Annotated in this window: 354 protein-coding genes and 5 pseudogenes (1 of these 359 only partly in view); 153 read left to right on the top strand and 206 right to left on the bottom strand. The window is 63.4% G+C overall.

Going from position 1 to position 461,373, the window contains the following annotated elements; translation table 11 throughout:
* The 5 genes from UC34_RS12245 to UC34_RS12225 form a co-directional block, all read right to left on the bottom strand.
* Nucleotides 1-925, bottom strand: the 5' portion of a protein-coding gene (locus tag UC34_RS12245) for a porin (RefSeq protein ID WP_044455762.1). The gene continues 236 nt to the left of window position 1, outside the view; only the first 925 of its 1,161 coding nucleotides appear in the window; it begins with the start codon at nt 923-925; its stop codon lies beyond the left edge, outside the window.
* A 57-nt stretch (nt 926-982) separates the two neighbouring features.
* On the bottom strand, nt 983-1,954 hold the full coding sequence (locus tag UC34_RS12240) for a VOC family protein (protein ID WP_044455761.1): 972 nt from the start codon (nt 1,952-1,954) through the stop codon (nt 983-985).
* Nucleotides 1,955-2,012: 58 nt separating this feature from the next.
* On the bottom strand, nt 2,013-2,876 hold the full coding sequence (locus tag UC34_RS12235; protein ID WP_044455760.1) for a fumarylacetoacetate hydrolase family protein: 864 nt from the start codon (nt 2,874-2,876) through the stop codon (nt 2,013-2,015).
* Between the two features lie 114 nt (nt 2,877-2,990).
* The gene (locus UC34_RS12230; RefSeq protein ID WP_237165297.1) at nt 2,991-4,385 is read right to left on the bottom strand and encodes an MFS transporter; all 1,395 of its coding nucleotides are present in this window, start codon (nt 4,383-4,385) and stop codon (nt 2,991-2,993) included.
* A gap of 149 nt (nt 4,386-4,534) precedes the next feature.
* Nucleotides 4,535-6,256 (bottom strand): FAD-dependent monooxygenase, encoded by a 1,722-nt coding sequence (locus UC34_RS12225; RefSeq protein ID WP_044455759.1) that lies wholly within the window; start codon nt 6,254-6,256, stop codon nt 4,535-4,537.
* Between the two features lie 206 nt (nt 6,257-6,462).
* Here UC34_RS12225 and UC34_RS12220 point away from each other — a divergent pair, with 206 nt between their 5' ends.
* On the top strand, nt 6,463-7,362 hold the full coding sequence (locus UC34_RS12220; protein ID WP_044455758.1) for a LysR family transcriptional regulator: 900 nt from the start codon (nt 6,463-6,465) through the stop codon (nt 7,360-7,362).
* A gap of 122 nt (nt 7,363-7,484) precedes the next feature.
* Here UC34_RS12220 and UC34_RS12215 read toward each other — a convergent pair whose 3' ends face one another.
* The 6 genes from UC34_RS12215 to UC34_RS12185 form a co-directional block, all read right to left on the bottom strand.
* Nucleotides 7,485-8,918, bottom strand: a complete 1,434-nt coding sequence (locus UC34_RS12215; protein WP_052811016.1) for an MORN repeat-containing protein — start codon at nt 8,916-8,918, stop codon at nt 7,485-7,487.
* Between the two features lie 190 nt (nt 8,919-9,108).
* Nucleotides 9,109-9,993 carry a lipase secretion chaperone gene (locus tag UC34_RS12210; RefSeq protein WP_157123174.1) on the bottom strand — a complete coding sequence of 295 codons (885 nt, stop codon included), beginning with the start codon at nt 9,991-9,993 and terminating at the stop codon, nt 9,109-9,111.
* 98 nt (nt 9,994-10,091) lie between these two features.
* Entirely contained in the window at nt 10,092-11,198 is a 1,107-nt protein-coding gene (locus UC34_RS12205) for an alpha/beta fold hydrolase (protein WP_472462594.1), read from the bottom strand.
* A 98-nt stretch (nt 11,199-11,296) separates the two neighbouring features.
* Nucleotides 11,297-12,202, bottom strand: a complete 906-nt coding sequence (locus UC34_RS25725; protein WP_218919572.1) for a hypothetical protein — start codon at nt 12,200-12,202, stop codon at nt 11,297-11,299.
* 287 nt (nt 12,203-12,489) lie between these two features.
* Nucleotides 12,490-22,044, bottom strand: coding sequence for a hypothetical protein (locus tag UC34_RS12190; RefSeq protein ID WP_157123173.1), 9,555 nt, complete (start codon nt 22,042-22,044; stop codon nt 12,490-12,492).
* A complete protein-coding gene (locus UC34_RS12185; RefSeq protein ID WP_044455755.1) occupies nt 22,038-23,330 on the bottom strand; it encodes a hypothetical protein in 1,293 nt (430 codons plus the stop codon). The genes UC34_RS12190 and UC34_RS12185 overlap by 7 nt, the downstream gene beginning before the upstream one ends.
* Before the next feature lie 141 nt (nt 23,331-23,471).
* Here UC34_RS12185 and UC34_RS26230 point away from each other — a divergent pair.
* Nucleotides 23,472-23,642: pseudogene (locus UC34_RS26230) on the top strand (XdhC family protein); the annotation flags it as partial.
* Nucleotides 23,643-23,665: 23 nt separating this feature from the next.
* Entirely contained in the window at nt 23,666-23,788 is a 123-nt protein-coding gene (locus tag UC34_RS26000; protein ID WP_257786680.1) for a hypothetical protein, read from the top strand.
* Between the two features lie 192 nt (nt 23,789-23,980).
* On the opposite strand, the gene UC34_RS12180 is transcribed toward UC34_RS26000, so the two are convergent.
* On the bottom strand, nt 23,981-25,498 hold the full coding sequence (locus UC34_RS12180; protein ID WP_044455754.1) for a DUF1254 domain-containing protein: 1,518 nt from the start codon (nt 25,496-25,498) through the stop codon (nt 23,981-23,983).
* A 28-nt stretch (nt 25,499-25,526) separates the two neighbouring features.
* The gene (locus UC34_RS12175) at nt 25,527-26,984 is read right to left on the bottom strand and encodes a DUF1254 domain-containing protein (protein WP_084070582.1); all 1,458 of its coding nucleotides are present in this window, start codon (nt 26,982-26,984) and stop codon (nt 25,527-25,529) included.
* 632 nt (nt 26,985-27,616) lie between these two features.
* Here UC34_RS12175 and UC34_RS12170 point away from each other — a divergent pair.
* A complete protein-coding gene (locus tag UC34_RS12170) occupies nt 27,617-30,658 on the top strand; it encodes an autotransporter family protein (protein ID WP_052811013.1) in 3,042 nt (1,013 codons plus the stop codon).
* Nucleotides 30,659-30,910: 252 nt separating this feature from the next.
* Here the strand turns inward: UC34_RS12170 and UC34_RS12165 are convergent, their stop codons facing one another.
* Nucleotides 30,911-32,806 carry a J domain-containing protein gene (locus UC34_RS12165; protein ID WP_072617470.1) on the bottom strand — a complete coding sequence of 632 codons (1,896 nt, stop codon included), beginning with the start codon at nt 32,804-32,806 and terminating at the stop codon, nt 30,911-30,913.
* A gap of 73 nt (nt 32,807-32,879) precedes the next feature.
* Entirely contained in the window at nt 32,880-34,637 is a 1,758-nt protein-coding gene (locus UC34_RS12160) for an Hsp70 family protein (protein WP_044455752.1), read from the bottom strand.
* Nucleotides 34,638-34,811: 174 nt separating this feature from the next.
* Here UC34_RS12160 and UC34_RS12155 point away from each other — a divergent pair, with 174 nt between their 5' ends.
* The 5 genes from UC34_RS12155 (at nt 34,812) to arsH (ending at nt 38,627) form a co-directional block, all read left to right on the top strand.
* Nucleotides 34,812-35,273: a MarR family winged helix-turn-helix transcriptional regulator gene (locus tag UC34_RS12155; protein ID WP_044455751.1), complete on the top strand. Its 462-nt coding sequence runs from the start codon at nt 34,812-34,814 to the stop codon at nt 35,271-35,273.
* A 97-nt stretch (nt 35,274-35,370) separates the two neighbouring features.
* Nucleotides 35,371-36,225 (top strand): class I SAM-dependent methyltransferase, encoded by an 855-nt coding sequence (locus tag UC34_RS12150; RefSeq protein ID WP_044455750.1) that lies wholly within the window; start codon nt 35,371-35,373, stop codon nt 36,223-36,225.
* Nucleotides 36,226-36,341: 116 nt separating this feature from the next.
* Nucleotides 36,342-37,130 (top strand): AraC family transcriptional regulator, encoded by a 789-nt coding sequence (locus tag UC34_RS12145; RefSeq protein ID WP_418303931.1) that lies wholly within the window; start codon nt 36,342-36,344, stop codon nt 37,128-37,130.
* Nucleotides 37,131-37,222: 92 nt separating this feature from the next.
* On the top strand, nt 37,223-37,648 hold the full coding sequence (locus UC34_RS12140; RefSeq protein WP_044455748.1) for a cupin domain-containing protein: 426 nt from the start codon (nt 37,223-37,225) through the stop codon (nt 37,646-37,648).
* Nucleotides 37,649-37,859: 211 nt separating this feature from the next.
* Nucleotides 37,860-38,627, top strand: a complete 768-nt coding sequence (arsH, locus tag UC34_RS12135; protein WP_044458078.1) for an arsenical resistance protein ArsH — start codon at nt 37,860-37,862, stop codon at nt 38,625-38,627.
* A gap of 55 nt (nt 38,628-38,682) precedes the next feature.
* Here arsH and UC34_RS12130 read toward each other — a convergent pair whose 3' ends face one another.
* The gene (locus UC34_RS12130; RefSeq protein ID WP_174556789.1) at nt 38,683-39,006 is read right to left on the bottom strand and encodes an ArsR/SmtB family transcription factor; all 324 of its coding nucleotides are present in this window, start codon (nt 39,004-39,006) and stop codon (nt 38,683-38,685) included.
* Between the two features lie 226 nt (nt 39,007-39,232).
* Here UC34_RS12130 and UC34_RS12125 point away from each other — a divergent pair, with 226 nt between their 5' ends.
* Nucleotides 39,233-40,114 (top strand): hypothetical protein, encoded by an 882-nt coding sequence (locus UC34_RS12125; RefSeq protein WP_157123171.1) that lies wholly within the window; start codon nt 39,233-39,235, stop codon nt 40,112-40,114.
* Nucleotides 40,115-40,153: 39 nt separating this feature from the next.
* On the opposite strand, the gene UC34_RS25390 is transcribed toward UC34_RS12125, so the two are convergent.
* From UC34_RS25390 to UC34_RS12090, 8 genes are all read right to left on the bottom strand, one after another.
* On the bottom strand, nt 40,154-40,336 hold the full coding sequence (locus UC34_RS25390) for a hypothetical protein (RefSeq protein ID WP_157123169.1): 183 nt from the start codon (nt 40,334-40,336) through the stop codon (nt 40,154-40,156).
* Nucleotides 40,337-40,341: 5 nt separating this feature from the next.
* Complete coding sequence (locus tag UC34_RS12120) at nt 40,342-40,950, bottom strand: hypothetical protein (RefSeq protein WP_044455746.1); 609 nt, start codon at nt 40,948-40,950, stop codon at nt 40,342-40,344.
* A 12-nt stretch (nt 40,951-40,962) separates the two neighbouring features.
* Nucleotides 40,963-42,363 carry a BatD family protein gene (locus tag UC34_RS12115; RefSeq protein ID WP_052811012.1) on the bottom strand — a complete coding sequence of 467 codons (1,401 nt, stop codon included), beginning with the start codon at nt 42,361-42,363 and terminating at the stop codon, nt 40,963-40,965.
* A 71-nt stretch (nt 42,364-42,434) separates the two neighbouring features.
* On the bottom strand, nt 42,435-44,147 hold the full coding sequence (locus UC34_RS12110) for a VWA domain-containing protein (RefSeq protein WP_084071010.1): 1,713 nt from the start codon (nt 44,145-44,147) through the stop codon (nt 42,435-42,437).
* Nucleotides 44,137-45,135, bottom strand: a complete 999-nt coding sequence (locus UC34_RS12105; RefSeq protein ID WP_044455745.1) for a vWA domain-containing protein — start codon at nt 45,133-45,135, stop codon at nt 44,137-44,139. The genes UC34_RS12110 and UC34_RS12105 overlap by 11 nt, the downstream gene beginning before the upstream one ends.
* A complete protein-coding gene (locus UC34_RS12100; protein ID WP_052811011.1) occupies nt 45,122-45,676 on the bottom strand; it encodes a DUF4381 domain-containing protein in 555 nt (184 codons plus the stop codon). Before UC34_RS12100 ends, UC34_RS12105 begins: the two co-directional genes overlap by 14 nt.
* Nucleotides 45,673-46,578 carry a DUF58 domain-containing protein gene (locus UC34_RS12095; RefSeq protein ID WP_418303939.1) on the bottom strand — a complete coding sequence of 302 codons (906 nt, stop codon included), beginning with the start codon at nt 46,576-46,578 and terminating at the stop codon, nt 45,673-45,675. The genes UC34_RS12100 and UC34_RS12095 overlap by 4 nt, the downstream gene beginning before the upstream one ends.
* A gap of 146 nt (nt 46,579-46,724) precedes the next feature.
* Complete coding sequence (locus UC34_RS12090) at nt 46,725-47,684, bottom strand: AAA family ATPase (protein WP_044455743.1); 960 nt, start codon at nt 47,682-47,684, stop codon at nt 46,725-46,727.
* Nucleotides 47,685-48,023: 339 nt separating this feature from the next.
* On the opposite strand from UC34_RS12090, the gene UC34_RS12085 reads away from it, so the two are divergent.
* From UC34_RS12085 to UC34_RS12065, 5 genes are all read left to right on the top strand, one after another.
* Nucleotides 48,024-49,175: a formylglycine-generating enzyme family protein gene (locus UC34_RS12085; protein WP_044455742.1), complete on the top strand. Its 1,152-nt coding sequence runs from the start codon at nt 48,024-48,026 to the stop codon at nt 49,173-49,175.
* 63 nt (nt 49,176-49,238) lie between these two features.
* Nucleotides 49,239-50,288, top strand: a complete 1,050-nt coding sequence (locus UC34_RS12080) for an HAD family hydrolase (RefSeq protein WP_157123168.1) — start codon at nt 49,239-49,241, stop codon at nt 50,286-50,288.
* 221 nt (nt 50,289-50,509) lie between these two features.
* On the top strand, nt 50,510-52,081 hold the full coding sequence (locus UC34_RS12075) for an arylsulfatase (protein WP_044455740.1): 1,572 nt from the start codon (nt 50,510-50,512) through the stop codon (nt 52,079-52,081).
* A 114-nt stretch (nt 52,082-52,195) separates the two neighbouring features.
* The gene (locus UC34_RS12070; protein WP_237165295.1) at nt 52,196-54,871 is read left to right on the top strand and encodes a fused MFS/spermidine synthase; all 2,676 of its coding nucleotides are present in this window, start codon (nt 52,196-52,198) and stop codon (nt 54,869-54,871) included.
* A 158-nt stretch (nt 54,872-55,029) separates the two neighbouring features.
* Complete coding sequence (locus tag UC34_RS12065) at nt 55,030-55,953, top strand: SphA family protein (RefSeq protein ID WP_044458072.1); 924 nt, start codon at nt 55,030-55,032, stop codon at nt 55,951-55,953.
* Nucleotides 55,954-56,272: 319 nt separating this feature from the next.
* Here the strand turns inward: UC34_RS12065 and UC34_RS12060 are convergent, their stop codons facing one another.
* A complete protein-coding gene (locus UC34_RS12060) occupies nt 56,273-57,103 on the bottom strand; it encodes a Crp/Fnr family transcriptional regulator (RefSeq protein WP_052811010.1) in 831 nt (276 codons plus the stop codon).
* Between the two features lie 119 nt (nt 57,104-57,222).
* Between UC34_RS12060 and UC34_RS12055 the strand changes: the two genes are divergently transcribed.
* The 3 genes from UC34_RS12055 to UC34_RS12045 are packed head-to-tail and all read left to right on the top strand — an operon-like array spanning nt 57,223 to nt 60,214.
* Nucleotides 57,223-58,905: an FAD-dependent oxidoreductase gene (locus UC34_RS12055; protein WP_044455739.1), complete on the top strand. Its 1,683-nt coding sequence runs from the start codon at nt 57,223-57,225 to the stop codon at nt 58,903-58,905.
* Nucleotides 58,902-59,231: a 4Fe-4S binding protein gene (locus tag UC34_RS12050; protein ID WP_044455738.1), complete on the top strand. Its 330-nt coding sequence runs from the start codon at nt 58,902-58,904 to the stop codon at nt 59,229-59,231. Before UC34_RS12055 ends, UC34_RS12050 begins: the two co-directional genes overlap by 4 nt.
* Complete coding sequence (locus UC34_RS12045; protein WP_044455737.1) at nt 59,231-60,214, top strand: ABC transporter substrate-binding protein; 984 nt, start codon at nt 59,231-59,233, stop codon at nt 60,212-60,214. The genes UC34_RS12050 and UC34_RS12045 overlap by 1 nt, the downstream gene beginning before the upstream one ends.
* 96 nt (nt 60,215-60,310) lie before the next feature.
* Here the strand turns inward: UC34_RS12045 and UC34_RS12040 are convergent, their stop codons facing one another.
* Together UC34_RS12040 and UC34_RS12035 are read right to left on the bottom strand one after the other, a co-directional pair.
* Nucleotides 60,311-61,345 carry an alpha/beta fold hydrolase gene (locus tag UC34_RS12040; protein WP_044455736.1) on the bottom strand — a complete coding sequence of 345 codons (1,035 nt, stop codon included), beginning with the start codon at nt 61,343-61,345 and terminating at the stop codon, nt 60,311-60,313.
* A gap of 316 nt (nt 61,346-61,661) precedes the next feature.
* The gene (locus UC34_RS12035; protein ID WP_044455735.1) at nt 61,662-62,447 is read right to left on the bottom strand and encodes an alpha/beta fold hydrolase; all 786 of its coding nucleotides are present in this window, start codon (nt 62,445-62,447) and stop codon (nt 61,662-61,664) included.
* A 339-nt stretch (nt 62,448-62,786) separates the two neighbouring features.
* Between UC34_RS12035 and UC34_RS12030 the strand changes: the two genes are divergently transcribed.
* The 3 genes from UC34_RS12030 to UC34_RS12020 all read left to right on the top strand — a co-directional run bounded on the left by UC34_RS12030 (nt 62,787) and on the right by UC34_RS12020 (nt 66,401).
* A complete protein-coding gene (locus tag UC34_RS12030; RefSeq protein WP_084071005.1) occupies nt 62,787-64,175 on the top strand; it encodes an HD domain-containing phosphohydrolase in 1,389 nt (462 codons plus the stop codon).
* A 42-nt stretch (nt 64,176-64,217) separates the two neighbouring features.
* Nucleotides 64,218-64,688 carry a DUF2946 domain-containing protein gene (locus UC34_RS12025; protein WP_157123166.1) on the top strand — a complete coding sequence of 157 codons (471 nt, stop codon included), beginning with the start codon at nt 64,218-64,220 and terminating at the stop codon, nt 64,686-64,688.
* Between the two features lie 141 nt (nt 64,689-64,829).
* A complete protein-coding gene (locus tag UC34_RS12020) occupies nt 64,830-66,401 on the top strand; it encodes a PepSY-associated TM helix domain-containing protein (protein ID WP_052811009.1) in 1,572 nt (523 codons plus the stop codon).
* Between the two features lie 76 nt (nt 66,402-66,477).
* Here the strand turns inward: UC34_RS12020 and UC34_RS12015 are convergent.
* From UC34_RS12015 to UC34_RS12005, 3 genes and pseudogenes are all read right to left on the bottom strand, one after another.
* Nucleotides 66,478-67,446: pseudogene (locus UC34_RS12015) on the bottom strand (citrate synthase); the annotation flags it as partial.
* A 16-nt stretch (nt 67,447-67,462) separates the two neighbouring features.
* Entirely contained in the window at nt 67,463-68,446 is a 984-nt protein-coding gene (locus UC34_RS12010; RefSeq protein ID WP_039396791.1) for an IS110 family transposase, read from the bottom strand.
* A gap of 211 nt (nt 68,447-68,657) precedes the next feature.
* Nucleotides 68,658-68,888 (bottom strand): annotated as a pseudogene (locus UC34_RS12005) (helix-turn-helix domain-containing protein); the annotation flags it as partial.
* 281 nt (nt 68,889-69,169) lie between these two features.
* Between UC34_RS12005 and UC34_RS12000 the strand changes: the two are divergent.
* Nucleotides 69,170-70,564 carry a CoA transferase gene (locus UC34_RS12000; RefSeq protein ID WP_044455731.1) on the top strand — a complete coding sequence of 465 codons (1,395 nt, stop codon included), beginning with the start codon at nt 69,170-69,172 and terminating at the stop codon, nt 70,562-70,564.
* A gap of 104 nt (nt 70,565-70,668) precedes the next feature.
* Here UC34_RS12000 and UC34_RS11995 read toward each other — a convergent pair whose 3' ends face one another.
* On the bottom strand, nt 70,669-72,444 hold the full coding sequence (locus tag UC34_RS11995; RefSeq protein ID WP_052811007.1) for a GGDEF domain-containing protein: 1,776 nt from the start codon (nt 72,442-72,444) through the stop codon (nt 70,669-70,671).
* A gap of 223 nt (nt 72,445-72,667) precedes the next feature.
* Complete coding sequence (locus UC34_RS11990; protein WP_044455730.1) at nt 72,668-74,689, bottom strand: NADPH-dependent 2,4-dienoyl-CoA reductase; 2,022 nt, start codon at nt 74,687-74,689, stop codon at nt 72,668-72,670.
* A 178-nt stretch (nt 74,690-74,867) separates the two neighbouring features.
* Here UC34_RS11990 and UC34_RS11985 point away from each other — a divergent pair, with 178 nt between their 5' ends.
* The 3 genes from UC34_RS11985 to UC34_RS11975 all read left to right on the top strand — a co-directional run bounded on the left by UC34_RS11985 (nt 74,868) and on the right by UC34_RS11975 (nt 77,673).
* A complete protein-coding gene (locus tag UC34_RS11985; protein ID WP_044455729.1) occupies nt 74,868-75,446 on the top strand; it encodes a PadR family transcriptional regulator in 579 nt (192 codons plus the stop codon).
* Between the two features lie 244 nt (nt 75,447-75,690).
* A complete protein-coding gene (locus tag UC34_RS11980) occupies nt 75,691-76,656 on the top strand; it encodes a YVTN family beta-propeller repeat protein (RefSeq protein WP_044458067.1) in 966 nt (321 codons plus the stop codon).
* A gap of 12 nt (nt 76,657-76,668) precedes the next feature.
* Nucleotides 76,669-77,673, top strand: coding sequence for a sterol desaturase family protein (locus tag UC34_RS11975; RefSeq protein WP_044455728.1), 1,005 nt, complete (start codon nt 76,669-76,671; stop codon nt 77,671-77,673).
* 112 nt (nt 77,674-77,785) lie between these two features.
* Here UC34_RS11975 and UC34_RS11970 read toward each other — a convergent pair whose 3' ends face one another.
* Nucleotides 77,786-78,211 (bottom strand): hypothetical protein, encoded by a 426-nt coding sequence (locus tag UC34_RS11970; protein WP_052811006.1) that lies wholly within the window; start codon nt 78,209-78,211, stop codon nt 77,786-77,788.
* Nucleotides 78,212-78,458: 247 nt separating this feature from the next.
* Between UC34_RS11970 and UC34_RS11965 the strand changes: the two genes are divergently transcribed.
* Nucleotides 78,459-79,532, top strand: a complete 1,074-nt coding sequence (locus UC34_RS11965; protein WP_084070575.1) for an Lnb N-terminal periplasmic domain-containing protein — start codon at nt 78,459-78,461, stop codon at nt 79,530-79,532.
* On the top strand, nt 79,529-81,685 hold the full coding sequence (locus UC34_RS11960; RefSeq protein WP_063389831.1) for an esterase/lipase family protein: 2,157 nt from the start codon (nt 79,529-79,531) through the stop codon (nt 81,683-81,685). The genes UC34_RS11965 and UC34_RS11960 overlap by 4 nt, the downstream gene beginning before the upstream one ends.
* Before the next feature lie 21 nt (nt 81,686-81,706).
* On the opposite strand, the gene UC34_RS11955 is transcribed toward UC34_RS11960, so the two are convergent.
* Both UC34_RS11955 and UC34_RS11950 read right to left on the bottom strand, forming a co-directional pair.
* Nucleotides 81,707-82,327 (bottom strand): putative pterin-binding protein, encoded by a 621-nt coding sequence (locus UC34_RS11955; RefSeq protein WP_044458063.1) that lies wholly within the window; start codon nt 82,325-82,327, stop codon nt 81,707-81,709.
* Between the two features lie 186 nt (nt 82,328-82,513).
* Entirely contained in the window at nt 82,514-84,439 is a 1,926-nt protein-coding gene (locus UC34_RS11950; protein WP_084070573.1) for a sulfatase family protein, read from the bottom strand.
* Between the two features lie 227 nt (nt 84,440-84,666).
* Here UC34_RS11950 and UC34_RS11945 point away from each other — a divergent pair, with 227 nt between their 5' ends.
* The 5 genes from UC34_RS11945 to UC34_RS11925 all read left to right on the top strand — a co-directional run bounded on the left by UC34_RS11945 (nt 84,667) and on the right by UC34_RS11925 (nt 92,257).
* Nucleotides 84,667-85,674 carry a LysR family transcriptional regulator gene (locus UC34_RS11945; RefSeq protein ID WP_044455726.1) on the top strand — a complete coding sequence of 336 codons (1,008 nt, stop codon included), beginning with the start codon at nt 84,667-84,669 and terminating at the stop codon, nt 85,672-85,674.
* A gap of 97 nt (nt 85,675-85,771) precedes the next feature.
* Nucleotides 85,772-88,060: a 5-methyltetrahydropteroyltriglutamate--homocysteine S-methyltransferase gene (gene metE, locus UC34_RS11940; protein ID WP_044458062.1), complete on the top strand. Its 2,289-nt coding sequence runs from the start codon at nt 85,772-85,774 to the stop codon at nt 88,058-88,060.
* A 314-nt stretch (nt 88,061-88,374) separates the two neighbouring features.
* On the top strand, nt 88,375-89,034 hold the full coding sequence (locus UC34_RS11935; RefSeq protein ID WP_044455725.1) for a response regulator transcription factor: 660 nt from the start codon (nt 88,375-88,377) through the stop codon (nt 89,032-89,034).
* Nucleotides 89,031-90,467, top strand: a complete 1,437-nt coding sequence (locus UC34_RS11930) for a sensor histidine kinase (protein WP_052811005.1) — start codon at nt 89,031-89,033, stop codon at nt 90,465-90,467. The genes UC34_RS11935 and UC34_RS11930 overlap by 4 nt, the downstream gene beginning before the upstream one ends.
* Before the next feature lie 41 nt (nt 90,468-90,508).
* On the top strand, nt 90,509-92,257 hold the full coding sequence (locus UC34_RS11925) for a glycosyltransferase family 39 protein (protein WP_044455724.1): 1,749 nt from the start codon (nt 90,509-90,511) through the stop codon (nt 92,255-92,257).
* A 96-nt stretch (nt 92,258-92,353) separates the two neighbouring features.
* Here UC34_RS11925 and UC34_RS11920 read toward each other — a convergent pair whose 3' ends face one another.
* Both UC34_RS11920 and UC34_RS11915 read right to left on the bottom strand, forming a co-directional pair.
* Nucleotides 92,354-93,184 carry a family 1 encapsulin nanocompartment shell protein gene (locus UC34_RS11920; RefSeq protein ID WP_044455723.1) on the bottom strand — a complete coding sequence of 277 codons (831 nt, stop codon included), beginning with the start codon at nt 93,182-93,184 and terminating at the stop codon, nt 92,354-92,356.
* Nucleotides 93,181-94,323, bottom strand: a complete 1,143-nt coding sequence (locus UC34_RS11915) for a Dyp-type peroxidase (protein WP_072617469.1) — start codon at nt 94,321-94,323, stop codon at nt 93,181-93,183. Before UC34_RS11915 ends, UC34_RS11920 begins: the two co-directional genes overlap by 4 nt.
* A 345-nt stretch (nt 94,324-94,668) precedes the next feature.
* Between UC34_RS11915 and UC34_RS11910 the strand changes: the two genes are divergently transcribed.
* Genes UC34_RS11910 through UC34_RS11890 form a run of 5 tightly spaced genes read left to right on the top strand, consistent with a single transcriptional unit; the run spans nt 94,669 to nt 103,056 of the window.
* Nucleotides 94,669-97,884 carry an efflux RND transporter permease subunit gene (locus tag UC34_RS11910; RefSeq protein WP_084070572.1) on the top strand — a complete coding sequence of 1,072 codons (3,216 nt, stop codon included), beginning with the start codon at nt 94,669-94,671 and terminating at the stop codon, nt 97,882-97,884.
* 57 nt (nt 97,885-97,941) lie between these two features.
* Nucleotides 97,942-99,231, top strand: a complete 1,290-nt coding sequence (locus UC34_RS11905; RefSeq protein ID WP_084070570.1) for an efflux RND transporter periplasmic adaptor subunit — start codon at nt 97,942-97,944, stop codon at nt 99,229-99,231.
* Nucleotides 99,228-100,781, top strand: coding sequence for an efflux transporter outer membrane subunit (locus tag UC34_RS11900; RefSeq protein ID WP_084070568.1), 1,554 nt, complete (start codon nt 99,228-99,230; stop codon nt 100,779-100,781). The genes UC34_RS11905 and UC34_RS11900 overlap by 4 nt, the downstream gene beginning before the upstream one ends.
* 9 nt (nt 100,782-100,790) lie before the next feature.
* A complete protein-coding gene (locus UC34_RS11895) occupies nt 100,791-101,471 on the top strand; it encodes a heavy metal response regulator transcription factor (RefSeq protein WP_044455722.1) in 681 nt (226 codons plus the stop codon).
* A 37-nt stretch (nt 101,472-101,508) separates the two neighbouring features.
* A complete protein-coding gene (locus UC34_RS11890; protein ID WP_157123160.1) occupies nt 101,509-103,056 on the top strand; it encodes a heavy metal sensor histidine kinase in 1,548 nt (515 codons plus the stop codon).
* Here UC34_RS11890 and UC34_RS11885 read toward each other — a convergent pair.
* From UC34_RS11885 to UC34_RS11870, 4 genes are all read right to left on the bottom strand, one after another.
* Nucleotides 103,044-103,625 carry a hypothetical protein gene (locus tag UC34_RS11885; RefSeq protein WP_044455720.1) on the bottom strand — a complete coding sequence of 194 codons (582 nt, stop codon included), beginning with the start codon at nt 103,623-103,625 and terminating at the stop codon, nt 103,044-103,046. The two genes, UC34_RS11890 and UC34_RS11885, sit on opposite strands and share 13 nt — an antisense overlap.
* Before the next feature lie 135 nt (nt 103,626-103,760).
* Nucleotides 103,761-104,327, bottom strand: a complete 567-nt coding sequence (locus tag UC34_RS11880; RefSeq protein ID WP_052811004.1) for a hypothetical protein — start codon at nt 104,325-104,327, stop codon at nt 103,761-103,763.
* Nucleotides 104,328-104,358: 31 nt separating this feature from the next.
* Nucleotides 104,359-105,180, bottom strand: a complete 822-nt coding sequence (locus UC34_RS11875) for an IS3 family transposase (RefSeq protein WP_044455719.1) — start codon at nt 105,178-105,180, stop codon at nt 104,359-104,361.
* Nucleotides 105,177-105,491 carry a DUF1153 domain-containing protein gene (locus tag UC34_RS11870; protein WP_044458055.1) on the bottom strand — a complete coding sequence of 105 codons (315 nt, stop codon included), beginning with the start codon at nt 105,489-105,491 and terminating at the stop codon, nt 105,177-105,179. The genes UC34_RS11875 and UC34_RS11870 overlap by 4 nt, the downstream gene beginning before the upstream one ends.
* A gap of 791 nt (nt 105,492-106,282) precedes the next feature.
* On the opposite strand from UC34_RS11870, the gene UC34_RS11865 reads away from it, so the two are divergent.
* The 7 genes from UC34_RS11865 (at nt 106,283) to UC34_RS11835 (ending at nt 112,590) form a co-directional block, all read left to right on the top strand.
* Entirely contained in the window at nt 106,283-107,080 is a 798-nt protein-coding gene (locus UC34_RS11865) for a DUF2092 domain-containing protein (protein ID WP_052811003.1), read from the top strand.
* Between the two features lie 559 nt (nt 107,081-107,639).
* Nucleotides 107,640-107,825: a hypothetical protein gene (locus UC34_RS25385; protein WP_044455716.1), complete on the top strand. Its 186-nt coding sequence runs from the start codon at nt 107,640-107,642 to the stop codon at nt 107,823-107,825.
* Between the two features lie 141 nt (nt 107,826-107,966).
* Nucleotides 107,967-108,383: an alternative ribosome rescue aminoacyl-tRNA hydrolase ArfB gene (arfB, locus tag UC34_RS11855; protein ID WP_044455715.1), complete on the top strand. Its 417-nt coding sequence runs from the start codon at nt 107,967-107,969 to the stop codon at nt 108,381-108,383.
* A 124-nt stretch (nt 108,384-108,507) separates the two neighbouring features.
* The gene (locus tag UC34_RS11850) at nt 108,508-108,795 is read left to right on the top strand and encodes a helix-turn-helix transcriptional regulator (protein WP_044458053.1); all 288 of its coding nucleotides are present in this window, start codon (nt 108,508-108,510) and stop codon (nt 108,793-108,795) included.
* Nucleotides 108,796-108,936: 141 nt separating this feature from the next.
* A complete protein-coding gene (locus UC34_RS11845; protein WP_044455714.1) occupies nt 108,937-110,232 on the top strand; it encodes a type II toxin-antitoxin system HipA family toxin in 1,296 nt (431 codons plus the stop codon).
* 130 nt (nt 110,233-110,362) lie between these two features.
* On the top strand, nt 110,363-110,998 hold the full coding sequence (locus UC34_RS11840) for a DUF2239 family protein (protein ID WP_044458052.1): 636 nt from the start codon (nt 110,363-110,365) through the stop codon (nt 110,996-110,998).
* Nucleotides 110,999-111,234: 236 nt separating this feature from the next.
* Nucleotides 111,235-112,590 (top strand): MATE family efflux transporter, encoded by a 1,356-nt coding sequence (locus tag UC34_RS11835; protein ID WP_052811001.1) that lies wholly within the window; start codon nt 111,235-111,237, stop codon nt 112,588-112,590.
* On the opposite strand, the gene UC34_RS11830 is transcribed toward UC34_RS11835, so the two are convergent.
* The 3 genes from UC34_RS11830 to UC34_RS11820 form a co-directional block, all read right to left on the bottom strand.
* Nucleotides 112,488-113,702 carry an MFS transporter gene (locus UC34_RS11830; RefSeq protein WP_044455712.1) on the bottom strand — a complete coding sequence of 405 codons (1,215 nt, stop codon included), beginning with the start codon at nt 113,700-113,702 and terminating at the stop codon, nt 112,488-112,490. The genes UC34_RS11835 and UC34_RS11830 overlap by 103 nt on opposite strands.
* Before the next feature lie 508 nt (nt 113,703-114,210).
* A complete protein-coding gene (locus tag UC34_RS11825) occupies nt 114,211-114,450 on the bottom strand; it encodes a ChaB family protein (protein WP_044455711.1) in 240 nt (79 codons plus the stop codon).
* A gap of 47 nt (nt 114,451-114,497) precedes the next feature.
* The gene (locus tag UC34_RS11820; RefSeq protein WP_044455710.1) at nt 114,498-114,653 is read right to left on the bottom strand and encodes a DUF3309 family protein; all 156 of its coding nucleotides are present in this window, start codon (nt 114,651-114,653) and stop codon (nt 114,498-114,500) included.
* A gap of 449 nt (nt 114,654-115,102) precedes the next feature.
* Between UC34_RS11820 and UC34_RS11810 the strand changes: the two genes are divergently transcribed.
* Nucleotides 115,103-116,301 (top strand): IS3 family transposase gene (locus tag UC34_RS11810; protein WP_167370682.1). Its coding sequence is split into 2 segments (ribosomal slippage): nt 115,103-115,418 and nt 115,418-116,301, totalling 1,200 coding nucleotides; the frame shifts between segments, so codons are not numbered across the junction.
* A gap of 43 nt (nt 116,302-116,344) precedes the next feature.
* Here UC34_RS11810 and UC34_RS11805 read toward each other — a convergent pair.
* The 6 genes from UC34_RS11805 to UC34_RS11780 all read right to left on the bottom strand — a co-directional run bounded on the left by UC34_RS11805 (nt 116,345) and on the right by UC34_RS11780 (nt 123,871).
* Nucleotides 116,345-116,785 carry a PRC-barrel domain-containing protein gene (locus UC34_RS11805; RefSeq protein ID WP_044455709.1) on the bottom strand — a complete coding sequence of 147 codons (441 nt, stop codon included), beginning with the start codon at nt 116,783-116,785 and terminating at the stop codon, nt 116,345-116,347.
* Between the two features lie 194 nt (nt 116,786-116,979).
* Entirely contained in the window at nt 116,980-117,342 is a 363-nt protein-coding gene (locus UC34_RS11800; protein ID WP_044455708.1) for a BON domain-containing protein, read from the bottom strand.
* A gap of 276 nt (nt 117,343-117,618) precedes the next feature.
* Entirely contained in the window at nt 117,619-118,518 is a 900-nt protein-coding gene (locus UC34_RS11795) for a BON domain-containing protein (RefSeq protein WP_044455707.1), read from the bottom strand.
* A gap of 331 nt (nt 118,519-118,849) precedes the next feature.
* Entirely contained in the window at nt 118,850-120,436 is a 1,587-nt protein-coding gene (locus tag UC34_RS11790; RefSeq protein ID WP_052811000.1) for a diguanylate cyclase, read from the bottom strand.
* A gap of 131 nt (nt 120,437-120,567) precedes the next feature.
* Nucleotides 120,568-121,977 carry a DUF2252 domain-containing protein gene (locus UC34_RS11785; RefSeq protein ID WP_044458050.1) on the bottom strand — a complete coding sequence of 470 codons (1,410 nt, stop codon included), beginning with the start codon at nt 121,975-121,977 and terminating at the stop codon, nt 120,568-120,570.
* 112 nt (nt 121,978-122,089) lie between these two features.
* Entirely contained in the window at nt 122,090-123,871 is a 1,782-nt protein-coding gene (locus UC34_RS11780; RefSeq protein WP_063389830.1) for a mechanosensitive ion channel family protein, read from the bottom strand.
* A 449-nt stretch (nt 123,872-124,320) separates the two neighbouring features.
* Here UC34_RS11780 and UC34_RS11775 point away from each other — a divergent pair, with 449 nt between their 5' ends.
* From UC34_RS11775 to UC34_RS11765, 3 genes are all read left to right on the top strand, one after another.
* Nucleotides 124,321-126,441: a putative bifunctional diguanylate cyclase/phosphodiesterase gene (locus UC34_RS11775; RefSeq protein ID WP_044455706.1), complete on the top strand. Its 2,121-nt coding sequence runs from the start codon at nt 124,321-124,323 to the stop codon at nt 126,439-126,441.
* Nucleotides 126,442-126,594: 153 nt separating this feature from the next.
* Nucleotides 126,595-126,882: a helix-turn-helix domain-containing protein gene (locus UC34_RS11770; protein ID WP_044455705.1), complete on the top strand. Its 288-nt coding sequence runs from the start codon at nt 126,595-126,597 to the stop codon at nt 126,880-126,882.
* Nucleotides 126,883-126,932: 50 nt separating this feature from the next.
* Nucleotides 126,933-128,279: a type II toxin-antitoxin system HipA family toxin gene (locus UC34_RS11765; protein WP_157123158.1), complete on the top strand. Its 1,347-nt coding sequence runs from the start codon at nt 126,933-126,935 to the stop codon at nt 128,277-128,279.
* On the opposite strand, the gene UC34_RS11760 is transcribed toward UC34_RS11765, so the two are convergent.
* The 3 genes from UC34_RS11760 to UC34_RS11750 form a co-directional block, all read right to left on the bottom strand.
* Nucleotides 128,269-128,838, bottom strand: coding sequence for a winged helix-turn-helix transcriptional regulator (locus UC34_RS11760; protein WP_044455703.1), 570 nt, complete (start codon nt 128,836-128,838; stop codon nt 128,269-128,271). The two genes, UC34_RS11765 and UC34_RS11760, sit on opposite strands and share 11 nt — an antisense overlap.
* Before the next feature lie 249 nt (nt 128,839-129,087).
* Nucleotides 129,088-130,632, bottom strand: a complete 1,545-nt coding sequence (locus UC34_RS11755) for a DHA2 family efflux MFS transporter permease subunit (RefSeq protein WP_044458048.1) — start codon at nt 130,630-130,632, stop codon at nt 129,088-129,090.
* 161 nt (nt 130,633-130,793) lie between these two features.
* Entirely contained in the window at nt 130,794-131,939 is a 1,146-nt protein-coding gene (locus UC34_RS11750; RefSeq protein WP_044455702.1) for an HlyD family secretion protein, read from the bottom strand.
* A gap of 172 nt (nt 131,940-132,111) precedes the next feature.
* Between UC34_RS11750 and UC34_RS11745 the strand changes: the two genes are divergently transcribed.
* The gene (locus UC34_RS11745) at nt 132,112-133,662 is read left to right on the top strand and encodes an efflux transporter outer membrane subunit (RefSeq protein WP_044455701.1); all 1,551 of its coding nucleotides are present in this window, start codon (nt 132,112-132,114) and stop codon (nt 133,660-133,662) included.
* On the opposite strand, the gene UC34_RS11740 is transcribed toward UC34_RS11745, so the two are convergent.
* Complete coding sequence (locus UC34_RS11740) at nt 133,627-134,676, bottom strand: DNA-binding protein (protein ID WP_052810999.1); 1,050 nt, start codon at nt 134,674-134,676, stop codon at nt 133,627-133,629. The genes UC34_RS11745 and UC34_RS11740 overlap by 36 nt on opposite strands.
* A 113-nt stretch (nt 134,677-134,789) precedes the next feature.
* Between UC34_RS11740 and UC34_RS11735 the strand changes: the two genes are divergently transcribed.
* From UC34_RS11735 to UC34_RS25380, 5 genes are all read left to right on the top strand, one after another.
* Nucleotides 134,790-135,971, top strand: a complete 1,182-nt coding sequence (locus UC34_RS11735; RefSeq protein WP_084070564.1) for a site-specific integrase — start codon at nt 134,790-134,792, stop codon at nt 135,969-135,971.
* A 212-nt stretch (nt 135,972-136,183) separates the two neighbouring features.
* Nucleotides 136,184-137,317 carry an NAD(P)H-dependent flavin oxidoreductase gene (locus tag UC34_RS11730; RefSeq protein WP_044458045.1) on the top strand — a complete coding sequence of 378 codons (1,134 nt, stop codon included), beginning with the start codon at nt 136,184-136,186 and terminating at the stop codon, nt 137,315-137,317.
* A gap of 92 nt (nt 137,318-137,409) precedes the next feature.
* Nucleotides 137,410-138,480: an NAD(P)H-dependent flavin oxidoreductase gene (locus tag UC34_RS11725; RefSeq protein ID WP_044455700.1), complete on the top strand. Its 1,071-nt coding sequence runs from the start codon at nt 137,410-137,412 to the stop codon at nt 138,478-138,480.
* Nucleotides 138,481-138,601: 121 nt separating this feature from the next.
* The gene (gene acuI / locus UC34_RS11720) at nt 138,602-139,588 is read left to right on the top strand and encodes an acrylyl-CoA reductase (NADPH) (RefSeq protein WP_044455699.1); all 987 of its coding nucleotides are present in this window, start codon (nt 138,602-138,604) and stop codon (nt 139,586-139,588) included.
* A gap of 80 nt (nt 139,589-139,668) precedes the next feature.
* Nucleotides 139,669-141,029 (top strand): IS3 family transposase gene (locus UC34_RS25380; protein ID WP_418303908.1). Its coding sequence is split into 2 segments (ribosomal slippage): nt 139,669-140,143 and nt 140,143-141,029, totalling 1,362 coding nucleotides; the frame shifts between segments, so codons are not numbered across the junction.
* Nucleotides 141,030-141,113: 84 nt separating this feature from the next.
* Here the strand turns inward: UC34_RS25380 and UC34_RS11705 are convergent.
* From UC34_RS11705 to UC34_RS11670, 8 genes are all read right to left on the bottom strand, one after another.
* Nucleotides 141,114-141,836, bottom strand: coding sequence for an ABC transporter ATP-binding protein (locus tag UC34_RS11705; RefSeq protein ID WP_044455696.1), 723 nt, complete (start codon nt 141,834-141,836; stop codon nt 141,114-141,116).
* Between the two features lie 43 nt (nt 141,837-141,879).
* Nucleotides 141,880-143,760: a branched-chain amino acid ABC transporter ATP-binding protein/permease gene (locus UC34_RS11700; RefSeq protein WP_044458044.1), complete on the bottom strand. Its 1,881-nt coding sequence runs from the start codon at nt 143,758-143,760 to the stop codon at nt 141,880-141,882.
* Nucleotides 143,761-143,870: 110 nt separating this feature from the next.
* Nucleotides 143,871-144,749, bottom strand: a complete 879-nt coding sequence (locus UC34_RS11695; protein ID WP_044455695.1) for a branched-chain amino acid ABC transporter permease — start codon at nt 144,747-144,749, stop codon at nt 143,871-143,873.
* A gap of 229 nt (nt 144,750-144,978) precedes the next feature.
* A complete protein-coding gene (locus tag UC34_RS11690; protein WP_044455693.1) occupies nt 144,979-146,202 on the bottom strand; it encodes an ABC transporter substrate-binding protein in 1,224 nt (407 codons plus the stop codon).
* 404 nt (nt 146,203-146,606) lie between these two features.
* Complete coding sequence (locus UC34_RS11685; protein WP_157123154.1) at nt 146,607-150,557, bottom strand: DNA translocase FtsK; 3,951 nt, start codon at nt 150,555-150,557, stop codon at nt 146,607-146,609.
* Between the two features lie 250 nt (nt 150,558-150,807).
* Nucleotides 150,808-151,830, bottom strand: coding sequence for a hypothetical protein (locus UC34_RS11680; protein ID WP_157123152.1), 1,023 nt, complete (start codon nt 151,828-151,830; stop codon nt 150,808-150,810).
* Between the two features lie 509 nt (nt 151,831-152,339).
* The gene (locus UC34_RS11675) at nt 152,340-155,357 is read right to left on the bottom strand and encodes a putative bifunctional diguanylate cyclase/phosphodiesterase (protein ID WP_052810997.1); all 3,018 of its coding nucleotides are present in this window, start codon (nt 155,355-155,357) and stop codon (nt 152,340-152,342) included.
* A 231-nt stretch (nt 155,358-155,588) separates the two neighbouring features.
* On the bottom strand, nt 155,589-156,506 hold the full coding sequence (locus UC34_RS11670; RefSeq protein WP_052810996.1) for an N-acyl amino acid synthase FeeM domain-containing protein: 918 nt from the start codon (nt 156,504-156,506) through the stop codon (nt 155,589-155,591).
* Nucleotides 156,507-156,918: 412 nt separating this feature from the next.
* On the opposite strand from UC34_RS11670, the gene UC34_RS11665 reads away from it, so the two are divergent.
* A complete protein-coding gene (locus UC34_RS11665) occupies nt 156,919-157,437 on the top strand; it encodes a MarR family winged helix-turn-helix transcriptional regulator (protein WP_052810995.1) in 519 nt (172 codons plus the stop codon).
* Between the two features lie 217 nt (nt 157,438-157,654).
* Nucleotides 157,655-159,139, top strand: coding sequence for an MDR family MFS transporter (locus UC34_RS11660; RefSeq protein ID WP_237165330.1), 1,485 nt, complete (start codon nt 157,655-157,657; stop codon nt 159,137-159,139).
* 80 nt (nt 159,140-159,219) lie between these two features.
* Here the strand turns inward: UC34_RS11660 and UC34_RS11655 are convergent, their stop codons facing one another.
* Nucleotides 159,220-159,615: a hypothetical protein gene (locus UC34_RS11655; RefSeq protein ID WP_044455690.1), complete on the bottom strand. Its 396-nt coding sequence runs from the start codon at nt 159,613-159,615 to the stop codon at nt 159,220-159,222.
* Between the two features lie 285 nt (nt 159,616-159,900).
* Here UC34_RS11655 and UC34_RS11650 point away from each other — a divergent pair, with 285 nt between their 5' ends.
* Nucleotides 159,901-162,660: an autotransporter family protein gene (locus UC34_RS11650; RefSeq protein ID WP_084070553.1), complete on the top strand. Its 2,760-nt coding sequence runs from the start codon at nt 159,901-159,903 to the stop codon at nt 162,658-162,660.
* Between the two features lie 70 nt (nt 162,661-162,730).
* Here UC34_RS11650 and UC34_RS11645 read toward each other — a convergent pair whose 3' ends face one another.
* Nucleotides 162,731-164,206: a DUF1254 domain-containing protein gene (locus UC34_RS11645; protein ID WP_044455689.1), complete on the bottom strand. Its 1,476-nt coding sequence runs from the start codon at nt 164,204-164,206 to the stop codon at nt 162,731-162,733.
* Between the two features lie 460 nt (nt 164,207-164,666).
* On the opposite strand from UC34_RS11645, the gene UC34_RS11640 reads away from it, so the two are divergent.
* Nucleotides 164,667-165,455, top strand: coding sequence for a hypothetical protein (locus UC34_RS11640; RefSeq protein ID WP_044455688.1), 789 nt, complete (start codon nt 164,667-164,669; stop codon nt 165,453-165,455).
* Between the two features lie 48 nt (nt 165,456-165,503).
* Here UC34_RS11640 and UC34_RS11635 read toward each other — a convergent pair whose 3' ends face one another.
* From UC34_RS11635 to UC34_RS11605, 7 genes are all read right to left on the bottom strand, one after another.
* Complete coding sequence (locus tag UC34_RS11635; RefSeq protein WP_052810993.1) at nt 165,504-166,751, bottom strand: GGDEF domain-containing protein; 1,248 nt, start codon at nt 166,749-166,751, stop codon at nt 165,504-165,506.
* A gap of 331 nt (nt 166,752-167,082) precedes the next feature.
* Nucleotides 167,083-167,895 (bottom strand): IclR family transcriptional regulator, encoded by an 813-nt coding sequence (locus UC34_RS11630; RefSeq protein WP_044458037.1) that lies wholly within the window; start codon nt 167,893-167,895, stop codon nt 167,083-167,085.
* 175 nt (nt 167,896-168,070) lie between these two features.
* Nucleotides 168,071-169,726 (bottom strand): AMP-binding protein, encoded by a 1,656-nt coding sequence (locus UC34_RS11625; RefSeq protein ID WP_084070551.1) that lies wholly within the window; start codon nt 169,724-169,726, stop codon nt 168,071-168,073.
* Between the two features lie 17 nt (nt 169,727-169,743).
* Nucleotides 169,744-171,495 carry an ABC transporter permease subunit gene (locus tag UC34_RS11620; RefSeq protein WP_052810992.1) on the bottom strand — a complete coding sequence of 584 codons (1,752 nt, stop codon included), beginning with the start codon at nt 171,493-171,495 and terminating at the stop codon, nt 169,744-169,746.
* 66 nt (nt 171,496-171,561) lie between these two features.
* Nucleotides 171,562-172,650 carry an ABC transporter ATP-binding protein gene (locus UC34_RS11615; protein ID WP_044458035.1) on the bottom strand — a complete coding sequence of 363 codons (1,089 nt, stop codon included), beginning with the start codon at nt 172,648-172,650 and terminating at the stop codon, nt 171,562-171,564.
* A gap of 42 nt (nt 172,651-172,692) precedes the next feature.
* The gene (locus tag UC34_RS11610; RefSeq protein ID WP_044455686.1) at nt 172,693-173,775 is read right to left on the bottom strand and encodes an ABC transporter substrate-binding protein; all 1,083 of its coding nucleotides are present in this window, start codon (nt 173,773-173,775) and stop codon (nt 172,693-172,695) included.
* A 136-nt stretch (nt 173,776-173,911) separates the two neighbouring features.
* On the bottom strand, nt 173,912-174,712 hold the full coding sequence (locus tag UC34_RS11605) for an enoyl-CoA hydratase/isomerase family protein (protein WP_044455685.1): 801 nt from the start codon (nt 174,710-174,712) through the stop codon (nt 173,912-173,914).
* Nucleotides 174,713-175,029: 317 nt separating this feature from the next.
* Between UC34_RS11605 and UC34_RS11600 the strand changes: the two genes are divergently transcribed.
* The 9 genes from UC34_RS11600 (at nt 175,030) to UC34_RS11560 (ending at nt 200,743) form a co-directional block, all read left to right on the top strand.
* Entirely contained in the window at nt 175,030-176,118 is a 1,089-nt protein-coding gene (locus UC34_RS11600) for a hypothetical protein (protein WP_044455684.1), read from the top strand.
* A gap of 134 nt (nt 176,119-176,252) precedes the next feature.
* A complete protein-coding gene (locus UC34_RS11595) occupies nt 176,253-177,344 on the top strand; it encodes a hypothetical protein (protein ID WP_044455683.1) in 1,092 nt (363 codons plus the stop codon).
* A gap of 15 nt (nt 177,345-177,359) precedes the next feature.
* Nucleotides 177,360-178,445, top strand: a complete 1,086-nt coding sequence (locus UC34_RS11590) for a hypothetical protein (protein WP_044455682.1) — start codon at nt 177,360-177,362, stop codon at nt 178,443-178,445.
* 37 nt (nt 178,446-178,482) lie between these two features.
* Nucleotides 178,483-183,318 carry a Tc toxin subunit A gene (locus UC34_RS11585; RefSeq protein WP_044455681.1) on the top strand — a complete coding sequence of 1,612 codons (4,836 nt, stop codon included), beginning with the start codon at nt 178,483-178,485 and terminating at the stop codon, nt 183,316-183,318.
* Nucleotides 183,319-183,338: 20 nt separating this feature from the next.
* A complete protein-coding gene (locus UC34_RS11580; RefSeq protein ID WP_044455680.1) occupies nt 183,339-187,784 on the top strand; it encodes a Tc toxin subunit A-related protein in 4,446 nt (1,481 codons plus the stop codon).
* On the top strand, nt 187,781-190,465 hold the full coding sequence (locus UC34_RS11575; protein ID WP_044455679.1) for an Ig-like domain-containing protein: 2,685 nt from the start codon (nt 187,781-187,783) through the stop codon (nt 190,463-190,465). Before UC34_RS11580 ends, UC34_RS11575 begins: the two co-directional genes overlap by 4 nt.
* A 46-nt stretch (nt 190,466-190,511) precedes the next feature.
* Nucleotides 190,512-193,199: a hypothetical protein gene (locus UC34_RS11570; RefSeq protein WP_044455678.1), complete on the top strand. Its 2,688-nt coding sequence runs from the start codon at nt 190,512-190,514 to the stop codon at nt 193,197-193,199.
* A gap of 27 nt (nt 193,200-193,226) precedes the next feature.
* A complete protein-coding gene (locus tag UC34_RS11565) occupies nt 193,227-197,840 on the top strand; it encodes a SpvB/TcaC N-terminal domain-containing protein (RefSeq protein ID WP_044455677.1) in 4,614 nt (1,537 codons plus the stop codon).
* Nucleotides 197,837-200,743: an RHS repeat domain-containing protein gene (locus UC34_RS11560; RefSeq protein ID WP_052810991.1), complete on the top strand. Its 2,907-nt coding sequence runs from the start codon at nt 197,837-197,839 to the stop codon at nt 200,741-200,743. Before UC34_RS11565 ends, UC34_RS11560 begins: the two co-directional genes overlap by 4 nt.
* Before the next feature lie 58 nt (nt 200,744-200,801).
* On the opposite strand, the gene UC34_RS11555 is transcribed toward UC34_RS11560, so the two are convergent.
* From UC34_RS11555 to UC34_RS11540, 4 genes are all read right to left on the bottom strand, one after another.
* On the bottom strand, nt 200,802-201,236 hold the full coding sequence (locus UC34_RS11555; RefSeq protein WP_044455676.1) for a F0F1 ATP synthase subunit epsilon: 435 nt from the start codon (nt 201,234-201,236) through the stop codon (nt 200,802-200,804).
* A 16-nt stretch (nt 201,237-201,252) separates the two neighbouring features.
* Nucleotides 201,253-202,305, bottom strand: a complete 1,053-nt coding sequence (locus UC34_RS11550) for an Ldh family oxidoreductase (protein WP_044458033.1) — start codon at nt 202,303-202,305, stop codon at nt 201,253-201,255.
* 26 nt (nt 202,306-202,331) lie between these two features.
* Nucleotides 202,332-203,822, bottom strand: a complete 1,491-nt coding sequence (locus UC34_RS11545) for a DASS family sodium-coupled anion symporter (RefSeq protein ID WP_044455675.1) — start codon at nt 203,820-203,822, stop codon at nt 202,332-202,334.
* A 433-nt stretch (nt 203,823-204,255) separates the two neighbouring features.
* The gene (locus UC34_RS11540; RefSeq protein ID WP_044455674.1) at nt 204,256-204,765 is read right to left on the bottom strand and encodes a hypothetical protein; all 510 of its coding nucleotides are present in this window, start codon (nt 204,763-204,765) and stop codon (nt 204,256-204,258) included.
* Nucleotides 204,766-205,304: 539 nt separating this feature from the next.
* On the opposite strand from UC34_RS11540, the gene gor reads away from it, so the two are divergent.
* Nucleotides 205,305-206,666, top strand: coding sequence for a glutathione-disulfide reductase (gene gor / locus UC34_RS11535; protein WP_044458032.1), 1,362 nt, complete (start codon nt 205,305-205,307; stop codon nt 206,664-206,666).
* A gap of 222 nt (nt 206,667-206,888) precedes the next feature.
* On the opposite strand, the gene UC34_RS11530 is transcribed toward gor, so the two are convergent.
* The 10 genes from UC34_RS11530 to UC34_RS11485 form a co-directional block, all read right to left on the bottom strand.
* A complete protein-coding gene (locus tag UC34_RS11530) occupies nt 206,889-208,286 on the bottom strand; it encodes a sodium-dependent transporter (protein ID WP_237165293.1) in 1,398 nt (465 codons plus the stop codon).
* Nucleotides 208,287-208,595: 309 nt separating this feature from the next.
* Nucleotides 208,596-209,357 (bottom strand): phytanoyl-CoA dioxygenase family protein, encoded by a 762-nt coding sequence (locus UC34_RS11525; RefSeq protein WP_044455673.1) that lies wholly within the window; start codon nt 209,355-209,357, stop codon nt 208,596-208,598.
* A gap of 133 nt (nt 209,358-209,490) precedes the next feature.
* Nucleotides 209,491-209,874, bottom strand: coding sequence for a hypothetical protein (locus tag UC34_RS11520; protein WP_044455672.1), 384 nt, complete (start codon nt 209,872-209,874; stop codon nt 209,491-209,493).
* Nucleotides 209,875-210,057: 183 nt separating this feature from the next.
* Nucleotides 210,058-210,309 carry a hypothetical protein gene (locus UC34_RS11515; protein ID WP_044455671.1) on the bottom strand — a complete coding sequence of 84 codons (252 nt, stop codon included), beginning with the start codon at nt 210,307-210,309 and terminating at the stop codon, nt 210,058-210,060.
* 147 nt (nt 210,310-210,456) lie between these two features.
* Nucleotides 210,457-210,690 (bottom strand): formate dehydrogenase subunit delta, encoded by a 234-nt coding sequence (locus UC34_RS11510; RefSeq protein ID WP_044455670.1) that lies wholly within the window; start codon nt 210,688-210,690, stop codon nt 210,457-210,459.
* A gap of 33 nt (nt 210,691-210,723) precedes the next feature.
* Nucleotides 210,724-211,647, bottom strand: coding sequence for a formate dehydrogenase accessory sulfurtransferase FdhD (fdhD, locus tag UC34_RS11505; protein WP_174556769.1), 924 nt, complete (start codon nt 211,645-211,647; stop codon nt 210,724-210,726).
* Nucleotides 211,648-211,688: 41 nt separating this feature from the next.
* Nucleotides 211,689-214,574, bottom strand: a complete 2,886-nt coding sequence (gene fdhF / locus UC34_RS11500; RefSeq protein WP_044455668.1) for a formate dehydrogenase subunit alpha — start codon at nt 214,572-214,574, stop codon at nt 211,689-211,691.
* Between the two features lie 55 nt (nt 214,575-214,629).
* Nucleotides 214,630-216,270, bottom strand: coding sequence for a formate dehydrogenase beta subunit (locus UC34_RS11495; RefSeq protein ID WP_084070550.1), 1,641 nt, complete (start codon nt 216,268-216,270; stop codon nt 214,630-214,632).
* Nucleotides 216,263-216,739, bottom strand: a complete 477-nt coding sequence (locus tag UC34_RS11490) for an NAD(P)H-dependent oxidoreductase subunit E (protein WP_044455666.1) — start codon at nt 216,737-216,739, stop codon at nt 216,263-216,265. Before UC34_RS11490 ends, UC34_RS11495 begins: the two co-directional genes overlap by 8 nt.
* A gap of 255 nt (nt 216,740-216,994) precedes the next feature.
* Nucleotides 216,995-218,068 (bottom strand): substrate-binding domain-containing protein, encoded by a 1,074-nt coding sequence (locus tag UC34_RS11485; protein ID WP_044455665.1) that lies wholly within the window; start codon nt 218,066-218,068, stop codon nt 216,995-216,997.
* Between the two features lie 255 nt (nt 218,069-218,323).
* On the opposite strand from UC34_RS11485, the gene UC34_RS11480 reads away from it, so the two are divergent.
* The 7 genes from UC34_RS11480 (at nt 218,324) to UC34_RS11450 (ending at nt 227,296) form a co-directional block, all read left to right on the top strand.
* Nucleotides 218,324-220,636: an FdhF/YdeP family oxidoreductase gene (locus UC34_RS11480; RefSeq protein WP_044455663.1), complete on the top strand. Its 2,313-nt coding sequence runs from the start codon at nt 218,324-218,326 to the stop codon at nt 220,634-220,636.
* Entirely contained in the window at nt 220,629-220,976 is a 348-nt protein-coding gene (locus UC34_RS25810; RefSeq protein WP_044455662.1) for a helix-turn-helix domain-containing protein, read from the top strand. The genes UC34_RS11480 and UC34_RS25810 overlap by 8 nt, the downstream gene beginning before the upstream one ends.
* A 265-nt stretch (nt 220,977-221,241) precedes the next feature.
* Complete coding sequence (locus tag UC34_RS11470; RefSeq protein WP_052810990.1) at nt 221,242-222,447, top strand: fatty acid desaturase family protein; 1,206 nt, start codon at nt 221,242-221,244, stop codon at nt 222,445-222,447.
* Between the two features lie 276 nt (nt 222,448-222,723).
* Nucleotides 222,724-223,002 (top strand): hypothetical protein, encoded by a 279-nt coding sequence (locus tag UC34_RS11465; protein WP_044455661.1) that lies wholly within the window; start codon nt 222,724-222,726, stop codon nt 223,000-223,002.
* Entirely contained in the window at nt 222,992-223,246 is a 255-nt protein-coding gene (locus UC34_RS11460) for a hypothetical protein (RefSeq protein WP_044455660.1), read from the top strand. The genes UC34_RS11465 and UC34_RS11460 overlap by 11 nt, the downstream gene beginning before the upstream one ends.
* 10 nt (nt 223,247-223,256) lie before the next feature.
* The gene (locus tag UC34_RS11455; protein WP_052810989.1) at nt 223,257-224,936 is read left to right on the top strand and encodes a PepSY-associated TM helix domain-containing protein; all 1,680 of its coding nucleotides are present in this window, start codon (nt 223,257-223,259) and stop codon (nt 224,934-224,936) included.
* A gap of 110 nt (nt 224,937-225,046) precedes the next feature.
* Nucleotides 225,047-227,296: a TonB-dependent siderophore receptor gene (locus UC34_RS11450; protein ID WP_157123150.1), complete on the top strand. Its 2,250-nt coding sequence runs from the start codon at nt 225,047-225,049 to the stop codon at nt 227,294-227,296.
* Nucleotides 227,297-227,414: 118 nt separating this feature from the next.
* Here UC34_RS11450 and UC34_RS11445 read toward each other — a convergent pair whose 3' ends face one another.
* From UC34_RS11445 to UC34_RS11415, 7 genes are all read right to left on the bottom strand, one after another.
* Entirely contained in the window at nt 227,415-228,185 is a 771-nt protein-coding gene (locus tag UC34_RS11445; RefSeq protein ID WP_044455659.1) for a ferredoxin--NADP reductase, read from the bottom strand.
* 287 nt (nt 228,186-228,472) lie between these two features.
* Nucleotides 228,473-228,874 (bottom strand): NAD-dependent epimerase/dehydratase family protein, encoded by a 402-nt coding sequence (locus UC34_RS26125; RefSeq protein WP_335645760.1) that lies wholly within the window; start codon nt 228,872-228,874, stop codon nt 228,473-228,475.
* Nucleotides 228,789-230,174, bottom strand: a complete 1,386-nt coding sequence (gene pelG, locus UC34_RS11435) for an exopolysaccharide Pel transporter PelG (protein ID WP_044455657.1) — start codon at nt 230,172-230,174, stop codon at nt 228,789-228,791. Before pelG ends, UC34_RS26125 begins: the two co-directional genes overlap by 86 nt.
* A complete protein-coding gene (gene pelF / locus UC34_RS11430) occupies nt 230,174-231,835 on the bottom strand; it encodes a GT4 family glycosyltransferase PelF (RefSeq protein ID WP_052811293.1) in 1,662 nt (553 codons plus the stop codon). Before pelF ends, pelG begins: the two co-directional genes overlap by 1 nt.
* A gap of 53 nt (nt 231,836-231,888) precedes the next feature.
* On the bottom strand, nt 231,889-233,025 hold the full coding sequence (locus UC34_RS11425) for a hypothetical protein (RefSeq protein WP_052810988.1): 1,137 nt from the start codon (nt 233,023-233,025) through the stop codon (nt 231,889-231,891).
* 76 nt (nt 233,026-233,101) lie between these two features.
* Entirely contained in the window at nt 233,102-234,400 is a 1,299-nt protein-coding gene (locus UC34_RS11420) for a PelD GGDEF domain-containing protein (RefSeq protein WP_237165292.1), read from the bottom strand.
* A gap of 587 nt (nt 234,401-234,987) precedes the next feature.
* Nucleotides 234,988-235,815 carry a phosphodiesterase gene (locus UC34_RS11415; RefSeq protein WP_044455654.1) on the bottom strand — a complete coding sequence of 276 codons (828 nt, stop codon included), beginning with the start codon at nt 235,813-235,815 and terminating at the stop codon, nt 234,988-234,990.
* 508 nt (nt 235,816-236,323) lie between these two features.
* Between UC34_RS11415 and UC34_RS11410 the strand changes: the two genes are divergently transcribed.
* Nucleotides 236,324-236,602, top strand: coding sequence for an HU family DNA-binding protein (locus tag UC34_RS11410; RefSeq protein ID WP_044455653.1), 279 nt, complete (start codon nt 236,324-236,326; stop codon nt 236,600-236,602).
* Between the two features lie 446 nt (nt 236,603-237,048).
* Nucleotides 237,049-237,972 (top strand): CHAD domain-containing protein, encoded by a 924-nt coding sequence (locus UC34_RS11405; protein ID WP_044455652.1) that lies wholly within the window; start codon nt 237,049-237,051, stop codon nt 237,970-237,972.
* A gap of 30 nt (nt 237,973-238,002) precedes the next feature.
* On the opposite strand, the gene UC34_RS11400 is transcribed toward UC34_RS11405, so the two are convergent.
* Nucleotides 238,003-240,393: a heavy metal translocating P-type ATPase gene (locus UC34_RS11400; protein ID WP_052810987.1), complete on the bottom strand. Its 2,391-nt coding sequence runs from the start codon at nt 240,391-240,393 to the stop codon at nt 238,003-238,005.
* A gap of 68 nt (nt 240,394-240,461) precedes the next feature.
* Between UC34_RS11400 and UC34_RS11395 the strand changes: the two genes are divergently transcribed.
* The 5 genes from UC34_RS11395 (at nt 240,462) to UC34_RS11375 (ending at nt 247,301) form a co-directional block, all read left to right on the top strand.
* Nucleotides 240,462-240,932 (top strand): Cd(II)/Pb(II)-responsive transcriptional regulator, encoded by a 471-nt coding sequence (locus tag UC34_RS11395; RefSeq protein ID WP_044455651.1) that lies wholly within the window; start codon nt 240,462-240,464, stop codon nt 240,930-240,932.
* 367 nt (nt 240,933-241,299) lie between these two features.
* A complete protein-coding gene (locus UC34_RS11390) occupies nt 241,300-242,550 on the top strand; it encodes an NAD(P)/FAD-dependent oxidoreductase (protein ID WP_044455650.1) in 1,251 nt (416 codons plus the stop codon).
* A 354-nt stretch (nt 242,551-242,904) separates the two neighbouring features.
* Nucleotides 242,905-244,239: a putative bifunctional diguanylate cyclase/phosphodiesterase gene (locus UC34_RS11385; protein WP_052810986.1), complete on the top strand. Its 1,335-nt coding sequence runs from the start codon at nt 242,905-242,907 to the stop codon at nt 244,237-244,239.
* 24 nt (nt 244,240-244,263) lie between these two features.
* A complete protein-coding gene (locus tag UC34_RS11380; RefSeq protein WP_044455649.1) occupies nt 244,264-245,949 on the top strand; it encodes a sensor domain-containing diguanylate cyclase in 1,686 nt (561 codons plus the stop codon).
* Nucleotides 245,950-245,996: 47 nt separating this feature from the next.
* A complete protein-coding gene (locus UC34_RS11375; protein WP_044455648.1) occupies nt 245,997-247,301 on the top strand; it encodes a phospholipase A in 1,305 nt (434 codons plus the stop codon).
* 109 nt (nt 247,302-247,410) lie between these two features.
* On the opposite strand, the gene UC34_RS11370 is transcribed toward UC34_RS11375, so the two are convergent.
* Nucleotides 247,411-247,833 carry an EamA family transporter gene (locus UC34_RS11370; protein ID WP_174556768.1) on the bottom strand — a complete coding sequence of 141 codons (423 nt, stop codon included), beginning with the start codon at nt 247,831-247,833 and terminating at the stop codon, nt 247,411-247,413.
* Between the two features lie 165 nt (nt 247,834-247,998).
* Between UC34_RS11370 and UC34_RS11365 the strand changes: the two genes are divergently transcribed.
* Nucleotides 247,999-248,214: a DUF1289 domain-containing protein gene (locus UC34_RS11365; protein WP_237165291.1), complete on the top strand. Its 216-nt coding sequence runs from the start codon at nt 247,999-248,001 to the stop codon at nt 248,212-248,214.
* Here the strand turns inward: UC34_RS11365 and UC34_RS11360 are convergent.
* From UC34_RS11360 to UC34_RS11335, 6 genes are all read right to left on the bottom strand, one after another.
* Nucleotides 248,195-249,628: an aldehyde dehydrogenase family protein gene (locus tag UC34_RS11360; protein ID WP_044455646.1), complete on the bottom strand. Its 1,434-nt coding sequence runs from the start codon at nt 249,626-249,628 to the stop codon at nt 248,195-248,197. The two genes, UC34_RS11365 and UC34_RS11360, sit on opposite strands and share 20 nt — an antisense overlap.
* A gap of 257 nt (nt 249,629-249,885) precedes the next feature.
* A complete protein-coding gene (locus tag UC34_RS11355; protein WP_044455645.1) occupies nt 249,886-251,481 on the bottom strand; it encodes an ABC-F family ATPase in 1,596 nt (531 codons plus the stop codon).
* A gap of 298 nt (nt 251,482-251,779) precedes the next feature.
* A complete protein-coding gene (locus UC34_RS11350) occupies nt 251,780-252,928 on the bottom strand; it encodes a BMP family ABC transporter substrate-binding protein (protein WP_044455644.1) in 1,149 nt (382 codons plus the stop codon).
* 64 nt (nt 252,929-252,992) lie between these two features.
* On the bottom strand, nt 252,993-253,922 hold the full coding sequence (locus tag UC34_RS11345; RefSeq protein WP_044455643.1) for an ABC transporter permease: 930 nt from the start codon (nt 253,920-253,922) through the stop codon (nt 252,993-252,995).
* A gap of 10 nt (nt 253,923-253,932) precedes the next feature.
* Complete coding sequence (locus tag UC34_RS11340) at nt 253,933-255,039, bottom strand: ABC transporter permease (RefSeq protein ID WP_418303930.1); 1,107 nt, start codon at nt 255,037-255,039, stop codon at nt 253,933-253,935.
* Between the two features lie 112 nt (nt 255,040-255,151).
* Nucleotides 255,152-256,702, bottom strand: coding sequence for an ABC transporter ATP-binding protein (locus UC34_RS11335; protein WP_044455641.1), 1,551 nt, complete (start codon nt 256,700-256,702; stop codon nt 255,152-255,154).
* Nucleotides 256,703-256,933: 231 nt separating this feature from the next.
* Here UC34_RS11335 and UC34_RS11330 point away from each other — a divergent pair, with 231 nt between their 5' ends.
* On the top strand, nt 256,934-257,872 hold the full coding sequence (locus tag UC34_RS11330; protein WP_044455640.1) for a LysR substrate-binding domain-containing protein: 939 nt from the start codon (nt 256,934-256,936) through the stop codon (nt 257,870-257,872).
* Nucleotides 257,873-258,163: 291 nt separating this feature from the next.
* Here UC34_RS11330 and UC34_RS11325 read toward each other — a convergent pair whose 3' ends face one another.
* Nucleotides 258,164-259,522 carry an 8-oxoguanine deaminase gene (locus UC34_RS11325; protein ID WP_044455639.1) on the bottom strand — a complete coding sequence of 453 codons (1,359 nt, stop codon included), beginning with the start codon at nt 259,520-259,522 and terminating at the stop codon, nt 258,164-258,166.
* On the bottom strand, nt 259,522-260,889 hold the full coding sequence (locus tag UC34_RS11320; protein WP_044455638.1) for a nucleobase:cation symporter-2 family protein: 1,368 nt from the start codon (nt 260,887-260,889) through the stop codon (nt 259,522-259,524). The genes UC34_RS11325 and UC34_RS11320 overlap by 1 nt, the downstream gene beginning before the upstream one ends.
* Before the next feature lie 448 nt (nt 260,890-261,337).
* Between UC34_RS11320 and uraH the strand changes: the two genes are divergently transcribed.
* The 3 genes from uraH (at nt 261,338) to UC34_RS11305 (ending at nt 264,820) form a co-directional block, all read left to right on the top strand.
* On the top strand, nt 261,338-261,688 hold the full coding sequence (gene uraH / locus UC34_RS11315) for a hydroxyisourate hydrolase (RefSeq protein WP_044455637.1): 351 nt from the start codon (nt 261,338-261,340) through the stop codon (nt 261,686-261,688).
* A 40-nt stretch (nt 261,689-261,728) separates the two neighbouring features.
* On the top strand, nt 261,729-262,934 hold the full coding sequence (locus UC34_RS11310; RefSeq protein WP_044455636.1) for a urate hydroxylase PuuD: 1,206 nt from the start codon (nt 261,729-261,731) through the stop codon (nt 262,932-262,934).
* Nucleotides 262,935-263,437: 503 nt separating this feature from the next.
* Nucleotides 263,438-264,820 (top strand): MATE family efflux transporter, encoded by a 1,383-nt coding sequence (locus UC34_RS11305; RefSeq protein WP_044455635.1) that lies wholly within the window; start codon nt 263,438-263,440, stop codon nt 264,818-264,820.
* A 51-nt stretch (nt 264,821-264,871) separates the two neighbouring features.
* Here the strand turns inward: UC34_RS11305 and UC34_RS11300 are convergent, their stop codons facing one another.
* From UC34_RS11300 to tcuC, 11 genes are all read right to left on the bottom strand, one after another.
* Nucleotides 264,872-265,720 carry a proteasome-type protease gene (locus UC34_RS11300; protein ID WP_044455634.1) on the bottom strand — a complete coding sequence of 283 codons (849 nt, stop codon included), beginning with the start codon at nt 265,718-265,720 and terminating at the stop codon, nt 264,872-264,874.
* Between the two features lie 49 nt (nt 265,721-265,769).
* A complete protein-coding gene (locus UC34_RS11295) occupies nt 265,770-266,576 on the bottom strand; it encodes a transglutaminase family protein (protein ID WP_044455633.1) in 807 nt (268 codons plus the stop codon).
* Between the two features lie 4 nt (nt 266,577-266,580).
* Nucleotides 266,581-267,588 (bottom strand): alpha-E domain-containing protein, encoded by a 1,008-nt coding sequence (locus tag UC34_RS11290; protein WP_044455632.1) that lies wholly within the window; start codon nt 267,586-267,588, stop codon nt 266,581-266,583.
* A 43-nt stretch (nt 267,589-267,631) separates the two neighbouring features.
* Nucleotides 267,632-269,056: a circularly permuted type 2 ATP-grasp protein gene (locus UC34_RS11285; RefSeq protein WP_044455631.1), complete on the bottom strand. Its 1,425-nt coding sequence runs from the start codon at nt 269,054-269,056 to the stop codon at nt 267,632-267,634.
* 406 nt (nt 269,057-269,462) lie between these two features.
* Nucleotides 269,463-270,032: an ureidoglycolate lyase gene (locus UC34_RS11280; protein WP_418303929.1), complete on the bottom strand. Its 570-nt coding sequence runs from the start codon at nt 270,030-270,032 to the stop codon at nt 269,463-269,465.
* A gap of 127 nt (nt 270,033-270,159) precedes the next feature.
* Nucleotides 270,160-271,182, bottom strand: coding sequence for an allantoicase (gene alc, locus UC34_RS11275; RefSeq protein ID WP_044455630.1), 1,023 nt, complete (start codon nt 271,180-271,182; stop codon nt 270,160-270,162).
* Nucleotides 271,183-271,242: 60 nt separating this feature from the next.
* Nucleotides 271,243-271,758 (bottom strand): 2-oxo-4-hydroxy-4-carboxy-5-ureidoimidazoline decarboxylase, encoded by a 516-nt coding sequence (uraD, locus tag UC34_RS11270; protein ID WP_044455629.1) that lies wholly within the window; start codon nt 271,756-271,758, stop codon nt 271,243-271,245.
* A 210-nt stretch (nt 271,759-271,968) separates the two neighbouring features.
* Complete coding sequence (gene puuE / locus UC34_RS11265) at nt 271,969-272,913, bottom strand: allantoinase PuuE (protein WP_044455628.1); 945 nt, start codon at nt 272,911-272,913, stop codon at nt 271,969-271,971.
* Nucleotides 272,914-273,257: 344 nt separating this feature from the next.
* The gene (ldcA, locus tag UC34_RS11260; protein WP_044455627.1) at nt 273,258-274,190 is read right to left on the bottom strand and encodes a muramoyltetrapeptide carboxypeptidase; all 933 of its coding nucleotides are present in this window, start codon (nt 274,188-274,190) and stop codon (nt 273,258-273,260) included.
* Entirely contained in the window at nt 274,187-274,738 is a 552-nt protein-coding gene (gene tadA, locus UC34_RS11255; RefSeq protein WP_072617467.1) for a tRNA adenosine(34) deaminase TadA, read from the bottom strand. The genes ldcA and tadA overlap by 4 nt, the downstream gene beginning before the upstream one ends.
* A gap of 136 nt (nt 274,739-274,874) precedes the next feature.
* Complete coding sequence (gene tcuC, locus UC34_RS11250) at nt 274,875-276,119, bottom strand: MFS transporter (protein ID WP_237165328.1); 1,245 nt, start codon at nt 276,117-276,119, stop codon at nt 274,875-274,877.
* Here tcuC and UC34_RS25805 point away from each other — a divergent pair.
* Complete coding sequence (locus UC34_RS25805; RefSeq protein WP_237165373.1) at nt 276,094-276,252, top strand: hypothetical protein; 159 nt, start codon at nt 276,094-276,096, stop codon at nt 276,250-276,252. The genes tcuC and UC34_RS25805 overlap by 26 nt on opposite strands.
* 133 nt (nt 276,253-276,385) lie before the next feature.
* On the opposite strand, the gene UC34_RS11245 is transcribed toward UC34_RS25805, so the two are convergent.
* The gene (locus UC34_RS11245; RefSeq protein ID WP_237165327.1) at nt 276,386-276,985 is read right to left on the bottom strand and encodes a GntR family transcriptional regulator; all 600 of its coding nucleotides are present in this window, start codon (nt 276,983-276,985) and stop codon (nt 276,386-276,388) included.
* 347 nt (nt 276,986-277,332) lie between these two features.
* On the opposite strand from UC34_RS11245, the gene UC34_RS11240 reads away from it, so the two are divergent.
* From UC34_RS11240 to UC34_RS11220, 5 genes are all read left to right on the top strand, one after another.
* The gene (locus UC34_RS11240; RefSeq protein ID WP_044455620.1) at nt 277,333-278,442 is read left to right on the top strand and encodes an ABC transporter substrate-binding protein; all 1,110 of its coding nucleotides are present in this window, start codon (nt 277,333-277,335) and stop codon (nt 278,440-278,442) included.
* 178 nt (nt 278,443-278,620) lie between these two features.
* Complete coding sequence (locus UC34_RS11235) at nt 278,621-279,514, top strand: branched-chain amino acid ABC transporter permease (protein ID WP_044455619.1); 894 nt, start codon at nt 278,621-278,623, stop codon at nt 279,512-279,514.
* Nucleotides 279,507-280,394 carry a branched-chain amino acid ABC transporter permease gene (locus UC34_RS11230; RefSeq protein ID WP_044455618.1) on the top strand — a complete coding sequence of 296 codons (888 nt, stop codon included), beginning with the start codon at nt 279,507-279,509 and terminating at the stop codon, nt 280,392-280,394. The genes UC34_RS11235 and UC34_RS11230 overlap by 8 nt, the downstream gene beginning before the upstream one ends.
* The gene (locus tag UC34_RS11225; protein ID WP_044455616.1) at nt 280,391-281,206 is read left to right on the top strand and encodes an ABC transporter ATP-binding protein; all 816 of its coding nucleotides are present in this window, start codon (nt 280,391-280,393) and stop codon (nt 281,204-281,206) included. Before UC34_RS11230 ends, UC34_RS11225 begins: the two co-directional genes overlap by 4 nt.
* Nucleotides 281,203-281,922, top strand: a complete 720-nt coding sequence (locus tag UC34_RS11220; protein ID WP_044455614.1) for an ABC transporter ATP-binding protein — start codon at nt 281,203-281,205, stop codon at nt 281,920-281,922. Before UC34_RS11225 ends, UC34_RS11220 begins: the two co-directional genes overlap by 4 nt.
* 155 nt (nt 281,923-282,077) lie before the next feature.
* Here the strand turns inward: UC34_RS11220 and UC34_RS11215 are convergent, their stop codons facing one another.
* From UC34_RS11215 to UC34_RS11205, 3 genes are all read right to left on the bottom strand, one after another.
* Nucleotides 282,078-282,971 carry a ParB N-terminal domain-containing protein gene (locus tag UC34_RS11215; RefSeq protein ID WP_044458020.1) on the bottom strand — a complete coding sequence of 298 codons (894 nt, stop codon included), beginning with the start codon at nt 282,969-282,971 and terminating at the stop codon, nt 282,078-282,080.
* A gap of 147 nt (nt 282,972-283,118) precedes the next feature.
* Nucleotides 283,119-283,733, bottom strand: coding sequence for an LON peptidase substrate-binding domain-containing protein (locus UC34_RS11210; protein WP_044455613.1), 615 nt, complete (start codon nt 283,731-283,733; stop codon nt 283,119-283,121).
* Between the two features lie 19 nt (nt 283,734-283,752).
* Nucleotides 283,753-284,691: a LysR family transcriptional regulator gene (locus UC34_RS11205; RefSeq protein ID WP_044455612.1), complete on the bottom strand. Its 939-nt coding sequence runs from the start codon at nt 284,689-284,691 to the stop codon at nt 283,753-283,755.
* A gap of 112 nt (nt 284,692-284,803) precedes the next feature.
* On the opposite strand from UC34_RS11205, the gene UC34_RS11200 reads away from it, so the two are divergent.
* The gene (locus UC34_RS11200) at nt 284,804-286,081 is read left to right on the top strand and encodes an MFS transporter (protein ID WP_084070542.1); all 1,278 of its coding nucleotides are present in this window, start codon (nt 284,804-284,806) and stop codon (nt 286,079-286,081) included.
* Here the strand turns inward: UC34_RS11200 and gcvA are convergent.
* Nucleotides 286,078-286,974 carry a transcriptional regulator GcvA gene (gcvA, locus tag UC34_RS11195; RefSeq protein ID WP_174556767.1) on the bottom strand — a complete coding sequence of 299 codons (897 nt, stop codon included), beginning with the start codon at nt 286,972-286,974 and terminating at the stop codon, nt 286,078-286,080. The genes UC34_RS11200 and gcvA overlap by 4 nt on opposite strands.
* A gap of 135 nt (nt 286,975-287,109) precedes the next feature.
* Between gcvA and UC34_RS11190 the strand changes: the two genes are divergently transcribed.
* Nucleotides 287,110-287,814, top strand: a complete 705-nt coding sequence (locus UC34_RS11190) for an SDR family oxidoreductase (protein ID WP_044455610.1) — start codon at nt 287,110-287,112, stop codon at nt 287,812-287,814.
* A 108-nt stretch (nt 287,815-287,922) separates the two neighbouring features.
* Here UC34_RS11190 and UC34_RS11185 read toward each other — a convergent pair whose 3' ends face one another.
* The 3 genes from UC34_RS11185 to UC34_RS11175 form a co-directional block, all read right to left on the bottom strand.
* The gene (locus tag UC34_RS11185; protein ID WP_044455609.1) at nt 287,923-288,843 is read right to left on the bottom strand and encodes an alpha/beta fold hydrolase; all 921 of its coding nucleotides are present in this window, start codon (nt 288,841-288,843) and stop codon (nt 287,923-287,925) included.
* A gap of 240 nt (nt 288,844-289,083) precedes the next feature.
* Entirely contained in the window at nt 289,084-289,947 is an 864-nt protein-coding gene (locus UC34_RS11180) for a DMT family transporter (RefSeq protein ID WP_044455608.1), read from the bottom strand.
* Nucleotides 289,947-290,831: a MurR/RpiR family transcriptional regulator gene (locus UC34_RS11175; RefSeq protein WP_044455607.1), complete on the bottom strand. Its 885-nt coding sequence runs from the start codon at nt 290,829-290,831 to the stop codon at nt 289,947-289,949. The genes UC34_RS11180 and UC34_RS11175 overlap by 1 nt, the downstream gene beginning before the upstream one ends.
* 83 nt (nt 290,832-290,914) lie before the next feature.
* Here UC34_RS11175 and UC34_RS11170 point away from each other — a divergent pair, with 83 nt between their 5' ends.
* A complete protein-coding gene (locus UC34_RS11170) occupies nt 290,915-291,811 on the top strand; it encodes an oxidoreductase (RefSeq protein ID WP_044455606.1) in 897 nt (298 codons plus the stop codon).
* 101 nt (nt 291,812-291,912) lie between these two features.
* Here the strand turns inward: UC34_RS11170 and guaA are convergent, their stop codons facing one another.
* From guaA to guaB, 3 genes are read right to left on the bottom strand one after another with little or no spacing between them, the layout of a single operon-like run.
* Nucleotides 291,913-293,496 carry a glutamine-hydrolyzing GMP synthase gene (gene guaA / locus UC34_RS11165; protein ID WP_044455605.1) on the bottom strand — a complete coding sequence of 528 codons (1,584 nt, stop codon included), beginning with the start codon at nt 293,494-293,496 and terminating at the stop codon, nt 291,913-291,915.
* Nucleotides 293,471-294,163, bottom strand: a complete 693-nt coding sequence (locus tag UC34_RS11160) for a hypothetical protein (protein ID WP_052810985.1) — start codon at nt 294,161-294,163, stop codon at nt 293,471-293,473. The genes guaA and UC34_RS11160 overlap by 26 nt, the downstream gene beginning before the upstream one ends.
* Nucleotides 294,164-294,169: 6 nt before the next feature.
* Nucleotides 294,170-295,630, bottom strand: coding sequence for an IMP dehydrogenase (gene guaB / locus UC34_RS11155; RefSeq protein WP_044455604.1), 1,461 nt, complete (start codon nt 295,628-295,630; stop codon nt 294,170-294,172).
* 412 nt (nt 295,631-296,042) lie between these two features.
* Between guaB and UC34_RS11145 the strand changes: the two genes are divergently transcribed.
* A complete protein-coding gene (locus UC34_RS11145) occupies nt 296,043-296,972 on the top strand; it encodes a DMT family transporter (protein WP_044455603.1) in 930 nt (309 codons plus the stop codon).
* Nucleotides 296,973-297,041: 69 nt separating this feature from the next.
* Here the strand turns inward: UC34_RS11145 and UC34_RS11140 are convergent, their stop codons facing one another.
* Together UC34_RS11140 and UC34_RS11135 are read right to left on the bottom strand one after the other, a co-directional pair.
* On the bottom strand, nt 297,042-297,380 hold the full coding sequence (locus UC34_RS11140; RefSeq protein ID WP_044455602.1) for an RnfH family protein: 339 nt from the start codon (nt 297,378-297,380) through the stop codon (nt 297,042-297,044).
* Nucleotides 297,370-297,804 carry a type II toxin-antitoxin system RatA family toxin gene (locus tag UC34_RS11135; protein ID WP_044455601.1) on the bottom strand — a complete coding sequence of 145 codons (435 nt, stop codon included), beginning with the start codon at nt 297,802-297,804 and terminating at the stop codon, nt 297,370-297,372. Before UC34_RS11135 ends, UC34_RS11140 begins: the two co-directional genes overlap by 11 nt.
* A gap of 157 nt (nt 297,805-297,961) precedes the next feature.
* Between UC34_RS11135 and smpB the strand changes: the two genes are divergently transcribed.
* A complete protein-coding gene (gene smpB, locus UC34_RS11130) occupies nt 297,962-298,408 on the top strand; it encodes an SsrA-binding protein SmpB (RefSeq protein WP_044455600.1) in 447 nt (148 codons plus the stop codon).
* A gap of 116 nt (nt 298,409-298,524) precedes the next feature.
* Here the strand turns inward: smpB and UC34_RS11125 are convergent, their stop codons facing one another.
* The 3 genes from UC34_RS11125 to ppsA all read right to left on the bottom strand — a co-directional run bounded on the left by UC34_RS11125 (nt 298,525) and on the right by ppsA (nt 302,644).
* Complete coding sequence (locus tag UC34_RS11125) at nt 298,525-299,499, bottom strand: SPFH domain-containing protein (protein ID WP_044455599.1); 975 nt, start codon at nt 299,497-299,499, stop codon at nt 298,525-298,527.
* Nucleotides 299,500-299,661: 162 nt separating this feature from the next.
* Nucleotides 299,662-300,096 carry an NfeD family protein gene (locus UC34_RS11120; protein ID WP_044455598.1) on the bottom strand — a complete coding sequence of 145 codons (435 nt, stop codon included), beginning with the start codon at nt 300,094-300,096 and terminating at the stop codon, nt 299,662-299,664.
* A gap of 157 nt (nt 300,097-300,253) precedes the next feature.
* Nucleotides 300,254-302,644 (bottom strand): phosphoenolpyruvate synthase, encoded by a 2,391-nt coding sequence (gene ppsA, locus UC34_RS11115; RefSeq protein ID WP_044455597.1) that lies wholly within the window; start codon nt 302,642-302,644, stop codon nt 300,254-300,256.
* A 275-nt stretch (nt 302,645-302,919) separates the two neighbouring features.
* Between ppsA and ppsR the strand changes: the two genes are divergently transcribed.
* The gene (gene ppsR, locus UC34_RS11110) at nt 302,920-303,810 is read left to right on the top strand and encodes a posphoenolpyruvate synthetase regulatory kinase/phosphorylase PpsR (RefSeq protein WP_084070999.1); all 891 of its coding nucleotides are present in this window, start codon (nt 302,920-302,922) and stop codon (nt 303,808-303,810) included.
* Between the two features lie 73 nt (nt 303,811-303,883).
* Here the strand turns inward: ppsR and UC34_RS11105 are convergent, their stop codons facing one another.
* From UC34_RS11105 to rpsB, 16 genes are all read right to left on the bottom strand, one after another.
* Nucleotides 303,884-304,663, bottom strand: a complete 780-nt coding sequence (locus UC34_RS11105) for a TrmH family RNA methyltransferase (protein WP_044455596.1) — start codon at nt 304,661-304,663, stop codon at nt 303,884-303,886.
* Complete coding sequence (gene rnhB / locus UC34_RS11100) at nt 304,660-305,295, bottom strand: ribonuclease HII (RefSeq protein WP_044458016.1); 636 nt, start codon at nt 305,293-305,295, stop codon at nt 304,660-304,662. The genes UC34_RS11105 and rnhB overlap by 4 nt, the downstream gene beginning before the upstream one ends.
* A gap of 107 nt (nt 305,296-305,402) precedes the next feature.
* Nucleotides 305,403-306,578, bottom strand: a complete 1,176-nt coding sequence (gene lpxB, locus UC34_RS11095; protein ID WP_044455595.1) for a lipid-A-disaccharide synthase — start codon at nt 306,576-306,578, stop codon at nt 305,403-305,405.
* A 3-nt stretch (nt 306,579-306,581) separates the two neighbouring features.
* Nucleotides 306,582-307,373: an acyl-ACP--UDP-N-acetylglucosamine O-acyltransferase gene (gene lpxA, locus UC34_RS11090; RefSeq protein ID WP_044455594.1), complete on the bottom strand. Its 792-nt coding sequence runs from the start codon at nt 307,371-307,373 to the stop codon at nt 306,582-306,584.
* Nucleotides 307,374-307,390: 17 nt separating this feature from the next.
* A complete protein-coding gene (gene fabZ, locus UC34_RS11085; RefSeq protein WP_044455593.1) occupies nt 307,391-307,849 on the bottom strand; it encodes a 3-hydroxyacyl-ACP dehydratase FabZ in 459 nt (152 codons plus the stop codon).
* Entirely contained in the window at nt 307,846-308,943 is a 1,098-nt protein-coding gene (gene lpxD / locus UC34_RS11080) for a UDP-3-O-(3-hydroxymyristoyl)glucosamine N-acyltransferase (RefSeq protein WP_418303928.1), read from the bottom strand. Before lpxD ends, fabZ begins: the two co-directional genes overlap by 4 nt.
* Complete coding sequence (locus UC34_RS11075; protein ID WP_418303927.1) at nt 308,940-309,473, bottom strand: OmpH/Skp family outer membrane protein; 534 nt, start codon at nt 309,471-309,473, stop codon at nt 308,940-308,942. Before UC34_RS11075 ends, lpxD begins: the two co-directional genes overlap by 4 nt.
* Nucleotides 309,474-309,525: 52 nt before the next feature.
* Nucleotides 309,526-311,829: an outer membrane protein assembly factor BamA gene (gene bamA / locus UC34_RS11070; protein ID WP_174556766.1), complete on the bottom strand. Its 2,304-nt coding sequence runs from the start codon at nt 311,827-311,829 to the stop codon at nt 309,526-309,528.
* Between the two features lie 73 nt (nt 311,830-311,902).
* Nucleotides 311,903-313,291, bottom strand: a complete 1,389-nt coding sequence (gene rseP, locus UC34_RS11065; RefSeq protein WP_044455591.1) for an RIP metalloprotease RseP — start codon at nt 313,289-313,291, stop codon at nt 311,903-311,905.
* Between the two features lie 42 nt (nt 313,292-313,333).
* A complete protein-coding gene (gene ispC, locus UC34_RS11060; RefSeq protein ID WP_044455590.1) occupies nt 313,334-314,533 on the bottom strand; it encodes a 1-deoxy-D-xylulose-5-phosphate reductoisomerase in 1,200 nt (399 codons plus the stop codon).
* A 2-nt stretch (nt 314,534-314,535) separates the two neighbouring features.
* Nucleotides 314,536-315,345, bottom strand: a complete 810-nt coding sequence (locus tag UC34_RS11055; RefSeq protein WP_044455589.1) for a phosphatidate cytidylyltransferase — start codon at nt 315,343-315,345, stop codon at nt 314,536-314,538.
* Complete coding sequence (gene uppS, locus UC34_RS11050; RefSeq protein WP_044455588.1) at nt 315,345-316,127, bottom strand: polyprenyl diphosphate synthase; 783 nt, start codon at nt 316,125-316,127, stop codon at nt 315,345-315,347. Before uppS ends, UC34_RS11055 begins: the two co-directional genes overlap by 1 nt.
* A 64-nt stretch (nt 316,128-316,191) precedes the next feature.
* Nucleotides 316,192-316,752, bottom strand: coding sequence for a ribosome recycling factor (gene frr / locus UC34_RS11045; protein ID WP_044455587.1), 561 nt, complete (start codon nt 316,750-316,752; stop codon nt 316,192-316,194).
* A gap of 87 nt (nt 316,753-316,839) precedes the next feature.
* Entirely contained in the window at nt 316,840-317,553 is a 714-nt protein-coding gene (pyrH, locus tag UC34_RS11040; protein ID WP_044455586.1) for a UMP kinase, read from the bottom strand.
* Between the two features lie 98 nt (nt 317,554-317,651).
* A complete protein-coding gene (gene tsf, locus UC34_RS11035; protein WP_044455585.1) occupies nt 317,652-318,533 on the bottom strand; it encodes a translation elongation factor Ts in 882 nt (293 codons plus the stop codon).
* Nucleotides 318,534-318,686: 153 nt separating this feature from the next.
* Nucleotides 318,687-319,436 (bottom strand): 30S ribosomal protein S2, encoded by a 750-nt coding sequence (gene rpsB, locus UC34_RS11030; protein WP_039398738.1) that lies wholly within the window; start codon nt 319,434-319,436, stop codon nt 318,687-318,689.
* Nucleotides 319,437-320,079: 643 nt separating this feature from the next.
* Between rpsB and UC34_RS11025 the strand changes: the two genes are divergently transcribed.
* Entirely contained in the window at nt 320,080-321,063 is a 984-nt protein-coding gene (locus UC34_RS11025) for an IS110 family transposase (RefSeq protein WP_039396791.1), read from the top strand.
* A 99-nt stretch (nt 321,064-321,162) separates the two neighbouring features.
* Nucleotides 321,163-321,990, top strand: a complete 828-nt coding sequence (map, locus tag UC34_RS11020; RefSeq protein ID WP_044455584.1) for a type I methionyl aminopeptidase — start codon at nt 321,163-321,165, stop codon at nt 321,988-321,990.
* A 183-nt stretch (nt 321,991-322,173) separates the two neighbouring features.
* Here the strand turns inward: map and UC34_RS11015 are convergent.
* Nucleotides 322,174-322,985 (bottom strand): IS5 family transposase gene (locus UC34_RS11015; RefSeq protein ID WP_157122994.1). Its coding sequence is split into 2 segments (ribosomal slippage): nt 322,174-322,637 and nt 322,637-322,985, totalling 813 coding nucleotides; the frame shifts between segments, so codons are not numbered across the junction.
* A gap of 237 nt (nt 322,986-323,222) precedes the next feature.
* Here UC34_RS11015 and UC34_RS11010 point away from each other — a divergent pair.
* A complete protein-coding gene (locus tag UC34_RS11010; RefSeq protein WP_044455583.1) occupies nt 323,223-325,787 on the top strand; it encodes a [protein-PII] uridylyltransferase in 2,565 nt (854 codons plus the stop codon).
* Nucleotides 325,784-327,640, top strand: coding sequence for a pseudouridine synthase (locus tag UC34_RS11005; RefSeq protein ID WP_044455582.1), 1,857 nt, complete (start codon nt 325,784-325,786; stop codon nt 327,638-327,640). The genes UC34_RS11010 and UC34_RS11005 overlap by 4 nt, the downstream gene beginning before the upstream one ends.
* A gap of 130 nt (nt 327,641-327,770) precedes the next feature.
* Here the strand turns inward: UC34_RS11005 and def are convergent, their stop codons facing one another.
* The 5 genes from def to UC34_RS10980 form a co-directional block, all read right to left on the bottom strand.
* On the bottom strand, nt 327,771-328,304 hold the full coding sequence (gene def / locus UC34_RS11000; protein ID WP_044455581.1) for a peptide deformylase: 534 nt from the start codon (nt 328,302-328,304) through the stop codon (nt 327,771-327,773).
* A 16-nt stretch (nt 328,305-328,320) separates the two neighbouring features.
* The gene (ligA, locus tag UC34_RS10995; protein WP_044455580.1) at nt 328,321-330,447 is read right to left on the bottom strand and encodes an NAD-dependent DNA ligase LigA; all 2,127 of its coding nucleotides are present in this window, start codon (nt 330,445-330,447) and stop codon (nt 328,321-328,323) included.
* A gap of 172 nt (nt 330,448-330,619) precedes the next feature.
* Nucleotides 330,620-332,155, bottom strand: coding sequence for a cell division protein ZipA C-terminal FtsZ-binding domain-containing protein (locus UC34_RS25170; protein ID WP_044455579.1), 1,536 nt, complete (start codon nt 332,153-332,155; stop codon nt 330,620-330,622).
* A 39-nt stretch (nt 332,156-332,194) separates the two neighbouring features.
* A complete protein-coding gene (gene smc / locus UC34_RS10985; protein ID WP_044455578.1) occupies nt 332,195-335,710 on the bottom strand; it encodes a chromosome segregation protein SMC in 3,516 nt (1,171 codons plus the stop codon).
* A 144-nt stretch (nt 335,711-335,854) separates the two neighbouring features.
* Nucleotides 335,855-336,850 (bottom strand): DMT family transporter, encoded by a 996-nt coding sequence (locus UC34_RS10980; RefSeq protein ID WP_052810984.1) that lies wholly within the window; start codon nt 336,848-336,850, stop codon nt 335,855-335,857.
* Nucleotides 336,851-337,225: 375 nt separating this feature from the next.
* Between UC34_RS10980 and dapC the strand changes: the two genes are divergently transcribed.
* The 8 genes from dapC (at nt 337,226) to UC34_RS10940 (ending at nt 346,289) form a co-directional block, all read left to right on the top strand.
* The gene (gene dapC / locus UC34_RS10975; RefSeq protein ID WP_044455577.1) at nt 337,226-338,428 is read left to right on the top strand and encodes a succinyldiaminopimelate transaminase; all 1,203 of its coding nucleotides are present in this window, start codon (nt 337,226-337,228) and stop codon (nt 338,426-338,428) included.
* A gap of 24 nt (nt 338,429-338,452) precedes the next feature.
* Nucleotides 338,453-339,280 (top strand): 2,3,4,5-tetrahydropyridine-2,6-dicarboxylate N-succinyltransferase, encoded by an 828-nt coding sequence (gene dapD / locus UC34_RS10970; RefSeq protein WP_044455575.1) that lies wholly within the window; start codon nt 338,453-338,455, stop codon nt 339,278-339,280.
* A gap of 132 nt (nt 339,281-339,412) precedes the next feature.
* On the top strand, nt 339,413-339,760 hold the full coding sequence (locus UC34_RS10965) for an ArsC family reductase (protein ID WP_044455574.1): 348 nt from the start codon (nt 339,413-339,415) through the stop codon (nt 339,758-339,760).
* A 4-nt stretch (nt 339,761-339,764) separates the two neighbouring features.
* Complete coding sequence (gene dapE / locus UC34_RS10960; RefSeq protein ID WP_044455573.1) at nt 339,765-340,916, top strand: succinyl-diaminopimelate desuccinylase; 1,152 nt, start codon at nt 339,765-339,767, stop codon at nt 340,914-340,916.
* A 21-nt stretch (nt 340,917-340,937) separates the two neighbouring features.
* A complete protein-coding gene (prmB, locus tag UC34_RS10955; RefSeq protein WP_044455572.1) occupies nt 340,938-341,834 on the top strand; it encodes a 50S ribosomal protein L3 N(5)-glutamine methyltransferase in 897 nt (298 codons plus the stop codon).
* Nucleotides 341,835-342,006: 172 nt separating this feature from the next.
* Nucleotides 342,007-343,434 (top strand): cardiolipin synthase, encoded by a 1,428-nt coding sequence (cls, locus tag UC34_RS10950; protein ID WP_044455571.1) that lies wholly within the window; start codon nt 342,007-342,009, stop codon nt 343,432-343,434.
* A 143-nt stretch (nt 343,435-343,577) separates the two neighbouring features.
* On the top strand, nt 343,578-344,237 hold the full coding sequence (locus UC34_RS10945; RefSeq protein WP_157123144.1) for a hypothetical protein: 660 nt from the start codon (nt 343,578-343,580) through the stop codon (nt 344,235-344,237).
* 111 nt (nt 344,238-344,348) lie between these two features.
* Nucleotides 344,349-346,289, top strand: a complete 1,941-nt coding sequence (locus tag UC34_RS10940) for an ATP-binding cassette domain-containing protein (RefSeq protein ID WP_044458012.1) — start codon at nt 344,349-344,351, stop codon at nt 346,287-346,289.
* A gap of 174 nt (nt 346,290-346,463) precedes the next feature.
* Here the strand turns inward: UC34_RS10940 and radA are convergent, their stop codons facing one another.
* Together radA and alr are read right to left on the bottom strand one after the other, a co-directional pair.
* Nucleotides 346,464-347,837, bottom strand: coding sequence for a DNA repair protein RadA (radA, locus tag UC34_RS10935; protein ID WP_044455568.1), 1,374 nt, complete (start codon nt 347,835-347,837; stop codon nt 346,464-346,466).
* 22 nt (nt 347,838-347,859) lie between these two features.
* Complete coding sequence (alr, locus tag UC34_RS10930; RefSeq protein ID WP_044458011.1) at nt 347,860-348,930, bottom strand: alanine racemase; 1,071 nt, start codon at nt 348,928-348,930, stop codon at nt 347,860-347,862.
* A gap of 337 nt (nt 348,931-349,267) precedes the next feature.
* On the opposite strand from alr, the gene lplT reads away from it, so the two are divergent.
* The 3 genes and pseudogenes from lplT (at nt 349,268) to UC34_RS10915 (ending at nt 352,961) form a co-directional block, all read left to right on the top strand.
* Nucleotides 349,268-350,560 carry a lysophospholipid transporter LplT gene (gene lplT, locus UC34_RS10925; RefSeq protein ID WP_044455566.1) on the top strand — a complete coding sequence of 431 codons (1,293 nt, stop codon included), beginning with the start codon at nt 349,268-349,270 and terminating at the stop codon, nt 350,558-350,560.
* Nucleotide 350,561: 1 nt separating this feature from the next.
* On the top strand, nt 350,562-351,398 hold the full coding sequence (gene thiD / locus UC34_RS10920) for a bifunctional hydroxymethylpyrimidine kinase/phosphomethylpyrimidine kinase (protein ID WP_044455565.1): 837 nt from the start codon (nt 350,562-350,564) through the stop codon (nt 351,396-351,398).
* 299 nt (nt 351,399-351,697) lie between these two features.
* Nucleotides 351,698-352,961: pseudogene (locus UC34_RS10915) on the top strand (IS110 family RNA-guided transposase).
* A gap of 91 nt (nt 352,962-353,052) precedes the next feature.
* Here the strand turns inward: UC34_RS10915 and UC34_RS10910 are convergent.
* From UC34_RS10910 to tsaB, 4 genes are read right to left on the bottom strand one after another with little or no spacing between them, the layout of a single operon-like run.
* Nucleotides 353,053-354,267: a DUF1853 family protein gene (locus UC34_RS10910; protein WP_052810983.1), complete on the bottom strand. Its 1,215-nt coding sequence runs from the start codon at nt 354,265-354,267 to the stop codon at nt 353,053-353,055.
* Nucleotides 354,228-355,313 (bottom strand): uracil-DNA glycosylase, encoded by a 1,086-nt coding sequence (locus tag UC34_RS10905; RefSeq protein WP_063389881.1) that lies wholly within the window; start codon nt 355,311-355,313, stop codon nt 354,228-354,230. The genes UC34_RS10910 and UC34_RS10905 overlap by 40 nt, the downstream gene beginning before the upstream one ends.
* Nucleotides 355,314-355,350: 37 nt before the next feature.
* Entirely contained in the window at nt 355,351-355,830 is a 480-nt protein-coding gene (rimI, locus tag UC34_RS10900) for a ribosomal protein S18-alanine N-acetyltransferase (protein WP_044455563.1), read from the bottom strand.
* Complete coding sequence (gene tsaB, locus UC34_RS10895) at nt 355,830-356,615, bottom strand: tRNA (adenosine(37)-N6)-threonylcarbamoyltransferase complex dimerization subunit type 1 TsaB (protein WP_044455561.1); 786 nt, start codon at nt 356,613-356,615, stop codon at nt 355,830-355,832. The genes rimI and tsaB overlap by 1 nt, the downstream gene beginning before the upstream one ends.
* Before the next feature lie 435 nt (nt 356,616-357,050).
* On the opposite strand from tsaB, the gene UC34_RS10890 reads away from it, so the two are divergent.
* Entirely contained in the window at nt 357,051-358,889 is a 1,839-nt protein-coding gene (locus UC34_RS10890) for a DEAD/DEAH box helicase (protein WP_063389827.1), read from the top strand.
* 151 nt (nt 358,890-359,040) lie between these two features.
* Here UC34_RS10890 and pip read toward each other — a convergent pair whose 3' ends face one another.
* Entirely contained in the window at nt 359,041-359,976 is a 936-nt protein-coding gene (gene pip, locus UC34_RS10885) for a prolyl aminopeptidase (protein ID WP_044455560.1), read from the bottom strand.
* A gap of 375 nt (nt 359,977-360,351) precedes the next feature.
* Nucleotides 360,352-361,947, bottom strand: a complete 1,596-nt coding sequence (gene aceB, locus UC34_RS10880) for a malate synthase A (protein ID WP_044455559.1) — start codon at nt 361,945-361,947, stop codon at nt 360,352-360,354.
* 240 nt (nt 361,948-362,187) lie between these two features.
* Here aceB and UC34_RS10875 point away from each other — a divergent pair, with 240 nt between their 5' ends.
* On the top strand, nt 362,188-363,129 hold the full coding sequence (locus tag UC34_RS10875) for a LysR family transcriptional regulator (protein ID WP_044455558.1): 942 nt from the start codon (nt 362,188-362,190) through the stop codon (nt 363,127-363,129).
* Between the two features lie 361 nt (nt 363,130-363,490).
* Entirely contained in the window at nt 363,491-363,925 is a 435-nt protein-coding gene (locus UC34_RS10870) for a universal stress protein (protein ID WP_044458008.1), read from the top strand.
* 287 nt (nt 363,926-364,212) lie between these two features.
* On the opposite strand, the gene aceA is transcribed toward UC34_RS10870, so the two are convergent.
* The 3 genes from aceA to UC34_RS10855 form a co-directional block, all read right to left on the bottom strand.
* Nucleotides 364,213-365,535 carry an isocitrate lyase gene (gene aceA, locus UC34_RS10865; protein WP_044455557.1) on the bottom strand — a complete coding sequence of 441 codons (1,323 nt, stop codon included), beginning with the start codon at nt 365,533-365,535 and terminating at the stop codon, nt 364,213-364,215.
* A gap of 388 nt (nt 365,536-365,923) precedes the next feature.
* The gene (locus UC34_RS10860; RefSeq protein WP_044455556.1) at nt 365,924-366,835 is read right to left on the bottom strand and encodes a DMT family transporter; all 912 of its coding nucleotides are present in this window, start codon (nt 366,833-366,835) and stop codon (nt 365,924-365,926) included.
* A gap of 109 nt (nt 366,836-366,944) precedes the next feature.
* Nucleotides 366,945-367,409, bottom strand: coding sequence for a gamma-glutamylcyclotransferase family protein (locus UC34_RS10855; protein ID WP_044455555.1), 465 nt, complete (start codon nt 367,407-367,409; stop codon nt 366,945-366,947).
* A gap of 73 nt (nt 367,410-367,482) precedes the next feature.
* On the opposite strand from UC34_RS10855, the gene UC34_RS10850 reads away from it, so the two are divergent.
* A complete protein-coding gene (locus UC34_RS10850; RefSeq protein WP_084070537.1) occupies nt 367,483-368,397 on the top strand; it encodes an AraC family transcriptional regulator in 915 nt (304 codons plus the stop codon).
* Here UC34_RS10850 and UC34_RS10845 read toward each other — a convergent pair.
* The 4 genes from UC34_RS10845 to clpB all read right to left on the bottom strand — a co-directional run bounded on the left by UC34_RS10845 (nt 368,360) and on the right by clpB (nt 373,823).
* Nucleotides 368,360-369,202, bottom strand: coding sequence for a LytR/AlgR family response regulator transcription factor (locus UC34_RS10845; RefSeq protein WP_044455554.1), 843 nt, complete (start codon nt 369,200-369,202; stop codon nt 368,360-368,362). The genes UC34_RS10850 and UC34_RS10845 overlap by 38 nt on opposite strands.
* An 18-nt stretch (nt 369,203-369,220) precedes the next feature.
* The gene (locus UC34_RS10840; RefSeq protein WP_044458006.1) at nt 369,221-370,381 is read right to left on the bottom strand and encodes a sensor histidine kinase; all 1,161 of its coding nucleotides are present in this window, start codon (nt 370,379-370,381) and stop codon (nt 369,221-369,223) included.
* Nucleotides 370,382-370,389: 8 nt separating this feature from the next.
* Entirely contained in the window at nt 370,390-370,887 is a 498-nt protein-coding gene (locus UC34_RS10835) for a DUF2306 domain-containing protein (protein ID WP_052810981.1), read from the bottom strand.
* Nucleotides 370,888-371,195: 308 nt separating this feature from the next.
* Nucleotides 371,196-373,823, bottom strand: coding sequence for an ATP-dependent chaperone ClpB (gene clpB, locus UC34_RS10830; protein ID WP_044455553.1), 2,628 nt, complete (start codon nt 373,821-373,823; stop codon nt 371,196-371,198).
* Nucleotides 373,824-374,153: 330 nt separating this feature from the next.
* Between clpB and UC34_RS10825 the strand changes: the two genes are divergently transcribed.
* Entirely contained in the window at nt 374,154-374,717 is a 564-nt protein-coding gene (locus UC34_RS10825) for a group III truncated hemoglobin (RefSeq protein WP_237165290.1), read from the top strand.
* Between the two features lie 87 nt (nt 374,718-374,804).
* On the opposite strand, the gene moaE is transcribed toward UC34_RS10825, so the two are convergent.
* The 6 genes from moaE to UC34_RS10795 form a co-directional block, all read right to left on the bottom strand.
* Nucleotides 374,805-375,269, bottom strand: coding sequence for a molybdopterin synthase catalytic subunit MoaE (gene moaE, locus UC34_RS10820; RefSeq protein WP_044455552.1), 465 nt, complete (start codon nt 375,267-375,269; stop codon nt 374,805-374,807).
* Between the two features lie 62 nt (nt 375,270-375,331).
* Nucleotides 375,332-375,592 carry a molybdopterin converting factor subunit 1 gene (gene moaD, locus UC34_RS10815; RefSeq protein WP_044458003.1) on the bottom strand — a complete coding sequence of 87 codons (261 nt, stop codon included), beginning with the start codon at nt 375,590-375,592 and terminating at the stop codon, nt 375,332-375,334.
* A 45-nt stretch (nt 375,593-375,637) separates the two neighbouring features.
* Complete coding sequence (locus UC34_RS10810) at nt 375,638-376,861, bottom strand: molybdopterin molybdotransferase MoeA (protein ID WP_044455551.1); 1,224 nt, start codon at nt 376,859-376,861, stop codon at nt 375,638-375,640.
* 41 nt (nt 376,862-376,902) lie between these two features.
* Nucleotides 376,903-378,369 carry a threonine synthase gene (thrC, locus tag UC34_RS10805; protein ID WP_044455550.1) on the bottom strand — a complete coding sequence of 489 codons (1,467 nt, stop codon included), beginning with the start codon at nt 378,367-378,369 and terminating at the stop codon, nt 376,903-376,905.
* Nucleotides 378,370-378,403: 34 nt separating this feature from the next.
* Nucleotides 378,404-379,714: a homoserine dehydrogenase gene (locus UC34_RS10800; protein ID WP_044455549.1), complete on the bottom strand. Its 1,311-nt coding sequence runs from the start codon at nt 379,712-379,714 to the stop codon at nt 378,404-378,406.
* Nucleotides 379,715-379,751: 37 nt separating this feature from the next.
* Nucleotides 379,752-380,978, bottom strand: coding sequence for a pyridoxal phosphate-dependent aminotransferase (locus tag UC34_RS10795; protein ID WP_167370657.1), 1,227 nt, complete (start codon nt 380,976-380,978; stop codon nt 379,752-379,754).
* Nucleotides 380,979-381,247: 269 nt separating this feature from the next.
* Between UC34_RS10795 and UC34_RS10790 the strand changes: the two genes are divergently transcribed.
* From UC34_RS10790 to UC34_RS10740, 11 genes are all read left to right on the top strand, one after another.
* The gene (locus UC34_RS10790) at nt 381,248-381,637 is read left to right on the top strand and encodes an Mth938-like domain-containing protein (protein ID WP_044455547.1); all 390 of its coding nucleotides are present in this window, start codon (nt 381,248-381,250) and stop codon (nt 381,635-381,637) included.
* Nucleotides 381,638-381,756: 119 nt separating this feature from the next.
* Nucleotides 381,757-383,475 carry a glycosyltransferase family 39 protein gene (locus tag UC34_RS10785; protein ID WP_418303938.1) on the top strand — a complete coding sequence of 573 codons (1,719 nt, stop codon included), beginning with the start codon at nt 381,757-381,759 and terminating at the stop codon, nt 383,473-383,475.
* 67 nt (nt 383,476-383,542) lie between these two features.
* Nucleotides 383,543-383,914 carry an SMR family transporter gene (locus UC34_RS10780; RefSeq protein ID WP_044455546.1) on the top strand — a complete coding sequence of 124 codons (372 nt, stop codon included), beginning with the start codon at nt 383,543-383,545 and terminating at the stop codon, nt 383,912-383,914.
* Nucleotides 383,915-384,063: 149 nt separating this feature from the next.
* Complete coding sequence (locus UC34_RS10775) at nt 384,064-385,230, top strand: DegT/DnrJ/EryC1/StrS family aminotransferase (RefSeq protein WP_044455545.1); 1,167 nt, start codon at nt 384,064-384,066, stop codon at nt 385,228-385,230.
* Complete coding sequence (locus UC34_RS10770; RefSeq protein ID WP_044455544.1) at nt 385,227-386,258, top strand: glycosyltransferase; 1,032 nt, start codon at nt 385,227-385,229, stop codon at nt 386,256-386,258. The genes UC34_RS10775 and UC34_RS10770 overlap by 4 nt, the downstream gene beginning before the upstream one ends.
* Nucleotides 386,255-387,187, top strand: coding sequence for a formyltransferase (locus tag UC34_RS10765; RefSeq protein ID WP_044455543.1), 933 nt, complete (start codon nt 386,255-386,257; stop codon nt 387,185-387,187). The genes UC34_RS10770 and UC34_RS10765 overlap by 4 nt, the downstream gene beginning before the upstream one ends.
* A gap of 7 nt (nt 387,188-387,194) precedes the next feature.
* Nucleotides 387,195-388,244, top strand: a complete 1,050-nt coding sequence (locus UC34_RS10760; RefSeq protein WP_044455542.1) for a bifunctional UDP-4-keto-pentose/UDP-xylose synthase — start codon at nt 387,195-387,197, stop codon at nt 388,242-388,244.
* Nucleotides 388,245-388,459: 215 nt separating this feature from the next.
* Nucleotides 388,460-389,365, top strand: a complete 906-nt coding sequence (locus tag UC34_RS10755; RefSeq protein WP_044455541.1) for a polysaccharide deacetylase family protein — start codon at nt 388,460-388,462, stop codon at nt 389,363-389,365.
* A 106-nt stretch (nt 389,366-389,471) separates the two neighbouring features.
* Nucleotides 389,472-389,933, top strand: a complete 462-nt coding sequence (locus UC34_RS10750) for a peroxiredoxin (RefSeq protein ID WP_044455540.1) — start codon at nt 389,472-389,474, stop codon at nt 389,931-389,933.
* A gap of 331 nt (nt 389,934-390,264) precedes the next feature.
* On the top strand, nt 390,265-392,019 hold the full coding sequence (locus UC34_RS10745) for a PhoH family protein (protein WP_044455539.1): 1,755 nt from the start codon (nt 390,265-390,267) through the stop codon (nt 392,017-392,019).
* Nucleotides 392,020-392,307: 288 nt separating this feature from the next.
* Complete coding sequence (locus UC34_RS10740) at nt 392,308-393,096, top strand: C40 family peptidase (RefSeq protein WP_044455538.1); 789 nt, start codon at nt 392,308-392,310, stop codon at nt 393,094-393,096.
* Nucleotides 393,097-393,474: 378 nt separating this feature from the next.
* On the opposite strand, the gene UC34_RS10735 is transcribed toward UC34_RS10740, so the two are convergent.
* The 8 genes from UC34_RS10735 to UC34_RS10700 all read right to left on the bottom strand — a co-directional run bounded on the left by UC34_RS10735 (nt 393,475) and on the right by UC34_RS10700 (nt 399,496).
* Nucleotides 393,475-394,485 carry an inorganic phosphate transporter gene (locus UC34_RS10735; protein WP_044455536.1) on the bottom strand — a complete coding sequence of 337 codons (1,011 nt, stop codon included), beginning with the start codon at nt 394,483-394,485 and terminating at the stop codon, nt 393,475-393,477.
* A 13-nt stretch (nt 394,486-394,498) separates the two neighbouring features.
* Nucleotides 394,499-395,125 (bottom strand): DUF47 domain-containing protein, encoded by a 627-nt coding sequence (locus UC34_RS10730; RefSeq protein WP_044455534.1) that lies wholly within the window; start codon nt 395,123-395,125, stop codon nt 394,499-394,501.
* A 113-nt stretch (nt 395,126-395,238) separates the two neighbouring features.
* Nucleotides 395,239-396,606, bottom strand: a complete 1,368-nt coding sequence (locus UC34_RS10725; RefSeq protein ID WP_044458001.1) for a replicative DNA helicase — start codon at nt 396,604-396,606, stop codon at nt 395,239-395,241.
* A gap of 323 nt (nt 396,607-396,929) precedes the next feature.
* Nucleotides 396,930-397,382, bottom strand: a complete 453-nt coding sequence (gene rplI / locus UC34_RS10720) for a 50S ribosomal protein L9 (RefSeq protein ID WP_044455533.1) — start codon at nt 397,380-397,382, stop codon at nt 396,930-396,932.
* Between the two features lie 27 nt (nt 397,383-397,409).
* Nucleotides 397,410-397,691 carry a 30S ribosomal protein S18 gene (gene rpsR, locus UC34_RS10715; protein ID WP_010803800.1) on the bottom strand — a complete coding sequence of 94 codons (282 nt, stop codon included), beginning with the start codon at nt 397,689-397,691 and terminating at the stop codon, nt 397,410-397,412.
* 2 nt (nt 397,692-397,693) lie between these two features.
* On the bottom strand, nt 397,694-397,996 hold the full coding sequence (gene priB, locus UC34_RS10710; RefSeq protein ID WP_044455532.1) for a primosomal replication protein N: 303 nt from the start codon (nt 397,994-397,996) through the stop codon (nt 397,694-397,696).
* A 46-nt stretch (nt 397,997-398,042) separates the two neighbouring features.
* Complete coding sequence (gene rpsF, locus UC34_RS10705; protein ID WP_044455531.1) at nt 398,043-398,420, bottom strand: 30S ribosomal protein S6; 378 nt, start codon at nt 398,418-398,420, stop codon at nt 398,043-398,045.
* A gap of 164 nt (nt 398,421-398,584) precedes the next feature.
* Nucleotides 398,585-399,496 carry a LysR family transcriptional regulator gene (locus UC34_RS10700; protein WP_044455530.1) on the bottom strand — a complete coding sequence of 304 codons (912 nt, stop codon included), beginning with the start codon at nt 399,494-399,496 and terminating at the stop codon, nt 398,585-398,587.
* 130 nt (nt 399,497-399,626) lie between these two features.
* Here UC34_RS10700 and gcl point away from each other — a divergent pair, with 130 nt between their 5' ends.
* From gcl to glxR, 3 genes are all read left to right on the top strand, one after another.
* Entirely contained in the window at nt 399,627-401,393 is a 1,767-nt protein-coding gene (gene gcl, locus UC34_RS10695) for a glyoxylate carboligase (protein ID WP_044455529.1), read from the top strand.
* Nucleotides 401,394-401,678: 285 nt separating this feature from the next.
* Nucleotides 401,679-402,470, top strand: coding sequence for a hydroxypyruvate isomerase (gene hyi / locus UC34_RS10690; protein WP_044455528.1), 792 nt, complete (start codon nt 401,679-401,681; stop codon nt 402,468-402,470).
* Between the two features lie 293 nt (nt 402,471-402,763).
* On the top strand, nt 402,764-403,645 hold the full coding sequence (gene glxR, locus UC34_RS10685; protein WP_044455527.1) for a 2-hydroxy-3-oxopropionate reductase: 882 nt from the start codon (nt 402,764-402,766) through the stop codon (nt 403,643-403,645).
* A 134-nt stretch (nt 403,646-403,779) separates the two neighbouring features.
* On the opposite strand, the gene UC34_RS10680 is transcribed toward glxR, so the two are convergent.
* The 8 genes and pseudogenes from UC34_RS10680 to UC34_RS10650 all read right to left on the bottom strand — a co-directional run bounded on the left by UC34_RS10680 (nt 403,780) and on the right by UC34_RS10650 (nt 410,769).
* The gene (locus UC34_RS10680; protein WP_044455526.1) at nt 403,780-404,820 is read right to left on the bottom strand and encodes an asparaginase; all 1,041 of its coding nucleotides are present in this window, start codon (nt 404,818-404,820) and stop codon (nt 403,780-403,782) included.
* A gap of 142 nt (nt 404,821-404,962) precedes the next feature.
* Nucleotides 404,963-405,901 (bottom strand): CysB family HTH-type transcriptional regulator, encoded by a 939-nt coding sequence (locus UC34_RS10675; protein WP_044455525.1) that lies wholly within the window; start codon nt 405,899-405,901, stop codon nt 404,963-404,965.
* A 105-nt stretch (nt 405,902-406,006) separates the two neighbouring features.
* On the bottom strand, nt 406,007-406,150 hold the full coding sequence (locus UC34_RS26170) for a TOBE-like domain-containing protein (RefSeq protein WP_418303937.1): 144 nt from the start codon (nt 406,148-406,150) through the stop codon (nt 406,007-406,009).
* A 197-nt stretch (nt 406,151-406,347) separates the two neighbouring features.
* Nucleotides 406,348-407,083: pseudogene (locus UC34_RS10670) on the bottom strand (sulfate/molybdate ABC transporter ATP-binding protein); the annotation flags it as partial.
* 25 nt (nt 407,084-407,108) lie between these two features.
* A complete protein-coding gene (gene cysW, locus UC34_RS10665; protein ID WP_044455523.1) occupies nt 407,109-408,014 on the bottom strand; it encodes a sulfate ABC transporter permease subunit CysW in 906 nt (301 codons plus the stop codon).
* A gap of 42 nt (nt 408,015-408,056) precedes the next feature.
* On the bottom strand, nt 408,057-408,920 hold the full coding sequence (gene cysT / locus UC34_RS10660) for a sulfate ABC transporter permease subunit CysT (protein ID WP_044455522.1): 864 nt from the start codon (nt 408,918-408,920) through the stop codon (nt 408,057-408,059).
* An 18-nt stretch (nt 408,921-408,938) separates the two neighbouring features.
* Nucleotides 408,939-409,970 (bottom strand): sulfate ABC transporter substrate-binding protein, encoded by a 1,032-nt coding sequence (locus tag UC34_RS10655; protein ID WP_150626655.1) that lies wholly within the window; start codon nt 409,968-409,970, stop codon nt 408,939-408,941.
* A 160-nt stretch (nt 409,971-410,130) separates the two neighbouring features.
* On the bottom strand, nt 410,131-410,769 hold the full coding sequence (locus tag UC34_RS10650; protein ID WP_044455520.1) for a TetR/AcrR family transcriptional regulator: 639 nt from the start codon (nt 410,767-410,769) through the stop codon (nt 410,131-410,133).
* A gap of 54 nt (nt 410,770-410,823) precedes the next feature.
* On the opposite strand from UC34_RS10650, the gene UC34_RS10645 reads away from it, so the two are divergent.
* From UC34_RS10645 to UC34_RS10635, 3 genes are all read left to right on the top strand, one after another.
* The gene (locus UC34_RS10645) at nt 410,824-411,207 is read left to right on the top strand and encodes an FAD-dependent monooxygenase (protein ID WP_044455519.1); all 384 of its coding nucleotides are present in this window, start codon (nt 410,824-410,826) and stop codon (nt 411,205-411,207) included.
* A gap of 187 nt (nt 411,208-411,394) precedes the next feature.
* Nucleotides 411,395-412,048: a transcriptional repressor LexA gene (gene lexA / locus UC34_RS10640; protein ID WP_044455518.1), complete on the top strand. Its 654-nt coding sequence runs from the start codon at nt 411,395-411,397 to the stop codon at nt 412,046-412,048.
* A gap of 184 nt (nt 412,049-412,232) precedes the next feature.
* Complete coding sequence (locus tag UC34_RS10635) at nt 412,233-412,673, top strand: hypothetical protein (protein WP_044455517.1); 441 nt, start codon at nt 412,233-412,235, stop codon at nt 412,671-412,673.
* A 139-nt stretch (nt 412,674-412,812) separates the two neighbouring features.
* Here UC34_RS10635 and UC34_RS10630 read toward each other — a convergent pair whose 3' ends face one another.
* Nucleotides 412,813-413,925, bottom strand: coding sequence for an enoyl-CoA hydratase/isomerase family protein (locus tag UC34_RS10630; protein WP_044455516.1), 1,113 nt, complete (start codon nt 413,923-413,925; stop codon nt 412,813-412,815).
* Between the two features lie 183 nt (nt 413,926-414,108).
* Entirely contained in the window at nt 414,109-415,932 is a 1,824-nt protein-coding gene (typA, locus tag UC34_RS10625) for a translational GTPase TypA (RefSeq protein ID WP_044455515.1), read from the bottom strand.
* Nucleotides 415,933-416,210: 278 nt separating this feature from the next.
* Here typA and UC34_RS10620 point away from each other — a divergent pair, with 278 nt between their 5' ends.
* The 4 genes from UC34_RS10620 to UC34_RS10605 all read left to right on the top strand — a co-directional run bounded on the left by UC34_RS10620 (nt 416,211) and on the right by UC34_RS10605 (nt 421,243).
* Nucleotides 416,211-416,711 (top strand): MarR family winged helix-turn-helix transcriptional regulator, encoded by a 501-nt coding sequence (locus UC34_RS10620; protein ID WP_044455514.1) that lies wholly within the window; start codon nt 416,211-416,213, stop codon nt 416,709-416,711.
* Between the two features lie 130 nt (nt 416,712-416,841).
* Nucleotides 416,842-418,365 carry an efflux transporter outer membrane subunit gene (locus UC34_RS10615; protein WP_044455513.1) on the top strand — a complete coding sequence of 508 codons (1,524 nt, stop codon included), beginning with the start codon at nt 416,842-416,844 and terminating at the stop codon, nt 418,363-418,365.
* 60 nt (nt 418,366-418,425) lie between these two features.
* On the top strand, nt 418,426-419,655 hold the full coding sequence (locus UC34_RS10610) for an HlyD/EmrA/EmrK family protein (protein WP_044457999.1): 1,230 nt from the start codon (nt 418,426-418,428) through the stop codon (nt 419,653-419,655).
* Nucleotides 419,656-419,692: 37 nt separating this feature from the next.
* Complete coding sequence (locus UC34_RS10605) at nt 419,693-421,243, top strand: DHA2 family efflux MFS transporter permease subunit (RefSeq protein WP_044455512.1); 1,551 nt, start codon at nt 419,693-419,695, stop codon at nt 421,241-421,243.
* 188 nt (nt 421,244-421,431) lie between these two features.
* On the opposite strand, the gene UC34_RS10600 is transcribed toward UC34_RS10605, so the two are convergent.
* Together UC34_RS10600 and UC34_RS10595 are read right to left on the bottom strand one after the other, a co-directional pair.
* Nucleotides 421,432-421,752: an AzlD family protein gene (locus tag UC34_RS10600; protein ID WP_044455511.1), complete on the bottom strand. Its 321-nt coding sequence runs from the start codon at nt 421,750-421,752 to the stop codon at nt 421,432-421,434.
* Nucleotides 421,745-422,467: an AzlC family ABC transporter permease gene (locus UC34_RS10595; RefSeq protein WP_044455510.1), complete on the bottom strand. Its 723-nt coding sequence runs from the start codon at nt 422,465-422,467 to the stop codon at nt 421,745-421,747. Before UC34_RS10595 ends, UC34_RS10600 begins: the two co-directional genes overlap by 8 nt.
* Nucleotides 422,468-422,683: 216 nt before the next feature.
* Between UC34_RS10595 and UC34_RS10590 the strand changes: the two genes are divergently transcribed.
* The 5 genes from UC34_RS10590 (at nt 422,684) to UC34_RS10570 (ending at nt 427,595) form a co-directional block, all read left to right on the top strand.
* Nucleotides 422,684-423,178 (top strand): acyl-CoA thioesterase, encoded by a 495-nt coding sequence (locus UC34_RS10590; protein WP_044457998.1) that lies wholly within the window; start codon nt 422,684-422,686, stop codon nt 423,176-423,178.
* A gap of 213 nt (nt 423,179-423,391) precedes the next feature.
* Entirely contained in the window at nt 423,392-423,601 is a 210-nt protein-coding gene (locus tag UC34_RS10585) for a cold-shock protein (protein ID WP_044455509.1), read from the top strand.
* A 477-nt stretch (nt 423,602-424,078) separates the two neighbouring features.
* Nucleotides 424,079-425,515, top strand: coding sequence for a hypothetical protein (locus UC34_RS10580; protein WP_157123140.1), 1,437 nt, complete (start codon nt 424,079-424,081; stop codon nt 425,513-425,515).
* Nucleotides 425,516-425,519: 4 nt separating this feature from the next.
* Nucleotides 425,520-427,220 (top strand): hypothetical protein, encoded by a 1,701-nt coding sequence (locus UC34_RS10575; protein ID WP_044455507.1) that lies wholly within the window; start codon nt 425,520-425,522, stop codon nt 427,218-427,220.
* 171 nt (nt 427,221-427,391) lie between these two features.
* Complete coding sequence (locus UC34_RS10570) at nt 427,392-427,595, top strand: cold-shock protein (protein ID WP_044455506.1); 204 nt, start codon at nt 427,392-427,394, stop codon at nt 427,593-427,595.
* 45 nt (nt 427,596-427,640) lie between these two features.
* Here the strand turns inward: UC34_RS10570 and truB are convergent, their stop codons facing one another.
* The 7 genes from truB to scpB form a co-directional block, all read right to left on the bottom strand.
* Complete coding sequence (truB, locus tag UC34_RS10565) at nt 427,641-428,627, bottom strand: tRNA pseudouridine(55) synthase TruB (protein ID WP_044455505.1); 987 nt, start codon at nt 428,625-428,627, stop codon at nt 427,641-427,643.
* A gap of 126 nt (nt 428,628-428,753) precedes the next feature.
* Nucleotides 428,754-429,215 carry a 30S ribosome-binding factor RbfA gene (rbfA, locus tag UC34_RS10560; protein ID WP_044455504.1) on the bottom strand — a complete coding sequence of 154 codons (462 nt, stop codon included), beginning with the start codon at nt 429,213-429,215 and terminating at the stop codon, nt 428,754-428,756.
* 83 nt (nt 429,216-429,298) lie between these two features.
* Nucleotides 429,299-432,256 (bottom strand): translation initiation factor IF-2, encoded by a 2,958-nt coding sequence (gene infB, locus UC34_RS10555; RefSeq protein WP_044455503.1) that lies wholly within the window; start codon nt 432,254-432,256, stop codon nt 429,299-429,301.
* An 80-nt stretch (nt 432,257-432,336) separates the two neighbouring features.
* Nucleotides 432,337-433,812 (bottom strand): transcription termination factor NusA, encoded by a 1,476-nt coding sequence (gene nusA / locus UC34_RS10550; protein WP_044455502.1) that lies wholly within the window; start codon nt 433,810-433,812, stop codon nt 432,337-432,339.
* A complete protein-coding gene (gene rimP / locus UC34_RS10545; protein WP_044455501.1) occupies nt 433,809-434,267 on the bottom strand; it encodes a ribosome maturation factor RimP in 459 nt (152 codons plus the stop codon). Before rimP ends, nusA begins: the two co-directional genes overlap by 4 nt.
* Nucleotides 434,268-434,635: 368 nt before the next feature.
* Entirely contained in the window at nt 434,636-436,444 is a 1,809-nt protein-coding gene (locus UC34_RS10540; RefSeq protein WP_044457997.1) for a pseudouridine synthase, read from the bottom strand.
* A 162-nt stretch (nt 436,445-436,606) separates the two neighbouring features.
* On the bottom strand, nt 436,607-437,827 hold the full coding sequence (gene scpB, locus UC34_RS10535) for an SMC-Scp complex subunit ScpB (protein WP_044455500.1): 1,221 nt from the start codon (nt 437,825-437,827) through the stop codon (nt 436,607-436,609).
* A gap of 334 nt (nt 437,828-438,161) precedes the next feature.
* Here scpB and fnr point away from each other — a divergent pair, with 334 nt between their 5' ends.
* A complete protein-coding gene (gene fnr / locus UC34_RS10530; protein WP_044455499.1) occupies nt 438,162-438,908 on the top strand; it encodes a fumarate/nitrate reduction transcriptional regulator Fnr in 747 nt (248 codons plus the stop codon).
* 407 nt (nt 438,909-439,315) lie between these two features.
* Entirely contained in the window at nt 439,316-439,750 is a 435-nt protein-coding gene (locus UC34_RS10525) for a YybH family protein (protein ID WP_044455498.1), read from the top strand.
* Nucleotides 439,751-439,774: 24 nt separating this feature from the next.
* Here UC34_RS10525 and UC34_RS10520 read toward each other — a convergent pair whose 3' ends face one another.
* Nucleotides 439,775-440,707 carry a LysR family transcriptional regulator gene (locus UC34_RS10520; RefSeq protein ID WP_044455497.1) on the bottom strand — a complete coding sequence of 311 codons (933 nt, stop codon included), beginning with the start codon at nt 440,705-440,707 and terminating at the stop codon, nt 439,775-439,777.
* A gap of 141 nt (nt 440,708-440,848) precedes the next feature.
* Here UC34_RS10520 and UC34_RS10515 point away from each other — a divergent pair, with 141 nt between their 5' ends.
* A complete protein-coding gene (locus UC34_RS10515) occupies nt 440,849-441,865 on the top strand; it encodes a zinc-binding alcohol dehydrogenase family protein (RefSeq protein ID WP_044455496.1) in 1,017 nt (338 codons plus the stop codon).
* Nucleotides 441,866-442,125: 260 nt separating this feature from the next.
* On the opposite strand, the gene UC34_RS10510 is transcribed toward UC34_RS10515, so the two are convergent.
* From UC34_RS10510 to hrpA, 4 genes are all read right to left on the bottom strand, one after another.
* Nucleotides 442,126-442,965: a competence/damage-inducible protein A gene (locus UC34_RS10510; protein WP_044455495.1), complete on the bottom strand. Its 840-nt coding sequence runs from the start codon at nt 442,963-442,965 to the stop codon at nt 442,126-442,128.
* Between the two features lie 85 nt (nt 442,966-443,050).
* Nucleotides 443,051-443,998 (bottom strand): EI24 domain-containing protein, encoded by a 948-nt coding sequence (locus UC34_RS10505; protein WP_044455494.1) that lies wholly within the window; start codon nt 443,996-443,998, stop codon nt 443,051-443,053.
* An 85-nt stretch (nt 443,999-444,083) separates the two neighbouring features.
* Nucleotides 444,084-445,079 (bottom strand): YVTN family beta-propeller repeat protein, encoded by a 996-nt coding sequence (locus UC34_RS10500; protein WP_044455493.1) that lies wholly within the window; start codon nt 445,077-445,079, stop codon nt 444,084-444,086.
* A 127-nt stretch (nt 445,080-445,206) separates the two neighbouring features.
* On the bottom strand, nt 445,207-449,319 hold the full coding sequence (gene hrpA, locus UC34_RS10495; RefSeq protein ID WP_044455492.1) for an ATP-dependent RNA helicase HrpA: 4,113 nt from the start codon (nt 449,317-449,319) through the stop codon (nt 445,207-445,209).
* Between the two features lie 92 nt (nt 449,320-449,411).
* Here hrpA and argA point away from each other — a divergent pair, with 92 nt between their 5' ends.
* Both argA and UC34_RS10485 read left to right on the top strand, forming a co-directional pair.
* On the top strand, nt 449,412-450,761 hold the full coding sequence (argA, locus tag UC34_RS10490; RefSeq protein WP_044455491.1) for an amino-acid N-acetyltransferase: 1,350 nt from the start codon (nt 449,412-449,414) through the stop codon (nt 450,759-450,761).
* Between the two features lie 204 nt (nt 450,762-450,965).
* Nucleotides 450,966-451,244, top strand: a complete 279-nt coding sequence (locus tag UC34_RS10485; RefSeq protein WP_044455490.1) for an oxidative damage protection protein — start codon at nt 450,966-450,968, stop codon at nt 451,242-451,244.
* 69 nt (nt 451,245-451,313) lie between these two features.
* On the opposite strand, the gene UC34_RS10480 is transcribed toward UC34_RS10485, so the two are convergent.
* Together UC34_RS10480 and rpiA are read right to left on the bottom strand one after the other, a co-directional pair.
* Nucleotides 451,314-452,390 carry a serine endopeptidase gene (locus tag UC34_RS10480; protein ID WP_044455489.1) on the bottom strand — a complete coding sequence of 359 codons (1,077 nt, stop codon included), beginning with the start codon at nt 452,388-452,390 and terminating at the stop codon, nt 451,314-451,316.
* A 15-nt stretch (nt 452,391-452,405) separates the two neighbouring features.
* On the bottom strand, nt 452,406-453,098 hold the full coding sequence (gene rpiA / locus UC34_RS10475; protein WP_044455488.1) for a ribose-5-phosphate isomerase RpiA: 693 nt from the start codon (nt 453,096-453,098) through the stop codon (nt 452,406-452,408).
* A 207-nt stretch (nt 453,099-453,305) separates the two neighbouring features.
* Here rpiA and tal point away from each other — a divergent pair, with 207 nt between their 5' ends.
* The 3 genes from tal (at nt 453,306) to UC34_RS10460 (ending at nt 460,929) form a co-directional block, all read left to right on the top strand.
* The gene (gene tal, locus UC34_RS10470) at nt 453,306-454,265 is read left to right on the top strand and encodes a transaldolase (protein WP_044455487.1); all 960 of its coding nucleotides are present in this window, start codon (nt 453,306-453,308) and stop codon (nt 454,263-454,265) included.
* 500 nt (nt 454,266-454,765) lie between these two features.
* Nucleotides 454,766-457,834: a deaminase domain-containing protein gene (locus UC34_RS10465; protein WP_044455486.1), complete on the top strand. Its 3,069-nt coding sequence runs from the start codon at nt 454,766-454,768 to the stop codon at nt 457,832-457,834.
* Nucleotides 457,835-458,109: 275 nt separating this feature from the next.
* Nucleotides 458,110-460,929 carry a hypothetical protein gene (locus UC34_RS10460; RefSeq protein ID WP_157123135.1) on the top strand — a complete coding sequence of 940 codons (2,820 nt, stop codon included), beginning with the start codon at nt 458,110-458,112 and terminating at the stop codon, nt 460,927-460,929.
* The last annotated feature ends 444 nt before the right edge of the window (nt 460,930-461,373 follow it).

The raw sequence follows: 461,373 nt of genomic DNA, 5'->3' as shown, positions 1-461,373 counted from the left end.
CGAACTGCGGCTGCCATGCGTACGACGCCGTGAGATAGAACATGTCGGAATTGACGCCCGGCAGGGTGGGCGCGTCGGTGCTCACGCGTCGGCCCAGCCAGCCGCCGCCGACTTTCCACTTGTCGCCTTTGACATAGGCGTTGAGTTGGATGCGCGCGTCGGTCGCGCCACTACCGGTAATGGCGAGCGGCGCGACACCGTCGAAAAAGCTCGCGGCAGCGCCCGGGCCGCCATGTTGCTGGTCATAGGCCGCCGCCACGCCGAATGCGGATGCGTCGTAGCGCAGCATCGCCGACCATTGACGGCACGCTGGCGAGCCGTTCGCGCCAGTGCCGTTCCCCGCGCACGTTCCCTGACCCGGCGAATTGCCGGTCCCCCCACTGTCGCGGCCGAAGGACCACGTGGCGCCAACGGTAACCCCCTGCCACGTTCCCTTGTACGCGACCGTATTATCGCTGCGCGCATTGGGAATGTAGGCGTCGAACGATCCGAGGCCGCCGTAGATGTCCGGCCCGAGAATGTCGGCGTCGGACAGCGCCCAGAACGTCATCGAGTACTGACGCCCGAAACTCAATGTGCCCCAGTCGCTCTGCAAGCCGACCCACGACTGCCGACCGAACAGCCGTCCGCCCTGATTCACGTCGCCTGCACGCACGTTGAAGCCATTTTCCAATGTGAAGAGGGCATGCAAACCGCCACCGAGGTCTTCGCTGCCGCGAATGCCCCAGCGCGAGGGCATCGTACCGGTAATGCCGGGAACGCGCCAGAGGTTGTCGCCGGACGGTCCGGCATGCGTGACGAATTCGATACCAGTGTCGAGCACGCCGTACAGCTGAATGTTGGATTGTGCGAGCACGGGTGTCGGTCCCGTGCAGGCGAGCGCGCCCGCCGCTACGCCTGCGAGGCGCAACGTTGCTGCTTTCATGTCTGTCTCCTTGTCCTTGTCGACGCCAGTCAGTCTGGTCTGTAGAATGCGCGCCGCTCAGGCGGGCGGTGTGTCGGTATTGCGAATGAAATCATCAGGAACGTCGGGGCCCCACAGGTACAACGAGTCCTCGGGATCGAAGTCGCCAGCGGGCCATGCGTGGCCTTTCGCGACGAAGTCGATATCGGCAGAGAACTCGCTGAACGATCCCCACGGGTCCTGTATGTAGTGGAAGTAGTTCGAGCCGAGCACGTGTCGCCCCGTCCCCCACCCGTGGCGATAACCGGCGGCAGCCATTTGCGCCGCGCCGTTGCCGACATCGTCGAGGCTCGCCACATCCCACGAGCAGTGATGCCAGCCGCGCGCGTGGCTCTTAGCGAACGCCAGCAGATGGTGATCGCAACCGTGCGGTGCGTGGGTGAAGGCGATCAGGTCGCGCGACCGATCCGAGAGCCTCAGCCCTATCGCCGCGTGATAGAACGCCACCGCGCGCTGCACGTCGGGCGTGAACAGCAGCACGTGCGATAACCGTCGCGGGCGCACCGGCGTCACGTCGTGCCGAGCCCGAGTACCCCGTTCGCCGACGCCGCTGGCGCTGGCCACGAACGGCGGCTTCGCATCAGGCGATGTCTTTTCGCCCACGCGTACGCCGATGAGGTTGCCGTCGGGATCGCGAAACCAGACACCGTTTTCCTGTCGCGAAGCGCCGTCCCGGACAAGGGCTGCCGGGGCATCGGCCAATGGCGCGCCGGTGCCCTCGATCTGCGCCCGGATGGCATCGAAGTCCTGCGCGAAGCAATTGAACAGCAGATAGGCGAGCGACTTGCCGTCGCCGGGCAGCAGGCGCGCCCAGCGATGGCCGTCATCGGCGCGCAGTTCGAGCCCCGTCTCATGCAACGTGGTTTCGCGCACGTCCAGCCCGAAGGCCGTGAAGAAGTGGTGCGCTTCCCTGAGCGAGGGTACGTGCAGGGCAAAGTGATCGATCGAATGTACGGCGCGCATCTTGTCCGGCGTTGGCGAAACGGTCATGACGTCCTCCAGTGAGGCTGCGCGGCACGCCGGGAGGCGCACCGGCAGAGCGACGAGATCAGCCGCGCGAGCGAGGCAGCGCCGCTTCGTCGGCAATCGCGTTGCGCAGCAGGCCGATGCGCTCGATTTCGACCTCGCACACATCCCCCGCGCGCATGAGCAATCTGGGGGTGCGCGCCCAGCCGATGCCCGAGGGCGTGCCCGCGACAATCACGTCGCCGGCTTCGAGCGTGATGCCCTGGCTGATCACTTCGATGAGCGTGGCGACATCGAACACCATGTCGTCGGTACTGGCGGACTGCACGACCTGACCGTTCAGGCGCGTTTGCAGCAGCAGGCCGCGCGCGCCGGGTGGCAGTTCGTCGGCAGTCACGAGATCGGGGCCGAACGCGCCAGTGGCGTCGAAGTTCTTGCCCATCGTCCACTGCGGGGTCTTGAATTGATATTCGCGAATCGATCCGTCGTTGAACACGGAATAACCTGCCACGTGTTGCAGGGCGTCTTCACGGCGAATATGACGTCCACCGCGACCGATGACGACGGCCAGCTCGCCTTCGTAGTCGACACCTTCGCTGTCCGTCACAGCCGGTCGCACAATCGGTGCGTCGTGGGCGACAAGACTTGTGTTCACGCGGGTAAAGAGCGTCGGGTAATCAGGCTGCGCGTACTGGCTCTCTGCCGAATGGTCGCGATAGTTCAGCCCGACGCACAAAATCTTGGGCGGGCGGCGCAGCGGCGGCAGCAACCGAACGGCGTCGGCGCTGACATAGTCCGTGGACGTGTTGGCGTTGGCGAAGGCGACGAGATCGACGTCGTTCGCAAGCAAGTCCTCGAGGGCGAAATCGCCGAGGATCCGGATGCGGTCGGCCTCGCGAATGCCGAGACGGGGTTTGCCATCGAATTCAAAACTGACAAAGCGCATGGTGGACTCCTGAAAACAGTGGGTTGAATGGATGAATGGCCAGATCGTCGTCGACATGCCGGACCACGCTCATGCGAGAACCGGCATCAGGCTTCGAGTGAGGGTCGATGAAGTTCAGACGGCGGGGGAGGGCTTCCGGTAGCGCAGGCCGTTGGCGATCATCGCGAGACCGGCGATGACGGCGGGAAGTGCGAAGACGAGGAACGACACCGGCACCGACCCCAGGGTGGCGAGCAACACGCCGCCGGTCATGGAGCCGATGATCGAGCCGACGCGACCGACCCCGAGGGCCCAACTCACCCCGGTCGCCCGCGCGCCGGTCGTGTAGAAGCCCGCCACCAGCACGTTCGCACCGGTCTGCGCGCCGGACAGGCCAAACCCGGCGAAGAACACGGCGACGAACACCAGCGCGGCCGAATTCACCGATATCCCGATCAGCGCGATGGAGACGGCGGCGATCATGTAGGACATTGCCAGCACGACAAACGGATTGAAGCGATCCATCAGCCGGGCATTGAGCAGCGAGCCGAGCGTGCCGCCGATCGGGAGCATCGCGCCCACTTGTGCAGCGTGGGCGACGCCGATGCCGCTCTCGGTGAGCACCGTCGGCAGCCAGCTGCTGATCTGGTAGTAGACCCACAGCGTGCAGAAGAACGCCAGCCACAGGAGCAGCGTGCCGGTGCGGTAGTGGGCATTAAACAGGGTGGCGACGGGACGCTCGTCCGACCTGGCAGCCACCGTGTTTCGTTCCGCCGCCGTCTCAGCTTCGAACTCGGCTTCGAACTCGGCGGCGCCACGCTCGCCCAGTCGCACCAGCGTACGTTGCATTTGCCTGGCGAATGCAGGCTTACCGGCCATGAAGCGCAACGACTCCGGCAACTTCCACGCCACGACCGGCAACAACGCCAGGGGCGCCAGCCCGCCGAAGACGAACACGCCGTGCCAGCCGAAATGCGGGATCAGCCACGCCGCTACATAACCGCCACACGCGAGCCCGAGCGTAAAGCCGCAGAACATGAGGGTCACAAGCCACGCGCGGTTGTGCGCCGGGCTGTATTCCGAAGACAGCGTAATGGCGTTGGGCATGGCGCCGCCGAGTCCCGCACCGGTCAGAAACCGGAGGAAGACGAGCCAGCCGATCGACGGCGACCAGGCACACGCAAGACTGCCAAGCCCGAACAGGAACATCGAGATCAGAATCACGCGCTTGCGGCCGATCCGGTCGGCAAGCGGCCCAAAAAGAAAGCTGCCGATCGTCAGGCCAAAGAGGCCCGCACCGAACACCGGTCCCAGTGCGGCGGGACTGAGCGCCCATTGATGCTTGAGCAAGGGGGCGACGTAACCCACGCTGGCCACGTCGAAGCCGTCGGCCGCAACGATAAGAAAGCACAGAAAGAGCGTGAGCCGCCCAAGGGCGGTCATGCCCACGCGAGGCTGGCGATGCTCCCTGGCGACATGCGCATCCGGTTGGGCTGTTGTCGTCGATTGCGACGGTGAATTTGCGTACATCGTTGTCTCCTGGTGGTTACCGGTGAAGGTCTCATCGGTCTGCGACTGCCAGCGTCTGTTGTCGTCGTGCGTGGCCGGCATGGCGCGGAGGAAAAGCTCGGAACGGGGTGGGTGCGATAGCGTTATGGCGTTATGACGATCGCCTGATCTCACGACGTCAAAAGGGGGGCCGCGGCGGCCGATGGCGCCGGCATCGCGGCGGGTGGCGCGTTCGCGTCGAGGGCAATGCTACGGCGCACGGCGGCGTGGAACCTGTCGTCGAGCGCGTCGCCTCGCCACGCCACGTGAAGGTCGGGACGAATCAGGACGTAGCGGCGCTCGTAGAGCGGCTTGAGTGCGGGCAGGTCGACTTGTCGCGGTGAGACGACGGCGAGGTCGCCGAGCACGTTGCGCGCCGTCTGAAGCATGGAGGCGTCCGGTGCCGGGGCGTCCAGACACAGCAGGGTGAACTGTGGACCCATGGCGTCGTACAACGATGTGCCGTCGGCAAGCCATGCGTGCGGCGCGCGATGTCCGGCCCGAGCGCTCGGCACATAGAGATTCGCATTGTCGGCGGGCGGACTGCCCGGCTCGGTGTCGATTAGCGGCGACCCTTCGTAGCGCGTGCCGAGGTGCACGCCCGGAATCACGAATTCGTGGTGGGCGTGGAAGGCGAGGTAGTCACCGACGGCGCGTCGTGCGGCGTCGCCCGCCGGACCGGGTTCGTACGCTTCGGGGGGCAGGCAGACATAGCCGATGCTGTTGGCGAAGTCTCGTGCGAAGGCCGTGTTGCGCTCACCCGCCGGACGGCGTTCCGCATCGTAGCTTTGCGCGAGCGCCGCACCGGCGCGACCGCGCACCAGCGCCACGAGCTTCCACGAGAGATTGGCCGCGTCGTCGATGCCCGTGTTGTAGCCCAGTCCGCCCGTCGGTGTGAACAGGTGAGCGGCGTCGCCGCATAGAAATACCCGGGCGTCGACGAAGCGTTCGGCCACCAGCGCATGGCCCGCTGTCCACGCCGACGAGCTTTTGACTTCAAACGGGATGTCGGCACCGAGCGCCTGCGCGATGCGCGAGCGCACGACGTCTTCCGATGGCGCGTCGTCGCCCTGCAGTTGCACATTCATGATGAAGTGCCCGCGTCCGTCCACCGAGACGATCAGTGCGCGCTGGGTCGGGCCGAAGGTCCAGTATTGCCACGCGGCGGCTTTGCCGCTCGCTTCGATGAGGCTGGGCGCGTAAAAATACACGGCCTCCATTTGCCCGCCCATAAACGCGCGTTTTTCGTTCGCCACGCCCCCGTAGCGCAGGCCGAGCGCGCGGCGCACGAAGCTGCGCGGCCCGTCGCATCCCACGGCATAGCGGGCGCGCACGCGGCGCACGTGCGCCGGGCGATCCGCCGTGGCGGCGAGCGTGACAACCGCCGTCACGCTCTGGGCGTCCTGCGCAATGTCGGTGACGGTCGCGTCGAAGTGCACGGTGCAGGTCGGCTGCCGGCGTGCGGCGTCGAGCAGCACCGGCTCGATGTAGAGCTGCGAGCACCGATGCGGTGGCTCGGGCGTCGGCCAGGTGAACCCGTGTGCCTTGGCGTAAGCGACGGCGTCGCGCGACGCCGGGAGCGACAGGCGAGCCAGCTCATGGCCGGCGATCGTGGTGAAGTAAGCCACGTCCTGCGGCTGGTCCTGCGGCAGACCGAGCGTGCGGATGTGTGCCGCGACGCCGATACGGCGGAAGTGCTCCATCGTGCGCGCGCTGTTGGCGTTGGCGGCCGGATGCTGACTTGTCCCTGATTTCGCATCGAACACCTGAACGCTAAGCCCCTGCTGCGCCAGCGACGCCGCCAGGAACAATCCCACCGGGCCAGCGCCCACGATCAACACATCACAATCCATTTCCGTCGTCTCCTGATGCCCATCTTCGCCACGCCTGTTGCGGCGTGTTGGCGTAAAGGTACGGCGCGCCAGCGTATAAATCTATGCAATGAAAATCATATTGAATATGAATCGAATGCATACTCTCGGACAGCATAGTGGCGTGTGAATGGGCGTGGGGGCACGCCCCGGGCGCAACGGCGCCCAGACGCCCTGAGGAGGCAGACATGGAATATCCCGATCTGAATTTTCTTTACGTCGTGGACGCGTTGATGACGGAGCGCAGCGTCTCGCGCGCGGCGCAACGGCTCGGGCTGACGCAACCGGCGGTCAGCCATGCGCTGGGACGGTTACGCACCCGCTTCGGCGACGATCTGTTCGTGCGCGCCGGGGCGGTCATGGCGCCGACGCCCACGGGTGAGCGCGTGGCGGAAGGCGTCGCGCGTGCGCTACTGTTGATTCGGCAAGACGTACTGGGCGCGCAGGCATTCGAGCCGACGCAGACACGTCGCACGTTCTCCGTCTGCCTGAGCGACATGGGCATGATCGTGCTGCTGCCGCGATTACTGGCAGCGCTTGCCGAACAGGCGCCCATGGCAACGCTGCGACCTATTCAGGTACCCGCGAGCGAATTGGGCACGACATTGCAGGACGGCGAGGCCGATCTCGCGATCGGGTATCTCGACCGGATGGGCGAGCATTTGCACCAGCAGCGGCTGTTCACCCGTTCACTGGTGGGGATTCGTCGCAGGGTGCCGCGCAGGCGGGCAGGCGGGGCGCCGATGGACGCCGAGACGTTCATGAAGACGCGACACGTGGTCGCCGCAACGCTGGCGATGACAAACGAGTTGCTTGCAGGGGAGTTGCGCAAGCGCGGCACGCGCCTGAACGTGGGGGTGGAAGTGCCGTACTTGCTCGCCGTGCCCGGGCTCGTGGCGAATTCCGACTTTGTGGCGGTCATTCCGAACGAGTTGGCCGATCTGTTCGGCAAGTTGGCCAACGTCGATGTGTTCGCATTGCCGATCTCACTGCCGGATCTGACGGTGCGGCAATTCTGGCATCCGCGATTTCATAACGATCCGGGGCATCGCTGGTTTCGCAAGCTGGTGGCGGAAGCGCTGAGGTGAAGCGGGCTGCGCGTTATCCGCAGACGTGGTTCACGAAACGCCCAGGCCGATCCGCTTGCGACGTTCGTTGCGGACCGGACAGGCGAAACGCCAGACCGGCATGCTCAGCACCGTAACGCACCTCAAATAAGCACGCAATGTCCCGTAAAGCGAGTGCCGCTCCACGTAATGTCCAGCGGGCGCGCCGGGTCTTTGCAGATCAGCGTTTGCAATGTGCCGAAGCGGTCTGAGCCCAAAGAATGTTGCTCTCCCGGAGACAGGCCATAGAAGCCGGAGTAGTTCGTTTCGCACCGCGCCGTATCTCCCGGCCCTTTGTCCCCGGTGACACACCAGGCGACAATCACCGCGTACCCACAAGTGTTCTTGATACCGGTTTCAACGTCGTACCACCCACCATGCCCCTTGGCTCCCCGGGGAATCCGAACTTGCTCGATGCAACCGGTGAGCGGCGCAATCGTCTTGCGTCCCGCGCTGGCGACATTGCCGCCGGTGCCGGCGTTGTAGTTGGCTGAAGGGGATGCCGGCACGGGCAAAGCTGACGGTGAAGGTGAAGGTGAAGACGAGGCTCCCGAAGTCGCCTGCAATGCCGTGGCGACGGCCTGGAACTGGGCGGCGTTGCGTCCGCCTCCGCTGGCAACGCCTTGCGCCGCCGCGCCCAACAACCCTGCGACGAACGAGAGCACGCCGGGGCCGTCGTCGGACGAATCCGTGGCGCTTGTCCGCACGCCGCCGGAATAGGTGGCGATGAGTGTCCCGTCGGCGCGGGTATCGGTGCCGTCGAATATCTTGCCCTTGACGAACTGACCGGCGCGCACGGAGCCGTCGCCCGCAAACGTGACGGCACCGGGACCATCGACCATGTTGTCGGCCCACTGGCCGCGGTAACTGTTGCCGTTGGCTTCGAGCAGATAGCCCTGGCCTTCGCGCTTTGCGTCGACCATGTCGCCCTCGTACCGATTCCCGTCGGGCCAGACGTAAATGCCCTTGCCAGTCAGTTTGCCCGCAATGAAATCACCCTCGTAGGTCGTGCCGCTAACCCAGCGTAATTTTCCCTTTCCGGTGCGCTCGTCGTTGACGAAATCGCCTTCGTACCGGTCCCCGTTGGGCCAGACGTAAATGCCCCTGCCGGTGCGCTTGCCCGCGACGAAATCACCCTCGTAGGTCGCACCGCTGGCCCAGGAGAATTTGCCCTTGCCCGTGCGCTCGTCGTTGACGAACGGGCCTTCGTAGCGATTGCCGCTGGCCCATGTGTATGTCCCGACGCCCGAGCGTTTGCCGTGGCTCAGTTCCCCGTTCAAACGCTGGTCGAAAACGCCATTCTTGAACCACTCTTCGACGCCCGGCCCATCGGCAAAACCGTTCTTGCAGGCGCCGGTCCACGTTGCGGTCCACGTAATACCGGTGTTGTCCGGGTCGTTCGACCAGACCTTGCAATTCTGGTTGGTGACAGTCACCCAGCCTTCGGCGTGCGCCTGATTGCCGCCCAGCAAGCCGAACGCGCTGGCAATACTGAACCAGACCAGCGTGCTGCGTCTGACATGTCGCCCGTGATTCACGATCTTCTCCCTAGCCATTTGTTTGACTTTTGTTCGACGGTTTGTTCGGGAGGATACAGAAGGCAGGGGACGGTCGATATCCTTCACTTGAGGGAGAAGTGCGCTGCAAAGGCGGAGGCCGCGCGGTCGGTCAGCGATAGGCCGGTATGGCCGGCGTCTCGATCAACGGCAAGGGGGGCCGCCTTGAGCATCAAGGGCTGGCGTAGGCGTCGAATGACACGGCTCGCGCGATTTCGCCTGGTCCGGTGAACGTGCGTCGACGCAGCGCGGAGATCTGCTCCATCTTTTGATCGTTCGGCAGGGAGGACGCCTCAATCGCCCTGCGCTGCACTGAATAGTCCCGGTACCTGATCTGCCATGCCGTCTCCTCGGCCTCGAAAATCAGTACGCGCGCCAAGGCCGCTTCCCCCATCTTCGACTGCAAGGCCTGGCGCATCTGCTCCGGTGAACTGCCGTCCGCCTGCAGCGTCTCGATCATCGCCATCAACTCGCCGTTCGCTTCGCGCCGCTGCCGGGGAGCGTGCCGATCGTCCTGGCGCAAGGTATCGACATTCGCCAATGGCACGTCGGTTGTCGAAGCGTCGCGTTGGGCTCGCAGTTGCGCGATGTCATGCTCCACGCGCGCAAAATCATCCGCAAAGAAGATGTCGGCCCATCCCCCCAATGTCTGACGCGCGATGGCTCTGCGCTGCACCAGAAGGCGCGCGAGCTGCGCCGAATCGAACCGGCGCTCGGTCGCGCGCTGTCCTTCGATGCTGCGAATGCCCAGATCGTAAGCACGATAACGTCGCCACACATCGAGCGCCTCCGCCTGCGCGGGCATGCCAGCGACCTGCAGCGCGATCTGGCGACCGATGAAGTCATCGAGCCCTTCCGACGTGAAATCGATCTCGGCCAACAAGCAGTAATCGAAGAAGTCCCGAACCGAGCGTACCCGCGCGAGGTGACCGCTCGTGTCGACGGGCAAGCGGGGCGCCGCGGTACCGACCAGCGACGACGGCGTCGGCCGCTGCGGTGCGTCGGCCTCGACGCCGTTGGGCGCCGTCGACGGAAGGGCAATGCAGCCGCCGAGCATGACGAGACACGTCAAACCCAAGCCCAGCAGGGGCGTTTTGCATCGGGCCCACTGTCTTCCCGACCCGCGTCGTTGCCCTGATTTTCGTCCGGGTGCTGTCACAGCCCACTCCTTTTGAGGCGATTGGCGTGAGTGCGAAACGCCGCCACGGGATCCTCTGCGTAGGCGCCGAGCACGCCCATCATCTGATTGATCTCGTCAATGTGATTCCAGTGATAGGCGGTACTGATGACCTGACCGAACATCGCGCTGCAAACGGACACCAGACCGTCGTTGGCGCCGCCCCCTCGGTTGAGCGTCACGACCCCGGTTTGCTGCATCGCAAGCGTGGTCGGGTCGAGATACAGCGCCGGGTCGACGATCGGCTTCACGCTCGTGTCTTTGGCAAGTATCCAATCGCCGAGGCTTCCGTTTTCCTGGATTGCGGAACCCGTCCATGAGTACAGCAGGTGCGTGAAACCGTCGACGTCTTCGCTGGGTGCGCCGGGCAGGCAGGTCCCGGGGGCCGACAGTCCCGCGCTCGGATAGCGCTCGTTGAAGCGCGCGGCCTGTGCTGTCGTCAGCGTGGCCAGCGCGCGAACCGCATCCTGACGCGGGTCGTGGGCGGTGTTCGACAAGAAACCGAACAGATTGGCGATCTGGCCGACAATCGCGAGCGACGCACCGGTGGGATCGATGGCAAGCGCACTTTGCACGAAATCGGCATACTCCGCGCCGCGATGGGGTGTACCGACGGTGGTGACGGATGCCACCAGTTGAGGCGCCACGGCGGCGACATATCGCGCGGTCAGCCCGCCCTGGCTGTGCCCGATCAGGTTGACCTTCGTCGCTCCCGTGACGGCCAGCACTCGCTTGACGTAGGCGAGCAACTGCTCGCCGCGACCGTGCGGGCCGTCATCGGACTGGAACGCCCGAACATTGGCGACATACACGGTGGCGCCGTGTCGCTCGAGGTCGGAGGGAATGCCGTACCAGTAATCGATAACGTTGCCGAGTCGATCGGAACCCGTCAACCCGTGCACAAGCACGATCGGATACTGCGTCGCGGCGTAGTCGTCGACGACTTCCGCTTGCGTCGCTGCCTGAATGCCGAATCCGGACTCGGTCGTCGACGGTGCGCTTTGCGCGGCCGCAGGCAAGGTAACGGCGCCGCCAAGGAGCATCGCCATCACAACGCGTGCCGCGCGCGTACGGACGGCACGCATGGCCTGCCGCCCCCGTCGACGGATCAGGGTGCTGACGCGGGCCTCACGGATATTGCGCATTCACGTCTTTTCCTCAATATCCCGAAATTCTGCATTGGCTACAGCTTATAAGCCGCGTAAATCACCTTGTCTCGCGCGACACTATCGAAAGAGTAATTCAGCGTTACTCCCTTTCCGCCATTATCGCGAATCGCTTCGTTCAGGCTTCCCCAATACGCATACGGATACTTGTCATACGCGAGTTTGCCATTGGGTGGCACGGGCACGACGATGACGACGTGCCCGTGACCGTCGCCCAGATCCTTCGAGCTAACGCCGCCAATGACCAGTTTCCCCGCCGCAGCGGCATTTGACGCAGCGACACCGCCGTCGAGCTTTTCCCACCCGCCTTTTTGAATCTGCAGGATGATGTTGTTGGCGTCTCCCGTCAGCGTCACACCGCATTGACTGGCAACCGCGCGAACAAATGCATTGCAGTCACTCTTGTTAGCCGCCCACACTTGCTTGCATATATTCGTGACGTTGGGCGCCAGCATATCGGCAACGCCTTCGAGCTCAGGCGTGCGAAGACCTGACAACTGGATGGCGTTTGGCGGAATGACGACGACCGTTTGTCGATCCGCAGTGCCGGGGAGTGCCATCGGATGCTGATTGCCGCCTGGTTCGTTCGCGCCGGGGAGGTACTCGTCGTCCGCCAGCTTCTTTCTCCGTCCGTCCAGAAAGAAGTCCACATTGAAATTCGGCGAACGCGCCACGAGCGCATTCAGAAGCAGAAAGTAGCCGAAGAATCCGATGAAAAGTCCAATGCCGTACGCACCAAAGAGTTCAGTCTTTGGATCGAAGAGGGATATCACCGCGGCCCCGCCAATGGCACCGATCAGGGTGACGATATCGCCAAGCTGAATTTCGCTTTTGCGATACCGATTCACGTAATAGACGAACCATCCGATGATCGCGCCGAAACCGCCGGCTCCCAGTAGCGCCAAACTGCCGACCTTATCCATGCTCTCTCCCTGTGCACTTATCGATAATCCACGCCTGCCAAGTCCTGTGCCCCGCCAAGCCAATGCCAACCCCGGCAGCTGTCGCAATCCCGCCGAATGCTCCCACATATGCCGTTGCCGTGCCCAACGCGCCCACGATGGCAACCGATGTCCATAGCCGGGAGAACGTGTTCGTCGCATTGACCAGCACGCCGGAGGTCAACCAACCGAATACGCCTCCCCACAGCCACGCGCCACAAAGCGTCAACATGTCGTTGTCCAGAAGGCGTCAGTACGATGCGTTGCCATCACAGTCTGTCGCTCACGCCGGCAAGCGGCACGAGCAGCCGGCCAAGACGCAGCAACGGCTGACCCGCCCCGTCCACCGTACGCAGGGTCACGGCGACGACAAGGCGCCCGCTTGCGTCCACCGGCTCCGACGCGAAACAGTCGACTAATGCACGTGAAGCGGCCAGGCAAAACTCGCCCACACCTAATGCCCCGACCCCCTCGCCAACCTTTACGCCGGCGAACTGGATCTTCGGGTCCGGCTCGGGAAGAAAGTCGGGCATGCCAGGAGTCAACACGCTATCGACGAGATCGACCATTCGCCCCGACTCGTAGTCGAAGCGAATCTGCACCGGGCAATCCTTGAGCTGCCCCTCAAACACGGGCCGAAGCGCGCGCTCCAGACGTTGAGCCAGCGTCTCGTTGGAAATCGCGGGCAACGCAATCGATGCGCGATTGACAAGGTTTGGCACAACCACTTGCTGCAGATACACCTCAGGCGTGCGGTAGACGAAGCAGCGCTTGATGTCATCGATGTTGGCGTTGCGGCGAACGGACCCTGCAACCCACACACTCTGCAAGCGCACGGCGTCCAGGCCACCAATGTCGACCCTGCGCCGGATAGGGCCGCTTTCCGTGTGATTGAACTCAAACGCCGCGCTCAAAGGGCCCAGTGTCGTCTTGACGCCCTTTTGCGGCTGATCGGACAGCATCTGGAATATCTGGACATCCAGTTTGCCGTCGCCTGCATGCGGCGTGGGGGGCGGGTTGTCATCTTGAAGGTGATCATGGTAGCTGAACTCGGTCTTTCGACCTGTCGCCGTTGCCGTGTCCTTGATGATGAAGCGATCCTCCAGCAGGTCCGTCGATGCCCGTAAGTTCTTGGTCGTTCTAAACGCCGACAAGACACATTCGACGGCTTCGGCAAAGCGCTCGCAGGCGTTGTTGAACCGGCTTTGATCGGCTGCCGTGCCGGCTCGCGCGACACGTCGAGCGCTCTCGGCGGCGATCACGGGCCAGTAGGGTGCGATTCGGGCTTCGAAACCGACAAGTCGCTCCAGCAACCCGGGGAATACCGGTTGTGCCGGTGTCTGCGTGGCGATCGCCTGCGCACCGAGCGGCGCGTTGTAAATCATCCGTGCGCAAAACTGATCGTTGCGCCGAAACTCGGCCTGGAGATCGAATCCGTATCGCCAGCGGCGAGCCATCGCCACCGCTTCCTGGTAGCTTGTTGACGTCGCGCCGCCTGAGTACGCCACCGTTGGCGCCCAAAGCACAGGCGGCTTGGGATTGCTGCGAGTCGGCGTCGGTGCTTCGAGCGTGTCACCGGTATCGCCTGTATCGCCTGTATGGCCCGCACGCGCGATGTCAACGACGGGCAGGCTCGGGCGGTTCGCGTCGGCGCCATTTTTTACCGGAACAATGCTCAACCAGCGCGAGGTTGCAAGCTTGCCCGGCGCGCCGCCCCCTTCGACCACTCGTTCGACGTGCGTAATCCGATAGGAAACGGGGCCCGCGGCGCTAAGTACGACCTTGGCGTCCGGCGAATCAGGCAGGATCGCCATGGCCAGATCCATACGCCCGTTGTGCAAGTCGATGCCGCGCGTAAGCGCACGAAAGCCCTTGAGGGTTCCTGCGGCGTTGCCGAAGGTGACTTGCCCGTAGAGCTTCGGGCTCGAACCGTCGGCAAACCAGCCCGACGGCATAGCAGAGCCGAGCGATTGCACCAACACGGACCCGACGGATCCATACCGTTGAAGATCCGCGGCACACGCTTCACGAAGCATCGTGAGCGCTTCGCCACGTGCGAGCGGGTCGTCATCCCTCTCGCGCAGGCCTACCACATGCTCCCCCATGAGCAGCGAGTCCGAGGCATCGGCCAAACGGCCGAGAAGCGTCAGCTTGGCCTTAGCCACACGGTCGAATGGTCTTCCGAGTGCCGAACTTGCCGGCACGCGTGCCGTCATCGGAGCGTTCAGCGGGGAAAGAAACTCGTCGATCTTCGTGAGGAACAGCGAAAGCATCTCGTCGCTGTCGCGATCATGGGCTCGGATGGTGACGTTACGTTCGTCGAGCTTGGCGAAAACGCCGCTGGGGTCCAATAGCGGTGCAGTTACCTCCACGCTCATTGGAGACAATGCGAGCGGCCGCGGGGCGAAGCAACGTGCCTTGTCTGCGCTGCGCGTCGGGATGACGCGTGCATCGACCGACCACCAGCCAGTCCGACCATCGTCGGTAGTCCCCACGGCGGCCCAGACAAGTGCCGCGCTCCCCTTAGGCGTGAACGCATTTTGAAACGCGGCGGCGAACGACTGATCGTTTAGCGTCGACTTCATCTGACATGCGATCTGCTGCACACCGGGCGCGGCGTCATTGGCGACGAGTGCGGAATCGCGCGTGACGGTCAATGTCACATTGAGCGGGTTGTACGGCTGATCGCCAAGCTTGGGGATATGCACGACGTATGTGAACGGCCCGGGCAACTTGCCTGCGCCATCGAGATAGGCCGCGACTCCTCGCAGGTAAGAAGCCAAATCCGCAACGGGCAATTTGGCGTTCGCTACAGCGCCCAACCCGGAAGCGACGGTGACATCCACGCCCGGGCCGCCAAGCTGGTCGGCAACGCGCCGCAGGCCCGTCGTTGCGAGTTGCGACGCGCTCTGGCCGGGGGCATAAGCATTGTCGGGGGCAAACGTCATCTCCAGCGAGTTGGTGCCCGCGGCCCCAGGTTGGTATGTCGCGCAAATACCGGGCCAGGCGTCGAGCGCCGTGAGCGGATCGTGATACGTCAACCGAACGATCTCGGGTTTTCCCCATGCACCCAGCCGATTCCCGTAAATGTCTCGCCAGCCGAGCTTGACGACGAAGTTTCGGCCTACGCCGGCGTATGGGCCAATACCCTTTCCCGCAGCTTCTGCCAGACGCGCCAACGGGAGCAAGAGGTCGTAACGCAAGCTCGATGCGGCGTAGCCGGCACGGGTCGCCTCTTCCGCCAGCCAGGATTTCAATTGTTCGGGGCCGTCGCTCGGGACCGCACGCTCCGACCCTAGGGGCAATGACTCGTCAAACTTGATGAGAACCCTACCGGCATCGTCTTCCACCTGGAACTCCAGCATGTCGAACTGGCTGCCAAGATGCGCTGACATGCGCTGTTCGAGCACCGTCGACTCTTGCGCGTCGGGTGGGCTTCGCCAGACACGAACCATCTCGGTGCCCGGGGGTCGCAGGGCGACGGCCTCCACCAGACCGGGCAATCGGGGGGCAAGCTGCGTTGCGGCGGCCGCGTCTGCGAGCTTCGCAACGACGACGCGCGGCTTTGCCGCCGGCGCCGCGACGGTCGCGATATCGGCGGCGTTTTCAATGCTCACGGCATTGATCGCCGCATGAGGTAACGATGCCCCCGGGGCGTACTGCAAGAAAAACGTGAGCTGAATCTGCGTGAGCGCTTCAAATCGCTTGCTTAGCGCCAGGGCGACCGACGCGGGCAAGATCAAGTACGTTCCGCCACTGTTTACCGACGCAGCGCGCTGCAGAATTGATAGAAATCGCAGACGATCAGTATTGGCGAGTGTTGCGTAAAACGACTCGTCGTCCGATGGGGCTGCGAGGGCAAGTCCCTGTCTATCGGGAAAAGGGCGACGCTCGACAGAGACGGTGGCTCGCGCAAGCGATACGTCCTCCGCAATCAGATCGGGGCGAACAAACGTCGTGTTGCCACTGGCGTCGGTGGCTTTCCAACCGATCCGTAAGGTCGAACCATTCAGACGTTGAGTGAGGGCGGTGGCATCCCCCGATAACAGTGCATCCAATCCTCGTCGCTCGAGCTCGCTGGTCCCAGCGACCTGGAAGCAATCGGGCAGGTACTTTACCGCGTCGACTGAGCGGTCTTGCATTGCGCTGGCGGGGCCGTTTTGCACCGGCACGCGCTCGATCGCCATGTCGAAAACGAGCGTACGCAGTGGCGTTGCCAGCGGCTGCTCGACAATTTCGGACTGGTCGACAGTTGCCGATTGTCGCGCAAAGAAGAGAAGTTCGGCAGGGAATTCCGGGGATGCCGGATGATCGAGTTGCGCGCGCAAATCCGCACTTAACTCGACAAGCAAACTCCGCGTTGGGCTGTCCTCGCGATCGGCAACACGCACGTGGGGGCCTTGCACAAAGGCACGGGGTAGCCAGCGGATCGACGGCACATGCAGATCCGTCTGTGCGTCTATCCTCGGCAGCAGCGTGCCAAAGAGCGCGATGCGCTCGCCGTCGAGCGGCAAGCGCGCCTGGTCCGGAATGAGCCAGGTCGATGCGCCCGTGCCGACGATGCGTACATCGGACATGCCCTTCGGCGCAACATCGAGGAACCAGCCGGCCTGCTCCAGAAGCGGTGCATATCCTGACGCCCCCAGCGCGCGCACACCGCTGTAGAAGAGACGTCCCGTGCGTCCCGCGATATCCGGCCAATGACGCTCGATGCTGTTCCAGAGCTCTCCGAGCGAGAGGTGGGTGGCCTTGCTCGTGTGAGGGTCGAACGCCGACTCCATGGCCTCGACAACCGTGAGCGCAAGCAACTGACACCATTCTCGAAACAGCCGCGTGGTGAGCGACAACGGCTTGCCGGACGCCGCCAACAAGCGAGCAGGGCGGCGCTCGATCTCGGCGAATTGATTGTCGAGATGGTCGACCAGGTTCGATACCTCACTGTCATTGAGCGCTCCGAGGGTGTCCAGGTCGACAGACGTGCCGCCAACGTCGAGCACCAGCCCCGGCGGCGCCGGAAACGCGTACGCCTCGACGCTCGCGCCGTCGCTGACCATATCCAGACGAGATCCCGAAAACACGCTCGCGAACAATGTCTGAAGCAAATCCGGGTCGATGTCGCCAAGACTTTGCAACTGCGCCCGGAGTTTTACGAACCCAAGCGCCGACGCATCCAGCTCGGAGTTGCAGAAGACGATCTGGTTAGCGCTGGCTGCGTCAGGCGCAAGTTGCATGGCAGCCCAGCCGACGAGCGCACGGCCGATGACTTCAAAGGGCTGCTGGCCAGCATTCAGCCCGTCGTCGGCTATCCAAAGGAACGAAGGGACGGCACGCCCTACGGGTGCGCCATCGATTTGCGCGCGAATCGCATCGAATGCAAGGCGCAAGCGGAACGGTGTCGGTGTCACATCGAGCTTGCCGATACTCGGCGGCGCCCACGTGGGAGGATCTGCGAGCCGCGGCGCATGGGCTTTCAGTAGCCCCTGGGCCGGCACTCTTGCGGGGAGCTCCCATTCGAAACGCAGTCGCGTCCGGTAGCTCAGTCGTACCGAAATCTTGATGGTGCGTCCGAATACACGAATCTTGCCGATGACGACTTCGACGCTCACTTGCACACCAGCTTCACAGAACAGCCGCACCGGTTCCCCGGTAACGAGTGCGATGCCCGAGGCCACCCAAAGGCGGATCAGCAACCGCGCACGGATCAGCCTAAGATCGACCACGCCTTCGATCTCGGCGATGATACCGACCTCTCCATACAGCGCGATGGCGTAACCCGATTGACTTTTGAACCGTGCAATGGCGCCTTCGACACGACCGAAGACCGAGACACTCAGGCCGGCCCGGATCGGGCCGCGTTCGAACTCCCGACCCAACCCGATTCTGAGTGCGATACCGGCCCTGAAAACATGGCCGACGTCGTCAAATTTCAACGCGGGGACGGCTTCCCGGGGAACGTAACCGATGAAGACGCCGCCCTTGCCGATGAAGGGGCCGCCTTGCACCACGAACGAACGGCGATAGTCCATGTCCTTTGGCATGCCCAGATCCACCAGGAACCCGCCGTTGGTATACAGCTCGGCATGAATGACACCGAGCGAAACCGAGACCGCGCCAGCGTCGAACCTGCGAAGAAAATCCGGCGGCAGTACCTCCCCCACGTATCGTCCGACGCCGTCCGCCATCTTCTCGTAAAGCAAATCGAGCGACATCAACGGCAGGGCCTTCGGGTCAGTGTTCAAAAGCCCGATGTAGGCGCCGTAGAGATCCGGGTCACGAAGCACCAGCGCCAGTTGCGCGATATCAAAGAACGTGCCTTCGCCCGCAATGAACCACTCTCGCGACGGTGCGTAGGTCAGTACGCCACTCTCGCTGGCGAACTTGACGAACCGATCCGTGTCGTTACGGCCAAATGACAGTTGGTTACCGAGCCACTCGACAGCCCCGTTCGCGCTTTCCAATTCGTCGAAATGGACGTTGACGCGTTGGGCCATCGTCAGTCGATTGAGTGCGACAGGGGATTCGGGATTCTTGTCCTCGAAGCTCGCGAACCAGCCGGGACGCGCAAACGCACCTGCGCTCTGACCTAGATCGCAGAACAAGAAAAGCGTGAATCGCTGGTCAGGCTGCTTCGGCAATCGTTGCCCCAGGACCTGAAGTACGCAGTCATCCGCCGACAAAATGAAGACGTCTTTTTCATCGGGCTTCGCAGGATCCTTGCTGACACGCTTGAGGTTGAATTTCTCCGCGGTGAGACGCAACACACCTTCGAGACCAAGGTCGATTCCGCCGGCGCCTTCCCCGAGATCGAGCCTGAAACCAATCGCGAAAAAGTTCCTCAGGTTCGGCGATCCGGACGGCCAATGCGGTTTCCATCCGATAACCAGTTGCAACTTGAAACGGTCGAGCTTCTTGGCGAGTGCTCCCAGCGACCCGAGATCCAGATCGAAGTCGAATCCGAACTGAAAGTCGGCAGACGGCTCGTATTTGTCGGTCGGTAACTTGATGCCGCCGAGCGAGAAGAAGCCGAGTTTCGCCAGATTGAAGTCGCCAAACCTGAAGCCCCGTAGCTTGAGCGGGAATTTGTTCAGCAACGACCCGGCCCGGCGCTTGATCGCCCCGCGGTTGAAGCCCTCCAGATCGAACCGCAACGACGGGTAGTCGAAATGTATGGCGCCGAACGGCAGGAGATTGAACTGAATCCCAAATCCGTTGAAAGCGAGGCCATCGACGCCCAGCAAATCAAACTCTCCGATCTGACGCAAGTCGATGTTCCCATCGAGAACATAACGCCCTTGTCTGACACCCCCTTCGAGCACAGTGAGCAACGAGACGCGATCGATCTGCACACTGGCGACGATGGAGGGGTCGGCAAAGGTCAACTTGAATAGCGCACCGTCGACGGCGCTGGCCGCAAAGCTGTAGCGATCCTGCCTCACGCCCGCCTCGTTGACGCGCGCTTCGTTGACGCGCGCTTCGTAGGTGCCGACCAGATTGAGAATCTTGGGCTCGCCATTCGCTGCACGTTCTGCCGCAACGCCAAACATCTGCAGGATCTTCAGTTGCACCGTGCACTCGAAGCGATCCACCGTGTCGTTCTCCACACGAAGGACGAGCTTCGAGACCCGCATCGAAAATACCGGGTCTTCGTTGTCTGCTCCCGCCCATTGCCCGTTGGATCCGTCGTAGTTCACGAGCCCGAACATGGCCGTCGGCCAGCGGCCGTTAGTCGCGGCGAACGGGTCGATAGCCGATAGATCGATGCCGAGATGGTGGACGTTGACACTGCCCGGAAGTCCGGGCGCGATGGCCGCCAACTGCTCGGGTAGACCGGCTGTCGAGAGTGTCGCGTCCAGAACGAGAACACCGTTCCAGTTTGGGTTCTTCAAGCGTTGCTGAAGCGGCGTCAGATAATCGCTGTCGCTGACGAGCGCCGCTTCGAGTTTCGCGGTTGCCCGGGCAGCCAGCGGCGGCGGGCAAAACTTCGCAGCCGCAGTCCAGTTCCGTTGATCGGCGTAAATGTCGGAGATGGCGCGGTCGTCGTACTTGATGATGACGATTGCGTCGTCGCCGAGCGTGGCGCCCCAGCCGGCCATGACAAGTTCGCTCAGCAGCGTCGAATCGAATCCCAACGCAACCAGTTGCGCCTTGCGGGTCACGAGGAACAGACGGTTGCCGGCCAGTACCGTCGCCAACTGCAATTTCGCATCGACGGTCGTCGCGGAAATGCCGAACGCTGCCGCGTGAGTGGCAGGTGTCCCGCTGTCCTGTCGAGCTGTCTGGCCAAAGATGATTCTCGACCACGGAGCACCATCCGAGGGCCGCTCGGCGAGATAGCCCTGGGGCGTTCGGGCTTCCTGCGGGTCGCCTGCCATCCAGGTCATTGCGGGAAGCGAGCTCGCGCCGCCCAGCTTTTCCCGGCGCACTCGCGCGAGAACGTTACGCTCCACCTGCAATCTGGCGGCAGGCGAGGAAGCCGCCGGTGTCGTCAAACCCAAAAGGCCGACCATCGGAAAAGCGATGTCGGGTGGGGACAGCCGCGTGGCCTTGAACTGCATCGCCCCGGTGACAGGGCCAACGTAGCCAGGCATCCCCTCCGGATCCAGCGAGAGCGCCCGGGTGCCGGCGCGCCCGGCCTGGTAACGAACCCACGCGGTGCGGCACTGACCGTTGACCGCCTGCAACTCCTCGCCCGCAGCAGCCGCCACGGCATTCGCCCCGGTAATCAGCGCAGGCCCGAGTTCAAATTGGAGTAAATCGCCGTTCGCCGAGTCGATGTGCAGCGACTCCATGTTCGACAGGCCCAATCCGAGCCGGAATGCAGCGGCGGTACCGACTGTCACGCGAAACGGACCGTGCGGGGTCAGTGCATGATCAAGTTCGGCCAACACCCCGGTCGATAGCGACAACACCTTCGGTGACTTAACGAGTCGAAATCCCACGTGCGGCGCATTTGCTGCGCGCGCGATGCTCACGGGCTGACCATGAATTGCATGCAGGTGGGTTTTCAGAGGCGCAGCAGGCGGATAGACCATGCTGCGCGGCAGGACAACGCCTGCACCGCCCACTTCCTCCTCGTAGGGCGCGGCCAGATCCAGCGCGAACTCGAATCGCTGCACACCATCCAGCGCATAGAGCGGGTAAGTGTGCGCGACGATATTGGCCTTGGGCGGCGGCAGGTTGGTGGGCTCGAAATAGCGCATGCCGATGCCGAGCTTGTTGCACGCTGCCGGGTCGACGTCGAGATGGAAACGAAACACGCCTCGCTGCGCGCCGCTGAGATCGAGGCGATAGTTTCGATCGTCGTTCGCCAACGGCACCACACCGTCACTGCCACCCAGCGTCAATCCCAGTCGCGCGCTGGGCGTTGCAAAACTGATGACAACCGCGTCGCCATCGCCCAGGAAGGTGGCGCCGCCCGTGATATAGGACGTCCAACGTCCGTTGCCCGCCAGTTCACCCCGGTCGACGCCGAGTTTCAATTCGACCGCTTGGGTAATGCGCCCCGCCGACGACGTACGGATGACCTCGTTGCGTCGTAGTTCTCCGCGAGCGGAAAACATGGCCAGTGCAATCGTGTCCGGGTCATCTGCGCCGAGGGCATCGATCGCGCTGGCCGCTCGCATTGGGAAATCCGCCGCGATACCGACAGGAAGCATGGGAAACAGGCAGAGCGTGCCCTGACTCAGATGGGCAACCGGATCTATCGAATTGGGAAGCGCACTTCCAGAGCGCGCGAGGAATGCAATTCTTGCGCCGGCAAGGTTGGAGGCAAAGTCGACGGGGAGATAGAGGCGGCTTTGTCCCGCCCGGAGGTAAGTCACCATTGCAGACGATCTCCCGGGAGAAGGGGGATGGCTAACGCGTTAATTCCGGCATTCGATACATCGACAGGGGTAAGCCCTGCGTCGAAGACCCGCGACATTTTCAAGCGACCGAGCGCACGCGACAGACGCTCGCGTGCGGCCGGGTCTTCGGACTGAACGATGCTCGATGCCGAGGCGAAAGGACGCGTCGTCAGGTCCGGCGCTAGCATGGCGAGGGCGTCAGCCAGTGTCGTTCCAACGGCAACGACATTCGGCGCGCCATTGAGAAAGACGGTGAAGGACGTGGAGAATACGCCGCGCTCGCCGAATCGATAGCAGACAACGTCGTGGCGGCTGCACAGCGTCGACAGGCGAACTTCAGGCGTGTCGGGCGGTGGCTCCGGCGGGGGACGAAACGCCGACCAGATCTCCGGGGCAGGGGGGATTTTCAGGCCAACGAGGAGCGGAATCGTCGTGGGGTCGGGTTCTTCACTCTGTGCATACATCGGCAAGTCTCGCGGATAGACCGCCAGCAGGACAAGCGAATCCCGCGCTGGCACAGAGAACTCGGCCCAGGCGCTGATGCGGTAGATGTTGCCGTACTCGAACGCGGTATTGTGCAGGGGGCCGAAGTGGGACGCGGTCGCGTCGAGCGTGACGCCGCCATGCGAATCGTCGGCGACCCAGGTGCACACCGCTCCCTTTGTTTTCCAATCGCCGGTTGTGTTGTCGCCGGCGACGGCATCGTTTGCACAAACCTGCATGCCAGGCCGCAAGAGCACGGTGCGCAGATTCGTGGTGTCGCGCGAAGGAATATAGAAGACCTCGTCGAGCTGCGCCGTCGGTGTCAGCGGTCGTTGTTGCAGCACCGTCCTGATCAGGCTCGCGCGCTCCGCCGCAGGCATCGCGTAGCAGGCGCGAAAATCGATGTCGCGATCCCACCAGTCCGCGAGTGCCGCCTCCAGTCGGTCGCGGTCTCGAAATGTCGAGGCCGGCGCAGTGAATCGGATTCCGAAGACACTCTTGCCATCCCGCAGCATCGACACCGGCTGTGCCTGAATCTGCCCGAAGCTCGCCTCGGGCATGCAGGTCGCCGCTTGGTTTGCCGGGATGTAGATCGTAGAGAGCCGTCCATCCCTCTGCGCGAAGGTCGTCGGGGGAAGTACCTCGATGCGCGACGCTGTTGCGCCTTCATCGGAAGCAAGAATCTTGAATGGATGCGGGGTGGTGCACCCCGTGGCGGTGAGCACCAATAAAAGCGCGAGTCTGGTCATCAAACAACGGAAGTGCGTCGTTTTGGCCTTCATGCATATTCCCCGATATATGCTTTTGCATCCTTATACTGTGGCGGGGTACTTTTCGCAATCCTCCAAATCGATGATCTTTGCGGTGACCGCTTAACGGTGTGGAAGCGCGGGCGCTCAATTCGCTCAGATCGTGGAATGTGCCATCATCTTCGCTACCGGCTGCTCGTGATCGGGGCAGGGCAGCGCTCGCGCTTCTTTTGCCAGTTCGCCACCGGTCTCGACTACCACGTGAGCGTGTGCGATCCGCGTGAAGAATATGCCGATCATTGGGGCGTCGATGGCGTGACGCTCACGCGCGACATACCGGACGACGACCGACCGAAATCGCCATCTCGATGCTTGCGGAAATCACGGCGGCCAAGCACGGCGTTGCGCTTGCCGCCGCAACTTCCGTTGCTCACGCCAAGAACGCGGCGGCAGGCGCCGGTCCGGTGTTTCTCTCGTCGTCGTGCCGTTGAAGCGTCAGGGACGGGGTGCGCCAACTCGCCTGTCAGACGACGCGTTCCATCAGGAGTTGTTCGAAATGCGTTAGTGCAACCGTCTGACTCGGTTACTGGCTTTGCGCGCGTAGATTCAGAGTGCATGGGGCAGTACCCTTTGACAGCAAGCGCGGACCGTCGAACTCACTTTCCGAGGGCCCGCGCTCCGACTTAACGAATTTCTGCAATGTCGTTAAGCTTCCAGCGCTTATCAAACCATGCCTGCAATGGACCATAGAGCCGGAAAATCGTCATCCAGCTCTTCCCTGGAATTGTCTGGATCCAGTTGGACTCTTTTCCGACGGGGGCTTGTGGCCCAAAATACAAATCCACCGAACCGTCTGCGTTCTTCTGCAGATTTTTCTCGCTGGACAGGCTTGGGAATTGTTGATCGGTCTGCAGCATGGACCGCGTCTGCGTGTCATACAGTACGACGGACCAGAAATCCTTTACCGGGACGTCCGGCGCAACATGCAGCGTGTACATTTTGCTTCCGTCGAAAGCCTGACCGTTAGCATCGTAATTGGCCGCCGCGTATTGTGACCCGATGCCGGGCATGGCGACGGCCATGGCGGGCGTGTCGATGGTTGCCGCGTAAAAAAACATGGTACGGGCGTCGAAGTTGCGCGCACCCTCGTTCAGCCATTGGTAACTTCCGCCAACGAATGGCGTGTTCCAGTGGCGATCGGGATAAATCAAAGTCGCTTTGTCTCGACTTGCGAAATCGATAGCGCGAGCCGTCGCATTTCCCACTGCGACAGCATCAGTAAGGATGCCTCGCATGCGATCGTCAGGTGCAAAAGGTTTTCCTTTCTGCAAACCAATGGAAGCGAATATGCCGGTCATATCGGGACCGTAGACGCCTGCCGGTTCTTCCTGAATGATCTGATTTACCTCCTCGAAGAACTTGAAGTTATTTGCGTGCACCGTGTTCATGACTCGCCCCGACAGGTTCACGAACTTCGTTGGGGGCGGACTTGACGCCTCAGAGAGTCGATACACCTTCAGACCGCGCTTGAGAGCATCGACCCCTGGCTTCGGATCGCCATCTTTCATGAAGGCGCGACCGAATAGCAGATTGCCAAAGGTAGGGGGGCTCACGACGAAATACCCGGATTTTGGAAGTGCGCCCGCGTAACCCGGGGGGACGAACAAGTATTTCCCACCGTGCCCCTTATCGGGTCCCGCATTGCCCATATCCGTCACGTAGCGAAACCAGAAATCGTCTACCACGCCAAGGATGTTCGGTGGCGTTTCAACGACCACTGGGCCGTCTTTCAGGTCCATCCAGTTCCAGAAGTAAACCGTCTCTGTGTTTGCGGTCAGATACAGTGACTTCGAATCCATCAACGTCTCGAAAACGCCGACTGTATTGCCGACAGCCCCCACTTCCCGCAGCCCGGTTCTGATCGCAACGAGTGACGCGCCGGGGATGCCGGACAGAAACGCTTCGACACCGCGCTGAAAGTCAAGATTGTCATAGACCTTTTGCGCCGTTTCCCGCGTCGGCACGCCGTCGAAATAGTTGAGCCTTCCGATTCGCGTCTCGACCACCGAAGGTGTGGTGATTTCCGGTGGAATGGGAGTCGTCATCTTGTAGGTTCCCGGCGTTTGCACCGAAGAACACGCGGAAAGACCTGCAACTCCCAACGCCACAATAAGCGCCGTATAACGGATCGGCATTGACATTTCAGTGCTCCTTTGACCAGGGCTGTGCTTACTCGACCAATTTGAAGTCATAAAGCCGATACGACGCCTGAAGATATGGCTCGAGCGGACCATAAAATCGCAGCAGCGCAAACCATGCGCGGTCACGGACCGTCGGAATCCAGTTGGCCTCTTTTCCTGCAGGCGCCGTAGGCCCGACGTAGAGGTCCACGCTGCCGTCGGGATTCATCATCAATGCTTGCCGCGATGACTTATCGGCGATGCCTTGAGAATTATTGACGAGAACGCGTTGATCGCTGTCATATACGGTGAGTGACCAGAACAATTTGGCCGGAGGATTGGCAGGAACATGCAATACGTAGTTCTTGTTCCCATCCAACGCACGACCCTGATCATCCGAGTAGGCGCCCAAATAAGCTTGTCCGACACCGGCGCGGCGAGTCGTCATGCCCGACGACGTGGTCACTGCCTGATAAAAGTAATCGGCACGTTCGTCAATTTGTGTGTAGTACTGCGACTCTTGCGACGTATCGAAGCGAATCACATATCGCCAGCGCGAATCGGGGCGATACAAGGCGCCTGGCGCGCGCGTATTGAATGAGTTCGCCTGAGCAAAGAGTTCGCCCACGCGCGCTCCGTCTTCCAGGATTTTCTTCTGACGCTCATCGGGCCGGAACGGCTTTCCCTTTTCGATACCCAACGGCACGAGAAGGCCCATCATCGCCCGATCCCGCTCCAATACGGGCTCACGCTGGATAATCTCGGCAAGCCGCTCCCAATACGCCAGGCCGCGTGGCGGCACTTGAGACCACTGTCGCCCCTCAGGTCGAATCAGGCGGGTAGCGGCAGGAGAACTCCGTTGGCCGTAGGGATACATATGGAATTGCTTAATAAGCGATTCCGCCTTTGCCGGGTCCGCGTCCAGTGCGCGAAATGCCACAAAAATGTTGAATGTTGGCGAATGAATCACGTGATAGCCAGCGGTGTTCTTCACTTGCTGACCGGGCCCCAGGACCAGATACTTTCCGCCTTTGCCTTTGTCAGGCCCAGTCTCGCCCATGTCTGTGAGCGGGCGTTGCCAAAAATCACCGATGCCCCCTGCGGAATTTCCCTTCGGGTAGTCAATGACCAGCGGCCCTGTGACGCTGAGGTCGGGAAAACCGCCTACGTACGGAGTCGTCGCGTTGGCGGTAAGTATCCCGAGCTTGTCCTGAATCGAATCATAAAGAACAACGTCCGTGTCCTTCGCACCGAACGCCGTCTTGGCCGAATATTGCCACTGCGCAAAACCCACAATCGGCAAGGCCCACCCGTAAGCCTGTGACGCGCGCTGAAAATCCGACTCATCAAACAGACGCTGCGCGGCTTGCGCATTCGCAGGGATGCCTTCCATTAGTTCGATTGTGCCCACCCTGGTCTGGACCGATGCCGTGCCAGAAGGGCTGGAAGCACAGGCATTTAGCACCAAAGCGCTCAATACGCATAAGAGTCTATGACGCGTCTTCATGGCGGATCTTCCTCATTAGATTTTTTGAAGCGCTCAAACGTAGTTCCAACGGATCGGGCTAGGGTGCATGGTTTGCGATCAACACAATGCCGACGCTTTCAAGCGCAATTTAATCTTTCACTCAACATAATTGCAATGTATTGCCCTCAAAAACATCAAAAAGTAATTTTTATTATTAAAAATACTCTTTTATTTTTCTGCATAGCCCTTCCAAAGATAAATAAAAATTACCGTCCTCATTGAAAATTACATAAACACAATATTTTCCCGCGAGCAATTCCGAATTATTGACGCAAGAATTTATAAATTCACCATGACATTTAAAAAATACGGATGCTAGAATTCATCGGAATTTTCCATGCATCCCTAACAAATATCTGCGATACAAAAACAGCAAAGATGATTCGACTTTGCGTTGATCTCGTCAATGCAGGTCTGCGGACGCGGCTTTTGCTCCTGGCGCGGTAAGCGCCTTCGTGCGATAGCTGAGCGGGCGCCTCAACGACTGTGAGCCGCATGTTTGGCAAGGTCACTGCCGGTTTAGCGTTGCGTGCGGTTGTCACGACCTGGCAGCCCGCGTCGAGATTTGGAATGTGCGACTTGTAATAGCTGTCTCGCCTCGGAGATTTCCAATGAACAAGCGCAGCGTGCAGCACTCCCGGTCGTTCAAACGCACTATTCTTTACGCAGCGCTTTTCGGCGATGCGCTGTCGTTCGGGCTTGTCGACTCGGCGCTGGCCCAGCAACTTAAAGTCACTAACACGACCACGACAAAGAGTGACCAGACGTATAACAGCGTGTCTTCCGGGCGCACGGGATCGGCGATCTACGTCACCGGCACAGGGCAACTGACCGGCAACAATCTCACAGCGACGACGAACACCTCCAGCGCGTCTGCCTTGGCGGCAGAAACCGGCGGATGGGCAACGCTGACTGGCGGCTCGCTCAGGTCGCCTTACCCTGGCACCACCTCCTACACGGTATTGGCACGCAACAGCGGATCGTCGATTACGTTGAATAACGTCGAGGTCACCAGCGGCACGTCGTCCGCCGTTGTCGCGACGGATTCCGCGCAGATTCGCCTTGTGGGCGGCTCGGTCACCTTGAATCGGGCCAGCGGCACCGAGCCGGCGATGGCGCTGATGACACAGTTCAACGGCACCATCACGGCGCAGGACGTCGCTATCACCGTGACAGGCGATCTGCTGCGCGGCGCTTCGTCCCTGAACTCGCTGGTATCGCTGACCGGTGGAACGGTAAATGTCACGGGCAAAAACTCTTACGGGCTTTACGCAGACCGCCTTGGGACGCTCGGTCAGCAGAGCGACGCGCTCACCGCCAGCGGTGTCAAGATCACCACCTCAGGCACGGGGGCCAACGCCGTCCAGGTGATCACCGGGGCAAGCGCGACGCTGACCGATATGAACGTTACGACGACCGGCGATGACGCCATCGGCGTGCACGCTGGTCTTGGCGCAAGCGTCAACGTGAACGGAAACACGTCGATCACCACCACTGGAGCGCGCGCGTTCGGGGCCGATGCAGGCGGCTTGCTCAACGGCACGGCGTCCACGTTGACTTTGAACGTCGCCAACGGTTCTATCGCGACATCGGGCGCACAGGCGCACGGCCTGCTGGCCCGCGAAGGCGGGTCGGTGACCATGAACGGCGGCTCGGTCACCGCCAGCGGCACTGACGCCGCCGCAATCGCGGCGCGCGCCTCGACGATTAACGTAAACGGTGCAACGCTCACGAGCCGGGCTGGCGTTGGCGCGTTGGTCGTCGGTAGTAGCGCCGTGGGCCTCGTCAACACGAATCTGAGCGCCGCAGGGCATGGTGTCAGCGTTCTCGCGCAATCGGGGCTCATCACTGCGATGGCCATTGAGCAACCGGACAGCGCTGCTCAACCCGTCACGCCGGGTACGCCTGTCGCTCCCGCATCCAACGCCGTCACTGTGCGGGGCGGCAGCATCACTGCAGGCGGCGACCTGGTTCATGTCGAAGGGGCGTCGGCCGACATCACCCTGTCCGGCGGCGTGCAGGCCACCAGCGCGAGCGGTCTTTTGCTCAATGCTTTGTCTTCCGGCGGCAATGGCAGCCGCGTCAATCTGGTGATGGATGGCGTCACCCTGAACGGCAGCATTGCGGCAGACGCCAGCAGCCTCGTCAACGCCAGCTTGCAAAACAGTTCGGTACTGACGGGCAAGATCGATCCGGTGAGCCTCGCCATCGACGGCACGAGTCGCTGGAATCTCACTGCCGACTCGCAACTGCGTGACCTGACCATGACGAGCGGTGCGTTGATCCGGTTCCAGCCGCCGACGGCGGGCGTGTTCAAATCGTTGACGGTGCAAGGTGCATTGACCGGAACCGGCACGATCGGCCTGAACACCGTGCTGGCGGGCGACGGCGCGCCAAGCGACACGGTGGTCATCAATGGAGGCACCGCAACGGGGACAACGGCCCTGCGGATTGCCAACGCCGGCGGGGCAGGGGCGTTCACCACCGCGAACGGAATACAGGTGGTCAACGCAGTAAACGGTGGTACTACCGCATCAACGGCATTTGCGCTCGACGGTCGCGCAGTGGCAGGCCCGTATGAATATCAACTGTTTCGCGGCAGCACCGACGGTTCCAATGCGAACGCGTGGTACCTGCGCTCGGAGCAGCCACAACCCCAACCCACCCCCGACCCAGACCCCGGCCCGCCAACGCCGTTGTATCGCCCGGAAGTGGCCGCCTATCTGGCGAACCAGCGTCTGGCCGCGCAGATGTTCGTGCACAGCCTCCATGATCGGCTGGGCGAATCTCAATACGTGGAAGGGCAGGGGTTCAGTCCCGGCGCCGACAAGCCGCGCTCAGGTTGGTTACGCGTAGTCGGCAAATGGGAAGGCAGCCGTAGCGCGGACGGCACCTATAAGACCAGCACGAACTCGGTGCTCCTCAACGGCGGCGCGGAGCTCGCCAAGTGGCAAGTGTTCGGGCAGGCGGACCGGGCGCATCTGGGCGTGATGGGGTCCTACGGCAACGCCAACTCCGATGCGAACGCGCGGGGCAACGCCTTCAACGCAAAGGGCAAAGTCGATGGCTGGAGCGTAGGCGCGTACGGGACGTGGTACCAGAATGACGAGCGAAAGCTCGGCGCGTACACCGACGTCTGGTTCCAGTACGGCTGGTTCACCAACCGCGTCGAGGGAGACGCATTGCCAACCGTTCGATACACGGCCATGGGCTGGGCCATCTCGGGCGAAGCCGGCTATGCCGTGCCCGTGCATAACGATTGGGTAGTAGAGCCTCAAACGCAGTTTATCTACGTCGGCTACAACGAAAATGACTTCGCGGAGCCCAACGGCACGAAGGTCACCGGCGCCAATGCACGCGGCTGGATCTCCCGTCTCGGCGCCCGTTTCTATCGGACCTTTGTACGCGACGATGCCAGGAAATGGCAACCGTACGTCACGTTCAACTGGTGGCATTCGAATACCAGTAACACGGTCTCGTTCAACGATGTCCCTCAGGGGAGCATGTATCCGTCGAACTGGTATGAAGTGAAGCTCGGCGTCAACGCCGATTTCCGCAAGGGCTTGACAGGCTGGGCCAATGTATCGGGCGCGTGGGGCGCGCAGAGCTTCTATCAATACGCACTGCGCGTCGGCGTCAAATACACATGGTAGCCGCCGGGACCTCCGCGCAGAGTGTGATCCGGGGCGGGCGAGCTGCGATCCCGCCCCAAGCGCCATTCATTTCAATGACTTACGCGACATCAAAAAAACGGCCAAATCTATCATTTAACATAATGTACATTATGCGAATAATGGACATCAAACAAACAACAGGCAGTGTCGCGTTACATTCGTTGCCGCCAAACCCTCTTTCACGAAAGCGATCGTCTGAGGGTTTCACGCATTGAAATCCGAATTGTCCGTTCACAGTACCGGTTTGCGCCCGCCATGGAGACTGAGCATCCATAAGCGCCATAACTCGAGGATCAACGTTGTACCGATATAAAGCATGACGGACAAGACAGCCACGTCCTCGGGTGGGCGGACTTTCGAGGCACCCGCAATCATGGAGCACGGTATAGACCACATCACGAAGATGAATATCCAATGCGTCAGATACCCCGTGAAGAACAGACTGAGTTGCACATTCACAACCGCACACCAGAGCCAGAACCCGATGAGCAACCAGATTGGCATTCCGCCATCTGTCGCGGGACTTAATTTCCACCCGGCAACGCCTAGCCCGAGGACAAATATCAACGCCCAGAATTGCGCCTGTTGGTGTACATCACGCATCCAGTCGCGCAATACAGGCTGAATCCGTAGCGCCCCGAACGCGAGTACGGCGCAGTTAAGAAATCCCAATCGGTCCAGATCGCCGGTCAGTCCGAACCACGTAAGGCTCGTCGCCAGGACATAGAACGGCATCGTCTCCAGAAGCGTCGTCAGATTCCGCAAGATGTACGGAAGGTTCACCACCAGCGCCCAAGCCGCACCAGCCAAAGACAATGCAGTTGCACCATACGTCATGCCAGTCCCTGACGTCGCGATTGAAACCGCCCCAGCCAGCGATGACACGCCGTACCAACCGTAGGTCACCAGTTTCCAACGCCCTACCCGTGCCTCCCACTTGCCACAGAAATTCCGAACGACTGCGCACACCTCGGGCCCCAACAGATAAACGCCAGCAAGCGTGAGCCCGCAGACGGCCACGACAGAAATCAAACCGCCAACCAGCACCGAGAGCAACCCAATGACCTCATGGTTTCGGAAAAAAGCTAGCGTGAGACTGTTTCGATCCCTGGAGACCAAGAGACTACCGACAGCTATCACGGCGATAAGGAGCACGGCGATGCAGGCAATGTTCCGTTGCGTTACTCGTGGGCGAAACACCGCATCACGCCACGCGTTGAGCAGTTCGGGCTCGAACACCCTATCGCTCAACACGCGCAGCTCGCCGTCCAGACGGTTAAGCGTGTTGCGCATGTCCACGAGCAAATCGGACGCGATGGGCTTCCAAAGCGCCGCGGGCAACTTGCCATCGAGAAGCTGTGACGTAGCGGGCGAGCCACGGCGGCCGCTGACGAACCTCGCAAGCTGCAGGTCGACGGACACACGCCAAAGTGCTTCACGCGCCAATTGATGACCAAATCGACTCGCGATTCGAATGTCTTGATCCCACTCGTATGCCTCGGCCAGCGCCAGACGTATCGCCGGCAAGCCATCCGGCCGGGCCGTGTAGTGAAGCGCATGATGTTCGAACGCATCCGCAAGCTCGAGACTCACGAATGCCGCCGACATTCGCATCGACGTCAAAGAATCGATAATTCGCGGATCGCTGCCCGAGGCCAGTTCCCCTATCGATGTAACCCGGTATTCCCCAATATCCTCTGGCAGATTATTCAGCCAAGCATCGAACGCCTTCGACGCCTGCAGTCCGATGTCCACCGAGTTGGCAGTTTCCGGCCCTGCCCCCCTTCCCCCTTCAAGCCGTTCATCAGCGGCCATTGGAGATGCCATTTCGGCCTCTGCATCCCCGGCCGTCGTCGAATCGGCAACAGGGGGGCCTGCACGGTCGGCAGCGGCATGTGCAGCATGATCAGCCGCAGTCGACGCCAAATGCGGGGCTTCCGTCCGATCACGCGCCCACGCCATAGCCGACTCGTAGGCTGTGCGAAGGCGCTGAAACGCCTCGGGATCGTCCTCCGGACGCGTCTTCTTGACCTGAGCGGCATAGGCTCGTCGAATCTGCATAACGTCGTCCGTCTGCGCGATCTGCAACACCTGCCACCACTCTGAGAAGGTGATTGGTCGATTCATGTCTTTAGGGAGCGTTGGATGACGAAATCGCGCGCACCTGCAAGGCAAGCACACGACGTCATTGATGCAAGCGTTATCGCCAGACGTCCTGGTCGATGCGATCAAGAAAACCAGCGATCTGCGGTCGGATTTCGCGAATGCGCGATTCGTCCTGAGTCTCCAGCGCCGACTGGAACTGGGTGAGTGCAGTATCAATGGCAGTGCGCAATTCGCCGCGCGCCTGGAGGTAAAGGCGCTCCCCCCGCGAAATCAGCGCCTGATTCTCGGCCTGATCGCGCGGGTGCACTTTGATTCGCGACAGCGCCTCGAGCCGCTCGCGAATCTCCTCGGGCGTCATGACACCAGGGTTCTCTTCGATGACCAGACGGTGCATCGCACCGGTGGCAAGCAACTTGGCTTCGACCTCCAGAATGCCATTCACGTCGTATGTGAATCGCACCTCGATCTGTCCGCTTTCCCGTGTCGAGTGTTTTGGCAAGGGGATACGAATACTGCCCAACAGGATATTGTCCGCGACCTGACGTGCTTCGCCCTGAAACACCCTCAACTCGATCTCGCGTTGACCGTCATGCAACGGCACGAGCGTTTTCGCGTAACTCACCGGCACTGTCGTATTGCGTTCGATGAGCGGGATGTAATGTCCGAAGGAGAACTGGCCTGGCGTCACCTCAATAGACGTTTCGATGCCCATCGAGTACGGAGCGACGTCCGTCATGACCCGCTCCGCCAACGCCGCGTCGCGCGCCTTGAGGCCACCCTGCACCGCCGCGCCCAACGCGACAACAGTATCCGGGTCGAGGTCGACATTGGGGAACCTGCCGAACATCAGGCTGACCAAGCGACGCACCATCGGCATACGCGTAGCACCGCCGGCCAGCACGATGGCGTCCAGTGAAGACGGTCGAATACGCGCGTCGCGTAATGCCATCTCCACCGGCCCCCGCAATCGCTCCAACAGGTACTCGCAACACTCGACGAAAGCGTCCTGCGTTACGGTCCAATGATACGTACGGCCCTGCCAATCGAGCTGCATCGAGGCGCTTGCGTTTTCCGTGAGCGCGCGCTTGATACGCTCAGCCTGCGGCCGCAACTCGGCGATCAGCGCTTCGGGCCACATCTCCAGCGACTTCTCGTACTTGGCAGGTTTAGCCGCCCTGAGACTGTCGATCAGACCGCTGGCGTCACCAAAGGCGAACAGCAGTGCATCGACGAAGTCCTCGCCACCGAGCAGGTTATCACCTGCCGTCGCACGGACTTCCATGACCCCCTCGAACAGTTCCAGCACTGACACGTCGAACGTGCCACCTCCCAGATCGAACACGAGGAAGCGGGTTTCGTCCTTTTCATGCAGGCCATAGGCAAGGGCCGCAGCGGTCGGCTCGTTGAGCAGGCCGGCCACGTTCAGGCCGGCCAGTTCCGCTGCTGCGCGGGTCGCCTTGCGCTGGGCATCGCTGAAGTACGCCGGCACCGTGATCACGGCGTCTGTCACCGGATGCCCAAGATGCGCCTCGGCATCGGCCTTGAGCGACTTGAGCACGAATGCCGACAGTTCCTCCGGACGAAACGCCCGCGAGCCAAGCAGCGTCGTGCGCGGCGTGCCCATGTAACGTTTGAATACGGCGGCAGTGGCCTTGGGATGCGACTCCAGACGGTCGCGGGCCGCGGCACCGACGATGATGCTGTCATCGGCAAGCACGCTCACGCACGAGGGCGTAAGCACACTGCCCAATGCATTGGGAATGAGCTCCGCACGGCCGTTACGCCAGATTGCAACGAGACTGTTGGTCGTACCTAAATCTACCCCGATAGTGCAGCGAGCTTCTTGATCCATTCTATTTTTTTAGATTCTTTGGACTGCAGACTTGCATGAGTATGCCATAGCAAAATTGAGAACCATGACAAGCCCTGAATCCATTCAAATCCTCGATCACATGCGATTGCATCGCATCCGACGTAGCGCTACAGTAGCCGACATACACCGCGCCCCTAACGAGCCAACCACGCCATGACACGCAAGACCCAGTCCGCAGCGGCCCCGCTACCGCTGACCGATTTCCTCTGTTTCGCGATCTATTCCACCAATCTTGCCTTCGGCAAAGCCTACAAGCCCATTCTCCAGGCGCTCGGGCTGACCTACACCCAGTACATCGTGATCATCGCGCTCTGGGAAGAAGACCATCAGACAGTGAGCAGTCTGGGCGAGAAGCTCTTTCTCGAGTCGAACACCCTCACGCCGATGCTCAAGAAGCTCGAAGCGATGGGCTATGTCAGCCGAGCGCGCAATACGGCGGACGAACGGCAGGTCGTGCTCAGCCTCACCGACGAAGGGCGGAAGTTGCGCGAGAAAGCGTTCTCCGCGGATCTGACCGACGCTTGCGGCCTGACCGCCAACGAGTTCCAGCATATTCGCGAGTCCATCGTTGCACTGCGCACGAACCTCCTCAAGCACGTCGCCGAGCACGAGTAAGGCCGGAACCGGGGGCATTGCGCGCAGTTTTCGCACTTTTCGGTAAACTGTCGGTTTCCGGAAGGCCCTGCCTCCCGCTGCCGAACCCGCATCCCCCATGTCGAACACCCACGAAATCCGCCCCGGCCAGTCCATCGAACTGCTCAAGGAACTCCACATCCTGACGCGCGACGGCAAGATGAATCAGGACAGCCGCCGCAAGCTCAAACAGGTCTATCACCTGTTTCAATTCATCGAACCGCTGCTCCAGGAAGTCAAGACGGCGAATGGCCGTGTGACGCTCGTGGACCACGGCGCGGGCAAGTCCTATCTGGGCTTCATCCTCTACGATCTGTTCTTCAAGGCGCTGGCGGACGACTCGCATATCTTCGGCATCGAAACTCGCGAAGCCCTCGTCAAGACTTCGACGGCACTGGCCGAGCGCCTCGGATTCCCCGGCATGTCGTTCCTGAATCTGTCCGTGGCCGACTCGATCACGTCGCCAGCGTTGCCCGACACGGTCGACGTCGTGACCGCTCTGCACGCCTGCAACACCGCAACGGACGACGCGATTCGCTTCGCGCTCGCCAAACAGGCTCGCCACATCGTGCTGGTGCCATGCTGTCAGGCCGAAGTCGCCGCCGTCCTGCGCAAGCACAAGGGGCAGCAACTCGGAGGCAACCCGCTCACCGAAATCTGGCGTCATCCGCTGCACACGCGCGAATTCGGCAGTCAGGTGACCAACGTGCTGCGGTGTCTGCAACTGGAAGCCCACGGCTATCAGGTCAGCGTGACCGAACTCGTGGGCTGGGAACATTCGATGAAAAATGAGCTGATCGTCGCCCAGTACAAGGATCTGCCCCGACGCCGCCCCGCCGAACGGCTGGAAAGCGTGCTGGCATCGCTAGGACTTGAAGAAATGCGTGAACGCTTCTTTACCGGTCCGCTTCAGGCGTCGCTTCCGACGACCTGAGCGGCGGGATGCGGCGTAAAATACGCGCTTTTGCCGCTTATCGGCGGTTCCCCTGCATTCCCGGCCCGCCCTCACTAGCCATGCCCAGAAAAGCTGCTTCGCCCTCGGATTGGGTGATGCGCTCGACGCCCTTGCAAGGCGTCGAGCGTATCGAAGCCTGGTTCCAGGACAAGGCGTATGCCATGCATCGCCACGATACGTACGCCATCGGTCGTACGCTCGCCGGCGTGCAGCGCTTCAACTATCGACGCGATCAGCGCGACAGTTTGCCGGGCAACACCATGGTGCTGCATCCGGACGAGGCGCATGACGGACAGGCGGGCACCAGCGAGGGGTTCCGTTACCGCATGATTTACGTCGAACCGGCGCTCTTTCAGGACGTGCTCGGCGGACAGGCGCTCCCGTTTATCGAGGGCGGCGTATCGACGGACCCACGTCTGGCTGCCGCGACGCAAAGCCTGTTGCAGCACGTCGGCCATTCGCTGGAGCCGCTCGAACAGAGCGATGCGCTGACAGAACTGGCGCACGCACTCGCGGACGTTTCGGGCATGTCTCGCATGCCGGAGAAAGGCGACTACGTCGCAGCGCAACGCGCACGCGACTATCTGCATGCGAACGGCTCGCGCGTCGTCACGCTGGAGGAAGTGGAAGCCGCAACCGGGCGGGATCGCTGGAGCCTGTCGAACGACTTTCGCACCTTTTACGGCACCAGCCCGTATCGTTACCTCACGATGCGCCGCCTCGATGCCGTACGTCGCATGCTGCTCTCGGGCACCTCGCTGGCCACGGCGGCGGCCGAGGCGGGATTCGCCGATCAGAGCCATATGAGCCGCCATTTCCTCAAGACTTTCGGCCTCACCCCCGGCCGCTGGCGCCGGATCGCCAGGGCAATGAGCGGCGCCTGAGCACGTCCCGATCCCTCCACCCACGATCGTTCAATACGCCCCGCCCGGCACGACATATTTTCGACGTCGTCACCCCAACAACGGAGAGAACGATGTCTGCATCCCCCCATGCCCATGGCGCACCTGCGTCGCGCGGTCAATGCGAAGCGATTGATCTTGCAGGGAAAATTGCCCTGATCGACGGTCACTGGCAACCGCGCGTCGTGGCCGAAATGAACGATTACCAGTTCAAGGTCGTCAAGCTACAAGGCGAGTTCGTCTGGCACCAGCACGCTGACACCGACGAAACCTTCATCGTGCTGGAGGGCGAGTTGCGTATCGACTTCCGGGGCGGTCCCGCCGCAGACGGCTCGATGCAGCTTCGCGCCGGTCAGATGGGTGTCGTGCCGAAGGGCGTGGAGCACAAGCCGTGCGCGCTGACCGAAGTGAAACTCTTGCTGATCGAGCCACGCGGCGTCGCGAATACCGGCGATGGCGCCGCCACCGAGCGCACCGTCGCGAACGATCAGTGGATCTGAGGCAAGGATCCGGCCGCCCGTCGGCCGGGTAGCCGAGTTTTCGCTTCCTCCCTCAAAAATAGTTTCCACCGCATATCGGCGTGAAGCACTTCGTGGTGACGCAATCGCGCTGAAGCTCGCCGATGAACCCCCTGAGCATCGGGGTTTTCTTGCATCCGACCGAACGTTTCCATATTATTGGAAACGTTGTATTAAATTCCGGATGCCCACCATGTCTGTCGTGCCTGCCCACCCCGCCCCGCTTTCGACTTCCCTTCCTGCCGTGAAACCGGACTATCTCGACACGTCCATCGCTTCCCGGTTAGGCATGCCGGATGCACCGCCTGTGCGCATTCTGATGCTGTATGGATCGCTTCGGGAACGCTCCTACTCACGACTGCTCACGCAGGAAGCCGCGCGGCTCCTTACGCAAATGGGGGCAGACGTGCGCATCTTCGATCCGCGCGGGTTGCCGATGCCCGACGACGTCGCAGGCGACGCGCACCCCAAAGTCAAAGCGCTCCGTGATCTTTCGGTCTGGTCGGAAGGCCATGTCTGGTGCAGCCCGGAGCGTCATGGCACGATTTCGGCCGTCATCAAGAACCAGATCGATCACCTGCCGTTGTTCATGGGCGGGATTCGCCCAACGCAAGGCCGCACGCTGGCCGTCATGCAGGTCAGCGGCGGCTCGCAATCGTTCAATTCGGTCAACCAGTTGCGCCAGCTCGGTCGGTGGATGCGCATGTTCACGATCCCGAATCAATCGTCCGTCGCCATGGCGTTTCAAGAGTTCGACGAGGCGGGACGCATGAAACCGTCGGCCTATTACGATCGCGTGGTCGACGTAATGGAAGAGCTTGTGAAGTTCACGCTGCTGTTGCGTGAGAAGCGCGAGTATCTCGTAGACCGCTACAGCGAGCGCGTCAAGGCGGGCAAGCCGCTGGATCCGACGACGGACCTGTCCGCGCTTGCCGTGGGTGCCGCCCCGACGAGCCGGTAGCCGGTCGCGCACTGGCATGAGGCGAGCGCCGCGAGTGCGGCGCATGCGGTGCCCCTCAGCACTTGCGGGGCGACGATCGTTCGCAAAGCCCCGCCACGCCCTGGCAACAGTTCTCGGTCAGAAAACCGATCAGGGCGTTCATCCGGTCGATGGACGCCGCGTAGTAGATATACCGGCCGTCCTGTCGCGAGGTGATGAGGCCCGCGTGGGCAAGTTCCTTGAGGTGAAAGGACAGCGTGGCGTTGGGAAGACCCAGCGTTTCGGCGATGTTGCCCACGCGCAGTCCCTCGGGGCCTGCCACGACCAGCAGCCGGAACACGGCGAGTCGATTGCCTTGCGCCAGCGCAGCGAGGGCCTGGACGGCATCGGCATCGTTCAGATGGGTTTGCATGGCATCGGGCATTGAATTCCCACACGTTTAACGCGCTTTCGTTATTTCGATATTTCCGGAATTTTAATGCAAATGCATGCAGCCGACACGCCCATGCATGGATGACAAACACGGGCATTTCAGACAGAATTTTCCCGGCCCGCTCGATTCGGACTCCCGCGTATTGGCGTGCCCTGTTCCGATGCACCGACCCACTTAGCCGAAGGCTCAAGACATGTCCCATCCTGTCTTTCTCGAGAGTCCGCCGTGGCCACGCATGCCGGAGGGCCGTAAAGGCGAACTGAAAACCTATTTCAGCGCCGATGGCCCGTCACTCGAAGCCAACGCCTATTTCCCGCTGTTCTGGCGGGTTTTGTTCGCCGTAGAAGACATCCGTTTCGCCTGCGTCATCGACGATTTCGATCCCGAGGACGATGCCACCGAGATTCAGGAGTTTCTCGAGGGCGCCACGCAGGACGAGCGGGATGCAAAGTATCCCTACCTCGTGACGACCAAAGGCCTCGCGCTCGAACGGGCTGCGCGGCGTCGCGAGAACGTTATCGCCCTGATCGGTGAGCGCTATCGCCCGATCTTCGACGCGTTCGTCGACCATATCGCCTCGGCGTACGGCGACTTCATCCTCATTCGCACGAGCGGCCTGCCGGACGTGACCGATGCCACCGCGGGCATGACGACCGAAATGGAGCAAATGGCAGCACTGGATCACGGCACGCACGTCGCGCCCGGACTGGCGCAGGACGCCGAGGAACTGAAGCGTGCCGCCGATACGGACGCCGTCTGGCAAGCAAGCGGCGTCGGCAATCGGCGCGCCGAGGTCAATCCGTGGCCCAGCAAAGCGCTGGTCGAAGCCTTTCCGGCGTGTGCGCCGCGTGCACGACCCGTGGCCTCTGGCCGCTTTCCGGTCGCGGATGCTCATCAGTACCGCTCCCCCAACACGCTGGACAAAGTACTGGAATGGGTCGCGATCTTCGTGTTCGCCGGGGTCGCGGTCGGCACTTGGGCGACGACGCACTCGATATGGAAAGCGGTTGTCGCCACGGCGCTCGTTACGGCCATCATGGCGTGGTTGTTGGTCCGGGTGCGGCGCACCGATTGATTGGGGGCAATTCCGCCTGCAACGCCCGGTAGCTGGCGTTCAGACGCGCGTCGCTTCGACGATGCACGCGTCCTGATCGCCGGTGGACTGCTTGTCCGGTGCATCCAGACACTGCGTCAATGCGCTGTCGATATCCCTCGCCGGCGGCTCGACGGCCGACATCTGACAGACCACGCATAGCGCCAACGCTGGCAAGCACCGCATCAGAGCGCCATTCGACATCGTCGTCAGGTCTTCTTGCCGGTCTCACGTCGGGACGGCGCGTGGCGCGCTCCCGTCGCGGGCAGGCCATCGGGTCGGGATCCGTGGTGGCTCAGGGCTTCGGCCAGTGCCACGCGAGCGGCCATCAACATGGCCGTCAGTTCTTCCGCGCGCACACGCAGGGCGCGATTCTCGCCCTCGAGGCGCTGCAGGCGCCGGTAGGCATCTGCGGCATCGAACGGCGGCTCGCCCGCATGATCGATCGCCTGAAGTCCGCTGCCGTCGGGGCTGAGCAATGCCATGACTCGCGCCACATGCTGGGCCAGGGTTTGCTGCGCTGCGGCGCGCATTCCCAGCCCGCCTGGATCTCCCGTCTCGCTGGCCGTCCCGGTACGGGCTCTCGTGATGGCACGTTGAACGGTGCCTGCACTGGGCAGACGCTCGATCCCTGCGCCCGCCAGCACGCGTAAATAGGTCTGCGCGCTGTGCAGGCGATGCGTCGTGCGAAGCGCGTCGCGAATGAACTGATCGAGAAACGCCGTGTTCGAGTCGCGATGGGCGGCATCGGCCTGACGCGCGGCCGCGTAGAGCAGGTTCAGCGTGGCGTCGTCGAAGTGCGGGGAAGAACGTGGCATCGGAGCTCCTCGTCAATTGGGAGAGCGACGGCTGGGGCGGTGCGACGGCACCGGAGCGTACAACGGCGGCAGGTCGTCGGTCCGGGTCGACCGACGTGAGGCTCGATTCATCTGTTTGCGGATGGTCTTTAACGTGGGTGCCAGCGACGAATCGACACGGTCCGGAGGATTCGGCGAATATCGCGCATATACGGCCTTGCGCAACGCGGCGATCTCTTCGGAAGCATCGGCGCACGATCCGCCCGCCTCGCTCAATCCGGTCGGCGGTTGGCCACGCGCCGACGCGCGGCGGTCCAGCCAACCGTACAACGCGCTGACGAACGCCTGCCACGAACCGGTGCGTGCCTCGCGCTGCAACTGACGCCAGGCATGCGGCTCGCCAGTGGTGATCGCGTTGCGCCACGCACGGAGATGCTGCCGGGCACGTCGCCCTGCTCCGACAATACGCGGTCCGATCCATAGCAACCCCAATACCAGTGCAACGCCTGCGCCCGCGACCCACAGGTCCGAGCGATCGAGCACGATCACGCGGCGAGCGGCGCGTCCGACGGCTTCCACCGGAATCTCGAACAACGGCGTTTCATGCGCCCCGCGCGCGCTCACCGAGACTGCGGGCAGCGTGACCTTTTCGCGTCGGTTCGACGTTGTATTCCACCATTCGATGTCGATGGCGGGCAGCTCGATGTGACCCGACCGGTTGACGACGTACATTGCCGAATCCGTCCGGACCCCGGCGACCAGTTCGCGCCCGCCTTGCAGGTCGTCGTGCGTCGTGGCGGGGCGCGCATACCGTTGCATTCCGTCCACGTCGGCCAGCGGCGCCGGAGGAATGAGGATCGCTTCGGTGCCCGTAGCCCGCTGTGTGACCGTACGCGTGATCGTGTCGCCAACCTGAACGTGTGAGGAAGACGGGTCGATCTTCTGCGTCACCGACAGGCCACTCGTCGGGAAAAACACCTTCATGCCCTCTGCCCCCGGCGGCACCGTCGCAACGAATGAGAGCGAAGGTGTCTTCAACGTGACCGGGGCCGTAGCCCCACCGGGTTGCACGTGGATGTCGAACACCGGGGTGGTGTAACGTTGCCCCGCCTGCGGCGCAATACGGTAAGCGCGACTCACGCCGAACCAGCGCTGGTCGCCGATCATTTCACTGAGATTTCGCGCCTGCTCGTCAGGCAGCGTGACAATCGCCCCGGGCATGTCGAACAAGGGCCAGTCGGGGGCGTCGCTCAGCCATGTGGTCGTGAGGATATCGACGACGAGCTTGACCTGCGTGCCCGCGACCACATTGCCCGCCGGTTCGAGGTGCGCGCGAATCATCGTCTTCGGCGGCTCGTCGGCGACCGCGTTCGAGGCACCGGCGACGCCCAGCGCACCGCACATGCCCAGCACCATCAGCACGGCACGAGCCATACGGGCAACATGGAGGTCACGGACAATAAGGACAATACGGACAACACGGCACCAGCGGGCAACGAAATCTCTCATGGCGTACCTGCCTTCGCCGCACTGGCCGCACTGGCCGCACTCGGCGCACCGCTGGCACTGGTGGCGCTCACCGCCGCCGCCTCTCGCGCCGTCGATCTGGGCGGTGGCGCGGCCGCTTCCTGCGCGAAGCGCTGACGCAGGAACATGGCGGGCGACGTATTGAGCCCGCGCATCCACACGTCCTCCGACGGCGCCAGCGACACCACCGTCTGCGTCTTGCCCTGCCCCTTCTTCGGGTCCACCTTCTGCTCGCCCTGCGACGGCTGCTGGGTCGCATCCTCCTGCTGTTCGTCGGCCTTGAGCAGGTCCTTCATCAAGGCGATATTGGCGCTCGCCTCCGCCCAGCCCGGATGCAGTTTGAGCGCGATCTCGTAGGCCTTGATGGCGCCCGCATAATCGCCCAGATGCGCGAGCGCATTGCCCATGTAGAACGCGGCCGTGTCACGCTTTTGCTGGGCGAAGACCTGAGAGAACGTGGCGAGCGCGTCGCTGTAGTCCTTGGCGGCGTACTGCGCGCGGCCCTTCCACATGGGGTCTTGGAAGCTGGCCGCCGCCTTCGCGTACTCTCCCCGGGAGAAGTACCAGCGGCCTTGCTGGTCTCGCGTGGCAAAGGCATCGATCCATCGCCAGCCGGTGTGCTGGGGCGCGGCCTCGGCCGCATGCGCGACGTCCGGCGTCGCGGCGAACGCCAACGACAACAGCACGATCGGGAGCCACTTCACCGTCCAGCCCCGGCGGAACGACGCCAACACCAGCAGCAAGACCGGCACCACAAGCCAGAAACCGTTCTCCTGCCATCGCGGCTCGCGATGCGCTTCGTCCATCTCGGTCAAGTAGGTCTGTGCACGGCGCTGCACCCACACGACGTCGTCGCCGTCGGCGCGCAGGCTCGCGAGCGGAATGCCTGCATCGCGGGCCAATTGGCGAATGCCGCCGGCGTCGAAACCGGCGGTCACCGGATATCCGTTGGCGTCCGTCGCAATCGTGCCATCGGCATTGCGCACCGAACCACCCTTCGAGGTGCCTGCCGCGAGCCACAACAACTGCTGCTTCGAGGCTTTGGCGCTGGCGACGAAGGCATCGCGCGACGCCGCATCGAACCCGTCGCCGATGAATACGATCGTGCCCGCCGCCGTGTCGTGCGCCAGCAGACGCTGTGCAACATCGAGAGCGAGATCCATGCGTTTGCCGTCTTTGGGCATCAGGCCCGTGGCCAGCGCCGGCACGTACAGCTCAAGCATCGCGGGGTCTTCGGTGGGCGGCACGACCAGATGCGACGTGCCCGCATAGACAACCAGCCCGGTGCGAGCCCCCTGACGTGCGCGGGCGATATCGAGTACTTTGGCTTTGGCGCGCTCGAGCCGCGTTGGCGGCACGTCCGTAGCGTCCATCGACCGGTTCAACGCCAATGCAATCACCATCGGCGCCTTGTCCTGGCTGAACGGCGGGCGCACCTGCTCCCACGTCGGTCCGGCCGCCGCCAGGGCGCCGAGCGCGAGCGGGATCGCGAGCGTGTGCACCGGTTGCAACCGATACGAGCGTGTGTCGCCGACCAGGAGGTGCTCCAGCAGCGCAGGTGCGATGAATTTCCGCCAGCGCGCACGAACGTCGCTGCGCCTTCGCCAGACGAAGGGCAACACGAGCGCGGGCGCGAGCAGCCATAGCCAGATCGGGCGCAGAAAGTGGAAGGCGCTGACGTCAATTTCCATGCGCAGCCCCCCGAACGACGGCACTGAGCATGGCAAAAAGGTGATACGCCGCCACGATCAGCAAGGCGAGCCCCAGCGGTACCCAGAAGTACTCCGTCTGTGGACGATAGACGTCCTGCTTGATGCGCTCGGGCGTTAGCCGATCGAGCTGCGTGTAGACGTCGGCCAGATCCTGTTCGCGTCCGAAAGCCTGATAGGAGCGCCCCCCCGTGGCGCTCGAAATCCGCTGCAGGGCCGCCAGATCGACACGATCTTCGCCGGTGGCGTTGGCGTCCCCGATGCCGATGGTGTGAATCACCAGCCCATGCGTCTTGGCGATCCGCGCGGCCTGATCCGGCGGGATCTTGCTCGCGGTGTCGTTGCCGTCGGTGAGCAAAATCAGCACCTTCTCCGGCGCCTTCGAGTCCGCGAGCAGTTTGACGGTCAGGCCGATGGCGTCGCCCAGTGCCGTGCGAGGGCCTGCCATGCCGATCTGCATCTGATCGAGCAGGATCATCACGCTGTCGTGATCGAGCGTGAGCGGCGCCTGCGGATAGGCCGCGTCGCCGAACACGACTAATCCGATGCGGTCGCCCCGGCGCTTGGCGATGAAATCGGCCACGACGTGCTTGACCGCCGTCAGCCGGTCGGTGCGCTCACCGGTGGCAGCGCTCACGAAGTCGGTCGTCTCCATCGACTGGGACAGGTCGATCGCGAGCATCAGATCGCGCGCCGGTGTCTCATGCGTGATCGGCGCTTCCACGTGTACCGGCCGGGCGGCGGCCAACACCACGAGCGCCCACGCCAGCGGCAACAGCAGCCATTGCAGCCAGTTGCGGCGCAGATGTACGCCACCGGGCGACGGACGCTCACCGGCCGCCTGCGCCATTTCGTGAAAGAACGGCGTGCGCACGGCAAGCGCCATCGCCCGATACGGCGGCGCCCGCCACGCGACCAGTATCGGCAGCGGCAACAACGCGAGCATCCACGGCAGATCAAACTTCCACATGGTGGTCATGTATCCATTGACGGGCGCGCTGCATCAGCGCGTCGATCTCGCCCTGCGGCGTGTCGTCCACGCCACGCGGCGCGTAGCTGGCCATCGCCAGGTACTGGCCGTCGCGCGCTTCGAACCGGCCGCGATGGCGGTTGAGGAATTCGATCCAGGTCGCGCCACGCATCGCCCCGACGTTCGCGCCGGGATAAGCCGCCAGCGCCGTACGTTTGAGCAACACAGCCATCGATGCGACGGCAATCGTGCGGCGGCCCGGCTCGCGCGACATCGCGGCGAGCCGTTCCAGCTCGGCCAACGCCAGACGACGGTAATGGTCGCGCCGGTATCGCCGCCACGCGCGCCAGACGCACCACGCCACGCCCAGCAGAATCAGCACTGCCACGACGCCCCAGCCCCACGTCTGCGGCATATACGACACGGGCGGCGGCAGCGGCAGTTCGTCCAGCCCCGTCAATGCCACGGACACGTCCATCGTCTCGGGCACGTCGCTCGGAAAGTCCGCCGTCATCGGGGTCGCCTGAGCCGCATCGCTCATAGGCCACCTCCATGTGCCGTCGTATGGCGCGCGCCAAGCAGCCGGCGCACCTGATCGACGGCGGGCTCCGCACTCGAGAGCGGCATCCACGGCACGCCGCTCAGGCGCAACAGTTCGGCGACTTCCGCCGTGCGTCCTTTGAAGAAGGCGGCCAACGGTGTGCGAACCCGTTCGCTGGCGATACGCAACTCCACCTGGAGATGCCCTTCGCTCACCACCAGCGCGCTGCGCTCGTCCACGTGCTGCCACAACGGATCGAAGACGAGGCCCGCGACGACATCGTTGTGCACGCTCAGTTGGCGCAGCAGCGCCTGCGTTCGGGCATCGGCTCCGGCGAAGTCGCTGACGATACAGATCAGATGATCGTGCGGCGCCATATGCAACAGTTGGCCAAGCGCCAGATTGAGTTGCGCGTAATCCGTCCGTGCCGGACTGTCGGCGCGCAATTCAGCATTCATTTCGGCGATGGCGCCGAACAATCGGGCAATGCGGCTCATACTGCGCAGCGGCCGGACGCGCTCGACACGCGTGTCATTGAAGACCACGCCGCCGACGCGATCGCCTGCGGCGTAGCCCATCCAGGTCGCGAGCGCAGCAGTTTCGGCCGCGACGACGGACTTGAACGCCCGCTGCGAGCCGAAGTGCATGCTCATGCGCTGATCGACCACCACCTGCACCGGACGGTCGCGCTCTTCGGTATAGGCGCGCACGAGCGGGCGTCCGAGACGCATCGATGCCCGCCAGTCGATATGCCGGATATCGTCCCCCGGTACATAGCCGCGAATCTCGTCGAAGTTCAGGCCCCGGCCGCGCAAACGCGAGGCGTGATTGCCCGAGAGCACGCTGGTGACAGGCGCAGGCGCAACGAAACTCATACCGTGCACGCGAAAACGCAGTCGCATCAAATGGGGCACGTCGACATGCACCGTACCCACGGTGTGGACCGGGACTTCACGGCGGATGACAGGCGAAGCCGGCGGTGCGGCCATGGACACCCTCCCCGGGGTTGGACTGCGTTAGCCGAATACGCTCAATACGCCCAATATGCTCAGGCAGGCACCGGCGTCGTTTCCACGAGACGGTCGACGACCTGATCGGCGTCGATGCCGTCGGCGTTCGCGTCGTAAGACAACACCATCCGGTGGCGCAAAACCGGATGCGCCACCGCGCGCACGTCGTCGGGTGTCACGAAGTTCCGGTCCTCCAGCCACGCGTGCACCCGAGCGGCGCGGTCCAACCCGATGGCGCCGCGCGGGCTCGCGCCGACCTCGATCCAGCGCGCCAGATCGGCGTCGCCGGCAATGCCATGACGGGTGCCGTTGACCAGCGCGACGATGTACGCGTCGATGGCGGGGGCCACCGTCACATTCTGGATTTCACGCCGCGCCGCAAACACGTCTTCCTGCGACAGCGTTCCTTCGACCGCCCGGGTCTCTTTCGTTTCGTTGCGCAGCAGTTGCAGCATAGCCTGCTCGCTTTGCGGCGTTGGATACGTAATGAGTATTTTTAAAAGGAAGCGATCCATCTGCGCTTCCGGCAATGGGTAGGTGCCTTCCTGCTCGATGGGGTTTTGCGTTGCCATCACCATGAAAAGATCGGCCATGGCATGCGTCTTTCCGGCGACCGAGACCTGGCGCTCCTCCATCGCTTCAAGCAATGCCGACTGCACTTTTGCCGGTGCACGGTTGATTTCGTCGGCAAGAATCAAGTTACCGAATATCGGCCCCGGCTGAAACTGAAGTACGCGTTCGGCGCCCGACTGGAGCAGCGTCTCACCGCCGGTAATGTCTGAGGGCAACAGGTCCGGCGTGAACTGAATGCGACGCATGGTGGCCGCCAGACGGGCCGCAATCGCCTTGACGGTGCGGGTCTTGGCCAGTCCCGGCAGACTCTCCAGCAACACGTGCCCGTCGGCAAGCAGTGCGATCAGGATCTGACGGACCACCGCCTCCTGACCGACGACCGCCTCGCCGATATGCTTCTCGAATTCGATAATCGTATTTTTCATAATGCCGGTAATTTAAATTACTTTAAAAATAACTCGGCGCCGCCTCGAACCCCTGATACCACACGAACATTAAGCAAACAAACGAGTTGCGTCAAAGATTAATTTCCATAGGTATTCAAAATTTCAATTGAGTTTACGCAAATTAGATAATAGTCTTGAAGCCAATTCTCAGGCCGGCAATTCACGCACCCCGGGGCATCGGGCAAGAAATGCCGGTGCGCAATCCAGGAGTTTCGGGACATGTCACGACGCAAACGAATCGCGCAACAGGACACGGCTTCAGGCAAGACGCAGGTCGCTTCGCAGGCAGTGCCAACAAAAGGACGGCGGACATTTCTGATGTGGGCCGGCGCGGCCCTCGGCGTGTCGGTCGCAGCCGGCGGCGCCATGTCATGGGCGATGACGCGCAATGACGCGGCCGCGCCGCGTGAGATCAAGATCGTCGTTGGCGACGGCGTTCGCGGCCCGAAAGGCATGGCATGGATTCCCGGCGGTCAGTTCCTGATGGGCAGCGACAGCAAGATGGCGCAGCCCAATGAAAAGCCCGCGCATCCTGCCCGCGTCCACGGTTTCTGGATGGACCAGCATCACGTGACGAACGCGGAGTTCCGCCGCTTTGTCGACGCAACGGGTTACGTCACGACGGCCGAGCGCAAGCCCGACTGGGAGACGCTGCGCGTTCAGTTGCCGCCTGGCACCCCACGCCCGCCCGAGAGCGCGCTGGTGCCGGGCGCGATGGTTTTCGTCGGCACCGACAAGCCCGTGCCGCTACAGGACTATTCGCGGTGGTGGCGCTTCGTGCCCGGCGCCGACTGGCGTCATCCCGGCGGCCCCGACACCAATATCGTAGGCAAGGACGACCATCCCGTCGTGCAAGTCTCTTTCGAAGACGCCCAGGCGTATGCAAAGTGGGCGGGCAAGCGCCTGCCGACCGAGGCGGAATGGGAGTTCGCCGCGCGCGGCGGCCTTGAGCAGGCAACGTACGCCTGGGGCGAGACGTTCGCCCCCAACGGCAAGCAGATGGCCAACGTCTGGGAAGGCGAGCAGGCACAACCCTTCCCGGTCGTCAATCCGAAGGCCGGCGGCGCGGTCGGCACAAGCCCCGTGGGTACGTTCCCGCCCAACGGATATGGCTTGTCCGACATGACGGGCAATGCATGGCAGTGGGTGGCTGACTGGTACCGCGCGGACCAGTTCCGGCGCGAGGCGGCGGCGACCAAACTGGCCGACAACCCGACCGGGCCGTCCGACTCGTGGGACCCGGCAGATCCCGGCGTACCGGTGCAGGCTCCCAAACGCGTGACGCGCGGCGGCTCGTTTCTCTGTAACGAGGCGTACTGCCTGAGCTACCGGCCGAGTGCCCGGCGCGGGACCGACCCCTACAACAGCATGTCGCACCTGGGTTTCCGCCTGGTGATGGACGAGAACGCCTGGCAGGCCTCGCGCCGGGCGTCGCAAGACAAGCTCGCATCGAACACGCCCGCGCGCTGACGCCTGGATCTGCATTCGCGCCTGCGAACACCCATGATTCGATACGACAAACAAGGATGGGGGATGGAAAGACTCGCTCTGCGTGTGTCAGCCGCCGTGGTGCTGGCCGTGTCGCTTGCCGCTTGCGGTACACCGCCGACGTCGGCAAGCTCAAGCGCGACCGCGCCACAACATGCACAGTCCGTCGCCACGACGAACGCCCTGCCCTCGTGGCGCGACGGGGCAGCTAAACAGGCCATCGTGCGCTTCGTGACCGACGTCACCCGCGAAGGATCGCCGCAGTTCGTGCCTGTTGCCGAACGCATCGCCGTGTTCGACAACGACGGCACACTGTGGAGCGAACAGCCGCTGTACTTCCAGTTCGTGTTCATGATCGATCAGGTCAAGGCGCAGGCGGCGTCGCACCCGGAATGGAAGCGTAATCCGGCGTTTCGCGCGCTCATGGCGGGCGACACCGCCGCGCTCAGCGCACAGAAAAAGCCGCTGCTCCAATTGCTGGCGGCGGCAAATAGCGGCATGGACGTCGAGGCTTACGACAAACGCATCGACGCATGGCTCGCGAGCGCGAAGCACCCCACGCTGCATCGGCCGTACACGTCGCTCGTGTTCCAGCCTCAACTGGAACTGCTGGCCTACCTGCGTGCGAACGGCTTCAAGACCTACATCGTCTCCGGCGGAACGACGCAGTTCATGCGCGCCTGGGTGGAGCGCGTGTATGGCGTGCCCCCCGAGCAGGTCATCGGCACCGACGAAGGTGTGAAGTACGAGAGTCGCGACGGGCAAGGCCGACTCATTCGGCAGCCCAAAGTCGATTTCGTCGACGACGGTCCCGGCAAGCCGGTCGGCATTTTCCGACGCATCGGCCGCAAGCCGATTCTCGCGTTCGGCAATTCGGACGGAGACCTTCAGATGCTCGAATACACGACCACCGGCAAAGGTCCCCACCTGGCCCTGCTGGTTCATCACGACGACGCTGCGCGAGAGTTCGCGTACGACCGCCAGTCGAAAGTCGGCAAGCTCGACCGTGCGTGGGACACCGCCGTGGCCCGAGGCTGGACGGTCGTGAGCATGAAGGACGACTGGGCCACCGTGTTCCCGGCAGCACCGAATTGATTCCCGACGATTTCCTCACCAACCCGAAGCTAAAGAAGAAGTTCCGACAACACCCTCAACAGCATTGGCAGCAATAGCAGCACTCACGCGACACGACTGCGCCGCGCATCGGGGTTATGCAGGAAACGGCAGTGCTTGCACGGCGCGCGTTCGACTTTCCCTTAACGGAGACGAAGATGTCATTCTCACTCAGACGAGTCTTCAGCTTTACCAGCACAGCGATGGTCGCCGTTACGGCCGCGTACGTGCTGGTTGCGCCCGGCGACGCGCCAGCGCAAAGCGGCACCAAGCCACCGAACATCCTCGTCATTTTTGGCGACGATATCGGTCAGACCAACATCAGCGCCTATTCCAACGGGCTGGTCGGCTATCGCACGCCGAACATCGACCGGGTTGCGAAGGAAGGCATGATCTTTACCGACTATTACGCGGAAAATAGTTGTACGGCGGGACGCTCGTCGTTCATCACCGGACAGTCACCGCTGCGTACCGGGCTGTCCAAGGTCGGGGCGCCGGGTGCGAAGGTGGGTCTGCAAAAGGGTGACATTACGATTGCAGAGGCCCTGAAACCGCTGGGCTACGCCACGGGCCAGTTCGGTAAGAACCACCTGGGCGACCGCAACGAGTACCTGCCGACCAACCATGGCTTCGACGAGTTCTTCGGCAACCTGTATCACCTGAACGCCGAAGAAGAGCCCGAGCGCCCCTATTGGCCGAAGGACCCCAACGATCCGTATGTGAAGAACTTCTCGCCGCGCGGCGTGATTCACAGCACGTCGGACGGCAAGGTCCAGGACAGCGGTCCGCTCAACAAGAAGCGCATGGAGACCATCGACGATGAAACCGGCGCGAAGGCGGCCGAGTTCATCCAGAAGCAGGTCAAGGCGAACAAGCCGTTCTTCGTCTGGATGAACTTCACGCGCATGCATATCTACACGCACGTGCGGCCTGAGTTCAAAGGCAAGAGCGGCATGCCCGGCAACGAGTACGCCGACGGGATGTGGGAACACGATCAGGACGTTGGCAAGCTGCTCAAACTGCTTGACGATCTGAAGATCACGGACAACACCATCGTGATCTACACGACGGACAACGGCCCGAACATGTTCACCTGGCCCGATGCGGCAATGACACCGTTCCGCAGCGAAAAGGACTCGAACTGGGAAGGCGCGTTCCGTGTGCCCGCCATGATTCGCTGGCCGGGCAAGATCAAGCCGGGTAGCGTGTCCAACGAGATCTTCTCCGGTCTCGACTGGTTCCCGACACTGCTCGCCGCTGCCGGCGACGATGGCATCAAGGATCGTCTGCTCAAGGGTTGGACACCGAAGGGCAACAAGACCAAGTTCCGCAATCACCTCGACGGGTACAACCAGTTGCCCTACCTCACCGGCAAGTCGCCGAAGGGTGCACGCGACGAGTTCTACTACTTCAACGATGACGGGGAACTGGTCGCCATGCGCTGGGGCAACTGGAAGGCCGTGTTCTGCGAACAGCGAGCGCCGGGTAACTTCAACATCTGGCAGGAACCGTTCGTCTGCCTGCGGGTGCCGAAGATATTCAACCTGCGAATGGATCCGTATGAGCGTGCCGATATTACGTCCGACCAGTACAACGACTGGCTTGCGAAGAACGCGTACCTCACGGCGATCGCGACCATGAAGGCGTCGACATTCCTCGAGACCTTCGTCGACTATCCGCCTAGCCAGCGTCCAGCAAGCTTTAGCGTGGACCAGGTGCGCAAGCAGGTCGACAAGAAGATCGATCAGTCGTTCAAGAACCGCGGTCTGGAGTAAGTCGGATCGCAAGTCTGGTAATACGCCCGCCGCGCCGGAGTCGCTTCACTTCCGGCGCGGCCGGGTGGTTTCACTGGCACCTGTGTCACCCCAATACGACATTCAAAGCGCGACATGACCGATATGCTGGCTTCTCCGTCCATTCCCGCGCCTCGCGACCGCCGCAAGGGCAGCAAGCCCGCATCGGCCACCGCGCCTAATCCCTCCACCCCGCCAGCCCCGTCGCCCGCTGCGGCAGACGCCTCTGCCTCTTCGTCCCTGGCTTCTCCGATCGAGACGGCGGCCCCGCCGCTGGCATGGCCGGCGTTGCTGCTCGTGCTCTCGGGCGCCTCGGCCCTTGTATTTCAGATGCTCTGGATCCGGCAACTCTCGCTCGTCGTCGGCGTGGAGGTGCATGCGGTGTCCATTGCCATCAGCGCCTTTTTCTGCGGACTGGCGTTGGGCGGCTGGTACTTCGGACGCCGCGCCGACGACATCGCGAATCCGATGCGTCTTTACGCCGCGCTCGAGGCGGCGGTCGCGCTGAGCGCGGTCGTCAGCACGCTAATGCTCGCACGCGCCGCCGCGCCCTTCGCATGGCTCGAAGCCCATCTGGGCATCGCCGCGTGGGCGCTGCCGTTTTTGCTCGTGGGTTTGCCGGCCGTCTTCATGGGCGGAACGCTACCGGTGCTCATGCGCTCGCGCGGCGCCATCGGCGGCCATGTCGGCCACGTAGGTGCGCGCCTTTACGCGGCCAACACCATCGGTGCGGTCATCGGTGTGCTGGCCGTGCCGTTCTGGCTAATTCCCGCGCTCGGCATGCAGGGGGCAGCGTTCGCAGCGGCAGCACTGAACGTGCTGCTCGCCGTCGCAGCGCTCATCGCGTCGCGACGTGCGTCGGCCACGCTGCCCTTCACGCCGGTCGAGATTGAGAGCGACGTACTGACCTCGACGAGCGACACGTCGCTCGCGCGGCGGCGCGGCGCGCTTGCCGTCTGGCTGTACGCTGCTGCCGGCGGTGTCGCGCTCGGCTACGAGGTGATGTGGTCGCAGGCCATCGTTCAGTTCATCAGCACGCGGGCGTTCGCCTTCGCCATCGTGCTGGCGACCTACCTGTGCGGCCTTACGCTCGGTAGCGCGCTGGTCGCCCGTCGAGTGGAACGCTCGCGCGACCCGTGGGGCATGTTCGCGATCCTCGTCGCCGGTGCGGGCGTCGTTGCGGCGGGCACGCTTTACGGGCTGGGCGACTGGATTTTCATCTCGCAAGGCTGGCTCGCGAGCGTGGCCTACTCGGTCACGCACAGCACCACGGTGGCCATGTGCGCGCGCTTTCTGGTGGCGGGCCTTGGCGTGGTGTTCCTCCCCACATTGCTGCTGGGCGCGGCATTCCCTTATGTCCTGCGCATTGCCGTCGACGCCGGTTACGTCGGCCGGGGTGTCGGACGCGTGGTCGCGCTCAACACCGCAGGCGGCATCGTCGGCTCGCTGGTGACGGGTTTCTGGCTGGTACCGTCGCTGGGATTGGTGCGCACGCTGGGCGTGCTCGCTGGCGTGGCGTGTGTCGTCGCGCTGATTGCCGTATCGAGAGGGGCGGGGGTAGGCAACGTGTCGCGCGGCGGCGTCGTCGCGCTGACGGTCTTGCTCTGTGCGGCTGCCGTCGCGACACCGCCGCAACGGCTCGCCACATTGCTCTCGCAGGCACGCGGCGGCGAACTCACGTTCTACGAGGAAGGCCGCGGCGCCACCGTCGCGGTGCTGCGTCAGTCGTCGGGCACGCACCGGTTCGAGCGCCTCTATATTCAGGGCGTGTCGAATTCGGGCGACGCCATGACCTCGCTGCGTTATATGCGCCTTCAGGCGCTCCTGCCGCTCATCGTCGCTCGCACGCAGCCGCAAAGTGCCCTGGTGATTGGCCTGGGTACCGGGATTACGGCGGGCGCGCTGCTGCAATATCCGGGACTCACGCAGCGTGTCACCGCCGAGCTGCTGCCGGGCGTGGTGCGTGCCTCGTCGCACTTCAAAGGCAATTACGGCGTGGCGGAAGACAAGCGCATGGACATCCGTGTGCGAGACGGCCGACGCGAACTGCTGCGCAGCACCGACCGGTACGACCTGATCACGCTGGAGCCGCCGCCGCCGAGCGCTGCGGGCGTGGCGAATCTCTATTCGACGGACTTCTACCGACTCGCGTCGTCGCGCCTGCGCGATGGCGGCGTCGTAGCGCAATGGCTCCCATTGCCCACGCAAAACGAAGCCGAAACGAAGGCCCTCATCGCCAGCTTCATCGCCGTCTTCCCGCACGCCAGTCTGTGGACGACCGAGTTGCACGAGATGCTGCTCGTGGGCGGACAGACGCCGTTGGTGCTCGACGCCGCGTCGATCCGGCAGCGCTTTGCTCAGCCGGGCGTGGCTCAGGCGCTCAAGGAAGTCGGCATCGATTCGCCGGGCGCGCTGCTCGCCACCTGGATGACGGACCGCTCCGGCCTCGCCTATTACGTGGAAGATGCCGCCCCCGTCACCGACGACCGTCCCGGCATCGAATACGCGCCGTGGGTGGGCCGTCAGGCATTCGCCCCGACGCTGCGTAACCTGCTCGCCTTGCAGAACGAGCCGCCGGTCGTCGGCGCCGACGATGCGCTCAAGGCCGAGTTCACCCGGTCGCGCGACGCGTTGCGGGCCTTCTACGGCGCGTCGCTGGCCGCGCTCGACGGCGACCGCAGCACGTGGGCGCGTCAACTCAACACGGCCATGCGACTGGATGGCGACAACCCGTACTTCCGCTGGTTCGCAGGCAAGCCCGATAACAACTAAGACAACGACAACCGTTCCCGTCAATGATGTCCGAGACCACGACCATGGCGCATTCGCTCTCCACGCCCGATACGTCGACCACGAACGCATGCGCAGTGCGCCAGCGATTCCCTCAATTGCGGCCATGGCGCCCGGCGCTGACGCTGGGAGCCGCGATCATGACGCTGGCCACCATCGCACCGTCAGCCAGCGCGACCGAAGGCGCGCTCGGGCGACCTGTGAGCGGCACAGGGGTGCAGCCAAACGCCGGCGTGGTCTCGCCGGAACCCATCTGGGCGGTCAATCTGGCCGAAATCTACTTCGACGGCAACATTAGCGGCAGCCGTCAGGTGCCGATTGCGGGCAAGACCTCGCTCGGGCTGGACGGCGAACTGTCGTTCACGCTCGCTACCCTCATGAAGACGTGGAATACGGGCACCGGCGCGTGGAACTTCGCGTCCAGCTTCACATTGCCGTATCTGTGGACAAAGGCGACGGCTTCCCTGAGCGGCGGCCGCGGAAATTCCACGAGTACGTCGCAGACCGCATCGAACCTGTTCGATATCACATTCACACCGATCATCGCGGGCTATCACTTCTCGAAGACCGACCACATGTCGTTCTCGGTGGCGATCTGGGCGCCGACCGGGCGCTACGATCCGAATGCCCTCGCCAACCCGAGCCTGAATAACTGGACGTTCATTCCGCAGGTGGCCTACACGAAGTTCGTGCCGGCCTACGATCTGGAATTCGACGTGATCGCCGGGGTGCAGTTCTACACGCGCAACACCGCCACCGATTACCAGAACGCGCCGCTTTTCACGCTCGACGTCATGGGACTGAAGAAGTTCTCGAACGGACTGGGCATCGGGCTGGTCCTCGGCACCACCCAGCAGTTGGGCAGCGACAGCGGCCCCACCGCCGACCAGCTCAATGGCTTCCGGGGCCATGACTTCGCGCTGGGCCCCATCGTCACCTACGACACCAAGCTCGACGGCAAACACCCGCTGTCGTTTTCCGCACGCTGGGTGCCGACCATCACCGCGACGAACCGCCTCAAGAGTACGAAGACGTTCATGGCGACGGCGACGCTGGTGTTCTGATCCAGGCCCCCGGCGCGGCGGGGGCTGATTGACCCGGTCGCCCTTGCGGCACGCGCCGCCGCGCCTGCACCTCGCCTGCACCGCACATTCGCGCGCACGGTTCGCGACGTTGATCGCCCTTCCTCGCCCTCCCTTCCTCCCTCCTTGCTTCCCTGCGCACCTTCCCCTGCGCCGCTTCTCTCCCACACGGATCACGCCGCCGGGCTGGCTCGCCGCCCCCCGGCATCGGAATTTAAGTAGAAGAAATCCCGCGAAACACTGTCGGCTTGTCGACAGATCGCCTCGCCCGGCCGCTCACACAATAGTCCTGACGCGTTTGTCAGGGCTCAACATCCCGCCCCTCGCTGATCGCCTGCAAGGCTGCCATATCCAGCAACGTCACGCGCCCGTAGCGCACGCGCACCAGTTGCCGGTCCAGAAACCACCGGAACTCCCGGTTGAGGTACTGGCGCGAGGCCATCAGCAAGGCGGCGAGGTCCTCCTGCGACAGCCGGAGGTTCAGTGTCACGCCCGATGCGTCGGGCACGCCGTAGCGCCGGGCCAGCGCCAGTAGCTGATACGCGAGACGTGCGCGAAACGGCTGGAGGCTATGCCGACCGAGCCGGTCATGCAGGCCACGTGCGCGACCGGCGATCAGGCGCAGCAGCGATGCGGTGAGCGTCGGGTCCCGTGCGAACTGTTCGTGCAGTGCCTGCGCGGGAATGTGAAAGAGCCGGGTAAGGCCCCGGGCGCGTTGATGGTGAACGGAGGTCTCCCCAGTGAGTACCGCAATGAAATTGGCGACCTCCCCCGGCGGAATGAAGTCTTCGACGGCGCGACCGCCCTCTGGATTGGTCCACTCCCATTCGAGCACACCGGACAGGATGACGTGGACATCCGGGCATGGATCGCCGGCGGCGTAGATGAGCGTGGCGTCGGGATAGGTTTGCAGGCGACCGGCCTGAATCAGGGCGAGAAGGACGTCGTCGCGCCATTCGCGCAGGCCCGCGTTGTTGCGAAAGGCGGTCCAGATGATCGCACGCTGGCGCTCGGTCAGATCGCGGCCATTCGCGTGCAGGGGCAAATGCGAAGCGGCCTGCGCGGCAATGTCGCGCGCAGCGTTGGCGTAGCCGGCGGGCGGCGTGGGTGTAGACGCGGAGGGTAACTGCATGACACCGAGAGTTTGGGGGAATGAGCGGGAACGTTTGCCGGTCGACCACCGTAACGCGTTTCGGCACCGCGCCTAGTAATGGATGGGCATATGGAAATTCGACTCAGGAGCGTAAGTAAATGAAGACGAGTGTGGAATCGAGCGTGACATCGAGGTCGACCCCGGAAGCGAGATCGCGCAAAGTCACGGACGCCTTTGTCGGCAAGCGTCACGACACGGACGTGCTCGTGATCGGCGGCGGCCCTGCGGGAACATGGGCCGCCATCAGTGCCGCCGCAAAAGGCGCGACAGTCGTGTTGGCTGACAAGGGCTACTGCGGCACCTCCGGGGCAACGGCGCCCTCGGGTACGGCGATCTGGTACGTGCCGGACGATGGTCAGACACGCGAGCGCGCCAAGGCCAGCCGCTTCGAGATGGGCGGCCAACTTGCCGAGCATGCATGGATGGATCGCGTACTCGATCAGACCTGGGACAACGTCGAGCAACTCGCGCAATGGGGCTACCCGTTCCCGGTCGACGAGTTCGGCCAGTCGCAACGCACGTCCGTGCAGGGGCCCGAGTACATGCGCCTGATGCGCAAGCGGGTCAAGGAAAGCGGCGCACGTATTCTCGACCATAGCCCTGCCCTCGAACTGCTGGTCGACGACGATGGCGCCGTGACTGGTGCGACCGGCGTCAACCGCCAGACCGGCGAGACGTGGCTCGTGCGTGCGAACGCCGTAGTCATTGCGACCGGCGGCTGCGCATTTCTGAGCCGGGCGCTGGGCTGCAACGTGCTCACCGGCGACGGCCAGTTGATGGCCGCCGAGGTGGGTGCCGAGCTCTCGGGCATGGAGTTCTCGAATGCCTATGGTCTTGGCCCCGCCTTCGCCTCCGTCACCAAGTCCATGTTCTACAAATGGGCGACGTTCTACGATGAAGACGGCCGGAAGATCGAAGGCGCGGGTTCGGCGCGAGGGCGAGGTGTCATCGCCCGCGAACTGACCACCGGGAAAGTCTTCGGCTGCCTCGATCTGGCCGACGATCAGATTCGGGCCTGGATGCGCACGGCACAGCCGAACTTCTTCCTGCCGTTCGACCGGCTGGGCATCGATCCCTTCACGCAACACTTTCCCGTGACGCTGCGCCTGGAGGGCACGGTACGCGGCACGGGCGGGCTCAACGTCACGGACCACGATTGCGCCACTTCGGTAACCGGGCTTTACGCCGCCGGCGACGCCGCGACACGCGAATTGATCTGCGGCGGCTTTACCGGCGGCGGCAGCCATAACGCCGCGTGGGCCATGTCGTCGGGATTCTGGGCCGGCGCCGGGGCGGCGACCTTTGCGAAGGACAACCGTCGCGCGACGTCCGTTTCGCTCTATCACACGGGTGGCGTGGGACTACAGGCGTCGTCGTCATCCGAGGCCATCGACAGCGCGCAAGTCGTCCGCGTCGTTCAGGACGAAGTCTTTCCGCTCGAGCGCAACTGGTGGCGTCGGGCCGATCTGCTCGACGATTCGCTAACGCGGCTCGACACGCTATGGAAACGCGTGCGCTCCGGAAGTCCGGCAGGCACTGCGCAAGAGGCCGTGCGTGCACGCGAAGCCGCCGCCATGCTTGCGACTGCGCGCTGGATGTATCGCAGCGCGCAAGCGCGCACCGAAACTCGCGGCATGCATCGACGCGTGGATCACACCGCTGTGGACGACGCACAGCATCACCGGCTACTGAGCGGCGGACTCGACGACGTCTGGGTGCGCAGGCAGCCGGTCACGGTGCGTGCCACACCCGACGCCATCGCCCAGGGAGCCCTCGCATGATCGAAATCGTGAACGAGGCCCGCTGCACCGGCTGCAACATCTGTGTGCGCGCCTGCCCGACCAATGTCTTCGAGGCGGTCAAAGGCGGTGTTCCCCGCATAGCGCGGCAAGACGACTGCCAGACGTGCTTCATGTGCGAGTTGTATTGCCCCGAGGACGCCCTGTTCGTCGCCCCGCAGGCCGATCGTGCAACGACGCAAACCGACGCGCAGCGCCTGCGCGACGTGTCCTGGGGCAGCTATCGCGATGCCGTCGGCTGGGGCCCCGGCCGACACTCCACTGCGGCGCTCGACGCCAGTTATGTTCTGTTGACGAAGGCACATTGATGACGAAAGACACACACAAGGGGCTGTCCCGCACGCGCCGCACGCTACTCAAAGGCGCAGCCGCGGGACTGATGATGGCCGGCAGCGGCGCACGTGCGGCGATCGCAAACGGCAGCGGCAAGACGTTGCGCTTCGGTGTCATCGGTCCGGCCCGGGCGCCGGCCGCGCCGACCGGCTATGCGCTCGATCGCGGCTACCTGCTGCGCGAACTGGCGCCATTGGGTTTCGATAACGTCCGTTTCGACATGTTTTCGAACGGGCCCGACCTGAACGAAGCGTTCTTCTCCGGAACGCTCGACGTCGGCATTTACGGCGATACACCCGCCGTGGTCGCGCGCTCTCAAGGTCTCAAGGCGCGCCTGATCGGATTCGAGGAGATCGGGCTGGCGGCATGGCTGCTCACCCCGCGCGGCGGCGTGAGCAGCGTCAAGGCGCTCGAAGGCAAGACCGTGGGGGTGCCGCTCGGCTCGTACATCCACCGGTATCTGCTCGGCGTGCTCGACGGCGCAGGGCTGACGGGGCGTGTGCGCGTTGTGCATATGCTCGGGCGCGACGCCGGCGCTGCCCTCGAACACGGTTCCATCGGCGCCTATGCGGCGCAATCGGATCTCGGGCCGACGCTCGCCGCACAGGGGTATCCCGTCATCGACAAGGCGGCCCAGCATCCCGAATTGCTCGGGTCGTCGGTCATCGTGGCGTCTGACAAGGTGCTCGATCAGGCCCCGGCATTGCCCGCCGCATGGAACCGGGCGCGACGCGATGCGCTCGCCGACATCAAACGCGATCCGGCCGCTTATTTCGACTTTCACCAGCGCACGAGCGGCATTCCGATCGAAACCGTCAAGATTTCACATCCCATTGCCAACTACCCGGGCGATGCACTCCCGTCCTCCGGCATCCAGCTCCTCGATGGCGTCAAACGTTTCCTTCTGGACAGTCGCCTGATTCGTCACGACTTTGCCGTGCAGCAGTGGCAGACGTGAGCGGCACCGCGGTGTCCGCCAGGGGCCGGGCACTGACGCCCCGCAAGCGCACAAGCGCCCGCCCGCGCAACGGGTTGGCGCTTGTGCGTCGGCAAACTACAGCGAGACAACTTCCAGGATGGCGTCGGCAAACGCCTTCGGCGCTTCCTGCGGCAGGTTATGGCCGATGCCGCCGCCAATGTCGCGATGCTGATATTTGCCGGTGAACTTTTTGGCGTAGGCCGCCGGTGCGGGATGCGGCGCGCCATTCGCGTCGCCTTCCATCGTGATCGTCGGCACGCCAATCGTCGGACCTGCCGCCAGACGTTTCTCCAGCGCGTCGAAGCGCGCCTCGCCCTGCGCGAGCCCGAGACGCCAGCGGTAGTTGTGAATCACGATGTCCACGTGATCCGGGTTATGAAAAGCGGCGGCCGAGCGGGCGTACGTTGCGTCGTCGAACTGCCACTTCGGCGACGCCAGTTGCCAGATGAGCTTGTTGAACGCGTCGGTGTTCGCGGCGTAGCCCTTCGCGCCGCGCTCGGTCGCGAAGTAGAACTGGTACCACCATTGCAGCTCGGCCTGCGGCGGCAACGGCGCGGCATTGCCTGCCTGACTGCCGATGAGATAGCCGCTCACCGACACCATCGCCTTCACGCGCTCGGGCCACAGGGCGGCGACGATGTTCGCCGTGCGTGCCCCCCAGTCGTAGCCGCCGAGAATCGCCTGATCGATCTTCAGGGCGTCCATCAGTGCGATGACGTCGGCGGCCACCACGGCCTGCTGGCCGTTGCGCGGCGCATTGGCCGAGAGCAGACGCGTCGTGCCGTAACCGCGCAGATAAGGCACGATCACGCGATAACCGGCTGACGCCAGCAGCGGCGCCACGTCAACGTAGCTGTAGATGTCGTACGGCCAGCCGTGGAGCAGGATCACGGCCTTGCCGTGCTTCGGACCGGTCTCGGCATACCCGACGTTCAGATCGCCGGCCTCGATCTGTCGAAGCGCTTCGAACGACGTATGTGCGCCGACGGATGCCGGGGTGGCCGCGCTGGTCGCATTTGCCAGTTGCGACAAACCGATTTCGGCGAGGGTTACGCCTGCGAGCGTGGTGCCAAGAAGACGACGACGGCGAAGATTGACCGGATCCGACATGACCTATGACCTCTCTGAGTGATATACCGGCGCACCGGTGAGCGATGGCGCCGAGGGTTACGCCGTCCGTGTCCCGCCGGGCTTCCATGGCTGACGGATCACGGGTTGAGCGCTTGCCCACCGTTATATCTGTCGGATCGAAGCCGTTTATGTCCGAATGTATCCGTCGAGACAAGTGACACATACGGATTCAAAAATCCGCGCCGCAGGTGGCTGCGGCTCGCCGGATATGACAAGGGCGACAGCGTTCGACAACGCTGTCGCCCTTGCCTTCACTGCCTTGGCTAGCGATTGCGCAGTGTCGCCCTGCACCGTGTCACTTCACGCTGGCCACGGCGTCGAGAATCACCTTCGCCACGTCGGCCGGACGCGACTGCTGCGGCACGTGGCTCGTGGGCAACTCAGTGACCTTTGCGCCGATCGTGCGAGCCATGATGCGCTGCGCTTGCGGGTTGATCATGCGGTCGTTCTGACTCACGACGAACCACGACGGCTTCTGACGCCAGGACGCGACGCTCAGCGTGTCGGCGAACGCGGCGCCCTTGATCGGGCCTTGAGTGGCGGCCATCACACGGGCTTGCCTGGCGGGCACGTCCTGCGCGAAGTACTGGGCGACGTCGGCCGGCGGCAGGCTGAGCCAGCCGCTCGCGTCCGCCACGATATGGTCGATGCCGGGAGCCTTGGGCAGATCCTTCGAGAGCGATTCGACCGACTGGCCGGCGTCCGGCGCGAAGGCCGCGACGTACACGAGGCTTGCCACCTTGTCGTCCTTGCCGGCTTCGGTGATGACGGCGCCGCCCCACGAGTGGCCCACAAGCACGACCTTGCCGGGCTGGTTGTCGATGGCGCGCGTGGCGGCGGCAACGTCGCCCGCGAGCGAATCGAGCGGGTTCTGCACGGCGGTGACCTTGACGCCCTTGTCCTGAAGCAGCCCGACAACCTTGGCCCAGTCCGAGCCGTCGGCGAAAGCGCCGTGTACGATCACGACGGACGGCGCGGCGTCGGCAGTTGCCGCAGTTGCCGCAAATGCGCCCTGCGCGGCGGCAGCGCCCAGAAGACCGGTGCTCAACAGGATGGCGGCGAGGGTAGAATGGCGGTTCATGAAAATCTCCTTGATGCTCGATTAGCAAGGTTTGCGGGGTAAGTCCGAAGGGTGTCGCTCGGCGGTTTGGCTGCCTGACTCGACTGGTTGCCAGTGTCGTCGTCCGGCGCGTGCTGCGGTATCGGACGATCGACCGACCCGCGACTGTCTCTTGATGACGACGTCGGTCGACAGTGGCCCACTTTCGTTACCTTCGATGCCGCTCATGCCCTGCATGTGCTTCATGCCCCTTCTGCTCTACTGACGGCCACGCCTTTGTCCCGCGCCCTTAACACGCCTTCGAGCACCGCCGACCTCACCGACGCGATTCTTGCGCTCGCTTTCATTGGCGATCTCAGCATGGGTCGCTCGACGGATCACTCACGTCGCGCCGCCTGCCTTGCCGGGTGGCTCGCCCAGGCGTGCGGCGCCGATCTCGATGCGCAGAATCACGCCCGCGCCACGGCCTTGCTTCGCTGGTCGGGATGCACCGCCAACGCCGGGGGCTTTGCGGAACTGCTCGGCGACGACGTCGCTGCGCGCGAAGCAATGATGGCCCAGACCTTGCCGGCGCTCTCCGCACACACCCAATCGTTCATCGTGCCGTTGGCCCTGATTCACTGCGAAGTGTCGGGCGACGTCGCCGCCACGCTGGGGATGCCGTCGGCCGTCGTCGATGCATTGCGCAATGTGTTCGAGCGCTTCGACGGCAAAGGCATGCCTGCCGCGCACGCCGGCGACGCGATTCCCGCGACAGTGTTCTTCGTGAACGTTGCGAGCGACCTGGAAATCCTTGCCCAGGCGCACGGCCGCGATAGCGCCTTCGCCTTCCTGCGCAGTCAGGCGGACGCCAAGTACCCCGCACGGCTGGTCGACACCGCCCTGCACCATGCCGGACACTGGCTGGACGCGCTCGAATCCGCGTCCCCCGATACGGGCGACTGGCAACTGGCGCCTGTCGGGCGCCACGCCGACGTCCCCCTCTCGCTGCTCGCCGATGTCACCGAGCTCAAACTGCCCTGGCTCGCAGGCTTCTCCCGTCGCACGGCCGATCTGGCCGCTCGCACGGCACGCAGCCTCGGGCTGGACACCGACGTGCAGACGCAATTGCATGCGGCGGCGCTGCTGCATGGCATTGGCCGCGCGGCACTGCCGAACCGGCTCTGGGAGACGGAGGGCAAACTGTCCGCCGACCAGTGGGAAAAGGTCCGCCTCGTGCCGTACTGGAGTTCGCGGGCAGCCCGGCAGATCGAAGGATTGCGCCAGACGGCGGAGCTGGCGTCGTATGCCTATGAGCGGCTCGACGGCAGCGGATACTTTCGCGGCGTCTCGGGCCCGGCCTTGACCACGCCGCAGCGCGTGCTCGCGACGTCGGTTGCGTTTGAAGCATTGCTCGCACCGCGTCCGTGGCGCGACGCGATGCCGTTCGACGAAGCCGCCGACACCCTCACGCACGACGCGCACGCGGGTAAGTTCGACGCCGATGTCGTGACGGCCGTCGTAGCGACAGCGCAAGGCCAGACGGTGCGCCCGCGCTCGAGCGGCGCCGGTGCAAGCGCGCTCCTGTCGCCGCGCGAGCTCGACGTGCTGCGTCAAATCAGCGCAGGCCTGAGCAACAAGGAAACCGCACGCGCATTGGCGCTCAGCCCGAGCACCGTGCGCACCCATGTCGAGAGCATCTTCCGCAAACTGGACTGCTCGACGCGGGCCGCCGCGACCCTCAAGGCGCTGACAGCGGGCATGCTCTGACAGGCCGCGTGATAGCATTTCGGCTTCCATAGGAATCGCCTCTTGTCCACACGCATGACATCCAACGCACGCAAACGCCTGAGCGCATGGCTTGGCCTCGCGGCCATGTGGCTCGCCGTTTGCATGCCGATGGTCAGTCAGATGCTCGCCGCGCATCGCACGGAAGCCGCGCGCATGCTGGACGTAGCGTTCTGTGCCGTCGACGGCGATGCCCGCCCGCTGTCCGCCGTGACGACGGCATCGGGGCAAGCGCACGGCAGCGATGCCGTGCACGCCATGCACACCGACGGGAACCACGCGTCGCCGATGTCGCATGGCGCGCACGATAGCCAGAGCGACCTGTGCGGCTACTGCTCGCTGCTTGCCAACCATCCTCCCCTCGTCATGCCGGCGCTGACCGGCGCGGTGCCGGTCGCCTGGATTGCGCGCGCGGGACCGCTTGCCGATCGCGTTGCGTCCCACACCGATCCCGCCCGCACGCCGCCGGCCCGCGCGCCGCCTGCTCTTTCCTGATCTCGCACTCAGTCCGATGCCTCGTCCCGCCCGGTGACGGCGTCGTTTCCCTGTTCGCGTGTACGCCCGACGGATCGTCGCATCCGTGGCTTGCATGCGTCGCTGCCACCGCGTGGCGACACGAGACGGAATCGTCGCAATATGCAGATCCCCTACACACAGACACCGCATACGCGTGAGGCACAATCCGCATCCGCCGCCGGCCAGTACCGCACGCTCTGGCGTTGGCATTTCTACGCAGGTTTGTTCGTCATGCCGTGGCTCATGGTGCTGGCCATCACCGGCACCCTTTACGTCTTCCAGCCGCAAATCGAATCGTGGCTGTATCAGGACCGGCTGGCCGTCGTAGCGACCGGCGCGCCGCGAATCAGCGAGCAAGCATTGATGGAACGCGCAGCGGCGACGCTACCCGTTGGCTCACGGATCAGTTCCGTCGAGGTGAATCGCGATCCGGCGCGCAGTGCCGAATTCATTTTCCGCTTGCCGGGTGGCGAGCGGGAAAGCGTGTATGTCAACCCTTACACGGGCGCAGTCCTCGGTACGTTGAGCGTCGAGCATCGGCTCATGGCGCAAGTGCGGGCGCTCCATCGCTCGCTCATGCTGGGCAAGCCCGGCGAACTGCTCATGGAACTGGCCGGTTGCTGGACGCTGGTGATGCTGGTCACGGGCCTCGCGCTCTGGTGGCCGCGTGCCGGAGCAACGTGGGCCAATGCGTTGCGCCCGCGTCTGCAATTGCGCGGACGCGCGCTCTTGCGCAATCTGCACGGCGTTGCCGGACTGTGGCTTGCGGCGGGCGGACTGGCGTTCGTACTGACGGGTCTGCCCTGGTCCGGCTCCTGGGGCGCACAGTTCAAGGTGCTGACGTCAAGGATCGGCATGGGCTCGCCGCCGGGCGTCTGGGGCGAAGCGCCGGTGCGCTCGCAGGTTCCGTCCAAGCCAATGAAAATGGACGACCTGCCCATCGCCCAAATTCCCTGGGCCGTAGGCAATACGACCGTGCCGCGCTCGATGCCCCGCACGATGCCGCCCACCGCCGCTGACACGGCGACGGCGATGCCGGGGATGCAAGGAATGCCCCGCACAGCCCATGGCGCGAACGACATGCCCAGCGCCTCCGGCAACACCGACGCGCATGCAGGGCACACCGGACATGGCGCCGGGCGCGACGCCGGTCTGACGCCCGCCGGTCTGCGCGCGAAAGGGGCGCTGCCGGTCGATGCGGTGATGGCGATTGCGTCGCGTCTGGGGGTTCAGACCGGCTACAGCCTCGTGGCGCCCAAGCGGCCGGACGGTGTCTACACGGTGTCGTACTTCCCCGCCGATCCGAAGGCCGAGCGCACGATCCACATCGATCAGTACAGCGGCAAGGTGCTGCGCGACATCGACTACAACGCCTATGGCGCGATCGCGCAGGCAGTCTCCTACGGAACCTCGTTGCACATGGGCCGCTACTTCGGCCGCGCGAATCAATGGCTTTGCGCGTTGATTTCGACGGGCTTGTTCGCAATGGCGGCGACCGGCTTCGTCATGTGGTGGATGCGGCGCCCGGCGCGCGCGCTGGGCGCACCGTCGCGCCCCGCATCGCGCCCGCCGATGCGCGGCTGGACGCTCGGCATGATCGCGCTGGGCTGCGTCTTCCCGCTGATGGGCGCGACGATGGCGCTCGTATGGGTGGGCGATCGTGCCGTGTTCGGACGTCGTGCGAAGCCATAACAAGCCCTGGCAAGCCATAAGCGGGGGCGATGGCGCGGTCGACGACAGCGCGCTCAGCAGGTGCTGTCGCAACGGCTCACGCTGGTCGCACGCCCACGTAGGCTGCACGAGGACGTATTAGTTGCGTACTCTCGCGCTGCTCTCTGGCGTGTGCGATCCAGCCGATGGTGCGCCCAAGCGCGAAGAGCCCGAACGCGGCGCCCACTGGCAAGCCCAAGTGACGCCGCACCGCCACCAGCGCGAAGTCGAGTGACGGGCGCTGGCCGATCAGAGCATCGGCCGCGTCGATCATGGTCTGCCACGCCGGATGAGCAGGCAGCACGCGAGCGAGCATGGCGCTGGCCCGCACGTCCCCCGCCGGGTACAGGTGGTGGCCAAAGCCGGGCAGTTTCTCGCCACGCGCAAGACGTTCGCGCATGCGGTTCGCGGTGTCGATGTCGCCGAGTTCGTCCCACATCGCTTCGTTGCGGGCCGTCGTGCCGCCGTGGCGTCCGCCGGTCAGGGCCGACAGCCCTGCAATGATCGCCGCGCGCAGACTCGCGCCCGTGGATGCCACGCAACGTGCCGTGAAACTCGACGCGTTCAGTTCGTGGTCGGCGCACAGCACCAATGCCATTCGGATCAGGTCGGCCCCCTCGGCGTCGTTCACACCCCAGGCGTTGGCACATTGCTCGTGAATTGGCGCAGCGCTCGGCAGCGTGCCCAACAAGCATGCCGTCATCTGCCGCAGCAACACGGCGCTGCCCTGTGCGACGCGCAACGGATCGCGTTGCCAGATCGCCGTGGGCGCATCGTCGCTCACGACGGTAAACGTGGGGAGCAGCGCCGCTTCTGCGCGACGATCTCGATAGCGCTCGAGCAGCATGACCGGCCAGTCGGCCGCGAGCGTTCGCGTGATCTCGCTCGTGTCGCCACAGGCAAAGGCTTGCGCCTCGTCGCATTGCCACAGCCACGCCGCCGTCGCCTCCACCGATGCCGTTTGCGCCATCGTCAGCGCATCGCGCCCGCGGTAGTAGCAGCGACCGTCCTCGATCAGCGTGATGGAGATACCGTCTTGCCCGTCAAGCGATTGCGACGTAGTTCGCCCGATAAGGCTGTCGTGTCTTCAGAACGCCGAAACACAGATGCACAAGCTTACGCATTGCAGCGCCGAGTATAGACATGGTGGATTTGCCACGCGCTGCCAAGCGTTCACACAATGCCTTGATGTGGGGGTTATAGCGTTTAGCGACGACGGCCGCCATGTAGAGAGTTGCCCGTACCTTGGGCGGCCCGGCCTTCGATAAACGTGAAGGGCCCTGGATCGACGATCCCGACTGCCTCTGCACCGGCACCAGGCCGAGATACGCCGCAAGTTGTTCTGCAGAATCGAAGTGGCGCGCGTGCATGATGGCAAGCAGCGTGCGGCCTACCTGAGGGCCAACTGCCGGGATACTTTGCAGCAACATCAAGTTTGCTTTAAGGCCCGGATGGGCAGCAATGTGATCATCGATCTCGCGTTGCAGGCTGGCTAAATGGCGCTCCAAAAACTCGATCGTCTCGAGAATCGAATGCAGGACTAGCGCCGTTGGAGCCGTGATTTCCGCTTTCTCATGCCGGTTGCGCTCACGCTGAAGATCTTGTGCAAGCGCTTCACGGCGCGCCATCAGTGCTTGAAGTATGCGAGCCTCGGGCGCTGGAGGACTCCAGCGCATTGGCCGTGCGTGCATCGCAAAGCGCGCTAACACGTGGCTGTCTACAATGTCGTTCTTCGTGCGCACGCCCATTCCGGTCGCAAAAGCACGCACCTGCGCAGGATTAACGACAGACACGGAGAGCCCGGCATCGTGCAGGCCACACGCGGCCATCTCGTGATAGACGCCGGTACCTTCGAGCGCGACATGTACGTGGCTCGGCTCGGTGTGTCTCTTGCCCAACCAGCCCAACAGATCGGTTAGGCCGGCGCGGCTATTGGCAACAACCTTCGTACTACGCTTGCCGTTTGTCATGTCCAGCAGGCAGCAATCCAGCTTGGCTTTGGCAACATCAATACCGAGGTAGAACATCAATTTGATCCTTAATCGAGGAATCAATACCAACTCACCCACTTGCCTTGTACATACAGGGTCCACGCCCTTGGCTACCGTTCAGTGTCTGTGCTGGTGAGGGCGAGGCGAAGGGCATTATCTCCACAGCAAGGTCCAAGCCTTCAGGCTCCAAACATGCTCACTTCACCTCATGTGACGGTAGCTAACCATCACGAAGACGAAGATACAAGGACTCCAGCACCGGCGTCCCCCAATCGAGCGCAGCCTTGGCCACCTCTTTAGGTTTGCGCCCGCGCGTGCGCTGCGCCGCAAGGCGCTCGACGTCAGCCGCACGGTAGCGACGCTCGCGATGCGTCTTGCCCGGCTCCGCATGCAATAGCCCTCGGCTTACGTACGCGTAAAGCGTCTGGCGCGACACGCCGAGACGTTCGGCCGCTTGCGCCGCGGTGAAATAGTTCATGGTCGAGTCCCCGACGAATACGGAATGAGGGAATGAGACGCCAACAGATTGATTAAGTTAATCAATATTGACAATAAAATCCATGGGCTTAAGCTTCAATGCGCCGGCAGTCTTGCATCGCGACTCACTGCGACGCCACGTATCGAATCGTTCGAGGACTTCCCATGCATTGCTCTGCATCCGACGCCGCTTCTGTTTCTGCATCCGCCTCAGTCTCCCTCCCCGGCACTGTCATCCCGCTCGCTGAGGATACGGGCTTCGTTGCGGCCTATCTCTGCGCAATGCGACGTGCCGTCACCGGCAGCGCTGGCGACATCAGCGATGGCGGCCCTGAGATCACTCTCACGATCAGCGGCGAAGGCGCGTTGCCATGCGCATTTCCTTACACCGACTTCGCCACGTCGGCCATTGCGACGGCAACGCTGGCCGTGGCTGGACTCGCGGCCGGTGCGGCAGGCGACTACGGCTTGAACGCGCGTGCCGCAATGCCTCGCGTGAACGTCGACCGACGGTTGGCGTCGTTCTGGTTTCAAACATCGTTGCGGGCTCAGGGCTGGTCGTCGCCTCCCATGTGGGACCCGATCGCCGGCGACTATCGAACCGAGGATGGCTGGATCCGGTTGCACACGAACGCCGCGCACCATCGCGCGGCAGCACTGGCCGTGCTCGGCGTCGAGGCAAAGCGTGAGGACGTGGCGCGCGCCGTGACGACGTGGAAAGCCGACGCGCTGGAGAGCGCGATCGTCGCTCAGGGAGGATGCGCTGCCGCCATGCGCACGCTGGCGCAATGGCGCGAGCATCCGCAAGGCATGGCCGTCGCGGCCGCGCCGCTGCTGCAATGGGAGACCTTCGATGTCGCCGATACCCCCCGCGCACGTCAGTGGCAACCGATGCGCGAGCGGCCGCTGAGCGGCATTCGCGTGCTCGATCTGACCCGTATCCTCGCTGGGCCGACGGCCACGCGCTTTCTCGCGGGCTTCGGCGCACAGGTGCTACGCATCGATCCACCGGACTGGGACGAAGTCGGCACGGTGCCCGAGGTCGTGCAAGGCAAACGGTGCGCCCGACTCGATCTGAAGCAGGCAAACGGGCGAGCCGTGCTGGAGGATTTGCTTCGCGATGCGGACATCGTCGTCCACGGCTATCGCCCCGATGCACTGGAACGTTTAGGATTCGGCGCCGCGCGCCGTCGTGAACTCAACCCGGCGCTTATCGACGTCTCGCTCGACGCCTATGGCTGGCAAGGCCCCTGGCATGCCCGGCGCGGCTTCGACAGCCTGGTGCAAATGAGTGCCGGGATCGCCGATGCCGGCATGCGTGCCGCCGGCGCTCAGCGACCGGTGCCGCTACCCGGACAAGGCATCGATTACGCGACGGGATATCTCATGGCGGCAGCGGCGGTCCATGCGCTGGCACTGCGTCAGACACGCGGCGCAGGCACGACGATTCGTGCGTCGCTCGCGAGCACCGCCGGCTTGCTGGCGACGCATCGCTCGTCGGTCGATGGCCCCTCACCACTGGCCGGAGAGGCACCTGCGGACCTGTCGTCGCGCATCGAAGATACGTCGTGGGGACCGGTGCGGCGTGTCGCAACGCCGATGTCGATCGTCGGCACGCCGGTCGATTGGGCCCTGCCCGCCATGGCGCTGGGTACGGCAACGCCTCGCTGGGCATGAGTGTCGGGCATCAACGCGAGCGATGCAGGGCGTGTGATGCCCACGCGCCCTGACCTGCTTGCCACAGCGGCCCACTCGAGCATTTGTCGATCATTACCCGATCACTAGTCGATCGCATGACGCCGGGCTTGCCGGGCGGCATGCAATTGGCGCTCGGCCTGACTCAGTAGCGACGAGAGATTTGGCGGCTCGCCGGTTGGCGCCCCCTCGGCGTCGAACGTCGTGGGGTCCGCCATCGCAATCCCGAAGCTCGCCGTGAGCGGCAGCACCTCGCCGTTGGGGAGCTTCAGGGCCGTGGCTTCGATGCGTCCGCGCAGCAGTTCGGCAAATTGGCGTGCCCGCGACTCGTCCAGCACGCGCGCCAGCACCACGAAGGCATCCGCGCCCAAGCGCGCCACGACGTCTCCCGGCTGCGTCGTGTTCAGGCATACCGCGCCCACACGACTCAGCACGTCGTCGCCCACGCTGTGACCCCACGCGGCGTTGATCTGGGTGAAGTTGTCGATATCGAACTTGATCAGCGTGACCCGGCCCGGCGCTGCCGCGGCGCATAACGTCTGCGCCTGACGCGCAAACGCCCGCCAATTCATCAGTCCGGTCAGCGTGTCGGTGTCTGCGGTCATCTCCAGCTCGCCCAACAATCTCGCGCGTTCGCGCCGCAGTTGCACCAGTTCGACGGCGTTGAGGCGCAATACGCGCAGGGCATCGAACACCGCGCTGACCTGAGGGCGCTTTAACGGCAAGCCTTCGCCGGGCACAGTGGCATCGAGATTGCCCTGCGCGAGCGAGTCGACAAAGCGGGTGGCCGCCTCGAAGGGAAGCACCACCGTGCGCCGGAAGTTCCGCAGGACAACCACGATCACCAACACGAGGATGACCTCGGCCACCGCCGTCAGGATCAATAGCCGCAGTGCGTTGGTGCGCCGCGCCTCGACGTTGTGCTTCGCGCGCGCGAGCATGCTGTCGCGCAGGTCGGTGATCGCGCGCATCGTCGGCACATAGTGGGCGGCGAACTCGGCCGTCGTCATCGAGGGCGGGCGTGGCTGGGCGGCCAAGGTACGCACCGTCGCCACGTAATGCAGCCCTGCCCCGAAGTACTGCGAATTCAGGGCGTTGAGCGTGCCGGGGCCGAGTTCCGGCGGGTCCGTCACCCGGGAAACGATCATGTCGCGAAGCTGGTCGATGCGCCCGAGCGTGCGCTCAATGGTGCGCTGATCCGCTTCGTTGAGCATTTGCCGGGTGGTGAGCGCGGCGGTGAAGTGCGAGCCGAGTTGTCCTGCGTGCTCGCGAAGATCGGCAGCCAATCGGGCGAGGATGATGTAGTGAAGTGCGTCTGGCGCGCCACGCGAGACGACATCGATGCGCGACGACGCGACCGGCGTGAAATCGGCGATGACGCGGACCATACGCTCGACAGCGTCTCGCACGGCCGCGTCGCTACGCATCTCGCGTGGACGCTGCACCAGCAGGTCGACATTGGCGCTTGCCGCCGCGAGGTCGAGTCGTGCCCGTTCGACGGCACGCAGACTGCTCGCGCATTGACCGCATCGGTCGGACGAGAGCACGGTGAGCAATGCCTGAAGACGCGCATTGGTCGCATCGCGCGCGTTACGCAACGCGATGACCGAGGCGTCGGGCAGCGGGAGGTCTGCGCCGAGCACGGCATTGGCCGGCCCGCGTTCAGCAGACGCTTTCTCCATCGCCAGCAGCGTGGCGCGCAACGCTTCGAGGGCGAGCTCGGCGTCGCTGGCCTGGCGGTAAGTTCCCCAGGCCAAGACAAGCAGGCCACTACAAAGGATGACGACAGCGGAGACAACGGCGAGGTTCTGTAACCGGAGACGACCGGTGAACGAACCGGCCGAGAGTAACTTGCGCTTCATTGACGATGACACCGTCGGCCACACGGTACAGGTTCCCACTGAGGCCGCTGCGAAGACACCGTGACGGCGCACCGTAACGGTGGCATCCGCAGCGTGCCGCGGAAACGTCGTGCCCGGCACTTGGCACGTACGCTTGGCATCGTGAAACCGCCTTCAATCAGCGGGATTCACGAGGCCTCATTCTCTCACAACGGTATGCCGCGCCCCGCGTGGCTCTCTAAAGTTATAGGTCGATCGCCAGCTCCGTTCCCTGCCGGATCGCCCGCTTTGCATCGAGTTCCGCCGCCACATCGGCCCCGCCAATGACATGGACACGCACACCCGCAGCACGCACACCATCAGCCAATTCCCGCATTGGCTCCTGTCCCGTGCACAAAACTACGTTATCAACGGATAGGACGTGAGGCGTGTCGTCGATGGTGACGTGCAAGCCTTCATCGTCGATACGGCGATACGTCACACCGGGAATCATCTCTACGCCACGGTGTTTGAGTGAAGTTCGATGAATCCATCCCGTGGTCTTGCCCAGCCCGTCGCCGACTTTCGACGTCTTGCGCTGCATCAGGTAGACCTTGCGCGGCGATGTCTGCGGCGCAGGGGGGCGCAATCCGCCGGCATGCGCATAGGACGGGTCGATGCCCCACTCGGCATAGAACTTCTCCGGCACGAGCGTGGCGCTCTCACCGGCTTGCGTCAGGAACTCGGCGACGTCGAAGCCGATGCCGCCCGCCCCGATCACGGCAACGGTCTGGCCGACCGTCGCATCGTCGCGGAGCACATCGATATAGCTGAGCACCTTTGGATGATCGATCCCCTCGATCGCGGGCGTGCGCGGCACGACACCGGTCGCCAGCACGACGTCGTCGTAGCCGCCCTCGACGAGCGAGTCCACGGTGGCACGCGTGTTCAGCCGGACCTTGACGCCGCTCGCGTCCAGTTCGTGCCGGAAATAGCGCAACGTTTCGAAGAACTCTTCCTTGCCGGGAATCCGCTTGGCCATATTGAACTGGCCGCCGATCTGCGCGTCGGCCTCGATCAGCGTGACGTCATGCCCTCGGCGGGCCGCGACGCTCGCGGCGGCCAACCCGGCGGGCCCAGCCCCGACCACCGCGATACGCCGCCGGCGCCCGGTCGGCTCGATGCGCAACTCCGTCTCGTGACACGCCAGGGGGTTGACCAGACACGACGTGATCTTGCCGCTGAAGGTGTGATCGAGACACGCCTGGTTGCACCCGATACAGGTGTTGATGGTCTCGGCGCGATCGGTGGCTGCCTTGTTCACGAACGCCGGATCGGCCAGCAGCGGGCGCGCCATCGACACCATGTCCGCCTCGCCGCGGGCAAGAATCCGCTCAGCGACGTCCGGCACATTGATGCGGTTCGTCGTAATCAGCGGAATGCCGACATGCCCTTTGAGCTTGCCGGTCACCCACGCAAAGGCGGCGCGCGGCACGCTCGTGGCAATTGTCGGAATACGTGCCTCATGCCAGCCGATGCCGGTATTGATCAGGGTGGCGCCCGCGGCTTCGACCGCGCGCGCGAGTTGCACCACTTCGTCGAACGTGGATCCCCCTTCGACCAGATCGAGCATCGACAGGCGGTAGATGATGATGAATTCGCGCCCCACCCGCTCGCGCACGCGTCGCACGATCTCGATCGGAAAGCGGATCCGGCGCTCGAAACTTCCGCCCCACGCATCGGTGCGATGGTTGGTGCGAGCCGCGATGAACTCGTTGATCAGGTACCCCTCGGAGCCCATGATTTCGACGCCGTCGTACCCGGCACGCCGCGCGAGCGCGGCGCAGCTCGCGAAGTCGTCGATGGTCGCCTCGACCTCGTCGCTCGTCAGTTCACGCGGTTTGGCTGGCGTGATCGGCGCCTGCAAGGCGCTGGGGGCGACGAGATCGGGATGGTAGGCATAGCGCCCGAAGTGCAGGATCTGCATGGCGATCTTGCCGCCGGCCGCATGTACCGCTTCGGTCACGACACGGTGTTTGTCCGCTTCGTCTTCGGTGCTGAGCTTCGCGCCGCCCGCGTAGGGACGTCCGGCGTCGTTCGGTGCAATGCCGCCCGTCACTATCAACGCCACACCGCCTCGCGCCCGCTCGGCATAGAACTCGGCCATTCGGGCGAAGCCGTTGCGAGCCTCTTCCAGACCGACGTGCATCGATCCCATCAGCACACGGTTGCGCAATGTCGTAAAGCCCAGATCCAGGGGCCGCATCAGGTGGGGATAGCCGCTCATCGTTTTGTCTCTCTCTCGTCGTCCGGCGTAGCGCCTTGGGAGGTGGGGGTTGAAGGCTGCGGGCAGTCTCGCAATCGCCGGTTATGCAACCGGTTGCATAGTTTGACGACGATTCTAAGCGCCCGAGTGACTATGCAACAAGTTGCATAGTGAGATTAGAGTCCCTAGACTACCGGGCATGCCGCTTGCTCACGCCCTGATGACCTCTTTGCTGGAAAAACCCTCGTCGGGGTACGACCTCGCGCGCCGGTTCGACAAGTCCATCGGCTTTTTCTGGCGTGCCACGCATCAGCAGATCTACCGTGAGCTGGCCCGCATGGAGGCGGCCGGATGGATCGATTCGATGGCGGCGCCCGATGGCGGGCGAACCCGCAAGCGCGTCTACCGGGTGCGCGACGCCGGGCGTGACGAACTGCTGAGCTGGGCCGGCACACGGACCGAGCCGTCCGATCTGCGCGACGACCTCATGGTCCGCCTGCGGGCGGACGCCGCCATCGGCCCGCTGGGTCTGCAACCCGAACTGGCGCGTCGCGCCGCGCTGCATGCGCAAAAACTGGCGGCGTATCGGGCCATCGAGGCGCGCGATTTTCCGTCAGGCGGAACCGCCCCGCCGCTCAGCCGGGAAGCCGCGCTGCAACGACACATCCTCCGACTGGGCGTACGTTACGAACAGGGCTGGCTCGACTGGACCCGCGAGGCCTTGCAGTTGCTGGCGCACTGGGACGGCGCGACCGCCGCGGACCTCCCGTCGCCCTGATCTGACGGCACTCGCTTGGGATTTCGTCCCATTTTCTTGTCAACGGACGGGATGTCTGGCGCGTTTAACGTGAGAATCGACGTTAAGTTAGTCACCCATTTGGTAACCGATAGTGTGCATCGGCATGGCTGACCGGCAAACGTCACCGTTTTTCGCCCTACCCTAGGCATTCATGGTGTTTTCTTCCAAGCCCCCGAAGCTTTCCTGGCTGGCCAGTCGTTTGCGCGCCGCGGCGACGTTCTCGATGCTGGTTGCCGCCACGCTTGCGCTGACCGTTTCGTCCGCCCACGCCGGCACGGTGATCGTGCTCGACTCCGGCGCCGCGCAACTCTCCCTCATCGATCAGGCCTCGCATAAGGTCGTCGGCACGATGCCCACGGGCAAAGAGCCGCATCACCTCATGATCACGCCTGACAAGCGTTCGCTGATTGTCGCCAACTCGGTCTCGAACAGCCTGATGTTCCTCGACCCGACCACCGGCAAGTTCCAACGCCAGGTGGCCGATATCGACGATCCGTACCAACTCGGCTTTTCACCCGATCGCAAGTGGTTCGTCACGGCGGCGCTGCGTCTCGATCGTGTCGATCTTTATCACTACGACGGCGAAAACGTCACGGTTGCCAAGCGGATTCCCCTGGCCAAGACACCGAGCCACATGACGTTCTCGTCCGACAGCAAGACGGTCTTCGTGACGTTGCAGGATTCGGGCGAAGTGGTGGCCATCGACCTGCCGACGCAGACCGTGAAATGGCGCATGCCGGTCGGCAAGACCCCGGCTGGCCTGTGGATGACGCCGGGCGACAAGTACCTGCTCGTGGGCATGACCGGCGAGGACGATGTGGCCGTCGTGGACTGGCGCACCCAGAAAGTCGTCAAGCGCATCCAGACCGGGCGCGGCGCCCACAACTTCCGCTCGCTCTCCGACGGCCGTCACATTGCCGTGAGCAACCGGGTCGAGAGCACCATCAGCATCATCGATTACGAAACGCTCACCAAGGTGGCCGACATCACCGGCCTGATGCCGGGACCGGACGATATGGAATTGTCCGCAGATAAACGCTATCTTTGGGTGACGTTCCGGTTTGCACGCCACGTTGGCGTGATCGACCTGCCTGCGCGCAAGCTGGTCGACACCATTGCCGTGAACCGGTCGCCGCACGGCATTTACTTTGCCGATCGGGCGCCCGTACTTTCACCGAATCCGGACTGACACGACCGACAGATGATTCAGGAAGCTCTCAACTTCGTCGATAGCGGCATTTCCGCCGTCCAGACCCTCATCTACGTCGATGTGGTGCAGCCACTGCTGTTCCACTTCAACCTGATGGGCTATGACGACGATATCTACGACGCCCTTTATCTCGTCATCATCGGGGTCATGCAGGTCGGGCTGACCTATTTGCTGCTGCGTCCCCTCGAAGCCCTGCGCCCGGTGGAGCGATGGCAGGATCGCAAGCAGGTCCGTGCCGACGTCATCTACACCTGGATCGCCAAGCTCGGCATTCTGAATTTGCTGTTTTTCATCGTGCTGCAACCGGTGTTCAACGAATTGCAGAGCCAGATGGTGATTCACGGGTTGCCGAGCGTCGATCTCGACGGACTGTATCCCGGCGTGACCGATCAGCCTATCGTTTCGTTCCTGATGTACCTCACGGTGCTGGACTTCGCCGGTTACTGGTACCACCGCTGGCAGCATCGCTTCGGCGTCTGGTGGGAGCTTCACGCCGTGCATCACAGCCAGCAACAGATGTCGTTATGGTCGGACGACCGGAATCATTTCCTCGACGATATCGTTCAGGCGGCGTTCTTCGCGGCGATCGCCCTGTTCATCGGCGTGCAACCGGCACAGTACGTCGTGCTCGTGGCCGTGGGCAACTTCCTGCAAAGCGTGCAGCACGTGAATGCCCGTCTGCCTTATGGGCCGGTGCTCGAACGCCTGATCGTGAGCCCGACCTTCCATCGTCGCCATCACGCCATCGGTTACGGTCATGAGGGTACCCGCTACGGCTGCAACTTCGGCGTGCTGTTTCCGTGGTGGGACATGCTGTTTCGCACGGCGTCGTGGGAGCGCACCGTCGAGCCGACGGGCATTCGCGACCAGTTGCCCGCGCCGGAGGGCCGGTCCCGCCGCTATGGCATGGGGGTGATTGCGCAGCAAGTGCGTGCGTTGGGTCGCATCGCCCGGCGCCTTGCGCCGCGTCGCACGTCCCCGCGCCAGCCGGTCTGACACGCTTGCGCGGCAGGGCTTTCACTGCTCGGCCGCCGCTGGGTCACCTTCCGGCGCCTGCCGAGCTTTCCTTACCCTCTTACCCTGCCCGGTCAGATCCAGCCGAATTCAATCACTTCGCACCGGCAGCCGTCGGCGCCGCGCAGCAATGCGCGGCGTCGATAGACTTGCCGCGACACGCGCTCAGCGACGGCGTCGTCCTGCAAAGCAGCGCCTGATACGACCAACCGTATCGGAATCCCTTGTCGAGCATGCAAAGCTGGGCCGATGCCACGTCGTTGAGCTTCATGGTGTCGGACGGCATGTCGAAATCGGTATAGCCGCAGGCGGCCATTTCACGCCTCACCGTGCCGACATCCGCATCGGGGCGCGTCCAGTCGGTGTAGGCAGGCTTGACGCGCCGCCCGGACTGCGGCGTGCCCGGATCGACGTTGGCCGCCGTGACGAGAGTCTTCGGCCGTGGCGCGTTGGCGCAGGCGGGCAAATGTGGGGAATAAACGCACAGAATCTGCCCGCTCACCACGGCAACGCTCGACATCGTCCGCCTGACGGTCCGAACAGCGCTTGTGCAGTCCCTCAGCATGCCAACCTCATGAAGTCCCCGATATTGTGTTGTACGACGAAATTCATCGATGGGCGCGCATTGTAACGCCCGCCTTGCAGGTGCATGACGTCGCTTCCCCGAAGACCTGACTCACGCTATGCTGCGCGCAGTGGTACGCTCGCCGGCCCAAGGGCCGCGAACCGTCTGCGCGGCGACCGCCTCGGATTGAATTCAGCAAAATATGGTGCAACTGCAATCCCATGCTGGCGACGCGCTCGTCAGCCATACCATCGCGTGGTACGTCTATGTGCTGCGCGCATTTCTCGCCCTGCTCGTGCTCGGCGCATGCGCCTGGGGATCGATGGCGCTTGCCTATCGATGCCCGGGGCCGGCGCCGGTGCGTTATGGCGTCATCTCACTATGGGTGTTGCTGGGTATCGCCGCCTTCATCGCCTTGCTGCGCGTGCGCGCAGGCGTACCACTGCGAGGCTGGCCGCTCGGTTTTTGGGTTGCGATGATCCTGCTCGTCGGCTGGTGGCAGACGATCCGGCCCTCCAACGATCGGGACTGGGCCGCCGATGTCGCCCAGCGCCTCGACTCCCGACTCGACGGCTCCCACGTCACGCTGCATAACGTGCGCAACTTCGAATGGCGCACGGAAACCGACTTTACGCCGCGCTGGGAAACGCGTGACTACGATCTCGACAAGCTCGTGAGCGCCGATCTGGTGCTCTCCTACTGGATGGGGCCGGCCATCGCGCACACCCTGGTGTCGTTCGGGTTCGCGGACGGCAAGCGCGTGGTGTTCTCTATCGAGATTCGCAAGAAGCAGGGGCAGAAATTCTCGGCCATCGGCGGGTTTTTCAAGGACTTCGAGGCAACGCTGGTCGCCGCCGACGAACGCGACATCCTGCGCGTGCGCAGCAACGTACGCGGCGAGACGACCTATCTCTATCGCCTGAATATCCCGCCCCAGGCGCTACGCCAGGTCTTCCTGGGCTATCTCGAGCGCGCCCGCGAACTGGACAGCGAACCCGCCTGGTACAACACGCTCACCAGCAATTGCACGACCATCGTTTTCGAGATCGCGCGGCTCATCGCCCCGGGGCTGCCGCTCGACTACCGCTTGCTGCTCTCGGGCTACTTCGCCGAATACGCCTACGACCAGGGGGGCCTGACGCCGGGCTTCACCTATGCGCAACTGCATGAGCGCGGCGACTTCGTGCAACGCGCCCTGGCTGCGGGCGACTCGCCAGACTTCTCCACGCGCATTCGCGAAGGCGTGCCGGGCGACGACCCGAAGGTGACGCCATGAGGCTGCCGCGCACGACATCCCGGCTTCGACACATCGGCGCACTCGCGGCCATCGTCTGGCTCACGGCCCTGTCGGGCTGCGCCATGGTGGAGGTCCGCTCGCTCGGTCCCGAGCAGTACATTGCCATGAAGCGTGGCGACATTCTGTCCACAGGCAAGCTCAGTGCCTCGACCGACGAGACGATTCGCGTGGCGGGACTGGACGAAACGGTGTGCGCCAAGACGTCGCTCGACTGCATCGACGCGCTGGGGCGCGCCAAGGAAATCGACGTCGACCGGCGGCTCGCGGCGATGGCAGAGATTTCCATGCAGCTCGCGATTGCGCAAACGTCGCCCGGCGACAAGCAATGGAACGACGCCCAATTCGATCTGTGGCTGCGCTCCGCGCGCTACGCTTATGCCTATCTGTTCTACAGCGACCGGGCGTCGAGCGAACGCGCATTCGAGGATCGTCAGACGCAGGTGCGCGACTATTACAACTACGCGGTGCAGAACTTCTCCGTCGCGCTCTTTCGTCGTGTGCAGCAAACCGGCAGCGACAAGATCGCCGGATGGACGCTGCCGGTCGACGCCAGCAGCGTTCGCTTCGCGGACAACCGCACGCAGCCGCGCGAAGTGCTGCCGGCCTCCACACTGTCGTTTGCCGGGTTGCGAAGCCCGTATCGGCGCGACGGCTTCGGCGCTGAGCTCGTCGCCGTGCTCGACGAAAAATCGGCCGCCGACGCGCTCGCAGCCGCCCGCACCCCGGCGCCGCGTGGCGACGCCGCGACCGGCCCCGCGCCCGACAATGCCGGTGCGGCACCGGCCAGCGAGAGTCGCGGCAACGGGAGCGCGAGTTCGCGCAACGCTCGCGAGAGCCGCGCATCGCGCGACTTCCGACGCGCGACCGATCCGAACGCGGGCCCCGTGTTCAGCGAAATGCCCTCGCCGTCGCTCACGCTGCTGCTTCGCTTTAACGGCACCACGCTGGAAGAGGTGCTGACGACGCAGCTCGCCACACTGGTCGTCTACGACCCCTACCGACAGGCGTCGGTCGAGATCAATCATCAACTGGTGCCGCTGGCAGGCAACTTCACCGCCGGCTATGGCCTGTGGCTCGCACGGTCCGGCTTCGCCGAGCAGTCGTTGCGAACCTTGTTCGGGCGCGACCGGGGCATCGTGCGCCCCCACATCTATCTGATGCAGCCGTTCGATCCGGGACGTCGCGTCATTCTCATGCTGCACGGACTGGCCAGCAGCCCCGAAGCGTGGGTGAATCTGGCCAACGAGATTCAGGGAGACGCAACCCTGCGCGAGCATTTTCAGGTCTGGCAGGTCTATTACCCGACGAATGCGCCGATTCTGGTGAACGCGATGGCGATCCGCAACGCGTTCGAAGCCACGATCAAGCACTTCGATCCGGACGGCCAGTCGGCGGCCTCGCACGACGCGGTGATCATCGGACACAGTATGGGCGGCGTGATCGCACGGCTGATGGTATCGAGCTCGGACGACGATCTTTGGGAAACCTTCCAGAACGACTATCAGCTCGACGACGATCAGATCGACCGAGCGCGCGACCGGCTCGACCCGCTGTTCAACTTCAAGCCCATCCCGCAGTTCGAGCGGGCGATCTTCATCGCCGCACCGCATCGCGGCACACCGTTCGCACGCAACCGTATCGGGCGCTGGGTCTCGAATCTGATCAAGCTGCCCGTCACATTGCTCTCGAGCATCGACGACGTACTGCATTACGCCACCGGCTCGGAAGACAATCCGTCCGAGGGCAAGACACGCTACGTGCCGAACAGCATCGACCAACTGCGCGACAACGATCCCTACGTGGTCGCAGCTGCCGGGCTGAAGATCTCGCCGGCCGTCCACTATCACTCGATCATTGCGCGGCGAAGCCCCAAGGGGCTACTGGCGGAATCGACCGACGGCGTGGTCCCGTATGCGAGCGCGCATCTGGCGGGCGCCGAATCGGAGCGCGTCATCGTCGCGGGGCACAGCGTGCAGGAAACGCCGCAGGCCATTCTCGAGATACGCCGCATCCTGCATGAAGACGTCGATGAACTCGACCCGGTCAAGTTGCCGGGGCGTCTCAACCCCTATCAGGCCATCGATCCGCCGCCACTCGCGCCCACGCCGCCGGGCCGACCGACATCTCATTGAAGCGTCGACGGCCCCCTCCCGTCAGGACACCGCATTGACCTGAATGTGGTACACGCCCCACGGGCAAAGGGCGAACCGTTCCTTGAGCGGTTTGCCCGCCAGCGCCGGAATCCTTGCCGGATCATAGACAGCCCACAGTGGGCCGAGTCCGCCGAGCGCGAGAGGCTTGTCGTCGATGTGGGTCGCCAGCAAAAAACCGTACTCGCGCACTTGCCCCAGGGTCGTGGCGACAACGTACCCGTCGATGGCGCGCAACAGCACCTGTGTCAGTGGATTGGTGGGAATGCCGGCCTGCGCCAGCACGTCGGCTAGACGCGGCCCGCGGAGCGTGTGCGATCGGGCGTCGTACTCCAGCGTCGGACGGATTGTCTGCGCCGGCATGCGGCTCAGCATGCCGAAGTCGAACGCGTAACCCGCATCGAACTGCACCAGTTGCTTATGAAGAAGCTGATCCAGCGCCGGGTCGACCACTCCCCGATTGTGGCGCTCGATGGCACCCGACAGGGTGACGATGGGCGTCGAAGTCGGTGCGGTGCGAGCCCCTGCCTCAGCCTGTCCGTTCGATTTGGCGGATGGTTTGGCAAACACCGGCACCGAGGCGCCGAGGGCAACGGCGCCGGCAAGGAAGTCACGTTTTTTCATGGCGTTGGCAAAAGCAGATGACACCGCATGGCGCGATGGGATCGAGAGACCGGATAACAAGCGCATGCGCGCAAATGTCCCATCGCCTGCGGACGCACGAGCGTACCACCAATGCCGCCCGACTTGCCAACGCGCAGGGCTTGTCAGACGGCGCTTTCTTGCCAACTCGGTCAACGCCGGCTTGAATCAGCCAGCGGCCTTTTCGAACGTGAAGTGCACGCGCCCGTCGCGGATCGGCAGGATATCGGGCCGGTCTTCACCGACCTCGGCGTCCAGACGGTCGTTGAGCAACGCATTCATCGCAAGAATCAATGGCCCGTTGCGCTGCCGATCGAGCGCGAGGTTGTGCGACTCGGTCGGATCCACCTGCAAGTCGTAGAGTTCCACATCGTTGCTGGCAAACAGGGTTTCGAGCGTGGACGGCCGGTTGAACTGCATCGGCGAGAAGTAGCGCGAGAAGCGATAACGCCCGTCGAACACACTGCGGATCATGCCGCGATGACGGAAGTCCGGTTGTCGCGCAATCACACGCCGGTGGATCTCCTCGACCGGCATGCCCTTCTGCCGCAACGTCGCGTATTCCTGCGCCACCCACTCGCTGTCGTAGAACAGCAGCATGGCGTAGTTGAAGAGTGCTGCGGGGCGCAGCGCATCGACGGGCTGTGACTCCGGACGCTTCAACAACGGCGTGAGGTCGTGCCCGCGCGCCGCAGTGCCGGCAACCCGGGCGACGCCGGCGGCGTCGAGCCCTGTCAGGCCGAGCAGCGTCGGCGTCATGTCCAGATGCGAGCTCAACGCGGCGCACTGCTTGCCGCCCGGATACGCCGGGTGACGAATGACCAGCGGCACATGGTTCTGCTCGCGATACGTCGTCGGCCCCTTGCCGACGAGCTTGTGTGCGCCCACGTGGTCGCCATGGTCCGCGCTCATGACCACGATGGTGTTCTTGTCGATGCCCAGCTCGCGCAGCGTATCGAGCAACTTCACCACATGCGTATCGCAGTCGCGAATGCAGTTGAAGTAATAGTCCTGATAGACCCGAAGCCGCGCGTCGTCGATTGGATAATCGCCCACGAGCACGCCCTCGGACGCGTTGTAGACGCCATGCGCCGCCGGGCGCCCCGGGGCGTCGTAGGGTTGCTTGCGCGTTGCGGCGAGCGGCACGTCCCAGTGGGCGTCGTAGAGCGCGTCTTTCGGCGCGCGGGCATTGCCCAGCGTCGGGCCGTTGGCGTTTTGCGTATCGACGCCGGCCGGGTCGGTGTTCAGGAACATCGCGTCGTGCGGATTGACGAGATTGACGGCCATGAACCACGGCTTGCGTTCGCTCGCCAATTGCGCGCCGCGACCGCGCAGCCACGACACCGCCGACGATGTAGTCAGCCCATCGTAGGTGTAACCGCCCCGCACACGCCCGATCAGATCGCCAACGCCAAAGTAATCGTCGAATCCGTACGCCTTGAAAAGTTCGTTGTATTCCTTGGTCGGGGTGTCGTACGGCGTATGGTTGTGATGCAGTTTTCCGCTCAGATGCCATTTGCCCAGATAAGCGGCGTAATACCCGGCGTCGCGCATCATGTGGCCGATGGTGCGCAGATCCGTCGACATGTCCGGCTGCCAGGGAATGCCGCAGTTATCGAACACGCGGGTGTGCTGGATGTGCTGGCCGGTGTACACGACGGAGCGCGACGGCGAACAGACGCACGCGGCGATCTGGTGATTCGCGAACGTTACGCCCTCGCGACGCAAACGCTCCCGCCCCGGCACGGGAAACGGCCACTTGTCGAAGTAACGTTCCTGATCCGTAAGGATGAACAGGATGTTGTACCCCTTCGGCGCTACGGCCGGGGCCTCCTGGGGCATGACGTAGCCGTCCTCGGTGGGCTTGTCATGACGCGTAATCTTCGGCGCGGCGATGGCCGACGTTGCCAGCCCGGCCGAAGCCACGGCGGCGCTCGCCTGCTTGAGAAAGTCGCGACGCGACGCGTGCGGGCCGGGCAGCGTGTCGCGCCGGGTCCCGCCCACGGATGCTTCGGCACGGTCGGAAGCGGGGGCGGAGGCAGAGGATTCGGAAAGCCCGGCGGACGCCGGGGATGGCGGCTTGCGTGTTGTCATGCGTCTCGCTCCTGATGAGGCGCCAGTGTCTTGTCTTGCCCTGGCTACCGGATGGAAGTCTCATTATTCGATGAGACTCAGCACTCATCGATGAAAAGTCACGCTATATTCATTACGAAAGCGACATCAATGCGTGGCAACAATGCATACAACGACGCGTGACATTGATGCCGACATCGATCCCGATGTCGGCGATACGGCAACCCCCGAATCCCGCCCCCGCCTCCATGACCGACAGCCAAGCCCCCTCGCCCAAAGATGCCGGCCCTTTGGTACGGCAGATTCCCGCCGTACTGCGAAAACTCCGGATCCGCGATCTGGAGACCCTTCGGTGGCTGGGCCGCACACGAAGTTTCGCCCGCACGGCGGAGGCTGCGGCCATCACGCAGCCTGCGCTGTCCAAGTGGCTGCGTGAGATCGAGCAGGCGCTGGGCGTGTCGCTGTTCGAGCGCACCACGCGTCGTGTCACGCCCACACCGTATGGCGATGCCTTGCTCGAGCGCGCCGAGCGCATGCTGACGGATCTCGCGGGTGTGGCCCCGGCCATGCAGGCGCTGCGCGACGGACTTGCCAAGCCCGTCAACGTGGGCATTCTGCCGGGCATGGCAAGCGTGCTCATGCCGCAAACCCTCGCGCGCCTTGCCCGTACAGGGCCCGCGCTGCGGGTCAATCTGCTGGAGGAGACGCTGGATCGCCTGCTGCCTCGCGCACACTGGCACGAGATCGATCTGCTGATTTGCCGACTGGACGAGACCGCCATGAATGCCGGTTTCGGTGTCGTGCCGTTGTACGACGACGACGTGCGTGTGTTTGGCGCGCGCCATCATCCGCTTGCCGCACATCCCGCTCCCGGTTGGGCAGACGCCGCTCGCTACCCATGGATCGTGCCGCCCCCCGGCACGCCGATGCGAAGGGCCATCGATACCGAATTCGCGCATCAGGGACTGCCGCTACCCCGCGTCATCATGGAGTCCGTCACGCTCATGACCAACGCCAGCACCGCCCAGGCCATGCCTTGCCTGTTTCTCGCCTCGCGACTGGGCGTGGCTTGCTCGCCGCTGGCGACGTCGCTGCAAGACTTCGGGCTACGTTTTTCGCACGTGGCCCCCACGGTCGGCGTGCTTCACGGGCATGCCCCCAGTCCCGCCGCACTTGCCCTCATCGAGACCCTGCAAGACGTCGCCCGCACGCTCCCTGCGCTCCCCGCGTTGCCTGTCGAACATGAAAATAATTAAAGACAATCGCAAATAAGACCATTTTCATTCATGAACGTGAGTCTCTATGATCGATGCCACGATTTCACTCATCGGGCGGCTAGCGTCGTTAGAGAACATGGCGAAGACACATAACCTGGGATTTCCGCGCATCGGCGCGAAGCGTGAACTGAAGTTTGGACTGGAAGCGTACTGGAAGGGGCAATCGTCGCGCGATGCGTTGGAGGCGCTGGGCGCCGCGCTGCGCAAGCGTCACTGGCAAGACCAGGCGGCGCTCGATCTGGCACCGGTCGGCGACTTCGCCTTCTACGATCAGGTGCTCGACATGAGCTTCACGCTGGGCAACCTGCCCGCGCGAGTGCAAGGCTTTCACGGTAGCGTGCTGGACAACTACTTCCGTGTGGCCCGGGGTCGCTCCGCGCAGCGCGCGGAAGCACACGCCGAGTGCTGCGGTGGCGTCGCCGCCGGGGAAATGACAAAGTGGTTCGACACGAATTACCACTACATCGTCCCCGAGTTCAGCGCCGGGACCGCATTCACGCTGGACGCTTCACGTCTGATCGATCAACTGGCGCAGGCCCGCGCCGCCGGCGTGAATGCCAAGCCAGTCATCATCGGGCCTGTCACCTATCTGTGGCTTGGCAAGGCGAAGGACGACAGCGACAAACTCGCGCTACTGCCGCGCCTGCTGCCCGTCTACGTCGAATTGCTGCACACGTTGGCCGCCCAGGGCGTGGAATGGGTACAGATCGACGAGCCGATCCTCGTCACCGAACTCGATGCGCGTTGGCAGCAGGCATTCGAGACGGCCTACGCCGCGCTGGCCGCCGTGCCGGTCAACCGCCTGCTCGCCACGTACTTCGGTGAATTGCAGGACAACCTTCCCCTCGCCTGCCGACTGCCTGTCGAGGGCTTGCATCTCGATGCGCTCAACGCGCGGGATGAAGTCGCCACCGTCATTGCCGCGCTGCCGGACGACAAGGTCGTCTCGCTGGGGGTCGTCAACGGTCGCAACATCTGGAAATCGGACCTCAACGCCGTGCTGGACTGGCTCGAACCGGTGGCCCGGCAACTGGGCGAGCGTCTCTGGATTGCGCCATCGTGCTCGCTGCTGCACGTGCCGGTCGATCTGGACAGCGAACAGAAACTCGATGCCGAGATCCGGTCATGGCTGGCGTTCGCGAAGCAGAAGCTGGTCGAAGTGACTGTGCTGGCCCGGGCAATCAACGAGGGTCGCGAAGCGGTCGCCGCCGAACTGGACGCCAATGCCCAGGCCGTGGCCAGCCGACGCACTTCGCCTCGCGTGCACAACCCTGCCGTGAAAGCCGCAGTGAGTCGGATCGAAGCGGCGCTGGGGCGTCGTCAGCGGCCCTATGCCGAGCGAGCGCCGAAGCAGGCGGCCAAACTCAATTTGCCGCTGTACCCCACGACAACCATCGGTTCGTTCCCCCAGACAGCCGAGATCCGTGCCGCGCGCAGCCGGTTCAAATCGGGAGCGCTCGACCAAGCGGGCTATGTCGCCGCCATGCAACGGGAGATCGAGCGCAGCATACGCGAGCAGGAGGCGTTGGGACTCGATGTGCTGGTGCACGGCGAAGCCGAGCGCAACGACATGGTCGAATACTTCGGCGAACAGCTCGAGGGCTACGCGTTCAGCCAGTTCGGCTGGGTGCAGTCCTACGGTTCGCGCTGCGTGAAGCCGCCCATCATGTTCGGCGACATTCGTCGACCCAGGCCCATGACCGTGGCGTGGATCACCTACGCGCAATCGCTCACGAGCAAGCCGATGAAGGGCATGCTGACCGGTCCCGTCACGATCCTGAACTGGTCGTTCGTGCGCGACGATCAGCCGCGCGCCGTCTCATGCCTGCAACTCGCGCTCGCGATCCGCGACGAAGTTCTCGATCTGGAGCGCGCCGGCGTGCGTGTGATCCAGATCGACGAGGCTGCCTTGCGCGAGGGCCTGCCGCTGCGCCGCGCCCAATGGCAGTCGTATCTGAACTGGGCGGTCGAGTCGTTCCGTATCACCGCGAACGGCGTGCGGGACGACACCCAGATTCATACCCACATGTGCTATTCCGAGTTCAACGACATTCTCCCGGCGATTGCCGACATGGACGCGGACGTGATCACCATCGAGACCTCACGCTCGGATATGGAGCTGCTCGACGCGTTCGACGCGTTCCAGTACCCGAACGATATCGGACCGGGCGTCTACGACATCCATTCGCCGAACATCCCGACGCAGGCGCACATGGTCTCGCTCATGCGCAAGGCGGCCCAGCGAATCCCGGCCCAACGCCTGTGGGTCAATCCGGACTGCGGGCTGAAGACCCGTCAGTGGGCGGAGGTCGTTCCGGCGCTACAGAACATGGTGGCGGCTGCGAAAACGTTGCGGGCCGGATGAGGTAGCCCGGCGCGGTGCAGGTATCCAAATGCGGATCGCACGCCAGGAAAATGACCAAAATCGACGGGCCGGCGTTTCTGCCGGCCTGTTTGCGTTGGGCGAACGGCACCGGCTCGATCTCGGCATCACTTGAAAAAACTTCGCTAAGTCATTGAATGCCTAATAGTTTGCATGGCATAGTCGCGCCACTGAACGCGCCTGCGCACTAAGTTTCTCCTAAGTTTCGCGCGCTATCTTGCGCCCGAGCCGTCCCGGAAGGACGGCAAGGATTAGGCGTAGGCTGATAGGGTCACGCCAGAATGCGTACGAAAACCATGCGGATATTGCTTGTAGAAGACGACGCCATGATTGGCGAGGCCATGATGCAGGCGCTCAAGGACGCCTCATATGCGGCCGACTGGTGTCGCGACGGCGAAGCCGCACTGGCTGCCCTTGCCTCGCATGCTTATGACCTCATGCTGCTCGACCTCGGCCTGCCCGGGCGAGATGGCTGGGACGTGCTGCGCGCGCATCGCGGTGCGGGCGGGCGCACACCGATCATCGTCGTGACGGCCCGAGACGGGGCCGAAGACATCATTCAGGGCCTCGACCTCGGCGCGGACGACTTCGTCGTCAAGCCGTTCGAAGTGGGCGAGCTGCTCGCGCGCATGCGCGCCGTGATCCGGCGTCATGCGGGCGTCGCCGTGCCGGTGCTGACCAACGGCACCCTCGTCCTCGACCCGGCGACCCATCAGGCGACCTACGGCGAGAACAGCTGTGTGCTGTCGGCACGCGAATATGCGCTGCTGCACGCCCTCATGCTGCGTCCCGGCACGATCCTCTCGCGCGACGCCCTCGAACATCGTCTGTACGGATGGGGCGAAGAGATCGAAAGCAACATGATCGACTTCCTGATCCACTCGATCCGCAAGAAGCTCGGCGCGGACGTCATCCGCAACATCCGCGGCGCGGGCTGGCTGGTGCCCAAGGCATGATGCGTTCGTTGCAGTCACGGCTGGTCGTCACGCTCTGTGCCTGCGCGCTGGGGCTGGCGATCGTCGCCGGATTCGTCTCCTATGGCGCGGCGTTTCGCGAGGCCTATCGCTTTCAGGACGATCAACTGCTGCAACTTGCGGCGCTCGTCGACACCCGCAATCTCGCGGGCGCCGACAGCGCCATGCACGGTCTGCCCATCGAGGACCACGACTACCGTCTCACGGTCCAGCGTCTGGGCGGCACGTTTCCCGTCACGCTGTCCGACGGATTTCACACGGTCGACACGGGCGAGCATACGTGGCGAGCCTTCGTTCGCACCATTGGCCCGGATCTGCGGATCGTCGTGGCCCAGCCCACCGAAGGCCGCAACGAGATCGCGCGCAACAGCGGCCTGCGCACCGCGCTGCCGTTCGTCGGATTCGTTCCCTTGCTCATCGCCGCCATCGTCTGGACGGTGCGACGCGCGTGGCGACCGGTTCAGCAACTGGCCGCCGACGTCGACAAGCGGCGCGACACCGATCTGCGCGGTCTCGACACACAAGGGGCTCCGACGGAGATCGAGCCGTTCATCGTGTCGATCAACCGGCTGCTGTCCCGTCTGGACAAAGCGCTCGACGAGCAACGCCGCTTCGTCGCCGACGCCGCCCACGAACTTCGCTCGCCAGTGACGGCGCTGGTGATTCAGTCGGAAAATCTCGACCGGGCGCTGGAACCCGCTGGCCTCGACGCGGAGACGCGCAACCGCCTGATCAAGCTCAAGAGCGGCCTGCGTCGCACCCGCACGCTGATCGAACAGTTGCTCACGCTCGCACGGGCCCAGAGCGCACCGAGCGTTCCGGCAACGCCGCTCATCTTGCTGCCCGCCATTCACGAAGCGCTCGAAGACGCCTTCGTACTGGCCGATCGCAAGCAGATCGTGCTCGATCTGGCAGATGCGTCTTCTGAATCTTCCGCCTCTTCCGCCTCTTCCGCCGCCCTCACCGCTTCCGGCACGCCCGGGCGTTCAAATCTGCGCGTGGCGGGATCGAAGCGCGACATCGTCACCCTGCTGAGCAACATCGTCGGCAACGCCGTGCGCTATACGCCCGCAGGCGGCACGGTGTCCGTGCGTCTGTCGGCCACGGGGGGCGAGGTGGTCATCGACGTCATCGACTCCGGCCCGGGCATCGATGCGGACAAGCGCGAGCGCGTTTTCGACGCGTTTTACCGTGCCGCCGATCACCGCGAATCGCGCGATCACGGCGACGAAGGCACCGGACTCGGACTGGCCATCGTGCGCGCCATCGTCGACCGTCTGGGCGGCCAGGTCACACTGAACGACGCCAACCGGTCGGGCCCGCGCGGCCTGCACGTCCGTGTCACACTTCCCAATCCCGATGTGTCCGCGACGGCCATGCGCGCGCCACAGCCCGCTCAGCCGCCCAACGTTTAGCCACCCATCCCTAGTTCATCAAGACCGGAAGCCTCGCATTCATGTCCACACGCCCTCAACGTGACGCCGGGTTAGAGCCCTGGCCGATTTCCCCCACTGCCCTGCTATGGCTGCTGGCGATGTTCGCGCTCGTCTGGTTCGGCGTCTTGAACTTTCGCCATCTGATTCCCAGCGACGAAGGCCGCTACGCCGAGATGGCGCGCGAGATGCTGGCCACGGGCGACTGGGTCACGCCGCGCTACAACGGCTATCTGTACTTCGAAAAGCCGCCGCTCCAGACCTGGATGAACGCGCTGACGTTCATGATCTTCGGTCTCGGAGACTGGCAGGCCCGTCTGTGGACGGCGCTCACGGGTTTCGGCGGCGTGCTGCTCGTCGGCTACACGGGGCGAAGGGTGTTCAGCGCGCGCGCGGGTTTCTTCGCCGCACTCGCGCTGGCGAGCGCCCCGTTGTGGAGCCTGCTGGGGCACTTCAACGTGCTCGACATGGGGCTGTCGTTCATGATGACGCTGGTGTTGTGCTCGCTGCTGCTGGCACAGCGTCCGGGACTGAGCGACACGCAAACGCGCAACTGGATGTGGCTGTGCTGGGCGGCGATGGGCCTGTCGATCCTGAGCAAAGGGCTGATCGGCGTGGTGCTCCCCGGTGCTGTCCTGGTCATCTACACGCTGATTTCGCGCGACTGGGCGCTGTGGAAGCGGCTGCATCTCGTGAGCGGTCTGATCGTGCTGCTCGCCGTCACCGTGCCGTGGTTCGCCGCCGTGATGTCGCGTAATCCGTCGTTCTTCGACTTCTTCTTCATCAACGAGCACTTCAACCGCTTCCTCAAGCCGGACCACAATCGTCCGGGCGCGCTGTGGTACTTCGTGCCGGTGCTGATCGTCGGGTTCCTGCCCTGGCTGTCGATGATTCCCCGCGCGGTTGCGGGCTCGCGCGCCGTGCCACGTCAGGCGAACGGCTTCCGTCCGGTGCTGATGATCTCGGTCTGGGCCGTCTTCATCTTCTGCTTCTTCTCGCTCTCGCACTCGAAGCTCATTTCGTACGTACTGCCGATCGTACCCGCGATCGCCCTCCTGTTCGGGCTCGGGCTGGCCGGCATGACACGTGAGTCGCTGCGCAAGCACCTCGTCGTGTCGGCCGTGCTGTTTATCGCGACCATCGTCACAGGGTTGGTATTCCTCTCGCATCACTCGGACAGCCGCAATCCGGTACAGGCCTATCAAGCCTTCACGAACTACCTGTATGCCGCGAGCGTCGTGGGACTGATCGGCATCGCCATTACCCGCTGGCTGAGCCTGCGCAGCACCAAGCAAGCCCTGATCGCGTTCGCGGGGACGTGGCTGGCCTTTGCGATGATCGGCGGCTCCGGTCACGAAGCCTTCGGGCGCGCCAGCTCGGGCATCGACCTGGTGCCGGCGGTGCGCGCCGAGATGGATCGGCTGGGGCCGGATACGCCGTTCTACTCGGTCGGCACGCTCGACCACACGATGCCGTATTACCTGCGTCAACCGATGATCATGGTCGCGGTACAGGACGAACTGGAATTCGGCATCTCGCAAGCGCCCGATAGCTGGGTACCGACGCTGGAGAAGTTCGTGGATGTCTGGATGGCGGCGCCGAAGGCGCTTGCACTGGTCGACCCGCAAAAGTTTACGGTGCTCGAAACGCTCGGCTTGCCGATGAAGATCATCGCGCGCGACAACCGTCGGGTGATGATCGAGAAGCCGACGCTCGGCGAACCGGCCACCGGTGGCGCACCGGCGAGCGCGTCGTCGCCTGCGGCCAACTGATCGAGACAACCCGACGGCGACACGCCCACGAAAAAACGGCTGAGCGCGGAATTCCGCCTCAGCCGTTTTTCTTTTTGCATCAGCGAGTTAGACGCGTTACTTCGACTTCTTTCTCGCACCGACAGGTTTGGCGTTGCCCACCGAAACACCCGCTTCCGCCGTGAGCATCAGGAACGTAAACGTCTCTTCCAGGTACAGACGAACGGTCGTGGCCGTGTGATCGAGATAGCCAATGGAGACGTCCTGACCAATGTGCATCTCGTAATCGCCGCCGCGCGTCGAGAGAATGCAGCCGCCGTCGATGGCCGGCGCCCAGATGATCTCGCCGCTCACAATGTGGCCGATGTGCTCGAGAATCGGGTAACCCTGATCGTTGGCTTCGGCCACGGCGGTGTACGCGTCGGCGCCCAGCAGCACACTGTACGGACCGTCGACGCCTTCCAGGCGCAGTTGCTCCAGCGCCTTGGCAATGACCGTCGGGTAATCGGCGATGTCGTCCGGCAGCGGCAGCACGGGATTCGAGGACCCCTGACGCACACCGGTAATACGCGCGGCTTCGTAGCCGTCGAAGATGGCTCGGTCTTCGGCGTACGCCAGCTTGATCGCTGCGTCCTTGGCCGGTTGCCAGTCCGAATCGTTCGCGCCACGCTCGACATCGTCGATCGCTTCGCGCGAGAGCTCGAACGGCACGCGCAGCACCACGAGCGGCAGCACCTCGCGCTGACGCGCGCTCACGCCGTCGAGCGGCGCGTCGATGGGCTGCTGATGACCGGTGCCGACACCGGAGAGCGCCAGACCGCTCGGGCCCTTGACGTCGACGACGCGGCGCGCGGCCACCGTGCGCTTGAATGTACGGGCCACCTCTTCTTCGATTTGCGCCCACGCGGCGCTCGAAATGGGGGCCAGTTCGCGATGCAGGTTGTTCATGCCTGAGAAACTCCTTTGAGCGATCCGATTTGCAACGAGCCGTCCGCAATGGCGGGACTCGCCTGATGAGAAGTGGTTCGCACCGTTGCCGCCGTGGCAGCAGACCTGTCGAGCACCTGAACGCTCGACGGCTGTGCATCGATCAGGGTTTGAATGACGTTAGCCGATTCGACCGCAGCCGCCTGGGGCGAGCGCTCTGCCAACGCTTCGAGCAGGCCCGCCGAGGGCACGAAGAACAGTCCGCCGGTCACGGCCGTGCTGAAGTCCAACAGGCGGTCGTAGTTGCCGGGCGGTTTGCCGACGAACATGTTCTCCAGCATTTGCTCGATGGGCCAGGGCGAGCGGGCGTATCCGATAAAAAACGTGCCGAACTCGCCCGATCCGGGCCGCCCGAACGGCATGTTGTCGCGCAGGATCTTCACTTCCTTGCCGTCCACTTCGAGCGTGGTCAGCGCGCTGTGAGAATTGCTCGGCTTCACATCCTCGTCGAGTTCGACGTCCGAAAATTTGGTGCGGCCGATAATGCGCTCCTGCACTTCGACCGGCAGTGCGTTCCAGCCCGTCATGTCGTGCAGATACTTCTGCACCAGCACGTAACTGCCACCGGCGAACTCGGGGTCTTCGTCGCCCATCACCGTGAAATCGAGCGCCTCCTGGCCTTCCGGATTCTCGGTGCCATCGACGAAGCCGATCATGGCGCGCATATCGAAATAGCGGAAGCCATGGACTTCGTCGACCACGGTCACGGCGTCGCCCAGCTTGCCCAGCATGAGCGTGGCGAGATCGAAGCACAGGTCCATCTGCTCGGCGCGAATGTGCAGCAGCAGGTCGCCCGGCGTGGCGGGGGCGTGACGCTTGCCCGAGCCGAACTCCCGAAACGGATGAAGCTCCGCCGGGCGCGGCGCGCCAAACAGGCGATCCCAGGCGTTGTCGCTAAAGCCGACCACGCACGACAGATTGCCCGTCGGCACGCGCTTGCCGACCGCGCGCACATAAGCGGCGGCATCGGCACACCAGCCTCGCACGGCGGCGTGCGCGGCCTCATCGTCGCGAATCGTGGCGACGAGGAAGATGGCGCTGCGGGTGACTTTGCCGGAAACCGGCTGAGGTTCAGGGGGAGACGTCGGGCGTTCGATCATTGCATTCCTGCGTGGGGCTTGAGTTCTCGACGCCAGCGGCGGCAACGGAGGTCGAAAGGTAGACCGTAGGCTATCGGGCGGCGACTTTTGGTACGTCAACTTTATAACGCAACACGCCGTAATATGCCACTCCCGCAGGCATGCCGTCGAGCAAAGCCTTATACGGCGCGGGTTTGCGGACCATCTTCCGAATTCTGTCAATTTCGCCATTTTCGCGCCATTTTGGCGTTGGGCATGCGCCCCTACCATGGCAGCGATCCTTCCGATACCGGTGGCGCGCCGTCATGCGCTCACCGGACGGCCCTTGTCCGTAAGCCTGCGACTGCGCCCGAGCGCGTCTGAATCATGTGGATTGTCAACGTTGCGCTCAAACGGCCCTACACGTTCATCGTGATGGCCATTCTGATTCTGCTCGCCACACCGCTCGCGCTCATGCGCACCCCCGTGGACGTGCTGCCGGAAATCAACATCCCCGTCATCAGCGTCATCTGGACCTATAACGGCCTGTCCGCCCAGGACATTGCCGACCGGATGATTTCCGGCAACGAGCGCGGGCTGACGACGACGGTCAACAACATCGAGCACATCGAGTCGCAGTCGCTGCCCGGCATTGGCATCATCAAGATCTTCCTGCAACCGACCGCCAACGTTCAGACCGCCATTGCGCAGGTCGTCGCTGTCGAACAGGCGCAGGTCAAGCAAATGCCCCCGGGAGCAACGCCGCCGCTGGTCATCAGCTACTCGGCGTCGTCGATTCCCGTCATGCAGTTGGGCCTGTCGAGCCCGAGCCTGTCCGAACCGGCGCTCAACGACACCGCGCTCAATTTCCTGCGCCCGCAGCTCGTGACGATTCCCGGGGCCGCCGTGCCTTATCCGTACGGCGGCAAAACGCGGCTGATTTCGGTCGACATCGACACGCGCGCACTGCTCGCCAAGGGCCTGACCGCGCAGGACGTGGTCGCCGCGGTCAATGCACAGAACCTGATTCTGCCAACCGGCACCGCCAAGATCGGGCCGCGAGAATATACCGTCGACATGAACGGCTCGCCGCCAACGGTGGAGGGGCTGAACAACATTCCGGTGCGCACGGTCGCCGGCGCCACGACCTATCTGCGCGAAGTCGCCCACGTTCGCACCGGCTTCTCGCCGCAGACGAACATCGTGCGTCAGAACGGCCAGCGTGGCGTGCTCATGTCCGTGATGAAGACGGGCGACGCCTCGACGCTGTCGGTCGTCGACTCGCTCAAGGCGATTCTGCCGGAGGCCAGAGCGGCGTTGCCCGCCGATCTCCACATCTCGGCCCTTTTCGACCAGTCCGTCTTTGTGAAGGCTGCGGTGCAGGGCGTAATCCATGAAGCCCTGATCGCCGCCGCGCTCACTGCCGCCATGATCCTGCTGTTCCTTGGCAACTGGCGCAGCACCTGCATCATCGCCATCTCGATCCCGCTCTCGATCCTGTCCTCGCTGCTGGCGCTTCATGCGCTCGGCCAGACGATCAACATCATGACGCTGGGCGGGCTGGCGCTGGCGGTGGGGATTCTGGTCGACGACGCGACCGTGACCATCGAGAACATCGAGCGGCATCTCCATATGGGCACGCCCCTGCATCAGGCGATTCTCGACGGCGCGGGCGAAATCGCCGTACCGGCGCTCGTCTCGACCCTGTGTATCTGTATCGTGTTCGTGCCGATGTTCTTCCTCACGGGCGTGGCGCGCTACCTCTTCGTGCCGCTGGCCGAAGCCGTGGTGTTCGCCATGCTCGCGTCGTACATCCTCTCGCGCACGCTCGTGCCCACGCTCGCCATGCTGCTCATGGGCCATGCGCATGCAGCGGCGCCGAACGCCAGGCCGGGCGTGTTCCGCCGCCTCTACCTGCGTTTCGACGCCGGGTTCGAGCGCATGCGCGCGGCCTATATCGTGGTGCTCTCCACGCTGCTGGTGCGCCGCCGCGTTTTCGCGAGCGGCTTTCTCGCGTTCTGCGTTCTGTCGATGGGGCTGGTGTTCGCGCTGGGCGCCGACTTCTTTCCGTCGGTCGATGCCGGCAACATCCGCATGCACATGCGCGCGCCAACGGGCACGCGTATCGAAGAGACGGCGCGGCTGGCCGATCAAGTCGAGAAGGCGGTGCGCGAGGTGGTCCCCGCCAACGAGCTGGAGACGATTCTCGATAACCTCGGCCTGCCGTACAGCGGCATCAACCTGTCCTACAGCAACGCCGGGACGATCGGCGCGCTCGATGGCGAGATTCAGATCGCGCTGACGCCGGACCACCACCCGAGCGCGACATACATAGACAAACTGCGCGCCCTCCTGCCGCAACGCTTCCCCGGCGTGGAGTTCTTCTTCCAGCCAGCGGACATCGTCACGCAGATCCTCAACTTCGGCCTGCCTGCCGCGATCGACATTCAGATCAGCGGCAACCAGCAACTGGCGAATTTCGACGTGGCAACGAAGCTGCTCAAGCAGGTACGCCAGGTGCCGGGGACCGTCGACGCGCACATCCAGCAACGGGTGAACGCCCCGACGATCCACCTCGACATGGACCGCACGCGTTTGCAGCAACTGAATCTGAACGCCAATGCCGTCGCCCAGAACGTGCTGATTTCGCTCTCGGGCAGTTCGCAGACTTCCCCCGGCTTCTGGTTCAACGAGCAGAACGGCGTGGAGTACAGCCTCTCGGTGCAGTCGCCGCAATACCGCATCAGTTCCATCGACGACTTGCTGCGTCTGCCGGTCGCAGGAACGACCGGCACCGGACAGTCGCAGTTGCTGGGCAACTTCGTGAAGGTCGAGCCGACGCAGCGCTTCGCCGTGGTGAGCCACTACAACATCCGACCGGTCATCGACATTTTCGTGAGCGTGGAAGGCCGGGATCTGGGCAGCGTGGCCAGTGACATCAATCAACTGGTCGCAAAGACCAGGCAGAACCTGCCGCGCGGCAGCCAGATCGTCGTGCGCGGGCAGGTCAGCACGATGCAGAGCTCGTATCTGGGCCTGGGCATCGGCGTGGCGATGGCCATCGTGCTCGTGTACCTGCTCATCGTGGTGAACTTTCAGTCGTGGGTCGACCCGCTCATCATCGTGAGCGCCCTGCCCGCCGCGCTGGCCGGTATCGTCTGGATGCTGTTCCTGTCCGGCACCCGGCTGTCGGTGCCCGCGCTGACCGGCGCCATCATGACGATGGGGGTCGCGACCGCCAACAGTATTCTCGTGGTCGCCTTTGCGCGACAGCGCATGCAAGCGGGCATGACGCCGCTCACGGCCGCGCTGGAAGCCGGGGCCAGCCGGATTCGGCCGGTGCTGATGACGGCGCTGGCCATGATCATCGGCATGGTGCCCATGGCGCTTGGCCTTGGCGAGGGGGCGGAACAGAACGCGCCGCTGGGCCGCGCGGTGATCGGCGGACTGATGTTCGCCACGGTGTCGACGCTCTTTTTCGTGCCGCTTGTCTTCGCTGGCGTTCACACGCGACTCGCACGACGCCACGCCCGGCGAGCGGCCCATACCACCCATACCACGCGTGAGACACAAGGCGACGGCGACGAGCGCGCGAACCGCTGAACGCGCCACGACCGGCGCCCAACATACCAGATACCAAGATTTGACGGGTTGAACGACATGACCGAGAAACATCACGCCGAACTGGCCATTCCCGAGCACGATCCTGCCGACGGTCGGCAACTGCCCCCTCGGCGGGGCGAATTCCGACGCGCCAGGGTTGCGCTGATCGTCGTGGCCTTGCTGCTGGTGGCGGGCGCCGCACGCACCACGATCTCGAACGCGCTACAACGCCGCGAAGTGGCCGAGGTGACGCAGCGCAATGCCGCGCAGTACGTCAGCATCGTCACGCCGCAGGCGACCGAGGCGAGCGAGACGCTGCTGCCCGCCACGCTGCGCGGCGCCGTGGAGTCGCCGATCTTCGCCCGGGCGACCGGGTACGTGCTGCACCGTTATGTCGACATCGGCGCGCGCGTGAAGCAAGGCCAATTGCTCGCCGATCTGGACACGCCCGAAATCGATCAGGAACTGGCGCAGGCCGTCGCCCAGCGCAATCAGATCAACGCGTCTCTCGGACTGGCGAAGTCGTCGCTCGCGCGCTGGCAGCAATTGCGTCAGCGCGACGCCGTTTCCCAGCAGGAACTGGATGAGCGCCAGAGCACCTACACGCAAGGCGTCGCCAACCTCGCGGCGGCAGACGCCAACGTCAAGCGGCTCCAGCAACTGGAGTCGTTCAAACGCATCGTCGCGCCGTTCGACGGCGTCATCACGCAACGCAACGTCGACATCGGCGATCTTGTCTCGGCGGGCAGCGGTAGCAGTCAGGCGTTGTTTTCGCTGGCGCAGACGGACCCGCTGCGCGTCTATGTCCAGGTCCCGCAGGCGTATGCGCAGGGCGTGGCCGTCGGTCAGTCTGTCGTCGTGACGCAGGCCGAACTTCCCGGCCAGCACTTCCAGGGTAGGATTACCCATGTGTCAGGCGCCATCGACGTGACGACGCGCTCGCTCCAGATCGAGGCGGCCTTGCCGAACCCGGACGGGACACTGCGGCCCGGCGCCTACGTGCAGCTGGCGCTGCCCAGCGCCGTGCAGGCGCATCTGAGCGTACCGGCCAATGCGCTGCTGTTTCGCGCGGAAGGTCCGCGCGTGGCAGTGGTCGACGCTCAGGGGGTCGTGCATCTGCACAAGATCGTGATCGCCCAGGACCTCGGACAGTCGCTGGAACTGGCCGATGGCGTCGCCCCGACCGACCGCGTGATCGTCAATCCGAGCGATTCCATCGACGATGGCGACCACGTGCAAGCCAGGGCGCTCGACATGAAAGCCTCTTCCGGCGTGAAATCGGGCGGCGGCAGCGGTGAGCGCCGTCAGCACGGCGCGAGCGCCAAACCGCAGGGAGCCAAAGCGTGAGCGCGGCCACGCGCGGCGTCCCGCTCGGTGCGACGCTGGCGGCTGCCGCGCTCAGCGCGCTGCTCGGCGCGTGTGCGGTGGGACCGGATTACCATCGCCCCGACGTCGCCGCCCCGGCCGACTGGAAGACGGACGGTTACTGGAAACTGGCGCAGCCCTCGCACGCGGCGTTGCAGCCCGACTGGTGGAAGGCGTTCCGCGAACCGGCGCTCGATGCGCTCGAGACCCAGGCGCTCGCCCAGAACCAGACACTTGCCGCTGCCCTCGCCCATTACGATCAGGCGCAGGCGACCCTGTCCGGTGTGTCGGCGCAACGTCTTCCGGAGGTCGATGCGTCTTTCGGACTGGCGCGCCAGCGCATTTCGGCAAACCGGCCGGTCACGAGCTACTCGTCGGCGAGCATGTCGACGGTCCAGAACAACGTGCAGCTCGGCCTCGGCGTGAGCTACGACACCGACCTGTTCGGGCGCATCCGTCGTCAGGTGGAAGGCGCGCAGGCATCCGCCGAACAGGCGCGCGATGACCTGGCGAACGCCCGGCTGATCCTCACCACACAACTCGCGACTGCGTACTTTCAGTTGCGGGAGGTGGATGCGGAGATCAAGGTACTGGATCAGTCGGTCGCGTTGCAGCAAAAGGCGCTCGACTACGTGAGCGCGCAGCATGATCTGGGGGCCGTCTCGGGACTGGACGTGCTCCAGCAGCAATCGCAACTGGACACCACGCGCGTGCAGGCGCGTCTGTTACACCAGCAGCGCGATCAGTACGAGCATGCCATCGCCGCCCTCGTCGGCGTGCCGGCACCGGCATTCACCCTGGCCACCGGCCCGTTGCCCGGCGTGCTCCCGGCGATTCCCCTCGGCGTGCCCAGCGACATCCTGCAACGGCGCCCCGACGTCGCCGCCGCCGAGCGCAACATGGCCGCCGCGAACGCGCAGATCGGCGTCGCAAAGGCGGCGTTCTTCCCCAGTCTGACGCTCAATCCGGGGATCGGCTGGCAGAGCACCGAATTCGCCAGCCTGCTGTCGGCCCCGAGCCTGTTGTGGACGCTTGGCACTGTGGCCTCGCAAGTCGTCTTCGACGGCGGCCGACGCCAGGCCAACGTCGACTTCGCCAGCGCCGGGTATCGCGGGGTCGAAGCGAACTATCGCCAAACGGTGCTCACCGCGTTCCAGCAGGTACAGGACGGGGTCACCGGCCTGTCGGTGCTGGACGCGGCCGCCCGCGAGTCGCGCGCGGCCGTCGTCGACGCCGAGCGGCTGCTGGGCCTCGCCAACGATCGTTATTCGGGCGGTCTCACGGCGTATCTGAGCGTCATCACGGCGCAGCAGTCGGCGCTCGCGAGCGAACGTCAGGACGTGCAGATACGCGGCCAGCAACTCGTGCTGTCGGTGGCACTGGTCAAAGCGTTGGGAGGTGGATGGCAGCCTTCGGAGACCTCGGCCCCCTTAGCATCCTCAGCATCCTCAGCATCCTCAGCATCCCCGGCGCCGCCGGTCGCCCTCACGCCCGCCAGCGCATCCGCTGACTCGTATAATGCGCAAAGATGAGGTAACGACATGAAAGTGCTGATCGTTGAAGACGAACAAAAGGTGGTGGACTATCTGTGCGCCGGGCTGACCGAGCAAGGCTGGGTCGTCGACGTGGCGCTCGATGGCGAGGAAGGCACGCATCTGGCGCTGGAGTTCGACTACGACGTGATCGTGCTCGATGTCATGCTTCCCAAACGCGATGGCTTCGCGGTGCTCGCCGCCTTGCGCGAACGCAAGTCGACGCCGGTCATCATGCTCACCGCCCGCGATCATGTGACCGACCGTGTGCGCGGGCTTCGCGAAGGCGCCGACGACTATCTGACGAAACCGTTCTCGTTCATCGAACTGGTCGAACGACTCCATGCGCTGGCACGCCGCACACGCGTACAGGAGTCGACGCTGATTTCGGTGGGCGATCTGTTCGTTGATCTCATCGGGCGCCGTGCGACCCGAGACGGCCATCGCCTCGATCTCACCGCCAAGGAATTCCAGTTGCTGTCGGTCCTGGCGCGCCGTCAGGGGGACATCCTGTCGAAGACGGCAATCACCGAACTCGTCTGGGATGTCAATTTCGACAGCCATACGAACGTGGTGGAAACGGCCATCAAGCGGCTGCGCGCCAAACTCGACGGCCCGTTCACGACCAAGCTGCTGCACACCGTGCGCGGCATGGGCTACGTGCTCGAAGTGCGCGAGGCGCAGGTCTGAGGCCACATCCGAGCGAACCTGCACCCACATCACCCTTGTGAAACACTCGATCTCCCGACGCCTTGCCGCCATGTTCGCCGTTGTGGCGCTGTCGGTATTCGCCCTCGTGGGCGCGGCGTTGTATCTGGTGCTGCGCGCGCAGTTGGAGCGGCACCTTCGCGAATCGCTCGACGATCGGGCGCAGATCGCCCATATCATCGTCTACCACGGCGGTACGCCCGAGAAGTGGCAGATCGTGCGTGAGAAGCTGAGCGACATGACGCCGCGCGACGGCACCACGACCTACGCGGTCACCAGCGACGACCCGCGTTACACGTTCGGTACCCCGGTGAGCGGCATGTTCGTCAAACGGCTATCCAACGGGTATGTCCGGCTGAGTCCCGACAACGGCGGCGACGACATGCTGACCACGCGCGAAATTTTGCCGCCTTACGGCACGCGCCCGGCGGTCGCGCTGCAAGTCGCCGCCAGCTATGCCCCCAACGAACAGACATTGCGGGCGTTCGGCCTGAGTCTGGCGGCGCTCTCCGGATTAGGTGCGTTGGGCGTGCTGCTGCTCAGTTTTTCCGTGACGCGACTGGGGCTGTCGCCATTGCGGCGGCTCACGCGCGAAGCGTCCGAAATTCGTCCGGACAATCGTTCGCAGCGCCTGGATACCCGGTCACTGCCCGTCGAGCTCGACGATCTTACCCACTCGTTCAACGGCGCGCTGGCGCGGCTGGACAGCGCTTACGAGCGACTGGAGTCTTTCAACGCCGATGTCGCCCATGAGTTGCGCACACCGATTACGATTCTGATCGGGCAGACGGAAGTGGCGCTCACGCGAGCGCGGCCGGTTGAGGCGTTGCGAGCCTTGCTGCAGTCGAATCTGGAAGAGCTGGGCCGCATGCGCACCATCGTCAACGACATGCTGTTTCTCTCCCGAGCCGATCAGGGCGAGCGCGCGACCGGACTCACGGCGCTGTCACTCGCCAGCGAAGCGGCGCACACGCTGGAATTTCTGGAGCTTGCGCTCGAAGAGGCGCAAGTCACCGCGCGACTGCACGGCAGCGCCTTTGCCCCGGTCAACAAGGCGCTGTTCGGACGCGCCTTGGCCAATCTGGTCATGAACGCCATCGAACATTGCGCGCCGGGCGCCAACATCGATGTGCACATCGCTGTGCAGGCGGCCGGACCGAACGACACGCGCACGGACGACACCCGACGCGTGCACATCGAGGTCGTCAATCCCGGCGCACCGATTGCACCGGATGTGCTCGCGCACCTGTTCGACCGCTTTTACCGCGCGGAGGCTTCGCGCACGAACAGTCGCGAGAATCACGGATTGGGGCTGGCAATCGTCAAGGCCATTGCCGAAATGCACGGCGGGACGGTGTGGGCACGCAGCGCGAACGGCCTCAACCGGTTTGGTTTTTCCGTCGCCGCCGGACGTGGCGGCAGTGCTGGCTCGAATGTCGACAGCGAGACGCGCCCCGCCGATCTTGGGACAGAGGGCAACGGCAGGGGCGACGGCGGCGCGCCACCGGCCATGCCGCCCTCGCCCTCCGGCCCCGCCACGGCGACGCCTGCGCGTCAGGCGCCGTGACGGCTCAGGCTGCTGACCTGCTGCAACGCGTGCGGTGCGAAAACCGTCAGCGTCTCACCCAGCGCTTCGCGGGCGTAGGCGGCGGCGACCGTCATCTGCGCGAGGCGCGCACGTAACTCCAGATTTTCCCGTTCGAGATGCTGCACTCGCCGCATGGCGTCCGCAACGTCCGCCACGCCGTCGCCCAGCGCGTTGTGGCTCTCGGGCATGGCGTCGAGCAGCGTCATGGCGCGCGCCAGATTCTGCTCCAGTTGCTGCGCCCACACGGACCCACCTGCGGCCGGCAAGGCGCCGAAGGCCGGAGCGAGCGGTGTTTCGTAAATCGACCGCGCGCGGACAATGGCCTTTTGCACCGTGCCGGCGCTGGGGCGGCGTGTCACCCCCGCCTGCGCCATGAAGCGCAAATACGTTTGTGCGCCGTAAATCCGGTGCGCGGCTTTCCACGCGTCCGCCAGGAATGCGTCGAGAAAGGCGGGGTTGTTATGAGGATGTGCTGCGTCCGCATCGCGTGCGGCGCCGAGCAAGGCAGCATAGGTTGCATCGTCGAACTTCAAGGCGGACCGAGCCATGGCGATCTCCGGGTGCTTGCCGTATCAGGGGGGGACTCGTGCGCCGATGGGCCATCGCTGGCGACACCGGCGACACGACCGTCAACACTCGGCTGCGGAAAATGCATCGCAGCCGTCAGTCGGAACGACGGAACTTCAGGGCTTCGGTGCCGATGCCGGCACCGGCGGCACCCACTTCTTCGCCTTGCTGCCGGCCGACGGATCGGGCGTAACGGCAACCGCGATCGCTTCGGTGTAGTTCACCGTCACGGAATCGCCCACCTTCACGCCTTCGAGCAGCTTCGGATCTTCGACATTGACGTCGACGGTGCGTTGCGGGCCGCGCAGCGTAATCACGTTCGACTTGCGATCGATGCGCTGCACTGTTGCCACGACCTTCAGGTTACGGGCGGCGTCGGCGGCGGGCTTTTCGCCCGGCGCGGCGCGATCGGCGCCTTCGGTCAGCACCCGGCTGCGAATGCCGTCGCCCGGCGCTACCGAAATGGCCACGGAGCGTTCGTACGCGACGATGACCTTATCCCCTTTACGAAGCTGTTCAAAGTTCCTGACGTCCGGGCCGACGAGGAACGTCACCGGCTTGCCGTGATCGTCTGCAACTTTGATGCTGCGATTCTTCGCATCGACGCCCAGCAAGGTGGTGCGGTATTCGACAACGCCACCGGCGACGATCGGCGCGGGACGCGCTGCGTCCTGTGCATGCACTACTGTATTGACCCAGTGAAACCTGCACAGGTTAAGCGGCTAAAGCGAATGCCTCAGCCGGGGTCTTCATCTTCAGTGCCTGGTGTGGCCGTCGATGGTTGTAAAACTGGATCCAGTCGGCAATCGCGCGGCTGGCATGTTGCAGCGTCTCGAACCGATGGCGATGCACGCATTGCTCTTTGAGCGTGCGGATCACGCGCTCAACCATGCCGTTTTGCTGCGGGCAGTGCGGCGTAATGAACTCCTGCCGCAACCCGTAACGGCGCACCAATGCCGTGTAATCGCGGCTCGTAAAGACCAGGCCATTGTCGCTCCGGAGCAGGAATGGCTTTGGCACCCGTCCGAGTGTCCCGAACCGGGCAATCAGCGCATGCTCCAACGCGCTCGAGGCAGTGCTGGCCTTGCCGCTGCGCGACAGGCGCCAACCCAGTAGTTCACGCGTATGGCAGTCGATCACCAGCGCCAACGTAGCCCAACCGTCGCGACCGGCCCAGACGCGGCACATATCCGTTGACCATCGCTCGTTCGGTGCGGTGGCGACCGACGGCATCGCTTGAACGCGAGGCCGGAAGCCAATCGGTCGCTTGCGAACCTGCCAGCCCTTCAACTGGAAGATCCGCTGCACCGTGTTCTTGTTGAACCCCAGCAGGTGCGCCACGGTCCGGTAGCCGAACGACGGCGATTCCTCAATCAGTGCTTTGATCGGTTCGGAAAAACGCGCCTGAACCTTCGGTGCAGACTTAACCGGCCGGTAATACACGGTGCGACGCGGCACCTCGAACCAACGGCACAGCTTCGAGATCGAGACGGTAATACCGTCAGCTTGCAGTCCCTGGCGGATCGTCTCGATCACTTGTCGTCCTCGCCCAGCAGGGACTGCAATTTTTTTCGGGCGCGCAGCTCCAGCATCGCTTCGCCATACGCCTCTTGCAATTCCTTGATCTGCCGTTCGTACTGCTCTTTCAGATCCAGTGGATTGGCCCGCAGCGCGTTCTCCATACCCCGCTTGCCGTCGTCGACCCAGTTCTCAACCTCGGAAGGCGACAGGTCATAAGCGCGACTGGCTTCCGCCACCGTCGTTTTGCCTTGGATGATGTCCAGCACCAGGGCGCTCTTGCGCTTCGCCGTCCATCGCTTGATGTCTTCGTCCATCTTCGTGCTCATCGTCTTTTCGTCCATTATGGCGTGAGCAGGAATTCACTGGGTCAATACACTACCGTTCCCAAGGACAACAAACCGGCCAGAATCATGGCATTCGTGAGCTTCATGGTGAGTCCTTTTGTTATCGATGAATGCGATTCCCGCCACTGGGACCGCATCTAGTTAATTATCCGAACTAAAACACCGGGTGCTGGGGACCGCGTATTAACCCGTATGTTTCCATCGGATAGTAACAAAATAATTCAAAGGCGCAAGTTGATTTCGGATTGCATACCAAATATCAAAATAGAGAAACGTAATTTAAATTACTGCCGAATTTCCCTGCGTTACCCAAAAAACGCCGACACATGGCTCAATAAATATCCCGCCTTGATGCAGATCAACGATTTTCACCAGCGAAAGTAGTAACGAATTGCATTCGCGCATCGATATCGTCACACCTTGTTACAAAAATATTCGTGGAATTCAAGTAATTCTTAATCCGTTCGGATGATGGTTTCCGGTCTTGACAGTTTGCAATCCAAATCACTATTCTGGCTCCACGCATTCTGTCCCGGCCTGCCCCTGGCATCAGGCGGCACGGGGGCTGATTTTCGACCTGTCGCGAAACCGCACGGCGCATCGTACGGCGCAGTGAATCAGGGCGTTGTTGCATGGTCATGCCTGCGCGCCGTCCGGCGTCGCGTCTGCATTGGTTGTCGTCCCGTTCAGTTCCACCATTCGAATGAGGTCACACAGTGCCTTTCCCGTACTCTCGACGTACTCCCCGACGAAATCCGCCTCGCGCCCTTGCCATGGCCGTGCTTGCAAGCGCCCTGCTCGCGACCACGCCGGCCATGTCTCAGGCGCCGCAGGCGGACAGTTCGCTGCCCGTTCAGGGCATGCCGGAAATGCAGCAGGGCGCGGTGGACGCGCTCACCAAAATGAGTCGGTATCTGCGCTCGCTCAAGCGCTTCCATGTGGACGCGGATACGGTAACGGACGCCGTGTTGAGTACCGGACAAAATGTCGGCTTTCTCCATCACACCGAGTTGTCCGTTCAGCGCCCCGACAAAGTGCGGGCCGTCGTGACCGGCCAGGCACGCAATCGCGGCTTCGTCTATGACGGCAAGACCTTTACGCTTTATGAGCAATCGCAGGGCAAGCGCTACTACAGTCAGGTCAGCGCCCCGCCAACGATTGACGAACTGATTCGGGATATCGACGAGAAATACCGGATCGGCATGCCATTGGCGGATCTTTTCTATTGGGGAATGGATCCCGACGACGCCGCGCAATTACGCTCGGCCTTGTTTATCGGGCTCGACCGGGTCGATGGCGAATGGTGCAATCACTACGCCTACCAGCAACCGGACGTGGATTGGGAACTGTGGATCAGCGCCGGCTCGCGGCCGGTACCCTGCCGGTTCGTAATTACGGATACGTCGCAGCCGTCACGCCCGCGACATTCGGTGAATTACCGCTGGGACGTCAATCCCACGTTCCCCGCCGGTACGTTCACATATAAGGCGCCAGCAGGTGCGCAGCGAATCGAGATGCGCCCGCCGCCCGCGGCCCTGGAAGGCGCGCCTGCGACAGGAGGTCAGAAATGATGCGATCGACCTCAGCCTCGTCTGATGCCGGAAAATTCCGCAAGCCGCGCGTGAGCGCCATTGCGCGCGCCACTTGTCTGGCCGCCGCGACGGTTCTCGTCATGACGTCCACCGCGAGCCACGGATTCGGTTTTCGCGGCGGCGCGCGCACCAGCCTGCATGCTGGCGGCGGCGGGTTCCACGGAGGTGGCGGGTTCCATGGCGGTGGTGGATTCGAGGGCGGTGGCGCCCCCCATCAGGGCAACTTGAGCGGCGCCACCCGAGGCGGCGCGCCGATGCACGCCAATGCGGGCGGTCCTTCCGGCGGCCCACCCCATGCCGGCGGGCAACCGCCGGGGCCGGGACCGCATCCCGGGCCCGGCCCGGGTCCCGGACCGAATCCGTCGCCCAACCCCGGCCCGGGACCTCACCCGCCTGGTCCTGGCCCTGGTCCTGGTCCTGGCCCGGGGCCTCACCCGCCGGGACCGCCCCCCGGACCCGGGCCGGGGCCGGGACCTCATCCCCCCCGCCGCCACCGCCGCCCCCTCCCTACTATTGGGGCGGGGGTTGGTATGACCCCGTGGCTGCAGCCGTGACCATCGGGGTGTCAGCCGCGATCATCGGCTCTACGGTCGCCTCGTTGCCACCGAGTTGTGTGAGTACGGTCGTCAACAATGTGGCCTATCAGCATTGCGGCTCGACGTGGTATCAGCCGGTCTATTCCGGCACCACAGTCAACTTCGTCGTCGTTGCGGCGCCGCACTGACGCGCCGGTCTCGCGCAGCGCCCCTGGCTGCAAGAATGGCGTCGGACATTGCGTCCGGCGCCATTCGCAGTCCGTCGGCACATGCCGGGCCGCATCGGGGCGCGCTTGTGGATGGCTTGGCGGCAACGGTATCCTTGCGCCATGAACCGACGCATTCTCATCGCTCCCGAAGACGTCGAATTGACGGCCATGCGCGCTCAGGGCGCCGGCGGTCAAAACGTCAACAAAGTCTCCAGTGCCATTCATCTACGGTTTGACGTCATGCGCTCGTCGTTGCCCGACGAGGTCAAGGCTCGCCTGCTCGCCCGGCTCGACAGCCGCATCACCCAGGACGGCGTGATCGTTATCAAGGCACAACAACACCGTTCACAGGAGCTGAACCGGGCCGACGCGCTTGCGCGCCTGCAAGCGCTCGTCGATGCTGCCGCGGTCATCCCGAGACGCCGCGTCCCGACACGGCCGACGCTTGCGAGTCAGGTACGCCGCCGCGACGCCAAACAGGTTCGCTCGCGGGTCAAGGCCTCCCGGGGCAAGGTTCATTCGGGACGCGACGAGTAATGCTACTTTTTCTTAGCATTTTCCACAAAAAGCTAATTTAAATTAGCTTTTTGACGTGCGCCATCTTGAGAAAATGCTAAGATAAAGCATCATTTCTCACAAAAAGCGCATTGCCATGAGCTTTATGGAACCGCTGATTGCGGCACGCAAAGACGCTGGGCTGACGCAGGCTGAACTCGCCGATCGGGCGGGCCTGTCGCGCATGACCGTACAGAGAATGGAATCCGGCACGCTCGACCCCCGCATGTCGACTGTGTTGGAGATGTGCCGCGCGCTGGGCCTCGAACCCATGCTGGTGCCCACAGGGCTCCGGCAGGAAGTCGAGGCCTTCCTTCGTTCAGGCGGCAAATACCTTGCGCAGCCCAGCGGGGTATCCGCGCCCCCTTCCATCGTCGAGACGCTCGGCGGCTGATCCGGCCGTTCTGCATGAACTCGCCCATGGCGATGCCCTCAATGTGCCGGAGCCAACGAGCCAGACGAGACAACCAGGACGAACGGGACCAACCGGGCTCACGGGACTAACTGGACTAGTCGGGCCAATGAGACGCTTGCCATGAACATCAAATACTTGCGCGCTTATCTGCACCAGCCTGACGGCACGCGTTGCGCCATCGGCTACCTCTCGCAGTACGGCGATATTCTTCGCATGTCGTTCGACGAGGACTACATCGCCGACGCCCGTCGGCCGGTACTCTCGCTCGCATACCGCGGGGCCAATGAAAGCGCAACGCGCGAAATTCTTGCCTCCCCTCAGGACGTTCGTCTCGTGCGGACCGACGGACGCTGGCCGGTGTACTTCGAAAATCTGCTGCCCGAAGGTCACAACCGAGAACGTCTCGCCGCCGAGCGCCATTGCAGCCCGGACGACGAATTCGAACTGCTCGCCGCCGCGGGCCATGATCTGATGGGCGCACTGGAAGTCGAACCGGTGCCTGCTCGTGAAGGCGTGCCGGATGTGGTGCATCGCTGGCATACGGCACTCGGACTGGAAATGGTCGAGCCGGGTTTCGTCGACACGCCTGTGGAAGATGCCGCGTCCTTGCCGGGCGTGGTGACGAAGTTCTCCGCGATTCGCGACGGGCGTCGCTACGTCGTGAAGCGTCAGGGACGTGCAGGCTCGGTCATCCTCAAGCTGCCCACGACCCGCCATCCGGATCTCGTCGAAAACGAGTACACCGGCTACCGGCTGTGTGAAGCCCTCTCGCTCGACTGCGCAAAAGCGGAAATCATCTCCCGGCATGACGCGGATCTACCCGAGCAAGTGCCGTTCGAGCATATCCTCGCCGTGCCGCGTTTCGATCGCCTGCCCGACGGTCGACGTGTGCACATGGAGGAGTTCGCCCAGGTGCTTCAATATCCGCCGCGCAGCAAGTACGGACGCGGTCTGGACATCGACTACACCACGATGTTGCGCGTACTGGATCAGCTCTCCGGCCAGCCGGTGCAGGATGTCCGGGAGTTTCTGCGCCGGCTGATCGCCTTCATCCTGCTGGGCAATACGGATGCGCATCTCAAGAACTGGGCACTGATCTATCCGGACGCCCGAACGCCGCAACTGGCGCCGGTCTACGATCCGGTGTGCGTCGCGGCGTTCTTTCACGACGTGCCGCCGTCGCACTATGGCGTGAATCGCGCGATCGACAAGACGCTGCGCGCGTTTGACTGGACCGCCCTCGAAGCGCTTATCAAGGGGGCCGGACTGTTACGTAGCGGCCGGCTGATGACGATTGCGCGGGAAACGGTGAAGCAAGCACAGGCCGATTGGCCAGCGCTGCTCGACGATGCCCCGCATGCGGTCAGGGCCACCGTGCTGGAACGTCTGAACGGCGGCGTGGCGTTGACTGCCTGAGCACACGAGTCCACGAACGCAAGAGCACAAAATATTATCCGGGTAATATTGCACTTCAATTAACACCCGGGTAATATTCACCAGTATCGACACTACGCTATCGCTACTGGAGTCTGCCGTGAGCACTGCATTGACCACCGGATCACTCGGATACACCGTCTTTCGCGACAAGCGCCGCATTGCCGCCGGCTCGCTTGCCGACGCCGCCATCGCCTTTCAGCAGGCGATGCTCGCCGACCCGAACGCGTCGGTCCTCATTTTCGATAACCTCACTGGCGATACGCGCGATGTCGACGTGCGCGGCACCGCCGCCGACATCCGGGTGCGTTATCCCCTACCGGCAGCCTCCACGGCCGACATGACCGCTGGCACGGCAAACGACGCTGCGCACGATGCCGACGCCCCGCCGAAAAGCCGGGGACGTCCCAAGCTCGGGGTCATCGCGCGCGAAGTGACGTTGCTGCCGCGCCATTGGGACTGGCTCGCGGAGCAACGCGGCGGCGCCTCCGTCGCGCTTCGCAAACTGATCGATGAAGCGCGCCGCGCCAATGTCGAGCGAGACACACAACGGCGCGCGCAGGAACGGGCGTACAGCTTCATGTCAACGATGGCCGGTGACCTGCCGCACTTCGAGGAGGCATCCCGCGCGCTCTTTGCGCACGACCTCGACGCACTGGAGGCACGCATTGTCGAATGGCCGGAAGACGTGCGTACGCATCTGATGCGCCTGACGTCCACGGAAGACCTCGTCAGCGCCACGCCGTAAGCGCAGAAGGTGCCTCCGGCGAAGTAAGCGAAGCCAGGTCCCCTTCCGGCCCATTCCGTGATTTCCGTGCACACCCCGAACGGTTCGCCGTTCCGGGCGGACCTCTTTTTGCTGTTCGTCCGGTTCATTCCCATTCGTTCGATAACAAAAGCAAACACACCATGAAGCCAACCACCTCTGCTTCTCACCCCCCGCCCAGACCTCTCTGGAAATCCTGGCTCCTGATCGCGGTACCCATGATGCTGACCAACGCGCTCCAGTCGATGGCGGGCACGGTCGACGGCATTTACCTCGGCCACCTGATCGGCACCGACGCGATTGCCGCCGTCTCGGCGTTCTTCCCCGTCTTCTTCTTTTTGCTGGCGATCGTGATCGGTCTGTCAGCCGGCGCGACAGTGATGATCGGGCAGGCATGGGGCGCGAAAGACATCGCCCGCGTGCGCAACATTGCGGGCACGGCCTTGATGATGATGTGCGGCGCGGGCGTCGTCGTCAGCGTGCTGGGTGGCTGGCTCGCCACGCCGCTCATGCATGCGTTCGGCACGCCTGAGCGCGTATTCGAAGCGGCCACGCAGTACGCTCGCGGGATGCTCGTCGGCATGCCCGTGGTGTTCCTGCTCTGGCTGACGACATCGATGAGTCGTGGCACGGGCGATGCCGTCTCGCCGCTTCTCGCCCTGCTCATTGCCACGCTGCTTTCGCTGGGTCTCACGCCGGCATTCATCGTCGGTTGGGGCCCCTTCCCGGCATTGGGCGTCACGAGTGCGGTGGCATCCACCCTGCTGGCGTTCACCGTCGCCCTCATCTGGATGGGCCTTCACTGGCGACGCAAAGGTCACCCCCTCGCGCCGAATCGCGAGCTTTGGCGCGCACTTCGATGGCATGGCGAACTGGCGCGCGGGATCCTGCATATCGGTGTGCCGACGGCCATTCAAATGCTGACGATGGCGATCGCCGAAATGGCGCTGCTGAGTATGGTCAATCGTCACGGGGCGAATGCCACAGCAGCGTATGGCGCAGTTACCCAAGTCATGAGCTGGCTGCAACTGCCCGTGATGACGCTGGGTGTCAGCGCATCGATCCTTTGCGCCCACGCCATCGGGGCTGGACGCAGCGACCGCATCGGCGCCATCGTGCGCACGGGCTTGCTGTGCAATTTCGGGCTCACCGGCACGCTGGTCGTCGTGATCTATCTGGTCGCGCCAACGATTCTGCGCGGGTTCCTGACCGATCCCGACGTGCTGTCGCTGGCGACGCACTTGCTCTATATCGTCGCGTGGAGCGTGTTGGTGATGGGAACGACGGCCATCATGACCGGCGCCATGCGGGCGAGCCGCAAGGTGTGGGTGCCGACGTTGCTCGGCGTCGTCGGGCTGCTGGGCATCGAGGTACCGGCGGCATGGATGTTCGAGCGGATCGCCGGGCTGACCGGCATCTGGTGGGCGTACCCGCTCGCCTTCATCGCCATGCTGGCCATGCAGGGGATGTGCTACCGGGCCTTCCGCCGCGCGTCGCGGCGTGCCCACAGGAACATGACCATCCCCGCGCAGGACAGCAAAGCGCCGACCCAACCGGTCGACGTCCAGCCGTAACCGGCGGTGATCGCCACGCCGCCGAGCCATGCGCCCGCGGCGTTGGCCATGTTGAAGGCCGAATGGTTGAGCGCCGCCGCAAGGGTTTGCGCCTCGCCGGCGACATCCATGAGACGAATCTGCAAGGCCGGACCGATGATGATGATCGTGCCAATGGCGAGTACGTTGACACCCGCCAGCCAGGGATTCGCCGACGTGAACGTAAAGGCGATCAGCAACAACGCCGACCAGATGAGCGTGCCGCCGATCGCGCGCATGAGCGAAGCGGCAGCGACCAGACGCGGCCCGATGATCGTACCGCCGACCATGCCCATACCAAACAGCGCGAGATAGAACGGCACCCAGGCCTCGGGAACGCCCGCGACCTGCATGAGCGTGGGCTTGATATAGCTGAACACCGCGAACATGCCGCCAAAGCCGATCGCACCAATGCCGAGCGTGAGCCATACCTGCGAGTTACGCAGCGCATTGAGCTCACGCAGCGGACTGGCGCCATGCGGTGCCGGCGCATCGGGCACCCAGCGCCAGACGAGAAACGCGGTCAACGTGCCAATGAGGCCGACCAGCACGAACGCGGCACGCCAACCGAGCCATTGGCCCAGACCGGCGGCAAGCGGCACTCCGAAAAGGGTTGCGAGCGTCAGTCCCAGCATGACCTGTCCGACGGCATGCACGCGCCGATGCGGCGGCACGAGCGAAGCGCCGACAAGCGCCGCCACACCAAAGTAAGTCCCGTGCGGCAGGCCGCTCAGGAAGCGCAGAATGATCAGCGAGAGGTAGCCCGGCGCCATGGCGCTTGCAAAATTGCCGACGGCGAACATCGCCATCAGTGCAATCAGAAACGCGCGGCGCGGCAAACGCACGCCCAACACGGCAAGCAAGGGCGCGCCGATCACCACACCCAATGCGTACGTGCTGATCGCATGACCGGCTTGCGGGATCGTGATGTCCAGACCTTTGGCAACGTCGGGCAACAAGCCCATGATGACGAACTCGCCAGTGCCGATGCCGAACCCGCCCATGGCCAGCGCCACGAAAGACAGCCAGACGGGGATGGACGACGGGGGCAATGCTTCGGACGTCTCGGCGGGGAGAATTTGGGGGGTGCTCATGGGGTTCGATCATGACGGCCGGCATGGCGCCGGCAATGTTCGTCATCCGTGCGTGTCGGTGACGAGGGCGATGGGGAAACGGAAGAACGTCGGCATGGAGACTACGCTACAGGCGCCATACGGTCGCGCCGCAGCAAGGCATCTCCCCTTCAAAGACGTCGATTTTACGCCAACGGGGCAATCCTTGCAGGACGGATACCGCAGCGCAACATCATGAAAACGTCACAATGACGTGCGTTTCGCAATCATGAAGCCCTCGTTTGTCCGCACCGCAATAATCGAACGGGCCGAGTGCAATGTGCATCGAGAACAGCGCCTCTGAACCGCACGTAGAAGACACCTGGAAGGCACGCGAGTGGCCCAAACAACACGCCCGCGCAGCACATAAAAAAACCGGCCCAGTGGGTGGGCCGGCAAGGTACGGTTGCGCTCCGGTTGCGGGAACCGGATGCAATCGTATTGGGGGTCGTCAGGGAGCGGCTTTGGCCTCCCCCCCTGGAACTACCGATCAGTGATGTTTCTTTTCGTGCCACCGACCGGACTTGTCATCCTTTTCATACGTTTTCTTCACGGCGGTCCACGCCACTTTGTGGGCGGTCTCTTCGCGCGATTCGTGACCGCGCCGCTCGCCCGGATCCTTGTATTCGTCCCAGGCCGAATTGAACGCCTTGAGGTAAATCTCCTGCGCGTGCGCCGGCAAATGATCTTTGACACTCGACGGCAATTCATGCGTCTGTCGATACGGCATGATGGGTCCTCCTTGTGCGACTTGCGCCTGTGCAACATTGACGGGCGTCAGATATGCCCCATCACCACAAGCAACACGACGATAAGCACGATCAGCCCGATGCCGCCGGACGGGTAGTAGCCCCATTCCCGGCTATGCGGCCAGGCAGGCAGCGCGCCGACCAGCAACAAAATCAGAACAATCAACAAGATGGTGCCAAGCATGACTTTCCTCCCTTGCCGATCCAATGTTCAGCAGTATTTGCCCGTCGCCGCCCGATCCTATGCGCCCGTTGAGTACCACATCCGTGCGCGACATCGTTGCCCAACAGCGTGAGGCGACGTATTTGCCCGGCGGTCTGGCAGGCGGCTCCTCCACTGGCGGGTCAAGCGGTCGGTCAGGCGGGGGCATCGGTGTCGGTTCGTCCTCATCTGGGGGCGACTTCGGCGGCGGCGTCCCCGGCGGCTTGCCCGGCCCGTTCGGGTCAAATGGCTCGGGCAGATGGGCATGCTGACGGCGAACCTGCATCGTTGGCCGGCAGATGTCGGTTTCGCTCGGCATAGACAAGTTCTCCCCCGGTGGAGCGGCCCCACGTATCTGAGGACACGAGGACTCTCTTAAAATAAGGGATAGTCTTGTGCCTATCAGTAAGCCTAGTCATTACGTGGAAAGCATCGAAATTCTGACCGAGCCGGAGCGCCGTCGTCGGCGCACGGCGCAGGAAAAAATCGCCATCGTGCAGGAAACATTGGAGCCGGGAGCGTCGGTGTCGGCCGTTGCACGTCGGCACGGCGTCAATGCCAACCAGGTGTTCGGCTGGCGCAAGCAATACCAGGAAGGCAGTCTGGCGGCGGTGAAGGCGGGTGAAACCGTTGTGCCGGCATCTGAGCTAGCCGCCGCCATCAAGGAAATCAAGGAGTTGCAACGGCTACTCGGGAAGAAGACGTTGGAGGTCGAAATCCTGAAAGAAGCCGTGGAATGGGGCCGGTCAAAAAACCTGATTGCGCGCTCGCCCTTGCTGCCGGGGGACGACCGATGAAGACGGTCTGCGAAGTTCTCGGCGTGGCGCGCTCTGCCGTGGCGGTGAAGCGAGCTCGCTCGTCCGACTGGCGCGATGGTCGCCGTGCCCGCGTGACCAACGATGCCGGGCTGGTCGAGGAGATTCAGGCCCATGTGGCGCACCTTCCTACCTATGGCTACCGGCGTGTCTGGGCGCTGCTGCGCCGCAGTCGGGAGCAGAGCGGTGCGCCGTGCATCAACGTCAAGCGCGTGTATCGGGTCATGCGGGAGCATCAGTTGCTGCTGCGCCGCCCCGGCGTGCGGCAAGACAAGCGGCGGCATGACGGTCGCGTTGCCGTGGAGCGCAGCAACACCCGCTGGTGCTCCGATGGCTTCGAGTTCCGGTGCGACGATGGTACGCCGCTGCGCGTGACGTTTGCGTTGGACTGCTGCGACCGCGAGGCGATTAGCTGGGCCGCAACGACCGGCGGGCATAGCGGTGATGTGGTGCGCGACGTGATGCTGGCCGCCGTCGAACAGCGCTTCGGCACCACGCAGGCCGCGCACCCCATCGAATGGCTGACGGACAACGGCTCGGCCTACATCGACTACCGCACGCGCAGCTTCGCTCGCGAACTGGGTCTTGAGCCGCTGACCACGCCGGTCCGTTCGCCGCAGAGCAATGGCATGGCCGAATCGTTCGTGAAGACCATGAAGCACGATTACGTCGCCTATATGGACAAGCCTGACGCACCAACAGCGCTCTCGCGTCTGGCAATCGCGTTTGAACACTACAATGAGCGCCACCCGCACAAAGCCTTGAAATACCGCTCGCCTCGCGAGTTCAGGCGTAATGCGGTGTCATCAACCTAACAGTGTCCGCCTGTCCTGAGTTACAGGGGCAACTCCACCCGGCTTAATGCCAGTAAGGATCAACGGTGTAATAGGTATGCACCTGTTCGGCCCAATGCATGTCGGCCATGCTCGGCCAATGGTCCTTGTCGAAACCCGGCGCCTTCTTGAGGGCTTCCTTGTCGATGTCGAGAATGAAGCGCTTGTTCTCGACGTCGAGTTGCAACGCATGCCACGGAATGGCGAACAGTTTGTCGCCCATGCCGAGGAATCCCCCGAACGACAACACGGCATACGCCACCGTGCCGCGCTGGACGTCGAGCATGATGTGCTTGACCTTGCCGAGGCTCTCGCCTGCGGGATTCACAACGTCTTCCGCGTCGAGCGTGTCGGCGGCCATCACCGATGGGCCCGGACCGTCGGGCAGCTTGTGCGAAGCGCCCACGATACGTGCCCCTGATTGTCCTGTCTGGGGCGTCTGGCCCCGGCCGGTTTGCATGGTCATGATTCCTTCCTCCGTCACAAGTGAAGTCGAGGCGCCCATCCGCGCGATGGCTGGCAATGCATGACATCGTTTCAGGCGGGTTGGCGCGCCGACATGGAAAGAGTGCGGTCTCTTGCTCGGCGCCGCCAATTGGGCGACGCGACACCGTGTCCTGCAAATACTGCGACTGGCGTACGGTCTACCGCTGTCCGGCGTTACTTGGTCGACACCTTCAGGTCGTTCTTGACGTCGACGACGCCATCCACGCCCTTGACCGTATCCTCGATGAGCGTCTTTTGTGCCGATTCAGGCACCGAGCCCGTCAGATGCACGACACCGCGCACCGTCTTGACGTGCACCTTGGTCGACGGCACGTCCTTCTTGGCCAGGAGTTCGGCCTTGACCTTGGCGGTCAGCGCCGAGTCGTCGATCTTGCGGCCCGTATCGTTCATCGCGCTACTGGCGCTCGCGTTGTCGGCGATCTTGATGATCCCGCCTTGATCGAGCGCATGTGCGGCGATACCGGTGGTAGCGAGCGCGCCCGCCATGATGAACTTGAGCAGATTGGCTTGTTTCATTGTTGACCTCCCGAAATTAGCCGTCACATCGCCAGCATTGCTGCCTCGGGGCGTCACCTCCAGCACACTTCACGTGCGGCGCCCATGCGACGACCGAGTCTTAGGTGATACATCCCCTCGCCCGGAGATGCCCGGTCTTGCCTCTTGACCGGCACCTGCCGACGCGTCGCCGCATCGCAGATGCCGAAGTGTCCTTCTTTCGGTATTGGTTCCATACCGGCCCGGCAGCGTCCGTCGACATCGACCGAGACACAGACCGTCCGCGCCGGAACAACGTTAAATCTTGTGGCCTTCCTGGCTCTCGCCGGGACGGCTCATCGCCTTCACCCGGCGTTCGTGCAACTGGTTGTCGACACCGAGCACGCCCTCGACCTTGGCCGCTTCCGTCTGCACGACGTGTTGCATCCAGCGTTCGGGCACATAGCCGGTGAGCAGCACCAGCCCCGAGGTCACCGTCACCTCCACATGAGAGATGTCGAGATCGATGGCGTTCGACAACGTCTTGCGGATGTCCTCGTGGATGGCGGCGTCCGACCGCGACGAGTCGCGCGCATGCACTATCGTCTGCGCACCGACCGTGCCCTCCGGCCAGTCGACGCGACGCGCTTCGGACGGACTCTTCACCGGCTCGCTTGCGTTCGCAAACCCGGAGGCGTCGCGCCCCGTACCCGCGTAATCGTCATGCGGCCCGTAAGCGCTTTGCCGCCCGAACCTGGGATGCGCGCCTGGCGCAGCATCCGCAGGTCCATAGCCGCTCTCCTCGCCATGAGCAATCTCCGGCGCATAGCCGTGACCGCCCGAACCACTTGTCGAATCCTTTGCGCGGCCATCAGGGCCCGCTTGCCCTCCTTCTGCCTGGCCGTTGCGCTCGCCCTCAACGTCGCCCTTTGACCCGTGACGCTTGGGCTCGGAAGCGCCCAGCCACTTCGGATCGCGTTGCTCGTGGGCGTGAGCCGATTGGGCGTCGCGCTCCCGGGACTGTCTGGCCTCATGCGACTGAGGTGGCGCTTCACCGTCCGGTTCTGCAGGTTGCGCACCGCTCGTCTCGGCGTCTCCGTCTTCATGCGTCAATGCGTGATGCTGGTGTTGCCACTGGTCCTGCTCGCGCTGCTTTTCGTCACTGGCCATCTCGCGCATCTGGCGCGGCTTTGGCGACGGGGGGATACGCTTCGCCATGTCAGACTCCTTGACTGCAGTCCGTGCTGTCGAGGCTGGCACGTGACTTGTTGAAATTGATTGTAGGGAGCCGGTTCCATTCGGCGAATCGGCGGAATCTGAAAGATGTGTAGGCGGGCGCTGTCAAACACGCTTGTCCCGCTCCACCCCTAAATCGGGAAACCACGATCTCACGCTATATCAATGGGTTATCCAACATACTTGAGGTGACGATGGAGGATTGAGACCAACAAGAAAAAGGGACCGCAATGCTGTCGCGGTCCCGGCGGATGAAGAACAAACCAGACGATTCCTACGCCATGCTGTGCTGCGCAGGATCGGCGCCCCGGCGTCAGACCGGTGGCGTAGGGGGTGTGGGCGGTCGATGTGCGGCGTGCTCCGCATGCGGCGCGTCGTCCTCCGACGCCACGATGACCCGGTTGCGGCCAGTCGCCTTGGCGCGGTAAAGCGCGTCGTCTGCGGCCTTGACGAGCGCGTCGACCGTCTCTCCCGCACGCGGCTTGCGGCATGCCACGCCGACACTCACCGTGACGTGCCCAAAATCGCTCGACGCGTGCGCAAGATTGAGCCGATCGACGGCCAGTCGAATCCCCTCGGCCACCCGTTGTGCACCAATCGTGTCGGTGTCCGGCAACACGGCGATGAACTCCTCCCCGCCGTAACGTCCGGCGGCGTCCGACGGCCGTTGCAGCGCCGCCCCGATGGCGCCTGCCACGGCGGCGAGCGCGGCGTCGCCTGCCTGATGCCCGTGGGTATCGTTATAGCGCTTGAACCAGTCGATATCGATGAAAGCCACTGCCATCGAGTGCCCCGCCCGCCGCATGCGCCGCCATTCATTGGCCAGGATCTTGTCGAGCGAGCGGCGATTCGACAGCCCCGTGAGACCGTCGGTGCGCGCCAGCAAGCTGAGTTCGCGCTCCGCGCGCAAGCGCCGCCGCAACTGTGCCGCCAGCAGCGCCGACGTGGCAACGAACCCGATGTTGAGCAACAGGAACAGGCCACCGAACTCGATCACCCGCTTGTGCCATGGCGCCAACGTCTCTTCGCTCGACATCACGACGATCAGCGTGAGCGGGACGTTGCTCAGGAACCGGCGCGACATCAGGCCATCGCGCCCGAGAAAGCGGATGGGATAGATGCGATGATCGTCACGCCCCGGGGGCAACGCCTCGTAACGGCCGGTTTGCGCCATCGTGAGGCCGATCACGCTCTCGTCGTACGGTTTGCGCATGAGAATGGCGCCGTCTTTGCCCAGCAGCAGGATGACGCCCTCCCGCCCGACTTCGATGTGATCGAACAGATGGCGGAAGTACTCCGTATCGACGGCAAGCGACACCACACCGCCAAAGGCCCCGTCCGGGCGCGTGATGCGTCGGCTCAAGACCATGGTCGGCTTGTTATCGCGCAGGCGGGAATGCAGGAAGCCGCTGACGAAAAGACCGGCATGCGCGTCATCGCGATGCACCTGGAAGTAATCGCGATCCGAGAAGTTGAAAGGACGCGGCACCTCGCTCTCCGCGTCGATGACGATGTTGCCCTTCGGATCGAGCACCACCAGCGACCCGATATAGCGCGACGCGCCTGCCCGCTCGAAGATCAGTTCGCGGCGCAACGCCGGTGTCAGTGCGTCGACATCCGGGCGGGCCAGCAACTTCACTACCGCGTCGAGCGATGCTTCATAGACACGGAAATTGAGCTCGAGATCGCGCTCCATCACTTCGGCGATATTGCGCTGGTTGTCCGCCGCCCGGGCCAGCACCAGTAGCCGCCCTTCGTAGAGAAGCGCCACGGCCACCGCCATGACCAGTATGGAAATTCCCACGCCGCTCCAGACGATCAGCGTAGGCGTGCGCGACACCCAGCGCACCGCTGTACTCACCGCCACCGCCATACGCGCACGCAACCGATGCATCGGCATACTTCCCCGCTCTCCTCTTTCTCGGTGCACTCGGTGCATCAAGGTATCGATCATGACCGGATCAGACGTCCGGCCATGTCGCGCCGCGACTGCGCGACGGCTGGGCGACGGTTGGGCGATGTCACACGGCGTCACGCCATGAAATCGGCCGCCATGTCGGTATCGGTCCGGGCCTCGAGGCGTCCGTCGCGGCACGCCTTGCGGAACACCTCGTAGTCCCGTTCGACCTGATCGGCGTAATCCGTCGCGTAATGGATGAGAGCCTCACCCAGACGAATGCCCTTGCCCACGTAGCCGACCAGTTCCGCCGCACATCCGCCGGCCTTCGCATGTGCGCGGGCGAGTACCCATCCGCAAAGGCTGGCGTACTCGCGAAAGCCATCGGCACGGAACAATTCGAACTGGGCGGAGATTTTCATGTCGCGCAACTGGCGCCCATAGATACTCCGTCCGAACGGTCCGGTACCCCAGCCGAGGAAGGCGTCCGAGGCCGCCTGCATCAGACGCTGCCCCTCGACCACGCGACGCCCGTCGTGCTTCGGCGTCACGTTCTTGAAGAACCGCGAGACGACCGATTTCGACGCCTCCTTGAACTGAAGAAAAAGCGGTTGTTCGTGCGTATCCATCATCAGCAGCACAAGGCAACGCGTGCCGACACTGCCGACACCCACGACCTTGAACGCCAGATCCTGCTGCGTATAGCTCTCCAGCATACGGGCACGATCGGGGGGCAATGAACTGGTGTAACTCTTGTAGACGGGGGCGAACAGCGTGCGCCAGTCCCCCAGGCCGAGCCAGTCGTCCTCGGGACCAAACAGGGTCGTGGCCCCATGCACATGAAACACGGTCGGCGGCGTGTCCCGAATCTGCCAGTGATCGCCGATCTGCTGGGCGAACTTCGGCAGCACGTTCTCATGGGTGCGCCCGGCAGCGCGGGCAATACCGCGCTTGACACCTTCACGCACGCGCTCGGTACCCGCCATCTCCAGCATGCGCTCGAACGTAATCTGCTCGTGCCACAGCTCGATGGTCGGCATGTGCGCATACTCGTCCAGACGTCGCGCATACGTGTCGACGGCAGCGCGCACCATCTCCACGCCAAGCGTGTCGCCGAAACCAAACTGCCTCGCGGCCAGCACCAGACTGGCGCACAAGCGCTTCAGATCCCACTCCCACGGCCCCGGCGCCGTTTCGTCGAAATCGTTCAGGTCGAAGATGAGCTTGCGCTCTGGGGTCGCGAAACCGCCGAAGTTCGCCAGATGGCAGTCGCCGCAGATCTGCATCGTGAGCCCGGAATTCGGGGTGCCCGCCAGATCATGCGACTGGACGATGGCGCTCCCCCGGTAGAACGCGAACGGCGACGCCAGCATGCGCCCGTAACGCAGCGGCACGAGCGCCGCCACGCGGCCCTCGCTGCTCGTGCGCAGCAATTCCACGATATCCCGGTCCGTGTTCCCGAGATGCGAATGGCTGCTGCGTGGCGTTTTTTCGCGCAACTGGCGTCCGGCCGCAAGGCGCGCTTCGAACGGCACCGTCGGCACGCTCGGCTGCGAGGCAACGGTCGCCGGCGCCGCCGTCGGTGCAGCGGGCGCTGACAAGACGCACGCGCCGGCGTCCGGCGAACCGGCCTTTCGTATCAACGGCGTGGCGGGCCTAGCGGGCTTCACGGGCATGGCCGACTCCTTGTTCTTGTGATGTCGAAGCAGGCGTGAGCGACGCGTCCACGCCCTCGGGTGCGCGCGCCGGCGCCGGATACCAATGTTCCGGGCGGATTGTGAGCGGCGCATGCGGCTGTTCTTCGAAGTGCGGCGACATGATCTGCACGCCGTACTTGTTGAAGACGTCCTGAATGCTCTCGTGCAGCGCAGAGATCGCAGCGAATCGTGTGGAGGGGTCTCGCAGGGTAGCGAAAATTTCGTACTCGACGTAGAAGTCCGACAGCGCCCTTTGCAGCACATACGGCGCGGGATTTGCCGCGACCTGCGGCGTCTGGCCCGCCGCCTCGATCAGCATGGCGTGCACCTGTCGCCACGGCGTGTCGTAGCCGATGGTCAGCGTCGTGCTGATCGCGACGCCACGCCCCCGTCCCTGCGTCGTGAAGTTACGCACGGTCGACGCCACCACGACCGCATTCGGAATCGTCAACTCCTCCTGCGCCAGATTCACCAGCTTCACCGATAGCGCATCCACGCCCACGACCACCCCCGTCGCCTCGCCGATCGACACCAGATCGCCCTTTTTCAGCGCGCGGCTGTAGATCACCACCATGCCACTCATCAGCTGATTGACGATACCGCTGGAGCCCAAGGTCACCATCAGCCCCAGCAACACCGACAGCCCCTTGAAGACGTCGCTCTGCGCGCCGGGCATGTAGGGATAGGCAAAAGTCAGCGCCAGCCCCCAGACGACGACCGACACCAGACGACGTGTGGCGCCGGCGGTCTCGGGATGCATGCCGGGAATGGCGAGGCGTCCGCTCTGTACGGCATCGAAAACGTTATTGATCAGGCTTTGCAGCGCACGTGTGAGCAGGAAAATGACGATGACCGTCAGGATTCCCGGGATCGAGGCAGCCACGCCGATGCCGAAGCGGTCGACGAGCGACCAGAGGAAGTCGGACAAACGGGCGGCCGTCGGCTGACTGGCCGGGAACTGCATCAGCACGAAGATCAGATACAGGTAGGCGAAGGCCAGCGAAATGCAGACCGCGCCGATCTGCACCACCTGATGCACCAGATGGACGGCCGACCCGGTCCAGTCGAACGTGCGTGCCGTGCGTTGCAGGACGCGCTTCTCGAATGCGGTCTGCAAGCGGGACTCCAGCCGCGATCGCGCACGACCAATGGCGATCACCAGCAGGGCAAGCACCACGGCGCCGAGGGCCCCAAGCGCGATGCCGCGCAAAATGGTCGGCAAATGAAGCTGCTCGCGACGCGCCTCAAAAGCGATTTTCAGATGCTTTTGAACGTCGGCGACCGCGACGTCGAGCGTGCGTGGATCGCCTTGCGCCAGATCGTCGGCCGTCAAGGCAAAGAGAATCCGATCCTGAAGCCGAAACGCCACGCCCGAGACGCCGCCAAGCGACGCACGCAGTACGTCCACGGGCGCATCGAAGGCGCTGCCCGGCAGGCTGTCGAGCACCGCTTTGGCGCGTGCGGCGCGCACTTCGGGGCTCGCGCCGCCGAGCGCGGCGCGAAACGTCACGATTGGACGATCCATGAAGCGAAGCTCCACGCCATCGCGCGGATCGCTGGCGGACGCGTCGGCGTCAGGCGCCGATTGTCCGGCAGGGGCCGACGTGTTGTTGCCTTGCGTCGACACTGCGCCGGACGATGAAACTTCGAGGGCAAACGCTGCCGAGATTGCCGCAAACCCCGGCCCCACGGCCACTCCACACACCACCAGCACTTGCAACAGCCCCATGCGAATGCGCATATCACGGCTCCTGCGGGCAAGTTGGCCACCCGGATTGCACTCAGTAAGAGGAATTCCTACGGAATTCAGGCAAAATCTAGGGCTGCCGTACTCTGCCCCCTGATAGTGTTCTCAAGTCACGCCTGATTGCGTAGCCCCCGACGGGTTGCCACCTGGCACATTGCGTGAGCGCGATACGACGTCGAAGTCGCCAAATTCGCCGTATGCGCTCACCGCACAATGCGGTGCCAAGGGGCAGGTATGGACGGATTATTCACTATGGCATCGGCACTGTCGAGCATCGACGCGGATCGAGTCGCGTCGGACCGGATCGCATCGAGATGATGCGACATGACACATCGCGGGCGTCTGCCGCTGCCAAGGCTCTTGGAAATATTCCACCGCAATCCTCAACTCTCGGCGCCACGTGCCGATAACCAGTTAAGCGGGACTTTTCGGTCGGTTTTCATATGTCCAGTTCGTACAGTGGTTGGCTCGTTGCGCTATCGCTAGCAGTTGCCGTGCTGGCGTCGTTTACGGCGCTCGACCTTTCAGGTCGCATCTATCTCATGACCCACCGCGGCATGCGTCACGCGTGGCTCGCCGTGGGCGCGACCGCCATGGGCATCGGCATCTGGTCAATGCACTTCATCGGCATGCTTGCCCTGTCGCTCTCGCCGTCGTGGTCGCCCCTGGACTCGAAAGCCACGCTCCAGCTCGGCTATGACCCGGCCATCACGGCGGCCTCGCTCGGCATTGCCATCACGATCTCATGGGCCGCCCTCTGGCTCGTGGCGAGCGAGCGGTTCACGCGGTGGCGACTGGGCGGCGCGGGCGTGACCCTGGGTATCGGCATCGCCGCGATGCACTATTCGGGCATGGCGGCCATGAAAATGGACCCGGCCATCCGCTATGACCCGGTGCTCTTCACGGCATCGATCCTCATTGCCATCGCCGCGGCCACAGCGGCGCTCTGGATCGCGCGGACGTTGCGCGACGGCAGTCTGCGTTATGTCATGGCCAAGCGCATCGCCGCAGCGGGTGTGATGGGGCTTGCCATCACGGCGATGCATTACACCGGAATGTCGGCGGCGACCTTCGCGGCAGAGGCCATTTGCGGCGCGGCTAACGGCGTGAGCTCGTCGTGGCTGGTCACGACCGTGAGCCTCTTTACGTTCCTGATTCTGGTGACCACCCTGCTCGTCTCCCGCCTCGACGCCCGCACCAGTTTCCTTGCCAGTTCGGTCCTCCAACTCAACTCGCAGATCGCACGCATGGCGACCTACGATGCGCTGACCGATCTGCCCAACCGTCGCGCGTTGCATGACGCCGCAGCGCGCATGCTGATTAACTCGCGTCGTGACCAGCGACGGTTTGCCGTGCTGTTCATGGACCTGGACGGCTTCAAGACCATCAACGATTCGCTGGGCCACAACGTGGGCGACGATGTCCTGCGCGCGTTTGCCAAGCGCTTGCGCAAGAACGTGAACGGCGACGATGTGGTGGCGCGTCTCGGCGGCGACGAGTTCGTGGTGCTGCTCGGCTCCCTGTCGTCGCCGGAAGTCGCCGGCCGCGTGGCGCAGCGTCTGCTCGACGACATGCGCGACGGCCTCAAGGTCGGCGACCAGTCTCTGCACGTGATGCCGAGCATCGGCGTGGCACTGTATCCGGACGATGGCGACAGCATCGATTTGCTGCTAAAGCACGCCGATACCGCCATGTACGAAGCAAAGCGTGCCGGACGCGGCATCTTCCGCTACTTCGAGCCGCGCATGAATGCTGCGGCCCAGCGCACCTGGGAGATCCAGCAAGCGTTGCACGACGCGCAGAGCAACCAATACTTCTCGCTGCATTTCCAGCCGAAGTACCGGGGCGATACGGAGGCGCTCGCCGGCGCCGAAGCGCTGCTGCGCCTCACGCACCCGACCTTCGGCGAGTTGCAGCCGGTCGATTTCATTCCCGTGGCAGAGCGCACCGGCCAGATCGTGCAGATTGGTTATTGGGTGGTTCGGGAGACTTGCCGTCACATCCGGGAATGGGACGCCGCGGGCTTGCCGCCGGTCAAGGTCGCGATCAATCTTTCGCCCCGGCAGATGGCGCAATCGCTGCTGGTCGAGAACATTCTGGAAATCGTGCGCGATGCCGGTATCGCATGCTCCCGACTGATGTTCGAGATCACCGAGACCGTGGCGATGTCGGACGCACAGCACACGATCGACGTGATCCGCGCGTTCCAGGACCATGGCTTTGAAGTCGCCATCGACGACTTTGGCACGGGCTATTCGAGCCTGGCGTATTTGCAGCGCTTCCGTGTCAAGCAACTGAAGATGGACCGATTCTTCACCAACGGCCTGGACACCTGCGGGCGCGAAGGCAGCGCTGTCGTCTCCGCGATCATCGCACTGGCCCATTCGCTTGACATGGACGTGGTGGCCGAGGGCGTCGAGACGCCCTCACAACGCGAAGCGCTTCGGACGCTCGATTGCGATGAGTTGCAAGGCTTCCTGTTGGGCAAACCCCTCACGAGCGACGCCTTTGCCCGTCTGCTCGCTTCACTGCCGGGCATTTCCGGCGCCCCGGCGATGGCGTAACCGGTTCTTGCCGGGTCTTGCGCCAGGCCGATACAAATCCTGATTTGTATCTTCTATATACAAATCAGGATTTGTGTATACCTGCCGAATCCAGTTGAATTTCGCAAAAAACAAACTAGAATTTGTTTATCGAAAAAACAATCCAGGATTTGTATGGGTAACTTTGCAGTTCGGTCGCCGACGGACCTTACGCAGTTGCTGCAAGCATTCCGAAAGCAAACAGGCCTGAAGCAGTCGGAAGTCGCGACACGACTGGGCGTCACTCAGCAAACCATCTCCGCGCTGGAGCGCAACGCAGACAAGGTCAGTGCAGAACGGCTCCTTCAGTTACTGAGCATTCTCGGCGTGGAGATGATCCTGCGTACCGACGAGCCCTCCATGCAGCGGCCCCCACCTGCCCCGACCCAAGGGACCAAAATCTCGACTGACAAGGAATGGTAATGGTGACGGCAGGACACGGACGTGCTCGTGCGCAAAGGCTGGGCTTATGGATGAACGGCGCATTTGTCGGGACGTGGAGCATTGGCGCCAATGGCCGTGACTTGCTGCAATACGCCGAGACGTGGGTCGACTCGAATGAGGGCCGTCCAATCTCCAGATCCCTCGGATTTCTTCCTGGAAATGCGCCCCACCGGGGAGCCACTGTACAAGCCTATTTCGAAAACCTGCTGCCAGACAGCAAGGCCATCCGGGAAAGGGTCGCGCGTCGGTATCAACTCACAACGACCGATGCTTTCACGCTGCTGAGCGAGGTCGGTCGCGATTGCGCCGGCGCACTTCAGCTACTCCCGGACGGCATGGCGCCGGACGACATAGAGACGATCCACGCCACCCGACTCACCGACACGGAGATCGGCGATATTTTGCGCGGCACCGCTGACACCGCGACGACAGGACGTTCACCTCAAGACGATGTGCCAGACGATTTCCGCATATCCATTGCAGGCGCGCAGGAAAAAACGGCTCTGCTCAGACACGTCAGGAGCGGTCAATGGTGCATGCCCCATCGCGCGACCCCGACTACGCACATTCTCAAGCTTCCCATCGGGATGATTGGGCATGTGAAGATGGACTGGCGCGATTCCATTGAGAACGAATGGCTTTGCGCACAGATTTTCGCAGCGTACGGCCTTCCAGTCGCCGCATGCGAACCCTTGACGTTTGACGGCATGAAGGTGCTGAGCGTCGAACGCTTCGATCGGCGTTGGGTGGGACGAAACGAGCATGATGACAGCCCGTGGTTGCTTCGCATCCCACAGGAAGACATGTGTCAGGCAACGGGAACACCCCCGCACCTGAAGTACGAGAACGAGGGCGGGCCCGGGATCGACGCCATCATGGATGTGCTTGGGAGTTCACGCGATCCGGCACGAGACCGCAGGCATTTCTTTCTGGCCCAATTGCTTTTCTGGATGCTCCGGGCTCCCGACGGCCATGCAAAGAACTTCAGCGTCTTCATCCGCCCTGGCGGCAAAGTCGAACTCACGCCGTTTTACGACGTGCTCTCCGCATATCCGATTTTGGGTGACGGCCCGTCGCAGACGCCGGCAAACCGGATCTCGATGGCAATGGCGGTACGAGGGAAGAATGCCCATTGGAAGATGGTCGGCATCCACTTGCGCCATTGGCTGGCGCTCGCAGCCCGTCACGGCGTCACGACAGAGGATGGGCAGCCCGGCAAAGCGCTCATCGAGGCAATCGTGGAGATGACACCTCAGGTCGTTGATGCGATGAGTACACGACTTCCGCCCGATTTCCCTTCGAGGGTTGCCGAACGGATTCTGCACGGGTTAAGTGCCGCAGCCGACCAACTCGGCGCCGAACTGCTCAACGACTAACCTCCGTCGCGTCGGAAACGGCTGTCGCCTCATCGTCGGCGGCCGGAACGTCCGGGGTCGACTCGCCCGTCACGAACTCGGCCGCTCGCGCGAGCCGCGCCCGCATGTTTTCGCTGGCCGCCGGCCCGGCGCTCGGGATATGACGCTTCGGGTCGAGACGTGCGCCAGTCACGGCATCGACCACCACCGGCTCGACGACCTGGCCCGTCTCGCGGTCAACCAGTTGAGCCGCAATTCCCTCCGGTGCGAAGTGCCGGTTTCCCCACGCCAGTAGCGCCCACAATACCGGACGGAAATCGCGCCCCGCATCGGTTAGCACATATTCGAAGCGCGGCGGACGGTCGCAATACTGACGGCGCTCGAGCAGTCCTTCCTCGACGAGCGCATTCAATCGCCGCGTCAGCATATTGGGCGCGATATCCAGACGACGCTGGAAATCGTCGAAACGCGTCGTCCCATACCCCGCCTCACGCAGAATCAGAATGCTCCACCATTCCCCCACGCGTTCAAGGCTTCGGGCAATGGGGCATTGCATATCGCGGAATGTTTTTCGGTGCATACGGTTTCCTCGCATTCAGGGAAGTGACGGCATCGGACACCGGTGCGCGTCGCGCCCTGCCTATTACCATGCAAGTGAGCATAAGCGCGTCGACACCGTCGAGCAAGCCACCGAGGCTCGACGCGCTGCGATTATTCGGTCCTCGGTCGATTAGCCCACAAAATCTGATCGCAAATATCGATGAATATCAATCAGTTAAGAGATATTCGAAAAGTAATTTACTTGAAGTGAATTCTTCTGCCGGCGACCTCAATGCGCGTCCGCGCTCGGTGCTTTGGGCGGTGCAACCTTGCGCATCAACGGCACCATCAACGTGACGAACAGGAAGATCACGCCCAGGCCGCCGAAGATGTCGCCGAACGTGATCGTTTGCGCCTCGCGCAACGTCAGGAGCCAGAGTTGCCGTAGCGCCGCCGCCTGCGCGTCGAGCGCATCGAGGCCCGCCGCGCCCATTCGCGCCCCCACGCCGGCCAGCCACTGACCGACCGCCGGATTACCCTGCCCCATCGTTTCCGCAAGCCGAAAAAAGTGCAGGTTGGTCCGGTCGTTGAGCACCGTCGTACACACGGCAATGCCAATGGCGCCGCCCAGGTTTCGCATGAGATTGAACAACCCCGATGCCAGACGTAACCGTGCAGGCGGAAGGCTCCCCAGTGTGAGCGTCACAATAGGCGCGACCGCGAACTGTTGCGCCGCGCCGCGCAACGCTTGCGGCAGCAGCAGCTGCGCCGTGCCCCAGTCGTGCGTGATCGGGGCGAATTGCCACATCGACAAGCCAAACCCGCCAATGCCGACCATCATCAATATCCGCAGGTCGACGCGATTGGCGAGCAGCGTATACAGAGGGATCGACAGCAGTTGGAAGATGCCCGTCGAGAAGACCGCCATGCCGATCTCGAACGCCGAAAATCCTCGCACCCGGCCGAGGAACAACGGCGTGAGGTAGATCGTGGCGAAAATACCGATCCCCGTGGCAAACGAAAAGAAGCAACCGAGCGCGAAATTGCGCTGCTTGAGCGCCCTCAGGTCGACGATGGGCTGGGCGTATACGAGCGAGCGCCAGATGAACGCCACGCCGCACACTCCCGCCAGCCATGCCGTGGCGCGAATCGTGTCGTCGCCGAACCAGTCCCAGCGCGGCCCTTCCTCCAGCGTGTACTCAAGGCAACCGAGACTGACGGCCATGAGCACCATGCCGAGATAGTCCGCGCCGCGCAGCAACGAGACATCCGCACGGTCGATGCGCACCATCAGCGGCACGGTGACCGTCACGAAAATGCCCGGCACGATGTTGATGAAGAACAGCCAGTGCCAGGAATAGTTATCGGTGATCCATCCGCCGATGGTCGGGCCCAGCGTTGGCGCCAGCGACGATAGACCGCCGATCACCGCTGCGGCCACGACCCGTTGCGAACCGCCGAAAAAGGCGAACGCCGTGGTGAACACCAGCGGGATCATCGACCCGCCCAGGAACCCTTGCAATGCGCGAAACGCGATCATGCTCTGGATGTTCCACGCCGCACCGCACAGCAGACTCGCCAACGTGAAGCCCGCAGCAGACGCCGCAAAGACCCAGCGCGTCGACATCACCCGCGAGAGCCACCCCGAGAGCGGGATCACGATGATCTCGGCGATCAGGTAACTTGTCTGCACCCAGGCCGTTTCGTCGGCTCCCGCAGACAGCCCGCCGCCGATGTCCCGGAGCGAGGCCGATACGATCTGAATGTCCAGCAGCGCGATGAACATGCCGACGACCATCGTCCCGAAAGCAATGATCTTGGCAGGCGTGGACATGGACTCCGCCGAGAATCCGCCGCCGATGGGTGGTGACGGTGGCGACGGTGGTGACGGTGGCGACGCCGGCGCCGGGCGCTCATCGTTCGCGGAATGCGCGGGCTTGGCGGCATCGCTCACGCCTGCGGGAAGCGGCGACACCGCCCCGGCTTGCGCGGCGCTCATCTTGCCGCCACCTTCGCGGCGGCCGGCGCGAGCGCCTTGTCGCCATGGCGCTCACCACGCGAGTCCACTTCCGCGGTCACCGAGAGGCCCGGGCGCAACGTCCCCAGGCGCGCATCGACGTCGTCGAGTTGCACACGTACCGGAACGCGCTGCACGATCTTGGTGAAGTTACCCGTCGCGTTCTCCGGCGGGAGCACGCTGAACTGCGCGCCGGTCGCCGGCGCCAGGCTGGCGACACGACCGTGGAACACACGCCCGGGCAGCACGTCGGCCTCGATCTTCACCGGCATGCCCGGACGCAGATGCGCGACCTGTCCTTCCTTGAAATTCGCGTCGACCCACAAGCCATGCGCCGGCACGATCGCAAGCAGTTGCGTGCCCGCTTGCGCATAGGCGCCGGTGCGCGCGCGACGATTACCGACCGTGCCATCGACCGGTGCGCGCAGCACGGTGTACTCCAGGTTGAGCCGGGCGATGTCGCGTTCGGCCACCGCCTGCGCCAGCGCCGCCTGCGCCTGCTGTTTTTGCGTCGCGATGACATCGAGCTGACGCTCGGCGGCCACCGCGCCGGCCTCGGCCCGCTCGCGATTCGCGCTGATCTGCTTGTAGTCCGCGTCCGCCTTCTGTGCGCTTTGCACCGATACCGCCGACTTGGCGACCAGATCCTGATAGCGCACCTGGTCGTCGTGTGCGCGGCGCGCGTCCGCCGCCACCGCCACGACACTCGCTCGCGCCTGCGCAATCACGGCCGTCTGCAATCTGGCGGTCGCGTCGAGATTGGCCAACAACGCCTGTTGGGCGGCAACCGCCCCTTCCGCCTTTGCCAGCGCGGCCCGGTAATCGCGATCGTCCAGGCGCACGAGCACGTCGCCCGCGCGCACCGCCTGGTTATCCGTCACCAGCACTTCGGCGATATATCCCGGGACTTTCGGTCCAAGGACGGTAACGTCGCCACCGACATAAGCGTCGTCCGTCGTCTCGAAATACCGCGCAGTTGTCCACCAGTAGGTCCCGTACGCCACTGCGGCAATCGCTGCCACGACCACGGCACTGCGCACGACAAGACCGCGCGGAAACGATCGCTCAAGGGGATGGCCGCCCGTCGGGCTGTCGCTGTGGGTCGGCGTGCTGGGGGATGTCATGGGTGGGTCCTTCTTCGCTCTGGAGGGAATATCCGGTGGTGTCCATACGACACGCAACCCGGGGTTGCTTTCATAATGGAAGTGAGTATAGAGTTGCAACTATCATCTTGCAAGTAACTCGTTAAATTCCATGACCCCCACTTCGCCGCCGGTTTTGCCAACCTCCTTGCCGATGCCTTTGTCGACATTGCGCCTGACACCGCTCGCTAGCCTGCGCAACGCCGCCCTGGCGTTGTGCGTCAGCGCTTTGACCGGCTGCGCGGTCGGCCCCGACTACGTCGCCCCGGGCGCGAACCTGCCGCCGCACTTCGAAGGCAGCGCGTTGCTGGCGCAGCGCGATGCGACTCACGCAGGCGCAGACACGCCCCTCTCGCTCGACACCTGGTGGACGCGTTTTCACGACCCCGTGCTCACCGGCATCGTCGAGCAGGCATTGGCGCAAAATCTGGATTTGCAGGCGGCGATGGCACGTGTGGCGCAGGCGCGGGCGCAAGCCCAGGCGGCTGGCGCACGACGGCTGCCGTCATTGACGCTCGATGGCAGCGTCACGCGCGAACATCAGTCGCTGGACAGTCCGCTGGGGGTCGTGGCGCGCACCGTCCCCGGCTACAACCGCAACATGACGGTGTACGACGTCGGGGCGGGCGCAAGCTGGGAACTGGATCTGTTCGGCGGATTGCAACGCTCGGCGCAGGCGGCAAGCGCGCTCGAACAGGCGGCGCAGGCGGAGCGTGACGGCGTTCGGGTGAGCATCGTGGCCGAAGCGGCAGACGCCTATTTCCGGGTTCGGGCGGCGCAGCGGCGCCTGGCGATTGCGCAGGATCAGATCGATACGGACACGCGTCTCATGGAGATCGTGAGGTTGCGGCTGAAGGACGGCCTGGCGACAGCGCGCGAGTTGGCGCAATCCGAGGCGCTGCTGGCACAGGCGCGCACGACACTGCCGCCGCTGCGCATCGAGCGCGAGACACAACTGAATCGACTCGATGTCCTGATGGGCGCCGCGCCAGGCACTTACGCACGCCGCATGAATGCAGCCACGCAGGCCGACGACACGAAAGCGCGTGCGTTGACGATCCCCGCAATTGGCGACGCCAGCGCCCCCGCCGACCTGCTGCGCCGCCGACCGGACGTCATCGCGGCGGAGCGCAGGCTTGCGGCCTCGAACGAGCGCATCGGCGCATCGCTTGCCGAGTATTACCCCAAGCTTTCCCTGTCCGGCGCACTCGGATTCGATACGCTGGCCGGCGGACGTGTACCCAGTGCCGCCACATTCCAGCCTCTGGCCGCACTCGGTCTTCGCTGGCGATTGTTCGATTTCGGACGTATCGACGCAGAGGTGGCACAGGCGCGCGGGGCGAATGCACAGGCGCTGGCAGAGTATCGGCTTGCAATGCTGCACGCCACCGAGGATGTGGAAAACGCCATCGTCACACTCGTCGAACTGGAGCAGCAGCGCAAGGATCTGACGGGCGCGGTGGATGCCCAGACGCGGGCCCGCGACAGCGCACAGGACGCCTATACCGGCGGCGCCGTCAGCTTGTACGAAGTGCTCGACGCCGACCGGCAATTGCTGACGCTGCGCGACGCCGACGCCCGGGCGCAGACCGACAATGCACGCGCCGCTGTCGCGACGTTCCGCGCGCTGGGCGGTGGCTGGACGTCCGACGTGAATCAGGCGGCGGACCTACGGACGGCGCAGGCGTCGCAAGACCGACGTTGACGGCGTTGCGGCACTGCTCGCGCGACGCCTCGCCCCCGGTCCGGCGCCTCGCGCGGCGCTGCCCGCGCCGCCGACACCGGCAACCGCCGTCGGCAACGTCGCCAGCATCGTCTGATAGGTTGCCGTCAACGCCTCCTGCATGCTGACCTGCTCACGCAAGCGCGCAACGACGCCGTCTTGCAACGCCTTGGCCGCGCGCATTTCCTGTTGCGCTTCGGTCATCGCGGCAAGCGCGGCTTCGGTTTCCTGCGCCTGACGCTGCATCTGCTTGCGCTCTTGTTGCAGCGACTTGATCGACTCGCGGGCGGCGTCCAGCTCAAGCATCAGACGACGCTCGCTCGCATCGGCGCGTTCGGCGATTTTGGCGCGCTCCGCATCCCAACCGGCGCGATGCGTCGCGTGCTCTTCCTGCAGCGCCTGCATGGCGTCGCGGGCGGCGGACAGCGCTTGACGTGAAGCGACGGCATCGGCCTGCGCGTCGATCAGCAAGGCCTCGGCGCGGCGCGCCTGCGCCTGCGCTTCGTCCCGCCCTTGTCGCGCATCGGCCGCGGCCGTCTCCGCCGACGCAATTCGCTCATGAAGGACGGCGCGCGCCTGTGCCAGCGCCTCACGATCCGCATTCAATTCCGCCTCGCGCGCGTCGAGCACTGCGCGTCGGACCGCCGCCTCCTCCACCAACGCTGCACGCCCCTCCTCCAACGCCAGCGTCCACAAGTTCATCGCAGCGCGCGCCAACGATTCCGGCATCTCGACGCCTTCGGGCACACCGGCCATCCTGTCGCCCCCCCGTTGCAAACGTGCGCCGAGTCCGGCGAACCAGGCGTCCAGATACGGGCTCACGGTATTCGGCGAGCCTCGACCCAACTGCTGACGGATGCGCTCGATCGTCGGACGCTGTCCTGCCATCAGCAGCGCATCCGCCGCCGTCCAGACGTCATGCTCGGAAATACCTCGGCCGCCTTGCCTTGGCGACGGCGTGAGAGAGGCGGATGTCGGTGTTTGGGACGCGGTCATCGGAAGCACTCCTTGAATTCGGCAGCATTGCCAAATAACCCACGATAATGGAATATTATCGAGAGTTATTTCTCGAATGCGTTATATATCACACATCATACATATGAAATCATATGTTCAGAAGAAAAATTAGCACCCCCGACACACCGTCGCGCAAATCGGACGACCGCAACCTCACCGAAAAATCGCCCGCTGCCGGCCTGCCTGCGCCGCTCAACCCCGCAGTCCTCGACGCCGATGCGCGCGAAGCGGCGCAGGCCCTAGCCCGTGAAGGCGATTCGGCGAACACGCGTCGCAGCTATCAATCGGCAATGCGTTACTGGATGGGGTGGTACCGTCTGCGGTACGGCGAGGCGCTCGTCGCGCCGTTGCCGCCCGCCGTGGTCGTCCAGTTCGTCGTCGATCATGCGCAACGCCAGAGCCATCACGGCCTGACGACGGAGATGCCCGATGCGCTCGACGGCGCACTGGTCGCGCAAGGGCTCAAGGCGCGACCCGGGCCGCCTGCGCTGGCGACACTGCTGCATCGGATCAGCGTCATCGCCAAATGGCATACGTCGCGCGACCTGCCCAACCCGTGCGCGGAGCCCGCCGTACGTGAACTGCTCGCCAAAACGCGCCGCGCCTATGCGAAGCGCGGCGTTCGCACGACGCGCAAGGACGCCCTGACACGTGACCCCTTGCGCGCGCTGCTCGCCACTTGCGACGACTCGCTGCGTGGCAAGCGCGACCGCGCACTGCTGCTGTTTGCATGGGCAAGCGGAGGACGCCGGCGCTCCGAAGTCGTGCGCGCGACGTGCGAGAACGTCCGACGCTGTGGGCCAGCGCATTACCTCTACACGCTCTCGTGGTCCAAAACGAATCAGCAGGGCGTGGATCTGCCGGAGAACGAGAAGCCCGTCACCGGCGCCGCCGCTGCCGCGCTGACGGATTGGTTAAGTGCGTCCGGCATCGAAAGCGGCCCGATTTTCCGTCGCGTGCGGCGCGGTGGGCATGTCGGCGAAGCGCTCTCCGAAGCCGCCGTTCGCGACATCGTGCGCGAGCGCTGCGCCCTCGCCGGCCTGGAGGGTGACTTCTCAGCGCATTCGTTGCGCGCGGGCTTCGTGACCGAAGCGGCACTTCAGCAGGTGCCGCTGGCCGAGACGATGACGATGACCGGCCACACCAGCGTCGCCACGGTCGTTGGCTATTTCCGTCGCGCCGACATGCAACGCTCACGGGCAGCCGATCTGATGGGAACGGATGCGCCCGACATCGCCCATGAACCCAATGCGCAGGACGAAGCGAACACCTGATCCGGAAGACGAAAACAACGCGAAGCATGTCCTGCCTCCCCGACGCGATACCCCTTCGATCGTCAACGACACCTCGTCCTGGCCAACATAAAGATGCATTTAAGTGGTATCTTTTATCGCGCCGGGCGTATGCCATAGTGGACCTATTGGACATTTCGCCTGCAATGACTGCCGCGGTTCCCCCCTTTGAACACTCTCAGGTGCAGATCGTCATGCTTAGCTCCAACGCCTCCCAGTCCCGCAATCGCGCCCTCGTCGAACGTTTGGGATTGCAGACCCCCATCATTCAGGCCCCGATGGCGGGCACCTCCACACCGGCGCTGGCTGCCGCCGTCTCCAACGCAGGCGGCCTCGGCTCGATCGGCGTGGCGGCCGCCGGTCCGGACGCGGCACGCAAAGCCATCCATGACACGCGCGCGCTCACGCGCAAACCGTTCAACGTGAACGTCTTCTGCCACGCGCCAGCCAAACTCGATCCTGCGCGCGACGCCGCATGGCTTGCCTATCTCGCCCCGGAATTTGCCCGCTTCGAGGCGACGCCGCCCGCCGCGCTCAGCGAAATCTACAAGAGCTTTGTCGCAGACGACGCCATGTACGAGATGCTGCTGGAAGAACGTCCGGCTGTCGTGAGCTTCCATTTCGGATTGCCTTCGCAGGAAAAAATCGACGCACTTCACGCCGCAGGCATCACGCTCTTCGCGACGGCAACGAATCTCGCGGAGGCCAGGGCCGTTCAGGCGGCGGGCATCGATGCCATCGTCGCTCAGGGCTTTGAGGCCGGCGGCCATCGCGGACGCTTCGAGGACCTTGGCGACCGCGTTCCTACCGACGACGAACAACTCGGCACGCTCGCCCTCGTGCGTCTGATCGTCACGCATACGTCGGTGCCCGTCATTGCGGCGGGCGGCATCATGGACGGCGCGGGCATTGCCGCCGCGCTCGCGCTGGGCGCGCAGGCCGCACAATTGGGAACGGCGTTCGTCGCTTGCCCGGAATCGGCGGCCGACGCCGCGTACCGCGAACGTCTCACGCGTCCGAATCCACCGCGCACAGCGCTCATCCGCGCCATCTCGGGCCGCCCCGCTCGCGGCTTCGTCAACCGGCTTTATGCCATCGAACAAACGGCCGGGCGTCCCGACCTGCCCGCGTATCCCGTGACCTATGACGCCGGCAAAGCGATCCACGCTGCCGCCAAGGCCAAGGGCAACAGCGACTACGCCGCGCAATGGGCAGGTCAGGCCGCGCCACTCGCGCGGGCGATGCCGGCGGCCGAACTGATCGACGTGTTACGTGCGGAGTTGCGTCAGACGCTCGACTCGCTACGCGAACTGACCGTCGCCTTCTGAGCGGGGAATCCATGACCGCCAATACGACTGCGCCTAAGACCGGCCGCGCCCACGCGTCGCCACGCATCCCTCGAATCACCCAGCGCCTCGGCATGTCCACGCCGATCATTCAGGCGCCGATGGCTGTGGCATCGACCCCGGCACTCGTCGCCGCCGTGTCCAACGCAGGCGCGTTGGGCTCGCTCGCCGTCGGCAACATGGACGCGAGCGCGGCCCGCGAGGTCATCCGCCAGACACGCGCGCTGACCGACCGCCCGTTCAACGTTAATGTCTTCACCCACGTGCCGGCCCGCGCCGATGTCACCCGGGAAGCCGCATGGCTCGACTATCTTGCGCCTGAATTCGCACGCTACGGGGCAACGCCGCCCGCGACCTTGCGCGAGATTTATCTGAGCTTCGTCGAGGACGTGGCGATGTACGAGATGTTTCTCGAGGAGCGCCCGGCCGTCGTCAGCTTCCATTTCGGCTTGCCTCGCCAGGCATGGATCGATGCGCTGAAAGCCGCAGGCATTGTGATCTTCGCGTCGGCCACGAACGAGGCGGAGGCCGACGCCATCGAAGCGGCGGGCATCGACGCCATCGTCGCACAGGGCTACGAGGCCGGCGGTCATCGCGGACGTTTCAACGACGAAGGCGATCGTCAGCCGAGCGAAGACGAACAACTCGGCACCTTTGCCCTGGTGCGGCGACTGACGGCGCGTACCTCGCTGCCCGTGATCGCTGCCGGCGGCATCATGGACGGGGCGGGCATCGCCGCCGTGCTCGCGCTCGGGGCGCAAGCCGCGCAAATGGGAACGGCCTTCGTGCCATGCCCCGAGTCGGGCGCAGACGCCGCGTATCGCGAAGCCTTGCTCAGCGCACCGCCGCCACGCACCGCACTGATTCGCGCGATCTCCGGGCGCCCCGCGCGCGGGCTGGTCAATCGCTTCTGGACCCTGGAACAGACGCCGGGGCGCCCCGCCATTCCGGACTACCCGATCACGTACGATGCCGGCAAGACGCTCAACGCAGCAGCCAAGGGGCACAAGGAGAGCGGCTATGCGGCACAATGGGCCGGTCAGGCGGCGCCGCTCGCACGGGCACTCCCCGCAGCGACACTCGTCGAAGTCCTGACGCAGGAGACGCGCGACGCGATCGCAAGCGTTATCAACGCAGCGAAGTGACCTGCCGAACACACTTGGCGCTTGGCGCAGCGAACACGCCGCGCTCCTGCGCGCTTGCGAACGGCGAATCAACGCGACATCGCCAGCGTCCCCCGCCCCTTAGCATCGGAGACACCCAGGCATGTTCAAGGCAATCTTGTTGACGCAGTCCGACGGCACGACGCAAGCGGCCGTGACCGAATTGCAGGACGATGCGCTGCCCGCGAGCGGCGACGTCCTCGTCGCCATCGATTACTCCACCGTCAATTACAAGGACGGTCTTGCCATCACCGGCAAGGCGCCCGTTGTGCGGACGTGGCCGATGGTCGCCGGCATCGATGGCGCGGGCACTGTGCTCGAATCGTCACACCCGGCGTGGCGCGCGGGAGATCGTGTCGTGCTCAACGGTTACGGCGTTGGCGAAACGCACTGGGGATGCCTGTCGCAGAAGGCCCGGCTGCGTGGCGACTGGCTCGTGCGATTGCCCGAGCGCTTCACGCCGCGTGACGCGATGATCATCGGCACGGCCGGCTACACGGCCATGCTTTGCGTAATGGCGCTCGAGCGCAGCGGTGTCGTGCCCCATCATCGCGACGTGCTCGTCACGGGCGCATCCGGCGGCGTCGGGTCGGTCGCCATTGCGTTGCTCAGCTCGCTCGGCTATCGCGTGGTGGCCTCCACCGGCAAACTGCACGAGGCAGACTATCTGCAAGCGCTGGGGGCCGCCGAAGTCATCGATCGCAGTGCCTTGTCCGAGCCGGGCAAGCCGTTGCAGAAGGAACGCTGGGCCGCGGTGGTCGACGCCGTCGGCTCTCACACGCTGGTCAATGCCATCGCACAATTGCGTTATGGCGGTGTGGCCACGGCCTGCGGTCTCGCGCAGGGCATGGATTTCCCGGCGAACATGGCGCCCTTCATTCTTCGCGGCGTCACGCTGCATGGCATCGACAGCGTGATGGCGCCGCGTGAGTTGCGCGAAGAGGCATGGCAGCGGCTCGCGCGCGATCTGGAGCCGCAGAAACTCGGCGGCATTTCGCATGACGTCGGCCTGGCAGAGGCAATCGCCGTCGGTCAACGCATCGTCAAGGGAGACGTCCACGGTCGCGTGGTCGTCGACGTCAATCGCTGACAACCCATACAAAAAGGGCGGCCGATCCATGAACTGACCCCCAAGAGTTGGACATAAATCCAACCCTTGGGGGTTTTTGCATGACGAAGTACGACGAGGCGTTCAAGCGCCGTGCAGTTCGCGAATATCTAGACGGTGGGCGTGGCAGCCGGCATGTAAGCCAGAAGTACGGTGTTGGTTGTACGGTGCTACGGCGTTGGGTGAATGCTTATCGTGAGCATGGCGACGCAGGGCTTCGCAAGAAGCACGAAACCTATAGTGCCGAGTTCAAGATGTCGGTGCTCCAGCACATGTGGCATCACGAGCTGTCGTACCAGCGCACATGCGCGGTGTTCGATTTACGCGAAGGCAATAGTGTCAGCCGTTGGGAGCGCCAGTATCATGAGGGTGGTTTCGAAGCTCTCAAGCCTCGCCGTAAAGGCCGGCCACCCAAGATGTCCCAACCCAAACAGCCACCCCAGCCGACGACGCCCGGCGACGAGCGTGCGCGTGAAGACCTGCTCAAAGAAATCGAATACCTGCGCGCGGAGGTGGCGTACCTAAAAAAGTTGGACGAACTGCTCCGGGCCAAGGAGCAGACAGCGCCAAAGAAAAAGCGCAAGCGGTGAGCACATTGCGTGAGCGTCACCCGCTCGGGGCACTGTTAAAGATTGCTGGCTTAGCGCGTAGCACGTTCTATTACCAGATGACGGTGGCTAAGGCCGGAGATCGTCATAGCGAGCTCAAGGCGAAGATCGCGCAGGTCTTTGCGTACCACAAGGGTCGCTACGGCTACCGCCGCGTGACGGCCGCGCTGCGCCAGAACGGTACTCCCGTGAATCACAAGACGGTGCAACGCTTGATGGCACTACTGCGGCTCAAGTCGCTTGTGCGCCCTAAGAAGTACCGCTCCTATCGGGGAGAGATCGGGCGTATCGCGCCGAATCTACTGGCTCGTCAGTTCGAGGCCAAACGACCCAACGAGAAATGGGTGACGGATGTCACGGAATTCAACGTTGACGGTAAGAAGCTATATTTGTCCCCGGTTTTAGATCTCTACAACGGCGAGATCGTGGCTTGGCAGACCAGTGAGCGGCCTGATTTTGCACTCATCCAAGGCATGCTGGACAAGGCCTTTGTGCGTTTGGCCGAGGGCCAAGCGCCAATGCTTCATTCCGACCAGGGCTGGGCTTATCAAATGCGGGCATATCGCGAACGGCTTGCCGCACGGGGCATCTCACAGAGCATGTCTCGCAAAGGCAATTGTCTGGATAATGCCGCCATGGAGAGCTTTTTCGGCACGCTCAAATCCGAGTGCTTTCGCCTGGCGCACTTTGACAGCGTTGATCAACTACGCCGAGCGATTGCCGAGTACATCCGTTATTACAACCACGATCGCATCAAGCTCAAGCTAAAAGGGCTGAGTCCTGTGCAGTACAGAACCCAGCCCTTAACCACATAACTTTCCCGTCCAACTTTACGGGGTCAGTTCACCATCGATCGGCCGCCCTTTTTGTTGGCACAAACGCCAGTGTCGAATCCGAGGTCAGTGACTCCCGCCCAGATAGGCCGCGCGCACCTTATCGTCGTTGCGCAGACTTTGCGCGGGACCGTGCACGGAAATGCTGCCGTTCTCGAGCACATAACCGTAATCGGCGACAGCCAAAGCGGCAGCGGCGAACTGCTCCACCAGCAACATCGTCACGCCTTCGGCCTTCAGATTGCTGATGATGCGAAACACCTCGTCGACCAGAATCGGCGCCAATCCCATCGACGGCTCGTCGAGCAGCACGATATCCGGGCGCAGCATGACCGCCCGCGCCATCGCCAGCATTTGCTGCTCGCCGCCCGAGAGCGTGCCCGCCAATTGATTGCGCCGCTCCTTCAGACGCGGGAACAAGTCCATTGCGCGGTCCAGATCGGCGGCCACATCGCCGCGCGGACGACTGCCCGTCAGGCGCGGAAACGCCCCCAGGCGAAGGTTGTCCGTCACCGACATGGTGGCGAACACGCGCCGCCCTTCCGGTGAGTGCGCCAAACCCAGCTTGGCGATGCGATGAGAGTCGAGCCCGTCGATACGCTTCTCGCCGAGGGTGATCTCGCCCGCCGACGGCTTGATCATGCCGGACACGGCGCGCATGGTGGTCGTCTTGCCCGCACCGTTCGAGCCGATGAGGGTGACGACCTGGCCGCCCGGCACATCGATGTCGATGCCGTGCAGCACCTGCACCTTGCCGTAGCCGGCTTGCAGATTACGAATGGAAAGCATAGGAGTTCCGTTTTTCCGTCTATTCGTCTATTCGTCGTGTGCGTCAGTGCGTGGTCGACGCGCCGCCCAGATACGCCTCGATCACCTTTTCATCGGCCTGAATCTGCGCCGGCAGACCTTCGGCGATCTTTTGGCCGAAGTCCAGTACCGACACGGTCTGGCAGGTGCTCATCACCACGTCCATGTGGTGCTCGATGAGAATCACTGTGATGCCGTGATCGCGAATCTTGCGAATGATGGCGAGCAACTCGCGAATGTCGGGCGCGGTCAGACCGGCCGCCGGCTCGTCGAGCAGCAGCAGACGCGGATCGAGGGCCAGTGCGCGGGCGATTTCGAGCAGACGCTGCTTCCCGTACGGCAGGTTGCGCGCTTCTTCGTCCGCCAGCGACGCCAGGCCGACGAACTCCAGCAGCCGCATAGCCCGCGCACGCGCGCCGTCCTCCTCGCGCTTGTATCGCGGCAGGCGCAACGAAACGTCCACCAGTGTCGAATTGAACGTGTGATGCAGACCGACGAGCACGTTTTCCAACGCAGTCATCTCGCCGAAGAGCTGCACGTTCTGGAACGTACGCGCCACGCCGGACAGCGCAATGTCGGCGGACGTGCGCCCGGCCAGCGACTCGCCGGCGAATTCGATGCTGCCCGCCGTGGGCACGTAGATGCCCGTGAGCACGTTCATCATCGTGCTCTTGCCGGAGCCGTTCGGGCCGATCAGGCCGTGAATGGTGCCGCGCTTGACGGTGAGGTCGACCTGATTGAGCGCCTTGAGCCCGTCGAACTGCATCAGCAACTGACGCACCTTGAGCAATTCTTCCGGTCCGTTCGCGGCTTCTGCCAGCACCGGGTCGTTGCTGCCGGCGGCCGACTCGTTCACTTGCGTGGCGGAGACGGTGAGCGTGCGGCGGCGATGCAGAATGCGCGAGCGCAGGAAACCGATGATGCCGTCCGGCAGGTAGTACACGACGAACAGAATCATCAGACCGAAGATCGTCAGACGCCAGTCCGTGATGCTCTCGCGCCACCAGGTCACACCGGCGAGCGCGATCGTACCGATGACCGGCACGGCGGCCTTCGCCAGCGTGGTCCGTGCACGCGCCACGCCCATGATGGCCGCAACGGTCGTGACCACGGCGATGAGCGAGGCCACGATACGGAAGATATTGATGTCGTCGAGCAACTGCGGCAGCAACACGATGATCGCCGCGCCGAGCAACGAGCCGCTACGCGTCTTGCGACCGCCCATGATGACGGCCAGCAGGAACAGAATCGTGAGCTCGAAGTTGTACGTGTTCGGCGAGATGTACTGCTCGGAATAAGCGTAAAGGCTACCTGCGAGACCGGCGAAACCGGCGCTGATCACGAACGCATACACCTTGTAGCGATACACCGACACGCCCATACAGTCCGAGGCGACCGGCGAATCGCGCAACGCTTCGAATGCACGGCCGAGGTGCGACTTCAGAATGCGGTGCGCCACGAGCATGCTCAGCAACAGCAGCACGGCAACGATCCAGTAGTACTCGACCTCGTCGATGGGATGTCCGCCAACGACCGGTTTCGTGAGCTTGATGCCCAGCGGCCCGGACGTGAGGAAGTCCATCTCGTTGATGAGAATCTGGATGATGGTGCCGAACGCCAGCGTCACCATCGCCAGATACGGCCCGATCACGCGCAGTGCGGGCAACGCGAGCACCGCGCCGAACGCCGCCGTGACGAGAATCGCCGCCGGCAGCGCCAGCCAGAGCGTGAGCCCGAGCTTGGCGAAAAACACGCCCGCGACATAGGCGCCGATGCCGAACAGCCCTGCATGGCCGAGTGACACCTGCCCCGTGTAACCCACGACGATGTCCAGCCCGAAGAGCAGGATCGCGTAGATCATGATCGTCTCGATCATGTGGATGTAATACGGATTGCTGACGGCCATGGGGAAGCCGAACAGCGCGACGATGCCGACGATCGCGGCAAGTTTGGTCGTCGTGCGCAGGCCGCCGAGATCGCCGGCCCCGCGTGCAGTGGAGGTCTGTGCGGTCATGGTTACACCTTCTTGATGGCGGTCTTGCCGAACAGGCCTGCCGGCTTCACGGCCAGCACGAGCAGCAGCAGTACGAGACCCGGCACGTCTTTGTAGCCGGTGGAGATGTAGAACGCGGTCGTGGTCTCGGCCACGCCGAGGATCACGCCGCCCACGAGTACGCCCATGCCGCTCGACAAACCGCCGATGATCGCCACAGCGAACGCCTTGAGCCCCAGCACCGCGCCCATCGTGGCGCCGGTCAGCGTGAGCGGCGCCACGAGCACCCCTGCGAACGCCGCCGCCATCGACGACAGCGCATAAGAGAACGTAATCACCAGACTGGTGTTGATGCCCATGAGCCCGGCGGCGTCGCGATCGTTCGCGGTGGCCACCACGGCCTTGCCATAGATCGAGCGACGGTTGAAGAATTCGACGGCGGCCATCATGAGCAGCGCGCCCACGACAACGAGCAGTTCCATGGGCAGCACATTCGCCCCCATCAGATTGATCGGCGCTTCGGGCAGCGGCGACGGGAATTTGAGGTCGTCACGCCCCCAGAGGTTTTCCGCCACGTTCTTGAAGATGATGCCCAGCGCGATGGTGGACATGATCCAGCCGAATTCCGACTTGATGCGTAGTGCGGGTTTCACGCCGATGCGCTCGACGAACGCGCCTTGGACGAGGCCGAACAGACAAACGATGGGAATCATCAGCCAGTAGTTCAGACCGAGGGTGTCGACCAGCGTCAGGCCGACCAGCGCGCCGAGCATCAGCGCTTCGCCCTGGCCAAAGTTCAGGGTGCCGGAAGTCGCAAACGTCAGTTGGTAACCGAAGGCGATCACGGCGTAGATCATCCCCAGCGCGATACCGCTGTAGATGAGTTGAATCAGGATGGTCATGCGGTCCTCTCTCGCGAGTGCGAGCCTACGAGCCTACGAACGGTGCTCGGGAGGCATTCGATGCGTGTGCCGCACGCCGGTCCCGAGTGCCGGCGGCGGGCAACGGTGGCGTGAAGACAGCGCGTCCGCCCCGCGCCGATGCCCCTGATCGAGGCACCGGAACGAAGACGACGCGCGCTGTCGTTCACCCGTCATGGCTGCAATGTGCAGCGCCGGGACGAAAGACGCCTTACTTGGACGCCGTGCCCGCCTTCTCGCGGACCTTGCTGCCGGCCTTCAGGTCGGCGTCGTACGCGTACACGACGCGGCCGCCCTTGACTTCGCCGAACACCGGAATGTTCGCCGTGATGGCGTCGTGATCGTCATGCGTGAACGGTCGGTCGTAAGTCGTGACCACCCCTTCGACCGGCGTCTTCAGATCCTCCAGCGCGGCGCGCACCTTCGGGCCGTCCGTGCTGCCGGCCTGCTTGATGGCCGCGGCCAGCAGGTAGATCGAGTCATAGCCCTGCGCTGCCGAAACCGCCGAATCGATACGGTTGTTCTTCGGCTTGAACATGGCCAGGTAGCCGTCGATGAAGGCCTTGCGCTTGGGCGTATTCGGTTCCTGAATGAACGTTTGCGGCATACGCGCGCCTTCGCCGTTCGCTCCCGAGTTGTCGATGTAGTTCGCCATCGCCAGCGTCCAGCTGCCCACGATCGGCAGCTTCCAGCCGAGCTTGCCCATGCCGTTGGCGATCTGCGCCAGTTCCGGGCCGATGCCGTACGTGAGGATCACGTCGGCGCCTGCCTGTTTGGCCTTGAGCAGTTGGGCCGTCATGTCGACGTCCTTGATGTTGAACTTCTCGACGGCGACAGGCGTGATGCCCTTGGCCTTGAGCGCCTTTTCCAGATCCTCACGACCGAGCTGACCGTAGTTGGTCGAGTCGGCAAGAATGGCCGGCTTCTTGAAGCCGCGACGCGTAATGGCTTCCTCAACGATCATCGGCGCCTGAATGCTGTCCTTGGCCGAGTTGCGGAAGACGTAGTTGTCCGGATACTGGGGCGGCTTGAACTGGTCGGTAATGACCGTGCCCGTGGCCACGTTGTTGAACACCGGAATCTTGGCGTCCTGATAGAAACGCTGCGAGGCAAGTGCGACGCCCGTGTTGATGTAGCCGACGGTGGCGACCACCTTCTCCTTGTTGATCAGTTCCTGTGCGACCTGCACGCCGCGCTCGTTCTTGGCCTCTTCGTCACGCTCGACCAGCACGATCTGACGACCGAGCACGCCGCCCGACTTGTTGATTTCCGCTGCGGCCAGACGCACGCCGTCGCGCATGGACACGCCCATCGACGAAGAACCGCCGGTGAACGGGCCGGACACGCCGATCTTGATCGGATCGGCCGCGATGGCCATCGAGGCGGACAGGGCAAACGCCACGGCGCCGGCCATGAGCTTGAATCGGAATTGCATAAGGGTCTCCTTCGGTGCGATGCGTTTCGATATGACGCTTTTCTGCTGCGATTTTCCTTGGTGTCGCAGGCCCTGCCGTGGATGCGCGATTCACGGGATATTGCCCCCCTCACACCGCCCCGGTCCTTGTAATTCGTATCAGGGCGATACCGTCAAGCACGCGTCGAACGACCAACCTAGCGCGCCGATTATGTGATCGCTGAGTTTCGCCCGCAAAGGCGGGAATACCCCTACGGGGACGCGGGTTTGCGCCCCGTTAGCACCATTTGATGCGGGTTTCCAAGCCATTTGGCGTCACGCGCCCATGTACGGCGCGTGTCTGGAGAACGGCACGGAGTGCCAAAGAGTTCGACTCGGGTGACGGGTCGTAAGGGAGTTGTAAGCGAGAGCGATTATTCGCGAAATCAGTCGCCCGGCGCGACGACTTCGCGCGTGCCGTTTCGCCCCATGGGCGTAACGAGCCCCGCCGCTTCCATCTGCTCGATGAGTCGCGCCGCACGGTTGTAACCGATACGCAATTGCCGCTGCACGGCGGAGATCGACGCGCGCCGCGAGTTCAGCACGAACGCGGCGGCCTCGTCGTACAGCGGATCGGCCTCAGCATCCCCGCCCGTGTCGCCGAACAGGTCGGCCGAGGCGGCGTCCGCCGGATCTCCCGCGAGGATGGCTTCGTCGTAGTCCGGTTCGCCGTACTGCTGCCAGTGCTGAACGACGCGATGCACCTCGTCATCTGCCACGAATGCGCCGTGCACGCGCTGCGGGTAACCGGTGCCCGGCGGCAGGAACAGCATGTCGCCCTGGCCGAGCAGCGACTCCGCCCCCATCTGGTCGAGAATCGTGCGGGAGTCGATTTTCGATGACACCTGAAACGCGACGCGCGTAGGAATGTTCGCCTTGATCAGGCCCGTGATGACGTCCACCGACGGGCGCTGCGTCGCCAGAATCAGGTGGATGCCGGCCGCCCGCGCCTTCTGCGCGAGGCGTGCGATCAGCTCTTCGATCTTCTTGCCCGCCACCATCATGAGGTCGGCCAGTTCGTCGATGACGACGACGATGAACGGCAGCCGATCCAGCGGCTCGGGCGCGTCCGGCGTGAGCGAGAACGGGTTGCTCACCTTCTCGCCGGCGGCACGCGCCGCGTCGATCTTCTCGTTGTAGCCGGCCAGATTACGTACGCCGAGCGCCGACATCAGCCGGTAGCGCTTTTCCATCTCGCCCACGCACCAGTTCAGCGCGTGCGCGGCCTGCTTCATATCGGTGACAACGGGGGCGAGCAGATGCGGAATGCCGCCGTAGACGGACAGTTCCAGCATTTTCGGGTCGATCATGATCAGGCGCACGTCGTCCGGCGTCGCCTTGTACAGCAACGACAGAATCATGGCGTTGACCGCCACCGACTTGCCCGAGCCGGTCGTGCCGGCGACCAGCAAGTGCGGCGCGCGGGCCAGATCGGCCACGACCGGCTCGCCGGTAATGTCCTTGCCCATCGCCAAAGCAAGGCGCGAACGATGCGAGTCGAACGCGGGCGCCGTCAGAATTTCGGACAGTCGGATCATCTGACGCTGCGCATTGGGCAGTTCAAGCCCCATGCAGGTCTTGCCGGGAATCGTCTCGACGACGCGAATCGACGTGACACCCAACGCCCGCGCCAGATCTTTCATGAGACCGACGACCTGTGCACCGCGCACGCCGACCGCTGGTTCGACTTCAAAACGCGTGATCACCGGCCCGGCGGACGCCCCGACGACCGTGACCGGCACCTTGAATTCGGCAAGGCGCTGTTCGATCAACTGGCTGACAGCGGCGAGTGCTGCATCGGATACGACGTCGGCAATGTCTTGCGAGGTCGCCGGCGACAGCAAGTCCAGCGCCGGCAAGTCGTAATCGATGGCCACGCGCGGCGGCGGGAGTTCGTAAGGCGTGTCCGGCGAGAAGTTCGCGGCGGGCGGGTCCGCCGGAGACAACGCCCCGAAGGACGGGATCGCGGGGACGGACGGCGCAGGGGACGTCGAGGGCGCAGTCGCTTGTGCAGCGAGATGCCCGCGCGCCCTGACTTCCTCGCTCGTCATCGGCACACCATCGGCGCGCGCCCATGTGCCGTCGGCACGCAGCACGTAGTGCGGCTTGGACAACGGTGCAAGGTCGCCGCCCCCGTCGTCGATTTCGCCAGTTGCGCACTCGCCGGAAGTCTCGGGACTGGCCGACACATCGGCGACCTCCGACATATCGGCAACCTCGAACGGCGGCCGGTCGTCCGTCATGTCGAACGGTGCTTCGGTGACGGCGGTCGGTGGCGATGGCGCAGGCGCCGGCGTCGCTTCAATGACCTGAGGTCGTGCCACAGACACGAATGCGGGTTCGCCTGGTGCGGTCGGGCCCGTCGGGTAGTTCGGTGCGCTGCGTTCGCGCGGCGCGTCATCGACGACGACACTCGCGAGCACGTCAGCGAAAACAAAGGGGCGCGACGGCGCTGCGGCCGATGCGTGCGCAAGCGGTGCTACCGGCGCAGACGCTGCGGCGACGGCGGACTTCGGCAAAAGCACCGTCGGCGGCAGATTGAGGACGTCCTCCGGCGCGAGCGACGTATCCGTCGCGAGCGCTTCCGGCTGGGCGGGTGACGCAGTGGGTGGCATCGGGTCGGTCGATGGCTCTCGTTGGGCCATGCCAGCCGCTTCAACGGTTCCTCCCCTAACCCCACGCTCTGCCCCCCCTTCCACCGGCGCGACGGCAATTGCCGTCACATCGCTTCGCGCGGGCGCCGGAGGCGGCTCGGCGGACGTCACGTCGTCCCCCTCCACAGTATCGGTACGGCTCCACTGACGCAGATCGCGAAGCAGCGCCTCGGCTTCGTTGCGCAGCGCGGCCATGGCTGCGATACGTGTCTGCTCCGCCACACGAGCGGCTTCGGCCTGAGCGAGCATCTCCGGCGTCGGTCCTTGAGACGCGGCTTCGACCGGCGGCGTATCCATGTCGTTGACCGACCAGTCGATGGGTGAGAAATCGGAAACGTCGGACGCCAACGGCGTGGCGGCATCTGTGGCCGACCACGACGCCGCCCCCCGCATGACAGGTCCCGCAGCGGAACGCGCCACGGCGCCGACCGGAGTCGAAGCACCGGCGGCGTCTGGCGTCGAGGCCGTCGCCTGGAGGTTCGACGGCGTCGCACCACCGGTTGCGGGAGTTATCGTCGGATCGATGGGGACCTGCGTTCGCGGCGCCACGGCCGGCGCCCCGCGCGGCGGAACATCCTCCAGTCCCAGTTGCGGCTTGCGGAACGGGCTGTGCACGACCGTGCCGCGCAAGTGCGCCGGGGCCATGCCAACGGGACGTCGATAGCCCGTCGTCCCCGGAATCGACGTCGAATGCAAAGGATCCACGGGCGACGTTGCGTCCGCAGTTGTGCCCGTCGTTGCGCCTGTCGTTGCGCCTGTCGTTGTACGTGTTGCGGCCGACGACGCCACAGAGGTCGCCCGTGGCGCCATCGGAGACGACATCGCGTGAGGGCCCGCTGCTCCCGCTGCCCCCGCTGTCCCATTAGGCATCGCCATGCGTGGTTCGCGCGACGACAGCCCGGGCTCGGCACGAACGAATTCGGTCATGCGAAGGGCATCGCCTCGGTTCGGTCCGCTCGCGTAAGTGCCACGCGGCAAGACGGCACGGCTCGCGCCGGGGGCGTGACTGGCAGCGGCGGCGGCACCTGCCGTGCCCACTGTGGCGCCGAGCGCCGCGCCCGAGCGTCCGGCCAACGCGCCCTTGCCTGTCGGGCGAATCCGTGCGCTGCCACCGAACGATGGTTCGGCGCGCGGCGCACCGCGAATGGCCAATGGCGGCGGTTGCATGGCGTCGAGCCTTGCGCGCTCTTCGTCGGTCAACTTCCAGCGCGGCTGCGCAGCAAGTCCGCGGCGGCGCGGCACCGGCTCTTGCGTCAGGCTACCAACGTTGTGATGACCTTGACCGACCGTAGGCGTGAAGCTGCCCCGCTCGCTGCGATCACTGCGATCGCCAGGTTCTGCCGGGTCGAACGACATCTGCGACAGGCCGCGCGCCGGCGCGCGCGCGATGGCGTCGAAACGCGACTCACGTGAATCACGCAGCTCGAACGCCGGCGCATCGTCATCTTCGCCGCTCGATGGGCCGCGCGAGAGCATGCCCCACCAAGTGGCGCCGAAGACAAGAGGAAGGGAGAAAAGGAGGACAAAGCCGGCAACGCCCATCGCGAGCGTGCCTCCCAGCGCAACCTGCATGCCGTGCGCCAGAGACTGGCCGACGCTGCCGCCGGCGGTGCTGCCGTCTGCGCCGGTGAGCGCAGCGAGCGTGGCGCTCGACACCATCGTGAGCGGAACGCCAAGCAGCATACGGAGCGTGCCGGGGCCGAAGATTCTTATCTCACCGCCAAGCAGACCCCGTACGCCAGGCCAGCACAACGCCAGCAACCAAAACGTCGACAGTCCGAACCAGCCAAACCCCATAATCGCTCATTGCTTCAGGAAAACCCGGAGAGCGATTGTAGCAGGTAGGTCACCCCTCGGCGGCCCGACTGCACGGACTTTTGCGCGCCCGGCGTGCCGGGGCCCTGAGTTATGCGTGGGGCGTTATGCGTGGGCGTTATGCGCGACCATGCGTTCCGGTGGGACGCAATGTCGATAAGGTGTCCACCGCCACATGCTCGACGGCGGCGACCGGCAACGCCTCGTCCGGCACCACCAGGCTCAGGTTCCGGCGGCGCAGCGAGCGCCAGTCGACCTTGGCGAAAATGTCCTCGCCGAGTGCACTGGTGGGCGACAGATTCTCGACGCGCACCCCGCGCGCGCGAAGCACTTTAGCGGCGTGTCGGAACGAGGGCTCGATGAGCGTGGCGAACTCCGCGTCCAGACGGGTGGGTGCGCGCGTCTGCATCGTCTCGTAGAAGCGCGGCGTCTGCGAGGCATCGCGCAGGTCCAACCCATGCATGTACATCTCGGTAAAACCCAGCCACGTGGCAACCTGCAACGCGAAATACGCCACCGTGCCGCCGTGGAAGAAACCGTTATCGATATCGAAGCTGAAGCCGATCTGGCTTTCGTCGCTCAGGAACGACGCACTGGCCGCGACCTGTGCGTCGCCACGCAGCATGGACGTTGTGCGCGCCGCTTCGAAGCCACGCTTGAAAATATCGTCGACGAGATAGAAGCGGCAGCCGAAGGCCGAGGTCGGGAACTTCTCGAGCAGCCGCGCAAGCACGACCGGCGTGACGAACAGAACCAGATCGCGCGCCACGATGCGGCGCGCAAGGTCCGGGCGCTGACGCACGAAACCCGCATCGAGAATGCAGTAGTAATCGAATTTGACCGGTGCATGGGCGCTCAGCGCAATCGCACCGTTCACGCCCATGACGTGATGCATGGGCAGCGCCTCGTAGTCGATCTCGGCGATCGACGGACCGCTGGCAATGATATGGCACGGCAGGCGTCGCAGACGTTGCAGTTCTGCGCGACGCGCGAGCGGCACATGACGCCCGCGCCACGTGAATCGTTGGATGGCCCCCATCGCATCGCGCTCGATGCGCGCATGCGGCCACAACCGTTCGTTGTGCCACCACCTGGCCGTATGGCTGTGACGGTAGACGAGTTTAAGGAAGGTCGAAAACATTGTCGTTGTTCTGGTTAGGTGTTCTGGTTGCGCCGCGCTCGCCTTTGGGACGGACGGTCCTAACCCCGTTACGTAGTCATTACGCAGTTACGTATCGCGTGTCGATCAAATGCCGAGTCTCTGTGAGCGGTGCTGCGCCGCGTTGCCCCCAAGCTTGCGGTCCGGCTCACAAATCGCATGAAGACGTTGCCCCATCACGTCGATGAATAAATTCTGCCACCCGGACTTTGCCCGGGACAAGATTTATTCCAGTTGGAAATCTTACACTGAGTTACCTTCAAGCGCAGATGACCAGCGACATGCTTGACACCGGAATCCCCGGCTCATGCGGGTTTCCGGGCCGATGCAATCAGCCTGTCAGGCGAGAAAGGAAATTTGTCGAGAAATACAGCATTGCGCGAAATACAGACAATGCTGAATAAGAAAACGCGATTGATGCGCCTTGCAAGGGAACGGTTCCGGCCCTTCGTTCCCGCAGTTCGTCAGCGATCCTGAACCCCCGCCAACGCTCAGTGCAGCGCAGCGCTCCCGCTCGGACGCGGATAAAAGGACTTCTCCAGCTCGACGAGCAAGGCGCAGAGTTGCGGGTCACGCACGAAGCTCGCCGCAGAGTCGGCGGCGAGAATGGCCTCCGGCGTTTGCGGGCGCGCGATCAGAAAACCTTGCACGTAGTCGACGCCAAGTTCCGAGAGCGCTTCGAGCGTGGAGGCATCTTCCACCCATTCCGCCACGCTGCGAATGCCGAGATTCTTTGCCAGCGCCACGATGGCCTCGACGATCGCCAGATTGGCCGGGTGCGCCGCCATACTCTTGACGAAGGCACCGTCGATCTTGATGGCGTCGACCGCCAGGTCCTTGAGATAGGAAAACGAACTGAAGCCTGCGCCGAAATCATCGAGCGCGATGCGTCCGCCCAACTGATGGATGCGGTCGACGAAGCGCCGGGTGTTGTCCAGATCGTGAAGCGCCACCGTCTCCGTAATTTCGATACACAGCAAGCCCACCGAGCGCTCGTGCGCGGCGAGCGTCGCGAAGATGTCCCGCACGAAATGCTCGTCGTTGAGCGATGCCCCCGAGAGATTCACACACACGAAGCGGGTCTTCGAGAGCTGGTCGCGATGGGCGTCGATCCACGCGAGCGTGTTCGTGAGCACCCATTTGTCGATCATGCCGATGGTGCCGTTCTCCTCGGCCGCGCTGATGATGCGTGACGCAGGCACGACGTTGCCGTCCGAATCGCGCATGCGTAGCAGCACTTCGAAGTTCAATGACTCGCCAGGCGAGGCCATCTCCATGATCGGTTGCATCTCGAGAAAGAGCGTATTGGGTGTCAGACCCGCATCGAGCGCATCGATCAGACGCAGCTCGGCGAGCCGTTCTCGAAACGCCGCCGCGCCGCGCTCGTAGACGACCAGCTCGCGTCGGCTCTTCTTCGCCTCGCGGCAAGCCCGGTCGGCGGACGAAATGGCGTCTGGCACGCGCATATCCGTCGTCAGCTCGATCACGCCCGCAGACGCACGCACCTGAAACGCCCGATCGCCGATCTGATAAGGCTCGCCCGCAATGGCGTCGACCAGACGGCGCGCCACCGCGGCGGCTTCCTTGATCGTGGCGTCGCGAAAGACCACGATGAATTCGTCGCCCCCGGTGCGCCCGACGCTTTGCTCGGTCGACAGACGTGCACGCATCCGGTCACAGGCCTGGCGCAACACCTCGTCGCCGGCCGCATGGCCAAACAGATCGTTGACGAGTTTGAAACGGTCCAGATCCAGGTAGGCCAACGCCGCCGGACGGTCCTCGGACAGCGTGCGAATCGCCTCGCCGAGCGCCTTCTCGATGCCCCGCCGGTTCGAGACACCGGTGAGCGGGTCGTTCTCCGCCAGATAGCGCAATTGCTCCATCGTGCGGGCACGTTCCGTAATGTCCTGCAACGATCCTTCGATGCGACCGTCCGAGAAGATCGCCTTGACGAGATAACGGCTCACGCGCCCGTCGTCGCGCGGCAACGAGAGGATTTCGAGCTCGGACTCGTCGCTGTGCTGTGCAACGTCGAGCAGCATGCGCCAGGTGCTTTGGCCGAAGTACTGGTCCCAGCGGTAGGTACGTCCGCCGGCATGGGGAATGCCCAGCATGGTGTGCAGCGCGGCGTTGCCTCGCACGAACACGCCCTCATCGTTAAGCGTGAACAGACCCACGGGCGTGACGTCGTAGGCATTGCGCAACTCGGTCTGGGCTTCGAGCTTGCCCTTGTGCTCCATGCGCATCTGCTCCGCAATGGCGAGTGCCGCCATCAGGCTCGAGAACAGCGCCGCGGTCACACTGTTGAGCGCCGACGATAACGCCCTGGCGTTGAAGGCCGCTGCGATCACTTCGGAAAACGTGGCGAACAGCACGATGGCGAGCGACGCGCTGTACCACACGGCGACCCGCGAATGGGTCAGTACGAGAATCCGCGCAAGCAATACCAGCACGATCACGATGCCAAGCGCCGCCACCGCCCACAGTACGGGGATGAAGTGCGCATAAGGCAATGCGATCGCCGCGCAGCACAGCACCACGCCAGCCCATTGCAGCACCATCACCATCCATCGCAAGCCAATGCGCTGCAGTTCCTTCTTGAACAACTGCGTGAACAGCGAGTACGTCAGCACGTAATAGACCGCAAACGTCGCCTTGCGCACCAGCGCGTCCCAATCCATCGGAATGGCACGCTCGAGCCATTGCGTGTCGGCGCCCAGCGAGTTCGCCGCGAGCCGCAGGTTGCCGATGAGCCATGCCGCGAAAAGGACGTAGAGCCATTCCTTGTTGATGATGGCGGTGACCAGCACGAATGCCGACAGCGTCAGCAGACCGCCCTCGAGCAGACCATTGCTACGATGAAATTCCTTCTCGGAAATACGAAGCTCGGCGCCCGGCCAGGCCGTCAGCGAGAGATGTGCCGGGCCGGAAAACGTGCCCTGACACAGCAGTGCGACCGGCTCGACGATGTGACCGAGATCGATTGCGAAACCGGCTTTGGACACCCGTATCGCCCCGCTCACGCCGCTGCGGTCGGCGCGGCCGATGGCCGGGGCGTCCGGGTTTCGCCAACACGCCAGCGTCTGCGCGTGGCGCGAAGGGAATTCGATGACGGTGCGCTCATCGCCGCCCACAGGCGGTACGGTGAATCGGAACCAGACCGGCGTTTCGGACAAATGCGTACTGAACTGCTGCACGGCCGGCACATGCTCGAGCGCGCCTTGCGCCATAGATGGACCGAACGTTGCGGGAAGATCGCCTTGCGCCTGAAAACTCAGCGGCGTTGCACCGCGCACGGCGTACTGGCTTTCCTGAAACAGGAGCACGATGCCCGAGAGCAGCATGATGGCAGCGGGCACGGCATACAGGGAGATGCTTCGAAAGAGTTCGTCGAGCCTCGCGGTGATGCGCCAACGGCGCCGCGCGCCGGTGAGTTCGCTCAGCTCATCGGAGAAATCATTCGTATTACGGCCGTGATCGTCACGCTCGTTGCCGAGGTCCCCCGCCATATGCCTCTTGTGCCCTTATCTCGTTGGTCGCCCCCGTGTCGAATCCCGGACAAGGCTCGCCTTGCAACTCGCGTTGCGGCGTACCTTGCCGGCCGGGCCGGCCCTGTCCCGTGCGGCCAGTCTTTCGGCCTGCACGGTCAGGTGTCTCTTGCCCGTATTTCTCGTCACCGCCTTCGCCACCCGAAAACCCATGCGGGACGCGACGGGATAACGTTAATTCGCATAACGGCATTACACCGCCAGGCTGAAGCCTGCTGCTACGCATCGTACCTCGTCGGCACTAAAAGATAAATCCCGCAAATGCGCGCCAACACTGGCTTCGACCGCCAAAGGCCCGACCTCGCGGCCCCGCTCTGGGGCGCCCACCTCTGCCCCTTCCGGCTTCTCGCCCGGCATGCCGAGGCGCAGGTCGGGATGATGCGTCAGGCACATGTAGGCAAACAACGGATGCCCTGCCAATTGCCAACGGGTGCGCGCCTGTGCGACGTCAAGCGCCAGCACCCGGTGCCCGATCCCGCCAACGTGCGCCATCGGAATCAGATCCTGTCCCGGAAACACATCGGCAAACATCAGCGCTTCGTACTGTCGATGCAACGGCGGACGCGCCGTAATCACCATCCAGTCAATCCCCGAGAGCAGGCAATACTGGTAAAAAGCCTTGAAAAGCGCCGTCTTGACGACGCGTCCGACTGGGCCAGCGACCACGCCGAGGCGTGTGGCCTCGGCCAGCGCCGCACGATCGAGCCACGCCGGCAACGGTGCGGAATCCTCAAGATGCAACGCCTGATAGCGATTGGTCTGAATGCGCATCGTGCCGAGCACCGCGCCGTCGAGGCGGGCACGCGCCACGAGAACGATGGCACCCGGCTCCCGGTCACTGGTCTCCGGCTCGCTGAGCGTGGCGGCCAGATCGGGCAGATGGCGCCCGTAAGCGGCCTGACGCATGGCGACGGCGTCGCGCAACGACGATTCGTCTCCCGCAATCGTGACGACGAAAGGCAGACGCTCCTCGCGCAGCGCCGTCGTCTGCGGCAAGTCGGCTACCGGCGCGCGGGCCGCAGCGGGCGACGCCGCCGGGCGACGATTGCCGCTCGGGAAATCGACGCGCGGGATGGAGAGGACGTCCGAAGCTTGGGCAAGGTCAAACATGATTGACACTCCTTAAGGTCAATGAAAGGGTTTGGTGCGGTGCACGGGCGTTCTCGCCGGTGCACCGCACAATGCCTTTCTTGACCCGCCGAGGCGAAGTGTCAAGTGCTTATTTTCGCTAGGTTTTTCACATTTCGATGGGGCCGCTACGGCGCCCCTGCCGTTTGTCGTGTCGACCGCCCGCGAACCCCCGTCGCACCGCCCCAAACCGCCACAAACCGGCTGCTTTGCGCGCTCCGATCCGATTCGCTGTCACCTATTTACGACAGTTGCCGTCCAAAGAGTGACTCTGGCAAAATGCTAAACCTGTTTATCAATTTGCCGGACGACAGGCCATGGGCCGTGGCAACACGCGGACGCCATTGCCTTGTCCGTCCGCAGGCTCCATCCACCTTTGCGTGAAGACGACACCATGTCGAAAATCGATTGGTCCTCCCGGTTCGGCACGCTGGTTCATGATGTCGCGCGCGTCTACTCGCGGCACTTCGACCGGCGCGCCCGGGGCAACTTCGACCTGACGCGAGCGCAATGCCGCGTGCTGGTGACGCTGCACCGCTATGGCGTGCAGACGCAGGCCGAACTGGCCGAGCGCATGGAACTTACGCCCATGGCGCTTGTGCGGTTGCTCGATCGCCTGCGCGAGAAAGGGCTGGTGCGGCGCGAGCGCGATCCGCACGACAAGCGCGCTCATCTGCTTTATCTGACGCAGGCGTCCGAAGCCGAGATCGACACCATCGTGGCGTTCGCCAATGGGGTGGAGCGCGACGCGCTTGCCGACCTGAGCCCAGCCGAACGCGCCGAGCTTTCCCGACTGCTGGGCAAAGTGCTGGCAAACCTGACACGCACCGAGGCCGACGCTGGCGCGCCGGCAAAGCCCGTCAGGGGGATGCGCGACACCAGTCGCATGAAACAGGAGACGGCAACGCCATAGCACGCACGCAAAGAGGGGCAGGAGACAAGCAAGACAAGCCGGTCGACAAACAAGACGTTCGGGCGAGGCGTCACGCCATTGCACCGGACAGCGCCGTCGGGCGCGCCGCTCACCTTCATTGCGGCGCGCACGACGATTCACCAAAGGAAATACCGTGGCATCCCCCGCAAAAACTGACGATCCCGGCAAGCACCGGGCGCTCGTCAGCGTATCCGTCATGTTGGCGACAGTGTTGCAGACACTCGACAGCACCATCGCCAATGTCGCGCTGCCGCACATGCAAGGCAGCTTGTCCGCGTCGCAGGACTCGATTACCTGGGTGTTGACGTCCTACATCGTCGCCGCGGCCATCGCGACGCCGCTCACCGGCACGCTATGCGCCCACTTCGGGCGCCGACGCGTGTTCCTGTGGTCGGTCGCGGGCTTCACTATCGCCTCGGCGCTGTGCGGCATGGCCCACTCACTCACCGAAATCGTGGCGGCACGCCTGTTTCAAGGCATCTGCGGCGCGGCCCTCGTACCGCTGTCGCAAGCCACCATGCTCGACATCAACCCACCGAGCAAGCACGGCTCCGCCATGGCGGTGTTCGGCATGGGGGTGATGGTCGGGCCGATTCTCGGGCCGTCGTTGGGCGGCTGGCTCACCGACAGCTACAACTGGCGGTGGGTCTTTTACATCAACCTGCCCATCGGACTCATTGCCTTCCTCGGCATCGCGGCCTATCTCAAGGAGCCCAAAGAACAGAAGGCGGGGAAATTCGATGCCATGGGTTTCGTCACGCTTGGACTCGCCATCGGACTGTTGCAGTTGCTGCTCGACCGGGGCGAGCAACAGGACTGGCTCAGTTCGACGGAAATCTGGCTGGAAATGCTGGGCGCGATCATATGTTTCGCGTACTTCATCGTTCACACATGGACAGCGGGCGAACATTCGTTCTTCAACCGCGCACTGTTACGCGACCGCAACTTCAATACGGGCGTCATCTATATCTTCGTAGTCGGCATCATTCTCTATGCCACGCGCGCGCTGCTCCCGCCAATGCTGCAAAGCCTGTTCGGGTATCCGGCCATTCTGACCGGCCTGGTCACAGCCCCGTCCGGCGCAGGAACGATGGCCGCCATGCTCGTCGTTGGACGTCTGGTGGGGAAAGTCGACGTACGCTATCTGCTGGGCTTCGGTTTTGCGCTGACGGCCTATTCGCTGTATCTGATGGCCGGATATTCGCTGACGCTCAGCCCGTCGGACATCGTCTGGCCAGGCGTCATTCAAGGCTTTGGGCTGGGTTTCGTGTTCGTACCGCTGACGACGGTCACGTTCGCAACACTCCCCGGCCAGTTCCGCGCTGACGGCGCCGCGATCTACAGTCTGTCGCGCAACATCGGCAGCAGTATCGGCATTTCGGTCGTGCAGACGCTGCTCACGCAAAACACGCAGATCAATCACGCGGTGCTGTCCGAGCGGATTACGCCATTTACGCAGGGCATCGAGCCGTATTTGCAGACCTACGGCGCGGCCGCCATGGCAGCACTCAATGCCGAAGTGACGCGACAGGCCGCGATGATCGCCTATCTCGACGACTTCCGGTTGATGCTGTTCCTGACCGTCGCCGTCATGCCCCTGCTGCTGTTCATCCGGATGAAAAAGAAAACGCCGGGCAAGCCGGAAGCGGCCGACGAGCTGATGCATATCGCCGCAGACTGACGCGGCACGGCGATCCGGAGGGGCCTCCCCCCTCCCTTCCCTCTGCCTTCCCTCTGCCTTCCGTCTTCTTCCGCCCTCGCCTACGCAGGCAGCTTGCGCGCACGCTTGTGGGCGGCCCCGCGCGGCTTGCGCGGCTTCGGCTCGATGCCGATCCGCGGATCACCCGCTAGCACCAATGCCGCGAGCCGCTGCGCCACCGCTTCGAACGCCACGTCGGACTGCGGGACATAAAGCCACTTCCCCAGTACCGGATGCGCACGCAACGCCGGCATCTCCTCCATGAGCGAGGTGTGATGTTCGCGCGACGTGCAAACGAGCAACCCGTCCCACGGCGCATCCCGGTCGATGACCGCAAGGCACTGCCGGCCATTCACATAAGCGGCTTCCGAACCGAACATTCGCCTGCGCAAATACGTTTCGTTACGTTCGAAAGGGTCGAAGACCCAGAGCAGTGAATTATTGACGGAAGACGGCATGAGATTGGATTCCACGAATTCATTGAGCGCTCCGTCACTTTACAGGAGCCCGGAAAACATCGCCACGCCATGATTTCGCCCACCTGACATCAACGACCATTTAAATCCCGAAAGCCCAAAAGATTGCGAAATGAATTCCCACGAAAGTCGAGACATTCGTAACAACTTTTTACAACTCACAAAAATACAACGACGACATTTGTGGGAAGCGAATTAAACATCTAATTTTAATTCAGCTGAATCAAGACCGATGAACCGAGGATTCGCTACCATTAGGAGTTCGACATGACCATCTCGTCCCGTGCGATTCGGCCCACCCGATCCTCTCGTTCCTCCCTGACTTGCGCAACGTCCTTATCCGTCGTGTCCGACAACGCGCTCGCCGCCGTGCGATGTCCGCTGCCGCTCAAGCCGATGATTCTCGCGCTATCGCTGTGTTTGAGCGCACAAGCGCGGGCGGCCTGCGATAACGTCGCCCCCGCGAGCGGCACGACCGTGACATGTACCGCGACCGGCAGTATCGTCGCGGCGCAATCCGGCAGCACCGGCGTTACCGTCAACGTGCAGCCGGGCGCCAGCGTCACATCGAACCGCACCACCGCCGACGTGGCCACGATCACCGTGGATTCATCGAGCACGATCACCAACGCGGGCACCATCGGCATCACCGGAACCAACCAGCCCCAGCCCGGGCGCGGCGCCGCCATGCTCGGCGCGCATGACTACAACACACTGGTCAATACCGCCACCGGCGTCATTTCGACGTCCGGTTACGAAAACGACGGCATGGCCATCAACGGCAACCACGGTTCGCAGACCAACAACGGCACCATTACCGTGAACGGCCCGAACGCATTCGGCATGACCTCCGCCTGGGGGCAATCCTCCGGTCTCGGCCTGTACAGCACCTTCGTCAACACCGGGACCGTCACGGCGAATGGCGGGGGCAGCCGCGCGATCAGTGTCGTGGGCGGGCAAAGCACGGTGACGAACAGCGGCACACTCATCACGACAGGCGGAACGGCATCGAACCGGTCGTTCACCGTCTTCATGCAGGGAAACAACAATAATTTCACCAACAGCGGTTACGTCGAAGCCCGCGGTATCAGCAGCGACGCGGTGGTGTCCAACACCGCTTCGGGCTTCACTTCGTCGATCGTCAACCAATCCGGCGGACAGATCATCAGCCGCCAGGGCTTCGCTGTGCGCACGGTCAACGGCACAATCACGATCACCAACGCGGGGTTGATCGAGAGCGACGTGGGCACCGCCATCGCCATGAACGCTGCCGCGCGATCCAATACCCTCACGCTCCAGACGGGTTCGCAGATCATCGGCACGGCAAACGGCGGCGCCAGCGCCGTAAGTCGCGTCAATCTGCAAGGCACTGGCACCGCGAGCAATGCCTTCGTCAACTTCGGTACGCTCAACATGCAGGGTGACGACTGGACGTGGACCGGGAGCGGTGACTTCACGTCGGCGCAATTCCAGCGCGGGGTATTCCGCCTGAACAGTTCGCTGGGCGGTGCGACGTCGCAGGTCGCCTCCGGCGCAACCCTCACCGGCACCGGCACGCTCACGGGTAACCTGACCAATGCCGGCACGGTGCGTCCCGGGGACGGCAATGGCAACGGCACATTGACCGTGCTCGGCAACTACACCGGCCAGAGCGGCAGGCTCGCCATCGACACCGTGCTTGGCGACGATACGTCGAAGGTCGCACCGCTCACGGTAAGCGGCGGCACGCTCGGCGGCAACACCATCATCGCCGTGAACAACATGGGAGGCGTTGGCGGACTGACCACGGGCAACGGCATCCCGATGGTCAATGCCGTGGCCGGCGCCACATCGTCGGCGAGTGCATTCGCGCTCAGCGGCCCCGTGAGTCAGGGGGCGTACACCTACTACCTCTATAAAGGCGGCACGACGCCCGGCACCGCCGATAGCTGGTTCCTGCGCTCGACGGTGCCCGTGGCCACCGCCGTCACCTTCGTCAACCCGATCACAGGGCAAACCGTAAGCACAGTGCTCTCCCCTGTCGGCGCGCTTGGCAGCCCGCCCACCGCCCCCGAAGGGTCGGCGCCGATGCCGATCTACCGCGTGGAGGTTCCGGTCTACTCAGCCATGCCGGAAATCGCGCGCGTTGCAGGGTTCGCCCAGATGGGGACTTTCCACGAGCGACAAGGCCAGCAAGGCCTGCTCGACGAGAACGGATGGCTTGGCGCCGGATGGGCCCGTGTCTGGGGCCAAACGGAACAGTATCGGTCCAAGGGGGATGTGTCCCCGCAGTTCGACGGCAACATCGGCGGTGTGCAGGTCGGTCACGACATCGTCTCGCGCCGCACGGATAGCGGACACAACGACCACATCGGGATACTCGGCGGATGGACGCGTGCATACGGCGACACGCAAGGCAGCGCCCTCGGCGCGATGGATACGCATACGGGCTCGCTCGGATTGGACATGTACAGCGCCGGTCTGTACTGGACACACGTGATGCCCAGCATGGCGTACGTCGATGCCGTCGTGCTCGGCTCTGCCATGCAATACGAGTCGAAGCCGGTCAGCGGCATGAACACGAGCACGCACGGCAAGGCGATCTCGGCATCGCTCGAGACCGGTTGGCCGATCCGCCTGACGCCGACGCTAACCCTGGAGCCGCAGGCGCAGATCGTCTATCAGCATCAGTCGCTCAACGACCTCTCCGACGCCGTCTCCACGGTGTCGTTCGACAGTACCAATAGCTGGCTGGCACGCATCGGTGCGCGCCTGGAAGGCAATTACGATGGCGCACGCGGCCTGATGCGCCCTTATCTTCTGTTCAACCTGTTGCATACGTTCGGCAACGACGGCCGCGCGGTCTTCGGCGGCACCACACCGATTGTCTCCAGCGTCAACAGCACGGCGGCACAGTTCGGCATCGGCGTCGCGGGGCGCTTCAACAAAAATGCGAGCGTGTACGCCACGCTCGCCTACCTCACACAGCTCGACGACACGCGCCAGCAGAGCGTATCGGCCACCCTCGGCCTTCGCTGGCGGTGGTGAGCGGCGGCTGGGGCGACGCGCGACGCCGTTGCTCTGCCGCCCCCCCATCCCGTCATCCAGCCATCTGGCCCTAGCGTGCGGATTCGCGCACGATGTCGCCCGGCTTCCACGTCTTGTCGAACGCCGCCGCCTCCGGTCCGTAGATTCGGAAGTACGCGAACCAGCCGCGTCCCGGCACCGTCTTGATCCAGTGCGACGCATCGCCCTTGGGCGGATTCGGCCCGAACGAGAGCACGACCGGCTTGCTCGTATCGATGTTCTTGAGTTCGAACAGTGAACGTAAGGCAGCCTTGTCCTGATCGGTCTGCACCTGCGAGCGGGTCTGAGCGTCGTACAACGTCACCGACCAGAAGAGCTTGCCCGGCACCGGCTGCGGCACGGTGAGCGTGTACTGCTTGCCGCCGTCCAGATAGACGCCCTGACTGTCCCGTGCGCTCAGCCAGTAGAGCGATCCGGCGCCGGCATCACGCTTGAACATCGCGGGCGACGTGACGATCGCCTGCGCAAACCAGCGGTCGCGTGCGTCGAGATCCATACCTGCCGGTGTCTCGAACTGTGCGGTTCCCGGCACCAACCCCACCCATTCCCAGTGGCGATCAGGCCAGTTCCTGATGCCCTCGCGCTGGCTGTCGAACGCGGAGACCAGCATCTGGTCTCGTCCCAGCCGCGCGGCCCTGGCCAACAGGTCCTTCGTGCGGGCGTCCGGCGTAAACGGCTTGCCCTTCTCGATGCCGACTTCCGCAAGCAACCCGTACATCGGCAGGTACTTCCCCTGAATCGGCTCTTCCTGAATGATCTTGTCGAGCTTCTCCCAGAACTGGAAGTTGCCTTCCCACTTCAACGACGAGCTGTCGAGCGCGACCTTGGAGGTGTCGACAATGGCCAGCGCCGGTCCTGTAACACCTTGCGGCGTCCAGCGCTGAATCTTGATCGTCTCGAAGGCGGCCATGGCCTTGGGCAGATCGCCACCGACCGGCATCGACCGGATGGCCAGCAGATTCTTGAGCGACGGCGATTGCGATACGAAGTAGCCCTCGGACTTGTCCGGCACTTTGCCCTGATACCCCGGTGGCAGGATCAGGTGCTTGCCCCCTTTGCCCGCGTCCGGCCCCGGTAGTCCGAGATCGGCGACCCAGCCCTGATTGTGATCGTTGACCAGTCCGATGAAAGCGCCCTGCGGCAAATCGATCAGCATCGGCCCGCCGGAAAGGTCCAGCACTGCGGAGCCATATGGCGTGTCGGAGTTCAGCGTAAAGCCGACCTGCCGCGGTCCTGTGGCCGCAATACCCCATTGCTTCCCGTCTTCGATACCGGCCGCGCGATTGCCGTTGTAGATGCCCTCCATCGAGACCGTCGGGTACCAGAACCGGTACGCAACGATCGCGCGCTGCAATGCTTCGTCGGCGCGCACGTGCTGCGACGCCGTCGGCGTGGGATAGCCCTGCTTGAACGGGTACGGATTGGCGTCCGCGGCCTGCGACGGTCCACTGGCTGCGAAAATGCCGCCGACCGCCAATGCAAGGAAACAACGATTCAATCGACGCATTGCAAATTCCTCCGGCCTTTTGGGGAAACGATCAGAAATGAAACGAAGCGAATCAATGAGTATTTAAATTACCGATCGATTCGGAAATTCATTTCGATGTTCTTTTAACAATACGAAAATGTCAATTTTCAAATCATGATGACGCAATTGCATCCGACGCAAAGCAATTCGTTCACGTCACCGCCCGACGACATCGTTTGCCGACAGCGATCTCCCGGCCCCGAAGGACCCATCGGCGTGTCCTTTCCGCCAGACCGCGCCGTCAATGTTTGACAACAGCCGCATTGACCGAAACGCGAACATGGCGCCACATGGCAGTTATTAATTTTCATGAATGATTATTTTTATTACCATCGAATCATAAAAATCAAATAACCATCGCAAATCATCATCGAGAAATCTAGAATCAGACTCCATTGGTGCAACATCAATGAACTAATCGACGAAATGGGGGGCTGTAATGACGCTAAGTCGCCGGTGTCTTGTTACGGGCATGCTGATGGCGGGCTGCACTTGCGCACAGGCGCAAACCTCGGCCGAGGACGCCAACAAGAGCAACAACCCGCTCAATCTGGCGGCGTCGTTCAACGTCCAGAACTACTACACGCCGTCGATTTTCGGCAGCGACACGCATACGAACGATTTCCTTCTGCGTCCGACGGTGCCGCTCGGGCCGAATGGCATCGTGCCCGTGCCGCAGATCCTGCGCGGCACCATACCGATCAGCACTCGCCCCGACGCCAACGGCGGCTACAAGACCGGGCTTGGCGACATCAACCTGTTCGACATCTTCTTGTTGAACCCCGGCGCGGCGATGGAGTTCGGCGTCGGACCGCTGGTCACGATACCGACGGCGACCGATAAATCGCTGGGCACAGGTAAATGGCAGGCCGGTCTGGCAGCGGTCGGCGTGCATGCGAGCAAGACGGGGTTGCTCGGTGCGCTGGTGCAGTGGCAGCACTCCTTTGCCGGACAGGGCGACCGGCCGACGGTCCAGACACTCACGGGGCAGCCGTTCATCATCTACAACCTGCCTGAGGGCTGGTATCTGCGCTCCACCGGGACCTGGACGTTCGATCTGCAACACGGCAGCTACTACATTCCGGTGGGCTTCGGTGCAGGCAAGGCGTGGAAGATGGGCAAGACGATCGTCAATGCTTTTGTCGAGCCGCAATATTCGGTGGCGCATTCGGGCAACGTCCCCAAATGGCAAATCTTCGCGGGGCTGAATTTCACGTTCGGACACTGAGCGGGGACCGGGCGCGGACCGAGCCCGAGCAGCCTCCCCGCGTCAACCTCAACCGCCCGCCGCTGCGCGCAGTACCGGCGCCGTCACGTCGGCGCGCTGATCCACAACGGGCATCGCCGTCTCCGGCGTGTAACGAACGCAGCGATTGCGACCGGCCGCCTTGGCCTGATACAGCGCCCGGTCCGCACGTTGCACGAGCGACGACAACTCGCCGCGCGAACGCTCGTCGCAGGCAATGCCAATGCTTACCGTAGCGGCGACCCGCTCGCCCTGCACCACGCATGCCGCCCGCTCGAACGCCTCACGCACGCGCTCTGCGATCGTCTGCGCCTCGTCGGCGCCCACGCCCGGCAGGAACAACGCAAACTCCTCGCCGCCATAGCGCCCGAAGATATCGTCCGAGCGCAGTTGCTGTGCAGCGGTGCGCGCGAACAACAACAGCACAGTGTCGCCGAACGGATGCCCGTAGGTGTCGTTGATGCGCTTGAAGTGATCGAGGTCGAGCAGCAGCAGCGCCACGGGGGCGCGCGCGACCCCGTGACGTCGGAGCTGTTCGCGAGCCAGACGCGTGAATTCCGGGCGGTTGAACGTTTGCGTGAGGCCGTCGCGCGTCGCGGCCCGATGCAGTGCGATCTCGGAACGCTCCTTGCCCAAAGACACCATGAGGAAACTGGCAACCACAATCAGTACGAGCATTTCGGTCGTCGACACCTGCGGGCCGAACCACGCGAGAAACTGGGCATCGCGCGGCCCGAGCCAGACGAGCGCCACGGCGCGCGCCGTGTAAAACGAGCCGTGCAGTACCGCCACGACTGCCAGCACGATGCTGCTGGGTAATCGCGGCCCCGACGCCTGCCAGAACTCCTTGGCCGCCATCAGGCTATAAATCGCCAGCAGCGAGAAGAACAACACACCACCACTCCACGCCCCCAGCGGTCTGGCAAACAGCCAGGTTCCCCAAAGCAGCATCGCCGGACCGCCGAACACGCCGACCCACTGCACGCTACGGCCGTAAAAGCGCCGTGCGCCGCTCCACACCATCGCGAACGCAAGCGTCGCCACGGCATTGCCCAACGGATAGAGAATCGCGAGCTGCGTGCTTCGCGCCGCGAGCAAATAGAGAATGGGAGAGAATGTGGCAAGCAGGAACGCCAGACTCCACCATCGCGGAGATTCGGCTTCGTCGCGCCGCAGGGCATCGAGCATGAACAGAATGCCTGTCGCAATGCTCAGCAGAAAGGTCACGAACTGTAGTGTCGGCAGATCCAACGCCGGTAACGACAAACCAAGAGCCATGGCTCCGTCCCCCGTACGCGTCGCGGCAGACGGAGGGGCATTTCCGTCCCGGGCGCGACACGCAGTTTGAAGTTCGGGGGATAAGTCCTGATGGAACGCGCAGCGGTTCGATCAGCGGTTCCATCAGCGGTTCGATAGTTTGGAGAGGGACAAACGCGGTAGCCGCTTGCGCGCCGTATGTGGCGCACCGTCTGGCCGCCCCGGTCCGGCCATCGGTTTCGTGTCTCCAAACTCATGGGGCGGGATTCTAGCACGTCGATTTGAGACAGCCATCGGCGCGCGAGCCCATGGGCAAAGGAGGTCGCTTTCCCGGTCCTTTCGGCTGCTGTCGTCACATTTCCTGACGGCGCCGCGCGGACAACGCGCCGGCGGTCTGGATCACGAGGTCGGCAAAGCGCCGCTCGTCGCGCCCGGCATTCCAGCGCACGCGCGGCACGGCAATGTTGATCGCGCCAATGGCCCTGCCGTCCTGATTGACGACCGCTGCTGCCGTGGAAATGTCGCCCATGAAGTACTCGTCTTCGGTGTGCGCGTAGCCCTGCTTGCGTATACGGGCGAGTCGCTCCTTGATCTTGCGCGGTTGCGCCACGGTCGCCGGGGTGAACTGGACGAGATGGGTGCGCGCGAGGATGTCGTCGATCTCGGCGTCGTCGAGCGTCGCGAGCATGGCCAGCCCCGGCGCGGTGCAATACGCCGGCAGGCGCGAGCCGACGATAACGTTCGCATTGAACACGCTCCGGCTCACGATGCGCAGCACAAAGACAATGTCCGTATCGAGGCGCACGGTCAGGTTCGTGGCTTCTTCGGTCTCTGCGGCCAGTTGTTGAAGGTATGGCGCAGCCCGGCTGACGAGTTCGTTGGAGACGAGATAGTGATAGGTAAAGTCGAGCAGCTTCGGCGACAGTTCGTACTTTTTGCTCTGCGAATCCTTGAGCAGATAACCCAACGCCGAGAGCGTGAACGTGAAGCGCTGCGCGGCGCTGATGTCGAAGCCGGTGGCCGCAGCGATTTCGGAGAGCGACAGATGCCGCTTCGAACCGTCAAACGCCGTCAGCACTTTCATCGCCTTTTCGACCGAGTTGACGTAGAGCGTAGATTCGGTGGGCGCGCTCGACGCCGTCGTCGTGTCCGCTTGCGTGTCGATCGCCTCGGCAGCTTTGGTTGTTTTGGCCGCTTTGGCTGCTTTGGCGCGCGTGCGTGGAGTTTTGGTGGTGGCCACAGGTCGTTGAATGTCGGACTGATTTTCCCGGATTATCTCATGAAAATAACACTCTATTTACATGCGATAAGCGCTTGGCCACCACGCAACCTCACTTTACTCACCTTGCGGAGCCGGACTCCCACGCGAGCGCCGTGTCGCGAGACAACAGGTGCTTGCGGATACGCTCGGACGGCGTCGTCTCGAACTGCGCCGTCTCGCGATAGTAGCGTGGCCGCTGATAGCTGGCGAGTCGCTCCGACGCCCATTGCGACAGCGTTGGCCAATCGATCGCCTTGTCGCGGAACTGCACGTACAACAGAATGTCCTGTTCGCCGACGTCGCTCGCCACGCCAATCGCGGCACACGCCGCGATCGACGGATGCCGGGCGAAAACGCGCTCGATCTCCCAGGCAGACACGTTCTCGCCCCGGACGCGCATGCTGTCGGTGCGGCGACCAATGAAGACGAGGCTGCCGTCGGCTGCGCGCCGTGCGCTGTCGCCGGTATAGAGTTTGCCGTCGCGCAACGCTTTGGCGGTGGCCTCGGGATTATCGAGGTAGCCCGGCAGGAAGACCCCTTCCACCTCGCTCGACAGCACGATTTCGCCCGGCTCGCCGTCCGCGACCGCACGTCCCTCGTCGTCGAGCAATTCCAGAGTCAGCCAGGGCAGCGCGTGACCGATCGAACCCGGCTGATCGGCGTCGTTCAACGTGGCAAAGCTCGAACACTCCGTCATGCCGTAGCATTCGCGCAATGCACACCCCAGACGCTCGCGCGTCGCCTGCCATGCGCTTGCCGACACCCCCGCCCCCCAAGCGACACGCAACGAGTTGGTGGCCGGCTGCGCGTCTCGCGGCAACTGCATGAGAATGTCCAGAATGCCGCCGAGGTAATGCAGATGCGTTGCCTGCGCCTGCTCGCACTGCTGCCAGAAGCGGCTGGCGGAGAAGCGCTCCACGACATGCATTTCGACATCGACGAGAAATGGCAGCAACAGCATCTGCGCGCCGCCGATATGGCACAGCGGTTCCCACAGGAACAACCGATCGCCACTGCCTGCATCCGCCACGCGCAATGCTGCCTCGCTCGCAATGCGCATCATGCGATGCGTGAACAGCACCCCCTTCGGCGCGCCGGTCGTGCCCGACGTGTAGATGATGCACAGCACCGAGGCCGGCGTCACGTTCGCGGCGACTGGCGGCTTGCCCGCATGCGCCTGCGCTTGCGTCATGACATCGGACAGCCACAGACGCAGGACGCTCGGACCATGGTGTCCCGCCTGTTCGGCCGCGAGCGCGACGCCGGCATCGATCACCTGCGCAAACGCCGGCTCGGCAATCAGCAGCTTCGGCTTGGCGTGGCCGAGCAGATACTCGATGCCGTCGCCCTTCAGGCGCGTGTTGACCGGCACCCAGACGAGGCCGGACAGCATCAATGCGTAGATGAGCGCAATCTGCGCTGCGCTATTCCCCAGCATGACGGCCACACGATCGCCAGGCATCAGCCCCTGCGCAGCGAGCCACGCCTGCATGGCCCCGACGCGCGCGGCCATCTGTGCCCGATCGATGGCCTCGCCCTCGAAAACCACGACCGGCTGCGTCGATCCGCCGTGAAGCCCGGCCATGAGCAACGGGACGACATCGAGCCGGTCGCCCTCGGCGCGCTGAGGAAAATACCGCGTGTAAGGATGTGACGGAGACTGCGAAGCCTGTTGCGCAGGGCAGTGCGTCTGCGCATTCACCGGCGCAACTCGGGCAACGTTAGACATGGACATACGGGAATCCGGAGATATCAGTAGCTCTTGCGTTTGAAGATGGAAGACAGCCAGACGACGAACACCATCAGGAACACCAGCGACGTGGCGACAGCAGCGAGCGTCGGCGTGACGGCCAGTTGAATGTCGTCCCACATCTGCTTGGGCAGCGTCGTGTTGATGCCGCCGGAGACGAAGATGGCGATGGTCAGGTCGTCGAACGACACAATGAACGCAAACAGGAATGCCGAACCGAGGCTTGCCGCCAGCAAAGGCAACAGCACGGTGCGCACGCGGGTGAAGGCGGAGGCGCCGAGCATCTTGGCCGCATCGTCGAGCCGCCAGTCGAAGCGCTTGAAGCTCGCCGACAGGGTCACCACCACATAGGGAATCGCCAGCACGGTGTGACCGATGACAAGTCCCGCATTGGTGCCCGCCAGTTCCCAACGGGCGAACAGATAAAGCAACCCGACGGCGACCACGATGCGCGGCACGATGAGCGGCGCAATGAACACCGCAAACAGCGGCTTGCGCCAGCGCGATGGCAACCGAACCAGCGCCAGACTTGCGCCAAAGCCGAGCACCAGCGCCAGTGCCGCCGTAGCGAACCCCACACCGAGCGAGCGAAGCAACGCGGCTTGCCACACACTGGATTCGAGAAACGCCACGAACCATTTGACGGTGAACAACTCCGGCGGGAACGACACGAACGACTGTCTGGTGAACGCGAGCGGCACAACGAATGCAATCGGCAGCACCAGCGCGAGCACGACCGCCCACGTATAAGCCTTCAGTCCGACGCCGCCCTCGGCGCGCTCACGGCCGCCGGAGAACGAGAACTTGCCGGCGAGGCGTCCCACGGCGATGAGCAGGGGCAGCATGCGCCCGCCCGAACCGGCGCGCCGCTGCGGCGCTTCGCCCGCCAGCGACGACAACCCCACCACACGGTCGTAGACAAAGAACACGACGATGGAACACAGCAGCAAGACCGTCGAGAGTGCTCCGGCGAAGCGCAGATCGAACAGTTCCAGCACGGACGTGATGACCAGTTGCGCCACCATCGACTCGCGCGGCGACCCCAGCAATGCCGGAACGATGAAGAATCCCAGACTCGTGATGAACACGAGCAAACCCGCTGCCGCGGCCCCGGCGCTCGAGAGCGGCAGAAAGACCGTGAAAAATCCTGTTGCGCGGTCCGCGCCGAGTGTCTGCGCGGCCTGCACGAGTTGCATGTTGATGCCGCGCATGATCGGCAGCATCGTCATCACGGCCAGCGGCAACATCGCGTGCACCATGCCGATCAGCACCCCGGCCATGGAAGGCGCCAGCGTGCCCGCGCCATCGATCAGTCCCAGATGCGTCGCCAGCGTCGTGAGCAACCCCGTCTTCGAGAGCAACAGCATCCAGGCGTACGTCTTGACCAGATAGCTCGTCCAGAACGGCAACACGATCCACAGCAGCCAGCGCTCGCGCGAACGCGCCGGGAGGCGGGCCAGCAGATACGCGACCGGATAGCCGAGCAACACGGAGAGCGCGGCCGTCAGGAAAGCGATCCAGAAGGTCGAGCCGAGCACCTTGATATAGACGGCGGAATGCGTCATGCGCGCAAACTGCGCGACCGACAACACGCCGTCGGCGTCGTAGAGGCCGCCCTGCAGAATCTCGACGACCGGCACGATGAAGAACACGGCAAGGAACAGCAACGCGGGCAAGGCCGGCAGCCAGCGGGCCAGATGCTTCGGCCAGGCAATACGAGGCCCCGCCTGAGGCAGGCGTTGAACAAGCCACATGGCAAATACTCCTGAAGCGGATGACCGGGGCGTTCACGCGAACGCCCCGAATGGCAGCTAAGCGACTTAGCGTGTCAGTAGCGTGGCGCGTGCGTGATCCCAGGCCAGTCCCACCCGATCACCCACGCGAGGCGTCAGCTCGCGAGGGCATCGCACGGTGAAGTCCGCGGCGTCGCCCCCCGCCACGCTCTGGGCATCGCCCCCCTGCCCCAGCGACACGATGGCGCGCGTGTCGGCGCCGAGAAACACGACTTCGCGAATCGTACCCGCGAGGGCGCCCTCCTCCGGCGACGTCAGACGCGCCGCCTCCGGCCGGACCAGCAGGCTGGCATTGCCCGCGGCCGGCAGATCGGGGCTGGGGCCGATAGGCACGAGGCGCGCGCCCACCCGTAGCGCCACGCGCCCGTCGGACAGACGCTCGACGATGCCATCGAGCAAATTCGAATGTCCGAGAAAATCGGCTGCGAAGCGCGTGGCCGGACGGTCATACAATTGCGTCGGCGTCCCGATCTGTTCGATGCGCGCCTGATTCATCAGGCAGATCCGGTCGGACAATGTGAGCGCTTCATCCTGATCGTGTGTCACATAGATGAAAGTCGCGCCCAGTTCCTGATGCAGGCGACGTATCTCCAACTGCATGTGCTCACGCAACTTCTTGTCCAGCGCACCGAGCGGTTCGTCGAGCAGAATGATCGACGGACGGAACGCAAAGCAGCGCGCGAGCGCAATACGCTGCTGCTGACCGCCCGAGAGTTCTGCCGGCAGACGCTGCGCAAAGGCCTGCATCTTGACCATGGCCAGCGCGGCGTCGACGGCTGGCGCCAGTTCGGCGCGCGGCAGCTTGCGCATACGCAGGCCATACGCCACGTTTTCCCAGACGGTCATGTGCGGAAACAGCGCATAGCTCTGGAACACCATCCCGATGCCGCGCTTGCCCGGCGCCTCGTGCGTGGCGTCGCGCCCGTCGATGAGCAACTGTCCGGCGCTGGGCTCGACCAACCCCGAGATCATCTGCAACAGCGTGGTCTTGCCCGAGCCGGACGGCCCGAGCAATGTGAGAAATTCCCCTGCCGCGACGCGCAGATCCGTCGGCAGGAGCGCGGGAGTCTCGCGATATGTCTTGGCGAGACCGATGGTTTCCAGTTTGGTGCTCATGTTCGTGCTCATCCTGCTCCGCTGCTCCGGTCTTCGCCACGCTTACGACAACAACCACGCGTTGAAACGCTCGGTGGCCTTGGCGCGATTGTCTGCCCACCACTGCGGGCTCGGCAAACGCATGCCCTTGAGGTTGGCGGGGGCGGTCGGCAACAAGGGCGCACGCTCTTTCGGAATGCCGTCGAAGGCCTTGAGGTTGGTCGGGCCGTAAGCCAGATCCTGCGTAATGAGCGCCTGACGCGCCGGATCGCCGCAAAAGCGCACGAACTGTCGGGCGAACTCGGCACGCGGCGTGCCCTTCGGAATGCCCCACCCTTCAATCGAGTACAGCCCCTGATTCCACACGATCTTCACCGGCGCCTTATTGTCGATGGCGGCTTGCGCGCGTCCGTTCCACGTCGACATCATGTCGACATCGCCGCTCTGGATTGCCTGCATGGCCTGTGCGCCCGACGTCCACCACAGGTTGATGTGCGGCTTGATCTTGTCGAGCGACCGGAACGCACGGTCGAGATCGAGCGGGTACAGCTTGTCGATAGGCACGCCGTCGGCCATCAGGGCCTGCTCCAGGGTGTCGAGCGGGCTGCGGCGCAGCGAGCGACGACCGGGAAAGCGCTTGACGTCCCAGAAGTCGGCCCACGTTTGCGGCGCTTCCTTCTGGAACTTGTCGGTCCGGTACGCCAGAACCGTCGAGTACACATCGACCCCCAGCCAGTCGGACGTGACAGCCTCGGGCATGATGCCGGGGAAATCGCCCGCCTTCATGCCGATGGGCTCGAGAAAGCCCTTGGATTCGAGATACGGAATGTCGGCCGAGAGCGTGAGCGTGGTGACGTCCCACACGAAGTTCTTCGTCTGCACCATGGCCGCGAACTGCGCCACCGGCTGCGAATCGCGTGCCACGCTGACCACCTTGATGCCGGTCGCCTTTTCGAACGGATCGTAGAACGCGCGACGATACGCGACGGTGTACGGACCGCCCGGATCGGACACGATCAGTTGCCGGGCCTGGGCGAATGCGGTGTGCGAGGTCGCGAGCGGCAATGCGCCAGCCAGTGCAGTGGCGCCCGCCATCTGAAGCAGGCGGCGACGAGACGGGTTTTGCGGGTCGTGCGAGTCAAACATAAGGAACTCCGCTGTGCAGTGGACGTGCGCGCGGCGCAAGTCCTGTGTGGGTGGTCACGCGGCGATGCACCGCAACGCGTGACGCAACTTCATTCGCTTCGGTCGGTAGCGATCTTTTTTGGGAAACGCGCTCGCGTCACGCCTTGGCCGTTTCCGACTTCGCGGCACGCTTGGCGAAAAACGCGGCCATCATGCGCGCCGGTTCGCCCGACTCGTACGACTCGCGCTGAATGCGCATGCCGGCTTCGATGGCGTCCTGGAACGTGCCCTCGGTCATTTCGCGGAAGCGCTGCTTGTCCAGACGCATGGCGACCGGCGGCTTTTCGGCCAGCTCCGTCGCAATCTCCAGCGCCTTGTCGAACACCTTGTCTTCCGGCACGAGATGATGAATCAGGCCGAGTCGATGACTTTCCTCGGCATCCATCAGGCGGCCGGTGAGCGTGAGCTCGATGGTTCGCGACAGGCCCAGCATGTGGTTCATGATCCACGGGCCGGTCGTGCTGGCGATGCCCGCATTGATTTCCGGCTGGCCCATGCGCACGCCCGGGTGACCCACACGGATATCGCCGAGCAACGACACCTGGAACGCCGAACCTGCGGCGGTACCGTTGAGCGCCATCACCAGCGGCTTCTTCAGGCTGCGAATCACGTCGTAGTAATGCTCCCAGCCCTTGATCCACTCGATGGCGGTGTCGCCGTCGAAGTGCTTCGCTTCGGCCAGATCCTGCCCGGCCGAAAAGGCGCGCCCGGCGCCGGTCATGATCACCGCCGCCACGTTCTCGTCGGCGTTAAAGCGCTGGAGCGCGTCGATGATCAGCTCGCGCATGGCGATGGTCCAGGCGTTGAGCGCCTGCGGGCGATTCAACGTAATCACGGCAACCTTGCCGACCTGCGTGAAGAGCACTTCCTGTTCCGTTTGCTTTGCGGTCTCGCTCATTTGAACTCCATGGACATCGACGCGTGACATCACGCGTGCATTGAGATGACGACAATGCGGTCAACGCATTTTTCGCTAAACAGTTATCTCAGTGCAATAACTGTTATTTGAAAGAAATATAGTTATTTCAAAAAGATGGCGCAAGTCGAATCGCTTCAGGGTTTACCTCAGGCGGTTGCACCGCATGCCGAGGCGGCCGAGGAAGATCGGTGACCTGTCAACGTTGACAGTTGTGGGTGTATGGGCAACCGCAGACGATGGCGTAGCGTGGTCTCGCTTCATCCGCCGCATCTTTCTCTGTCCTGCAGGAGGACGTCATGAGCACGTCGAGCAACACATCCGAGGCCGCCTCGGGCAACGACACGTCGAACACGTTCGAGCTCGTGGCAAAGCCAATGCCGAAGACCAGCATGTACGACGAAGGGTCCGGCGCGACCATTTTCGTCTTCGGGCCGACGGGCGGCGGCGAACGCGGGATCCTCATCGAGGCGCGTGCGCTGCCCGGCGGGCAGCCGATGGAGGGCATCCCTTGCAGCATCATCAGCCTCACCCCACCCGACTCGGTGACAAGCGGCGTCATGACCCTGCCGATTGGCGAGACCCGATTCACCGACGCCAGTGGCGTCGCCGAATTTCCTGTGACGTACCGTCGGGATCTTGGGCTGTTTTCGCCTGCAACCTTCGTCGTAGCAGGCGGACCGTCGTACAGGAACTATCGAATCATCTTCAGGCGATGCGCGTCGAATCCGGAGGAGGCCACTTATATGGCGGTGTGGTACCCGGGCCGCCCGGAACTCGGCGAGGCTTACGCCGATCCGCATTTGCGCGTCTATGGCATAGCCGGGAGTTACGTTCATCCCGCCAGCGGCGTGCCCGACATCGAAGGAACGGTCACTGCCCGCCTGTTTCAGACGAACGGGGCACTGATGTGGGATGTCGCTGCGAAAGCCGAATTTTCGGAGGTTCTGAAGACGCTTTCCTTCCGACACGACCGAACGATGACGGGGATCGAGCAGACCTACAACGTCGGCAGCATGAATGTCGAGGCGACCACGAATCTTGCCGGCGAATATCACATTGGCGGCCGTCGCATTGACGTCAACAACGACTTCCCGCCCCTTCTCGAAAACTCGCAAGCGCCGTTCCTCTACGCCCCTGTCAAGTCCGCACCGGTAGGCGAGCCGATCTATTTGCAATGGCCGACGTATGCGAACAAGCAGCCCGGCGAGGAGTACCGACTGAGCAGCGGCGATGGCCTGAGTGTCCAGATTTTCCCCTTCACGTTCGGTGAAGTCGCCTTGGCTCGCATCATCGGCAACAAGGCGTTTTCACCTGTCATCGATCTGATTCGCGAGGTCAACGGAAAAAGCACATTGATCGACCGGGTATTGCTGCGTTGGGAGTAAGCCGACAGACGTTTCGGCCGGGGTCGACGATGACACCAAAGTTGCCAGCGTCGACGGTGGCCGGAGTATGGCCAGTTTTTTGGCGAGCGCATCCCGCATTGGCGAGATGAGAATTTCAAGTTTTGGAGGATGTCATGAACGCTTCAGACAAGGTGAACAACCCCCAGGGCGCCCCCGGCCACGACACGTCGAACACTTTCGAACTCGTGGCCAGGCCGATGCCGAAGACCAGTATGTACGGCGATAGATACAACTCGGTCTTCGTCTTTGGCCCGACGGGGGCTGGCGAGCGCGGCATTCTTGTCGAAGCGCGTGCACTTCCCGGCGGGGAACCGATGGAAGGCATTCCTTGCAGCATTTCCAGTCTCAATCCGGACGACGCGGTGAGTAGCGGCGTCATGACGATGCCCATCGGCGAGACCCGATTCACGGATGCCAATGGAATCGCAGCGTTTCCGGTGACCTATCGTCGGGATGCCGGGTTGTTTCCATCTGCCAGATTTACGGTCGCTGGCGGCCCATCCAGCAGGCAATATCAGATCGACTACAGGCGATGCGCGGGGAGTCCGGATGAGGCCACGTATATCGCGGTGATGTACCCCGGCCGCCCGGAACTCGGCGAGGCTTACGCCTACCCTCATTTGCGTGTCTATGGCATTGCGGGAAGTTACGTCCGCGGCGCCGAAGATCTGCCAGATCTCGAACACGCGGTAAACGTCCGCCTCTATCAAACTGACGGCGCCGTCATGTGGTCCATCCTGGCGGACGCGTTTCTTTCTGAGGCGGACTACACGCTGTCGTTCAGGTTGGATGAGACGATAACGGGATCTGAAGATACCCATGACATCGGCAGCATGGACGTTCGTACGACCGGGCCGCTTGGCGGGTCGTATCACATCGGCGGTGCCGGAATCGACGTCAAGAACAACTTTCCGCCGCTCATCGAGAAATCGATGGCGCCGTTCCTGTATGCCCCGGTCAAGTCCGCCCCCGTGGGCGAGCCGATCTATCTGCAGTGGCCGACGTACGCCAACCAGCAACCCGGCGAGAAGTACCGTTTGACCGACGGCAGCGGGCTGGACGTCGAAATTTTGCCGTTCACCTTCGGCGAAGTGGCGCTCGCACGCCTGACGAGTAGCAGGGCCTGGTCACCTAACGTGTATCTCTACCGAGAGGTGGATGGCGTTGAGAAGTTCATCGATGCGGTACTGCTGAGCTGGGAATGACATCAGGAGCGCGCCATGAGCACATCAAACGATGGAAACAATCCGAAGGGAAGCCCCGACGCTGGCAGTTCGAACACGTTCGAGCTTTTCGCAAAACCAATGCCGAAGACCAGTATGGGTGCTGAAGGCGCCTTCGTCTTCGGACCGACTGGTGGGGGCGTGCGCGGCATCCTGATCGAAGCCCGCGCGCTGCCCGGCGGCGAGCCAATGGAAGGTATCCCTTGCAGCATTGTTTCCCTTACGCCGGACGACGCGATAACGAGCGGAGCCATGGGGATGCCGATCGGGGAGCCCCGATTCACCGACGCCAATGGCGTTGCGGAATTTCCGGTGACGTATCGCCAGGATGCCGGGTTGTTTTCCCCGGCCCGGTTCATGATCGCCGGGGGCCCGACGACCAAGCAATACACGGTCTACTACATGCGGTGTCCGTCGGATCCGGACGAAGCCACTTACATGGCCGTCGTCTATCCTGCCCGCCCCGAACTCGGCGAAGCCTACGCGCACAACCACGTCCGCATCTATGGCATCGCCGCTCGATACGCGCACGGCGCCGCAGGCGTGCCGACTGACCCCGACACCCAGGTTTCCGTTCGGCTCTATCGACGCGACGGCTCGGTCATCTTTGCCTTCAGTGCGCCAATGTACTTCTCGCAGTCGGATGGCAGCATCTCCTTCAGACACGATGAGACGTTGCGTGGGGACGATACGGCTTACGACCTCGGCAGCATGGACGCTTATGTGATGCCGCCGTTGAACGTGCGATATCACATCGGCGGACCGGACATCGACGTCAAAAACAACCATCCGCCGCTCATCGAGAAATCGATGGCGCCGTTCCTGTATGCGCCGGTCAAGTCCGCCCCCGTGGGCGAGCCGATCTACCTGCAGTGGCCGACGTACGCCAACCAGCAACCCGGCGAGAAGTACCGTTTGACCGACGGCAGCGGGCTGGACGTCGAAATTTTACCGTTCACCTTCGGCGAAGTGGCGCTCGCACGCCTGACGAGTAGCAGGGCCTGGTCACCTAACGTGTATCTCTATCGAGAGGTGGATGGCGTTGAGAAGTTCATCGATGCGGTACTGCTGAGCTGGACGTAATTCATACGCCGTCGGACTGTGCCACGGGGAGTTCTCAATGGGTCGCAAAGCAAAAGCATCGGTCTACACCAGCCCGCTGATCGAGCGGTTGACGAAGACGCAGTCCGACGCCGCTCAGCAAGTAGCGCAGGCAGCAGGCGATGCGGTGACGCTGGGCAGCCTGTCGGCAAGGCAATGGCTCGAGCGACGTCCCGACCTGCATATCGACGAAGCCCGCCAACTGCAGCAGCGCGCGGCCGCTGCGGCCGTCGTCGTCGCCCGACGGTTTCGGGAGCAAGAACTGATCCGCAGCGAGCAGACGGCGCCCGACATCGCGCAGGGCTTCGAGGCGCTGGCCAAGGGTCCGCAATATGGCAACCTGTTCGACGAAAACTGGGCTGCCATGGCACGACCGAACGCCATCGAGGCGCGCACCTCGCCCGTCGCGTATCTGACGATGTTGTATCGCCGCGCACGGTCGCTGGAAGCATCGGGCGCGCCAAGCCCCTTTCGCTTGAAACTGGACGACCGTCGTCCGGACATTGCCGACGAAATCCTCGACGAGCAAGCGTTCAATGCCGAAATTCCGACGCTATCGGTCTCGACGCGCGTACTGGAATTCGCCATTTCCGCCTATCTGAAAGTGTTGTCGGGCCGCGAAGATACCGCGCCGGACATCGACATGGCCATGTCGCAAGTGCGCTATCCAATGTCGATGCCGTACGAACACTGGGCCACGCAGATTCGGGAAATTCTCTCGCTCGCGCGAGGCGAGCGACTCACACTGGGCGAAGTCGCTCGTCGGGTGGATCCGAAATACCACTATTTCGTGGATCAGAGCATGCAATCGACTTGGGGGGACGACGCCATGCTGCTGAGCTTGCCGCTAGGCCCCAACCGGCGCGAATTGCTCACGGCGCCCTACTTCACCGGCACCGGCACAGACGAAAGCGATACCGATTTCTACCTCCAGACCTTCGGCGTGAATCACCTGACCGAACTCATCGATACGTCGATCTTTTGCGCACGCACCCATACGGCAAGCAACGCCTTGCCGCAGTTGTTCGCCGTTCAGACCGCCGCGCCGGTGCCCTCCGAGAACGTGCCGGGTCTGCCGCCCGCGAGCGCAGCGGCATTTGGCGCGGTCTATCTGAACGGCGCAGAGACGCCCGCTATCGCCATCGAGACCCTCCCGCCGCCCGAGACAGCACGCAGACCGGTACGAGCGGACATGCCGCAGATCAATGAAGAGGATGACGACACCGAACCGGTGAATCCCCCGCATTACTTCACCGGCCTGACCCCGAATCGTGCCGACCGGATACATCGCATCATCCGACTCAGTCGCTGGCTTGAACTCAGCTATTGCGAAACGGATCGACTGATCATTTCGGCGCACATTGCCCAGCAGTCCCCCGGCGCGCCGGCCATCACCACGAACACCCTTCGTGCGCTGGGGGTCTTCAAGGACTTTCAGATGCGCTACGGCGTCGGCGCAGAAGACTTCGCCGCGTGGATGAGCACGCTTGCTCCGTACAGTCTGAGCGGCGACGGCCCGTCGCAGTTCGATCGCGTGTTCAACGAGCCGCGCCTGCACTCGAAGCCGCTGGTGCTCGACGGTGGACCGATCGAGTGGCGTAGTCGCATGGGACAGGACCCCGGTGCGCAGGCGGCGCAGCACATCGCTGTTGCACTGGGCCTCAGTCCCGACGAGTTCATCTACGTCGCGCGTACCCTCTGCGCGACCCTGGGCGATCGACCGCTAACGCGCTCGCTCGACGTGGTCTCGGCCTTTTATCGCATTGCCAGCCTTGCACGCCACCTTTCGATCTCACCGACGGTATTCGTCGGTCTGCTCGAAACGCTCGGGCAAGCGGGCGCGCCAGTGGTAAGCCAGTTCGCGGGAACGCCTCGTGTGCAGGCCATCGCGACACTCGGAGACACCGATTTTCTCAGTGCCCTGGTGGCCGTCGAAGGGTGCGTGCGATGGTGTCGCGACAACGGCATCGACGTGGCATGGATGATTCAGCATCTGCGTGCGCCTTCGACGCCGCAAATCGCGGGAGGTCCCGAACAGACGCTGATTCGCAGCCTCAAGAATCAATTAGCGACGTCGCGCATTACGCCGAGCGTGCTGTTCGAGGCCGGCATACCGGAATCGCTGCAATTGTCCGATCCGCCGGAAGACCCCGATGAAGACCTTCCCGCGCCAATCACGCCCGACTGGTTGTGTCAGTTGTCGGAAGTCGTCGATACCGATGGCATTGTGCTCGATGGCGTGTCTGGCACGGACGTCGATTTCGAGACGAGCGCCGCCGCGATCATCCGTTCGGCGGTGGAGGCCCTTTTCAAGGGAGAGATGTACGAGTGCCTCGATGTCGGCATGAGGATCTCCGGGGACGATGCCGACGGAATCCCCCCCGGCAGAGTCCCGCTCAGGGAACAGATCGTCGATACGCTCATTTCGATCGTCGTGCGTACCCGGGCCGCACAACGCGCCATTGTCCAGGAACATCTCGGCAGCTATCTGGGCATTGCCGGCGAACTGGTGCTACCGCTTGTCGACTGGGCCGGACAAAGCGTGTACGAGATTCTGGGGTGGGCGTGGAAGGCCATCCCCGAGCCGACACTTCAGACGGCGCGCCGTCAGATCGACGCCATTCTCACCTGGCCCGCTTCGCTGCACGCGAGCCGCGATGTCAATCGGTTCGAAGCGTCGGAAGTCATGCTTTACCAACTGAGCGAGTTGCGACGGCAAGCCGAGATCGTGGTGCATTTCTCACTTGACGGCGCCATGCTCGCACAGCACGCACAGCATTACCGTCAGGAGGAGTCGCGCGAGCGCGATGCCTTCGGCTTCGCGCCCGGCGGCAAAACGCTGCGCGACTTCTATTACCTCAGGACGTATCGGGACATCGTCGAGCGGGGGCATTGCGCGCCGGCGGACCTCCTCGCGTACCTTGCGCTCGTCAACACGCCGGGCGTCATCGACGAAGAGGGTCTGGAGGCGCACGAAGGCTACGCACGCCTGATGCGTGACGCGGCGGCGGGTCATGTGGCGTCATTGATCGGCGTGGGCGCACGCGACGTGCTCGACGCCGCCATGATTGTCAGCCCCTACGGCATCGTACGCCGGCTGAGCGACTTCGCCGGCTTGCTGCGTGTGCTGCATCTCTCTCAGATCACTGGGCTCAGCGTCATTGCGCTGGACCGGCTCGGTCGTCTTGCCGAAGGCTCCGGTACCGCCGAGTACCGTCAGGCGGTGCAGGATGCACTCGCATGCCTGAGCGCCTCGGACGAGGAGCATGGTGCAGACGCCGCCGAGGTGACACCCGAGGTGGGACAAGGCGCGACCAGCACGTGCACCGTATCGAAGCAACTGCTCGTGGCCAACTGGGACGACGCCTCCGGGGAAGACGACAACGAAGCGCGGTTTGCACTGACGATTCGCGACCTGAGCGGAGAACCGCTGGCCGGGGTACCGGTGCGGTGGTCACAGTCCGGTGTCGGCGTTATCGATGCCGACTCGGCCACGACCGACGCCGACGGCGTCGCGCGTCTGACGCTGTATCCCGGACTGACGATGGGCATGGCCTACGTGTTTGCCACCCTCGGTCTGGATCAACGCATTGCGTTGCCGGCCGTGCGCGTGGATTGCGACGAGGCGACGGTGAACCTGCATGACATGGATCCGCCAGGGGAAGCGCTTGCGGGCGAACGCGAAATCATGCCGCTGTCGGTCTATCTCGACGATCTGCATGACAATCGGGTCATCGGTCGTGAGATTCGCTGGGAAGTCACGGACGGGCCGGGCCGTTTGCTGCGCACCTCCAGCTTCACGGATCGGAACGGCGTCGCACAAACCTCGCTGGTGAGCCGCGAGACAGGAACGGTCGCTGTGATCGCGCGCTTCGGCAGCGGGTCCGCAAACGTCCTCTTCACCGGCCTCAGGTTCGTTGACAAGGCGTACGTGAGCGGCGATTACGGCATCCGCCCGGTGACGCCATTACTCGCAAATCAGGCCATCACCGTTCGATGTCAGGTGCTTTCGCTGACCGGTCGCCCAGCGCCGGACGAGACGGTCTCATGGATCGTGGATGGCGAGCCGGCGTCCACTTCGAAATCGGACGCAAACGGTTTCGCGTCGCTCGACTTGTCGGCACTTGGCGTGAGCACCATCGTCGTGACGGCATCCGTTCACGGCAGGAGCGTTCAGTCGCAGTTCGACATCGTCGATGGACCGCTGGCTACGCCCATCACGCCAAAGGATCAGAAATTCATCGAGGACGCGCAGCGACTGGCGTTCGTCGGGGTACGGGTCGAAGCCAGTCAGTTTCCCGGCAGCGGCGATCCCGGCAGCAAGCGGCCGCCGATCTCCGATTTGCCTGTGACATGGACGTTCCCCGGCAACGAGACGGCAACCGCACTCACCGATCTGGCCGGACACAGCCGCGCGCCGGTCTCGCTGGCGGTGCCTGGCACGCACACGATCAAGGCCGCCCCCGCCGACCTGGCGCCCGTGGAATTCTCGATAAGCGTGGTTGCCGCACCGGCGTGGATCATCACGCTCGACGGCGCAGAGATCACCGACCTGCTCTCGCTGCGCGTTGGCGACACGGGCGTCCTGCGGATCAAGCCCGCCTCGGGGCATGAGCATCTGGTGGGCGAACACGTGCTGCTCACATGGGAAGGCGCCAACCCGACGGGTCAAGGTCTGCTCGCGACGCCGAGCTACATGCAAATCCGCGAGATGTCGTCGGCCGGCCTGGAGTGGACGCTGGATTGTCGGCGCGAGCCGTCGGAGAGCGCGCGCTTTGCGATTGGCATACGGTTGGTCGATCCCCGTCACGTGCGATGGATCAACGTACGGATCGCCCCGGCATCCGCGGCGTGACCCCCTTCAGGAGCCACCTCATGAGCGACGACATCCGAGGCATGTACGACGTATTCGCCAGAACCCGCCAGCGTGCCCTGACCGACTTCTACCTCGGACAGGTAGTGGTGAGGGCAGAAGTCGCCCAGGGCACACCGGTCACGACCGAGGACCTCAACCACTATCAATTGCTCGACCATCTGGTCGAAACCGCGCCGACCACGTCGGTCGTCGGCGAATTGATTGCGTCGCTGCAACGCTACATTCACGCCGTTCACGCCGGCGAGGAACCCGGCTTCGCCGAGCCGCTCGATACGGACGACGTGGCGCGCTGGCGTGACTGGGAGTCGCGCTACGACATCTGGGCGGGCGCAGAGCAACTTCGCTCGTACCCTGAAAACTACATCGACCCGACACTACGCATTCGGAAAAGCGAGTTCTTCCGCACGCTGGAAAACGACCTGGGACAGGCCCGACTCAACAAGGATCGCGCGCGCGTGGCGATTCTTTCTTACCTGCGCGCCTTCGAACACGTGGCCAATCTCGACGTGATGAGCGGTTACATCGACGGCTCGGACCGGCGCGACGCACCTTACTACTTCATCGGTCGGCATAAGGCCGTGCCGGGACAGTATTACTGGCGCAAGGCCAACGTGTTCCTCGGCGAAAAGCAGACTCGTCTCAGTCCGACAGCGTGGGGCGAGTGGCAACCGATCGGGGCCAAAATGTCCGACGACGTCACGCACATTCGCCCCGTCTGCGTGAACGGCAGGCTCTTCGTCATATGGGTGGAGCGGCACGAAAGGAAATTGCCGCCGGCGTCCGGCATCCGCACATCGACCTGGCACTTCAAGCTGCACTACGCGTTCGTGGACCTGAACGGGCTCTGGGCGCCAGCAACGCTCATTAGCGAGATCGAAGCGGATCGCGACACCGACTTTCGTCTCATCGCTATCGGAGTCGATGCCGCAAATCCGAGCGAATCGTCGATGGCGGTGGCTCTCATCGCAAAGGACGACGCATCGCTCGACAGCGCCCACGTGTGGGACGCCCTGTTCAATCCCATTGCGCCCGACGCTCACCTCGTTACGCTTCGCGCGCTTGCCACCGGGCGCTTTGCCAGCTCGCTGGTTTTACAGAACCGCTTTCCGAATCTCGAAGCGGTCATCGACCCGAAGAACCTGTACGTTGCGAACATCGTCGCCACACCGGAGGGGAAGGCATCGCCGACCGATTCACGCATCGCATCGCAGTTGTCGCTTCGGGCAAATTACTTCGTGACGGGCAGCAGCGAGCGTCCGAGCGGCAACCTGGAAGTCACGGCGCTGTGTACGGCGGTCGTCCCCGAATTCAAATTCAGGACGGGCCGATTGTTGCTCAAGGTTCGCGATCCGATCGGCGGGTACCGGAACGTCGCGTCCCTGCACATGACAAAAGCCACCGACAGTCGCGTGGACGTCGTCATGCAGGCTCTGCACCCCCACCTGGTCAGGGCACAGATCAAGATGCCGTCCGGGAATCTGATCGGCGCGACCTGGGACATTTACGATCCCACGCCCTACAAGTACTTCACGCTAAGCGGTTCCGATGCCGAACGTATCCTGAACATCTCGGAAGCCGCATTTCACGAGGGGGCCGGACTGAGCGTCAATGATCTCACCATCCTCACGCTGCCACCGGTTGACCCCCACTTCCGTGGGGACCTCCTCAGCGGCGACACCGTGCCAAAGTTCGTGGAGTTTTCGCTCTCGCATGAGGGCGTTCAGTCGTGGCGGAAAATCCTGGTCGCCAATGGCGGCATCAGCGTAACGTCCAAGCACCCACTGGCAGACGCAGAGAAATTTGAACACACGTTCTCCTTCGGTGCGGTCTCGCCCGCCTCCTGGCGCAATACCTACAAGGTGACGCTGGCCGAACAGGTCGGCGATTTGCCCGAGATCGTCAATGGCACGCGTGGCGGCCAGTTCCTGAGGTTCGACGAAGACGATCTGTCGTCCAAAGACGTCCGCCTGAACACGACTTTTACGGGTGCGTTGATTCAGCGCGCTTCCATCTCCCTTGAACGCCTGCTCGACTGGGACGCGCAAACCACCGAAGAACCCCCGTTCCCCGACACTCCCGATACGCCTGAGGAAATCGACTTCACCGGGGCCAACGGACGCTATTTCTGGGAGATTTTCTTCCACTTGCCGCATTTGGTCGCCTATCAGCTCCGCGCCGAGATGAGCTATGGCGACGCACTCGTCTGGCTCAATTATCTTTTCGATCCAGCGCGCCCCATTCTTGCCGCGAAATCAGAAACGCCACGCTACTGGCGTGTGCGGCCGTTGGTGGACGACGGCGACGACAGCTACGAAGTGGCCGAGCCCGCCGACCCCGACGCCATCGCCTACAGCCACCCCGTGCACTACCGCAAACGCGTGTTTCGCGACTACGTGGAGACGCTGATCGAGTGGGGGGATATGCTTTACCGTCAAGTGTCGCGCGACAGTCTTACCGAAGGCAAAATGTTGTATGTCCGTGCCGCGCGGATGATGGGGCAGGCCCCCGACTTCAAAAGCGCGCCGCACTGGACGCCGGCGTCGCTCAGGGAGCTCGATGCACAGCACGACGCCACGCGTTTCGCCGCCATCGAGGCCCAGATCACCGACGACGACCTTGCGAATCTCCCCCCGACACCTGGGGGCTTGCTGAACGCAGAACTTCTCGCGCATCCGGCATTCCGTCTACCGCTCAACCTCGACCTGCTCTCGCTTTGGGAAACGATTTCGTCGCGACTGTTCAACCTCCGGCATCACCTGACCATCGATGGCAAACCACTGCAGCTGCCGCTTTACGACACGCCGGTTTCGCCGTTCGATCTCATGCGGGCGCAGTCGGGAGACGGCGGCTTGCATCGTCGCGACATCGGTGGCGGGTTGTTGGTGCTGCCGTTCCGGTTCGCCACGATCCTCCCGCACGCCCAGCAGGCCGTCCAGACGCTATGCCAATTCGGCAATCTGGTGCGGCAGTACATGGAGCAGGGGGAGCGCGCACAGCAAGAAGAAATCGCCCAGCAGCACGTGATCGAAATGTCGCGCTTCATCATTCGTACTCAGGAGGAGATGCTCACCCACGCCGAAGCGGTGCGCGATTCGATGCTCGCGGCTCGCGCGAGCGCGAAGATGCGCCATGACTGGTTCAAGCAAATGTTCGACAAGGACGTGTCGCCGATGGAACTCTCGTCCACCGCGCTACTCGCCGCCGGGCAGATCTATCAGACCATGGTCCCCATCGCTTCGCTCGCAGCAGCCATCGCCGATTCCATTCCCAACATCTACGGGATGGCCACTGGCGGCGCCCAGTATGGCGCAGTCGGCCACGCCGCTGCCAAAGGAATGGAAGTCACTTCGAATTCCCTGACGATGGGCGCCCAGTTGCTCGATCGCGCCGAGGGGTTCCGGCGTCGCCGGGTCGAATGGGCCTTTCAGCGCGAGATGGCAGATGCCGAGATACGCATGATCGACACCCAACTTGCCGCACAGGACGTGCAAATTCAGGCAAGCCGTACGTCGCTCGAGCAGCAGACCCGCGCCATGGCGCAAGCCGAGGAAATGTACACGTTCCTCACGCAGACGCGCGGAAGCCGGGCCTCGCTCTATCGCTGGCTGCAAAGTCGCATGGCAACCCTCTACTTTCAGGCTTTCGACGCCACGACCACGCTGTGTCAGGCCGCACAGGCCGGATGGCAGTACGAAGTCGGCGATTATGAAACGCATTTCATCGAGCCCGGCAACTGGCTCGACGGCTATTACGGACTGACCGCCGGAGAATCTCTGTCGCTCGCCCTGCTCAAGATGGATTCAGCATTCCTGCATCGCCGGGAGCGTCAGTTGGTCATCAAGAAGAATATCTCGCTCAAAGCGCACCTTGCGGCGACATGGGATGACGATCTTCAGAAATTGCAGAGGGACGGCAAGCTCGATTTCTCGCTCAACAGCCAAGTCTTCGACGCCGACCATCCCGGGCTCTATCTGCGGCAATTGCGACGGGTCTCGGTAACCGTCCCCGCAGTGATCGGGCCGTATCAGACACTGAACATGACGCTCACCCAACTGGGTAGCCTGCTCGTGATCAAGCCCGACATCAGGGCGATGCGCTACGTCTATAACCCTGCCGATACGGAAGGCAGTTCTCAGTATGTCCGGCACAACCTTCGCATGACGCCCAAGGTGGCGGTAAGTACCGGCCTCGACGACGACGGCACCGGCATGCGCTTTCTCTTCGACAACGATCGTTACGAGCCCTTCGAACGAATGGGGGCCATCTCGACATGGCAAATCGAGTTCGCACGCCCCGGCGTGTCGCCACATAAAGAAACGCTGGCCGCGATTACCGACATCGTCATTCATATCGAGTACACCGCAGCGGATGGTGGTCCGACCTTCGCGAAGGAAGTTGAAGAGACGTTTTTCGACGATGTCGATGCCGATCGGAGGATGTCGTGAAGACCTCACGCAACCGCAAAACCCGCCGCAGTCTCCTGCCCTACGGCAACCTCGGCAACGACTGGCGCGACGGGTGGACCAACGTCAACGGTAGTGGCGGCGTCTCGCTAAGGCTGGTCGAAGGCGTTCGGACGTATCTGGATATTTCGGGCACGACGCTCGTCTCGAAGCGGGTGCCGATGCCTGTCGATCCCAAGTTGCTCACAGGCAGCGAGTTGGGATACCGACTGCATATGCGCTATCAACCCACCGAGAACGAAACGCCGCCTGAGCCCAATGCCACGTTGTACGCTCACCCGTCAGGGCACTACGCTGTGCTCCCGCTGCCGGTTCCTGGAGACGGCAAGCGCAACACCGGCGAATGGCTCACTATCGAAGCCGATTTTCCTGAAGTTGCGGGGGACAGCTCATTCGAACTGCATCTCGCCTCAGGACAGCAGGCGGACGACGCGCCGCCTGACGACCCCGCCGACGACGCACGCGAGCCCAACTGGCCGGTGCGTCCAGGACAAGTCCACATCTCCGGCGCGTTGATTCAAGATCCCAACGACGACGGCGTGTCGGTACGGCTGCACCTGCCAGGGCTTGCGCTTCGCGACGCCCCGTTGCCCATCTCGCTCGATGGCGTTGCGGCACGCTGGAAGGTCGACGGCAAGATTCCCATCTGCATCGGTGCACGGCACACACTGACGCTCCCCATCGACGATGCTTGCGGATGGGGCGGGAGTGCCGACGGCACATATCCGGGATCGCTGGCCTATGCGTATTGGCAGGACAGCAGCAGCGAAGACCTGACGCTCACGCCTACCGCGCCTACCGCCCCGCACGACGACGCGCAACTCGCGCGAGACGCCTGGAAACTGGATTGTCCCATCGAGACCGAAGCCGGCGTCACGCACGGCATCACCTTCGAAAGCGCTTACGACGCCCCGCCCTTCACACTCGATTGCATCACTGGCGAGTTCAAGGTCTATGTCGAAGACATCCAGGGGCCTGACTATTGGCCGTGTGTGCCGCTGGACGAAACCGCCCATGTCCGTGCCCGCGTGATGAACGCTCTCACGCATACTCCCAGCGCGGGTCTGCGCGTCACATGGCAAGCGGACGGCGTCGATATCGGTACGTCCACCACCAACGCGGACGGCTGGGTGGGCGTGACTTTCACGCCTAAGGCAGACACCACGGTGACCGCCATTGCCGATGCGCCTTTCAACGAAGCTCCCGCCGCCGCGTCGGTGGAAGTCCGGACGCTTTCCAGACTGCCGTGGGAGTGTTTCTCGCTCACGCTCGACGGACGCGTCATTGAGCCTATCGACGGTCGACTGTTGATCTACTCAGGCGCGGCATCTCATAAGCTGGCGTTAAAACCCGTGGCGGATAACGCTTCGATCGGCAAAGCCTGCTCAATTTCCTACGCCCCCTCGAACGACATCGATGATGACGAGAACATCTCGTTCAATCCGGCACAGGGCGTCGCTCGTGAAATGGGGCCAGACGGGCTCGAATGGACCTTGACCGGACCCGCCGGGGATCCAGTTTTCCCTTTTGAAATCAAATTCGATTGCGAGCCGTGGCAATCGCCCTTTTCCGCCTTCGGCGTCGTCGTGGAAGGACCCATTGAGCTTTTCGCATTTCCGACCGATGCGACTTGCATGCGCGATGACGCATTCGTCTTCGGCCCCGTGTACAACAGAGCGGAAGAGACCAAAGGCATCATCATCGAGGCACGCGTTGCCAATGGCGGCCTGCCGCGCCCCGGCATTCCATGCAGCATTGGGGCGGTCTACCCACCGACGGCAATCGAAGCGGGCGCCATGTCGATTCCCTTGGGCAAGACGCAACTTACCGGTGCCGATGGGCGTACGGTGTTTCCCGTTTCGTACGACGACTATCTCCACTTGTACCCCATGGAGGCATTCACGATTGTGGGCGCCGAAGCCGTCAAGCGGTATCCCATGCAATGCAGACGCACGCCGTCCAACCCCCAGGATCTCGCCTTGCTCGCCACGCTCTATCCGGGCCGGCCTGAATATGGAGACGCCTTTGCCTCCCCGCACTTTCGGATGTTTATCAGCATGGGCGTCTACCGATCCCGCTACGTCGACCCCGTGCCGAGTTTTGGCAACGATGCGGAAATTCTTCTGGATTTGGCCGATGGTTCCCGTCTGGGACCCTATGTGTTCAAACCAGAATGGACCAGCGTAAAGCCCACAGTGACGTCCATCCACATCCAGGCCCGCCTTGATCTGGATTTGCCACACGGAGAGTACGCCCCCGTTGTCATGGCCCACGTGCGCGCGAAAGGCGACATGGAGAAGGAGTACTTCTTTGACTTCGACCGCGCGACGACCGTCGATCACGTCAACATGGACTTTAGTCCCGACCCCGTGGACTATCCCGTCCACGAACTGTACCTATATTGTCCTGTGACCACCTTGCCCGCAGGCGAACCATTTCTCCTGCAATGGCAAACCTGGTCTAACACCCTTCCCGACGAAAAGTACAAGCTGTTGATTGAACCGAAAGTGGACGAGGCCACGATACTGCCATTCGATTTTGGTGAGGTGGCTACCGCTCGAGTTTGCAGTTCGACGCCCACCACGACCCGCATAAGGTTAGAGCGAATGCTCAGCAAATACCGCGGCCGTATCGTCGCAACGATGGATCTCACCTGGGTATAGCCGCACGGTCGACCTCAACCGACTCACGCCGATTCCGGAGCCCACCATGGCCAAGCCACGCAACCGCAAGACCCACCGCAGCCTCCTGCCCTACGGCAACCTCGGCAACGACTGGCGTGACGGGTGGACCAACGTCAACGGCAGTGGCGGCGTCTCGCTAAGGCTGGTCGAAGGCGTTCGGACGTATCTGGATATTTCGGGCACGACGCTCATCTCGAAGCGGGTGCCGATGCCTGTCGACCCCATGGTGCTTGGGGGCGTCGGGTTGGGATACCGTCTGCACATGCGTTATCAGCCCACCCGGAATGAGACGCCGCCGGAACCCAGCGCCACGTTGTACAGCCATCCATCGGGGCAGCGCGTCGTGCTCCCGCTGCCGGTTCCCGGCGATGGCACCCGCAACACAGGGGAATGGCTCACCATCGAGGCCGACGTTCCCGAAGTCGCGCGCGACGACGCCTTCGAACTTCATCTCGCCTCGGGGCAACAGGGAGACGATCCGCCGCAGGTCGGTCAGGACGGTCCGGACGATCCGAACAACGACGTCGAGGACGGACGTGAGCCGGACTGGCCGGTTCGCCCCGGACAAGTGCATATCTCCGGTGCACTGATTCAAGTCCCCGGCGACCCGGGCATCGCCGTCAACTTGCGTCTGCCCGCGCTCGCGCTTCACGATTCACCGGTGCCCGTCTCGCTCGATGGGGTTGTCCCGCGCTGGACCATCGACGGCAAACTGCCCATCTGCATCGGCGCCGCGCACGTGCTCGCCCTCCCGATCGACGATGCGTGCGGCTGGGCAGGCAGCGCCGACGGCAAGTATGCCGGCTCGCCAGCGTACGCCTACTGGGACGACGAAAACGGCGCGGATGCGCACGGGCTGACAATCGAGCCCACGGCGCCGGTCGACCCCGGTGACGATGCCCAACTCGCCCGAAGCCCTTGGACGCTGCGATGCGACATAAAGGCCGATCCCGACATCGCAAACACCATCGTCGTCGAGAGCATCTTCGACGCCCCACCCTACCCGCTTGACTGCATTACCGGCCATTTCAAACTGGCATTCGAATCCGTCGATCCACCCGCTTACTGGCCGTGCCTGCCTTTGGGTGAGACCGCGCTCGTGCGCGCACGCGTGCTAAACACCGCCGCCGCAATCGCAGCGACCGGAGTGCCCGTCCAATGGCAGGTGAATGGCGTCGATAGCGGGACGACACGAACCGACGATGAGGGCTGGGCAGAATTCGAATTTCTCCCAAAGGCAGATGCCACAGTGACCGCGGCAATCGACGCCCCCTACAACGAAGCCCCGTTGAAAGCGTCCGTCGAGGTTCGAACGATTTCGTCATTACCCTGGACTCAGTTCATTCTGACGATGGACGGACGAGAAATCGACCCCGTCGAAGGTCGCGTCGTTTTCGGCGCGCAATCGTCTCCTCACACGTTGACGCTAAAGCCAACGTCGGACAACGTTTCGCTCAACAGGCAATGTGCCGTCGACTTCCGCATTACCGGTGATTTACCGGCGAACGGCGCCCTGCGCTTCGAGCCCCCGCCAGGCGTTTTTCGCGAAATCGATGCCAACGGCCTCGAATGGACCGTCACGGTCGATCCCGATGCCGACGCCCCCGCTTACTTCATCGAACTCGACTTCGCCTGCGAGCCGTGGAAGTCACCGATCTCGACGCATGGCACCGTCGCGGACAGACCGTTCGATCTCGTCGCGTTACCAACGCCGAAAACAAGCATGCGTGGCGAGGTTTTCGTCTTTGGACCGTCTTACGGTTCGGGGAACGGCATCCGGGTGGAAGCGCGGGCAATTCCCGGCGGCGAGCCGGTTGCCAACGCGCCGTGCTGCATCGCGAGCCTGATACCGGACACCGCCATTGTCGAGGGCGCACTGTCCATGCCGATCAACGTCGCCAAGCGCACCGACGCCGAAGGCGGGTTCGTGTTTCCCGTGACCTACCGTCAGGACCGTGATCTGTATTCGCCAGCGCAAGTCACCATCGTCGGCGGCGAACGGGCCAAACGCTACGGCGTCGATTTCAGGCGAACGCCCTCGGATCCGGACGAGTCGACGGCCATCGCCGTCATCTATCCCGCCCGACCGGAGTTCGGTGAGCAGTACGCCACGCCTCACCTGCGCGTATATGCCATTGTCGGGAAATACTTCATGGACGGCGTTGGCACGCATCCCGTTGCGGGGCGCACGTACGACGATGCGGTGGAGATCCGGCTACGGCAGGCAAACGGTGAAACCCTTGGCCCATACATCGCGAGTGCGTCCACGTCAGCCGAGTCCACCCTTTCAATACGCTTGGACACGGACCTGGAACCCGGGGACTATTCGGCAATCGTCGTCGCGCATATCCGCGCAATCGGCTCGTTCGCGCAGACGTTTCACTTCGACTTCGATGTCGACACACGAAAAGACCATCCGGGGAGATTTTATCTCCCGGAGCCACCGTTCCTTTATGCGCCCGTCAGGTCGGCCGCCGTCGACGAATCCATCTACGTTCAATGGCCGACATACACCAGCCATCAGCCCGGTGAGCACTATCGCCTGACCAACACCATCGGGCCGCCGTACAGCCTCATCTATCCGTTCGCATTCGGCGACGTCGCCTGTGCGCGCCTGACCAGCGACACCGCATTTTCTCCGATCGTGGACTTATATCGAGTCGTGGCGGGAGATTCACGCGCGATTGACCGCGTGCTGCTGCACTGGACATAGGCGTTGCGAACCCGATGAGGACGAGAAATGAACGACACCGCCAATCTCGCCATCCACCCGCCCGCCCTGCCCAAGGGCGGCGGCGCGATCCATAGCGTCGGCAACGGCTTCGGCACCGTGGGCGCGACAGGCGCTGCGACGATCTCCATCGCGTTGCCCATCTCCGGCGGGCGTGGGTTCGCGCCCGCCCTGTCGCTCGGTTACAGCAGCCAGGCGGGCAAGTCGGAATTCGGTCAGGGGTGGCAGATGCCGCGGCCTCGCGTCGCCCGGCGCACAGGCAAAGGCACGCCGCGCTTCGACGACCGCAACCTGACCGACGACCTCATCGGCCCCACCGGTGAAGTCATCGTTCCCGAGATCGGCGCGAACGGTCAGCCCGTCACCCGCACGATGTCGACCTTTCGCGGCGCGTCGCTTGCCCAGTCTTACACCGTCACGCAGTACTTGCCGCGTGTCCTCGGTGAGCCGGTACGTATCGAATCATGGCGCGGCGAAACCGATGGCGAATGGTTCTGGCTCATGCACGACGCCACCGGGGCCGTCCACGTCTTTGGCAAGCGCACTCGCACGCAGGCGCCGTCGCTCGATCCCGACGTGGATCTGCCCCGCATCGCCGAATGGTGGCTCGACGAATCCGTCGCACCGAATGGCGAACAGATCCGCTACGAGTACGCCCGTGACGACGAACACGACACCGGCGACGAAATGGCGCAGCATCGCGCCGACGCGCACTACCTGCAACGCGTGTGCTACGGCAACGCCGTCGCCAGTCTGATACCGCCCTCGCTACTCGGCGAAGCCGACGACAGGACGTGGCATTTCGAACTGGTCTTCGACTTCGGCGAGCGCGCCACCGGCGTCGACGAAGCGCCGACTTACGCACCGCAGACACCGTGGCCCGTGCGTCAGGACCCGTTCTCCTCCTTTGGGTTCGGCTTCGAGGTTCGCAAACGGCGTTTGTGCCATCAGGTGCTGATGTTTCATCGTTTCGACGAACTCGGCGACGCACCGGTGCTCGTGCGCAGAACACTGCTGGAATACGACGAGAACACCACGTGCACAAGACTGAGCGCCGCCCACGAGATGGGCTACGACGCCGACGACGTGGTCGCATTCGGCGCACCACTGGAGTTCACCTACACCGCTTTCACCTTGCCCGGTGCCGACGACGATGCATTCGTTCCCATGCCCGATATGCCCGGCATGAACGACGGCGAGGCGTATCAACTGGTGGATTTGTACGGAGAAGGCATCGCTGGCGTGCTGCACCGCGCAAGCGGTGGCTGGTACTACCGGGAACCCATGCGCGCCGAAGATGCCGGCGACGCCAGCGACGCCAATGACGGCATGCATTTCGGCCCGCTTGTACGGCTCGACCGTGTCCCGATATCCGACGCGCAGGCACCGATGCAACAAACGCTCACCGATCTGACCGGCGACGGACGACTCGACTGGCTCGTCGTCCAACCCGGCTTTGCGGGGTACTTCAGCATCGGTCCGGATCGTGAATGGTCAACCTTTCTTCCCTTCGCGGCATTCCCCACGGAATTCACCGATCCTCGCGGACAACTGGCAGATCTGACGGGCGCCGGGCTACAGGACTTTGCGATGATCGGGCCGCGAAGCGTGCGACTGTATGCCAACCGACGCGAAGCGGGATTCGCCGCGCCGGTCGACATCGCACAGGAGTCGCCCCTGCCCGGCATATCCGACGACCGCGCCGAGCTGATCGCCTTCGCCGACTTTCTCGGCGCGGGCCAATCGCAGCTGGTTCGTGTGAGACACGATGGCGTGACGATATGGCCCAACCTCGGACATGGCCGCTTCGGCGCTCCCCGCCTGTTCGGCAAGTTGCCTTTCGATGCCGAGGATTTCGACGTTTCGCACGTGAGGCTTGCCGACCTCGACGGCAGCGGCGCCGTCGACCTGATCTATCTGCGACCGGACGCCGCACAGATCTTCCGCAACGGCAGCGGCAATGGATGGTCGGGGGCCGGGCGCATCTCATGGCCGGCTGGCGTGCGATACGACCGCACCTGTCAGGTGAGTATCGCCGACCTGCAAGGGCTTGGGTGCGCCAGTCTCGTGCTGAGCGTGCCGCAGACCGTGCCGCATCTGACGCCCCGACATTGGCGATGCGACTTTGCACCCCACGGCAAGCCCTACCTGCTCGAAGCCTCGGACAACAACATGGGGCTCGCGGCAACGATTCGCTACCGCAGCTCGGCACAGGAATGGCTCGACGAAAAGCGTGAATTGACCGCCCTTGACCGACCGGCGCGCAGCGGCATTCCGTTCCCGATTCCGCTTGTCGCGCAGCAGTCGCAAGTCGACCAGATCACCGGCGGCGAACGCCGTGAACGATTCCAATACCGTCAAGGCTATTACGATCCTGTCGAGCGTGAGCTGCACGGCTTCGCTCTCGTGCTGCATTACGACAGCGAACAGCCCGCCGGGACGTCGAGTTCCGACGATGTCTTCACCGCGCCGCAACTCACGCGCACGTGGTACCACGTAGGGCGTGACGAGGCCGACGACGTTCGGACCGACGAATTCGACGACAGCGATCCCGACGCCTTGCCGCTTGGCCCAACGTTGTGCTGCCATTTCGATGCCGGAGACAACGTCGACACCCCCGCATACGATTGGGACAACGAGGCGCGCCTTGACATGGCGCGGGCATTGAGCGGTTCGGTGCGACGTGTGGAAATCTTCGGCATGGATGTCGCGACGGCGTCGCCCTATACCGTTGCCGAAACCCGCCATCTGATACGCATGATGCAACCGCGCGGCCCTGCGTTGCGGCATTCGGTCGTACGGCCGCTCGTGCTGGAGACGCGTGAACATCACTACGAGCGGCAGCCGAGCGACCCCCGTTGCGACCACTCGATCGGCCTGCGGTGGGATGCGCACGGCGCAGCGCTACATGCGGTGCAGGTGCATTACGCGCGACGCGAGGGCCCGCCGCCGTTCGATGACGACGATGTCTGGCAGATTCGCTGGTGGCAGGACGCACATGACGACGCCCAGCGCATCAGCTACGTATCCGAATCGAAGCTCGCCTGGTCAGGCCTCGATACCGACGACCAGTGGCGCGCCGCAATGCCCTGGCGCTCGCGCGTCGACGCGTTGGCATTCCATGCGGGCAACTTGCCACCTTCGAACATCAGCTACGAGTCGTTCATCGCAGGCGACGGGCCGCTCACCGCTCCGGACGAACGCGAGCTTGGCGCCATGTCCGAGATCCATTACGTCACGAACGACGACGCAACGCTGCTCCTGGCCGGGCTGGTCGAGTACGAGGAACACGCCGAACTGGACGCGATTGCCCTGAGCGCTTACGACGACGTTCTCAACGAGACCGAACTCGATGTCGAACTCGAGGCGGCGGGCTACGTTCGCATGCAGGCTTTTCTGCCGGAGGACCCAATGACGTTGTGGGCGGTACATCGGGACTGCACGACATATGGCCCGCTCGATACGTTTCATCACGTCCGGACGTGGCGTCAGGCGAGTCTATTGGGCGACGCCACGCTCGAATACGACGCGTATCACTGCGCGCAGACCCGGGTGGTCACCGCAGACGGCTGCGCCACGCAGGCGGTCATCGACTACCGAACGATGCAGCCAGTGAGCGTGACCGATCCCAACAGGATTACGCAGGAAGCGCGCTATGACGGTCTCGGGCGGCTCGTCGCCAGCACGATCCACGGCACGATTCAGGGTCAGCCCGCAGGCTTCATGCCAATGTCCGATTACTTGCGGGATGTCACATCGCCCGACGAGGCTATCGCCCAGCCGCAAGCGGCCCTTCAGGACGTTGCCAACGCGTGGTTCTTCGATGCACTGTCGTGGATGGGCCGCGTGGAGGACACGCACCTGCCCTCGCAGGACGTCCGGCAGACATGGGCCCGGCATCGTTGGGTGACGCCGCAAGGCTATGTGCGGGCCAGTGCACGCGCTCGCGCAGAAGACGTCGTGGCGCAGTGTGCGCGCCGCCACGGGCGTGATGGCGGAACAGGCGTGGCGCATATCGACCACACGGCAGACCACACGACTGACCACACGGCAGACGACGCAGCGGCAATGGCCATGCCCGACGCAGTCGCCGCCGCCCTGCTCGCGACACATCGCCGTCCACCGCACGGGTTGCACTTGCTCGCCGACCGTTACCCGGACGACCCCGAGCGGCAGATCCGCATGCACCTCGTCGATTCGGACGGCTTCGCCCGCACACTTCAGGAAAAGCAGCTGGTTCCGCCAGGCGCCGCTTATCAGGTCCTCGACGACGGCTCGCTCGCCATCGACGACGACGGACAGCCGGTCGTCGCTCCCGCCAATCCGCGCTGGCGAGTCAGCGAGCGCGTGGAGTACGACAACAAGGGGCTCGTGGTTCGTGCCTATCGGCCCTATTTCGCGAACAGCCATCGCTATGTCGACGACGCCGCCATGCGAATGTTCGGTCTTTGCGACCGTCAGTCCTACGACCCGCTGGGCCGCCCCACCGTGACCGTAACGGCGGCCGGATATCTGCGCCGAGAGACCTACTGGCCGTGGCACACCGTTTCGGAGGACGAAAACGATACGGCGCACGAACGCGAACAGGCACGCCTTGGCGAGACCGGGAAAGCATCGATATGACGACGCGTCGAACCTCACTGCATGCCTCACTGCATGCTTACACGCCGTCCGTCACGGCGGTCGATGCTCGCGGCGCAACCGCGCGCGGTGTCGAGTACCTGCGTAGCCCCGATCGCGACGAGACCACCGCGCTGGTCACGCGCCATCACCTGAGCACGGGACAGCGTCTCACCTCGCAACAAGACCCGCGACTTGGCGCATCGGCGTTGACGTCGGGCAAACGCTCGACGCTTCGATCCGGCGCTGGGCAAAACCAAACGACATTGCACAGCTTGTCGGGCGAGGTGCTGCGCTCCGAAAGCGTCGATGCCGGATGGCAGATTGCATTGCTCGATGTCGCCGGCCTGCCCCGCTTGGGCTGGGACGCCAGGGGGAGTCGCCAACGTTTCGAGTACGACGCGCTCGCCCGCCCGACGGCGATCTTCGAGGGCGCTCGCGACGAGGCGTCCGAGCGCTGTACCGAGCGCATGGCGTACGCCGGGCCGGACGCCTTCGACGCCAACGCCTGCGCGCAGCGCATCCGTCACGACGACCCCGCCGGAAGCCTGCACTGGGAAGCCTTCGATCTGAACGGACAGCCATTGACCGAGACGCGACGCTTTCTCAACGAAGTCGAGTCACCCGACTGGCCGGAAGACGAGAGCGAGCGCGAGACGTGGCTTGAGGCGACCGAATGGACGACGACATGGCATGCCGACGCGCTCGGGGAGGTCTCGCGTCAGACAGACGCTTGCGGCAATACGACGACGCAGCGCGTCGACGTCGCCGGTGCGCTCAAGACCGCCACATTGCTGCAAGCGGGCAAACGCAGCGAACAGATCATCGTGCAGGACCTGCATTACGACCCCATGGGCAACTTGCGCGCGCAAACCGCCGGCAATGGTGTCACGAGTGAATTCGTCTACCGCGAGACCGACGGGCGAATGATCGGTCAACGTGCGAGCAAAGCCGATGGGAGCACGGTGCAGGCGTTGCTCTACGAATACGATCCGGTGGGCAACGTGGTCCGGATCGAGGATTTGACCGTCGCGACAAGATTTCACCGCAACCGACGCACGGACGGCGTGAGCCTGTACACGTACGACACGATGTCGCGGCTCGTCGAGGCGACCGGCCGGGAAAGCGCACGGCCGTCGCAAGGCCCCGAGTTGCCGACACCGGGCGACGAGACGTTGCTTGTGCCCTATGTGCGTCGATACACCTACGACCACGGCGGCAATCTGACCCGTATGGAACACACAGGCGATAGACCGTTCACGTCGGAGATGGTCGTCGCGGCTACCAGTAATCGCGCGCTTCTGAACGACGGCGATGCGCCGCCCGACTTCGATGCGGCCTTCGACGAAAACGGCAATATGCGCACGCTTGCGCCGGGGCAGTCCATGATCTGGACAACACGCAACGAACTGCGCCGCGTGACACAGATCGCACGCGACGACTCGGCCGACGACGACGAACACTATCAATACGACGCAGGTGGGCGGCGCATACGCAAAGTGACGCGGCGCGTGGCGCAACGCGTCACCCATCTGGCGGAGGTTCGCTACCTGCCGGGACTGGAGATTCGCACTGACACCGCTACAGGCGAAGTGCTCCACGTGACTTCCGTGCCGGGCGGTGCGTCGAGCGTTCGACTGCTCCACTGGAGCGAGGGACTTCCCGAAGGCATCGACAACGACAGCATCAGATTCCGGCTCGACGACCGGCTGGGCAGTAATGTCTGCGAACTCGATGCCGATGCCAACATCACGAGCCGAGAAGGCTATTACCCGTTCGGCAGCACGGCATGGCAGGCGAGCCGTCACGCCGTGGAAGTGAAATATCGCGTGCTGCGATATGCCGGACGTGAGCGCGATGCGACCGGGTTGTACTACTACGGCTACCGCTATCTCGCGCCGTGGTTGCATCGCTGGATCACCCCCGATCCGGCAGGCGATGTCGACGGCCTGAATTTGTTTGCGATGGTCGGTAACAATCCAATGACGCTGACCGATTGGCAGGGGTTGGCAGCGCAGGAGCCGAATCGCTCCCACATTGGCGGGACAATCGCGTCGTTGGCATTCGTGGCATTGCTGTTCCTGGTGGCAGGCTATTTCTGGTTCTCGAGCAAAGCCCGCAAAGCGCGCGCCGCAGCCAGTCAACTGACGCCAGGCAGACGCGCGTCCGCATCCCCGAAGGGCAAACCGCCCTCCGCTACCCTGAGGCAACGCGCCAACTCGCAAAGCCCTCAATCCAATATGCCCGACGCCACCGTCGACACGCCCCCCAGTGGCAACCATCGACGTCAACCCAGTTCAAGCTCCATCGGCTCGTTCCACCGCGGTGGGCTGCGTGCTTCGAACATGAGCGTGCGAAGTCAGGCAAGTGTCAAGTCCGCCCATAGTTCCGAATCCAACTTCTCTGCGTCAATGTCGTTAAGCACGGCGGAAAAGGAGGAAATGGCGCGAAAGGCGGCGGAGAAGGCTGAGCGGCGGGGTTCGGGCGCGTCTTCGACCACGAAACAGAAGCCGAAAGTCGTGCCGATCGCGCAACGGGCTGCCGCACGGCCGGTCGCCCCCGTAAAAGCGCCGGTGCCTGAGCAAAAATGGACCATCGTCAAGTCGACCCGATACGTAGAGATGAGAGAAGACTACACGCTGTCAAGAATCATGAAAGCCAGCCTGGATGAATCGGAGGAACGACTCAAGAATGGGGAGACGCCGGGAAAAATTGAACACGCCCGTGGGGTGCTCCTCGGCTTCACCTCTTACTGGGCAGACGACGTCAGAGACGGACAGGGCGGCCGAGGCGTATGGCGTCTCATATACACCCGCAATGACGTTGAAAAGGAGGTCTACATTCATGGCGTCGGGGACTACCATGTGTCCAAGGGGAGAGGCATGGAGGCGATCAAATGGTACTGACCACACGGCGACGCCCCGCCGTGTGGGACAGGAAACAGGGAGCGATGGCGACTCCCCTTCACCCCGTCTGCGTGCGCGACTTCTGTTTGCGCATGCGACGGATCGCCTGCAACTGCGCCACGGCTTCGGTCAGTTCGGCCTGCGCCTTGGCGTAGTCGATGTCGCCGGTCTGCTGCTCCAGTAATGCCGCCGCCGCTTCGCGTGCGCGTTCGGCGCGCGCCTGATCGAGGCTGTCGGCGCGCATGGCTGTGTCGGCCAGCACTGTCACCCGGTCAGGCTGGATCTCGACGAAACCGCCGGCGATGTACAGAAACGTCTCGGTACCGTCCGCGGCCTCGATACGCACGGTGCCGGGGCGCACGCCCGAGAGTAACGGCGTGTGCCCCGGCAGCACCCCCAGTTCGCCAGCCGAACCCGGGACTTCCACGAAGCGGGCTTCGCCCGAGAATATCGAACGCTCGGTACTCACCACGTCCACCTTGAGTAATGCCATGGGTCTGTCGTCTCCCTTACAACGTGCGCGGCGTCGCTACACCGAGCTCCGTCGCCATCTTGAGCAACGACTCCCAGATCGGCGTCGTCAGGTCGATGTGATCGTGATGCTTCTTGCGATTTTCCGCTTCGTACTCGCCCGGATATTGAACGCGGTCGAAGCCGGGCTGCGGTGGGCATGAGGTCAGATAGTCGATGAATGCCTCCACTTCATGCGAGCGCCACGTCGCCGCGAAATCGACCTGCGGATTCAGCACGATGGCGAACATGTTGTTCGTCGCCACGCCCGCACGCGGGTGCTCCGGCTGAATCGTGCCACCGCCCGAGAGTACGCCCGCGAGCAGTTCCGTCACGATGCCCAGCGCATAACCCTTGTGTCCGCCAAACGGCAACAATGCGCCGAAGGGTTCGGTAAAGAGCGCATTCGGGTCGGTGGACGGATTGCCGTAGCCGTCGATCAGCGATCCCGGCGGTGCCTGTTTGCCCTCGGCCGCCAGCACGCGGGCCTTGTTGATGGCAATCGCGCTTGTCGCCATGTCGACCACGAGCGGCGGACGATTGTTCGGCAACGGTCCGGCGAAGCACAACGGATTCGTCGTCAGACGCGGCTCGCTGCCGCCGTAGGGCGCCACCATCGGCTGACGGTTCGTCACGTTCGTGAAGGCCATGAACACCAGCCCCTGATGGGCCGCCATCTCGCCATACTGGCCCATGCGGCCGAGGTGGTGACTGTTGCGCAACGTGAGGATCGCCACGCCCTTGTCGAACGCGCGCGCGATCGCATGCTCGACCACGAATTTCCCCACGTGCTGCCCGAAACCGCGATTGCCTTCGTACAGCAGCAGATTGCCGTGATCGGTGAGCACGGTCGGGCGTCCGGTCGGATTGACCTGATCGTCCTCCAACACCTTTCGGTAAGTCGGCAAAATGGACAGACCGTGACTGGCATAGCCCACGCGGTCGGACTCCACGAGATGTTGGGCAACGTCGAGCGCGATGTCGTCCGGCACGCCTTGCGCGAGCAACAACTGCTTGCCGAAGTCGACGGCGTCTTTCAGGGGGATTCGCATGGTGGCTCCTTGTTCGGCGGCGCGCATTACAGCCAACCCAGCCAACGCCAGTACGTCGCGGCGAAGGCGAGCAGCAGAACGTAACCAATGACGGTCACGACGATCCCGACCTTCGCGAACTGCTTCGCGGTGAAGGTATCGGTGCCCAGACACACCATGTTCTGCGGCGCATTGATCGGCAGAATGAAACCAAAGCTGACGGTGAAGCCCAGCAGCATGGTCATGCCTAACCGGTTGAAGTCGCCGGGCAGCGTTTGGAGCACCGCGATCAGGATCGGCAGCATGGCCGAGGTCAGTGCCGTGGCGCTCGCGAAACCCAGGTGAATGAGGATGAGGAACGCGGCGAGGATCGCAAAGATCCACAATGTCGATAACGTATCCAGACCGGTAGCGGCCACCACGTGGTTACCCAACCACTGCCCTGCCTGCGTCGTGAGCAATGCCGTCCCGAGACTGATGCCGACCCCGAACACGATCACCGTGCCCCAGGGAATGCGCGACTGCACGTCCTTCCAGGTCATCACGCCAAAGCGCGGCAGCATGAGCACCACGAGACCGACATAGGTCACCGACGTGGTGTCGAAGCGATGCAGTTTGCCTTCCGTCGCCCAGAACAGCAGCAAACCGATCGACACGGCCAACAGACGCTTCTGTGCGCTCGTCATCGGCCCCATCTCACGCAATTGCGCCTCGACGGCCTCCTTGCCGCCGGCGATGGCGTCGGCCTCGGGCGGCATCATCTTGAGCACGAGCACCACCAGAACGACCGACATGATGATGGCCCAGGGCGCGCCGGCCACCAGCCACTCGGCCCACGTGATGCGCTCGCCGAGCATTTTGTCCATGAACCCGACGGTCAGCAGGTTTTGCGCAGCGGCGGTCTGGATGCCGACGTTCCAGATACTGGTGGCCTGCGCCACGATGATCATGACCCCGGCGGCAATGTTCGAGCGCTTGTCGACGCCGAACGCGGCGATCACGCCCATCATGATCGGCACCACACAGGCGCTGCGCGCTGTCGCGCTGGGCACGACGAGCGAGAGCAGGATGGTGACGGCCACGGCGCCGATCATCACACGCCGGGTACTGGTGCCGATCTTCGAGAGCGTGACGAGCGCGATACGCCGGTCCAGGCCGGTGAGTGTCATGGCCGCGGCGATGAACAATGCGCCGGCCACGAGCGCGAGCGCCGAATTCGAGAACCCCGCAAGCGCCATGCTGATGGCGCGTGAGGTGCCGTATTCGACGCTGGGGTCCTGCACCGTGGGCGCCGTGCCCACGAGAAATGCCATTAACGACGTGATGATGATGGCGCTGGCTTCGTACGATACGGCTTCCGTAATCCAGACGACGACGGCGAAGGCGAGAATCGCCAGCATGCGATGACCCGCGACCGGCAGGTCGTCGGGCATGGGGATCAGGAGCACGGCGATCATCACGATCACACCGGCAAACAGCCCGATAGGAATCGCTTTTTTCTGGGGAGGGCTTTGCACAGATACGTCAGGCGTGCTCATAGGGGGGCTCCAGAACGGAATGGCATGCCAGCAGTCGGCATGTCTTGGGAAAATGCCACGCTTGAACTGCGGGTTAATCCTACCCGCATTGAACTTGGCGAGGCAAGCACAAGGGAAGTGCACGCGCAAGCCGCAGCGCGTGTCGCATCGACCCCGCACGCACCGCCGGCAGGCGGGTCGAGGCACCCGCAACGAAGGCCAGCGCCGCCCGGGTTCGGGCGATGCGTGGTTAGCCTCGCAGCCGAGCGCACAACTGAGCGCTCACCCGAGCACTCGATTAGGCGACTAGCGGGGTCATCAGCGAGATGATTAATGAGGTGAACAACGAGGCGAACAACGAGGCGATCGACGATGCGATCAACGGGGCGGTGAACAGGGAACGGAATGCGGCGTTCAGCCGTGTCGCGTGTCCGGCGGACCGGCGAGCGACGACTTAGAAATGCAGTCCGAAGTATTCCGGCGCCCCGGCGAAAAGCTGCGTGCTCAACGCGGGGTTGGTCAGCGCGCGATGCCAGACGGTCTGGTACAGGCCGGTCAGCCCGGCACGTGGCCCGGTCACCAGACCCTCTACGCCGTCCGTCAGTCCGGCATTGCCCAGCGTGCCGCTCAACGTCCGACCGCTCACGATGACCGGATCGGGGGCCCAGGCGCCCGCCTGCGCGAACACGTCGTGCCAGGGAGCGGGCGCCGCGCCGACGAGCGCGGGCGGTGGTGACCCCGGCGGCGAGTAGGCCGACGCTCGGGCCGCACGCCTGACGCGTGCGGCCCGAGAAGGCCGGGCGCCTTGTGTACTGCTGGCCGTTATGGACTTCGTCGCCGACACACCGGAGTGATTCGCAGTGGCGGTTGGACTGGCGGCATGTGCCGATGCCGCCATCCAGAAGCAACACAACAACGCCAGCGCCGACGTGGCGCCCGTGAGGCGGGTAAGCGACTTCGTCATGACATCCTCGTGTGCCGGCGGTGAGTCCCGCCTGTCCTGAATCATTCACAGCAAATTCCGGACCACGAGCGACAACCTTTTGATTCTTATGCACTTCTAATTCCACCATTCGCGAGAAGTCCGAAAAATTTCCGAGAAGTGTTTCATTTCAGAAACATCGGGCTGCTGCGACAAATCATCGGCGCCGCGCACATGTCAGGCCTCATGGACCTGCATATCACGCGCCGGTGAAGCATTGATCGACCTTCGACGCCTCCGATTGTCGGTCCGCGTTTCGCCTGACGCATTGATATGCGTCAACAAAAATGCACGATCGTGCGAAAACCCCGATTGACGTTGAACCGGTCTTGTGAGGTCAGCGTTCATCAGACGACGATGCGGCGCGTTCCATGGCGCACTCCGAGCCGTGCATCGGACGTCCCCTAAAACGCAGGGGTGCTCGGATGTATGGCGCATGTCTCTGGCACAATCGCTCAACGCATTCATCTATGGGCATCGACACGCAATCCGATGCACCCAATGACATCAAGGAGTCAGCAATGTCCCAGTTCGATGTGGATCTGTTCGTGATCGGCGCCGGTTCGGGCGGCGTGCGCGCCGCGCGTGTCGCCGCGCAATACGGCGCCCGAGTAAAAGTGGCAGAGGAGTTTCGCGTCGGCGGCACCTGCGTCATTCGGGGTTGCGTGCCGAAGAAACTGCTCGTCTACGCGAGCCGCTTCGCCGACGAATTCGAGGATGCCGCTGGTTTCGGGTGGCAGGTGCCCTCCCCGACCTTCGACTGGAAAACCCTGATCGCCCGCAAGGACGCGGAAATCGCCCGGCTCGAAGGCATCTACCGAACCAACCTCGAACGCGCGGGCGCAGCGCTCGTCGCCGCGCGCGCCGTGGTCGAGGGACCGCATACGGTGGTGCTGCCCGCCACGGGTGAGCGCATCACGGCGCGCCATATCCTGATCGCAACCGGCGGACGTCCCTCCGACCAGCCGCACTTCGTGGGTCGCGAGCACGCGATTTCGTCCAACGAAGTGTTTCATCTCGAATCGCTGCCCGAACGCATCACGATTATCGGTGGCGGCTACATTGCGCTGGAATTTGCCGGGGTCTTTGCCGGTCTGGGCTCGCAAGTGACGGTCGTGCATCGTGGAGCGCATCTGCTGCGCGGGTTCGACGAGGAAGTGCGCACGGCGCTCGAAGCGGCCTACCGCGAACGCGGCATCGAGATCGCGCTCGAGCGCACCGTCGAGCGTGCGCAGAAGGTTCAGGACCGGCTGCGCGTCACGCTCTCGGATGGTAGCGCGCACGAAACCGACGTTCTGTTAAGCGCAGCCGGGCGCGTGCCGTACACGCAAGGGCTGGGCCTGGCGGCCAGCGGCGTCGCGCTCAACGATAACGGCGCCGTCATCGTCGACGAATTCTCACGCACCAACGTGCCGTCGATCTTCGCGGTGGGCGACGTGACCGATCGCGTCAATCTCACACCGATGGCGATTCGCGAAGGACAAGCGTTTGCCGATACCGTGTTTGGAGAACGCCCGACGCGGGTCGATCACAAGCGTATTCCGACGGCGGTATTCAGCACACCGGAAATCGGTGTTGTTGGGCTGACGGAAAGCGAGGCACGTGCGCAGTATGCGCAGCTCAAGGTCTTCAAGGCGTCGTTCCGTCCGCTCAAGGCAACGTTGTCGGGTCGCCAGGAAAAAACGCTGATGAAGTTGCTGGTGGACGGTGCGACCGACAAGATCGTCGGCGCGCATATGGTGGGCGATCACGCCGGCGAGCAAGTGCAGTTGCTCGGTGTGGCCCTGTCGATGGGGGCCACGAAGGCCGACTTCGATCGCACGCTGGCGGTGCATCCGACCGCAGCCGAAGAATGGGTGACGATGCGCACGCCGGTGGCATGACCGCGTGGTTCGACACACTAAGCTGCGCTGTGAGGACGCCGTAATGGCGCAGTGAGGGCGCAGTGAGGGCGCAGTGAGGGCGCAATGATCGGTGCATCGATCGACGGATTTGTGGGGCATTGAGAGGTATATCGCGAGGGGCATGGATATGGCCGCCGACACGCACACTGTCAGGTGCGCTGACATCGACGCGGGTCGCACCGCCCGCGTCGGAACCACGTGTCAGAGGCTCTGATACCAAACGCCAAAGATGGCGATCGGTGTGAGCACCAGCAGCAATACGCGCCAAAGCGGCAAGAACCACTGGGCACGTGAGCCTTCGAGCACGGTACGCGCTGTCGGCCAGATACGCGCACCGACGAAGAGCGCGACGCACAGGCCCCCGGCGGGCATCAACAAGTTGACGGTGACGTAGTCCATCAGATCGAAGATCGTTCGATTGAAAAATCGCACATCCGACCAGATGCCGAAGGACAAGGCGGCAGGCGCCCCGAAAAGAAACGTCGCAACGAGCACTGCGACGACCGCGGGACCACGACGCCACCCATACTCGTCGATCAGGAAAGCCGTGACCGGCTCGAAGAGCGAGACAGCAGACGTGAGCGCCGCGAAAAGCAGCAGCAGGAAAAATGCGACGGCAATGGCGTGACCGAACGGCATCTGCGCAAAGATCGCCGGCATGGTGATGAACGTGAGGCCCGGCCCGGCGTTGGGCGCCACGCCGAAGGCGAACACGGCGGGCAAAATCATCAGGCCGGCGAGGAAACAGGCGAGCGTGGCCAGGGTGGCGACCCAGACGGCGGATCCCGCGAGGCGCGCATCCTTGGGCAGATAGGAGCCGTAGACCACGATCATGCCTGCGCCCAGCGACAACGAGAAGAACGCCAACCCGAGCGCTTCGAGCAATGTGTCGCCCGAGATGACCGAGAAGTCGGGCGTGAGAAACCAGGCGACGCCGGCCATCGCCCCGGGCAGCGTAAGCGCGCGGACAATCACGAGCAGCATCAGGAAAAACAGTGCCGGCATGAGCCACTTGCCTGCGCGTTCGATGCCCTTTTGCACGCCCGCGGCAACGATGAGCGCCGTGAGACCGAGAAACGCTCCCATGCTCGCGAGCGAGGCAACCGGGTCCGCAGTGAACGCCGAAAACTCGGCGACCAGGCGGGTCGTGTCGCTGGCCAACACCGAGCCGGTCATCGCTCGTAGCAAATACGCGACGGTCCAGCCACCCACGACGACGTAAAACGACAGGATCGCGAAGGCATTGAACGTTGCGATACGGCCAACCCATGCCCAGGCGCGACCGCCCAACGTGCGCATCGCCGTCGTAATCGACTGCCCCGTAAGCCGCCCAATAGTCATCTCCGCGAGCAACAGCGAGACGCCCAGCGTCAGTACGCAGCCGAGATAGACGGTGAGGAATGCCCCGCCACCATGCTCGCCGACCACATACGGAAACTTCCAGACTGCACCCAACCCGACGGCGGAGCCGGCAGCGGCGAGAACGAAGCCCAGTCGCGAGCCCCAGGTGGCGCGCGTCGCTGCGCCGGACGCGTCCGAGCCATTGGGCGGCGCGGCCGGCGCAGCAGGCGTGGGGGGAGTGGTAGGTAAGCGGGACACGTGTTTCCTCCGGAAACGGACGCGCACGGCCCGCGGCATGGCATCCGCATGGCTGTGACACATCACGGGTTCATGGCATGGCGTCAGGCAGATTACTGGTGCGACCCGGCATCGGCGACGTGCCGACGCGGCGCAGGTGCACCAGCGCAAGACACCACAAGGGTGGCCGGAGAGTCTACGCGGGAAAAGATGCTTGTCGGTTTAGGAAAGCACCTAAAGGGAGGGCAATGTTCGCCGATCGCGGGCCGCACAGCCTATCCGGCGGCCCGATCTGGCGCTTGAACGGCGAAGGCGACGCCGCGAATAAAGTCAGTGGCCGAGCTCGACCTCGCCCGCCGACGCCGAACGGGACCCCGGCTTTGGCGGATTACTCACGCCACGGTACGCGAAGACGACCGAGAACTTCGTGGTATCGCCTTCGTTGCGCCCTGCGGCATGAAACAGTCCGCTGTGAAACAACACCACGTCGCCCTGCGCGAGCTCGACTTGCTTGCCACGCGCGACGAGCGGCTGGTTGTCGGGTTCGTCCAGACGCAGAAAGTCGAGCGAATCCAGTTGATGCGGCTTGAGCGGTTCGCGATGCGAACCGGGAATGAAGCGAAGCGCCCCGTTGGCGCGCGTCTCCGGCCCCAATGCCAGCCACACGGAAATCAGCGAGTTTTCCGGGAACGACCAATAGCGGATGTCCCGGTGCCAGCCCGTGGCCGTGCCGAAGTGCGGGTGCTTGGTCATCACGCAATTGTGGTGCGCGAGCGTAAGCACGACATCCTCCCCAAAGATCTGCGCGAGCGATTCGATCAGATCGGGGCGTGTGGCCCACCGACGCAGCGCATCGCCCCGGTCATAGGCCTTGAGCAAACGACGCACCGTCTGACCGCCGACGGCGTCACGCGACTGCGGCGCCCCCTCATAGCCGACATCGGCTTCGAATTCCAGCGGCAGCGTTGCCGCTGCCAACTGCGCTCGCGCATCGGACAGGATCGCCTCGCACTCGGTCGGCGCCACATAGTGCGGAAGGATCAGATAACCGTCGTTACGGAAGGTTTCGAGTTGCGATGCAGTAAGCGCCATGATGGTCGGCGAAGCGGGCAGAAGGCTGGCTAATGGGGGGATTCGCTGGTATTACCGGGTAGACCTGAAAGACTTGCCTTGCGAGCAGCGGTGACATCGAAAACGGGGGCTGCGGCCGTTGCGGCGGTTAGGCTCAGGCGGCACGTTTACGTCGTCGTGGCGGCAAATCGGGGGCAGCGGATGTCGAGGTGGACTTGCGTTCGCGCTTGGGTTCGGGCTGCGGCACATCGGTGCCGGGCAGCGACGCCTGGGGGTTGCCGGCCGGACGCGGCGTGTCGACCACGCTGCGAAGTCGATCGAGTTCACGCGTGAGCTTGGCCAATTGGTACTCGAGCTGGCAGTTACGGCGGTAAAGCGTGCGCATTTTCTGGCTGAGCGCCTGCGTCTGCGTCCAATACTCCGGATACATGACGAAACGCCCGTCGGGGCGCTCGACGACGCCAAGCCCGCTCTGCCCCATCACGTCGATGGTTTCCAGCGCGTAGCGTCGAACTTTTTTTACCGTACCTGCCGCCATTTATTTCCTACAGTCCCAGCCTGAGAGAGTCAGGCGCGGCATTTTGCCACGAATTCGACCTGTCCGGGCGGCAAACCCGCGTCAGACTGGACATTTATTTTTCGCTCGCGGCCCCGCCGGACGGGGCCGCGAGCGAATTTTGAAAGCACCGCAGCACGATTTACCGGCATCGCCCGGCCAACGTCAACGCTTCGGCGACTTCCCCGTGTCGATGGATACCGGATCGCTCGCCGGGAACGTTTCTTCAAGTCCCTCGTCGAGCCGCTTGGTTACCGGCGATTTCGACGCCGAACCGCGCTTCGGCTTGTCCACCTCGATCGATACGGGATCGCTTGCCGGAAACGTCTCCTCAAGCGCTTCGTCGAGGTCGCGTTCCACTTCGTCTTCCTTGTCAGGGCGCTGTGGGCTGGGCTTGCGCGTGGGGGTATCGCTCATCAAGTCCTCCGCTAGTCGTGGGGCCGCGCCGGTGCGCGACCGTCACCCCTACTATACCGCGAGCAGCGTACCTTCGCCCGAAACCGGGGGTTCCGCAGACCTGACGTGACAAGTGCAGTGGGTGAAGTTCGGGGCTCTCAGGCACGCTCAGCCTGCCGGGGTGAGCCTCCCGCGATGGCGTTCGAGCGCTTCGCGCACCAGGGCGTGCATGTCGTCTGCCGCTGGCGTGCCGACGAGGGAGAGGATCTGGGTGCGCATGCGCGGGTCCCAGAACTTGTGAAGATGAGCGGCGACCTCGCCGAGCGCTTCCTCACGATCGGGCAACGATTCGAAGAAGTCCGCGATGCGATTCGCCATCCGCAAGAGATTGTTACCGTCCATCGAGCATCTCCTGCTGCTTCATAGAGTTGGGCATCAGGCGCGCTCGTCGAGCGCCGCCCCGCCGGCGTAAATGACACATTGTTCGCCGCGCACGAAACCCACCAGCGCCACGCCTGCCGCCTGGGCCGTACGCACCGCCAACGCCGTCGCCGCAGACACGGCGGCGACCATCGGGATACCGACCTGCGCGGCTTTTTGCACGATTTCGACGCTCGCGCGACTCGTCATCAGCACGAAACCTCGATCGAACGCCTGCCCGTCGCGCGCGAGTGCGCCGATGAGCTTGTCCAGTGCGTTATGGCGGCCGACGTCCTCACGCAGCACCAGAATCTCGCCTGACGGCGAGCACCAGGCGGCGCCGTGCACGGCGCCCGTAACACCATTGAGCGGTTGATGCGACGCCAAACCGGCATGCGCGGCCGCCAGCGCCACGTGCGTGACGCGCAGCGGCTCGCCGGCCGACGGCAAGGGACGCAGGACCTGATCCAGACTCTCCGTGCCGCATAACCCGCAGCCAGTGCGCCCGGTGAGGTTGCGACGCCGCTCCTTGAGCCCCGCGAATGCCCGCGACGAGATCTCGAGGTGCGCGGTAATACCCAGCGAAGTCGCCGAGACGTCGATGCCATAGCATTCGCGCCTGTCGTTCAGAATGCCTTCGGACAGCGCGAACCCCAGCGCAAAATCTTCGATATCGGCGGGCGTCGCGAGCATCACGACGTGCGAAATGCCATTGAATTCCAGCGCGACGGGCACTTCTTCGGCGAGCGCATCACTCGCCTGCTGCCACCCGCCGTGACGAAATCGCCGGACGGCGAACGTCGCATGCGGCGACAGACTCTCGGGATCGATGGCGGCGGGCGCCACGTCGCACACAGGGGCGACGACGCCGTCGTCGGGCGCACCGACGGCATCGCTCACCTTTGACGTATCTGCCGTATCAAGCAAGGGGTTGGACATCGGTTAACGCTGACTCCACTTCATTCCAGGGTTCGCTCCCCCTACTTCGCCGGCACCGGTTCGGCAGGGTTGCGGGCCGCATCGAGCAATTCGAGCTGCGTGCGGTTGAATTTCGAATACTTGTCCTGCCAGGCCGAGGGCTGCGCCACCGGCAACACCTGCACCGCCGTCACCTTGTATTCCGGGCAGTTCGTCGCCCAGTCCGAGTTATCCGTCGTAATGACGTTCGCCCCGGATTCCGGGAAATGGAACGTCGTGTACACCACGCCCGGTTGCATACGCTCGCTGATCACGGCGCGCAGCACAGTCTCGCCGGCGCGGCTGCGGATGCCGACCCAATCGTCGTTCTTGATGCCCCGCTCCTGCGCGTCGTGCGGATGAATCTCCAGCCGGTCCTCGTCATGCCAGTGAACGTTGTGCGTTCTGCGCGTCTGCGCTCCGACATTGTATTGCGAGAGGATCCGTCCCGTGGTGAGCAGCAGCGGATAGCGCGGCGTCACCTTCTCGTCCGTCGGCACGTAACGGGTGATGATGAAGCGCCCCTTACCGCGCACGAACGCGTCGACATGCATGATCGGCGTGCCTTGCGGCGCGTCGTCGTTGCAGGGCCATTGCAGACTGCCCACCTCGTCCAGACGCCGGTAGCTCACGCCCCGGAAGGTCGGCGTCAGGCGCGCGATTTCATCCATGATCTGTGACGGATGCGTGTACGGCATCTCATACCCCAGGCGCTTCGCGAGGGCGATCGTCACTTCCCAGTCCGCCATGCCCGGCAGCGGCGCCATCACACGACGCACGCGCGAAATGCGTCGCTCGGCGTTGGTAAAGGTGCCGTCCTTCTCGAGGAACGTCGTGCCCGGCAACAGCACGTGGGCATACTTGGCCGTCTCGTTCAGGAAGATGTCCTGCACGACGATACACTCCATCGCCTCCATGGCCGCAGCCACGTGCTGGGTGTTCGGGTCGGACTGCACGATGTCCTCGCCCTGGCAGTAGAGCCCCTTGAAGCTGCCGTGAATCGCCGCATCGAACATGTTCGGAATGCGCAACCCCGGTTCGGCCTGAAGCGTCACACCCCACGCAGCCTCGAATTCCTCGCGCACCAGCGTATCGGACACGTGGCGATAGCCCGGCAGCTCGTGCGGGAACGAGCCCATGTCGCACGATCCCTGCACGTTGTTCTGTCCGCGCAGCGGGTTCACACCCACGCCCTCCCGGCCCACGTTGCCGGTGGCCATCGCCAGGTTCGCAATGCCCATCACCGTGGTCGAGCCCTGCGCGTGCTCGGTCACGCCAAGACCGTAATAGATCGCCGCATTGCCGCCCGTGGCGTACAGGCGCGCAGCACCCCGGATCTGGTCCGCAGGCACACCGGTGACGACGGACACCGCTTCGGGCGAATTTTCGGGCAGCGCCACGAAGTCGCGCCACTGGGCGAACGCGCGGTCCTCACATCGCTCGGCGATGAACGACTCGGCCAGCAGCCCTTCGGTCACGATCACGTGCGCCAGCGCGTTGACCATCGCCACGTTCGTGCCGGGACGTAACGGCAAATGGAATGCCGCCTTGATATGCGGCCCGTCGACGATATCGATGCGGCGCGGATCGATCACGATGAGCTTCGCCCCTTCGCGCACACGCCGCTTCAGGCGCGAGGCGAAAACGGGATGCCCGTCCGACGGGTTGGCGCCCATCACCAAAATGACGTCGGCATGCTCGATGGACTTGAACGTCTGCGTGCCCGCGGACTCGCCAAGCGTCTGCTTGAGCCCATAGCCGGTCGGCGAATGGCAAACGCGCGCGCAGGTGTCGACGTTGTTGTTGCCGAACGCCGCACGCACCAGCTTCTGCACGAGATAGGTCTCTTCGTTCGTGCAGCGCGACGAGGTAATGCCACCGATCGCGTCCACACCGTACTTCGCCTGAAGACGCCGGAACTCCGACGCGGCGTAGTCCAGCGCCTCGTCCCACGACACCTCCCGCCAGGGGTCGGTGATCTTGCGTCGGATCATCGGCTTGGTAATGCGCTCCTTGTGCGTGGCGTAGCCCCAGGCGAAGCGCCCCTTCACGCACGCATGGCCTTCGTTGGCGAGACCGTCCTTGTACGGCGTCATGCGCACCACTTCGCCGCCCTTCATCTCCGCCTTGAACGCGCAACCGACGCCACAATACGCGCACGTCGTCACCACGGCGTGCTCGGGCTGGCCCATCTCGATGACGCTCTTCTCCTGCAACGTCGCCGTCGGGCATGCCGCAACGCACGCGCCGCATGACACACACTCCGAGTCCATGAACGGCTGATCCTGCCCGGCCGACACCCGTGCCTCGAAGCCGCGACCGGAAATCGTCAGCGCGAAGGTGCCCTGCGTCTCCTCGCATGCGCGCACGCAGCGATTACAGACGATGCATTTCGAGGGGTCGTAGGTAAAGTACGGGTTCGATTCGTCCTTGGCGCTGTGCAGATGATTGTCGCCCTCGAAGCCGTATCGGACCTCGCGCAAGCCTGTCACACCCGCCATATCCTGCAACTCGCAGTCGCCGTTGGCGGCGCACGTCAGGCAATCGAGCGGGTGATCCGAAATGTACAGTTCCATCACGTTGCGACGAAGATCCTGCAACTTCGGCGACTGCGTGCGGACCTTCATCCCGGGCTCGACCGGCGTCGTGCAGGAGGCCGGAAAGCCGCGCCGCCCTTCGATCTCGACCAGACACAGGCGGCATGAACCGAAAGGTTCGAGCGAGTCCGTGGCGCACAGCTTGGGAATATTGACGTCGTGGCCCGCCGCAGCGCGCATGATCGACGTGCCGGCCGGCACCGTGACGGTCTGGCCGTCGATCTCGAGCGTGACGTCGACTTCGCTCGTGCGCAGCGGCGTGCCCATGTCCGGACCGTGGCCCGGGCAAACCTGTGAATTCGGATGGATCATGTGCGTCCTCCTGGCGTTCTGTTCTGTCGGGTGCGCCAACGTCGAATGTCAAATGTCAGGCGGCTTCGGCGCGTTTCGCGCCATCGGGCAAACCGAAATCCGCCGGGAAGTATTCGAGCGCAGAACGCACCGGAAACGGTGTCATCCCGCCCATCGCGCAAAGCGAGCCGGACACCATCGTGTCGCAGAGGTCGTGCAACAGCGTCACCTGACGCGTTGACGTGTCGCCGCGCCGAATGCGCTCGATGACTTCGACACCCCGTGTCGACCCGATGCGGCACGGCGTGCACTTGCCACACGACTCCAGCGCGCAGAATTCCATGGCATAGCTCGCCAGTCCGGCCATGTCGGCCGTGTCGTCGTGCACCACCACGCCGCCGTGCCCTACCACGGCGCCCACGGCGGCGTATGCCTCGTAATCCATCGGCAAGTCCCATTGCGCGCTCGGGAGATAGGCCCCAAGCGGTCCACCGACCTGAATCGCTTTCGCAGGACGCCCGCTCGCCGTCCCGCCGCCGAACTCGTCGAGCAGCGTGCGCAGCGTCACACCGAAGGCAAGCTCCACGAGTCCGCCGCGACGGATGTTGCCCGCGAGCTGCACGGGCAGCGTGCCTTGCGAGCGACCCATGCCGAACTCGCGATACGCCTGGGCGCCATGGGCAAAGATGTACGGCACGCTGGCGAGCGTGATCACGTTGTTGATGAGCGTCGGCTTGCCGAACAGGCCCGACAAGGCAGGAATCGGCGGCTTGGCGCGCACCACACCGCGCTTGCCTTCCAGACTCTCGAGCAACGCGGTCTCTTCGCCGCAAATGTAAGCGCCTGCCGCTTTGGCCACTCGCAGTTCGCAGGAGCGTCCGGATCCAAGCACATCGGCGCCCAGCCAGCCTTCTCGACGCGCGATCCCGATCGCCGCTTCCAGCATCGCAATGGCGTGGGGATACTCACTGCGCACGTAGACGATGCCTTCGCTCGCCCCCACGCTCAAGGCCGCGATCACCATGCCCTCGATCAGCACGAACGGGTCGCTCTCCATGATGAGACGATCGGCGAACGTGCCGGAGTCCCCTTCGTCCGCGTTGCACACGACATATTTCTGCGATGCCTCGGCACGGCTGACCGTGCGCCATTTGATGCCCGCCGGGAAAGCCGCCCCGCCACGCCCGCGAAGCCCCGAGTCGAGCACCGTCTGGCACGCGGCCTCCGCGTCGAGCGCGAGACAGGCGCGCAAACCGGCCAGACCGCCATGCGCTTCGTAATCCGTCGGGCTCAGCGGATCGGTCACGCCGATTCGGGCAAACGTCAGGCGTTGCTGCTTTGCCAGATACGGAATCGCGTCCACCCGCCCGACGCAATCGGGCATCGGCGCCTCCCAGCTTCCGTGCGGGTCGACCGGCGCCATCTCGCGCTCACCGTCCTGTATCGCCCTCGCGGGCCAACCGCTGTCGAACAGTGCCGCCACCTGCGACGCCTGCACGTTGCTGTAGCCGATGCGACCGGACGGCGTCTGCACTTCCACCAGCGGTTCCAGCCAGAACAGGCCGCGCGAACCGTTGCGAACGATGTCGACGGCAATACCCCGTTTGGCGGCCTCGGCCGCCACTGCCGCAGCCACCCGATCGGCGCCGAGCGCCAGCGCCGCCGAATCGCGCGGGACGTAAACACGGTGCGCGCGCATCCCGGAGATCTCAGTCATGGGCGACCTCCTCCCGTGTGGCAGCAAGCAATGCATCGAACCGCGTCGGACTGACCCGCGCGTGCAACTCGCCGTTAATGGTCACGGCGGGGGAAAGCGCGCACTGCCCAAGGCAGTAGACCGATTCGACACCAATGCCTTGGCACGGCTCGCCGTCGATACGCGCGCCGGTAGCAGCTTCCACGTGAGCGACGAGCGCTTCGCCATCACGGCTGCGACACGCCTCTGCCCGGCACACCTGTACGACGGTCGCAGGCGGCGGCGCGCTACGGAAGTGGTGATAGAAGGTGATGACGCCGTGCACTTCGGCCCGGGAAAGGTTCAGTGCGGCAGCAATCGCAGGCACGTGTGCGGGGTCGACATAGCCTTCGCTGTCCTGCAAGGCGTGCAGCAACGGCAGCAACTCGTGCGCACGGCCGGCGTGGCGAGCCAGCAGCGGCGCGAGCGTCGCATGAGGTGTGGGGACCATCTCGAATTGTCTCCTGGGGCAAGATGGCGGCTCATATGTTCTTGGTTGCATATGATAACGACACATCTTTTGGGGGCTCAGTGCTCAGACATTAGTCCAAACGCCGCGCTACAACAAGCCTCGTGGAAACACCGATAGCCGCAAACCGAGATTTTCAACGCCCGGCGCCATGCAATTCGGCCCAGAGCGAGGCGAGCAAGCGGATATCGCGGGAAACGTCGTCACGCCCGTCATATGCAAATAAATACATATAAATTACCCTAGCGACGGAAACGCCTCCGATAACGGGGTCACACGTCCGGTGGCGCTTTCGCTGTAGCCCGGAATGGCGTGAACGGCCTGGCGGTATGCCTCGCTTTGAAGAATCTCCAACAGCGCTCGCAAGTGCGGCGATTCGCTGGCGCTTTCGGGGAACATCAGGCAATAGCGCTCGGTGAGCATCGGAATGAAGTCGAGCCCGAACTGACTTGCCGCTGCTTCGATCGCAAGACCGGTGTCGGCGCGACCGCTGGCGATATAGGCCGCGACGGCTGCATGCGTGAACTCGATGTTCTCCGCCCCCGGCACGGTGGACGGGTCGATGCCGTCACGCGCGAGCAACAAGTCGAAGATGATGCGGGTCCCCGACCCTCGCTCACGATTCGCAAAACGCGCACCGGTACGTGGCACGTCGGCCAACGACGCAATACCGAGCGGATTGCCGCGCGCCACGAGCAAGCCAAGGCGGCGCGAGGCGACATCGGCGACACGGTATGCCTTGCCCTTGAGCAACGGCACGTAGTGGTCGAGCACGGGCTCGGCGAGCGCACCGATCGGCACGTGAAAACTCGCGACCTCGCATTCGTGCTTGGCCAGCGCAGCGATTGCCTCGATGCTGCCGCGATAGCTGACGTCGACCGGCAGCCCCGCACGCCCCGCAAAGTCGACCAGCGCCGCCACCGCGAGTCCGTGACTGGCAAAGAGCCGCAACTGATCGCTTTGCTCGAGCAACAGATCGTCGAGTTCGGTCTGCAACTCGGAGGCCATCGTCTCCAGCAGCGGACCGAGCCGTGCCTGCAAACGCTTCTGCCCCCAGAGCAAGCGCTGCGCAAGCGGCGTGAGCACCGCCCCGCGACCGCGGGCCATCGTCAGCAACGGCGCGCCCATCAGCGACTCCACCTCCTTGATATGCCCCCACGCGCCACGGTACGACTGTCCCAGCGCCTGGCTGGCCGCCTGCAAATTGCCGTGTGTCTGTACCTCGGTGAGCAACGACAACACCTTGTCGAGCGCAAGCTCGTTGCCGTCGCGGCGAAAGCGCAACTGCGGTGCGATGGAAATACGCTTCATGCCCCACCTCATATGCTATTCATTGCATAAATCAATCTATGCAAATTCCTGATAAGATGCCTGAAAACGTCGAATCAACAGGATTCCTGGCATTCTTTTTTAAACAGGCGCGACCTGTAATATGCGCCATATTATGCATCAGATTGCCTATTTGACGTCAATCGTTTCTGCTCCCGCTTTCGTTACCGTCTTTCTGGCGCCCGCCTTCCCCTGAACGTTGCGCGGCGCGTCAGCCACACTAGCCAGAACCCCGTCATGCCTGCCCCGAAAATTGCCCCGTACGATCGCCCCGCTGGCGGTTGGGGTGCGCTCAAGAACGTTGCGATCCAGCTCGTCGCCCAGGGAATCCCGCTCAAAGGGGCGCGCACGTTGCTCAGCGCGAATCAGCCCAGCGGCTTCGACTGCCCGGGCTGCGCCTGGCCCGACCGCGAGCACGCCTCGACATTCGAATTCTGCGAGAACGGCGCCAAGGCCGTGGCGGCCGAGGCGACCAGGCGGCGCGTCACCCCCGAATTCTTCGCCTCGCACAGCGTGAGCGAACTGCTGGAACTCGACGACTACACGCTCGAAAGCTATGGACGCCTCACACATCCGATGCGTTACGACGCCGCGACCGACCGTTATTTGCCCATCGCGTGGGACGCCGCGTTCGCCCTGATCGGCGAGCATCTGCGCGCGTTGCCCGACCCCGATCAGGCGGCGTTCTATACCTCCGGGCGCACCAGCAACGAAGCCGCATTCCTTTACCAGTTGTTCGTTCGCCAGTACGGCACGAACAATTTCCCCGACTGCTCGAACATGTGTCACGAGCCGACAAGCGTGGGCCTGCCGCCTGTTGTGGGGCTTGGCAAGGGCACCGTCACCCTCGAAGACTTCGAGCAGGCGGATACGCTGCTGCTCTTCGGCCAGAACCCGGGCACGAACCATCCGCGCATGCTGGGCGAGCTTCGCGAAGCCGCCAAACGGGGCGCCGCCATCGTGTCGATCAACTTGCTGCATGAGCGCGGGCTCGAACGCTTTGCCGATCCGCAAAGCCCCGGCGAAATGCTCAGCATGGGGGGAACCGCGATCAGCGGCCATTACGTGACCCCGGCCAGCGGGGGCGACTTCGCCTTCGTGATGGGGGTAATCAAACATGTGCTGGAGCGCGACGCGCAGGCACGCGCCAGTGGCGAGGCGGCCCTGCTCGACGACGCGTTCATCGCCGAACACACCCACGGATTCGACGACTTCGCCGCCGACGTGCGCGCCGAGCGTTGGGACGATCTCGAACGCGCCGCCGGGGTATCGCAAGCGCAGATGTGTCAGATCGCCGATGTCTACCTGCGGGGCGAGCGCGTCATCGCCACGTGGGGGATGGGCATCACGCAGCACAAGCATGCCGTGGCGACCATTCAGATGATCGTCAATCTGATGCTGCTGCGCGGCAACATTGGCCGCCCCGGCGCCGGCCTTTGCCCCGTGCGCGGCCACAGCAACGTGCAGGGCGACCGCACGGTCGGCATCAACGAGAAGCCGTCGGCCGCCTTCCTCGACCGGATCGCCACAGTGTTCGACTTCGCACCGCCGCGCCGCGAAGGGCTCGGTGTCGTCGACACGATCTCGGCAATGCTCGCGGGCCGCATCAAGGTCTTCATCGGCATGGGGGGCAATTTCGCGATGGCCACACCCGACACGCCGCGCACCTGGGCAGGGTTGCGTCAGTGCGACTTGACGGTGCATGTCGCGACGAAGCTCAACCGCAGCCACCTCGTGCACGGACGCGACGCCCTGATTCTCCCGTGCCTCGGCCGCACGGAAATCGACATGCAGAATGGCGCCGTGCAAGGGGTGACGGTCGAAGATTCGATGAGCATGGTGCACCTGTCGTACGGCATCAACGCCCCGGCGTCCGAGCACCTGCGCTCGGAGCCCGCGATCGTTGCCGGCATCGCGCAGGCCACGATGGGCCGCGCGCTCGCCGGGCATGACGACTGGCATTGGTACGTCGAGGACTACGATCGCATTCGCGACGCCATCGCCGCCACCTTCGACGAATTCGCCGAATTCAACCGTCGCGTGCGGCATCCGGGCGGTTTTCGACTGCCGGTCCCGCCCTCGCAGCGTCAATGGCGCACGGCCAGCGGACGCGCCAATTTCACCCGCCATGCGCTGCCCGCCGAACTTCCCGTCGACGTGGCTCGCCGACAGGCCGGCGAGCGTGGCGCACAGGTGCTGCAACTCGCGACGATTCGCTCCCACGATCAGTACAACACCACGATCTACGGTCTCAACGATCGCTATCGCGGCGTGTTCGGACAGCGTCGCGTCGTGTTCGCCAATCGGGAAGATCTCGATGCACGGGGTTTTCGCGCCGGTGAACGCGTCGACATCGTGGGCGTGTGGCACGACGGCATTGCCCGGCGGGCAGAGGACTTTCTCCTCGTCGCGTACGACATTCCACGCGGCAGCATCGCCGCCTACTATCCGGAGACCAACGCTCTCGTGCCGCTCGACGCCATCGCCGACGGCGCGGGCACGCCGACATCAAAGTCGGTCCCCGTGTTGCTGGAGCGACGCGTTGGCTGACATTCCGGCAAGCGTCGAGCCCGACCTGGGGTCCAATACCGGGGACAACGCCGGGTCCCGCGCCGGGTCCAACGTCGCGTGCGGCGGCGACGATCTCGAACAGGCAGCACAGGATCTTGCTCGCCTGCTGAGTACACTGGCCGACGGGCGACGCGAAGGCCGCGAGGCGCTCTCGCTCGCCCGCCTGGCCAAGCGCGGCGGACTGCCGATGAGCACGCTGCTGCGCTACCTCAACGTGCTGACAGACGCCGGATGGGTCGCCCTTGACGACAGCGAACGCGGTTTGTCACTGGTGCGGCTAACCCCTGCGGGCGCCGCTCAACTGGATAGCCTCCGCTAATACCGGCGCCACCGACGGAACTGACGATACCGACGTCGCACGATGACCGGGGGCGCGGCCGATGCGACCTTGATATGACGGAAATGCGACGAAAGTAAGGTGCTGCAACACGACTGACATATTCTCTTCCCAGGTCGCGGCATACACTCTCGACGCCGTGTGCCGGGCACGCGCCGAAGTTGCTTAAGATGGCGTCCGGCATGCCCCATTTGCGTTGTTACGTTGTACGTCGCATTCACGTTGTGTCACGGAGACCGGAGACCCCATGGAGAACGTCGTTGCGCGCCCGCACGAGATCGACGCCGCTTCGCCTGTCGCTTCCCCCATCGCTTGCCTTGCCCCCGCACCGGTCGATACGATAAGCGCCGCGCCGACCCGTCTGTCGGGCGCAACGCCCGTCGTTGCGCCCCCGGGTACCGCGACTGCGCAGCCGTCAGTCACGCCATGCGCCAGCGCCACGCTGGCGAGCGAAGCCATGCCGTCTCCCGCCTTGTGGCGCCACGCAAAGCCATCGCCCTGGAATCCCTGGTTGATCGGCCTGACGGGCCTCGCCGGTCTCTGGCAATGGCTGGGGCTCGGGTATGCGCTGCGTCAATGGGGCGAGTTGGCCGCGCTGAGCGCGCTGCCCGTGCTGCTGCTCACACCAATGCACTGGGGCCTGATCCACGAGTCCATTCACGGCCAGTTGCGCCTGAAGCCACGCGCCAACGAGCGCACCGGACGCGCCCTGTCGTTATGGCTCGGCCTGCCGTACGAGATCATGCGGTTCGGGCATCTGATGCACCATCGATTCACTCGTCAGCCGTACGACCAACCCGACATTTCGCCCCTTCTCGCCGACGCCCCGCTTGCCTCGCGCGCCGGGCGCTGGATCGGCTATCAGTCGCGTCTGCTCGGCGGCATGTGGTTATCCGAACTGTTTGCACCGCTCATCACATGGGTTCCCGCCAAACGGCTGCCCGCCCTCGCCCACCGCGCACTGGGCGCCGACCCTCAGGACGAAGACGTTCGTCGGCGGGCCGTCATGTTCGCCACCGACCCTGTGCGGCGGCGGCGGATTCAGCGCGACTTCGTGGTCCTGCTCGTCGCGTTAGGGCTGGCGTTGTGGGCGTACGGCCCATGGTGGCCGGTGTTCGTGGCGACGTTTGTGGCTCGCGGCGTCTGGCTGTCGATCGCCGATAACTTGCCGCACTTCGGCGTGGCGTTGGACGAGCCGGCGCGAGCACGTAACTTTCATGCGACCGCGCTTGGGCGACTGCTGGTGCTCAATCACCATCTGCATCGAGTGCATCACCAGTACCCGACCGCGCCATGGCATCTGTTGCCGGAAATCGACACTGCACAGCCGACCCAGGGCCCGGTGATTGCCTACTGGCGCGCGGTGCTTCGGCAGTTCGCCGGGCCGTTGCCCCCGAGCAGTTTGCGCGCCGACACCGTGCAAGCGTCGCCCGTGTCGCAAGCCGCCCCTTGAGGCGCTGAGCAGTCGAAGCTTCCGGAAATCGCCAGAATCATGATATAAATGCGAATCGTTTTCGTTAACGTTTACGTTCAATGAGTACCACTGAACGTTCGCGCACTGCGCGGGCGTGATGTCGGACCTGGCGTCGAGCGTCACCGTTTGCGTCGGGACGCCGCCAGTTACGTCGCCCAAGGGCGGCGTTTTCGTTTGTTCGAATTTGTCCGGGCTGCCGGTGGTCTGCATTGGCGGGCTCCGTTTTTCATCGCTCATATTCCACGACGCACGAGCATGTTGATTACATTGGCCCTTGCTTTGGCATGGGCTGCAGGCGGCGCCTGCTACCTCACTTCGGAACACCAGCGCTTGCGGGCGCGCCGCCTCAACGCGCAACCGGCGCGAGCGCTGGCGCTCGTTGCCGCGATTGCCAGCGTTCTATGCTGGTGGCTCGCCGCTGGTCCGTCGGCCGGCATCGCATCGGCGTTCATGTCGCTGTGTTTCGGATTGCTGTTCTGGCCGTATGCCGCTGGCGGCTGGCACTGGCTGCGCGGAGACGCCCATGTGGAGTAGAACGTTTGCGGGCCTGGTGCTCGGCTTCTTCGCTGCCATGGCGCTGTGCGGCGCGTTCGCCTACATGACGCCGTCCGGCTGGCATACGGCCGCCATCCCCGTCATTGCCCTCTTCCCGCTCGTGTGGCTCGCCCTGTTTGCCGTGGTCTACGCGAGCCGCACCGCGGCGCGCGCCTGGATCGGCATGGGCGCCACCACGGTTGTCGCCTGGGCCGCGCTGCTGCTGGCGCGCGCCGTCTGGTAAGGATCTCCCGATGCGCGCGCAAACTCTGCGTCAATACCTCAGTGTCCATACGTGGGCCGGCATCGTGGCCGGCTTCGCCTTGTTCGTCGCCATGCTCGGCGGCGCGTTGACCGTCTTCCATCACGAGATCGAACGCTGGGAGCAACCGGCCACACGCCATGCGCCGCTCACGCTTGCCCAGACGGAACAACTCGCCGACATGGTCCGCGCGCAGTTTCCGGCCGCGCGCGAGCAAATGGGCGTGGTGCTGCCAAGTCATTCGCCCGTGCCGTTTGCCTACTGGCAGCAGCCCGACGGCGAATGGATGCAAGCCCGGTTACGTTTACATCCGGACGGCAGCGCGCCATCGCTGGTGACCGGCGACGCTCGCCCCGGCCTGTCGAACACGGTCAACGCGCTGCACTACTCGCTATCGATCCCGACATACGGGCTGTATCTGATGGGCGTGGTGTCGCTCTTTTACGGCATGGCGCTGATCTCCGGCGTGATCGTCCATTTGCCGCGCGTTGCACGCGACATCTTCGCCTTGCGCCCGGGCCGGAACCTGAAGCGATTCTGGCAGGACGCGCATAACGCCATCGGCGTGCTGAGTCTGCCGTTCCACATCGTTTTCGCCCTCACTGGCGCCCTGCTCTGCCTGAGCTTGCCGCTGATGATGGCGTTCAATGTCCTGACGTTCGAGAACAAGCTGGCGCCGCAATTCTTGCAGATGACGGGCGCTGTCCCCGCGAAGATCGCGCCGGTCGAGGGCAAACCGCTCGATCTGCATGCCGTGCTCGCGCGGGCCGAACGTGCCGCACCCGACCTGGAAACGACGGCTGTTGCATGGTCGCGCTACGGCAAGCCCGACGCCGTGGCCGAGGTCTATGGCGAGGCGAGCGATTCACTGGGCGTGTTCGGCGCGGTGGCCATGCGCCTGAACGACGGCGAAATCGTCGGGCAGCACAGCCCGGGGGTACGCGACACGAACCACGCCGTGCTCAGCATGATCTACGGCGCGCACTTCGGTAACTTTGCGGGCGACGCCATGCGCTGGGTGTATTTCATCCTCGGCCTGATGGGCGCGGTGCTGGTCTATAGCGGCAACCTGCTTTGGCTGGAATCGCGTCGCAAGCGCAACGCGGCCCCCCAACCGGCCAACTTGCGCTGGATGGCGAAGGCGACGGCCGGGATCTTCCTCGGCACATGCCTCGGGATCGCGGCGGCATTCGTCGGCGCGGTCATTGCCCCCACGACCACCGCGCTGTCGATCTTCGTCGTCACGCTCGGACTCGCCGTGCTTTTCGCGGCGGCTACCGCACCGGCCGTCGCAGCGACCGGCCTGCTGATCGCCACGGCGCTCGCCTGCCTCGCCATTCCGATCGTCGACGCAACGCTCACGCCGGATAACGTCGTGCGCACGCTGGCCAATGGCGACTGGGTGCTCGCGGGCGTCGATCTGATCGCATTCGCGAGCGCGGCGATCTTCGCGCTGTTCGCCCGCGCCACGTGGCGTCGTGCCCGACACGGTGACCCGAACAGCGTCTGGGCGTTTCCGTATCCGGTGGCCCGCCCTCGTGCGCTGAGCGCCGACGACGCGGCGCAGACGTCCGAGCGGGGCATTGGCAACGCTGCTGTCGACACGGGGATCACAGAAGCCGCGCAGGCCGCCCGAGCGCTGCCTGAGCCGCCGAATCCCGCGAGACGCTGATCACGCAGGCCGACGGTGGCTAGGCACCGCCGTCGCGCGTCCCCACACAACAAGATCATTCAGGACAGACGCGCCGGCACACGTCGCGTCGACAACAGGGAGATTTACCGATGTTGCAACACCGCCCGCTCGGAGAGCGCGGATTCGCTCGCCCCTACGCTGCGCGCAACCTCACGCCGTCTTGCATCACGCGCGCCGTTGCCGGCGTCTTCGCCATTTGCACCGCTTCGCTCACGCTCGTCTCCGGCACGGTCCACGCGCAGCAGACAGCGCAGGCAGCGCAAACATCACGGACGTCGGACGCACCGTCGGCATCGAACGCGTCGGCCACGCAGGACACCGCCGCCCTGCCTGCGACGACGGTGTCGGGCAGTCGAGACGACGACGTGAAGGTCGAGCGCGTCTCGAGCGGCGCACTCGGCACGCGACGCGCGGTGGACACGCCCTTCTCCGTCGTTGGCGTGAACAGCGAGCAAATCAAGAACCAGATGGCGCAAACGGCAACCGACGCCTTCAAGTGGGATCCTGCCGTCACCACGCTTTCCGAGAACAAGCGCAACGAAAATTCGTATTTCGCGGTTCGCGGCATGCGCGTCGACATGCTCGACGGCACGAAGATCGATGGACAGAACTTTGTGTCGTGGCAGGCCGACATCCCGCTCGAACCGTTCGAGCAAGTCGAACTGCTCAAGGGCTTGTCCGGTTTCATGTATGGCTTCGGAGCGCCCGGCGGCATCGTGAACTACGTGCTCAAGCGCCCCACGGACGAACCCCTTCGCCAGTTCTCCGTCGGCTATGAAGCGAGCAACGTCTGGAGCGAAAAGCTCGACCTCGGCGGACGCTTCGGCCCGGATAACCGCTTCGGCTATCGCCTGAACGTCGTGAACGAGGAAGGCAACACTGCCGAGCCGAACAACCACGTGCGCCGCAAGACCATTTCGTTTGCCACCGACTTTCGCATTACGCCCGACCTCACATGGTCGGCCGACGTGGCGTACTGGAAACGCCAGACGACGGGCACGTTGTTCGGCATGAATTTCGCGGGGGCAGGCGCCGTGGCCGATGCCAACAAGGTCTCCCGCAACCTTGCGCAGCCGTTCACCTATTACGAGACCGATGCCCTGAGCGCCGGCACCGCCCTCGACTACCGCATCAACGATCAGTGGAAGGCGAACTTCAAGTACCGCTTTGCGCGTCAGAATCGCCTGAACGGCGACAGTTTCCTGTCGGTGCTCAATTCCGCCGGCGACTATGCGGACACGCAGTACAAGTGGAAGACCGCCTACTACTATCAGGCGTGGGATGCCATGGTGCAGGGCAAATTCGATACCGGTCCGCTCAAGCACGACGTGGTGTTCGGGGTGGCGTATCAGACGCAGGTGAAGCTCAATGACAACGGGCTGGGCGGCAACGGCATCTCGCTCGGCACGAGCAATATCTACAATCCGTCGCTGCTGCCGAATCAGGATATCGGACTGGATTACCAGCCGTATCGCAGCGAAAAGATCTCGCAGCGCGCCATCTTCGCGAGCGACACCGTCGGCATTACGTCGCGCATCTCCGCACTGGTCGGCCTGCGCTACACGCAGTTCAACGACGACCTTTACGACGTCTCCGGGCAAATGGGCGCCTCGTACAACGCCAAGCCGGTCACGCCGACGCTGGCGTTGATGTACAAGACGGACGCCGACTCGACGGCTTACGTGAGCTACGTAGAGTCGCTGGAACCGGGCGGCTCGGCCAGCATCACCAACGTCAACTTTCCGACGACATACGGCCCGCTGAAGAGCAAGCAGTACGAAGTGGGCTGGAAGGCGGACAAAACGTCGTGGGGTGCCAATCTGGCGCTATTTCGCGTGGAGCGCGGCTACGGCTATACGAACCAGTCGAATTTCTACGTGCAGGACGGCACGCAGCGCTTTCAGGGACTGGACGCGAGCGGCTGGGTGCGCCTCGCGCGTGACTGGCGCTTGATGGGCGGCGTGCTTCTGCTCAATACGAAGGCCGTGAACGTCGACGATCCGAGCGTGGCAGGCAAGCGCATCTTTGCCACGCCGCGCTACGTGGTGACCGGCCGTGTCGAGTACGACACGCCGTTCGTGCGCGGCCTGACCGTGGCGGCAGGCGTCAAGGTGACCGGGCAGCAGGAGGTCGATGCCGCCAATACGCTGTCGATTCCCGCCTTCACGACCATCGATCTGTCGGCAAAGTACGCTACGCGCATTGCGGGCAAATCGGTCGTGTTCCGTGCGGCGATCAACAACGTCACCGACAAGCACTACTGGACGACGACCTACAACGGGTTCGTGCTGCCGGGCTCGACCCGCACCTTCCTCGCGAGCGCCACGATGGACTTCTGATGGCCGCATGAGCGTTGGCGCAATGACGAAAAGGCCGCTCGATGAGCGGCCGTTCCTTTGCTGACGCGGCGATGCGCCAGACGTGTCGCACCAGTCGCGATGGACTGCGTTCGTTGGCTTAGCCGACGAACGCGCGCTCGACCAGATAGTGGCCCGGCGCGTGGTTATGACCTTCGACGAAGCCACGCTTTTCCAGCAGTTCGCGCGTGTCCTTGAGCATGGCCGGGCTGCCGCACAGCATCACGCGGTCATGCTCCGGCGAGAACTCCGGCAGGCCGATGTCCGTGAAAATCTTGCCCGACTCGACCAGTTCCGTGATGCGGCCCTGGTTCTCGAACTCTTCACGCGTGACCGTCGGGTAATAAATGAGCTTGTCACGAACGTATTCGCCCAGATACTCATGCTCCGGCAGATGCTGGGTGATGAGGTCGCGATAAGCCAGTTCGCTGGTAAAGCGGCAACCGTGCACCAGGATGATGTGCTCGTAGCGATCGTAGACTTCCGGATCGCGAATGATGCTCATGAACGGCGCCAGACCCGTGCCCGTCGAGAGCAGATACAGGTTCTTGCCCGGCAGGAGGTTGTCGTCGATCAGCGTGCCCGTCGGCTTGCGGCCAACGATCACCTTGTCGCCCGGCTTGATGTTTTGCAGACGCGACGTGAGCGGACCATCCTGCACCTTGATGCTCAGGAATTCCAGCTCTTCCTCGTAATTTGCGCTCGCCATACTGTAGGCGCGCAGCAGCGGCTTGCCATCCACTTCCAGGCCGATCATGGTGAACTGGCCATTGACGTAACGGAACGAAGCGTCGCGAGTGGTCTTGAAGCTGAACAGCGTGTCGGTCCAGTGGTGGACTTCCAACACGGTTTGTTGATTCTGAATGCTCATATTGACTTGACGTGTGACGGAGGACGGCGGCTCGGCGCTTCAGCGCCACTGGCCGGGCAATTTGCCCGCTCAGCTGGCATCGCCTGAAAAAGCGCTTTCACGAACCGTCCCTGACGGCCCCGATGCCCGGACTCCAGGCGCATCAGGTATACGCACTATCGGTTATGGACGGGAAAACGTCGCCATTTTACCCCAATTGGGAATTGCTTTCATTTGTCCCCTGAGTCATTTAAGGCATATCAATATGCTTATCGGGCATATCGGACGGGCCTCCGGGGCCATTGCACTCAGCGGTATCCGTCCGGGTTCAGCCGCTGCCAGCGCCAATGATCGGCGCACATCCGGGCCAGGTCGTACTCCGCACGCCAGCCCAGCAACGCCTGTGCCCGGGCCGGGTTGGCGCCGGCAAGGGCCGCCAGGTGGCCGCGCGCCAGATCCACTACATGGATGTAGTCCCGAATGCCCGTGCCGTCCGGCGTTGGCCAGTCGCCGCCGTACACGTTGAGCAGGGGCTGCTTGCCGACCGCCATTTGCGTGCCATCGGCATGTCGGGCTTGCGGTCGTGGGGCTTGCTGTCGTCGGCCTTGTGTCGGGCTTATCGCCTCACGTCCCCTGCCCCATGTAAGTTTCGAATTCGAGCGCCGCGAGACGGCGCGACAGCCGATGCGCGCCCAATCCGAGCACGCCACCCAGCGCGAACGCGAACCCGTAGCCGTACGACGCGGGTCCCAGGCGCAGGCTCGCCCAGGTGAAGAGCGCATTGAGTCCCGCCAGCAACACGGTCAGCAGCAGCACATCGCGCCGACGGTCCAGATAGAACAGCACGTTGAGCACACCGAGCAGCAACACCTGCAATCCCGCCGATACGACGTCCACGCGCAACAGCGTCACGACCGCCTGCCCGACGGTCGGCACGCCCGCCAGTCGCAACAGGTCTTCCCCGAACGCAAAAACCAGCAGCGTCACCACCGCCTGCACCTTGAGAATCTCAAACAGTCCCGTGCGCACCGCTCGCACCATCAGCACGCGCGAAGCCGAAATCTGGCCCAGTGTGCCGCCGCGACGTACCGCGTCGAAAAACCCCGTGTAGGCTTCGGCGAAGTCGGTCTCGATGCGCAGCAGGAACACCGCCATGCCCGGAATGACGCACAGATAGGAAAGGAAAACCGGCAGATCATAGAGCGGCGCCGCACGCAACGGCCCGATGACGTTCACGCCCGTTGCGGGCCACATCCAGAACATCAGCTTGTCGATCCATACGCCGAGCCCGAAGCACAGCCCGACGCCGACGAGCGAGAGGCGTAGATTGCCCGGGACAAAGACCGCCCAGGACAACCACGTGGACGTACGGTAATGGCGCGCGACGATAACGGTGAAACCGAACAGCAAGGCAGTGTGCCCGATCACGAAGCCGCTCAGCAGCCCGGCGAGTCCGTAGCGGCCCAACAGCACTGCGCATACGACCGTGAGACTGTAGCCCGCGCAGAACACGCCGAGGATCGCGCGGTACTGTTTCACGCTCGTGAGAAACAGCACCACGATCCACAGATTGCCAAGCAGCACGAAGCCGATCCACATGAGCCAGCGATAGCTCAGCGGTTGATTGACCAGTAGCGTCTGCGACAGGCACAGGCCAATTCCGCCGAGCACCACCGTGGTGACCAGCGAAACCGCGTGGAACGACGGCATCACGGCCTGCGGTTCCCCGGCATACAGCCGGTCGCTCAGGTAGCGCGTGAACGCCAGCTGAATCAGTCCGGTGACGATCACGCTCGATGCGATCAGATACGTCACCGACACCTGAAATTGCCCGAGCACGCCCTGCGAGTGAACGCTCGTGAGGCTCATCAATCCGACCAGGATCACCCCGACCATCGAAAGCACGAGGGGGCCGGCACTGATGATGCCGGCATAGCTGTATGCCGCGAACGTGGCCGATAGCGTATCGCTGCGCAGCAGGCGTCTGAGTTCGAATCCGATGCCGGCCATCAGTGCGCGTCTCCGGGCGCATGCATCCACCGTCGATATAGCGCGCGATAGGCGTCACGCACGGCGTCGAGCCGATATGACCGCTCGACCCGGGCGATGCCGGCACGGCTCGCCGCATGCCACGCCTCGGGTTCGAGCAGCTCGACGATCGCCGCGGCGAGCGCTTCGGGATCCGCCATCGGCACGATGCGCCCCGAGCGGCCAAGCGCGCGGTCCTGAGTGTCGCCGCCCTCGATCAGTTGGCGGCAGGCCCCCACATCCGTAGCGACGACCGGCACGCCCGCCGCTGCAGCTTCCAGCATGACGAGCGGCAGCGCTTCGGAGACCGACGACAACGCGAGTACGCCGATATGCGGCAGCACCGATTCGACCGCGCGATATCCCATGAACCTCACCTGATACTCCATGCCCAGACTCGCCGCGAGATCCCGGCACTCCTGTGCATAGGCCCGGTCTTCCGTGTCCGGCCCGACGATCCACCCCTGCAGGTCCGGCCGCTCGCGATAGGCGAGGAAGACGGCGCGCAGAAAAGTCTTGATGTCCTTGACCGGCACCACGCGGCCAATGAGGGCGACGACCGGCGCAATCTCGCCCGGGCGGCGGGCCTGGCGCAAGGCGGCGAAGCGCACAATGTCGACGCCATTCGCGATACAACGCGTCTTGTGCGCCGGCGCACCGTCACTCACCTGCCGCAGACGACTGCCCTCGTAGAGCGCGACGATCTCGTCTGCGGTGTCGTAGCAGACCCGGCCGATGGCCTCGAAGAAGCGCATCCAGAGATTCTGGAAATAGCCCACGCGTGAAATGTCGCGCTCGAACGGCCCACGGTTGTCGCGCAGCCATTCGCTTTGCAGCAGGTCGAGTTTGCGCTCCTTGGTGTAACTGCCGTGTTCGGTCACGAGCAATGCCCGCCCCGTCGTCATGCGCAGCATCGCCCCCAGCAACCCGGCATAGCCGGTCGACACCGTGTGATACATACGGGCCGGCGGCAAGGCTCGGGCGATTCGCGCGAGTTGCCAGACCGGCTTGTGCATCGCCCTGATCGTCCAGAAATAGTCCGTGAACGACGGGTCATGACAGAACCGCTCGTAGCGCTGCGTAATGAACGCCCATGACGGCTCGCCGTGCAGGAATGCCGAGCGCGACAGCGGCTGGCCGTCGCCGAGCATGGGAAGGAGTCGAGCCAGCATGCTGCGCAGCCCGTCCACGGTCATGGACTGCGCGGCCTCAGCCGCCGTCGCCCGATCTTCGTGGCGCTGGCGGAATAGGTCATGCATCGTGGCGACCTGTGCAAATGCGGCGGCGGTGTCCGCCTTCGTGGTCGGCCCGGTGGTCGGCCCGGTGGACGGCTGTGTGGACGACTTGGTGGTCGGTCTGGTGTTCGGGTTGCGCGTCGGCGCGGCAACGCCGGCGCTGGCTTGCGGCGGCGCGTCGGCCGTCTCGTAGAGGTAATGCGCCTCGAAGTGCCTGACGTTGGCGGGCATCGGGTACGCCGGCGCACCGTAGTCCGCCCGGCGGCTACCGATGAACACGACCGCAAAGGTGAGATCGGGAAACGCGCGAATGAGCTGATCGACCCACGACGACACGCCCCCGCGCACGTACGGGAAAGTGCCTTCGAGCAACAGCGCAACGTCCGCCATCTCGGGCATCTTGTCCATCTCGAACGCATCCGCTGCCGGGTGAGGCACGCGATTGCCTTGTTCGGCACTTGTCATGGGGCTCGCCGCGTCCAGAAGCGCACGACCGGTTGCACCAGGGGCGACGCCGTCGCGCTGCCTGTGGCTCTCGTGCCTGCGATACCTGCGATATCCGCGATACCGGCGGTACTGGCATCGCCTCCATTCCCAGCGCTCCCGGCACTCGCCGCACCGAGGCCACCAAGCAACTGGGCCACGCGATCGTAACGACGCTTCTGAAAGGCCGCCTCGGCCAGCCAGGGCAACAATCGCTCGGTCGGAAAGCTATGGAACTGCGCCTGACGCAGATGCATCTCGGCCACGTCGGGGTTCTCGCGCAAAAGCGCGCAACGCCCCAGCAGGTACCACATGGACGCGTCGTCCTCGCGCTGCTCGATCGCTTCACGTGCGAAGTGCTCCACGCGCGCCAGCGTAAAACGCAACACCTCGCCTCGCACGAGATCTTGATAAATCAACTCCCAATAGAGTTGGGCGAGACGCACGCAGGCATGGGCCCGTTCATCGTCGTCCTGCGCTGTGGCGTGCCGCTCGCGCATGGCGAAAACCTGCTGCATGATGCGCTTCTCCAGCCCGTCGAGAATGCCGTAGGCGAGTAACCGGACTTCCTCCACTGGGTCGGCCAGCAGGTCTCGCGCGATCTCGCTCGTGACCCGCGAAGGCAGCGCCTGCACGGAAATCAACGCCGCCACCCGGTCGTCGAGCTCACCCTGCACATTGCGCAATCGCGCGCGCAGGCGCATGCCCGCGCCGTGCCGTACACGCGTCACGAGATGCGAGATGAAGCCGGGCGTCTCCACCCTGCCCGCAGCAAGCAGTTCGCGCGGGGGCGGGAACAGATAGCCCATGAGCAGCACGCCCATTACGACGACCATGCCGGCCACCGGCAGAAAGAACGTCATCAGCGCGATATGCGAGAACACGCCGCGTCGCTCGCGGTAGCCTGACGGCAACGCGCACGTCATGAACCCGCCTGCGAACACGGCAGCGATTGCCTGCCATGCCAGCGCGCAGGCCATGGGGTCGGAGAACACGGCATGCGCCACCATGCCAGGCATCGCCCCGCCCAGTACAGGGCGCAGCGCCTGCCATTGCGCCAGTGCCGCGAGCCCGGCCAGCGCTGGCGTCGACACCCATCGCAGCAAACGCAGCATAGGCACGCCGGGCGCCGCACCCTGCTCGCAGAACCGCAAGAATTTGGGTGCCGGGCCACGGCGTCCGCGGGTGCGCTCAGGCATGGTCGACACAGCGCTCCATCAGTTTTCGCAGACCGTCGCCAGGTGTTTCGGCGTCGATACGTGCGGTGTGCACGGCGATGTGCCCGCTCTGGAAATCGACGTCGTATTGCTGGCGCAACAGTGCCTCGACACGCATCAGATAGCCATCGATACCGTGCTCGTCCGTGATCGGCATCAGGGCAATGGCGATTTGCGTGCGCGGCGTGCTCATCGTCCACAACGCATCGAGCGCACGGCGCTGCCGCACCGTCTGCTCGAACAGCGAGTCGCCCCGGGCTCCACGAGGAAACGAGAGCGCCACGAGCGACGACTCGATGCCGCTCGCTCGCTTGAGACGGGCAAGACGTCCCAGTTCGAGCGCAAAGTCGTACGGCGCCTGCGGCACCGATGCACGCACCCCCGCCACCAACGGTTGGTGCGCCACGCCGTGCGCGTAATACGCGAGAAGCACCAGCAACAATTGCAGGTTGTCGTGATTGAGCGCGAGGAACGGCATGCGGCGCACGATCAGCACGCATAGCAACGTGCCGTCGGCGTCGAGCAGTGGCGCACAGGCGAGATAGGGGCTGCCGTCGGCCGTGGCGTCATCTGCCTTCACGTGCGCCAGCGCGCCCTCCTGAATGCAGTCACGTATGAGCGGGTCGTCGGCGTCGGGTTCAAAGCCCTCACCGACGCGCGCGATGGGCGTGCTCACCAGACGACCGCCTTTCACTGCGAACATCGAGGCGACTTCGATCTGGCAAGTGAGCGCCGCGAATTCGAGCATCGCCTGCGCATTGGGCAGGCCGCCCGGCGCGCCTTGCGCGTCGGCCGACCGCCGTACGGTGAGATCGCGCAGGCGCGTGAGTGCGTCGCGCAACGTCAGCGGCCGCGCGAGCAGATCGCGCTCCAACCGTTCGTGCGAGACGCGCAGCAGATAGTGGTTATGCGTGATCGCGACCAGGCGATCGCTGTAATACGCGTTAATACCTTGCGAACGCTTCGCGCGATGCGACCAGATATCGCAGAAGTGGCCAGCAACGAGCGCCATCGTCATGCCACCCGCGAAGTGCGCCATGGGGAACGGTCCGAACGCGGGGCCGCACAACACATGCCAGGCGACGATGAGCAGCGCGCCGCTGACAGCGCCGGCCAGCGAGCCGTACCGCAACGCGCCAATGAGCGTGACGAGCCACAGCCATGGAAATTGCGTGCTCAGCAACAAAGGATCGCCCGGGCGCAACCGCCATGCGATGAGCACCGCGATCAGCGTAAGATTCAGCACTTCAAGCAATGCGAAGGGACTTGTCACGGCTGGCGCAACCCGCTTGCCCCAGCGGCCCAAATTGCCGAGCGGTTGCGAGCGGCGCACGCGGGCCGTGGTTGCCGGCGTCTCGGGGGCCGAGCTTGTCCCCGCATGACTGGACGAAGCGGAAGACGAAGCCGACGAAGTCCCGGCGCGCGAATCGCTTGATGCGTTGGCGCGCGAAGCGTTTGAGGGGTCGGCGTCGTTGGGCGTAGCAGCTGTCACGTGAGATTTGTGCAAATGGGGACTCACCAGGCGCCCGCGCGCTGCGAGCGGCACGCCGTATTAACGCAAGCCATCGAAATGCCCGTGCAATGCGGGCGAACGCGCAAGGGCTGCGCGATGGCGGTGTGCATGATTCCCCGTTATCAGAAGACGCCCCGCCCGGCCTTGTCATCATGCCTGGGTCATGGGCCACGGATCGACAGTTCCTGTTGAAAGACCCGTCGCTCCCGTCCCGCGCATCTTGCGCGACGGGACGGCCTTTGACTGCTGATCCGAACTGATCTCGTATGTTTGATGGGGTGCACTTTACACACGCGCGGTCCCACTTTCGTCCCCATTTTTTGCGGCGGAAGACCCGCTTGGTTCCATCAGGACACCGATTCACCTTCGAAGGTGTACGGCCCCTCGAACGGGCCGACATAAGCCAGATGCGTACGCAATCCCGCCCCCCGCTGCCACAGATGCATGGCGAAGCCCGGCGGCTCCAGCGTGATCGACCCGGGTGCGCCCGAGGCGAGCGCCAGCGTGATCTGATGCGCTGTCGATACGCACGTGCTGGCCATGATCCCGGGTGCCCCTTCGACGCTCGCCTGAATGCTTCGATGCAGATGTCCGCAGATCACACGTTCAATGTGCGCGTAGCGCGATGTCACGAGAGCGAAGCCAGCACGTCCCTGCGCCGACAGGCCATAGCCGTCCATGAATTCGATGCCCGTCTCGAACGGCGGATGATGCATTGCAATGATCGTGGGGCGGCCTGCGCAAGCCAGAAGTTGTTCATCGAGCCATGCAAGCCGCGCGTCGCACAAATGCCCGCCGGCGCCTGGCGGGTCCTGCGTATCGAGCACTAACACCGTGACCGGCCCCAAATCGATGCGGTACTGCACGAATTCGCCGCCGTCGCGCAAATAAGCGTGCGCCGGGAATGCATCGCGCAAGGCTTCGCGATGGTCGTGATTGCCCACCACGAGATACAGCGGAATGTCGAGATCGCCCAGACACGCCCGAAGTACTTCGTATTCCAAGGGATGCGGCGTGTCGATCAGGTCGCCGGTGGCAATGACCGCATCGGGACGCGGCACCCAGCGGTTGATGGCCGCGATGGCGTGACGCAGCGCGCGCGCCGTGTCGACGCGCCCGCAAGCGAGTGTATCGGGACGCGTGACATGAAGATCGGTGATCTGGCAGAGCAACATAGCGTGGTTTCCTTGAGAGCCGACGGCGGCGTCACGCTAGCCATCGCAGATGACACCCGAATGAATTTTAGGCGCCTGCCGAAAATCGGGCCGCAATGCCAACCAAAAGACGGTCACCTGCGCAAGCCCCAAAACGCTAGGGAAACTCCCAAAGCCCGCCCAGCAAGGGATTGCGAGGAGGCATGACCGGAGATGCCCGCAGTTACCGGGGTTTTACCATCAAGAACAAGAAAGTACGCGGCATAGCGCAACAAAATCGCCGCAAACCGTTGTCAGGACTGGCCCACAGCCCGCCGAAGGCTCTATAATGCGGCTGCCCGGCCAGTGCCGGCGCCCTCACGATGCGTGACGAAACGGGTCTCCGGATTGCGTTTGCGTAACGTGCCGCGAAGGCGACATTCTGGCGTGTGCCGCGTGCCTTATGGCGCGGATACAACACCGACACTCGTCAAATGGCGAAAGTGTTAGAGTTGTCGCCGGTATTCACCACCTCTCAAGGGAAACACACATGAACAAACAGGAACTGATCGACGCCGTCGCCGGCCAAACGGGTGCAAGCAAGGCTCAGACCGGCGAAACCATCGACACGCTGATCGAAGTCATCAAGAAGGCTGTCGCCAAGGGTGATGCAGTCCAGTTGATCGGCTTCGGCTCGTTCGGTTCGGGCAAGCGTGCCGCACGTACCGGCCGCAACCCGAAGACCGGCGAAGCGATCAAGATCCCGGCAGCCAAGACCGTGAAGTTCACGGCTGGCAAGGCGTTCAAGGACGCTGTGAACAAGAAGTAAAACCAGTTGCGCGCAGGCCGGCCTCCGTGCCGGCCTATCTTTTTTGCTCGCATTTGCACCGCGCAGTGCGCAGCAATGAGAAGGCGTCACGTCATCCTCTCGCGAGGTCCACGACTGATGTGACGCTGCGTGCCTCGCGGGTGTCCTGCATACCGCTTCCAGGAAACCGGGCGCCCGCGACGCAGTGCGATGAGACAGTGCTGCGGCATTCGCCCGCCTCTGGCCGACCTGCCCGACCGGCCCAAACCTGCCGCGCCTGGCAGCGTTTCCGCCCCCTTCGCAATACCCCACGCTGTGGCTATGGCCGACATGGCAATTGTGCTATGTTGCGCAACATGATCCGCGCGCCGACAGCGGCTCTTGCCGCCTCCCCTGCCTCATCCGATGATCCAGACACTGCCGGCGATGCCACGGCGGAGAAACGCGCGCTGCCTGGCGCTTCCCGAATGCGTCGAATCCCTCCCGCACGTCTGCTCGTCATGCTCGCGTCTGCGCCGCTGGCGCAATGGCCCTCGTTGCCGACGGCCACCGAGGCTCCCGATCGGGCCGAAGACATTCCGGCAGAAGCCGTGCACCAACTGCGTATTGCGACCCGGCGTCTTCGCGCGCTGATCGACATCTTTTCGCCCTGGCTGAAACCCCGTTGGCGTCGTCGGATGAAAGAGGAGTTGCGCTGGCTCGGCAACGCGATGGGCCCCGCCCGCGACGCGGATGTTCTGATCGGCGAAACGTTACCGGCCCTGCGCCTCGAATACCCCGGCGTCGACTGGATTGCTATCGAGGCTCACGTTTCGCGGCTGCGAGCAGAGGCACGCGCGCAAGCGGCGCAAGCACTGAGCAGCGAACGTCAGCACGCGTTGCATGCCCTGCTCATCGACGCCTTCGGCATTTGCAGCGAGGGTCGCGCCGACGAGCGTGCCGCCCGAGGGCTGCGCCGGGCGTCGCGCACGCCCGGCAAAGCGCCCGGCGCATTGGCCAGGCATGCACACAACATGCTGCGCGAACGCTACATTGCGTTATTTCCCAATTGTCGCCAATTGGCAATGCTCGACACCGAGCAGTTGCATGCCTTGCGCGTGAAGATCAAGCAGGCGCGCTATAGCGCCGAGGCCCTGACGCCGTGGCTGCGCAAGTCGGTTCGCGCGCCGTACCAGGACACCTTGCGCGCCGCACAGACGCTACTGGGGCATTTGAACGATGCGGTCGTCGCGCAACGGATGCTCGAAGCAGCGCCCATTCCCGCGGACCATCGCGACATGCTGAGCGGACGTCTCGACACGATCATCGTCAACGCCACCAGCCGTGCCGCCCATGTGCTATGCCAGTTGCCCGACGCCCATACCCTCGAGCGCGCAATGCGCAAAGGCTGAGCGCCGGGCGCTGCGCCGGCGCGCTGGCGTTCACGCGACTTTCGTGCGAAGCAGACGCATGCCGTTGGCAATCACCAGCAGGCTTGCCCCCACGTCGGCAAACACCGCCATCCACAACGACGCCACCCCCACGACAGCCAGCGCGAAGAACACCGTCTTGATGGCCAGCGCGAGAGCAATGTTCTGCTTGAGCACTGTGGCACTACGTCTAGACAGCGCAAGGAACGCAGGCAACTTGCGCAGATCGTCGTCCATCAACGTGACATCCGCCGTCTCCAGCGCACTGTCGGTCCCGGTCACCCCCATGGCGAAGCCGACGTCGGCCGCCGCCAGCGCGGGCGCATCGTTGATGCCATCGCCGACCATTCCCACGTGACCGTACTGCTCGCGCAAGGACGATACCGCCTGCCACTTGTCCTCCGGCAACATTTCGGCGCGCACATCCGTCACGCCCGCCTGCTCGCCGATGACCTGCGCCGTCGCACGGTTGTCGCCTGTCAGCATGACGGTGCGAACGCCCAATTTGGCGAGTCGCGCGATGGCCTCCCGGCTTTCTTCGCGCAACGTATCGGCCACGGCAAGCACGGCGAGCGCCTGTGTTTCGCTAGCCAGCACGATGGCGGTGCGCGCCTGAGATTCGAGGCGGAAGAGTTCGGCTTCGACCTTCTCGTTGCACACCCCGAGCGACTCGATCAGACGATGATTGCCGAGGTAATACAGCGTCTGGTCGATGCGCCCCTTCACGCCCATGCCTGCGAGCGCCTCGAAATCGGTGACGCAAGGCAACTGACCAAGCCCGGCCTGGGTGTGGCCATCGACGACGGCGCGGGCGATCGGATGTGTCGTCTGGGCGTCGAGCGCGGCAGCCAGTGTGAGCGCTTCGTCGCGGGACACTTCGCCCAACGGCACGACGTCGGTCAGTCGTGGCTCGCCGCGCGTTAGCGTGCCCGTCTTGTCGAGCGCTACCGCCTGAATCAGACGGCCGGTCTCCAGGAACGCGCCGCCTTTGATGAGAATTCCTGCCCGCGCGGCTGCCGTCAGGCCACTCACCACCGTCACGGGTGTGGATATCACCAACGCGCACGGACATGCGATCACCAGCATGACCAGCGCCTTGTAAATCCATGGCGCCCACGCAAGCCCGAATGCCAGCGGCGGCACGAGCGCAACCAACAAGGCGCAGAGCACGACGACGGGCGTGTAGATGCGCGAGAACTTGTCGACGAAGCGTTGTGTCGGCGAGCGCTGCTGCTGTGCGGTCTCGACGATTCGCACGATACGCGCGAGCGTCGTATCGCCGGGGGCAACGCTCGTGCGGTACACGATCAGTCCGCTTTCGTTGATGCTCCCCGCGTAGACTTCGTCGCCGACCGCCTTGTCGACAGGCACGCTTTCACCTGTGATCGATGCCTGATTGAGTGCAGAACTGCCCTGCTCGATCACGCCATCGATGGCAATACGCTCGCCCGGCCGGGCGCGAACGCGTGAACCCACGGCGAGCGACGCAGCCGGCACGTCCGCCCATGTGCCATCCGCCTGTTCGACCGACGCCTGATCGGGCGCCAGCCGCATCAACGCCTCGACCGCCCGGCGCGCACGCGTGAGCGATGCGGCTTCGAGTTTCTCGGACAGGGCGAACAACACGATCACCATGGCGGCTTCGGGCCACTGACCGATACCCATGGCGCCGATCACGGCCAGCGACATCAGGAAGTGAATATTGAGCGTGAAATGGCGCAGTGCAATCCAGCCTTTCTTCAGCGTAGGCAGACCGCAGGCCACAATGGCCGCAACCACGACCGCGCCGATCCACGGGCTGTGTTCGGGCACCCCCGACCAGACGGCCATTTCGCTGGCCGCGGCCAGCACGCCGCCCGTCACCAGACGCGCTACGTCGCCCTTGCCACTCGTAGGCGGCGGCGCCGCACCTGACGCATCGCCGGAAAGCGGCACCGGTGTCATGCCCAGTTTGCGCAGCGTTTCGGCAGCAGCGTCGCTTTGGCGGCTGACGTCGCCTGCCGAGGCGCGCTTGTCGAAGACCACCGTCAGTTCGCGCTTGAGGAGATTGAAGTACAAGGCGTCGATGCCGGGCTGCCGCTCGAGCTGATCGCGAATCAGGCGCTCTTCCGTGGGGCAGTCCATCTGGTCGATGCGAAACCGCGACTGCGGGGCGCCCGTCTCGGGCACAGGCTGCGCGGACGCAACGCTCGCACCGCTGCCGCAGCAGGCGCCGGCACCGTGGACATGACCCGCTGTCGAATCCCCGTCACGAGTGTGGTCATGGGTGTGGTCATGGTCGTCGTCGTGGTGATGCCCATGATCGTGGCGATGCGACTGCCCCTGGCCATGCCCGTGGCGCTGCACGTTGCGATCCGCCGTCGTCGAGCTCGCCGCGCGGGCCGAATCCGAAGGGTTGGACATGTGAACTCCTGGTTACCTGAATCGTGTTACCCTTTATTCAAAACCCTGTAGTGACTACGGAGTCAAGCATGAAAATCGGAGAACTGGCCCGCGCGGCGGGTACCGATGTCGAAACCGTGCGCTATTACGAGCGGGCGGGCCTGCTTCCCCCGCCGCCGCGCAGCGACGCGGGATACCGAACCTACGGCAACGAGCATCTGGAAGCGTTGCGCTTCATCCGGCATTGCCGCTCGCTCGACATGCCGCTCGCCGACGCCAAGCGGCTCGGTGAGCTTGCGCACGACCACAGTGTCACCTGTGAAGACGCTAACCGGCTGATCGAAGCGCATCTCGCGCGTGTCCATGCACGCATCCATGAACTACAGGCGCTGGAGCAGCAGTTGCTGCACCTGCAGGCACAATGCCGCAGCCGTCACGAAACGAGCGACTGCGGCATTCTGCGCGCGCTGATGCAAGGCGCGAACGGCGAGGCGTGTGCCTGCCACAGCGACACCGATCCCATCGCACCCTCGTGCGATCACGATCCTCTGCACGCCTGACGCTGCGCGCATCACATGTCTGGCGCTAGCCGACCCACACCGTTGGCTCGGCGCGCAGCTGCGTGCCGGCATCCCGATCGGGATGTCCGCGTCGACATCCTTCGCTTTCGTTTCCGATGCACCTCTGCATCGCCATGTCTCGTTATTACTGTCTCTGGTTCGAACGAAAAGCATGTTCGCGCGCCCGGGGAAACAGCGGCAAACGGATGTAGTTTCTATACAATGTCCCGCACGCCTCGTAGCGCTCGTCACCCGTGCATGAATGGATGGCTCGTGTGACATACGTTACGTCAGGCATCGGCATTCATCGAGCGACCTCGATGTGTCGCAGTCCATTTTCCATGCTCGTTCACTTGTCGGAGACCTTATGTCCAGCGATGTATCCGCTACGCCAACCACCGCGACGGAGCGCAGCGCCGACATCGTCATCATGGGGGCAGGTGCCGCAGGCATCTCCGTTGCCGCCAGCTTGCGCCGCCGCAGACCGTCGCTCTCGATCACGATCGTGGATCCGGCCGACACGCATTACTACCAGCCGGCATGGACGCTTGTCGGCGCCGGCGAATTCGACGCCGCACGTACTGCGCGCCCGATGTCGAGCGTCATTCCGCAAGGCGTGAACTGGATTCAGGCGGCGATCACCGCGTTCTCTCCCGAACATCAACAGCTCCTGCTGTCCGACGGCCGGCGTCTCGCCTATCGCTTTCTCATCGTCGCTCCCGGTCTGCAACTCAATTGGGAGGCCATCGACGGGCTTGTCGAAACGCTCGGTCGCAACGGCGTCACGTCCAATTACCGCTTCGATCTTGCGCCCTACACGTGGTCGCTGGTGCGCGAATTCAAAGGCGGAAACGCGCTGTTCACGCAGCCGCCGATGCCGATCAAATGCGCCGGAGCGCCGCAAAAGGCGATGTATCTGTCAGCCGACACGTGGCGTCAAAACGGCGTGCTCGACAAGACGAATATTGAATTCCATCTCGTGGCGCCGTCACTGTTTGGCGTGAAGGATTACGTTCCCGCGCTCATGCAATACGTGCAGCGGTATCGCATTTCTCTCAATCACCTCTCGCATCTGCGCGCCGTGGATGGCGAGCGCCGCGTGGCGCGTTTCGAGATCTTCGACGCCGACGGGCAGTCCCGGTTTGTCGACAAGCCCTTCGATATCCTGCATGTCGTGCCGCCGCAAAGCGCGCCGGACGTGCTGCGTGCCAGTCCGCTCGCTGACGCGGCAGGCTGGTGTGAGGTGGATCCGAAAACACTGCGCCACGCGCGCTACGCCAACGTGTTCGGTCTTGGCGATGCGATCTCGGCGCCGAATGCCAAGACGGCGGCGGCCGCCCGCAAACAAGCCGTGGTCGTGGCGGAGAATTTGCTCGCGTCGATAGATGGGCGTCCCCTTGCATTGCATTACGACGGATACGGCGCGTGTCCGCTCACCGTCGAACACGGCAAGATCGTGCTCGCCGAGTTTGGCTATGGAGGGAAACTTCTCCCTACATTCCCCATCGATGGCACGCACGCGAACCGTTTTGCCTGGATGTTGAAAAAGTACGTGCTGCCAAAGGTTTATTGGGATTTCATGCTCAAAGGCCGCGAGTGGTTTGCGCGTCCGCGCTGAGCGCCCCATAGGTGAAACCCGCACTCAATTTTCGATTTCGGGTGCCGTTAAAGGTCAAAGGACCCGGTCTCGCAACCGGGCACGAGCTTCCAGTCGGGCCACGCCTTGCGCGCGGTCTGCCGGAACGCAGGGACTGACAATCTGCGCCAAGGGCGCTCCCCGCCTCGTCCCGCGTCCACCGGCCGACAAATTTACGCGTCTTATGCAGAACATGATTCAAGGGTTTTCTGGCGGCACGACCTGTTCGACGCGTGGGCTTTTTCTGCTCGATGGCCTCACCAGTCGCCTCGTCGGCATGACACGCGGCGGTGACAAACGTTCAAACGTTCAGGCGAAGTCTGCCTCCCTGCCGAGATGAACGATACGAACGCGCTGCGACGCCAAGTCGTCCTTGCCGATCTGCTGCTGGACCGCCAGCGGCTATTGCGCGCCCTCAGCCTTGAGCTGCGCACCCCGAGTCCGCCCAATAGTCACAGCGCGCTGGTCGTGCTGCATGTAGGCCGGGGCCAGCGCATGGCGACCAGTCAACCTGCCATTTCCGACGCCGACCTGCTCGCGACGGTCGCGTTCCGGGTCGGCTCGCGAATCCGCCGCCGCGATCTGATCGGTCGCGTCTCGGACCAGCAAATCGCTATCTTGCTGCGCGACCTGGGCAGCCGCGACGCGGCCGTTCAGGTCACGCGCCGCTTCATCCGCGCGGGCGAATCCCCCGTACCTTGCGGCAACGGACTGCTCTACCCGATCGTCTCGGCGGGTATCACCCACCTGCCGCAGGTGCCAGTTTGGCCGGCCACGTTGCTGGAGCATACGTCGGACGTCGCGGATCAGGCCATACGCGAGAGCGCATCTCGTTTTCTCGTCACGGAAGCGCCCACCGCCCCGACGGAGGGCATTGCGCCGCCGGACGATGCGGGCAACGAACATTACTGGCGAAGTGCGATCGGACGCGCGCTGTCGGGCTCGGAATTCCGTCTGCACTACCAGCCGCAGATCGACATGCGCACCCATCGGCTAACGGGACTCGAAGCACTCATTCGTTGGCAACGCGACGACGAACTGATCATGCCCGGCGAGTTCATCCCGGCGGCCGAGCGCTGCGACGTCATCGGGCCCATTGGCGACTGGACGTTGCACGAGGCGTGCCGTCAGCTCGACAAGTGGCATACGGATGGGGAGGAATATCCCCGCGTGGCTGTGAATCTGTCCGCGCAGCAAATGCGCGTGCAGACGCTCGAGACGGTCCGCTACGCGCTGAAGCATCACCGTGTGCCACCGGACAAGCTCGAAATCGAGATCACCGAGTCGTCGCTGATTTCGCATCTCGACGAAGCGGCGACCCTGATGAACGAACTGGTGGCAATGGGCGTTCGCCTCTCGCTCGACGATTTCGGCACCGGCTACTCCAGTTTCGTGCGCCTCAAGCGCTGGCCTTTCGGGACCGTGAAGATCGACTATCAGTTTGTCGCGGGCGTTCTGCTCGGCGGCTACGATACCGAGTTGATTCGCGCCATCATCGCCATTGCCCGCAAGCTCGAAATCGAAACGGTGGCCGAGGGCGTGGAGACCAGTGCGCAGCGCGACGCGCTCGCATCGCTGGGCTGTCATGCGTGGCAGGGGTATCATTGCACGCGTCCCTTACCGCCCGGGCACATCGAGACGTTCATTCGAGACTGGCACGGGCGCCTGTAAACGCGTCAGTCGCCGCCTTCGCCGTTGGTTATCGCCCTATTCGACCGCCGCCATGCCGCTCCCGCTTTCCTGCGCGGCGTGGTCGTTCTCATTTGCGTGCTCACCTGCGTGCTCATCGCATGGGCGCTGGCGCGCTTCGCTGCCGATCAACTGGTGGCCAGCCGCGCCGCGCGCCTGCTGTATGAAGAGCGCAGCATCGCTACCCGGCTCGCGCATGGCACGGTTCACACAGTCAATCAGGACCTGATCCTCATTCGCGGAATACCGCGAGTGCTCGCCCAGATCGAGCAGATTCAGACAGCGGCTGCAACCATCGCAGCCCATCCGCTGACCGACGTGCCTCACGACAAGGCTCGCGAGCAACTGCTTGCGAATCCGGTCCTCACCCCCGTCAATGAACTGCTGCGTGCCGCGCAACTCTACTTCGGCGCCGATCTCGTCTGGCTGGGCACCCCCGATGGCATCACCATCGCTTCGAGCGATTTCAACTCGCCCGACCCCCTGGTCGCCGACCGGTACGGCGACCGCGCCTATTTCAATACCGCCGTGCTCGGGGGCGCCGGACAGCAGTACGTCGCCGGCCGAAAAACGGGGCTGCCCGGCATCTATTTCACCGCCCCCGTGTACCACGACGGCACGCTTGTCGGCGTCATGGTCGTCAAGCTGGGCATTCGACGCTTGTCCCACTGGGCGGACAGCGGTGCGTCGTTCATCACCGACACCAATGGCGTGATCGTGCTCGCCAACGACCCGACATTCACCGGACTCGCCGTGCCCGGCGGCGCGGTCTTCAAACTCTCACGCGAGGAGCGCCGCCGTCTCTACCAGCAGGAGGACTTCACCGTCGTGCCCATCGAGAGTTACGATCTGGCGCCCGGCACACCCGATTTTCTGCACCTCCAATCCGATGACGACAGCACGCGCCACGCACGGCTGGTACGCGTGCGCCCCGACAATCAGCCGTACCTGCTGGAGGCCGAAGCGTCGTCGGACGGCGAGATGGTCGTCTACACCATGAACGAGGCGCCGACATTGGGCAGCCTTTCCATCGAACGGCGACGGTATGTCGCGCTCGTTTTTGCCCTGCTGCTCAGCCTGAGCGGCGCGGGGTATCTGTTGATTCGTTATCTGCGCCGCGAAAAGCTGCATCTGACGGACACCCTCGCCAAAAACGCCGCCCTCGAGCACGAGGTCAAATACGACGCCCTGACCGGGGCGCTCTCGCGCGGTCACTTCCTCAAGCGTTTGCGCGCGGAAGTCGGGCTGGCACAAGCCAGGGATTTGCCAACGTGCGTCATCCTCGTCGATCTGGACCACTTCAAGCACATCAACGACACCTGGGGGCATTCGTTGGGCGATACGGTGCTGTCCGCGTTCGTGCGCCTTTGTCACGATTCGTTACGCGAAGATGACATTTGCGGTCGTTTGGGGGGCGAAGAATTCGCTATTATCCTGAGTGGCGCTACCGAGGCGCGCGCCTTTGACGCCGCCGAACGCCTACGCGAGGCGGTTCGCGCCGCACGCATCAACGTCGACGGCAGAACGCTACAGTTCACCATCAGTGCCGGCGTGGCCCAATGGCACGAGGGCGACGACGACAGCGCGTGGCTGCAACGCGCCGATGCAGCGCTTTACCTGGCCAAATCTCGCGGACGCGATCGCTGCGCCCGCGAATCCGACCTCCGGGTGCTCACCGGAGGCGGGTCGTAATCGACTTCGGGCATCCCGTCCCGAAGTCGCCAACTCAGACCGGACCGATGCCCAAGACGAATCTCGACACATTCGCCCCATCGCCGCTTCGCGCCATCCAGCTCGGCGCGGCAGCCCTGTGCCTGGCACTGAGCGGCGTGGCACACGCCGATCTCTCGCTCCTGCAACCGCCCAGGGCGCTGAGCGGCGGCGCACCACTGCAACTGACGTTGCTGGCCACACAGGACTCGCCGGGCCGTGCGGCCATCAAGCTCCCCGATGAGATCGTGGTTCGCATTTCCAACGACGACTTCAAGCCCACATTGCTGCACCTGAAGCGCGAAGCCGTTGTGCCGGCACAGATCACGCTCGCCAATGGCCAGTTCCGCCGCGTTGCCTATTCGGCGGTGCTGCCCAAGGAATTGCGAGGTGCGGTGCGTGTCGAACCGGTCGACTGGGACGCATCGACCACCACGATCGTGCTCGACCGCGCCGCCGCCGCCGAGCCGATGGTCGCGGCCGCCCCCTTGCCCGTCGATAACGGAACGAACGCCACCGGCGCTGGCGCCGCAAGTGCCGCAGCGGTGGCGGCGACATCCGCCTCCGGGGCCGGAGCCGTCGCGTCCTCCGACGCGATCGCACCGACATCCGACGCCGAGTTCGCCCGTATTTCGTCGCATGAGCCGATGTACATCGCCTTCGGAAAAAACGGCGATGCCAACGCCCGCTTTCAACTCAGCTTCAAGTTCCACATCCTGAAGCCGGACAACCCGGCGTCGAAGTCCTTTCTCGACAATCTGTACTTCGGCTACACACAGTTGTCGATCTGGGATCTGGAAGCGGAGTCGGCGCCGTTTCGCGACTCCAACTACCGACCGAGCCTCTTCTACTACGTTCCCGATACCGGTGTTCGGGCAGGCTGGTTCTCCTCGCTCGGTGTTGCCGCCGGTATCGAGCACGAGTCCAACGGCAAAGCGGGCGACGACTCTCGCAGTATCAACACCGTCTTCGTCAAGCCGATCCTGACGTTCGGCAATCCTTCCGAATACCACTGGACCGTCGCGCCGAAGCTATACGCGTATCTGGAGAAAAAGGACAACCCCGACATCCAGAATTACCGCGGCTATATGGATCTGCTCGTGCTATGGGGCAAGCCCAACGGCTGGCAGATCGGGGCGACGCTGCGCAAGGGCATGAAGCGCAACTACGGCAGCGTGGACGTGCAAGTGACCTACCCGCTCGGCAAGTTGATCCCCGGCACCGGCGGCTACATCTGGCTGGGGTATTTCACCGGTTACGGCGAAGACATGCTCGACTACAACCGACACTCGCCGTCGCAAGTGCGCATTGGTTACAGCGTATTCCGCTGGTAACTCCATGCCCCGACCTTGACGCGGGCGGCGCGGCAGCGATTCGCCCGCCGCTCCCCGCGACCACGCCCCACCGCCTCCACCGCCCCCCCACCGCCATACGGCGTCGGCGTCACAGCACGAGAACCAGGGCCCCGGCAACGATCAGCGCGCCGCCCAGGGTTTCCTTGAGCGAGAACGGCTCACCGAGCGCCACCCAGCCGATGAGCATCGCCATGGCCACGCTCAGCTTATCGAGAGGCGCCACACCGGACACAGGACCGAGTTGGAGCGCCCGGAAGTAGCACAACCACGACAGTCCGGTCGCGACACCCGACAGGATGAGAAAGAGCCATGTATTTGCGCTCAGACTGGTCGGCCTCTGCCACTCCCCGCGCATGCCGACGATCGCCAGCGTGACGCCGAAAATGATCACCGTGCGAATGAGCGTGGCCATGTTCGAGTTGACCTGCGCGACCCCGAGCTTGCCGAAGATTGCCGTGAGCGCCGCGAAAAATGCCGAGCCCAACGCGAAAAGTTGCCAGCTACGCAGCATAACGATCGTCACCTTTCAAAAATCACCCGCACTTAACCGAAAATCGGCGTGAGTGTCCACCACCGGCACCCCGCCGTAGGGGGATTGGGAGGCCCGCCGGACAACAATGCGATAATGACGCTGTCTTTGAACACGCCAGCCCCCGGTTGGCCGAATCCGCCGCTTATGTCCGAATTGCACGACCGTCCCGACAGCCCCTGCATTGGCGTTTGCTCGACCCTTTTCGACGACGTCTGCAAGGGCTGCGGCCGCACCGCCTACGAAGTCTCCAACTGGGTGTTCTTCACCGAGCAGGAGAAGGCCGCGGTGTGGCAGCGCATCAGCCGCGACGGCACGGCGATGCGCTTTTGCGACAGCGGCGCTACGACTTCGCAGACTTGAACTGAAGCGACTTGTACTCGAGGAATTCCTCGAAGCCGTAGACGCCATTTTCACGTCCGTGCCCCGACTGCTTGAAGCCACCGAACGGGGCCTGGACGTTAAATTCCCCGCCATTGATATCCACCTGTCCGGTACGGATCCGACGCGCCACACGCACCGCCCTCGCCTCATCGCCCGACCATACGCCACCGCCCAAACCATAGATGGAATCGTTCGCGATGCGCACCGCGTCGGCTTCGTCCTGATAGGTGATGATCGATAGCACCGGACCGAAAATCTCTTCCTGCGCAACCGTCGCATCCGGTGTCACACGCCCCAGAACCGTCGGCTGCACGAAGAAGCCCGCCTCGAACCCTTCAGGCACCGTATCGCCGCCGGCGATCAGCTCGGCCCCTTCGGCCAGCCCTTTGCGGATGTAGGTTTGCACGCGCTCCTGTTGGGCAGCAGAGGCCAGCGGCCCAAGACGCGTCGTTTCCTCGCGCGGATCGCCCAGCGTAAAACGTGCCACGGCGTCCCTGACCAGCGCCTTGACTTCGTCATAGCGCGACGCGGGTACCAGCATGCGCGTGTGCGCCGAGCAAGTCTGTCCCGAGTTCAGATAGCAGGCGTTGAGGGTGCCCTTGACCGCTGCCGCAAGGTCGGCGTCGTCGAGCACGACCGACGCCGACTTGCCGCCAAGCTCCAGCGCCACACGCTTGACCGTTTGCGACGCCACTTCGGAGACACGCTTGCCGGCCCGCGTCGACCCGGTGAACGACACCATGTCGACATCGGGATGTCTCGCCAGCACCTCTCCAACCACCGGCCCCAACCCTGTCACCAGATTGAAGACGCCGGCGGGCAATCCCGCTTGCGCAATGACCTCGGCGAGAATGAAGGCATTGAACGGCGCGACTTCGGACGGCTTGAGCACCACCGTGCAACCGGCCGCCAGCGCCGGGGCAACCTTCAGCGTGATCTGGTTGAGCGGATAGTTCCATGGCGTAATCGCGCCGACCACCCCAACCGGCTCACGCACCACCAGAGAGTTGCCCACGCGCGCCTCGAACGCGAACGATTCGACCAACTCGGCGTACTTGTTCCAGTGATAGACCGGACCACCGACCTGAATCGCGCGCACGAGCTTGATCGGCATGCCCGTCTCACCCGTCATCACCTCCGCCAATTCGTCGGTACGGGCCTTCAATCCCGCAGCAATCTTTCGCAGATAGCCAGCCCGTTCGGCGGGCGACGTCGCCGCCCAAGTGTCACGCGCCGTGCGCGCGGCGGCGACGGCGGCTTCGGCGTCCTCGACGGCGCCCTCGGGAATGCGCCCCATCAGCTTCGCATCGGCCGAATGAAAAACGTCCAGCGTGCCGCGCCCGAGCGGCGTTACCCACTGGCCGTCGATGAAAAATTTGTCGTACGTCTTCATGCAATGTCTCCTGCTGACGCGTCCACACGACGCGTGATTGGCGAACCAACGACGAACGGCCATTGTAGTCCGCACATCGCCGGGCTTCTCACTCCCGACGAAAAATCAGGTCACGCCGACCCGCAACGTCCATTTTTCCGAGACGATCATCGGACGACACCGCCCTCGAGGCTTCGTGCCGGGACGCGTAAACGCAAACAGGGCGCCTGCCATGCAAGCGCCCTGTCGGAGGACTACGGAGAACAACGCCCGGCGCGTCAGACTTCCACGCCCTGGCTCGCCAGATACTCCTCGTACGTACCGGCATAGTCGACCAGCGTGCCGTCGCTCTTTACCTCGATGATGCGCGTGGCAAGACCGGACACGAATTCGCGGTCGTGCGAGACGAACACGAGCGTGCCCGGATATTTGTCGAGCGCAATCTGAAGCGACTCGATCGATTCCATATCCATGTGGTTCGTCGGCTCGTCCATCATCATGACGTTGTGACGGCCCAGCATCAGCTTGCCCCAGATCATGCGGCCCTTTTCCCCACCGGAGAGCACGCGCACGGACTTGCCCACATCATCGCCACCGAACAGCAGGCGACCCAGCGAGCCGCGAATGACCTGATCGTCGTCGCCTTCCTTGCCCCACTGCGTCATCCAGTCGGTGAGCGTCTGGTCTTCCGGGAACGCCTCGGACGTATCCTGCGGGAAATAGCCGATGTTCGCGTTTTCGGCCCACTTCACGGTCCCCGAGTCGAGCGCCAGGTCCGCCATCAGGCTGCGCAGCAGCGTGGTCTTTCCCGCACCGTTCTCGCCGATGATCGCCACGCGTTCGCCCGCGCGCACCGCGCCCGAGTAATTCTTGAAGATCTGACGGTCGTACGATTTGGAAATGCCCTCGAATTCGAACGCGAGGTTGTGCAGCTTCTTCTCGAACTCGAAACGAATGAACGGATTCTGACGCGACGACGGCTTGATGTCCTCGACCTTGATCTTGTCGATCTGCTTGAGACGGCTCGTGGCCTGACGCGCCTTCGACTTGTTCGCCGAGAAGCGGCGCACGAAGTCCTGCAAGTCGGTAATACGTTCCTTCGCCTTCGTGTTCGCCGCCATCTGACGCTCCCGGGCCTGAGCCGACGCCAGCATGTAGTCGTCGTAGTTGCCCGGGTAGATCTTCAGCGTGCCGTAGTCCATATCGGCCATGTGCGTGCACACGGCATTGAGGAAGTGGCGATCGTGCGAAATGATGATCATGGTGGAGTTGCGCTCGTTGAGCACGTCTTCCAGCCAGCGGATCGTGTTGATGTCCAGGTTGTTGGTCGGTTCGTCGAGCAGCAGCACGTCCGGATTCGAGAACAGCGCCTGCGCCAGCAGCACGCGCAGCTTCCAGCCCGGGGCAACGTTGCTCATCGGACCCTGATGCTGGTCCGTCGGAATGCCCACGCCCAGCAGCAACTCGCCCGCACGCGCTTCGGCCGTGTAGCCGTCGTACTCGGCGAACTTCGCTTCGAGTTCGGCGGCGTGCATGTAGTCGTCGTCCGTCGCTTCGGGGTTCGCATAGATGGCGTCGCGCTCGCTCATGGCGGCCCACATTTCGGTGTGGCCCATCATCACGACATCGAGTACGCGCATGTCTTCATACGCGAACTGGTCCTGCTTGAGCTTGCCCAGACGTACGTTGGGTTCGAGCATGACGTTGCCGGCGCTCGGCTCCAGATCGCCGCCGAGAATCTTCATGAACGTCGACTTGCCGCAACCGTTGGCGCCGATCAGGCCATAGCGGTTGCCCCCGCCAAACTTGACGGAAATGTTCTCGAAGAGCGGCTTGGCGCCGAATTGCATCGTGATATTGGCGGTTGACAGCACAGGCGGTATCCGGGAGATGAAGTGCGGTGGCACGATATTGCGCCACGAAACCTGACATTTTAGCACCGATGCGTGTCACGTGCCCCTGCCCACCCGTCCCTCGCGGGAACTCTCCCACGGGTGGCGACGGGCGTCGCGCCCGTCTTCCGCGCCAAAGGCTGCGCCCGAGCGTGCCGCCCGCCCGGCGCCCAATAAAAAACCGCCGGAGAACCGGCGGTTTCATCGCGGCTCAAGGCGGCCCAACGGCCGCCCAGGCTGATACCCTCGGATACCCTCGGATACCCCCCGATACCCCGCCTTACTGCTTCGGCAGCGACCCCTCGACGCCTTCGACGAACCAGTTGATCTGGTGTTTCTCGTCGTCGTTGAGCGTCTTGCCAGCCGGCACGATTTCCTTGCCGTCCTGCCCCTTGATCGGACCGGTGAACGGATCGTACTTGCCGTCGCGAATGGCGTCGTGGCGTGCGGTCACGGCCTTGCGCGCCGCTTCCGGCACGGCCTTGTCATTGATGGCGACGAGCTTGATTTCGTCTTCCTTGATGCCACCCCAGACCGGCGTGTTCTTCCACGTGCCCTGCATGACTTCGTCGACCGTACGGATGTAGTACTTGCTCCAGTCGATGGCCGCCGACGCCAGGTGCGCATTCGGGCCGAACTTGCTCATGTCCGAATCCCAGCCGAACGCATGGATCTTCTTCTCTTCGGCCACTTGCATGACCACGGCGGAATCGACGTTCTGCATCAGCACGTCCGCGCCCTGTCCGACGAGCGATTCCGCCGCCTGACGCTCCTTGCCCGGATCGAACCAGCTATTGATCCAGACCACCTTCACCTTGACCTTCGGATTGGCTTCACGTGCGGCGATGGTGAACGCATCGATATTGCGGATCACTTCGGGAATCGGCACCGATGCCACGTAACCGATCACGTTCGATTTCGTCACATGACCACCCACGACGCCGGCCAGATGCGCGCCTTCATACGTGCGGACATCGTACGTGCCGAGGTTCGGCGCCGACTTGAAGCCCGTCGCATGCTCGAAGGTCACGTCTGGGAAATCCGCCGCCGTCTTGACCATCGAGTCCATGTAGCCGAACGACGTACCGAACACCAGCTTGTTGCCCTTGCTGGCCAGATCGCGGAACACGCGCTCCGAATCCGCGCCTTCCGGCACGTTTTCCACGCGGGTCACAGTGACCTTGTCGCCAAACTTGGCTTCCACGGCCTTTGCGCCCTGTTCGTGCGCATAGGTCCAGCCCGCATCGCCCGGGTTGCCGATGTAGACGAACGCCACGCCCATCGGGCCCTTGCCTGCGGGAGCGGCCGATGCCTGGGCGTCGGAAGCGGCCGCAGGGGCGTTCGCCGTGGTGTTCTCCTGCTTGCCGCAGGCGGAAACCAGCATGGCGGCCGCCAGGCTCGCCATCGTGATCAGGACTTTACGTCGCATCGATTCTCTCCTCGTCATCGATTGTTTCGGTTGAATGCTTGTATCGCTTGGCGCCGCGTCCGACTCAGGACCCGGCGAAGAAGGGTTTGCCCAGCGACGCCGGGGCGTTCAGGCGTATCGTCTGGCGATTGCGCGAGATGATCACCAGCACGACGATGGTCGCGAGATACGGCAGGCTCGCCAGCGCCTGCGAGGGGATACGAATGCCCATCGCCTGCGCCTGGAATTGCAGCGCCATCACCACGCCGAACAGCAACGCGCCGAGCGCCGTACGTCCCGGGCGCCAGGTGGCGAACACCACCAGCGCCAGCGCGATCCAGCCGCGTCCGGCCGTCAGGTTCTCCTGCCACAAACGCAGGTAGCCCACGGAATAATAGGCGCCCGCCAAGCCAGACATCGCGCCGCCGAAGAGCGTCGCGAGATAACGAATGCGCACGACCGGATAGCCGATGGCATGCGCGACGGACGGCGCTTCGCCAATCGAGCGCAGCACCAGTCCGGCGCGCGAGCGGTACAGGAACCACGCAATCGCCACGAGCAGCGCCACCGAGAGATAACCCAGCGGATTGAGCGAAAAGATCGAGGGCCCCAGTACAGGGATCGACGAGAGCCCCGGGATCGGCAGGTCGCGCAGCATCGGAATGGTGGCATCGGTGTACGGACGCCCGACATAGGCCGACAGACCGATGCCGAATATCGTCAATGCCAGCCCGGTGGCAACCTGATTGGCCATCAGCGACAGCGTGAGCCACGCGAAGATGGCCGACATGACGACGCCGGCGGCAATGCCCGCGAGCACGCCGAGCCAAAGGCTGCCGGTCTGTACGGTGACCGCGAACGCCCCGATGGCGCCCATGAGCATCGTGCCCTCGACACCGAGATTGAGTACGCCCGACTTCTCGGTCACCAGTTCGCCCAAGGCAGCCAGCATCAACGGAATGGCCGCGATCACGGCACTTGCGGCCAGCGGCGTGAGCAGATTGATCCAGTCCATGCCGCGCTCCTCAGGCGTCTCGCGTCATCGCATGGGTGCGACGACGCAGGCGGTAGTTCACGAAAACGTCGCAGCCCAGCAGACTGAACAGCAGCAGCCCCTGGAACACGCCGCTGATGGCCTTGGGCAACTGAAGCGAGGTTTGCACGGCTTCGCCGCCAAGATAGAGCAGCGCCATGAGCAGGCTTGCCAGCACGATGCCGATCGGGTGCAGGCGTCCCACGAACGCCACGATGATCGCCGTGAAGCCGTATCCCGGCGCCCACGTCGCCTGCAACTGCCCTACCGGCCCTGCGACCTCGCCTGTGCCCGCCAGCCCCGCCGTTGCGCCACCGATCAGTAGCGCGAGCCATACGGCGCGAGGCTCGGAATAGCCGGCATAGCGCGCGGCAAGGGGGGCGAGCCCCCCGACTTCCATGCGGTACCCGGCAAAGCTCTTGCGCATGAAGCACCACGCGAGAGGCACCGCCGCCGCCGCCATGAAAATCGACGCATTGAGCCGCGTGCCGCGCCATGTCGCCCAATGCCAGTCACCGAAAAAGCGTGGGAAAAGCGCGTCTCGGCTGAAGTTGATCGACTGGGGAAAGTTCATGCCGTGCGGATCCTGCCAGGGACCGCTGACCAGATAGATCAGCAACTGTGTGGCCACGTACGTGAGCATCAGGCTCACCAGAATCTCGTTGGCATTGAAGCGCACGCGCAGCAGCGCCGGAATGGCCGCCCACAGCATGCCCCCCACCGCGCCGGCCGCCATCATCAGCGGCAACAGCCACGGACCGCCGTGGCCGTCGAAATGGATGGCGACGCCGGAAGCGAAGATCCCGCCGAGCAGCAGTTGCCCCTCCGCGCCAATGTTCCACACGTTCGCGCGGTAGCCGATGGCCAGCCCCAACGCGATGAGGCAAAGCGGCGACGCCTTGAGCAACAGTTCCGACCAGCCGTTCAGACTGCTGATCGGCGCAAGGAAAAACGCCGCCATCGCCTGTGCCGGATTCTTGCCGAGAAAACTGAAGATCAGCACGCCGCCGATGAGTGTCATGAGCGTGGCCACCAGCGGCATGGCGAGCCGCATGGTGCGGGAGGGACTTGGCCGTGGCTCAAGCGTGAAATCGAGCATGATGTCTGGGAGTCGATGAAAACGTTACGGCATCGGCGTCGTACGCACGCCGGTGAAACCGTGAAAATCCGAAATCGGGGTCATGCCAAAAGGTCGGCAACGAGGCGTTCGTTCAGGCGGCGCGCTCTCCGGGACCGCCGGGGAACATCCCCGCCATCCATAAGCCGATTTCACGCGCGTCGGTCTGATCCGGCTTGCGAACGGGCGACAGACGTCCCTGTGCCAGCACCGTGATCCGGTCGCATATCTCGAACAGTTCGTCGAGCTCCTCGGACAGCACCAGCACGGCAACGCCGCGCGTGGACAGGTCGAGCAACTGCTGGCGAATAAAGGCCGCTGCGCCCACGTCGACACCCCACGTCGGCTGTGCGACGACCAGCACCCTCGGTTCCTGAAGGATTTCGCGCCCGACGATGAACTTCTGGAGATTGCCGCCGGACAGGCTCTGCGCAGCTGCGTCCGGACCGCCCGCCTTCACGTTGAAGCGCTCGATGCATGACGATGCGAACTTGCGCAGCGCGCCGCGACGAATCCACCCGCCGCGCAGCAATCCGAGATGCGCCGTACCGGACGCGCCCAACAACGCGTTATCCGCGAGCGACATGCTCGGCACCGCGCCGCGCCCCAACCGCTCCTCCGGCACGAATGCCAGCCCGAGGCGTCGGCGCGTGGCCGCCCCCATGCGCCCGACCGCGCGGTCGTTCAGCGCAATGGCCTCCGCGTGCGGTGCACGCGCCTCGCCGCAGAGCGCCGCCAGCAGCTCGGCCTGCCCATTGCCCGACACGCCCGCAATCCCGACGATCTCGCCCGCGTGCACATTCAGGTTGATGTCATGCAGCGACGTGCCGAACGGGTCTTCGCTCGCCATCGACAGATGGCGCAGCGACAGCAGCACATCGCCCGGCTGATGCGCGCGACGCTCGATTTGCGGCAGTGCGCGTCCGATCATCATCTGTGCCAGCGTCTCGGCCGTTTCCTCACGCGGTATGGCGTGACCGGACACCCGCCCGCCGCGCAGCACGGTGGCGCGGTCGCACAGATCGCGAATTTCGTCGAGCTTGTGGCTGATGTAGACGATGCTGCAACCTTCGGCGGCGAGCCGCCGCAGCGTCGTGAAGAGCTTCTGAACGGCCTGAGGCGTGAGCACCGAGGTCGGCTCGTCCATGATGAGCAGCCGCGGGTTCTGCAACAGGCAGCGCACGATTTCCACGCGCTGGCGCTCCCCGACCGACAGGCTGTGCACATGACGCTCGGGATCGACCTCCAGACCGTACTGGGTGGAGACGTCGCGAATGCGATGAGAGAGCGCCTTCAAATCGTGACCGGCGGCGTCCAGCGCGAGCGAGATGTTCTCGGTGACCGTGAGCGTCTCGAACAATGAGAAATGCTGGAACACCATGCCAATGCCGAGCTTGCGCGCGGCAGCCGGGCTTTCGATGGTCACCGGCTGCCCTTCCCAGCGGATTTCCCCGGCGTCCGGGCGCGCGGCGCCGTAGATGATTTTCATCAACGTGCTCTTTCCCGCGCCGTTCTCGCCCAGTACGGCATGGATCTCGCCGGGTAACACGCTTAACGCGATGTCGTCGTTGGCCACCACGCTTGGATAGCGCTTGGTGATGCCGGTCAGCGCCAGACGTGGCGTCGATTGCTTGGAAAGTGTCACTGGCGACGTCTGACAGAGTCTGAATGGGGGGCTTGGGCGGTCCGAAAATACCCAATTCGCGGGGAAATGTCGAGCGTGTGTCAATAACACGGCATCTAAGGTCCCTTTACGAAAGACGGACATCTATTTTGGTGATAGGGACTTTCCGCTATAGAGGCGCCAGACCTTGTCCTTCATAATGATTTCCTTATGCACTACAGGGTCCGACATACTCGGATCGTTATATTTCTCATGAGCCAAAACCGCGAACCGATTGACACTTATTTGCTGCGCGTTCTTCACACCCTGTTGATCGAGCGCAGCGTAACGCGTGCGGCCGTCAAACTGAATCAGTCGCAGCCGGCCATCAGCGCGGCGCTGCGTCGTTTGCGCGACATTACCGGCGACCCCCTGCTGGTTCGTGGAAAATCGGGCATGGTGCCCACCGAATACGGTCAATCGCTGCTGGAACCGACGCAGAACGCCCTGCGTGAGATCGAGCGCATCACGGTCCAGCAATCGAATTTCGATCCGGCCACGACGGTGCGCACGTTCCGTATCGGCTCCCCCGACTATCTGAACACGCTCTTCGTGCCGACGGTCGTCGAACGTTTCCGCCAGCAGGCCCCCAACGCGCAACTCGAACTGCATTCGCTCGGCCCGGCGTTCGATTACGAGCATGCGCTCGAAGACGGCAAGGTCGACATCGTGATCGGGAACTGGCCCGAGCCGCCCGAGCAACTCCACCTGTCGAATCTTTTCGTGGACCAGATCGTGTGTCTGGTGCGCAATACGCATCCCTATGCGAAACGCGGCCTGACGCTGGAGCAATATCTCGGTAGTCCGCACCTCGCCCCAACGCCCTACTCCGTCGCGCAGCGCGGCGCAATCGATATGCATCTGGCGCGCGAGCGCCTGAAGCGCAATGTCGTCGTGACCATTCCGTACTTCAATCTCGCGCCATACGTCCTGCTGAAATCCGATTTGATTTTTACGACGACGCGCCTGTTCGCCGACCATTACGCGGAGTTCCTGCCGCTCACGGTGCTTGAAACCCCGATCGACTTCCCGCCGATGCAGTACTACCAGTTGTGGCACGAGCGCACGCACTATTCGGATGAGGTGCGCTGGCTGCGCAGCGTGATTTCGGACGCCACACGCACGTTGCTCGAATCGCGCACGCAACCTTGATGATCGCGATCGTCGCCGTGCAGGCGACTGGCCCGGTTGGCGCAATGGCTGTCTTGAACGCCATCACATCATGTCGTCCGGGGCGCACGCCGCCCCTGGCCGCTTTTTACCGACGGAGCGGCCCCCACCGCTCCGTCGAACCGCACGGCGGCGTTCCCCATGCACAGGAACACCGCCCCGACTTCCCGTTTGCCCATTGCCACGCGGCGCCCGCTCACCGGAATCCGGAGATCGGGGTGAACGGACGCCCCGGCTGCACGCCATGAACATGTGGCCGGTATGGCAACGCCTTTATCGGGAGGCCTCGGCCAGTTGCCGCGCAAGCGCGTTGTGACGCGTGACGAGCGACGGCAGGTCGAGCGTCTCCAGACGCCCTTCACGCACCACCACCCGACCGTTCACCACGCTGTACGCAGCTTGTCCGGGATGACAGAAGACGAGCGCCGCCACCGGGTCGTGCAGACCGCCCGCCATGCCGACGCCGCGCGTATCGAACGCCACGAAGTCCGCCGCCATGCCTTCGGCGAGCACGCCGATGTCATCGCGCCCGAGCACGCGCGCGCCGCCCACCGTCGCGATTTCCAGGGCCTCGCGCGCCGTCATGGCGCTCGGGCCGAAACCCACGCGTTGCAGCAGCAGCGCCTGACGCGCTTCGTTGATCATGCTCGCCGCATCGTTCGACGCCGAGCCGTCCACCCCCAACCCGACGGGCACACCGGCGTCGCGCATACGGCGAATCGGCGCGATGCCCGACGCCAGGCGCATATTCGAACAGGGACAGTGCGCCACGCCTGTGCCCGTCTTCGCGAACAGTGCGATGCCGGCATCATCGAGCTGGACACAGTGCGCATGCCACACGTCGTGACCGACCCAGCCGAGCTCGTGTGCGTATTCGGCCGGCGTCATGCCGAACTTCTCACGGCTGTAGGCAATGTCGTTGACGTTCTCGGCAAGATGCGTGTGCAGCGACACGCCATAGTGGCGTGCCATGGCGGCCGACTCGCGCATCAGGTCGCGGCTCACGGAGAACGGCGAGCACGGCGCGACCACCACGCGCAACATCGCGTAGCGGCCTTCGTCGTGATACGTCTCGATCAGGCGTTGCGTGTCCTTGAGAATATCGTCCTCGCGCTCGACCACACGGTCCGGCGGCAGGCCGCCCTGGCTCTGGCCGACGCTCATGCTGCCCCGGCTCGCGTGAAAGCGCATACCGATCTCGGCCGCGGCTTCGATGCTGTCGTCGAGCTTGCACCCGTTCGGGTAGATATAGAGATGGTCGCTCGAGGTGGTGCAGCCCGAGAGCAGCAGCTCGGCCATGGCCGTCTTCGTCGAGACGCGAATCATCTCCGGCGTGAGGTTGGCCCACACTGGGTACAGGTTCGTGAGCCAGTTGAAGAGTTCGCCGTCCTGCGCGGCCGGAATGGCGCGCGTGAGGCTCTGATACATGTGGTGATGCGTATTGATCAGGCCGGGAATGACGACATGCCCGGTCAGATCGAGCACTTCGTCCGCCGTGCACGGCAGCGAATCGCCACTGCCGACCGCCACGATCCGGTTGTCCTCGACGTACAGCCCGCCGCGCGTAATCTCGCGGCGATTCGTATCCATCGTCACGAGAACTTCGGCATTCTTGACGAGCAACGTTTTCATCAGTGCGCCTCCAACCCCATGCCCGAGCCGTTCTTCTTGCCATGGATGTCCGCTGCGGGCGCTTTGAAGCCGTTGAAATAAGCGTTCAGAATCACGGCGGACAAGGTGGCCAACAGAATTCCGCTATGCAGCAGCGGCGCGAGTTGCTCCGGCATCTTGGCAAAGAACTTGTTCGATGCGACCGGAATCATGGCCATGCCGATGCTGATCGCTACGATATACAGGTTGTAGCGATTATGCGAGTAGTCGACTTTCGACAGGATCTTGATGCCCGTGGCAAGCACCATGCCGAACATGACCACACCGGCGCCGCCCAGCACGAACTGCGGAATCGACGCGACGACCACCGACATCTTCGGAATCAGACCGAACACGAGCAGGATGACACCGGCGGCTGCGCACACCCAGCGACTCTTCACCCCCGTGACGCCCACGAGACCGATGTTCTGCGAAAACGACGTATGCGGGAACGTATTGAACAGACCGCCGATCACCGTGGCCACGCCGTCCACGCGCAGACCGGCGACCAGCGCCTTCTCGTCGACCGGCTTGCCGACGATTTCCCCCAACGCGAGGAACATGCCCGTCGATTCGATGAACGTGATCAGAATCACGATGGTGAGCGTGAGAATGGCCCACGGATCGAACACCGGCATGCCGAAATGGAACGGCAGAACGATGTCGAACCACTTCACCTGATCGAGACCGTCGAAATTCACCTTGTGCAGCATCAGCGCAATCACGAAGCCGAACAAGATGCCCAGCAGCACGGCAATGTTCGAAAAGAACCCCTTCACGAAACGCGTGATCAACAAGATGAAAATGAGCACCGCGAACGACACGCCGAGGTAGACCGGGTCGCCGTAATCCGGATTGCCCACACCGCCGGCCGCCCAGTTGATGCCCACACCGATAATCGTCAGCCCAATCGAGGTAATGACGATGCCCGTGACGATCGGCCGGAAGAACCGCAATAGCTTACCCACGAGCGGCGCGATGAGCGTGCCGATGATGCCGGAGGCAATGGTCGCGCCGAAGATGCCGGGCAATCCCAGCGAAGGGTTCGTGCCAATGGCAAGCATCGGACCGACGGCCGCGAACGTGACGGCCATGATCACGGGCATGCGAATGCCGAAACGACCGACGCCTACGCTCTGAATCAGCGTCGCGATGCCGCAGCACATCAGATCGGCGGAAATCAGAAACGCAATCTGATCCTTGGGCAGCCCGAGGGCGCCGCCAATGATGAGCGGCACGGCGACCGCCCCCGCATACATCACCAAAACGTGTTGCAGGCCCAGCATGAACAATTTTCCGATCGGCAGTCGCTCATCGACCGGATCCACGGCATTGGTTGTCACACTCATTGCGTCTCCGTCCCTCGGGGGGCTGTTTGATGTCTATTTTTTGGGTGACTCAATGGTGCAGGTCGACGCCTTTTGCGGCAAGACCACCCACGGCTATAGTGTTTTTTTCATGGAACGTATGCATGAATGCTTATCATGCGTTTCGGGTTTTCCCCAAGCATGCATGTAGTCATTGGGCTTTCCGGGCGGTTGATCGCGTGTTACGGCAACGGCTCATATGCGCCGCGTTATAGGCCGGATAGCGCATTCGAATAGTGGTCCAAAAAATCCCAATTCCGGTGCACCCGACCTACGCTGAAGACGTCGCCATGCCATATTGTCGTGCTGGATCCGGAACACGGTTTTTTGTCTGGCGTGACAGGGTATGTGCGCGTTTTTATCTTTGGTATTGCGCGCGTTGCCGGGCCGCCATCTCCCTACAATGCACCCATCCATCACAGGAGACATCATGGGACGACTGACTACCCACGTACTTGATACATCGCACGGCAAACCCGGCGCCGGCATTCGTGTCGAGCTTTGGCGCGTGGACGGCGAGCGCCGTTCGCTGCGCGACGTGCAGACCAATGCCGACGGCCGCTGCGACGCGCCGCTGCTCGAAGGCGACGCATTCGTTGCCGGCGAATATGAGCTGGTGTTCCACGCGGGCGACTACTTCGCCGCGCAGGGCGTGGACGTGCCCACGCCGCGCTTCGTCGATCGCGTTGTCCTGCGTTTCGGCATCGCCGAGCCTTCGCAGCATTACCACGTGCCCCTTCTGGTGTCGCCGTGGAGCTTTTCCACGTATCGCGGTAGCTAAATCGCGAACGTGAACGTCAGGCAGTTGAGGAGAACATAAGATGGAAGCGTTTATTACCGACTGGGTCAATCTGTTGCTGCGGTGGCTGCATGTGGTCGCCGCCATCGCCTGGATTGGCGAGTCGTTCTATTTCGTGATGCTGGACAACGGCCTGAAGCCGCCCAAGGCCGCCGAAGACAAGCAAAAAGGCGTATTCGGCGAGATGTGGTCGGTGCACGGCGGCGGTTTTTACCACGCGCAGAAGTACCTGAATTCGCCGCCGCAGATGCCCGAAGACCTGCACTGGTCCAAGTGGAAGTCGTACACCACGTGGCTCTCGGGCTTTGCTCTTTTCTGCGTGCTGTACCTGCTCCAGCCGCAAACCTATCTCATCGACAAGAACGTGATGGATCTGCAACCGGGACAGGCGGTGGGCCTGGCGGTGGCGTTCCTCATCGGTGGCTGGTTCGTCTATGACTTCCTGTGCCGTGCACTGGGCAAGAACGAGCGCGTGCTGGGCATTGCCGTCGCGCTGTTCGTGGTGGCCGCCACGTATGCCACGACGCATATCTTCGCCGGCCGCGCAGCGTTCCTGATCGTCGGCGCCATGATGGCAACCTCGATGTCAGCCAACGTGTTCTTCTGGATCATTCCGGGGCAGCGCAAGAGCGTGGATGCGCTCACGAAGGGTGAAGTCCCCAACCCGATCTGGGGCAAGCTCGGTAAGCAGCGCTCGGTGCACAACACGTACTTCACGTTGCCGGTCGTGTTCATCATGATCAGCAACCACTACGCGTTCACGTACAGCAATTCGTACAACTGGGTGATTCTCACGATCATCATGGCCGCAGGCGCGATGATTCGTCAGTTCTTCGTGCTGCGTCACGCGGGCAAGAACCTGTATGCCCTGCCGGTGGCCGGCGCCGCCCTGCTCGCGGGCGTTGCCGTGTTCGCCGCTCCGCGCACTGCCCCGGCCCCTGCCGCGGGCGCACACGGCGACGCTGCCGCCCCGGCCGTGAAGCTCTCGGAGATTCAGCCGATCCTCACGCAGCGTTGCGCTACCTGCCACTCGGCCAAGCCGACGATGATGGGCAGCGCACCGGCGGGCGTGATGCTCGATACGCCGGCCGAGATCTCGCAGAACGCGCAACGCATTTATCAGCAATCGGTGACGCTCAAATCGATGCCGCTGGGCAACGTGACGCAGATGACCGACGAAGAACGTCAGAAGATCGCCGCGTGGTTCAACGGCGGCGCACAACAATAACGACGTATCGGAACTGCGACAGTCTTTCTTGCTGGACCCATGTTGGGGCGCTTCGGCGCCCCTTTTTTTCGTTCTCCTGGATCTCTTGGTTCGCGTCCTGTCGCGCCACCCGCCCCGGATTCCCATCATGGCAGCCGCCCCCTGCATGCCCGACACCGCCTCCGCCGTGGGCATCTTCCCGGGAACTCACGAGTGACAGTGCTTGTCTGTCATACGTGCCCGAACCTCCGGGACGAACGACAAACCTCATGAATTTCCTGCTTTTCTCCGCTTCCCGACAAGGCGTCGTCTGGGTGCACCTGCACCAGGCGATGTTCCCTCCGTCCGCCTGACCGCCTCGCCGGCGTTGCCCTCGCCGGGCTGACGCCGCGCGGCGGAGCGCTCACGCCATCGCTTGCGCGTGAGCGACACCCTCTGCTCCCGCTTCGATCCGAAGTTTTCGATGTGCAAGCCACGGTGAGCCGCGTCCCGACACGACGCGGTGAGATGTCATCGGGGGGACCATGTCTCTGTCTCCATCTGCGAATCAAAACACTGCCGTACAGGGCACCACGACGTCCCTGCTCAAGGAATACACCTCTCTCGCCATTCCGACGATCCTCTCCGGCTGGGTCTACACGATCTACACGCTGATCGACGGCATTTTCATCGGCCGCTATGTCGGCCAGCAGGCGCTCGCCGCGCTGAACCTCGTCGTACCGTTGCTGTACGTGCCCTACGCCATCAGTGTGATGGTGGGCGTGGGCGGCGCGACACTCATTGCCCGTTTGCTCGGTGAGCAGCGACAGGCACAGGCGCGTCGCGCGTTCTCCCAGGTCCTTTGGGTGATGCTCGTTGCAGGCATCGTCATGAGTGCGGGCGTGCTCGTCTTCACGCATGAGATCGCCGCCGCGCTGGGCGCGCAGGGGGCCGTTACGACGGACGTCGTCGCCTACCTGTCCGGCTGGGGCTGGTTCGTGTTGTTTGCGAACGGGCTTTACGCGATGGAGTTGTTCCTGCGCGTGGAAGGCGCCGCGGCTGCACGTTTCGGCCTGTACGCAATGTTTCTCGGCGCGCTCGCGAACGTCGCGCTCGACTATTGGCTGATCGTCGTGCGCGAGATGGGCATGTATGGGGCTTCGCTCGCCACCGGGTTGTCGATGATGGTGTCGAGCAGTGTCATGCTCGGCTACCACTTCCTGTTCGCCAAGCAAGTCGTACCGGCGCGTGGCGCATTAGCTTGGCGTGGTGAGAGGCATGTGTGGCGGGCGATGTACAACGGCGCCTCCGAGTTCCTCGGCGCCATTGCGCCGGCGCTTACCGTCTTCGTCTTCAACCGCGTCATTCTGACGAACTTCGGCGAACCGGGTCTCGCCGCCTACGCGATTCTCGAATACATGACGCTCGGCGCAACTGTCACGATGGTCGCACTGGTGCAAAGCATGCAGCCGATGATCAGTTTCTATCGTGGGGCACGGGATACGACGGCGCTTCAGGGGGCATTCCGGCTCGGCGTGATCGCCGTCATGGGATTCTCCCTGCTGGTCGCAGCCGCCATGACAACGCTGGCCCGTCCGTTGACGTTCCTGTTTCTGCCTGCGGGCGGTGAGGCGTGGTCGATTCTCGAGCACGCCGTCGTCTGGTACGCACTGGCCTTTGTTCCGGCCGCGGGCAACCTGATCGTGGCCGGCTATCTGACGGCCGTGGAAGCGCCCGGCCCGTCCGCCGCCATCGCCATGTTGCGAAGCTGGGTTTTGCTGCTGGGCGTGCTCTGGACGCTGAATGCGCTACTGGGCGGCAACGCCATCTGGTACACGTTGCTCGTCACCGAAACGGTGACGCTTGCGCTCAGCGCCTGGCTGTATCGGCGGCAGCACCACGCGCACCACGCACATCACGCGGGCTGACGGGCTGACGGACTAATGACCCGACCGACACCCCCCGCTCGCCACCCTCGCTCACGACGGCATCTTCGGCGACACCGTTTGTGCGAGCGACTGCACGCTACCCGCCTCGTGCGCACCGGGCATGCCTTCGGGCGGCTCGGCACGCGGCGGCAGCGAGGCAGGCACGCTCGTCGTGTCGAGCGTCGCCCATTGCGGCTCAGGCAACTCGCCGAACACCTGACGCAGCCGCGAGCCCCACGTGTCGTGGATCATCTTGTAGTAGGCATTGTCGTCGTCGAGCGACGCGAAACGCGTCACGCGCAAACTGTCTTCCTCGTAGACGAGCAAGTCGAGCGGCAGGCCGACCGAAACGTTGGAGCGCAGCGTGGAATCCATCGAAATCAGCGCACACTTGGCGCCGTCGTCGAGCGACGTGGCAGGCGTGACGAGCCGGTCGATGATCGGCTTGCCGTACTTGGACTCGCCAATCTGGAAATACGGATTGACGGACGACGCCTCGATAAAGTTGCCCGCCGAATACAACTGGAACAGACGGCTTCTGGCACCGGCGATCTGCCCGCCAAGCAGGAAACTGCAATTGAAATCCACACCGAACGCTTCGAGCGATTTGGCGTCGCGCGCGTAGACGTCGCGAATGGCCTGCCCGACCACGCGGGCGACGTCGCTCATGGTCTTGGCCGTCCACAGCGTTTCGGCGTCGCGCGCTTCGACGAGTTGCTGGCGCACCGCCTGCGTCAGCGCCAGATTGCCCGCGGAGAGCAGCACGATCACGCGTTCGCCCGGACGCTCGAAGACGAGCATCTTGCGGAAAGTGCTCACATGATCGACGCCCGCGTTCGTGCGGGTGTCGGAGAGAAAGACCAGCCCGGCATCGAGCTTCATGGCCACGCAATACGTCATGTCGTTCCTGTCTTGCCGTGCGAGGCACGCTGCCTCGTCACGCGAAAAGCTATTGTTGTTGGTCGAGCGGCGCGGTGTCGACACTCACCGACACGTGCAGCGCCTCGCTCGCCCCGCCGCTGCGCATGCCTCTGACCGGCGCGGCAGATTCATAGTCGCGTCCGACGGCCAGCCGGCAGTAGTTGCCGCTGGCAAAGCACGCATGGGTGACGTCGATGCTCACCCACCCGGCCCCGTCGACCCACACGTCGACCCACGCGTGGCTGGCCGCATGCGGCACGTCGCCCGGATCGATGTAGCCGCTGACGTACCGCGCGGGCACGCCGCGCGCCCGGCACACGGCGAGCATGAGGTGGGCATGGTCCTGACAGACCCCCCGCCCCAGCGCCAGCGCCTGCGCGGCAGTGCTGGTCACTGCGGTAATTCCCGATTCGTAGTCGACCTGTTCGCAAATGGACGCCGCCAGCGCCAGCAAGTCGCCCGGCGTGGCAACCCTGGCCTGCGCGGCGAGTGCGTCGATCCCGTCGCTGCGCCCGGTCAGGGGCGTTGCGCTGGCGAAGCATAACACCGGCACGGCATGACTCGTCTCGCCGAGCTTGCCGTCGGTGAGCGGCATCGTTTCGACCTCGCCTTCGGCCAGCAGATGGATCGTGTCGTGCGGCTGGTGGAGTACCAGCGTATGCATGTCGTTGCCGTAGGCATCGCGCGAGGGCGTGAGCTTGCCGGGCGCGCTCAGACGCCAGTGCACGACACGCTGCACTTCCGACGCTGCCGGTGTCAGCCGAAGCTGCTGAATGGTGTAGCGCACCGGCGTGTCATACCGGTACGTGGTCTCGTGACGAATGGTCAGGCGCATGGCGTCAGGCGGCGAGCGGGATCAGGAAGGTCTGGCTGATCTTGTTGCCGAGCACGGAGACTCGCTCGAGAAACTCGGTCAGGACGGGGTGCAGACCCTGTTGCCGAATCTGCTGGATGTCGGTGTACTTGAGGTCGGCCTGAAGTTTCCCGGCGTAGCGCTCCACGTCGCCCGACTGGCCGTTGGATAACGTCGCGAGGTTCTCGCAGACACCGTCGAGCGATGCAAGCAACGAACGCGGCATATGGGGATTGAGCATGAGCAGTTCGACGACGCGCTCGGGCGTAATCACGTCGCGGTAGACCTTCCGGTAGATTTCGAACCCAGACACGCTGCGAAGCACGGCGGACCAATAGTAAAAGTCGGTGGGATGGGAGGTGTCGGGACCAGCCTTGTCCACGCGAACGGCTTCGTGAAAGCGCACGTCGAGTATTCGGGCGGTGTTGTCGGCGCGCTCGAGAAAGAGGCCAAGGCGTGTGAAGTAGAAGGCGTCGTCCTGGAACAGGGTCCCGAAGCTCACGCCCCGCGAAAGATGCGAGCGCACCTTCACCCACTCGAAGAGATGCGCCGGATCGCGTTCGAGCAGGTCGAGCATGCGCGGGAATTCGAGCCAGGTGCTGTTGACCGTTTCCCAAAGCTCAGTGGTCAGTGTGCCGCGCACGGCACGCGCGTTTTCCCGGGCGGCGGCCAGGCAGCACGCGATGCTCGACGGGTTGTCCCGATCGCGCACGACGAAGTCGAGAACGTTGGCGCGCGTGGCGCGTGCATGCTTGCGATCGAAGGCGGGCTCCAGTTCGGAGATGCGCAAGGTGGCGCGCCAGCCCGCCTCGTTTTCGATGTGGCCGGCAAGCGCATGCGCCATGTCGGTGTCGTCTTCGTCGTCGACGGCTTCCATGGCCGCCTGCGGCAGCAACAGGTTTTGCAGATTCACGTCGAGCAGACGCGCAGTATTCTCCGCCCGCTCCATGTAGCGGGCCATCCAGAACAAGTGGTCGGCGGTACGGCTGAGCATGATGGCTTCCCGATGGTTTTCGTTGTCTCTGGCCGGACGTCCGTTATTTCTCCAGCACCCAGGTATCTTTCGTTCCTCCCCCCTGCGAGGAGTTGACGACGAGCGAACCCTCGGTGAGCGCAACGCGCGTGAGTCCGCCCGGCACCATCGTCACGCCTTTGCCGGACGACAGTACGAACGGACGCAGATCGATATGCCTCGGTGCGATGCCCGCTTCGACGAAGGTCGGGCATGCCGACAGCGCCAGCGTGGGCTGCGCGATATAACCATCGGGTCTGGCGATGAGTCGTTGGCGGAAGGCCTCGATCTCGGCTTTGGTCGACGCCGGTCCCACCAGCATGCCGTAGCCGCCGGCGCCGTGGACTTCCTTGACGACAAGTTCACCGAGGTTATCGAGCGTGTAGGCGAGATCGTCGGGACGACGGCACTGGTAGGTCGGCACGTTGTTCAGAATGGGCTTCTCGCCAAGGTAGAACTCGATCATGTCGGGCACGAACGGGTAAATGGACTTGTCGTCGGCAACGCCGGTGCCAATCGCGTTGGCCAACGTGACACGCCCCGCCCGATAGACGCTCAGCAGGCCTGGCACCCCGAGCGTGGAGTCCGCGCGAAAGGCCAGCGGGTCCAGAAAATCATCGTCGATACGTCGGTAAATGACGTCCACGCGCTTGGGGCCGTTGGTGGTGCGCATGTAGACGAGGTTGTCCTCGACGAACAGGTCTTGCCCTTCGACAAGCTCGATACCCATTTGCTGCGCGAGGAACGCATGCTCGAAATAGGCCGAGTTGTAGATGCCCGGCGTCATGACGACGACCGTGGGATCGTCGACGCCCATCGGGGCTACCGCGCGAAGGTTGTCCAGCAACAGGTCGGGATAGTGTTCGACCGGTGCGATGCGGTTTCTGGCAAATAGCTCCGGGAATAGCCGCATCATCATCTTGCGGTTCTCCAGCATGTACGACACGCCGGACGGCACGCGCAGGTTGTCCTCCAGAACGTAGAACACGCCGTCATCGCCCGTGCCCGCCCTGACGACGTCCACGCCCGCAATATGGGAATAAATGTCGCCGGGAACGTCCACGCCCTGCATCTCCGGACGGTACTGTGCGTTCTTGAGCACCTGCTCCGCCGGAATGACGCCCGCGCGAAGAATGTTCTGATCGTGATAAACGTCGTGGATGAATTTGTTCAGGGCTTCGACGCGTTGACGCAACCCCGTTTGCAAGGTCTGCCATTCATGCGCCGGAATGATTCGGGGAATCAGGTCGAAGGGAATGAGACGTTCCGTTCCCGCTTCGTTTCCATACACGGCAAACGTGATGCCGACCCGCCGGAACGCCAGATCGGCCTCGGCGCGCTTGTGGTGCAGGACATCGTCCGTCTGACATCGGAGCCAATCGTCAAACCGCCGGTAGTGCGAGCGCGTCGCCCCTGTGATGCTCGCCATCTCGTTGTAGCTCTCGACCATACGCTTCTCCGCAGATTGCCGTGTCGAGATCGAGCAATATCCATGCCCGAGCTGTTGTCACCCTTTGCGCACGTTTTCGGTGCGACGCGCCTGACAAGCCTCCCCTGCACCGCCAAAACGCCCGCGATGCACCCAATCGCGCCGTCAAAGACGCACCACTTCGGTGATTCGAAGTATAGGAGCTGTTTTTTGGCGAAGACGCTTGTGTTTACCCCGGTTGGCGTGCGACCGCAGCATCCGCCAACCGTGCCCTGCCTGGTGTCCTGCTTCATGTCCTGCCTCGCGCGCTCGCCCGTTTTGCCTCCGCAAAGGAAAAACGCCGGGCTTGTGCCCGGCGCTCTCTATTCCTGCCCCGTCTGCCTTCTCTGCCTTGTCTACCTTGTCTGCTCCGTCCGCTCCGGCTGAATCACGCCGCTTTCGGTCTGGCCTGTACGGCGTCCAGTTCGGCCTGCGTGAGCCAGTACGTCGAGGGCAGATCCAGTTCGTCGCAGTTGTGCCCGTCGCCGCCCCGATCCACGACGATGAAGTCGCTCACCTCGTGCAACGCGAGCAGCGGGTGGTGCCACACGCCCCTGGCGTAGTTCACACCCTGCCAGCCATCCGAGACGAACGCGCGGATCCGGCTCACGTCCAGCTCGCCCGCGGGCGCAACGACGACCAGATACGGCGTGGTCTTCAATGGGATGAACGCCTGACTGCCCAGCGGGTGACGCTCCAGCATCTTCACCTCGTACGGCAGCTGCCGCGGCTGACCTCGGAAGACGTTGACCAGCGTGCGCCCGCCCTCCGGGCCCAGGTCCACCGTCGCCAGATCGTGGAATCGCTCGGTCGTGCCGCCATTGATCGCGAAATGCTTCGCCCCTGCCAACTCGATCACGTCGCCGAACGGCGCAAATGCCTCGCGCGTGAGTCGCTCGATCTTCAATGCCGGTGATGCCGTATCGGACATATCGCACATATCGCGCACATCGCGCATACCCTGCTCCTTTTTTGCCTTGTTCGTTGCGCCCCCTCGCGCCGCGCGTCGATCGTCTGTCGTCGACTGCGAGAGGGCGTAGTGCTGCCACTTTCCTGCTATTTGCCTGCTAATTCCGCCATGCGGCTTATGCCGTCTTCTCGCTCAGGCGCCCCCACAGCCGCAGACGCGACACCCCGCCATCCGGAATGATGTTGAAGCGGATGTGCGTGATCGCGCCCAGCTTCTGCACCGGCTCGTCGAAAGTGAATTGCCTGTCCATCGCGAGCTTTTGCTCCGGCAGCAACACGGGCCAGAACATCGACTGCGTGATGAGCGACTGCTCGGTGCCGCCCGTGACGAACGCGGCCTGAATCGAGCAGCGGTCCGGGAAGTTGCCCTTGAAGTGCGCCGTGTCGACTTCGATCTTGCTGATCTCGCCCGGCTGCGCGAGCGCGATGATGGCCCAGTCGTTGCCCGGCTCGCGACGACGGCGTGTCTCCCACCCGTCGCCCATGTTCACGCCGCGCCCGGGCATCAGCAGGTTGGAGGCGAGGCCGAAGTGTTGATTGTTGACCGCCACGACATAGCCGCCGTTTTCCATCGCGATCAGGTCGATGAGTTCGTCGCGCGAGCGTGCGGCCCAGTCGCTTTGCGGCAGGCCGTACAGGCGCAGGCGGGCGAGCCCGCCGTCGGGATACAGGTTCACGCGCACGTGCGTGACTGCGCGCTGCTGTGCAATGGCATGGTAGTGATGCGCGTTGCCCTGCAACGTCGTCGAGGGCAACAGTTCGAACCATTCGGCCGAGTCCGACGGCGCGCCGTTCGGGCTGTAGCAGCCTTCGAGCGATGCGGCGGGCGGGAAGTTGCCGGTGAAATGGCTGGTGTCGAGATCGACCCCGAACAGCACGCCCGGGCGCGCGAGCTTGACGATGCACCAGTCGTAGCCGTTCACGCGCTTGCGACGCGTCTCCCAGCCGTCCATCCACTTGCCGTTCTCGTCGTACTTGCCGGGAATGAAGACGGCAGGCTCGGGACTGAGCATGCGCTCCTTGGCCGCAAAGAATTCGTCGCTGGCGATGAGCGCCTGAGCGCCAAGACGCGGGTCGGCCAGATTGACGTAACGGCGCACGAATTCCGGTGCGTTCGGGTCTTGCGGGGCGAGGGCCATGCCAACTCCTGATGATTCGGTAAAGTCTGAAACGGATTCGAAACCTGCGCGCGACGCCGATCAGTCGCGCAAGAGATCCTGCAAACGGAAACCGGCGATGCGGAAAATCTGACGCAGACACGCCTCGATTTCCTCCGCACGGCTGTTCTCCAGTCGTGCAGCGAAGTCCTCGATGATGCTGCTGCGCGTGTGCCCCCGCACTGCCAGGATGTACGGGAAGCCGAATTTGGCCTTGTACGCGTCGTTCAGCTCGGTCAGGCGCGCGAACTCCTGTTCGCTGCACTGATCGAGGCCGGCGCCTGCCTGTTCCCGGGTCGACTCGGCCGTCAGTTCGCCACGCACTGCCGCCTTGCCGGCCAACTCCGGGTGAGCGCGGATGAGCGCAAGTTGCTGCGCTTCGCCGGCGTCGATCACCGCCTGGCACATGGCGTCATGCAGCGCATTGACTGTGGCGAACGGACGGTCGTCCCAAGCCGCTTCGGCCACCCACGGCGAGTGCTCGAAAATGCCGTCGAGCGCGGCGATGAACTCGGCGCGCGGCAGCGCCGACAATTCGGCTACGGTTCGTTGGGTCATAGGCAACGGGGCATTCATTCACTGCTCTCCTGGAGAACCAAGGTGGCGCCCCGCCGCACGCATTGCGCAGCCCGATGACGCCTGTCGGATTCAATTTTCGTTTTGGCCGCCACGCTCGGCAGATGGCCAGCCCGCGGACAACGGTCCCCGCTTCGCTCGATCACGTGCGAATCCAGCCTGCGGACCGAGCTTGCCACTCAAGCGCGCGGTTCAGGCCGCCACGAACGGGTGGCGTTCCTGCCAATGCCGCGCCACGTCGATACGGCGGCACACCCACACGCGGTCATGCTTTTCGATGTGATCGAGAAAGCGCTGCAACGCGGCAAAACGCCCGGGGCGTCCGAGCAAGCGGCAGTGCATCCCGATCGACAGCATCTTCGGCGCCTCATCTCCCTCGGCGTACAACACGTCAAACGCATCGCGCAAGTAATGGAAGAAGTGGTCGGCCGTGTTGAAGCCCTGCGGCGCCGCAAAACGCATGTCGTTGGAATCGAGCGTGTACGGCACGACCAGATGCGGTTTCACGTCGCCGTTAGCGGTCTCTACCTGCGTCCAGAACGGCAGGTCGTCCCCGTAGTTGTCGGCGTCGTAGACGAAACCGCCCTGCTCGACCACGAGACGGCGCGTATTGGGGCTGTCGCGGCCCGTGTACCAGCCAAGCGGCGCGCTGCCGGTCATTTCCTTGAAGATCTCGATGGCGATGCGCATGTGCTCGCGCTCGGTCGCCTCGTCCATATTCTGGTAGTGAATCCACCGCCAGCCGTGACACGCGATTTCGTGCCCCAGTTCCTGGAACGCAGCCGTCACCTCCGGATGACGCTGCATGGCCATCGCCACACCGAATACGGTCAGCGGCAGGCCGCGACGCTCGAACTCGCGCAGGATGCGCCACACGCCGGCACGCGATCCGTACTCGTAGATCGATTCCATGCTCATGTGGCGTGCTTCGTACGCGGCGGCGCCGATGATCTCGGACAGGAACTGCTCGGAGGCGCGATCGCCATGCAAGACACAGTTTTCGCCGCCTTCTTCGTAATTCAGCACGAACTGAACGGCAATTCGCGCGCGTCCCGGCCAGTCGGCAAACGGCACATGGCGGCCATAGCCGACGAGATCGCGCGGGTAATCCTTCGAGGTGGTGCTGTTGCTGGCCATGATGTCTTGGCATCCTTCTGATGGCGAAACGATCGAAGAAGTTTAGCCAAATAAGGTCGGGCGAAACATAGCCATATTCAGATATTCAGGCTGCGCTCAATCGTATAGTCGCCCCTGCCCCGGCCCACACCCCTCGTGCGCATTGCCGTCGACGCCCACCGTCGCGACGCTAACGCGTTCAAGATCGTGCGTGCCGATTTGCCTCAAACGTTCATCAAGGTGCATCCAACGTGCGCAAAACACACGCGTTCTGGCCATAACAAAAAAGCACGCGGGGCCGTCGAATCGACCCGGCGTGCTGCTTTGTCCTACGCTTGCGTTACGCTGCGGCGCCTGAGCCGCCCTCAGGCGCCGATATAGGGATATCCCGTAAGCGTGAGCGTGACCTGTGTGGCAGACGTCTGCAACCTGGCCTGCCCACCCACGGGCAAAGTCAGCTTGTCCGCGCAATGGCCGAACGGCATATCCGTGATGATCGGGATGCCGATGACGCGCCGCATGCTTTCGATCATCGTCGCCATGTCGTAACCATTGTCGTAATCGGTGACCCGGTACTGCGAGAAGTCGCCCAGCACCAACGCCTGCTGACGCGCCAGAATGCCGGACTGGTGCAGTTGATACAGCATGCGCTCGACACGGTACGGCGGTTCATTCACATCTTCGACGAACAGCACCCCCCCCTCGATGGACGGCAGATATTGCGTGCCGATCAGGCTGCACACCATGGCCAGATTGCCGCCCCACAAGGTGCCCGAGACGTCGACATTGCCGCTGGCCCCGTCAGCCGTCCACTGAACGACATGATTCGGTGAATACAGCACAGCATCGAATTGCCGGAGCGTGAACTCGCTCAGCGTCTCGGCGCCAAAGTCTGCGAGCAACATCGGCCCGGCAAACGTGGTGATATGCGCTTGCGAGAGCAATGCCAATTGCAACGCCGTAAAGTCGCTGTGACCGACGATGGCCACCGGTGCACCGGATAGCCGATCGCGCAGCTTGCCGTAATCGAGGCGATCGAGCAGATGTACCGCACCATAGCCGCCGCGCACGGCGAGCACGATCTGCGGTAGCGCAGCGCTGCCGTCGGCAAGACGGTTGATCTCGGCGGCACGGGCGTCGTCGGTGCCTGCGAAACGCAAATATCGTCGCTCTAGCACCTCGCGATTTCGTACGGTATAGCCCAGCCGCTCCAACGTCTGGATGCCGCGCGCCGCGACATCGGGAAACGGAGCATAGCCGGAGGGGGCAATCAGTTCGACAAGCCTGGTCTGCGTCAATTGGAAGCTTCCGAAGGGGGGACGGAGGACTCGCCTGCCGCGGTGGCGGCAGACGCCTGAGCCAGCCGACGCGCTCTGGCCGCCGCGCGCCGCTCGCTAAAGAAGGTCTGGAGAATGCCGACGCATTCGTCGCGCATGACACCGCCAACGACCTCGGCATGATGATTCAGGCGCGGTTCCGCAAACAGATCGACCACGCTGCCGCAGGCCCCCGTTTTGGGGTCGGCCGCGCCGTACACGACCCGCTTGATACGCGCATGCATGATCGCGCCCGCGCACATTACACACGGCTCCAGCGTCACGAACAGCTCGCACTCGGGTAGCCGGTAGTTGCCCAACGCCTGCGCCGCCGCGCGCAGGGCCTGCATCTCGGCGTGCGCAGACGGATCGTGGCCGCCGACCGGACAGTTGTGTCCGAGCGCCGCGACCTGGCCGTCGCAAACGACCACGGCGCCGACGGGCACTTCGCCCTGCTGCATCGCGGCGCGCGCCTGCGCAAGCGCCAGCGCCATGTAGGTCTCGTCGGTCGCAGGTAAATCTCGATTCATGAAACGTTACGATAAACCGCAGGGCACCGGTCGCCCCCGATTGTTTCAGGAACACGCCGCGCCCCGCGCAATTGGCCGAAATCGGCAATGCGCTATTTTCGCACAGGGCTCGCGCACACCCTCGCGTGCCACAGACTCACGCCGTCGCGGCATTCGGCACGCTGCGCCTGCGGTACAGCACCCGCGTCGCGATCAGGCCGCACACGGCAGCGAAGGTCATCCACCAGCCCGGCGCCGCCTTGTTGCCCGTCAGGCCGATCAGCCCGGTCGCCACGGCCGGCGTAAAGCCGCCGAACAACGCCGTCGCCAGACTGTACGCCAGCGAGAACCCCGCCGTGCGCACGTCCACCGGCATGATCTCGGTCAACGCCACCACCATCGCGCCGTTATAGCTGGCGTACAGGAAAGAGAGCCAAAGCTCGACGACGAGCATTTTGCCGAACGTCGGCGTCACCACCAGCCACGCCATTACCGGATACGCCGTGAGGATCGTCAGCACCGTAAAGACGAGCAGCAGTGGCCGACGCCCGACACGGTCGGACAGCGCGCCCATCACTGGCAACCAGAAGAAGTTCGAGACCCCCACGCAGAACGTGACGATGAGCGCATCGGTTGTCGACAGCTTGAGCACCGACTTCCCGAAAGTCGGCGTGTAGACGGTGATCAGATAGAAGGACACGGTCGTCATGGCGACGAGCATCGTGCCCGCCACCACCAGCCCCCAGTTCTGCACGATCGAGCGGAAAATCTCGCGCGTGCTCGGACGGTGCTTGCGCGCCAGAAACGCCTCGGTCTCCTGCAAGGAACGCCGGATCATGAACAACACCGGCACGATCAGGCAACCGATGAAAAACGGAATGCGCCATCCCCAATCGGCCACCTGCGCTGGGGCCATCCACTTGTTGAGCAAATAGCCGAGCAACGCCGCAACGATGATCGCGACCTGCTGACTCGCAGACTGCCAACTGACGTAGAACCCCTTGTGACCCGGGGTCGCCATCTCGGACAGATAGACGGAGACGCCCCCCAACTCCACGCCGGCCGAAAAACCCTGCAACAGCCGGCCGACCAGAACCAGCAGCGGCGCGAGATAGCCGATGGTCGCGAATCCCGGCACAAAAGCGATCAGGATGGTCCCCATCGCCATGATGGACAAGGTAACGATCAGCCCTCGCCGCCGACCGATGCGGTCCACATAGGCGCCGAGAACGATCGCCCCCAGCGGACGCATCAGAAAGCCCGCCCCGAAGGTCATGAACGTGAGCATGAGCGACGCGAATTCGTCGCCCGAGGGAAAGAACGTGGCCGAGATGTGCGTGGCGTAAAAGCCGAACAGGAAAAAGTCGAACATCTCCATGAAATTGCCGCTCGTGACACGAATTACGGTGGCAACTTTCGAGGCAGATGCCTGCGACGCGGACGCAGCGCTCGCAGAATACGCGGAACGATTCGGGCTGGCAGCCATGGCGCTCACCTCCGACGAGTGGATGCCGCCCACGATAGCACCGGTTTGAACGCCCGCCCATGGGCTTCGGGGTGTCGTCGTCCAATGCCCGGGCCTCGTGTATTACGAAATATTTCCGGCGCTCGGCGACAGCCGCACCGCCTCGGCGGAAGCTAGCGTCGCAGGGACCGCAGCGGCAGGACTCAGAAGGCGGCGCGCGACAGAAAGCCGAGGTCCTCACGCGCCATCGCCTTGATCTCGTTGCGCGTGGTGAGGATGTGCGCTTCGAGCATCGATACCACGGCCGTGACGTCGCGCCGACGGCAGGCCGCGAGAATCTCGTAGTGATCTTGCTGAGGCTTCTCCTTGCCGGTCGCCTGCGACATCGCGAGATGCGAATACCGATCGGTATTCAGGCAATACTCCTCGATCAACACTCGCAAACGACGGTTGTTCGCCGGCGCAGACAGCGCCAGGTGAAAACGGCGGTTGTACTCCGCCCATTCGGAGACCACTTCAGACGCCGAGTAGTCGGCCAGGATCTGCTCCATGACCTGAAAATCGCGCTCCGCCATGTTCGGCACGGCCAGCTTCGCCGCATGGCATTCGAGCGCCACGCGTATATCGAGCATCTCGCACAGTTGTTCGAGATTCATGCTCGCTACCGTGGCGCCGCGGTTCAGGTGATGCACGACCAACCCTTCCGCTTCGAGCTGGCGCAACGCCTCGCGCACGGGCACCCGGCTGGAATTGAAACGCTCCGCGAGCGCTTCCTGGCGCAGTTGAAATCCACCCGGGAGCACGCCGCTCAAGATCTCGTCTCGAAGCGTGTCGCGGATGGCCTGATGAAGTGCTTGGGGTCCGGGGGTTCGCATATGGCGCGATTAGAGCATATTTTTTACCCACATTGCGATTCTGGATCCAATCATATAGCATTGGATCCAATATATTATTTTGGATCCAAAAAACGCTTCGTTTCAGGACCCACAACCATGTTTCATCAGGGGATACAGCAGGTTCGACGGCGACGGTCGTTGGGCGGCAACTCGCCTGAGCGTCGCCGCCGACATGTGGACGCACGGTCTTCGGTTCAACGCATTGTCTTGCAGGCTCCATTGACTCTTCACTGACTCTTTTCGGGGGAAAAACCATGTCATTGAAACTTCGTAAGTTGATCGTTCCCGCCGCCATGGCGTTCGCTTTTGCTTCGAACGCACATGCTGCGGACGACGCCGTCCAGATGGGCGCCGTGCTCTCGCTCACCGGCGCAAACGCCACCGTGGGGGAAGATGTCCGCCGCGCCGTCGCCCTCGCCGTCGAGAAAGTGAATGCGCAGGGCGGCGTCATGGGCAAGAAGTTCGACGTCATCGTCGAAGACTCCGGCGGCAATGCCACGACGGCGTTGAACGCCGCACGCAAACTGGCGACCGTCGACAAGGTGCCGGTCGTCATCGGGGAATACTCGTCGGGCATTACGCTGCCGATGGCGCAGTACCTCGTGAAGGAAGGGGTGACGCACATCAATATCGCGAGCACCAGCGTAAAGGTCAGGGATCTCGGCGCCACATCGTTCAACCTGATCGGTCTGGAAAATCTGGGGAACAAGTTCTCCGCTGCCGATGCCTGGGCGCTCGGCTATCGCAACGTGGCGCTCATCGCGCCGAACAACGCCTACGGTCAGGGCGTCGCCCACGGTTTCCGGGAGGAATTCGAAAAGCTGGGCGGCAAGGTCGCCACGGAACTGCTCTATACCGCGGGCCAGTCGACGTATCGCCGCGAGCTTCAGCAAGCCTCGCGCAGCAACCCGGACGCCTACATCTATACGGCCTACGGACAGGAATCGGCGGTTCTCAACCGCGAAGCGTTCGAACTCGGACTGCGCCAGAAGCCGTGGTATGCAATTCTGCTCTCGATGAGCCTCTCGGATACGCCTGCGAACATCGCCAACGGCCAGCTCGGCATGGAAGTCGGTTCGGTGCAGGGCGCGAACGGCAAGGCCTATATCGACGCCTTCCAGGCGAAGTACGGTCAGGCGCCGAAGACCTCGTACACCGGTTATGCGTATGACGCCGTCATGCTCACCGCTGCGGCCATCAACAAGGCGAAGTCGACGCAACCGGCCGCCGTGCAGGCCGCCCTCAAGGACGTGGGCAAGAATTTCGCCGGCGTGACCGGCCCGATCTCGTTCGACGCGGATCGCCAGCGCATCGACCCGCCGTACGCGAAGCTCAAGTACGACGGCAAGGTGGTGCCGCGCTGATCGTCCTCGCCTTCGCTGACGTCGAGCGCCCCGGGGGCGTTGAAATTGCGCATCGGCAACGTGCTTGCGGACGTTGCCGATGGCGTGTGCGGTATGCCGTATGCCGCGCACACCGCACAGACACCGTCACCCACGGCGCGCTCGTCAGCGCCATTGCTCCACCGCGGATTCATTTTTCATGCTCCAACTCCTTGTCGATACGCTGTTACGCGCGTCCGACCTGGCTCTGGTCGCCCTCGGGCTGTCCATGGTCTACGGACTCGTCAAATTCCCCAACATCGCGCATGTGCAATACGCGATGGCCGGGGCCTACGTCACGTATGCGATGTTCGCCTTCGGCATGCCGCTCGTGATGTCGCTCGCCATTGCGGCAGTCGCCACCGGCGCCCTCACGCTGGCCATGCACCGCCTCGTCTTTCGCAAGCTGCTGCGCGGTGGCCCCGCCATCGCGATGATCGGCTCGCTCGCCGTGTCGATGCTCGTCATCGCCGTGTGTCAGGGCGTTGCCGGCTCGTTTCCGAAGATGTTCAACCTGCCCCTCACGCAACCGATGGTGATCGGCGATGCACGCGTGACGCACGTTCAGCTCTATTCGGTGTCGACGACGCTCGGACTGCTTGTCGTGTTCGCACTGATGCTCTTTTACACTCGCGCCGGACGCGCCATGCGGGCACTCGCCACCAACCCGGCACTGGCGGCCGCGTCGGGGCTCAACGCCGAATGGATCACGCGAGGCGTAACGTTCGCGTCGGGAGCCGTGGCCGGTCTCGGCGGCGGGTTGCTGGCGCTGTCGGCCGGCGCACACGTGCAACTCGGCAACGACATGCTGCTGCCCGTGTTTGCCGCCGCCATTCTCGGCGGGCTGGGCAACCCGCTCGGTGCCGTTGCCGGCGCGCTGCTGATTGCGCTCACGGAAACGCTCGTCACCAATCTGAATTTCGGGCCGGTGCTCGGCAAGGCGGTCGCCTTCCTGCCGGTCGGCTACATCAACGCCGGCGCGTTCCTCATCCTGCTGCTGGCACTGCTCTTCAAACCCTACGGATTGTTCGATCGCGAGGTGCGCCGTGTTTGAGTTCATCGTCGCCACGCTCACGGTGGCTGGCATCTACGGGATCATGGCGCTCGGCCTGAACCTGCAAGCGGGCTATGCCGGCCTGCTCAACTTCGGTCACATCGCGTTCGCGGGACTCGGGGCCTACGCCACCGGCATCACGATTCAGGCGGGTGGCTCGCCGCTGACCGGCATGGCCATCGGTGTCGTTCTCGCCGTGGCGCTCGGTGCCGGCATCGCCCGACTGGGGCGACAACTCGGCGCAGACTACTGGGGGATCGCCACGCTTGCGGTGGCGGAAATTCTGCGCACCGTCGCGACCAACGAAGGGTGGCTCACTGGCGGGGCCAACGGCATCAGCCCGATTCCGATGCTCTTCGACGCCCTTCCCCGCCCGTATGACACGCTGGCGTTCCTCGCCCTTGTGCTCGGCGTGCTCGGCGCGTTCACGTGGCTGACGAAGCGGCTCGCTGATGGACGCTTCGGACGCGCCCTGCGGGTCATGCGCGAAGAACCGAAGCTGGCCGCGTGCTTCGGCTACAACCTGCGCTCGCTCAAGTCGCGCGCCGTGATGACCAGCGCCGCCGTGACCGCCATCGCCGGCTCGCTCTATGCGCATTACATGAGCTTCACCGGCCCCGACTATCTGCTCTCGTCGGAGACGTTCGCGCTGTGGACCATCCTCATGATCGGCGGCATCGGCAACGTCTGGGGCGTGCTCGTCGGAACGGCGGTCGTGCAAGGCGCCTACACGCTGGTCCCGTTCGCCAAGGACTATCTGCATTTCAGCTCGGACAGCGCCGGCGCGCTGCGTCTGGGTGTCATCGGTCTGATCCTGCTCGCCTGTCTGATGTGGCGCAGCGAGGGACTCGTGCCCGAAAAACTGAGGAAGATGGCATGACACATCCCGTCAAACCGTTGCTCGAAGTCCGTTCCGTCGCCAAGGCGTTCGGCGGCAACAAGGTACTTCAGGACGTCACGTTCGACGTCATGCCCGGCGAAATCGTCGGGCTGCTCGGCCCCAACGGCTCGGGCAAAAGCACCCTGCTCAACACGATTACCGGCTTCGAGAGTCTGGACGCGGGCAGCATCTCGCTCGATGCCCATCGCATCGATACGCTGCGCGCCGACAGGATCGTCGCGCAGGGGGTCGCGCGTACGTTTCAGTTGCCGTCGATGCCCGCACGCATGTCGGTCATGGAAGTCGCGATGGCGGCCGCCACCGCGCATCACGGGGTGTTCTCCACTTTGCTGCGTACGCGTGGCGCGCGCGAAGCGGAGGCCGCAGCCCACGCCAAGGCAAGCGCCCTGCTGGAGGCATTGCTCCTCACGCCGGTGCGCGATCTGCCGTCGAGCGCCTTGTCGGGGGGGCAGAAGAAGTTGCTCGGCATCGTCTGCGCGCTGATGGGCTCGCCCCGAATGGTGATGCTCGACGAACCGACCGCAGGGGTGCATCCGAACCTGCGACGCGACATTGTGGCAGCGCTCAAACGGTTGAATGCGCAAGGCATGACGCTCGTTGTCGTGGAGCACGACATGCACTTTATCCGTGAGCTGTGTACCCGATGCATCGTGCTCGATCGCGGGCACATCGTGGCCAGTTGCCATCCGGACGATCTGTCGTCCAACGAACGCGTCTTGCAGGCGTATCTCGGCGGCGGCGCGCACAGCGCAGCCCCGAATGCCTGCGTCGGCGAAAGGGAGTGCGCATGATCGAGATCGACAATGTCGTGGCGGGATACACCGCCGAGGTCGACATCCTCAAAGGAATGACGTTGCATGCCGAATCGCGTGAGATCGTCACGCTGCTAGGTCCAAACGGCTGCGGAAAGTCGACACTGCTCAAGACCATCGCCGGGTTCCTGCTCCCGCGCACGGGCCGCATCGTGCTCGAAGCGGCCGACGTGTCGCAGGTGCCGGTGCACCGCAAGATCCGCCAGTGCGGCGTCGGTTTCGTGCCGCAGACGGACAACGTTTTCGGCACGCTGACGATTCGCGAAAATCTGCAGGTCGGCGGGCATTACCTGAGCGAGAGCGCATGTGCCGCACGTATCGACGAACTGTGCGACCTATACCCCGTGCTCGGACGCAAGCGCAATGCCCCGGCGGCCTCGATGTCGGGCGGTGAGCGTCAGATTCTCGCGCTCGCGCGGGCGTTGATGCCGCGCCCGCGTCTGCTGCTGCTCGACGAGCCTTCCGCCGGCCTGTCGCCCAAGGTATTGCACGAAGTGTTCGACGCCATCGTACGCGTACGCGATCAGGAGGGTGTGACGATTCTGATGGTCGAACAAAACGCGATGGAAGCGCTCCGGATTTCGGATCGCGCCTACGTACTGTCGATGGGCGCCGTGGCACTGACCGGGGCTGCGAACGCCTTGCTGGCCGACGAGAAAGTGCGGGAGTTGTATCTCGGCGGGCGTGCCGCGTGACGCCAATCCCAGCCCCCGTGCGCATTGGCGCGAGGGGCCGATGACGTGCAAGGCGCGCCGAATTTCGGTGCGCCTTGCGTCATCGGATGTCGCGCTGAGATGGCGGCCCGGCTGTCCCTGGGTCGCCACCGTCACCGGACCGACGCGAGCGCGCCTTACTTGCCCGCGCGGGCCTCGGCCAGCGCGATGGTCAGATGGGCGACCTTCTTCTTGAGCGCGTCGCGCTCGGCCGTCATTGCCTTGAGTTCACGGGAGAGTCGCGTCAACTCGTCGGACGGATCGGCCGTGGTGTCCCACGGCGGCGTGCCGTCGTCCTCTTCGGCGATCTCCTCTTCCTTCTTCTTGCGCGGCTTGACCGGACGCGCCTCGCGCACCGAGCGCGCCAGTTCGCGCAATTCCTGCTTTCCCGCAACCACGGCTGCGACCTGCGCCGCCTGAGGCAGGGTCGACACGGCCGCTGCAGCATTGATCGAGACGTCGCCGCGCTTGACCGCCTCGACAAGTTCGGGGGCCGCCGCGGTATGGATCTGCTCGATCTGTCCCAGGGTGTTGCTCGACAGGCGCGCCGCCCGGGCGAGCGCCGCGCGCGTGAGCGCCATGGTGTGTGCCGGAATCGACGACTTCGCGCCTTCCGTGGCCGGCCTGTCCAGGACGTCGCTCGCGGTGGGTGCGGCTTGCGCGGCTTGCGCAGCGTCTGCCGGATCAGAGGTCGCGACGGAGGCGTCGCGCGCTTCCAGAATCGTCTTCTTGCGCAGCGCCAGCACGCCGCGCTGATAGTCGGATACGCTGCGGCGTCCCAGATGGTTGTCGATCATCCACAGATGCACGTCCTCCATCGATCTGAACGACGGATTCTGGACGGTACGGAATTCGATGCCGTGCTTGCGGCAGATTTCGTAGCGGTTGTGACCGTCGACCAGCACGTCGCCCCACAGGACTAGCGCGTCGCGGCACCCTTCGGCAAGCAGACTCTGTTCGAGCGCAGCATATTCGTCAGGCGTGAGCGGATCGATGTACGCCTTGAGTTCTTCGTTGATCTGGACTGTCATGGATGTGTGTGACGATGCCGTCGCGACACACGACGGCATGGGAAACATGGGGAAAAACGCGGCAGGCGACATTATCGCCTTTCCGGCCGGGATTGACGAAGTCCCGCTCACCGGCTCATCCACTGATCGTCCTCGGGACTTCAGCCCTCAGGACAATACGCCGTGATCGGTCAGAAAGGCCTGAATGCGGGCGAGACGCGCGACCGGGTCGTCAATGCCCAGCAGCGTCTCCTTCTCATGCGCCGGCAGTGGCAGCAACTCTGCCCAGCGATCGGCAACCCAGCCACACTCGTCGAGCCGATAAGGCGGCGCCAGCGGCAGCTTCGCCGCACGGGCTGGATCGCGCTGCAAACCGGCGATCAGTTTGCCCAGCGTATCGGCACTGATCTGAAGCGTGTCGGGGATCGCGACGCCCGCGTCGTCGGGCAACATCTGCGCTTCGCCCATCCACAAGCCGTACTTGCCGAGTTCCACCGACGAGAGCCGGAACTTGGTCGTGCCCCGGCACACCAGTTCAAGCAATGCCGGCATGGGCGCGCGCCAGTCCTCGATGCGTGCCATCGTGCCGATCATCGCAGGTTCTTCCACGCTGTCCGGCAAGCGCACTTCACTGCCTTGTCGCAACACCACGACACCGAACTCGGTGTCATCGGCAAGGCATCGCTTGATCATGTCGAGATAGCGCACCTCGAAGATGCGCAAATGCAACACCCCAGCGGGAAACAAGGCGTTGCCGAGCGGGAAGAGCGGGATCTGGGCCATGCCGTATGATGACATGAAGTCACACTTGGCAAGTGCCAATGTCGGGCCACGCCGCCGACTCGGCGGCAAAGCGCTCGATCAGGAAGTCGAGCAAGGCGCGCACACGCGGCGCCATATAGCGCGTGCGGTGCCGCACCGCGTACACGCCGGCTTCCTTTGCGATGTAGTCCGGCAGCACGATCTTGAGTCGACCGGCACGCAAGTCGTGCGCGGCATCCCACAGCGTTTTGCGCACGATCCCCCGTCCGTCGAGCGCCCAGCGGCGCGCCGTGGTGCCGTCGTTCGTCTCCCACGCCTGCGCCATGGGCACGGTGAACTGCCATGTCGCGTCGTCCCGGCGGAAATGGAACTCGTTGAGCGGGCCGGATGAGGTCACGAGCACGATGAACCGATGGGCCGACAGCGCCTCAGGCGTCATCGGCGCCCCATAACGCGCCAGATATTCCGGCGACGCGCACAATACCCGGCACATCGGCGCCAGACGGCGCGCCACGAGCGTGCCGTCGTTCGGCTCGCTAAAACGGATCGCCAGGTCGACGTCGTCCTGTACGAGATTCGAAAGGGAGTCCGTGAGCGTGAGCGATAACCGGATCTCGGGATAACGCTCGACGAACGCGTCGAGCCATGGGCAGAGCGTGTGTGTGCCGAAGTCGGTCGACGCAGACAAACGGATCTTGCCGCGAATGGCCGCGCACCCCGCCTGGAGCGCCGCTTCCCCGTCATCGATGGCCTGCAATGCGACGAGGCAGTGCGACAGATACACGCGTCCCTCCTCCGTCAGACGCAACTGCCGCGTGGTCCGCATGAACAATCGCGTACGCAACGACGCCTCCAGCTTCGCCAGGCGCGCACTCGCTGCCGCAGGCGACAGTCCCAGCTTGCGGCCCGCCGCAGAGAGGCTCCCGAGCGTCGCCGCCGTGGTGAACAACCGCATGTCGCCCAACCTGTCAGTGGCCATTCTTCATCCAGATTTGAAAGTCATTCAAATTCGAGACAGATTATCAAATCGGTTGCGCGTTGGCAGACTACGTCGCGTCGTCCTATCAGGGACATTCGTTTGGCGATCGACCATGTCAGCCTCGACAACTTCCCCGGCTTCTACAGCCGCCTCCCCTCCCCCTGGCGCCGAATCACGCGGCGACGTTACCCCCCGGGCGTCGCTTGTCGCGCTAATGCTGGCGACGTTCATCGCCGCGGCGAACGAGACAGTGCCCGCCGGTCTGCTACCGCAATTGGCCGACGGATTTCACATCACCGAATCGTGGGCGGGCCAGATGGTCACGCTTTGCGCATTGGGCGCCGGTCTCGGCGCGGTGCCCCTCACGATATTGACGCGTCGCTGGTCACGTCGAACCGTGCTCGTCGTCGCACTGCTCGGCTTTGCCCTGTGCAATGCCGTGACGGCCGTGTCTCCGGTCTTCACGTTGACGCTTGCCGCGCGCTTCGTCGTCGGTGTGGCCACGGGACTGGCGTGGAGCGAGATTGCGACCTACGCGCGGCGCCTGGTGAGTCCGGAGCGTCAGGGGCGTGCGCTCGCCTTCGCCATGCTCGGCATACCGCTTGCCCTTGCCGTCGGCGTACCGGCGGCGACCGCGTTCGGGCAATGGCTCGGTTGGCGTTGGGTGTTCGGCGGCTTGTCGGCGCTCGCACTGGTGATGGTGGGATGGATGCTGCTGATCGTGCCGGATGTCGCCGTCCCGCGTGGGAATGCCGACGATCCGTCTTCCTCTGGGCTCTCGGGCAAGCCCGGACTTCGGGACGTCCTCCGCTTGCCCGGCGTGCGCCCGGTACTCGCAGTGGTCCTGTTGTGGGTCGTCGCGCACTACACGCTTTACACGTACATCGCACCCTTTCTCGCCGCCGTTGGCATGAGTGCACACCTTGCGACGATGCTCACAACGTTCGGTCTCGCCACGCTGGCGGGCACCTGGGGGATGGGGCTGTGGGTCGACCGGTGGCTGCGCACGCTCGCCCTGATGGCGCTCGCGACCTTTACCGCGGTCATCGTCGCGTTTGCGCTCTGGCCCACCTCCTGGATGGTGCTTTTTGTCGGCGCCGTGTTCTGGGGACTGAGCTTCAGCGGCGCGCCGACGATCCTGCAAACCGCGCTGGGTAACGCGGCGGGCCAGCACGAAAACGTGGCGCAATCGATGCTGGTCACCGTCTTCAATCTGTCGTTCGCGGGTAGCGGCGTGCTTGGCGGCGCCGTACTGTCGACGCGGGGCGCGCTGGCGCTGCCGCCGGTGCTGGCGATCCTTGCTCTGGCCGCATGGGGTGTGACATTCGCCGCCAGCCGCCACGGTTTCGCACGGCGCGCCCCCCGAGCCTTGGAAGACGCCCTGCGCTAGTGCGCGGCCCTCGCCTCTCGCAACAGCCATTCGTGAACGCTCGCGATCTGCGCTGCATGACGTGAGCGACGCGGATACACGATGAAGAAGCCCGCCCCGGTCCTCAGTTCGGTGTCGAACAGGCGCTCAAGACGACCGGCGGCGAGGTCTGGCGCCACAAAGTCCCGATGGGCGAGCGCCAGCCCTTGACCAGCAACCGCGGCATCGATGGCGAGCGCGGTCTGATTGAAGCGGACATTCTTCGCCGTGGACAGCGCTGTGTTCGGCAACGCCAGTTCAAGGAATTGCGGCCATGCATTGTGCGCATCGTGGAGCAATGCATGGCCTTGCAGGCTGCCGGTCTCACGGGGATGCCCCGCCGTGGCGATCGCGCTTGCCGAGGCCACGGCAATCTGCACCTCATCGAAGAGCGGCTCGACGACCAGACCGCCTCCCCATGGCGGCCGTCCGTAGCGAACGGCGAGATCGACGGCATCGGCATGAAATTGCGACAGGCGGTCGGTCGCGAGGATACGCAAGTCGATATCGGGATGCGCTTCCAAAAACGCGGGCAAGCGCGGGATCAGCCATTTCGACGCGAACGTGGGCGTCACGCTGATCGTCAGACGCAACGGTTCCGGGCGCAAGGTCTGCGTCGCCTCCGCCAGCATCTCGAAAGCGCGTCGCACGCCACCGGCATAGCGCCGCCCATTGTCGGTCAGCGACAGCGCGCGCGGATGACGGTCGAATAGCTTCATCCCCAGCTCCGCTTCAAGTCCGCGCACTTGCTGGGCGACCGCGCCCTGCGTCACACCCAGTTCCTCGGCCGCGAGCCGGAAATTGAGATGGCGACTCGCTGCCTCGAAAGCCCGCAACGCATTGAGTGACGGCAAGCGGCCGATGGCCTCTGTCATGGTGTAATTTTTCTACTGGATGGAATGTGGAAATCTGATTCGTCGGGCCGGCCTTGCAATGTTACGCTGTTGCACATGTTGCACGAGATCTGGCCACCGATGGGGTGAGTGCCGGCGTATCCGGAGGATATCAGGATGACAGTAGAAAAAGTGGCGTTGATTACAGCGGGCGGCAGTGGCATGGGGGCCGCGGCTGCACGGCGTTTGGCGGCCGATGGGTTCAAGGTCGGCATTCTGTCGTCGTCCGGCAAGGGCGAGGCGCTGGCCGCCGAACTGGGCGGCGTGGGGGTGACGGGGTCGAATCAGTCGAACGACGACCTGAAGGCACTCGTCGATCTTGCCATGCAACGCTGGGGACGCATCGATGTCCTGGTCAACAGCGCCGGCCACGGACCGCGCGCCGCCATTCTCGAGATCAGCGACGACGACTGGCATCGTGGCATGGACACCTATCTGATGAACGTGATCCGGCCGACGCGACTGGTGACGCCGATCATGCAACAACAACGTGCGGGCGCCATCGTCAATATCTCGACCGCATGGGCGTTCGAGCCCAGCGAGATGTTTCCGACCTCAGCCGTGTTTCGTGCCGGACTCGCGTCCTTCACCAAACTCTTCGCGGACAAGTATGCGAAGGACAACGTGCGCATGAACAACATTTTGCCGGGCTGGATCGATAGTCTGCCGCAGCAGGAAGCGCGACGCGAGAGCGTGCCGATGCAGCGTTACGGCAAAGCCGAAGAAATTGCCGCAACGGTGGCGTTCCTGGCTTCCGAGGGCAGCGGGTACATTACCGGCCAGAACATTCGCGTTGACGGCGGGCTAACGCGCTCGGTCTGAGCACGCCGCGCGCGAAGGCGGCTCGCGCAGGCGAGCCGCTGCCGTCGTCGCCATCATCCCCATCATCTCCATCATCTCCATTGCCCCCCATCTGTGGGACCGGGGAGTTCAGCGCGAGGCCGGCGCGTCCCGCCCCTGGCGCAAGAACGGCAGCACGTCCGCCAATAGTGCTTCTGGCGCTTCCTCCGCAATGTAGTGACCGCAGGGCAACGGATGTCCGCGCACATCGGACGCTACGCGTTGCCACTCCGCCAGGGGCTTGAAGCATCGGTGCACGACACCCTCCTCACCCCATAACGCCAGCACGGGCATGTCGATGCGACGCCCGGCGTCGCGATCCGCGCGGTCGTGTTCGAGATCGATCGTCGCCGCCGCACGATAGTCCTCGCACACGCCATGCGCCGCGCCCGGCAGCGACAGACAACGCTGATACTCCGCCCATGCACGTGGGTCGAACGGGGACAGTCCCGCACTGCGACGGCCCATTACGTCACGCAGGTAGGCCGCCGGGTCTGCCTCGATGAGACGCTCGGGCAACGGTGCCGGCTGAATCAGGAAGAACCAGTGCCAGTAGGCGCGGGCAAAAGCGTTGCTGACCTGCTCGTACATGGCGAGCGTCGGCGCAATGTCGAGCACCACCATGCGATCGACGGTGTCCGGATGGTCCGCCGCAAGGCGATGGGCGACACGCGCGCCACGGTCATGCGCCAGCACCGAGAATGTCGCGTGTCCCAACGCGCGCATCGCAGCGACCATGTCCTGTGCCATGACGCGCTTGCTGTAAGCCAGATGTTGCGCGTCGCCGGCAGGTTTCGCCGAATCGCCATAACCACGCAGATCCGCCAGCACCAGCGTGAAATGTTGCGCAAGCCGGGGCGCCACCTTGTGCCAGATCGCGGACGTTTGCGGATGCCCGTGCAGCATCAGCAACGCAGGACCGCTGCCACCGGTGAGCGCATGGACGTGGTGGCCGTCCGGCGTCGGCAACTGGTAGGCGGCAAATCCGGGAAAGAGTGCTTGGGTAGTCATAGGCCCTTTGCTGACATCAGGTTCGGAGGGGTCGCCATGCACGACGAGGTGCTACGCACATCCTATACATGATGCAAAGCGACATAAAGTGACTCAGAATCACTTCATTCGATGCACGAATCGACATGTCAGCGGATGGCTTTTCCGATCCGCGTTTTTTCATGACGCTCATGAAGGGAGGCAGCATGGCGGCGGCCCGGAAAGCGAAGACTGGTCAGCCGTTGAGAGACTGAGGCTCGCTCAATTCCAGCTGATCGCCACGATCCCGGCTAACACGACTATCGCCCCGACGATACGACGGGCGAGATGGTTTTCTCGGAAGAGCCGATAGGCGAGCAGCGCGCCGACCACGATCGATGACTCTCGCAAAGGCGCGACCAGCGCCACCGGGGCGGTTTGCATGGCCGTGAGCACGAGGATGTAGGCCAGCGGGGAGCACATCGCCACGATGAGGATCGGTGCCGCGTCGGCGCGCAGCGTCCCTGATATCTGATGCCGATGGCGCCACGCGAGGGGCGTTAGCATCACGCTCTGCAACAGCAGCGTGCAGGCGTAGTAGCTGACGGGCGCCAGATGCCACGAGGTGACCGAATAGCTGTCCCACAGGGTATAGCTCGCGATGGTGGCGCCGGTGACGGTTCCCCACAACACGCCCTGCAGCGCTCGGCGGCTACCGTTTCGGAAAGGATTGCCGGTGACAACGAGCATCCCGGCGACGATGAGCAGCGCGCCAACGAGCGCCATCGCCCGGAGCTTCTCTCCCATCAGCGCGACGGCAACCAGCATCGTGAGCATGGGCGCCGTGCCGCGAGCGATCGGATACACCACGCCGAGTTCGGCGCGGTCGTAGCCGTCTTGCAAGGTCTTGGCGTAAGCGATGTGCAACGCTGCGGACACCGCGGCAGCGACGGCAAGCCGCCAGTCGAACGGCTGGTGGTCTTTCACCATGAGGGCAATGCCAATCGGCACGCACCAAAGCGTCGAGACGCAAGTGTAGGCCCAGACGAACAGCACGGTATTGCCTCGCTTGTGCTTCGAGGCGAGATTCCATACCGCATGGGCGAGCGCTGCGGCCAGCACCATGGCGACGATAGCGGGCGGCATCAGTCGATATCGGGCAAGTCGATGCCTGCCCGCTCGGCCCTGCGGCTGCGCTCCGGGTCGCGCAGTGCAATCGCCGCGACCAGTGCATCGATGACGACGAGTTGGGCCAGTCGACTGCCCGATGCGGCCATTTGCGCCGGTAGCGGCACACCGCCGACCACCAGTGCGATGTCGGCGAGGTTCGCCAGCGGCGTGCTGTACTGGTTGGTAACGCCAATGAGTGAGGCGCCGGCGGACGACGCCGAATCGGCGACGGCGAGCGTCGTGGCTGTGCGCCCGGTCGAACTGACGGCAATGACGACGTCGCCAGGGCCGAACAGGCGCGTTGCGATCATGGCCGACAGATGGTCAGGAATGCTGATTGTCGTCACGCCCACCGCGCGTAGCCGGAAGACCGCATCAGCGGCGACCGTCGATGACGGGCCGGCCCCGAATGCCATTACCTGACGCGCGGCGAGAAGCGTATCGACCGCCTTGTCGAGCGCAGCGAGTTCCACGGCGCCGCCGAGTGCGGTCAGGGCGTCCGTGCCTGCGCGAATGGAGGTCTCCAGCACGGCAGCGGACGTTGCGTCGGCGGCAAGGGCTTCGGGCGGCGCGAAGAACCTTGTAGTGCCGCGTGCGCGGGCGATCTCGATCTTGAGTTCGGTGAAGCCGCCGAACCCGATCGCACGCGCAGCCCGCACCACGCTCGGTGGCGAAACGCCCGCGCGGGCCGCTACCTGCGCGGCCGTGCTCGCGCCGACGAACAGCGGATCGGCGAGCAACAACGCGACGACCTTGGCTTCACTGGCGGCAAGATCGCCACTGCGGGCCTGAATGCTTCCGAGCCACTGTCCGAGGCGCCCTTCCTCGCCTGAAATTTCATTACAATTATCTTTATTCATTTGTAATATGTTACACAGTGAATGGGAAGCTCACAACCGCTGCGCGAGCGAGCGCGGTGCAACGAAATGCAAGGAGTCTTGTAATGAAAACGGAAACCCTGCCAACCGTGGCCGTCGTTGGGCCGGGCGCCATCGGCACGACGATCGCGGCTGCACTTCGCGACGTCGGCCGAACGCCCATGCTATGTGGGCGCACCTCTCGCGAGCATCTGACGTTGCATGATGGGGAGCGCACTTTGACCATCCCCGGCCCCGTCCATACGCATCCCGCCAAGGTCGAGCACCGGGTGGATCTCGTGTTGCTTGCGGTCAAGGCGACGCAGACCCATGCGGCGAAGGACTGGCTTGCGGCGCTGGCCGGCCCGCACACCGTGGTGTGCGTTCTGCAAAATGGCGTGGAACAGTTGGAGACGGTTACCCAGTACGTGCCGGACGGGCGGACGATCCCGGCCGTTGTGTGGTTTCCCGCACAGGCCCAAGCTGATGGCTCGGTACGCTTGCGTGGCGACGCGCGCCTCAGCGTGCCGGATACACCGGATTCCTGTGTGATAGCGCAGGCACTGCAAGGCACATTCTGTTCGGTAGAGTTGGCAGCAGATTTTCGGTCTCTTGCCTGGCGCAAGCTATTGCAGAACGCGGCTGCGGGGCTCATGGCGCTCACGCAGCGTCGCTCGGGCATGTTCGCCAGATCCGATATCGCCCGGCTCACACTGGACTATTTGCAGGAATGTCTGGCGGTCGCGCGGGCGGAGGGTGCTGAACTTCGTGACGAGGTACCGCAAGCGATTCTGGACAAGTTCCAGGCGGCGCCCGCCGACATGGGCACGTCGATCCTTACGGACCGGATGGCTGACAGGCCGCTCGAGTGGGAGGTCCGCAACGGTGTCATCTCACGTCGCGGCAGGATTCACGGCATCGCCACGCCGATCAGCGACGTGTTGGTGCCGCTGCTTGCCGCCGCGAGTGATGGACCGGGGTGATGATCGATCGTCGGCGGTCTCATCAACAAAAAAAGCCCGCAGTTACGCGGGCTTGGCAGTGACTTACCGTTCTTTCGTGCCGGTCTATGCCGGACGGGAGATTACTCCCACTCGATCGTCGCCGGCGGCTTGCCCGAGATGTCATAGACAACGCGGTTCAGGCCACGCACTTCGTTGATGATGCGGTTCGAGACCTTGCCGAGCAATTCGTGCGGCAGGTGCGCCCAGTGAGCCGTCATGAAGTCCTGCGTCTGCACCGCGCGCAGCGCTACGACCCACTCGTAAGTGCGGCCATCGCCCATCACGCCCACGCTCTTGACCGGCAGGAATACGGCGAACGCCTGGCTCGTCAGTTCGTACCAGGTCTTGCTGCTATTCGGCTCGACCGTGTTGCGCAGTTCTTCAATGAAGATCGCATCGGCTCGGCGCAGTAGATCGGCGTACTCCTGCTTCACTTCACCAAGAATACGCACGCCCAGGCCCGGCCCCGGGAACGGGTGACGGTAGACCATGTCGTGCGGCAAGCCCAGCGCCACGCCCAGTTCGCGCACTTCATCCTTGAACAGATCGCGCAGCGGTTCGAGCAGCTTCAGACCCAGCGTCTCCGGCAAGCCGCCCACGTTGTGGTGGCTCTTGATCGTCGTCGCCTTCTTCGTCTTTGCGCCGCCCGATTCGATCACGTCCGGATAGATCGTGCCCTGCGCCAGCCACTTCGCGTTCTTCAGCTTCTTCGCTTCCGCCTGGAACACTTCGACAAACTCGCGACCGATGATCTTGCGCTTCTGCTCCGGATCCGTCACGCCCTTGAGATGCCCCATGAACTGTGCGGTGGCGTCGACATGCACAACCTTCGCATGCAGTCGGCCCTCGAACATCTCCATGACCATCTTGCCTTCGTTCAGACGCAGCAGACCGTGATCGACAAACACGCACGTCAACTGGTCCCCGATCGCACGGTGAATCAGCGCCGCCGCCACGCTCGAATCCACACCGCCCGACAGGCCGAGAATCACTTCCTCGTCGCCCACCTGCTCGCGGATCGCCTTCACGGCTTCCTCGATGTGATCGCGCATGATCCAGTCCGGCTTCGCACCGGCGATTTCCAGCACGAAGCGCTCGAGCAACTCACGGCCCTTCACAGTGTGCGTCACTTCCGGGTGGAACTGCACGGCGTAGTAATGACGCTTCACATCCGCCATACCCGCGATCGGGCAGCTCGGCGTGGACGCCATCAGCGCAAACCCTTCCGGCAACTGCGTGACCTTGTCGCCATGGCTCATCCACACCTTGAGCATGCCGTGGCCTTCAGCCGTGCGGAAGTCCTCAAGCCCGTCGAGCAACGGCGTATGACCATGCGCGCGCACTTCCGCATAACCGAACTCACGGTGGTTGCTTGCTTCCACCTGACCGCCCAACTGAACCGTCATGGCGAACATGCCGTAGCAGATGCCCAGGACCGGCACGCCCAGATCCCAGACCGCCTGCGGTGCGCGCAGATCCTGATCCTCGTATGTGCTCGCGTGGCTGCCCGACAGAATGATCGCCTTCGGGTTGAATTCGCGGATGAATTCGTCCGAAACGTCGTTCGGGTGAATCTCGCAGTAGACGTGCGCTTCGCGAACGCGGCGTCCGATGAGCTGGGTGACTTGCGAGCCGAAGTCAAGAATGAGGATTTTGTCGTGCATCGTGAGGTACGGATGAAGTGGATTCGTTGGACGTCGGCGCCGTGGTCGAAGGCACGGGCGTGACAATGCCGGTGGCGCCCACGGGCGCGACCGGCGTGGTATTGACGGAAGCGGAGCCGCCACGAGGCGTCTCCATGCGCGGCTCAGCGCGCGCGCCACGGGTCTCGTCGACGACCCGGGCATCAGAATAATCATGTGGCGTGTCGTGCCGCGTGTCGCTCACGACACCGCCACGCACCCGCTCGCCGGCCTGTTGCGCCGCCTGCACACGCTCTTTCGTGCGCACACTCGACGCCAATTTGACGAGAATACCGCCTACCACCAGCAAAACGGCGCCAAGCGTGGCCAGCATCAGCTTGCCACCGGTCGACACCACCAACTGGCCGGAGATCAGCCAGCCCAGCACGAACGCACCGCTCACCCAGTTGATATGCCCCGTCACTTTCGCAACGGTGGCCGTCAACTGGCCGTTCACAGTGGCGTGCCATTGCAGCCAGGCCACGCCGATGAAGGCCACGCCGAGCACCTGTGCGTAAAGCACGGGCGACGGCGCAGGCACATCAATGGCCGCATACAGCGATGACCAGAACGACGCGATCAACAGCACGCCAAGTGCCAGATTCAACGCCGCATCGAGGAACAGTACCGTACGCAACATGGCCTTCATGGGCAATTACTCCACGTGGTAGTTGGGGGCTTCCTTCATGATCTGGACGTCGTGCACGTGCGATTCGCGCATGCCCGCGGCCGTGATTTCCACAAACTCCGCCTTTTCGTGCAGATCCTTGATCGACGGGCAACCCAGGTAACCCATCGACGAGCGGATACCGCCAGTCAGTTGGTGCAGGATAGCGTTCACGCTACCCTTGTAAGCCACGCGGCCTTCGATGCCTTCGGGCACCAGCTTGTCGGCATTGTTGGCCGGATCCTGGAAGTAACGGTCTGCAGCGCCGTCCTTCATTGCACCGACCGAGCCCATGCCGCGGTAGCTCTTGTACGAACGGCCCTGATACAGGAACACTTCGCCCGGCGCTTCTTCCGTACCCGAGAACATGCTGCCCATCATCACAGTGTGCGCGCCGGCGGCAAGCGCCTTGGCAACGTCGCCCGAATAACGAATGCCACCGTCGGCGATCAGCGGAACGCCCGTATCCTTGAGCGCTTCGGCCACGTTGGCGATTGCCGTGATCTGCGGCACACCGACGCCGGCGACGATACGCGTCGTGCAGATCGAGCCCGGGCCGATACCGACCTTGACGGCGTCCGCGCCGTGTTCGACCAATGCCAGCGCCGCGCTTGCCGTGGCGATATTGCCACCCACGACTTCGATCTGCGGGAAATGCTTCTTGACCCATTGCACGCGGTCGAGCACGCCCTGACTATGGCCATGCGCCGTATCGACCACGATCACGTCGACACCGGCAGCCACCAGCAATTCGACGCGCTCTTCATTGTCCGGCCCCACGCCGACGGCGGCGCCGACACGCAGCTTGCCGTGTTCGTCCTTGCTTGCCAGCGGGTATTCCGTCGCCTTGGTAATGTCCTTGACCGTCATCAGGCCGCGGAGTTCGAAGGCGTCGTTCACGACCAGCACGCGCTCAAGGCGGTGGTCGTGCATCAGGCGCTCGGCGTCTGCAGGCGAAGCGCCTTCACGTACGGTGATGAGCTTTTCCTTCGGCGTCATGATCACGCGCACCGGTTCGTCCAGGCGGCTCTCGAAACGCAGGTCGCGGTTCGTGACGATACCGATGAGTTGTGCGCCTTCGACGACCGGGAAGCCGGAAATACCATGCTGACGCGACAGAGCGATCACGTCGCGCACCTTCATGTGCGGCGGAATCGTGATCGGATCGCGCAGCACCCCCGACTCGAAACGCTTGACCTTCGAGACTTCCCGCGCCTGCTCGGCCGGCTTCAGATTCTTGTGAATGATGCCGATACCGCCCTGTTGCGCCATGGCAATGGCCAGACGCGCTTCGGTCACCGTATCCATGGCGGCCGACAGCAAAGGCATGTTCAGGGTAATGTTGCGCGTGAGCTTGGTTTTCAGGCTGGTGTCGCGCGGGAGAACGGCAGAGTAGGCCGGGACGAGGAGCACGTCATCGAATGTGAGTGCTTTTTGGATCAGACGCATGGCAAATCCTATAGGCGCAAAACCGAATTATACAGAAATCGCGAGATGCATGGCACGTCTGCCCCACATGTCAAGGGGCTTTTTCCCCGAGGCGTCCGTGCGATGCTGGCCAAACACGCATAACGCGCCAGACTGACTACCAGTCGGTATTTGCGGGCTGCGGTGCCCGGCCGCGTCCCATTGCGGCCAACTGCCGGATTTCACAATAGCGACGCGAGCCTCGAATGCTATTCTTGCGCCCTTCCCGATCCCCCCGAGCCGAAGCGCTGGGCGATCGGCATCGACTCGGTAGCGAGCATGACGGGCTAACCCGACACACCGGCGGCTCGGCGGCTCGGCGGCTCGGCGGCTCGGCGGCTCGGCGGCTCGGCGGCTCGGCGGCTCGGCATCATCAGACACGGACACGAATTTCATGGGGAAAGGCATTGCTTACGGATTGGCGGCGGGCGCGCTATGGGGGCTGGTATTCCTGGCCCCGCAACTGTTGCCCGGTTTCTCGCCACTGGAACTGTCGGCCGCCCGTTATGTGCTGTACGGACTCGTATCCGCCATCCTCCTCACTCCCCTCTGGCCCCGCCTGCGTCACACCGTTACGGGCAGCGATTGGCGCGCACTGTTTCGCTTGAGCCTCGTCGGCAACCTCGTCTATTACCTGTTTCTCGCGGGGGCGGTTCAGATGGCGGGCATCGCGCCAGCATCATTGATCGTCGGCGTGCTTCCCGTGACGGTAACGCTCGTGGGCAGCCGCGACCACGGCGCCCTGCCCCTGTCCAGGCTTGTCGGCCCACTCGCGATGATTGCGGCGGGCATCGTCTGCATCAACGTGGACGTCTTTACTCATGCTTCGGCCACTGGCGGCGATTGGCGATTGACGCTGGTCGGCATCGTCTGCGCCATTGGCGCCTTGCTCAGCTGGACCTGGTACGCCGTTGCGAACGCCCGGTATCTCGCGAAGTTTGGCCACTTCACCAGTCAGGAGTGGTCCCTGCTGACCGGTGTCGCGACCGGCGTGCTCGCCGTGGCGCTGGCGATCCCGGCCGTGGTGCTGCCGCATCCGGTCGCGGTCGACGCACCGCGCGACTGGCAGATGTTCCTGATCGTGAACGCTGCGGTGGCCATTGGCGCATCGACGATTGGCAACGCGTTCTGGAACGCGGCAAGCCGTCAGTTGCCCTTAACCCTTTCGGGGCAGATGATCGTGTTCGAAACGCTGTTCGCGCTCGTCTATGGATTCATTTACGAACACCGGCTTCCGCGCTCTCTGGAACTCGCCGCTATCGTGCTGTTGTTGGTGGGCGTGAGCGCATCGGTTCGGCAACACGCACGAGGATCGGCACACTGACTGGATCCGGGGCAACTGAGCGGTGAATCCATGGCGCCATAGCGCCGTTGCGGGAAACCGTGCTCCGGCTCAGCTTCCGCGACGGCTGCTTCCGAGCCATTTCTGCCCTTCTCGGCTGCCCTCGCTGCGGACTTTCTCGACCCGACGCTGACGCGCGAGTTTCGGGTCAGCCTTGAGCGTACGATAAATCTCGACGCGATCTCCCGTCTCGAGGAGCGCATCCAACGCCCGGACCTTCCCGAACACGCCAGCTTTCATCCGCGTCAGATCCAGCTCCGGGAACCGCTGCAACAAGCCGCTGCGCTCGATCGCGTCGCGCATGGTCGCGCCCGAGGAAAGCGTCAGCGGCACGATCGTTTGCTCGCTCGGCAGTGCATAGCAGACCTCGACATTCACCTCACTTGACATACACGGTCTCCGCACGCTTCACGAAGGCATCGACAAACGTATTGGCGATATGACTGAATACCGGCCCGATCACTTTCTCAAGCAGGAAATTGGCAAATTCGTAGTGCAGGCTGAACTCGATCTTGCAGGCATTTTCGCGCAGTGCAGTGAATTTCCACGTGCCGTGAAAACGCTTGAAAGGCCCTTCGACGAAGGTCATCTGGATGGAGTGCGGGCGCTCCTGGATATTGCGCGTCGCGAACGAATGCTTCAGCCCCTTGAAATCGATGATCAACGACGCTTCCATGCTGTGCTCGTCCTGATGCCGAATATCGACACCACCGCACCAGGGCAGGAATTTGGGGTAATCGGCGACATTGGTCACCAGATCGTACATTTGCTCATCCGAGAAGTGCACGAGAACGGTTTTACTGACTTCAGCCATCGTCGGTCGGGCGAGGTGTGCTCACGGCGCGCTCGCTCTCGACGCTTTGTCGGTACGCGTGTGCCGCTGGCCGCCTCTTGCCGAGACTCTTTGTTAAAATCGCTATTTTACCCGAGCCCGACTCACCGGGTCCGACCAAGTTACCCGCCAAGGATCCATGAGCATCATCGACAATAGAAAGGCCTTCTTCGACTACTTCATCGAGGACCGGTACGAAGCCGGGATCGTGCTCGAGGGATGGGAAGTCAAGGCCATTCGCGCCGGGCGGGCGCAAATCAAGGAAGGTTACGTCGTGATCAAAAACGGCGAGATTTTCCTGATCGGCGCGCACATCAGCCCGCTGCAATCGGCATCGACACACATCAAGCCCGATCCGGTACGCACTCGCAAGCTGCTTCTCAAGGCCGACGAGATCAAGAAGCTCATCGGCAAGGTCGAGCAGCGCGGCTACACACTCGTTCCGCTCAACCTGCACTACAGCAAGGGCCTTGTGAAGTGCGAAATCGGATTGGGCAAGGGTAAGAAGCAACACGACAAGCGTGAGACGGAAAAAGAACGCGACTGGAATCGTGAGAAAGCTCGCCTGATGCGCAACCCGACATGACGCTTCATCCGACATCGCGAGTGTCGCGGAGTGTCGCGTCAACCAACGCTCCCCATGAAAAACGGCCCTTTCGGGCCGTTTTTCACGATGACTGGCGTCAAAGCCGCATGACTCGCTCAACGGCGTGTGCCTGAGTTGCCGAATCCCGTGGCGGTGCCGTCTGCGGGCGCGTTCGAGCCGCCCTCGGTGCCGCGCACAATCTTGAGCGCCGAGGCAATCATGCCGCTCATGTCCGAGAGATTACCCGGCACGATCAGCGTGTTATTTGTCTTCGCGATCTTGCTGAACGCATCGACATACTGCTCGGCCACTTTCAGGTTGACAGCCTCCATGCCACCCTGCGTCTGAATCGCCGTCGCAATCTTGTGGATAGCCTCCGCGTTGGCTTCCGCCACCGCAAGAATCGCTGCCGCCTCGCCCTGCGCCTGATTGATGGCCGCCTGGCGCTCACCTTCCGACTTCTGGATGGCCGCCTCACGCGCGCCGGACGCCAGGTTGATCTGCTCCTGCTTCTTACCTTCGGAAGCCGCAATCAGCGCCCGCTTCTCGCGCTCGGCGGTAATCTGCGCCTGCATGGCGTGCAGGATTTCCTTCGGCGGCGTCAGGTCCTTGATCTCATAGCGCAGCACCTTCACCCCCCAGTTCGCCGCGGCCTCATCAAGCGCGTTCACCACGCTGTGATTGATGAACTCGCGCTCCTCGAACGTCTTGTCGAGTTCGAGCTTACCGACCACGCTGCGCAGCGTCGTTTGTGCAAGCTGCGTGATGGCGACGATGAAGTTGCTCGATCCGTACGACGCCTTCATCGGATCCGTCACCTGGAAATACAAGATGCCATCGACCTGCAACTGGGTATTGTCTTTGGTGATGCAGATCTGGCTCGGGACATCGAGCGGAATCTCCTTGAGCACGTGCTTGTAAGCCACCCGATCCACGAACGGCACAACGATCGACAGCCCCGGCGTGAGCGTCGCGTGGAATTTACCGAGGCGCTCCACCACCCAGGCATGTTGCTGCGGCACGATCTTGATCGAGCGCGCCGCGATGATCACCGCGATGATGAAGAGAATGAATGCGACGTTGGATAACATGGTTTCCCCCGAATACGCCAACCTTGCCGGCCGGCTGGTTCCCCGTCACCCGCGAATGCGGGACTTGCTGTCTGACTGCGGCGAAACCCAAGTGTTCGCTGCGATGGTCCCATTGCGCACGCCCACTGTCGAAAGTGACAGTGGCAACGCCCGCGCCCCCGACTAAGTCGGTGCGTGAGCGACGTACAAACGGCTACCGCGAATCTCTCGGATAACGAACCATCCGGCATCCGGGGCTTCACCTGGAAGCAGCTCGACGTCCCATTCGGCACCGCGATACATGGCCCGCGCCTGACCGTCCGGTCGCCACGCCTGCACATGCAGACGCTGACCGATGTCGAGAATGGTGTTCGGGTCGGCCGAAACATCGACCTTGATGCGTCGCTGACCGAATCGGCTGCGCCGCAGCAGCCAGACGGCCACGCCGGCCACGATCGCCGCGCTCACCCATTGCAACGGCCAATCCGCCCGTAACAATGCAGCAATGCCGCCAGCTGCCACGCCCAACGCTACCATCAGGAGATAGAACGTCCCGCTCGCCAGCTCCAGCACCACGATCAATCCGGCCACGCCGAACCAAAGCCAAGCCTGTTCCATCGCCACTCCCAGACACAAAAAAACCCCGGTGTAATACCGGGGTTTATAGCATGAAACCCACCGATCGGCGCAGGCATCCCAAGATGCTGCCGCACTTTTCAGTTGCGTCCGAGATGCCGCTCGGACGCGTCCTATTTCAGACGTTTCTTGTGAACGATTACTTCGTCACCTTGGCAAGCTGCTGCCACGTTTCAACCACGGTGTCCGGGTTGAGCGACATGGACACAATGCCTTCCTTCACCAGCCATTCGGCCAGATCCGGATGGTCCGACGGACCCTGCCCGCAGATGCCGACGTACTTGCCCTTGGACAGACACGCCTTGATGGCACGGCTCAGCATGAACTGCACCGCCGGATCGCGCTCGTCGAAGTCCTTCGCCAGCAATTCCATGCCCGAATCGCGATCCAGACCCAGCGTGAGCTGCGTCAAGTCGTTCGAACCGATCGAGAAGCCATCGAAGTACTCGAGGAACTGGTCTGCCAGAATCGCGTTCGACGGCACTTCGCACATCATGATGAGCTTGAGACCGTTTTCGCCACGCTTCAGGCCATACCCGGCCAGCATGTTGACCACGCGCTCGGCCTGGCCCAGCGTGCGCACGAACGGCACCATGATTTCCACGTTCGTCAGGCCCATCTCGTCGCGCACGCGCTTGAGGGCACGGCACTCCATTTCGAACGCTTCGGCAAAGTCTTCCGAAATGTAGCGCGATGCGCCACGGAAGCCCAGCATCGGGTTCTCTTCATCCGGCTCGTAACGCGAACCACCGATGAGCTTCTTGTACTCGTTGGACTTGAAGTCCGACAGACGTACGATCACGCTCTTCGGGTAGAACGCCGCCGCAATCGTGGCGACGCCTTCGGCGAGCTTGTCGACGTAGAAGGCGCGCGGCGACGCGTGACCGCGAGCGACCGACTCCACCGCCTTCTTCAGGTCGGCGTCAATGTTCGGGTACTCGAGGATGGCGCGCGGGTGCACACCGATGTTGTTGTTGATGATGAATTCCAGACGCGCCAGACCCACGCCGCTGTTCGGCAGTTGCGCGAAATCGAAGGCCAACTGGGGGTTGCCCACGTTCATCGTGATCTTCACCGGGATCTTCGGCATTTCACCGCGCTGGATCTCGGTCACTTCGGTCTCGAGCAGACCGTCGTAAATCTTGCCTTCGTCGCCTTCCGCGCACGAAACGGTCACGAGTGCGCCGTCCTTGAGGACTTCAGTCGCATCGCCGCAGCCGACGACAGCCGGCACACCGAGTTCACGCGCAATGATGGCCGCGTGGCACGTACGGCCGCCGCGGTTCGTCACGATCGCCGACGCACGCTTCATGACCGGCTCCCAGTTCGGGTCGGTCATATCGGCAACCAGCACGTCGCCCGGCTGCACACGTTCCATCTCGCTCGGATCCATGATCACGCGCACCGGACCGGCACCGATCTTCTGGCCGATTGCGCGGCCCGTGGCCAGCACCGGGGCATCGCCCTTGAGCTTGAAACGTTGCTCCGCCTTGCCGGCCGACTGGCTCTTCACCGTTTCCGGACGTGCCTGAAGGATGTAGATCTTGCCATCCTTGCCGTCTTTGCCCCACTCGATGTCCATCGGACGACCGTAGTGCTTTTCGATGATCAGCGCGAACTTGGCCAGCTCGACGCAATCGTCGTCCGTGATCGAGTAGCGGTTGCGCAACTCCATCGGCACATCGATGGTCTTCACACGGCCCGGTTCGCCCGGTTGCGTGAATTCCATCTTGACGAGCTTGGAACCCAGCGTGCGGCGGATGATCGGGTACTTGCCGGCATTGAGCGTCGGCTTGAAGACGTAGAATTCGTCGGGGTTCACGGCACCTTGCACGACCGTCTCACCCAGACCATAGCTGGCCGTGATGAATACGACGTCCTGGAAACCCGACTCGGTGTCGATCGTAAACATCACGCCCGACGCGCCGCAGTCCGAACGCACCATCCGCTGAACGCCGGCCGACAGCGCCACTTCGGCGTGCGTGAAGCCCTTGTGAACGCGATACGAGATCGCCCGATCGTTGTACAGCGACGCGAACACGTGCTTCATGCGATCAAGCACGTCATCGATACCGACGACGTTCAGATAGCTTTCCTGCTGACCGGCAAACGAAGCATCCGGCAGGTCTTCGGCCGTGGCCGACGAGCGCACGGCGAACGAGGCGTCCGGCTGATCGGCGCTGATGCGCGCGAACTGCTCACGAATCTCCTTCTCGAGCTGCGGTTGCAGCGGCGCGTCGACGATCCATTGACGGATTTCGGCACCTGCCTCCGCGAGCGCCTTGACGTTGTCGACGTCGAGGCCCTCGAGACGCTTGGCGACACGCTCGGTCAGATTGTTGTGCTGGAGGAACTCGCGGAACGCGAAAGACGTCGTGGCGAAGCCACCCGGCACGCGAACCCCTGCGTTGGCCAGTTGGCTGATCATTTCGCCAAGCGATGCATTCTTGCCGCCGACCGACTCGACGTCGGTCATGCGCAGATGCTCAAACGGCACCACGTAGGCGCCGTCGTGTGCTGCGTTAGTCATAAAAGCCCCTAAGGTAAGAAAAAAAATTCTCGGAGGACCGGCTGGGACTGACGAGGGCCGGTCGACCTGTTGGATAAGGAATCGCGCTTCGCTCACGCTGAGCATCGTCGAGTACCAGGGGCTAGCGCCCGACGACCTGCGCCAAACCATCGCCGTTTCCCGGAACTCCCCGTCAGACGGGGCTGACCGGGAAAGACACGCGATGGTCGCGCAATTGCTTATCCAACAAGTTGCCGCTATTCTACCGTGCAATGCACCATTTTGCGATTCTGCGCATGAGCGAAGCCCCCACTCCCGGAAATTCCCCGACGCCCGCCCCTGGCACCCCCGCCGCCGCGGCCAAACCGGTCGCCGCAAGGCCCGTTTTCATCGTGTCGGACGGCACGGGGATTACGGCGGAAACCTTCGCGCATTCGATCCTTGCGCAGTTCGAGATGCGTTTCCGTCAGATTCGCGTACCGTTCGTGGATTCCGTCGATAAAGCCTATGAAACGGCGCAACGGATCAATGAAATGTATCGGACCGACGGCGTCCGCCCCATCATTTTCAGCACGTTGGTGGACGCACGCGCAAACGAGATTCTGCGCAACTGTCAGGGCGTGATTCTCGACATGTTCCAGACGTTCATCGAACCGCTGGAGCTGGAACTGGGGCTGAAGTCCATGCATGCCATCGGCCGCGTGCATCAGAACGCCGACAGCGAGGCGTACAAGAACCGGATCGAGGCAGTGAATTTTTCACTAGCGCATGACGACGGGCAGTCCAACAAGAATCTGCAAAGTGCCGACGTGATTCTTGTCGGCGTATCGCGCAGCGGAAAGACGCCGACAACGCTGTATCTCGCCATGCAATACGGCGTGAAGGCAGCGAACTACCCGTTGATTCCGGACGACTTCGAGCGCGAGAAACTGCCCTCCACGCTCGATCAGTACAAGGACAAGATTTTCGGACTTTCCATCGATCCGCAACGCCTCTCGGAGATCCGTAACGAACGGCGTCCGGGCAGCAAGTACGCATCGCTGGAGAACTGCCGCTATGAAGTCAACGAAGCCGAAGCGATGATGCGCCGCGAAGGCATCAAGTGGCTGTCGTCGACGCACAAGTCGATCGAAGAGATTGCGACGACGATCTTGCAGGAAATCAAGCTGGAGCGCGACGTCTACTGACGCCCTGCCCAAACCTGAAAGCACAAAGGGACGCCCTCGAGCGTCCCTTTTTGTTGAGCCAGACCGCGCAGTGTCAGGACAATCGCTGACGCACCGCCTCGAAAAGGCAGATCGCCGCACACGCCGCAACATTTAGCGACTCCATCCCCCCCGGCTGCGGAATGCGAACAGGTGTTTGCACCCGATCGAGCCAGTGCGGCGACACCCCCGCCCCTTCATTCCCGAACACCCACGCCACCGGCGCACGCAAATCCTGCTCGTAAAGCGACGTGCTCGCCTGCAAGCTGGTCGCCAGCAACGGCACCGCAAGGCGCGGTGCGAGCGAATCCGGCGTGCAATGTTCGACGATATTCAACGCGAAATGGGCTCCCATCCCGGCGCGCAGCACTTTGCTCGACCATGTCAGTGCCGTACCGGACATGCAGTACACGTCGCGCACCCCCGCCGCTGCCGCGCTACGCAGAATGGAGCCAACGTTACCCGCGTCTTGCACCGCGTCGAGAATGACGCAGTCGGTAATCTGCGCCGCCGGCAACTGGCCGGATGGCATTTCCACGACGAACAGCAGCGACACACCGTTGACGAGTGTCGAAAGCGGCTCGAACAACGCCTCGGGCAGGCACACGCGGCGATCTGCGTCGACGCGCGCCCAGATCTGCGCGACCTCATCGTTCACCAACGCCGACTCCGCCGCCACGCAGACAAGCGGCTGGCCCAATGCGCCGAGATAAGCATCGGCCAGGTGCACGCCTTCGAGCAGCGTCTGACCGACCTTGCGACGCTGCTGATTCGACTGCGCCAGTTGCTTCAGACGCTTGTAGAACGGGTTGTCTTTGGAACTGATGAGCTTCATGACGAACGGACCACGCGCGACACCGTGAGCGTGCCGAAAATTTCAAACGCCTCACGCACCGGCGCAAACGACTGACGATGATGCGGACTCGGGCCATGCGCGCGCAATGCTTCGAGATGCCTCGGCGTGCCGTAACCGACGTGCTCGTCGAAACCATACTGCGGAAATTCTTCGTGCAACGCGGTCAACTGGCGATCGCGCGTGACCTTCGCCAGAATCGACGCCGCAGAAATCGCCGGCACCTTGTCGTCGCCTTTGATGACGGCCTCGGCGCGCATTGGCAAGACGGGGCAACGATTGCCATCGATGAGCGCGAGCGTCGGCACACGCGAGAGCCCGTTCACCGCGCGTTGCATTGCGAGCATGGTGGCATGGAGGATATTGAGCGAATCGATCTCGGCCACGCTCGCCTCGGCGATACAAAACGCCAGCGACCGCTCGACGATTTCCTCATAAAGTGCCTCGCGACGCAGCGCCGTCAGCTTCTTCGAGTCGGCAAGTCCCTTGATCGGACGCGACGGGTCGAGAATGACGGCCGCCGTGACGACCGGACCGGCAAGCGGCCCACGCCCCACCTCGTCGACCCCGCATGTCAGATCAGCGGCGACGTCGGCAAACAGGTCGAACACCATTTGCGGCGGCGTGGCCTTGGAGCGTGCACGCGTGCGCGACTCGGAGGCGCCTCCACCATCGCTCGACGTCGATTTGCGTACGGGACGACGCACCTTCACGTCTTCGCTCATATCCGCCCCTTTTCCCTCAGCACGCGCTCGATCACCTCTGCCGAACGTGCCGCCGTGTTTTGACGAAGCTGTTCATGGATCTTGGTAAAGCGCGCTTGCAGAGATTCGCGAAGCGCGGGGTCAGTCAACTGTTGCCATACGGCGTCTGCCAGGGCTTGCGGCGTCGCGAAATGTTGCAACAGCTCGGGCACAACGGACTCACCGCACAAAATATTGGGCAAACCCACGTACGGCAAATAACCCTGACGTTTCATAATCTGCGCAGTCAGCCAGGGCACCTTGTACGAGATCACCATCGGCTTCTTGTACAGCGCCGCTTCAAGCGTTGCCGTTCCACTCGCGAGCAACACGCTGTCGGCGGCCTCCAATGCGAGCGGTGCACGTCCCTCGATCACGGTGAGATGAAGGTCGCTGTGCGCATCGAAAATTGGCTGCATCAACGCGCGCAGGCGCGGCGTTGCCGCTGGCAGTACGAATCGAATCGACGGATCTCGCGCGGCGAGCAAACGCATCGCGGCAAAAAACACCGGCGTCAGTCGCTGTACCTCGGATGTGCGGCTGCCCGGGAGAATCGCAACGACCGGACCATCGCCGGCGAGCCCCAGTTTGGCTCGCGCCCCCGCAACATCCGGCACCATCGGAATCTTGTCGGCCATCGGGTGACCGACGAACGTCGCGTCGATGCCAGCACGGTGATAGATCTCCGGCTCGAAGGGAAACAAGCACAGCATGTGATCCACCGCGCGCTTGATCTTCTTGATCCGTCCGCCGCGCCACGCCCAAATCGACGGACTCACGAAGTGAATCGTGGGAATGCCTGCCTCGCGCAGCTTGATTTCGAGATCGAAGTTGAAATCGGGCGCATCGAAGCCAACGAACGCCAGCGGCTTCTCAGCCAACCAGCGCTCACGCAATTGCTTGCGGATCGAGAGGATTTCGCGCAGATGCTTGATGACTTCGACATAGCCCATGACGGAGAGCTTGTCGATGGGCCAATAGGCATCGAAGTCCTCTTCCGCCATGTGCGGACCACCGACACCGGCGTACGCGATGTCGGACGGAAGGCTCTGCTTGAGACCGGCAAGCACGTTGCCGGCAATGAGATCGCCTGACAGCTCCCCGGCCACCATCGCCAGGGTTCGCTGGCCGGCGCCGGGAAGGGTCGGCGACATAGGTCAGCGCACGATACCGCGCGTGCTTGCGTTGAGGAAGTCGAGCAGTGCGCGCACCGCCTCGAAAACGTCCGGTGCACCGGCATTGCCGAAGGCTTCAATCTGCACCTTCGCCTCGTCGAGCGTCAACCCGCTCTTGTAAAGGAGCTTGTACGCATGGCGCAACGCCGTAATCGCATCGGCGGTGAAGCCGCGACGGCGCAAGCCTTCGACGTTGATACCGTAGGGCACTGCGCGGTCGCCCGACGCAATGACAAACGGCGGAACATCCTGCACCAGCACCGAGGCGCCCCCGACCATCGAGTGAGCGCCAATGCGCACAAACTGATGCACGCCAGTCATACCGCCAATGATCGCCCAGTCATCGACATGGACATGCCCGGCCAGTTGCGCGTTGCTCGAGAACACCGTGTGATTGGCCACATGGCAATCGTGCGCGATGTGCACATAAGCCATGATCCAGTTGTCGTTGCCGACACTCGTCAGGCCACCGTCCTGCACCGTGCCGGTGTGGATGGTCGTGAATTCGCGAATGGTATTGCGATCACCGATGACGAGCTTGGTCGGCTCGCCCGCATACTTCATATCCTGCGGATTTCCGCCGATCGATGCGAACGGGCCGATCTTGTTGCCCTCGCCCAGCGTCGTGTGACCGTCGACGACCGTATGCGCGAGAATTTGCGAACCCGCACCGATCGTCACGTTCGGACCGACGATCGCGTAAGGACCGACGACGACGTCGCTCGCCAGTTGCGCCTTCGGATCGACGACTGCAGTGGAATGAATGTTCGTCATGAGCGTCTTGGTTCCGGTTATTCGCCGTTCTTCTTGACCATGCACATGAACTCGGCTTCTGCGGCAAGCTTGCCATCCACCGTCGCCACACCCTTGAACTTGAAAAAGCCGCGCTTGTGGCTGATGAAGTCAACCGAGAGGATGAGCTGGTCACCCGGTTCGACCGGACGCTTGAATCGAACGTTCTCGATGCCGACGAAATAATACAGCGTGTTTTCATCGTGAACGGGTTCTTCCGAGAACGTGAGCAGCGCAGCCGCCTGTGCCAGCGCTTCGACGATCAGCACGCCCGGCATGACCGGTCGCTGCGGGTAATGGCCGGTGAAGTACGGCTCATTGATCGTGACGTTCTTGATGACCTTGATATTCTTGTGCGGCTCCAACCCGATTACGCGATCCACCATCAGCATCGGATACCGATGCGGCAGCAGCTTCATGATCTTGTGGATGTCGATATTGATAGTGGTCTCGCTCATTTGTCTTGCAGGTCCTTGACCTTCGCTTCAAGTTGTCGCACGCGCTCGCGCATCTTGTCCAGATTGCGCATGATGGCCGCGTTTTTGTTCCATTCGGCGTTCGGAATCGCCGGAAATGCACTGGTATAGGTGCCCGGGTTGGGAAGCGACTTGGACACCCCCGACTTGGCGGTCACGATGACTTTGTCTCCAAGCGTCACGTGTCCGGCAATGCCGACATTGCCTCCCAACATGCAGAATTTTCCGATCGTGCTACTACCGGCAATGCCCGTGCACGCGGCAATCACCGTGAAGGCGCCGACACGCACGTTGTGCGCAATCTGCACCTGATTGTCGATCTTGCACCCGTGTTCGATGACCGTATCGGCCATTGCGCCACGATCGATCGACGTGGACGCCCCGATCTCGACATCGTCTTCGATCACGGCTCGGCCGACCTGCGGAATTTTCACCCACTCGCCGCCCGCCGCGGAGAAATCCGGGGCGAAGCCGAAACCATCGGAGCCGATGACGGCGCCCGCATGAATCACGCAACGCGCACCGATGACGGTCGTGTGATACAGCGTCGCGTTCGGATAGACGAGCACGTCGTCACCCAACGTCGTGTCGCGACCGACGAACACATTGGCCATCAAGCGAACGCGCTCGCCCAGACGCACGCCCGCTTCGATCACGACGTTCGGCCCAATCACGCACGATGCGGGCACCACGGCCGTGGGATCGACCGTCGCGCTCGGATGAACGCCAGCCGACGGCACCGGTGCCGCGGCCTGTGCGAACATCTGCGCGACACGCGCGAAGTAAGCGTAGGGATTCGGCGCAACGATCCACGCACGGCCTTCATGCGTCGGCAGCTTGTCGAAATCGGCTTTGGAGAGAATGACCGCGGCAGCGCCGGAATTCGGCACTTCTGCGAGATAGAGCGGATTGGACAGGAAAGCGAGTTGGCGTGCACCGGCACGATCGAGCGGCGCCAGACCTTCGACGGCAACCTCACCGTCGCCCACCAGATCGCCGCCGAAGCGAGCGACCAACTGAGCAAGCGTGACGGTGGGTGCGGACGGCACCCCCGACGTGGATTGCGCGCCCGTCACTTGCCGCTGGTGCTGCCCGAACTCGCGTTCAGGGTCTTGAGCACCTTGTCCGTGATATCGATGCGCGGGCTGACATAGACCGCTTCCTGCACGATCAGGTCGTACTTGTCCGTCTCCGCGATTTGCTTGATCACGCGATTGGCGCGGTCGAGCACTGCAGCGAGTTCTTCGTTGCGACGCTGGTTCAGATCTTCACGAAACTCACGCTGCTTGCGCTGGAATTCGGTGTCGGCTGCGGCCAGATCGCGCTGGCGCTTGGCGCGCTCGGCGTCGCTCAACGTCGGATTGTCCTTGTCGAGCTTGTCCGACATCACCTTGAGACGTTGGGCCATATCCTGCAAAGCCTTGTCTCGCGAGGAGAACTCGGCTTCGAGCTTGGCCTGCGCAGCCTTGGCCGGTGTGGAATCGCGCAGAATGCGATCCGAATTGACAGCGGCGATGCGCGCATCCTGAGCCGAAGCGGCAAAAGCCGCACCAGCCAGCAACGCCGCGGCGACGCCGCGAAGGCAATGCTTACGGATACCGTTCAATGTATTACCCCTTACAACGATGAAACGTTCGGAACCGGTCGAGGCGTCGTCATTAGAACGACGTACCGACCTGGAACTGGAATTTCTGATACTGGTCGCCCGTTTTCTTGACGAGCGGGAAGCCCATCGAGAGCTTGAGCGGGCCAATCGGTGAAATCCACGACAGACCGAAACCGTAAGAATAGCGCAGGTTATTGAAGGTAATCGCCTGGCCGTTATCGAACACGTTACCACCGTCCAAGAACGTGAAGATACGGAGCGTGCGGTCATAACCCGTGCCCGGCAGCGGGAACGTAAGTTCGATGTTACCGATCAGCTTCGATGCACCACCCAGCGGTTCGCCGTTGGTGTCCCTCGGACCCAGCGAGCTTGGCTCATAACCACGCACCGAGCCGATACCGCCGGCGAAGTAGTTCTTGAAGATCGGGAACGGCTGACCACCCAGGCCGTGACCGTAGCCAACTTCACCATTGAGCGCCAGCGTGAAGCCGCGGCTCACCGGGTAGTAGTACTGGTGCTGATAGTACGCACGGAAGTACTTGGTCGTCCCGATGGGCGTACCAACTTCAAGGTTGGCCTGCTGATAATGACCGCGGTTCGGAATCAGTGCGCTGTCACGCGAATCGCGCGACCAACCCACTGTCAGCGGGTAGTTATTGCTGACATAGCCGAACTGCTTGGCGTAGTCGACATAACGCTGAGGCGTCGTGCCGTCGGTCGTGAGGTGCAGACGCGTCTGTTCGAAGCCCAGACCGAAGAACACCGTATCGACTTCGGAGAACGGCACACCGAACTTCAGGTTACCGCCGAGCGTGTTGATACGGAAATCCGAATCGCTCGTGAGCAGCAGCGGCTGATACGTGCGGTAGTAAATATCCGTAATACGGCTCACACCGTCGACCGTGAAGTACGGATCGACCTGCGTGACCGCCAGAGTGCGGTACGTCTTACCGGTGTTCACGTTCACCGACAGCGACGTTCCCGAACCGAAAACGTTGTCCTGGCTGATACCGGCCTGCAGCACCACCTTGTCGGTCGACGAGAAGCCGGCACCCACGTTGATGGTACCCGTCGGCTTTTCTTCGACCTTCACCTGAAGATCGACCTGGTCGTTCGATCCGGCGACCGGCTCGGTGGTCACGTTGACGTCGGTGAAGTAGCCCAGTCGGTTGATACGGTCCTGCGAGAGCTTGAGACGGTCCGCGTCGTACCACGAGCTTTCGAGCTGACGCAATTCACGACGAATCACTTCGTCACGCGTACGCGAGTTGCCCACGATATTGATCTTGCGGACATACACGCGACGACCCGGATCGATCGTCATCGTCAGCGCGACGGTGTGGTTGTTGCGGTCGATCGTCGGTTGCGCATTCACGTTCGCGAACGCAAAACCGTAGTTGCCGAGCAAATCCGAAATGGCTTTGGTACTCGCTTGCAGCTTGGCTGCCGAGAACGTATCGCCCGCCTTCAGTTGCACAAGTTTCTGGATGTCATCCTGCTTGCCGAGCATTTCGCCCGAAAGCTTCACATCCGACACTTTGTAGGGCTCGCCTTCGTGCAGATTGATGGTGAGGAACATCTCGTCCTTGTCCGGCGTGATCGAAACGTCGGTGGAGTCGATGTTGAATTCCAGATAACCGCGATTCAAGTAGAACGAGCGAAGCTTTTCCAGGTCGCCCGTGAGCTTGTCCTTGGAATACAGATCGTTCTTCGAATACCAGGACAGCCAGTTCGGCGTACCCAGTTCCATCTCGGACATCAGGTCCGACGAGGAGAACGCCTTGTTGCCAACGAAATTGATCTGCTGGATGGTGGCCTTCGGGCCTTCCGTCACCGCAAACTGGATGCCCACACGGTTGCGTTCGAGCGGCGTGACCGTCGTCTTCACCTCGGCAGCGTAGTAACCGCGCGTGAGATATTGACGCTTGAGTTCCTGCTCCGATTTGTCGAGCAGGTTGCGGTCGAACGTGCGGCCTTCGGTCAGGCCGACCGAGCGCAGCGCCTTCTTGAGACCGTCTTTGTCGAATTCCTTGATGCCGAGGAAGTCGATGGAAGCAATTGCGGGACGCTCGTTGACGTGAACCACCAGCACGCTGCCCTGCGCTTCAACGCTCACGTCCGAGAACAGACCCGTGGCATAAAGGGCACGAATTGCTTCGGTACCCTTATCGTCGTTGAACTTGTCACCCGGTTTGACCGGCAGGTACGAGAACACGGTACCGGGTTCAATGCGCTGCAAGCCCTCCACTCGGATATCCTTGACCACGAACGGCTCGACGGCGCGTGCCAGGAAACTGTGTGCCGCCAGAACCGCAATCACCAGGGTCTTCGGAACAAGGTGGTATTTATTCGACAACTTGCTTCCCCAAGAAACAATTGAATCGTAAAAACTCGGATTTGCCTGCGACCGGCAGGCACGTGACGCTGTCCTAGTGCAGCAACTTCGACAGGTCATTGAAAAGTGCTACGGCAGAGAGCGCAAGGATGCAAACGATGCCCACTCGTTGCAGCGCGCCCTGCCACCGCTCGGAAACTGCCCGACCGGTAATCGCTTCGACCGCATAATATAACAGATAGCCACCGTCCAAAACCGGAATCGGCAACAGATTCAATACGCCCAGACTAATGCTGACAAGCGCCAGAAAGGCGACGAAATAATCCAGTCCCAGACGCGCTGAACGCCCTGCATAGTCCGCAATCGTGACCGGACCGCTCAAATTCCGGAGCGATGCCTGCCCCGTGATCATCTTCCCAAACATCCGAACGCTGAACGCCGTCACATCCCACGTACGCTGCGCCCCTCGACCGATCGCCTCGAACAATCCATACCGAACCGTCACCGAATCGACCTGGCTCGCCAGTGCCGCCCCGATCTTGCCAACGCGGGCGCCGCCTGCAGCCGGATCGGCGTCCACCGACGGCGTGAGCGTGACGCTGCGCGAGCTGCCGTCCCGCCGCACGGTCAGCGTCATCGGCTTGCCCGGATGGGCGCGCACCGCATCCACGAATCCCTTGGCCGACGTCACGGGGCTGCCATCGACAGTCGTGATCTCGTCGCCGACGCGCAGTCCGACAGCGCCCGCCGCACCGCCCGCCATGATCTGCCCAACCTTGACCCGCGCCGATGGGACAAGCCCCAGGCGCTGCATGAAATCCTGCTCGCCGTCCGCATCGAAATGCTGCCCGGCTGCGTCCAGCGTGAATTCAGCTCGCCCGTCGCGCGTGCGGGCCACCAATGTCACGCGCTGCCCTTCGATCATCGGATCGACCAGGCGCCAGCGAAGGTCCTCCCAGGAGCGGACCGGAGCCTCGTCGCCAATCGCCTCGTCAGGCTGCCTCCCGCTCTCCCGGACCGCCGTGATCAACTCTCCGCCAGACATGCCCGCACGCGCGGCCAGTGTTCCCGCCGCAGGCGGCGCAATGCGCGCGACCGGTTCGGTCACGCCCGCCAGATTGAGACCGGCGTACAGCGCAATAGCCAGGAGGAAATTGGCGACCGGACCGGCCGCGACGATGGCGAAACGTTGGTAGACGGACTTTCGGTTAAACGCCCGGGCGCGATCCTCGGGCGCCACGATCTGCGTCTCGTCGCGCTCGTCCAGCATGCGGACATAACCGCCGAGCGGCAACGCACAAACCGTCCATTCCGTGCGGTCCCGGCCCATCGTCCATTTGAACAACGGCGCACCGAACCCGACGGAAAACCGGAGCACCTTCACGCCACACAACCGCGCGACGGTGTAGTGGCCCAACTCATGGAACACCACCAGCACGCCAATGGCGATGGCGAACGCAAGCAACGTGGTCAGCAGATTCATGAGCAGACAGGCCCCGGGGACGTTACGACATGGTCAGCGGCGTCAGGAACGCGCCGGAGCGGGCAACCTGGCGACGATCGACGCCGCCAATTCACGCGCCCGACGGTCAGCGTCGAGCACGACATCGAGCGATGTGGCCTCACCCACCGGCAAGGCATCGAGCACCTGCTCGACCACCTGAGCGATGGCCGTGAACCGGATACGTCCCTCGAGGAACGCCGCCACGGCAATTTCATTGGATGCATTGAGCAGCGCACCGGCGGTGCCGCCGCGATGCAGCGTATCGAATGCCAGACGCAGGCACGGAAAGCGACGCAGGTCCGGGGCTTCGAATGTGAGCTTGCCGATATCCGCGAGATTGAGCGAAGCCACGCCCGACGTCACACGGTCAGGGAAGGCGAGCGCATGCGCAATCGGCGTACGCATATCGGGGTTGCCGAGTTGCGCCAGCGTGGAGCCATCCGTGTAAGTGACCATCGAGTGAATGACGCTTTGCGGATGGATCAGCACCTCGATCTTCTGCGGCGGCATGTTGAACAGCCAGTGGGCTTCGATCACCTCCAGGCCCTTGTTCATCATGCTGGCGGAGTCCACGGAAATCTTGCGCCCCATGACCCAGTTCGGATGGGCGCACGCCTCGTCCGGCGTCACGTCGTCAAGCGATGCCAGTTCGCGCTCGCGGAACGGACCGCCCGACGCCGTCAGCACCAGCTTTTCCACGCCGCGCGTGGTCGCACGGTTCTCGGACGCCACCTGAGGCAGGCATTGAAAAATGGCATTGTGCTCGCTGTCGAGCGGCAGCAGCGTTGCCCCGGCACGCTCGGCGCTCGCCATGAACAGCGCGCCGGAGAGCACCAGCGACTCTTTGTTCGCCAGCAAAATGCGCTTGCCTGCGCGCGCGGCCGCCAACGTCGACTGAAGTCCGGCCGCCCCCACAATGGCGGCAACGACCGTCGTCGGTTCCGCCGCCTCGGCGATGTCGATGAGTGCCTGCGGACCGTACGCAACGTCGATCTTCAAACCGGCCTGGACCAGGCGCGCCGACAAGACGGCCGCGCCTTCAGCATCGGCCACGACCGCCACTTGCGGACGATGGGCGACACACTGCTCGAAAAGGCGATCCAGATTACGGTGCGCCGACAACGCATAGACCGAAAAACGGTCGGGATGACGCCCCACGACGTCGAGCGTGCTAACGCCGATGGAGCCAGTGGAGCCGAGAATGGAGAGACGTTGCGACATGATCAGACGAAGAGCAGAGCCAGCGGGAGCACAGGGAGCAGTGCGTCAATTCTGTCGAGCACGCCGCCATGGCCGGGCAGCAGCGCGCTGGAATCCTTCACGCCGGCTTGCCGCTTGAGTTGAGATTCGAACAAATCGCCCACGACCGAGAAGGCCACCAGCACGGTCAGCGTCACCGCGCCGACAAACAAGCCCTGCGCACTGGCGAGATGAGACACGATCGTGGGTGCCTGCAGACCGCTGACGAACACTACAGCAGCAACGACAAGCACCAAAAGCCATCCACCGATCGCCCCTTCCCACGACTTTCCCGGACTGATGGATGGTGCGAGTTTGCGCTTGCCGAACGCACGGCCTGCAAAATAGGCGCCGGTGTCCGCCAGCCAGACGATCACGAGTACGGACAGCAAGAACGCCACGCCGCGCTCACGCGCCAGACAAAGGGCCTGCCAGGCGGCGATCAATAGTACGGGACCGGCGACCAGCAACAGGCCACGCCAGGCGCCCCGAGTCGCCGGCTTGCGAGCAAGCGTATAGGGACCGGCCAAAATCCAGAAAACGGCAGCGGGCTTGAGCCAGATCAAGGACAGCGTCCATCCGCCCGCCCATGTCAGGCCGACGCCCAATAATGCGAGTGCGCCATAGAAAATAGCGCCAGCGCCGTTCAATCCGACCAGGCGGCCCCATTCCCACCCGGCGGCCGCCACAATGATGGCCGCGAGCAAAGCGAACTGCGCCGGCGTACCGACGAAGATCACAGGCAACAGAATGGCGAGAAGTACGACAGCGGTAATGACGCGTGTCTTGAGCATCAGGCGGATTGTCCCGAGGGGTTCTGGACTTGTGCGCTGGTACGACCGAAACGGCGCTCGCGTTGCTGAAACTCGGCAACGGCCCGTTTAAGCGTATTGGCGTTGAAGTCCGGCCAGAATTCTTCGGTGAAATACAGTTCAGTGTACGCCAGTTGCCAAAGCAGAAAATTACTGACGCGCTGATCGCCGCCGGTGCGGATGAAGAGATCCGGTTCCGGTGCGTAGGCCATGCTCAGATAAGGCGCGAGGTCGTCTTCCGAAAACGATGTCTCGAGCGCCGCTGCACCGCCCTGCGCAACACGCGCGGCGGCGAGCTTTCGCGCTGCCTGGAGAATATCCCATCGCCCGCCGTAATTGGCAGCGATGGTCAAGGTGAGCCCTTTATTGTCCTTAGTGCGCTCTTCCGCGCGCCGGACAAGCTCCTGAATGCGCGGCTCGAACGCTTCGAGCGCGCCAATCACGCGCAGTCGAATGCCGTTGCTGTGCAGCTTGCCCACTTCGCGCTCGAGCGCCAGGATGAACAACTGCATCAGCGTCGAGACTTCATCCTGCGGACGACGCCAGTTCTCGGAACTGAACGCGAACAGGGTCAAGTACTCGACGCCGAGCTCGGCACACGCCGTCACCGCTTCACGCACGGCATCGACGCCACGCTTGTGCCCTGCGACGCGAGGCAATTTACGACTGGTAGCCCAACGCCCGTTGCCATCCATGACGATGGCGACGTGACGCGGGATGCTCGCTGTGTGGGGAGCAGAAAGCGTAGAGCTTAGAAAACCCATTGAGATACGGCGCGGGAGTCGAGCGCGAAAGTCTGCGGAGATCTTGCGGTAAGTGCCGAGGCACTCACACCGTCATGATCTCGGCTTCCTTCTGCGCAACAAGTTTGTCGATCTCAGCGACGAACTTGTCGGTCAGCTTCTGCACGTCGTCATCCGAACGGCGCTGATCGTCTTCCGAAGCTTCCTTGTCCTTCACCAGCTTCTTGACCTGATCGTTCGCGTCGCGGCGCAGATTGCGCACGGCGACCTTGGCGGCTTCGCCTTCGCTCTTGACCAGCTTGGTCATTTCACGGCGACGCTCTTCGGTCAGCATGGGCATCGGCACACGAATCAAGTCGCCTTGCGTCGCAGGATTCAGTCCGAGGTCCGATTCGCGAATCGCCTTTTCGACCTTGGCCACCATGTTCTTTTCCCACGGTTGAACGCCGATGGTACGGGCGTCGACGAGCGTCACGTTCGCAACCTGGCTGATCGGCACCATCGAACCGTAATAATCGACCTGCACGTGGTCCAGCAGACCGGTGTGCGCGCGACCGGTACGGATTTTAGCCAGTTGGCCCTTGAACGACTCGATCGAGTTGGTCATCTTCTGCTCGACATTCTTTTTGACGTCAGCAACGCTCATGGCAACCTCCAAACCTTGAAATTTGTTACGCAAACATAAATGATACGGCGTCGGCGCGCCAATGCACGCCGACGCCGCAATTTGAACTCAAACGTGGACGAGCGTTCCCTCGTCTTCGCCGAGGATGACGTGCTTGAGCGCCCCCGGCTTCACGATCGAGAAAACGCGCACCGGCATCTTCTGATCGCGGCACAGAGCAAAAGCCGTCGCGTCCATGACCTGCAGATTCTTCGAGATCGCCTCGTCGAAGCTGATGGTCGAGTACTTTACAGCGTTCGGATCCTTCTTGGGGTCAGCCGAGTACACGCCGTCGACCTTGGTCGCCTTGAGCACCACTTCCGCGCCGACCTCCGAGCCGCGCAACGCCGCAGCCGTGTCGGTCGTGAAGAACGGGTTGCCCGTACCGGCGGCGAAGATCACGACTTTGCCCTCTTCGAGTTGACGGATCGCGCGCGGACGAATGTAAGGCTCGACGACCTGGTCCATACGCAGCGCGGATTGCACACGCGCTTCGATGCCAGCGTGACGCATGGCGTCCTGCAGCGCCAGCGCGTTCATCATGGTGGCAAGCATCCCCATGTAGTCGGCCGTCGCCCGGTCCATGCCGGCGGCACCGCCTGCCACACCCCGGAAGATATTGCCACCGCCGATCACGACGGCCAGTTGCGTGCCCAGGCGAACGACTTCGGCGATGTCGCCAACCATCCGCTCGATGGTTGCGCGATTGATGCCGAACGAATCGTCACCCATGAGGGCTTCACCAGAAAGCTTGAGAAGTACGCGTTTGTAAGGAGTAGACATGGCGGTCCTTAAGGAGTCTGGTCGGGCACTGTGGGGGTATTCTGGATGAAACAACGGGGACGGCACCGCCGCCCCCGAATACTACGGTACTGCGCGAATTACGACTGCTTTGCAGCGGCCACCTGAGCTGCCACTTCGGCAGCGAAGTCGTCTTGCTTCTTCTCGATGCCTTCGCCGACGATGTACATCGTGAAGCCCTTGACCGTCGTGTTGTTGGCCTTGAGCATCTGTTCGACGGTTGCCTTGTCGTCCTTCACGTACGTCTGGTTGAACAGCGAGACTTCCTTCAGGAACTTCTGCACGCTGCCTTCCACCATCTTGGCGACGATCTCGGCCGGCTTGCCCGATTCCGCGGCCTTTTCTGCGGCAACCTTGCGTTCCTTCTCGATCAGTTCCGGCGACACCTGGTCACCCGACACGGCCACCGGCTTCATGGCGGCGATGTGCATGGCGACGTTCTTGCCAACTTCGGCGTCCGCGCCTTCGTACTCGACGACCACGCCGATGCGCGTGCCGTGCAGGTAAGCAGCGAGCTTGCCCGACGTTTCGTAGCGCTGGAAGCGACGGATCGTCATGTTTTCGCCGATCTTGCCGATCAGGTCGGCACGCACTTGATCAACGGTCTTGCCGTCGAGCGGCAGTGCCGACAGGGCTGCAACGTCAGCCGGGTTGTTCTCGGCGACCAGCTTGGCCAGATCGTTGGCGAACTTCAGGAAGTCGTCGTTCTTCGAGACGAAATCGGTTTCGCAGTTGATTTCGACCACGGCACCCTTGCCGCCGTCGATGTAAGCCGAGATCACGCCTTCAGCCGTGATGCGGCTAGCGGCCTTGCTGGCCTTGCTACCCAGCTTGACACGCAGGATTTCTTCAGCACGGACCATGTCGCCGTCGGCTTCGGTCAGCGCCTTCTTGCATTCCATCATCGGCGCATCGGTCTTGGCGCGCAGTTCGCCCACCATTGCTGCAGTAATTGCCGGCATATCATTACTCCTGTATATCGAATCAGTCGGGAGGGGGCTTCACTAGGACGGCCTCATTGCCCGCCCCTGGCGCCCGCACACCCCACACGGGGAAATCGGACTAAAAAAAAGGGGCGCCACAAGCAGCCCCTTTTGTTACGCAGCGGTGGCCGCTTACGCCTCTTCGTTCACTTCGACGAACTCGTCGCCTTCGCCGCGAACGGCTTCAACGACTTCCTTGACGGCGTTTGCACGGCCTTCGAGGATCGCGTCGGCAACGCCTTGCACGTACAGCTCGACAGCCTTGCTCGAGTCGTCGTTACCCGGGATCACGTAATCCACACCTTCCGGCGAGTGGTTCGTATCGACCACTGCGATCACGGGAATACCCAGCTTGTTGGCTTCCGTGATGGCGATCTTGTGATAGCCGACGTCGACGACGAAAATGGCGTCGGGCATGCCACCCATTTCCTTCACGCCACCGATCGACTTTTGCAGCTTGGCCATTTCGCGATCGAACAGCAGCGCTTCCTTCTTGCTCATGCGCTCTTGCTCGCCGGCTTCCAGAGCCTGCTCCATGTCCTTGAGCTTCTTGATCGACGACTTCAGGGTCTTGAAGTTCGTCAGCATGCCGCCCAGCCAACGGTTGTTGACGTAAGGCATACCGGCACGTGCTGCGGCTTCCGCCACGATGTCACGCGCTTGACGCTTCGTGCCCACGAACAGGATCGTGCCGCGGTTTGCTGCCAGCTGACGCACGTACTTCAGTGCGTCCTGGTACATCGGCAACGTCTTTTCGAGGTTGATGATGTGAATCTTGTTGCGATGGCCGAAGATATAGGGGGCCATCTTGGGGTTCCAGAAACGGGTTTGGTGACCAAAGTGGACGCCCGCTTCCAGCATCTGACGCATCGTGACAGACATGTGATTCTCCGTGAGGGTTAGGTCTTAGACCGGCTGCCGTACCCGTTTCGCCAGACTGCCATACAGCTTTGCATGACCCGCCTGCGAAGATCGGGCACCCTGGGTGCGCCGGCCCGCGATTTCAAAATTTCCAAGCCGACGACGGACATGCCACTCGAGACCACCGAAAATTGCGCCTGTTGGCACCATTTTGGGGCTAAACACCCCAAAACTTCGGCGAATCTCGCAAAAAACCAAGGGGAAACCCTCGACCTTATTGACAACTCGTCCTCGACTTAGCCCGAGATTATAGCATCGGGCCGTGCTGGCACTCAAGCGGCACGTGAACTTGTGATGACAGGCCGTGAATGCCCGATTCGCGCGGCTTGCGGGCGAGTGCAGCACCCGCTTCACGCACGTCGTCGGATTCACGGCAATTCACCGTCGGAGCCCTTGTATCTTCGTCTTCGTGATGGTTAGCTACCGTCACATGAGGTGAAGTGAGCATGTTTGGAGCCTGAAGGCTTGGACCTTGCTGTGGAGATAATGCCCTTCGCCTCGCCCTCACCAGCACAGACACTGAACGGTAGCCAAGGGCGTGGACCCTGTATGTACAAGGCAAGTGGGTGAGTTGGTATTGATTCCTCGATTAAGGATCAAATTGATGTTCTACCTCGGTATTGATGTTGCCAAAGCCAAGCTGGATTGCTGCCTGCTGGACATGACAAACGGCAAGCGTAGTACGAAGGTTGTTGCCAATAGCCGCGCCGGCCTAACCGATCTGTTGGGCTGGTTGGGCAAGAGACACACCGAGCCGAGCCACGTACATGTCGCGCTCGAAGGTACCGGCGTCTATCACGAGATGGCCGCGTGTGGCCTGCACGATGCCGGGCTCTCCGTGTCTGTCGTTAATCCTGCGCAGGTGCGTGCTTTTGCGACCGGAATGGGCGTGCGCACGAAGAACGACATTGTAGACAGCCACGTGTTAGCGCGCTTTGCGATGCACGCACGGCCAATGCGCTGGAGTCCTCCAGCGCCCGAGGCTCGCATACTTCAAGCACTGATGGCGCGCCGTGAAGCGCTTGCACAAGATCTTCAGCGTGAGCGCAACCGGCATGAGAAAGCGGAAATCACGGCTCCAACGGCGCTAGTCCTGCATTCGATTCTCGAGACGATCGAGTTTTTGGAGCGCCATTTAGCCAGCCTGCAACGCGAGATCGATGATCACATTGCTGCCCATCCGGGCCTTAAAGCAAACTTGATGTTGCTGCAAAGTATCCCGGCAGTTGGCCCTCAGGTAGGCCGCACGCTGCTTGCCATCATGCACGCGCGCCACTTCGATTCTGCAGAACAACTTGCGGCGTATCTCGGCCTGGTGCCGGTGCAGAGGCAGTCGGGATCGTCGATCCAGGGCCCTTCACGTTTATCGAAGGCCGGGCCGCCCAAGGTACGGGCAACTCTCTACATGGCGGCCGTCGTCGCTAAACGCTATAACCCCCACATCAAGGCATTGTGTGAACGCTTGGCAGCGCGTGGCAAATCCACCATGTCTATACTCGGCGCTGCAATGCGTAAGCTTGTGCATCTGTGTTTCGGCGTTCTGAAGACACGACAGCCTTATCGGGCGAACTACGTCGCAATCGCTTGACGGGCAAGACGGTATCTCCGAAATCCTCGTCGGACAAGGCCAAAACGGTTCATTGATGCGATAATGCGTCACTATTTACGTAATTTGCCCGACTCCGCAATGGCCATTACCCTCAAGAATGCCCACGACATCGAAATGATGCGCGTCGCTTGCCGCCTGGCGAGTGAAGTGCTTGATTTCATTACGCCGCACGTGCGTGCAGGCGTGACCACCGGGGAACTCGACCGTCTTTGCCACGAGTTCATGGTCAAAGAGCAAGGCACGGTGCCCGCGCCGCTGAATTACCAGCCCCCCGGTTACCCCCCCTACCCCAAGGCGACGTGCATCTCCGTGAACGACGTGATTTGCCACGGCATTCCCGGCGACAAAACGCTCAAGAACGGCGACGCGCTCAACATCGATATCACGGTGATCAAGGACGGCTATTTCGGTGACACGAGCCGCATGTTCATCGTGGGTGACGGTACGATTCTCGCGAAGCGCCTGGCACAGGTCACGTACGAATGCATGTGGCTCGGGATCAATCAGGTTCGCCCGGGCGCGCACCTGGGCGACATCGGTCACGCGATCCAGACGCACGCCGAAGCCCAGGGATATAGCGTGGTACGAGAATATTGCGGCCATGGTATCGGCCAGGTATTCCACGAAGACCCCCAGATCCTGCATTACGGGCGTCAGGGAACGGGCATTGAGTTACAGGCCGGCATGATCTTCACCATCGAGCCGATGATCAACGCCGGCAAGCGAGAAATTCGCACGATGCCGGACCAATGGACCGTCAAAACGCGTGATCGCAGCCTCTCGGCCCAATGGGAGCACACGGTGCTGGTGACGGAAACCGGCCATGAGGTGCTCACGCATTCCGCGCTGACGCCACCGCCGCCGCCCGGTTCGTCCTATGTCACGTCGTTCGCCGCGGCCGCCTGACGATGTTCTCTGGCGGTCCGTCGACGATACGGGCGGCCACGTGAGCCTGTCAGGTTCTTGTCGTCGTTTTCAGAGCGCTTTTCCAACGTTTCTGCCGTTTCTAACGTTTTTCTAACGCATTTTTTTCGTAGCCGGACTTCTTCACGATCAGTCCCCACCGGCCCCGACGGCGCCTTAGAAGCTCTAACAAAATGATTTCCTGAGATGGCGCCAGCAGATGATGCAACCAGCCATTTTCAGGAAGGCTTCGTGAATGATTGCGAGGCGCTCGAAGCGGACTCGCAATCGCTTGAAGTTGTGCAGCCACGCGATGGTTCGCTCGACAACCCAACGCGTCTTGCCAAGACCGCTGCCGTGAGGCTCGCCGCGGCGAGCAATCTCGGTGGCGATGCCGACGGCGTGCAGGGGCTTGCGGTACTTGTCGTGGTCGTAGCCGCGATCACCCTGAACGATGTGCGGTTTAGACAAGGGGCGACCGCGCTTGCCTCGAATCGGAGGAATCGCCTCGATCAGTGGCAGCAGTTGGGTAATGTCGTTGCGGTTGGCGCCCGTGAGTATCAGCGACAGTGGAATGCCTTGGGCGTCGGTCAGGACGTGGTGCTTTGAACCTGGTCGCGCGCGATCTGTGGGGTTAGGTCCTGTTTTTGACCCGACCCCACTGCCCGGATAGAAGAGGAATCGACGACTACACGAGACCAGTCGATGCGATCGGCCGCACGGAGCTTGGCCAGAAGTACCTCGTGCAGACGATCCCAGACGCCAGCCTTCTGCCAGGCATGTAGCCGTCGCCAGCAACTCATGCCTGAGCCGCAGCCCATTTCCTGCGGCAGCATTTCCCAAGGGATGCCGGATTGCAGAACGAACAGGATGCCCGTGAGCACGGCACGATCGTCCAGCGGCTTGCGCCCGGGATAGCGGGCGCGCCGAGGCTTCGGTGGCGGCAGCAGTGGCTGGATGATTGCCCACAGTTCGTCGTCGAGTATTGGTTTGGCCATGTCCTTTGCGCAGCGATGACTGCGCAAAGGTTAACAAAAATCACTTTGAGTTAACAGCCCCCGTAAACTCATTTTGTTAGAGATTCTTAGGGGCTTTAGGTAGCTTAGGCAAGTTCAGCCAGCTTTTTCCAGCTTTACGTCATCCGATTACCCGCCGAGCTCACAGAGTTCGGCACTTTACCTGCAGGCGCCCGGCCGTACCGGCCTGACTCGTCCAACCCTATCCTGGAAACCGCCATGCACGCACGTGCACACGCCCCGTCTCCGCTTCGTCAGGTCCTCAAGGACCGCAAAGCCGAACTCGTCGAGCGCTTTACCGCGCATGGCAAGATCGACGCTCTTCTGCATGGCCTGTGTCACGCCGTCGACCAGTCCATGAAAGACGCGTGGGCCGAGTGCCGGATGCCGGACGACTTTGCGTTGGTGGCAGTGGGCGGATACGGTCGCGGCGAGTTGTATCCCTATTCGGACGTCGACATCCTGCTGTTGCATCAAAACGCCGACGGCGACGCGCTGACGTCGCACGTCGAGCCGTTCATCGGATTCCTGTGGGATATCGGCCTTGAAATCGGTTCGTCGGTGCGAACCGTCGACGAGTGCATTTCGGAAGCGCACGCGGACATCACGGTGCAAACCAGTCTGCTCGAAGCGCGCCTGCTCACGGGTAACGAGGCGCTATTCCAAGCGTTCCAGCAACGCTTTTCCGCGGATCTGGACCCGCTCGCCTTTTTCCGCAGCAAGCAGCTTGAGATTCGCCAGCGCCACGCGAAGTACCAGGACACCCCATACAGTCTCGAGCCGAATTGCAAGGAAAGTCCGGGCGGATTGCGCGATTTGCAGGTCATTCTGTGGATGACGAAAGCCGCGGGCCTTGGCAACAGTTGGGCCGAATTGTCCGCACGTGATTTGCTGACCGACCGGGAACTCAAGGAGTTGCGCCGCAACGAGCAATTCCTGAAGGGCTTGCGCGCGCGACTGCATTTGCTGGCGCGACGTCGTCAGGATGTGCTCGTTTTCGACCTTCAGACGGCACTTGCGCAAAGCCTCGGATTCAACGCCACGACGACCAAGCGCGCGAGCGAACAGCTCATGCGACGTTACTACTGGGCAGCGAAAGCGGTCTCGCAGTTGAACACGGTGTTGTTGCTGAACGTCGAAGCGCGATTGTTCCCACAGACCAGTGGCGTGACGCGCGTCATCAACGAGCGATTTGTCGAAAAGCAGGGAATGATCGAGATCGTGGACGACGAGCTTTACGAGCGTCACCCGAATGCGATCCTCGAAACGTTTCTGCTTTACGAGCAGGTCGTCGGCGTGAAAGGCCTGTCTGCGCGTACACTTCGGGCGCTGTATAACGCCCGGGAGTTGATGAATGCGCAGTGGCGTTCGGACCCTCAGAACCGTCGCACATTCCTCGACATTCTTCAGCAACCCCAGGGCATTACCCATGCGCTGCGGCTGATGAATCAGACGAGCGTACTGGGGCGATATCTGATCAACTTCCGACGCGTGGTTGGCCAGATGCAGCACGATCTCTACCACGTCTACACCGTCGACCAGCACATCCTGATGGTCGTGCGCAACATCCGTCGCTTTGCCGTGGCGGAACATACGCACGAATACCCGTTTTGCAGTCAGTTGATCGCCAACTTCGACCGGCCATGGGTCCTGACGATCGCCGCCCTTTTCCATGACATTGCGAAAGGACGTGGCGGCGATCACTCGACGCTCGGCATGGTGGACGCGCGCACGTTCTGCGTGCGTCACGGCATCGCCAGGGAAGATACGGAACTGATCGTCTGGCTGGTGGGCGAGCATCTGACGATGAGTACTGTCGCCCAGAAGCAGGACACCACGGACCCGGAGGTCATCCGCCGCTTTGCGGACAAGGTGGAGACCGAGCGACGTCTGACGGCACTGTATCTCCTGACCGTGGCGGACATCCGCGGCACCAGCCCCAAAGTGTGGAACGCATGGAAAGGCAAGTTGCTGGAGGATCTTTACCGCGTCACGCTGCAAGTGCTCGGCGGCGCCAGCCCGGATCCCCATTCGCAACTGAAAACCCGCAAAGAGGAAGCGCTCGGACTATTGCGGCTGTACACCGTCCCCGAGCGCGCTCAGGAGGCACTCTGGAACACGCTGGACGTGGCGTATTTCCTGCGCAACGACCCGGCGGACGTTGCCTGGCAGACGCGTCATCTATGGCGCCATGTCGATAGCGCGTCACCGATCGTCAAGGCGCGTCCGTCGCCGATCGGTGAAGGTCTGCAAGTTCTCGTCTATGTCCGCGATCAGGTCGATTTGTTCGCGCGCATTTGCGGGTACTTCGAGCGCAAGGGACTGTCGATTCTCGACGCCAAGGTGCATACCACCAGCCAGGGCTTCGCGCTCGACAGCTTTTTGTTGACCGACCCCGGACTGGACACGAGTTATCGCGACATCATCAATCTGGTCGAAAGCGAACTGGTGTCGCTGCTCACACGTGCGGAACCCTTGGCGGAGCCGAGCAAAGGCCGCCTGCCACGGCGCTCGCGCAGCTTCCCCGTGACGCCTCGCGTCGATCTGCGCCCGGACGAGCGCGGCCAGTACTACCTGCTATCGGTGTCGGCTAACGACCGCACCGGTTTGCTTTACGCGGTCGCACGCGTGCTTGCGCGTCACGGCGTTAGCGTGCGAACCGCCCGCATCAATACCCTCGGCGAACGTGTCGAAGATACGTTCCTGCTTGACGGCAGCCGCTTGCAGGACAACCGCCTGCAAATTGCCGTCGAGACCGAATTACTCGAAGCATTGGAACCATGAGCGATACCCCCCGCGCCAAACTGAGCGCCAAACACCCCCGCACCCTCGACAAGACTCGCGCGCCCGTGCGCTCGGCTGGCGCGTTGCGTCGGCCGACCAAGGCGGTGCCCGCGTCGATGCTCGACGCCAGCGGCGCGAAGAAGAAGCCCTCAGGCAAGCCGGCGCGTCCACGTCCGGCAGATGATGCCGCGACGCCGGGCGGTCCCCGGCGCCCTTCCGGCAGCGGTGCCGCGCCGCGCAAGCCGGTGGGCGGCGGCGCCCCTTACGAGAAGCGGTCGGTGGGAGAGCGCCCGCCCGCGCGCGGTCAGCGCGAACGTGTTGCCGGTGCTCGCCCTGCCCGCTTCGATGAGGACCGTCCGCGTCGCAATACCGAGGGCGGTGCGCGTGGCGATTTCGCACGTCCGGCAAAGCGTGACTTCGATGACCGCGCACCGCGCCGCTTTGACGAAGACCGTCCCCGTCGCAATACCGAGGGCGGTGCGCGTGGCGATTTCGCGCGTCCGGTCAAGCGTGACTTCGATAACCGCGCACCGCGTCGCTTTGACGAAGACCGTCCCCGTCGCAATACCGAGGGCGGTGCGCGTGGCGATTTCGCACGTCCGGTCAAGCGTGACTTCGATAACCGCGCACCGCGCCGCTTTGACGAAGATCGTCCCCGTCGCAATACCGAGGGCGGTGCGCGTGGCGATTTCGCACGTCCGGTCAAGCGTGACTTCGATAACCGCGCACCGCGTCGCTTTGACGAAGTTCGTCCCCGTCGCAATACCGAGGGCGGTGCACGTGGCGATTTCGCGCGTCCGGTCAAGCGTGACTTCGATAACCGCGCACCGCGTCGCTTTGACGAAGATCGTCCCCGTCGCAATACCGAGGGCGGTGCGCGCGGCGACTTCGCACGTCCGGAAAAGCGTGATTTCGATGCGCGTGCACCGCGCCGTTTCGAGGAAGATCGCCCGCGTCGTAACACGCAGAACCCGTCAGGCGGCCGATTTGATCGCAATGACCGTGACAATCAGGCAAAACACGCCACGCGCGCGGTTCGCGCACCGCGTGTGGCGCGCGACGATGATGACGACATCAAGATTCATCACGACGCCGCCGGCTCGCTGCGCCTGTCCAAGCGCATGTCGGAACTTGGCCTCTGCTCGCGTCGCGAGGCGGACGAATGGATCGCCAAGGGGTGGGTCCGCGTTGACGGCAAGGTCGTGAAGGAACTCGGCACAAAGATTCTGCCGACGCAGGAAATCACCGTCGTGCAGGCCGCGCAAAAGGAACAGGCCAATCGGGTCACCATTTTGCTGCACAAGCCCGTCGGCTATGTCTCCGGGCAAGCGGAAGACGGTTACGACCCCGCCGTCGTGCTCGTTACCAGCGAGCATCATTGGGCAGAAGACGATGCGGGCGTGCGTTTTTCCCCGTCGCATCTGCGCAGCCTCGCCCCCGCGGGACGCCTTGATATCGATTCGACCGGCCTGCTCGTGCTGACACAGGACGGTCGCATTGCCAAACAGCTGATTGGTGAAGACTCGGATATCGAGAAGGAGTACCTCGTACGTGTCTCGTACAACGAGCACACGCAGAACGTACAAGCCCACTTCCCGGAGGACCGTCTGGCATTGCTTCGCCACGGTCTCGAACTTGACGATCAACCGCTCAAGCCCGCCCAGGTCGAGTGGCAGAACCCGGAACAACTGCGCTTTGTACTCAAGGAAGGCAAGAAACGCCAGATTCGCCGCATGTGCGAACTCGTCGGTCTGCATGTGACCGGCCTCAAGCGCGTGCGCATGGGCCGCATTACGCTTGGCAATCTTCCCGTGGGCGAATGGCGCTATCTGCGCGCAGGTGAAGGCTTCTGACGGGGCCCGGCATCGGCATGCACAGTACAGTCGAACTTCGACGATGCAAAGAGAAAGCCCGCCATTCAGGCGGGCTTTTTTTCACCAGGGGACCAGACACCGTATCACGGTCAGCCGGCTTTCAGCGCGATCAATCGTCACTGTTCGGGTCAAGCCCCGGGAACAGGATCTCGGTAAATCCGAACCTGCTGAAATCGGTAATGCGCATCGGATACAACTTGCCGATCAGGTGGTCGCACTCGTGCTGCACCACGCGCGCATGGAACCCCTCCGCCACGCGATCGATCGCGTGCCCGTGCTGATCGAAACCTTCATAACGCAGCATGGAATAGCGATTGACCATACCGCGCAATCCCGGCACGGAAAGACATCCCTCCCAGCCCTCCTCCATGTCCTGCGTCAGCGGCGTAATCGTTGGATTGATGAGCACGGTCTCAGGCACTTCCGGCGCGTCCGGATAGCGCTCGTTGTGCTCGAACCCGAAGATCACCACTTGCAGATCGACACCGATCTGCGGCGCGGCAAGTCCGGCGCCGTTGGCGTGCTTCATGGTCTCGAACATGTCGGCGATAAGCTCGTCGAGCTCAGGCGTATTGAATTGTTCGACGGGTTTGGCGATGCGCAGCAAGCGCGGATCGCCCATCTTCAGAATGTCGCGAATCATGGGTTGGGTCCTCACATCAAAGCGCGGCCAACATCGCGCGCATAGCATCCTCGTCGAGCACCGGCACACCCAGTGCCTCTGCCTTCGCCAACTTGCTGCCCGCCTCCGCCCCCGCCACGACATAGTCGGTTTTTGCAGAAACGGAGCCGGCAACCTTCGCTCCCTGCGCTTCGAGCATGGCCTTCGCCTCGTCGCGAGACAGCGTCGGCAACGTGCCGGTCAGCACGAACGTCTTGCCCGCCAGGGGCAGCGGCGCCGCAGCGGCAGGTTCGGATTCCGGCCATGTCACACCAGCGGCACGCAGTTGCTCGATCACTTCGACATTATGATCTTCGCAGAAGAAATTGTTGATCGACTCGGCCACAATGGGTCCGACGTCCGGAACGGCAAGCAGTTCCGTCAGATCGGAGTCGCGTTTGCACACCCCGATCAGGTTGTCGAGCTTGCCGAAGTGCCGCGCCAGATCCTTCGCCGTCGCCTCGCCGACATGACGGATGCCCAGTGCGAAGATAAAGCGTGCGAGCGTCGTGTGACGCGCCTTGTCCAGCGCGGCGACGAGATTGGTCGCCGACTTGTCCGCCATCCGGTCGAGTGCCGCCAGCTTCGCTACGCCCAGCTTGAACAGATCTGCGGGCGTTCGAATAATCTGCTGATCGACGAGTTGTTCGACCAATTTGTCGCCCAGCCCCTCGATATCGAGCGCACGACGTTGCGCGAAGTGCAGTAGCGCCTGCTTGCGCTGCGCAGCGCAAATCAATCCGCCCGTGCAACGGGCGATCGCCTCGTCCGGCAATTTTTCAATGGCGGACCCGCACACCGGACACGCCGTGGGCATGACGAATGCCCGTGCATCGGCCGGACGACGATCCGGCACCGACCCGACGACCTCGGGAATCACGTCACCCGCACGACGCACGATGACGGTATCGCCGATCATCACGTCCTTGCGACGAATCTCGTCCTCGTTATGCAACGTGGCATTCGTGACCGTCGCGCCGCCGACGAACACCGGCGCCAGACGGGCCACCGGGGTAATAGCGCCCGTGCGTCCGACCTGCACCTCGATATCGAGCAGCGTGGTCAACGCCTCCTGCGCCGGGAATTTGTGCGCCAGTGCGAAGCGCGGCGCTCGCGACACGAATCCGAGCCGATCCTGCTCGTCGCGACGATTGACCTTGTAGACCACACCGTCGATGTCATAGGGCAGCGATACCCGTGCCTCGCCGACTTCGCGATAGAACTTCAGCAGTCCCGCAGCGCCCTTCACGACTTCGCGTCGGTCGTTCACCGGAATGCCGAGCGTGACATACCAGTCGAGCAACGCCGAGTGCGTCTCGGGCATCGGCACGCCAACGAGTTCCCCTACGCCGTAGGCGAAGAAGGACAGCGGACGCCTGGCCGTGATCTTCGAGTCGAGCTGCCGCAAGCTGCCTGCCGCCGCATTGCGCGGATTGACGAACACCTTTTCGCCGGCCGCTTCCTGCGCTTGGTTCAGCTTGTCGAAGTCGGCGCGGAACATCAACACTTCCCCACGCACTTCCAGTACGTCGGGCGGATTGTCCGACTTCAGCTTCAGGGGAATCTTCTTGATGGTCCGAATGTTAGCTGTGACATCTTCTCCCGTCGTACCGTCGCCTCGTGTCGCGGCCTGCACCAGCACCCCCTGCTCGTAGCGCAAGGCAATCGCCAGGCCGTCGAACTTCAGCTCGGCGGCGTATTCGACTGGCGCGTCCTGCGGGCCGAACAGATCGTCGGACGGTGCGCCGGCGCGTGTCGCATCGCGCAGCCCGTCGGACACGCGGCGATCGAACGCCTCGACATCCTCGTCTTCGAAGCCATTGTTGAGCGAGAGCATCGGCACGCGGTGAACCACCGGCGCGAAACCTTCGACAGGTTTGCCGCCCACGCGCTGCGTCGGTGAGTCGGGACGCTGCAATTCGGGAAAATCATTTTCCAGCGCGGCGAGTTCGCCAAACAGACGGTCGTATTCGGCGTCGGGAATCAGCGGCGCGTCGTCTTCGTAATAGGCACGGTTGTGACGCGCCAACTCGATGCGCAGTTCGGCCGCGCGTTGTGCAGCGGCCGTAGCGTCGGCAGCCGTATGGGCGTTCGTGCCCTGACCCGGTACGGAAGTTTGGGACATGCGTGCAAGACTCGGGATACGAGAAGTCAGAACATTATGCCTTCGACGTGCGCATCTGCGCGCTGCCGATAGGCGTAATCAATCGGAACGAAAACGCCGCTCACCCGACGGTGAACGGCGTGCATCGAACGCAGCCGGCCGGGTATGGCCCGGCGTCGCGCACTGCCTTGAATTATTGGCTGAACAGGCGACGCGTGACCGGCGAACCGGCCGGCAGGCCCCGTGCCTCAAGGCGTTCGTAGAGCTTGAGCAACTGCTTGTCGACGTTTTGCAGCGCAGCATCGGAGAGCGGGCGACGTTGATCGTCCACCACACGACCACCGATTCGCTGTCCGATCGAACGCGCGTAGTCGCACATCAGACGGAAAGGCAACAGGTCTTCGTCGGCGACCGGCACATCGAGCAGCATGGTAATGAGGTCGCCGCCCTTGTACGTCAGGTCGTCGCGCAGGAAGTTGGTGTCGCCGAACTGCAGCATGAACACCGGGTTCTGACGCGCGTCGAGCTTGACGAAACGCATGCCGTCGCGCGAGAGCAGCAAACCGTCTTGCGTGGCGACCGCCTGAACGTAGTTGGCCGACCACGGCGCACCGTCCGACAGCACATTGACCGACAACTGGGCATCGCACTGTGCCGCAAAGCCATCGAGCTCGCGACCCCGGGCAACCGTCTCCATCATGTCGGGCAACTCCGGCAACGCATCGACGGCGTCCGCCAGCGCTTGCACGAGATTCGAAAACTCCGAGAACTCGACTTCGTTGAGCGCACCGGCACGATTGGCCAGCTGCACGGCCATGCGCAGTTGCTGATAGCGTCCGCCGGTGCGGATCGGCTCCCAGGGCGCGTGCTCATCCAGGCGCCCCTCCACGTTCACGGGCTTGCTGCCCGCGCGCCGCATGCGCACGGTCAGCGGCATCAGCCGCTCCGCTGCCACCATATTGGTCAACGGCATTTCGACGATACAGTCGATACGCTCATCGATAACCGGCGGGGGACCGCTGGGCACCGCGGGTCGAGCCGCAGCCGCCGACGTGGCGGCGACCGACTCGACAGGTGCGGCCGCAACGACCGACGTCGATGAAGTCGCCGTGGGGGCTGACGTACCGTCGACCTTCGACGCGGCACCTTCCGGATCAGCCGCGCCTGCGGCCGCTGCGGCCGCACCTGCCGTGGCAGCATCCACCGTGTCGTCGGCGGCCAGTTCGGCATCCACACGCGCAACGGCGCTTGCCGTTGCGGCGTCCTGCAAATCACGTGCGTGGCTCACCTGGTTGTCGCTCGCTTGTTCGCGAGACACCGTGGCGACTTCAACCGCATCGGCATCGGCACTTTCGGCTGCCGCACGCGCGGCGGCTTCCTCGGCTGCCCGCTTGCGCGCCGCCGGCGGTGCATCCCACGCATCTTCGTTGATCGCAAAGGCGTCCTGTACCGACGTTGCCGACGTGCCGGCCGATGCCGCTCCCAGCGTCGGCTCACGGCGTTCTCCCGCTTGTGCAGGGACGCGCGGCGGCGAAAGCGTGGGTTCGATGAACGGGCGGTCGTCATCGGCGTCGGGCGTGCCGGCGCTCGCGTCGATACCGGCACCATCGACCGGCATGCGGCGCGGTATGCGCGCGCGTGCCTTGCTGCCTTGCCAGGCGTTATAAGCCACTACTCCCAGCAGTACTACTACCCCTGCGGCAATCAAGCTCAGCTGCAGTTCATTCATGCGCGGCGTTCCTCTCTCTTCTCCATCGTGGGCGCGGGGTCAGGCGATCTCGGCCAGATTGATCGCAGACTCCATGTCCACCGCCACGATCCGCGACACCCCTTGTTCCTGCATGGTGACGCCGATGAGTTGATTGGCCATTTCCATCGCGATTTTGTTATGCGAAATAAATACGAATTGGGTACGGTCCGACATGCGCGCCACCATCTTGGCGTAACGCTCGGTGTTCGCGTCGTCGAGCGGCGCGTCCACCTCATCGAGCAAGCAGAACGGCGCGGGGTTGAGCTGGAACATGCCGAACACCAGCGCGATGGCCGTGAGCGCCTTCTCTCCACCAGACAGCAAATGAATGGTGGAGTTCTTCTTGCCTGGCGGTTGCGCCATGACTTGCACACCGGCATCGAGGATTTCGTCGCCGGTCATGATGAGCTTCGCCTGCCCGCCGCCGAACAGCATCGGGAACAACTCGCCGAAATGCTTGTTCACTTCGTCAAACGTGCCCTGGAGCAGTACGCGCGTTTCTTCGTCGATCTTGCGGATGGCGCCTTCGAGCGTTTCGATCGCGTCGTTCAGATCGGCCGATTGCGCATCGAGGAAGACCTTGCGCTCGCGCGCCGTCTCCAACTCTTCCAGCGCCGCCATATTGACCGGGCCAAGGGCGTTGATCGCGTTGTTGATGCGGGTGACTTCCCCTTGCAGGTACGACGGCTTCATATCCGGCGTGAGCTTCGCGGAAAGCGCCGCTTCGTCGACCTCGGCCGCCGTGAGTTGCTCGACGAACTGCTCACGGTTCAAGCGTGCCGCCTGCTCCTTCAACTGCAATTCGGTGATGCGATCGCGAAGCGGCTGCAAGCCACGCTCTGCGGCCAGACGCTCCTCGTCGCTCTGGCGCAGCTTCTGCGTCAAGGCATCGAGCTCGATACGCGCAGCGCCCAGGATCTCTTCCTTTTCGGCGCGCAATTCGAGCGCATCCTGCAAACCGTTTTCGGCCGTCTGTTCCGTGATCTGCGCCAGTTCGGCCTGCGCCTGCTCGATGGAGACGACCAGACGTTCTGCCTGTTCGAGCGCGGTCTGAATGTTGCGGCGATGCTCGTCGATCCGGTTCGCGATGCCCTTCTGGCCAAATGCCGCTTCCTGCGCCAGACGTTCGAGCTCACGTGCCCGGTTGCGCGCATCGGACAACTGGCTATCGAGCGATTCGAATTCCAGTTGACCGTCCTCGAACGTCGCCTGCAGTTCGGCCAGACGCGCATCGCTTTGCTCGAAGTTGGCCTCCGACTCGGCGCGCATCGCCAGTTGCTCTTCGATTTGCGCAGCGATTTCACGCAGTTCTTCGTCAATCTGCGTGCTACGTGCGTTATAGCGCTCGTAGGCTTGCGTGAGCTTGAGCACGTCCATTTGCAACGCATGCACGCGTTGCGTGGCGCGCTCGGCACGGCCGCGCACTTCCGTTAGCGACTGCGCGGCCTGACTGTATGCCGCTTCGGCACGAACCGCGGCCGACTTGGCCTCGTCCGAGAGCAATGCCTGCGCACGAAGTTGCTTGCCCAGATTCTCGATTTCCTGCTGACGGGCCAGCAAACCGGCTTGCTCGGAGTCGGCAGCGTACAGTTGGACGCCAACGCGCGTGACCTGATGGCCTGCCTTGACCACGATCGACGCGCCTTCAGGCAACTGCGCGCGCGCGACCATCGCTTGCGCCAGATCGTCGGCAACGAAGGTCTGCCCAAGCCACTCCTGCAGCACGGCACGCAGGCCCGGATCGTCGATGCGCAGCAACGACAACAACGGACGCAGCGAGGCCGGCACTTCCTGCGCACGGGCGGCCGGCGGCGGCGAGTAGAACGCCAGTTTGGCCGGGGGCGCATCGCTCGCAAACGCCTTGACCCAATCGAGATTGCTGATTTCGAGTGCCGCAAGACGCTCGCGCAGCACCGATTCGAGCGCCGGCTCCCAGCCCGGCTCGATATGCAACTTCTTCCACAGACGCGGCAATTGCGCCAGCTCGTGCTTGTCGAGCCACGGCTGGACCTTGCCTTCCGTCTGAACACTTTCCTGGAGTTGCTTGAGCGCCGTCAGACGCGCTTCGAGCTGTGCGATGGTCGCCGCTTCGGATTGCACGCGCGCCTGCGCCTCGGCTCGCTCGGCTTCGAGCCGGGGCAAGCGTTCCTGGGCGTCGGCCAGCTCCGCCTGCGCGTCTTCCAGCATCGCCTGATGTTCTGCGAGCTCGGCGCGCTGCATCTCGAGTTCCGCCTCGTCGGGCTTGTCGAGCCCGCGCGCCTCACCCTGCAGGCGCTCCTGACGCTGCTGCAGCTGCTGCAAGGCCTGATCGGCATTACGTTGATGCGCGGCTTCGAGTTTCAGACTCTGCTCAACCTGCGCGATTTCGCTGCGTTGTTCGTTGAGCAGGTTCTGCGCGTCGCGCCAACCGGATTCAAGCGCGGGCAGCGCCTCGTTTTGCTCGGCCGCCTGATCCTGCGCGGTCGCGGCACGCTCTTGCGCGATGATGAGTTCTTCTTCCGCGAGCGCCAGCGCCTCTTCCGACTGCGCCGAGCGAGCCTGCCACTGCTCGCGCTGCGAGGTCAGCGCCGCCAGTTGAGCCTGTACGCGATTGCGTGACTCGACGACGTAGCGAATCTCCGCTTCGAGACGGCTGACTTCCGAGTTTGCCTCGTACATCGCGCTTTGGGCGGCCTGCACGGCGTCGGTCGCCGTGTAGTGCGCAGCGCGCAGCGTTTCGAGATCGGATTCGGAACCCCGCAGACGGGCCATCTGCGCTTCCAGATCGACCTGAGCCGATTCGATCGCGCGTTGCTGGCGCTCCTGTTCGTTCTGCGCCTCGTTCTTGCGAAGCAGCCAGAGCAGTTGCTGCTTTTCTTCGCCGTCGCGCTGCAAGTCCTTGAATCGATTGGCTACGACGGCCTGCGACTCCAGCTTTTCGAGGTTCGTGCCAAGCTCGCGCAGAATGTCCTCGACACGCGTCAGATTTTCACGCGTGTCCTGAAGCCGGTTCTCGGTCTCGCGACGGCGCTCCTTGTATTTGGAGACACCGGCGGCTTCCTCGAGAAACACGCGCAACTCTTCCGGCTTCGCCTCGATGATGCGCGAAATCATGCCCTGCCCAATGATGGCGTAGGCACGCGGCCCGAGGCCGGTACCCAGGAAGATGTCCTGAATATCGCGGCGGCGGGCCGGCAGGTTATTGATGTAGTAACTGGAGGTGCCATCGCGCGTCAACACGCGCTTGACGGCGATTTCGGCGTACTGGCTCCACTGCCCGGCGGCACGCCCGGCGCTGTTGTCGAAGACAAGTTCGACGCTCGCGCGGCTTGCCTGCTTGCGGGCGGTCGATCCGTTGAAGATCACGTCCTGCATCGATTCGCCGCGCAGCTCCGAGGCGCGCGACTCGCCGAGCACCCAGCGCACGGCATCGATGATGTTGGATTTGCCGCACCCGTTCGGGCCGACGATCCCGACCAACTGGCCGGGAACCGCGAAGTTCGTCGGGTCGACGAAAGATTTGAAGCCAGCGAGTTTGATGGAAGTCAGACGCACGGCAGGTTCGCTCTATCGGTCATTGAATGATGGGAAAGACGCAGACGCGCTAGCTGGTCCTGTCGGGCCCGGGCACGCTGGCGTGCGCAGGCCGCTTTTCTTGCCAATTTCGTGTTGCCTACTGCGATGCAACGACGGTACGCATCATACCATCGCATCCCCCGCCGTCGCGGATTTACAACGCCCCGAACCGGGCAAAATTCCGGACAGCACGCCAGCGGCGACGATGCACAGCCCGCCTGCGATTTCACGCGCCCCCATGCCTTCACTGGCCAGCCACCACGACGAGATCGCGGCAATGACGATCTCGAACAGCATGATGAGCGCGGCCTGATTGGCCGGCACCCGGGCCAGACCGAATTGCACGATCACATTGGTCAGTGCAATGGTGCAGCCCAGCGCAAGCGCCACGGCCGCCGTAGCTGCACTCGACGTCAGCGCCGAAACAGCCGTCTGCCCGGTCACGACACCGCCGTCGAGCGGCAGCACCAGAAACCCACCGACCACGCAGCCAAGATACAGCGTCCAGCTGCGCATTTCGGCACGAACGTCCGGCAACGCCTGACTGACGCGCCGCAACAGCACGTTATTCATCGCGAACGCGGCGCCGGCGATAGCCCCGGCCCACTCCCCGGGATTGTTCGGCACCGGCCACCCCAATCCGGGCGACCAGAGCATCAGCCCGGCGCCGCCGAGCGCCAGCGCGATCAGGCCCATGCCCCGCAGCCCCACGCGCTCGCCCAGCAGCCAGTGCGCAAACAGCGCGGTCCACACCGGCGTCAGATAAAAAAGGAGCAGCACGCGCATGACGTGGCCGTGCGTGGTACCCCACACGAACGCCACATTGGTCGTGCCGCCGGCAAACGCAACGCCGACGAGCAGCCAGGACCAACGCAGCGTGCCGAGCGAGCGGCGATATACGAGCGTCAGCAGCAAGAGCGCCACACTGGCCGTGCAGATCTGCGCCGGTACCGCCGCCACGCCCCACTGGGCGAGCATTCGATAGGGAAACCAGGCGAGCCCCCAGACGGAAGACCCAATGAGAATGGCCAGGGCGGGCGCGGCCCGTGCGCCAAGGGAAGTGCCGGCGCCGGACGCTGTCGTCCGGGGGCCGTGCGCGCCGTTTCCGGCTACGGTCATACTGTTGACTCCTGAAAAACCTGAGATACTCCGCAGACTTGCCCTATTGGCGCCTCGGAATGTGCTGAATTACGCGGCGGGCGCGTTTTGTGGGCGCCGTAACGGTATAATTTTCGCTTTGCCGATCTTGCCATTCTTGAACGCGTCCGGGAACCCCTTCGCGTGATGAAACGAATAAGCGCGGGCCTATGTCCGGCTTGCGATTCGTCGAGTATGGTCAAGGACAGGCACGGTGTCGCCCAGCGCGCCGGCGCGTCCCAGATTTCGCCCAGCCGCCCGGCGCGGCCTCGGACGGTCCCGATTTTGTTTGCCGATGTCCCGATTTTCCTTTTGAACGGCGTCGCGAACCCTAGCCCTGAGTCTGTTTGAATCCAAGTGAACCCATTACTCGACAAGCTCCAGCCCTACCCGTTTGAACGTCTGAAGTCGCTCGTGGCCGACGTCACGCCCGCGAACGGTTTCAAGGCCATCAGTTTCGGTATCGGTGAGCCCAAACACCCGACGCCGCAATTCATCAAGGAAGCCCTGATCGAAGGGCTGGGCGGTCTCTCGAACTACCCCGCGACCGCCGGCGGTGAACCGCTGCGCGCGGCCATCGCCCATTGGCTGGAGCGTCGCTACGCGCTACCCAACGTGAATCCGGCCACCGAGGTGCTGCCGGTCACGGGGTCACGCGAAGCCCTGTTCTCGTTTGCGCAGGCGGTCGTCGACGGCAGCAAGCCGGGCGCGCGTGTGCTCTGCCCGAACCCGTTCTACCAGATCTACGAAGGCGCCACGCTGCTCGCCGGGGCCACCCCCTATTACGCGGACAGCGACCCGGCGCGCAACTTCGCACCGGATTACGACGCCGTACCGGCCGAGGTCTGGCGCGACGTCCAGCTCGTCTACCTCTGCTCGCCCGGCAACCCGACCGGCGCCGTGCTGGGGCTCGCGGACTGGAAGCGCCTGTTCGAACTCTCGGACCAATACGGCTTCGTCATCGCCTCGGACGAGTGCTACTCCGAAATCTACTTCGACGAAGAGCACCCGCCGCTCGGCGGACTGGCTGCGGCACACCAGTTGGGCCGGGGCTTCGAGCGTCTGGTCGTATTCTCGAGCCTGTCCAAGCGGTCGAACGTGCCGGGCATGCGCTCGGGGTTCGTCGCCGGCGACGCCGCCATCCTCAAGAAATTCCTGCTGTATCGCACGTACCATGGCTGCGCCATGAGCCCGGCGGTCCAGGCAGCAAGCATTGCCGCCTGGAACGACGAGGCTCACGTGCGCCTGAACCGCAGCAAATACCTCAAGAAATTCCAGACGGTCACGCCGATGCTCGCCGAAGTGCTGGACGTGCGTCTGCCTGATGCCGGCTTCTATCTGTGGGCCAGGGTCGACGCCCGAACCGGCCTGTCGGACACGGAATTCACGCGCCAGTTGCTGGCGCAATACAATGTGGCCGTACTGCCCGGATCGTATCTGGGACGAGCGGCACACGGCGCCAACCCGGCCGAGAACTATGTGCGCATCGCTCTCGTCGCCGATGTGGACGAATGCACCGAAGGCGCGCAGCGCATCGTGCAGTTCTGCCAATCCCTTTAATTCCAACTGCAACTGATTCTCGCCATGTCGCAACAACTGCAAACCACCATCGATCAAGCCTGGGAAAACCGCGCCGAGATCTCCGCCAAGTCCGCCCCCGCCGAAGTGCGCGAGGCTGTCGCCCACGTCATCGCCGAACTGGACAAGGGCGCGCTGCGCGTCGCCCAGAAGCAGGACGGCCAGTGGATCGTGAACCAGTGGATCAAGAAGGCCGTGCTGCTGTCGTTCCGTCTGGAAGACAACGCCGTGATGCCTGCCGGCGGCTTCAGCCAGTTCTACGACAAGGTGCCGAGCAAGTTCGCCAACTACACCGCCGAAGACTTCGCACGCGGCGGCTTCCGCGTGGTGCCGCCGGCCGTTGCCCGTCGCGGCTCGTTCATCGGCAAGAACGTCGTGCTGATGCCGTCGTACACCAATATCGGCGCTTACGTCGACGAAGGCACCATGGTCGACACGTGGGCCACCGTCGGCTCGTGCGCCCAGATCGGCAAGAACGTCCACCTCTCGGGCGGCGTGGGCATCGGCGGCGTGCTCGAACCGCTCCAGGCCAACCCGGTCATCATCGAAGACAACTGCTTCATCGGCGCGCGCTCGGAAGTCGTGGAAGGCGTGATCGTCGAAGAAAATTCGGTCATCTCGATGGGCGTGTATCTGGGGCAGTCGACCAAGATTTACGATCGTGAGACCGGCGAAGTGCATTACGGTCGTGTGCCGGCAGGCTCGGTCGTCGTGCCGGGCAACCTGCCCTCGAAGGACGGCAAGTACAGCCTTTACTGCGCCGTGATCGTGAAGAAGGTCGACGCGCAAACGCGCGCCAAGACGGCCATCAACGATCTGCTGCGCGGCGAATAAGCCGGCGCAGGCATGCGAGGCAAGCGCCGCAGTCTGTCAGGCGGCGTGTTTGCCTCGCATTTTGTTTTCGTTTTGGCTTTGGCTTTGGCTTTAGTCTTAGTTTTGGCAATGGCGACTTCAGGAGTTCAGGCGATGAGGGCTGTGCTGTACGGCATTCCCAACTGCGATACCGTGAAGAAGGCGCGCACGTGGCTCGATGAGCACGGCGTCGCGTACGACTTTCACGACTTCAAGAAGGCGGGCGTGAACGACGCGCTGATTGGCACGTGGCTCGCTCAGGTGCCGCTCGCCACGCTGCTCAACCGCAAGGGCACGACGTGGCGCAAGCTCACCCCCGAACAACAAGCTGCCGCCGCCGACGAATCGGTGGCGCGCACCCTGATGATCGAAAACCCGTCGCTGATCAAGCGCCCCGTGCTGGTGGCCGACGGCAAGGTTTCCGTGGGCTTCACGCCCGACAGTTACGCTTCACGATTCTGATTTCATGACTTCCTCCCAAGGCGCCACGCTGGCGCTTACCGAGCAACTGATCGCCCGTCACTCGGTGACGCCCGAAGATCGCGACTGCCAGGCGATTCTGGCGCGCCGGCTCACGGCGATCGGCTTTGCGTGCGAGACCATCGCCTCGAACGGCGTGACCAACCTGTGGGCGGTCAAGCGCGGCACGCGCGGCACCGACGGCAAACTGCTCGTCTTTGCAGGCCACACCGACGTGGTGCCGACCGGCCCGGTCGAGCAATGGCATTCCGACCCGTTTGCCCCGACGCATCGCGACGGCATGCTCTACGGGCGCGGCGCCGCCGACATGAAGACATCGCTCGCCGCATTCGTCGTCGCCTCGGAGGAATTCGTTGCCCAACGTCCCGATCACGCGGGCGCCATCGGCTTCCTGCTGACCAGCGACGAAGAAGGGCCCGCGACTGACGGTACCGTGAAGGTCGTTGAAGCGTTGCAGGCACGCGGCGAGCGTCTGGATTACTGCGTGGTCGGTGAGCCGACGTCCAGCCAGCGTCTGGGCGATATGGTCAAGAACGGCCGGCGCGGCTCGATGTCCGGCAAGCTGGTCATCAAGGGCGTGCAGGGCCACATCGCCTACCCGCATCTCGCAAAGAACCCGACCCACCTGTTCGCCCCGGCGCTCGCCGAACTGACGCAGACCGTCTGGGACAACGGTAACGAGTACTTCCCGCCGACCACCTGGCAGATTTCGAACATTCACGCCGGCACGGGTGCGACCAACGTCATTCCGGGCGAGTTAACTGTGATGTTCAACTTCCGTTTCTCGACGGCCAGCACCTCCGAAGGGCTCCAGCAACGCGTGCATGCGTTGCTCGACCGTCACGGTCTGACCTACACACTCGACTGGTCGATCAGCGGCCAGCCGTTCCTCACGCCGCGTGGCGAGCTGTCGGAGGCCCTGTCGAGCGCCATCCGCGAGGAAACCGGGCTGGAAACGGAACTGTCGACCACGGGCGGCACCTCGGACGGTCGATTCATCGCGCGCATTTGCCCGCAGGTCATCGAATTCGGCCCCTGTAACGCGAGCATCCACAAGATCGACGAGCATATTGCCGTGGCCGACATCGAGCCGCTCAAAAATGTCTATCGCGGCGTGCTGACGCGTCTGGTGGCTTGAGGCGTGAGACGCGAATCCAACATGACCACCCAGACAACCCACCCTTTCCAGACGTTGCGCGACCTGCTGCGCTACGCCGTGTCGCGCTTCACGCAAGCCGAACTCGCGTTCGGCCATGGCACGGCTAATGCGTACGACGAAGCCGCCTATCTGCTGTTGCATACGCTGCATCTGCCCATCGATACACACGATCCGTTTCTCGACGCTCGCCTGCTGCCCGACGAAATCGAGCGCGCGCTCTCGGTCATCAATCGTCGCGCGGGTGAACGCGTTCCCGCGTCGTACATCACGAATGAAGCGTGGATGCACGGGCATCGCTTTTACGTGGACGAGCGCGTTATCGTCCCGCGCTCATTTGTCGGCGAACTGCTCGAAGACGGATTGCAGCCGTGGGTGAATCATCCGGAAGACGTTACCGACGTTCTTGAGCTTTGCACGGGGTCGGGCTGCCTGGCGATTCTGGCTGCCGAGACCTTCCCGTCGGCGCAGATCGACGCCGTCGACATCTCGCCGGACGCACTCGCCGTTGCGAAGATCAATGTGGCCGACTACGGCCTCGAAGATCGTCTCGCCCTGCATCTCGGCGATCTGTACGCCCCGCTCCCGGCGGGCAAACGCTACGAGGTCATCATCACCAATCCGCCGTATGTCAATGAAGGCTCGATGCAGGTGCTGCCGGCGGAGTATCGCCATGAGCCGCGCCTCGCGCTGGCCGGTGGCGACGACGGCATGGACGTGGTTCGCCGCATCATTGCGGGGGCTCGCGAACATTTGACGGATGACGGTGTTCTCGTCGTGGAGATCGGCAATGAGCGTCCCTTCGTGGAAGCGGCGTTCCCGGATCTGCCGATGACGTGGCTCGCCACGAGCGCGGGCGACGACATGGTGTTCCTCGTGCAGGCCGCCGACCTGCCGTAATGCTTCACGGGCAGACGCCCTCATCCGACAGCCGCCTCCCAGGGCTCGCAGGGGTTCGCACGGTCACAACGGTGCGAGCCCTCGCCCGGAACCTCGCCTAAATTCACGCACCCCGGTTACACTCGGGTTCCCGAGTCGTCGCGACTCACGGCATGGAGGAAGGTTGTCCGTCATGGTGCTCAATTGGCTCGACGTCGGCTTTGCCGTCGCCTGTATCCACGCACTGGGGATCGCCGCCGCGATCCATGCCGTTCTGACCGTGCGCACCTCGCAAGGCGCCGTGGCGTGGGCGGTGTCGCTCGTGACGATGCCCTATCTCACGCTCGTCCCCTACCTGTTTCTCGGACGATCGAAATTCATCGGCTATGTCGAGGCGCGCCGCGCGCGCAACGAGGCCTTGCAGTCGCGCATGGGCGAGACCCAGTGGAGCGGAGAGCCGCCCGTCGCCATGGAGGCGCATCCGGAGTTCGCAGCGCTCACCGCCATGACGGGCATGTCGTTCGTGGCAGGCAACCGCGTGCGGTTGCTGGTGAACGGTCGCGCAACGTTCGATGCCATCTTTGCCGCGATCGACCGCGCACGCGACTATGTCCTCGTGCAGTTCTTCATCGTCAAGGACGACGCCCTTGGGCGCGCCCTCGCCGCCCGGTTGCTGGCTCGCGCGGCCACGGGCGTGAAAGTCTACTTTCTTTACGACAGCATCGGCAGTCACGACCTGCCGCGCAGCTACTGCGAGAAGTTGCGTCAGGGTGGCGTGCAGGTGCACGAGTTTGCGGCAAAAAAACGCGGCATCGTCGTCAACCGGTTCCAGCTCAATTTCCGCAATCATCGCAAGATCGTGGTGATCGACGGCAATGAAGCGTTCACGGGGGGCCATAACGTCGGTGTCGAGTATCTGGGCGAAAAGCCGCCACTGGCCCCGTGGCGCGACACGCATATCTCCGTGCGCGGCCCGGCGGTGGTGGGCATTCAGCGCGCGTTCGCCGAAGACTGGCACTGGTGCACGGGCATGGTGCCGGAGCTCAATCGCCAGCCCGCCGCGTCCGGCGAGGACATGCATTGTCAGGTCGTGCCGAGCGGCCCGGCCGACCGGCTGGAGACGTCGTCGCTCTTCTTCGTCACGGCGATCAATGCCGCGCAGAAGCGCGTTTGGCTGACCACACCGTATTTCGTGCCGGACGAGGCCGTCTTTTCGGCACTGCGACTCGCCGTGCTGCGCGGCGTGGACGTGCGCTTGCTGATCCCGGACCGGGCGGACCACTATGTGGTGTTCGAAGCGACCACGTCGTATGCCTACGAGGCGGCGCGCAGCGGCATCAACGTGTATCGCTATCACCATGGCTTCATCCATCAGAAGGTCGTGCTGATCGACGACAGCGCCGCCGCTGTAGGCAGCGCCAATCTTGACAACCGCTCGTTCCGCCTGAACTTCGAAATCATGCTGCTGACGGTCGATCGCGCGTTTGCGGACGACGTCGCCTACATGCTGACCAACGACTTCGAACACGCCACGCTGCTCAACAAGGACGACTTGCGGAAGATTCCGACGTGGCGTCAGATCGTGATGCGCGTCTCGCGACTTTTCGCCCCGATTCTTTGATTTGCCGGGCCTCGAGCCCCTATCGTTCACGTACTGACTTTTCCGAACTTCCTGCCCCTCCCGATCACCGCCGCGCGGGCGACGCTACGTAGGGCGGACCTTTCCGGCCTTCGGTGAACCCGATTGCCTGTCAAGGTTGACAGGTGACGTACCCCGATTCGCGATGCCATATTGCCTATCGTCCGTATCGTCCGTATCGCGCGATTCCTGCAATTCGTGCAATGCGTGCAATTCGCGCTCATTCGATGCGGGCTTCCGAACAGCTTGGGCCCCTTCCGGGACAAACGGAGGCAAATATGTCGACTTCAACGTCGGAACGCGAACTCCTGATCAACGGGGATTTCGCCACGGGCGACTTCACGGGATGGGAAGTCGCAAGCGAGTATTTCCACTTGCATCGCCAGGATCGACGCAACGTTGTCGTCGCGACGCCATCCCCCCCCAATTTGTCGCTCGGGCAGAGCGGGCTGCGCGCTTCGGCGGGTGAGTACGCGACTTCGTTCTGGCACTGCGCGACAGACGCACAGGGCACACCGATCGAAGGCGAAACGAGGTTCTTTGCCGCTGTCATTGTCATTCGGCCCGATGACCCGGAGGCGCCAGGCGACATCAGGCCGCTCATTATGGCGGCGACGCGTTGGACAAAGCATGCCACGCGCTTCACTGTGCCATCCATGTCGACGATCGGTTTCAACATTCAAAATCTCGCGCAAATCATCGTTCCCGTGCCGGACCGGCTGCGCAACGAGATCACGAACGGTCCGATCGCGCTCCATAGCTTCAGTATTTGGCGTATGTCCTGATCCCCCCCACGATTTCCCGCGACAATTCATTCGCTCCCGGTAAAATACGCGTTTTTCCGCTCAATACGCCGCGCGCCTGCACTCCGGTGCGTGCACGCGGCCGTTCTCGCTGTGATCCGATTCGAACATCTGAGCCTCGCGCGCGGCACCAAGCCGCTTTTCGAGGACACCTCCGTCACGCTCAATCCGGGCGAGCGCGTTGGCCTCGTCGGCGCCAACGGCGCGGGCAAGTCCACTCTCTTCGCCCTGCTGCGCGGACAATTGCACGCCGATGGCGGCGATGTCCTCGTTCCCAGCGGGTGGCGCGTCGCGCACGTGATGCAGGAAACCCCAGCGGTCGAGCGCACCGCCCTCGACTACGTGCTCGACGGCGACACGCGCCTGCGCGAAATCGAAGCCACCATCGCCGCCGCCGAAGCGGCGCACGACGGACACGCCCAAGCGGAGGCGCACGCCGCCTTCGCCGACGCCGACGGCTACACGGCGCCTGCACGCGGCGAGGCCCTGCTGCTCGGCCTGGGCTTCACGCTCGCGCAAACGCAGCTGCCCGTGGCCAGCTTCTCCGGCGGATGGCGCATGCGCCTGAACCTGGCGCAAGCGCTGATGTGCCCGTCCGACCTGCTGCTGCTCGACGAACCGACCAACCACCTGGATCTGGATGCCATCGTCTGGCTCGAAGACTGGCTCAAGCGTTATCAGGGCACGCTGATCGTCATTTCGCACGACCGCGAGTTTCTGGACGAAGTCTGTAACGTCACCCTGCATATCGAGAATCAACAGATCAAGCGCTACGGCGGAAATTACAGCCAGTTCGAAGTCCTGCGCGGCCAGCAACTGACGCTGCAACAGAGCGCCTTCGAAAAGCAAAAGAAGACGATCGCCCATCTGGAATCGTTCATCTCGCGCTTCAAGGCCAAGGCGTCGAAAGCGCGTCAGGCGCAAAGCCGTATGAAGGCGCTCGAAAAGATGGAGCGCATTGCGCCCGCCCACGTGGCCTCGCCCTTCACGTTCGAGTTTCGTCCGGCCGACAGCGCGCCGAATCCGATGCTCGTGCTCGAAGCCGTTCGCTGCGGCTATCACCTCGACGATGGCAGTGACAAGGTCATCCTGCCGCACGTCACGATGTCGGTGCAGAACGAGCAGCGTATCGGCCTGCTCGGCGCGAATGGGCAAGGCAAATCCACGCTCATCAAGACGCTTGCCGGCACGCTGTCGCCGTTGGCCGGCACGGTCAAGACCGGCAAGGGCCTGCAGATCGGCTACTTCGCCCAGCATCAGGTCGAAACGCTGCGCCATGACGACTCGCCCCTGCAGCACTTGCAGCGCCTGGCGCCCGATACCCGCGAACAGGAACTGCGCGACTTTCTCGGCGGGTTCAACTTTCGTGGCGACATGGCGACGGCGTCGATCGCCCCCTTCTCCGGCGGCGAGAAGGCGCGCCTCGCGCTGGCGCTCATCATTTGGCAAAAGCCGAACCTGCTGCTGCTCGACGAACCGACCAACCACCTGGATCTCGAAACACGTCACGCGCTCACGATGGCGCTCGCACAGTTCGATGGCACGCTGATTCTCGTCTCGCACGATCGACATCTGCTGCGCGCGACCACCGACCAGTTCCTGCTGGTCGCCGGTGGCGAAGTCAAGCCATTCGATGGCGATCTCGACGACTATCGCGACTGGCTTCTGCAACATGCCGCGGATCAGCGCGCCGCGGCGCGCGAGGCCAGCATCGGCGGCAGCGATGGCACGGCAGGCGACGATGGCGTCAATCGCAAGGAACAGAAACGAGCCGAGGCGCAGGAGCGCCAGCGCTTGTCGCAACTGCGCAAACCCATTCAGCGCAAGATCGACAAGCTCGAAGCGTCGATGGGCGAGCTCTCGGATCAGAAGGCGAAGCTCGATGCCATTCTGGCCGATAGCGGCACGTACGAGGAATCGAAGAAGGCACTGCTCACCGATAGCCTCAAGCAGCAGGCGGAAGTCGCCGCCAAACTCGCGGAGGTCGAAGCCGAATGGCTCGAAGCACAGGAAGCGCTTGAGCAAATCGTCTGAGGCCCGCTTCCACATGCTTCCACGTGCTTCCAGGCGCTTCCAGGTGCTCATGACGACGCATGACAGCGCATGCTCGCTCGGGCACCCAGACACTTGAGCGCCAAGCAAAAAAAAAACCCGGTCATCCAACCGGGCTTTTCTTTGTCCTCGCTAGTCGCAGCGACACAGGTTCGACTACAACCCCGCGACCACGGAAATCGCTTGCTCAAGACGGTCGACGGCATGCACCTCCAGTCCGTCGATCGGCTGTTTCGGCGCATTCGCTTTCGGAATGATCGCAATCGAGAAGCCAAGTTTGGCGGCTTCCTTGAGGCGATCCTGACCGCGCGGACTCGGCCGGATTTCGCCCGCCAGCCCCACCTCGCCGAACGCCACGATGCCGCGCGGCAAAGGCTTGTTTCGCAGCGACGAGTGAATCGCCAGCAACACCGCCAGATCGGCTGCAGGTTCGGTGATCTTGACACCGCCAACGGCGTTCAGAAACACGTCCTGATCGAAGCAGGCGATGCCCGCGTGCCGATGCATCACGGCAAGCAACATCGCCAGACGGTTCTGCTCCAACCCAACGGCAAGGCGCCGGGGGTTCGGCACCTGCGCCGTATCGACCAGCGCCTGCACCTCGACGAGCAACGGACGCGTGCCCTCCTGTGTGACCAGCACGCAGGAACCCGGCACACTTTGCTCATGCTGCGAGAGGAACAGTGCAGACGGATTGGCCACCCCCCGCAGTCCCTTCTCCGTCATGGCGAACACGCCCAGCTCGTTCACGGCCCCAAAGCGATTCTTGAACGCCCGAACGAGACGATACGACGAATGCGTGTCCCCCTCGAAGTACAAGACCGTATCGACGATATGTTCGAGCACGCGCGGCCCGGCGAGGCTACCCTCCTTCGTCACATGACCGACCATGATGACGGTGACACCGCTTTGCTTGGCCGTGCGCGTCAACTGCGCGGCACACTCGCGTACCTGCGCCACCGATCCGGGGGCCGACGTCAGCGCCTCGGAATAGATCGTCTGAATCGAGTCGATGACCACGACATCCGGTTTCTCCGATTCGATGGCGCCGAGAATTTTTTCCAGCTGAATTTCGGCGAGCAGGTCCAGCTCGCCGCCGCCCTCGCCCGCCGCGCCAAGCCCGAGCCGCTGCGCGCGCAAGGCAATCTGTGCGCCCGACTCTTCGCCACTGACGTACAGCGCTCGCCGCTCACGCGCCAGATGGGCGAGCGACTGGAGCAGCAGCGTCGATTTGCCGATACCGGGATCGCCCCCGATCAGCACCACGCCGCCCGCCACGAGACCACCGCCCAGGACACGATCGAACTCGCCGACCCCGCTGGAAAAACGCGGCACGTCAGACGCCTCGATCTCGGCGAGCTTGCGCACTGGCGTGCTCTTGGCCAACGCCTGATAGCGATGCCCCGTGGACGTCTCCGCAACAGACTCGACGAGCGTATTCCACCCGTTGCAGTTCGGGCATTGTCCCGCCCACTTGGGCGTCTGCCCGCCACACTCGGTACAGATATAGACGGTCTTGGCTTTAGCCATGCAGCAGTTCCTGTCGTGACACTCAGAAGGCGTGAACCGGCACGCGACGTGCCACGGCACACATCAGCTCATACCCGAGCGTGCCCGCCGATGCCGCGACGTCGTCGATGCAAAGTCCCCGGCCCCACAGCGTCACAGGCGTGCCCACGCGCGCCTGCGGCACGGGCGTAAGATCCACGGACAGCATGTCCATCGATACGCGGCCGACGGTACGCGTCAGCACGCCATCGACAAGAATCGGCGTGCCCGTAGGGGCCACGCGCGGATAACCGTCCGCATAGCCGCACGCGACGGTGCCCACGCGCATCGGCGCGTCTGCCGTGAATACGCTGCCATAGCCCACCGAGCCGCCGCCGGGCACTTCCTGAATGCCGATCAGCTCACTTTCGAGTGTCATCGTCGGTTGGAGATCGAGTTCGGCGGCCGTGACCTCGAGGCCTTTCGGCGACGAACCGTAAAGCATGATGCCCGGACGCACCCACGCCCCATGCGCCGCCGGGTGAAACAGCGTGGCCGCCGAGTTCGACAGGCTGCGCTCGCCGGGCACGTCGCGAGCGCCGCGTTCGAACGCTTCCATCTGATACGCAATGCCGCGCTCGCCGTCGGCATCCGAGAAATGCGTCATCAGCACGATCTGGCTGACGCCCGGAATGGCTCGCGCACGTTCCCAGGCAGCGCGAAAACGATCGGGCGCAAAACCCAGGCGGTTCATGCCCGAGTTCATCTTGAGCTGGACGTTGAGCGGCTTGGTCAGACGCGCGGTCTCCAGCATACGTAGCTGTTCATCGCTGTGAACGGTGGTCGTCAGGCCGTACTTGTCGACGATCGCGAGATCTTCCGGCTTGAAGAATCCTTCGAGCAACAGAATGGGGCCGGCCCAGCCGAGTTCGCGCAAACGCACCGCTTCCTCGAGGTCGAGCAGGCCGAATCCGTCGGCGTCGCGCAATCCGGGATACGCGTTCTCGATGCCGTGCCCATAGGCATTGGCCTTGACCACCGCCCAGACCTTGGCGTTGGGGGCATGGCGGCGTGCGACGTCGAGATTATGGGCGAGTGCTGCGGTATGAATCGAAACTTTGATTGGACGAGGCATGGCGGGAATCGAATCGTAGGAGAAGCTCGCCAGCACAGGCCGGCGGCATAACGCATCGGCATATTTTCGTGTTATAAAGCCGTGCGCACAACTTGTTTTGCCGAAATCTTTATCCCGATAACAATATCGGTCTCAGACCGAGGGCGACCGGGCGCCCGACACGGGGGCTGCAAGACCGAACATACGGTTCGATAGCGACATTTGCATGGCCGATGAGCGCAGATACCCCTGTGTTTAAGCCCGGTTTCTTCCCGTATGGGTATCCCTGGGGGATACCGCGGATTCCGACAACCGAGACACGCAAGTTTTACGCCGCACGGGATCGACTCAAGTACCGATGAAGAAAGGCTTTTATACCATCATGGCCGCGCAGTTTTTTTCGTCGCTGGCCGACAATGCATTGCTCATTGCTGCAATCGCACTCCTGAAAGATCTGCATTCCCCGCAGTGGATGACACCGCTGCTCAAACTCTTCTTCGTTCTCTCTTACGTCATTCTCGCCGCCTATGTCGGGGCGTTTGCCGACTCGATGCCCAAGGGCAAGGTCATGTTCATCAGCAACTCGATCAAGGTCGCCGGTTGCCTGATGATGCTGTTCGGCTCGCATCCGCTCATTGCCTATGGCGTAGTGGGATTCGGCGCCGCCGCCTATTCCCCCGCGAAATATGGCATTCTCACCGAACTGCTTCCCGCCGAGCGGCTCGTGGCGGCCAATGGCTGGATTGAAGGGCTCACCGTCAGTTCGATCATTCTCGGCACCGTGCTCGGCGGTGCGCTGATCAGTCCGCATATCTCCCAATGGGTCCTGCTTCACACGCCGGATGTGATCAACTCGCCGGCCATGGCCGCGATGATCGTCATCATGGGTATATATGTGATTGCGGCACTGTTCAATCTGCGAATTCCCGACACCGGCGCACGCTATGCGCGTCAGGAACGCAATCCGATCAAACTCGTTTCCGATTTCGCCGATTGCTTCGTCACGCTGTGGCGCGACAAGCTGGGGCAGATCTCGCTGGCCGTCACCACGTTGTTCTGGGGCGCTGGCGCCACGCTGCAATTCATCGTGCTTCGCTGGGCCGAGAAGGCGCTCGGCATGACGCTGTCCGAAGGCGCGATCCTGCAAGCGGTGTCAGCGGTCGGCGTGGCCATCGGCGCCATCGTCGCGGCATCGCGCATTCCGCTCAAGCGCTCGCTGTCGGTGCTGCCCGTGGGCATCGCCATGGGCATTGCCGTCATGGCCATGGCCTTCTTCTCGAAAGATCTTCTGCCGTGGGGCACCGAGTGGAAGGTGCCCCTGTATCTGATCATCTCGTACATCTTCCTGATCATCGTGGGCGCGCTCGCAGGCTTCTTTGTGGTCCCCATGAACGCCCTGCTCCAGCATCGTGGTCACGTACTGCTATCGGCGGGCCACTCCATCGCCGTGCAGAACTTCAACGAGAACCTCTCGGTGCTGATCATGCTGTGCCTGTATGCGCTGCTGATCTGGTTCAACGTGCCGGTGGGTGTCGTCATCATTCTGTTCGGTGTGTTCGTCTCGGGCACGATGTGGCTCGTCATGAAGCGTCACCAGGCCAATCAGCGCGAATTCGACTCGGTGGCGCTCATTGGCGAAGTCAAGCATTGATATGAATTTGCCCCAGTCGTCGCACAAGTCATCCATTCCCATCGCCCTGACCATCGCCGGCTCCGACTCCGGCGGGGGCGCGGGCATTCAGGCCGACCTCAAGACGTTCTCCGCGCTCGGCGCGTACGGCGCCAGCGTGATCACGGCGCTGACCGCACAAAACACGCAGGGCGTCACGGGTATTCACACGCCGCCCGCGAGTTTCGTCACGGCGCAGATGGATGCCGTCTTTCAGGATCTGGATGTCGATGCCGTAAAACTCGGCATGCTCGCGAACGCCGATGTCGTGCGGGCGGTAGCTGCCGGCTTGCGCCAACATAAGCCTCGATTCGTGGTGCTCGATACGGTCATGATTTCGAAGAGCGGCCACGCGCTGCTGCAACCGGATGCCGTCGCCGCGCTGCGCGACGAACTGCTGCCGCTTGCCGATCTCATCACGCCGAACCTTCCGGAAGCCGCCGCATTGCTGGGTGTGGCGGCAGCGACGGATGAGCAGGAAATGGAGCGTCAGGCGCAAGCCTTGCGTGCGCTGGGCGCGCGCAACGTGCTTGTCAAAGGCGGCCACCTTGCCGGCGATCTCAGTCCCGACTGGCTCGTGAGCGCCGCCGGCGTCGAGCGCTTCACGGCGCCACGTATTGCGGCCCATAACACGCACGGCACGGGCTGCACGCTGTCAGCGGCGCTTGCGGCGCTGCGTCCGCGCCGCAACGATTGGTCGGACACCGTGCGCGACGCCAAGGCGTATCTCAACGGCGCGCTCGCGGCCAGCGATGCGCTGCGCATCGGCAAGGGAATCGGGCCGGTCCATCACTTCCACGCGGTGTGGCCCAAGGACTGACGATCAGGCATCGGGACGGCGTGTCCGGATTGCGCACCTGCTGACCGCCCGCCCCCTAGCATCCCTGATGTCCCTACCGTCCCCAGCGTCCCCAGCGTCCCCAGCGTCCCTTACGCCGCTAACGCCCCCGTTACTATGTTCGCACCTCGATAATCGAGGTTTTGGCCAGCCAGGCCCGGCATGATTCCCGCCCCCAGTCGTAACCATGATCCGGGGGGTGTTGTCACCGGGTCTGGTGGGTGGCTGGTGATCGCTGATAGGGGTTTGGCACGGATATTCCGACGCCGTCCGTAACGTGGATGCCGAGACTTGCCACCAGGGTTCTTGCAGGCCAATTCACTTTTTGTGCCAACTGCAATGCATAACTTTCCACTTCATGACGCCGTCGATGTCTTCATCGGCGTCGACGTCGGCAAAGGCCACCACCATGCCGTCGCTCTCGATCGCAACGGCCGTCGCCTCTACAACAAGGCCCTGCCTAACGATGAGACCCAACTGCGCGCCCTCATCGATGAGTTGAAAGCCCACGGCCAGCTCCTGTTCGTCGTCGATCAGCCGGCTACCATCGGCGCACTGCCGCTGGCCGTAGCCCGCGACGCCGGTACGCTAGTCGCCTACTTGCCAGGTCTGGCTATGCGTCGCATCGCCGACCTGCACGCAGGCGAAGCCAAGACCGACGCGCGCGACGCCGCCGTCATCGCAGATGCCGCACGCACCATGCCGCATACGCTGCGCTCATTGCGTCTGGCCGATGAGCCGCTCGCCGAGCTCACTATGCTGTGTGGCTTCGACGACGACCTGGCCGCCCAAGCCAACCAAACCAGCAACCGCATTCGCGGCCTGCTCACGCAGATTCATCCCGCGCTTGAGCGCGTGCTCGGACCTCGCCTGGATCATCCCGCCGTGCTCGATCTGCTTGAGCGCTACCCCTCACCCGCAGCACTGGCGGCCGCGGGCCAAAAAACGCTGGCGAATCGCCTGATCAAGCTCGCACCACGCATTGGCAAGAGCTTGGCCGCCGACATCGCGCAGGCGCTTACCGAACAAACCGTAGTCGTGCCGGGTACTCATGCCGCCACGCTGGTGATGCCGCGTCTGGCCCAGCAACTGGCCGCCCTACGCAAGCAACGCGACGAGATCGCCGCCGAGGTCGAGCGCCTGGTGCAAAGCAACCCTCTTTGGCCGGTCCTGAGCAGCATGCCCGGAGTCGGGCTCAGGACCGCAGCGCGACTCCTGACCGAGGTGGCGCACAAGGCCTTTGCCTCGGCCGCCCACCTGGCGGCCTATGCTGGCCTAGCGCCGGTGACCCGGCGCTCTGGCGCCTCGATTCGCGGCGAACACCCCTCTCGACGTGGCAATAAGGTACTCAAACGCGCCCTGTTTCTCTCGGCCTTTGCGGCTTTGCGAGACCCGATCTCAAGGGCTTACTACAGTCGAAAAATCCAGCAGGGCAAGCGCCACAACCAGGCACTTATCGCGCTGGCTCGCCGGCGCTGCGACGTCCTTTTTGCCATGCTACGCGACGGCACTTTTTATCAACCCAAAACGGACCCCAGTGCTTGACGAACTACATAGGGGCACCCCCCGAGCGCTCCCCGGCGAATCCTCCTACCGCACGCGGCGCCCGGCGCACGCCAACGCCCCACAACAACACTCAGATCGACGGCGCACCATCGTCTGCCGTCTGCGCCAGCGCGCGCCGTGCTGCGGCGTCCGCGCGTTCGCGCAGCTCTTCAATACGGTGCCGCGCACGCGGCGCCCAAAAGTCGGGGACGATGAAGCCGCGCTCGCACTCGAACCAGTCGCTCGCGCCGTCAGCCGGTTCGTCGCCCCCTTGATCGTTACGTGCGCGTCGCGTCAACGACACGATCAGCAGGGGTTCGGCAACGCCACGCTCTCGCCAGTGCGACTCGATCCTCGCACGCATGGCATCGAGCGGCAGCGCCCCGGACGCCGCCACACGCGCCGGTGCGAGCCAACGCGCACGTGGCAGCATGGCCCACGCCTGAGGTTGCCGTGACGTTTGTCGTGTCGTTTGCTGCGCATGCATCCACCATTCGTCCAGCGTCGCCCACCAGCCGCGGCCGTGCGTCTCAGACGCGACTTGCGGCAATGTCCCGCGCTGCTCCAGCGGATGGAACAACCACCCCTTGAGATACACCTGCGGCAGCCATGGACCGGGCGCAGGCAGCGCGCTACGCGCGGCGTCGAGCGACGTCAGGCGCAATTGATGTCCGAGCAATCTCGCCACCTTGTCGGCGAGACTGTCGGCAAGATTCGGGCCCAGCCAATGAAACTGAATGGCGCGCTCGTCGAGCATGGCCGACGAGCCTAAGCTCGGTTCCGGCGGGACGAACAGGTACAGCTTCACCGCCAGTTCCCAATGCAGCAACTGGCGATCCTCACGGCGCGCCAGAAGAAAGTCGCATTCGCCCAGCGTCATGTTGCCGCGTCGCGCGTCGCGTACCTGCAAACCCGCGCCAAGCAGATCGAACCGGGGACTGTGGAGCAGCGCAAAATGCAAAAGCTGCTCGGCGTAACGTCCCAGCCGGTGACTTTCGCCTCGCGCGAGCATTTCGCGCAACGGTTCCGGGTCGGCGTCGCAGGCGAGCAGCCAATCGTGCAGGAAACGGGAATGGAAAACGGGTTCGGAGACGGCGGCGCGCGTGTCGGGCGGCATGCCCAATGGGGGGACGGCAGCAACATCGGCGGCGGCCTGCACGCTGTCGAAGTGCGCCAGCGCCGCCGGAAACCGCGCGGCGCTGAGCAAATCGGCGGACAACAGCAACCACGCGAGGTCGCGCACGGGTGCCTCGCGCAGGGTTTCGATCAGTTCGCCGTAGGCTTGTTGTCCGGAGTCGTTTCGCACACCGCCTCGTAGGTAGCCCGCGCCAGGCACCAATCCGTCCAGGCCTTGGCCTTGTCGGGCAGACTGCGCAACAGATACGCCGGATGGTACGTCACGATCACCGGCACCCCTTCGTACTCGTGCACACGCCCGCGCAGGCTGGCGATGCTCGCCTGCGTGCGCAGAATGCTCTGCGCCGCGAAGCGTCCCATCACCACGATCACGCGCGGCTTGAGCAACGCGACTTGTCGCTTCAGATACGGCTCGCAGCTCGCCACTTCATCGGCTTCGGGATCGCGATTGTTCGGTGGACGACACTTCAGCACGTTCGCGATGTAGACGTTCTCGCCACGCTTGAGCGCCGAGGCGCGCAGCATGTTGTCCAGCAGCTTGCCTGCCTGACCGACAAACGGTTCGCCCTGCAAGTCTTCCTGTTGCCCAGGCGCTTCGCCCACCAGCAGCCAGTCGGCTTCGCGATCGCCAACACCGAAGACCGTCTGTGTGCGCTTTTCGCACAGACCGCACAATCGGCAATTGGCGACGCGCTCGGTCAATGCGTCCCAATCCAGAGTATCGACACCCGGCAACAACGCACGCGTCGGGGCGTCCTCCCCTGCGTCGCGCACGATCGACCAGAGTGCGGCATCGGCGGCGGCATCGCCGTCGCCGTATCCGTCGCTGTCGAGCCACATCGGCACGTCGTCCGGCGGCATGTCAGTGTCACGCCGGTTGCCCGCGCTTGCCGCCGGCGCGGAGGCTGCCTCCCGTCGCAGGGAGGCGGGTGACGTCGCGCCGTCGAAGGCAGCAGGCCCTGGAGTGGCCTGTGGAGCAACCTGTGACGCAACCTTTGAAGCGGACTGTGAAGCGAACTGTGAAGCGGACTGTGAAGCGGATCGCATCGCTCCCACGAGCGCCCCCGCTGACGTCACGTCCCAAGGCGGCAGATCTTCGCTGGGGGCGACCAGCGTTGCCACGCCCTCACCATCCTCCAAGCCAACGGCTGCGGCGGACGCAACCGTTGCGGCATTCGAAGCATTCGCAGCATCTGCCACGGCGTCGTTCGACATCCACACCGGCCACAGCCCGAACTCTTCCAGAATCGCTTTAGGCCACGGCACGATCGGTCTCCCACGACAGGCGCATCACGATAGCGTCTTCACGACGCCCGCTCGCCGGATAGTATCCCTTGCGTCGGCCGATCTGCTCGAAACCGAAACGCTCATAAATGCGCAGTGCGCGCATGTTCGACGGACGCACCTCCAGCAGCACGCCGCCCATGCCCAGCGCTCGCGAGACACGCACCACTTCTTGCAGCAATTGCACGCCCAGCCCGTTACCCTGCATTTCAGGCGCGACACAGACATTGAGCAGATGCGACTCGTCGACCACGGGCATCAGCAAAAAATAGCCGAGCAACGTGCCGTCGACGGCCCGCAGGCAAACACCATGGTGCCCCGCGTCGAGCGAGTCGGCGAAGTTCTGACGCGTCCAGGGAAACGGATACGCCCGCACTTCGATCGCGACGACTTCATCGAGATCGGCCAGCGTCATGGGCGAATAATGGTTCGGTCCGGCCTGACGCATCAGGACGCTCCCTTGCCATTGGCCGGCGGCGCGCTCGGCGCTGCCGCCTGACTCGCCGCCTGCTTGATCGCCTCGCGTTCGGCGGTCGTTTGCGCCACCTTGTTGCGAATGTAGACGGGCATCGCCTGATCGGCCGCAATGGCCTCGCCGCGCGCAAACGCCCGCGCCGCCAACTCGGCGACGTAACGGGCGCGCGGCATGGCGTCGGCCAGCACGGCGAGCGCCCGGGCGCTCGCCTGCAAACGTTCTCCGAAGGCCGTGACGGCGTTACCGGCAACAACGAATTCGGCGTCCGGTGCGCGCACCTGCTCCGCAGCGTCGAGCGATGGCGCCTGAACCTCGCGCCAGTCGCCACGAACGTCATCCCATTGATAATCGGCCCAATAGGCCTCGTTCATGCGCGCGTCGAGCGCAACGAGCACACGCCCGGTACCGACGCGCATGGCACGGGCGGCCTGCGCGCAGGCAAGGAGCGTGCCGACCGGCACGACCGGCAGTCCGGCACCAAAGGCGAGCCCCTGAGCGACGCCGCAGGCGGTGCGCAACCCGGTAAACGAGCCGGGACCGGCGCCAAAGGCGATGGCATCGCATTGCGCCAGCGTCACGCCGGCCTCGCGAAGCACTTCGCGGGCCGCAGGAAGAATATGGGTACTGGAGACAGGGCCGGTATCGAGATGGCGCTCGACGACGAGCGCGCTCGCTTGACTGGCAGGATCGTGACGGTACACGGCAACCGAGCAGAACTCGGTGGAGGTATCGAGGGCGAGAAGCGTAATCGAAGACATGGCGCTATTGTAATCGGGCGCATGGCGTGCGACCTAGCGCGATCGCATGTGCCCAAGACATCTCTCAAAACCGGGCGACGCCAGCGCCGCATACCCTTGGCGAATCGCCGCCTGGCAAGGCTTCTCCACTACGTGCAAATCCGAACGTGCATTTTCCAAAAAATGGGTATATAATGCGCGCTTCGTCTCGCTGGACCCAATGTAATTCCCGTGTGGCGACGAAAAACCGCGTTTTGCCCCAATCCTGTGATAAGCCGCTGTAGTTCTTGCCGGTACTGGCGTTCCTAGGAACGACCCGCCACCGTCCCCTGGCTTACGATACGGATTTCGATCCGCTTTCTGCCCCATCCGCGATTTGCTTCCTGCTTGCGACGAATTGGGTTTGCCGATTGGCGCCAACGCCCCGACATAACCTTACAATCCGCAAGAGGATTCATGGAACAGCACTCCAAGCTGTCTGCCATCGCGCAGACGTATTTTCCTTCGTCCGAAGAAAACGAAAAGCCCATCGTTGACGTCGCCAGCGACGACGACGGCAAGCCCACGTTCGCCGAACTCGGCCTGAACGAAGCCATTCTCACAGCACTGACCACCGCTGGTTACACGCATCCGACGCCCGTGCAGCAGCGCGCGATTCCCGCCGCGCTCGCCGGTCGCGATCTGCTCGTGTCGAGCCCGACGGGCTCCGGCAAGACCGCCGCATTCATGCTGCCGGCCATCCACCGCTTTGCAGAAATGCAGGCCAATGGTGAGTTGAACAGCCGTGCGCCTGCCGCGCACCCGCGCAACCAGCCCGCCGCCCCGGGCGAAAAGCCGCGCAAGGGCCAGCGTGTGCGTCGCGTCGCGGCGCAACCGCTGCTGCTGGTGCTCACGCCGACGCGCGAACTGGCGCAACAGGTTTCGACCGCCGCCGATACGTACGGCAAGCAACTGCGCCGTCTGCGCACGGTGAGCATTCTGGGTGGCATGCCCTACCCGCGTCAGCTCGAAATGCTGGCCAAGCAACCCGAAATCATCGTGGCAACGCCGGGCCGTCTGCTCGACCACATCTCCAGCGGCAAGATCGATCTGTCGCAGTTGATGATGCTCGTGCTCGACGAAGCCGATCGCATGCTCGACATGGGCTTCATCGACGATATCCAGACCATCGTCGACGCCACGCCGCAAACGCGCCAGACGCTGCTGTTCTCGGCAACGATCGACGGCCGCATGGGTGAAATCACGCGCCGCCTGCTGCGCGATCCCGAAACCATCGAGATCACGCGCAGCAACGACCAGCGCACCAACGAAAACATCGAGCAAACGCTGCACTATGTGGACGACCGCGCCCACAAGGACCGTCTGCTCACGCACCTGCTCGGCAACGACTCGCTCGACCAGGCCATCGTGTTCACGTCGACCAAGCGCGACGCAGACCTGCTGGCCGACCAACTCGAACAAGCCGGTTTCGACAGCGCAGCACTTCACGGCGACATGCCGCAAGGCGTGCGTAACCGTACGCTGCGCGCCCTGCGCGAGCGCCGTGTTCGCGTGCTCGTGGCAACCGACGTCGCCGCGCGCGGCATTGACGTGCCGGGCATCACGCACGTGTTCAACTACGACCTGCCGAAGTTTGCGGAAGACTATGTCCACCGTATCGGCCGTACGGGCCGTGCCGGTCGTCGTGGCGTGGCCGTGAGCCTCGCCGCACACGCCGAAGTCGGTGCCGTGCGTCGCATCGAACGCTATACGCGTCAACCGCTTCCGGTGAACGTCGTGGCCGGTTTCGAACCGCGCCGCTCGCCGCCGAAGGCCGGCGCAGGCGGCAAGCGCCCGGGTCAGGGTCGCGGCGGCTACGGCAATCGTGGCAACAGCGGCAATGGCGGTGGTCGCTGGAGCAACAGCGGCCCGCGTCAGGGCAGCGGTGGTTATGGTGGCGACAATGGCGGCTATCAGGGCGGTCAGCGCTTTGGCGGCAACAAGCCGGCCGGTTCGTTCGAACGCCGTGAGTCCAGCGGCTACCAGGGCGGGTACCAGCAACGCGACGCCGGCAATGGTGGCAATGGCGGTGGCAATGGCTTCTCGACCGGCGCGTCCACGGATCGCTTCGAGCGTCGTTCGCCGCGTCCGTTCGACGGCAACCGCCAGGACCGTGGCGGCCGTTCGTTCGAGGGCGGTTATCGCCAGGATCGCGGCACCCGCAGCTTCGACGGCCAGCGCCAGGATCGTGGCGGTTACGGCAATCGCAGCAATGGCGGCAACAGTGGCAGCTTCAACAAGCGCCGCGGCGACTAAGCCACCCAGTGCCGGCGAGATCTGAATCGCTCGGATCTCGCGCACAGCGACACGCGCCACGGCGCACAAAAAACCCCTGCACTGACGGTTGTCGATGCAGGGGTTTTCGTTTTTCAGCGCCGATGATGGCGTGCGGCCGGCCGCTCACTCGCTAGGCCGTCCCGAACCGGTCGGTGGCCTCGATCAGCCAGTGCAGGATGGTCGGCTCGCTGAAGGCATGCCCCGCATCCGGCGCCCAGTAGAAATCGGCTTCAGGCCACGCTTTGTGCAAATCCCAGGCAGTGCGCGCAGGCGTCGCCATGTCGTAGCGCCCCTGCACGATCACGCCGGGGACGTCGCGCAAGACGTGCGCGCCGCCGATCAGTTGATTCGGCTTGAGAAAGCCGTCATGGACGAAGTAGTGATTTTCGATGCGGGCAAACGCAATCGCATAGTGCGGGTCGCCGAACGCATCGGCGAGCTGATCGTCCGGCAGGAGCGTAATGGTGCTGCCCTCCCACATGCTCCATGCGCGCGCCGCCTCGATACGCACCGCTTCATCCCGATGCGTGAGTCGCTTCTGGTAGGCACGCATGAGATCGCCGCGCTCTTCGAGAGGAATCGGCGCCAGAAACTTCTCCCAACGATCGGGAAACAACCACGATGCGCCCTTCTGGTAATACCAGTGCAACTCTTCACGTCGCACGGTAAAGATGCCGCGCACGATCAGTTCGCTCACGCGATCGACGTGCGCCTGCGCATACGCCAACGCGAGCGTGCTGCCCCACGAGCCGCCGAAAACAAGCCAGTGCGCATAGCCGAACTTCGTACGCAACGCCTCGATATCGTCCACGAGATCCCACGTCGTGTTGTAGTCGAGGCTCGCATGCGGCAACGAGCGCCCACAACCGCGCTGATCGAACAGCGTGACGCAGTATTTCGCCGGATCGAACAAACGCCGATGCTCCGACGAGCACCCGCCACCGGGGCCGCCATGCAGAAACACCGCAGGCTTGCCCTTCGGATTGCCGCAGCGCTCCCAATAGATTTGGTGCCCATTGCCAACGTCGAGCATGCCGCTATCGAAGGGTTCGATGGGCGGATACAACCCACGCAGCGGCGCCGGAATCGTCTCGACGACCCTGCCGGGTCCACGTGGCAGGCGTGATGGCGCACCTGTCTGCGCGGTGGCGGAAATCGTGCCCGCAACCTCAGGAAGATCGGGAATATCGGGAGACATCGGCATCCTCACGTGAACAATGACCAGGCTTGATACGTCCGAGCGGACCAACGCGGACGAGTAGGACGAGGACCACTACGTCAAAGTTCAGTGTAGCGCGGTGCCTCAAACAAGACAAAGCAAGCCAAAAGCAAAATGGGACGATGTCACCATCGTCCCATTGCGGCGTCTTGCCGGACATCGCCCGCGAAAGTCGGCTGGCGTGCGAAATATCTCGAAGCCGTCAAACCTGCCAACTGTCCATCAAACCTCTTCGTACAGCGGCAGCGTGAGGAAATCGACGAAGTCCTCGCTCGTGCTCATCTGCTCGAAGATCACGGCCGCGCGGTCGTACGTCGGCGCCACCTGCCCCACGAGTTCCTTGATGTTGGCGAGCTCCTGCGGAATCAGTTCGCGCACCAGCTCGGCGGTAACCTTGCGGCCATCTTCGAGCTTGCCCTTCGGCGAGCGAATCCACTGCCACACCTGCGAGCGCGAAATCTCGGCCGTGGCGGCATCTTCCATCAGATTGTGGATGGGCACGCAGCCGTTGCCCGCGAGCCATGCCCCCAGATAGTGGATGCCGACGTTGATGTTGTTGCGCAGCCCCGCTTCCGTGATCGGCGCTTCCGGCTTGAATTCCAGCAGGTCGCGCCCTTTGACGTTCACATCGTCGCGCTGCTTGTCGATCTGGTTCGGACGCTCGCCCAGCACCTTCACGAACTCTGCCATCGCCACCGGCACGAGCCCCGGATGCGCGACCCAGCCGCCGTCGTAGCCGTCGGTCGCATCGCGCGCCTTGTCGCCACGAATGCCGGCCATGGCCTTCTCGTTGGCTTCCGGGTCGTGCTTGATGGGAATCAGGGCGCTCATGCCGCCAATGGCCGGGGCATTGCGGCGATGGCAGGTCTTGAGGAGCAACAGTGCATAGGCGCGCATGAACGGCACCGTCATGTTGATGCGGCTGCGCTCAGCCAGACAGAAGTCGGCGTCGACCTTGAACTTTTTGATGCACGAGAAGATGTAATCCCAACGACCCGCATTCAGACCCGAACTATGTTCGCGCAGCTCGTACAGGATCTCGTCCATTTCGAACGCCGCGAGAATCGTCTCGACGAGCACCGTCGCCTTGATCGTGCCTTGCGCGATGCCGAGTTCGTTCTGTGCGAGCACGAACACGTCGTTCCACAGACGCGCTTCGAGATGGCTCTCCAGCTTCGGCAGATAGTAATAAGGGCCGAAGCCACGTTCGAGCGACGCCTTGGCGTTGTGAAAGCAATGCAGACCGAAGTCGAACAGGCTGCCCGACATGCGCACGCCGTCCACGCTCACATGCTTCTCATCCAGATGCCAGCCGCGCGGGCGCACGATCAGCGTGGCGACCTTGTCGTTCAGTCGGTACTGCTTGCCGTTTTGCTCGAGACTGATGGTGCCGCGCACCGCGTCGCGCACGTTGATGTGGCCCTGGAGCTGATTGTGCCAATTCGGCGTGTTCGAGTCCTCGAAGTCGGTCATGTAGCTGTCCGCCCCCGAGTTCAGCGCGTTGATGATCATCTTGCGCTCGACCGGCCCCGTGATTTCCACGCGGCGGCATTGCAGCGCCGGCGGCAGCGGCGCAATGCGCCAGTCGCCATCGCGAATCGCCTGCGTCTCGGGCAGAAAGTCGGGCACCTCACCCGCGTCCAGTCGTGCGACGCGCGCTTCACGCGCGGCGAGCAGCGTCTGTCGCTGTGATTCGAACGCCCGGTGCAGCTTGGCGAGGAAGGCCAGCGCGTCGGGCGTCAGGATCGCCTCGTATTCGGCACGGATATCGGCGGCGTCAACATGCAGTTGCATGCCGGAGGGCAAAGTCAAAGGCATCAGGGATCTCCAACAGCTTGTTTTATGTAAGGAGCGCGCCGCAAGGAAGGACATCAGGGGCTTTGCACGGGGCCTGCAGCCTCGTCGGGCGTGTCAGGCGCGCGCTCCCGTCAATGCCGCGAACAACAGGGACAACAAGGTCCGGCAGCATTGACGGGTCGATTTTATTATTGAAGCCAATCATCATAAAGATGCATGAAAATCACTTTATCTATGACTTTTTAGTACATAATCCGCGTCATGGATCGCTTCAAACAAATCGAAACCTTCGTTGCTGTCGCTGCCAAGGGCAGTCTGTCGGCCGCAGCCACGCTCGAAGGCGTGGCGCCGGCGGTCATCGGACGGCGCATCGACGCCCTGGAGTATCGGCTGGGGGTCAAGCTGCTCGTGCGCACAACCCGGCGCGTCACGCTCACATTCGAAGGATCGGCGTTCCTCGAAGAGTGCCAGCGAATCCTCAACGACATGCACAACGCCGAAGCCGCCGTGTCGGCCGGCGGCGTGAAGGCCAGCGGTCACCTCCGGCTCTCGGCCCCGGCCGGGTTCGGACGGCGGCACGTGGCTCCCCTGCTGCCGGTGTTCATCGAGGCGCATCCGGATGTGAGCGCGACACTCGATCTCTCCGACCGGCTCGTGGATCTGGTCAACGAGGGCTTCGACTGCGCCGTCCGACTGGGCGAATTGCCGGACTCCAGTCTCGTGTCGGTGCGCCTGGGGGACAACCGGCGCGTCTGCGTGGCGGCGCCCGCCTATCTGGCCAAGCACGGACGTCCCGAATCGCTGGAGGCACTCGCCCGTCACAACTGCCTCGCGTTCGGCTCGACAGCCAATCAGCAGCGCGGCTGGACCTTCGCGCAGGATGGCAAGGTCGTCACCATCCGCGTGAACGGTTCGATGGAATGTACCGACGGCGCCGTTCTGCACGACTGGTGTCTGGACGGCTACGGACTGGCATGGCGCTCCTGGTGGGAAGTCGGCGACGATATTCGCGCCGGTCGTCTGCTCACCGTGCTCGATGCGTTCGCCGCCCCGCCCATCGGCATTCACGCCGTCTTTGCGCAACGCCGGCATTTGCCGCTGCGGGTACGTCTGTTCATCGACCATCTCAAGCATCACTACAGCAGCTCGGCATATTGGCAGGACGATATGCCGGATGTCGCGGCAGCCCCCGCGTCGTTGTGACGCACGCGGGCGCGGCGGGTCCGCAGGAACGATTGTCACCGACGGTGCGTCTTACGATCGAGGACGACACGGCTACCGTGCGCATGCGCGAATCTGCAGGATGCCGATGCACCAGGCTTGGGCCTGACCGGAGACATCGGCGGCAACGCAGCAAATGGTGCGCGCCATGTCGGGTTTGCCCCTGTTGTTGCAGCGCGCCGAAGCCATAGAATCGAAGCGAGAGGTTCGCGGGCGACGCCTGGTGCAGGCAAGCGCATCGATGGCAGCGTAGGCAGCATCGCGCGGACCGGGTGCAAGATCGTGATACCTGCGCGAGCCTGTGAACGCGTGTTCAGCAACGCCAACTGCGGGAGGTCATATGTTGTTTACCCACATCCTCATTCCGACGGACGGCTCGGAACTCTCCGAAAAAGCCGTTACGGGTGGGCTGGAATTGGCGCGTGCCCTCAATGCCAGAGTCACCGGCTATTGTTGCCTTGCCGAGTACCCCTACTCGCCGTTCAGCGAATATGTGCTCGAAGCACCGACCACATTCAGCGAGCGGATTGCCGAAGAGGCCTGCGCGCATCTGGATGAACTGGCGAAGGCCGCCGCCGCTGCGGGTGTGCCCTTCGCGCGTGACAGCTCCACCTTTCCCGCGCCGTATCTGGGCATCATCGATGCTGCCGAGCGCCACGGCTGCGACGTCATCCTGATGGCCTCCCACGGCCGACGCGGCCTCACCAGCCTGCTGCTCGGCAGTGAGACACAGCGCGTTTTGGTGCACTCCAAGATCCCGGTGCTCGTCTATCGGTGACATTGAGCGAGCGCCAGGTCGGCGGTGCGGTGGCGGCTAAGACTCGCGTACCGGGCCGAAAATCCATTGCCCCCACCATGAAAAAAGGCCCACGAGCCGGATAAGCTCGCGGGCCTTTTCTCGTTCAGGCGTGCAACGCAACCCTCACCGCGACGGGAACGCCGTCAGGGCTGCCCCGGCCGGATAAGCCGGACGCGCGGTCCGAACGCGACACCTCCCACGTGCCGACGACGTGCCCCCACGCGCATCGTCGGCCTGCAGGCGCGTCGCGCCCTCCCTCAGCCCTGTCAGGCCGCCTTGACCTGCGCCTTCTTTTCGTCGAAGAACTGTTCGTCCTCCGTCGAACCCTTCAGGGCCGTGGTCGATGCGTCGCGCTCGATCGTTTGCGTGACGGCATCGAAGTAGCCCGTACCCACCTCGCGCTGGTGCTTGACTGCCGTGAAGCCCTTGTCGGCAGCGGCGAATTCGGCTTCCTGCAATTCCACGAAGGCGCTCATCTGACGGCGGGCATAGCCGTGCGCCAGATTGAACATCGAGTAGTTCAGGCTGTGGAAGCCGGCCAGCGTGATGAACTGGAACTTGTAGCCCATCGCACCGAGTTCCTTCTGGAACTTGGCGATGGTCGCGTCGTCGAGGTTCTTCTTCCAGTTGAACGACGGCGAGCAGTTATACGAAAGCATCTTGCCCGGGAAGTGCTTGTGGATGCCTTCCGCGAATTGCTTGGCGAATTCGAGATCCGGCTTGCCCGTCTCGCACCACACCAGATCGGCATAGGGTGCATAGGCCAGACCGCGAGCGATGGCCTGATCCAGACCGTTGCGCGTGCGGTAGAAGCCTTCGACCGTGCGCTCGCCCGTGCAGAACGGCTGGTCAAGGGGGTCGACGTCGGCCGTGATCAGGTCGGCCGCTTCCGCGTCCGTCCGGGCGATGAGCACCGTGGGCACACCGAGTACGTCGGCCGCCAGACGCGCCGCCACGAGCTTGGCCACGGCTTCGCGCGTCGGCACGAGCACCTTGCCGCCCATGTGGCCGCACTTCTTGACCGAGGCGAGTTGGTCCTCGAAGTGCACGCCGCCGGCGCCCGCTTCGATCATCGCCTTCATCAGTTCGAAGGCGTTCAGCACGCCGCCGAAACCCGCTTCCGCGTCGGCCACGATCGGCGCGAAATAGTCGATGTAGCCTTCGTCACCCGGGTTCTTGCCTTCCGACCATTGAATCTGGTCAGCCCGCGTGAAGGTATTGTTGATGCGGCGCACGACTTGCGGCACCGAGTTTGCCGGGTACAGCGACTGGTCCGGATACATTTCACCGGCCAGATTCGCGTCGCCCGCCACTTGCCAGCCCGACAGATAGATCGCTTCGAGGCCGGCCTTGACCTGCTGCATGGCCTGATTCCCGGTGAGCGCGCCGAGCGCATTCACGAACGGCTTCTCATTGATCAGGCTCCACAGGCGCTCGGCGCCACGACGGGCCAGCGTCTGCTCCGGCTGAATCGAGCCACGCAGGCGCACGACGTCTTCAGCCGAGTAGCCACGCTTGATACCCTTCCAGCGCGGGTTGGTCGCCCAGTCTTGCTCGAGTTGCTTCACTTGCTCTTGGCGCGTCGTCATGATGATCTCTCCTGGTTTCTCGATACAAATAAAAAGGGTGACTTTTTGCTGCCGTTGGATCGTCGCCGCTGCGGTTGACCGCTTTTTGCGTCTCCAAATCGGCAGGTCTTGTATAAGAGTTTAGGGATTTCTCACGCAACGCAACAGAACGAATCAGGGTGGACGTGAAAGTTTTTTATTTTTTAAATTCAATCACTTATATAAATATTTTCTTGATGTGAAACGTAATTTCCCTTCCTGAAATTGCAGCGTTGTGCCAAGCAGCGCAAATTTTTACGCACCGCAAAGACATTCCACATCATGAAAAAAGGCCGATGACACAGGTCATCGGCCTACACAGCGTCTGTTGTGCGCCATCCGGATCCATCGGCGCACAGCGGCGGCATCGCTACGAGGCAGCGCCGCTGGCGGACGGGGCGACCTTCGGTGGCTTGCACACAAGCCAGACAGCGAGTGCGATGAAGCATCCGCCGAAGACGTGCGCCATCGTGACCGCTTCATTCAGGAACAAGGCCCCCCACAGCACGCCGAACGGCGGGATCAGGAAGGTGACGGTCAGTGAGCGTAGCGGTCCGAGATCGGCGATCAAGCGGAAGAACAACATGTAGGCGAGCGCGCTGCATAGAAAGCCGAGCGCCGCCATCGCCGCCCACACCCCGCCGGTCGCAGGGCCCGGCATGCCCGAGGTGGCCGACACGTAGCCGAAAAACGGCAGCAGCACGACCGACGCGCCCAACTGGCTGCCAAACGCCACGAGCTTGGCATCGAGACCACCGCGCTCGGTAATCCAGCGCTTGGTGAGATAGCCGGCCAGCCCATAGCAGGACGTGGCGACCAGGCAGGCAAGCGCGCCCATCACCACGGGCCCCGACATCGTGACCGGTCCCGTGCGCGTGAGCACCGCCACGCCGACCAAACCGAGCACCACGCCCCAGCTCTTGGCACCGGTCAGGCGTTCACGAAAAAATAGCGTGCCGATGACGACGCCCATCAATGGCGTGGTCGCATTGAGAATCGCCGAGTATCCGGCAGGAAGCACGCGGGCCGCGAGACAGTACATCACGAACGGGATGCCGGAGTTGATGACACCGAGCAGCATCGACGCGCCAAGCAGCCCTTTGAACTCCCAACGAACGCGCATGGCCAGCAGGATGAGCGCCAGGCCGATGGCGCCTAACGTGACGCGAAAGAACGCGGTGGGCAGCGGCCCGAGCGCCGGCACAATGATGCGCATGAAAAGAAAGCTCGCTCCCCAGATGGCAGAGAGCGTGAGCAGGCGGGCGATATCGGATGAACGCATGGTCGGAAGGACGGCGCAGACGACGTCCTGAAAGCATCGGAATGTGCGAATCCTCCCACATCGACGCGCTCAATGCTGGTCATAATCGGACATGGCGGCGATCGCGCAATCAGGCCGCACTCGCGTCCCGGGCACGACGGTACGCGACCCAGTCGCCGCCCGGAATCTGCGGCAAGTGGCCCACGGCCGAGGCGCTCACCGGGTAGACAATGCACGGGTACGTCGCGCCATCGCACGAAACGTCGTGCACCTCCCGCACGAACAATCCCGCCTCACCGGGATAGACCGCCTCGATTTCGTCGAGCACGGAAATTAGCGCTGCCGGGATCCGATAGACGTCGCCCGTCACCGACGCCGCCGCATCAGGCACCATGCCGGGGTAGCTGCCGAAGTCGAAAAGTCGCCCACCCATCGTGCACGTGCCGACATACACCGGTGCGGCAATGCCGTGGCGTTCGGCCGCACGCATCATGTCGTTGATTTCGCCCGCCCGAAGGGTGCCGTAGACAAACACATGTACAGCGCCGCTTTGACGGTCACAGGTGTGGGGCAGATCATGGGCTGCGGTGGTCATTGAGGATGTCCGGATCGAAGATGGCAGGCAACGAGTTTACACTTACAAAAATCCCAATTGTCGCGATCCCGCCATGCCGAATCTTGCGCCCGATCCGTTCGATTCGCCCGCCCCTTCCGACGCTGTAGGACCCCCGGGCGGGCCCGCGTCAACGCCCGCCGCGCAGAACGCGTTCGACAGCTATGTCGTGCCCGAGGCCTTCACGCCGACGCAAACGCGTCCGGTGCGCTTGCGTGCGCGTGCGCTGCGCGACGGCATTCGCGTGCCCAATCACCGCCACGCCTGGGCGCAGGTCGCCTACACGCCACGCGGCGTCATCCAGATCGCGGTCGCGGATGCCGCATGGATCGTGCCGCCCTCACGCGCGATCTGGATCCCCCCCGACATCGAGCATAGCCTGCTGGTCAACGAGCCCTCCTATCTGCGCACGTTGTACGTGCATCCCGACGTTATCCCGCCCGGCCTCGATCACTGCCGTGTCGTGGAAGTCTCGCCGTTGCTGCGTGAGCTGATCGCCGCCATCGACGTGCCCGCCGCCGACCTCGATGCCCCTCGCGAACACATGCTCGGTGGCCTGATTCTGGATGAACTGCGCCGCGCGTCGCCCCTACCGCTCGAAGTGCCGCTGCCGCGCGACAAGCGACTGCTCACGCTGTGCAACGCGATGCTGGCCGATCCCGCCCGCGCCTGGACGCTCGACCAATGGGCAAGATATGCCGGCGCCAGCCCCCGGACCATCGGGCGCCTGTTCCGGCAGGAACTGAATATGAGCTTCGTGCAGTGGCGTCAGCAGGCAGTGCTCGCCCAGGCGATTCCGCTCGCGTCGAAAGGCTATCCGCTCGCCCGTATCGCGCGCGAGTTGGGTTATCGAAGCCAGAGCGCCTTTTCCGCGATGTTCAAACGCACCTTCGGACGCACCCCCACCGACTTCTTCGCCACCGTCCCGGACACTACATCTGTCGGAACAAGTGGGCGTATTGACGACTGACCGCTACCCGGTCCTTGCGTCGCTTGAGCTTGAGCGTCAGACGCCCGAGCGGCGTGTGCTGCGCGCTGACCACCTCGCCCACGTTCACGACCGTGCTGCGGTGCACTTGCCAGAATCGCGACGGATCGAGTTGCGGCAACAGCTCACGCAGGCTCGTGCGAATCAATAGATCGCCGTCAGCGGTGGCCACCACGACATACTTGTCCGCCGCTTCGAAAAAGCAGATCTCTTCGACGGGCACGATACGAATCTCGTCGCGCACGGACGCCCGCACGAATTGCAGATATTCGCGCGGCACAGACGCAGTGACGGGCGAGGATGGAGTCGAGGCCCCGACGTTCGTGCCATCCGTATCGCGCGTCGCCAACGGCGCGGCGTCGAGATGCGCACGCAGCGTCGTCAAGAGTTGCGCGAGCGTGTCCGCGCCTGGCCGCGACAGGCGCTCCTGCACGCGCGCAACCGTACGCGCCAGCCGTCCGGGCTCGACCGGCTTGAGCAGATAATCTACCGCAGCGGCATCGAAAGCGTCGAGCGCAAAGCGATCGAACGCGGTAACGAAAACGATTTGCGGCGCACGCGCGAGTCGTGCGCAGGCACGCGCGACATCGATACCGGTCGCGCCCGGCATCGAGACGTCGAGAAACACGACATCCGGATGCGACCGCGCAATGGCGGCAATGGCCGATGTGCCGTCAGGCGCGACAGGCAGCACGTGCAACGCGGGCCATGCCTGCGCCAGCATGGCGCGCAGCGCGTCGGCAAGCAATGGTTCGTCTTCGGCGATCAGGGCGACGGGGGATGTCATGCACTTCACTCTCTGCGACTAGAAATCGTTGTCCTGGCATTGCCCGGCCGACGCCACAGGCAAACGCAAGCTCGCGGCAACGCCACGCGGCACGCCTTCGGTGAGCGTGAGGCGCGCGTCGTCGCCGTAGAGCACGCGCAGGCGCGCCCGGATATTCGTCAGGCCGATACCGCTACCGACGGCGCGCTCCGCTGCGTGCCCCGTACCTTCGTGTGCAAACCCCGCACCATCGTCTTCGACGCGTACCACCACATACGCCTTGTCGGACACGGTGCGCTCCAAACGGGCGCTGACGGCCACCGTCGCCCCCGCCGCGAGCGGCTCGACGCCATGTTTGACGGCGTTCTCCACGAGCGGCTGCACGAGCATGGGCGGCAGACACAACGCCCGACACTCGTGCGGCAGATCGAACGTATAACGCAGACGCTCGCCAAAACGCACTTTCTGAATCGCCAGTAATGCGTCGAGCAAGGCGAACTCTTCGGCCAACGTTGTCGTCTGCGCGCGCGTTGCCGCAAGCGATGCGCGCAGAAAACGATTGAGATGACCGAGCAAGTGCCTCGCCCGGGTTGGATCGCTCGCGATCAGCGAATCGAGGTTGGCGAGCACGTTGAATAGAAAATGCGGCTCCAGTTGTGCCTGAAGCGTCTGAAGCCGGGCATGGACAAGTTGACGGTCTGCGGCTGCTTCGCGAAGTGCCTGCTGCGCCGTCGCTTCGCGCAACTGGGAAATCCGGGCCTGCGACCATCCGTGATAGCTGCCGACGGCTGTGGCGATCAGCGCCACGAGCAAGACAATGGGAAGCGCATGCCCGTTGACCGGACGCCACATCGAGATCGGCAGCCCCAGCAGCGCCGTTCCCGTTGCGATCCCGACGGCCAGCCCTGCCACACATCCGAGCGCCACGAGCCCCAGGAACCAAAACATCGGCGGCCTGGCGTCGCGCCAGATCAGCCGGCGCCCGCCGTCCACGAAGACGGCGATCGCCACCCCGATGCATTGTGCAAACACGAGGTTGTGCACGAATGTGCCACCGAAGCCGATAAACGAGAGCAATCCCGCGATCAACGTGTTGAACAGCAATACCCCGGCCAGCTCGCGAAAAAACCGCTGCCACAGACCGCGCGTCGGATCGACGGGGGCCGTCTGAGCGGTTTGCAGGGATTGGGGTGATTTCATCGTCGACGTCATTCGCGCCAGGGGGATGGTCCGCCGGTGGATAAAAGTGTCGCAGGTGTCGCAGGTGTCGCAGGCGCGAAGGTCGCGACGGGTGCAACGGGTGAACCACGCACTACCGGCGGTGTGCCATGTTGCCATATCCGCGTCAGCGCACTATTCAGGGGACGGCCGGGCACGGCCACCGCTGCTAAGCCTGCGACGACCAGCCCGACATACAGTCCCGTCATCTGCCTGCGATGCGCTTTCACGTTGCCCCGCCGGATCGCCACGACGGCGAGCGCCAGATTCACCAGCACGTACAGCGACAGCCCGTGCAGCCAGGAAAAGTGTCCGTTCCCCAGTTCGCGAATGCCAAAGCTCGTGAGCGCCGTGGCCACCATCGCCAATGCCCATAGACGGCCCATCCACCGATGCCGCGGCGTGCCGCGCCGCATCAGCAAGATTCCCGCACCGAGTCCCATCGCCACCACCGCTACCGCCAGATGCACGCCCACTATCGTCGCCATGAAATCCCCCTTCGCGTTCGTTTCATGGCGTGACGATAGGTAAAACATGTGCCGCTGGCAGCCCATTTGCGACGGATGGCGCCCACGCGCCGTCAATGGTCCCCGATCGGCGCGAACGGCAGCGCATCGCCCCCATCGCCGGCCCCCTCCCAAGGCGTCAACGTGGCGGTCGGGCATTGTCGCCGACATTTGTGACAGCAGGATACCGCGCCCACGTCGCACAGACACCGGATAAAAAAATCCCCGCGTTCCTTGCGAAACACGGGGATTGACCGGGCAGATCGCCCGGGCGTTTGCGACGACGGCGCTTACTCGGCAGCCGCCTCGGTTTCCTTGCTCACCTGCGCGGCGGTATCGCCCTCGAAGGTAAAGCGACCGTTGCGCCAATCGACCGGGATCGTGTCCTTGGGGCCGAACTTACCCGCGAGCACCAGCTTGGCGACCGGGTTCTCGATCTCCTGCTGAATCGCCCGCTTGAGCGGACGCGCCCCGAACACCGGATCGAAACCTTCGCGTGCCACATGCGTGAGCGCCGCCTTGGTGACTTCCAGATGCATGTCGAGCTTCGCCAGACGCTGACGCAGGATCTCGATCTGGATCGTGGCAATCGACTCGATGTGCTTCTGGTCGAGCCCGTGGAACACCACGACTTCGTCGATCCGGTTCAGGAACTCGGGGCGGAAGTGGTCCTTGATCTCTGTCCACACGGCGTCCTTGATCCGGTCCTGCGGCTCACCCACCATCGACTGGATCATCGACGAGCCGAGGTTGGACGTCATCACGATAACCGTGTTCTTGAAGTCCACCGTACGTCCCTGACCATCGGTCATGCGGCCGTCGTCCAGCACTTGCAGCAGCACGTTGAAGACGTCCGGGTGCGCCTTTTCGACCTCGTCGAGCAGGATCACGCTGTACGGCTTGCGGCGCACGGCTTCGGTGAGATAACCGCCCTCTTCATAACCGACGTAGCCCGGCGGCGCACCGATCAGACGCGCCACGCTGTGCTTTTCCATGAACTCGCTCATGTCGATGCGGATGAGGTGATCCTCCGAATCGAACAGGAACATCGCGAGCGCCTTGCACAGCTCGGTCTTGCCCACACCGGTCGGCCCGAGGAACAGGAACGACCCGTAGGGGCGGTTGGGATCCGATAATCCCGCACGCGAACGGCGGATGGCATCGGCCACGGCGGTAATCGCCTCGTCCTGCCCCACCACACGCTCGTGCAGCTTGGCTTCCATGTTGAGCAACTTCTCACGCTCGCCCTGCATCATCTTCGAGACCGGAATGCCCGTTGCACGCGAGATCACTTCGGCGATCTCTTCCGTACCCACCTGCGTGCGCAACAGACGCGGCTGCGACTGCTGACCGGCGGCCTCCGCAGCATCGGCATCCTTCAGTTGCGCTTCGAGCTGCGGCAGCTTGCCGTACTGCAGTTCCGCCACCTTGTCGAGCTTGCCCTCACGCTGGAGCTTCGCAATCTCGGCGCGCACCCGGTCGATTTCTTCCTTGACCTGTGCGCTACCCTGCACGGCGGCCTTCTCGGCCGTCCACACTTCTTCCAGATCGGCGTACTCGCGCTCCAGTCGCGAAATCTCTTCCTCGATCAGCGAGAGGCGCTTTTGCGAGGCTTCGTCCGTTTCCTTCTTGACGGCTTCGCGCTCGATCTTCAGCTGGATCAGACGACGATCGAGCTTGTCCATCACCTCCGGCTTCGAGTCGATTTCCATCTTGATCTTGGACGCCGCCTCGTCGATCAGATCGATGGCCTTGTCCGGCAGGAAGCGATCGGTGATGTAGCGCTGGCTGAGTTCAGCCGCCGCCACGATCGCCGGGTCGGTGATTTCCACGCCGTGGTGCAGTTCGTATTTCTCCTGCAAGCCACGCAAAATGGCGATGGTCGCCTCGACGCTCGGCTCTTCGACGAGCACCTTCTGGAAGCGACGCTCCAGCGCAGCATCCTTCTCGATGTACTTGCGGTATTCGTCGAGCGTGGTGGCGCCGATGCAATGCAGTTCGCCGCGTGCGAGCGCCGGCTTGAGCATGTTGCCCGCGTCCATCGCGCCTTCGGCCTTGCCTGCACCGACCATCGTGTGGATTTCGTCGATGAAGAGGATCGTGCGGCCTTCATCCTTGGCGATGTCGTTCAGCACACTCTTCAGGCGCTCTTCGAATTCGCCACGGAACTTCGCACCGGCGAGCAACCCGGCCATATCGAGCGCGAGCACGCGCTTGTTCTTGAGCGACTCCGGCACCTCGCCATTGACGATGCGCTGCGCGAGTCCTTCGACGATGGCGGTCTTGCCCACCCCCGGCTCCCCGATGAGCACGGGGTTGTTCTTCGTACGGCGTTGGAGGATCTGGATCGTGCGACGGATTTCATCGTCGCGGCCGATCACCGGGTCGAGTTTGCCGGCCGCGGCACGTTCGGTCAGATCGAGGGTGTACTTCTTCAGGGCTTCGCGTTGACTTTCGGCATCCTGACTATCGACGGAAGCACCGCCGCGCACGCCTTCGATGGCTGCTTCCAGCGATTTACGGGTCAGGCCGCGCGCTCGGGCGAGCTTGCCCGTGTCGCCCTTGTCGTCGGCAAGCGCAAGCAGAAACATTTCGCTGGCGATATAGCTGTCGCCATGTTTCTGTGCCTCCTTGTCGGCCTGATTGAGCAGGCCGGCAAGCTCGCGGCTGACCTGCACGTTGCCGTCCGTGCCCTGCACCTGCGGCAGCTTGGCGATCGCCGTTTCAATGTCATGGGCGAGCGGTTGCACCTGCACGCCGGCGCGCTGCAGCAGCGAGCGCGCTGCGCCCTCGGGTTGTGCGATCAGCGCCGCGAGAAGATGCAGCGGCTCAATGTATTGCTGGTCGCGACCGACTGCCATGCTTTGGGCATCAGCCAGCGCTTCCAGGAACTGCGTGGTGAATTTGTCTTGTCGCATCTAGTGCTCCGGTAAGAAATCTTTCTGGATCGGATGTGCGGACAATCCCCTGTGGTTTCAAGGGGCATTACGGCGCGACATTTGACATTTCGCGCAATACCGGTCGGGGGCCGGTTTCCGGGCAGTTGCAGGGTGGGCGCTGCGAATCGCGATCCGCCCGGAATCGCCGGATGGTGCGCCAGGACAACCGCAGGACACGCCCCGGTTTGAAGCTCATAATAGCGATTTTCAGCACGACGCACCATGCGTCCCCCTGACGTCGGAAAGTCGGATGTCTCGTCCGGAATTCCAGCTCGCAACGCCGTCAGCACCGCATGAACGCCCGAGGATATGTCCGCAGAATCCACTCGCCCCACGACCGCGCAATCCCGCGCCCGCGACAGTCGCGGCGCCCCGGCCCTCCCGACGTTTTCGGGAAAGTCGTCACCGGATTCGGGCGTCGCGTGGCCCGCGACCCGCATCGCCGAGATCGATGAAGATGCCGTGCGCCTGCTCGTGCATGCCTTTTACGGGCGAATTCGCGACGACGACCTGCTCGGCCCCGTATTCCGCCAGGCGCTCGAAGGCCGCTGGGACATGCATCTCGAGAAGATGGTGGCGTTCTGGTGCAGCATCGTGCTCGGCGCCAAACGTTACCGCGGCAACGTGACGCAGGCGCACCAGCCTTTCGCACATCTGAGCGGGGAGCACTTCAGTCGCTGGCTTGCGCTCTTTTTCGACACGCTGGACAAGCTCTTCGAGCCGCAGGCGGCCTTCGCCTTCGCGGAACCGGCGATCCGGATCGCGGAGAGCCTTCAGTTGAATCTGTTCGGATGGGAATACACGCTGCCGCCAGCGCAACGGGCGTTGCTGGACACCGTCAAGCAACGGCGCCCGGCTCAACAGCATGATTGAACGTCACTTCAGCGACGATTCTTGATTTTCGCCGGCGTTATCTGGAATTGCCGAATCTTAATGCGCGATAACTGGGGCGCGCGTCCATCAGGCTTTCTCGCCCGTCACCCAGCGCTCACGTGCCGCTGTATCGGTCTCCCGAGCATCGACCCAGCGCTCGCCCTGGGGCGTGGCTTCCTTCTTCCAGAACGGCGCCTCGGTCTTGAGGTAGTCCATGATGAACTCGCAAGCCGCGAAGGCATCGCCGCGATGCGCCGAGGTGACGGCCACCAGCACGATCTGATCGCCCGGGCCGAGTTCGCCGTAACGATGGATCACCAGCGCGTCGAACATACGCCAGCGCTCGCGCGCCTGCGCGACGATCGATTCGAGCGCCTTTTCCGTCATGCCGGGATAGTGCTCGAGCGTCATGCGCGCGACGTCCTTGCCGTCATTCAGGTCGCGCACCGTGCCCACGAAAGTCGCCACGGCGCCTACGCGCAAATCGTCGGCGCGTAAGCGGCGAACCTCCTCCGACAGATCGAAATCTTCGGTCTGAACGCGAATCGCCATGGCCATGGTCTCCTGTGTGCCGGTGTGCCTACTTGCGTACGGTGCCTGACGTGCCGTCGCGCTCAACCACCGGTGACCGGCGGGAAGAACGCCACTTCGCACCCGTCGGTCAGACGCGTCGACGCAGGCACCATCGTATGGTTCAGCGCCATGCGCAGCGGCCGTTGCGGACCGAGGGTCTCGGCCCAGACGGGACCGCGCGTACACAGCCATTCACGAACGTCTCCCACCGTGGCAATCCCGGCGGGCACGGCGTCCACTCGCTCCTCAGCGACACCCAGCGCCTCGCGGACGCTGGCGAAAAAACGAAGATCGATCTGCATAGTCTGTGTGGGCGCCGCCAGCCAACCTGGCGGCATCTCTGTCTTTCAATATAGGAGGTCCGAGAACGGCAGGAACGCCACGGTCTGCCCCGCCTCGATGCGGTGCCCTGGCGGGTTGTCGATCAGGCCGTCGCCCCACACGGTCGAGGTCAGCACGGCCGAACTCTGATTCGGGAATGCGTCGAGGCCACCCTGATCGTTGACACGCGCACGCAGGAACTCATTGCGACGATCCGCCTTTTTCTGCGTGAAATCGGCGCGCATGGCGATGCGCCTTGGCGCGACATCCGTCACGCCCTGCAATCGCAGAATGAACGGACGCACGAACAGCAGGAACGTCACGAAACTCGACACCGGATTGCCCGGCAGACCGATGAAGTGGGCCGTGTCCGCGCCGCCATCTCCATTGGCGCGACGCACCTCGCCGTACGCCAGCGGCTTGCCCGGCTTGAGCGCAATCTGCCAGAGATTCAGACGCCCCTCGGCTTGTACGGCCGGCTTGACGTGATCCTCCTCGCCCACCGACACGCCGCCCGACGTAATGATCACATCGTTGCCGCGTGCCGCGTCGCGCAGAATCGCACGCGTGGCCGCCAGATTGTCCGGGACGATGCCGTAATCGGTCATCTCGCAGCCCAGGTTCTCCAGCAGACTGCGCAGCACGAACCGGTTCGAGTTGTAGATGCTGCCCTGTCGCAGCGGCTCACCGGGCATCGTCAGTTCGTCACCGGTAAAGAACACCGCGACCCGCACGCGGCGCGCCACCTGCAGCCGGGCGATGCCCACCGACGCCGCCAGACCGAGCGCCGGCGCACGCAACCGGGTACCGGCGGCGAGCACCACGCTCTCCCGCCGAATGTCGGCGCCCTGACGGTTGACGAACTCGCCTGCGACCGGCGTGTGCCGCACGACGACAGTCCCGTCGTCACGCGCTTCGCATTGCTCCTGCATCACGACCGCGTCCGCGCCCACGGGCACCGGCGCGCCCGTGAAGATACGCGCCGCCGTGCCGCTGGCGAGCGGCTCAGGCGAGTGGCCCGCGGGAATACGCTGCGAGACGGGCAGCACCGTTTCGCCATCGCGCAGATCGGCGATGCGCACGGCGTAGCCGTCCATGGCGCTGGTGTCCATCGGCGGGACATCGAGCGTGGCTACAACGTCGGCCGACAGCACCCGAGCGTTGGCCGCGAGCGTGTCGACCGTCTCGTGCCGATCGAGCGGACGCGCCGCTGCCAGCACGGCATCAAGGGCTTCTTGTGTACTCAGCATGCAAATGGCTCGCCAGTCATTGCGTGAAACGACGCCACGGCTCAAATGCCGGTGTGCTCCGCGATATAGGCCTTCACGCGCTCGACGTCGTTCGGCACGGTGTCAAAACGCTGCGGCAGCGATTCAAGTTGCTCGAAACCCGCCGGGCGCGGCGGTTCGCGATGCAATGCCTCGCGGATCGTCTCGGCGAACTTGGCCGGCTGCGCCGTTTCCAGCACCACCATCGGCACGCCGGGTTCGAGCGCTTCACGCGCCACCTTCACACCATCGGCGGTGTGCGTGTCGATGACCACGTCGTAGCGCCGGGCCACGTCCTGAATCGTCGCGAGACGATCCGAGTGCGTGCTGCGCCCCGACACGAAGCCGAACTGCGCCACGCGCGCGAACGCCTCGCTGCCCGACAGATCGAAGCCACCGTCGCGCTCGACCTTCGAGAGCAGATCCGCCGTTGCCGTCGCATCGCGACCCAGCAGATCAAACAGGAAACGCTCGAAGTTCGATGCCTTCGAGATGTCCATGCTCGGGCTGCTCGTGTGGAACGTCTCGGCCGATTTGCGCACGCGATAACGGCCGGTGCGGAAGAATTCGTCGAGTACGTCGTTCTCGTTGGTTGCCACGACCAGCTTGCGGATCGGCAAGCCCATCATGCGCGCGATATGCCCCGCGCAGACATTGCCGAAGTTGCCCGAGGGCACCGTGAACGACACCTCGCCGTCCTGCCCGGACTTGCCGCCCGTGGCCGCAAAGTAGCCCTTGAAGTAGTACACGACCTGCGCAACGACGCGCGCCCAATTGATCGAGTTGACGGTGCCGATCTTGTAGCGCGCCTTGAAGGCGTGATCGTTCGAGACCGCCTTCACGATGTCCTGCGCATCGTCGAACACGCCTTCGACCGCAAGATTGAAGATGTTCGGATCTTGCAGGCTGTACATCTGGGCGGTCTGGAACGCGCTCATCTTGCCCGCTGGCGAGAGCATGAAGACACGAATGCCCTCCTTGCCGCGCATGGCGTATTCCGCCGCACTGCCCGTGTCGCCGGACGTCGCCCCGAGAATGTTCAGGGCATCGCCGTGTTGCGCCAGCGCGTACTCGAACAGATTGCCGAGCAACTGCATGGCCATGTCCTTGAAGGCCAGCGTCGGGCCGTTGGACAGCGCCAGCAGCGAGAGCTGCGTATCCTGCTCGACGCCCAGCGGCAGCAACGGCGTGATGTCGGCCGCGTCCTCGCCGGGGCGAACGTTGCGGTACACCTCGGCGGTGTACGTCCGCTTCGTCAGATCGGCCAGCACTTCGGCCGGAATGTCGCCGGCAAACTTGCCGAGCACCTGTGCAGCGAGCTCGGCATACGAGAGCTGACGCCAGGCGCGCAATTCGTCGGCAGTGACCTGCGGGTATTCCGTGGGCAGATACAGGCCGCCATCCGGGGCCAGGCCACCGAGCAGAATGCTGGAGAACGATTGCGGTTCGCCAGAGGTCAGGCCCGCGCCGCGCGTAGAGATGTATTTCATTTGGAACCTGTCCTGTCGGGTCGGTGCTTCGGGCTCAGCTCAGCGCTTCCATGCGAATGCGCGTGACCTTCGAGAGCACGGTGTCCATCGCCTCGATCTTGGCAATGGCCGAGTTGATGTGCTTTTCCAGCGTCTGATGCGTCAGGATGATGATGTCGGTCTGGTGCTCGCCCTCGCGCGATTCCTTTTGCAGGAGCGCGTCGATCGAAATGTCCAGATCGGCCAGAATGCGCGTGAGTTCCGCCATCACACCGGCACGATCCACCACGCGCAGGCGCAGGTAGTAACTCGTCGTGACTTCGTCGATCGGCAGGACCGGAATGTCGGAGAGCGAATCGTGCTGGAACGCCAGGTGCGGCACACGGTGCTCCGGGTCGGCCGTTTGCAGGCGCGTCACGTCCACGATATCGGCCACCACGGCCGACGCGGTCGGCTCGGCCCCCGCGCCCTTGCCGTAGTAAAGCGTAGCCCCAACGGCGTCGCCCTGCACCAGCACGGCGTTCATCGCACCTTCGACATTGGCAATGAGGCGCTTGGCCGGAATCAGCGTCGGATGCACGCGCAGTTCGATGCCCGATTCTGCGCGACGCGTAATGCCCAGCAGTTTGATGCGATAGCCCAGCTCTTCGGCGTACTTGATGTCGAGCGCAGCCAGCTTGGTGATGCCTTCGACATAGGCGCGATCGAACTGCACCGGCACGCCGAATGCGATGGCGCTCATGAGCGTGAGCTTGTGGGCGGCGTCGACGCCTTCGATATCGAACGTGGGATCGGCTTCCGCGTAGCCCAGACGTTGTGCGTCGGCGAGCGCCACGTCGAAGTCGATGCCCTTGTCGCGCATCTCCGACAGGATGAAGTTGGTGGTGCCGTTGATGATGCCGGCGATCCACTGAATGCGGTTGGCCGTGAGGCCTTCGCGCAATGCCTTGATGATGGGAATGCCACCGGCGACGGCCGCTTCGAACGCGACCATGACGTTCGCCTTGCGCGCCGCGGCAAAGATCTCGTTGCCGTACACCGCCAGCAACGCCTTGTTGGCGGTGACCACGTGCTTGCCGTTCTCGATCGCCTTGAGGACCAGTTCCTTCGTCAAATCGTAGCCGCCGATGGTCTCCACCACCACGTCGATATCCGGATCGTTCACGACTTCGAACGGGTCTCCCGTGACGACGGCCGCATTGCCCACGAGCCCCTTGGCGCGTTCGACGTTACGAACCGCGACCTTCGTAATCTCGATACCCCGGCCGGCACGACGTTGAATTTCTTCCTGGTTGCGAGCCAGTACCTGGAAGGCGCCGTAGCCTACCGTGCCAAGGCCGAGCAGGCCCAATTTGATCGGTTTCATGCAGTTTTACTCAAAAGTCGAAATCGGTTGGCGCGCATCACTTGCCGTGGCGACGGCGATAACCGTCAAGGAAGCGGGCAATGCGGCTGATGGCGTCTTCCAGGTCGCCCTCGTGAGGCAGGAACACTACGCGGAAATGGTCGGGATGCATCCAGTTGAAGCCACTGCCCTGCACCAGCAGGACCTTCTCTTCGAGCAGCAACTGGAGAATGAAGTCCTGATCGTTGGCGATGGGGTACACCGCCGGATCCAGACGCGGGAACAGGTACAGCGCCGCCTTCGGCTTCACGCACGTCACACCGGGAATGTCGGTGAGCATGCGGTGCGCGAGTTCGCGCTGCTCGTACAGCCGGCCGCCCGGCACGATCAGGTCCTTGATGCTCTGATAGCCGCCCAGCGCGGTCTGAATGGCGTACTGCCCCGGCACGTTGGGGCACAGACGCATCGATGCGAGGATGTTGAGCCCTTCGATATAGTCGCGCGCATGGCGCTTGTCGCCCGACACGACCATCCAGCCCGCGCGGTAACCACACGCGCGGTAGCTCTTGGACAGGCCGTTGAAGGTAATCGTGAGAACGTCTTCGGAAAGCGACCCGATCGAGGTATGCACTTCGCCGTCGTACACGATCTTGTCGTAGATCTCGTCGGCGTAAATGATGAGTTTGTGCTCGCGGGCGAGCGCCACGATGTCCTTGAGCAGTTCGTCCGAGTACAGGGCGCCCGTCGGGTTGTTCGGGTTGATGACGACGATCGCGCGCGTGTTCGGCGTGATCTTCTTGCGGATATCGGCCAGATCCGGTTGCCAGTCGGCCTGCTCGTCGCACACATAATGCACCGGCGTGCCGCCCGAGAGGCTGACCGCAGCGGTCCAGAGCGGGTAGTCGGGCGCCGGAACCAGCACTTCGTCGCCATCGTTGAGCAGTGCCTGCATCGCCATCACGATCAACTCGGACGCGCCGTTGCCGAGATAGATGTCATCAAGTTGCACGTCGTTGATGTGCTTTTGCTGACAGTAATGCATGATCGCCTTGCGCGCCGCGAACACACCCCGCGAATCCGAATAACCGGCCGAGTTCGGCAGATTGCGGATCATGTCCTGAACGATCTCGTCAGGCGGCTCGAAACCGAACGGCGCCAGATTGCCGATGTTGAGCTTGATGATGCGATGACCTTCGTCTTCCATGCGCTTGGCATGTTCGAGCACGGGCCCACGAATGTCGTAGCAGACATTCTGCAATTTCTGCGATTTGAGGATCGGTTTCACGGCGATTGTGGTCTTGACGGGCGGCGCAGGGGTCCGGACGGGCCGGTAACAGGCGGGACGACGTGAAAAATGCCGCGCTGCAACGGTTTTGCCGTGCTGCGTACGGCAAAAAGCTATAATTTAGCCAATTATGACAGAGTTCGGCAATGCATCATTGACGGTTTGCGACACGCAAGGCAAGATGCCGGCCCGTTATCCGTCACGATCTGTCGACGCTCAGCCACCACTGGCTAACCACTGGCTAACCACTGGGTAGGGAATCTCCGAAAGTGAAACTGCATCAAGACCCGTCGCAAGCGGCATTGAACACGGTCACCGGCTACGGCTCGGGCTATGTCGAGGTCAACAAGGTTCGTTACGACCATAGCGTGATCATTTCGCCCGAGGGCGAGATTTCGCCCTGGCCGGTATCGCGCTTCGACGCCCTCGACAACTCGCATTTCGACATGCTCCGTGCCCGCGAACCCGAGGTCGTCATCTTCGGCAGCGGCGCGCGCCTGCGCTTTGCGCACCCCCGCCTGACCACAGCGCTCACCAGCCAGCGCGTTGGCGTCGACTCCATGGATACGCAGGCGGCTTGCCGTACGTACAACATTCTGATGAGCGAAGGACGCCGCGTCGTGCTCGCCCTGCTCATCGAAACCGGGACGGCTGAGTGAGCCGCCGCCCGCTCGCTTCCGGTCCGTCGGCGGCCGAGCCGCTTAACGCGACTTCGCTGACCACATCCACCACATCCACCACATCCACCACACCCGCCACCCTGCCTACGCCGTCACCTTTGGCCACCACCGCCGCACCGCCGCCCGCGCTGCCGGGCGACGCCGCCTACCCGCTGTCACCTGCCGCGTTCTGGCTGTTGCTCATCGCATTCGCGCTCGTATGGTTCGGGGTGCTCGATTATCGTCATCTGATTTCGAGCGACGAAGGCCGTTACGCCGAGATGGCACGTGAGATGTGGACGACCGGCGACTGGATCACGCCACGCTACAACGGCTACAAGTACTTCGAAAAGCCGCCGCTGCAAACGTGGATGAATGCATTGACGTTCGCCGCGTTCGGGCTTGGCGAATGGCAGGCGCGACTCTGGACCGCACTGACCGGGTTCGCAGGCGTGCTGGCAGTCGGCTTCACCGCTCGCCGCGTGTTCAACGCCCGCGTGGGCCTGTTTGCCGCGGCCGCGCTGGCTGCCGCACCGCTGTGGTCGCTGCTTGGGCACTTCAACGTGCTCGACATGGGGCTGTCGTTCTTCATGGGACTGTCGCTGTGCGCGCTGCTACTCGCGCAACGGCCCGGACTAGCGCGCGGCGCCGTGCGCGGCTGGATGTGGCTGTGCTGGGCGGCGATGGCGCTTGCCGTGCTGAGCAAGGGGCTCGTCGGCATTGTGCTGCCGGGCGCCGTGCTCGTGCTCTACACGGTCATCACCCGTGACTGGGCGTTGTGGCGTCGGCTGTATCTGGGCAGCGGCCTGATCGTCTTCTTCGCGATCGCCACCCCGTGGTTCGTGCTCGTTCAGATGCGCAACCCGGAGTTCTTCGACTTCTTCTTCATCAACGAGCACTTCCGCCGTTTCGCGATGGAAGGCCATAACCGCGACGGCGCGCCGTGGTACTTCGTGCCCGTGTTCCTCGTCGGCTTTCTGCCCTGGCTGTCGGTCTTGCCGGGCACCGTGCGCGCCACGCTGCGCATGCCGCGGCAACCCAACGGTTTCGCGCCCGCCGTCATGCTGTGGGTATGGTCCGTGTTCATCTTCGTTTTCTTCAGCGCATCGCACTCGAAGCTGATTTCGTATCTGCTGCCGATCGCGCCGGCCATGGCGTTGCTGTTCGGCCTGTATCTCGCGCAATTGCGTCGCGACACCGTGCGCGTGCACATGGCCGGCTACGCGGTGTTCCTGATCGCTGCGCTCGTGATGGTCGCCCTCTTTGCCGGACGCGCCGGCAGCGTGCGCAATCCGAACGAGTTGTACAAGGCGTTTCAGGTGTGGCTTTACTTCGCGCTCGGCGCCGGATTGATCGGCACGCTCGTCGCGTGGCGCCTCGCCCGTCACAGTGCGCGCCGCGCCTTGCTGACCTTCGCCGGCGGCATGTTGCTGCTCGTGACCATCGGCGGCATGGGCCATGAGGTGTTCGGCCGCCAGAGCACGGGCGTGCTGCTGGTGCCGGCCGTCAAGGCGGAAATGCAGCGACTCGGGCCGAACGTGCCGTTCTATTCCGTGAACGTGCTCGATCACACCATGCCCTACTACCTCGGGCAGTCCATGATCATGGTGCAGCACCCGGACGAGCTGGAATTCGGCGCGAAGCAGGAGCCGCAAAAGTGGCTGCCCACGCTCGAAGACTTCTATGCACGCTGGCGGGCCGATCCGAAGGCGCTGGCGCTGGTCGATCCCGATACGTTCAGACAGCTTGAGGCGGTGCATTTGCCGATGCGCATCATCGCGCGCGATGTCCGTCGGGTCGTGATCTCGAAACCGCTGCCCGAAGACAACGTAAAATAGCGCGCTCGGGACTTTCCGAGCCCTTTTGCGGTATCCATAATTATTCACAAACGTTCACAAACGTTCCATGAATCTCGCCACGTTTTCCCTTATTCTCACGGGCGTGCTGCTCAACGCATGCGCCCAGTTGTTGCTCAAAGCTGGCGCCAACGCGATTGGCGCACTGGAGTTCACGCGCGCCAACATCGTGCCGATCGGCATCAAGCTGGCCACGCAGGTACCGATCATGGGCGGGCTCGTCTGCTATGCCATCAGCGTGGTTGTCTGGATTCTGGCGCTCTCGCGCGTGGAAGTGTCGATCGCCTATCCGATGCTGTCGCTGGGCTACGTGGTGAATGCGTTCGCCGCCTGGTACCTGTTCGGCGAGACGCTGTCGATGCAACGTATGGTCGCCATCGGCATCATTCTGGTGGGTGTTTATATTCTGGCGCGCAGCTAAGGCTGCGCCCGACGCAATCGCAGAACGCGCGGCTTTCGCCGTGGCCGCCCCGGAAAGCCTTCGGCACTGTGGGGCATCCGGGCCACGGGCGTGCAAGCCGGCGCGTTTGCCCTGCATCTTTGAGCTACTTTGAGGCTTAGTCATACATCATGAGCGACTCGGCAACCTCCCAACCGAATCAACCGTTCATCCCGTTCACGCGGCCGACCATCGACGACGCCACCATCGCCGGCGTGTCGGACGTGCTGCGCTCGGGCTGGATTACCTCGGGTCCGCAAGTCCAGGCTTTTGAGAAGGCCCTGTCCGAATATTTCGGCGGCCGTCCCGTACGCGTGTTCAATTCGGGCACGGCGACGCTGGAGATCGGCCTGCGTATCGCCGGCGTGCAAGGCGGCGACGAAGTCATCACGACGCCGCTGTCGTGGGTCGCAACGTCCAACGTCATTCTGGAAGTGGGCGCCACGCCGGTGTTCGTCGACGTCGATCCCGCCACGCGCAATATCGATCTCGACTTGCTGGAAAAAGCGATCACGCCGAAGACCAAGGCCATCATCCCGGTCTATCTCGCCGGTCTGCCGGTCGATATGGACCGTCTGTACGACATTGCGCGCCGTCACAATCTGCGCGTGGTCGAAGATGCGGCACAGGCCATGGGTTCGAGCTGGAAAGGCAAACGTATCGGTTCGTTCGGCGACCTCGTGTCGTTCAGCTTTCATCCGAACAAGAACCTGACGTCCATCGAAGGCGGCGCGCTGGTATTCAATACCGATGAAGAAGCGCGGCTGGCCGAGAAGTATCGTCTGCAAGGCGTGACGCGGTTCGGGCTCGACGGCATGGACGTCGACGTGCTCGGCGGCAAGTACAACCTGACGGACGTGGCCGCGCGCGTCGGGCTGGGCCAGATGCCGCACCTGGCGGAATTCAACCGCCGCCGCACCGAGCTCGCGCGCCTGTACTTCGACACGCTCGCGGGCGGCGCGGCCGTCAAGCTGGGGGTCGGGCTGCCGCATGCCGATTTCACCAATTCGAACTGGCACATGTTTCAGATCGAATTGCCGCTGGAGCGTCTGACCATCGACCGCGCAGGCTTCATGGAGCAACTGAAGGCGCGCGGCATCGGCAGCGGTGTCCACTACCCCGCGATCCACCTGTTTACAATGTACCGTGCGCTGGGCTTCAAGGAAGGCCAGTTCCCGCTGACGGAACGCCTGGGCCGCGCCATCCTGACGCTGCCGCTGTTCCCCGCCATGACGGATGCCGACGTTGCGCGCGTCTGCGAAGCCGTAAACGCCATTTGCGCTGATCACCAAAAATGAATCGACCACAACTCTCCGTCGTCATCCCGGTTTATAACGAGGAGGCGGGCCTCGGCGCACTTTTCGCCCGGCTATACCCTGCGCTCGACAAGCTGGGCGTGACCTACGAAGTGGTGTTCGTCAACGACGGCAGCCGTGACCGCTCGGCCGCCCTGCTTGCCGAACAATACCGCGCACGCCCGGATGTGACGCGCGTCGTGCTGTTCAACGGCAACTACGGCCAGCACATGGCCATTCTCGCGGGCTTCGAGCATACCCGTGGCGAATGGGTCATCACGCTCGACGCCGACCTGCAGAATCCGCCCGAAGAGATCGGCAAGCTCGTGGCCCAGCTGTCCGCTGGCCACGACTACGTGGGCACGGTGCGCATGAACCGTCAGGACACCTGGTTCCGGCGCAACGCGTCGCGCGCCATGAATCGACTGCGCGAGCGCATCACGCGCATTCGCATGACCGATCAGGGCTGCATGCTGCGCGGCTATAGCCGTCACATCGTCGATACGGTGAACCAGTGCCGCGAAATCAATACGTTCATCCCCGCGCTCGCCTACACGTTCGCGCAGAATCCGACGGAAGTGGATGTCGCGCATGAAGAACGCTTTGCGGGGGAATCGAAGTATTCGCTCTACGCGCTGATTCGCCTGAATTTCGACCTCGTCACCGGCTTTTCCGTCGTGCCGCTGCAATGGCTCTCGGGCGTGGGTATTTCGCTCTCGGCGGCCTCGGGTGTGCTGTTCATCGTGCTGATGGCAAGACGCTTCCTGTTCGGCTCGGAAGTTCAGGGGGTTTTCACGCTGTTTGCCGTGACGTTCTGTCTGCTCGGCGTCATCCTGTTCGGCATGGGTCTGCTCGGTGAGTACATCGGCCGCATTTACCAGCAGGTGCGTCAACGTCCGCGTTATCTGGTTCAGGCGGTACTCGAAGAATCGGCTGGCCGCGCTGACAAGACGGCAGATGGCGTGCAAGCTGCCGCACATAGCGCCACGCTGAGCACCGGCGCCACCGAATTGGGATCGCACACCCCATGAGCACGCAAGCCAACCAAGCTGCCCAAGCCCCCAGGGCCGTCGTATTCGCGTATCACAACGTTGGCGTACGCTGCCTGCAGGTACTGCTCGCACGCGGCGTCGAGGTCGCGCTCGTGGTAACGCATCGGGACAATCCGAACGAGAACATCTGGTTCGGCAGCGTCGCCGACGTTGCCGCCGAGCACGGCATCCCCGTCGTCACCCCCGAGGATCCGGCCGATCCGGTGCTGGCCGAACGCGTTCGCGCCGCAGCGCCGGACTTTATTTTCTCGTTCTATTACCGCCACATGATTCCGGTGGCCCTGCTGGATATCGCGCCGCAAGGCGCGTTCAACATGCACGGCTCGCTGCTGCCGAAATATCGCGGCCGCGTGCCGGTGAACTGGGCCGTTTTGCATGGCGAAACGGAAACTGGCGCAACGCTGCACGAAATGGCGCTGAAGCCGGATGCCGGGGCGATCATCGATCAGACGTCGGTGCCCATCCTGCCGGACGACACCGCAGGCGAGGTATTTGAGAAAGTGACGGTCGCCGCCGAGCAAACGCTCTGGCGCGGCCTGCCGGGGCTGATCGCAGGCAACGCGGTGCGTCATCCGAACGAACTGGCTGCGGGCAGCTATTTCGGTGGACGCAAACCCGAGGACGGCCGCATCGACTGGAGCCAGCCGGCGCAGGCGGTCTACAACCTGATCCGCGCCGTCGCACCGCCCTATCCGGGGGCGTTTACCGACGTGGCGCAGCGTCGTTTCGTGGTCACGCGTGCCCGTCTGTCGCGCACGCGCGTGCCCCCCGGTTTGCCCTGCGGACTGCAAGTAGTGGATAATGCGCTCCTCGGCATTTGCGGCGACGGAAATGCCATTGTCATTCATGAACTAATGCTGGACGGCAAGCCTGTCACGCCGGAACAGTTTTCCCAGCTCAATCACTGACCGTAATATGAAAAAAGTCCTGATTCTCGGTGTCAACGGGTTCATCGGCCACCATCTGTCGAAGCGCATCCTGGAGACGACCGACTGGGAAGTTTATGGCATGGACATGCTCACCGATCGCCTCGGCGATCTGGTCAACCACGAGCGCATGCACTTCTTCGAAGGCGACATCACGATCAACAAGGAATGGGTCGAGTACCACATTCGCAAGTGCGACGTGATCCTGCCGCTGGTCGCCATCGCCACGCCGGCGACCTACGTGAAGGCGCCGCTGCGCGTGTTCGAGCTCGACTTCGAAGCGAACCTGCCGATCGTTCGCTCGGCCGTCAAATACGGCAAGCATCTGGTGTTCCCGTCGACCTCCGAGGTCTACGGCATGTGCACCGACGCCGAATTCGACCCGGAAGCCTCGCCGCTCATCTACGGCCCGATCAACAAGCCGCGCTGGATCTACGCCTGCTCGAAGCAGCTCATGGATCGTGTGATCTGGGGCTACGGCATGCAGGAAGGCCTGAATTTCTCGCTGTTCCGTCCGTTCAACTGGATCGGCGCCGGCCTTGACTCGATCTACACGCCGAAGGAAGGCTCGTCGCGCGTGGTCACGCAGTTCCTCGGCCACATTGCTCGCGGCGAGAACATCAGTCTGGTCGACGGCGGTCACCAGAAGCGCGCCTTTACCGACATCGACGACGGCATCGACGCACTGGTGCGCATCATCGATAACAAGGGCGGCATCGCCAGCGGCAAGATCTACAACATCGGCAACCCGACGAACAACTTCTCGGTGCGCGAACTGGCCAACATGATGCTCAAGCTCGCCAGCGAGTTCCCGGAATACGCGGAGACGGCCAAGAAGGTTCAACTCGTCGAAACGTCGTCGGGCGCCTACTACGGCAACGGTTATCAGGACGTGCAAAACCGTGTGCCGAAGATCGAGAACACCATGCAGGAACTCGATTGGAAGCCGACCACGTCGATGGACGACGCACTGCGCAAGATTTTCGAAGCGTATCGCGGTCACGTCGCCGAAGCTCGCCGTCTGGTCGAGGGCGAATAACGCCGGCGCATCGCTCCGACCTGCCTCATCGCGCATGCGGCACCGTCTGAGCATCGCACGACACGCCCGGTGCGCCATTGGCGCATCGGGCGTTTTTGACTGCGGATGCCGGGGCAACACCCGGACTGCGCGCAGTTCGACTCCGTAATTTGATTCGACATTCGAGATATCGCGCCACACGCGCCACATCTCCGATGTCTCTCTCAAGGACGGCCATGGCCAAAATTGTCCTGAAGATCGACGTCGACACCTTGCGCGGCACGCGCGAAGGCGTCCCCAACCTGCTCGCGGCGCTGGCCGAGCATGACGCACAAGCGACGTTCCTGTTCAGCCTTGGGCCCGACCACACCGGCTGGGCACTCAAGCGCGTCTTTCGTCCCGGCTTCCTGAAAAAGGTGTCGCGCACTTCGGTCGTCGAGCACTACGGCTTTAAAACGCTGATGTACGGCACGCTGCTGCCCGGCCCGGACATCGGCAAACGCGCGGCCGACGTCATGCGTACCGTGCAGAGCGCCGGACACGAAACCGGCATCCATACGTGGGACCACACTTACTGGCAGGACAATGTGCGCACGCGAGACGCCGCGTGGACGCAGCGTCAGATGTCGCAAGCGCACGCGCGCTTCACGCAGATCTTCGGCGCGCCTCCTCTCACACATGGCGCGGCCGGTTGGCAGATGAACGACCATGCGTTTCGTCAGATCGACGCCTGGGGCATGAAATATTCGTCGGACGGCCGCGGCGCCGCGCCGCACTATCCGATCGTGGACGGCGTGCGCCTGAAACACGTGCAAATGCCGACGACGCTACCCACCGTCGACGAGTTGCTCGGCGTCGATGGCCGAGACATCAACGGTGTGGCGGCGCATCTGCTTGCCCTGAGCGCCGATCCGGCGCAAGATCACGTGTTCACGCTACATGCGGAACTCGAAGGTCAGAAGCTTGCGCCGTTGTTCCGTCAGGTGCTGGCCGGCTGGCGTCGCCAGGGGCACGATCTGATCACGATGGGCCAGTACTACGAGACACTGGATCTCGCCGCACTGCCCGCCCATCCGGTGGTGTGGGGCGAAATTCCGGGCCGCTCGGGCGACCTGATCCTCGAAGGCCAGGCCGCCGCCTGATCGCCGGGCGCGATAGGACACGGCTCGCCGTGCCGGCAGACATCTCAAACAGCATTCGAAACCCTTTCCCGAACCGGCCTGCCACAGGCCACCCAAGGAGACCATAGTGACGGTAGCCATCGACACTCCCGTGCCCGATTTCACCGCACCGGCCACCGGCGGCGATTTTTCGCTCAAAGGCCATCGCGGCCAGAAGGTGGTGATCTACTTCTACCCGAAGGACAACACTCCCGGCTGCACCACGGAAGGCATGAATTTCCGTGACAGCTACGCGCAGTTCCAGGCCGCCGGCGCACAGATCGTCGGTGTGTCGCGCGACAGCCTGCGCTCGCACGAGAACTTCAAGAACAAACTCGAGTTGCCCTTCGCGCTGATTTCCGACGCCGATGAAGCGGTGTGCAAGCTGTTCGGTGTCATCAAGTTGAAAAAACTGTATGGCAAAGAACATCTTGGCATTGAGCGAAGCACGTTTCTGATCGACGAAAAAGGCGTGCTGCGCAAGGAATGGCGTGGCGTTCGCGTGCCCGATCACGTTTCGGAAGTGCTGGCTGCCGTGCAAGCGCTCTGAGCGCTCGGTCCACGCGCGACATCCGCGTCGGACGGGCGCGCGCGCGCGAGCGCCCTCGCCGCTCAAGCGCTATTCGCTGCGGTGTTGCGCACGGGCCGCTGCGACCGCCAGTGAGGGCATTCGACGCTATACAAGCACGGCAAGAGACGTTATAGTCGGCCGTAATGATCAAGCGCATTGAACGAGACTATTGCAGGCGTCGCCAAGGCGGCGCCTTCAGCCAAGCCGCCTCTCCGGTGCGTCCGGGCAGGCGGCTTTTTTGTTGCCGGGACGTGAGGTATTGCCGTTTGTCCCGGCCGAGTCGTGTTGTGTTTTCTTGAACGGGAAATCTATGCCATTGCCATCGGCGCCGACCAAACCGGGCACGCTGCTTGCCCCGGAACAATTCCCCACTCGCCTCAAACCTTCGCGCACGGAGGCCAAGAAACCGATTCCCTCGTCTGAACAACATGCACTGGGTGAGACGTCCGGTGCCGCAGGTGCTGCAACTGCCGCAAGTGCGACCGAATTGAAGGTCGTCCCGAAAACCGCCCCGGCGACGCAGACCGCGCCACAACCGGCGCCCGTCGCACGTTCGCCTCAGTCGCCGTCGCCGGCAGACTCGACCGGCGCCAGCCCATCGCTCAAGTCCGTGAAGTCGACGGCAAGCGGTTCGGGTTCGAAACGCACGCGCGGCAGGGATACGGAACCGGCCAAGCTGTTCGTGCTCGACACGAACGTGCTCATGCACGACCCTAGCAGTCTGTTCCGTTTCGAAGAGCACGACGTCTATCTGCCGATGATGACGTTGGAAGAGCTCGACAATCACAAAAAAGGCATGTCGGAAGTGGCGCGCAATGCGCGTCAGGTGAGCCGCACGCTCGACGGGCTGGTTGCCGAGAGCGGCACGAAGTCGATGGCCGAAGGCATTCCGCTCTCGCGACTCGGCAACAAGGACGCCACCGGGCGCCTGTACTTCCAGACCGACCTGCCCGATGTCCCGCCGCTCGAAGGTCTGCCGCAGGGCAAGGCCGACAACCAGATTCTGGGCGTCGTGCGCGCGCTGCAGGACAAGTTCCGTGACCGTCAGGTGGTGCTGGTGTCCAAGGACATCAACATGCGCGTCAAGGCGCATGCGCTCGGCCTGCCCGCGGAAGACTATTTCAACGACAAGGTGCTCGAGGACAGCGACCTGCTTTACTCGGGCGTGATGTCCCTGCCGCCGGACTTCTGGACGAAGCACGGCAAAGGCATGGAGAGCTGGCAGGACAACCGCACCGGCACCACGTTCTACCGCATTACCGGCCCGCTCTGCGCGAGCTTCCTCATCAATCAGTTCGTCTATCTGGAGACGAACAACGGTGAGGCGCCCTTCTACGCGCAGGTTCGGGAAATCAACGGCAAGACAGCGCTGCTGCAAACGCTGCGTGACTATGGCCATCACAAGAACAACGTGTGGGGCATCACGGCACGCAACCGCGAGCAGAACTTCGCGCTGAACCTGCTGATGAATCCCGAAGTGGACTTCATTACGCTGCTCGGGCAGGCCGGTACCGGCAAGACACTGCTCGCACTGGCCGCCGGTCTGGCCCAAACGCTCGACGAGAAGCGCTACAACGAGATCATCATCACGCGCGCGACCGTGCCCGTCGGTGAAGATATCGGCTTCCTGCCGGGCACCGAGGAAGAGAAGATGCAACCGTGGATGGGTGCATTCGACGACAACCTCGAAGTGCTGCAAAAGACGGACGACTCGGCCGGCGAATGGGGTCGCGCCGCCACGCAGGAACTCATTCGCTCGCGGCTCAAGGTCAAGAGCATGAACTTCATGCGCGGACGTACGTTCGTGAACAAGTTCGTCATCATCGATGAAGCGCAGAACCTGACGCCGAAGCAGATGAAGACACTGGTCACGCGCGCCGGCCCTGGCACCAAGCTGATTTGTCTGGGCAACATTGCACAGATCGATACGCCGTACCTTACCGAAGGCAGCTCGGGCCTGACGTACGTGGTGGATCGGTTCAAGGGCTGGGGGCATAGCGGACACGTCACGCTGGCGCGCGGCGAACGTTCGCGCCTGGCGGATTACGCAGCGGAAATTCTCTGACGTCCGCCTACCCCGCCTCGGGGATCGATGCAGAACAAGACGGCGCCCTCGGGCGCCGTTTTTTCTTTACGAGGACAGAACGACGCGGACGACGCCAGCAACACCTCACCCAAGTATCCATGGCGCCGCGCCGAGGAAATCGCCCGGGAAGCCGCGAATTTGTGACGTCGATGCTACAAAAGGCCCGAAAATCGGCACTTTTGCGGTGCATTCGCACGGTAAGCGTCGTAAACTCTGCGCATGCCAATCCAGCGCCTGCCGAGCATGTCTCGTTCTCCGACTCGTCCGATGGCCCGAAGCAAGACATCGCCGGCAACGCTGGCCGGCGTGCCGTGGCGAAGCGCCGGGGTGCTGGCGCTGACCCTGCTGGTTGCCGCGTGCTCTTCCGGCCCCACCGTCCGACAAGGCAGCAGCGCGAACTATGGCAACCGCACCGTCGGTCCTGAGCGCAGCGCCGGCCAGGAGGAAATCACGCTCGAAGCGATGAGCCTCGTTGGCATTCCTTACCGCTACGGCGGCAATACGCCCGATTCCGGTTTCGACTGCAGTGGTTTGGTGCGATATGTCGTGGCCCGCGCCGCCGGCGTCAATCTACCCCGCACAACCGCGGACATGAGCGGCGTAGGCACGGTTCTGGAGCGCGACGACCTTGCCTCAGGCGATCTGATCTTCTTCAACACCACGGGACGCCCTCACTCGCACGTGGGTATCTATGTGGGACAAGGGAAGTTCGTGCACGCGCCGAACTCCGGCGGCACCGTACGGTTGGAGAGCATCTTCGTCCCGTACTGGGCAAAGCGTATCGACGGTGTGCGCCGCGTGGCCGCCAACAAGGCCCCCGCAGGCAATACCATTTACGTCGATCGTTCCACACCGGCGACGGTTGCCGAAGCACCGGCTGCGGCGCCGCTGCCGAATGTGCCGCTGAACACCGCGCCGAATCGTCCGCTGACGGCCTCGACGCCGTCGCCGCTGGACACACCCCAGGTGACCTCGCCCAGCAGCACTGCCCGCCTCACCGCCCCGCCTGCGCAGGACGATGATCCGATCGCACGCTTCGCCAACAGCTCGATGTAGCTAGGCCTGCCGACGAGATACGTCGCGCGCGCAGCGCTCTGGCGCCCTGGCGGCAATGTCATGAATGGCTTTGTCAGTGCAGATGCACGAGCAAGGTCGCCGCACCGCCAATGTTGATTGCAGCGCCCATCAACAGGCGCAATGGGCGGTGGCGAAGCGATTGGATCAATGGGGTCATGTCAGCCTCCTGCGGGGTTCAATAAAACGCCATGAACAAATGATAATCAATCGCAATTGACTGTTGAAATTGATTGTCCCGATGGCGGCGATTTGCCGTCTCAATCGCCTGGGCGCAAAAACAGAAAAAGCGGCCGAAGCCGCTTTTTCTCGCTTTTTCTGTCTCTGAAGCGTGCCGCCGTCAGTCGACGGCAAACCGCATCACAGGAACTGCTTGCCGACCCACCAGGCAATGGCGGCGATGAACGCCGATGCCGGGATCGTCAGCACCCATGCCCAGACGATGTTGCCTGCCACGCCCCAACGTACCGCCGAGAGCTTGCGCGTGGCGCCCACACCGACGATGGCGCCGGTGATGGTGTGCGTGGTCGAGACCGGCACGCCGAGCCAGGAGGCGAAGAACAGCGTGAACGCCCCGCCTGTTTCGGCGCAGAAGCCACCGACTGGCTTGAGCTTCGTGATCTTCTGCCCCATCGTGCGCACGATACGCCAGCCGCCGAACATGGTGCCCAGACCAATCGCCAGGTAGCAACCGATGATCACCCACAGCGGCGGTTCGGCAGCTTCCTGCGGCCATAGGCCGGCCGCGATCAGCAGCATCCAGATGATGCCGATGGTCTTCTGCGCGTCGTTGCCGCCGTGCCCGAGGCTATACATACCGGCCGAAACCAGTTGCAGGCGACGGAACCAGCGATCCACGCGCGCCGGTGGCGTGCGGAAGAAGAGCCACGACACGAGCAGCATGAAGAACGAGCCGAGCACGAAACCGAGCAGCGGCGAGACGAAAATGAACGCCACCGTTTGCAGCAGGCCGCTCGCGACGAGCGACCCCGTGCCCGCCTTGGCCACCGCCGCGCCGACGAGACCGCCAATCAGCGCATGCGACGAACTCGACGGAATCCCGTAGTACCACGTGATGATGTTCCAGGCGATGGCGCCGACGAGTGCGCCGAAGATCACATAGTGATCGACGATCTCGGGGTGCACCGTGCCCTTGCCCACCGTCGCTGCGACTTTCAGGTGAAAGACGAACAGCGCGATGACGTTGAACATGGCGGCAAAAGCCACCGCCTGATGCGGTTTGAGCACGCCCGTCGAGACGACCGTGGCGATCGAATTGGCGGCGTCGTGAAAACCGTTCATGAAGTCGAACAGAAGCGCCAGTACGACCAATAGTCCGACCAGCCAGAGGCTGATGTGCAGCGTTGCCATCGAAAGTCTCCGCTCAGGCGTTTTCCAGCACAATGCCTTCGATGATGTTGGCAACGTCCTCGCACTTATCGGTCACCGACTCGAGCAATTCGGACACCGCCTTCTGCTTGATCAGTTCCTTCACGTCGGCTTCCTCGCGGAACAGCTTCGACAGCGATGCGCGCAGCAGCCGGTCGGCTTCCGATTCGAGACCGTCGATCTCCTCGCAGAGCTTCAGGATGTCGCGGGCACGATCCATGTCGTTGAGCAGTGCGACCGTGCTTTGTACACGCTCGCAGCATTTCACGCAGATCTCGCCGAGCGTGCGGGCCTCGGACGGCACGCTCTTGATGTCGTACATCCACACGGCAGTCGCCACGTCTTCCATCAGATCGAGGATGTCGTCCATCGTACTGATCAGCTTGTGGATCTCATCGCGGTCGAAAGGCGTGATGAACGTCTTGTGCATCAAGTCGATGGTCTCGTGCGTGATGCGATCCGCTTTCTTCTCGTTGTTCTGCACAGCAACGGTACGTGCCTCGGCATTGGGCAGGTCGTTGAGCATGGCAGACAGCTCGCGGCTGCCGGCAACCATGCACGCCGCGTGCTGGTTGAACAGGTCAAAGAACTTGCCCTCGGTGGGCATGAAGCGACCGAACATTATTGGAAAACTCCGGGTATTGATAGGGGACGGGTCGACACAAAAACGTCACATTCTACCTCGTCGGAGGCGTGCGCAGCCGCGCGCGCATCCGAACAGATGGAAATCGGGCGTCAGTATTGCGGGCCGGCCAGATTGTCGAACTTCGTATAAGCACCGATGAACGCCAGGCGCACATGGCCGATAGGACCGTTACGCTGCTTCGCGATAATGATCTCTGCCGTGCCCTTGTCTGGCGTATCGGGGTTGTAGACTTCATCGCGGTAGATGAACAGGATGATGTCCGCGTCCTGTTCGATAGCGCCCGATTCACGCAAGTCCGACATGACCGGACGCTTGTTCGGGCGCTGCTCAAGGCTTCGGTTCAACTGCGAGAGCGCAATGACCGGCACGTTCAGCTCCTTGGCGAGCCCCTTGAGCGAGCGCGAAATCTCGGAAATTTCGGTAGCACGGTTCTCACCGCCGCCCGAACCGCTCATCAGCTGAAGGTAGTCGATGATGATGAGGCCGAGCTTGCCGCACTGGCGCGCCAGACGTCGCGCGCGCGCACGCAATTCCATGGGGTTGAGCGCGGGCGTTTCGTCGACGAACAGCTGCGTCTCGTTCATCTTCTGCATGGCATGCGTGAGTTTCGGCCAGTCCTCGTCGACCAGCTTGCCGGTGCGCAGACGATGCTGATCGAGACGCCCCACCGAACCCAGCATACGCATCGCCAACTGCGTGCCCGGCATTTCCATCGAGAACACGGCGACGGGCAGCCCTTCCTCCACGGCGATGTGCTCGCCGATATTCATCGAGAAAGTCGTCTTACCCATCGACGGACGCCCGGCCACGATGATCAGATCGCCGCCATTGAAACCGGACGTCATGCGATCCAGGTCGACAAAGCCGGTCGGAATCCCGGTGATGTCGCTGCCGCCTTCACGGTGATACAGCTCGTCGATGCGCTCGACGACCTGCGTGAGCAGGGGTTGCAGCTCCAGGAAGCCGCTCGTGCTGCGCGAGCCCTCTTCGGCGATGGCGAACACCTTCGCCTCCGCTTCGTCGAGCATCTGACGCACTTCCTTGCCTTGCGGATTGAATGCGTCCGACGCGATTTCGTCGGCCACCGTCACGAGCTTGCGCAACACCGCGCGGTCGCGCACGATTTCGGCGTACCGGCGAATGTTCGCCGCGCTCGGCGTGTTCTGCGCCAGCGCGTTCAGGTAGGCAAGCCCGCCCACGTCCTCGGCTTTGCCGGCGGATGAGAGCGACTCGAAAACGGTAATGACGTCGGCGGGACGGTCGCCGGAGATCAGGCGCCCGATGTGCTGATAGATCTGTCGATGGTCGTAGCGGTAGAAATCGTGCTCCGACAGAAAGTCGCCAATGCGATCCCAGGCGCTGTTATCGAGCAGCAGGCCGCCGAGCACGGATTGCTCCGCCTCTATGGAGTGCGGTGGCACCTTGAGCGAATCGAGCTGGGGATCGGGCGCGTTCATGCCGGGCATTATACCGTCCCCGCGATCCCGGTCAGACCCGGCGAAATCACGCTTGCGCGACGATTTTTCCGAGCGTGGTTTGTTCAGCAGTTTCCCTGGAGGCAGCATAAGGCGGAGCTATCGAACGATGACGTGGGAGGAAGCGAGTGCGCAACCGGAAGATGTTCGGCATCCATCGGCGCAAGTCGGAGTATGACCGGCAACCGAGCATTCCGGTAGCCAACACAACGGAACAACAACAGAACTGACAGGCATAAAAAAACGGAAGCCGGTGGACCGACTTCCGTCTTTTATTCGCGCCGGGAAGCTGACGCGTGTACGACTTAGGCGTGCTCGCCCAGCACCGACACGGTAACGTCGATCACGACGTCGGTGTGCAGTGCCACCTGGACCGGGAAATCACCCACGGTCTTGAGCGGGCCGTTCGGCAGACGCACTTGCATCTTCTCGACCTTGAAACCTTGGGTGCCCAGGGCTTCGGCGATGTCGAAGTTGGTCACCGAACCGAACAGACGACCGTCAACGCCGGCCTTCTGTGCGATCTGGAGCGTCAGGCCCGAGAGCTTTTCGCCTTCGGCTTGCGCGGCAGCCAGCTTTTCGGCAGCGGCCTTTTCCAGTTCGGCGCGGCGAACTTCGAATTCGGCGATCGCGTCCTTGGTGGCACGGCGGGCCTTCTTCGTCGGGATCAGGAAGTTACGTGCGAAACCGTCCTTGACCTTCACGATGTCGCCCAGGTTACCCAGATTGACGACCTTTTCCAGCAGAATCACTTGCATTATCTATTCTCCTTCGTCGACTGGCGATTAAGCACCGTGCAGATCGGTGTACGGCAGCAGCGCCAGGAAACGCGCGCGCTTGATAGCCGTGTCGAGCTGACGCTGATAGTGCGCCTTGGTGCCCGTCAGGCGAGCCGGGGTGATCTTGCCGTTGTCGCCGATGAAGTCCTTCAGCGTTTCGACATCCTTGTAATCGATCTGCTCGACACCAGCGACGGTGAAGCGGCAGAACTTCTTGCGCTTGAACAGCGGGTTTTGCTGTTGGCGGCGGCGATCAAACTTCTTGTTTTTACCGTTAGGACGCGGCATGTTCAACAATCCTTTTCAAATGCTTGCAATGCTGTGATGTGAAACACCAGGGTGCGGCTATTGCGATGCTTCTTGGCCAGAAATCCTGCCCATTGGGCCGGTTTCTCCAGTCCCAGCGCCATGACTTTGGCGCTGATGGGACCGATCGCTACTGCCGGTATCGAGAACTCGACCTGACGGGCCACGCCCGCCTCTTCGGCTGTTCCCTCGTGCGCCAGCGTGACATCGATCACAGGAAGCCCGGCCGGGGTATAGCGCAGCGTGCCGATTTCGACGATGCTGGCCTCGAGCCGTAGGCGATTCACGCGGTCAATGTTGACGTTGGCACCCTGATGCGTTCCGGTGCGCTAATTACGAAGCGGCAGCTTCGGTCGCGGGCGTCGCGGCAGCCTTCTTGGCTTCTTCGCGGGCCACTTCCTTCATCATCGGCGACGGTGCGGTCTCAGCCTTCTTCATCTTGACGACGAGGTGGCGCAGAACGGCGTCGTTGAACTTGAATGCGTGTTCCAGCTCGTCCAGGGTTTCCTGGTCGCATTCGATGTTCATGCAAACGTAGTGAGCCTTGGCCAGCTTTTCGATCATGTAGGCCAGTTGACGACGGCCCCAGTCTTCGACGCGGTGGATCTTGCCCTGACGGGACTCGACCGTGCCACGATAGCGCTCGATCATTGCAGGCACCTGCTCGCTCTGATCGGGGTGAACGATAAATACGATTTCATAATGACGCATATGTTGCTCCTTATGGACAAAGCTGCCTGGGCGTCAGAACCAGTGCAGCAAGGTTGCAGAACCCGCGATTCTAGCGGATTTCATGTCGATCATCAACTCCCGCCCTATCGGTGCCGTACGCCGACCCCACCGGCGCGTCGCAAGCGTCCAACATTCCCACAACGTCAGGCATTCTCCAGCCAATAGTTCGGGCGTGCATAGATCTGGCGAAGTTGCTCGATGAACAGGCGCACGCGCGCCGGCTGAAATCGCTGCTGGGGGTAGACGGCAAGAATGTCGTAGTCGGGCAGCGCGTACTCGTCGAGCACGGTCTCCAGTTCCCCGGAGAGCAATTCGCGCTGAATCTCCCAGGTGGAGCGCCAACCCAACCCCAGCCCTTCGAGCGCCCAGCGGTGCAGCAACTCGCCGTCGTTGCAGTCGAGATTACCGGCCACGCGCGTCGTCACGAGCTTGCCCTGGCGCTTGAAATACCAGCCACGCTGCTGCCCGCCCTGCAGGTTGAACGCCAGACAGTTGTGCTTGGCGAGGTCCTCAAGTGTCCTGGGACGCCCGTGGCGGGCGAAATACGCGGGCGTGCCGCACACCACGCGCCGGTTCTGGGCAAGTTTGACGGCCACGAAGTTCGGATCGACGGACCCGCCGATACGAATCCCCATGTCGTAGCCCTCGCGCACGATGTCCACGACGCGATCCGTCAGGTTGAACGAGATCTGCACTTCCGGGTGTAGCCGCAGGAAAGCCGGCGCGTGCGGCGCCACGTGCTTGCGACCAAATGCGGCGGGCGCCGAGACGATCAGGTGGCCGGACACCGCGTGCCGCCCGGCGCTGATTTCGTTCTCGGCCATCTCCCAGTCGCCGAGCAACTGCTTGCACCGCTCAAGGAAGGCGCCGCCCTCTTCCGAGAGCGCCAGCCGCCGCGTGGAGCGGTACATCAGCTTGATGCCCAGTCGTTTTTCGAGCGCGTCGATACGCCGCCCAAGAATCACCGGCGAGACCCCTTCCTTTAGCGCAGCGGCGGCCAGACTCCCGGCTTCGGCCACCTGCACGAAGGTTTCGATCTGTTTGAATCGGTCCATCACGTCTCCATTCGATACTTTTTGTTCTTAAAAAAACGATCTTTTGTGATCTTATCAAACAAATCGTACCGGCTTAAAGTGACCTCCAACAACGATCAACCCATACCCATTGGATCACTGGAGGAGTCACATGGCCAAGATGACCGCCGTAGAGGCCGCCGTTCGCGTGCTGGAGAAGGAAGGCATCACTACCGCATTCGGCGTGCCTGGCGCCGCCATCAACCCGTTTTATTCGGCCCTTCGCAAGGCTGGCAGCGTCGAGCACGTGCTCGCGCGCCACGTCGAAGGCGCCTCGCACATGGCCGAAGGCTACACGCGCGCCGAAGCAGGCAACATCGGCGTTTGCATCGGCACCTCGGGCCCTGCAGGCACGGACATGATTACGGGCCTGTACTCCGCCCAGGCCGATTCGATCCCCATTCTGTGCATCACGGGCCAGGCCCCGCGCGCCCGCCTGTACAAGGAAGATTTCCAGGCCGTCGATATCGAGTCGATCGCCAAGCCCGTCACCAAGTGGGCGGTGACCGTGCGTGAGCCGGCCCTCGTGCCGCGTGTTTTCCAGCAGGCGTTCCATCTGATGCGCTCGGGCCGTCCGGGTCCGGTGCTCATCGATCTGCCGTTCGACGTACAAGTCGCCGAGATCGAGTTCGACCCCGAAACGTACGAACCGCTGCCGGTGTACAAGCCTGCTGCCACGCGTGCCCAGGCCGAGAAGGCCATTCAGATGCTGCTCGCTTCCGAGCGTCCGCTCATCGTGTCGGGTGGCGGCGTGATCAACGCCGACGCGGCCGATCTGCTCGTCGAATTCGCCGAGACGGTCAATGTGCCGGTCATCCCCACGCTCATGGGCTGGGGCACCATTGCCGACGATCACCCGCTCATGGCCGGTATGGTCGGCCTGCAAACGTCGCACCGTTTCGGCAACGCGACGATGCTCGCGGCCGACTTCGTGATGGGCATCGGCAATCGCTGGGCCAACCGTCACACCGGTAGCGTCGATGTCTTCACCAAGGGCCGCAAGTTCGTGCACGTCGACATCGAACCGACGCAGATCGGCCGCGTGTTCGGCCCGGACTACGGCATCGTGTCGGACGCCAAGGCCGCCCTCACCCTGTTCGTGGAAGTGGCCAAGGAACTGAAGGCCGCCGGTCGTCTGCCGGATCGCTCGCAATGGGTCGCCGATTGCCAGAAGCGCAAGCGCACCATGCTGCGCCGCTCGGACTTCGATCAGGTGCCGGTCAAGCCGCAGCGCGTGTATCAGGAGATGAACGCGTTCTTCGGCCGCGACGTGCGCTACGTCTCGACCATCGGTCTGTCGCAGATTGCCGCGGCCCAGTTCCTGCACGTGAACAAGCCGCGCCACTGGATCAACTGCGGTCAGGCTGGCCCGCTGGGCTGGACGGTGCCGGCAGCCATCGGCGCGAAGGTCGCGTCGCCGTCGTCGGACGTGGTGGCGATCTCGGGCGACTACGACTTCCAGTTCATGATCGAAGAACTCGCCGTCGCCGCGCAGTTCAAGGTGCCGTACATCCACGTGGTGGTGAACAACTCCTACCTCGGACTGATTCGTCAGGCGCAGCGCAACTTCGACATGGACTACTGCGTGCAACTCGCGTTCGAGAACGTGAACTCGCCGGAAGTGAACGGCTACGGCGTGGACCACGTGAAGGTGGCCGAAGGGCTCGGCGTGAAGGCGATTCGTGTGTTCCAGCCGAACGACATCCAGCCGGCGTTCGCCCAGGCGCGCAAGCTGATGGCCGAGTTCTCGGTGCCGGTGATCGTGGAAGTGATCCTCGAGCGTGTCACCAACATCGCGATGGGCACGGAAATCAACAACATCAATGAGTTCGAGGAAATCATCGACGTTGTGGAAGAAGACGACGCAGTGTCGGCGTAACGCATAAGACCCGTAGACGAAAGCGCGGACGGAAGCACGTACGAAAGCGCATACCGAAGCGTCTCCCGGGTCTTTCCGACCAGCAGTGTCAACGGTTTGCGGGGCGCATGCGTCCCCTCCGCTTTCGGCTAGACCCCGTGAACGGCCAAAGCATGCGCTCCGCAACCTGGCAGGACCCCGCAGCACCGCAGCCGCAGTACCGCAGCACCTGACGTTACCCGGATATCACCCTTGCATCGAATCGTCGAAACCACCCCCTAAAAAAGAGAGAGAGGAGTCAGCGCAATGCCGAAATTTGCCGCCAACCTGACCATGCTGTTCAACGAGGTGCCGTTCCTCGACCGCTTCAAGGCGGCCGCCGCAGCGGGCTTTCGCGGCGTGGAGTTTCTGTTCCCGTATGCGTTTCACCGCGACCAGATCGCCGACAAGCTGAACCAGTACCAGCTCGACCTCGTGCTGCACAACCTGCCCGCAGGCAACTGGGACGCCGGTGAGCGCGGCATCGCCATCTTCCCCGATCGCGTGGCCGAGTTCCGCGACGGTGTGGGCGAAGCCATCACCTATGCCAAGGCACTGGGCGTCAAGCAATTGAACTGCCTCGTGGGCAAGCAAGGCGCCGATCTGTCGACGCACGACGCCACGCAAACGCTCGTGGGCAACCTGCGCTTCGCTGCCGATGCCCTCAAGGCCGAGGGCATTCGCCTGCTGGTCGAGCCGATCAACACATACGACATTCCGGGATTCTTCGTGAATCGCACGAAACAGGCCCTGGAGATCTTCGACGCTGTCGGCTCCGACAACCTGTTCCTCCAGTACGACATCTATCACATGCAACGCATGGAAGGTGAGCTCGCCAAGACCATCGAGACGAATCTGGCGCGTATCGCGCACGTGCAACTCGCGGACAACCCGGGCCGCAACGAACCGGGCACGGGCGAAATCAACTACGCCTACCTGTTCGCGTTCCTGGATCGCCTGGGCTACAAGGGCTGGATCGGCTGCGAGTACAAACCCGCGACCACCACGACGGACGGCCTCGGCTGGTTCAAGGCCGCGGGCCTGCGCGAAGCGGCATAAGTCGGACCGAGCGCACGCGACGCAGCAATTTACCCCCGGTTCACCGCACACCGCCTCCCCCGGCGCTGTGCACACGACATGACGGTGTCGATGCCCGCGTGCATTGCACCGGCTGACCGGGTTTCGACGAGGAAGGGCCCCGCCGGCCGCATGCAGGGGGCATGCGGCCGGAGTCCGGGGGATGCATGAGCGCCCATTGTCCACGTGAGTCCACGTGACGCTCATACACCACCGCCCCACTCGCCGAACGCTCGGCGACAACACTTCAAACTTTGGCAACAAGGAGTCTCGAAATGGCACAACTCGGTTTTATTGGTCTGGGCATCATGGGCGCACCGATGGCGAAGCATCTGCAAAACGCCGGTCACAAGCTGTTCCTGTACGAGCGCCGCACGCCCCCGCAAGACCTGATCGACGGTCAGGCAACGGTCTGCACGTCGGCCAAGGAAGTCGCCAAGCGCGCCGACATCGTGTTCGTGATGGTGCCGGACACCCCGGACGTCGGCGCGGTGCTGTTCGGTGAAGACGGTCTGGCCGAAGGCCTGACGGCGGGCAAGATCGTCGTCGACATGAGCTCGATCTCACCGATCGAAACCAAGGAATACGCCAAGAAGATCAAGGCGCTGGGCTGCGAATACCTCGACGCCCCGGTCTCGGGCGGCGAAGTCGGCGCCAAGGCGGCCTCGCTCTCGATCATGGTCGGCGGCTCGCAAGCGGCCTTCGACGACGTCAAGCCGTTCTTCGAACTGATGGGCAAGAACATCACGCTCGTGGGCGAGAGCGGTGCCGGCCAGACGTGCAAGGTCGCGAACCAGATCGTGGTCGCCCTGACGATCGAAGCCGTGGGCGAAGCCCTGCTGTTCGCCTCGAAGGCCGGCGCCGACCCGGCAAAGGTCCGTGCGGCGCTGATGGGCGGCTTCGCCTCGTCGCGCATTCTGGAAGTGCATGGCGAGCGCATGGTCAAGCGCAACTTCGAGCCGGGCTTCCGCATCGCCCTGCATCAGAAGGACCTGAACCTGGCGCTGCAAACGGCGAAGACGCTCGGCGTGTCGCTGCCGAACACGGCCACGGCGCAAGAATTGTTCAATGCGTGTGCTGCCAACGGCGGTGCCGCGTGGGATCACTCGGGCATGGTGCGCGCGCTGGAAATGCTCGCCAACCACACGGTGGCCTGACCCCGCCGCGGGCAATCACGGAACGACAGGCGCCCGCCACGGCACCGTGGCGGGCGGGAAGCTGGCGGTACGGACGCGACCGTCGTCCGTCAGCGTCAGGCGGCGCAAACCCATGCCGCCCCGACGTCGCCATCTCAATATTCGTCGAACAGACTCTGCATGCGCTCGCGCGGCACGCCCGCCTGCAATGCAAGCATCAGCAACACGCGCGCCTTGTACGGATGCAGGTTGCCCGTGCTCACGAACCCGTACTGGTCGTCCGGCGCCGCGCCGTTGTGCATGACATGACCGCTGCCCACGCGCGAGGCGCGCACCACCGTCACCCCTCGCTGCACGGCCTCGGCCAGCGCCTGTTGCAGCAACGCGTGAAGCGAACCATTTCCCGTGCCCGCCACCACAATGCCCTGCACGCCCGCATCCACGAGCGCATCGACGGCGATGCGCGACACCCCGGCATAGCTCGACACCACTTCCACCGCAGGCAGCTCGCCGGACAAGCCGACGAACTCGCTCTCGACGGTGTGGTACTGCAACGGTACGCGCTGAAACGCAACGCGCTCGTCCTGCACCCAGCCGAGTACGCCGATCTCCGGCGAATGGAAGGCATCGACCTTGTAGGTGCTCGTCTTGACGACGTCGCGCGCGCAATGAATCTGATTGTTGATGGCGACCATGACACCGCGACCCGCCGAGATGGGATCGGTGGCAACGCGCACGGCGTTGAGCAGATTGAGCGGACCGTCGGCGGAAAGCGCGGTCGCCGGGCGCATCGCGGCCGTCAGCACGACGGGCTTGCGGCTGTTGACCGTGAGATGCAGGTAATACGCGGTTTCTTCGAGCGTATCGGTGCCGTGCGTAATCACCGCGCCAGCCACATCGGGCTGCGCCAGCAAGGCGTTCACGCGGGCGGCAAGCTTCTGCCACAGCGACACCGACATGTCCTTGCTGTCGATCTGTGCGACCTGTTCCGCGTGAATGTGCGCCACATTGCCCAGGGCGGGCACGGCGGCGAGCAGATCCTGAACACCCAGCGCCCCGGCCTGATAACCGGCGGTGCGCGTGGCGTCGGCCGCGCTGCCCGCGATCGTGCCGCCCGTGGCCAGCAGCGCAATGCGCGGCAGCTCACCGGAGGACACGGTGTAATGAGGAATGGGGTTGAATGAAGTCAATGTCATGCCAGCGATTGTATCCAATACTGCCCGGCTTCCCAATCGCTGAAAATATCGATCCCGCCACAGGGGCGGGACCGTATCGGATGGCGAGGATCGGCGCCAAAGTACCGGATCACCTGGCGACAGGACGTGCCGAAAAACAAACTCAGGCAGCGAACTCCAGCGCTTCGCGCAGTTGCGTCGAGATTTCCTGCTCCTTGAGCGCGGGAGCAAGCATCTCGATGAAGCGATAAGCGTACGAGCGCAAGAACGCACCGCGACGCAAACCGATACGCGTCGTGCTCGGCTCGAACGCATTGTCGAGCTCCAGCACGGCCAGATCCTGGTCCTTGCGCGGATCGACGGCCATCGCCGCCACGATCCCCACGCCCAGCCCCAGTTCGACATACGTCTTGATCACATCCGTGTCGAGCGCGGTGAGCACGATGTCGGGCACCAGCCCCTGATCCGTGAACGCCTTGTCCACGTGCGAGCGACCGGTGAAATCGCCGTCGTAAGTGATGATCGGATACTCGGCGATATCGGCAAGCGTCACGTTCTCGCGGCCCACGAGCGGATGCTCCCGCGGAACGACCGCCACGTGATGCCACGAATAGCACGGGAAGGTCACGATATCGGGAAAGCGATCGAGCGCTTCGGTCGTGATACCGATGTCGGCTTCGCCGTCGATGACCATCTGGGCAATCTGGCGCGGGCTGCCCTGACGCAACGCGAGATGCACCTTGGGGTAGACACTCGTGAACTGCTTGATCACCTGCGGCAGTGCGTAGCGCGCCTGCGTGTGGGTGGTCGCCACCACGAGATGACCGCTGTCCTGATCCGCGAACTGACGCGCCACGCGGCGCAGGTTCTCCGCGTCGAGCAACATGCGCTCGATGAGTTGCAGCACCGCCTTGCCCGGCTCGGTCAGGCCGGTGAGTCGCTTGCCGCGGCGCACGAACACGTCAACGCCGAGCTCGTCCTCCAGATCCTTGATCTGCTTGCTTACGCCCGATTGCGACGTGTACAGCGCACTGGCTGCTTCCGTCAGATTGAGGTTTTGCCGAACCGCTTCGCGCACATAGCGCAATTGCTGGAAATTCATGATCTAACTCCGCCCTGTTGCTTGTCTGTCCGTGATGACTATGAGAACTATCGAATACGTACAGCTTGTTATGTTGTGCTGCGGTGGGGTGTGCCGAGCCCGTGCTCACGCCTGCGCAGCGAACACGCGCAACTGACGCGGCACGGCACGCAGTGTCGTGCCGGCGTCCGCGCCCAGCGCCTTCCACCCCGAGCGCGTGAGTTCGGCTTCCCACACGGCATCGCCCGGTGCGGCAAGCTCCACGCGCACGGTGCCGCCCAGCGGAATCGCGCGGCGCACGGCCACATCGATGCCCGGGCCGCCGTCGTTGGCGGGCACCAGCGCGAGATCGTGAGGTCGCACGTAGGCAATCGCGCGGCCGTCCTGCGGCACGGCCGGCAGATCGTCCTTGTGCACCGTCACGCGATACTGACCGGCGTCGGCAATGAAATCATGCGTCTGCAATTGCCCCGAGAGGCGGTTCGCGGCGCCGAGAAACTCATAGACGAAGGCGCTTTCCGGGGTGTCGTAGACATCCTGCGGTGCACCGATCTGCTCGACCTTGCCGCGATTCATCAGCACGATGCGATCGGCCACTTCCAGTGCCTCTTCCTGATCGTGCGTGACGAAAATCGTCGTGATGTGCAATTCGTCGTGCAGCCGGCGCAACCAGCTGCGCAATTCCTTGCGCACCTTGGCGTCGAGTGCGCCAAACGGTTCGTCGAGCAGCAGCACCTTCGGCTCCACCGCCAGCGCACGCGCCAGTGCGATACGTTGACGCTGTCCCCCTGAGAGTTCCGCCGGATAGTGATCGGCGAGCCAGTCGAGTTGCACGAGGCCCAGCAATTCGTGCACCTTGGCGCGAATCTGCGCATCCGAGAGACGATCGCGGCGCGACTTCACGCGCAGGCCGAACGCCACGTTCTCGAACACGGTCATGTGACGGAACAACGCATAGTGCTGAAACACGAAACCGACCTGGCGCTCACGCGTACCCACGGAGGCGACGTCTTCACCGTTGAGCACCACGCGTCCGGCATCGGCGAACTCCAGCCCGGCGACGATTCGCAGCAGCGTGGTCTTGCCGCAACCCGACGGCCCGAGCAGCGCGACCAGTTCACCCGTGGGAAACTCGAGACTGACGTCGTCGAGCGCATTGAAGTCGCCGAAGCGCTTCGAAACCTGTTGTACCTGGATGCTCATTGTCCTGTTCCTCGATACGTTGCGTTCAGGCCTGCACCGCGTCTGCGCGACGCGCGGCCTTGTCCTGCGCCAGCTTGTGCTCCGCCCACAGCTTCAGTGCCAGCGTGGCGAGCGCGAGCAAGGCGAGAATCGACGCCGCCGCGAATGCGCCCACCGTGTGGTAGTCGTTGTATTCAATTTCCACATGCAGCGGCAGCGTATTCGTCTCGCCGCGAATGTGACCCGAGACGACCGAGACCGCGCCGAACTCGCCCATCGCCCGGGCGTTACACAGAATCACGCCGTACAACAGGCCCCACTTGATCTTCGGCAGCGTCACGCGCGTGAACACTTGCCAGCCGCTTGCGCCCAGCACGCGCGCGGCCTCTTCTTCTTCGCTGCCCTGCGCCTGCATCAGCGGAATCAGCTCGCGCGCAACAAACGGGAACGTCACGAACACCGTCGCGAGCACCAGCCCCGGCAGCGCGAACACGATCTTCAGATTGTGGGCGTCGAGAAACCCCCACAGCGGGCCCTGGCGCCCGAAGATCAGCAGGAACGTCAGCCCCGCCACGACCGGCGACACCGAAAACGGCAGGTCGATGAGCGTGGTGAGAATGCTCTTGCCCCGGAAATCGAAGCGCGCAATCGCCCACGACGCGGCCACCCCGAATACCAGATTCAGCGGCACGGCAATCACGGCGATCAGCAACGTCAGCCGAATGGCCGAGAGCGCATCGTCGTTCGTCAGGCCTTCCCAGTAGGCCGCGAAACCCTTGCCCAGCGCAGTCACGAAGACCGACGCGAGCGGCAGCAACAGAAACAAGGCGAAGAACGCCAGTGCGACGCCGATGAGAATGACCTTGACGAACGCGGGTTCGTCGGTCGGATCGGATTTGCGCGCCGAAGTGGCTTGCGGCAAGGCGCGCGACAGTGCGAGTGAATCGGACATGATCGAAACGTTCTCTTCGAATGGCTTACCGAAAGGCTTGTGTCAGACGCCACTGGCGCGACGGCCCGAATGACGGCGTTGCAGCCACCATTGCAGCGTATTGATCAGGAGCAGCAGCACGAACGAAATCAGCAACATCACCACGGCCAGCGCCGCCGCCCCGCCGAAATCGTATTGTTCGAGCTTGGTAATGATCAGCAGCGACGTAATCTCCGAGACCATCGGGATGTTGCCCGCGATGAAAATGACCGAGCCGTATTCACCGACGGCGCGTGCGAACGCCAGCGCAAAACCCGTCAGCAATGCGGGCAGCACCGCAGGGAGAATCACGTGACGCAGCGTTTGCCAGCGCGTGGCGCCCAGGCAGGCCGCGGCCTCTTCCTGCTCGCGCTCGAACTCTTCGAGCACCGGTTGCAGGGTGCGCACGACGAACGGCAGACCGATAAAGGTGAGCGCCACGAAAATGCCCAGCGGCGTGAAGGCGATCTTGATGCCGAGCGGTTCGAACCAGCGTCCGACCCAGCCGTTCGGCGCGTAGATGGCGGCAAGCACGATACCGGCGACCGACGTCGGCAACGCGAACGGCAGGTCGATCAGCGCGTCGACGAATCGCTTGCCGGGGAACGTGTAGCGCACCAGCACCCACGCCAGAATGAAACCGAAGACGGCGTTGAGCGACGCCGCCGCAAGCGAGATGCCGAACGTGAGGCGGTACGACGCCAGCACGCGCGGCGACCCGACGGCGGTGACAAAGCTCGCCCAATCGAGCGAGCTTGCCTTGATGAAGACCATCAGCAACGGCACCAGCACCACAAGGCTCAGGTACGCGACGGTATAGCCCATCGTCAGGCCGAAGCCCGGCAAGGCACTTGGCTTGCGCCACAGAGGAAACAGTGCGGTACTCATGCGAGGGTCCCTGCCCGATTACTTCTTGGTGTAGATCTGATCGAAGATGCCGCCGTCCGCAAAATGCTTGGCTTGCGTCTTCGTCCAGCCGCCCAGATCGGCATCCACCGTGTAGAGCTTGAGCTTAGGATATTGCGCCTCGTACTTCTTCGCGATTTCCGGCGAGCGCGGACGGTAGAAGTGCTTGGCGGCGATTTCCTGCCCCTGCGGCGAGTACAGCCATTGCAGATAGGCTTCGGCGGCCTTGCGGGTGCCATGCTTGTCCACGTTCTTGTCGACGATGGCCACCGGCGGCTCCGTGAGGATCGACGAGGACGGCACGACGATGTCGAACTTGTCCGGGCCGAGGTCCTTCACGGACAGCAGCGCTTCGTTTTCCCAGGCGATCAGCACGTCGCCGATACCGCGCTCGACAAACGTCGTCGTCGCACCGCGCGCGCCCGAGTCGAGCACGCCCACGTTCTTGTAGATCGCCTTGACGAATTCCTGCGCCTTCTGCTCGTTGCCGCCCGGCTGCTTGAGCGCATAGAGCCATGCCGCGAGGTAGTTCCAGCGGGCGCCGGCCGACGTCTTCGGATTCGGCGTCACCACGCTGATGCCCGGCTTGGCCAGGTCGTTCCAGTCCTTGATGCCCTTCGGGTTGCCCTTGCGCACCAGCAACACGATGGTCGAGGTGTAAGGGGTGGCGTTATCCGGCAGACGTTTCTGCCAGTCCTTGTTCACGAGACCGGCGCTGGCCAGTTCGTCGATGTCGGCCGAAATGCCGAGGGTGACCACGTCCGCCGGCGCGCCGTCGAGCACGGTGCGGGCTTGCTTGCCCGAGCCGCCGTGCGAGGCCTTGACCGTGACGGTGTCACCGGAGACTTGCTTGTAATGGGCCTCGAACGCCTTGTTGTAGTCGGCGTACAGCTCACGCGTCGGGTCGTACGACACGTTGAGCAGCGAAAGACTGGCTGCGTGCGCCTGAATCGTCATGCTGGCGGCCAACGCCAGACCGCCCAGTGCGACTGCCAGCTTCTTAGCTTTCCATCCCCGTGCTGCTTTGCTCATGACTTGCACTCCTTGTTTGCTTCTCGTGTGTAGGAGGCCAGTCTATGAGCGCGTCTAAATAATTAAAAATAATATTTTCGCTTTTGTTTATGCCGGAATAAGGATTAGAGAATTTGTGCTGATGAATTCCGCCAGCACGGCCCCGCCGAGCGGCGCCCGCTCAGACGTACGGGGAGTCCGCCAACGCGGCCTGAAGCCCCCTCGCGCCTTGATCCACAAGGCTCAGGAAGCTTTTCTGCGCGTGCGACGTGTCCTGCGTGTCGGCGAAAACCCGGTGTCCATGAAGGAACGCCACCGTCCACGCCGCCAACAGCAAACCGGCCGCCAGCCGGGCCTGCACGTCGGTCGCGGGCCGCCCCGCGCTTTCGGCGAGCGCTTGTGCCACGACGTCGGCCAATTCGTCGCGAATGGCACGGGCTCGCGCCTTGAGCGTCTCGCTGCCCTCGATGGTGCGCACGAATCCCTGACTCCGGGCCGAAAAGTCGACGAATGGGCTGCCCTGCGCCACTAACCGGTGCGCGAGCAAACGCAACGCTTCGAGCGCAGACACGCCCGGCTCGCGCGCACGTATCGCCTCACGTAGCGCTTCACGCCCCTCTTCGTCCCGGTCGAAGAACATGTCTTCCTTGCGCGGGAAGTGGTTGAAAACCGTCATGCGCCCGACATCGGCCGCCGCAGCGATCTGATCCACCGTCACGTGATCGAAGCCGTGCTCATGGAAAAGCCGCGTTGCGGCATTGGAAATGCCCTGCCGCGTGGCAAGGCGCTTGCGTGATCTCAAATCGGTTGGCGTTGACATGTCGCTCCTGATGACCCAGTTTACATGTACTCAGTACATATTTATACGAAGTATATGACAAACCCCATCGATGTTGTGGTGGCTGGCGCGGGACCGGTCGGTCTACTCAGCGCGATCGAACTGACGCTCGGCGGCGCCCGCGCGCTCGTGCTCGAACGGCTGTCCTCGCCGAGCGATGCGATGAAGGCGCTGTCGTTCGGGCCGTTGGCGGGCGAAGCCCTGTTACGCCGCGGCATGCGTCAGGCGATGCAAGCGGCGCAGGCGCGTAACGCCGACGCCATGCGCGCGTTTTCCGAACAGACCGGCTCTGACCTTCGCGTACGTGCCTCGAAGTTTAATGGTCATTTCGCCGGGCTTTCCCTCATTCGGCGTGACGCGCAGGCCGACCCCGAACGTCGGCCTCGCCATGTCGACCAGCCGAGACGTCGACCATCCTGAACGGTTAGGTCCGGTCGGCTGGAACCGTACGCCGCACGGGGTGTTCTGTTACGGCCCGGTCCCGCTGGAGACATACACCGCCGAGCGCCGTCCGGGCGGAACTTCATGCACTACATGAAGTTTTCCCTTGCCTTTTTGCAAACACTGTACAAAAATACAGCCACCTGTGCTTCCATACAGTGATGCCATGATCAAACTTACCGCCCGTCAACAGCAGGTCTACGAACTGGTTCAGCAAGCGATCGAACGCACCGGCTTTCCGCCCACGCGCGCGGAGATCGCAGCGGAACTGGGCTTCTCTTCCGCCAACGCCGCGGAGGAGCACCTGCGGGCGCTGGCGCGCAAAGGCGTGATCGAACTGGCCGCCGGTCAATCGCGCGGCATTCGCCTCAAGCGTCTGGACGAAGCCGGCGGCTCGCATCAGTTCACGCTCCCGCACATGGGCCTGATGCAGTTGTCGCTGCCGCTCGTGGGGCGCGTCGCTGCGGGTAGCCCGATTCTGGCGCAAGAGCACATCGAACGTAACTTCCAGTGCGATCCGAACATGTTCGCACGCCAGCCCGATTACCTGTTGAAGGTACGCGGGATGTCGATGCGCGACGCAGGCATTCTCGACGGCGACCTGCTCGCCGTGCAGAAAGCGGCGGACGCGCGCGAAGGCCAGATCGTTGTGGCTCGAATCGGCGACGACGTGACCGTCAAACGTTTTCATCGCGTGAAGGGCGGCGTCGAACTGATCGCCGAGAACCCTGACTTCGAGAACATCAATGTCGACGAAGGCAGCGGTGATTTCGCGCTGGAAGGGATCGCGGTCGGCTTGATCCGCAACAACGATCTCTGATCGTTCAGCGCGAACGAAGGGGCGACGTGATCTGACGCTTCGCCCCGCTCCCTGAAGATTTGCATTTCCGACTGCGCCGGGCTGGGTCCGGCGCCCGGGCCCTGCTGCGCCTTCGATTTGTGAAAGCGATGCGAAACGCAGCAAGGCACGTCCCTCTGACCCGCATTGGAACAAGGATCGCATCATGGCTCGACTTTTTGGTTTGCTGCGCACGTCTCTTGGTCAACCGCGCGTGAGTGTGTCATCGCAGACGTCACAGACGCCGCAGTCGCGCCTGTCGGCGGTCTACGGTCTCTCGGCGCTGTCTGGGCCGTTCGCGTCGTCGCCCGCCATCGCCCGCTCGTATACCGTACCGGCGCGCACGCGTCCGACAGCACTGCCGCGCACGATCGCGGCAGCGATGGCATCGGCCTCGCGTCGCCCCTGCCCCGCAGGAAAAGCCGTCAAGGCGTCGCGTAATGTGCGGGAGCAACAGGCGCGTCGCGACGTGAACATGAGTGACGAGAGCCATGACGTGCGCGTGTATCGCGACGTGTCGCACATCGTCATGGTCGGCACCATTGCCGATATCTGCCGCAAACTGGATCAGGCCGTCGGCGAACAATTCTGTCAGGCAGCGGTGTAACGCGCCCAAGGATGCGGCAAACAAACCATCACTCTGCAAAGGCGTGATGCAAACGATTCGCCCGCCATGATGGCGGGCGGTAACAGCGGTCAGTTGCGTCGCATTGCAAGCGGAGATGTCCGGGCCATCAAACCGCGAGTCACTTGCCCAGATCGCGCAGCGGGTTGTCGGCGCCTTGACGGTCACCGTCGAAGAATCGCTTGATATCTTCCGCTTTTACGGCTTCGATGCTCGGGTGCTGCCATTGCGGTTTGTGGTCCTTGTCGATCACCATGGCGCGAATGCCCTCCACGCCTTCCGCCCCCGTGCGGCCGTCGAGATTGAAGACGCTGCGCATCATCAGCCACTCTTCACGCAACTCGTCCGCGAGCGAGCGCTTTCGGGCGCGCCGCACCTGTTCAAGCGATACGCACACCATCAGCGGCGAACGCTTCGTGCGCAGCAAATCCTCCGTTTCTTCCGCCCAACCCGAATACTCGCAACGCGCCTCCAGCTTCAACGCCTTGAGGATGGCGGGCATATCGGGCAAACCGAAATGCGCGTCGATGACATCGCGCAGCGGGGCCAGCTTGCCCGGCGCGAGGCCCGGCGGCGGCAGGCTTTCGCGGCAGAAAGTGCGCGCGGCGTCGAGCACCGCTTCGCCGTCCTGCCAGTCGCCACTCGCGAGATGCTCACAAAGTGCGGGCAAGGACCCGCGCGGCAGCACCACGTCGGCCAGACCGATTTCGCAAGCATCCACGGCGCCGAACACAATCCCCGTCGTGCCGAGATACTCACCGAGGTGTCCGGCAAGGTTGGCGAGAAAGAAGCCACCGCCCACATCCGGGAACAGGCCAATGGCCGTCTCCGGCATCGCCATGCGTGTGGCTTCCGTCACGATGCGCAGCGCCGCGCCCTGCGAGATACCCATGCCGCCCCCCATGACCACGCCGTCCATCAGTGCGATATAGGGCTTTGGATATGACGCGATGGTGTAGTTCAGCGCGTACTCGTCGGTAAAGAAATCCATGATGTCCGTGCGACCGGCACTGATGGCTTCATGGAAATAACGAATGTCGCCACCGGCGCACAGGCCCTTCTCGCCCTCCCCCTGGAGCACAACACCCAGTATCTTCGGGTCGTCTCGCCACTCGGCGAGCGCCGTCGCCATGGCGCGAATCATGTCGTGCGACAGCGCATTGAGCGCTTTCGGGCGATTCAGGGTAATGAAGCCGATACGGCCACGAACGTCAGTGCGGAGAAAATCGGTCATGTCTGGCGTGTGCTCCAGAAACGTCAACGAATGGGGGAAAGGACGACATCAAGGGAAAAACTGGCGCTCGGGTTGCGCTCCAAAAAGCAAAAAGCCGGCGCAAGGCACCGGCTCTTCTTCCAACAGTCTGGTCTCGCGACGCGACGGACCGAAGTCCGCAGCGCCGCCATTCCATCGCCGGCTTTACTTCTCTTCGCGCGAAGCGCGCTTGCGCTCGTGTTCCTTCAGGAAACGCTTGCGCAGGCGAATCGTCTGCGGCGTGACTTCGACCAGTTCGTCGTCGTCGATGAATTCCACAGCGTATTCAAGGTTCAGCGCGATCGGCGGCACCAGACGCACGGCTTCGTCGGTCCCCGACGCACGCACGTTCGTCAACTGTTTGCCCTTGATCGGGTTGACCACGAGATCGTTGTCACGGCTGTGGATGCCGATGATCATGCCTTCGTACAGGGCGTCGCCCGGCGACACGAACATACGACCGCGATCTTGCAGTTTCCACAGCGCGTAGGCCACGGCGGCGCCGTCGTCCTGCGAAATCAGCACGCCATTGCGACGCTCGCCCAGCGAACCATCCTTGAGCGGTGCGTAAGCATCGAAAATATGGCTCATCAGGCCCGTACCACGGGTCATCGACAGGAAGTCGCCCTGGAAGCCGATCAGACCACGCGCCGGAATGCGATATTCCAGGCGCGTGCGGCCACGGCCGTCCGACACCATGTCCAGCATTTCGCCCTTGCGACGGCCGATTTCTTCCATGACCGCGCCCTGGTGCTCGTCTTCCAGGTCGATGGTCAGCATTTCGTACGGCTCGTGCTTCACGCCGTCGATTTCCTTGAGCACCACGCGCGGGCGCGACACGGCCAGTTCATAGCCTTCGCGACGCATGTTCTCGATAAGAATCGTCAGGTGCAGTTCGCCACGGCCCGACACTTCGAAGACGGAATCCTCATCGGTGTCCTTCACGCGCAGCGCCACGTTGTGATTCAGTTCCTTGTCCAGACGGTCGCGGATCTGACGGCTCGTCACGAACTTGCCTTCACGGCCGGCCAGCGGCGACGTGTTCACACAGAAGTTCATCGTGAGCGTCGGCTCGTCGACGGTCAGCAGCGGCAGCGCTTCAGGCGTATCGACGTCGCAGATCGTCGCGCCGATACCCACGTCTTCGATACCGTTGATCAGGACGATGTCGCCAGCCTGGGCGCCTTCCTCCGACATCACGCGCTCGAGACCCTTGAAGGTCAGCACCTGATTGATCTTGCGCTTGAGAATTTCACCGTCCGGGCCCGAGCGCATGACCACTTGCTGGCCCGGCTTGATACGCCCGCGCGTGATACGGCCAATACCGATACGGCCGACGAACGTCGAGTAGTCGAGCGAGCTGATCTGCAATTGCAGCGGCGCGTCCGGATCGGCGTCGCGCACCGGCACGTGTTCGAGAATCGCATCGAACAGCGGCTTCATCGTGCCTTCGCGAACGTTCGAGTCGAGGCTGGCGAAGCCATTGAGCGCCGACGCATAGACGACCGGGAAGTCGAGCTGTTCGTTGGTCGCACCGAGCTTGTCCATCAGGTCGAAGGTCTGGTCGATGACCCAGTCAGGACGTGCGCCCGGACGGTCGATCTTGTTGACCACGACGATCGGCTTCAGGCCGAGGCCCAGCGCCTTGCGCGTGACGAAGCGCGTTTGCGGCATCGGGCCTTCGACGGCGTCGACGACCAGCAGCACGCTGTCGACCATCGAGAGCACACGCTCCACCTCACCGCCGAAGTCCGCGTGTCCCGGGGTATCGACGATGTTGATGTGCGTGCCTTCGTATTCGACGGCGCAGTTTTTGGCGAGGATCGTGATGCCGCGCTCTTTTTCGATGTCGTTCGAGTCCATCACGCGTTCAGCGACTTGCTGGTTTTCGCGGAAGGTGCCCGACTGGCGCAGCAGTTGGTCGACGAGCGTGGTTTTGCCGTGGTCGACGTGCGCGATGATGGCGATATTACGGAGAGCGCGGGTCATGAAAGAGGTGCTCGAAAAGCCTTTGGAGAATCCGCGATTCTACCACTCGCGCATGTCGCACGTCATGGTCTTTCTGCATTGCAACAACGTGGTGCGGGTTTGACTCACTCGCGACACGAATTTCCGACGCCCCGCCCTCTCCGTCCCCCACGCCCCGCCCCTAGAACAAGCCGTCTAATTTTCGTCGAAATATTTGCCTAGTCAACTATTGCATCGACTTGCAATTAATTAAGTACCCGCTATAATCGTGACAAGTCAACTATTGCAACTGCACGAAAATGTCCGAACCTCCCGTGGTCTCTTCAGCGAGCGCGCCGACTTCCCAGCCGCAAGCCGATCCTCCGCGCAACAGCTACAACATCGACGATTCCCTCGGGTATCTCGTGGCCCGCGTGCGTCAGTTGATCCTTGCGGAATTGACGAAGGAGACCTCGCAGTACGGGCTGACCAGCACGCAAGCCACCATGCTTTACAAGGTGGCCACAGGCAAGAGCAAGACGGCGGCCGATCTGGCCCGTGACTACTGCATCGACGCGAGTGCCGTCACCCGGCTGCTCGACCGCCTCGAAGCCCATGGGCTGCTGGTTCGCGAGCGCAGCAAGATGGACCGCCGGACCGTGAATCTGAGCGCGACCGAAGCCGGTTACGCCATGGCCGACCGGATGCCGGACATCTTCACCCGCGCCGCCGATCATCTGATGCGAGGATTCAGCGTGGAGGAAGTGGGTTTCCTGAAGAGTTTGTTGCGCCGGGTGATCGTCAACGGCGAAGCCGGCTGACGGCGCCCCACCTTGCCGAATCGCCCGGATTTCCCCCCAGAAAAGCCTGTCGAGTCCACAATTTCATGCCTCGTCAGTGCCCGTTTCCCGATTATTGTCAGTACAAGACTTCTCTCGTAAAGGTTTTGCGATGAAAGCGGCCTCACCGTTCCTCCCGCATCTGCGGGCCCGCTCAGCGATTTCCGCCCTCTGTCTGGCGGCTGTGACGCTGGGCTTTGCCGGTTGCGCGAACTTCGCCGGCATCCACAGCGACAAGCAGATCAGCACGCCCGATCAGTATCAGACCCAGCGCAGCCTGCCCTCCGAGGGCGGACAGTGGCCGGGCACGGACTGGGCACAGCGTTTCGGCGATCCGCAGCTCGTTTCCCTGATCGACGAAGCCCTTGCCGGCAACCCCGATCTCGCCATGGCCGCCGCCCGTCTGAAAGCGGCACAGGCGCAGACCGAAGGGGCGGCGGCGGCTCTGTTGCCATCGGTCAATTTCTCGGGTGACATCTACCGCGAGAAATTCACGGAAAACACCATCTACCCGCCGGGTTACGGCGGTACGTGGTTCACGCAAGGCGACCTGACCGCTTCGCTCTCGTGGGAGCTCGATCTGTGGGGCAAGAACCGTTCGGCACGTGCACAAGCCACGTCCGCCGAGCGTGCCGAGGAAGCGGAAGATCAGGAAGTGCGTCTTGCCCTCTCGACGGCTGTGGCGCGCGCCTACAACCAGCTCGCCCAACAGTACGCGCTGCACGACGTGCTCGAACGCATCGGCAAGCAACGCCAGAACCTCGGCAAACTGACGGCCGACCGCGTGCGCGCGGGTCTCGACACGCAAGTCGAGCAAAAGCAGGCCGACAGCAACAGCGCCGACGTCCAGACGCAACTGGCCCAGCTCGAGGGCCAGATCCTGCTCACGCGTCACCAGCTTGGCGTGCTGCTCGGCAAGGGACCGGACCGCGGCCTGGAAATCGCGCGGCCGAAGCTGGCGCAACTGCCCACGCCCGCCCTGCCCGACAACCTGCCGCTTGCGCTGCTCGGCCGTCGCCCGGACATCGTCTCGGCGCGCTGGGGCGTGGAGTCGCAGCTTCAGGGGGTGGATGTCGCCAAGGCCCGTTTCTATCCGGACGTGAACCTCAATGCCGCCTTCGGCTTTTCCACGTTCGGGCTGGGCAAGCTGATCGACCCGAGCAGCCAGAACATTCAGGCCGGTCCGGTGATTTCGCTGCCGATCTTTGACGGTGGACGCCTGCGCGCCAACCTGAAGGGTCAGTACGCCGCGTATGAGAGCGCCGTCGCCAACTACGACTCGACGCTCAACAAGGCGCTCGGCGACATTGCCGATCGCATGTCCTCGATTCGCTCTGCGGACAAGCAGATGGTGTCGCAACGCGTCGCGCAAGATGCCGCCCAACGTGCCTACGACCTGGCCATCGACCGCTACAAGGCAGGCCTCACGCCGCAACTGACCGTGCTCACCGCCGAGTCGTCGTTGCTGGTGCAGGAACAGGCCCGCGTGAACATCGACTTCGCCCGTCGCGATCAGCAAATCGGCCTGATCAAGGCGCTGGGCGGTGGTTTCGATGCGCAAGCCGCCGGCCTCGTCGTCGGTCAGGAACGCCCGGCAAAGACCGGGGACGACACCGGCAACGCGCAGACACACTAGGCGCCACACAAAACAAGACAAACGTCAAAAGCACATTGAGAGATTAGTACGGAGCAAATGATGAGCGAGAACCAACAACAAGCGCCCGCCCAACCGGCGCAGAACAATGGCAAGCGCCGCCGCATGATGCTGACGCTCACGGCCGTGATCGCCATTGCGGCCATCGGCTACGGCGCTTACTACGCGCTGTACGCGCGCTATTACGAAGACACCGACGATGCGTACGTCGCTGGCAACGTCGTGCAGATCACCCCGCAAGTGGCCGGCACCGTCACCGGCGTGAAGGCCGACGACACGCAGATGGTCAAGGCCGGTCAGCCGCTGGTCACGCTCGACCAGACCGACGCGCGCGTCTCGCTGCTGCAAGCCGAAGCCAACCTCGCGCAGACCGTGCGCCAGGTGCGCACGTATTTCGTGAACAACGACGCCTATGCTGCCACGGTTGCGATGCGCGAATCGGAACTGACCAAAGCGCAGGCCGATGTGAAGCGCCGCGAGATGGCGATCGCCACCGGCGCCGTGTCGCGTGAAGAACTGGCGCACGCGCAGGACGCCGTGAAGTCCGCTCAGGCCGCGCTCGAACAGGCGCGCGCGCAGTTGGTGTCGAACAAGGCGCTCACCGACAAAACGTCGGTGACCACGCACCCGAACGTGCAGCAAGCCGCAGCGAAGGTGCGCGCCGCCTATCTCGACTACGCCCGTACGTCGATCCCGGCGCCGGTGGACGGCTATGTCGCCAAGCGCTCCGTGCAGGTCGGCCAGCGTGTGGCGACCGGCGCCCCCCTCATGGCGCTGGTGCCGCTCAACGAAGTGTGGGTCGACGCAAACTTCAAGGAAGTGCAGATCGCGCATATGCGCGTTGGTCAGCCGGTAACGCTCACGGCGGACGTGTACGGTTCGTCCGTGGAGTACAAGGGTACCGTCGCGGGCTTCTCCGCCGGCACGGGCAGCGCCTTCTCGCTGCTGCCGGCGCAGAACGCCACGGGCAACTGGATCAAGGTGGTGCAGCGTCTGCCGGTGCGTATCGCACTCGACCCGAAGCAGTTGCAACAGCATCCGCTGCGCGTCGGCCTGTCGATGCAAGTCAAGGTCAACGTACGTAATACCGACGGCAAGGAGCTGGGCGAAGCGCCTGCCCTGCCCGTGTATTCGACCGACGTGTACGACAAGGTCGGCCATGACGCCGACGACATCGTCGCCAAGATCATCACCGAGAACGCCGGTGCCGCCGCCAACGCGGGCGGCGCCAGCGACACGCGCAATCAGCCGGCCCGCGCTCGTCCCCTGTAAATCGGAGGGGGGTGCCCCCCACCCCCTTTGACACCTCATGGCAACTCAAAACGCTCCTGCCCCTCTGTCGGGGGGGCAGCTGGTACTCGGCACCATCGCGTTGTCTCTCGCCACGTTCATGAACGTGCTCGACACATCGATTGCCAATGTATCGATTCCCGCCATCTCCGGCGACCTCGGTGTCTCGTCGAGCCAGGGGACGTGGGTGATTACGTCGTTCGCTGTCGCCAATGCCATTTCGGTGCCGCTCACGGGCTGGCTGACGGAGCGCTTCGGCGCGGTGCGGCTGTTCATCACGTCCATCCTGCTGTTCGTGCTGGCGTCGTGGCTGTGCGGCATGGCGCCGACGCTCGAAATTCTGCTCGCCGCCCGGGTGCTGCAAGGCGCGGTGGCCGGGCCGATGATTCCGCTCTCGCAATCGCTGCTGCTCTCGAGCTACCCCCCAGCGAAGAGTTCGATGGCTCTCGCCTTGTGGGGCATGACGACACTCGTCGCGCCGGTGATGGGCCCGATTCTCGGCGGCTGGATCTCGGACAACTACCACTGGCCGTGGATCTTCTACATCAACATTCCGGTCGGCATCGCCGCCGCGTATGTGACCTGGCTCATCTATGCCAAGCGCGAAACGCCGACGCATCGCAAACCGATCGACACCGTCGGCCTCGCTTTGCTCGTGTTGTGGGTCGGTTCGTTGCAGGTGATGCTCGACAAGGGCAAGGAGCTCGACTGGTTCAATTCGTCGACGATCGTCGTGCTCGCGCTCGTGGCGCTGGTGTCGTTCTGCTTCTTCGTCGTGTGGGAGATTACCGAGAAGCATCCGGTGGTCGATCTCACGCTCTTCAAGCGGATCAACTTCACCGGGGGCGTCATCGCGATTTCGGTCGGCTACGGCTTGTTCTTCGGCAACCTCGTGATCCTGCCGCAGTGGCTTCAGATCTATCTGGGCTACACGGCGACGGAGGCCGGTCTGGTCATGGCGCCCGTGGGGCTGTTCGCGATCATTCTGTCGCCGCTGATCGGCAAGTTCCTGCCCAGGCTCGATGCCCGCTGGGTCGTGACCGTCTCGTTCCTGCTGTTTGCCCTCGTGTTCCTGATGCGCTCGCACTTCAACACGCTGGTCGACACACGCACGCTGATGATTCCGACGTTCCTGCAGGGCGTGCCGATGTCGATGTTCTTCATCCCGCTCACGGCCATCATCCTGTCGGGCCTGCCGGGGCATCGCATTCCGGCAGCTGCCGGATTGTCGAACTTCGTGCGGATCACGTGCGGCGCCGTCGGTACGTCGATCGCCACCACGGTCTGGGACAACCGGATTTCGCTGCACCACGCGCAGTTGACGGAAAAGCTCACGCCGTACGATCCCTCGTTCAACGGTTCGGTACAGACGCTCAACGAGCTCGGCATGTCGACACCGCAGGCCCACGGTTACATCGACCGCCTGGTCACGCAGCAGTCGGCCATGCTCGGTGCGAACGACATCTTCTGGATCTCGGCGGTGCTGTTCGTGCTGATGATCGTCATGGTGTGGGTCACGCGCCCGATTCGGGGTGGCGGCGGCGCCGATGCCGCAGCCGGCGCCCACTGAGCCCACTGAGTCCACTGAGTACGCCATACAGGCTTCCCCCCGAGTGCCCGGCCCTGCTCTGTACTACCGGGCACTTCTTGAACCCCGCTGAAGTTGGCGGGGTTTTTTTATGGCAGAGGTGAAAATCGACTCGGCCCGTCACGTCCGCGGCATCCGGTCCGCGGCATCACGCCCGATGCATCACCCCGTCACCCCATGAGATAGCGCAGCGCGGCGGTCGCCACAATGCTGATGACGACCGTCGGAAGCAAGGAACAGCGCATCGCAACGAAGAGCGTGACGGCCAACGCCATCAGATCGGCAGGACGCTCGGCGACGAACGATGGCGCAATCACCGAGATCAGCACGCAACCCGGCAGGCACTCCATGACCGAGCGCATACGCGGACTCAATGCGCGATCGCGCAACAACCAAAACCCGACGATGCGCGTGGCGTAGGTCGTCACCGCCATCAGGGCAACGGTGGCGATGGGAAGGAGCGTCGTGATGAGCGTGGGAGTATCAGGCATGACGTGGCTCCATCAAAACGGCGGCGAGCAGGCCGGTCACGGCGCCCACCGCGACGTACCACGATCCCGGGACATACAGGTAAGTCAGCGCTGCGGCGACGAGGCTGACGAGCCAGGGCAGGCTCTTGCGCAGGCCGCGCCACATGCCGCGCAGCAACACGAGGAAGACGGCGGTAAACGCCATGTCGAAGCCGTACTGCTCGATGTCGCCCAGCACCGGCCCCAACACGGCCCCGAGTGCGGTAAAGGCAATCCACGTGAGCCACAGGTTGATGGCCACGCCCAGGTAATACGGCAAGCTGATTCGGTTTGCCTTGCGCGCATGGGTATCGGCCAGCGCCATCGCCCAGGCTTCGTCGCACATCAGGAACAGCGCGGGCAAGGCGCGCCGCAACGGCACGTGGCGAAACAGCGGCGCGAAGGCTGCCCCCATCAGAATGTGACGGGAATTGACGAGGCACGACATGGCCACGATCAGGGCGAGATGCGGTGGCGACGTCCACAGGTGGACGGCCGTGAACTCCGAGCCGCCAGCGAAATTCATCCCGGTCATGAGCGGCACCAGCCACGTGGGCATTCCCTTCTGGGTCGCCTGCGCGCCGAGCACCATGGCAAACGGCACGAAACCGAGCATGACGGGCAAGGCGGCTCGCATGCCGCGCGCGACTTCAAGTTTGGCATCCGACTGCGACGACGACGCAGTGGAAGAAGACATTCCGGACACAACCACTCCTGCAAGAACAACTGGCCGCGCAGAATAGCGCAGGCGCGCGCCTTCGTCTTGCATGTTCTTGCGGTTTTGCGAGGCACCGGCAAGCGTGTCGCAATCGCAGTATCATTGCGCATCCCCCGGCTGCATGCCCCCAGCCCCCCAGACTCAAATGCCATGGCAGGCCGGGACGGCACGACTCGTCAGAAAAAAGCGAACATCATGAATACCCCGCAGAACCCCATCGAACGCTCCGAAGTCACTTTCCGCTTTCTGGCCGAACCGGCTGCCGTCAACTTCGGCGGCAAGGTCCATGGCGGCTCGCTGATGAAGTGGATCGACGAAGTGGCCTACGCGTGCGCTGCCACGTGGTCCGGCCGCTATTGCGTGACGGTCAGCGTTGGCAACATTCGCTTCCGTCGTCCGATTCTGGTGGGTAACCTGGTGGAGTTGCGCGCGCGCATCGTCGCGACGGGGCGCACGAGCATGCATATCCACGTGTCGGTGCACGCGGGCGATCCGAAGTGGGGCGAACTGCGCCAGACGACCGACTGCCTGATGGTGTTCGTCGCCGTCGACGAGAGCAACCACCCGGTCGGTGTCCCGTCGTTCGAGCCGAAAACCGACGAGCAGAAGGCATTGGCCAAGTACGCCATGGACGTGAAGGCCGCGCTGGACGCCATCGTCGAGCTCAAGCCGGAAAACGTCACGAACTGATAGGCCGTCGTTGTGCCGTCGTCACTCTGCCACCCCGCTGTGGTCGAAGCGATGACGGGACGATCCAGCGACGATGTCACCCATTCATTACCATCACATATGACTGCGCGCGGGTTGCGCCGTCTGCAGGGGCGATCCCGCTTCACTACGCGCGGCTCGCCGTGCAAACTCAGGGATTTGCGTTCGATTCGCCGTTTCGAGAGAGAGCAAAACATGCCACGCGGAACCGTCAAGCGTTATTACCCGGAAAAGGGGTATGGGTTTATCACCCCGGACGACAACAGCGAAGTCGTTTTTGTCCACGAAACCGAGATTTGCATCCCCGGCACCTCGACGCTTCAGACAGGTCAGGTCGTCGAGTACGAAGTCACACCCGGCGATGCCTACCTGCTCGCGATGAATGTTCGCGAAGCCAAGGGCTGACGCCGCAGCTTCCCCCTCCCACCTGACAACGTTGACAGTTACCAGTGGCGCCGCCGAATGGTGCAATGAGGTGCATGCGCCCTGCCCCTGACATGGGCCGGGCGCACCTCACGTTCATTCGGACGATTCCGGAGGTATGCGATGCACCCGCATTCGCTTCGCCGCAAGGTTCTGCGCCTGCTTGCCGGCTGTCGGCAATGCGCTTTCGCACGCGCAACCCCAATGAAAGCGCAACGCGGGCGCCCCGTCATGCCGGCCTGCCGAACGTCATTCGGCAGGCATATCTGGCGGCGAGTGTGGCGCAGCGTCCTGCCGGGCATCGTGGGGTGCCTCGCCGCGCTGCCCGCCCATGCGCTCTCCGGCGCTGACGTCGCCCATATCGTCAACGCCCGGTACAACGACATACGCGCTTATTGCTACATCGACAAGCCAGCGTACTTTTGCGCCGGGCTGATCGTTCGCCCCCTCGAAGGCGGTGTGGCCGTGGATTTCTGGGCGCCGACGCCCAGTGAATCGGCGGCGCAATCCATGTCGTTCGTGTATCTCAGGCGCGATGTCGATGTTGGCCGCCTGCCCTACAGCGCAGGCTTCATCCTTTCCGATTCGCTAACGGCCATCGAGCAGGGCAAGCCGATGAATGTCCGATGCGTCTATCCGCTGAATGAGGCGGTGTCGGGCCAAAGTGGCGATCACGGGTGCAATCTGGGCGGTGGCGATACGGGCGCTCCGGATTTGAATTCGTGCGACGCAAACGGTGTTACCGACGTTGCCGACTGGTTGACACATCATGCCGCGAATGGATGGCAGTGTTCGTTCAGCGTCAACGTTGCGACCAAGTTCTATACCGCTTTGCAGGCGCGCAAGGCCTATGCCGACAACACACGTTTGCCGTCGATGTTGATTGCCCCGTGGACAATCGATGCGCCTCACGCCATTCCCTTTCAAGCGATCTATTTCGACGTCTCTAACGGCGGCCAGCTTGTGCAAGCGCAGCAGTATCAGATGGCGTATTACAAGGCGACCGGCGAGTGGCTGCCGATCCTGCGGATGGCGTTCGATGCGGCAGGCGAAGCGTCGTTTGCGTTCGCGCAGGAGGATCAACTGGATGCTGGATTCGCGGTGGCCGATCACTTGAACGAGCGGTTTAACGAGACCCCCGGTGAGTGCCCCGGTGCGAAGGCCATCGTGTACTGCAGCGGTGTCATCGTTCGCGCCGTCAATACCCAAAGCGCCGCATGGAATCCCAGCGCGGATGCGATAGCCAAAAACGGGGTTTCGGCATCCTTCTTGCGCACCGATGGGCACGTCCGGACGCCGTACCGGGGGACTGGTCTGGTCTTTCGGCCACTGGATGCCCCCGCAGCTTACCCACTGACGCCACGATGCATCTATGCGCCGGACGGCAACCTGCACAAACGAGAAGACGGCTGTGGTCCATCGACTTTGGGGCCGGACACGGGCCCCTGTGCAGCGATCGGTATCGACACGGTGGCCAAGTGGCTTCCGCATTACGCGCAATACGGTGCGCAGGGATGCTCGTTTGCCGTCACCGTGGCGGGCGTCGCCTTGTCCTTTGAAGCGCGACGCACCTTCACATGGCCACCTGCCGGATATGAGGGCCGAAACGAATTGGTCATCGTGCCGTGGCCGGCGGACATTCCCGGATCGTTGCCGCTGGAAGCCATCTTCTATTCGGAGTTGGAGTATTCGCTCCCCAAGGCACAAGCGATCCAACTCGATTACTACACACAGACCGGTCGATTTTTGCCCGTTGTCCACATCCTGTTTCCCATGCCGATTGCAGGCACGATCTTCACCTATCACGCCGAAGATCAAGCGACGGCGAGAGGCGCAGCGGGTCTTAATGCACCCGTATCGTTCGTGCGGGAAGGCAACGAGAGCGACCCGGACTAACGAAATGACGAGATTGCGTCCTCACACGGTATCGCGCGATCGCTTGCGGCAAGCGTGGGGTTGCTTCCTGCTAGCCCTTTCCTGTCTCGCCGCCCTGCCCGCGCACGCCCTCTCCGGCACCGACATCGCGCATATCGTCAACGGCCGCTATAACGACACACGGACACACTGCGCCATCGACAAGCCCGCCTATTTTTGCGCTGGGTTGATCGTGCGTCCCCTCAACGGAAATTCGGCGACGAATTTCTGGGCCCCCACTTCCGGCGAAGCCGCCGCGCAGTCCATGTCGTTCGTGTATCTGCGGCGCGACGTGGATGTCGCTCGTCTGCCGTATAGCGCCGGGTTCATTTTGTCGGATGCGTTGACGGCCATCGGGCATGGCAAACCGATGCACGTCCGGTGTGCATATCCCCTTGACGAAGCAGTGTCCGCCGGCAGCGGCGATCATGGTTGCAATCTTGGCGGTGGCGATATTGGGGCACCGGATCTGAATTCATGCGATGCAAATGGTGTTACCGACGCCGCGGGCTGGATGTCACATCACGCCGCGAATGGATGGCAATGTTCCTTCAGCGTCAATGTGGCGACCAAGTTCTATACCGCTTTGCTGGCGCACAAGGCTTATGCCGACACCACACGGACACCGTCGCTGTTAGTCGCACCGTGGACGATCGATGCGCCCCGCGCCATCCCCATTCAAGCGATTTATTTCGACGTCTCTAATGGCGGACAGCTTGCGCAGGCGCAGCAGTATCAAATGGCGTATCACAAGGCGACTGGCGAGTGGTTGACGATTTTGCGGATGGGGTTCGATCCGGGAGGCAAGGCGACGTTTGGATTTGCCGAGGATGATCAGTTGGACTATGGGTTCGCGGTGGCTGATGACCTGAACCGGCGGTTTAATGACACGCGGCGGGAATGTCCCGGCGGGAAGGCTTCGGTGTATTGCAGCGGGGTGGTGATTCGAGGCGTCGCCCCCGGAAACGCTTCCTGGAATCCCAGTCAGGATGCAATCAATAAAAACGGCGTTTCGACGTCATTTCTGCGTACCGATGCTCAGTTTTACATTCCTTTCCGCCCCCAAGGTCTGGTGTTTCGACCATTGGACGCCCCTTCCGCGTACCACGTGACGCCACGATGCATGTATCCTCCGGACGGCAACCTTCACCTACGAACAGACGGTTGCGGTCCGTCAAGCGCCGGTCCCGCGACTGGCCCCTGCGCAGCAATCGGTGTCGACACGTTAGCGAAATGGCTAAGTCATTTCGCGCAATATAGCTCTCGGGGTTGCTCATTCGCCATCACTGTCGATGCCTTTGAATTGAGCCTCGAAGCACGGAGAACCTTCGGATGGCCTCCGACGGGTGCATACGCGACGCGAAACGAACTGGTCATTGCGGCATGGCCGCCGAACATCCCTGGGTCGTTACCGCTGGAGGCATTCTTCTACTCGGACACGCCGACACTCGCTGGCACGCAGACCATTCAACGCGCCTATTACGCGACGACCGGCCGATTCCTGCCAATCGTGAAGATGGAAAACCCATTGCCGATCGCTGGCATCGTTTTCACCTATCGCGCAGACGATCAATCCACGGCGCAAGGGGGAGCAGGTCTCATCGCACCTTCTGTCCCATCCGAGCGCGAAAGCAACGACACCGCCCCCATGGGACAAGATGACGGGGACGCATTTTCCCGACCTTAATGCGATCCGTCACGCCAACGCACCTGACAACCTTGACAGTTACCTCCGTCAACATTCGGTGCTCAAATGCCCTTGTGCTCGCGGCTGGTTCAGAACGTTCACCCGACGGATCGGTGAACGTCCGTTACGCCGTATGGCACATCGATCCGTTGTCTCGATCAGGAGTCCGCCATGGCACGGGGAACAGTGAAGTGGTTCAACAGTGAAAAGGGGTATGGCTTCATTTCACCCGATGACGGGGGCGCAGACCTGTTCGTTCACTTTTCGGCAGTCGCTACCGAAGGTTTCGTGGAGCTTGCGGAAGGTCAGGCGGTCGAATTCGAAGTCACGCAAGGCCCGAAAGGCCCGCAGGCGATCGCTGTTCGCCGGTGTTAGCGTCGTCCGACCGGACTCAAGACGTCGGGCGCGCAAACGCGGCGTTCATTGCGTCTTGAGCAACCGCTGCGGGGTGAGCAACGCTTCGCCGTCAAGACGTGCAACGCCCAGCAGGCGGGCAGCGATGTCGGTGGTGGCTTCGGCATAGACCTTCACTTCGATGCCGTCGTGCGTCGCGGCGCACTCGCGCAACGTCTGCGGGCAGCGCGTTTCGTCCAAACGCAAACGCTGGCCGTGATTGAAGCGCTTGGCGAGCATGTCATCGAGCCACACAGCCGGGAGCGTCTTGAGCAAGGCGTCGACCGGCGCCAGCTTCGCCACGCGTTGCGCATGGTCGAGCGCATTCAGGTCTTCCAGCGTCACCGCACCTTCCAGGGTCAGTGGCCCCACTGCCGTACGCCGCAATGCGCGCAGATGTGCGCCACATCCCAACGCCTCACCGATATCCTCCGCCAGCGTGCGCACGTAAGTGCCCTTGCTGCATGTCACGCGGAAGGTGAATTCGTTCGCGTCGGGCAACGCACATTCCGTCATTTCCAGCAGATGGATCGTCACCGCGCGCGCCTCGCGCTCCAGCGTCTGCCCGGCACGCGCGTATTCGTACAAAGGCTTGCCGTCGCGCTTGAGCGCGGAATACATCGGCGGCACCTGGGAGATCGGTCCCGTGAAGCGCGGCAGCACAGCACGAATCGCGGCCTCGTCCACAGTGACCGGACGCGTTTGCAATACCTCCCCTTCCGCATCGCCGGTCGTCGTCGTTTCGCCCAGACGCACACGTGCCTCGTACGTCTTGTCGGCTTCGAGCAAATCTTGCGAAAACTTCGTCGCCTCGCCGAAACATAGCGGCAGCAACCCCGTTGCCAGGGGATCGAGCGTGCCGGTGTGGCCCGCCTTCAACGCCTGAAGCAGCCGCTTGGCCTTGATCAAGGCGTCGTTGGACGACATGCCGATTGGCTTGTCGAGCAGCAACACGCCGTCGAGCGGAAAACGAGGGAGTTTTTGGCGGGGTGCCTGCGAACGCGGGTCCGTCATGTGCGGGAAGTGCTTGAGAAATTCGTATGGGAGTCAGCCATCGCACGCGTCAAACGTGCGCAGGCATCGCAGTGCCGCCGGGTTCGCTTTGCGCCAGCCCGGCAGGCTGCGTCGTCGATCGACGGCTTATTTGCCGCCGTTTTCCTTCTTGTCGCTACCGTCGTCGGCTTTGTCGGCTTCGTCAGCTTCATCGGCCTGAGCGGCGTTCTCTGCCGCTTCCGCGTCTTCCTTCGCGCGCGTCGCATTCGCCAGATCGATCAACTGCGACATCTCGATGGCGCGCTCAACCGACTGGTCGAAGTGGAAATGCAACGTCGGGACCGTATGAATGTGCAACCGCTTGAACAGCAGATTGCGCAGATAGCCGGCCGCTTCGTTGAGCGCTTCGCCGGTCGCCTTCGGATCGCCGGTGAGCGTGGTGTAAAACACCTTCGCATGCGCGTAATCGGGCGTCACTTCCACACTTTGCAGTGTGACCAGCCCAATACGCGGGTCCTTCACTTCGCGCTGAATCAACTCCGACAGATCGCGCTGGATCTGATCGTTGATGCGAAGATTCCGACCGGGAACGCCACGTTTCTTTGCCATAACAAACTCGCTAGTAAAGCAATGGCCCACGCCGCCGGTTTCCCGGCCTGGTGGGCCATTCCACTTCCGTTGTGCAAATCGCGTTACAGCGAGCGCGCAACTTCCGTGATTTCAAACGCTTCCAGTTGGTCGCCTTCCGTAATGTCGTTGAAGTTCTTCACCGACAGACCGCACTCGAAGCCTGACTTGACTTCCTTGACGTCATCCTTGAAGCGCTTGAGCGAATCGAGCTCGCCCGTGAAGATGACCACGTTGTCGCGCAACACACGCACGTGCGACGAACGCTTGACGAAGCCGTCGAGCACCATACAGCCGGCCACCGTACCGACCTTCGGCACCTTGAACGTCTGACGCACTTCGACCAGGCCCGTAATCTCTTCCTTCTTCTCCGGCGCCAGCATGCCCGACATCGCTGCCTTCACCTCATCCACTGCGTCGTAGATGATGTTGTAGTAACGAATGTCGATACCGTTCGACTCGGCCAGCTTGCGTGCCAAAGCATCCGCACGCGTGTTGAAGCCGATGATGACCGCCTTCGACGCCGTTGCCAGGTTGACGTCGCTTTCGCTGATGCCACCGACCGCCGCGTGCACGATCTGCACACGCACTTCCGGCGTCGAGAGCTTGTTGAGCGACTGGGCCAGCGCTTCCTGCGAGCCCTGAACGTCTGCCTTGATGATGAGGGGCAGTGTCTTGACTTCGCCTTCGGCCATCTGCTCGAACATGTTCTCGAGCTTGGCCGCCTGTTGCTTGGCCAGCTTCACGTCGCGGAACTTGCCCTGACGGAACAGCGCGATTTCACGTGCCTTGCGCTCGTCCTGCACCACCAGCACTTCTTCGCCGGCGCCCGGAACTTCCGACAGACCCTGAATTTCCACCGGGATCGACGGACCTGCGTCCTTCGTGTTCTTGCCGGTTTCGTCCAGCATGGCGCGAACACGGCCATAGGCCTGACCTGCCAGCACCATGTCGCCGCGCTTGAGCGTGCCCGACTGCACCAGGATCGTTGCGACCGGACCTTTGCCCTTGTCGAGCTTCGCTTCGATCACGATGCCCTTGGCCGGCGCGTCCACCGGTGCCTTCAGTTCCAGCACTTCGGCTTGCAGCAGCACGTTTTCGAGCAGATCGTCGATACCCGTGCCCGTCTTCGCCGACACCGGCACGAACGGCGAATCGCCACCGTACTCTTCCGGCACCACGCCTTCGGCCACGAGTTCCTGCTTCACGCGGTCCGGATTCGCTTCCGGCTTGTCGATCTTGTTGATCGCCACCACGATCGGCACACCAGCCGACTTCGCGTGGGCAATCGCTTCCTTTGTTTGCGGCATCACACCGTCGTCCGCCGCGACCACGAGAATCACGATGTCCGTTGCCTGCGCACCGCGCGCACGCATGGCCGTGAAGGCCTCGTGACCCGGCGTGTCGAGGAAGGTCACCGTACCGCGCGGCGTGTCGACGTGGTACGCGCCGATGTGCTGCGTAATACCGCCGGCTTCGCCCGACGCCACCTTGGCGCGACGGATGTAGTCCAGCAACGAGGTCTTGCCGTGGTCGACGTGGCCCATCACGGTCACGACCGGCGGACGCGGCAGCGCTTCGACTTCCGTCACATCGTTGCCCAGGTCCAGCAGCGTTTCCGGATCGTCCAGCTTCGCGGCGATCGCGCGGTGGCCGAGTTCCTCGACCACGATCATCGCCGTTTCCTGATCCAGCACCTGGTTGATGGTCACCATCTGGCCCATCTTCATCATCAGTTTGATGACTTCTGCGGCCTTGACCGACATCTTGTGCGCGAGATCGGCAACGCTGATCGTTTCCGGCACGTGCACGTCACGCACGACCGGCTCGGTCGGCGCCTGGAACGCGTTGCGGTCGTCCTGCGAGTGACGGTCGCCACGACGGCCGCCACGACCACCGCCGCGCCAGCCATCCGAACCACCGCTCGTGTCGCCGCGCGTCTTCATGCCGCCACGCTTATTGCGGTTGTCGGCGTCCTTCTGCCAGGCACCCGGCTTCTTGTCCTTCTTGTCGGCTGCGCCGGCCGTGGTCGATGTCGTCGTGCCTGCCGGCTTCTTGTCCGCCGGCTTGGCAGCGGCGCCTTCCGGCTTGGCCGGCTTGTGCAGCGTACCCTTCGCCGCTTCCGGCTTGGCCGGCGCCGCGGCAGCAGGTGCCGGCTCCGGCGCCTTCAGCACGCGACGCGGTGCATTCATCATTTCGCGAATGGCGCGGGCTTCGGCTTCGGCCGCCGCACGGCGCTTGCGAATGGCTTCCTCTTCGGCGCGCGCCTTGTCAGCCGCTGCGCTGGCCTTCTCAGCCGCCAAACGGGCTTCTTCGCTGGCCTTGCGAGCCTGCTCGCGCTCGGCGTCAGCCTTGGCTGCAGCGGCCTTCTCGGCTTGCGCTGCCTTTTCGGCTTCGATCTTGGCCGTCTTCTCGGCCTCGACCTGCGCCTGCTTCTCGGCTTCGGCATCCGCCTTGGCTTCGGCCTTCGCCTTCTGCTCTTCAGCCGCCTTGGCAACGGCAGCAGCGCGCTCCGCTTCCTCGCGCACGCGGCGCTCGGCAGCTTCCTTCTCTTCGCGCTCGCGACGCTCGGCCTCTTCACGCTCCAGTTGTTCCTGGCGACGCTTGAGTTCCGCCGCTTCCGCAGCCAGACGCTCCGCTTCGCGGCGGGCGTCTTCCTCACGCAGACGCAGGGCTTCGTCTTCCGCAGCAGCCGCTGCGTTGTCCGCTCCCTCGACTACGTCGTCGCGCTTGACGAAGGTGCGCTTCTTGCGCACTTCGACCTGAATCGTCCGCGCCTTACCGGTCGCGTCGGCCTGCTTGATTTCCGAGGTCTGGCGACGCGTCAGAGTAATCTTCTTTTTGTCGCCGTCGCCAGCGCCGTGCGATCGGCGCAGGTGCTCCAGCAGACGGGCCTTGTCGGCTTCCGTCACCGAATCGTCGGCGCTGAGTTTGTCCACGCCGGCGGCTTTGAGTTGCTCCAGCAACACGCCGGCCGGCATTTTCAGTTCTTCAGCAAATTGGGCTACGTTGATGCTCGCCATTCAAACCTCTTCAAGCAAGGCCAGGCGCCTTGCGGTTAACTTCAAAGTTCACTGTTCCATATGCATGCCGGGGCAGGTCATCATTGGAACCAGTGCTCTCGCGCTTTCATGATCAGGGCCTTGGCGGCTTCTTCGTCGACACCGGTCATCTCGGTCAATTCGTCGACAGCCAGTTCGGCCAGATCATCGCGCGTCTGAATTTCATGCTCGGCCAGCTTGGCCAGCAACTCGGGCGTCATGCCGTCGAGGCTCTTGAGATCGAGCGCAACACCCTCGACCTTCTCCTCGGTGGCAATCGCCTGCGTGAGCAGTGCGTCGCGCGCACGATTGCGCAGCTCGTGCACCGTGTCCTCGTCGAACGCTTCGATCTCGAGCATTTCGTTCAAAGGCACGTAAGCGATTTCTTCCAGGCTCGAGAAACCTTCCTCGATCAGAATGTCCGCCACTTCCTCGTCCACATCGAGACGCTGCATGAACAACGTGCGCAGCGTGCCGCGCTCTTCGTTCTGCTTCTCGGCCGATTCGTCCGGCGTCATGATGTTGATCTGCCAGCCGGTGAGCTCCGACGCGAGTCGCACGTTCTGACCGCTGCGACCGATCGCCACGGCCAGTTCGTTCTCGTCGACGACGACGTCCATGCTGTGCTTCTCTTCGTCCACGACGATCGACTGCACCGCCGCCGGCGCCAACGCACCGATCACGAATTGCGCAGGGTCTTCCGACCACAGCACGATATCGACGTTTTCACCGCCGAGTTCGTTGCGCACCGCCTGCACACGCGTGCCGCGAATGCCCACGCAAGTGCCAATCGGGTCGATACGCTTGTCGTATGCCACCACGGCGATCTTGGCGCGCACGCCGGGGTCGCGCGCAGCCGACTTGATTTCCAGCAGGCCCTGCTCGATTTCCGGCACTTCCATGCCGAACAGTTCGATCAGGAATTCCGGCGCCGTGCGCGAGAGTTCGATCTGCGGGCCGCGTGCCGTGCGGTCGACCTTCACGATGTACGCACGAACGCGGTCACCGATACGAAGGTTTTCCTTCGGGATGAGCTGATCGCGGCGCAGCAGCGCTTCGACACGCCCCGACTCGACGATCAGGTTGCCCTTGTCGAGACGCTTGACCGTGCCGGTCATGATCTTTTCACCGCGTTCGAGGAAGTCCGACAGGATCTGTTCGCGCTCGGCGTCGCGAATGCGCTGCAAGATCACCTGCTTGGCCGCTTGTGCACCAATGCGGCCGAACTCGACGGACTCCACCGGCTCTTCGATGAACTCGCCGATTTCGATGGACGGATTGTCTTCCTTGGCTTCGAACGACAGAATCTGCTTGTCCGGCTCCTGCAGACCCGCTTCGTCCGGCACTACCAGCCAGCGACGGAAGCTCTCGTGCTCGCCCGACTCACGGTCGATGTGCACGCGAATGTCGACGTCTTCGGTGTAGCGCTTCTTCGTGGCCGAAGCCAATGCCGCTTCAAGCGCGCCGAACACGACATCCTTGTCGACGTTCTTTTCGCGCGCGAGCGCATCGACCAACAGCAATACTTCGCGACTCATCGTTTGCGACTCCTAAAATCAATCTGCGGCACAAGGCGCGCACGGTCAATATCCGCGAGGGTGAATTCGAGCAGCGCCGGGCCGCCCTTGCCTTCGAACTCAAGGCTCAAGTTTTCGCCTTGCGGTGCCTGCAAAATGCCGCGGAACTGCTTGCGGCCTTCGAGCGGCACACGCAACGTGAGACTCACTTCGACACCGGCAAAGCGCTCGAAGTCACGCAGCTTGCGCAGCGGACGATCCAGCCCCGGTGACGACACTTCAAGTCGGTCGTAATTGACGTTCTCGACCATCAGGACGTGCGAGAGCTGACGGCTCACCGTCTCGCAGTCATCGATCGTGATGCCTTCCGGCTTGTCGATATACACGCGCAGCAGTCCGCCGCCCGCGCGCTCAAGATCGACCAGCTCGTAACCCAGGCCTTCGACCGTGGTCTCGATCAGTTCTGGCAATTGCAACTTTGCTCACCCTAGAAAAACTCGCGCGCATCAGCAGCGCCCGACATGTCTGCGCGCCCCGCATGGGACGTCGCACGATACCTGCCTCGACCGTCCGGGCCGGTGTATCAGCGTCGACACACCCACTCCCCGACGCGGCGGCATCGGCCGCGTTAAACGCTCGCGGCAAAAAAAAATGGGCGAAACGCCCATTTCTTACAGCCTCATTGCGCATGAGGTGCGTGCCGCAGCAGAACGCCCGACACGCAAACCAGCTTATTCATTGATTTTATATGGTTTTGACCCGATTTGCAACGCTTGGCGCCCGAAAAGCCTGCCTGACGGGCGCCATTGATACATTGCCGCAACGCAACATCGGGCCGAAAAACTCAGCGCGATCGGTTGCCGCCGCGGTTACCACGGTTGCCGTAATTACCGCCACCGCTGCTATTGCCGCCACCCGCCCGGTTGCTGCCACGACTGCGGTTACCATTGGCATTGCCACCGCCGCCGCCATTTCCGCCGTTGCCACCACGCGACTGACCACCGAAACCGCCGCCCGCCGAATTTCCACCGCCGAAGCGACGCCCCTCACCGCGCGGCGCAGGCGTTTGCCCCGGATAGCCACCGCTCGGCCCGACAAAGGCGGTCAGCGGATTGGCGCGCGGACGACGCGACTGCCCCGGTTCACGGGCAAACACGCCAAGCGCCGTCTGCATCGGGTCCGGCTGACGGCGCGGCTCCTTGGCTGCCCCCGCCTTGCCACCGCGCGCCCCGTTGCGAGCCCCCTTCTCATCCGACGACGCGCCCGGCATCTTCATGCCGACAGCGGCGAACAGCGAACGAACCTGGGCTTCGTCCATTTCTTCATAACGCCCACGCTTCAGGCCGCGCGGCAGCGTCAACGGACCGTAGCGGGTACGGATCAGGCGGCTCACCATCAACCCCGCTGCATCGAACATACGACGCACTTCGCGGTTACGCCCTTCGGCCAATGCCACGTGATACCAGTGATTCGAACCTTCGCCGCCCCCGTCCTTCAGGCGCAGGAAGTTGGCTTCGCCGTCCTCGAGCTTGATGCCGTGCAGCAGTTGCTGACGCGACGCTTCGCTCAACTGCCCCACCGTGCGAACCGCGTACTCACGCTCGATTTCGTAACGCGGGTGCATGAAACGGTTCGCCAGATCGCCGGACGTCGTCAGAATCAGCAAGCCTTCCGTATTGAAGTCAAGACGGCCGACGGCCAGCCATTTGGCGGTCTTCATTGGCGGCAGACGGTCAAACACCGACGTCCGACCCTCCGGATCCGAATGACTGACGATCTCACCGGCCGGCTTGTGATAGAGCAGCACGCGCGGCGGCTTGCTGCTGATACGGCGCTTGACGAGTTTGCCATTGATGCGGACCTGGTCGGTCGGCAGGATGCGCTGCCCGATGTGAGCAGGCTCGGAGTTCACCGACACGCGACCGGCGAGAATCAGTTCCTCCATCTCGCGACGCGACCCCATCCCGGCTTCGGCCAGCACCTTGTGCAGCTTCGGCGCCTCGTCGTCGGGCGACAGCACGCGCCGATCTGCCGGACGGCGACCGCGCTTGGCTGCGGCGTTATCCCCCTCGGCATCGTCACCGTCGAAACCGCCGGACGTCACGAACGCGAACAAATCGCCGTCGCTGCCGTGGTTCGCGTTGCCGGCGCCAGCCTTGCCGCGCGCCGCACCCGCCGGGGCCTTGCGACCTCGCCCCTGCGACTTGCCCGCGCCACCGCCCTGGGTATTCTGTCCACCCTGGGCACCTTGTCCACCGCGCGGACCACGCCCACCCGGCGCCGTGCCTTTGGCACCCTCGCCGGCCTGCGCCGCCTGCTGCGCATCGTCACGCTTGCCGCCACGCGGCTTGCGCGTGCCGTTGCGGCCACGCCCCTGCGCGGCGCCGGGTGCGCCGTCGCCACCCGACGAGTGGCCCTGCGCAATATCGCCGGACGGCGAGACTTGCGTCGCGTCCGCCGCAGCGGATTCGCCATTGTCGTCGCCTTCGCGCTTGGCCTGCTGGGCCGCGCGACGGCGGGCGATCAGACTACGCGGACCGCGGCGCAAACCACGGCGCGACGCCTTTTCATCGCCGCCCTCGCCTTCCGGCGAACGTGCTTCGGCACCGGCATCGCGTGCGTGCAGGTCCTGGGATTCTTCGTTTTGTTTCAACACAACCTCATTGGAAAACGGGATTCTGGCGGGCAGGCGTAATTCGCTGAATTCGCTGCCCTGATCCGTGTTCGCACCATGAATGCGCGGCAAACGCTTGCCGCGACTTCGTTCTTATCGCTAACGGCCTTGTGAATACGCGCGGCGCACTGCGCCGACGCCTCAGGTACCGGTGACGAGACTCTTGTCGTCCCCGTCGTTCTCGTCGTCGTCCGACGCACCGGGCACGGGATGCCCGGCGGCGGCTTCGTTCGCTGCCGGGTCGACAGCGCGCGGGGAAACCTCTTGCGTGAGCGACGCTGCGGGATCTGCCGCGTGCGTCGCATCGTCTTCTACTTCGGCGTCGTGTCCATCAGCGCTCACCGAATTCGCCATATCTTGCGGCGAATCGTCGCCCACAGGAACCTCAGACGCCGACACTTCGGAAAATTCCTCGTGGTCCAGGCGCTCGACGCCATCCTGCGCAAGCGCGCCGTCCTGCTCACTGACGTGCCCCGCGTCCGCGAGTTCCACCGAATCGACGGCTTTCGGCGGAATATCGGCGGGCACATCAGCCGTCGCTTCCTGCGCGTCCACTGCGTTGGCCATCACTGCGCCATTCGCCGGAACCTCAGCCTCACCCTCGGCCATCACGGCATCGAGCAGCGTCTCTTCGGACACCGTCTCGCTACCCGACAGCGGCGCGCGCTGATCTTCCGGCAATCCTTGCGCAAGCGGCAAGTCGTCGGCACGGGTTTGCGCCAGCAGGGCAAGCGCTTGGGCATCGGCGACGGGCGCGTCATCCGACGCCGCCTCCTCACCTGCCTCGCCCTCGGCACGCTCGCCGAATTCAATGTTCTGCTGCGCCAGCAAATCGATTTGCGCCTGTGCCGCCGGATCTTCCAGCGGCGGCAGCGCGTCGAGCGCACGCAGACCCAGATCGTCGAGGAAATCCTTGGTCGTGGCGTACAGGCCGGGGCGTCCCGGCACGTCGCGATGACCGATCACCTCGATCCAGCCGCGGTCTTCGAGCTGCTTGATGATCTGCGTATTCACGGTGACGCCGCGAATCTCTTCGATATCGCCACGGGTGACCGGCTGACGATACGCAATGATCGCCAGCGTCTCCATCACCGCGCGCGAATACTTCGGAGGCTTCTCCGGATTCAGGCGGTCAAGGTATTCACGCATGCGCGGACGGCTCTGGAAACGCCAGCCGGTGGCCAACGCCACCAATTCCACACCTCGGCCGTCCCATTGCACGCGGATTTCCTCGAGCAGCGCGCGCACCGTGTCGCCAGACACGGCGTCATTGAAGAGCTTGCGCAGGTCGCCGACCTTGAGCGGCTCCTGCGCGCAAATCAACGCGGTCTCGAGGACGAGTTTCGCCTCTTGGGTATTCATGTGCGACTAAGCAGACCGGGGGCTTGGCAACCCGGTATCAGGAATAAATGGATGCTTGGAACACGAGAAACGATCGCAGATAACAACCGCTTCGCATAAGCGCGCGCCCTATTGTGTTCGGTCGTAGTGACGGCGGCGCGACCAGAATGCTTCGAACGACCTTCCGGGAAAAACGCCCAGGCCGATAGTACGGCGAGACGGACGTCCGGTATGTGCGCAATTATTACTGAAACACCGACGCCCGTAAAGCGTCGTCGAAACCCTGATGTCTCGCCCGTCGAAACGAGGGGTCGACGCCTCATGGTAAACTCTCAAAATAACTTCAGGGGCCTCCATGACCACCGAGATCGGTCGCATTCCCGGCAACCCCATTCCGGTTGCCCAGCCTCGTTGTTCCACCTGCTCACTGGGGCAGTTCTGCCTGCCCGTCGGCATCCCTGAGCCGGAGCTGGAACGACTGGACGCGCTCGTAAGCGAGCGCCGCCGCCTCAAGAAGGGCGAGGTGCTGTATCACGCCAACGATGACCTGAACGCCGTCTACGGCATTCGCTTCGGGTCGCTCAAAAGCTGCGTCACGGCCCCCGACGGCCGCGAGCAGGTCGTCGGTTTCCACCTCCAGGGCGAGCTGATCGGCCTGGACGCCGTGGCCGACAACCATCACCCGAGCACCGCCATCGCGCTCGAAGACAGCGAATTGTGCATTGCCCGCTTCAACGAACTGGAAACGTTGTCGCGTCAGGTGCCGTCGCTGCAACGCCAGTTGCATCGCCTGATGAGCCAGGAAATCCGCAACGAGCACCAGCAATTGCTCGCGCTCGGCACCATGCGCGCCGAGGAACGTCTGGCCGTGTTCCTTCTGAATCTGTCCGAACGTCTTGCCGCACGCGGGTACGCCGCCAACGAATTCGTGCTGCGCATGAGCCGCGAAGAAATCGGAAGCTTCCTTGGCCTCAAACTGGAGACGGTCAGCCGTCTGTTCTCGCGTTTCGCGCAGAACGGCATGATCGAAATCCGTCAGCGCCACGTCAAGATCATCGACGGCATCGCGCTGCGCGAGCTCGCAGGCGTGCATCACTGCTGATCCGCCCGCCCGGGGGTGCCGCAGCGCCCCCGGCTCCCGCCGTCCTGCCGTCACGCCATCAGGTACGTCCCCGCCCTTCACCGCCCTTCACCGCCCTCCCCCGCCCGCCGTCCACAGCCCCCGCAAGTGACATTCCCACCGCGCGACGCAACACCTTGCCGTCACCCATAAGCTACCGGCCCGCCTGAACCAGCGCCTTGCGCCAGATCAAACGTCGCTCGTCCGCGCCAAGCACTCGGTTCGATCACCCGATCCGACCGCCCGGCTGCCCCGCCATGCCCAAATCGCCTCGCGTTCGACAAGCCCGGGCAAACCCTCCATAATCGGCGCGTTCGCCGCCCGGCATCCGCTTGCCCGGCATCTCGAACGATGAATTCCAACGATGGACCCCGACGGAGGCCGCCGTTATGCCCGCAGCCATATTTCTCAGCCCGGAAGACGCCGAGCACGCGTTCTACGAAGCGTTGCGTGCTGGCGACACGGAGACGTTGATGGATGTCTGGTCCGAAGACGAAGAGGTCGTCTGCATTCATCCGTCAGGCCCGCGACACGTCGGCCCTGCGGCCATTCGCGCCAGTTGGCGGCAGATCCTCGCCAAAGGCGGGCTGCAGGTCACCGTGAGTCACCTTCAGGTGGCCCACAACCCGCTTTGCGCCGTTCACAACGTGCTGGAGCAAATTCAGGTCGAGACACACCCGGAGGCGCGTTTCGCTTTCGTGCTCACCACCAATGTGTACCTGAAGGAAGCGGACGGCTGGCGGCTGGTGCTGCATCATTCGAGTCCCGCCATCGGCCACGACGATACCGGCTCGCAGCCCACACGCACACATCGCCTGCACTGACGGCTGCAGCGCAGCACGATCCCGTCAGCCTTGTCTGCCGTCGGCGCTGGCCGGCCACTGCGTTTCCCAATAAGGCACGGGGCCGAAACGCGCCTGCAAGAACTCGATGAGCGCGTGGGTCTTCGGCGGCACGAACGCCCGGCTTGGGTACACCGCCCAAATCGCGACTTCCTCGGCCAGCGGGTACGCTTGCAACACAGGCACTAACTCCCCGCGCTGCAAGTGCACCGCCACGTCCCACGTTGATTTCAGTGCAATGCCCAGCCCCGCCAGCACGGCGTCGCGCAGCACTTCGCCGTTGTCCGACACCAGACGCCCCGCCACACGCACGCTTAGCGGGCCGCCCGGTGTGAGAAACCGCCAATCGCGCTGCTCGCCGAGCGTCAGGCATTCATGTTGCGTCAGGTCGCTCGGATGTCGGGGCGTGCCATGCGCGGCCAGATAGGCCGGCGACGCACACAACGTGCGCCGGTTCGCGGCAAGCTTGCGGGCAATGAGCGTCGAGTCCCGCAACGCCCCGACGCGGATCGCCATGTCGACGCCCTCTTCCAGCAAATCGACGACCCGGTCCGTCAATCGAAAATCCAGCGAAATGCCGGGATAGCGCGCCAGAAACTCGGGCAGCGCGGGCGAGATGTGCTGGCGCGCAAACGACGACGAACACGACACGCGCAGCAACCCCTGCGGTGCGGCGAACCCCTGCCCCACGCTCGCGAGCGCCTGCGCTTGCGCAGCCAGCAGCGCCTGCGCCTGCGCAAGAAAGACTTCTCCCTCCTGGCTCAGCGCGACACGTCGCGTCGTCCGATGCAGCAGCCTGGCGCCCAGCACGCCTTCGAGCTGCGCCAGCCGCGTGCTGGCCGTGGCTGGCGAGAGGCCGCGCTCACGGCCTGCCGCCGAGACGTTTCCCAGCGCCGCCACCCGCACGAACAATGCGACGGTATCGAGGTCCAATGCCATTTGATGGATTTTCCAAAAAATCTTTTCCGCATTATGCGAATTATCAATTCAATCGACTAGCCGTAATCTTTCGCTATCGCATTCGGCGCGTCGCGAATCCGCCACATAAAGGCGGCGCGCCTTCACTTCAGGAGAAAGCAGATGAAAGCCATCGGATTGACCCGTTACCTGCCGATCGACGACCCGAAATCGCTCGAAGACATCGAATTGCCAACGCCGACGCCCGCCGGACACGACCTGCTGATCAAAGTCGAGGCCATTTCGGTGAACCCGGTCGACACGAAAGTGCGCGCGCCGAAGGACAAGGTCGAGTCACAGCCCCGTGTGCTGGGCTGGGATGCCGCCGGCACGGTCGCCGCTGTCGGGCCGGACGTCACGTTGTTCAAGGTCGGCGACCCGGTCTATTACGCGGGCAGCATTACGCGCCCCGGCGCAAACAGCGAATTCCATCTGGTCGATGAACGCATCACGGGACATATGCCCACGTCGCTCGACTTCGTGAATGCAGCCGCATTGCCGCTCACCACCATTACCGCGTGGGAGGCGTTGTTCGACCGTCTCGGCATCGCCCCCGACGGGCGCGATGAAGGCAAGTCGATTCTGATCGTCGGCGGCGCGGGCGGCGTGGGCTCGATTGCGATTCAGCTCGCGCGCCGTCTGGCCAGGCTCACCATCGTGGCTACCGCTTCGCGTCCGGAGTCGACCGACTGGTGCCGTCAGTTGGGCGCGCAGCACGTCATCGACCACTATCAGGACATGCCCACGCAATTGAAAGCCCTTGGCTTGCCGCAGGTCGATTTCGTTCTGTGCCTGAACGACACGGACACGCACTTCCCCGCCATGGCCGACGCCGTCGCGCCGCAAGGCAAGATCTGCTCGATCGTCGAGAATGCCGGACCGCTCGAAGTCGGCCTGCTCAAGAGCAAGAGCGCCACGTTCGTCTGGGAATTCATGTTCACGCGCGCCATGTACGAAACGCCGGACATGATTGCCCAGCACAGACTGCTGACCGAAGTTGCCCGTCTGGTCGACGCCGGGACGCTGCGCACCACCGTCGGTGAAGTCATCGGCCCGATCAATGCGGTGAACCTGCGCCGCGCGCACGCCCAGCTCGAAGGCGGACGCACCATCGGCAAGCTGGTTCTCGCCGGGTTCTGAGCGGCGCCGACTCGTTCCGAGGGCTTGTCGACGCCAAGGAATCCAACGTTCCGGGCGCCCGCATCAAAACAAACGGCGCTTGCCCACGAAGGCAAGCGCCGTTTTGACATTCCTGGCGTTCATTTCCGGCTTTCGTTTCCGGCTTTCGTTTCCGGCGTTCATTTCCGGCTTCAGTTTCCGGCGCCAATTTCCAGACGTCGGCAATCGAGGACCGACTGCGAACGGAGTGTGATCCGCGAGCGGACCTCGCGGGCCGAAGGCTATTTCGCCGCCGGCACCGTGCCTTCCGGCAACGCGATCGCCTCGGCCGGATGCACGATTTCGCCACCCAGCGCGTTCACCCCTGCAATCAATCGCTCGAACGCGGCGCCGACGAGCGTCGGATCGCCCTTCACGCCCAAATCGATGTGACGGCGCGCGTAAATGGCTCCGCGCTCCGCATCGCCCACGCTCGGCAAGCTGAACACCTTGATGCCGCCGTACTCGGCTTCGATCGCCTCCATGAGCGGCGTGAGCGTCGATTCGGCAAGTCCGAAGACCAGCACCGAGCGCTCGGTGTGCTTCGTGAGGTGATGCAGATCGGCGTAGTACGTGTCGAGCGCCCACGCCATCATCGGCCATGCCATGACCGGAAAACCCGGCATGAAGTGATGGTGCTCGACCGAGAAACCCGGAATCTTGTTGTACGGATTCGGCAACACGCGAGCACCGACCGGGAACTCGCCCATCTTCAGACGGTGACGGTTATCGGCCTGCGTCATGTCGGCCACACCGTCCGGGCTGGTATCGGCAATGCGCTCCATGATGAGCGCCTCGGCTTCGGGCGTGAGCACCAGCGGCACATTGAGCGCCGCCGCCGCGCATTGACGCGTGTGATCGTCCGGCGTGGCCCCGATGCCGCCGGTCACGAACACGATGTCGTCGCTCGCGAAGGTGCGCCGCAGTGTTGCCGTGATGCGTTCCGGGTCGTCGCCGACGTACTCGGCCCAGCCCAGTTGCATGCCACGCTCGGCGAGCAACTCGATGAACTTGGGCAGATGCTTGTCGTGACGACGCCCCGAGAGAATTTCGTCGCCGATGATGATGATGCCGACCGCCATGATGCTTCCTTTGTCTTGTCGTCAGTGCCTGGGGGATGCGCAGCGCCGCCTGCCGACGGCGCGCAATTCGACGATTGTGCCACTTTCACGGCGAACCGTTAGGGGACCCTGTCGGACCGGACGGACCGGGTGCGCCCGGCAACCGCGGCGATTCCGCCGGGGGCAAATCCTCGCTGTCCGGCAGCGGCGCGCCAGCGCCCGGCAGCACCGTCCCGGAGAAGGACGGCTCGTGGTGCGCGTCCTCCGCGCGCATGCGCGAGAGCGCTCGCAGGCAATAGTGGGCGAACCACAACGCCGAAAATACGAAGATCACCACATACAGCCAGATCGCCAGCAGCGCGATGACCGGAAACAGCACGATCATGATGACGGACGAGACCCACAGCAGCGTGGGCAACGAACCGAGCAAGCCTGTCGCCACGCCGATCACCAGCAACGGCAACCGCTTTTCACGCACCAGCCGACGACGCTCGTCCGCGCTCGCGTGATAGGCAAGCGCGTCATACGTCATGACGCGATACGTCAGCCAGCCCCAGAGCAGCGGCGGCACGATCGCGAAGAACGGCGGCACCAGCCAGAGCGGCAACGTTGCGAGCGCGGCGATCAGGAACACGAACGTCGCGCCGAGCGACTGCCCGAGACTGCCCCAGAACGAGCCGCCCTGCCGCGCTTCGAGGTGGATGAAATGCCGTCGCGACAGATGACGCAGCACCGCAGGCATCGACCATCCCGCAATGAGCAGCAGCGCCGTGACCACGATGAGCGGCACGAGCAGCGCCACCAGAATGAACGGCGCCAGCGCCATGCGCACGCTGTCGACGCCGAAATAACCGAAGAAGCGGTAAATCCACTGCGTGAATTCCCACTGTTCGAGCCAGACGCGGAGAAAGTCGGTGAAGGGTTCCCATCCGAACCAGATCACGGCGCCCCAGAGAAGACCGGAGACGATGAAGGGCATTGCGGTGAGCCACAGCATGCGCGGATGCAGCAGACTCACGAGCGCGCGGCCAAGCGCGCGAAGAATATCGTTCATGCAGGTGTGGTACGGACCGCACGGGGGCCACGGCGCGCTGCCGTGGCCCCCGTGCGATCAAAGCCTTGAGAGTAAGGCCTTGATGTTACAGCACCGGCGCGCGGTCGTAGAAATAGATCCCGTGCGGCGAGCGTCCGACCGGAATGGTGTTGATGAGCTTGCGCGAGGCCAGATCGATAATGCCGACCTTGCGCGCCCAGCGGAACGTCACCCAGAGCTGTTTCCTGTCGGCGGTAAGTTCCATGTCGTCCGGGCCCGGCAGCAGACCGGTGATGTTGCCCACGTTGGTGAGCGACTCCTGATCGATGATGCTGATCGTGCTGGAAACCCGGTTCGAGATCAGCACGTGCTTGCCATCGGCGAGCGAGCGGAAGTTGTGTGCGCCCTTGCCGGTCGGAATCGTCTTGACGACCTTCTGGTTACGCCAGTCGACCACTGCCGCGTAATCGGCCCCCGTCATGCCCACGAGCAGATACTTGTCGTTCGGCGTGAGCCACACACCGGCCGGGCTGTCGCCGACCTTCATCTTCCAGATCACTTTCTGCGTAGCCAGATCGATGGCGGCGACTTCGTTCGACTCCTGCAGCGAGATGAACACAAGCTTGCTGTCCTCGGTGAACACGAGGTGGCTCGGCATCTTCTTGATGGGAATACGCTGCGCGACGCTCAGATTCTTGCCGTCGAAGCGGTAGACGTCCACGCGGTCCAGACGCAGCGCGTTGGCCACGAACCACTTCTTGTCCGGCGAGAAGCCGATCTGGTAGGGGTCTTCGATGTTCTCGATCTTGCGCTGGATCTGCCCCGTCTTCGGATCGAGGAAGACGAGGTTGTTGCCGACCGAATTCGCGACGATGAGCGACTGGTTGTCGGGCGTCGCCATGAGGTGATGCGGCTCCTTACCGACCGGGAACGTCTGAATGACCTTCTGCGAGGCCTTGTCGATCAGGCTGACGCTGGCGTCGGCCGAATTGAGCACGACCACCACGCTCTCGGGCGCGGGTGCCGCGGCGCGGGCCGGACCGGCCAGTGCCGCGAGTCCGAAGGAAGCCGCCAGACTGGCGGCAATCAGAAGTTTGCGCATCACGAAGTCTCTGGAAAAAGTCTCGCTATTGTAGGCTGGGAACGCCTCGGCGCAGCGCTTCGCGCGTACATTTTTTGATCAGACGAAACACCATCCGCACACTTCATGACGTAGCGCAAACCGGCCCTCAGCGCTGCAACGCTTCCCACACCTTGTGCAGACGCTTGACCGACACCGGCATGGGCGTGCGCAACTCCTGAGCGAAGAGCGAAATGCGCAACTCCTCGAGCAGCCAGCGGAATTCGTCGAGCCTTGCATCGCCGTGATCCCGGCGTTGCGACGTCGCCCGCTGCCAGTTTTGCAGCAACGGCCCGAGCTCGCTCATGGCGCGCGCGTCGCGCGACGGATCGGCCTTGAGCTTGTCGATACGCGCGGCCATGCCTTTCAGGTAGCGCGGGAAATGCGCCAACTGGGCGTATGGCGTGTCGATGAGAAAGCGCTTGCCGACGAGGCGCTGCAACTGGGCGCTCAGGTCCGCGTGCGCCTGGGCAAACGGCCTGGCTTGCGCCAGCTTCTTCTGCAACGCGGCATACTCGGCGAGAATCTGCCCGGCCAGTCGCGCAATCTCCTGCGCGAGCAGCGTCAGACGCCCTCGCCCTTCATCCTTGCGCGCGACAAACGACGCGTTCTCGCTCGGCCACGGCAACGCCAGACACGCCCGCTCGAGCGCCAGATCCACGATCTGGTCGCGCAGTTCCTCCTGCGTGCCCAGACTCATATACTGCATCGCCATCTGCTGCAAGCCGGGAATGTTCTTCTCCAGATACTTCACCTGTTCGCGAAGCTGGATGGCGAACAGGCGTCGCAGGCCTGCACGATGCTGCCGCTGCGCTTCGTCGGGATCGTCGAACACCTCCAGATCGCAATGGTCGCCTCGGTCGACGAGCGCCGGATAGCCGAACAGCGTCTGCCCGCCACGCCGGATTTCCAGCATCTCGGGCAATTCGCCGAAACTCCACGTCGTGAGATTGTCGTAGCGACCGGGCTCGACCGCGGCGGCGGGTGCCGCTTGGGTTGCCGCCGTGCGCCCCGCCTTGCCTGCGCTCTTGGCGCTGTTGTCTGCCTGGCCACCTTCGTCCCCGCCACGCTCTCGCGGCGCCGCCGGCGCGCTGCCCGTGGGCGTGGCGCCGCTTTTGGCCGCGAGCTGCTGGAACGTTCGCTGCGCCTGCTGGCCGAGTTCGGCGCGCAGTTGGGCGAGGTTGCGCCCCATGCCCAGTTGACGGCCGTGCTCGTCGATCACCTTGAAGTTCATCGACAAATGCGCGGGCAGCATCTCCAGCTTAAAGTCGCTCGACTTGAGCATGACCCCGGTCTGCTCGCGCGCATCCGCCATGAGGGCATCGAGCAGGGCGCCCTGCCCGAACGTCGCCCGATCGAAAAAGCCTGCCGCGTACTCCGGCAACGGCACGAAGTGACGCCGCAGCTTCTGCGGCAGCGACTTCATCAACAGGTGCGCCTTTTCCTTGAGCATGCCCGGCACGAGCCATTCGCAACGGCGCGCGTCGACCTGATTCAGGGCGTAAAGCGGCACGGCGAGCGTCACGCCGTCGCGCGGCGAGCCCGGTTCGAAGTGGTACGTCAACGCCATCTCGATGCCGGCAATGGCCGTTTTCTTCGGGAACAGATCGGTGGTGACCCCGGCCGCCTCGTGACGCATGAGGTCGTCGCGCACCAGATAAAGCAGTCGGGGCGTGCCCTTGGCCGTCTCCCGATACCAGTGCTCGAAGCTCGCGCCATCGTACAGATCGGCGGGCACATGCGCGTCGTAGTAAGCGTAGATCAGTTCGTCGTCGACCAGCACATCCTGGCGGCGCGACTTGTGCTCAAGCTGTTCGATGTCCGCGATCAACTTGCGGTTATGAGCGTAGAACGGAAGTTTCGTCTCCCACTCGCCTTCGACGAGCGCGCTGCGCAGAAAGATCTCGCGCGCACGGCGCGGATCGCGCGGACCGAAGTTCATGCGACGGCGTGCGTAGATGGTCAGACCATAGAGCGTGCCGCGCTCGTACGCGACGACTTGCGCGGCCTTCTTCTCCCAGTGCGCGTCCGACAGCGACGTCTTCACCAGATGCTTGCCCACGCGTTCGATCCATTCCGGCTCGATTCGGGCGATGCAGCGCGCATAGAGGCGGCTCGTCTCGACCAGTTCGCCGGCCATGACCCATCGGCCTGCCTTCTTGACCAGCGACGAACCCGGCCAGATATGGAACTTGATGCCGTGCGCGCCGAGGAAATGCGGGTCGTCGTCGGCCTTGCAGCCAATGTTGCCCAGCAAGCCTGCGAGCAGCGCCAGATGCACCTGCTCGTAGGTGGCTTCCGATTCATTGATGCGCCACCCCTGCTCGCGCACCACCGTGAGCAACTGGCTGTGGACGTCGCGCCATTCGCGCAGGCGCAACTGCGACAGGAAGTTCTCGCGGCACGCCTGCGCCAGAAGACGGTTGGACTTCTTGTGCGCGATGGCGTCTTCGAACCACTTCCAGATCTTGATCCACGACAGGAATTCGGACCGCTCGTCGGCAAACTTCCTGTGCGCGTTGTCGGCCGCGTCCTGCGCCTCGATGGGCCGGTCGCGCGGGTCCTGCACCGCCAGGGCGCTGGCGATGATCAGCACTTCGCGCAGCGATTGCTGATCGCGCGCGGCAAGAATCATGCGGCCCACGCGCGGATCGAGCGGCAGTCGCGCCAGTTCGCGCCCGAGTGGCGTGAGCTGGTTCGTGTCGTCCACGGCGCCGAGTTCATTGAGCAACTGATAGCCGTCGGCGATGGCGCGCCCGGGCGGCGGTTCGATGAACGGGAAGCCCTCGACCTTCGAGAGTCGCAGCGACTGCATCCGCAGGATGACGGCCGCCAGCGACGAGCGCAGGATTTCCGGGTCGGTGAAGCGCGCGCGCGACTGGAAGTCGGTCTCGTCGTACAGACGGATACACACGCCGTCGGCGACCCGGCCGCATCGGCCTGCACGCTGATTGGCGGCGGCCTGCGAGATCGATTCGATCTGCAACTGCTCGACCTTGTTGCGGTACGAGTAGCGCTTCACGCGCGCCGTGCCGGCGTCGACCACGTAACGGATGCCGGGTACGGTAAGCGACGTTTCCGCCACGTTGGTCGCCAGCACGATGCGTCGCGCATTGGACGGCTTGAACACGCGCTCCTGATCGCTCGCGGACAGGCGTGCAAACAGCGGCAGAATTTCGGTGTGCGGCGGATGGTGCTTGCGCAGCGACTCGGCGGCCTCGCGAATCTCGCGCTCGCCGGGCAGGAAGACCAGCACGTCGCCCGAGCCCTCACGGCAGAGTTCATCGACGGCGTCGACGATGCCGTCCATCAGATCGCGCTCCCGGTCGCGGGCGCTCGCGCGGCTGCCCTCGCGGCCATCACGACCCTCGGCGTTGGCAATACGCACGTCATCCTGAATCGGACGGTAGCGCACCTCCACCGGATACAGACGGCCGCTCACCTCGATGACCGGCGCCGGACGCAGCGACTCGCCCTCCCCCGTGCCGAAATGGCGGGCGAAGCGATCGGCGTCGATGGTCGCCGAGGTAATGATGACCTTCAAATCGGGCCGGCGCGGCAATAACTGCTTCAGGTAGCCGAGCAGAAAGTCGATGTTCAGGCTGCGCTCGTGCGCCTCGTCGATGATGATGGTGTCGTACGCACGCAACAACGGGTCGGTCTGCGTCTCCGCAAGCAGAATGCCGTCGGTCATCAGCTTGACGGACGCGCCGTTGGACAGCGTGTCGTTGAACCGCACCTTGAACCCGACGATCTCGCCCAGCGGCGTATTCAGCTCGTCGGCAATCCGGCGGGCCGTGGCGGAAGCAGCAATACGTCGCGGCTGCGTATGACCGATGAGACCTGTGCCGCCCGCGCCCAACCCGCGCCCGAGTGCGAGACAGATTTTCGGCAGCTGGGTGGTTTTGCCGGAGCCGGTCTCGCCGCTCACGATCACGACCTGATGCCCGGCGATGGCGCGCGCAATCTCCTCCCGGCGGCCGGAGACCGGCAACGCTTCGGGGAATGTGATCGTCGCGATGCGATTGGCCGCGGCCTGACGGGCCGCCAGGCGCTCGGCGTCGCGCGCAGCCCGCTCGGCGGGCGACAGGCGGCGTCCGGCCTCGGCCGTCCCGGCCGGGTGCTTCGCGCGATCGGGTTGCCTGGATTGCTTGGGTTGCTTGGGTTGCTTGGGTTGTGAAGTGCCCGCGGTTTGAACACGCGTATGCCCCGGCGCCGTCACTTTTGGCTTCGGGGGCTTAGATTGTCGATTTCGTTCATCACTTGCCATGGGCGCGCATTATATAATCTGCGCATGTTTGCGCACGTACACCCATGCTGACCGAACCCGACCCCGCCCTGCAAGACGAAGAGACCGCCCATCAAGCCCAGTTCGTGGACTGGCTGCGCTCGGTCGCCCCCTATATCCATGCGTTCCGTGACAAGACCTTCGTGGTTGCCTTTGGCGGCGAACTGGTTGCGGCAGGCGGGCTCGACTCCCTGATTCAGGACGTCGCGCTGCTGTGCGCCATGGGCATGCACATCGTGCTGGTGCACGGTTCGCGACCGCAGGTCGAGGAGCAAATGCGCCTGCGGCATATCGAGTCGCATTTTGCCCAGCAACTGCGCATTACGGACGCGGCCGCGCTCGAAGCGGTGAAGGAAGCGGCCGGCGAACTGCGTCTGGACATCGAGGCATCGATCAGCCAGGGGCTGCCGAACACGCCAATGGGCAATGCGCGAATCAGCGTGGTCTCGGGCAATTTCGTCACCGGGCGCCCGGTCGGCGTGGTCGATGGCGTGGATTTCCAGCACACCGGCGTGGTTCGCAAGGTCGATGCCGAATCGATTCGCCTGTCGCTCTCGAACGGCAAGATCGTGCTGCTCTCACCGCTCGGTTTCTCGCCCACGGGCCAGTCGTTCAATCTGACGATGGAAGACGTGGCATCGTCCGCGGCGATTGCGCTGCGCGCTGACAAGCTGATCTTCATTACCGAGACGCCCGGCGTTCTGAACGAATACAACGAGTTGCAACGCGAACTGACGCTAGAAGACGCGCAGCGCATGCAATCGCAGGGCACGATCGACCGCGACTCGGCGTTCTATCTGAAGTACGCCACACGCGCGTGCCGTGCCGGCGTGGGCCGTGCGCACATCGTGCCGTTCTCGCTCGATGGCAGCATGCTGCTCGAACTGTTCTCGCACGATGGCGTCGGCACGATGATCTCGTATGAGAATCTGGAAAGCCTGCGCGAAGCGACCATCGACGACGTCGGCGGCATTCTCCAGTTGATCGAACCGCTGGAAGCGGACGGTACGCTGGTGCGGCGCGGGCGCCATCAACTGGAGCGCGACATCGATCACTTCTCGGTCATCGAGCACGATGGACGCCTGTTCGGCTGCGCGGCGCTCTATCCCTATCCGACCGAGCGCATTGGCGAGATGGCCTGCCTGACCGTGGACCCGGAAGCGCAGGGATCGGGCGACGGTGAACGCCTGCTCAAGCACATCGAGCAGCGTGCCCGCGCACGCGGGCTGGAGCGCCTGTTCGTGCTTACGACGCGCACCGAACACTGGTTCCTCAAGCGAGGCTTCGTCAAGGCCGGTGTCGACGATCTGCCGGCCGACCGACGCCGCCTGTACAACTGGCAGCGCCGCTCATTGGTGCTGATCAAGAAGCTGTAACCCTGGCGGGCAGCCCTGGCGCGTACGCGATGCCGGCCTTGCATCGCGCGCCCTGCCCCCCATATCCGGATATCTGCCGCCGCGCTTTTTGCATCATTCGCCCCGGTTTGCCCGATTTGCCCATTTGCCACTCGATCACGGCAATCCGGCGCTCGCGTGCGGCGTTTCTTTACCCCAATACGACGATCACGAAGGAGTCCCCTCATGGCCCGCATGGTTCAATGCATCAAGCTCGGCAAAGAAGCCGAAGGTCTCGATTTCCCGCCGATGCCCGGCGAACTTGGCAAACGTCTCTGGGAAAGCGTCTCCAAAGAAGCCTGGGCCGGATGGCTCAAGCAACAGACGATGCTGATCAACGAGAACCGCCTCAACATGGCAGACCCGCGCGCTCGCCAATACCTCGTCAAGCAGACCGAAAAGTACTTCTTCGGCGAGGGCGCCGACGTGGCGCAAGGCTATGTGCCGCCGCCGAGCGCCGAGTAAGCGCGCTGGATAAGTGGGAGACGCTGGTGAGGGGTTACGCCCGGGAGCCATCCCGGGACCCTCACACCATCACGCCGCAGGGCTGACACGCGCCTGCGGATCCGCATTCGCCCCGGTGGCGCGCGCGCCACAGTGATGGCAGAAATGCGCGAACGCGTTCTTGCGCGTCTTGCACGTGCCGCAATGGTCGAACAGGCAGATGCCGCAGTGCACGCAGTAGTCGCGCTCCGGGTCGTCGAGTTTCACGGGACGTTCGCACCCCGGACACACTGCCTTGGCCAGGCGCGCCTGCGCCAGATCGTAGGACAAGGTCTTGCGCCGCTCTTCGTCCGGCAATTGCTCCTCTGCCTTCTGCCTGGCCAGATAGCGCTGCAGGGAGACGATGGCATACCGGCCGATTAACACCGTCAACACAATGCCGACGAGGTATCGGACGTAGCCGCCGTAGTCCGGCAGATACGGAACCAGTTCCACGAAGAAGGCGAAGAGCGCGAAGAAGATGAAGCCCCACACGAACGGCCACCACGTACTCTTGCGCTGCCGTACGAACAGCCAGCCGGCGACGGCCAGCAGCGGCAGCGTCAACGCCAGCCGAATGCCGAAGACCTTCAGTTCCTGCGAACGCTGAATCGCAGCAAGCTTCTCGCTCGCCGCGTCGTTCAGCGCAAAGCGGGCGTTGCGCGCAGACTCGAGCGCGCGCTGCGCATCCAGATGACGGGATTCGAGAGTGTCGACCTGTGTCTGGGCGTCGCGCTCGGCGGCCTTGAGCGTATCGAGCGCGCGCGTGCGAGACACGAGTTCGGCGTCCTGGCTCGCCTGCGCCGTCGCGGTGCGCGTGGCGACCCAGTCGTTGAACGATTCACGTGCGTTGCGATACGCCGTACTGCGCGCCTTGAGCTGCAAGCGCGCCGTCTCCAACTGACTTTCGACGTCTTCGAGTTGCGTCTGCGCCTGCTTGATCGCCGCGTCGGCACGTTGGGCCTGCGCGATATCGACAAAGGACGCGAGGGTTGGCGCAGGGGCGACGCCCGGCAATCGGTCGACGACGAGACCGCCAAGGCCAATCAGAAACGCCGCAAACAACACGGCGATCAGCCACAGGCCGCGGCGGAACCAGGTTTCGGGAAGACGACGCGATCCAGCCATCCTGCCCTCCTGAACTCAGTCTTTGTAATCGATGGAACGCACGCCCGAGGCCGTGCCCATCAGGGTCAGGTCCGCACCGCGTTGCGCGAACAGCCCCACGGTCACCACGCCGGGAATCTGATTGACCTTCGCCTCGAACGCGACCGGATCGATGATCTGCAAGCCATGCACGTCGAGAATGGCGCAGCCGTTGTCGGTCACGTACGGGCTGCCGTCGGCGCGCACGCGTGCCTGCGGCTTGCCGCCCAGGGCTTCGAGCGCGCGTGCGACGCTCGCCTGGGCCATCGGAATGACTTCGACCGGCAGCGGAAAGACGCCGAGCACGGCGACTTCCTTGGAGGCGTCCACCACGCAGACGAACTTTTCGGCGACCGAGGCGACGATCTTCTCACGCGTGAGCGCCCCGCCCCCACCCTTGACCATATGGCCGAGCGCGTTGATTTCATCGGCGCCGTCGACATACACGGGCAGGCTGTCGATCTGATTGAGGTCGAACACTTCGATGCCATGCTTGCGCAGGCGCTCGGTGCTCGCTTCGGAGCTCGACACGGCGCCGCGATAGCGCCCCTTGTGGGCCGCGAGCGCGTCGATAAAGCAGTTGGCCGTGGACCCGGTGCCCACGCCGATCACGCTGCCCTCGGGCACGTGTTGGTTCACATAATCGGCAGCAGCCTGGCCGACCAAGCGCTTGAGTTCGTCCTGGGTCATGGGGATTTCCGGCAAAGTTTGGTAAAGTCGGAAGTTTACCGGAGGCGGGCGAGACGCGCCGTTTTTCGTGGCCTTGCCGCCCGGACGCTTCTCCGATGTTCCGGCCTGTTCAGCTCGCGCCGCCTGCGCCGCCCTCGTCGCATTGGCGCTCGGCTGGCGCAAGCCGGATTTCATGTCACGCTGTGCAATTCTCGCAAGGCCGCTCTCATGAACCTGCTCGACCAACTCAAGCGTCACACCATCGTCGTGGCCGACACCGGCGACTTTCAGGCGATGGACGCCTACAAGCCGCAAGACGCCACCACCAATCCCTCGCTGATTCTCGGCGCCGTACAGAAAGACGCCTATCGCCCGATTCTCACGCGTGTGGTCGGCGAGTACCGCGCCGCGTCGACGGACGAGATCATCGATCGCCTGTTGATTGCCTTCGGCCGCGAAATTCTCGACATCGTGCCGGGTCGTGTATCGACAGAGGTCGATGCGCGCCTGTCGTTCGACACGGCGGGCACGGTCGCACGTGCCCGCAAGCTCATTGCAATGTACGAAGCCGAAGGAATTGAGCGCAAACGCGTGCTGATCAAGATTGCATCGACGTGGGAAGGGATTCGCGCGGCCGAGATCCTGGAGCGCGACGGCATTCGCTGCAACATGACGCTGCTCTTTTCGCTGGTTCAGGCGGCGGCTTGTGCCGAAGCCGGTGCGTGCCTGATTTCCCCGTTCGTCGGCCGCATTTACGACTGGTACAAGAAGTCAGCCGGTGCAAGCTGGGACGACGCCGCGATGGCTGGCGAAAACGATCCGGGCGTGCGTTCGGTGTCGAGCATCTATCGTTATTACAAGCACTTCGGCTACGGCACGGAGGTCATGGGCGCGAGCTTCCGCTCGACGGGCCAGATTCTCGCGCTGGCAGGCTGCGATCTGCTCACGATAAGCCCGGCGCTTCTTGAGCAACTGCGGACGACCGATGGCGAAGTCAAACGGCAGCTCGACGTCAAGGACGCGCGCGCTGCCGTCATCGAACGCGTGAAAACGGACGAACCGTCGTTCCGCTTCGCACTCAATGACGACGCCATGGCCACCGAAAAGCTCGCGGAGGGCATTCGCGCATTCGCGGCCGACGCCATCAAGCTCGAAGGGTTGATTGACGCGGCACGCGCCGGACAATAATTGCGCGGAGCGTTTTCTGAAAGTACGCAGCTTGACCCGACGTAAGACTTCGCAGCACGTTCACTTCGTGCACAAGCGCTTACGGCGGGTTGGCGGCGTCAGCATTGCCGTGCGTCTCGTCGCCGGCGATCTGACGCCCCGCCATGATTCCCCGCATTCACGTCTCGCCGCCGCCTCCACCGCGCGCCCCCCTGCCTCCCCCCGCACCGCATCGTGGCGCTTCGGGAGCGAACCTTGCACTCTCCCCCTGCCAGAAGCGATCGAGTGAATTTGTCGATTTCGCGTCGTCGGCAACCGCCGGCAACGCGCGTCACCGCCATCCCCCGTGGCGCGAGCTGATCAGCAACCCATCGCCCGTCAAACCGAGCGACTTCAGCCTGCCGCCCAAGCCCCCGAAAACCCATACTGGCCCCAAAGCGGCGCGTCGGCTCGTCTTTGACGTCCTTGACGTCCTTGCCCCGTCTACGTCGGACTCCGCGACCGCGCTATCGCGCGTACGTGTGCTGCCCGCGACACCGACCACCTCGGCCACGCGCTCGCCACCGGGCGCCGCCACCGCGAATCCGACGTCGAAGCGCGATGCGCCAATGGGACTGTTCGTGCACAACGACCAGTACGTCAGAGTCAATACGTCGGGCAGCCGACTTTCGGTGCTTTCGGCCGATAACGCGCAATTGGCCGGGCTTCCTCCCGTCCCGCAGCACCTCGATACGATCGAGGGCCGCCTGGCCGACACAGCGCCGATTGCGCAGACGCAGCGAGCGGCCGCGCAATCGGACATGTCGACGCAGCCACCATCGTCATCACTGGTGTCGCTCACGTTGACCAACCTCGTCGCAGGGATTCCCTTCGAGAAAACGGTCTTCGGCATGCGCCTGCCGGGACAGCCGTCGTCTATCGTCGTGCAGGCGGACAGGCACCGGTACTACGTGTCGCATCGGTTCCGGCCCGAGTCGGCGTCGAACGCTTTTCACCGCCTCGACCCCGACGTGCCCGACGATAAACGTCTCATCGACCTGTACTGCGAAGGCAAGCAACAATTCAAAACGCCGGCTGCCGAACTCCGACGGACTTCCAGCTTTCGGAACGTGCTTCGGCAACTCGAAGCACAGGCGCCGCCCAGACCAAAGTCTCGCCCCTTATCCTGTGCGAGCGATGAGGCCGTGCGAATCTTTACGTCGCAAAACGCACAGCAGGCGTTCGTCTGCGCCAACAAGGCAAGTCTGTCGAGCCGCAACCGGTTTCATCCGGAGCACAACGGGTTCGACCTGGCCGTCTACCGGACGATACTGGGCCCGGAGCTGGTATTCGAAACCGACGGCGAATGGAATATCGGCCATGCCGCCGGCGTTGCCGACCTTAAATCGCAACTGCGGGAGAACAACTTCGCTTTTGCCAGTGTCGAGACGCCGTCAGGACGCAAAGTGTACTTTTCCCTGTCCGGAGGCATGCGTGCCAAAGACGTCACCCTCGCCATCCATCGGACGATGGGCGACGCTGACGAGGTCGCCATCGGGCCCATCACGTTCATCGATGCGAAGCGTCGCCTGGCACGTGCCGTCCTTGAATCTCCGGATTCGCCAAGCAAGACGGCGATGCAGATGAACTTGCCGGTGCTCGATCCCGCGTGCGCAACGACGGCTGACCGCGTGAACGACGCCGAACAGATTATCGCGACGGTGGTCGCTCGCGACGCCAGACACGCCCCGCTCGTGGGCGGCATTCACTTCAACACGCTGCTCGACACCTGCGATTCGTGCGCCAGCACGTTGGCCTTGCTGCAAACGCAAACGAAGCGGCCGGTAAGTGTGGTCTACCATCGGGACTATGGCGTGACGACGGCCAACAGCCGGAATCCGACGATTCTGGCCATCCAGCAATTCGCCGCCGCCGTCAACGAGCTTCACGCGCATCTGATCACCGGCGACATCGCCGCCATGATCCACGTTGCGCGCCGACTGCCCGTGCCGCCCCTCCTCGACGCTTTGTCCAACGCCCTGCTGCGCTTCGACGGCAGGTTCACCGACGCGGCGCATCTCGGCCTCATGAGCAACGCCTGCTACCTGCGCCTGCTGGGCGTGCTCGCACGCACCGAGATCGTCCGGACCAGAACGATCACCGACACCCTGCTATCCCCGGAAGGAAAAGCGTATGTCTCGCTGCTCGCCACTCGTGTCGCCATGCATCCGATGCTCGCGCGCGCATGGGTCAGTCTGCTCGACGACCTGAAGAAAGCCGGCGCGGATCGCGTGGTATTGATGCGAGTCCTGTTGAGCAAACCCGGCGGCTGTGGACGATGCTTCTATGTGGAGCTCTTGCGTGCTGCGCACACGCCGGGCGACGTCCGAAACGCACTGGTCGCGTGGCTCAAATCCGCCGATCTGGTGCCCCGGCTACGGGAATCCCTGGCCTTCGTGAGCCTGCGCACGGCCGTCAAACTGACAGCGCGCAGGTGGCTACAGGTGGATGTGGCGCAACCGCTGACGTTCGAGCATGTGACGCTCAAGGAAGTCCTGCTGAGCGCGAGGGAGTCGCTTTCCTTAAGCGCACTCAATACGGCAGACAATCTCCGGCTGGCAACGAAGATGCGCGAAGCCATGCCAACCATCAAGACCGCCGAAGTCCGGGCGTTTCGCGACATGATCGACAAGCTCGTCGCAAAGGCGTGGCATGACGTCTTGCCGAACAGCGCACCGCCCGCTCACATCGCGAAGGCGATCGTCGAGACGCATGGCGCCGAATATGGCAGTGCCGTCGCCGCAGCACGCAAGCAAGCGCGCGACGCGATCATCGACGAGCACGTCGCCGTGTATGCCGAATTCCAGCGCCGCCATCCGGGCGCGAGCCAGGACGCGCTCCAGTCGCAGTTCGAAACATGCTTGCGAGCGGCCAGGGCGGCCTACCTGGCGACGATCGCGGACACCGCCGAGCCGGCAGCGACGGTAACGTCGAGCACGCAATCGCAAGCCGAACGCAGCGCGCAAGAGGCTGCCAGGAAGGCGAAAATGCGCAAACACACGGAAGCTGCACTGACATCCGCTCACGTGAGCGCTCTGAGCGCAGCGGTGCAGGCGGCGAACGACGCCATGCGCGAGAACGTTCGCAGACAAGCCGAAGATGCCGCCTGCGCCGCGAAGGTCGATGCCCGAAAGGCGGCCGCCATGCAGGCCGAGCAAGCCGCCGTGCATGCGGCAGCCATCGTTGCTGGTCAGGCGAAGCAATGGGTTCGCCATGAGGTGAACCGTCAGGCGCAGGACGCCGCATGCGATGACGCGCGAGCGCAGGCGACGCAAACGCGGGCAGCACGTGGCGCTGAACGTTCCGGTGAACGTGGCGGCGAACGTGCGGCGCAAACGATGCCGTCGCAAGGCACCTCGCCTCACGCCGACGTGGGCGCGGCCACCGCCGGCGCGGCCAATATGCCGGAGGGGCTGGAAAACGTGTACTTCCCCGCTGTACCAGAAGGCCCACCGCAGCGCGCGCCACGCGAGCACGAGATGGCGTACCGACTCGCACGGCTAAGAGAGGGCAGCGCGCATGCGCGCTTCGAACCGCCGCAGCGCTCATAAGCGGCACGCCTCGCGAGGACCGTAGCCCCATCGTTAGCCCATCCGCCCCATCCCCGCAATATCGCATTGCGCTTTGCACACTACGCACGCATTCCATGCTATCGAGCCCTTCTGCAAGTGCCGTCACGCCAGGGGCGGCCGCCAGTCCGGAGACGCCCCGCCCGGCACTCGCCGCACCGACCCACCCCAAACTCCGCTGGAAGCAGGGGTATCGCCTCACACGCACGGCGCGCCCGCGAACGTCCGTACAACGCCACACCTGGCCGCCCATGGAGATGTCCGACACTCCCCCGACCGCGGCGACGCTGGTGCGCCCCGGCAGGCTTGCCGCCGGACATGGACAGGTGACGCCGCAATCGCGCGACCTCGTCGCCGAGCGGCGTGCCGTCACGTTGCGTGCGCCGACTGCGTCCACCGCGCCGCTTGGGCCGAATGGGCCGAATGGGCCGAATGCGTCGCTTGGGTCGCTTGGGTCGAATGGATCGAATGGGTCGATTCAATCGATTGGGACGAATCAGTCGATTGAGTCGGGCAGGTCGATCGGCCCGGTCGGCTCCGTCGACACGGATCCGCCGGGAATGCCCGATCTGGCGACGGCGATCCGCTCGCTCGTGACGCCCAGCGCCGTCATCGCCGCGCCGTCCGGCTCGCTGACGCTGATCCCGGACACGGCGCCGCGGCCCACGCAAGCCAGGTGCGCGGCCCCTCGCGACCGGACGGATCAGGCGGTTGCGCCGCCCGCCTACGAACCCATTCTTGCGAGTCGGGGCGCGTTCGACCCCGCAATGCATGAGGGCGTGGCACACATTTTTCAGGCGCTGCTGGGACCGGAGGCCGTCTACCGAACGGACACCCGATGGAACATCGCCAGCCCAACGGCCGTGGTCGAACTGCAAACGAAACTCGGCACCGCAAACCTCATGTTCGTCGCATACGCATCCCCCAGGCGCATGGCGATCTACTTTGCTCAGGACATCGACTCGCATCACGCGGTGGCGCCGTTGCTGCATATTCACGCATACATGGGTGATCGGCACCGCGTCGACATCGGGACGGTTCGCATCGTGGACGCCAGACGCCGTATCCGATGCGCCCCCGGCAGATGCGGCGCTGGCTCGGCATTCGCTCGCAAACCCGACGCCCCCTGCACCGTGCCCGGCGCGACAATGTCCGCCGAAGTCGCGATTGCCGAAGCCATCGCCCTCGACGCCAACACCACGCCCGTGCGCAGTCGCATGTCGGTCGGCCGCCTGCTTGAGGTCGAGAGCACCAGCATTGGCATGCTCAGGCGCTTGCGAAAGCTCACGTGCCGCCCCATCGACTACGTCTTCCTGAGAGATCCGGCCGTCCGCGTGGCGAACAGCAGTGCCCCGACGATCAGGGAGTATCAAACGCTGGGGGCACTCGCGAATCGCCTGCGCGATCTGAGGATCACCGGGCACGCGCAGCCAATGTCGATACACGCGCGCCGACTCCTTGACGAGGATATTGTCACGTCCGTCGCCCGAGGCCTCGACTATTGCGCCACGGATTCATCCGAGACCGCGCGGCTGAGCGTGGCGTGCGCCGTCCTTTACCTGCAACTGCTGGGCCGACTGATCGACGATCGCATTCTGACGGCCCGGGCGGTTTGGGACATGCTCAAGACCCCGGCCGGCGCGTATCTGAGCTCAATGCTCGGGTTTCGCGCGCGCGCCCTGCCCGACTTCGACGCCGCAATGGTCGGCCTGTTCGATGCCATGACGGAAGCGCGCATGCAACGCAGAAGCATCGCCAGCGTCGTCGTACAGCCCCCGGATTCGGAATACGACGGCCTGCTAAAAGAACTTGCATCGTCCTGGGGCAATCTTCCGCAACGCGCCAAGGATCTGGTCCAGGAACTCGAAGGCAGACGCTTTGCCACCCGAACCACCCTGATGTTATGTCCAAAACGCATCAAGAAAATCCACGATCGGGCCTTTACGACGCTCGATAAGGCCTCGAGAATTCTTGGCCCCCGACGCATGACGCAAAACGTCCCGGTCGCCGACATCCTCGACCGATTTCGTGAAACGATCACTCCCGCTGCCATCGCCCGGATGTCGAGAACGCACATGGAAGCCACCGTGCGGGCAAACTCGCCGACGCAGACGTTGGCAGAGCAGCGCAAGTTCCAGGCGCAGGTAAAGGACGCACTGGACGACGCGTGGCGCAACGTCCTGCCCGCAGAGGCGGCGCCGCCCCCCCATACCCGGGCAATGCTCGAAGACGCCTGCGCCGCGTACGGCGACGACGTGATCTGCGCTCGCAAACCCGCGCTGGACCGCATTCGGGAGATGGCGCTCGACAGGTACGAAGCGTTCGTCGCCCGGCACCCCGACGCGTCGAAAGCCCATGTAGCGCAAATGTTCCAGGCGAGCATCGATGCGACCCGGTCGCAGCACAAGGCGCTCATGGAGGCCGAGCGCGTCGCCCCCGGCGCATCGACGCAGACACTGCTTTTGCATGGTAGCGAACAGGTCACCCGAGCCGCGCAGGCGGTGAAGCTCAGTCGGCTTGCGACGTTAGCCACCGTTGCCTGCACCGCGAAAGCGACGCTCGACAATGCAAAGCGTGCCGCCGACGCCCACGCATCGCACCATCGACGTCTCGGGCAACGGCAGGCGGAGGCGAGCGCCGTGTCGCGGGAAAGCGCCCGGTTGCGCACGGCCGCTCTGGTACAGATGGCCGCGCCGCCGGGGCAACGAACCGAAGCCGACCCACACGGGCAGGAGGGGGCAAGACGTCAGGGACATGCGCACGCCACATCCGATGCGCTACGGCGGGCAAACCTCGCCCGGCATGCGTTTTCCTCGCCATCGCTCGCGTCAAGCACGCTCAGTCTGACGGCAAGCGAAATGTCGTTTGGGAGTCTTCTGCAAAGCCTGCCCGAATTTCCGGTGGTGCCGTGCGAGTCGCCCGGCGGCCGACGCGGCGCGTCGGGCTCACCCCAACACGCCCAACAATCTCAGCGCTCCGAGCGCTCCGAGCGCTCCCAGTCCTCCCTGTCCTCCCGGTCTTCACCCATCGACGCTCAGCCGGAAACACGCATGAGTCCCGGGGCGTGCACCGGTTGATACCGTTCGCGCACACCTCGGATACGCCGGTGTCTCGCGGCCCGGCATGCAACCCGGGGTCACGACAGACACGCGTAATGGACCCGGCCAAGTGCCCAAACGTCGTTTGTGCGGGCACCCGCCACACTATCCGCGCCGGCCTCCAGCGGACCGCGCGCAGGCTGAGCGATTCCTGAAAGGCCCCGAACAGGCGGACGACAACACTCGCGTCACCTTGACTCTCTTCGACGTGCCGCGTTTGTTTCGGCCTGCGACGCAAATCACCGCGGGCCGCCGAGTGCGGGCGTCGCATCGACTGCCATGATGCCCCATGCGATGTCCGCGACCGCCGCACCATCATCCGTGTCATCAACCGTGCCAACACCGAGCGCGTCTGCGCAGGAGACCCGGGCGCCTCTGAATCCGAAGCGCCGGTGGGCGAGAAATTATCGAAGTGCCGAGCTT

This window comes from Pandoraea vervacti (assembly GCF_000934605.2).
Classification (GTDB): Bacteria; Pseudomonadota; Gammaproteobacteria; order Burkholderiales; family Burkholderiaceae; genus Pandoraea; species Pandoraea vervacti.
This window is presented reverse-complemented; position numbering and strand designations above follow the sequence as displayed.

Excerpts from the sequence above, each read along its gene's own strand:
- UC34_RS12240 (WP_044455761.1), bottom strand. The coding sequence starts at position 1,954 with ATGACCGTTTCGCCAACGCCGGACAAGATGCGCGCCGTACATTCGATC.
- UC34_RS12235 (WP_044455760.1), bottom strand. The coding sequence starts at position 2,876 with ATGCGCTTTGTCAGTTTTGAATTCGATGGCAAACCCCGTCTCGGCATT.
- UC34_RS12230 (WP_237165297.1), bottom strand. The coding sequence starts at position 4,385 with ATGTACGCAAATTCACCGTCGCAATCGACGACAACAGCCCAACCGGAT.
- UC34_RS12225 (WP_044455759.1), bottom strand. The coding sequence starts at position 6,256 with ATGGATTGTGATGTGTTGATCGTGGGCGCTGGCCCGGTGGGATTGTTC.
- UC34_RS12220 (WP_044455758.1), top strand. The coding sequence starts at position 6,463 with ATGGAATATCCCGATCTGAATTTTCTTTACGTCGTGGACGCGTTGATG.
- UC34_RS12210 (WP_157123174.1), bottom strand. The coding sequence starts at position 9,993 with ATGCTCGGCGGCTGCATTGCCCTTCCGTCGACGGCGCCCAACGGCGTC.
- UC34_RS12205 (WP_472462594.1), bottom strand. The coding sequence starts at position 11,198 with ATGCGTGCCGTCCGTACGCGCGCGGCACGCGTTGTGATGGCGATGCTC.
- UC34_RS25725 (WP_218919572.1), bottom strand. The coding sequence starts at position 12,202 with ATGGATAAGGTCGGCAGTTTGGCGCTACTGGGAGCCGGCGGTTTCGGC.
- UC34_RS12190 (WP_157123173.1), bottom strand. The coding sequence starts at position 22,044 with ATGGTGACTTACCTCCGGGCGGGACAAAGCCGCCTCTATCTCCCCGTC.
- UC34_RS12185 (WP_044455755.1), bottom strand. The coding sequence starts at position 23,330 with ATGAAGGCCAAAACGACGCACTTCCGTTGTTTGATGACCAGACTCGCG.
- UC34_RS26000 (WP_257786680.1), top strand. The coding sequence starts at position 23,666 with ATGCTTGCGGAAATCACGGCGGCCAAGCACGGCGTTGCGCTTGCCGCC.
- UC34_RS12180 (WP_044455754.1), bottom strand. The coding sequence starts at position 25,498 with ATGTCAATGCCGATCCGTTATACGGCGCTTATTGTGGCGTTGGGAGTT.
- UC34_RS12175 (WP_084070582.1), bottom strand. The coding sequence starts at position 26,984 with ATGAAGACGCGTCATAGACTCTTATGCGTATTGAGCGCTTTGGTGCTA.
- UC34_RS12170 (WP_052811013.1), top strand. The coding sequence starts at position 27,617 with ATGAACAAGCGCAGCGTGCAGCACTCCCGGTCGTTCAAACGCACTATT.
- UC34_RS12165 (WP_072617470.1), bottom strand. The coding sequence starts at position 32,806 with ATGAATCGACCAATCACCTTCTCAGAGTGGTGGCAGGTGTTGCAGATC.
- UC34_RS12160 (WP_044455752.1), bottom strand. The coding sequence starts at position 34,637 with ATGGATCAAGAAGCTCGCTGCACTATCGGGGTAGATTTAGGTACGACC.
- UC34_RS12155 (WP_044455751.1), top strand. The coding sequence starts at position 34,812 with ATGACACGCAAGACCCAGTCCGCAGCGGCCCCGCTACCGCTGACCGAT.
- UC34_RS12150 (WP_044455750.1), top strand. The coding sequence starts at position 35,371 with ATGTCGAACACCCACGAAATCCGCCCCGGCCAGTCCATCGAACTGCTC.
- UC34_RS12145 (WP_418303931.1), top strand. The coding sequence starts at position 36,342 with ATGCGCTCGACGCCCTTGCAAGGCGTCGAGCGTATCGAAGCCTGGTTC.
- UC34_RS12140 (WP_044455748.1), top strand. The coding sequence starts at position 37,223 with ATGTCTGCATCCCCCCATGCCCATGGCGCACCTGCGTCGCGCGGTCAA.
- arsH (WP_044458078.1), top strand. The coding sequence starts at position 37,860 with ATGTCTGTCGTGCCTGCCCACCCCGCCCCGCTTTCGACTTCCCTTCCT.
- UC34_RS12125 (WP_157123171.1), top strand. The coding sequence starts at position 39,233 with ATGTCCCATCCTGTCTTTCTCGAGAGTCCGCCGTGGCCACGCATGCCG.
- UC34_RS25390 (WP_157123169.1), bottom strand. The coding sequence starts at position 40,336 with ATGTCGAATGGCGCTCTGATGCGGTGCTTGCCAGCGTTGGCGCTATGC.
- UC34_RS12120 (WP_044455746.1), bottom strand. The coding sequence starts at position 40,950 with ATGCCACGTTCTTCCCCGCACTTCGACGACGCCACGCTGAACCTGCTC.
- UC34_RS12115 (WP_052811012.1), bottom strand. The coding sequence starts at position 42,363 with ATGGCTCGTGCCGTGCTGATGGTGCTGGGCATGTGCGGTGCGCTGGGC.
- UC34_RS12110 (WP_084071010.1), bottom strand. The coding sequence starts at position 44,147 with ATGGAAATTGACGTCAGCGCCTTCCACTTTCTGCGCCCGATCTGGCTA.
- UC34_RS12105 (WP_044455745.1), bottom strand. The coding sequence starts at position 45,135 with ATGTGGAAGTTTGATCTGCCGTGGATGCTCGCGTTGTTGCCGCTGCCG.
- UC34_RS12100 (WP_052811011.1), bottom strand. The coding sequence starts at position 45,676 with ATGAGCGATGCGGCTCAGGCGACCCCGATGACGGCGGACTTTCCGAGC.
- UC34_RS12095 (WP_418303939.1), bottom strand. The coding sequence starts at position 46,578 with ATGCGACTGCGTTTTCGCGTGCACGGTATGAGTTTCGTTGCGCCTGCG.
- UC34_RS12090 (WP_044455743.1), bottom strand. The coding sequence starts at position 47,684 with ATGAAAAATACGATTATCGAATTCGAGAAGCATATCGGCGAGGCGGTC.
- UC34_RS12085 (WP_044455742.1), top strand. The coding sequence starts at position 48,024 with ATGTGGGCCGGCGCGGCCCTCGGCGTGTCGGTCGCAGCCGGCGGCGCC.
- UC34_RS12080 (WP_157123168.1), top strand. The coding sequence starts at position 49,239 with ATGGAAAGACTCGCTCTGCGTGTGTCAGCCGCCGTGGTGCTGGCCGTG.
- UC34_RS12075 (WP_044455740.1), top strand. The coding sequence starts at position 50,510 with ATGGTCGCCGTTACGGCCGCGTACGTGCTGGTTGCGCCCGGCGACGCG.
- UC34_RS12070 (WP_237165295.1), top strand. The coding sequence starts at position 52,196 with ATGACCGATATGCTGGCTTCTCCGTCCATTCCCGCGCCTCGCGACCGC.
- UC34_RS12065 (WP_044458072.1), top strand. The coding sequence starts at position 55,030 with ATGACGCTGGCCACCATCGCACCGTCAGCCAGCGCGACCGAAGGCGCG.
- UC34_RS12060 (WP_052811010.1), bottom strand. The coding sequence starts at position 57,103 with ATGCAGTTACCCTCCGCGTCTACACCCACGCCGCCCGCCGGCTACGCC.
- UC34_RS12055 (WP_044455739.1), top strand. The coding sequence starts at position 57,223 with ATGAAGACGAGTGTGGAATCGAGCGTGACATCGAGGTCGACCCCGGAA.
- UC34_RS12050 (WP_044455738.1), top strand. The coding sequence starts at position 58,902 with ATGATCGAAATCGTGAACGAGGCCCGCTGCACCGGCTGCAACATCTGT.
- UC34_RS12045 (WP_044455737.1), top strand. The coding sequence starts at position 59,231 with ATGACGAAAGACACACACAAGGGGCTGTCCCGCACGCGCCGCACGCTA.
- UC34_RS12040 (WP_044455736.1), bottom strand. The coding sequence starts at position 61,345 with ATGTCGGATCCGGTCAATCTTCGCCGTCGTCGTCTTCTTGGCACCACG.
- UC34_RS12035 (WP_044455735.1), bottom strand. The coding sequence starts at position 62,447 with ATGAACCGCCATTCTACCCTCGCCGCCATCCTGTTGAGCACCGGTCTT.
- UC34_RS12030 (WP_084071005.1), top strand. The coding sequence starts at position 62,787 with ATGGGTCGCTCGACGGATCACTCACGTCGCGCCGCCTGCCTTGCCGGG.
- UC34_RS12020 (WP_052811009.1), top strand. The coding sequence starts at position 64,830 with ATGCAGATCCCCTACACACAGACACCGCATACGCGTGAGGCACAATCC.
- UC34_RS12010 (WP_039396791.1), bottom strand. The coding sequence starts at position 68,446 with ATGTTCTACCTCGGTATTGATGTTGCCAAAGCCAAGCTGGATTGCTGC.
- UC34_RS12000 (WP_044455731.1), top strand. The coding sequence starts at position 69,170 with ATGCGACGTGCCGTCACCGGCAGCGCTGGCGACATCAGCGATGGCGGC.
- UC34_RS11995 (WP_052811007.1), bottom strand. The coding sequence starts at position 72,444 with ATGAAGCGCAAGTTACTCTCGGCCGGTTCGTTCACCGGTCGTCTCCGG.
- UC34_RS11990 (WP_044455730.1), bottom strand. The coding sequence starts at position 74,689 with ATGAGCGGCTATCCCCACCTGATGCGGCCCCTGGATCTGGGCTTTACG.
- UC34_RS11985 (WP_044455729.1), top strand. The coding sequence starts at position 74,868 with ATGCCGCTTGCTCACGCCCTGATGACCTCTTTGCTGGAAAAACCCTCG.
- UC34_RS11980 (WP_044458067.1), top strand. The coding sequence starts at position 75,691 with ATGCTGGTTGCCGCCACGCTTGCGCTGACCGTTTCGTCCGCCCACGCC.
- UC34_RS11975 (WP_044455728.1), top strand. The coding sequence starts at position 76,669 with ATGATTCAGGAAGCTCTCAACTTCGTCGATAGCGGCATTTCCGCCGTC.
- UC34_RS11970 (WP_052811006.1), bottom strand. The coding sequence starts at position 78,211 with ATGTCGAGCGTTGCCGTGGTGAGCGGGCAGATTCTGTGCGTTTATTCC.
- UC34_RS11965 (WP_084070575.1), top strand. The coding sequence starts at position 78,459 with ATGGTGCAACTGCAATCCCATGCTGGCGACGCGCTCGTCAGCCATACC.
- UC34_RS11960 (WP_063389831.1), top strand. The coding sequence starts at position 79,529 with ATGAGGCTGCCGCGCACGACATCCCGGCTTCGACACATCGGCGCACTC.
- UC34_RS11955 (WP_044458063.1), bottom strand. The coding sequence starts at position 82,327 with ATGAAAAAACGTGACTTCCTTGCCGGCGCCGTTGCCCTCGGCGCCTCG.
- UC34_RS11950 (WP_084070573.1), bottom strand. The coding sequence starts at position 84,439 with ATGACAACACGCAAGCCGCCATCCCCGGCGTCCGCCGGGCTTTCCGAA.
- UC34_RS11945 (WP_044455726.1), top strand. The coding sequence starts at position 84,667 with ATGACCGACAGCCAAGCCCCCTCGCCCAAAGATGCCGGCCCTTTGGTA.
- metE (WP_044458062.1), top strand. The coding sequence starts at position 85,772 with ATGGCGAAGACACATAACCTGGGATTTCCGCGCATCGGCGCGAAGCGT.
- UC34_RS11935 (WP_044455725.1), top strand. The coding sequence starts at position 88,375 with ATGCGGATATTGCTTGTAGAAGACGACGCCATGATTGGCGAGGCCATG.
- UC34_RS11930 (WP_052811005.1), top strand. The coding sequence starts at position 89,031 with ATGATGCGTTCGTTGCAGTCACGGCTGGTCGTCACGCTCTGTGCCTGC.
- UC34_RS11925 (WP_044455724.1), top strand. The coding sequence starts at position 90,509 with ATGTCCACACGCCCTCAACGTGACGCCGGGTTAGAGCCCTGGCCGATT.
- UC34_RS11920 (WP_044455723.1), bottom strand. The coding sequence starts at position 93,184 with ATGAACAACCTGCATCGCGAACTGGCCCCCATTTCGAGCGCCGCGTGG.
- UC34_RS11915 (WP_072617469.1), bottom strand. The coding sequence starts at position 94,323 with ATGATCGAACGCCCGACGTCTCCCCCTGAACCTCAGCCGGTTTCCGGC.
- UC34_RS11910 (WP_084070572.1), top strand. The coding sequence starts at position 94,669 with ATGTGGATTGTCAACGTTGCGCTCAAACGGCCCTACACGTTCATCGTG.
- UC34_RS11905 (WP_084070570.1), top strand. The coding sequence starts at position 97,942 with ATGACCGAGAAACATCACGCCGAACTGGCCATTCCCGAGCACGATCCT.
- UC34_RS11895 (WP_044455722.1), top strand. The coding sequence starts at position 100,791 with ATGAAAGTGCTGATCGTTGAAGACGAACAAAAGGTGGTGGACTATCTG.
- UC34_RS11885 (WP_044455720.1), bottom strand. The coding sequence starts at position 103,625 with ATGGCTCGGTCCGCCTTGAAGTTCGACGATGCAACCTATGCTGCCTTG.
- UC34_RS11870 (WP_044458055.1), bottom strand. The coding sequence starts at position 105,491 with ATGAGCACGAAGATGGACGAAGACATCAAGCGATGGACGGCGAAGCGC.
- UC34_RS11865 (WP_052811003.1), top strand. The coding sequence starts at position 106,283 with ATGGCCGTGCTTGCAAGCGCCCTGCTCGCGACCACGCCGGCCATGTCT.
- arfB (WP_044455715.1), top strand. The coding sequence starts at position 107,967 with ATGAACCGACGCATTCTCATCGCTCCCGAAGACGTCGAATTGACGGCC.
- UC34_RS11850 (WP_044458053.1), top strand. The coding sequence starts at position 108,508 with ATGGAACCGCTGATTGCGGCACGCAAAGACGCTGGGCTGACGCAGGCT.
- UC34_RS11845 (WP_044455714.1), top strand. The coding sequence starts at position 108,937 with ATGAACATCAAATACTTGCGCGCTTATCTGCACCAGCCTGACGGCACG.
- UC34_RS11835 (WP_052811001.1), top strand. The coding sequence starts at position 111,235 with ATGATGCTGACCAACGCGCTCCAGTCGATGGCGGGCACGGTCGACGGC.
- UC34_RS11830 (WP_044455712.1), bottom strand. The coding sequence starts at position 113,702 with ATGAGCACCCCCCAAATTCTCCCCGCCGAGACGTCCGAAGCATTGCCC.
- UC34_RS11825 (WP_044455711.1), bottom strand. The coding sequence starts at position 114,450 with ATGCCGTATCGACAGACGCATGAATTGCCGTCGAGTGTCAAAGATCAT.
- UC34_RS11820 (WP_044455710.1), bottom strand. The coding sequence starts at position 114,653 with ATGCTTGGCACCATCTTGTTGATTGTTCTGATTTTGTTGCTGGTCGGC.
- UC34_RS11805 (WP_044455709.1), bottom strand. The coding sequence starts at position 116,785 with ATGACCATGCAAACCGGCCGGGGCCAGACGCCCCAGACAGGACAATCA.
- UC34_RS11800 (WP_044455708.1), bottom strand. The coding sequence starts at position 117,342 with ATGAAACAAGCCAATCTGCTCAAGTTCATCATGGCGGGCGCGCTCGCT.
- UC34_RS11795 (WP_044455707.1), bottom strand. The coding sequence starts at position 118,518 with ATGGCGAAGCGTATCCCCCCGTCGCCAAAGCCGCGCCAGATGCGCGAG.
- UC34_RS11790 (WP_052811000.1), bottom strand. The coding sequence starts at position 120,436 with ATGCCGATGCATCGGTTGCGTGCGCGTATGGCGGTGGCGGTGAGTACA.
- UC34_RS11780 (WP_063389830.1), bottom strand. The coding sequence starts at position 123,871 with ATGCGCATTCGCATGGGGCTGTTGCAAGTGCTGGTGGTGTGTGGAGTG.
- UC34_RS11775 (WP_044455706.1), top strand. The coding sequence starts at position 124,321 with ATGTCCAGTTCGTACAGTGGTTGGCTCGTTGCGCTATCGCTAGCAGTT.
- UC34_RS11770 (WP_044455705.1), top strand. The coding sequence starts at position 126,595 with ATGGGTAACTTTGCAGTTCGGTCGCCGACGGACCTTACGCAGTTGCTG.
- UC34_RS11765 (WP_157123158.1), top strand. The coding sequence starts at position 126,933 with ATGAACGGCGCATTTGTCGGGACGTGGAGCATTGGCGCCAATGGCCGT.
- UC34_RS11760 (WP_044455703.1), bottom strand. The coding sequence starts at position 128,838 with ATGCACCGAAAAACATTCCGCGATATGCAATGCCCCATTGCCCGAAGC.
- UC34_RS11755 (WP_044458048.1), bottom strand. The coding sequence starts at position 130,632 with ATGTCCACGCCTGCCAAGATCATTGCTTTCGGGACGATGGTCGTCGGC.
- UC34_RS11750 (WP_044455702.1), bottom strand. The coding sequence starts at position 131,939 with ATGACATCCCCCAGCACGCCGACCCACAGCGACAGCCCGACGGGCGGC.
- UC34_RS11745 (WP_044455701.1), top strand. The coding sequence starts at position 132,112 with ATGCCTTTGTCGACATTGCGCCTGACACCGCTCGCTAGCCTGCGCAAC.
- UC34_RS11740 (WP_052810999.1), bottom strand. The coding sequence starts at position 134,676 with ATGACCGCGTCCCAAACACCGACATCCGCCTCTCTCACGCCGTCGCCA.
- UC34_RS11735 (WP_084070564.1), top strand. The coding sequence starts at position 134,790 with ATGTTCAGAAGAAAAATTAGCACCCCCGACACACCGTCGCGCAAATCG.
- UC34_RS11730 (WP_044458045.1), top strand. The coding sequence starts at position 136,184 with ATGCTTAGCTCCAACGCCTCCCAGTCCCGCAATCGCGCCCTCGTCGAA.
- UC34_RS11725 (WP_044455700.1), top strand. The coding sequence starts at position 137,410 with ATGTCCACGCCGATCATTCAGGCGCCGATGGCTGTGGCATCGACCCCG.
- acuI (WP_044455699.1), top strand. The coding sequence starts at position 138,602 with ATGTTCAAGGCAATCTTGTTGACGCAGTCCGACGGCACGACGCAAGCG.
- UC34_RS11705 (WP_044455696.1), bottom strand. The coding sequence starts at position 141,836 with ATGCTTTCCATTCGTAATCTGCAAGCCGGCTACGGCAAGGTGCAGGTG.
- UC34_RS11700 (WP_044458044.1), bottom strand. The coding sequence starts at position 143,760 with ATGGCCGTCAGCAATCCGTATTACATCCACATGATCGAGACGATCATG.
- UC34_RS11695 (WP_044455695.1), bottom strand. The coding sequence starts at position 144,749 with ATGACCATCCTGATTCAACTCATCTACAGCGGTATCGCGCTGGGGATG.
- UC34_RS11690 (WP_044455693.1), bottom strand. The coding sequence starts at position 146,202 with ATGCAATTCCGATTCAAGCTCATGGCCGGCGCCGTGGCGTTTGCCCTG.
- UC34_RS11685 (WP_157123154.1), bottom strand. The coding sequence starts at position 150,557 with ATGCTGCTTGGCGTTCCGCTCACGATGGTGTCGAGCGCCACGCTCGCT.
- UC34_RS11680 (WP_157123152.1), bottom strand. The coding sequence starts at position 151,830 with ATGTTTTCGACCTTCCTTAAACTCGTCTACCGTCACAGCCATACGGCC.
- UC34_RS11675 (WP_052810997.1), bottom strand. The coding sequence starts at position 155,357 with ATGGCGGGGGACCTCGGCAACGAGCGTGACGATCACGGCCGTAATACG.
- UC34_RS11670 (WP_052810996.1), bottom strand. The coding sequence starts at position 156,506 with ATGTTTGACCTTGCCCAAGCTTCGGACGTCCTCTCCATCCCGCGCGTC.
- UC34_RS11665 (WP_052810995.1), top strand. The coding sequence starts at position 156,919 with ATGTCGAAAATCGATTGGTCCTCCCGGTTCGGCACGCTGGTTCATGAT.
- UC34_RS11660 (WP_237165330.1), top strand. The coding sequence starts at position 157,655 with ATGTTGGCGACAGTGTTGCAGACACTCGACAGCACCATCGCCAATGTC.
- UC34_RS11655 (WP_044455690.1), bottom strand. The coding sequence starts at position 159,615 with ATGCCGTCTTCCGTCAATAATTCACTGCTCTGGGTCTTCGACCCTTTC.
- UC34_RS11650 (WP_084070553.1), top strand. The coding sequence starts at position 159,901 with ATGACCATCTCGTCCCGTGCGATTCGGCCCACCCGATCCTCTCGTTCC.
- UC34_RS11645 (WP_044455689.1), bottom strand. The coding sequence starts at position 164,206 with ATGCGTCGATTGAATCGTTGTTTCCTTGCATTGGCGGTCGGCGGCATT.
- UC34_RS11640 (WP_044455688.1), top strand. The coding sequence starts at position 164,667 with ATGACGCTAAGTCGCCGGTGTCTTGTTACGGGCATGCTGATGGCGGGC.
- UC34_RS11635 (WP_052810993.1), bottom strand. The coding sequence starts at position 166,751 with ATGGCTCTTGGTTTGTCGTTACCGGCGTTGGATCTGCCGACACTACAG.
- UC34_RS11625 (WP_084070551.1), bottom strand. The coding sequence starts at position 169,726 with ATGTCCATGTCTAACGTTGCCCGAGTTGCGCCGGTGAATGCGCAGACG.
- UC34_RS11620 (WP_052810992.1), bottom strand. The coding sequence starts at position 171,495 with ATGTGGCTTGTTCAACGCCTGCCTCAGGCGGGGCCTCGTATTGCCTGG.
- UC34_RS11615 (WP_044458035.1), bottom strand. The coding sequence starts at position 172,650 with ATGAGCACCAAACTGGAAACCATCGGTCTCGCCAAGACATATCGCGAG.
- UC34_RS11610 (WP_044455686.1), bottom strand. The coding sequence starts at position 173,775 with ATGTTTGACTCGCACGACCCGCAAAACCCGTCTCGTCGCCGCCTGCTT.
- UC34_RS11605 (WP_044455685.1), bottom strand. The coding sequence starts at position 174,712 with ATGAGCGAGACCGCAAAGCAAACGGAACAGGAAGTGCTCTTCACGCAG.
- UC34_RS11600 (WP_044455684.1), top strand. The coding sequence starts at position 175,030 with ATGAGCACGTCGAGCAACACATCCGAGGCCGCCTCGGGCAACGACACG.
- UC34_RS11595 (WP_044455683.1), top strand. The coding sequence starts at position 176,253 with ATGAACGCTTCAGACAAGGTGAACAACCCCCAGGGCGCCCCCGGCCAC.
- UC34_RS11590 (WP_044455682.1), top strand. The coding sequence starts at position 177,360 with ATGAGCACATCAAACGATGGAAACAATCCGAAGGGAAGCCCCGACGCT.
- UC34_RS11585 (WP_044455681.1), top strand. The coding sequence starts at position 178,483 with ATGGGTCGCAAAGCAAAAGCATCGGTCTACACCAGCCCGCTGATCGAG.
- UC34_RS11580 (WP_044455680.1), top strand. The coding sequence starts at position 183,339 with ATGAGCGACGACATCCGAGGCATGTACGACGTATTCGCCAGAACCCGC.
- UC34_RS11570 (WP_044455678.1), top strand. The coding sequence starts at position 190,512 with ATGGCCAAGCCACGCAACCGCAAGACCCACCGCAGCCTCCTGCCCTAC.
- UC34_RS11565 (WP_044455677.1), top strand. The coding sequence starts at position 193,227 with ATGAACGACACCGCCAATCTCGCCATCCACCCGCCCGCCCTGCCCAAG.
- UC34_RS11560 (WP_052810991.1), top strand. The coding sequence starts at position 197,837 with ATGACGACGCGTCGAACCTCACTGCATGCCTCACTGCATGCTTACACG.
- UC34_RS11555 (WP_044455676.1), bottom strand. The coding sequence starts at position 201,236 with ATGGCATTACTCAAGGTGGACGTGGTGAGTACCGAGCGTTCGATATTC.
- UC34_RS11550 (WP_044458033.1), bottom strand. The coding sequence starts at position 202,305 with ATGCGAATCCCCCTGAAAGACGCCGTCGACTTCGGCAAGCAGTTGTTG.
- UC34_RS11545 (WP_044455675.1), bottom strand. The coding sequence starts at position 203,822 with ATGAGCACGCCTGACGTATCTGTGCAAAGCCCTCCCCAGAAAAAAGCG.
- UC34_RS11540 (WP_044455674.1), bottom strand. The coding sequence starts at position 204,765 with ATGACGAAGTCGCTTACCCGCCTCACGGGCGCCACGTCGGCGCTGGCG.
- gor (WP_044458032.1), top strand. The coding sequence starts at position 205,305 with ATGTCCCAGTTCGATGTGGATCTGTTCGTGATCGGCGCCGGTTCGGGC.
- UC34_RS11525 (WP_044455673.1), bottom strand. The coding sequence starts at position 209,357 with ATGGCGCTTACTGCATCGCAACTCGAAACCTTCCGTAACGACGGTTAT.
- UC34_RS11520 (WP_044455672.1), bottom strand. The coding sequence starts at position 209,874 with ATGGCGGCAGGTACGGTAAAAAAAGTTCGACGCTACGCGCTGGAAACC.
- UC34_RS11515 (WP_044455671.1), bottom strand. The coding sequence starts at position 210,309 with ATGAGCGATACCCCCACGCGCAAGCCCAGCCCACAGCGCCCTGACAAG.
- UC34_RS11510 (WP_044455670.1), bottom strand. The coding sequence starts at position 210,690 with ATGGACGGTAACAATCTCTTGCGGATGGCGAATCGCATCGCGGACTTC.
- fdhD (WP_174556769.1), bottom strand. The coding sequence starts at position 211,647 with ATGTCCAACCCCTTGCTTGATACGGCAGATACGTCAAAGGTGAGCGAT.
- fdhF (WP_044455668.1), bottom strand. The coding sequence starts at position 214,574 with ATGATCCATCCGAATTCACAGGTTTGCCCGGGCCACGGTCCGGACATG.
- UC34_RS11495 (WP_084070550.1), bottom strand. The coding sequence starts at position 216,270 with ATGACTGAGATCTCCGGGATGCGCGCGCACCGTGTTTACGTCCCGCGC.
- UC34_RS11490 (WP_044455666.1), bottom strand. The coding sequence starts at position 216,739 with ATGGTCCCCACACCTCATGCGACGCTCGCGCCGCTGCTGGCTCGCCAC.
- UC34_RS11485 (WP_044455665.1), bottom strand. The coding sequence starts at position 218,068 with ATGAAGCGTATTTCCATCGCACCGCAGTTGCGCTTTCGCCGCGACGGC.
- UC34_RS11480 (WP_044455663.1), top strand. The coding sequence starts at position 218,324 with ATGCCTGCCCCGAAAATTGCCCCGTACGATCGCCCCGCTGGCGGTTGG.
- UC34_RS11470 (WP_052810990.1), top strand. The coding sequence starts at position 221,242 with ATGGAGAACGTCGTTGCGCGCCCGCACGAGATCGACGCCGCTTCGCCT.
- UC34_RS11465 (WP_044455661.1), top strand. The coding sequence starts at position 222,724 with ATGTTGATTACATTGGCCCTTGCTTTGGCATGGGCTGCAGGCGGCGCC.
- UC34_RS11460 (WP_044455660.1), top strand. The coding sequence starts at position 222,992 with ATGTGGAGTAGAACGTTTGCGGGCCTGGTGCTCGGCTTCTTCGCTGCC.
- UC34_RS11455 (WP_052810989.1), top strand. The coding sequence starts at position 223,257 with ATGCGCGCGCAAACTCTGCGTCAATACCTCAGTGTCCATACGTGGGCC.
- UC34_RS11450 (WP_157123150.1), top strand. The coding sequence starts at position 225,047 with ATGTTGCAACACCGCCCGCTCGGAGAGCGCGGATTCGCTCGCCCCTAC.
- UC34_RS11445 (WP_044455659.1), bottom strand. The coding sequence starts at position 228,185 with ATGAGCATTCAGAATCAACAAACCGTGTTGGAAGTCCACCACTGGACC.
- pelG (WP_044455657.1), bottom strand. The coding sequence starts at position 230,174 with ATGGCCGGCATCGGATTCGAACTCAGACGCCTGCTGCGCAGCGATACG.
- pelF (WP_052811293.1), bottom strand. The coding sequence starts at position 231,835 with ATGGACAAGATGCCCGAGATGGCGGACGTTGCGCTGTTGCTCGAAGGC.
- UC34_RS11425 (WP_052810988.1), bottom strand. The coding sequence starts at position 233,025 with ATGCTGCGTTTGCTGCGATGGGTGTCGACGCCAGCGCTGGCCGGGCTC.
- UC34_RS11415 (WP_044455654.1), bottom strand. The coding sequence starts at position 235,815 with ATGTTGCTCTGCCAGATCACCGATCTTCATGTCACGCGTCCCGATACA.
- UC34_RS11410 (WP_044455653.1), top strand. The coding sequence starts at position 236,324 with ATGAACAAACAGGAACTGATCGACGCCGTCGCCGGCCAAACGGGTGCA.
- UC34_RS11405 (WP_044455652.1), top strand. The coding sequence starts at position 237,049 with ATGCGTCGAATCCCTCCCGCACGTCTGCTCGTCATGCTCGCGTCTGCG.
- UC34_RS11400 (WP_052810987.1), bottom strand. The coding sequence starts at position 240,393 with ATGTCCAACCCTTCGGATTCGGCCCGCGCGGCGAGCTCGACGACGGCG.
- UC34_RS11395 (WP_044455651.1), top strand. The coding sequence starts at position 240,462 with ATGAAAATCGGAGAACTGGCCCGCGCGGCGGGTACCGATGTCGAAACC.
- UC34_RS11390 (WP_044455650.1), top strand. The coding sequence starts at position 241,300 with ATGTCCAGCGATGTATCCGCTACGCCAACCACCGCGACGGAGCGCAGC.
- UC34_RS11385 (WP_052810986.1), top strand. The coding sequence starts at position 242,905 with ATGAACGATACGAACGCGCTGCGACGCCAAGTCGTCCTTGCCGATCTG.
- UC34_RS11375 (WP_044455648.1), top strand. The coding sequence starts at position 245,997 with ATGCCCAAGACGAATCTCGACACATTCGCCCCATCGCCGCTTCGCGCC.
- UC34_RS11370 (WP_174556768.1), bottom strand. The coding sequence starts at position 247,833 with ATGCTGCGTAGCTGGCAACTTTTCGCGTTGGGCTCGGCATTTTTCGCG.
- UC34_RS11365 (WP_237165291.1), top strand. The coding sequence starts at position 247,999 with ATGTCCGAATTGCACGACCGTCCCGACAGCCCCTGCATTGGCGTTTGC.
- UC34_RS11360 (WP_044455646.1), bottom strand. The coding sequence starts at position 249,628 with ATGAAGACGTACGACAAATTTTTCATCGACGGCCAGTGGGTAACGCCG.
- UC34_RS11350 (WP_044455644.1), bottom strand. The coding sequence starts at position 252,928 with ATGCGACGTAAAGTCCTGATCACGATGGCGAGCCTGGCGGCCGCCATG.
- UC34_RS11345 (WP_044455643.1), bottom strand. The coding sequence starts at position 253,922 with ATGGACTGGATCAATCTGCTCACGCCGCTGGCCGCAAGTGCCGTGATC.
- UC34_RS11340 (WP_418303930.1), bottom strand. The coding sequence starts at position 255,039 with ATGCTCGATTTCACGCTTGAGCCACGGCCAAGTCCCTCCCGCACCATG.
- UC34_RS11330 (WP_044455640.1), top strand. The coding sequence starts at position 256,934 with ATGAGCCAAAACCGCGAACCGATTGACACTTATTTGCTGCGCGTTCTT.
- UC34_RS11325 (WP_044455639.1), bottom strand. The coding sequence starts at position 259,522 with ATGAAAACGTTGCTCGTCAAGAATGCCGAAGTTCTCGTGACGATGGAT.
- UC34_RS11320 (WP_044455638.1), bottom strand. The coding sequence starts at position 260,889 with ATGAGTGTGACAACCAATGCCGTGGATCCGGTCGATGAGCGACTGCCG.
- uraH (WP_044455637.1), top strand. The coding sequence starts at position 261,338 with ATGGGACGACTGACTACCCACGTACTTGATACATCGCACGGCAAACCC.
- UC34_RS11310 (WP_044455636.1), top strand. The coding sequence starts at position 261,729 with ATGGAAGCGTTTATTACCGACTGGGTCAATCTGTTGCTGCGGTGGCTG.
- UC34_RS11305 (WP_044455635.1), top strand. The coding sequence starts at position 263,438 with ATGTCTCTGTCTCCATCTGCGAATCAAAACACTGCCGTACAGGGCACC.
- UC34_RS11300 (WP_044455634.1), bottom strand. The coding sequence starts at position 265,720 with ATGACGTATTGCGTGGCCATGAAGCTCGATGCCGGGCTGGTCTTTCTC.
- UC34_RS11295 (WP_044455633.1), bottom strand. The coding sequence starts at position 266,576 with ATGCGCCTGACCATTCGTCACGAGACCACGTACCGGTATGACACGCCG.
- UC34_RS11290 (WP_044455632.1), bottom strand. The coding sequence starts at position 267,588 with ATGCTCAGCCGTACCGCCGACCACTTGTTCTGGATGGCCCGCTACATG.
- UC34_RS11285 (WP_044455631.1), bottom strand. The coding sequence starts at position 269,056 with ATGGTCGAGAGCTACAACGAGATGGCGAGCATCACAGGGGCGACGCGC.
- UC34_RS11280 (WP_418303929.1), bottom strand. The coding sequence starts at position 270,032 with ATGCGCGATGTGCGCGATATGTGCGATATGTCCGATACGGCATCACCG.
- alc (WP_044455630.1), bottom strand. The coding sequence starts at position 271,182 with ATGGCCCTCGCCCCGCAAGACCCGAACGCACCGGAATTCGTGCGCCGT.
- uraD (WP_044455629.1), bottom strand. The coding sequence starts at position 271,758 with ATGACCCAACGAACCGTAGCCGAATTGTCGGCGCTGCCGCGCGCCGAG.
- puuE (WP_044455628.1), bottom strand. The coding sequence starts at position 272,913 with ATGGCCAGCAACAGCACCACCTCGAAGGATTACCCGCGCGATCTCGTC.
- tadA (WP_072617467.1), bottom strand. The coding sequence starts at position 274,738 with ATGAATCGAGATTTACCTGCGACCGACGAGACCTACATGGCGCTGGCG.
- UC34_RS25805 (WP_237165373.1), top strand. The coding sequence starts at position 276,094 with ATGAAATTGCCGCTCGTGACACGAATTACGGTGGCAACTTTCGAGGCA.
- UC34_RS11240 (WP_044455620.1), top strand. The coding sequence starts at position 277,333 with ATGTCATTGAAACTTCGTAAGTTGATCGTTCCCGCCGCCATGGCGTTC.
- UC34_RS11235 (WP_044455619.1), top strand. The coding sequence starts at position 278,621 with ATGCTCCAACTCCTTGTCGATACGCTGTTACGCGCGTCCGACCTGGCT.
- UC34_RS11225 (WP_044455616.1), top strand. The coding sequence starts at position 280,391 with ATGACACATCCCGTCAAACCGTTGCTCGAAGTCCGTTCCGTCGCCAAG.
- UC34_RS11220 (WP_044455614.1), top strand. The coding sequence starts at position 281,203 with ATGATCGAGATCGACAATGTCGTGGCGGGATACACCGCCGAGGTCGAC.
- UC34_RS11215 (WP_044458020.1), bottom strand. The coding sequence starts at position 282,971 with ATGACAGTCCAGATCAACGAAGAACTCAAGGCGTACATCGATCCGCTC.
- UC34_RS11210 (WP_044455613.1), bottom strand. The coding sequence starts at position 283,733 with ATGGCCCAGATCCCGCTCTTCCCGCTCGGCAACGCCTTGTTTCCCGCT.
- UC34_RS11205 (WP_044455612.1), bottom strand. The coding sequence starts at position 284,691 with ATGGCCACTGACAGGTTGGGCGACATGCGGTTGTTCACCACGGCGGCG.
- UC34_RS11200 (WP_084070542.1), top strand. The coding sequence starts at position 284,804 with ATGTCAGCCTCGACAACTTCCCCGGCTTCTACAGCCGCCTCCCCTCCC.
- gcvA (WP_174556767.1), bottom strand. The coding sequence starts at position 286,974 with ATGACAGAGGCCATCGGCCGCTTGCCGTCACTCAATGCGTTGCGGGCT.
- UC34_RS11190 (WP_044455610.1), top strand. The coding sequence starts at position 287,110 with ATGACAGTAGAAAAAGTGGCGTTGATTACAGCGGGCGGCAGTGGCATG.
- UC34_RS11185 (WP_044455609.1), bottom strand. The coding sequence starts at position 288,843 with ATGACTACCCAAGCACTCTTTCCCGGATTTGCCGCCTACCAGTTGCCG.
- UC34_RS11180 (WP_044455608.1), bottom strand. The coding sequence starts at position 289,947 with ATGCCGCCCGCTATCGTCGCCATGGTGCTGGCCGCAGCGCTCGCCCAT.
- UC34_RS11175 (WP_044455607.1), bottom strand. The coding sequence starts at position 290,831 with ATGAATAAAGATAATTGTAATGAAATTTCAGGCGAGGAAGGGCGCCTC.
- UC34_RS11170 (WP_044455606.1), top strand. The coding sequence starts at position 290,915 with ATGAAAACGGAAACCCTGCCAACCGTGGCCGTCGTTGGGCCGGGCGCC.
- guaA (WP_044455605.1), bottom strand. The coding sequence starts at position 293,496 with ATGCACGACAAAATCCTCATTCTTGACTTCGGCTCGCAAGTCACCCAG.
- UC34_RS11160 (WP_052810985.1), bottom strand. The coding sequence starts at position 294,163 with ATGAAGGCCATGTTGCGTACGGTACTGTTCCTCGATGCGGCGTTGAAT.
- guaB (WP_044455604.1), bottom strand. The coding sequence starts at position 295,630 with ATGCGTCTGATCCAAAAAGCACTCACATTCGATGACGTGCTCCTCGTC.
- UC34_RS11145 (WP_044455603.1), top strand. The coding sequence starts at position 296,043 with ATGGGGAAAGGCATTGCTTACGGATTGGCGGCGGGCGCGCTATGGGGG.
- UC34_RS11140 (WP_044455602.1), bottom strand. The coding sequence starts at position 297,380 with ATGTCAAGTGAGGTGAATGTCGAGGTCTGCTATGCACTGCCGAGCGAG.
- UC34_RS11135 (WP_044455601.1), bottom strand. The coding sequence starts at position 297,804 with ATGGCTGAAGTCAGTAAAACCGTTCTCGTGCACTTCTCGGATGAGCAA.
- smpB (WP_044455600.1), top strand. The coding sequence starts at position 297,962 with ATGAGCATCATCGACAATAGAAAGGCCTTCTTCGACTACTTCATCGAG.
- UC34_RS11125 (WP_044455599.1), bottom strand. The coding sequence starts at position 299,499 with ATGTTATCCAACGTCGCATTCATTCTCTTCATCATCGCGGTGATCATC.
- UC34_RS11120 (WP_044455598.1), bottom strand. The coding sequence starts at position 300,096 with ATGGAACAGGCTTGGCTTTGGTTCGGCGTGGCCGGATTGATCGTGGTG.
- ppsA (WP_044455597.1), bottom strand. The coding sequence starts at position 302,644 with ATGACTAACGCAGCACACGACGGCGCCTACGTGGTGCCGTTTGAGCAT.
- ppsR (WP_084070999.1), top strand. The coding sequence starts at position 302,920 with ATGAGCGAAGCCCCCACTCCCGGAAATTCCCCGACGCCCGCCCCTGGC.
- UC34_RS11105 (WP_044455596.1), bottom strand. The coding sequence starts at position 304,663 with ATGAAGCTCATCAGTTCCAAAGACAACCCGTTCTACAAGCGTCTGAAG.
- rnhB (WP_044458016.1), bottom strand. The coding sequence starts at position 305,295 with ATGGTGTTCGACCTGTTTGCCGACGTCGCCGCTGATCTGACATGCGGG.
- lpxB (WP_044455595.1), bottom strand. The coding sequence starts at position 306,578 with ATGTCGCCGACCCTTCCCGGCGCCGGCCAGCGAACCCTGGCGATGGTG.
- lpxA (WP_044455594.1), bottom strand. The coding sequence starts at position 307,373 with ATGACGAACATTCATTCCACTGCAGTCGTCGATCCGAAGGCGCAACTG.
- fabZ (WP_044455593.1), bottom strand. The coding sequence starts at position 307,849 with ATGAGCGAGACCACTATCAATATCGACATCCACAAGATCATGAAGCTG.
- rseP (WP_044455591.1), bottom strand. The coding sequence starts at position 313,291 with ATGAATCTGCTGACCACGTTGCTTGCGTTCGCCATCGCCATTGGCGTG.
- ispC (WP_044455590.1), bottom strand. The coding sequence starts at position 314,533 with ATGTCGCAACGTCTCTCCATTCTCGGCTCCACTGGCTCCATCGGCGTT.
- UC34_RS11055 (WP_044455589.1), bottom strand. The coding sequence starts at position 315,345 with ATGCTCAAGACACGCGTCATTACCGCTGTCGTACTTCTCGCCATTCTG.
- uppS (WP_044455588.1), bottom strand. The coding sequence starts at position 316,127 with ATGGGTTTTCTAAGCTCTACGCTTTCTGCTCCCCACACAGCGAGCATC.
- frr (WP_044455587.1), bottom strand. The coding sequence starts at position 316,752 with ATGAGCGTTGCTGACGTCAAAAAGAATGTCGAGCAGAAGATGACCAAC.
- pyrH (WP_044455586.1), bottom strand. The coding sequence starts at position 317,553 with ATGTCTACTCCTTACAAACGCGTACTTCTCAAGCTTTCTGGTGAAGCC.
- tsf (WP_044455585.1), bottom strand. The coding sequence starts at position 318,533 with ATGCCGGCAATTACTGCAGCAATGGTGGGCGAACTGCGCGCCAAGACC.
- rpsB (WP_039398738.1), bottom strand. The coding sequence starts at position 319,436 with ATGTCTGTCACGATGCGTCAGATGCTGGAAGCGGGCGTCCACTTTGGT.
- UC34_RS11025 (WP_039396791.1), top strand. The coding sequence starts at position 320,080 with ATGTTCTACCTCGGTATTGATGTTGCCAAAGCCAAGCTGGATTGCTGC.
- map (WP_044455584.1), top strand. The coding sequence starts at position 321,163 with ATGGCCATTACCCTCAAGAATGCCCACGACATCGAAATGATGCGCGTC.
- UC34_RS11010 (WP_044455583.1), top strand. The coding sequence starts at position 323,223 with ATGCACGCACGTGCACACGCCCCGTCTCCGCTTCGTCAGGTCCTCAAG.
- UC34_RS11005 (WP_044455582.1), top strand. The coding sequence starts at position 325,784 with ATGAGCGATACCCCCCGCGCCAAACTGAGCGCCAAACACCCCCGCACC.
- def (WP_044455581.1), bottom strand. The coding sequence starts at position 328,304 with ATGATTCGCGACATTCTGAAGATGGGCGATCCGCGCTTGCTGCGCATC.
- ligA (WP_044455580.1), bottom strand. The coding sequence starts at position 330,447 with ATGTCCCAAACTTCCGTACCGGGTCAGGGCACGAACGCCCATACGGCT.
- UC34_RS25170 (WP_044455579.1), bottom strand. The coding sequence starts at position 332,155 with ATGAATGAACTGCAGCTGAGCTTGATTGCCGCAGGGGTAGTAGTACTG.
- UC34_RS10980 (WP_052810984.1), bottom strand. The coding sequence starts at position 336,850 with ATGACCGTAGCCGGAAACGGCGCGCACGGCCCCCGGACGACAGCGTCC.
- dapD (WP_044455575.1), top strand. The coding sequence starts at position 338,453 with ATGTCGCAACAACTGCAAACCACCATCGATCAAGCCTGGGAAAACCGC.
- UC34_RS10965 (WP_044455574.1), top strand. The coding sequence starts at position 339,413 with ATGAGGGCTGTGCTGTACGGCATTCCCAACTGCGATACCGTGAAGAAG.
- dapE (WP_044455573.1), top strand. The coding sequence starts at position 339,765 with ATGACTTCCTCCCAAGGCGCCACGCTGGCGCTTACCGAGCAACTGATC.
- prmB (WP_044455572.1), top strand. The coding sequence starts at position 340,938 with ATGACCACCCAGACAACCCACCCTTTCCAGACGTTGCGCGACCTGCTG.
- cls (WP_044455571.1), top strand. The coding sequence starts at position 342,007 with ATGGTGCTCAATTGGCTCGACGTCGGCTTTGCCGTCGCCTGTATCCAC.
- radA (WP_044455568.1), bottom strand. The coding sequence starts at position 347,837 with ATGGCTAAAGCCAAGACCGTCTATATCTGTACCGAGTGTGGCGGGCAG.
- alr (WP_044458011.1), bottom strand. The coding sequence starts at position 348,930 with ATGCCTCGTCCAATCAAAGTTTCGATTCATACCGCAGCACTCGCCCAT.
- lplT (WP_044455566.1), top strand. The coding sequence starts at position 349,268 with ATGAAGAAAGGCTTTTATACCATCATGGCCGCGCAGTTTTTTTCGTCG.
- thiD (WP_044455565.1), top strand. The coding sequence starts at position 350,562 with ATGAATTTGCCCCAGTCGTCGCACAAGTCATCCATTCCCATCGCCCTG.
- UC34_RS10905 (WP_063389881.1), bottom strand. The coding sequence starts at position 355,313 with ATGTCGAACGACGCCGTGGCAGATGCTGCGAATGCTTCGAATGCCGCA.
- rimI (WP_044455563.1), bottom strand. The coding sequence starts at position 355,830 with ATGCGTCAGGCCGGACCGAACCATTATTCGCCCATGACGCTGGCCGAT.
- tsaB (WP_044455561.1), bottom strand. The coding sequence starts at position 356,615 with ATGTCTTCGATTACGCTTCTCGCCCTCGATACCTCCACCGAGTTCTGC.
- UC34_RS10890 (WP_063389827.1), top strand. The coding sequence starts at position 357,051 with ATGGAACAGCACTCCAAGCTGTCTGCCATCGCGCAGACGTATTTTCCT.
- aceB (WP_044455559.1), bottom strand. The coding sequence starts at position 361,947 with ATGCCTTTGACTTTGCCCTCCGGCATGCAACTGCATGTTGACGCCGCC.
- UC34_RS10875 (WP_044455558.1), top strand. The coding sequence starts at position 362,188 with ATGGATCGCTTCAAACAAATCGAAACCTTCGTTGCTGTCGCTGCCAAG.
- aceA (WP_044455557.1), bottom strand. The coding sequence starts at position 365,535 with ATGACGACGCGCCAAGAGCAAGTGAAGCAACTCGAGCAAGACTGGGCG.
- UC34_RS10860 (WP_044455556.1), bottom strand. The coding sequence starts at position 366,835 with ATGCGTTCATCCGATATCGCCCGCCTGCTCACGCTCTCTGCCATCTGG.
- UC34_RS10855 (WP_044455555.1), bottom strand. The coding sequence starts at position 367,409 with ATGACCACCGCAGCCCATGATCTGCCCCACACCTGTGACCGTCAAAGC.
- UC34_RS10850 (WP_084070537.1), top strand. The coding sequence starts at position 367,483 with ATGCCGAATCTTGCGCCCGATCCGTTCGATTCGCCCGCCCCTTCCGAC.
- UC34_RS10845 (WP_044455554.1), bottom strand. The coding sequence starts at position 369,202 with ATGACATCCCCCGTCGCCCTGATCGCCGAAGACGAACCATTGCTTGCC.
- UC34_RS10840 (WP_044458006.1), bottom strand. The coding sequence starts at position 370,381 with ATGAAATCACCCCAATCCCTGCAAACCGCTCAGACGGCCCCCGTCGAT.
- UC34_RS10835 (WP_052810981.1), bottom strand. The coding sequence starts at position 370,887 with ATGGCGACGATAGTGGGCGTGCATCTGGCGGTAGCGGTGGTGGCGATG.
- clpB (WP_044455553.1), bottom strand. The coding sequence starts at position 373,823 with ATGCGACAAGACAAATTCACCACGCAGTTCCTGGAAGCGCTGGCTGAT.
- UC34_RS10825 (WP_237165290.1), top strand. The coding sequence starts at position 374,154 with ATGTCCGCAGAATCCACTCGCCCCACGACCGCGCAATCCCGCGCCCGC.
- moaE (WP_044455552.1), bottom strand. The coding sequence starts at position 375,269 with ATGGCGATTCGCGTTCAGACCGAAGATTTCGATCTGTCGGAGGAGGTT.
- moaD (WP_044458003.1), bottom strand. The coding sequence starts at position 375,592 with ATGCAGATCGATCTTCGTTTTTTCGCCAGCGTCCGCGAGGCGCTGGGT.
- UC34_RS10810 (WP_044455551.1), bottom strand. The coding sequence starts at position 376,861 with ATGCTGAGTACACAAGAAGCCCTTGATGCCGTGCTGGCAGCGGCGCGT.
- thrC (WP_044455550.1), bottom strand. The coding sequence starts at position 378,369 with ATGAAATACATCTCTACGCGCGGCGCGGGCCTGACCTCTGGCGAACCG.
- UC34_RS10800 (WP_044455549.1), bottom strand. The coding sequence starts at position 379,714 with ATGAAACCGATCAAATTGGGCCTGCTCGGCCTTGGCACGGTAGGCTAC.
- UC34_RS10780 (WP_044455546.1), top strand. The coding sequence starts at position 383,543 with ATGAATCTCGCCACGTTTTCCCTTATTCTCACGGGCGTGCTGCTCAAC.
- UC34_RS10775 (WP_044455545.1), top strand. The coding sequence starts at position 384,064 with ATGAGCGACTCGGCAACCTCCCAACCGAATCAACCGTTCATCCCGTTC.
- UC34_RS10770 (WP_044455544.1), top strand. The coding sequence starts at position 385,227 with ATGAATCGACCACAACTCTCCGTCGTCATCCCGGTTTATAACGAGGAG.
- UC34_RS10765 (WP_044455543.1), top strand. The coding sequence starts at position 386,255 with ATGAGCACGCAAGCCAACCAAGCTGCCCAAGCCCCCAGGGCCGTCGTA.
- UC34_RS10760 (WP_044455542.1), top strand. The coding sequence starts at position 387,195 with ATGAAAAAAGTCCTGATTCTCGGTGTCAACGGGTTCATCGGCCACCAT.
- UC34_RS10755 (WP_044455541.1), top strand. The coding sequence starts at position 388,460 with ATGGCCAAAATTGTCCTGAAGATCGACGTCGACACCTTGCGCGGCACG.
- UC34_RS10745 (WP_044455539.1), top strand. The coding sequence starts at position 390,265 with ATGCCATTGCCATCGGCGCCGACCAAACCGGGCACGCTGCTTGCCCCG.
- UC34_RS10740 (WP_044455538.1), top strand. The coding sequence starts at position 392,308 with ATGGCCCGAAGCAAGACATCGCCGGCAACGCTGGCCGGCGTGCCGTGG.
- UC34_RS10735 (WP_044455536.1), bottom strand. The coding sequence starts at position 394,485 with ATGGCAACGCTGCACATCAGCCTCTGGCTGGTCGGACTATTGGTCGTA.
- UC34_RS10730 (WP_044455534.1), bottom strand. The coding sequence starts at position 395,125 with ATGTTCGGTCGCTTCATGCCCACCGAGGGCAAGTTCTTTGACCTGTTC.
- UC34_RS10725 (WP_044458001.1), bottom strand. The coding sequence starts at position 396,606 with ATGAACGCGCCCGATCCCCAGCTCGATTCGCTCAAGGTGCCACCGCAC.
- rplI (WP_044455533.1), bottom strand. The coding sequence starts at position 397,382 with ATGCAAGTGATTCTGCTGGAAAAGGTCGTCAATCTGGGTAACCTGGGC.
- rpsR (WP_010803800.1), bottom strand. The coding sequence starts at position 397,691 with ATGCCGCGTCCTAACGGTAAAAACAAGAAGTTTGATCGCCGCCGCCAA.
- rpsF (WP_044455531.1), bottom strand. The coding sequence starts at position 398,420 with ATGCGTCATTATGAAATCGTATTTATCGTTCACCCCGATCAGAGCGAG.
- UC34_RS10700 (WP_044455530.1), bottom strand. The coding sequence starts at position 399,496 with ATGGACCGATTCAAACAGATCGAAACCTTCGTGCAGGTGGCCGAAGCC.
- gcl (WP_044455529.1), top strand. The coding sequence starts at position 399,627 with ATGGCCAAGATGACCGCCGTAGAGGCCGCCGTTCGCGTGCTGGAGAAG.
- hyi (WP_044455528.1), top strand. The coding sequence starts at position 401,679 with ATGCCGAAATTTGCCGCCAACCTGACCATGCTGTTCAACGAGGTGCCG.
- glxR (WP_044455527.1), top strand. The coding sequence starts at position 402,764 with ATGGCACAACTCGGTTTTATTGGTCTGGGCATCATGGGCGCACCGATG.
- UC34_RS10680 (WP_044455526.1), bottom strand. The coding sequence starts at position 404,820 with ATGACATTGACTTCATTCAACCCCATTCCTCATTACACCGTGTCCTCC.
- UC34_RS10675 (WP_044455525.1), bottom strand. The coding sequence starts at position 405,901 with ATGAATTTCCAGCAATTGCGCTATGTGCGCGAAGCGGTTCGGCAAAAC.
- cysW (WP_044455523.1), bottom strand. The coding sequence starts at position 408,014 with ATGTCCGATTCACTCGCACTGTCGCGCGCCTTGCCGCAAGCCACTTCG.
- cysT (WP_044455522.1), bottom strand. The coding sequence starts at position 408,920 with ATGAGTACCGCACTGTTTCCTCTGTGGCGCAAGCCAAGTGCCTTGCCG.
- UC34_RS10655 (WP_150626655.1), bottom strand. The coding sequence starts at position 409,970 with ATGAGCAAAGCAGCACGGGGATGGAAAGCTAAGAAGCTGGCAGTCGCA.
- UC34_RS10650 (WP_044455520.1), bottom strand. The coding sequence starts at position 410,769 with ATGTCAACGCCAACCGATTTGAGATCACGCAAGCGCCTTGCCACGCGG.
- UC34_RS10645 (WP_044455519.1), top strand. The coding sequence starts at position 410,824 with ATGACAAACCCCATCGATGTTGTGGTGGCTGGCGCGGGACCGGTCGGT.
- lexA (WP_044455518.1), top strand. The coding sequence starts at position 411,395 with ATGATCAAACTTACCGCCCGTCAACAGCAGGTCTACGAACTGGTTCAG.
- UC34_RS10635 (WP_044455517.1), top strand. The coding sequence starts at position 412,233 with ATGGCTCGACTTTTTGGTTTGCTGCGCACGTCTCTTGGTCAACCGCGC.
- UC34_RS10630 (WP_044455516.1), bottom strand. The coding sequence starts at position 413,925 with ATGACCGATTTTCTCCGCACTGACGTTCGTGGCCGTATCGGCTTCATT.
- typA (WP_044455515.1), bottom strand. The coding sequence starts at position 415,932 with ATGACCCGCGCTCTCCGTAATATCGCCATCATCGCGCACGTCGACCAC.
- UC34_RS10620 (WP_044455514.1), top strand. The coding sequence starts at position 416,211 with ATGTCCGAACCTCCCGTGGTCTCTTCAGCGAGCGCGCCGACTTCCCAG.
- UC34_RS10615 (WP_044455513.1), top strand. The coding sequence starts at position 416,842 with ATGAAAGCGGCCTCACCGTTCCTCCCGCATCTGCGGGCCCGCTCAGCG.
- UC34_RS10610 (WP_044457999.1), top strand. The coding sequence starts at position 418,426 with ATGAGCGAGAACCAACAACAAGCGCCCGCCCAACCGGCGCAGAACAAT.
- UC34_RS10605 (WP_044455512.1), top strand. The coding sequence starts at position 419,693 with ATGGCAACTCAAAACGCTCCTGCCCCTCTGTCGGGGGGGCAGCTGGTA.
- UC34_RS10600 (WP_044455511.1), bottom strand. The coding sequence starts at position 421,752 with ATGCCTGATACTCCCACGCTCATCACGACGCTCCTTCCCATCGCCACC.
- UC34_RS10595 (WP_044455510.1), bottom strand. The coding sequence starts at position 422,467 with ATGTCTTCTTCCACTGCGTCGTCGTCGCAGTCGGATGCCAAACTTGAA.
- UC34_RS10590 (WP_044457998.1), top strand. The coding sequence starts at position 422,684 with ATGAATACCCCGCAGAACCCCATCGAACGCTCCGAAGTCACTTTCCGC.
- UC34_RS10585 (WP_044455509.1), top strand. The coding sequence starts at position 423,392 with ATGCCACGCGGAACCGTCAAGCGTTATTACCCGGAAAAGGGGTATGGG.
- UC34_RS10575 (WP_044455507.1), top strand. The coding sequence starts at position 425,520 with ATGACGAGATTGCGTCCTCACACGGTATCGCGCGATCGCTTGCGGCAA.
- UC34_RS10570 (WP_044455506.1), top strand. The coding sequence starts at position 427,392 with ATGGCACGGGGAACAGTGAAGTGGTTCAACAGTGAAAAGGGGTATGGC.
- truB (WP_044455505.1), bottom strand. The coding sequence starts at position 428,627 with ATGACGGACCCGCGTTCGCAGGCACCCCGCCAAAAACTCCCTCGTTTT.
- rbfA (WP_044455504.1), bottom strand. The coding sequence starts at position 429,215 with ATGGCAAAGAAACGTGGCGTTCCCGGTCGGAATCTTCGCATCAACGAT.
- infB (WP_044455503.1), bottom strand. The coding sequence starts at position 432,256 with ATGGCGAGCATCAACGTAGCCCAATTTGCTGAAGAACTGAAAATGCCG.
- nusA (WP_044455502.1), bottom strand. The coding sequence starts at position 433,812 with ATGAGTCGCGAAGTATTGCTGTTGGTCGATGCGCTCGCGCGCGAAAAG.
- scpB (WP_044455500.1), bottom strand. The coding sequence starts at position 437,827 with ATGAATACCCAAGAGGCGAAACTCGTCCTCGAGACCGCGTTGATTTGC.
- fnr (WP_044455499.1), top strand. The coding sequence starts at position 438,162 with ATGACCACCGAGATCGGTCGCATTCCCGGCAACCCCATTCCGGTTGCC.
- UC34_RS10525 (WP_044455498.1), top strand. The coding sequence starts at position 439,316 with ATGCCCGCAGCCATATTTCTCAGCCCGGAAGACGCCGAGCACGCGTTC.
- UC34_RS10520 (WP_044455497.1), bottom strand. The coding sequence starts at position 440,707 with ATGGCATTGGACCTCGATACCGTCGCATTGTTCGTGCGGGTGGCGGCG.
- UC34_RS10515 (WP_044455496.1), top strand. The coding sequence starts at position 440,849 with ATGAAAGCCATCGGATTGACCCGTTACCTGCCGATCGACGACCCGAAA.
- UC34_RS10510 (WP_044455495.1), bottom strand. The coding sequence starts at position 442,965 with ATGGCGGTCGGCATCATCATCATCGGCGACGAAATTCTCTCGGGGCGT.
- UC34_RS10505 (WP_044455494.1), bottom strand. The coding sequence starts at position 443,998 with ATGAACGATATTCTTCGCGCGCTTGGCCGCGCGCTCGTGAGTCTGCTG.
- UC34_RS10500 (WP_044455493.1), bottom strand. The coding sequence starts at position 445,079 with ATGCGCAAACTTCTGATTGCCGCCAGTCTGGCGGCTTCCTTCGGACTC.
- argA (WP_044455491.1), top strand. The coding sequence starts at position 449,412 with ATGCTGACCGAACCCGACCCCGCCCTGCAAGACGAAGAGACCGCCCAT.
- UC34_RS10485 (WP_044455490.1), top strand. The coding sequence starts at position 450,966 with ATGGCCCGCATGGTTCAATGCATCAAGCTCGGCAAAGAAGCCGAAGGT.
- UC34_RS10480 (WP_044455489.1), bottom strand. The coding sequence starts at position 452,390 with ATGGCTGGATCGCGTCGTCTTCCCGAAACCTGGTTCCGCCGCGGCCTG.
- rpiA (WP_044455488.1), bottom strand. The coding sequence starts at position 453,098 with ATGACCCAGGACGAACTCAAGCGCTTGGTCGGCCAGGCTGCTGCCGAT.
- tal (WP_044455487.1), top strand. The coding sequence starts at position 453,306 with ATGAACCTGCTCGACCAACTCAAGCGTCACACCATCGTCGTGGCCGAC.
- UC34_RS10460 (WP_157123135.1), top strand. The coding sequence starts at position 458,110 with ATGTCCGACACTCCCCCGACCGCGGCGACGCTGGTGCGCCCCGGCAGG.